Origin of the sequence: Solidesulfovibrio carbinoliphilus subsp. oakridgensis (assembly GCF_000177215.2) — a bacterium.
GTDB classification, from domain to species: Bacteria; Desulfobacterota; Desulfovibrionia; order Desulfovibrionales; family Desulfovibrionaceae; genus Solidesulfovibrio; species Solidesulfovibrio carbinoliphilus.
This window is the reverse complement of record NZ_CM001368.1, coordinates 1973200-2421306: the sequence shown is the minus strand read 5'-3', so window position 1 is coordinate 2421306 and position 448107 is coordinate 1973200. Positions and strand designations below refer to the sequence as shown.

At 66.9% G+C, this 448107-nt stretch carries 401 protein-coding genes, 3 tRNA genes and 2 pseudogenes (2 of these 406 cut by a window edge); 188 read left to right on the top strand and 218 right to left on the bottom strand.

Annotated elements, in window-relative coordinates; translation table 11 throughout:
- The 9 genes from DFW101_RS10495 to asnB (DFW101_RS10455) all read left to right on the top strand — a co-directional run.
- On the top strand, window positions 1-1281 hold the 3' portion of the coding sequence (locus tag DFW101_RS10495) for a TolC family protein (protein ID WP_009181493.1). The gene continues 402 nt to the left of window position 1, outside the view; 1281 of the gene's 1683 nt are visible here — the last part of the coding sequence; its start codon lies off the left edge, out of view; its stop codon occupies window positions 1279-1281.
- The gene (locus tag DFW101_RS10490; RefSeq protein ID WP_009181492.1) at window positions 1282-2247 is read left to right on the top strand and encodes an HlyD family secretion protein; all 966 of its coding nucleotides are present in this window, start codon (window positions 1282-1284) and stop codon (window positions 2245-2247) included.
- Window positions 2248-2263: 16 nt separating this feature from the next.
- Entirely contained in the window at window positions 2264-3412 is a 1149-nt protein-coding gene (locus DFW101_RS10485; protein WP_009181491.1) for a hypothetical protein, read from the top strand.
- Complete coding sequence (locus DFW101_RS10480; protein WP_009181490.1) at window positions 3396-5060, top strand: hypothetical protein; 1665 nt, start codon at window positions 3396-3398, stop codon at window positions 5058-5060. The genes DFW101_RS10485 and DFW101_RS10480 overlap by 17 nt, the downstream gene beginning before the upstream one ends.
- A 49-nt stretch (window positions 5061-5109) precedes the next feature.
- Window positions 5110-6078 (top strand): glycosyltransferase family 2 protein, encoded by a 969-nt coding sequence (locus DFW101_RS10475; protein WP_009181489.1) that lies wholly within the window; start codon window positions 5110-5112, stop codon window positions 6076-6078.
- A gap of 96 nt (window positions 6079-6174) precedes the next feature.
- Window positions 6175-8037, top strand: a complete 1863-nt coding sequence (gene asnB / locus DFW101_RS10470; RefSeq protein ID WP_009181488.1) for an asparagine synthase (glutamine-hydrolyzing) — start codon at window positions 6175-6177, stop codon at window positions 8035-8037.
- 1 nt (window position 8038) lies between these two features.
- Entirely contained in the window at window positions 8039-8893 is an 855-nt protein-coding gene (locus DFW101_RS10465) for a class I SAM-dependent methyltransferase (RefSeq protein WP_009181487.1), read from the top strand.
- A gap of 105 nt (window positions 8894-8998) precedes the next feature.
- Entirely contained in the window at window positions 8999-10144 is a 1146-nt protein-coding gene (locus tag DFW101_RS10460; protein WP_009181486.1) for a glycosyltransferase family 4 protein, read from the top strand.
- A gap of 150 nt (window positions 10145-10294) precedes the next feature.
- On the top strand, window positions 10295-12214 hold the full coding sequence (gene asnB, locus DFW101_RS10455) for an asparagine synthase (glutamine-hydrolyzing) (RefSeq protein ID WP_009181485.1): 1920 nt from the start codon (window positions 10295-10297) through the stop codon (window positions 12212-12214).
- 98 nt (window positions 12215-12312) lie between these two features.
- On the opposite strand, the gene DFW101_RS10450 is transcribed toward asnB (DFW101_RS10455), so the two are convergent.
- The 8 genes from DFW101_RS10450 to DFW101_RS10415 form a co-directional block, all read right to left on the bottom strand.
- A complete protein-coding gene (locus DFW101_RS10450) occupies window positions 12313-12690 on the bottom strand; it encodes a NifB/NifX family molybdenum-iron cluster-binding protein (protein WP_009181484.1) in 378 nt (125 codons plus the stop codon).
- Window positions 12691-12729: 39 nt separating this feature from the next.
- Window positions 12730-13413, bottom strand: a complete 684-nt coding sequence (locus tag DFW101_RS10445; protein WP_009181483.1) for an HAD family hydrolase — start codon at window positions 13411-13413, stop codon at window positions 12730-12732.
- Window positions 13414-13544: 131 nt separating this feature from the next.
- Window positions 13545-14207 carry a trimeric intracellular cation channel family protein gene (locus DFW101_RS10440; protein WP_009181482.1) on the bottom strand — a complete coding sequence of 221 codons (663 nt, stop codon included), beginning with the start codon at window positions 14205-14207 and terminating at the stop codon, window positions 13545-13547.
- An 81-nt stretch (window positions 14208-14288) separates the two neighbouring features.
- Window positions 14289-15515 carry a sodium/hydrogen exchanger gene (locus DFW101_RS10435; RefSeq protein WP_009181481.1) on the bottom strand — a complete coding sequence of 409 codons (1227 nt, stop codon included), beginning with the start codon at window positions 15513-15515 and terminating at the stop codon, window positions 14289-14291.
- A gap of 261 nt (window positions 15516-15776) precedes the next feature.
- Entirely contained in the window at window positions 15777-16040 is a 264-nt protein-coding gene (locus DFW101_RS10430) for a hypothetical protein (RefSeq protein ID WP_009181480.1), read from the bottom strand.
- A gap of 237 nt (window positions 16041-16277) precedes the next feature.
- A complete protein-coding gene (locus DFW101_RS10425; protein ID WP_009181479.1) occupies window positions 16278-16487 on the bottom strand; it encodes a dual CXXC motif small (seleno)protein in 210 nt (69 codons plus the stop codon).
- A gap of 10 nt (window positions 16488-16497) precedes the next feature.
- Window positions 16498-17481, bottom strand: coding sequence for an HD-GYP domain-containing protein (locus DFW101_RS10420; protein WP_009181478.1), 984 nt, complete (start codon window positions 17479-17481; stop codon window positions 16498-16500).
- Between the two features lie 94 nt (window positions 17482-17575).
- On the bottom strand, window positions 17576-18295 hold the full coding sequence (locus DFW101_RS10415) for a 2-phosphosulfolactate phosphatase (protein WP_009181477.1): 720 nt from the start codon (window positions 18293-18295) through the stop codon (window positions 17576-17578).
- Between the two features lie 133 nt (window positions 18296-18428).
- On the opposite strand from DFW101_RS10415, the gene DFW101_RS10410 reads away from it, so the two are divergent.
- The 3 genes from DFW101_RS10410 to DFW101_RS10400 all read left to right on the top strand — a co-directional run bounded on the left by DFW101_RS10410 (window position 18429) and on the right by DFW101_RS10400 (window position 20916).
- On the top strand, window positions 18429-18665 hold the full coding sequence (locus DFW101_RS10410; protein ID WP_009181476.1) for a hypothetical protein: 237 nt from the start codon (window positions 18429-18431) through the stop codon (window positions 18663-18665).
- Between the two features lie 171 nt (window positions 18666-18836).
- A complete protein-coding gene (proB, locus tag DFW101_RS10405) occupies window positions 18837-19988 on the top strand; it encodes a glutamate 5-kinase (RefSeq protein WP_009181475.1) in 1152 nt (383 codons plus the stop codon).
- Window positions 19989-20067: 79 nt separating this feature from the next.
- Complete coding sequence (locus tag DFW101_RS10400; RefSeq protein WP_009181474.1) at window positions 20068-20916, top strand: class I SAM-dependent methyltransferase; 849 nt, start codon at window positions 20068-20070, stop codon at window positions 20914-20916.
- 76 nt (window positions 20917-20992) lie between these two features.
- On the opposite strand, the gene DFW101_RS10395 is transcribed toward DFW101_RS10400, so the two are convergent.
- From DFW101_RS10395 to DFW101_RS10385, 3 genes are all read right to left on the bottom strand, one after another.
- Entirely contained in the window at window positions 20993-21517 is a 525-nt protein-coding gene (locus tag DFW101_RS10395; protein ID WP_009181473.1) for a Crp/Fnr family transcriptional regulator, read from the bottom strand.
- Window positions 21483-24023: an ABC transporter ATP-binding protein/permease gene (locus DFW101_RS10390; protein ID WP_009181472.1), complete on the bottom strand. Its 2541-nt coding sequence runs from the start codon at window positions 24021-24023 to the stop codon at window positions 21483-21485. Before DFW101_RS10390 ends, DFW101_RS10395 begins: the two co-directional genes overlap by 35 nt.
- Before the next feature lie 61 nt (window positions 24024-24084).
- Window positions 24085-24996, bottom strand: a complete 912-nt coding sequence (locus DFW101_RS10385) for a chemotaxis protein (protein WP_009181471.1) — start codon at window positions 24994-24996, stop codon at window positions 24085-24087.
- Window positions 24997-25265: 269 nt separating this feature from the next.
- Here DFW101_RS10385 and DFW101_RS10380 point away from each other — a divergent pair, with 269 nt between their 5' ends.
- Window positions 25266-26141 carry a M23 family metallopeptidase gene (locus tag DFW101_RS10380; RefSeq protein ID WP_009181470.1) on the top strand — a complete coding sequence of 292 codons (876 nt, stop codon included), beginning with the start codon at window positions 25266-25268 and terminating at the stop codon, window positions 26139-26141.
- A gap of 208 nt (window positions 26142-26349) precedes the next feature.
- Here the strand turns inward: DFW101_RS10380 and DFW101_RS10375 are convergent, their stop codons facing one another.
- On the bottom strand, window positions 26350-28002 hold the full coding sequence (locus tag DFW101_RS10375) for a glycosyltransferase family 2 protein (protein WP_009181469.1): 1653 nt from the start codon (window positions 28000-28002) through the stop codon (window positions 26350-26352).
- 143 nt (window positions 28003-28145) lie between these two features.
- Between DFW101_RS10375 and DFW101_RS10370 the strand changes: the two genes are divergently transcribed.
- Window positions 28146-28595 (top strand): hypothetical protein, encoded by a 450-nt coding sequence (locus tag DFW101_RS10370; protein WP_009181468.1) that lies wholly within the window; start codon window positions 28146-28148, stop codon window positions 28593-28595.
- Window positions 28596-28622: 27 nt separating this feature from the next.
- On the opposite strand, the gene DFW101_RS10365 is transcribed toward DFW101_RS10370, so the two are convergent.
- The 3 genes from DFW101_RS10365 to DFW101_RS10355 form a co-directional block, all read right to left on the bottom strand.
- The gene (locus DFW101_RS10365) at window positions 28623-30362 is read right to left on the bottom strand and encodes a CgeB family protein (RefSeq protein ID WP_009181467.1); all 1740 of its coding nucleotides are present in this window, start codon (window positions 30360-30362) and stop codon (window positions 28623-28625) included.
- A 5-nt stretch (window positions 30363-30367) separates the two neighbouring features.
- On the bottom strand, window positions 30368-34156 hold the full coding sequence (locus DFW101_RS20170) for an AsmA family protein (RefSeq protein WP_268743544.1): 3789 nt from the start codon (window positions 34154-34156) through the stop codon (window positions 30368-30370).
- A 140-nt stretch (window positions 34157-34296) separates the two neighbouring features.
- Window positions 34297-34665: a hypothetical protein gene (locus tag DFW101_RS10355; RefSeq protein WP_009181465.1), complete on the bottom strand. Its 369-nt coding sequence runs from the start codon at window positions 34663-34665 to the stop codon at window positions 34297-34299.
- 133 nt (window positions 34666-34798) lie between these two features.
- Between DFW101_RS10355 and DFW101_RS10350 the strand changes: the two genes are divergently transcribed.
- The 3 genes from DFW101_RS10350 to purN all read left to right on the top strand — a co-directional run bounded on the left by DFW101_RS10350 (window position 34799) and on the right by purN (window position 37500).
- A complete protein-coding gene (locus DFW101_RS10350; RefSeq protein ID WP_009181464.1) occupies window positions 34799-35155 on the top strand; it encodes a hypothetical protein in 357 nt (118 codons plus the stop codon).
- 123 nt (window positions 35156-35278) lie between these two features.
- A complete protein-coding gene (gene cobA, locus DFW101_RS10345; RefSeq protein ID WP_009181463.1) occupies window positions 35279-36823 on the top strand; it encodes a uroporphyrinogen-III C-methyltransferase in 1545 nt (514 codons plus the stop codon).
- The gene (gene purN / locus DFW101_RS10340; protein WP_009181462.1) at window positions 36820-37500 is read left to right on the top strand and encodes a phosphoribosylglycinamide formyltransferase; all 681 of its coding nucleotides are present in this window, start codon (window positions 36820-36822) and stop codon (window positions 37498-37500) included. Before cobA ends, purN begins: the two co-directional genes overlap by 4 nt.
- Before the next feature lie 93 nt (window positions 37501-37593).
- Here the strand turns inward: purN and DFW101_RS10335 are convergent, their stop codons facing one another.
- Complete coding sequence (locus DFW101_RS10335; protein WP_009181461.1) at window positions 37594-37980, bottom strand: winged helix-turn-helix domain-containing protein; 387 nt, start codon at window positions 37978-37980, stop codon at window positions 37594-37596.
- A gap of 145 nt (window positions 37981-38125) precedes the next feature.
- On the opposite strand from DFW101_RS10335, the gene DFW101_RS10330 reads away from it, so the two are divergent.
- The 5 genes from DFW101_RS10330 to DFW101_RS10310 all read left to right on the top strand — a co-directional run bounded on the left by DFW101_RS10330 (window position 38126) and on the right by DFW101_RS10310 (window position 43053).
- Window positions 38126-39508, top strand: a complete 1383-nt coding sequence (locus DFW101_RS10330; protein ID WP_009181460.1) for an MATE family efflux transporter — start codon at window positions 38126-38128, stop codon at window positions 39506-39508.
- A 1-nt stretch (window position 39509) separates the two neighbouring features.
- Window positions 39510-40394 carry a DUF2156 domain-containing protein gene (locus DFW101_RS10325; RefSeq protein ID WP_009181459.1) on the top strand — a complete coding sequence of 295 codons (885 nt, stop codon included), beginning with the start codon at window positions 39510-39512 and terminating at the stop codon, window positions 40392-40394.
- 212 nt (window positions 40395-40606) lie between these two features.
- Window positions 40607-40993 carry a response regulator gene (locus DFW101_RS10320; protein WP_043643304.1) on the top strand — a complete coding sequence of 129 codons (387 nt, stop codon included), beginning with the start codon at window positions 40607-40609 and terminating at the stop codon, window positions 40991-40993.
- A gap of 141 nt (window positions 40994-41134) precedes the next feature.
- Window positions 41135-42109 carry a 4Fe-4S binding protein gene (locus DFW101_RS10315; protein ID WP_009181457.1) on the top strand — a complete coding sequence of 325 codons (975 nt, stop codon included), beginning with the start codon at window positions 41135-41137 and terminating at the stop codon, window positions 42107-42109.
- 92 nt (window positions 42110-42201) lie between these two features.
- The gene (locus DFW101_RS10310) at window positions 42202-43053 is read left to right on the top strand and encodes an amino acid kinase family protein (RefSeq protein ID WP_009181456.1); all 852 of its coding nucleotides are present in this window, start codon (window positions 42202-42204) and stop codon (window positions 43051-43053) included.
- 345 nt (window positions 43054-43398) lie between these two features.
- Here the strand turns inward: DFW101_RS10310 and DFW101_RS10305 are convergent, their stop codons facing one another.
- Window positions 43399-43608: a hypothetical protein gene (locus DFW101_RS10305; protein ID WP_009181455.1), complete on the bottom strand. Its 210-nt coding sequence runs from the start codon at window positions 43606-43608 to the stop codon at window positions 43399-43401.
- 86 nt (window positions 43609-43694) lie between these two features.
- On the opposite strand from DFW101_RS10305, the gene DFW101_RS10300 reads away from it, so the two are divergent.
- Complete coding sequence (locus tag DFW101_RS10300) at window positions 43695-44048, top strand: helix-turn-helix transcriptional regulator (RefSeq protein ID WP_009181454.1); 354 nt, start codon at window positions 43695-43697, stop codon at window positions 44046-44048.
- A gap of 113 nt (window positions 44049-44161) precedes the next feature.
- On the opposite strand, the gene DFW101_RS10295 is transcribed toward DFW101_RS10300, so the two are convergent.
- The 9 genes from DFW101_RS10295 to DFW101_RS10260 all read right to left on the bottom strand — a co-directional run bounded on the left by DFW101_RS10295 (window position 44162) and on the right by DFW101_RS10260 (window position 56394).
- Complete coding sequence (locus tag DFW101_RS10295; protein ID WP_009181453.1) at window positions 44162-44905, bottom strand: hypothetical protein; 744 nt, start codon at window positions 44903-44905, stop codon at window positions 44162-44164.
- Between the two features lie 283 nt (window positions 44906-45188).
- Complete coding sequence (locus tag DFW101_RS10290) at window positions 45189-45425, bottom strand: hypothetical protein (protein ID WP_009181452.1); 237 nt, start codon at window positions 45423-45425, stop codon at window positions 45189-45191.
- Between the two features lie 93 nt (window positions 45426-45518).
- A complete protein-coding gene (locus tag DFW101_RS10285; RefSeq protein ID WP_009181451.1) occupies window positions 45519-46994 on the bottom strand; it encodes a sigma 54-interacting transcriptional regulator in 1476 nt (491 codons plus the stop codon).
- Window positions 46995-47531: 537 nt separating this feature from the next.
- On the bottom strand, window positions 47532-48704 hold the full coding sequence (locus tag DFW101_RS19030; protein ID WP_009179523.1) for an integrase core domain-containing protein: 1173 nt from the start codon (window positions 48702-48704) through the stop codon (window positions 47532-47534).
- Window positions 48705-48842: 138 nt separating this feature from the next.
- A complete protein-coding gene (locus DFW101_RS10280; protein ID WP_009181450.1) occupies window positions 48843-50705 on the bottom strand; it encodes a lysophospholipid acyltransferase family protein in 1863 nt (620 codons plus the stop codon).
- A 436-nt stretch (window positions 50706-51141) separates the two neighbouring features.
- Window positions 51142-52143, bottom strand: coding sequence for a DUF6976 family protein (locus DFW101_RS10275; RefSeq protein WP_009181449.1), 1002 nt, complete (start codon window positions 52141-52143; stop codon window positions 51142-51144).
- Window positions 52144-52152: 9 nt separating this feature from the next.
- On the bottom strand, window positions 52153-52386 hold the full coding sequence (locus DFW101_RS10270; RefSeq protein ID WP_009181448.1) for a hypothetical protein: 234 nt from the start codon (window positions 52384-52386) through the stop codon (window positions 52153-52155).
- Window positions 52387-53030: 644 nt separating this feature from the next.
- On the bottom strand, window positions 53031-54083 hold the full coding sequence (aroC, locus tag DFW101_RS10265) for a chorismate synthase (protein WP_009181447.1): 1053 nt from the start codon (window positions 54081-54083) through the stop codon (window positions 53031-53033).
- Between the two features lie 136 nt (window positions 54084-54219).
- Window positions 54220-56394, bottom strand: coding sequence for a DUF2079 domain-containing protein (locus DFW101_RS10260; protein ID WP_009181446.1), 2175 nt, complete (start codon window positions 56392-56394; stop codon window positions 54220-54222).
- A 327-nt stretch (window positions 56395-56721) separates the two neighbouring features.
- Here DFW101_RS10260 and amrB point away from each other — a divergent pair, with 327 nt between their 5' ends.
- Both amrB and DFW101_RS10250 read left to right on the top strand, forming a co-directional pair.
- A complete protein-coding gene (amrB, locus tag DFW101_RS10255; RefSeq protein ID WP_009181445.1) occupies window positions 56722-57942 on the top strand; it encodes an AmmeMemoRadiSam system protein B in 1221 nt (406 codons plus the stop codon).
- Window positions 57939-58952 (top strand): radical SAM/SPASM domain-containing protein, encoded by a 1014-nt coding sequence (locus tag DFW101_RS10250; protein ID WP_009181444.1) that lies wholly within the window; start codon window positions 57939-57941, stop codon window positions 58950-58952. The genes amrB and DFW101_RS10250 overlap by 4 nt, the downstream gene beginning before the upstream one ends.
- A gap of 376 nt (window positions 58953-59328) precedes the next feature.
- Here the strand turns inward: DFW101_RS10250 and DFW101_RS10245 are convergent, their stop codons facing one another.
- Window positions 59329-60090: a hypothetical protein gene (locus DFW101_RS10245; protein ID WP_009181443.1), complete on the bottom strand. Its 762-nt coding sequence runs from the start codon at window positions 60088-60090 to the stop codon at window positions 59329-59331.
- 123 nt (window positions 60091-60213) lie between these two features.
- On the opposite strand from DFW101_RS10245, the gene DFW101_RS10240 reads away from it, so the two are divergent.
- Window positions 60214-61260 carry a diguanylate cyclase domain-containing protein gene (locus DFW101_RS10240; protein WP_009181442.1) on the top strand — a complete coding sequence of 349 codons (1047 nt, stop codon included), beginning with the start codon at window positions 60214-60216 and terminating at the stop codon, window positions 61258-61260.
- Here the strand turns inward: DFW101_RS10240 and chrA are convergent.
- Together chrA and DFW101_RS10230 are read right to left on the bottom strand one after the other, a co-directional pair.
- Entirely contained in the window at window positions 61239-62399 is a 1161-nt protein-coding gene (chrA, locus tag DFW101_RS10235) for a chromate efflux transporter (protein ID WP_009181441.1), read from the bottom strand. The two genes, DFW101_RS10240 and chrA, sit on opposite strands and share 22 nt — an antisense overlap.
- A gap of 2 nt (window positions 62400-62401) precedes the next feature.
- A complete protein-coding gene (locus tag DFW101_RS10230; protein WP_009181440.1) occupies window positions 62402-62758 on the bottom strand; it encodes a PadR family transcriptional regulator in 357 nt (118 codons plus the stop codon).
- Window positions 62759-62936: 178 nt separating this feature from the next.
- Between DFW101_RS10230 and DFW101_RS20165 the strand changes: the two genes are divergently transcribed.
- Window positions 62937-65609, top strand: coding sequence for a PEP/pyruvate-binding domain-containing protein (locus tag DFW101_RS20165; protein ID WP_009181439.1), 2673 nt, complete (start codon window positions 62937-62939; stop codon window positions 65607-65609).
- Here DFW101_RS20165 and DFW101_RS10220 read toward each other — a convergent pair.
- The 7 genes from DFW101_RS10220 to tmcD form a co-directional block, all read right to left on the bottom strand.
- The gene (locus tag DFW101_RS10220; protein WP_009181438.1) at window positions 65572-66786 is read right to left on the bottom strand and encodes an NAD(P)/FAD-dependent oxidoreductase; all 1215 of its coding nucleotides are present in this window, start codon (window positions 66784-66786) and stop codon (window positions 65572-65574) included. The two genes, DFW101_RS20165 and DFW101_RS10220, sit on opposite strands and share 38 nt — an antisense overlap.
- A gap of 83 nt (window positions 66787-66869) precedes the next feature.
- The gene (locus DFW101_RS10215; protein ID WP_009181437.1) at window positions 66870-67283 is read right to left on the bottom strand and encodes a response regulator; all 414 of its coding nucleotides are present in this window, start codon (window positions 67281-67283) and stop codon (window positions 66870-66872) included.
- A gap of 100 nt (window positions 67284-67383) precedes the next feature.
- Entirely contained in the window at window positions 67384-68289 is a 906-nt protein-coding gene (locus DFW101_RS10210) for a hypothetical protein (RefSeq protein WP_009181436.1), read from the bottom strand.
- 190 nt (window positions 68290-68479) lie between these two features.
- Window positions 68480-68869 (bottom strand): acidic tetraheme cytochrome c3 TmcA, encoded by a 390-nt coding sequence (gene tmcA, locus DFW101_RS10205; protein WP_009181435.1) that lies wholly within the window; start codon window positions 68867-68869, stop codon window positions 68480-68482.
- 24 nt (window positions 68870-68893) lie between these two features.
- Window positions 68894-70213, bottom strand: coding sequence for an electron transfer complex ferredoxin TmcB (gene tmcB, locus DFW101_RS10200; RefSeq protein WP_009181434.1), 1320 nt, complete (start codon window positions 70211-70213; stop codon window positions 68894-68896).
- A gap of 15 nt (window positions 70214-70228) precedes the next feature.
- Complete coding sequence (tmcC, locus tag DFW101_RS10195) at window positions 70229-70888, bottom strand: TmcC family electron transfer complex membrane anchor subunit (protein ID WP_009181433.1); 660 nt, start codon at window positions 70886-70888, stop codon at window positions 70229-70231.
- A 9-nt stretch (window positions 70889-70897) separates the two neighbouring features.
- The gene (gene tmcD / locus DFW101_RS10190) at window positions 70898-72166 is read right to left on the bottom strand and encodes an electron transfer complex subunit TmcD (RefSeq protein ID WP_009181432.1); all 1269 of its coding nucleotides are present in this window, start codon (window positions 72164-72166) and stop codon (window positions 70898-70900) included.
- Window positions 72167-72402: 236 nt separating this feature from the next.
- Here tmcD and DFW101_RS10185 point away from each other — a divergent pair, with 236 nt between their 5' ends.
- Window positions 72403-74727: a lytic transglycosylase domain-containing protein gene (locus DFW101_RS10185; RefSeq protein ID WP_232285971.1), complete on the top strand. Its 2325-nt coding sequence runs from the start codon at window positions 72403-72405 to the stop codon at window positions 74725-74727.
- Window positions 74728-74736: 9 nt separating this feature from the next.
- Here DFW101_RS10185 and DFW101_RS10180 read toward each other — a convergent pair whose 3' ends face one another.
- Both DFW101_RS10180 and DFW101_RS10175 read right to left on the bottom strand, forming a co-directional pair.
- Entirely contained in the window at window positions 74737-75234 is a 498-nt protein-coding gene (locus DFW101_RS10180) for a chemotaxis protein CheW (protein ID WP_009181430.1), read from the bottom strand.
- A gap of 88 nt (window positions 75235-75322) precedes the next feature.
- Window positions 75323-75766 carry a universal stress protein gene (locus DFW101_RS10175; RefSeq protein ID WP_009181429.1) on the bottom strand — a complete coding sequence of 148 codons (444 nt, stop codon included), beginning with the start codon at window positions 75764-75766 and terminating at the stop codon, window positions 75323-75325.
- Window positions 75767-76004: 238 nt separating this feature from the next.
- Between DFW101_RS10175 and DFW101_RS10170 the strand changes: the two genes are divergently transcribed.
- From DFW101_RS10170 to DFW101_RS10155, 4 genes are all read left to right on the top strand, one after another.
- Window positions 76005-77219 (top strand): radical SAM protein, encoded by a 1215-nt coding sequence (locus tag DFW101_RS10170; RefSeq protein ID WP_009181428.1) that lies wholly within the window; start codon window positions 76005-76007, stop codon window positions 77217-77219.
- Between the two features lie 50 nt (window positions 77220-77269).
- Window positions 77270-78367, top strand: a complete 1098-nt coding sequence (locus DFW101_RS10165; RefSeq protein WP_009181427.1) for a glycosyltransferase — start codon at window positions 77270-77272, stop codon at window positions 78365-78367.
- 168 nt (window positions 78368-78535) lie between these two features.
- Complete coding sequence (locus DFW101_RS10160; RefSeq protein ID WP_009181426.1) at window positions 78536-78961, top strand: hypothetical protein; 426 nt, start codon at window positions 78536-78538, stop codon at window positions 78959-78961.
- 20 nt (window positions 78962-78981) lie between these two features.
- Window positions 78982-80136, top strand: a complete 1155-nt coding sequence (locus DFW101_RS10155; RefSeq protein ID WP_009181425.1) for a glycosyltransferase — start codon at window positions 78982-78984, stop codon at window positions 80134-80136.
- A 521-nt stretch (window positions 80137-80657) separates the two neighbouring features.
- On the opposite strand, the gene DFW101_RS10145 is transcribed toward DFW101_RS10155, so the two are convergent.
- The 12 genes from DFW101_RS10145 to DFW101_RS10090 all read right to left on the bottom strand — a co-directional run bounded on the left by DFW101_RS10145 (window position 80658) and on the right by DFW101_RS10090 (window position 92879).
- The gene (locus DFW101_RS10145; RefSeq protein WP_009181423.1) at window positions 80658-82121 is read right to left on the bottom strand and encodes an oligosaccharide flippase family protein; all 1464 of its coding nucleotides are present in this window, start codon (window positions 82119-82121) and stop codon (window positions 80658-80660) included.
- 50 nt (window positions 82122-82171) lie between these two features.
- On the bottom strand, window positions 82172-84175 hold the full coding sequence (locus DFW101_RS10140; protein ID WP_009181422.1) for a radical SAM protein: 2004 nt from the start codon (window positions 84173-84175) through the stop codon (window positions 82172-82174).
- Window positions 84176-84332: 157 nt separating this feature from the next.
- Window positions 84333-85316: an ABC transporter permease gene (locus DFW101_RS10135; RefSeq protein WP_009181421.1), complete on the bottom strand. Its 984-nt coding sequence runs from the start codon at window positions 85314-85316 to the stop codon at window positions 84333-84335.
- Window positions 85313-86353 (bottom strand): ABC transporter permease, encoded by a 1041-nt coding sequence (locus DFW101_RS10130; RefSeq protein WP_009181420.1) that lies wholly within the window; start codon window positions 86351-86353, stop codon window positions 85313-85315. Before DFW101_RS10130 ends, DFW101_RS10135 begins: the two co-directional genes overlap by 4 nt.
- Window positions 86350-87849 carry an ABC transporter ATP-binding protein gene (locus tag DFW101_RS10125; protein ID WP_009181419.1) on the bottom strand — a complete coding sequence of 500 codons (1500 nt, stop codon included), beginning with the start codon at window positions 87847-87849 and terminating at the stop codon, window positions 86350-86352. The genes DFW101_RS10130 and DFW101_RS10125 overlap by 4 nt, the downstream gene beginning before the upstream one ends.
- Before the next feature lie 25 nt (window positions 87850-87874).
- Entirely contained in the window at window positions 87875-89053 is a 1179-nt protein-coding gene (locus DFW101_RS10120) for a BMP family lipoprotein (protein ID WP_009181418.1), read from the bottom strand.
- A gap of 69 nt (window positions 89054-89122) precedes the next feature.
- Window positions 89123-89455, bottom strand: coding sequence for a helix-turn-helix domain-containing protein (locus DFW101_RS10115; protein ID WP_009181417.1), 333 nt, complete (start codon window positions 89453-89455; stop codon window positions 89123-89125).
- An 11-nt stretch (window positions 89456-89466) separates the two neighbouring features.
- Complete coding sequence (locus DFW101_RS10110) at window positions 89467-89814, bottom strand: type II toxin-antitoxin system RelE/ParE family toxin (protein ID WP_009181416.1); 348 nt, start codon at window positions 89812-89814, stop codon at window positions 89467-89469.
- Between the two features lie 149 nt (window positions 89815-89963).
- Window positions 89964-91028 carry a glycosyltransferase family protein gene (locus DFW101_RS10105; protein ID WP_009181415.1) on the bottom strand — a complete coding sequence of 355 codons (1065 nt, stop codon included), beginning with the start codon at window positions 91026-91028 and terminating at the stop codon, window positions 89964-89966.
- A 53-nt stretch (window positions 91029-91081) separates the two neighbouring features.
- Window positions 91082-91171: transfer RNA gene (locus tag DFW101_RS10100), tRNA-Ser, on the bottom strand.
- Between the two features lie 13 nt (window positions 91172-91184).
- The gene (locus DFW101_RS10095) at window positions 91185-91889 is read right to left on the bottom strand and encodes a PilZ domain-containing protein (protein ID WP_009181414.1); all 705 of its coding nucleotides are present in this window, start codon (window positions 91887-91889) and stop codon (window positions 91185-91187) included.
- Window positions 91890-91919: 30 nt separating this feature from the next.
- Window positions 91920-92879 (bottom strand): chemotaxis protein, encoded by a 960-nt coding sequence (locus tag DFW101_RS10090; RefSeq protein ID WP_009181413.1) that lies wholly within the window; start codon window positions 92877-92879, stop codon window positions 91920-91922.
- Between the two features lie 232 nt (window positions 92880-93111).
- Here DFW101_RS10090 and DFW101_RS10085 point away from each other — a divergent pair, with 232 nt between their 5' ends.
- The 3 genes from DFW101_RS10085 (at window position 93112) to DFW101_RS10075 (ending at window position 97525) form a co-directional block, all read left to right on the top strand.
- Window positions 93112-94350, top strand: a complete 1239-nt coding sequence (locus DFW101_RS10085; RefSeq protein WP_009181412.1) for a glycosyltransferase family 4 protein — start codon at window positions 93112-93114, stop codon at window positions 94348-94350.
- A 68-nt stretch (window positions 94351-94418) separates the two neighbouring features.
- A complete protein-coding gene (gene asnB, locus DFW101_RS10080; RefSeq protein WP_009181411.1) occupies window positions 94419-96329 on the top strand; it encodes an asparagine synthase (glutamine-hydrolyzing) in 1911 nt (636 codons plus the stop codon).
- Window positions 96326-97525, top strand: coding sequence for an MFS transporter (locus DFW101_RS10075; protein ID WP_009181410.1), 1200 nt, complete (start codon window positions 96326-96328; stop codon window positions 97523-97525). Before asnB (DFW101_RS10080) ends, DFW101_RS10075 begins: the two co-directional genes overlap by 4 nt.
- Before the next feature lie 450 nt (window positions 97526-97975).
- On the opposite strand, the gene DFW101_RS10070 is transcribed toward DFW101_RS10075, so the two are convergent.
- Window positions 97976-98422, bottom strand: coding sequence for a hypothetical protein (locus DFW101_RS10070; protein WP_009181409.1), 447 nt, complete (start codon window positions 98420-98422; stop codon window positions 97976-97978).
- Window positions 98423-98740: 318 nt separating this feature from the next.
- Here DFW101_RS10070 and DFW101_RS10065 point away from each other — a divergent pair, with 318 nt between their 5' ends.
- The 7 genes and pseudogenes from DFW101_RS10065 to DFW101_RS10035 all read left to right on the top strand — a co-directional run bounded on the left by DFW101_RS10065 (window position 98741) and on the right by DFW101_RS10035 (window position 103071).
- Entirely contained in the window at window positions 98741-99013 is a 273-nt protein-coding gene (locus DFW101_RS10065) for an AtpZ/AtpI family protein (protein ID WP_009181408.1), read from the top strand.
- A complete protein-coding gene (locus DFW101_RS10060) occupies window positions 98997-99449 on the top strand; it encodes an ATP synthase subunit I (protein ID WP_232285960.1) in 453 nt (150 codons plus the stop codon). The genes DFW101_RS10065 and DFW101_RS10060 overlap by 17 nt, the downstream gene beginning before the upstream one ends.
- Before the next feature lie 3 nt (window positions 99450-99452).
- The gene (gene atpB / locus DFW101_RS10055) at window positions 99453-100169 is read left to right on the top strand and encodes a F0F1 ATP synthase subunit A (RefSeq protein ID WP_009181406.1); all 717 of its coding nucleotides are present in this window, start codon (window positions 99453-99455) and stop codon (window positions 100167-100169) included.
- Window positions 100170-100230: 61 nt separating this feature from the next.
- Window positions 100231-100572 (top strand): ATP synthase F0 subunit C, encoded by a 342-nt coding sequence (gene atpE / locus DFW101_RS10050; RefSeq protein ID WP_009107005.1) that lies wholly within the window; start codon window positions 100231-100233, stop codon window positions 100570-100572.
- A gap of 76 nt (window positions 100573-100648) precedes the next feature.
- Window positions 100649-101329 (top strand): annotated as a pseudogene (locus DFW101_RS10045) (redox-sensing transcriptional repressor Rex); the annotation flags it as partial.
- A gap of 208 nt (window positions 101330-101537) precedes the next feature.
- Window positions 101538-102332 carry an SAM hydrolase/SAM-dependent halogenase family protein gene (locus DFW101_RS10040; RefSeq protein WP_009181404.1) on the top strand — a complete coding sequence of 265 codons (795 nt, stop codon included), beginning with the start codon at window positions 101538-101540 and terminating at the stop codon, window positions 102330-102332.
- A gap of 1 nt (window position 102333) precedes the next feature.
- Window positions 102334-103071: an adenosylcobinamide-GDP ribazoletransferase gene (locus DFW101_RS10035; RefSeq protein ID WP_009181403.1), complete on the top strand. Its 738-nt coding sequence runs from the start codon at window positions 102334-102336 to the stop codon at window positions 103069-103071.
- Window positions 103072-103266: 195 nt separating this feature from the next.
- On the opposite strand, the gene DFW101_RS19805 is transcribed toward DFW101_RS10035, so the two are convergent.
- On the bottom strand, window positions 103267-103434 hold the full coding sequence (locus tag DFW101_RS19805) for a hypothetical protein (RefSeq protein WP_009181402.1): 168 nt from the start codon (window positions 103432-103434) through the stop codon (window positions 103267-103269).
- Between the two features lie 165 nt (window positions 103435-103599).
- Here DFW101_RS19805 and DFW101_RS10030 point away from each other — a divergent pair, with 165 nt between their 5' ends.
- The gene (locus DFW101_RS10030; RefSeq protein ID WP_232285958.1) at window positions 103600-105054 is read left to right on the top strand and encodes a DUF1800 domain-containing protein; all 1455 of its coding nucleotides are present in this window, start codon (window positions 103600-103602) and stop codon (window positions 105052-105054) included.
- A gap of 205 nt (window positions 105055-105259) precedes the next feature.
- Window positions 105260-106534 (top strand): DUF1501 domain-containing protein, encoded by a 1275-nt coding sequence (locus DFW101_RS10025; RefSeq protein WP_009181400.1) that lies wholly within the window; start codon window positions 105260-105262, stop codon window positions 106532-106534.
- 587 nt (window positions 106535-107121) lie between these two features.
- Here the strand turns inward: DFW101_RS10025 and DFW101_RS10015 are convergent.
- From DFW101_RS10015 to DFW101_RS09995, 5 genes are all read right to left on the bottom strand, one after another.
- On the bottom strand, window positions 107122-107439 hold the full coding sequence (locus DFW101_RS10015; protein ID WP_009181399.1) for a cupin domain-containing protein: 318 nt from the start codon (window positions 107437-107439) through the stop codon (window positions 107122-107124).
- A 98-nt stretch (window positions 107440-107537) separates the two neighbouring features.
- The gene (locus DFW101_RS10010; RefSeq protein ID WP_009181398.1) at window positions 107538-108356 is read right to left on the bottom strand and encodes an ATP-binding protein; all 819 of its coding nucleotides are present in this window, start codon (window positions 108354-108356) and stop codon (window positions 107538-107540) included.
- 62 nt (window positions 108357-108418) lie between these two features.
- Window positions 108419-110035: a hydroxylamine reductase gene (gene hcp / locus DFW101_RS10005; RefSeq protein WP_009181397.1), complete on the bottom strand. Its 1617-nt coding sequence runs from the start codon at window positions 110033-110035 to the stop codon at window positions 108419-108421.
- Window positions 110036-110535: 500 nt separating this feature from the next.
- Complete coding sequence (locus DFW101_RS10000; RefSeq protein ID WP_009181396.1) at window positions 110536-111855, bottom strand: 4Fe-4S binding protein; 1320 nt, start codon at window positions 111853-111855, stop codon at window positions 110536-110538.
- Window positions 111852-112484: a 4Fe-4S dicluster domain-containing protein gene (locus DFW101_RS09995; protein ID WP_009181395.1), complete on the bottom strand. Its 633-nt coding sequence runs from the start codon at window positions 112482-112484 to the stop codon at window positions 111852-111854. Before DFW101_RS09995 ends, DFW101_RS10000 begins: the two co-directional genes overlap by 4 nt.
- 108 nt (window positions 112485-112592) lie before the next feature.
- Between DFW101_RS09995 and DFW101_RS09990 the strand changes: the two genes are divergently transcribed.
- Window positions 112593-113357, top strand: coding sequence for a Crp/Fnr family transcriptional regulator (locus DFW101_RS09990; protein WP_009181394.1), 765 nt, complete (start codon window positions 112593-112595; stop codon window positions 113355-113357).
- A gap of 66 nt (window positions 113358-113423) precedes the next feature.
- On the opposite strand, the gene rlmD is transcribed toward DFW101_RS09990, so the two are convergent.
- Window positions 113424-114773: a 23S rRNA (uracil(1939)-C(5))-methyltransferase RlmD gene (rlmD, locus tag DFW101_RS09985; protein WP_009181393.1), complete on the bottom strand. Its 1350-nt coding sequence runs from the start codon at window positions 114771-114773 to the stop codon at window positions 113424-113426.
- Between the two features lie 137 nt (window positions 114774-114910).
- Between rlmD and DFW101_RS09980 the strand changes: the two genes are divergently transcribed.
- The gene (locus tag DFW101_RS09980; protein WP_009181392.1) at window positions 114911-116686 is read left to right on the top strand and encodes a sensor histidine kinase; all 1776 of its coding nucleotides are present in this window, start codon (window positions 114911-114913) and stop codon (window positions 116684-116686) included.
- 15 nt (window positions 116687-116701) lie between these two features.
- On the opposite strand, the gene DFW101_RS09975 is transcribed toward DFW101_RS09980, so the two are convergent.
- Both DFW101_RS09975 and DFW101_RS19800 read right to left on the bottom strand, forming a co-directional pair.
- On the bottom strand, window positions 116702-117010 hold the full coding sequence (locus DFW101_RS09975) for a hypothetical protein (RefSeq protein WP_009181391.1): 309 nt from the start codon (window positions 117008-117010) through the stop codon (window positions 116702-116704).
- Between the two features lie 120 nt (window positions 117011-117130).
- Complete coding sequence (locus DFW101_RS19800; protein WP_009181390.1) at window positions 117131-117295, bottom strand: hypothetical protein; 165 nt, start codon at window positions 117293-117295, stop codon at window positions 117131-117133.
- A gap of 384 nt (window positions 117296-117679) precedes the next feature.
- Between DFW101_RS19800 and DFW101_RS09970 the strand changes: the two genes are divergently transcribed.
- Together DFW101_RS09970 and DFW101_RS09965 are read left to right on the top strand one after the other, a co-directional pair.
- Window positions 117680-119443, top strand: a complete 1764-nt coding sequence (locus DFW101_RS09970; protein WP_009181389.1) for an NAD+ synthase — start codon at window positions 117680-117682, stop codon at window positions 119441-119443.
- Window positions 119444-119485: 42 nt separating this feature from the next.
- Window positions 119486-119561 (top strand) — tRNA-Thr (locus DFW101_RS09965).
- A 148-nt stretch (window positions 119562-119709) separates the two neighbouring features.
- On the opposite strand, the gene DFW101_RS20160 is transcribed toward DFW101_RS09965, so the two are convergent.
- Window positions 119710-120783, bottom strand: a complete 1074-nt coding sequence (locus tag DFW101_RS20160) for an energy transducer TonB (protein WP_009181388.1) — start codon at window positions 120781-120783, stop codon at window positions 119710-119712.
- A 449-nt stretch (window positions 120784-121232) separates the two neighbouring features.
- Between DFW101_RS20160 and DFW101_RS09955 the strand changes: the two genes are divergently transcribed.
- The 8 genes from DFW101_RS09955 to DFW101_RS09920 all read left to right on the top strand — a co-directional run bounded on the left by DFW101_RS09955 (window position 121233) and on the right by DFW101_RS09920 (window position 131640).
- A complete protein-coding gene (locus DFW101_RS09955; RefSeq protein WP_009181387.1) occupies window positions 121233-123323 on the top strand; it encodes a TonB-dependent receptor in 2091 nt (696 codons plus the stop codon).
- Window positions 123311-123889, top strand: coding sequence for a hypothetical protein (locus DFW101_RS09950; protein WP_009181386.1), 579 nt, complete (start codon window positions 123311-123313; stop codon window positions 123887-123889). Before DFW101_RS09955 ends, DFW101_RS09950 begins: the two co-directional genes overlap by 13 nt.
- Complete coding sequence (locus DFW101_RS09945; RefSeq protein WP_009181385.1) at window positions 123886-125286, top strand: ABC transporter ATP-binding protein; 1401 nt, start codon at window positions 123886-123888, stop codon at window positions 125284-125286. The genes DFW101_RS09950 and DFW101_RS09945 overlap by 4 nt, the downstream gene beginning before the upstream one ends.
- Window positions 125276-126001, top strand: a complete 726-nt coding sequence (locus DFW101_RS09940) for an energy-coupling factor transporter transmembrane component T family protein (RefSeq protein ID WP_009181384.1) — start codon at window positions 125276-125278, stop codon at window positions 125999-126001. Before DFW101_RS09945 ends, DFW101_RS09940 begins: the two co-directional genes overlap by 11 nt.
- A 100-nt stretch (window positions 126002-126101) precedes the next feature.
- The gene (locus DFW101_RS09935) at window positions 126102-127109 is read left to right on the top strand and encodes a radical SAM protein (RefSeq protein ID WP_009181383.1); all 1008 of its coding nucleotides are present in this window, start codon (window positions 126102-126104) and stop codon (window positions 127107-127109) included.
- Complete coding sequence (locus DFW101_RS09930; RefSeq protein WP_009181382.1) at window positions 127106-128251, top strand: hypothetical protein; 1146 nt, start codon at window positions 127106-127108, stop codon at window positions 128249-128251. The genes DFW101_RS09935 and DFW101_RS09930 overlap by 4 nt, the downstream gene beginning before the upstream one ends.
- Window positions 128252-128321: 70 nt before the next feature.
- Window positions 128322-128924: a class I SAM-dependent methyltransferase gene (locus DFW101_RS09925; protein ID WP_232285955.1), complete on the top strand. Its 603-nt coding sequence runs from the start codon at window positions 128322-128324 to the stop codon at window positions 128922-128924.
- A gap of 547 nt (window positions 128925-129471) precedes the next feature.
- Window positions 129472-131640: a GAF domain-containing hybrid sensor histidine kinase/response regulator gene (locus DFW101_RS09920; protein ID WP_232285951.1), complete on the top strand. Its 2169-nt coding sequence runs from the start codon at window positions 129472-129474 to the stop codon at window positions 131638-131640.
- A gap of 82 nt (window positions 131641-131722) precedes the next feature.
- Here the strand turns inward: DFW101_RS09920 and DFW101_RS09915 are convergent, their stop codons facing one another.
- Entirely contained in the window at window positions 131723-133822 is a 2100-nt protein-coding gene (locus DFW101_RS09915; protein WP_009181379.1) for a PAS domain-containing hybrid sensor histidine kinase/response regulator, read from the bottom strand.
- A 586-nt stretch (window positions 133823-134408) separates the two neighbouring features.
- Between DFW101_RS09915 and hcp (DFW101_RS09910) the strand changes: the two genes are divergently transcribed.
- Complete coding sequence (hcp, locus tag DFW101_RS09910) at window positions 134409-136061, top strand: hydroxylamine reductase (RefSeq protein ID WP_009181378.1); 1653 nt, start codon at window positions 134409-134411, stop codon at window positions 136059-136061.
- Window positions 136062-136202: 141 nt separating this feature from the next.
- On the opposite strand, the gene DFW101_RS09905 is transcribed toward hcp (DFW101_RS09910), so the two are convergent.
- The 4 genes from DFW101_RS09905 to DFW101_RS09890 form a co-directional block, all read right to left on the bottom strand.
- Window positions 136203-136586: a hypothetical protein gene (locus tag DFW101_RS09905; protein WP_009181377.1), complete on the bottom strand. Its 384-nt coding sequence runs from the start codon at window positions 136584-136586 to the stop codon at window positions 136203-136205.
- 115 nt (window positions 136587-136701) lie between these two features.
- Complete coding sequence (locus DFW101_RS18660; protein ID WP_009181376.1) at window positions 136702-137079, bottom strand: hypothetical protein; 378 nt, start codon at window positions 137077-137079, stop codon at window positions 136702-136704.
- A gap of 15 nt (window positions 137080-137094) precedes the next feature.
- A complete protein-coding gene (locus DFW101_RS09895; RefSeq protein WP_009181375.1) occupies window positions 137095-137631 on the bottom strand; it encodes an RNA polymerase sigma factor in 537 nt (178 codons plus the stop codon).
- 248 nt (window positions 137632-137879) lie between these two features.
- On the bottom strand, window positions 137880-140393 hold the full coding sequence (locus DFW101_RS09890) for a PAS domain-containing hybrid sensor histidine kinase/response regulator (RefSeq protein WP_009181374.1): 2514 nt from the start codon (window positions 140391-140393) through the stop codon (window positions 137880-137882).
- A 249-nt stretch (window positions 140394-140642) separates the two neighbouring features.
- Here DFW101_RS09890 and DFW101_RS09885 point away from each other — a divergent pair, with 249 nt between their 5' ends.
- On the top strand, window positions 140643-143546 hold the full coding sequence (locus DFW101_RS09885) for a PAS domain-containing protein (RefSeq protein WP_009181373.1): 2904 nt from the start codon (window positions 140643-140645) through the stop codon (window positions 143544-143546).
- Window positions 143547-143662: 116 nt separating this feature from the next.
- Here the strand turns inward: DFW101_RS09885 and DFW101_RS09880 are convergent, their stop codons facing one another.
- Entirely contained in the window at window positions 143663-144673 is a 1011-nt protein-coding gene (locus DFW101_RS09880) for an acyltransferase (RefSeq protein WP_009181372.1), read from the bottom strand.
- Between the two features lie 167 nt (window positions 144674-144840).
- A complete protein-coding gene (locus DFW101_RS09875; RefSeq protein WP_009181371.1) occupies window positions 144841-145506 on the bottom strand; it encodes a redoxin domain-containing protein in 666 nt (221 codons plus the stop codon).
- A gap of 221 nt (window positions 145507-145727) precedes the next feature.
- Here DFW101_RS09875 and DFW101_RS09870 point away from each other — a divergent pair, with 221 nt between their 5' ends.
- The 3 genes from DFW101_RS09870 (at window position 145728) to DFW101_RS09860 (ending at window position 149147) form a co-directional block, all read left to right on the top strand.
- Entirely contained in the window at window positions 145728-146093 is a 366-nt protein-coding gene (locus DFW101_RS09870; protein ID WP_009181370.1) for a hypothetical protein, read from the top strand.
- Between the two features lie 152 nt (window positions 146094-146245).
- A complete protein-coding gene (locus DFW101_RS09865) occupies window positions 146246-146542 on the top strand; it encodes an SH3 domain-containing protein (RefSeq protein WP_009181369.1) in 297 nt (98 codons plus the stop codon).
- Window positions 146543-147116: 574 nt separating this feature from the next.
- Window positions 147117-149147 carry a methyl-accepting chemotaxis protein gene (locus DFW101_RS09860; RefSeq protein ID WP_009181368.1) on the top strand — a complete coding sequence of 677 codons (2031 nt, stop codon included), beginning with the start codon at window positions 147117-147119 and terminating at the stop codon, window positions 149145-149147.
- Between the two features lie 203 nt (window positions 149148-149350).
- Here the strand turns inward: DFW101_RS09860 and DFW101_RS09855 are convergent, their stop codons facing one another.
- From DFW101_RS09855 to DFW101_RS09840, 5 genes are all read right to left on the bottom strand, one after another.
- On the bottom strand, window positions 149351-150685 hold the full coding sequence (locus tag DFW101_RS09855; RefSeq protein WP_009181367.1) for a DUF362 domain-containing protein: 1335 nt from the start codon (window positions 150683-150685) through the stop codon (window positions 149351-149353).
- A gap of 219 nt (window positions 150686-150904) precedes the next feature.
- Window positions 150905-151060, bottom strand: coding sequence for a hypothetical protein (locus DFW101_RS19795; protein ID WP_009181366.1), 156 nt, complete (start codon window positions 151058-151060; stop codon window positions 150905-150907).
- Window positions 151061-151310: 250 nt separating this feature from the next.
- Complete coding sequence (gene cmk, locus DFW101_RS09850) at window positions 151311-151979, bottom strand: (d)CMP kinase (protein WP_009181365.1); 669 nt, start codon at window positions 151977-151979, stop codon at window positions 151311-151313.
- A complete protein-coding gene (gene hisC / locus DFW101_RS09845; protein WP_009181364.1) occupies window positions 151969-153087 on the bottom strand; it encodes a histidinol-phosphate transaminase in 1119 nt (372 codons plus the stop codon). Before hisC ends, cmk begins: the two co-directional genes overlap by 11 nt.
- 142 nt (window positions 153088-153229) lie before the next feature.
- Window positions 153230-153682, bottom strand: coding sequence for a universal stress protein (locus DFW101_RS09840; RefSeq protein WP_009181363.1), 453 nt, complete (start codon window positions 153680-153682; stop codon window positions 153230-153232).
- Between the two features lie 282 nt (window positions 153683-153964).
- Between DFW101_RS09840 and DFW101_RS09835 the strand changes: the two genes are divergently transcribed.
- Window positions 153965-154453 carry a hypothetical protein gene (locus DFW101_RS09835; protein WP_009181362.1) on the top strand — a complete coding sequence of 163 codons (489 nt, stop codon included), beginning with the start codon at window positions 153965-153967 and terminating at the stop codon, window positions 154451-154453.
- Window positions 154454-154573: 120 nt separating this feature from the next.
- On the opposite strand, the gene thpR is transcribed toward DFW101_RS09835, so the two are convergent.
- The 8 genes from thpR to DFW101_RS09795 all read right to left on the bottom strand — a co-directional run bounded on the left by thpR (window position 154574) and on the right by DFW101_RS09795 (window position 163266).
- A complete protein-coding gene (gene thpR / locus DFW101_RS09830) occupies window positions 154574-155176 on the bottom strand; it encodes an RNA 2',3'-cyclic phosphodiesterase (RefSeq protein WP_009181361.1) in 603 nt (200 codons plus the stop codon).
- A 10-nt stretch (window positions 155177-155186) separates the two neighbouring features.
- On the bottom strand, window positions 155187-156581 hold the full coding sequence (locus DFW101_RS09825) for a YdgA family protein (protein ID WP_009181360.1): 1395 nt from the start codon (window positions 156579-156581) through the stop codon (window positions 155187-155189).
- 53 nt (window positions 156582-156634) lie between these two features.
- On the bottom strand, window positions 156635-158311 hold the full coding sequence (locus tag DFW101_RS09820) for an ABC1 kinase family protein (protein ID WP_009181359.1): 1677 nt from the start codon (window positions 158309-158311) through the stop codon (window positions 156635-156637).
- Window positions 158312-158414: 103 nt separating this feature from the next.
- Entirely contained in the window at window positions 158415-159311 is an 897-nt protein-coding gene (gene folD, locus DFW101_RS09815) for a bifunctional methylenetetrahydrofolate dehydrogenase/methenyltetrahydrofolate cyclohydrolase FolD (protein WP_009181358.1), read from the bottom strand.
- A 227-nt stretch (window positions 159312-159538) separates the two neighbouring features.
- The gene (eno, locus tag DFW101_RS09810; RefSeq protein ID WP_009181357.1) at window positions 159539-160846 is read right to left on the bottom strand and encodes a phosphopyruvate hydratase; all 1308 of its coding nucleotides are present in this window, start codon (window positions 160844-160846) and stop codon (window positions 159539-159541) included.
- A 185-nt stretch (window positions 160847-161031) separates the two neighbouring features.
- On the bottom strand, window positions 161032-161763 hold the full coding sequence (locus DFW101_RS09805) for a tetratricopeptide repeat protein (RefSeq protein ID WP_009181356.1): 732 nt from the start codon (window positions 161761-161763) through the stop codon (window positions 161032-161034).
- Window positions 161764-161847: 84 nt separating this feature from the next.
- The gene (locus DFW101_RS09800) at window positions 161848-162654 is read right to left on the bottom strand and encodes a type III pantothenate kinase (protein WP_009181355.1); all 807 of its coding nucleotides are present in this window, start codon (window positions 162652-162654) and stop codon (window positions 161848-161850) included.
- 6 nt (window positions 162655-162660) lie between these two features.
- The gene (locus DFW101_RS09795; protein ID WP_009181354.1) at window positions 162661-163266 is read right to left on the bottom strand and encodes an arylesterase; all 606 of its coding nucleotides are present in this window, start codon (window positions 163264-163266) and stop codon (window positions 162661-162663) included.
- Between the two features lie 118 nt (window positions 163267-163384).
- On the opposite strand from DFW101_RS09795, the gene DFW101_RS09790 reads away from it, so the two are divergent.
- Genes DFW101_RS09790 through rnhA form a run of 3 tightly spaced genes read left to right on the top strand, consistent with a single transcriptional unit; the run spans window position 163385 to window position 165074 of the window.
- Window positions 163385-164077: an ABC transporter ATP-binding protein gene (locus tag DFW101_RS09790; RefSeq protein ID WP_009181353.1), complete on the top strand. Its 693-nt coding sequence runs from the start codon at window positions 163385-163387 to the stop codon at window positions 164075-164077.
- A gap of 44 nt (window positions 164078-164121) precedes the next feature.
- Entirely contained in the window at window positions 164122-164589 is a 468-nt protein-coding gene (locus DFW101_RS09785) for a TPM domain-containing protein (RefSeq protein WP_009181352.1), read from the top strand.
- Window positions 164586-165074: a ribonuclease HI gene (gene rnhA / locus DFW101_RS09780; protein ID WP_009181351.1), complete on the top strand. Its 489-nt coding sequence runs from the start codon at window positions 164586-164588 to the stop codon at window positions 165072-165074. Before DFW101_RS09785 ends, rnhA begins: the two co-directional genes overlap by 4 nt.
- A gap of 434 nt (window positions 165075-165508) precedes the next feature.
- On the opposite strand, the gene DFW101_RS09775 is transcribed toward rnhA, so the two are convergent.
- On the bottom strand, window positions 165509-166900 hold the full coding sequence (locus DFW101_RS09775) for a M14 family metallopeptidase (protein ID WP_009181350.1): 1392 nt from the start codon (window positions 166898-166900) through the stop codon (window positions 165509-165511).
- A 173-nt stretch (window positions 166901-167073) separates the two neighbouring features.
- On the opposite strand from DFW101_RS09775, the gene DFW101_RS09770 reads away from it, so the two are divergent.
- Together DFW101_RS09770 and DFW101_RS09765 are read left to right on the top strand one after the other, a co-directional pair.
- Window positions 167074-167355, top strand: a complete 282-nt coding sequence (locus DFW101_RS09770; RefSeq protein WP_009181349.1) for a phasin family protein — start codon at window positions 167074-167076, stop codon at window positions 167353-167355.
- Window positions 167355-168905, top strand: a complete 1551-nt coding sequence (locus DFW101_RS09765) for an ABC1 kinase family protein (RefSeq protein WP_009181348.1) — start codon at window positions 167355-167357, stop codon at window positions 168903-168905. Before DFW101_RS09770 ends, DFW101_RS09765 begins: the two co-directional genes overlap by 1 nt.
- 102 nt (window positions 168906-169007) lie before the next feature.
- Here the strand turns inward: DFW101_RS09765 and DFW101_RS09760 are convergent, their stop codons facing one another.
- The gene (locus DFW101_RS09760; RefSeq protein ID WP_009181347.1) at window positions 169008-170531 is read right to left on the bottom strand and encodes a B12-binding domain-containing radical SAM protein; all 1524 of its coding nucleotides are present in this window, start codon (window positions 170529-170531) and stop codon (window positions 169008-169010) included.
- 661 nt (window positions 170532-171192) lie between these two features.
- Between DFW101_RS09760 and DFW101_RS19025 the strand changes: the two genes are divergently transcribed.
- The 3 genes from DFW101_RS19025 (at window position 171193) to DFW101_RS09745 (ending at window position 173152) form a co-directional block, all read left to right on the top strand.
- Window positions 171193-172032 (top strand): cyclase family protein, encoded by an 840-nt coding sequence (locus DFW101_RS19025; RefSeq protein ID WP_009181346.1) that lies wholly within the window; start codon window positions 171193-171195, stop codon window positions 172030-172032.
- Window positions 172033-172203: 171 nt separating this feature from the next.
- Window positions 172204-172584 carry a DUF488 domain-containing protein gene (locus DFW101_RS19020; RefSeq protein ID WP_009181345.1) on the top strand — a complete coding sequence of 127 codons (381 nt, stop codon included), beginning with the start codon at window positions 172204-172206 and terminating at the stop codon, window positions 172582-172584.
- An 82-nt stretch (window positions 172585-172666) separates the two neighbouring features.
- The gene (locus tag DFW101_RS09745) at window positions 172667-173152 is read left to right on the top strand and encodes a VOC family protein (protein ID WP_009181344.1); all 486 of its coding nucleotides are present in this window, start codon (window positions 172667-172669) and stop codon (window positions 173150-173152) included.
- Between the two features lie 244 nt (window positions 173153-173396).
- Here the strand turns inward: DFW101_RS09745 and DFW101_RS09740 are convergent, their stop codons facing one another.
- The 4 genes from DFW101_RS09740 to istA all read right to left on the bottom strand — a co-directional run bounded on the left by DFW101_RS09740 (window position 173397) and on the right by istA (window position 177532).
- Window positions 173397-173783, bottom strand: a complete 387-nt coding sequence (locus DFW101_RS09740) for an ester cyclase (RefSeq protein WP_009181343.1) — start codon at window positions 173781-173783, stop codon at window positions 173397-173399.
- Between the two features lie 125 nt (window positions 173784-173908).
- A complete protein-coding gene (locus DFW101_RS19015) occupies window positions 173909-174730 on the bottom strand; it encodes a helix-turn-helix domain-containing protein (protein WP_157137635.1) in 822 nt (273 codons plus the stop codon).
- Between the two features lie 497 nt (window positions 174731-175227).
- A complete protein-coding gene (gene istB / locus DFW101_RS09735) occupies window positions 175228-176004 on the bottom strand; it encodes an IS21-like element helper ATPase IstB (RefSeq protein ID WP_009180350.1) in 777 nt (258 codons plus the stop codon).
- A 13-nt stretch (window positions 176005-176017) separates the two neighbouring features.
- Entirely contained in the window at window positions 176018-177532 is a 1515-nt protein-coding gene (istA, locus tag DFW101_RS09730) for an IS21 family transposase (RefSeq protein ID WP_232285950.1), read from the bottom strand.
- Window positions 177533-177986: 454 nt separating this feature from the next.
- Here istA and DFW101_RS09725 point away from each other — a divergent pair, with 454 nt between their 5' ends.
- On the top strand, window positions 177987-180512 hold the full coding sequence (locus tag DFW101_RS09725; RefSeq protein ID WP_009181341.1) for a DEAD/DEAH box helicase family protein: 2526 nt from the start codon (window positions 177987-177989) through the stop codon (window positions 180510-180512).
- A gap of 495 nt (window positions 180513-181007) precedes the next feature.
- On the opposite strand, the gene DFW101_RS19010 is transcribed toward DFW101_RS09725, so the two are convergent.
- The 5 genes and pseudogenes from DFW101_RS19010 to DFW101_RS09710 form a co-directional block, all read right to left on the bottom strand.
- The gene (locus DFW101_RS19010; protein WP_009181340.1) at window positions 181008-181871 is read right to left on the bottom strand and encodes a DUF2971 domain-containing protein; all 864 of its coding nucleotides are present in this window, start codon (window positions 181869-181871) and stop codon (window positions 181008-181010) included.
- A gap of 118 nt (window positions 181872-181989) precedes the next feature.
- Entirely contained in the window at window positions 181990-183120 is a 1131-nt protein-coding gene (locus DFW101_RS19500; RefSeq protein ID WP_009181339.1) for a DUF6236 family protein, read from the bottom strand.
- A gap of 684 nt (window positions 183121-183804) precedes the next feature.
- Window positions 183805-185040, bottom strand: coding sequence for an ISL3 family transposase (locus tag DFW101_RS09720; protein ID WP_009181338.1), 1236 nt, complete (start codon window positions 185038-185040; stop codon window positions 183805-183807).
- Window positions 185041-185094: 54 nt separating this feature from the next.
- A pseudogene (locus DFW101_RS09715) lies at window positions 185095-185256 on the bottom strand (DUF6573 family protein); the annotation flags it as partial.
- Window positions 185243-185470, bottom strand: a complete 228-nt coding sequence (locus tag DFW101_RS09710) for a hypothetical protein (protein WP_009181336.1) — start codon at window positions 185468-185470, stop codon at window positions 185243-185245. The gene DFW101_RS09710 and the pseudogene DFW101_RS09715, both read right to left, overlap by 14 nt.
- 555 nt (window positions 185471-186025) lie before the next feature.
- On the opposite strand from DFW101_RS09710, the gene DFW101_RS09705 reads away from it, so the two are divergent.
- From DFW101_RS09705 to pheT, 10 genes are all read left to right on the top strand, one after another.
- Window positions 186026-186346: a helix-turn-helix domain-containing protein gene (locus tag DFW101_RS09705; RefSeq protein WP_009181335.1), complete on the top strand. Its 321-nt coding sequence runs from the start codon at window positions 186026-186028 to the stop codon at window positions 186344-186346.
- 181 nt (window positions 186347-186527) lie between these two features.
- On the top strand, window positions 186528-187337 hold the full coding sequence (locus DFW101_RS19005) for a Hachiman antiphage defense system protein HamA (protein WP_009181334.1): 810 nt from the start codon (window positions 186528-186530) through the stop codon (window positions 187335-187337).
- A 17-nt stretch (window positions 187338-187354) separates the two neighbouring features.
- A complete protein-coding gene (locus DFW101_RS19495; RefSeq protein ID WP_009181333.1) occupies window positions 187355-190303 on the top strand; it encodes a DEAD/DEAH box helicase in 2949 nt (982 codons plus the stop codon).
- Window positions 190304-190650: 347 nt separating this feature from the next.
- A tRNA-Val gene (locus DFW101_RS09700) sits at window positions 190651-190725 on the top strand.
- 77 nt (window positions 190726-190802) lie between these two features.
- Window positions 190803-192746 carry a threonine--tRNA ligase gene (thrS, locus tag DFW101_RS09695; RefSeq protein ID WP_009181332.1) on the top strand — a complete coding sequence of 648 codons (1944 nt, stop codon included), beginning with the start codon at window positions 190803-190805 and terminating at the stop codon, window positions 192744-192746.
- Window positions 192727-193269, top strand: a complete 543-nt coding sequence (gene infC, locus DFW101_RS09690) for a translation initiation factor IF-3 (RefSeq protein ID WP_009181331.1) — start codon at window positions 192727-192729, stop codon at window positions 193267-193269. Before thrS ends, infC begins: the two co-directional genes overlap by 20 nt.
- Before the next feature lie 26 nt (window positions 193270-193295).
- A complete protein-coding gene (rpmI, locus tag DFW101_RS09685) occupies window positions 193296-193493 on the top strand; it encodes a 50S ribosomal protein L35 (protein WP_009110426.1) in 198 nt (65 codons plus the stop codon).
- 40 nt (window positions 193494-193533) lie between these two features.
- Window positions 193534-193887 carry a 50S ribosomal protein L20 gene (rplT, locus tag DFW101_RS09680; RefSeq protein WP_009110425.1) on the top strand — a complete coding sequence of 118 codons (354 nt, stop codon included), beginning with the start codon at window positions 193534-193536 and terminating at the stop codon, window positions 193885-193887.
- Between the two features lies 1 nt (window position 193888).
- Window positions 193889-194935: a phenylalanine--tRNA ligase subunit alpha gene (pheS, locus tag DFW101_RS09675; protein ID WP_009181330.1), complete on the top strand. Its 1047-nt coding sequence runs from the start codon at window positions 193889-193891 to the stop codon at window positions 194933-194935.
- A 160-nt stretch (window positions 194936-195095) separates the two neighbouring features.
- Window positions 195096-197501, top strand: a complete 2406-nt coding sequence (gene pheT / locus DFW101_RS09670; RefSeq protein ID WP_009181329.1) for a phenylalanine--tRNA ligase subunit beta — start codon at window positions 195096-195098, stop codon at window positions 197499-197501.
- A gap of 74 nt (window positions 197502-197575) precedes the next feature.
- Here the strand turns inward: pheT and DFW101_RS09665 are convergent, their stop codons facing one another.
- From DFW101_RS09665 to DFW101_RS09655, 3 genes are all read right to left on the bottom strand, one after another.
- Window positions 197576-198034 (bottom strand): RES family NAD+ phosphorylase, encoded by a 459-nt coding sequence (locus DFW101_RS09665; protein ID WP_009181328.1) that lies wholly within the window; start codon window positions 198032-198034, stop codon window positions 197576-197578.
- Window positions 198034-198207 carry an MbcA/ParS/Xre antitoxin family protein gene (locus tag DFW101_RS19490; RefSeq protein ID WP_157137632.1) on the bottom strand — a complete coding sequence of 58 codons (174 nt, stop codon included), beginning with the start codon at window positions 198205-198207 and terminating at the stop codon, window positions 198034-198036. The genes DFW101_RS09665 and DFW101_RS19490 overlap by 1 nt, the downstream gene beginning before the upstream one ends.
- Before the next feature lie 664 nt (window positions 198208-198871).
- Window positions 198872-199696 (bottom strand): alpha/beta fold hydrolase, encoded by an 825-nt coding sequence (locus DFW101_RS09655; protein ID WP_009181326.1) that lies wholly within the window; start codon window positions 199694-199696, stop codon window positions 198872-198874.
- Between the two features lie 238 nt (window positions 199697-199934).
- Here DFW101_RS09655 and DFW101_RS09650 point away from each other — a divergent pair, with 238 nt between their 5' ends.
- Together DFW101_RS09650 and DFW101_RS09645 are read left to right on the top strand one after the other, a co-directional pair.
- On the top strand, window positions 199935-200255 hold the full coding sequence (locus DFW101_RS09650; RefSeq protein WP_009181325.1) for a MerR family transcriptional regulator: 321 nt from the start codon (window positions 199935-199937) through the stop codon (window positions 200253-200255).
- 380 nt (window positions 200256-200635) lie between these two features.
- Entirely contained in the window at window positions 200636-202816 is a 2181-nt protein-coding gene (locus DFW101_RS09645; protein ID WP_009181324.1) for a glutamine synthetase III family protein, read from the top strand.
- Window positions 202817-203024: 208 nt separating this feature from the next.
- Here DFW101_RS09645 and DFW101_RS09640 read toward each other — a convergent pair whose 3' ends face one another.
- The 3 genes from DFW101_RS09640 to DFW101_RS09630 form a co-directional block, all read right to left on the bottom strand.
- A complete protein-coding gene (locus DFW101_RS09640) occupies window positions 203025-204803 on the bottom strand; it encodes a methyl-accepting chemotaxis protein (RefSeq protein ID WP_009181323.1) in 1779 nt (592 codons plus the stop codon).
- Between the two features lie 160 nt (window positions 204804-204963).
- Entirely contained in the window at window positions 204964-205425 is a 462-nt protein-coding gene (locus DFW101_RS09635) for a cache domain-containing protein (protein ID WP_009181322.1), read from the bottom strand.
- Between the two features lie 299 nt (window positions 205426-205724).
- Window positions 205725-206891, bottom strand: a complete 1167-nt coding sequence (locus DFW101_RS09630; protein WP_009181321.1) for a sensor histidine kinase — start codon at window positions 206889-206891, stop codon at window positions 205725-205727.
- A gap of 262 nt (window positions 206892-207153) precedes the next feature.
- On the opposite strand from DFW101_RS09630, the gene DFW101_RS09625 reads away from it, so the two are divergent.
- Window positions 207154-207651: a DUF1269 domain-containing protein gene (locus DFW101_RS09625; protein WP_009181320.1), complete on the top strand. Its 498-nt coding sequence runs from the start codon at window positions 207154-207156 to the stop codon at window positions 207649-207651.
- 299 nt (window positions 207652-207950) lie between these two features.
- Here DFW101_RS09625 and greA read toward each other — a convergent pair whose 3' ends face one another.
- Complete coding sequence (greA, locus tag DFW101_RS09620; RefSeq protein WP_009181319.1) at window positions 207951-208439, bottom strand: transcription elongation factor GreA; 489 nt, start codon at window positions 208437-208439, stop codon at window positions 207951-207953.
- 245 nt (window positions 208440-208684) lie between these two features.
- Here greA and DFW101_RS09615 point away from each other — a divergent pair, with 245 nt between their 5' ends.
- The 4 genes from DFW101_RS09615 to feoB all read left to right on the top strand — a co-directional run bounded on the left by DFW101_RS09615 (window position 208685) and on the right by feoB (window position 212456).
- Complete coding sequence (locus DFW101_RS09615; RefSeq protein ID WP_009181318.1) at window positions 208685-209128, top strand: nucleoside 2-deoxyribosyltransferase; 444 nt, start codon at window positions 208685-208687, stop codon at window positions 209126-209128.
- A gap of 106 nt (window positions 209129-209234) precedes the next feature.
- Entirely contained in the window at window positions 209235-209516 is a 282-nt protein-coding gene (locus DFW101_RS09610) for a hypothetical protein (protein WP_009181317.1), read from the top strand.
- Between the two features lie 521 nt (window positions 209517-210037).
- Window positions 210038-210277: a FeoA family protein gene (locus DFW101_RS09605; RefSeq protein WP_009181316.1), complete on the top strand. Its 240-nt coding sequence runs from the start codon at window positions 210038-210040 to the stop codon at window positions 210275-210277.
- Window positions 210270-212456 (top strand): ferrous iron transport protein B, encoded by a 2187-nt coding sequence (feoB, locus tag DFW101_RS09600; protein ID WP_009181315.1) that lies wholly within the window; start codon window positions 210270-210272, stop codon window positions 212454-212456. Before DFW101_RS09605 ends, feoB begins: the two co-directional genes overlap by 8 nt.
- Window positions 212457-212699: 243 nt before the next feature.
- On the opposite strand, the gene DFW101_RS09595 is transcribed toward feoB, so the two are convergent.
- Together DFW101_RS09595 and DFW101_RS09590 are read right to left on the bottom strand one after the other, a co-directional pair.
- The gene (locus tag DFW101_RS09595; protein ID WP_009181314.1) at window positions 212700-214529 is read right to left on the bottom strand and encodes a methyl-accepting chemotaxis protein; all 1830 of its coding nucleotides are present in this window, start codon (window positions 214527-214529) and stop codon (window positions 212700-212702) included.
- Window positions 214530-214873: 344 nt separating this feature from the next.
- Window positions 214874-218092: a DEAD/DEAH box helicase gene (locus tag DFW101_RS09590; protein ID WP_009181313.1), complete on the bottom strand. Its 3219-nt coding sequence runs from the start codon at window positions 218090-218092 to the stop codon at window positions 214874-214876.
- Between the two features lie 304 nt (window positions 218093-218396).
- Here DFW101_RS09590 and DFW101_RS09585 point away from each other — a divergent pair, with 304 nt between their 5' ends.
- Together DFW101_RS09585 and DFW101_RS09580 are read left to right on the top strand one after the other, a co-directional pair.
- Entirely contained in the window at window positions 218397-220064 is a 1668-nt protein-coding gene (locus DFW101_RS09585; protein ID WP_009181312.1) for a peptide-binding protein, read from the top strand.
- A gap of 164 nt (window positions 220065-220228) precedes the next feature.
- Window positions 220229-222445 carry a RelA/SpoT family protein gene (locus tag DFW101_RS09580; protein WP_009181311.1) on the top strand — a complete coding sequence of 739 codons (2217 nt, stop codon included), beginning with the start codon at window positions 220229-220231 and terminating at the stop codon, window positions 222443-222445.
- Window positions 222446-222595: 150 nt separating this feature from the next.
- Here DFW101_RS09580 and DFW101_RS09575 read toward each other — a convergent pair whose 3' ends face one another.
- Window positions 222596-223285, bottom strand: coding sequence for a hypothetical protein (locus DFW101_RS09575; protein WP_009181310.1), 690 nt, complete (start codon window positions 223283-223285; stop codon window positions 222596-222598).
- A 303-nt stretch (window positions 223286-223588) separates the two neighbouring features.
- Between DFW101_RS09575 and dksA the strand changes: the two genes are divergently transcribed.
- Complete coding sequence (gene dksA / locus DFW101_RS09570; protein WP_009181309.1) at window positions 223589-223984, top strand: RNA polymerase-binding protein DksA; 396 nt, start codon at window positions 223589-223591, stop codon at window positions 223982-223984.
- 149 nt (window positions 223985-224133) lie between these two features.
- On the opposite strand, the gene DFW101_RS09565 is transcribed toward dksA, so the two are convergent.
- Window positions 224134-225243, bottom strand: coding sequence for a two-component system sensor histidine kinase NtrB (locus tag DFW101_RS09565; RefSeq protein ID WP_009181308.1), 1110 nt, complete (start codon window positions 225241-225243; stop codon window positions 224134-224136).
- A 189-nt stretch (window positions 225244-225432) separates the two neighbouring features.
- Here DFW101_RS09565 and DFW101_RS09560 point away from each other — a divergent pair, with 189 nt between their 5' ends.
- From DFW101_RS09560 to DFW101_RS09540, 5 genes are all read left to right on the top strand, one after another.
- Entirely contained in the window at window positions 225433-226383 is a 951-nt protein-coding gene (locus tag DFW101_RS09560; protein WP_009181307.1) for a hypothetical protein, read from the top strand.
- A 229-nt stretch (window positions 226384-226612) separates the two neighbouring features.
- Window positions 226613-227542, top strand: coding sequence for a Tim44 domain-containing protein (locus DFW101_RS09555; RefSeq protein WP_009181306.1), 930 nt, complete (start codon window positions 226613-226615; stop codon window positions 227540-227542).
- Window positions 227543-227944: 402 nt separating this feature from the next.
- Window positions 227945-228325, top strand: coding sequence for a VanZ family protein (locus tag DFW101_RS09550; protein ID WP_009181305.1), 381 nt, complete (start codon window positions 227945-227947; stop codon window positions 228323-228325).
- Window positions 228326-228577: 252 nt separating this feature from the next.
- Window positions 228578-229039 (top strand): cytochrome c nitrite reductase small subunit, encoded by a 462-nt coding sequence (gene nrfH / locus DFW101_RS09545; protein ID WP_009181304.1) that lies wholly within the window; start codon window positions 228578-228580, stop codon window positions 229037-229039.
- Between the two features lie 46 nt (window positions 229040-229085).
- Complete coding sequence (locus DFW101_RS09540) at window positions 229086-230540, top strand: ammonia-forming cytochrome c nitrite reductase subunit c552 (protein WP_232285947.1); 1455 nt, start codon at window positions 229086-229088, stop codon at window positions 230538-230540.
- Between the two features lie 80 nt (window positions 230541-230620).
- Here DFW101_RS09540 and DFW101_RS09535 read toward each other — a convergent pair whose 3' ends face one another.
- Window positions 230621-230869, bottom strand: a complete 249-nt coding sequence (locus tag DFW101_RS09535) for a hypothetical protein (protein WP_009181302.1) — start codon at window positions 230867-230869, stop codon at window positions 230621-230623.
- Between the two features lie 433 nt (window positions 230870-231302).
- Between DFW101_RS09535 and DFW101_RS09530 the strand changes: the two genes are divergently transcribed.
- Window positions 231303-234095, top strand: coding sequence for an autotransporter family protein (locus tag DFW101_RS09530; RefSeq protein WP_009181301.1), 2793 nt, complete (start codon window positions 231303-231305; stop codon window positions 234093-234095).
- A gap of 10 nt (window positions 234096-234105) precedes the next feature.
- On the opposite strand, the gene DFW101_RS09525 is transcribed toward DFW101_RS09530, so the two are convergent.
- From DFW101_RS09525 to DFW101_RS09505, 5 genes are all read right to left on the bottom strand, one after another.
- On the bottom strand, window positions 234106-234525 hold the full coding sequence (locus DFW101_RS09525) for a universal stress protein (protein ID WP_009181300.1): 420 nt from the start codon (window positions 234523-234525) through the stop codon (window positions 234106-234108).
- A 39-nt stretch (window positions 234526-234564) separates the two neighbouring features.
- Window positions 234565-235641 (bottom strand): TOBE domain-containing protein, encoded by a 1077-nt coding sequence (locus tag DFW101_RS09520; RefSeq protein WP_009181299.1) that lies wholly within the window; start codon window positions 235639-235641, stop codon window positions 234565-234567.
- 234 nt (window positions 235642-235875) lie between these two features.
- On the bottom strand, window positions 235876-236256 hold the full coding sequence (locus DFW101_RS09515; protein ID WP_009181298.1) for a RidA family protein: 381 nt from the start codon (window positions 236254-236256) through the stop codon (window positions 235876-235878).
- 211 nt (window positions 236257-236467) lie between these two features.
- Entirely contained in the window at window positions 236468-237946 is a 1479-nt protein-coding gene (locus tag DFW101_RS09510; protein ID WP_009181297.1) for an outer membrane homotrimeric porin, read from the bottom strand.
- A 317-nt stretch (window positions 237947-238263) separates the two neighbouring features.
- Window positions 238264-238710, bottom strand: a complete 447-nt coding sequence (locus DFW101_RS09505; protein WP_009181296.1) for a 2-hydroxyacyl-CoA dehydratase — start codon at window positions 238708-238710, stop codon at window positions 238264-238266.
- 209 nt (window positions 238711-238919) lie between these two features.
- Here DFW101_RS09505 and DFW101_RS09500 point away from each other — a divergent pair, with 209 nt between their 5' ends.
- Window positions 238920-239330 carry a hypothetical protein gene (locus DFW101_RS09500; RefSeq protein ID WP_009181295.1) on the top strand — a complete coding sequence of 137 codons (411 nt, stop codon included), beginning with the start codon at window positions 238920-238922 and terminating at the stop codon, window positions 239328-239330.
- A gap of 164 nt (window positions 239331-239494) precedes the next feature.
- On the opposite strand, the gene DFW101_RS09495 is transcribed toward DFW101_RS09500, so the two are convergent.
- Both DFW101_RS09495 and DFW101_RS09490 read right to left on the bottom strand, forming a co-directional pair.
- Window positions 239495-240001, bottom strand: coding sequence for a hypothetical protein (locus DFW101_RS09495; protein ID WP_009181294.1), 507 nt, complete (start codon window positions 239999-240001; stop codon window positions 239495-239497).
- A gap of 207 nt (window positions 240002-240208) precedes the next feature.
- On the bottom strand, window positions 240209-241582 hold the full coding sequence (locus DFW101_RS09490) for a phosphomannomutase/phosphoglucomutase (protein ID WP_009181293.1): 1374 nt from the start codon (window positions 241580-241582) through the stop codon (window positions 240209-240211).
- A gap of 82 nt (window positions 241583-241664) precedes the next feature.
- Between DFW101_RS09490 and hflK the strand changes: the two genes are divergently transcribed.
- The 3 genes from hflK (at window position 241665) to secF (ending at window position 245018) form a co-directional block, all read left to right on the top strand.
- Window positions 241665-242798, top strand: a complete 1134-nt coding sequence (gene hflK, locus DFW101_RS09485) for an FtsH protease activity modulator HflK (RefSeq protein ID WP_009181292.1) — start codon at window positions 241665-241667, stop codon at window positions 242796-242798.
- Window positions 242795-243643, top strand: a complete 849-nt coding sequence (gene hflC, locus DFW101_RS09480; RefSeq protein ID WP_009181291.1) for a protease modulator HflC — start codon at window positions 242795-242797, stop codon at window positions 243641-243643. The genes hflK and hflC overlap by 4 nt, the downstream gene beginning before the upstream one ends.
- A gap of 283 nt (window positions 243644-243926) precedes the next feature.
- Complete coding sequence (secF, locus tag DFW101_RS09475) at window positions 243927-245018, top strand: protein translocase subunit SecF (protein ID WP_009181290.1); 1092 nt, start codon at window positions 243927-243929, stop codon at window positions 245016-245018.
- Between the two features lie 129 nt (window positions 245019-245147).
- Here the strand turns inward: secF and DFW101_RS09470 are convergent, their stop codons facing one another.
- The 5 genes from DFW101_RS09470 to DFW101_RS09450 form a co-directional block, all read right to left on the bottom strand.
- Window positions 245148-245477, bottom strand: a complete 330-nt coding sequence (locus tag DFW101_RS09470; protein WP_009181289.1) for a hypothetical protein — start codon at window positions 245475-245477, stop codon at window positions 245148-245150.
- 51 nt (window positions 245478-245528) lie between these two features.
- Window positions 245529-245816 carry a hypothetical protein gene (locus DFW101_RS09465; protein WP_043642822.1) on the bottom strand — a complete coding sequence of 96 codons (288 nt, stop codon included), beginning with the start codon at window positions 245814-245816 and terminating at the stop codon, window positions 245529-245531.
- 148 nt (window positions 245817-245964) lie between these two features.
- Complete coding sequence (locus DFW101_RS09460; protein WP_009181288.1) at window positions 245965-247125, bottom strand: response regulator; 1161 nt, start codon at window positions 247123-247125, stop codon at window positions 245965-245967.
- A 187-nt stretch (window positions 247126-247312) separates the two neighbouring features.
- Window positions 247313-248296 carry a type I glyceraldehyde-3-phosphate dehydrogenase gene (gene gap / locus DFW101_RS09455; RefSeq protein ID WP_009181287.1) on the bottom strand — a complete coding sequence of 328 codons (984 nt, stop codon included), beginning with the start codon at window positions 248294-248296 and terminating at the stop codon, window positions 247313-247315.
- Between the two features lie 293 nt (window positions 248297-248589).
- Entirely contained in the window at window positions 248590-249204 is a 615-nt protein-coding gene (locus DFW101_RS09450) for a hypothetical protein (RefSeq protein WP_009181286.1), read from the bottom strand.
- A 162-nt stretch (window positions 249205-249366) separates the two neighbouring features.
- Here DFW101_RS09450 and DFW101_RS09445 point away from each other — a divergent pair, with 162 nt between their 5' ends.
- Entirely contained in the window at window positions 249367-249864 is a 498-nt protein-coding gene (locus tag DFW101_RS09445) for a hypothetical protein (RefSeq protein WP_009181285.1), read from the top strand.
- A 242-nt stretch (window positions 249865-250106) separates the two neighbouring features.
- Here DFW101_RS09445 and DFW101_RS09440 read toward each other — a convergent pair whose 3' ends face one another.
- Window positions 250107-252059 carry a PAS domain-containing sensor histidine kinase gene (locus DFW101_RS09440; protein ID WP_009181284.1) on the bottom strand — a complete coding sequence of 651 codons (1953 nt, stop codon included), beginning with the start codon at window positions 252057-252059 and terminating at the stop codon, window positions 250107-250109.
- 166 nt (window positions 252060-252225) lie between these two features.
- On the opposite strand from DFW101_RS09440, the gene DFW101_RS09435 reads away from it, so the two are divergent.
- Genes DFW101_RS09435 through DFW101_RS18985 form a run of 3 tightly spaced genes read left to right on the top strand, consistent with a single transcriptional unit; the run spans window position 252226 to window position 255698 of the window.
- Complete coding sequence (locus DFW101_RS09435) at window positions 252226-253761, top strand: YifB family Mg chelatase-like AAA ATPase (protein ID WP_009181283.1); 1536 nt, start codon at window positions 252226-252228, stop codon at window positions 253759-253761.
- Window positions 253762-253804: 43 nt separating this feature from the next.
- Window positions 253805-255145: an AAA family ATPase gene (locus DFW101_RS09430; RefSeq protein ID WP_009181282.1), complete on the top strand. Its 1341-nt coding sequence runs from the start codon at window positions 253805-253807 to the stop codon at window positions 255143-255145.
- On the top strand, window positions 255135-255698 hold the full coding sequence (locus DFW101_RS18985; protein ID WP_009181281.1) for a hypothetical protein: 564 nt from the start codon (window positions 255135-255137) through the stop codon (window positions 255696-255698). The genes DFW101_RS09430 and DFW101_RS18985 overlap by 11 nt, the downstream gene beginning before the upstream one ends.
- Here DFW101_RS18985 and DFW101_RS09425 read toward each other — a convergent pair.
- Window positions 255695-258271 carry a hybrid sensor histidine kinase/response regulator gene (locus tag DFW101_RS09425; protein ID WP_009181280.1) on the bottom strand — a complete coding sequence of 859 codons (2577 nt, stop codon included), beginning with the start codon at window positions 258269-258271 and terminating at the stop codon, window positions 255695-255697. The two genes, DFW101_RS18985 and DFW101_RS09425, sit on opposite strands and share 4 nt — an antisense overlap.
- 186 nt (window positions 258272-258457) lie before the next feature.
- Between DFW101_RS09425 and DFW101_RS19790 the strand changes: the two genes are divergently transcribed.
- Window positions 258458-258607, top strand: coding sequence for a hypothetical protein (locus DFW101_RS19790; protein WP_009181279.1), 150 nt, complete (start codon window positions 258458-258460; stop codon window positions 258605-258607).
- 310 nt (window positions 258608-258917) lie between these two features.
- On the opposite strand, the gene rfbA is transcribed toward DFW101_RS19790, so the two are convergent.
- Window positions 258918-259787, bottom strand: a complete 870-nt coding sequence (gene rfbA, locus DFW101_RS09420) for a glucose-1-phosphate thymidylyltransferase RfbA (protein WP_009181278.1) — start codon at window positions 259785-259787, stop codon at window positions 258918-258920.
- Window positions 259788-259886: 99 nt separating this feature from the next.
- Here rfbA and DFW101_RS09415 point away from each other — a divergent pair, with 99 nt between their 5' ends.
- Window positions 259887-260687 (top strand): MogA/MoaB family molybdenum cofactor biosynthesis protein, encoded by an 801-nt coding sequence (locus DFW101_RS09415; RefSeq protein WP_009181277.1) that lies wholly within the window; start codon window positions 259887-259889, stop codon window positions 260685-260687.
- 169 nt (window positions 260688-260856) lie between these two features.
- Here the strand turns inward: DFW101_RS09415 and DFW101_RS09410 are convergent, their stop codons facing one another.
- Window positions 260857-261927, bottom strand: coding sequence for a GGDEF domain-containing protein (locus DFW101_RS09410; RefSeq protein ID WP_009181276.1), 1071 nt, complete (start codon window positions 261925-261927; stop codon window positions 260857-260859).
- Between the two features lie 200 nt (window positions 261928-262127).
- Between DFW101_RS09410 and DFW101_RS09405 the strand changes: the two genes are divergently transcribed.
- The 3 genes from DFW101_RS09405 to DFW101_RS09395 are packed head-to-tail and all read left to right on the top strand — an operon-like array spanning window position 262128 to window position 264364.
- Window positions 262128-262469 carry an STAS domain-containing protein gene (locus DFW101_RS09405; RefSeq protein WP_009181275.1) on the top strand — a complete coding sequence of 114 codons (342 nt, stop codon included), beginning with the start codon at window positions 262128-262130 and terminating at the stop codon, window positions 262467-262469.
- 19 nt (window positions 262470-262488) lie between these two features.
- Window positions 262489-263163, top strand: a complete 675-nt coding sequence (locus DFW101_RS09400; protein ID WP_009181274.1) for a class I SAM-dependent methyltransferase — start codon at window positions 262489-262491, stop codon at window positions 263161-263163.
- Between the two features lie 31 nt (window positions 263164-263194).
- Window positions 263195-264364, top strand: a complete 1170-nt coding sequence (locus DFW101_RS09395) for a GNAT family N-acetyltransferase (protein WP_009181273.1) — start codon at window positions 263195-263197, stop codon at window positions 264362-264364.
- 200 nt (window positions 264365-264564) lie between these two features.
- Here DFW101_RS09395 and DFW101_RS09390 read toward each other — a convergent pair whose 3' ends face one another.
- The 11 genes from DFW101_RS09390 to DFW101_RS09340 form a co-directional block, all read right to left on the bottom strand.
- The gene (locus DFW101_RS09390) at window positions 264565-265179 is read right to left on the bottom strand and encodes a Crp/Fnr family transcriptional regulator (RefSeq protein ID WP_009181272.1); all 615 of its coding nucleotides are present in this window, start codon (window positions 265177-265179) and stop codon (window positions 264565-264567) included.
- A gap of 2 nt (window positions 265180-265181) precedes the next feature.
- The gene (locus tag DFW101_RS09385; protein ID WP_009181271.1) at window positions 265182-265889 is read right to left on the bottom strand and encodes a Crp/Fnr family transcriptional regulator; all 708 of its coding nucleotides are present in this window, start codon (window positions 265887-265889) and stop codon (window positions 265182-265184) included.
- A 201-nt stretch (window positions 265890-266090) separates the two neighbouring features.
- A complete protein-coding gene (locus tag DFW101_RS09380) occupies window positions 266091-266777 on the bottom strand; it encodes a hypothetical protein (protein WP_009181270.1) in 687 nt (228 codons plus the stop codon).
- Between the two features lie 14 nt (window positions 266778-266791).
- Window positions 266792-267991 carry a quinone-interacting membrane-bound oxidoreductase complex subunit QmoC gene (gene qmoC, locus DFW101_RS09375; protein WP_009181269.1) on the bottom strand — a complete coding sequence of 400 codons (1200 nt, stop codon included), beginning with the start codon at window positions 267989-267991 and terminating at the stop codon, window positions 266792-266794.
- Window positions 267992-268003: 12 nt separating this feature from the next.
- Complete coding sequence (locus DFW101_RS09370; protein ID WP_009181268.1) at window positions 268004-270301, bottom strand: hydrogenase iron-sulfur subunit; 2298 nt, start codon at window positions 270299-270301, stop codon at window positions 268004-268006.
- Between the two features lie 5 nt (window positions 270302-270306).
- Window positions 270307-271548, bottom strand: coding sequence for a CoB--CoM heterodisulfide reductase iron-sulfur subunit A family protein (locus DFW101_RS09365; RefSeq protein ID WP_009181267.1), 1242 nt, complete (start codon window positions 271546-271548; stop codon window positions 270307-270309).
- Between the two features lie 156 nt (window positions 271549-271704).
- A complete protein-coding gene (gene aprA, locus DFW101_RS09360) occupies window positions 271705-273702 on the bottom strand; it encodes an adenylyl-sulfate reductase subunit alpha (protein ID WP_009181266.1) in 1998 nt (665 codons plus the stop codon).
- Between the two features lie 51 nt (window positions 273703-273753).
- Window positions 273754-274245, bottom strand: a complete 492-nt coding sequence (aprB, locus tag DFW101_RS09355; protein WP_009181265.1) for an adenylyl-sulfate reductase subunit beta — start codon at window positions 274243-274245, stop codon at window positions 273754-273756.
- A gap of 495 nt (window positions 274246-274740) precedes the next feature.
- Window positions 274741-275256 (bottom strand): hypothetical protein, encoded by a 516-nt coding sequence (locus DFW101_RS19330; RefSeq protein ID WP_009181264.1) that lies wholly within the window; start codon window positions 275254-275256, stop codon window positions 274741-274743.
- A complete protein-coding gene (locus DFW101_RS09345; RefSeq protein WP_009181263.1) occupies window positions 275249-276226 on the bottom strand; it encodes a 4Fe-4S dicluster domain-containing protein in 978 nt (325 codons plus the stop codon). The genes DFW101_RS19330 and DFW101_RS09345 overlap by 8 nt, the downstream gene beginning before the upstream one ends.
- Before the next feature lie 90 nt (window positions 276227-276316).
- The gene (locus DFW101_RS09340) at window positions 276317-276685 is read right to left on the bottom strand and encodes a cysteine-rich small domain-containing protein (RefSeq protein WP_009181262.1); all 369 of its coding nucleotides are present in this window, start codon (window positions 276683-276685) and stop codon (window positions 276317-276319) included.
- Between the two features lie 104 nt (window positions 276686-276789).
- Here DFW101_RS09340 and DFW101_RS09335 point away from each other — a divergent pair, with 104 nt between their 5' ends.
- From DFW101_RS09335 to DFW101_RS09320, 4 genes are all read left to right on the top strand, one after another.
- A complete protein-coding gene (locus DFW101_RS09335) occupies window positions 276790-278088 on the top strand; it encodes a VgrG-related protein (protein WP_009181261.1) in 1299 nt (432 codons plus the stop codon).
- 135 nt (window positions 278089-278223) lie between these two features.
- Complete coding sequence (locus DFW101_RS09330; protein WP_009181260.1) at window positions 278224-279573, top strand: PP2C family protein-serine/threonine phosphatase; 1350 nt, start codon at window positions 278224-278226, stop codon at window positions 279571-279573.
- Complete coding sequence (locus tag DFW101_RS09325) at window positions 279570-280616, top strand: LysM peptidoglycan-binding domain-containing protein (RefSeq protein WP_009181259.1); 1047 nt, start codon at window positions 279570-279572, stop codon at window positions 280614-280616. The genes DFW101_RS09330 and DFW101_RS09325 overlap by 4 nt, the downstream gene beginning before the upstream one ends.
- 152 nt (window positions 280617-280768) lie before the next feature.
- The gene (locus DFW101_RS09320; protein ID WP_009181258.1) at window positions 280769-281350 is read left to right on the top strand and encodes a hypothetical protein; all 582 of its coding nucleotides are present in this window, start codon (window positions 280769-280771) and stop codon (window positions 281348-281350) included.
- A gap of 178 nt (window positions 281351-281528) precedes the next feature.
- On the opposite strand, the gene pgl is transcribed toward DFW101_RS09320, so the two are convergent.
- From pgl to DFW101_RS09285, 7 genes are all read right to left on the bottom strand, one after another.
- On the bottom strand, window positions 281529-282260 hold the full coding sequence (pgl, locus tag DFW101_RS09315; RefSeq protein WP_009181257.1) for a 6-phosphogluconolactonase: 732 nt from the start codon (window positions 282258-282260) through the stop codon (window positions 281529-281531).
- Entirely contained in the window at window positions 282257-283801 is a 1545-nt protein-coding gene (zwf, locus tag DFW101_RS09310) for a glucose-6-phosphate dehydrogenase (RefSeq protein ID WP_009181256.1), read from the bottom strand. Before zwf ends, pgl begins: the two co-directional genes overlap by 4 nt.
- Window positions 283801-284718 carry a phosphogluconate dehydrogenase (NAD(+)-dependent, decarboxylating) gene (gene gnd / locus DFW101_RS09305; protein WP_009181255.1) on the bottom strand — a complete coding sequence of 306 codons (918 nt, stop codon included), beginning with the start codon at window positions 284716-284718 and terminating at the stop codon, window positions 283801-283803. Before gnd ends, zwf begins: the two co-directional genes overlap by 1 nt.
- Window positions 284715-285446 (bottom strand): TVP38/TMEM64 family protein, encoded by a 732-nt coding sequence (locus DFW101_RS09300; RefSeq protein WP_009181254.1) that lies wholly within the window; start codon window positions 285444-285446, stop codon window positions 284715-284717. Before DFW101_RS09300 ends, gnd begins: the two co-directional genes overlap by 4 nt.
- Window positions 285443-286831, bottom strand: coding sequence for a deoxyribodipyrimidine photo-lyase (locus tag DFW101_RS09295; RefSeq protein ID WP_009181253.1), 1389 nt, complete (start codon window positions 286829-286831; stop codon window positions 285443-285445). The genes DFW101_RS09300 and DFW101_RS09295 overlap by 4 nt, the downstream gene beginning before the upstream one ends.
- Before the next feature lie 76 nt (window positions 286832-286907).
- Window positions 286908-287693, bottom strand: a complete 786-nt coding sequence (gene mazG / locus DFW101_RS09290; protein ID WP_009181252.1) for a nucleoside triphosphate pyrophosphohydrolase — start codon at window positions 287691-287693, stop codon at window positions 286908-286910.
- 34 nt (window positions 287694-287727) lie between these two features.
- Window positions 287728-288507 (bottom strand): CvpA family protein, encoded by a 780-nt coding sequence (locus DFW101_RS09285; RefSeq protein ID WP_009181251.1) that lies wholly within the window; start codon window positions 288505-288507, stop codon window positions 287728-287730.
- A gap of 157 nt (window positions 288508-288664) precedes the next feature.
- On the opposite strand from DFW101_RS09285, the gene DFW101_RS09280 reads away from it, so the two are divergent.
- The gene (locus DFW101_RS09280; protein WP_043642812.1) at window positions 288665-289783 is read left to right on the top strand and encodes an AAA family ATPase; all 1119 of its coding nucleotides are present in this window, start codon (window positions 288665-288667) and stop codon (window positions 289781-289783) included.
- A 57-nt stretch (window positions 289784-289840) separates the two neighbouring features.
- Here DFW101_RS09280 and ribD read toward each other — a convergent pair whose 3' ends face one another.
- The gene (ribD, locus tag DFW101_RS09275) at window positions 289841-290992 is read right to left on the bottom strand and encodes a bifunctional diaminohydroxyphosphoribosylaminopyrimidine deaminase/5-amino-6-(5-phosphoribosylamino)uracil reductase RibD (protein ID WP_009181249.1); all 1152 of its coding nucleotides are present in this window, start codon (window positions 290990-290992) and stop codon (window positions 289841-289843) included.
- Window positions 290982-291443: a deoxycytidylate deaminase gene (locus DFW101_RS09270; RefSeq protein ID WP_009181248.1), complete on the bottom strand. Its 462-nt coding sequence runs from the start codon at window positions 291441-291443 to the stop codon at window positions 290982-290984. The genes ribD and DFW101_RS09270 overlap by 11 nt, the downstream gene beginning before the upstream one ends.
- A 423-nt stretch (window positions 291444-291866) precedes the next feature.
- Between DFW101_RS09270 and DFW101_RS09265 the strand changes: the two genes are divergently transcribed.
- The gene (locus DFW101_RS09265; protein WP_157137631.1) at window positions 291867-292760 is read left to right on the top strand and encodes an ABC transporter substrate-binding protein; all 894 of its coding nucleotides are present in this window, start codon (window positions 291867-291869) and stop codon (window positions 292758-292760) included.
- Window positions 292761-292807: 47 nt separating this feature from the next.
- On the opposite strand, the gene DFW101_RS19960 is transcribed toward DFW101_RS09265, so the two are convergent.
- The gene (locus DFW101_RS19960) at window positions 292808-293116 is read right to left on the bottom strand and encodes a hypothetical protein (RefSeq protein WP_232285946.1); all 309 of its coding nucleotides are present in this window, start codon (window positions 293114-293116) and stop codon (window positions 292808-292810) included.
- A 57-nt stretch (window positions 293117-293173) separates the two neighbouring features.
- On the opposite strand from DFW101_RS19960, the gene DFW101_RS09260 reads away from it, so the two are divergent.
- Window positions 293174-294736, top strand: a complete 1563-nt coding sequence (locus DFW101_RS09260) for an ATP-binding protein (protein ID WP_232285942.1) — start codon at window positions 293174-293176, stop codon at window positions 294734-294736.
- A 152-nt stretch (window positions 294737-294888) separates the two neighbouring features.
- On the opposite strand, the gene glyA is transcribed toward DFW101_RS09260, so the two are convergent.
- The 8 genes from glyA to DFW101_RS09220 form a co-directional block, all read right to left on the bottom strand.
- The gene (glyA, locus tag DFW101_RS09255) at window positions 294889-296127 is read right to left on the bottom strand and encodes a serine hydroxymethyltransferase (RefSeq protein ID WP_009181245.1); all 1239 of its coding nucleotides are present in this window, start codon (window positions 296125-296127) and stop codon (window positions 294889-294891) included.
- A gap of 94 nt (window positions 296128-296221) precedes the next feature.
- Window positions 296222-297466, bottom strand: a complete 1245-nt coding sequence (gene fabF, locus DFW101_RS09250; protein ID WP_009181244.1) for a beta-ketoacyl-ACP synthase II — start codon at window positions 297464-297466, stop codon at window positions 296222-296224.
- A 67-nt stretch (window positions 297467-297533) separates the two neighbouring features.
- Window positions 297534-297770: an acyl carrier protein gene (locus DFW101_RS09245; protein ID WP_009181243.1), complete on the bottom strand. Its 237-nt coding sequence runs from the start codon at window positions 297768-297770 to the stop codon at window positions 297534-297536.
- 40 nt (window positions 297771-297810) lie between these two features.
- Window positions 297811-298539: a 3-oxoacyl-[acyl-carrier-protein] reductase gene (gene fabG, locus DFW101_RS09240; protein ID WP_009181242.1), complete on the bottom strand. Its 729-nt coding sequence runs from the start codon at window positions 298537-298539 to the stop codon at window positions 297811-297813.
- Window positions 298540-298695: 156 nt separating this feature from the next.
- Complete coding sequence (locus tag DFW101_RS09235; RefSeq protein ID WP_009181241.1) at window positions 298696-299688, bottom strand: beta-ketoacyl-ACP synthase III; 993 nt, start codon at window positions 299686-299688, stop codon at window positions 298696-298698.
- 11 nt (window positions 299689-299699) lie between these two features.
- On the bottom strand, window positions 299700-300749 hold the full coding sequence (gene plsX / locus DFW101_RS09230; RefSeq protein WP_009181240.1) for a phosphate acyltransferase PlsX: 1050 nt from the start codon (window positions 300747-300749) through the stop codon (window positions 299700-299702).
- Complete coding sequence (gene rpmF, locus DFW101_RS09225) at window positions 300739-300921, bottom strand: 50S ribosomal protein L32 (RefSeq protein WP_009107479.1); 183 nt, start codon at window positions 300919-300921, stop codon at window positions 300739-300741. The genes plsX and rpmF overlap by 11 nt, the downstream gene beginning before the upstream one ends.
- 68 nt (window positions 300922-300989) lie before the next feature.
- Entirely contained in the window at window positions 300990-301532 is a 543-nt protein-coding gene (locus tag DFW101_RS09220; protein ID WP_009181239.1) for a YceD family protein, read from the bottom strand.
- 193 nt (window positions 301533-301725) lie between these two features.
- Between DFW101_RS09220 and rpmB the strand changes: the two genes are divergently transcribed.
- Window positions 301726-301932 (top strand): 50S ribosomal protein L28, encoded by a 207-nt coding sequence (gene rpmB, locus DFW101_RS09215; protein WP_009181238.1) that lies wholly within the window; start codon window positions 301726-301728, stop codon window positions 301930-301932.
- A 66-nt stretch (window positions 301933-301998) separates the two neighbouring features.
- On the opposite strand, the gene DFW101_RS09210 is transcribed toward rpmB, so the two are convergent.
- Entirely contained in the window at window positions 301999-303312 is a 1314-nt protein-coding gene (locus DFW101_RS09210; protein ID WP_009181237.1) for a hemolysin family protein, read from the bottom strand.
- A 131-nt stretch (window positions 303313-303443) separates the two neighbouring features.
- Between DFW101_RS09210 and DFW101_RS09205 the strand changes: the two genes are divergently transcribed.
- Together DFW101_RS09205 and DFW101_RS09200 are read left to right on the top strand one after the other, a co-directional pair.
- Window positions 303444-303680, top strand: coding sequence for a hypothetical protein (locus DFW101_RS09205; protein WP_009181236.1), 237 nt, complete (start codon window positions 303444-303446; stop codon window positions 303678-303680).
- Window positions 303667-303987 carry a type II toxin-antitoxin system PemK/MazF family toxin gene (locus DFW101_RS09200; RefSeq protein ID WP_009181235.1) on the top strand — a complete coding sequence of 107 codons (321 nt, stop codon included), beginning with the start codon at window positions 303667-303669 and terminating at the stop codon, window positions 303985-303987. The genes DFW101_RS09205 and DFW101_RS09200 overlap by 14 nt, the downstream gene beginning before the upstream one ends.
- Before the next feature lie 76 nt (window positions 303988-304063).
- Here the strand turns inward: DFW101_RS09200 and gltX are convergent, their stop codons facing one another.
- On the bottom strand, window positions 304064-305458 hold the full coding sequence (gltX, locus tag DFW101_RS09195) for a glutamate--tRNA ligase (protein ID WP_009181234.1): 1395 nt from the start codon (window positions 305456-305458) through the stop codon (window positions 304064-304066).
- A 232-nt stretch (window positions 305459-305690) separates the two neighbouring features.
- On the opposite strand from gltX, the gene DFW101_RS09190 reads away from it, so the two are divergent.
- Complete coding sequence (locus tag DFW101_RS09190) at window positions 305691-307058, top strand: DUF4405 domain-containing protein (protein ID WP_009181233.1); 1368 nt, start codon at window positions 305691-305693, stop codon at window positions 307056-307058.
- 195 nt (window positions 307059-307253) lie between these two features.
- Here the strand turns inward: DFW101_RS09190 and DFW101_RS09185 are convergent, their stop codons facing one another.
- Entirely contained in the window at window positions 307254-308219 is a 966-nt protein-coding gene (locus tag DFW101_RS09185) for a diguanylate cyclase (protein WP_009181232.1), read from the bottom strand.
- A 173-nt stretch (window positions 308220-308392) separates the two neighbouring features.
- Window positions 308393-309160 carry a 5'/3'-nucleotidase SurE gene (gene surE / locus DFW101_RS09180; RefSeq protein ID WP_009181231.1) on the bottom strand — a complete coding sequence of 256 codons (768 nt, stop codon included), beginning with the start codon at window positions 309158-309160 and terminating at the stop codon, window positions 308393-308395.
- 37 nt (window positions 309161-309197) lie between these two features.
- On the opposite strand from surE, the gene DFW101_RS09175 reads away from it, so the two are divergent.
- Both DFW101_RS09175 and tmk read left to right on the top strand, forming a co-directional pair.
- Complete coding sequence (locus DFW101_RS09175) at window positions 309198-310307, top strand: 3'-5' exoribonuclease YhaM family protein (RefSeq protein WP_009181230.1); 1110 nt, start codon at window positions 309198-309200, stop codon at window positions 310305-310307.
- A complete protein-coding gene (tmk, locus tag DFW101_RS09170; RefSeq protein ID WP_009181229.1) occupies window positions 310283-310918 on the top strand; it encodes a dTMP kinase in 636 nt (211 codons plus the stop codon). The genes DFW101_RS09175 and tmk overlap by 25 nt, the downstream gene beginning before the upstream one ends.
- A gap of 183 nt (window positions 310919-311101) precedes the next feature.
- Here tmk and DFW101_RS09165 read toward each other — a convergent pair whose 3' ends face one another.
- From DFW101_RS09165 to DFW101_RS09130, 8 genes are all read right to left on the bottom strand, one after another.
- On the bottom strand, window positions 311102-313126 hold the full coding sequence (locus tag DFW101_RS09165; RefSeq protein WP_009181228.1) for a PAS domain-containing hybrid sensor histidine kinase/response regulator: 2025 nt from the start codon (window positions 313124-313126) through the stop codon (window positions 311102-311104).
- Window positions 313127-313232: 106 nt separating this feature from the next.
- The gene (locus tag DFW101_RS09160) at window positions 313233-313574 is read right to left on the bottom strand and encodes a ferredoxin-thioredoxin reductase catalytic domain-containing protein (RefSeq protein ID WP_009181227.1); all 342 of its coding nucleotides are present in this window, start codon (window positions 313572-313574) and stop codon (window positions 313233-313235) included.
- Window positions 313571-313831, bottom strand: coding sequence for a glutaredoxin family protein (locus DFW101_RS09155; protein WP_009181226.1), 261 nt, complete (start codon window positions 313829-313831; stop codon window positions 313571-313573). The genes DFW101_RS09160 and DFW101_RS09155 overlap by 4 nt, the downstream gene beginning before the upstream one ends.
- Window positions 313832-313857: 26 nt before the next feature.
- Complete coding sequence (locus tag DFW101_RS09150) at window positions 313858-314619, bottom strand: amino acid ABC transporter permease (RefSeq protein WP_009181225.1); 762 nt, start codon at window positions 314617-314619, stop codon at window positions 313858-313860.
- Window positions 314616-314999: a hypothetical protein gene (locus DFW101_RS09145; RefSeq protein WP_009181224.1), complete on the bottom strand. Its 384-nt coding sequence runs from the start codon at window positions 314997-314999 to the stop codon at window positions 314616-314618. The genes DFW101_RS09150 and DFW101_RS09145 overlap by 4 nt, the downstream gene beginning before the upstream one ends.
- Before the next feature lie 166 nt (window positions 315000-315165).
- Window positions 315166-315978, bottom strand: coding sequence for a transporter substrate-binding domain-containing protein (locus DFW101_RS09140; protein WP_009181223.1), 813 nt, complete (start codon window positions 315976-315978; stop codon window positions 315166-315168).
- A gap of 234 nt (window positions 315979-316212) precedes the next feature.
- Window positions 316213-320550 (bottom strand): translocation/assembly module TamB domain-containing protein, encoded by a 4338-nt coding sequence (locus DFW101_RS09135; RefSeq protein ID WP_009181222.1) that lies wholly within the window; start codon window positions 320548-320550, stop codon window positions 316213-316215.
- Window positions 320551-320623: 73 nt separating this feature from the next.
- Window positions 320624-322453, bottom strand: a complete 1830-nt coding sequence (locus DFW101_RS09130) for an autotransporter assembly complex protein TamA (protein ID WP_009181221.1) — start codon at window positions 322451-322453, stop codon at window positions 320624-320626.
- Between the two features lie 267 nt (window positions 322454-322720).
- Here DFW101_RS09130 and DFW101_RS09125 point away from each other — a divergent pair, with 267 nt between their 5' ends.
- The 4 genes from DFW101_RS09125 to DFW101_RS09110 all read left to right on the top strand — a co-directional run bounded on the left by DFW101_RS09125 (window position 322721) and on the right by DFW101_RS09110 (window position 327348).
- Entirely contained in the window at window positions 322721-323821 is a 1101-nt protein-coding gene (locus DFW101_RS09125) for an HD domain-containing phosphohydrolase (RefSeq protein WP_043642806.1), read from the top strand.
- Window positions 323822-323953: 132 nt separating this feature from the next.
- Window positions 323954-325084 (top strand): hybrid sensor histidine kinase/response regulator, encoded by a 1131-nt coding sequence (locus DFW101_RS09120; RefSeq protein WP_009181219.1) that lies wholly within the window; start codon window positions 323954-323956, stop codon window positions 325082-325084.
- Between the two features lie 196 nt (window positions 325085-325280).
- Complete coding sequence (locus tag DFW101_RS09115) at window positions 325281-326243, top strand: DNA-methyltransferase (protein WP_009181218.1); 963 nt, start codon at window positions 325281-325283, stop codon at window positions 326241-326243.
- Window positions 326244-326247: 4 nt separating this feature from the next.
- The gene (locus DFW101_RS09110) at window positions 326248-327348 is read left to right on the top strand and encodes a hypothetical protein (protein ID WP_009181217.1); all 1101 of its coding nucleotides are present in this window, start codon (window positions 326248-326250) and stop codon (window positions 327346-327348) included.
- Between the two features lie 124 nt (window positions 327349-327472).
- On the opposite strand, the gene DFW101_RS09105 is transcribed toward DFW101_RS09110, so the two are convergent.
- On the bottom strand, window positions 327473-328285 hold the full coding sequence (locus tag DFW101_RS09105; RefSeq protein ID WP_009181216.1) for a hypothetical protein: 813 nt from the start codon (window positions 328283-328285) through the stop codon (window positions 327473-327475).
- 135 nt (window positions 328286-328420) lie between these two features.
- Between DFW101_RS09105 and DFW101_RS09100 the strand changes: the two genes are divergently transcribed.
- Genes DFW101_RS09100 through DFW101_RS09090 form a run of 3 tightly spaced genes read left to right on the top strand, consistent with a single transcriptional unit; the run spans window position 328421 to window position 332059 of the window.
- Window positions 328421-330163: an aldehyde ferredoxin oxidoreductase C-terminal domain-containing protein gene (locus DFW101_RS09100; RefSeq protein ID WP_009181215.1), complete on the top strand. Its 1743-nt coding sequence runs from the start codon at window positions 328421-328423 to the stop codon at window positions 330161-330163.
- Entirely contained in the window at window positions 330160-331329 is a 1170-nt protein-coding gene (locus DFW101_RS09095) for a class II aldolase/adducin family protein (RefSeq protein WP_009181214.1), read from the top strand. The genes DFW101_RS09100 and DFW101_RS09095 overlap by 4 nt, the downstream gene beginning before the upstream one ends.
- Before the next feature lie 13 nt (window positions 331330-331342).
- On the top strand, window positions 331343-332059 hold the full coding sequence (locus tag DFW101_RS09090) for a glycosyltransferase family 2 protein (RefSeq protein ID WP_009181213.1): 717 nt from the start codon (window positions 331343-331345) through the stop codon (window positions 332057-332059).
- Between the two features lie 81 nt (window positions 332060-332140).
- Here the strand turns inward: DFW101_RS09090 and DFW101_RS09085 are convergent, their stop codons facing one another.
- From DFW101_RS09085 to htpG, 4 genes are all read right to left on the bottom strand, one after another.
- On the bottom strand, window positions 332141-332626 hold the full coding sequence (locus DFW101_RS09085; RefSeq protein WP_009181212.1) for a methylated-DNA--[protein]-cysteine S-methyltransferase: 486 nt from the start codon (window positions 332624-332626) through the stop codon (window positions 332141-332143).
- Window positions 332623-334071, bottom strand: coding sequence for a DNA-3-methyladenine glycosylase 2 (gene alkA, locus DFW101_RS09080; protein WP_009181211.1), 1449 nt, complete (start codon window positions 334069-334071; stop codon window positions 332623-332625). Before alkA ends, DFW101_RS09085 begins: the two co-directional genes overlap by 4 nt.
- A gap of 73 nt (window positions 334072-334144) precedes the next feature.
- Entirely contained in the window at window positions 334145-334807 is a 663-nt protein-coding gene (locus DFW101_RS09075; protein ID WP_009181210.1) for a VTT domain-containing protein, read from the bottom strand.
- Between the two features lie 216 nt (window positions 334808-335023).
- Window positions 335024-336928: a molecular chaperone HtpG gene (gene htpG, locus DFW101_RS09070; protein ID WP_009181209.1), complete on the bottom strand. Its 1905-nt coding sequence runs from the start codon at window positions 336926-336928 to the stop codon at window positions 335024-335026.
- A 254-nt stretch (window positions 336929-337182) separates the two neighbouring features.
- Between htpG and DFW101_RS09065 the strand changes: the two genes are divergently transcribed.
- The 4 genes from DFW101_RS09065 to DFW101_RS09050 all read left to right on the top strand — a co-directional run bounded on the left by DFW101_RS09065 (window position 337183) and on the right by DFW101_RS09050 (window position 339071).
- On the top strand, window positions 337183-337596 hold the full coding sequence (locus DFW101_RS09065; protein ID WP_009181208.1) for an Hsp20/alpha crystallin family protein: 414 nt from the start codon (window positions 337183-337185) through the stop codon (window positions 337594-337596).
- A 28-nt stretch (window positions 337597-337624) separates the two neighbouring features.
- The gene (locus tag DFW101_RS09060; protein ID WP_009181207.1) at window positions 337625-337993 is read left to right on the top strand and encodes an Hsp20/alpha crystallin family protein; all 369 of its coding nucleotides are present in this window, start codon (window positions 337625-337627) and stop codon (window positions 337991-337993) included.
- 283 nt (window positions 337994-338276) lie between these two features.
- A complete protein-coding gene (locus DFW101_RS09055) occupies window positions 338277-338675 on the top strand; it encodes a Ros/MucR family transcriptional regulator (RefSeq protein WP_009181206.1) in 399 nt (132 codons plus the stop codon).
- A 120-nt stretch (window positions 338676-338795) separates the two neighbouring features.
- Window positions 338796-339071, top strand: coding sequence for an HU family DNA-binding protein (locus DFW101_RS09050; RefSeq protein ID WP_009107526.1), 276 nt, complete (start codon window positions 338796-338798; stop codon window positions 339069-339071).
- Window positions 339072-339298: 227 nt separating this feature from the next.
- On the opposite strand, the gene DFW101_RS09045 is transcribed toward DFW101_RS09050, so the two are convergent.
- Window positions 339299-339754, bottom strand: a complete 456-nt coding sequence (locus tag DFW101_RS09045) for a PPC domain-containing DNA-binding protein (RefSeq protein WP_009181205.1) — start codon at window positions 339752-339754, stop codon at window positions 339299-339301.
- A gap of 248 nt (window positions 339755-340002) precedes the next feature.
- Here DFW101_RS09045 and DFW101_RS09040 point away from each other — a divergent pair, with 248 nt between their 5' ends.
- On the top strand, window positions 340003-340458 hold the full coding sequence (locus tag DFW101_RS09040; RefSeq protein ID WP_009181204.1) for a C-GCAxxG-C-C family (seleno)protein: 456 nt from the start codon (window positions 340003-340005) through the stop codon (window positions 340456-340458).
- Between the two features lie 59 nt (window positions 340459-340517).
- Here the strand turns inward: DFW101_RS09040 and DFW101_RS09035 are convergent, their stop codons facing one another.
- From DFW101_RS09035 to DFW101_RS08990, 10 genes are all read right to left on the bottom strand, one after another.
- Complete coding sequence (locus DFW101_RS09035) at window positions 340518-341456, bottom strand: LysR family transcriptional regulator (protein WP_009181203.1); 939 nt, start codon at window positions 341454-341456, stop codon at window positions 340518-340520.
- A 121-nt stretch (window positions 341457-341577) separates the two neighbouring features.
- Window positions 341578-342783 carry an FprA family A-type flavoprotein gene (locus DFW101_RS09030; RefSeq protein ID WP_009181202.1) on the bottom strand — a complete coding sequence of 402 codons (1206 nt, stop codon included), beginning with the start codon at window positions 342781-342783 and terminating at the stop codon, window positions 341578-341580.
- Window positions 342784-342827: 44 nt separating this feature from the next.
- Complete coding sequence (gene rd / locus DFW101_RS09025; protein WP_009109513.1) at window positions 342828-342986, bottom strand: rubredoxin; 159 nt, start codon at window positions 342984-342986, stop codon at window positions 342828-342830.
- Window positions 342987-343241: 255 nt separating this feature from the next.
- A complete protein-coding gene (locus tag DFW101_RS09020; protein WP_009181201.1) occupies window positions 343242-345254 on the bottom strand; it encodes a methyl-accepting chemotaxis protein in 2013 nt (670 codons plus the stop codon).
- 9 nt (window positions 345255-345263) lie between these two features.
- The gene (locus DFW101_RS09015; protein WP_009181200.1) at window positions 345264-345767 is read right to left on the bottom strand and encodes a cytochrome c family protein; all 504 of its coding nucleotides are present in this window, start codon (window positions 345765-345767) and stop codon (window positions 345264-345266) included.
- A 209-nt stretch (window positions 345768-345976) separates the two neighbouring features.
- Window positions 345977-348973: an AIR synthase-related protein gene (locus DFW101_RS09010; RefSeq protein ID WP_009181199.1), complete on the bottom strand. Its 2997-nt coding sequence runs from the start codon at window positions 348971-348973 to the stop codon at window positions 345977-345979.
- Window positions 348974-349030: 57 nt separating this feature from the next.
- Complete coding sequence (locus DFW101_RS09005; protein WP_009181198.1) at window positions 349031-349999, bottom strand: polyprenyl synthetase family protein; 969 nt, start codon at window positions 349997-349999, stop codon at window positions 349031-349033.
- A gap of 10 nt (window positions 350000-350009) precedes the next feature.
- Window positions 350010-350867 (bottom strand): MqnA/MqnD/SBP family protein, encoded by an 858-nt coding sequence (locus DFW101_RS09000; RefSeq protein WP_009181197.1) that lies wholly within the window; start codon window positions 350865-350867, stop codon window positions 350010-350012.
- Between the two features lie 12 nt (window positions 350868-350879).
- Window positions 350880-351686 (bottom strand): futalosine hydrolase, encoded by an 807-nt coding sequence (gene mqnB / locus DFW101_RS08995; RefSeq protein ID WP_009181196.1) that lies wholly within the window; start codon window positions 351684-351686, stop codon window positions 350880-350882.
- Window positions 351687-351706: 20 nt separating this feature from the next.
- Window positions 351707-353020, bottom strand: coding sequence for a nucleotide sugar dehydrogenase (locus tag DFW101_RS08990; RefSeq protein WP_009181195.1), 1314 nt, complete (start codon window positions 353018-353020; stop codon window positions 351707-351709).
- 113 nt (window positions 353021-353133) lie between these two features.
- On the opposite strand from DFW101_RS08990, the gene DFW101_RS08985 reads away from it, so the two are divergent.
- On the top strand, window positions 353134-353340 hold the full coding sequence (locus DFW101_RS08985) for a DUF2065 domain-containing protein (protein WP_009181194.1): 207 nt from the start codon (window positions 353134-353136) through the stop codon (window positions 353338-353340).
- Between the two features lie 95 nt (window positions 353341-353435).
- Here the strand turns inward: DFW101_RS08985 and DFW101_RS08980 are convergent, their stop codons facing one another.
- Window positions 353436-354155, bottom strand: a complete 720-nt coding sequence (locus DFW101_RS08980; protein ID WP_009181193.1) for a ubiquinone/menaquinone biosynthesis methyltransferase — start codon at window positions 354153-354155, stop codon at window positions 353436-353438.
- Window positions 354148-354345 (bottom strand): hypothetical protein, encoded by a 198-nt coding sequence (locus tag DFW101_RS08975; RefSeq protein ID WP_009181192.1) that lies wholly within the window; start codon window positions 354343-354345, stop codon window positions 354148-354150. The genes DFW101_RS08980 and DFW101_RS08975 overlap by 8 nt, the downstream gene beginning before the upstream one ends.
- 421 nt (window positions 354346-354766) lie before the next feature.
- Between DFW101_RS08975 and DFW101_RS08970 the strand changes: the two genes are divergently transcribed.
- From DFW101_RS08970 to DFW101_RS08960, 3 genes are all read left to right on the top strand, one after another.
- A complete protein-coding gene (locus DFW101_RS08970; protein WP_009181191.1) occupies window positions 354767-355816 on the top strand; it encodes a hypothetical protein in 1050 nt (349 codons plus the stop codon).
- Window positions 355817-355819: 3 nt separating this feature from the next.
- Entirely contained in the window at window positions 355820-358462 is a 2643-nt protein-coding gene (locus tag DFW101_RS08965) for a cytochrome ubiquinol oxidase subunit I (RefSeq protein ID WP_009181190.1), read from the top strand.
- Between the two features lie 193 nt (window positions 358463-358655).
- The gene (locus DFW101_RS08960; RefSeq protein ID WP_009181189.1) at window positions 358656-358994 is read left to right on the top strand and encodes a hypothetical protein; all 339 of its coding nucleotides are present in this window, start codon (window positions 358656-358658) and stop codon (window positions 358992-358994) included.
- A gap of 228 nt (window positions 358995-359222) precedes the next feature.
- Here DFW101_RS08960 and DFW101_RS08955 read toward each other — a convergent pair whose 3' ends face one another.
- From DFW101_RS08955 to DFW101_RS08945, 3 genes are read right to left on the bottom strand one after another with little or no spacing between them, the layout of a single operon-like run.
- The gene (locus tag DFW101_RS08955; RefSeq protein WP_009181188.1) at window positions 359223-360359 is read right to left on the bottom strand and encodes a DUF362 domain-containing protein; all 1137 of its coding nucleotides are present in this window, start codon (window positions 360357-360359) and stop codon (window positions 359223-359225) included.
- Window positions 360343-362829, bottom strand: coding sequence for a mechanosensitive ion channel family protein (locus tag DFW101_RS08950; protein WP_009181187.1), 2487 nt, complete (start codon window positions 362827-362829; stop codon window positions 360343-360345). Before DFW101_RS08950 ends, DFW101_RS08955 begins: the two co-directional genes overlap by 17 nt.
- Window positions 362830-362878: 49 nt before the next feature.
- A complete protein-coding gene (locus tag DFW101_RS08945; RefSeq protein WP_009181186.1) occupies window positions 362879-363631 on the bottom strand; it encodes an RNA methyltransferase in 753 nt (250 codons plus the stop codon).
- A 204-nt stretch (window positions 363632-363835) separates the two neighbouring features.
- Between DFW101_RS08945 and corA the strand changes: the two genes are divergently transcribed.
- The 3 genes from corA (at window position 363836) to DFW101_RS08930 (ending at window position 366319) form a co-directional block, all read left to right on the top strand.
- Window positions 363836-364921 carry a magnesium/cobalt transporter CorA gene (corA, locus tag DFW101_RS08940; protein ID WP_009181185.1) on the top strand — a complete coding sequence of 362 codons (1086 nt, stop codon included), beginning with the start codon at window positions 363836-363838 and terminating at the stop codon, window positions 364919-364921.
- A gap of 116 nt (window positions 364922-365037) precedes the next feature.
- Window positions 365038-365685 carry a TetR/AcrR family transcriptional regulator gene (locus DFW101_RS08935; protein WP_009181184.1) on the top strand — a complete coding sequence of 216 codons (648 nt, stop codon included), beginning with the start codon at window positions 365038-365040 and terminating at the stop codon, window positions 365683-365685.
- A 37-nt stretch (window positions 365686-365722) separates the two neighbouring features.
- Window positions 365723-366319: a flavodoxin domain-containing protein gene (locus DFW101_RS08930; RefSeq protein ID WP_009181183.1), complete on the top strand. Its 597-nt coding sequence runs from the start codon at window positions 365723-365725 to the stop codon at window positions 366317-366319.
- A gap of 126 nt (window positions 366320-366445) precedes the next feature.
- Here DFW101_RS08930 and DFW101_RS20155 read toward each other — a convergent pair whose 3' ends face one another.
- Window positions 366446-367657 (bottom strand): hypothetical protein, encoded by a 1212-nt coding sequence (locus DFW101_RS20155; RefSeq protein WP_009181182.1) that lies wholly within the window; start codon window positions 367655-367657, stop codon window positions 366446-366448.
- A 198-nt stretch (window positions 367658-367855) separates the two neighbouring features.
- On the opposite strand from DFW101_RS20155, the gene DFW101_RS08920 reads away from it, so the two are divergent.
- From DFW101_RS08920 to DFW101_RS08875, 10 genes are all read left to right on the top strand, one after another.
- Complete coding sequence (locus DFW101_RS08920; protein WP_009181181.1) at window positions 367856-368788, top strand: hypothetical protein; 933 nt, start codon at window positions 367856-367858, stop codon at window positions 368786-368788.
- A complete protein-coding gene (lipB, locus tag DFW101_RS08915; RefSeq protein WP_157137630.1) occupies window positions 368781-369434 on the top strand; it encodes a lipoyl(octanoyl) transferase LipB in 654 nt (217 codons plus the stop codon). The genes DFW101_RS08920 and lipB overlap by 8 nt, the downstream gene beginning before the upstream one ends.
- Window positions 369435-369462: 28 nt before the next feature.
- Window positions 369463-370569: a tRNA preQ1(34) S-adenosylmethionine ribosyltransferase-isomerase QueA gene (gene queA / locus DFW101_RS08910; protein WP_009181179.1), complete on the top strand. Its 1107-nt coding sequence runs from the start codon at window positions 369463-369465 to the stop codon at window positions 370567-370569.
- A gap of 110 nt (window positions 370570-370679) precedes the next feature.
- Window positions 370680-370919: a 4Fe-4S dicluster domain-containing protein gene (locus DFW101_RS08905; RefSeq protein WP_009181178.1), complete on the top strand. Its 240-nt coding sequence runs from the start codon at window positions 370680-370682 to the stop codon at window positions 370917-370919.
- A complete protein-coding gene (locus DFW101_RS08900) occupies window positions 370919-371980 on the top strand; it encodes a 3-methyl-2-oxobutanoate dehydrogenase subunit VorB (protein ID WP_009181177.1) in 1062 nt (353 codons plus the stop codon). The genes DFW101_RS08905 and DFW101_RS08900 overlap by 1 nt, the downstream gene beginning before the upstream one ends.
- Before the next feature lie 2 nt (window positions 371981-371982).
- A complete protein-coding gene (locus tag DFW101_RS08895; RefSeq protein ID WP_009181176.1) occupies window positions 371983-372753 on the top strand; it encodes a thiamine pyrophosphate-dependent enzyme in 771 nt (256 codons plus the stop codon).
- 4 nt (window positions 372754-372757) lie between these two features.
- A complete protein-coding gene (locus tag DFW101_RS08890; RefSeq protein ID WP_009181175.1) occupies window positions 372758-373303 on the top strand; it encodes a 2-oxoacid:acceptor oxidoreductase family protein in 546 nt (181 codons plus the stop codon).
- Between the two features lie 252 nt (window positions 373304-373555).
- A complete protein-coding gene (locus DFW101_RS08885) occupies window positions 373556-374368 on the top strand; it encodes a shikimate dehydrogenase family protein (RefSeq protein ID WP_009181174.1) in 813 nt (270 codons plus the stop codon).
- Between the two features lie 86 nt (window positions 374369-374454).
- The gene (locus DFW101_RS08880) at window positions 374455-375651 is read left to right on the top strand and encodes a GGDEF domain-containing protein (RefSeq protein WP_009181173.1); all 1197 of its coding nucleotides are present in this window, start codon (window positions 374455-374457) and stop codon (window positions 375649-375651) included.
- A 12-nt stretch (window positions 375652-375663) separates the two neighbouring features.
- Entirely contained in the window at window positions 375664-376182 is a 519-nt protein-coding gene (locus DFW101_RS08875) for a DUF1499 domain-containing protein (protein WP_009181172.1), read from the top strand.
- Between the two features lie 219 nt (window positions 376183-376401).
- On the opposite strand, the gene DFW101_RS08870 is transcribed toward DFW101_RS08875, so the two are convergent.
- The gene (locus DFW101_RS08870) at window positions 376402-378603 is read right to left on the bottom strand and encodes a LysM peptidoglycan-binding domain-containing protein (protein ID WP_009181171.1); all 2202 of its coding nucleotides are present in this window, start codon (window positions 378601-378603) and stop codon (window positions 376402-376404) included.
- A 179-nt stretch (window positions 378604-378782) separates the two neighbouring features.
- Here DFW101_RS08870 and DFW101_RS08865 point away from each other — a divergent pair, with 179 nt between their 5' ends.
- On the top strand, window positions 378783-379607 hold the full coding sequence (locus DFW101_RS08865) for a TrmH family RNA methyltransferase (RefSeq protein ID WP_009181170.1): 825 nt from the start codon (window positions 378783-378785) through the stop codon (window positions 379605-379607).
- A gap of 162 nt (window positions 379608-379769) precedes the next feature.
- Here the strand turns inward: DFW101_RS08865 and DFW101_RS08860 are convergent, their stop codons facing one another.
- The 5 genes from DFW101_RS08860 to DFW101_RS08840 form a co-directional block, all read right to left on the bottom strand.
- Window positions 379770-380771 (bottom strand): RluA family pseudouridine synthase, encoded by a 1002-nt coding sequence (locus tag DFW101_RS08860; protein ID WP_009181169.1) that lies wholly within the window; start codon window positions 380769-380771, stop codon window positions 379770-379772.
- A gap of 257 nt (window positions 380772-381028) precedes the next feature.
- Window positions 381029-382198, bottom strand: coding sequence for an ABC transporter substrate-binding protein (locus DFW101_RS08855; protein WP_009181168.1), 1170 nt, complete (start codon window positions 382196-382198; stop codon window positions 381029-381031).
- 71 nt (window positions 382199-382269) lie between these two features.
- Entirely contained in the window at window positions 382270-383214 is a 945-nt protein-coding gene (locus tag DFW101_RS08850; RefSeq protein WP_009181167.1) for a branched-chain amino acid ABC transporter permease, read from the bottom strand.
- Window positions 383211-384080, bottom strand: coding sequence for a branched-chain amino acid ABC transporter permease (locus DFW101_RS08845; RefSeq protein ID WP_009181166.1), 870 nt, complete (start codon window positions 384078-384080; stop codon window positions 383211-383213). Before DFW101_RS08845 ends, DFW101_RS08850 begins: the two co-directional genes overlap by 4 nt.
- 90 nt (window positions 384081-384170) lie before the next feature.
- The gene (locus DFW101_RS08840) at window positions 384171-385835 is read right to left on the bottom strand and encodes an FG-GAP-like repeat-containing protein (protein ID WP_009181165.1); all 1665 of its coding nucleotides are present in this window, start codon (window positions 385833-385835) and stop codon (window positions 384171-384173) included.
- 334 nt (window positions 385836-386169) lie between these two features.
- Between DFW101_RS08840 and DFW101_RS08835 the strand changes: the two genes are divergently transcribed.
- Window positions 386170-387798 carry a hypothetical protein gene (locus DFW101_RS08835; RefSeq protein ID WP_009181164.1) on the top strand — a complete coding sequence of 543 codons (1629 nt, stop codon included), beginning with the start codon at window positions 386170-386172 and terminating at the stop codon, window positions 387796-387798.
- 120 nt (window positions 387799-387918) lie between these two features.
- The gene (locus DFW101_RS18980) at window positions 387919-389091 is read left to right on the top strand and encodes an integrase core domain-containing protein (RefSeq protein ID WP_009179523.1); all 1173 of its coding nucleotides are present in this window, start codon (window positions 387919-387921) and stop codon (window positions 389089-389091) included.
- A gap of 160 nt (window positions 389092-389251) precedes the next feature.
- Here the strand turns inward: DFW101_RS18980 and DFW101_RS08830 are convergent, their stop codons facing one another.
- Both DFW101_RS08830 and DFW101_RS08825 read right to left on the bottom strand, forming a co-directional pair.
- The gene (locus DFW101_RS08830; protein WP_009181163.1) at window positions 389252-389941 is read right to left on the bottom strand and encodes a YceI family protein; all 690 of its coding nucleotides are present in this window, start codon (window positions 389939-389941) and stop codon (window positions 389252-389254) included.
- Entirely contained in the window at window positions 389938-390117 is a 180-nt protein-coding gene (locus DFW101_RS08825; RefSeq protein WP_043642798.1) for a hypothetical protein, read from the bottom strand. Before DFW101_RS08825 ends, DFW101_RS08830 begins: the two co-directional genes overlap by 4 nt.
- Window positions 390118-390325: 208 nt before the next feature.
- Between DFW101_RS08825 and DFW101_RS08820 the strand changes: the two genes are divergently transcribed.
- The 3 genes from DFW101_RS08820 to DFW101_RS08810 all read left to right on the top strand — a co-directional run bounded on the left by DFW101_RS08820 (window position 390326) and on the right by DFW101_RS08810 (window position 396567).
- On the top strand, window positions 390326-392248 hold the full coding sequence (locus tag DFW101_RS08820; protein ID WP_009181162.1) for an aconitate hydratase: 1923 nt from the start codon (window positions 390326-390328) through the stop codon (window positions 392246-392248).
- 242 nt (window positions 392249-392490) lie between these two features.
- Window positions 392491-394443: a SurA N-terminal domain-containing protein gene (locus DFW101_RS20150; protein WP_009181161.1), complete on the top strand. Its 1953-nt coding sequence runs from the start codon at window positions 392491-392493 to the stop codon at window positions 394441-394443.
- Between the two features lie 72 nt (window positions 394444-394515).
- A complete protein-coding gene (locus tag DFW101_RS08810; RefSeq protein WP_009181160.1) occupies window positions 394516-396567 on the top strand; it encodes a cache domain-containing protein in 2052 nt (683 codons plus the stop codon).
- 105 nt (window positions 396568-396672) lie between these two features.
- Here DFW101_RS08810 and DFW101_RS08805 read toward each other — a convergent pair whose 3' ends face one another.
- The 4 genes from DFW101_RS08805 to DFW101_RS08790 all read right to left on the bottom strand — a co-directional run bounded on the left by DFW101_RS08805 (window position 396673) and on the right by DFW101_RS08790 (window position 399629).
- Complete coding sequence (locus tag DFW101_RS08805) at window positions 396673-397149, bottom strand: metallophosphoesterase family protein (RefSeq protein ID WP_009181159.1); 477 nt, start codon at window positions 397147-397149, stop codon at window positions 396673-396675.
- 4 nt (window positions 397150-397153) lie between these two features.
- Complete coding sequence (locus DFW101_RS08800) at window positions 397154-397816, bottom strand: HD domain-containing protein (RefSeq protein WP_009181158.1); 663 nt, start codon at window positions 397814-397816, stop codon at window positions 397154-397156.
- A 72-nt stretch (window positions 397817-397888) separates the two neighbouring features.
- Window positions 397889-399088, bottom strand: coding sequence for a bifunctional glutamate N-acetyltransferase/amino-acid acetyltransferase ArgJ (gene argJ, locus DFW101_RS08795; RefSeq protein ID WP_009181157.1), 1200 nt, complete (start codon window positions 399086-399088; stop codon window positions 397889-397891).
- Between the two features lie 64 nt (window positions 399089-399152).
- On the bottom strand, window positions 399153-399629 hold the full coding sequence (locus DFW101_RS08790) for an EF-hand domain-containing protein (protein WP_009181156.1): 477 nt from the start codon (window positions 399627-399629) through the stop codon (window positions 399153-399155).
- A gap of 147 nt (window positions 399630-399776) precedes the next feature.
- On the opposite strand from DFW101_RS08790, the gene DFW101_RS08785 reads away from it, so the two are divergent.
- From DFW101_RS08785 to DFW101_RS08775, 3 genes are all read left to right on the top strand, one after another.
- The gene (locus DFW101_RS08785) at window positions 399777-400853 is read left to right on the top strand and encodes a tetratricopeptide repeat protein (protein WP_232286201.1); all 1077 of its coding nucleotides are present in this window, start codon (window positions 399777-399779) and stop codon (window positions 400851-400853) included.
- Between the two features lie 201 nt (window positions 400854-401054).
- Entirely contained in the window at window positions 401055-401363 is a 309-nt protein-coding gene (locus DFW101_RS08780; RefSeq protein ID WP_009181154.1) for a hypothetical protein, read from the top strand.
- 669 nt (window positions 401364-402032) lie between these two features.
- Window positions 402033-402773 carry a hypothetical protein gene (locus DFW101_RS08775; RefSeq protein ID WP_009181153.1) on the top strand — a complete coding sequence of 247 codons (741 nt, stop codon included), beginning with the start codon at window positions 402033-402035 and terminating at the stop codon, window positions 402771-402773.
- Here the strand turns inward: DFW101_RS08775 and DFW101_RS08770 are convergent.
- The 3 genes from DFW101_RS08770 to DFW101_RS08760 form a co-directional block, all read right to left on the bottom strand.
- Window positions 402757-403002 (bottom strand): hypothetical protein, encoded by a 246-nt coding sequence (locus DFW101_RS08770; RefSeq protein WP_009181152.1) that lies wholly within the window; start codon window positions 403000-403002, stop codon window positions 402757-402759. The two genes, DFW101_RS08775 and DFW101_RS08770, sit on opposite strands and share 17 nt — an antisense overlap.
- Window positions 402999-404366, bottom strand: coding sequence for an aldehyde dehydrogenase family protein (locus tag DFW101_RS08765; RefSeq protein WP_009181151.1), 1368 nt, complete (start codon window positions 404364-404366; stop codon window positions 402999-403001). Before DFW101_RS08765 ends, DFW101_RS08770 begins: the two co-directional genes overlap by 4 nt.
- A 222-nt stretch (window positions 404367-404588) precedes the next feature.
- A complete protein-coding gene (locus DFW101_RS08760; RefSeq protein ID WP_009181149.1) occupies window positions 404589-405323 on the bottom strand; it encodes a sulfite exporter TauE/SafE family protein in 735 nt (244 codons plus the stop codon).
- A gap of 146 nt (window positions 405324-405469) precedes the next feature.
- Between DFW101_RS08760 and DFW101_RS08755 the strand changes: the two genes are divergently transcribed.
- From DFW101_RS08755 to DFW101_RS08745, 3 genes are all read left to right on the top strand, one after another.
- Window positions 405470-406429, top strand: a complete 960-nt coding sequence (locus tag DFW101_RS08755; protein ID WP_009181148.1) for a LysR family transcriptional regulator — start codon at window positions 405470-405472, stop codon at window positions 406427-406429.
- Between the two features lie 140 nt (window positions 406430-406569).
- Window positions 406570-407136 (top strand): hypothetical protein, encoded by a 567-nt coding sequence (locus tag DFW101_RS08750; RefSeq protein WP_009181147.1) that lies wholly within the window; start codon window positions 406570-406572, stop codon window positions 407134-407136.
- Between the two features lie 94 nt (window positions 407137-407230).
- Window positions 407231-407527: a hypothetical protein gene (locus tag DFW101_RS08745; RefSeq protein WP_009181146.1), complete on the top strand. Its 297-nt coding sequence runs from the start codon at window positions 407231-407233 to the stop codon at window positions 407525-407527.
- A 323-nt stretch (window positions 407528-407850) separates the two neighbouring features.
- Here the strand turns inward: DFW101_RS08745 and DFW101_RS08740 are convergent, their stop codons facing one another.
- The 12 genes from DFW101_RS08740 to DFW101_RS08685 form a co-directional block, all read right to left on the bottom strand.
- A complete protein-coding gene (locus tag DFW101_RS08740) occupies window positions 407851-408642 on the bottom strand; it encodes an OmpA/MotB family protein (protein WP_009181145.1) in 792 nt (263 codons plus the stop codon).
- Window positions 408629-409483 carry a flagellar motor stator protein MotA gene (motA, locus tag DFW101_RS08735; RefSeq protein WP_009181144.1) on the bottom strand — a complete coding sequence of 285 codons (855 nt, stop codon included), beginning with the start codon at window positions 409481-409483 and terminating at the stop codon, window positions 408629-408631. The genes DFW101_RS08740 and motA (DFW101_RS08735) overlap by 14 nt, the downstream gene beginning before the upstream one ends.
- A 218-nt stretch (window positions 409484-409701) precedes the next feature.
- Complete coding sequence (secA, locus tag DFW101_RS08730; protein WP_009181143.1) at window positions 409702-412215, bottom strand: preprotein translocase subunit SecA; 2514 nt, start codon at window positions 412213-412215, stop codon at window positions 409702-409704.
- A 234-nt stretch (window positions 412216-412449) separates the two neighbouring features.
- Complete coding sequence (locus tag DFW101_RS08725) at window positions 412450-413637, bottom strand: (Fe-S)-binding protein (RefSeq protein ID WP_009181142.1); 1188 nt, start codon at window positions 413635-413637, stop codon at window positions 412450-412452.
- Between the two features lie 2 nt (window positions 413638-413639).
- Window positions 413640-415028 (bottom strand): FAD-binding oxidoreductase, encoded by a 1389-nt coding sequence (locus DFW101_RS08720; RefSeq protein ID WP_009181141.1) that lies wholly within the window; start codon window positions 415026-415028, stop codon window positions 413640-413642.
- 5 nt (window positions 415029-415033) lie between these two features.
- Window positions 415034-415552 carry a hypothetical protein gene (locus DFW101_RS08715; RefSeq protein ID WP_009181140.1) on the bottom strand — a complete coding sequence of 173 codons (519 nt, stop codon included), beginning with the start codon at window positions 415550-415552 and terminating at the stop codon, window positions 415034-415036.
- A 128-nt stretch (window positions 415553-415680) separates the two neighbouring features.
- Complete coding sequence (gene smpB / locus DFW101_RS08710) at window positions 415681-416145, bottom strand: SsrA-binding protein SmpB (RefSeq protein WP_009181139.1); 465 nt, start codon at window positions 416143-416145, stop codon at window positions 415681-415683.
- Between the two features lie 81 nt (window positions 416146-416226).
- Window positions 416227-418008, bottom strand: a complete 1782-nt coding sequence (gene ptsP / locus DFW101_RS08705; protein WP_043642793.1) for a phosphoenolpyruvate--protein phosphotransferase — start codon at window positions 418006-418008, stop codon at window positions 416227-416229.
- Window positions 418009-418097: 89 nt separating this feature from the next.
- The gene (locus DFW101_RS08700) at window positions 418098-418421 is read right to left on the bottom strand and encodes an HPr family phosphocarrier protein (RefSeq protein WP_009181137.1); all 324 of its coding nucleotides are present in this window, start codon (window positions 418419-418421) and stop codon (window positions 418098-418100) included.
- Between the two features lie 58 nt (window positions 418422-418479).
- On the bottom strand, window positions 418480-419232 hold the full coding sequence (locus DFW101_RS08695) for a PTS system mannose/fructose/sorbose family transporter subunit IID (RefSeq protein WP_009181136.1): 753 nt from the start codon (window positions 419230-419232) through the stop codon (window positions 418480-418482).
- A 176-nt stretch (window positions 419233-419408) separates the two neighbouring features.
- Window positions 419409-420113 carry a TIGR04282 family arsenosugar biosynthesis glycosyltransferase gene (locus DFW101_RS08690; RefSeq protein ID WP_009181135.1) on the bottom strand — a complete coding sequence of 235 codons (705 nt, stop codon included), beginning with the start codon at window positions 420111-420113 and terminating at the stop codon, window positions 419409-419411.
- A gap of 22 nt (window positions 420114-420135) precedes the next feature.
- Window positions 420136-420870 carry a TIGR04283 family arsenosugar biosynthesis glycosyltransferase gene (locus tag DFW101_RS08685; protein WP_009181134.1) on the bottom strand — a complete coding sequence of 245 codons (735 nt, stop codon included), beginning with the start codon at window positions 420868-420870 and terminating at the stop codon, window positions 420136-420138.
- Between the two features lie 145 nt (window positions 420871-421015).
- Here DFW101_RS08685 and DFW101_RS08680 point away from each other — a divergent pair, with 145 nt between their 5' ends.
- The 10 genes from DFW101_RS08680 to DFW101_RS08635 all read left to right on the top strand — a co-directional run bounded on the left by DFW101_RS08680 (window position 421016) and on the right by DFW101_RS08635 (window position 430090).
- Window positions 421016-421813: a class I SAM-dependent methyltransferase gene (locus DFW101_RS08680; protein ID WP_009181133.1), complete on the top strand. Its 798-nt coding sequence runs from the start codon at window positions 421016-421018 to the stop codon at window positions 421811-421813.
- On the top strand, window positions 421810-422781 hold the full coding sequence (locus DFW101_RS08675) for a glycosyltransferase family 2 protein (protein ID WP_009181132.1): 972 nt from the start codon (window positions 421810-421812) through the stop codon (window positions 422779-422781). Before DFW101_RS08680 ends, DFW101_RS08675 begins: the two co-directional genes overlap by 4 nt.
- Window positions 422778-423200: a sugar 3,4-ketoisomerase gene (locus DFW101_RS08670; RefSeq protein WP_009181131.1), complete on the top strand. Its 423-nt coding sequence runs from the start codon at window positions 422778-422780 to the stop codon at window positions 423198-423200. Before DFW101_RS08675 ends, DFW101_RS08670 begins: the two co-directional genes overlap by 4 nt.
- Entirely contained in the window at window positions 423197-424618 is a 1422-nt protein-coding gene (locus DFW101_RS08665; RefSeq protein ID WP_009181130.1) for an NDP-hexose 2,3-dehydratase family protein, read from the top strand. The genes DFW101_RS08670 and DFW101_RS08665 overlap by 4 nt, the downstream gene beginning before the upstream one ends.
- Entirely contained in the window at window positions 424615-425565 is a 951-nt protein-coding gene (locus DFW101_RS08660; RefSeq protein ID WP_009181129.1) for a Gfo/Idh/MocA family protein, read from the top strand. The genes DFW101_RS08665 and DFW101_RS08660 overlap by 4 nt, the downstream gene beginning before the upstream one ends.
- Before the next feature lie 152 nt (window positions 425566-425717).
- Window positions 425718-426830, top strand: a complete 1113-nt coding sequence (locus DFW101_RS08655; protein ID WP_009181128.1) for a DegT/DnrJ/EryC1/StrS family aminotransferase — start codon at window positions 425718-425720, stop codon at window positions 426828-426830.
- A 14-nt stretch (window positions 426831-426844) separates the two neighbouring features.
- Window positions 426845-427273, top strand: a complete 429-nt coding sequence (locus DFW101_RS08650) for an anthrone oxygenase family protein (RefSeq protein WP_009181127.1) — start codon at window positions 426845-426847, stop codon at window positions 427271-427273.
- A 6-nt stretch (window positions 427274-427279) separates the two neighbouring features.
- Window positions 427280-429388, top strand: a complete 2109-nt coding sequence (locus DFW101_RS08645; protein ID WP_009181126.1) for a molybdopterin-containing oxidoreductase family protein — start codon at window positions 427280-427282, stop codon at window positions 429386-429388.
- A gap of 94 nt (window positions 429389-429482) precedes the next feature.
- Window positions 429483-429758: a type II toxin-antitoxin system Phd/YefM family antitoxin gene (locus DFW101_RS08640; protein ID WP_009181125.1), complete on the top strand. Its 276-nt coding sequence runs from the start codon at window positions 429483-429485 to the stop codon at window positions 429756-429758.
- The gene (locus DFW101_RS08635) at window positions 429758-430090 is read left to right on the top strand and encodes a type II toxin-antitoxin system RelE/ParE family toxin (RefSeq protein ID WP_009181124.1); all 333 of its coding nucleotides are present in this window, start codon (window positions 429758-429760) and stop codon (window positions 430088-430090) included. The genes DFW101_RS08640 and DFW101_RS08635 overlap by 1 nt, the downstream gene beginning before the upstream one ends.
- A 90-nt stretch (window positions 430091-430180) precedes the next feature.
- Here the strand turns inward: DFW101_RS08635 and DFW101_RS08630 are convergent, their stop codons facing one another.
- The gene (locus DFW101_RS08630) at window positions 430181-431491 is read right to left on the bottom strand and encodes an O-acetylhomoserine aminocarboxypropyltransferase/cysteine synthase family protein (protein WP_009181123.1); all 1311 of its coding nucleotides are present in this window, start codon (window positions 431489-431491) and stop codon (window positions 430181-430183) included.
- 190 nt (window positions 431492-431681) lie between these two features.
- Between DFW101_RS08630 and DFW101_RS08625 the strand changes: the two genes are divergently transcribed.
- The 3 genes from DFW101_RS08625 to DFW101_RS08615 all read left to right on the top strand — a co-directional run bounded on the left by DFW101_RS08625 (window position 431682) and on the right by DFW101_RS08615 (window position 433530).
- Complete coding sequence (locus DFW101_RS08625) at window positions 431682-432386, top strand: type 1 glutamine amidotransferase (RefSeq protein WP_009181122.1); 705 nt, start codon at window positions 431682-431684, stop codon at window positions 432384-432386.
- A 71-nt stretch (window positions 432387-432457) separates the two neighbouring features.
- Window positions 432458-432931 (top strand): pyridoxamine 5'-phosphate oxidase family protein, encoded by a 474-nt coding sequence (locus DFW101_RS08620; RefSeq protein ID WP_009181121.1) that lies wholly within the window; start codon window positions 432458-432460, stop codon window positions 432929-432931.
- 2 nt (window positions 432932-432933) lie between these two features.
- Complete coding sequence (locus DFW101_RS08615) at window positions 432934-433530, top strand: GDSL-type esterase/lipase family protein (RefSeq protein ID WP_009181120.1); 597 nt, start codon at window positions 432934-432936, stop codon at window positions 433528-433530.
- A gap of 141 nt (window positions 433531-433671) precedes the next feature.
- On the opposite strand, the gene DFW101_RS08610 is transcribed toward DFW101_RS08615, so the two are convergent.
- The 6 genes from DFW101_RS08610 to DFW101_RS08585 form a co-directional block, all read right to left on the bottom strand.
- Window positions 433672-435126, bottom strand: coding sequence for a GGDEF domain-containing protein (locus DFW101_RS08610; RefSeq protein WP_232286198.1), 1455 nt, complete (start codon window positions 435124-435126; stop codon window positions 433672-433674).
- Window positions 435127-435384: 258 nt separating this feature from the next.
- Window positions 435385-436251: a flagellar motor stator protein MotA gene (motA, locus tag DFW101_RS08605; protein ID WP_009181118.1), complete on the bottom strand. Its 867-nt coding sequence runs from the start codon at window positions 436249-436251 to the stop codon at window positions 435385-435387.
- Window positions 436252-436277: 26 nt separating this feature from the next.
- Window positions 436278-437312, bottom strand: a complete 1035-nt coding sequence (locus DFW101_RS08600) for a flagellar motor protein MotB (RefSeq protein WP_009181117.1) — start codon at window positions 437310-437312, stop codon at window positions 436278-436280.
- Window positions 437313-437506: 194 nt separating this feature from the next.
- A complete protein-coding gene (gene rpmA, locus DFW101_RS08595) occupies window positions 437507-437791 on the bottom strand; it encodes a 50S ribosomal protein L27 (RefSeq protein ID WP_009181116.1) in 285 nt (94 codons plus the stop codon).
- A 24-nt stretch (window positions 437792-437815) separates the two neighbouring features.
- Window positions 437816-438124: a 50S ribosomal protein L21 gene (gene rplU, locus DFW101_RS08590; protein ID WP_009109386.1), complete on the bottom strand. Its 309-nt coding sequence runs from the start codon at window positions 438122-438124 to the stop codon at window positions 437816-437818.
- Window positions 438125-438156: 32 nt separating this feature from the next.
- The gene (locus tag DFW101_RS08585) at window positions 438157-439074 is read right to left on the bottom strand and encodes a PHP domain-containing protein (protein WP_009181115.1); all 918 of its coding nucleotides are present in this window, start codon (window positions 439072-439074) and stop codon (window positions 438157-438159) included.
- Window positions 439075-439174: 100 nt separating this feature from the next.
- Between DFW101_RS08585 and DFW101_RS08580 the strand changes: the two genes are divergently transcribed.
- The 3 genes from DFW101_RS08580 to DFW101_RS08570 all read left to right on the top strand — a co-directional run bounded on the left by DFW101_RS08580 (window position 439175) and on the right by DFW101_RS08570 (window position 441375).
- On the top strand, window positions 439175-439378 hold the full coding sequence (locus tag DFW101_RS08580; RefSeq protein ID WP_009181114.1) for a Trm112 family protein: 204 nt from the start codon (window positions 439175-439177) through the stop codon (window positions 439376-439378).
- A gap of 159 nt (window positions 439379-439537) precedes the next feature.
- A complete protein-coding gene (locus DFW101_RS08575; protein WP_009181113.1) occupies window positions 439538-439966 on the top strand; it encodes an Hsp20/alpha crystallin family protein in 429 nt (142 codons plus the stop codon).
- A gap of 56 nt (window positions 439967-440022) precedes the next feature.
- Entirely contained in the window at window positions 440023-441375 is a 1353-nt protein-coding gene (locus DFW101_RS08570; RefSeq protein ID WP_009181112.1) for a trypsin-like peptidase domain-containing protein, read from the top strand.
- A gap of 89 nt (window positions 441376-441464) precedes the next feature.
- On the opposite strand, the gene DFW101_RS08565 is transcribed toward DFW101_RS08570, so the two are convergent.
- Window positions 441465-442409, bottom strand: a complete 945-nt coding sequence (locus DFW101_RS08565; RefSeq protein ID WP_009181111.1) for a glycosyltransferase family 2 protein — start codon at window positions 442407-442409, stop codon at window positions 441465-441467.
- 528 nt (window positions 442410-442937) lie between these two features.
- On the opposite strand from DFW101_RS08565, the gene DFW101_RS08555 reads away from it, so the two are divergent.
- The 8 genes from DFW101_RS08555 to DFW101_RS08520 all read left to right on the top strand — a co-directional run.
- A complete protein-coding gene (locus DFW101_RS08555) occupies window positions 442938-443126 on the top strand; it encodes a ferredoxin (protein WP_009181110.1) in 189 nt (62 codons plus the stop codon).
- Window positions 443127-443257: 131 nt separating this feature from the next.
- Window positions 443258-444142 (top strand): YkgJ family cysteine cluster protein, encoded by an 885-nt coding sequence (locus DFW101_RS08550; RefSeq protein WP_009181109.1) that lies wholly within the window; start codon window positions 443258-443260, stop codon window positions 444140-444142.
- Window positions 444142-444501 (top strand): hypothetical protein, encoded by a 360-nt coding sequence (locus DFW101_RS08545; RefSeq protein ID WP_009181108.1) that lies wholly within the window; start codon window positions 444142-444144, stop codon window positions 444499-444501. The genes DFW101_RS08550 and DFW101_RS08545 overlap by 1 nt, the downstream gene beginning before the upstream one ends.
- A 17-nt stretch (window positions 444502-444518) precedes the next feature.
- A complete protein-coding gene (locus DFW101_RS08540; RefSeq protein WP_009181107.1) occupies window positions 444519-445148 on the top strand; it encodes a tetratricopeptide repeat protein in 630 nt (209 codons plus the stop codon).
- A 176-nt stretch (window positions 445149-445324) separates the two neighbouring features.
- Window positions 445325-446029 carry a DVU0298 family protein gene (locus tag DFW101_RS08535; protein WP_009181106.1) on the top strand — a complete coding sequence of 235 codons (705 nt, stop codon included), beginning with the start codon at window positions 445325-445327 and terminating at the stop codon, window positions 446027-446029.
- A gap of 64 nt (window positions 446030-446093) precedes the next feature.
- The gene (locus DFW101_RS08530) at window positions 446094-446528 is read left to right on the top strand and encodes a hypothetical protein (RefSeq protein WP_009181105.1); all 435 of its coding nucleotides are present in this window, start codon (window positions 446094-446096) and stop codon (window positions 446526-446528) included.
- Window positions 446529-446857: 329 nt separating this feature from the next.
- Entirely contained in the window at window positions 446858-447202 is a 345-nt protein-coding gene (locus DFW101_RS08525) for a DVU0772 family protein (protein WP_009181104.1), read from the top strand.
- 199 nt (window positions 447203-447401) lie between these two features.
- A protein-coding gene (locus DFW101_RS08520) for a metallophosphoesterase family protein (protein WP_009181103.1) crosses the window boundary here: on the top strand, window positions 447402-448107 show its 5' portion. Its footprint extends 20 nt past the window's final position; 706 of the gene's 726 nt are visible here — the first part of the coding sequence; the start codon lies at window positions 447402-447404; its stop codon lies beyond the right edge, outside the window.

Here is a 448107-nt window from a genome sequence, read left to right as displayed (position 1 = left end):
ATCGAATCCAAGCGCCTGGACGTGGGGGATGCCTACTCGCAGTACATCCCGACCATCGTCATGAGCACCACCTTTTACATGCGGTTGCCGGAATATAAAAATCTGGCCGGAACGGCGTGGAACTCCTACGCGGCGGATAACGCCTCCTCCAATCCCGCGCAGAATTTGTCCAATTCCATCACCGCGGCCAACGCCATCTATGCCGGCAACTCCGCCAACCGCAGCCGCAAGGCCTACGACCTGAACTTCTCGACCGGGGCCTGGAACCCGCTGCTGACCGCCTTTGACGTGCAGGCGAAAAAGGAGATGGTCAACATCGCGGTCCTGTCGCACCTGAAGGTCATCGACCAGGGCTTAAAGCGGCTTGGCACCATCTTCCTCCAGCTCGGCATGGTCGACACCATGATCAAGATGGCCAAGGAAAAAGAAGACCTGGCCGTCAAGAATCTGGAGTACGTCAAGACCCGGGCCGGCCTCGGCCAGGGCGCGGAACTCGACGTGCGCATCGCCGAGACCAAGATCAATCTGGCCAAGGCCGAGGGCGAGAAGATGCGGACCTCGAAGTCCGTGCTCCTCGACGAGCTCAAGTTCGTCATGGGCGTGCCCTTTGTCCAGAAGGTCGACCTGTCCCTGGCCAACGCTTCCAAGCAGGTGCTCGAGGACTTCAACCCGGCGGGCGTCTCCGACGAGACCCTGCGCCGCCACTCCTTCCAGCTGCGCATCCACGAATACGAGAAGGGCCTGCAGAAGAAAAACATCGCCCTGTCCTACATCCACTTCCTGCCGACCTTTTCCTTCGGCTTCACCTCGGTCTCGACCCTCAACAGCACGAGCTACAAGGACGACACCTCCAGCCTGCCGTTCATGTATCCGAACCTGACGCTGAACTTCCCCTTCGACCTCTGGACCAAGGCCCGGGATGTCAGCCGGCAGTACAAGAAGATGGCCCAGTTAAACGTCGAGGGACGCAACCTCGAGTTCACGCTCATGAGCCAGTTCCAGCAGGCCCTGGCCAAGCTGCGCTCGGCCAATTCCGATGTCAAATTCGCCGCCTCCTCGGTCGAGCTGCAAAAGCTGACCGCCCAGCAGGCCCAGTTCCGCTTCGAGTCCGGCCAGGCCGAGTACGACGCCATTGTCCGGTCCATGAGCGAGTACCTCGACAGCCGCCAGAACCTGCTCATGAAGGAGTACGACCGCGACGTCGCCATGCTCGACGTCCGCTCCATCTCCGGCGACTTCCAGGACCGCTACATCAACGTCAGCATCATGGAGAGCCTCTAGATGCGGTTTTTCGTCTCGCTTCTGGCCGCCGGGAGCTTGCTCGCCGGGGCCTGTGGCGCAAGCGCCCAGGCCAAGGCTCCGGCGGCCCCGGCCGCCCAGACTGCCCCGGCCACGCAGGCCGCCGAATCGGCCTCGTTTCGCCCCACGGAAATCAACTTTTCCGGCAAGCTCTACAGTCCGGTCAAGCTCTCGGTCTTTTTGCCGTATAACGCCAAGATCACGGCCCTTTCCGCCCAGATCGGGCAGAAAGTCAAGCGCGGCGACGTCCTGGCCACCTACGAGATCCCCCTCGAGACCCGCATGGACGAGAAGACCAGACTCTCGCCGGCCAACATCAAGGAGCTCGAGTACAAGATGGCCGCGGCCGACAAGGAGATCGACCGCCTGTCGGCCAAGGGCCGCGAACTCGAGGCCATGAGCCAGCGCAACATGGCCTCCCAGCAGTCCCTGTCCATGAACGCCAAGGAAATCGAAGTCTTCCGCAAGGAAAAGAGTTCCATCGGCGAACAGCTGTCCCTGGCCAGGGAACTCCTGTCCGACCGGGTGGAGCTGGCCGAGGACCGGTTCGGCAAGGGCGCCGGGGTCGGCAAGGTGCCCAAAGACGGCATCGTCAAGGCCCCGACCGACGGCTACGTCATGTGGATGAACCCGGAGCTGCGAAACGGCGTCAAGCTGGCCAAGGAGTCCGAGCTCTTCCAGGTCGGCTCCATCAACCCCATGATCATCCGGGCCCAGGTCCACGAGATCGAGGCCCAGAAGCTCAAGGAAGGGGAGGCGGCCGAGGTCGTCTTCGATTCCCTGCCGGGTAAGAAATACGCGGCCTCGGTGTCGCGCATCCCCTGGGCGCCCATGGCGGCCACCCTGCAGCAGCCGTCCTACTACGAAGTCGAGCTGACCATCCCCAACCCGGGCCTGGAGCTCAAGGAAGGCCTCAAGGGCCAGATCACCATCCAGCCCGGAAAATAGGACCGCGACGCCCGGCATGACAGACTTGACCCTGACCGTCGCCCCCGTGGACGGGGAGGCCGACCTCGACGCCTTCATCCGCTATCCGTGGGAAATCTACCGCGACGACCCCCTGTGGGTGCCGCCGCTTCTTTCCATGCAGCGCGACGTGCTGGACCGGAAAAAAGGTCCGTTTTTCGAGTTCGGCCAGGCCCAATATTTCCTGGCCCGGCGAAACGGCCGGGTGGTCGGCCGGATTTCCGCCCATGTTAACGGCCTCTACGAGCAATACCACGACACGGAGACCGGGTTTTTCGGCTTTTTCGAGTCCGAGAACAACCCGGAGACGGCCCATGCCCTGTTCGACGCCGCGGCCGCCTGGGTGCGCGGCTTCGGCAAGGTCAAGCTCCACGGGCCCCTGTCTTTTTCCATCTACGACGAGGTCGGGCTCCTGGTCGAAGGCTTCGATTCGCCGCCGTCCATGATGCAGACCCACAATCCGCCCTACTACGAGGATCTGGTCCTGTCCTGGGGGTTTGCCAAGACCTTTGACTGGTACGCGTACAGGATCAGCCGCGGGCCGGGCCGGGACACCGCCGACGCCGACAAGCTGGCCAGGATGCGCGACGCCATCCTAAAGCGCCAGCGCTGCACCATCCAGCCCATCGAGCGCAAGGACTTCGCCAAGCGCGGCCCCCAGATCAAAGAGCTTTTCAACGACATCTGGAGCAAGAACTGGGGCCATATTCCGCTGACCGACCGGCAGTTCAGGGACATCTTCGTCACCTTGCAGCCGCTGGTGCGGCCGGATCTGGAAAGCATGATCCTCGACGGCGACGACATCGTGGCCTTTTCCGTGGTGTCGCCGGACATGAACCGGTCGGTCAAAAAGTTCAACGGCAAGTTCGGCTGGTGGCAAAAGCTCCAGCTCCTCTACGACTGCCGGGTGCGGCCCCTGACCCACTGCCGGGCCATCATCATGGGCGTGGCCAAGACCCACCAATGGAAGCGCCTGCACCACGCCATCATCCTCAACATCGTGGTCAATTTCCTCCAGAACCATCCCACCATGGAATACTGCGACTGCTCGCTCATTCCCGAATCCCTGGAGCAGTGGAACAAGACCCTTCGCGACTACGGGGGCGAGCGCTACAAGGTTTTCCGCCTCTATGACCGTTCCATCTGACCGGCCGGTCCGCCTGGCGGACTGGCTGTGGGTCGGCTTCCTGTCCGTGCTCGTTTTCGCCGTGGCCCACCGCCATGGCTTCGCCTCGCCCTTTGTCGTCAACGACGACGTCCGCCAGCAGCTCTACTGGATGGCCCGCTGGCTCGACCCGGCCCTCTATCCGCCTGATCTCCTCGGCGACTATGCCGCCGGCTACGTGCCGGCCGGGGTCAAGGCCCTCTATTTCGCGGCCGCCAAGGGTTTGGGTGTCGGACCGATCCTTTTTTCCAAGCTTTTGACCGGCGGCCTGTTCGTCACCCTGGCCCTGGCCTTTTTCGGCCTGGGCGCCCGGCTCGAAGGCCGGGTCCTCGGTTTTGTCTGCGCGGCCATGGCCTGGACGCTGCCTTTTTTTCTCAAAAACATCTCCGGCGGCCTGTCGCGGTCATTTGCCGCCCCGCTTTTGGCCCTGTTTCTCCTGGCCTGGCTGCGCCGCTCGGCCCGGGGCATGGCCGTGGTCCTCCTGGCCGAGGCGGTCTTCATCCCCTACATCGCCTTTTTGTGCGCCGGCTGCGCCTGCCTGGACGCCGTTGCCGCCCGCCTGACCGACCGGCCGGACGCCCCGTTTCCGGTGCGCCCCTGGCACGGCCTGGTCCTGCTGGCGGCGGCCGGCCTGGTCTGGTCGTTCAACCACGCGCTTTCCGCCTCGGGCTTCGGCCCGCTGGTCGGCCGGGCGGCCCTGGCCGTGGGGCCTGAATTCACGACCGCCGGCCGGCTGGAACTCTACCCCCTGGCGAACCCCTTTTTCGATCTCGTCTATTGGCCGTTCGAGAGCATCGGCCTTTTTCTCGACATCGGCCTTGTCGCCGGCATCCTGAGCCTTGCCGTTCTTTTGCCGTTCGTGGTCGTCGGGGCCAGGCGCGCCCCCTGGCCCCGGTATCTGCCCGGCCTGCGGCCGGCGGCCATGCTCCTGGCCGGGTCGCTTCTGCTCTACGTCCTGGCCCGGGCCGTGGCGCTCAAGCTTTTCGTGCCGGACCGCTACATCACCTACACCATAAACCTGCTCTACGCCCTGGGCCTGGCCGTGGTCTTGCGCCATGCCCTGGCCGGACCCCTCTCCCGGGCCGGCGGCCGGGTCTGCCTGCTCCTCCTGGCCGTCGGGGTCGGGGCCGTGCGCCTGACCGACGACGGGCTCTACGACTACAAGGCCGACGCGGCCCTCTACGCGGCCGTGGACGCGCTGCCCAAGGACGCCCTCCTGGCCGGCAACCCGGTACTCCTGGACAACGTCCTGACCTTTGGCCGGCGAAACGTCCTGGCCTCCTTCGAGCTGGCCCACCCCTGGAGCGAGGGCTACTGGGCCAGGCTCTACCCGAGGCTGGCCCATCAGGCCGAGGCCTATTACGCCAAAGACCCGGCAACGGTGCTCGAATTCGCCCGGGCCTACGGCGTGACCCATCTGGTGGTGCGCGAGGCCGACCTGACCCCGGCCGCCATGAAGCAGGGACCGCTTTTCGCGCCCCTTGACGACCGCCTCCGGGAGCTGGCCGAGGCACCCGGCGAATTCGCCCTTCTCGACGGGGAGAAATTCCCCTATACCAGCCCTGAACCCGGCCTGCGCCTCATCGACCTGCGCCCCCTGCTCGCGGCCGGGGAGAAAGGCCTGCCCTGACCCCCGGGGCCGTTGGCCCGGGTACCCAGAATACAACACGGCGGGGACCATGCCGGATATGCTTTCCATCATCATTCCGCTTTACAACGAGCAGGACAACATCGGGCCGCTGGCCGAAAAGCTCGATGCCGTCCTGCCGTCCCTCGGCAACCCCTTCGAGATCATCCTGGTCAACGACGGCTCCACCGACGACACCAGGGCCCGCCTGGACGCCCTGGCCGCCGGCAACGACCGGGTGCGCGTGGTCCACCTGCGCCGCAACTTCGGCCAGACCGCGGCCATGATGGCCGGCATCGACCTGGCCCGGGGCGACATCCTCATCCCCATGGACGGGGACCTGCAAAACGACCCGGCCGACATTCCGCGCCTCTTGGCCAAGCTCGACGAGGGTTTCGACGTGGTCTCGGGCTGGCGCAAGGACCGCAAGGACAACCCGATCAAGCGCAACTTCCCGAGCAAGGTGGCCAACGGGCTCATTTCCGCCATCTCGGGGGTCCGCCTGCACGACTACGGCTGTTCGCTCAAGGCCTACCGCCGGGCCATCATCAAGGGGGTCAAGCTCTACGGCGAGATGCACCGCTTCATCCCCATCCACGCCGCCTGGCAGGGCGCCCGGGTGACCGAGGTCGGCGTCACCCACCACCCCCGCATCCACGGCCAGTCCAAGTACGGCATCGAACGGACCATCAAGGTCATCCTGGACCTCATGACGGTCAAGTTCCTTGACAAGTACGCCCAGAAGCCCATGTACCTCTTCGGCGGCTTCGGCCTGGCGAGCCTCCTCGTATCGGCCTTTTTTTTCGTGTTCATGCTCTATTGCAAGTTCGTCCTCGGCAAGAGCTTCATCGAGACGCCGCTGCCCCTGGCCGTGGTCATGTTTCTCCTCATCGGCATCATGGCCATCTTCATGGGCCTCATTGCCGAGATCCTCATGCGCACCTACCACGAGTCCCAGGACAAGCCGACCTACATCGTGGACTGCACCCGCAACTGCAAGGAGCCCAAGAGTGGCCCTTAAAAAATATGATGCTATTTTTTAAGAAAAATACGCCTCCCGGGACGCGTTGTTCCCGGAATGCGCCCCCTCGGATTTCGAGGAGGCAGAGCTAATCCCGTGTGCGGCATCTGCGGCTTTGCCGGTCCGGGCGACGCCACGGCCCTGGCCGCCATGAACGGCCGGCTCGCCCGGCGCGGACCGGACGGGGAGGGCGTCTTTGCCGATGCGCCGGCCGGGGTCTTCCTGGCCCACCGGCGGCTGGCCATCATCGACCTGGCCGGCGGCCGCCAGCCCATGGCCACGCCGGACGGCAGTCTGGCCGTCACCTACAACGGCGAGATCTACAACCACGCCGCGCTTCGCCGGGAACTGACGGCCAAGGGCCACCACTTCGCCACCGGCCACAGCGACACCGAGGTCCTGCTCCACGGCTGGCGGGAGTGGGGCGAGACCCTGCCCGAACACTTAAACGGCATGTGGGCCTTTGCCCTCTACGACAAGGCCCGGGGACAGCTTTTTTGCTCCCGGGACCGGTTCGGCAAGAAGCCTTTTTTCTACGCCGCCCGGCCCGGCTTTTTCGCCTTTGCCTCGGAGCTTTCGAGTCTCATCGCCCATCCCGCCCTGGCCGGCCTTTCCGTCTCCCGGCCGGTCCTTCGCAAGTATTTCGCCTACGGGTTCATCCCCGGACCCAATGCCCTCTATGCCGGCACGGCCAAGCTGCCCGGCGGGGAGAACCTGCTGGTGGACGTCGGCACCTTGTCGGTCGTCCGCCGCACGTGGTGGTCCTTTTGCATCGAGCCCATGGAAGCGGTGCCGGCCGACCCGGAGCGGGAGTGGGGCGGCCGGCTGCTCGAACTTTTGGACGCGGCCGTGGCCCGGCGGCTCATGGCCGACGTGCCCCTTGGCGTCTTTCTTTCCGGCGGGGTCGATTCCTCGGCCATAACCGCCCTGGCCGTGCGGCACGCCCCGGACATCGCCGCCTTTTCCATCGGCTTCGACGACCCGGATTTCGACGAGTCGGCCAAGGCCCGCCGGGCCGCCGCCTTTTGCCGGGTCACCCACCACGAGGCCCGTTTCTCCCTGGAGACGGCCCTTTCCCTCATGCCCGAGATCCTCGGCCGGCTGGACGAGCCCATGGGCGACGTGTCCCTGGTGCCAACGGCCCTTCTTTGCCGGGAGACCCGCAAACACGTGACCGTCGCCCTTGGCGGCGACGGCGCGGACGAGCTTTTTGCCGGCTACGACCCGTTCCGGGCCATCCGGGCGGCCGAGTGCTATGCCCGGCTGGCCCCGAAGCCGCTCCACCGCGCCCTGACCCTCCTGGCCGCCCGGCTGCCCGTCGGCCACGGCTACATGCACGCGAGCTTCAAGGTGAACCGGTTTTTGCGCGGCCTGTCCTTTCCCCCGCGCCTGTGGAACCCGACCTGGCTCGGGCCGCTGGCGCCGGACGAGATCGCCGGCCTTTTCGAGGAAACAGTCGATGCCGAGGACCTCTACAGCGAGGCCATCGGGGTCTTCGAGGCCTGCCCGTCGCGAAGCCTGGTGGACAAGACCATGGAGTTCTACACCCGGCTCTACTTGCAGGACGACATCCTGGTCAAAACCGACCGGGCCGGCATGATGCACTCCCTGGAGGTCCGGGCACCCTTCCTCGACATCGAACTGGTCGATTTCGTGCGCACCATGCCGCACGCCTGGAAGTTTCGCCGGGGCACCACCAAGTACATCCTCAAAAAGGCCCTGGAGGCCGTCCTGCCCCGCGACATCATCTACCGCCGCAAGCAGGGCTTCGGTGTGCCGGTCGGCCGCTGGCTGGCCGACGGCGCCCTCCCCATGGGCGCGCCGTCGCCGCTCGAAACCGGGCTTTCCACGGCCTTCATCGACAGCCGCATCCGGGAACACCGGTCCGGCGCGGCGGACCACCGGCTGTTTCTCTGGAACCTGTGGGTCCTGCGGCGTATGGCCGGGGGCGGAGTCTGACGTGGAGCGCGATACCCTCGAATACGTGGCCCTGCGGGTCATCCGCCGTTTTTTTTTCCGTGAGGCCAGCCTGCATGCCCTGGGCCGGTTCCTGCCCCATTACCGGGTCAATACCGGCCTGACCGATCCCTGGGCCATTGCCGAGGCCTACGCTTCCGATCTGGCCCGGGTCGGGGTTTCCGTCGCCGGCCAGCGGATTCTCGAAATCGGCAGCGGCGCGGCCAACGGCGTGGGCTATGCCCTGGCCGCCCTGGGCGCGGCCAAGGTGGTCTGCCACGAACCCTTCGTCCCCTTTGACGTGGGCCTGGACGCCAAGCACCTGGGCGGGCTCGTGCCCCGCTTCCCCACGGTCAGGTTTTCCGTCGTGGACCGGGTCAGGACCCTCGCCGGCCTGCCGGACGGTTCCATCGACCTCGTGGTCTCCAATTCCGTGCTCGAGCACGTGGCCGACCCCGGGGCACTCTTTGCCGACCTCGGCCGGCTCCTGGCCCCGGGCGGCGTCATGCTCCACCGGGTCGACTACCGGGACCACTTTTTCAAATATCCCTTCCATTTTCTCCTCTTCTCCAAATTCGCCTGGAAGTGGTTTTTGAATCCCGGCGACCTGCCCCGCTGGCGTCTCGACGACCACCTCGCCGCCCTGGCCGCCGCCGGCTTCGACGCCAGCGTCCTCGAAGCCGACAGCGACCCCGAAGCCTTCGCCGCCATAGCCGGCCGGTTGCATCCCGACTTCCAGGACCGGGACCCGGCGATGCTGGCCGTGACGCGGGCTGTGATATATGCCTCCGGCGGCCGGGGCTTTGCCCCGGACCCCACCGGGGGGAATGATTCCCCCCGGACCCCCCCGGCGGGGTAAAGGGTGGGCGAACAAATGATGGACCAACAGCGACCCATGGAAAGTTTTTGGGAAGGGAGAGCGCGAGAGGGGAACCCCTTTTTTCAAAAAGGGTTCCCCTCTCGCATGCTTTTATTGAATTACGAATACCCGCCGCTCGGCGGCGGGGCGGGGAACGCCACGGCCAACCTGGCCCGGGAGCTGGCCGGCCTGGGCGTGGCCGTGCGGGTGGTCACGGCCGCCTTTAAGGGCCTGCCCCGGCGGGAGGCGGTGGACGGCTACGCGGTCCGGCGCCTGCCGGCCCTGCGTCGCCACGCCGACCACTGTTCGCCGCTGGAGATGCTTTCGTTCATGGGGAGCGCGGCCGTGGCCTTGCCGGTCCTGGCCCGGGAGTTTCGGCCGGACGTGTGTGTGGCCTTTTTCGGCATCCCCTGCGGCCCGGCGGCCTGGGTCCTGAAGCTTTTGCGGGGCGTTCCCTATGTCGTATCGCTTCGGGGCGGCGACGTGCCCGGGTTCCAGCCCTACGATCTGGCCGGCTACCACCGGCTGACCGGGCCTTTGATCCGCTTTCTCTGGCGCCAGGCCGCCCATGTGGTGGCCAACAGCCGGGGGCTGGCCGCACTGGCCCGCACCTCCGCCGGTCAAACACCCATCGCCATGATTCCCAACGGCGTGGATACGGCTCTTTTCACCCCGGCGTCCGAGCTGTCGCGGGAAGGGCCGGTGCGGCTGGTCTTTGTCGGCCGGCTGGTCCGCCAAAAGGGCCTGGACGTGCTGCTGGACGCCCTGGCCCGGCTGCCGGAAACGGCCTGCTTCGAGCTTTCCATCGTCGGCGACGGGCCGCTTCGTCGCGAACTCGCCGAACGGGCCAGGCGCCTTGGCCTTGGCGACCGGGTCCGGTTCGCCGGCTGGGTCGGCCGGGCGGACATGCCGGAGCTTTTGCGCGAGGCCGACGCCTTTGTCTTTCCCTCCCGCGACGAGGGCATGCCGAACGCGGTGCTCGAAGCCATGGCCGCCGGGCTGGCCGTGGCCGCCACCCGCATCGCCGGCAACGAGGAGCTGGTCGAGGACGGCCGGACCGGCTTTCTCGTACCCCCGGACGATCCGGCCGCCCTGGCTTCCGTCCTCACCCGGCTGATCGGGGACCGCAACCTGTGCTGGCGGCTCGGCGCGGCCGGCCGGGACAAGGTCGTGCGGGAATACTCCTGGCGCGTGGTGGCCGGGGCCTACCTGGACCTTTTCCGAAAAGAACCAATTATTCTTTCCTCATAGAGGAAAAAGGAACAACAGAGTGACATCCTCGGAAAGAGCCTCGCGCCTGGACTGCTTCATCAGTCCAGGGGGTCCGGGGGGCCATGGAACCATGCCGCCCCCCGGCCGCCGGAGGCATCCCCCTCTTCTCTCTCCCCAAGGAATACTGACATGTGCGGCATCTGCGGGTTCGTGACACCTCGGGGCGGGGCCGGGGAGCTTGGCGCCACCCTGGCCGCCATGACCCGGTCCCTGGCCCACCGGGGACCGGACGGCGAAGGGTTTTACCACGACGCCTTTGCCGGCGGCGGCGGGGCTTTCCTGGGCCATCGCCGGCTGGCCATCATTGACCTGGCCACCGGCGACCAGCCGCTTTTCAACGAGACGCGTTCCCTGGCCGTGGTTTTCAACGGCGAGATCTACAATTTCCAGGCCCTTCGCGAAGAGTTGCAGGCCACGGGCCACGTCTTCGCCACCCGAAGCGACACCGAGGTCATCGTCCACCTCTACGAGGAGCTGGGCCCGGCCTGCGCGGCCCGGCTGCGCGGCATGTTCGCCCTGGCCCTCTGGGACGCCGACCGGCGCGAGCTGTTCCTGGCCCGGGACCCGTTCGGCAAAAAGCCCCTCTATTACGCCGAGGAGGGCGGCGCCTTCGTCTTCGGCTCCGAGCCCAAGGCCATCCTCGCCTTTCCCGGCCGGACCGCCCGGCTCGATCCGGCCGCCGTGGGCCACTACCTGACCCTCCAGCACGTGCCCGAGCCGGCCACCGGTTTTGCCGGCATAAGGGGCCTGCCCGCCGGCCACACGCTCGTCTGGCGCGACGGCCGGGCCAGCCCCCCCGCCCGTTATTTCCAGCTCGACTATCTGCCCAAGCTCGCCGGCTCCGTGGACGCCCTGGCCGAGGAGCTGCGCGTCCGGGTCACCGAGGCCGTGCGCCTGCGTCTGGTCGCGGACGTGCCGCTCGGGGCCCACCTTTCCGGCGGCGTGGATTCCGGCATCGTCACCGCCGTCATGGCCGGGCTGACCGACCGGCCGGTGCGGACCTTTTCCATCGGCTTCGCCGAAGAGGCCTTCAGCGAGACGGCCAAGGCCCGGGCCGTGGCCGACCGCTTCGGCACCGAGCACACGGAATTCACCCTCGGCTTCGCCGCGGCCCGGGACGTCATGGAAGACGTGGTGGCCGCCACGGACATGCCCTTTGCCGATCCCTCGGCTCTGGCCGCCTGGCACCTGTGCCGGCTGACCCGGGAGCACGTGACCGTGGCCCTGAACGGCGACGGCGGGGACGAGATGTTCGCCGGCTACCAGCGCTACTTCCTCGATCCCCTGGCCGATGCCTACGCCCGGCTGCCCCATGCCGTGACCCAGCGGTTCGTGCCCTGGCTGGCCGGCAAACTTCCCGCCCAGGGCGATGTGCCCGTGGAAGCCGACTGGCGGGCCGGCATCGCCCGCCTGGCCCAGGCCGTCCGCCTGCCCCGGGCCGGGAGCCTCGCCCGCTGGGGCTCCTATTTCTCCCCCTGGGACCGCGACGCTCTCCTGCGTCCGGAATTCGCCCGGGCCGCCCGTCTGGATGCCGTCCGGGGCGACACCGTGGCCCTTTACGAGGCCGCCTTTGCCGCGGCCACGGCCGACAACCCGCTCGACCGGGGCCTTTTCGCGGATTCGAGCATCTATCTGCCCGGCGATCTGCTCGTCAAAGCCGACCGCATGGCCATGGCCCACGGCCTGGAGGGCCGCTCGCCCTTTCTCGACGTGGAGCTGGCCGCCTTCGCCGCCCGCCTGCCCGTGCGCTGCAAGCTGCGCGGCAAAACCGGCAAGTATCTTCTGCGCCGGGCCTTCGCCCCCCTTCTCCCGCCCCGCATCGCCGACCAGCCCAAGCGCGGCTTCGGCCTGCCCCTGGCCGGCTGGTTCCGGGGGCCGCTTCGCGCCTTTGCCCGCGATCTCCTCTCCGGCGGCCGCCTTGTGAAGGACATCGCCCGCCCCGAAGCCGTCGAAGCCCTGCTCGCCGCCCACGAAACCGGCCGGGCCGACCATGGCAAGCGGCTCTTCGCCCTGGTCATGCTGGAGCTGTGGCTGCGCCGGTATCTGTAAAGCGGGGAGAGGAGCGGAGGAACGGAGGAGGGGGGAGATGCCTCGGGCGGCCGGGGTGGAAAATCCCCTCCCGGCCGCCCGAGGCTTTTCCCTGCGTGCTACGTCAGCGGATGCAGGCAGTCGTGGCCGTGCTCGTGGGCCTGGCACAGTTCGGCGCTGTCGGTGAGCGTGCCGGCCAGGTAGGCGGCGGCCGCGTCATGGACCGGGCCGCCGGCGCCGCGAATGACGGTGATGCCGGAACGGCTGAGCTTGTCGGCCGCGCCCTGGCCCATGTTGCCGGCGATGAGCACGGTGACGCCCATGCCGAGAAGCGTTTCCACCAGATTGGAGCGGCAGCCGCACTCGGCCGGCGGGGCGAAGGTCTCTTCCCCGGCAATGGTGTTGTCCGCGCCGACGGAGAGGATCGTGAAATAGCCGCAGTGGCCGAAGTGCTGGTCCACCTGGCCGTCTCGGGAAGGAATGGCGATCTTGGTCATCTCGGTCTCCTCTGTATGCACCCCGCCTTCCTACCGTGTTTAGCCGGGAGAGGAAAGTCCCTTGGCCCCGGGCACCGGGCCGGCCCAGGCCGGGGACGGGGAGCAGAACGGGGCGAAGCCGCCCATGGCCGCCAGCTCCTTGGCCGTGGCCTCGGCGCTCCGGTGGACCACGCCCCGGATTCCAAGCGTGGCGGCCACTTCCACGAACAGGGCCCGGTCGTCGATGTAGGCCGATTCCTCGGGCGCGGCCTGGGCGATGTCCAGGGCGATGCGGAAGATGTCGGCGTCGGGCTTTCGGAAGTGGACGAAGCACGAGGACACGAAGGCGTCCATGAAACAGCCGAGGCCAAAGGTCCGGATGCGGTAGACGTTCAGTTCGCGGCCCTCGTTGTTGACGGCCACGATCTTGATGCCCTGGGCGGCCTTTAAGCCGCGCACGTATTCGAGCATGGCGGGAAGCGGCCTCGACTGGGCGTACATGAAGTCCGTAAAGGCCTTTCGGTCGAAAGGCCGGGGGGCGTGGAACACGGTCCGGTCCAGATAGTCGTCGAGGCTGAGTTTGCCTTCCTCGTAGGCGTCGAAGGTCAGGTGGTGGCGCTCGTCCATCTCGTCCGGATCGAGGTCGAAGGTCTCGGCCGCGAGCCGTCTCGACCGCCGGTCCCAGCCGTTGGTCAGAAGCACGCCGCCGACATCGCTGAAAAGCGTGGTAATGGGCCGTGTCACCGCAGGACTCCCCCTTTCCCGCCGGCCGGCGGGGTTGACGCCGTGGCCGCCAGGGCCGGCCTCTCCTTCTTAGACGATTTTGGCCGGGCGGCGTCAAGGGACGGCCGGGGCGTCGGGCGATGGCCCGCGCGTCAGGCGACGGGGGGATGGCGACGGCGGAAAAGGCCGGTCTCGCAGACCGGGCGGGTGCGCCAGTTGCGGGTGATGGCCAGGACGCGCAGGCCGAAGGTGATGACGATGGTGGCCAGGGCGGCGTTCAGGGGGGCAAAGCCCAGGGACTGGCGCAGGAACGGATAGGCCAGGCAGCCGATCAGGGCCGCGAAGGCGTAGAACTGGCCCGGCCGGAAAACCAGCGGCTCCTCGCGGGTCAACACGTCGCGCAACAGCCCGCCGCCACAGGCGTTGACCGTGCCGACCAGCACGGCCGGGGCGAAGTCCAGGCCAAAGGCCAGGGACTTTTCCATGCCGACCACGGCATAGGCGCCAAGGGCCGCCGCGTCGACCAGGGCCACGAATTTTTCCGACAACACGGCCCGGCGGCCGAAGACCAGGCAGGCCAGGGCCGCGGCGGCCACGGCAAAGAGGTAGTCCTGGTTCCTGACCACGGCCGGCACCCCGGCCTGAAGAAAGATGCCGTCGCGGATGAGGGCCCCGCCGACGCCCGTGGCCAGGGCCAGGCCAAGCAGCCCCACCAGGTCGAACTCCCGGCGGATGGCCTCGATGGCCCCGGTGGCGGCCATCAAAAAGACGGCGAAAAGATCCAGATACAGCGGCAGTTCGAAACCCTGGCTCATGGGCGCTCCTTCGGCGGCGTTCCCCGCCCCGAGGGACTCCTCGGGGCGGGGCGCGGTACATAGGATCGGCCGGAGGCCGCGTCAAGAGGCCTTTTTCGGGGTCCGCCGGACGAGGCCGGCCAGCTGCGGCACGATGCGCGGCAGCATGACCAGGAAGATGGCGCAGTAGAGGAAGGTGAAGAGGAAGTGGACCTGGGTGCCGTTCAGGTTCCCGGGCAGGCGGGCCCAGACCTCCTGGGGCACGGCCGGGGCCAGGAACTGGCCGATGAAAAGGACGAACAGGAGCACCGCCCCCCGGATCGACAGGCGAAGGCCGGCCAGGAGTCCCACGGCCAGAAGCGACTGGGCGGCGGTCAGGAGGATCTCGTGCATCTGCAGGCTGTCAAGCGGCATGGGCACGGCGAAGGTGCCGGCCGAAATGCCGTAGACGGCCGGAATCATGCCGACCAGGAGCGTCCACTGGTTGAGCTTCGACGAGATGAGGCTGCCAAGGGCCAGCCCGCCCTGGCCGCGCAGGGCGAACATGATGGCCACGATGAATTCCGGGGCCTCCGAGGCGATGGGGGCCAGCCACTGCACGAGCAGGAACTCGTTTATGCCAAGGATCTTGCCCGTGGCCACCAGCCCCTCGCTGAACCCCTCGGCATTGGCCACGATGACCCCGGCGGCGAAAAGAAAGAGCAGGCCCGTGGTCAGCCGGCGTTTGATCCGGGGCAGCTGGCCGAGCCAGGCGGCCACGCCCGAAAGCTCCGGCTCCTCGCTCTCGCGGCGGGAGACGATGACGATGTAGACGCAGTAGAGGCCGATGAGGACCACGCCGTCCATCCAGGTGAGCGAACCGAAGAGCGGAATGGTCATGGCGTAGATCGTGGCCAGGCCGAGGAACAGGACCTCGGTGCGCCGCTGGAACCCCAGGACCACGGCCGTGCGCTGGCGCCACCAGACAATGGCCGCCACCGTGGTCCAGGCCAGGCCGATCAGCATCCGGTTGGCCCCGGTCATGTTGGCGATGGCGTAGTGGACGTAGTCGGACTCGGGCTCCTGGCCGGCCATCCAGGTGAAATACATGTCCACGGCGTATTCCGGCAAAACGGCGATCAGGGCCACCACGGCCAGGGCCAGGGCTTGGGGAATGTCGTGCTGGGCCACGTCGCAGGCCCAAAGGAGCAGGAACGAAGCCCCGAGGATGGCCGCGCCGGACACGGCGGCCGCCTGGGGCGGGGACAGGTGGATGGACAAGATGCCGCAGACGAGCCCGGGCAGGGCGGCGGCCACGGCCAGCCACATGGGGAAAAGCGCTTTTCGCATGGTGTCTCCTCGGTTTGGCGCGGCCGGCTAAAAAAAAGACCTTGGCACGCGCGCGCATGCCAAAGGTCTCGCCGATCGGTTCCGGAGGACCGACGACAGGGCCAGGCGGCGCATGCGCCGCAGGGATGTTGACCCTGTCCGAAACAGCTACTCCCCTTTGGGAAAATGACAATATGGCAAGGTCCGGCCCGCGTCAAGCGCCGCCGGGCAACCCCTCGGGCCGCCGGGCCGCCGGACGGTGTCGGGGCCCGAACCGGCCGTTCAGCCCGCGTCGCCCCCGAGCTGCTGCTCGACCTTTTCCGAAAAGAGGTAGAGCGCGTCGATGGCAAAGGCGAATTCCGGCACTTCTTCCCGCCACAGGGTCATGAGGTCCTTGACCTTCACCCGGGCGGCCTGGATCTCCGCCGCGGTCTCGGCGTTGTTGATGTCGGCCAAGGCCTCCAAATATTCGTCGCTCATGAAGGCCGTGACCAGGCCCCGCGACACCCGGTCCTTGTCGATCCCGTCCCAAACGCCTGCCGCCATGGTGTATCTCCTGTGATTTATTAAGATGCCTCCGGCGGCCGGGGGGGATGATCCCCCCGGACCCCCCCGATGGGAGGGCGGGGCGATGGCGCCCGGAGCATCATTTTTTCGGAGGCGGGGGTGAAAAAGCCCGGTCGCACCCCGTTAAGCGTTTTTGGGGAGGGTGGGGGTCCGGGGGAGGGAACCCCTTTTTGCAAAAAGGGGTTCCCTCCCCCGGTTCGCCTTTCCTTTCTTCGCCTACATGCGGTTTAAGGGCACGTTGGCGTAGGCTTCGTCGAAGTCGTCGTCGAGCTCTGCGGCGAAGCGGGCCGGGTCGAACTCCCGGCCGCAGCCGTGGCACGACAGCATGATCCGCAGGCAGGTGCGGTCGAAGGTCAGGGCCTGGCCGCACTCGGGGCAGGCCACCTTGGCCGTGGTCGGCTGGAACTGGATGCGGGAAAAAGCCATGGGTGCTCCTTTAAACCATGTTCGCGTCGCTCAGGATCATGATCAGGCGCTTGAACACGTCCATGTCGAACTGCTCCCCCATGTCGTCGCGCATGAGGCGAAGGGCCTGGAACGGGGGCATGGCGTCGGCGTAGGCCCGCGTGGTGGTCAGGGCGTCGTAGACGTCGGCCACGGCCACGGCCCGCACGTGCAGGGGAATGAGCTCGCCGGGCAGTTCGCCGGGGTAGCCGGACCCGTCCATGCGTTCGTGGTGCATGAGGATGCAGGCGGCGGCCGTCTGGGTCAGCGGCACCTCCTGGCACAGGGCCACGCCCTTGGCCGGGTGGGTGTTTATAAGCGTGCGCTCCTCGGCGGTCAAAGGGCCGGGCTTGGACAGGATGTCCCCCGGGATGCGGGTCTTGCCGATGTCGTGGAGCAGGGCCCCGATGCCGGCCTGGACCTGCGTGTATTCGTCGGCCTTCAGGGCCTGCAGGACGGCGGCGGTATAGACGAAGACGTGCACGTTGTGGGTATGCACGGTGTAGTCGTGGGAGGCCAGGGCGGCGATGCACTTGAGCGACTCTTCCATGGCCAGAAAGTGCAGGCTCTTTTCCACCAGGGCGGCCACCCGGGCGTATTCGCGCTTGCCGAGGCCCTTGGGGAGCCTTTTGTCGAACACGTCGCGGACCACGGCGTCGGTGGCCGTGTAGAGGACCTTGGCCCGCTCGGGGACCGGAATGGCCGTGTCGCCGAGGATGAACGGCAGGTTCTTCTCGATGTACCGGTCGTAGTCCGGCCGCTCCTCGCCCCGGATGAAGACCTCCTCCACGCCGGCGTCGTGGAGCTTTTGCCTGTGGCGCGGGGTGAACTGCTCGCCGGCCGGGGCATAGAGCACGAAGTTTCCGGCCTGCTTGATGTAGACCCGAAACCGCCCCAAGGCCTTGGGGAAGATCATCAGGGGGGAAACCGCGAAAAAGGTCTCTTCCCGCATGTTCATTGTGGCCTTTGCCTTCATGCCGCCTCCTCGGAGCGTGCCCGCGTCGGTCCGGCGGGACCGCGTCCGTGTCCTTTCGGCCGGGCTCTCAAAAAACTTGAGGCGTCTTCGTCGGTTAGGCCACGGAAACCGGGGCGGGGCTTTCGGGGAAATGCCGCAGCAACGCCGGCCGGCCGTCGGGCAGGCGGGTGGCTTCCAGGTAGAAGTCGAAGGCGTCGAGGGCAAGGCACAGGTCGAAGTCCTCTTCCGGCACGATGGCCGTGTCGCCGAAAAAGATCTCGGCCGTGGTTGCGGTCCGCAGGAATCGCGGGATGGTCTCGAAGGCGTTGGGCACGCCCTGCAGGACGTTGGCCAGGTACATGGCGCACAGCTTGTCTTCCGGGGCGTGGGACAGGCCGGCCTTGCCCATGGCCACGATGGACACGACCGCCGGGTCGGCGGCCCGCAGGGCCGCGGCCGTGGCCGCCATGTTGGTAAACGAGCAGGTCAGCACCCGGTCGGCCACGTCCATGGCCGCGAAAAGGCCGCGCGTGCCGGCGGACGTCGCGTGGACCAGGGTCTTGCCGGTGAGGTCGGCCTGGCGGACCTCGCTTGGGGAGTTGCCGAAATCGAAGCCCGGAAGCTTCAGGCAGTGGCGTTCGCCAGCCAGCACGTACTCCGGATGGGCGGCCTTCAAGGCCCGGGCCTCTTCCACGGTATCGACCGGCAGGATCTTTTCCACCCCGGCGGCAAAGGCGTAGCAGGCCACGGAGCAGGCCCGAAAGACGTCGATGATGACAGCTGTCCCCGTGGCCTCGGCGGCCCCGGAGAGAAGCTCGAGCATTTTGATGCGCACGGCAAAACCCTCCCGTCACGGGGGCATAGCAGCGGGAGGGCGGTTTGAAAAGACGCCCGTGGCCCGCCTTGCCAGGAGCCGGGCTTGGCCGTATGAGGAAAAAAACGCGAGAACCGCTTCGGAGCCATCCGCCATGGCCGCACGTCCGGAACCGATGCCGCCGCTTTTGCCGGTCATCCCCGAATACACGCCCTGGCTGGCCAAGGCGCGCGGGGTGGCGGCCGCCGACGCGGCCGGGGTCGACGCGACCTTTGCCGCCCGCCACGGCGTGACAAGTGTCCCGCCGCCGGAGCCGGCGGACGGGGCGGGACAGGGCGCGGCCGGCCGGCCGGAAGAGCGCCGGGGCACCGTGGCCGACGAGACGGCCTGAGCCGCATCCATAAAAAATACGTCGGTATTTTTTAAGAAAAAACCAGCGTGCTGCGGATGTTGCATTAAAAGCAGGCACGCACGGCCTTAAAGGACGCGACACGAGGCCGGCCGCCGGCCCGTCCCCAGGCGGCGCCGAAGCGTGCTCCCCTTATTTCGTCCAGGAGGGCGTATGGCCCAGTGCGATTGGCGCGAGAGGCGCCGTGTTGTCCTTTCCCAGGCCAAACGGGTGGTCATCAAGGTCGGCAGCGCGGTCCTGGCCGGGGCCAACGGCATCGACGCCGCCGTGGTGGCCAGCCTGGCCGCCCAGATCGCCGCCCTCGCCGCCTCGGGCCGGCAGGTGCTGCTCGTTTCGAGCGGCGCCGTGGCCGCCGGCCGCGAAGTCCTCGGCGACCGCTACGACCGAACCTCGCTTCCCCACCGGCAGGCCGCCTCGGCCATCGGCCAAAGCCGGCTCATGCACGCCTACGACCAGGAATTCGCCCGCCACGGCCGCATTGCCGCCCAGGTGCTCCTGACCCGCGACGACCTCGACAACCGCGAGCGCTACCTCAACCTGCGAAACACCCTGTCCACGCTGTTTGACCTCGGGGCCGTGCCCGTGGTCAACGAAAACGACTCGGTGGCCATTGCCGAGCTGGTCTACGGGGACAACGACTGCCTGGGCAGCCTGCTCGTCGGGGCCATCGGGGCGGAGGTCTTCGTCAACCTGACCTCGGCCCGGGGCGTTTTCGCCACAAGCCCGGACGAGGACCCGGCCGCCGCGCCCATGGCCGTCATCGAGGACATCGGCGAGCGGGACCTCGACGCCATGTGCGGCTCCAAGACCACCCTTGGCACCGGCGGCATGCACTCGAAGCTCCTGGCCGCCCGGCGCGTGGCCCAGCTCGGCGTGCCCACGCTCATCCTGGCCGGGCGCGAGCCGGGCGCCCTCACCCGGGCCTTTGCCGGCGACGAGGTCGGCACGTTCGTCCTTTCCGGGTGCAAGCCCATCCCCAGGCGCAAGTTCTGGCTGGCCTACCACCACGAGCCGCAAGGGACGCTGGTCGTCGACGACGGCGCGGCGGCCGCCCTTCGCGACCACGGCAAGAGCCTGCTCCCGGCCGGCATCGTGGACGTGGCCGGCGATTTCCCGGTCGGGGCCATGGTCCGGGTGGTTGCGGTCGACGGCGCGGTCATCGGCGTCGGGCTCTCCAACTACGGCGCGGCCGACCTGCGCAAGATCATGGGCCTCAAAAGTTCGCGCATCGCCCAGGTCCTCGGCGAGGCCGCCTACACCGAGGCCGTGCACCGGGACAATCTGTTGTTGGATGCGGCCATTTAAGACCGGAGCTCTGCCCCGGACCCCGCCGGGAGGGAATGATTCCCTCCCGGACCCTCCCCAATGGGGGGTAGGAGCGCGCATGGAAGCCATGGCCAAGTGTCAGGGATGGGATGTTTTCGAGAGCGACGGCCTGTGTTCGGTCTGTGGAGAGAAGGCCGTGTTCGCGCCGATCCGGCCCGGGCACAGCCTGCGCGAGACCAGATGTGCGGTCTGCCGGGCCAGCCGACGGACCCGCGACCTGGCCCGGGTCCTTTCCCGGCTGGCGGCCGGCCCCGGGTGCCGGCTTCTGCCGGAGGCCCTGCCGGCCATGGCCTCCTGGCGGGTCTTCGAGGCCCAGGCCGCCGGCCCGCTGCACGAACGCCTGCGCTGCCTGCCGGGCTACGTCTGTTCGGAATACGTGCCCGAACTGGCCGCGCCCGGGTCCTGCGCGGCCAGCGGCCTGCGCTGCGAGGACCTGGAGCGGCTGAGCTTCGCCGACGCCGCCTTCGACCTGGTCGTCACCCAGGACATCTTCGAGCACGTGGCCGATCCCTGGCGGGCCTTTGACGAGGTCTGGCGGGTCCTTTCTCCGGGCGGCCGCCACGTCTTCACCGTGCCCCTGCACGAGGGCCACGCCACCACCACCCGGGTCCGGCTGCGGGACGGCGACCGGGAAGACCTGCTCCCGCCGGTCCACCACGGCGACCCGGTCCGCCAGGGCGGGTCCCTGGTGGTCACGGATTTCGGCGACGACCTGCCAGGCCTTCTCGCCGCCCGGGCCCAGCCGACCACGGTCGGCGTCCACGTGGCCTTTTACAAGCCGTCCGAGATGCCGGGCATCATCGACGGCGACACCCACGCCCTCTACGAAGCCGCCTACAAGGCCGGGGAAAAGGCCGGCTTTTTGCGCTACAATTCCGTGGTCTTCGTGACGGAAAAGCCGGTCTGAAGCGGCCGGCCTCGCTGGCGGATGAAGCGAATAACGCCCCTATTCGCTTCAAAACGTGAAGCGAATAGGGGGCCGTCTAGAAAAGGCTCAGGCCCATTTCCCCGGTCTTGACGCACTCGCCGGCGTGGGTGGCCAGAAACGCCGCTTCCCAGCGGAAGATGTGGTCCACCACGTTGCCGAGGATCTTGGGCAGGATCTCCGGAAACCGCTCGGCCGTCTTCAGGAACTTTTCCTTGGAAAGCGTCAGGCACTCGACGTCCGCCGCGGCCCGAACGGTGTAAAGGGCCTTGGCCGAAGCCAGAAGCCCGAGCCCGCCGAAGAAATAGCCCTCGCCGCGCCGGATGAGCGTGGTTTCGCAGCCCTCGGCCTGGCGCGCCACCTCCACCTCGCCGCACAGCACGTAGAAGCACCGGTCCACGGGCTCGCCCTGTTCGCACAAGGCATCGCCCGCCCCGAACCCCTCCCGGCCGGCCAGGTAGGCCAGGACCTTGACGACGTCGAGGGGCACGCCGTTAAAGACCGGCAGTTCGCGCAGGATGTCCAGATAGTCGTTGAAACCGCAGGCCTTAGGCCCTTGCCGCTGATCCGTGGACGAGGTCATAGAGCATCCCCTTTTTTTCCATGAGCGCCGCATAGGAGCCGACTTCGACGATGCGCCCGGCCTTCATCACGGCCACCTTGTCGAAATTCTTGATGATGTCGAGCCGGTGGACCACGGAGATGACCGTGGACCGTCCCTTCCACTTGGATTCGAGCAGATTCTGGATGCGGGCCTGGGAGGCGTTGTCGAGGGCGGCCGTGGCCTCGTCCAGGATGAGGATGGGCGGTTCCTTCAGAAAGGCCCGGGCCAGCGCCACCTTTTGCCGCTGGCCGCCGGACAGCCGGTCGCCCATGGACCCGACCGGGAAATCCAGGCCGATTTCCAGGATCCGCTCCAGCATGTCCTCCTCGATCAGCAGGCTGACGATGGTCTTCTGGATCTGGTCCAGGACCTTCTGGCTGTTGGTCTTGACGCGGCCAAACAGGATGTTGTCCATGACGGTCATGGAATAGAGGTAGTCGTCGCGCCGGAAAAAGGTGACCGCGCCGGGCAGGTCGGTCTCGATCCGCTCGGCGAACATGGCCCGGCCCTGGAGGAGCAGGCCCTCCAGGATGGGGGAGAGCGTCACGATGGCGTGGCGGCCGGGCGTGAAGCGCAGGGCCAGGGCCAGCAGCAGGCGCTCGTCGTTTTCCGACAGCTTGTGCAGCCGCACCCGGCCGAGCCGGCCGGCCAGTTCGCGGTAGGCGTCGAATTCGTCCACCGTGATCGGGGTCTGCTCGAAGAAGGTGGCGTCCGGGGAGGGCACGTCCTTTAAGATGTCGACCGTCCGGCTGGTCAGCTCGGCCCCGGTCTGCATAAGCAGCATCTTGAGCCCGGCCTCGTGGAGGAAGTTCACGAAAAAGGGGTTTTGCGTCAGGTTTTCCGGGGTCAGATCGTCGCGGGACGGGGTGCCGAAGAGCAGGTTCTCGGCCACGGAGCTGAAATAGAGGTAGCGGGTGGGGTCGAAGAACTCGACCGAATCGGCCAGGGCCTCGCCGTGGCCGGCGTGGTAGGCCTCGCGCACGCGCACCACCTTTTTCACCAGGTGCTCCTTCCTGCCTTCCTTGAAGACCGAATTGAGGGCGAACCGCAGGATATCCGCGAAAAGCCCGACCTGCTGCACCACGGCGATGATCTCGTCCAGGCTCGGCAGGCCGTCCTCGCCGAGCCTGCCGTGGGCCTCGCGCCGGGCGTTGATCGAATAGAGCAGGTTGTCCTTGATCGAGCCCTCGAAAATGAACGGGTGCTGGGACACGATGCCGACATTGTCCGCGATGTCGGACTTGGGCATGCCGGCGATGTCCTGGCCCGACAGCGTGGCCGTGCCGGCCGTGTACTTGAGGATCTGGCACAGGCAAAGGGCCAGGGTCGACTTGCCCGAGCCGGAAAAGCCGACCAGGGCCACCTGTTCGCCGGGGTTGATGTCGAGCGACACGCCTTTTAAGAGCTGGATGCCGCCCGGCACCTCGAGGACCAGGTCCTTGGCCGCCACGGTTCCGTCCAGGGCCACGGGCGGCCGGGGCTCCTCGGGCTCGGACAGAAATTCCGGATCGCCCTGGAAGTATTCCATGATCCGGCCGTAGCTGACCGAGGCGTCCTGCCAGGTCTGGTAGAAGTCCATGAGCTCCTTCCAGGGGTCGTAGAGCTTCTCGTTGGCCGACAGGAAGGCGACCAGGGCCCCGAGGTCGAAGCGGCCGTTTATGGCCAGGTAGCCGCCGACCAGGAAGAGGACGAAGGGGCCGAGGTTCTGGAAGAAGTTGTTGGAGACCTTGATGGTGAACTTATACAGGTTCCAGACCACCCGGACCCGGAACAGGGCGTCGGACATGGCCCCGAACCGGCGGTTTTCCAGGCGGAAGCTGGCGTTGCCGTGGACCTCGTGGATGCCGGAGATGGTTTCGCTTATGAGCGTCGACATCCGGCGGCCGGTGTCCACGCGCTCCTTGTTGGCGGCGTTGGCCCGCTTTTGCAGGGCCGGGATGACCAGGATGGCGATGGGGTAAAGGGCCATGCTGATGATGGCCATGAGCGGGTTGAGGTAGAACAGGTAGCCGGCGAAGGCGAGCAGTGTCAGCAGGTTGGTGACGGGCACGGCAATGGCCTGGCCCACGAACTCGCCGGTGTTGGCCACCTCGGAGATGAGCGAGGACACGACCATGCCGGGCGAGGCCTTGCGGAAAAAGGACATGGGAAGGGTCAGGATGTGGGCGTAGAGTTGCTTTCTGAGGTCGGTCAGGGACTGTTGGCCGATGTAGTTCTGCAGGGCGTTGACCGCGAGCTTGAGCCCCGAGGCGGCCACCACGCAGGCGAGGTAGTAGCCGCAGTACATGAGCAGCAGGTCCACGCGCTTCAAGCCGATGGCCTGGTTGATGATCTTTTTTTGCATCTCGAGCGGCAGGACGCGCACCGCCACCAGGACCACGATGATGCAAAGGAGCAGGCCCTGGAGTTTCAGGTTGCTGGTCCAGACCCAGGAGAAGAGGGAGCGCTTGTAGAGGATATCCGGGATGTCGGGACGAAGCTTCATGGACCGGTCCGCCTTTGGTCTGTGGTGTCGCAGGGGCGCCGGTTGCCCGGCGCGGGTGCCGTCAGTCTCCGGCCCGCCTGGCCCGGGCCTCGATGAGCGAGATGGCGAGCGCGGCCAGGTTGACGAACTGGGGCTTGGAAATCTGGCCGTCCGCGCCGACGGATTCGCCCTTGTGGCGCAGGTCGTCGGTAATGAGCGACGAGAAGAGGATGACCGGCAGGGCCGCAAGCCTCGGATCCTCCCGGATCGCCCTGGTCAGGGTGTAGCCGTCCATGAGCGGCATCTCGATGTCGGAGACCACGATGTCGGGCATGGGGGCGTCCCGTTCGCCAAGGGCGGCCAGCGCCTGCTGGCCGTTGCCGGCCAGCGCCACCTCGAAGTTGGCGGCGGCCAGGCGCTCCCGGATCATGTGACGCATGATGCCGGAATCCTCGACCACCAGGGCCCGCCGCCGCTTGGCCGAGGGGGCGGGCATGGCCTCGCCGCCGAGGTCGGCGTCGAGTTCGAAGATGATCTTTTCCAGGTCGAGGAGTTGGAGGAAGTGGTCCTCCAGGCGCACGAGCCCGGTGATGCAGTTGCCGGGGAGCCGGGCCAGGGCCGGGTGGGGCGGCTCCACGTCGCGCCAGTGGACCCGGTGGATGTGGGTCACGCCCGTGGCCAGGAAACCGGTGGTCCGATCGTTGAACCGGGTGACCAGGATGACCTCGTTTTTCTGCCGCACCCGGGGCAGGCCCAGCCACACAGCCAGATCGAGCACGGGCAGGACCAGGCCGCGCAGGGGAATGGTGCCCATGAAGCAGGGATGGGGCGCGCCGGGCAGGGGAGCCAGGCCCGGACTTTCGATGACTTCCAGCACCTTGGCCACGTTGACCCCAAAGGCGGACCGGCCGCGCTCGGGCCCCTCGTCGATCAGGAATTCGATGATCTCAAGCTCGTTCGTTCCGGCTTCGAGAAGGATATCGGTCTGGGCCATGGGGGCTCCCGGCGGGTGGACGTGGGGGGATTGCCCGACGATAAACCACAGGCGGGAGCCTGTAAATCGGCCCGACGGACACGGGGCGACGCGTCCCGGCCGGACGGTTGACAGGGCCGCGGGCCATCTTATAGCCAGCGGACAGGAACCCTTTGCCGCACCCTGCCGCGTCCGCCTGTCGGCCGGGGATTTTCCTCCCTGGCCGAGGCCCGTGTCTTTTCCCATCCTTTCGGCCGCAACCGGCCGGTTCGGAGGCATCGTCCCACCCCATGCTGGAACGCAGGCTCGACATTTTCGTCCATACCCAGCAGGGGGTGCGCCGGATTTTCACCTACCGCCGCTGGATGTTTCTCCTGCCGGCGGCCCTGACCCTGTCCCTGGCCCTTGGCTGCCTGTTTCTTTGGCCCTACCGGGCCGGGCACGACGCCCTGTCCGTCCGGCGGCAGCAGGCCCTTGGCCGGCTGGCCGGGCAGAAGGCGGCGGCCCTGCGGCTTCGCGAGCGGATCTTGCGGCTGGAGGGCGAGGCGGCCCGCATCGGCTCCTTTGACGGCAAGCTTGCGGCCATGCTGGGCGCTCCCCGGGAGCGCGGCGGCCCGGGGGGCCTGGCCGGGCGTGGCGCGGACCTGGTCCTCGGCGACACCCACACCCACCGGCTCTTGGAGTTCCTGGAAGCCTTGCAGGGCCGGATGGCCGCCGAGGAGGTGGCCCAGCAGGCCCTGGCCCTGTCCCTGTTCGAGCGCCGGCTGGAATTTCTGGCCAAGCCGTCCCTGTGGCCGGCCAAGGGCTACATCACCTCGGGTTTCGGCGGCCGGTCCTCGCCCTTTGGCCGGGGCGGGGACTTTCACAACGGCGTGGACATCAAGGTGCCCCTGGGCAGCCCGGTGGTGGCGGCGGGAGCGGGGCGGGTGACCGAGGCCGACACCGTGAACGGCTACGGCCTGCGGGTGGTGGTAAGCCACGATTTCGGGCTGGAAACCGTCTACGCCCATCTCAAGAAGGCCGAGGTCAGGCCCGGCCAGCAGGTCAGGCGCGGGGAGCGCATCGGCCTGTCCGGCAATTCCGGCCGCACCACCGGGGCCCATCTCCACTACGAGGTCCACGCCGGCGGCACGCCGGTCAATCCCCGCCAGTACATGCTCGACTAGCGTCGCGTTCTCGAAATTCACGCATACGAATTCAGAGAATAACATCTTTAAATAATTACTTTTTAGCGAACGTCCCACAAGGCGCGATCATGGCCGGGGACCAGATTGTACGGAGAAAGATACTATAGTAACTATATTGTCTCGAAACACGCCGGCGGCTGGCGCAGGGCCGGCCCGGGAGGTTTCGCCGCCCGGAGCCGGGCCGGCCTCAGACGGTGTCCCGCAGGGTCCGCCATGTTTCCTCCCAGGCGGCAAAGGCCGTATCCGCGTCCCGGCTGGCCGCGACTGTCATGGCTGAGCGGCCAAAAAGGCCGTCGAGCTTGGCCCGGGCCCCGAGGAGCTGGCCCACGGCGGCCTGGTTCCGGGCCTGGGCCGGACCGGCGTGCTGGTGGTGGCGGACGGCCAGGCTTCCCACGTAGACGGCCCGGCGGCCGGCCAGGAACCCGCCGAGGTCCCGGGCCAGGTCGTCGAACTGGCTCGGGGAGAAGCGGATGTCAAAGGGGGCCGGGCCGGCCAGGGCCTTCCCGCGAAAGAGATGGCAGCAGCCCGACACCGATGGGCAGGGGCGGGTGGTGGCCAGGAGGCCGAAATCCGGGCCGTTGCCGTGGTTGACCAGGGGCCGGACGGTGTTGGCCGCGTCCGGCGGCAGGAGGCGGACGTCGGCCGCCTGGACGACCCCGGCGGCCGGGCCGGTCGCCGTGACGATCCGGGCCCCGGCCACGTCGGCCAGGGGATCGGCGAGCAGGGCCCCGGCCAGGAGTTCCAGCCAGTCCGGCGGCAGGGTCACGTCGTCGTCCACGTAGGCGGCCAGATCGTCCGGGCCGAGGTTCGAGACGGCGGCCAGCCAGTTGCGGGCGGCCGGGGCCCCGATGTTGGCCGGCAGGCGCAGGGCCTCGAACCGGTCCGGGCCGAGCCGCTCCCCGAAGGCCCGGCAGACGGCGGCCGTGCCGTCCGTGCCGCCGTTGTCGAGGACCACGATCCGGGCCGGGCCGAGCCGGCTGGCGGCCAGGCTTTCGAGCGTCGCGGCCAGGAGCCCGGCCCGGTTAAACGAATAGAGAAAGACGAAGAGCCGGCCGGGCAGGGCGTCGAGGGAAGCCGGGGCCTTTGGCCGGGTGAGGGCGTCCAGGCGAAGCGTCAGGCCGGGGTGCCAGTTCTCGGCCCGCCACAGGCTGGCGAGGACGGCTGCGGCGGCCTGCCGCTCGCCGGTCTCGGCCAGGCCGTGGGCCAGGGCCAGGCCGTGGAACCGGGGAAAGAGGACGGCGTCCACGGCGTGAAGGGCGGCCAGTCCCGCCGCCGGGCCGTCCCAGGCAAAGGCGGCCTCGGCGGCCAGGCGCGGCCCGAGGGCGGAAACCGGGTCCGGCTCCCGGCCGAGGCGTTCGATCACCTCCCGCCCCAGGTCGGGCAGGCCCCGGGTCAGGGCAAAGGCAAAGGCCCGGCCCGGCCAGAAAAGGCTGCCAGCCGGGTCGGCCAGGCGGGGGCGCAAAAAGGCGAGCCCCGCCTCCGGGTCCGGGCTGTCGCGAAGGGCCGGCCAGTCTCCGGCGTCGGGGACGCCGGCGGGACCGGACAGCCGCCTGGCCAGGGCGGCGCACAGGGCCCGGCGTCGTGGCGCATCGCCGGCCTGCCGGGCGGCGGCGAGCCCCGGGGCCGCGAAGGCCGGGTCCAGGGGGGCGCGCTCGAAGTTCCAGGCCGCCAGTGCCCGGGCTGTCCCGGCCAGGACCGGGTCCTTGGCCGCGGCCGAGGCCAGGGTGGCGGCCAGGTGCCGGGCCAGCCACGGCCCTTCGAGGCCGAAGGCCAAAAGCGGCGAGGCCCGCTGCAGCCTTGCCGGCGGCGGATACGGTGTTATCTCCGGTTGTTCGGGCATGGCGCGGACCTTCTCCGGCGGGCATCCGCCGGCCGGGTTCCTGGTTTGACGAAAATCCTGTTACAGGGCATGTAACGCTCACTTTGCACCAAGGACGTGCCGTCGTTTCCAGCCTTGGCGGCGACGGCCGCAGGGACATCCGTATGCTTTGGAATACTCACCGGCTGGCGCTGGCCGCCCTGGTCACGGGCCTTTTCCTGGCCCTTGGCGCGGGCTGCAGCAAATACGACACCCTTGAACGGAACATGCAATATGTTTCCGACAACCTGGTGCGCCAGGACGCCCAGCTCGCCTGGGAGGCCGCCACCGCCGCCCATGACAAGTGGCGCAAGGCCGGGGGCGGGCGCGAGGCCGGCAACGCGGCCTTTGCCGCCTACCAGGACGCCTATCTCAAGTACGCCGTCATCTACAACGAACTGGTGGACCGTCAAAACGGTCCCATCGCCGACTATCTGCGCGGCGTGACCGAGGAAGCGCCGCCGCCCCCGCCGGGCGCGGCCGCTACGCAAAAGCCGGCCCCGCCGGAGACGCCCATCTCCGGGCTGGCCGCGCCCCAGGCCAGGGAGCTTGGCGAGGCGGCCCCGGCCCGCTAGCCCCCTCTTTCGTTCCGGTTTCGCTCCTCACCAGGCCTTCGGCACGCAGCCGAAGGCCTTTTTCATGGCCGCGACCAGCCGGAGCAGCCGCCGGTCGTAGGTGTGTTCGGCCAGGACCCGGGCCCGGCCGGCCTCGGCGAGGCGCGCCCGGGCGCCGGGATGGGCCAGGTAGTGGCGCACCATGTCCGGGATCTCGGCCGGATCGGCGTACACGGCCATCTCCCGGCCCGGCTCGAACAGCGCGGCCAGCTGCTCCCGGGCGTCGGTCAGGACGAACCCGCCGGCCGCCGGCACGTCGAAGACCCGCTGGTTGACCGCGCCCTTCATCTGCAGGCTCGTGCAGTTGAGATTGACGTCCGAGCGCGGATAAAACCCGGGCAGCTCGTCGTAGTAGTGGAGTTCGGGAAGCCGGCGCCAGTCCCGCCCCGCCCCGGGCAGGGCCGTTTCCCAGGCCGCGTCCCCGGCGATCAGCGGCGAAAAGGGCAAAAGCCCGCGCACACAGGCCAGCCGGTAGCGCCGGGTGGCCTCCCAGGTCAGGGCCAGTTCGGCGTCGAGCCGGGCCTCGGCCGTGGGCAGGGCGGCAAAGGGGCCGGCGCAGGCCGGGTGGGCGGCCAGGAAGGCCCGGGCGCTTTTCTCCGGGGAGGCGGCGAATCCGGCCGCCGCCCCGGGCAGGTGGGCGGCCAGGAGCGGATAGGGCGCGAGCTTCCCCAGGGCCTCCCCGGCCTGGGGCACCATGGACGCGCCGACGAACGAGGCCCGGGCCCGCCAGGGGTGGGGGCCGGCGGCGCCGGCCAGGGGCCGGAACCGGTCCGGGTCCGTGGCCAGGGGCAGCCAGGCCGTGTGGACGAAGCCGAGGTCTTGTAAGGCCGGCAGGGCGTCGGCGTCGTAGGAAAAGACCATGGTGCGCTTCGAGGCCAGGGCCGCGTAGTCGTGGAGAATGAGCCGGGGGCTGTCCACGAACCACGAGGCCAGGGGCAGGCCCAGGCTGGCGAAAAGGTCGGTCAGCCGGCCCTCGCGGTCCAGGCCCAGGTGGTTGACGGTCAGCGCGAAGTCCGGCTGAAACTCGGCCACAGCCGCCAGGATGGCGGCCACCACCCCCTCCTCGCCCGTCTGGCCGGAGCCGGTGGCCACCCGGCGCCAGGGCAGGCCGAGGCGGGCGAGGGCGGCCTCGATCTCGCGGTAGAGGAAATAGGGCCGGGAGAGGAGGAGCACCCGGGCCGGGGCCTGGCGGGAGGCGAATTTCGGGTAGGCCACCCGGTCGCGGAAGGCGGCGTAGGCCCGAAGCCCGGCCGTGACCCCGCCGTACCAGCCCGGGTCCAGCCGGGCGTAGACCGGGTGGGCGATGACGGCCAGGGCCGCGAAGGAGGCCGCGCGGGCGGCGTCGGCCACCCTTGCCGCCGCCCGGGCCGGATCGGGGTCGTCGAAGAAATGGATGCCGGCGTCCCCGGCCAGGGCGGCCCGAAGCCCGGTGGCCGCGTCGATGGCCGCCTCCCGGTCGCAGACGAAAATGGGGCCGGCGGAGATCTCGCGCACGGCCCGGATGCCGGCCCCGAGCCCGGCCCCGACAAAGACCGGCAGCCCGCCCCCAGGTACGGCGGCCACGGCGGCCATGGCGGCAAGGGCCCGGTCCCGTTCCGCCTGGCCGCCGCCCCGGCCGGCCAGGTGCCAGGTCCGGCCGCCGACCGTCAGGCCGACGTCGGCAAGGGCCCCGCCCGGACCGGGGAGGGCCGTGGCGGCATAGGGGGAAGGAGGGGGCAGGGCGGCCATGGCGGTCAGCGGAGCTGCAGGATGCGGGTGACGGCCTTGCCGGGGATGCTGACGATGCCCTGAAGCACGCGGTAGACCATGTCGCCGATCAGCTTGCTGCGGTCGATGGAGAGCTTGGGCCCGTCGAGGGGCCCGATGATGGTGGCCGGCAGCTGGCCGCCGCCGGCCAGGGCGGCCAGGAGCGAGAGGTTTATGGACTCGTCGCGCAGGTCCACGAAGCCCTTGCCCGTCACCCGCATGCGCGGGCTTTCGATGAGAAAGTCTTCGCTGTGGGCCACCCCGCCCCGGGCCAACCAGGACGAGGAAAAGACATCGAAGGGCAGTTTGTCGTAGGTCGGCTCTTCGCCGGGCCTGCCGGCCGGCTCGCGGACCTTGAGGCTGCCCCGGGTGATCTGCAGGCTGGCGTTGCCGGCCAGGTTGCCGCGCAGCTCCTCCTCGCTCCCGCCGCTGGTCCGGGCGGCCAGGATGAAGGTGCCGGAACCCGAGTCCAGGGTGTTGCCCTCGGCCCAGTCCCACAGGAACCGGGCGATCTCGATGCTTTCGAGCTTGAGCTCGATCAGGGTCTTTACGGCCGTGTCCCTGGCGTCGCCGCGCATCTCCACGGAAAACCGGCCGCCGTAAAAGCGCGGCGACTCCTGGCGGAAGGTGAACTGCCCGCCCCTGGCATTGGCCGTAATCGTGGCCGCGTCAAAGACCACGTTGCCCTTTTTGAGCCAGCCGACGTTGATTTTGGCCTCCAGGGCCAGTTCGCGCAGGAGCTGCAAGTCCAGGGGCTTGCGGCGCTCGACCAGGGACGGGGTGCCCGAGGCCGGGGGGCGGGGGAAATAGGCGTCAAAATCCAGCCGGTCGACGGCCAGCTCCCACTTGCCGCGCCTGGGGTCGAAGCCCGGCACCGTGCCGCTGCCGGTCAGGCTGGCCCCGTCGAGGGTGACGGCCAGCCGCTTGACGTCCAGCGCCTCGCCGGTGGCCGTGCCGGACACGGACAGGGCGGCCTTGGCCAGGCGATCGGCCGGCAGGTCCCGGGGCAGGGCCACGCCCCAGTCGGCCAGGACGCGCCGGGGGGCAAGCGGGCCGGTTTCCAGGGAAAAGGCCACCGGCGCGCCGTCTGCGGCCTTGCGCGACAGTCTGACCGTGGCCGGCAGGCCGCCCGCGTCCAGGCGCAGGTCGCCCGTGGCAAAGCCGCCGGCCGCGTCCGGGCTCACCGGGCCGGTCAGGCCGAGCTTGATCGTCCGGCCCGCGTCCGACGCCCGCCACAGGGCCGAGGCCTCGACCTTGGCCGGGCCGGGCTCCCTGAGCCTGCCGGCCTTGTCGAGAGCCAGGGGGCCGGCGGCCGTGAGCTTTATGTCGCGAAGCCCGAATCCCGCGCCGAGGGTCAGGGCCAGGCTGGCGTCGCCGTCAAAGGCGTCCCCGCCGTCGCCCCCTTCCCGGCCCTTCACGGCCAGGACCAGTTTGGGGGAGGCCAGGACCTGGCGTTTGCCGCCGTTTCCGCCGTGTCCGCCGTGTCCGCCGTTTCCGTGGACGAGCTGGGCGGCTTCGGCTTCGACCGTGGCCGTGACGGGGCCGGGCCGGCCCTTGCCGTCCCCCGGGGCTTCGAGGGTCGCCTTGGCCGTGACCGGGCCGGCGAGGCCGGGACCGTTGCCGGGAAACTGGGCCGAAAGCCGGGCGGCCTCGGCCCCGGCCAGTTGCAGGGCGGCGACGAGGCGGCCGGTCGGGTCGGCTTCGATCCTGCCGGTCAGCCTGCCGCCGAAAAGTTCCGCGCCCGTGACCGTCCCCTCGGCCTTGCCGGCGCCGAGCGCCAGGGCCAGGGCCACGTTCTTGGCCTCCAGGCCCCGCAGGAGCACCCGTTCGGCCCGGACCTTGCCCTCGGCCCGAAAGGGCGTTCCGCCGCCGGCCGCCGCCCCGGCTCCGGCCGTCACGGCCCCCAGCCGGTCGAGGTCCACGGTGTCGGTGGCGCAGTCGAAGGTGACCAGCCCGGCCGTGGCCGCGTCGTAGCCGATCTGGCCGCGAAGGGCCGTGGTTCCCACCTTGGCCTCGAGCCCGGTCACGGCGGCCTTGGCCACGAGGCTGCCCGCGCCCGGGGTGACGTGGAAGGCCCCCTTGGCCTCCAGGGGGACGGCCGGCAGGCCCGGGCCGGAGAGGCCAAGGACGGCGGCGGCCCGGGCCGGGTCCGGGGCCTGCACGAGGAGCGTGCCCTGGGCCTGGTCGGCGTGCAGGCGGCCAAGGAGCCGGGCCCGGCTGGGCGGGCTGGCGGGTTCGCCCGCACCCCGGGCCGGTTCGATCACGGCCCGGACGTCGAGGCCCAGGCTGTCGGCGGGCCTGGCGGCCAGGGAGTCCGCCAGCGGGCCGGGACCGGGCTCGGGCCCGGCGTCGAGCCGGGCGTCCAGGGAGACGAGTCCGCCCGGCAGGACGACCGACACCGGGTAGAGGCGAAAAAGGCCCTCGTGGCCCCGGAGCGTGGCGTGGGCGTCGGCCACGGCCTGGCCGGCCAGCCGGCAGCGGCGCAGGTCGAGACGGGCGTCGAGGTCGGCCGCCCCGGCCAGGGACGTGAGCCAGGGGGCGGGCCAGGGCCAGGCTGGCCTGCCGGCCGGCCGGGGCAGGGCGTCGAAATCCACGTCCTCGGCCGCGATGGCCGCCTCGAGGACCGGGGCGTCGCCGGCCGAAAAGGAGCCTGTGGCCGCGACCCGGCCGCGGGGCAGGCGAAGGGTCAGGTCCTCCAGGCGCAGGCCCGAGGCGTCGGCCTCGGCCGTCAGGGCCAGGGACGCCAGCTCGTGCCCGGCCGGCACGGCGGCCGCCGGCCCGATGGACAGGCCCTCGGTCGGCACGGGGCCGACCGTCTTCTCCGGGGCCCCGGCCGGGGCCGCGACCAGGTTGCCCGGCCCCGCGGCCGGGGAAAGGCCGAGCAGCTCCCGCCACTTGCCGGCCATGTCCAGGTCCAGGGCGAGGGCGGCCCGGACCTTGGGGGACTGGCCGAGGCCCGTGGCCTCGGCCGAGCCGGTGATCCGGCCGCCCGGCAGCCGGACGTCGAGGCCGGCCAGGGACAGGGTGCCGGCGGCCGGATCGTAGTCGGCGGTCAGGCGCGACACGAGGCGGGCGGGCGTGGCCCCGCCCGGGGCCAGGGGCCCAAGGATGGTCAGGGCCGATTCCACCACGGTCTTCGAGAAGGCCAGCCGGCCGGAACCCGGGTCGAAAGTGGCCTTGCCCCGGGCGTGGCACTCGAGCGACGTGTCCGGAAGGAGCCCGGCGGCCCGGAAGGCCAGGGAAAAGTCGAAGGGCTGGCCGAGCCCGGTCTTGAGGCGCGCGTCGGTCACGGCCAGGACCCGGCCGGTGACCGCGTCGCGGTAGTCGACGGAAGCGTTCTCGATGAGGATGTCGCGGGGTTCCGGGGCCACTTCCCAGTCCGGGGCCGAGGCGGCGGCTGCGCTATGCGGCGCGGTCAGGTCGTCCCAGTTGGTCCGGCCCGAGGCGTCCCGGCGCAGGTGCAGGCCGAGGTCGCGCACCCGCACCGAGCCCGGGGAAACCACCCGGGCCAAAAGCGGCAGCACCCGGATGGTCATTTCCAGGCGGCCGGCCGTCAACATGGGCCCGTCGCCGGCCCCCGGCCGCTCGGCCACGGCCACCGGGCCCATGGCCAGCCCGAACCAGGGGGCGAACAGGATGGACACGTCGCCGGAAACCGTCACCCGCCGGCCGAGCGCGTCGGTCAGGGCCTGCTCGGTGATGGTCTTGAGGCGTTCGGGGCCGATCATCTGGCGGGCGGCAAAGGGCAGGACCCCGACCGCCAGCACGGCGGCCACGGCCGCCAGCGCGACGAGGCGGGGGAGGCGGCGGGTTTTTCCCCGGATCGGCGTCCCGATCGGGGCCTTGTCGGGCGGGCCTGGAGGCGTTGGCGTTGGCATGGGGGGCAAAGGCCGGTCCCGGCCGGCGGGCGGGCCGGCTAGAGGCTGACGCTGAATCCGGTCCGGCCCGGGAGTCCCCGCTGGGCCTCCACGATGCAGCGCCGGCCGTTTTTGGTTAAAAGGAGAAACGAGGCCTGGTCGTTGACGTCGTCCACTTCCACGGTCCAGCCCCGGCCGGCCATGTCCTTTTTATAAAAGGCCGAAACCTTGGCCGGCGGCTCGCCGGTTTCGAACGTCACCACCGTGGCCTTGGGGAACCGGAAGATTTTTTTGAATTCCGCGCCCGGCATCAGGCCGGCGTTGTCGGCCAAAACGGCCCGGAAATCCTCCTGGGCCAGGGCGGGCCGGGTGGCGGCCAGGGCCAAAAGCAACAGAATGCACAGGCGCGCGGCCAGTGGCGACGGCACGGCGGTCCTCCTTGGCGGGCGGCTTTCGTGTAGCAACGATCCCGGGCCGAAGTCAAAGCCCGGCCCCGGGATATGGGGTTGCCGTTTTCGGGAATCCATGTATTTTTCCTCGAAAATTGCCGCAGGAGCTTCCATGCGAACACCGATTCTGGCCGCCCTGTGCCTGGCCGCCGTCCTTGGGGCCGGCGCCGGCTGTTCCCGGTCCACGGGCGGCGGCGAGGCCCGCTATCTGGCGCTTTTCGCCTCGGCTTGGCAGAAATGCCACACGCTTGGCCTCTACGAGGTCCGGGTCGAGGCCGTGACCCCGCTTCCCGACGGTGCCAAGCGGGTGGTCGTCCGCTACCTTTTCGACAACGGCATGGTGCCGGACCAGGGCCGGGCGGCCATGTTGGTCAATGCCGAGGGCCGTCTGGCCAGCGACTGCGTGCTCGACCTGGCCGCGGGCATCTGCCTGTGCGGGGCCGGCAAGGACTGGCACGACGGGCCCTAGCCGGCCGGCGCCGGACCCCGTCGCCGTTTCCGGCCCCAAGGGCCGCCTCGGCCCTTGAAAGACCGGGCATTCCCCGGTATGCCGCTTTTTTTACGCCACCGCCAACCAGCCAAAGGCCCATCCATGTCCAAAGTCTATCTCCTCGGAGCCGGTCCCGGCGACCCGGGTCTTCTCACCCTTCGCGCCAAGGACATCCTGTCGCGCGCCGACGTCGTGGTCTACGATTATCTGGCCAACAAGGCCTTTCTGGATTTTTGCCGCCCGGATGCGGAAATCTTCTATGTCGGCAAAAAGGGCGGCGACCACACCCTGCCCCAGGACAAGATCAACGGCCTGCTCGTGGAAATGGCCAAGGCCGGCAAGATGGTGGCCCGCCTCAAGGGCGGGGACCCCTACGTCTTCGGCCGGGGCGGCGAGGAGGCCGAAGAGCTGGTGGCCGCCGGCTGCCCGTTCGAGGTGGTGCCCGGGGTGACCTCGGCCGTGGCCGCGCCGGCCTATGCCGGCATCCCCATCACCCACCGGTCGTTTTGCTCGTCCGTGTCGTTTATTACCGGCCACGAGGACCCGACCAAGGCCGAAAGCTCGCTCAACTGGGAGGCCTTCGCCCAGTCCGGGTCCACCCTGGTCTTTTTCATGGGGGTGAAAAACCTGCCCCACATCACCGAAAACCTGATGCGGGCCGGCATGTCCGGCGACACGCCGGCGGCGCTGGTGCGCTGGGGTACGACCTGCCGCCACAAGAGCCTGGTGGCCACGGTGGCCACCATGCCCGAGGCAGCGGCCCGGCACGGCTTTGCCCCGCCGTCCCTTTTCATCGTCGGCGGCGTGGTTTCCCTGCACGAGACCCTGTCCTGGTACGAACACCGGCCGCTTCTCGGCCAGGGCGTGGTGGTGACCCGGAGCCGCGAGCAGGCCAGCGACCTGGTGCGCCTCCTGGCCGAGGAAGGGGCCTGCTGCTACGAATTTCCGGCCATCGAAATCGCCCCGCTGGCCGATACGACCCCGGTCCGCCAGGCGGCCAGCCGGCTCTACGACTACGACTGGGTGATTTTCACGTCGGTCAACGGCGTCAAATGCTTTTTCGCGGAAGTCGACGCTCTCGGCCTCGACGCCCGGGCCTTTGCCGGCATCCGCATCGCGGCCATCGGACCGGCCACGGCCGAGGCCCTGGCAAGCAAGGGCCTCAAGGCCGATTTCCTGCCCGAGCGGTTCGTGGCCGAATCCGTGGTCGAGGGGCTGCTGGCCCTTGGCATCGCCGACCGCCGGGTGCTCATCCCCCGGGCCCGCGAGGCCCGGGACGTGCTGCCGGAAAAGCTGGCCGAGGCCGGAGCCGACGTGTCCGTGCTGCCGGTCTACGACACCCGGCCCGTGGACCAGGACCCCCAGGAGATCCTCGAGGCCATCCGGGCCGGCGAGATCCGCTACGTGACCTTCACGAGCTCGTCCACGGTCAAAAACTTCTTCGCCAAGATCCCGCCGGCCGCCCTGCAAGCCGCCGGCACGGTCAAGACCGCCGTGATCGGCCCGATCACGGCCAAGACCCTGGCCGAGTACGGCCTTTCGGCCGACGTCATGGCCGCGGCCTACACCGTCCCGGCCCTGGCCGAGGCCATCATCGCCGACGCCAGGGCCGACAAGGCCGCCGGCGCCGCAACGGGCACGGCGTGACCCTGCCCGTCGCGGTCCTGGTCTCGGGTTCGGGCTCGAACCTGCAGGCCATCCTCGACCGGATCGAGGCCGGCCGCATCGACGCCCGGATCACGGCGGTCCTCTCCAACCGGGCCGACGCCCAGGGCCTTGTCCGGGCGGCCGCCCACGGCATCCCGGCCCTGGCCCTGCCTCACGGGGACTACCCGGACCGGACCGCCTACGACGCGGCGCTTTTGGCCGCCGTGCGGCAGAGCGGGGCCGAGGCCGTGGTCCTGGCCGGCTTCATGCGCATCCTTGGCCCGGACTTCGTGGCCGCCTACCGGGACCGGATCCTCAACATCCACCCGGCGCTTTTGCCGAGTTTTCCGGGCGTGCGGGGACCGGCCGACGCGGCCGCCTACGGCGTGGCCATCGCCGGGGCGACGGTCCATTTCGTGGACGAAAAGATGGACAACGGCCCCATCGTCATCCAGGCCGCCGTGCCGGCCCGGCCGGACGACGACGCGGCCGCGCTCGCCGCGCGCATCCTGGCCTTCGAGCACCGCATCTATCCCCAGGCCCTGGCCTGGCTGGCCAGCGGCCGGCTCACCCTCGACGGCCGCAAGACCCGCCTCGCCCCGGCCGCCATCCCCCCGGCCGACATGGCCGACGCCGGCCCGTGCCTGGTCAACCCGCCGCTCGAACAGGGATTTTGAAACCCCCCTTTCGGGAGGGTCCGGGAGGGGGTGACCCCCTCCCCGCCGCCGGAGGCATCTTCCCGCCCATTCCTGCCCTGACGGGAGGCACCCTCAGGATGACTTGCCGGATTTCGGGCCTTCCTCGACATAGGGTTCCGTGGTCCAGGGAAAAATCTCCCGGGCCCGGGCCACGGCGAAATTCTCCACATCGTGGTGCCAGGTCCGGAACGTGCGCACGACCTCGTGGCCAAGCGGCGTCAGGCGAAAGCCCTTCTTGGGGCCCGACCGCTCGACCAGGGGTTCGCCGATCACGGTCTCGGTCTGCTTCATGCGGCCCCAGGCGGCCCGGTAGGACATGCCCATGGCCGCGGCGGCCTTGTTGAGGGACCCGAGTTCCTCCACCAGCTCCAAAAGCTGGATCCGGCCGAGGCCAAGCAGCATGCCGTCCTTGGTTTCCAGCCACAGGTGCAGCCGCTGCACGGCCCTTATTTCACGCATCATCCCTCCCGGTGCCGTTCCCACGTCTCTGGTTTTCGGCTCGGCCTGTCTTATCCTTAGCGGGCCGGACCTGCCAAGGGGGAGTTGACCCCGGGTTCGGGGTCCCGTATCGCCTGTCGCTTCCGTTGCCGCTTGTGGAGGGAGGATGGAAAAACGCGCCGGCCTCATGGCCGCCGGGGTCGGATTCCGGGATATCTGGGGGCTCGCCTGGCCCCAGATCCTTATGATGTTTCTCAATTTCCTGATCGGTTTCGTGGACGTCTACGTCGGCGGCCGCATCGATCGGGAGACCCAGGCCACCATCGGCGTCCTGACCCAGGCCATGTTTTTTTTCCAGGTCCTGTCCATGGCCGTGGCCAACGGGGCCGTGGCCGCGGTCAGCCAGTCCGAGGGGGCCGGGCGCTTGCCCCGGGCCAACCGCTACGTCTGGCTGTGCCTGCTCCTTGGCCTGGCCGCCTCGGCCGCCATTTTGCTCGTCGGCCTGGCCGGACGCGAGCTGTTTTTGCGCCTGCTCCAGGTGCCGGCCCCCATGCTGCCGACAGCCCGCTATTTCCTGACGGTCTTTTTGTGGCTGTTGCCCATCCAGTCGTTTTTCGTCATCGCCAACGCGTTGTTCCGGGCCAAGCGGTTGGTCATGGTGCCGCTTTACGCCTGGGGGCTGGCCGCGGCGCTGAACGCCTTCGGCAACTTCGGCCTGGGCCTCGGGTATTTCGGCCTGCCGCACCTGGGCTATGCCGGCGTGGCCTGGAGCACCTTTCTCTCGGTCACGGTGGGGATGCTTTTCAATCTCGGAGCCCTCATCCGGGCCGGCATGCTGCGGACCGGGGAATTTCCGCCCTGGCGGTGGATCCGGTGCGGCAGCCGCTATCTCTTCAAGGTCGCCTGGCCGTCGGGGCTCATGCAGGTGGTCTGGCACACGGGCTACCTGGTCCTTTTCGCCATTACCGGGTCCCTGCCGGTCGGCAGCGTCGACGCCCTGGCCGGCATGTCGGCCGGCATGCGGGTGGAGTCGCTTCTTTTCCTGCCGCCCATGGCCTTCAATTTCACGGCCTCCATCCTGGTCGGCAACCTGCTCGGGGCCGGCCGGCCGGAGTTGGCCAAGCGGGTGGGCTACCGCATCGTTGTGGCCGGCACGGCCGCCGTGACCGTCATGGGGGTGCTCCTGTGGCCGTTTCTGCCCCAGGCGGCGGCGCTGCTGTCTCCCCAGCCCGAGGTCCAGGCCCAGGCGGTCTCCTATCTTCGTTATAATGTTCTGGCTATTCCCTTTACGGTCAGCGGTCTTATCCTTATCGGCGCCATGACCGGAGCCGGGGCGACCCTCTACACGATGTTCGTCACCGGGACCTCGATCTGGCTCGTGCGGTTGCCGTTGGCCGTCTACCTGGGGCATACGCTTCTGGGCCGGGCCGAGGGCGTTTGGGTTTCCATGTTCGTCTCCCAGGCCGTCCAGGCGCTGGTGTGCCTCGGCGTCTACCAGTTCGCCGACTGGGCCCGGTTCGGCATGGGCGGCAGCAAACCAAGGAAGTGAGATGCGAGACGGTTTCGAGGAAATATCGCTGGCCCGCCGGGAAGATTATCTCGACCGGCTGGCCCGGTGTCCCCAGAAGGTTTCCGACTACAGCTTCGGCAACCTGTGGGGCTGGGCGGAAGAGTATGGCCTGTCCTGGCGTTTTGGCGAAAGCCATGTCTGGATCCTGCAGACCAAGCCCTACGAGGTCTTCTGGGCCCCGGTCGGTCCCTGGGCCGACGTCGATTGGAGCGCCTGTCCGTGCCTGTCCGAGGGGCTCGATTTCATCCGGGTGCCGGAGAAGCTGTGCCAGATTTTAAGCGCCGCCATGCCGGACAGGGTCACGACCGAGGAGGCCCGCGACCACTACGACTACGTCTACAGTGTGCCGGAGCTGGTCGATTTGCGCGGTAACCGCTTCCACAAGAAAAAAAACCTGCTCAGCCAATTCCTGCGGGCCTACGACTTCGAGTACAAGGCCCTGACCCCGGACTGCGTGGAAGACACCCTGGAGCTCCAGCGCCAGTGGTTTTCCTGGCGCGACCCCGAGGATTCCGGTGCGCTTTTGGCCGAAAACACGGCCATCGTCCGGGTGCTCCAGAACTGGGACCGCATGCCGGGCTTGCTCGGCGGGGCCATCCGGGTGGACGGCGAGATGATCGCCTACACCGTGGCCGAGGCGTTGACCCCGGAGATGCTGGTCATCCATTTCGAAAAGGGCCGGCCCGGGTTCAAGGGCGTCTATCAGGCCATCAACCAGATGTTCCTGGCCGACTCCGGAGCCGGCTACGCCCTGGTCAACAGGGAACAGGACCTGGGCGACGAGGGGCTCAGGAAGGCCAAACTGTCGTACAATCCAGTCGATTTTTTAAAGAAATGCACGGTGTCCGTAGCGCCCGCCGCCTGAGGGCGGGCGTGACGCGACACCGACGCGGCACCGAAGCGGCAGGGTCGGCCATGGGAGGCCGTCCCCTGCGACAGGGCTGCGGCGCGGCCCGTTCGGGGGGGGCGGCCAGCCGTAAAAAGGGCAAAGCATTGCTTGCCTTTTTCTGCAAAAGAACCGAAGCAAGGCCCGAGAGCGGCCTTGCCGCGAACAACCCTGGCCATGCGACGGCGGAAATGGAGAAGCGACTGAAGGTTCTCGTTGTGGACGACTCCAAGGTCATGCGCGGCATCATCCGCAAGATGCTTGGAAGCGGCGGCGTCGAGGTGCTCGAGGCGGCCGACGGCCGGCAAGCCCTCGAAGTGCTGGCCGCCGGGTCCGTGGACTGCATCATTTCCGACTGGAACATGCCGCGCATGAAAGGCATCGACTTGCTCCGGTGCGTGCGGGGCAGTTGTTCCTTGGCCGGAATTCCGTTCGTCATGGTCACGGCCGAGGCCCTGGCCGACAATATCGCCGAGGCCGACGCGGCCAAGGTCAGTTCGTACCTGACCAAACCCTTCACCGCCGACGACCTGTGGCGCACCCTGCGCGAGATTCTGCCGGAACACACGGCCAACTGACGCCCAGGCGACAGACAGCCGGCCCTCCCCGCCGTATTCCAAAACGCATGACGCATGCCCGGCCCCGCGCCGGGACGCGGCCACGGCGTCCCCCTCCGGGGGCCGCGTCTCTCCCGAAACCCCTTGCGAAGGTTTTTTCCCATGTCGTACCGCTTGTCCCGAAAGACCCTGTCCCGCCTGCCCCAGACCTTCTTTTTCCTGGCCACGCTCTGGATCGGCTGGCGCTTTTTCCTCTATTGCCGGTTCGCCGCCGGCCTTGGCCCGGAAACGGCCCGCCCGGCCGGGGTGGAGGGCTTTCTGCCCATTAGCGCGCTCCTCGGCCTGCGCCACGCCCTTTCCACCTTCGCCTGGGACCCGGTCCATCCGGCCGGGCTGGCCATTTTTCTGGCCGCCCTGGCCATGGGACTTCTCTTTCGCAAGGCCTTTTGCGGCCACGTCTGCCCGGTCGGGTTCGTGGCCACGCGCCTGGGCCGGCTTGGCCAGCGTTGGCGCGTGGCCCGGTCCGTGCCGCCCCGGCTCGACGCCGTCCTCGGCCTGCCCAAATACCTGCTGCTGGCCTTTTTCCTCTTCACCGTCTTTGGCGGCATGGACGCGGCGGCCCTCGAAGGCTTTTTGAAGTCGTCGTACAACATCACGGCCGACGCCCGGATGCTGCTCTTTTTCACCAGTCCCGGGCTGGTGGCCGTCCTGGTGCTGGCCGGGCTGGCCGGGCTCGGGCTGGTCTTTCGGGGATCGTTTTGCCGGTGGCTGTGTCCGTACGGGGCACTCCTCGGCCTTGTGGCCCGGCTCGGCCCGACCTCGCTTTCCCGCGACCCGGCCGGTTGCTCGGGCTGCGGCCGGTGCCGCCAGGCCTGTCCGGTGGACCTGCCCCTGACCACCGGCCCCCGGCCCATGGCCTGCACCGGCTGCGCCTCGTGCGTCATCGCCTGTCCGAAAGCCGAAAGCGCGGTCCGGTTCCGCTTCGCCGGACGCGCGGCCCCCTGGTGGCTGACCGCCGCCGGGGCCTGCCTGGTCTTTGCGGCGGCCTACGGCGCGGCCCTGGCCGCGGGCCTGTGGAACACGAGGCTCCCGGCCGCCATGCTGGCCCGGCTCTACGCCGCGACCCTCGGCGGATGACCGTGGCCCGTGTCCGCCCTTGCCTCCTATGCCCTCTGCGGATATAGCTCCTGCATGGACCTAGTGTAAAAATAACCTAATTTGGGGGCTGTATGGGCAAACTCGTGAAGGAAGGACAGGAAGGCGGGCGGCTGCACATCGAATCGCCGCTCATGGGCGAATCCCTGGTCAGCCGGACACTTCTGTCCGGCATGAACCGTGGCGAAGTCTTTCGCATGCACCCGGACGTCAACGTGCTCAAAATCGGCGGCCAGTCCATCATGGACCGGGGGGCCAAGGCCCTGCTCCCGATCATCGACGTGCTGCTGGCGGCCAAGGAAAAGCACAAGATCATCCTCATGACCGGCGGCGGCACCCGGGCCCGGCACATCTACAACATCGGGCTCGAACTCGGCATGCCCACGGGCGTGCTGTCCAAGCTCGGCGACAAGGTGGCCTCCCAGAACGCCGAGATCCTGTCCGTGCTCCTGGCCAAGCACGGCGGCGTGCGCATCGGCCACGGCGACCACCTGGAACAACTGACCATGTTCTGCCAGCTCGGCTACCTGCCCATCACCCCGGGCATCCCGCCCTACGGATTCTTCGAGCATCCGGCCGAGGAAGGCCTCATCCCGCCGCACCGCACCGACTGCGGCGCGTTTCTGCTGGCGGAAAACATCGGCGGCAAATCGCTCATCTATCTCAAGGACGAAAAGGGCCTCTACAGCGGGGATCCCAAAAAAGCCAAGGACGGGGAAAAGCTTGAATACTACGGCCGTCTGTCCGTGGACGAGCTGATCGCCCTGGACCTCGACGACCTGATCGTGGAGCGGCCGGTGCTGCGGTTCTTGAAGCACGCCAAGTGCATCAAGGAGTTCCAGATCATCGACGCCCTGCGCCACCCGGAGCACATCCTGGCGGCCCTGGACGGCGAGCACGTCGGCACGGTCATTTACAAGGACTAAGGACTAAGGACGAGGGAGAGGCGAAGAGGCCTCCGGCGGCCGGGGGGCGTCACGCCCCCCGGACCCCCCGAACGGGGTGGGCGGGGGTTGGGTAGGCGGATGGCGGAGTGGTCGTGGCCGGGTGTGCGGCGTGTGGGCGGAATCGGGTTGGCGACGCAGGCCGCAAAGCCGGCCAGCACGCCAACCCGATTCCGCCCACACAGGCCCGTCGCCCCGGGGACGGGGCGAGGTGAAGAAGTAATATGTCCAGGCTGACGCTGCAGTCTGGCCATCGTGGCCCCAGGAAGGGAGGGTCCGGGAGGGGCTTAGCCCCTCCCGGCCGCCGGAGGCATCTTCCTCTCGCTCTTAAACTTCTTTTTCACCGCCGACGCCGGCCGGGTCGGTGGGCAGGTAGATGACTTCGGCGCCAATGGACTGGGCGATGGCGTCGAGTTCCCGCTTGCGGATGTGCTCGGCAAAAAACTTGATGTCGCCCGTGGCGGCCACCACGCGGAAACGGGGCTTCTTCTCGCCTTTTTCGATCTTGCGGCGCTCGCGCGCGAAAATCTTGGACATGTTCCACCTCCATGGTGAGCGGGTTGCCTGTCTTGGTTAAATGGAACATATGTGCTTAGAGCACCTATGTCAAGGAGGAGTGGCCGATGTCGGAAAAAATAGGGCCGGGCAAGCCGGACCGCTACATGCAGCCGTCCATCCTGATGGCCCTTTTAGGCGGCGAGTCGCACGGGTATGAGCTGTTGCAGCACATCGGCGAGTACGGCTTTTTGAAGGGGGACGCGCCGCCGGGGATGATCTACCGGCATCTGCGGCAGATGGAGGAGGAGGGGTTGGTGTCGTCGCAGTGGAACGCCACGGGCACGGGGCCGGCCAAGCGGGTCTACGCCATCACGGCCGAGGGGCGGGAAGTGCTCGACGCCTGGGCCGGCTACATGGAGCGCCAGGCCAAGTCCCTGCTCGCCTTTGTGGCCCGCTACCGCGAAGCGACGCCTTCCTGAGGCACGGGCCGTACGGAACGAACTTCCGGGAGCGATCGGTCCGCCCCCTATCGGGGAGGGTCCGGGAGGGTGTCACCCCCTCCCGGCCGCCGGAGGCATCTTCCTCTTTTCCCCTACGCCGCCTTGTCCTTCCGTTTGCCCAGGGCCGCGACCCAGCGGCCGGCGCCGTCGGCCCGGACCTGGAGCACGGGCTGGCCGGCCCACAGCGACGGCCGCAGCCAGCCGCCCGTGGCTACCATGTCGTGGCCGAGGGGGGTCAGGGGATCGCGGTCCACGGAGACCACCTGGATGCCGAGGCGCCACAGTTCGGCCACGGGCACGGTGAACGGGAGTTTGCGCATGGCGCCGAGTTCGATGAACCGGCCGCACCAGCCGTGGCGGGTCAGGCCCACGGCCGCGGCCGCGCCGATGAGGCCGTCGTTGGTGCCGCCGACCCCGGCCAGGAGCACGCCGGATGCGGCGTCCATGGCCGCCTGCTGGGTGACCTTGCCGCCGTTGCAGTCCAGGGCGAAGGCCACCAGTGCGTCGCTGACCGTGGCCCGGGCCGACAGGCAGACGCCCGGATCGCTCCCTTCGGGTGTGTTGGCCGCGAGGTAGGCGGCGGCCGCGTCAAAGAGCGGCCGGCCGAGGTCCGGGTCGTCCACGTCGAAGACGGCGCAGGCCGAGCTGTTGTTGCTGGTGAAGGGGATGTCCGGGAGCTTCGGCAACTGGTGGCGCAGGACGCAGCGCAGGCGGTAGGTGTCCGGCAGTCCGGCGCAGAAATCGCGGATGCACCGGCCCGTGCCCTTGGCCGAGGTTGTGGTGTCGGTGTCGTCAAAGCCGAGGTAGAGGACGCACGTATCGTCAGGTCGGGTCATGACCCCTCCGCGTGGCGGGCGGCGGTGGCCGGCCACGCCGTTTGCGAGGCGTTCAGGCAGACGCGCCCGGCCGTTTCGGCCGTCGTCCGGACCGATCGGGGCCGGCGCTATTATATTCCGCAGGCCAGAGGGAAGGGGAATGGAAAAAACAGGCGGAACTTCCCGGTGGCTTCCGCCAGGCGACAGTCGCGCCAGGCGGAAGCCACCTTACCATGGGGCCGTCCCGGGGGACAATCGCCAATGCTAATAATAGCTTATATTATTAATGGCATAGCTGGCCAGGCTATTTCCTGGGCTTGCCGCCCGAGGATTCCTGGCCCGTTATGTGGTTCATGGAATAGCCGCCCTGGTAGATGACGCCGGTGGCCGTGTCCATCACGTACTCCAATTCGCCGTTGGCGATATAGAGGTAGCGTCCGACGGCCCGGCCGGTGGCGTAGAAATACAGGAACACGATGAGGCCCGCGACGAGGGCGAGCTTCAGGAGCACGTCAACGAGATCCTTGAGGCGTGGCGACATGGTCTGCCCTCCCAGGCCGGGGCTTGTACGCAAAAGACCGTGACCGGGCAAGGGGCGCGGTGGTTTTGGAGAAAAGCGTCCGGCCCGCCGCTCCTAGAGAGCGCTCTCGGTCTCGTCGTCGTCCCGGACCAGGCCGTACTTGCGGATGCGGTAGCCGATCTGGCGCAGGGTCAGGCCGAGTTCCCGGGCGGCCCGGGACTGGACCCAGCCGTGGCGCTCCAGGGCGCTTAGGACCTGCTGGCGCTCCATGTCGCGCAGCTCGGCCGCGTCCTCGGGCAAAACCGGCGGCCGTTCGCCCTCGGCCAGGATCTCCGACGGGATGTCCGCGATGTCGATGCGGTCCTCGGGCGCGGTGACGGCCAGCCGCGCCACCATGCCTTCCATCTCCCGGATGTTGCCCGGCCAGTCGTACCCTTCCAGGGCGCGCAGGGCCTTGGAGGTGAGGGTCAGGCGACGGCCGCCCCGGCTGGCCTCCATGGTCAGCAGGTGGTCGAGCAGGGCCGCAATGTCCTCGCGCCGCTCCCGCAGGCTCGGCACCTCGATGGTGGCCAGCGGGACCGTGGCCGTCAGTTCCGGGCTGATCCCCTGGAGCGGGGCCTTGAACACCAGCCGGGTGGCGCTGCCGCGTTCCCGGCTGCCGCCCACCCGGGTGAAGGTCCCGGTCCGCAGGAATTGGGCCAGCCGTTCGCACACGTCCGGCGGCAGCCGGTGGGCCTCCTCCAGGAGCAGGGTGCCGCCGTCGGCCTCTTCCAGGCCGCCCGGGCGGCCGCCCGAGGCCAGGGACCGGGACGTGCCGAACAGCCGCTCGGCCGGGCGGGCCTCGGTCGACAGGTCGAGGGTGGAAAACGGCCGCGTGGCCCGGCTGGAAAGTTCGTGGATGATCCGGGCCAGGGTGGCGCGCCCGGAACCGGGCTCGCCCAGGAGCAACAGCGGCGCGTCGGACAGGGCGGCCCGGTCGGCTTCGCCCCGAAGGGCCGAAAGGGCCGGGCTGGCGCCGTCGGAAAAGACATGGCGGTAGCGCAGGGACACCTTGGACCGCAAAAACGCCACCTCGCGGGCCATGTCCAGGCTCCCGGCGGCCTTCGCGGCGGCGATGGACGCCATCCGGCCGATGATGTCCGCCACCAGGACCGCCAGCCGCAGGTCGTCGGCCAGGGACGCTCCCCCGCCAAGCAGGCCGTCGGCGAAAAACCAGCCCACGACCGACTCGCCGGCCAGGACCGGCGCGGCCAGCATGGCCGCCTCATCGCGCCCGGCCGACACCTCGCCGGCCTCGTCGGCCACAACCGGCCCGGCCCCGCGCCTGAGCACCCGCGCCCGCCGGGCCTGTTCCCCCCGGTCGAGGGTGGCCGTCAGCACCAGGCCCATGTCCGGCGCGCCGCGCTGGGCCCGGATGGCCGGCCGTTCCTCGGCGTCGGCCAGGACCACGGCGGCGCTGCCAAAGCCCGGCAGCCCGGCCAACACGTCAAAAAGACGCCCCAAAAGCGCGTCCAGGCCCCGGCCTGGGTCCGCAGCCAGATCCAGGCAGGCCAAAGCCCGGCGCAATACGGCAAAACTCACAGCATCCATGGCAGTCGTCTCTCCTCGTAAAACCGCGCGTCACGGTCGTGCCCTTGTTTCAGGTTTGCCGCCGCGCCGTCAATGCCTCCGGCGGCTGGGGCGCTGCCCCAGACCCCGCCAGGGCGCTGCCCTGGACCCGCCGGGGGGCGTCACGCCCCCCGGACCCCCCGAACGGGGTGGGCGGGGGATGGGTAGGTGGGTGGGCTGGTGGTCTTGGGCGGGTGTGCGTCGGTGTGGCCGGAATCGGGTTGGCGACACTGGCTGCAAAGCCAGCCAGCACGCCAACCCGATTCCGGCCACACAGGCCCGTCGCCCCGGGGACGGGGCGAGTTTGAAGGAATTTTACGTACAGGATTTTTAAAGAAAAGCGCCGCCCACCTGAATCGCTTCAAGGATTGCAAGGCTTGGACACCTTTTTAAGCTGCATGGAAGCTCTTCAGCGAACCCCGCGGCGACAGCCGCCGCGCGCCCCGTTCGGGGGGTCCGGGGGGGTGTGCAACCGGGAACATCGTTGACAGTTTGGACCGGGTACATCCCTGACACTTTTTAGCTGATCAGGGATCGAACCGGAACCACCCGTTTGGGGTCTTTGGGGCAAAACCCGCCGAGCAGGTGCTCTCCAAGATAAACCAGCCAACGATCATCATAATTTCTGGTCAGGCCGATGCGACATTTCGCAAATGCCTCGCCGAGAAAAATCTGCCTGCCTTCCCAGTTGAACATCCCATCCCGGCGAACCGTCCGACTTTCGAAAGAGGAGGGATACTCAAAGCATGGTTCGTTTCGAGGCAGCCGCCGGGACGAAGGCCGGTAGATTGAAGCCGGCGTGGCCTGATCAAGTGCTTCATGGGGACGATGGCTATTAAATCGCTCCCGCCAGGACTCCAATCGTTCTTGTTGCTCCCGCAGATTCGCCGAAGGCGGGATAGTGGCTTCCAGTTTCAAGGTCCGATGCATTCTTTCGTGGCAGCCATTTTGCTCGGGCTTTCCAGGCGCGATGAAGTCCACGACAATACCCAGCTGGAGCCACCAGACGCTTAAGCCGGTCAAACCTGCGATCCCGGTCGAACCAAACGGAGTCCCATTGTCCACGCGGATGGCGCGTGGCAGGCCGTATCGCATAAACACCCGCCGCATCGCCTCTTTTGTTCGTTCAAGCGTCTGCGTAGGAAAGACGTAACACCCTAAGACATAGCGGCTAAAGATGTCACTGATTGTCAAAGGATGGCAAATGCTCCTGTCCTCCAGGCGAAACCAGCCCTTGTAATCCGCACTCCAAACATCATTTGCCTGTTTGGGCTGCCGGAGATCCTCTCGCCGCAACCGGCCTCCTGACTGACGGCGCTTTGCTTTTGTGGCGGTGATCAATCCGTGCCGTTTCAAAATGTCGCCGGCTGTACTTTTGGCCGGTGGGTACTCTATGCCGTGCACATCTTGCAGAAGCCTGACGAGCTTTTTGGGACCCCAGTAGGGATTCTCCTGTCGCAATGCGAGTAATAACGTGACGACTGCATCAGGTGTTTTGTGCGGGCAATGCCGGGCAACGCGGCTTCGTTCCCCAAGCCCTTCCCCTGCCTGATAGCGGCGCAGCCACTTGTAACCCGTTTCGCGACTGATCCCATACTTGCGGCACAAGGCTGCAAATGATTCCCGTCGCTGCGACAACTCCACAATGAACCGGGCGCGTTCTTCCATCGGATTGACCTTTTTCCAGGGCATTGGAGCTTCCTCCTCTGCCCAAAAGTGTCAACCATGTACCCGGTCCGTTCTGTCAATCATGTACCCGGTTCATACCGGGATGATCCCCCCCGGCCGCCGGAGGCCTCTTCCTCTTTCCCCCCCCGCATCACCTCCCGCCTAGGCGCAACGCTCGCCGTCGTCGGCCATGTCGGCCGCATTGCCGGCTTCGTGGTAGGCGGTGAAGGCGGCCAGTCCGGCCTTGCCCATGTAGCGTTCGAGTTGGCGGCGGTCGGCTTTGAGGAGATCGACGACGATCAAGCCGTCGAGGCAGTCGGCGAAGCCCTTGTCCACATTGAAGGCCAGGATCTTGCCGCCGAGTTTCAGGTATTGGCGCAGGAGCACGGGGATGCCTTTGCGGTCGGCTTCGATGTCGTCGATGAGCGCGAGGAGATCGTCGAGGTCCGCGACCAGGGTCCGGGCGGCCCGGGCCAGCCAGGTCTGGCCGCGAAGCGGAGTCTTGGGACGTACGAGCCGGGCCAGGCCGGGGTTGGTGACGTTGCCTTCGAAGTAGCTGGCCATGAGCCGGCGCGAGGCGTGCTTGTAGTCGCTGGTGATGCTGACCGGCCCGAAAAGGATGCGGTAGCGGGGCTCGCGTACGACCATCTGGGCCAGTCCCTTCCAGAGGAGGAGGAGCGGGGAGTAGCTTTTCTGGTATTCGGGCCGCACGAACGACCGGCCCATTTCGAGGGCCGGGCTGATCTGGGAGAAAAAGGCGGCTTTGAGGACAAAGAGGGTGCTGGTGTAGAGGCCCTGGGGCCCCTTGGCGGCCAGCAGTTCGTCGGTGCGGCCGATGCGGTAGGCGCCGGCCACCTCGCGTTTTTCGGCGTTCCAGAGAAAGAGGTGCCGGTAGAACGGGTCGAATTCGTCGAGGTCGCAGGCCTTGCCCGTGCCTTCGCCGACCCGGCGGAAGGTCAGTTCGCGCAGGCGTCCGATTTCGCGCAGGGTGAGCGGCATGTCGGCGGCCCGAGCTTCGATGACCGCGAATTCGCCGCTTTGGTGCAGCACCGCGCCGACCGGCAGGCGCGCGATTTCGTCGGCCAGGAGTTCGGGGCTTATGGGCGCGATGAGGGCTTCCTGCCGGGCCGGGCTTTTCTGGGGAAAAAGCGGGGGCCGGCGTTTGGGCCGATCGGGCCGGTTGCGCAGGAGAAAGGTCCGAAGCCGCAGGTAGCGGGTGATGCACTCGTCGATTTCGGCTTCGCAGCTCGAAAGCCGGGCCAGGCGGCCGAAGCTGATGGGTGTGCCGATCCGGGCCTCGACGGTGGCGCCGCACTTGTTGGCGAATTCCCGGGGGAGCATGGCGGTGCGCAAAAGCGGGTGCGCGAGGCCGAGGACCTGGAAGAGGCGGCTGTTGCGGCCGCTGAAATGGACGGGCACGACTGTGGCTTCGGTCTTGCGCACGAGCCGGGCGACAGTCGTGCTCCAGGCCGGGTCGGTGACGGCCAGGCGGCCGTTTTCCAGGCGCGGGTGGGCCACCGCCCCGGCCGGGAAGACGGCGAGCAGGCCGCCGGCGCGCAGGACCTGCAGGCATTCCTTGAGGGGCCGGATGTTGGTGCCGGTGGCCGAATTGCCGCCAAAGGGATCGACGAAGACGAAGAGCTCGCGCAGCTCCGGGATGCGGGAGAGGAGAAAGTTGGCCATGATCCGGGCGTCCGGGCGCACAGCCAGGAGCATCCTGGCCAGGACCAGGCCTTCGAGGCCGCCGAAGGGGTGGTTGGAGACCACCACCACGGGCCCGGTTTTGGGAATGCGCTCGAGCTCCTCGGCTGCGACCCGGACCGGCACGTCCATGGCCGAGAGGACCGCGTCGACGAACGCGCCGCCGGTGGCTCCGGCGGGCACCCGCTGGTAGAGGTCCTCGATGGGGGCAAGCGACAGGAGGCGGCCAAGGGCCGGTTCGGCCAGGGCCACGGCCCGGCGGACAAAGGCCCCCCCAAAGGAGGGGGAAAGGGCGAAAATCCGGGAACGTACGGGTGTATCCATGTCATCACCTCGATGGACGGCGTCTGGGCGCGTCGGGACGGGCGGGGCCGTCGGACATCCCAGTTCCTAGCCAGCCCGGGTTACGACTCCATGGAGATTTGGCGCGAGCGGACGACGATTGCGCGCGTTCGCGTCACAGGGCGGATGGTACTCTGACGGAAGCCTTTCTACGCCGTTTCGGGGACGGTGGCAAGGCGGCGGTGGGCCGGAAGCAGCGGCGCAGGCCGCGCGAAAAAAGGGGGGCCGGCGGCCCGATCCGTGGATCGGTCCGCCAGCCCCCCACTCCTCGGGGATTGTCGCGGGCCCGACGGGCCGCCCCGACGCCGCGGAAACGTCGGTCCGCCTTCCGGTGGGCGGCGGCGGCCCCTGGCGCGTCGCTCTTTCCAGGCATCAAGGCAGTACAACGGCGGCACGGCCGCCGGTTTGGAGGCGCTGTTTAGACGTCCATGATCTCGAGGTACACCAGGGTCTGGTTGAGCAACTGGTAGGCGATTTCGCCAAACGTGACCGGCCCGGTGAAGGGGTCGGTCTTTTTGCCTTCGAGCTCGGAATACAGATAGTTGAGGATGCAGTTGCAGGAGAAGGCCACCCGGTTGGAATCGACGGCGCATTCCTTGCTTAGGCGGTCGTTGAACACCTTGACGTAGTCGGCCACGGGCTTGGCGTGCTTGTAGCGGATGCCGGTGAAGACCGGGGCGTAGAATTTCACCTGGCCCTCGACCTCGTCCACGTCCTGGACGCTGATGTTGACCAGGGCCCCGTAGTAGTCGGCCACCAGCGGCAGCTTGGTGTCGAGCTTGTTTTTCACGATGTAGGCGGCCAGGTTGCGCTTTTCGCCGTTGACCATGACGTCTTTCGCCGCAAAGTCGTCGGAGGTGAAGGTCAGGATGTCGCCGTCGCCCTGCTCGAACAGGTTGATGATGCCGATTTCGGCCACCTTGCCCTCGGGCAGCATGGCCTGGAGGACCAGGGCGCCTTCTTCCAGGGTGTCGCCGGTGCGGCCGTTGATGACCTTGGGCGATTTCTTGCCGAGATCGCCGAGGTGGACGCCGGCCACCCAGCCGATCAGCGGCCGGACGCCGAAATCCTTGTAGTTGGGGGCATTCAAGGCGAAGGACCGGTGCGTCTTGCTGAAGGCGGGAATGATGATGAAGCTGAAGCCGTGCTTGGGGCCTTCGGCGTAGACCCGGGCCAGGCTGTTTTGGTCGTAGGCCACGATATCGATGGAGGCGACCAGATCGGTGATGTCCGTGGTGCAGATCATGTCGCGACTGACCATGCCGCCCTGGTCGCTGGAGATGAAATAGGGAATCGTGCCGGCGATCCAGTCGCCCTTGGGCAGCTGGCTCAGGGCATCCTCGTCGCCGGCCAGGAGGAGCGTGCGCCCCGCCTCGATCATCTGCTTGACATCCGCCACGGTGGAAATGGTCTGTCGCATATTGACCTCCTAGCCGAAAATAGTTTTCAGATCGTCCTGAACACTTGGCATATTTACGTTGTTGGCAAAGATCGCATAGAGCTGATCCACGCTGGCGCTTATATTTTCGGCCGAGGAATCTTCCTTGACCGCCCGGGTCAGACGGCCAAGCAGGATCTTGGCGGCAAGAAACTTGAGCTGATACGTCTTTTTACCGGTCACGATGTCCTGCCATGCTTTGTTGCTCTTGCTGGGTACATCCATATTCGCCTCCTTCGTTATTCGGCAGCGCGCTCTCGTCTTCCTGAAGAACCTCGGCGTGGGTGCGGCCGCGCGGAACCCCGGCCGCCCATAGCCCAGGAGCAAACGTCTTTGGTGCGTGGGGGACGCCTGAAAAGATAGTGTCGCAACAGCAAGGATCGCACCATCAAATAAATTGTGTTAAAATCAAGACTTAGTCGCAATGTACGAAAAAAAGCCGAAGAACTCAAGACAAAACAGCGCGTTCGCCCGGAACGGGGCAGGGCGGTATTCTGTTTTCTGTATAAAATATTTATTAATTTTAGGGTGATAGAGGAAATGTGGAGAATTGGGGCAGGGAAATGGTCTGGCGGGTCAAAAAGAAACAGGGCCAGTGGCGAATTTGTCAAATATTGCCGCAGGGTAAACTTTTCATTGAAAAAAAAGCCAGGCGCCGGGATCGGCCCATGCGCCGGCCGCACCCGCCGTGCGGCCGCCCGGCAGGGCGAGACGCCGGCGTCGGCCGTAGCGGGCGCTTTCCGGCCGACCGGGCCGCGCCGGATTTCTCGTGCCGCGACCCTGGAAAAGTATGCCGGCATCTCCAATAAAAGATAATAATAGTAAATGCTTGTCCATGAAAATCCGATGCGATTTCGATGGCCGTGACGCTAGGCCACGGTCTTTTGCGCCAGCCACAGGTCGGCCAGCACGAGCAGGACCATGGCCCGCAGCACCGGCACCACGCGCGGGATGGCGCTGCGGTCGTGGCGGCCGCCGACCACGATTTCGGCCGGCTCGCCGTCGATGTCCATGGTCCGCTGGGGCACGGCGATGGACGGGATGGGCTTGACCGCCGCCCGGGCCACTACCGGCTGGCCGCTGGCGATGCCGCCGAGGATGCCGCCGGCGTTGTTGGACACGGGCGGGTGGACGATGGGGTCGTTATTTTGCGAGCCAAGGAGGCGCGCGGCCGCGAACCCGTTGCCGATCTCCACGCCCTTGACCGCGCCGACGCCCATGAGCGCATAGGCCAGGCGGGCGTCGAGCTTGTCGAAAACCGGCTCGCCAAGCCCGGCCGGCACGCCCGTGGCCACGACCTCGACGATGCCGCCGAGGCTGTCGCCCGTGGCCATGGCCTCCCTGGCCCGGGCCTCCCAGAGCGGGATCACGTCCGGGTCCGGGGCGCAAAACGGCCGGTCGGCCGCGCCGGCCACGTCCACGGGCAGGGCCGGGATGCCGCCGAGTTCCACGGTGTAGGCCACAACCCGGATGCCGGCCCGGGCGAGCAGGGCCCCGGCCACGGCCCCGCCGGCCACCCGGGCCGCCGTCTCCCGGGCCGAGGCCCGGCCGCCGCCCCGGTAGTCGCGCCGGCCGTACTTGGCCAGGTAGGTGCCGTCGGCATGGCCGGGCCGCAAGAGCGTCTTGGCCGCCTCGTAGTCCCGGGACCGCTGGTCGGTGTTTTCGATGACAAAGCCGATGGGCGTGCCGGTCGTCTCGCCCTCGAAGACGCCGGACAGGAGGCGCACCGCGTCCGGCTCCTTGCGGGCCGTGCCGGTCAGTCCGCCAGCGCCGGGGCGGCGGCGGTCGAGGTCGCGCTGGAGGATTTCCTCGCTGACGGGGACGCCCGGCGGACAGCCGTCCACGACCCCGCCGAGGGCCGGACCGTGGGACTCGCCGTAGGTGGTCAGCCGGAAGATCGTGCCGAAGGTGTTGCCGCTCATGGTGCCTCCCGGCCGCTGCCCGGCCTTGGTGTGTGGTGCGCGCGGTTTCGGGGACGAGGGCCGCTGCCCTTTAAATAATAGTTGTTTTAATAGGTTCTTCTCAAAATTCGTATGCCCGAATTCTGAGAACGCGGCCCTAGGGCGACGGCGTCTGGTCGCCGGCAGCCGGTTCCGCGGGGCCCGGCGGGGAGACCGGGGCCGGGGCCCTGTGCCGCCGGCTGCGGCGGGAGGGCCGGGGTTGTGTTTCCGGGGCCGGGGCGGCGTCGCCGGCGGGGGCGATGGTGGTTTCGGACCCGGGGACGGCCGCGTCCGGCACCGGGGCGGCCGGGGGCGCCGACTGCTCGGCCGGCGGCCGGTGCCGGCGGCTGCGGCGGCTCTGGGATGCCGGGCGGGCCGGGGCCTCGTTTTCCTGGGGCGCGGTTTCCGGCGCCACGGCCGGGCCGGCGCCCGCCGGCTGCCCCGGCTGCCCCGGTTGCCCGACGCTTGGCGGCGCGACCATGGGCATGGGTTTCGTGCCGTGACGCTGGCCCGGGAAGCGGTCGAGGACCTCGACCTCGATGTCCCCACCGGCATTGGGGGCCGGCGGCGCGGCCGGCGCCTGGACCGCCGACGCCGCGGCGTCCTGGCCCGGCGCGGTCGGGGCCTGGGGCGTGTCGCCGGCCGGGGGCGAAGTCGACGGGGCCTTGGCCGGCGGGGCGGTCGGGGTCTCCGCCGGGGGTTGGGCTGGCACAGCGGCTTGCGGCCGGCGCAGGATCAGGAAGCCGTCCCGGTCGTAGACCGTCTCCAGTTCCTGGCGGGCCCGGGCCACGAGGGCGGTGAACTCCCGGGCCACCTCCGCGTCGCGGCAGGCGCCGTTTTGAAAGTCGCAGCCCCGGTCGAGCACGAACCAGGGCCGGGTCAGGTCGAGCAGCACGTAGCCGGCCTGCCAGGTCCGCACCGGCAGGTCCAGCGTCTGGCCGGTCCGGATGAAGGCCCAGAAATCCTTCCAGGTGGCGCCGGTCAGGTCGCGCACGGGATGGGCGTCGAAAACGCCCAGGGGAAAGCTGTTGAAGTCGCGGCGTTCGGCCAGGGCCCCCCAGTTGAGCGTGTTCTGGGAGACGACCGGCAGGGCCGGATCGCGCGGCACGGAGCGCAGGATCTCGCCCAGGATGCCGGCATCCCGGGCCGTCGGCTCGTAGGCGTCGATGGAAAAGGCGAAGTTGTCGGTGGTCCAGAAAAGCCGGGACACCGGGGAAGGGGCCAAAAGCACATGGCCGCCGGCCAGGGCCAGGAAGATGAGCAGCCCGAAGCGGCGCACGCCGTTGCCGGACTGCCGGGCCAGGATGCGCACCGGGCCGAGCACTTCGCAAAAGGCGAAGAAAAGGGCCCCGGCCGCGCCGGCCGTGTAGTGGTTGGCCCAGCCGTAGGCGCTCGGCTGGGTCGAAAAGAGGGCCAGGGCCAGGGCCGGCAGGGCCGGGAGCAGGAGCTTTGGCCTGAATATCGGGAAAAAGAGCAGGGCCCCGAAAAGAAAGGCCAGGTATTTCCATTTTCCCGGCACGCCGAAGACCACGGCCAAGGCGTCCAGGGGATGGGTGAGCAGGGTGAGGACGGCCGCGCCCGGGCCGCTGCCGAGCCAGGCGTAGGCGCCGCTCGGGGCCCCGAAGCCGCCCTCGGCCGTGCAGAAGGGGACCAGCCAGGCGGTGGCGACGAAGAAATAGAGGCCCCCAAAGAGGATAAGTCCCCAGCCGGCCCGGGACTGCCGGGCCGCCACCAGCAGGTACAGGCCGCAAAAGGCCGTGGTCAGGGCGTAGGGCTCCTTGACCAGGGCCGGCAGCAGCCCCAGGGCCACGGCCAGCCGGTACCGGCCGGACGTGGCCGCCGCCAGGAAGCCGAAAAGGAGCGGAATGAGCAGGTGGTCCAGGTGGAAGTCGAAAAGGGCGTTGGTCCAGACCGGAAAATAGAGGGCATAGGCCAGGGCGGCCAGCATGCCGTAGCGCCTGGCCGCCCACAGGGCCGGCAGGGCCAGGACAAAGGCCTGGCCCGTCAGGAGGACCAGGGGCGCGGCCTGGTCCGGCACCAGCCGGTAGACCTGCGCGTAGACCGGCAAAAGCGGCTGGGCGTGGCCGAGAAAGGCCCGCCACCACTGGCCGTCGTTGTGCAGCGAATAGATGTTGGAAAGAAAGACCCCGAGGTCGAAGACCGTGGAGTGCAGGGCCAGGTACTTGAGGCAGGCCATGAGCGACAGCACGCCGAAAAGGCCGAGAAAGACGCCGCCGCCGAATCCCCGGCCGGAGCCGGTCGGCAAAAGGACGGGATCGTTAAGGGCGGGCATCGGGGATCTCCGGGCTTGTTGTGCCGGGAAGCGGGCCAATCCCGGTCAGGGCCGACAGTACGGCCACGGCCTGACAGCGTGGCCGCGCAAGGACCGGGCTCGGGTCCGCAACATGGCAGAGGAACAGGGCTTTTGCAAAGCGCATGGGATTCCCGTTAGCGGACAAAGGATGGACCGGACACGTGGCGGTCGGGGCTTGAGGTAGCCGTATCGCCCACGGAAATCAAGGCGGTCCGGAAAGATGGCCGTTCCCGGGCCCGGGGCCGCCGGCGTTGCCAAGGGCCGCCGCCTGGGCTACCGTGGGGGAAAGCCACGAGGATATGCTTGATGGAATACCCCCGCGCCAGACACGACCTCGAATTCATTCCCTTTGACCACGAGGGCCGCAACATGGTCCTCGTCCGCGACCGACTGGAACTGGTGCCCTACGGCACGGGCATTCCGGCCGGGCTCCTGCCGGTCCTGGCCCTCATGGACGGCCGGCATTCCCTGGCCGACCTGGAAAAGGAGATAACGGCCCTGCAGGAAGGCCGCCGGGTCAGCCGCGACGACATCCTGTCGGTCCTGTCCGAACTCGACGCCGCCGGCCTCCTCGACACCCCGTGCTACCAGTCCCGGAAAGCCGAGGCCGCGGCCGATTTCGCCGCCAGGCCCGTGCGCCCGGCCGTGTTCGCCGGCCAGGCCTATCCCGACGCCCCGGCGCTCCTCGTCCCCTACCTCGACGCCATGCTGGAGGCCGCTTCGGCCCGTCCGGCCGCCGGGCCGGTCGTGGCCGTCATCGCCCCGCACATCGACCCCGAGGCCGGCAAGGCCGGGTACGGCGCGGCCTACGGGGCCCTGCGCGCCGCCCTAGACGGCCGCACGCCCCCCAAACGGGTGGTGGTCCTCGGCGTCGGCCACCAGGTCATAAAGGGCCTCTACTGCCTGACGGACAAGGTCTTTGCCACGCCCTTGGGCGAGGTCCCGGCCGACGGCCCGGCCGTGGCCGCCCTGCGCCGGGCCGGCCAGGCCACCGTGGACCCGGCCGACCTGCCCCACCGGTCCGAGCATTCGGTGGAATTCCAGGCCGTCTTTTTGCGCCACGTCCTTGGCGACGCGCCCTTCACCCTGGTGCCGATCCTGTGCGGTTCGCCGCTCGGCGCCCTGCCCAGGCACTCCCGCCAGGCCTTTCGCGAGGCGGCCGGCCCGTTCCTCTCCGCCCTGCGCGAGATGGCCGCCGATCCTGACACGCTGGTGGTCGCCGGCGTGGACCTCTTTCACATCGGCCCCAAGTTCGGCCACGCCGAGCCGGCCGAGGCGCTGGAAGAAGCGGCCCTGGCCCACGACACGGCCCTGCTCGACGCCCTGGCCCGGGGCGACGCCGACGCCATCTGGGAAGAGTCCGCCCGGGTCAAGGACGTCTACAACGTCTGCGGCTTCACCGCCCTGGCCACCCTGGCCGAGATCCTGCCTCCCGCGACCATGGCGCTCCTGGCCCACGATGTCATGCGCGAGGCCGAGACACGCTCGGCGGTCAGCTTCGCCGGAGCCGTCTTTTCGCCCCGATGATCCACGCGCCGCTCGTCCTCGACCTCCTGCACGTCGAGGCCTCCTCGCGCAGCCGGGCCGAAACCGGCTACACCATCCGGGCCGGCCACCGGAAGCACTGGCTGGACCACGACCTGCCGCTGCCGCTGTGGCAGCAGGTCCTGGCCGCCGTCCGGCACGTGGCCGAAATCCGCTTCCACGGCTGGGGGGACCCGCTGGCCAACCCGGACATCCTGCCCATGCTGGCCCTGGCCGCCAAGACCGGAGCCCGGGTGGTTGTGGTCACCGACGGGGCGCGCCTGGGGGACGAGCAGGCGGGCGCCCTCGTCCGGGACGGCATCGACCGGGTCGTCTTCCCCCTGGCCGGCCTGTCCGAGGAAACCAATTTCCGCCGGCGCGGGGCAAGCCTTTTTGCCGCCCTGGCCGCCATGGACCGGCTGCGCACCGTCTGCGCCGTGCACCAGACCGGACGTCCCGAAATCGCGGTCCGCTATACCCTGACCCGCTCCGGCCTTGCCGCCGAACTGGACCGGCTGCCGGAATTCCTCGACCGCATCGGCGTGCGCGCCGCCTCGCTGCGTCCGCTCTCCTACGCCACCCGGCCGGAAACCGAAGCCGACACCCTGGTGCCAGACGACCAGGACGCCTACGACCGGCTGGCCGACCATCTGCGCCGCGTCAGGGCCGAGGCCGCCACCTACGGCATCGCCCTGGACTGCCGGCTGGTTCACGGCGGCGTCTCGCGCTTCCACTGCCCGGACACGCCGGGCGCAAGCCTCTTTCTCGCGGCCGATGGCGCGGTCAGCCCCTGCGCTCTCCGAAACGTGCCCATCCCGCCCCCGGCCAGCTACCGCTTCCACGGCCGGGATGTCCCCTTCCCCCGCGACATTCGCGGCAACCTGCACGCCACCCCCTTGTCCGCCGTCTGGAACGACCCCGGTTACCGCGAGTTCCGCTACCAGCACGACACCGACACCCCGCCCCCGGGCTGCGCCGGCTGCTGGCGCTCGTTCCTGGTGGCCGTCGAGTAGGAGCGGGAAGGCGGAGGAAGCGAAAGGCATGCCTCCGGCGGCCGGGGGGCGTCACGCCCCCCGGACCCCCCGAACGGGTGGGCGGGGGTTGGGGAAGCGGGTGGCGGGGTGGTCGTGGTCGGGGGTGTGACGGGTGGCCGGAATCGGGTTGGCGACACTGGCCGCAAAGCCGGCCAGCACGCCAACCCGATTCCGGCCACCCAGGCCCGTCGCCCCGGGGACGGGGCGAGTCTGATGGAATTTTACGTTCCAGACGTTTAAAGAAAAGCTCCGCCCACCTGCGTCCCTTCAAGGATTACCCGTTTCCGCACGCCCCGTTCGGGGGGGCCGGGGGGGATGATCCCCCCCGGCCGCCGGAGGCATCTTCATGTCCGCCTTACTTCCCGGCGGCCAATGCGGCCTTGGCTCGTGCCGGGTCGGCGGCGTAGAGCCGGTCGGCCAGTCCTTCCAGCTCGTCCTCGATGGTGTCGAGGGGCGGGGGGGTGGGGAGGACGGGCACGCCGGGGTGGTCGAGGTCGAGGGGGTGGTAGGCCAGGGCCTCGTCGAGGCGGCAGGCATCGCCGATGCCGCCGCAGGCGCGTTCCTGCTGTTGGCGCACGGGGTCGAGGGATTTGGCGAACTGGAGCATGTCCGAGGGGCACTGGCAGGAGTTGACGGCGGCGATTTCGTCGTTGAGTTCGCGGCCGGTTTCCCGGAGGTGGTCGAAGCCGGGCACCCGGGCCATGCGCCGGGGGTCGCGGGGATCGGGGACGAAGGTGCCCTCGTTGTAGTTTTCGAGTTCCTGGCGCAGGGTTTCGTAGGCTGCGGCCACGGCTTTGCGGTAGCGGCCGGCGGCGGTCAGGGCCAGGGGCCGGCGGTGGCGCGGCTGGAAGGCGGTGGTCGGGAAGGCGGCCAGGCTGGCGGGATCGAAGCCGAGGCGGGCGAGGAACCGATCGGCCTCGGCGCCGCCGAGGAGCAGCTCCCGGAAGGCGCGCCACCGGGCCAGGGCGAGGCGGCCCTGGCGTTCCACTTTTTCCCGCAGCCCGGCGTAGGCTTCCAGGCGTTCGTCGAGGCGGCGGCGGCGGGAGAAGAAATTGTCCGCCATTTCCGTCATCAGTTCGTGCTTGAGGTCGTCGGCGTATTCGGTTCCGACCGTCATGGTTCGCTCCGGGGCGTCTGTGCGTCCAGCCCACTGGTACCCTTTGGATTTTGCCTTGGCAAGCGGGGGAAGTCATGACAAGCGCCTTCCTTTGGGCTACGGTGGCGGCGAGAGGTGGACTCCATGGACGCCGACTCCCGCAGCCGGAAGAAGCTTGCCGCCGAATTGGCGGTTTTGAGCCGTCGCGTGGCCGAGCTCGAGGAGCAGCACCGGGAGTGCCTGGAGACCGAGCAGGCCTTGCGCCAGAGCGAGGAACGCTACCGCCGGCTGCTGGAATCGGTCACGGACTACGTCTACACGGTGACGGTGCGGGACGGCGTGCCGGTGGCCACCAGCCACGGCCCGAACTGCGTGGCCGTGACCGGCTACACGGCCGGGGAATACGCGGAAAACCCCCTGCTGTGGCTGACCATGGTGCCGGACGAGGACCGCGGGGCCGTGCTGGCCCATGCCGAAAAGGTCCTGTGCGGCGAGGCCGCGCCCTTCGAACACCGGATCATCCACAAGGACGGCTCCATCCGCTACGTGCGCAACACCCCGGTCGTCCACCGCGACGCCTCCGGGGCCCTTGTCGCCTACGACGGCATCATAAACGACATCACCGAGCGTCGGCGGGCCGAGGAGCTCATCACCCGCATGTCGCTCCACGACGGCCTGACGGGGCTCCCGAACCGGGCACTCTACATGGACCGGCTGCGCCAGACCCTGTCCCTGGCCGAGCGCCAGGGGGAGCGGGTGGCGGTCTATTTCATCGACCTCGACCGGTTCAAGGGTGTCAACGACGACTACGGCCACGAGGCGGGGGACAAGGTGCTGGCCGAGGCGGCCCGCCGGCTCGTGGCCTGCGTGCGCCGCAGCGACACCGTGGCCCGGATCGGGGGCGACGAGTTCGTGGCCCTGACGCCGGGCGTCGGCGACCCGGCCAATGCCGAGGCCATTGCCGGGAAGATGGTCGCGGCCATGCGCGAGCCGTTCACGGTCCTCGGCCACATCTGCCAGCTCGGGGCCAGCGTGGGCCTGGCCCTTTTCCCGGAGGACGCCGGCCGGGGCGGCCTTCTCTTGCGCCTGGCCGACGCGGCCATGTACGCCGCCAAGAAGGCCGGCGGCGGCGACGGCTGGCGGCGGACCGGAGCGGCGCCGGCGGCCTTTCAGAGCAACAGCAGCGAATAGAGGGCCGCGAACCCGACCACGTAGAGGATGTCGATGCGCCGCCACAGCGCCAGAAGGGACACGGCCAAAAGGGCCACGGCGGCCGGTCCCCAGGTCGCTTCCAGGGAGAATTTCCAGGTCACATAGGCGAGAAGGCCGACGAAGCTGGCCGCGATGCCGAGGGAGGCCCGGAAAAAACGCCTGGAGCCCTTGAGGGCGGCAAACGACGGGGCCACGGTCAGGAGAATGAGAAACGACGGCGCGAACATGGCGATGGTGGCCACCACCGCGCCGACCGGGCCGAAAAGCATGTAGCCGAGAAAGGTGGACGTGATGCTGATGGGCCCGGGGGTGATCTGCCCGAGGGCGATGCCGTCCATGAACATCCGCCCCGGCATCTGGCCGGCCACGTCCACGATCTGGTGGTACATGAGCGGCAGGGCGGCGAATCCCCCGGAAAACGACACGCAGTTGATGCCGAGCATGAGCCGGGCCAGATCGAAGAGGCCCGGATTGTAGAGCCAGGTGGCGGCCATGACCAGGCACAGGGCGGTGAAAAGCGGCAGGGACTGGGCCAGTCCCCGGCGAAGCGCGTTGCCGGGCGGCACGGGCGCGGCGTCCGGTTGGCGGTCGCGGTACAGGGCCATGCCGGCCGCGGCCGCGCCCACAATGACCAGGAACGGATTGACGCCAAGGCCGAGGGCCACGGCCGAGGCCCCGGCCACGGCCGCCCCCCGGACCTCCCGGCAGGACACCCGGGCAAAGGTCCAGGCGGCGAAGCCGATGAGGGCCACCACGGCCACGGACAGGCCGTGCATGAGCGACACCATCCAGGCGATGGACTGGGTCCTGGCGTAGAAGGCGGACAGGCCGAGCATCAGGAAAAAGGCCGGCAGGCCAAGGCCCAGGTAGGCGGCCAGGGCTCCGGCCACGCCCCGGCGGACGAGGCCGATGTAGGCCGCCACCTGCATGGCCGTGGCCCCGGGGATGGACTGGGCCAGGACCAGCCCGTCGCGGAAGCCTTCCTCGCTCACCCAGCGGTGGCGGTTGACGGACAGGTCGCGGATGACCGCGATCATGGCCGGCCCGCCGAAGCCGGTGACGCCGAGGCGGAAAAAGACGCCGAAGAGGGCGCCGAGGCTTGGGGTGTCTTGCTCCATGGCTACTCCTTCGGCCGGCCGGCCTGGACGGTGCGGGCGGTTTCCAGAAAGATGTCCAGGAGCCGGACCCGGTATGCGATGTCCTCGCGCCAGAAATCGAGCCGGTCCCAGCCGGCCGGGGTCAGCCGGTAGGTCTTTCGGGCCGGGCCGGGGCCGGCCGTGTCCCACTCCCCGACGATCTGGCCGTCGGCCTCCAGGCTGCCGAGCGTCCGATAGACCGCGCCCGAATCCACGCCCCGAAGCGGCAGCAGGGCCTGCATCCGGGCGTGGACGGCGGCCCCGTGTCCGGGACCGTGGGCCAGGGCGAGCAGGAGAAAGGCGGGCAGATGGCGGTATCCTTTGATCTTTTCCGGCGGCATGGGCTCCTCCCGAGCTGTTTCTCGCAGCTTACTGTAAATTACAGTAAGCTGTAAAGAACAGTGTGCGGCCGATCCGGGCCGCCGCCCGCCCGCGTTGCCTTCCTTGTATCGAATCGGTACAAACCAAAGGAAACTGCCAGGCGAAACCCTGCCGGCCGACCGGCGACGCGGAGGCAACGTGTTCGACAAAGTCAAGCGCGCGCTGACCGGGCTTTTCGGCCGGGAGCCGGAAAAAGTGGACGGCCTGACCGAGGAGCAGATCCAGACCGAATTCAAGAAGCGGTACCACCACTTCAAGCTGCTCCTGACGGCCAACAAGAAGGCCCTGGAGATCATGTCCGAGATGGAGGAGGCGCTGCACGGCCGCCGGGCCTTCGGCATGGCCTTTATCAAGGCCCACTCCACGGCCGCCTCGGTCAATGTCTACAAGATCGTGGAGCACTTGAATGCCATCGCGCCGGGCAAGTACGCGGCCCTGTATCCCCGCATCAAGGATATCCAGCAGGGCATCGGCGAGAGTCTGCAAAGCCAGGCCGCGCCCGGGGAGACGGCCACGGAGCTGGTCATCCCCCTGGAAAAAGCCGGCCGGGCCCAGGCCGACCAGGTGGGCGGCAAGATGGCGGGCCTTGGCGAGATCGTGCGCCGCACCGGGCTCCCCGTGCCGCCCGGATTCGCGGTCACGGCCCGGGCCTACCGCCGGGTGATCGAGGAAAACGACCTGAAAGACGAGATCTACCGCCTGCTCCAGTCGGCCGGTCCCGACGACCAGCGCAACCTGCTTATCCTCAGTTCCCAGATCCGCCACGAGATCACCAATGCCCGGGTGCCGGACGACGTGGCCGCCGCCATCCTCGGGGCCTACCGGGAGCTTTGCGCCCATTTCGGCCGGCCGGTGCCGGTGTCGCTTCGCAGTTCGGCCCTGGGCGAGGACGAGGAGGGCCAGACCTTCGCCGGCCAGTTTTCCTCCAAATTGAACGTTGGCCCGGACGACATCCTGGAGTCCTACAAGGAGATCCTGGCCAGCAAATACAGCCCGCAGGCCATGACCTACCGGCTCAACCGCGGTATCCCCGACGAGGACGTGGCCATGTGCGTCGGGGTCATGGCCATGGTGGACGCCGTGGCCGGCGGGGTCATCTATTCGCGAAATCCGCTCGATATCCGCGACGACGCCGTGCACATCCACAGCGCGTTCGGCCTGCCCAAATCGGTGGTGGACGGGTCCGTGGCCACGGACGAGTTCGTGGTCCGCCGGGGCGAGCCGCCGACCCTGGTCGAGCGCCATATCCGGGCGAAGGACGAGATCTACGTCTGCGGGCCTGGCGAGGGTGTGTGCCGCATGGACACACTGACGGAGAGGGCCTTCGAGCCGAGCATCAGCGACGGGCAGGCCCTGGAGCTCGGCCGGGCGGCCGTGGCGCTGGAGGCCATGTACGACGGTCCGGTGGACGTGGAGTGGGCCATCGACGCCTCGGGCAGGGTCCAGTTCCTCCAGTGCCGGGAACTGGCCCAGTTGCCGGCGTCCGAGGCGGCCGCCGCCGACCGCCGGGCCTCCGGCGTGCCGCTCGCCGCCGGCGGGGTCACGGCCAGCCCGGGCGTGGGCAGCGGCCCGGTGTTCGTGGTCCGGCGGGAGGCCGACCTGCTGCGGTTTCCCCGGGGCGGGGTCCTGGTCGGCATCGAGGCGCCGCCGCGCTTCGCCTCGGTCATCCACATGGCCGCGGCCATTGTCACGGAAAAGGGCGGTGCGGCCGGCCATCTGGCCAACGTGGCCCGGGAGTTCCGGGTGCCGGCGCTCATGGGCCTGGCCGGGGCGGCCAGCCTGCTCGCCCCGGGCGCCGAGGTCACGGTGGACGCCGACGGCCGGGCCGTCTACCCGGGCCGCCTCCAGGAGCTCCTGGCCGAGGCGGCCGCCCGGCAGGCCCCGGCCCCGGAACGCCAGACCCCGATGCACGCCATCCTGCGCCGGGTCATGGATCGCATCACGCCGCTTTATCTCCTCGACCCCAACATACCGGAGTTCGCCCCGGAAAACTGCCGCACGCTCCACGACATCACCCGCTTTTGCCACGAGAAGTCCGTGACCGAGATGTTCGCCTTCGGCCAGGACTTCCACTTCTCCAAGCGGGCGGCCAAGCAGCTCAAGTACAAGGGCACGGCCATGAAGTGGTGGTTTATCAACCTCGACGACGGCTTCACCCACGACGTGCCGGGCAAGTACGTGCAACTCGAAGAGATCTGCTCCATCCCGGTCGGGGCCCTCTGGGACGGCATCGTCGCCATCCCCTGGCAGGGGCCGCCGCCGGTGGACGGCCGGGGGCTCATGTCGATCATCGCCCAGGCCTCGACCAATCCGCACCTGGAGGCGGCCTCGCACTCGTCTTTTGCCGAGCGCAACTACTTCATGGTCTCGCGCAACTACCTGTGCCTGAGTTCGCGGTTCGGGTTCCATTTCTGCACGGTCGAGGCCCTCGTCGGCGACCGGCCCCAGGAGAATTACGTCAGCTTCCAGTTCAAGGGCGGGGCGGCGGAATTCTCCCGCCGCCGGCGGCGGGCCGAGTTCGTGGCCGAGATCCTGGAGATCCATGGTTTTACGGTCGAAGTGAACGAGGACGCCTCCTTCGCGCGCGCAAGCGGCGGAGCCGAGCCCGAGATGCTGCGGGCGCTGACCGTCATCGGCTACATGCTCATGCACACGCGGCAGCTCGACATGATCATGCACAACGAGCCGCTGGTGCAAAGCTACAAGCAGAAGCTCCTGGACGATCTGGTGACGGTGGTCGGCCGGCCGGCGCGGGAGCGGCCGGCCTGTCCGGTCAGGCCGGAGGACGCCGGGGCGGAAACGACTGTATGAAACCCCGGTCGATCCAATCCTTGAGGGCCATGCACCAGGCCCCTTCGAAGACGAAGGGGCCTTTGCGCAAAATGGCCCGGCCGTCGCCGCAGTTTAAAAGCGCCAGGAAGTTGGTGCCGGTCTGGCGAAAGGGCAGGAGTTTGCCGCCGGTCAGATAGGCCAGCAGGTTGGCGCACAGGATCGGCCCCTGGCGCACGGCGTAGACCCCGGCCCGGGGCAGTTCCCGGGGGCCGAACTGGACGCAGTCGCCGCCGCCGAAGATCTCCGGGTGCATCGGGCTTTGCAGGAAGGCGTTGACGGTCAGTCCCCCGTCCGGGGACAGGGCCAGGCCGCAGCGGGAGAAGAGTTCCGGCGGCCGGGTGCCGGTGGCCACCAGCAGCACGTCGCAGGATTCGTGGGCCCCGCTGGCCAGTTGGGCCCGGCCGCCGGCCAGCCGCACCACCCGGCCGCAGACGATCCGGGCTCCCCGGCGCCGCAGCGACCGTATGGCCGCCCGGCGGGCCCGGCGCGGCCAGCCGCACAAGAGCCCGCGCCCGACGGCCACGGCCACCAGCGGCTTTTTCACGCCGCAGCTGGCAAAAAGCCCGAGGACATTGGCCGCCACCTCGAACCCGGACGGGCCGCCGCCGGCCACCAGCACCCGCACCGGTCCGGCCTCGGCCAGGGACTCGATGTGCCGCCGGGCGGCCAGCAGGTTCTCGATGGGTTTCACCGGAAAAACGGCCGTTCGGGGACTGGTCTCCACCGGAAACGGCACCACCACCCGGCTGCCCAGGCCAAAGCTCACGGCGTCGTAGGTAAGCTCCCGCCCGTCCTCCAGCACCAGCCGCCTCTCCTCCGGCACCACCCGGACCACCGCCCCCCGAATGAATCCCGACAGCGTCCCCTCGCCGTCCGCCCCGTCTTTCCCCGCCCGGGGGGGCCGGGGGGGATGATCCCCCCCGGCCGCCGGAAGCATCTTTTCCCCTCGCCTCCCCGCCATCGCCTCGATATCGAAGCGCAGGTCGGACGGGGCGTAGCGGCCCGAGAGCATGCCCGGGCCCATGCCGGAGTAGGCGAGGTGGGGGGTGGGGGCGACGCAGGTAACGTCGATGCCGGCGGCGTGGAAAAGGTCGAGCCGCGAAAGCGTGTGCAGGTGGGCGTGGCCGCCGCCGGCCAGGATCAGGCGTTTGCGCATGCCGCAGCATACGGCATGTGCCGGGCGGCGGGAAGGCGGGAGACGTTAAAAAAAGGAAAAGGCGGGCGGCCGGGCCGCCCGCCTCAGCGTTCCGCTTCGGGCGTGATGCAGCCCAGTCGCGTCAACTCGGCCAGAATGGACTTTTCGTCGACAGGCTTTTGCAGAAACGAGGTCGCGCCGCCGAGGTACATGGCGTTGTGCGTTTCCTCGCCGTCTTCGAGGACCGAGGTGATGACGATTTTGCAGCGTCCGTCGTGGTCCAGGCCGAAGTCTTTTTCGATCTCCCGGATTTCGTTCAGGGCCCGGGGACCGTCGATGACGGGCATAAGCAGGTCCATGAAGACAAGGGCGTAGGGTTCCCCGGCCTCCAGGGCCTTTTTGAACACCATGACCGCGTCCTCGCCGTTGACTGCCACATCGCACCGGGCATAGGGGTGCAGAATGTATTCGAGAAAGCTGCGGCTGTAAAAATCGTCGTCAACTATGAGAGCCCTCATAATTCCTCCGGCTGATGGTGAAGGGAAATGTCGAGGGGGGGAGCTTTACGGCACGGTTTATCTATCTGCCGCGCGGGGCACCTGTCAAGACGGACCCGGCTCAGTCGTTTTTGAGGATGGTGGCGTAGTTTCCGGCGCAGTGGCAGTCGGTGCCGTACCGGGCCACATAATCGAGCCGGGTGCGCAGGCAGGAGACCAGCCCGTCCCGGAAGACGACCCAGACGCGGCCGTACCCGGCGCAGACGTAGGACTCCGGCCCGATGACCGCCTGCTTCATGGCCGGCGGATTGCCGAGGAGTTCCTTGACCCCGGCCATGGACATGCCCGGCACCACCTGCCGGGCGGCAAAGGCCGCGTCCTCGCGCATCCCTTCCCGGATTTCCCGGGCCCGGAACTCCCGGTCCGCGCCAAAAGGGACGGCGGCCAGCCGGGCCTCGGCCGCGCGCCTGTCCCGGGCGGCGGTCTCGGCCAGGGCGGCGGCGCGCAGTTCGGGGTTGGCGGCAAAGGCGGCCAGCCGTTCGGCCAGGGTGTCGGCCGGGGCCTCGGCCCGAAGGGTCAAGCGCACGGCCAGGCCGTCGGCCGCCGGCCGTACCTCCTCGTCGGCCACGGCCACCCGCAGCAGGCTGTCGACAAAGGCCCGCACGTCTCCCGGCGAGAGCCGGGCCGCGGCCACGGCCGGCTCGGGAGCCAGGATTCCGGCGGCCGCGTCCAGGAGCTTGGCCCGGGTCTGGTCGGCGCACAGCCGTTTGGCCTGTCCCTGGTCCATCTGGGGGCCGTAGAAGCAGGTGGAGGTGGTGGAGAAGGCCCTTGCGTCGGAAACCTGACGCCGCACGGCCCCGGATCCGTCGGCGCCGGGTGCGGGAGAAACCGGGGCCAGGGGGGGCGAAACGGGCGCGGCAACGGGCGGGCCGGCCCGGTCCTCCTGGGCTTGGACCGGCGTCGGGGCGGCGGCCAGGAGGCCCGCAAGACACAGCAGGGCCAGGACCCGGACCGGACAATGGCGCATGGGGGCTCCTTGTGTTGCCGGCAGCGAAGCAAGACCCGTTCCAGAAGATAAAAAAGCGCGGCCGGTTTCCCGGCCGCGCCTGCAAGGATCGTGTTGGCGCGGGGCTGCGTCGTCCCGCGCCCCCTTTCGGGGGGTCCGGGGGGAATGATTCCCCCCGGCGGGGTCCGGGGCAGAGCCCCGGTTTTTCCCCCTATTTCACCGGCTCGTGGCAGTCGCCGCAGGTGACGGGGCCTTTTTTCTGGGCCAGGTGGCAGCCCATGCACTGCTTGTGGTAGGCCCGCATGAGCGGGGTGCGGCCGGACTTGGCGGCGGCGGTATGGCAGTCGGAGCAGGGCACGCCGGAGGTATCGGCCGTGGGGTCCTTTTTGCCGTCCTTTTCCCCGTGGTGGCAGGTCGTGCAGTCGGAAAGGCCGGCCTTTTCGTTGTGGGCGTCATGGGCGAAACGCGCGGGCTGGCGCGTCTTGGCCGCAAAGCCCTCGGCCGGAACCGTGGTCATGTCCTGTTGGCCGAGCGCCGGAACCGCCAGGAACGCGGCGGCGAGCAGGGCCAGGAGCAGGGACGTTTTCGAGCGTCTTTTCATAGCGGTTTCTCCTGCGCGCCGGGGTTACTCGGCCTCGGGCTTCTCCATGAGCTCATAGATGAGGTCGCCAAGGAACTTGGTGTGCATGCCAAGGTCGAACTTGCTGATGATGTCTTCCAGGCCGCCGTGGCAGTTGTGGCAGGGAGCGACCAGGGTGTGCACGCCCGTGGCCTTCAGCTGCTCGGCCTTGATGGAGTTGCCGACGATGCGGACGTTTTTAAACGGAGGCCCGCAGTTGATGACGCCGCCGCCGGCGCAACAACAGTAGTTGTGCTCCCGGTTGGGGTGCATTTCCACGACGTTGTCGCACAGGAAGTGGACCACGTCGCGCAGTTTTTCGGTCAGGCCCCGTCCCCGGATGATGTTGCAGGGGTCGTGGATGGTGACGGGATCGGCGTACTTGCGGGTCAGCTTGATGCGGCCTTCCTGGATCAGCTCCCAGAAGAACTCCACCGAGTGGACCATGGGCACGGGCGTCCATTTCCAGCCGAGCCAGCGGTTGGCCACGTCGTAGACGGCCCGGAAGGCGTGGCCGCACTCGCCCATGACGATGCGCTTGACGCGCAGGCGCTGGGCCGTCTCGTAGTGGGCGCGTTCGATCCGGGACATGATCTCGGCGTCGCCGGAGAACATGGCCATGTTGGAATTGTCCCAGCCGGGCGTGGCCGGCATGGTCCAGGACAGGCCGGCGGCGTTGAAGATGGCGGCCGCCTGGTAGATGAGCTGGGTGCGGAACTTGGGTTCCGGGGCGATGACCGAGTACATGAAGTCCGCGCCCTCGACATCGAGCGGAATGCGAAGCCCGGGAAATTCCTCGCGGGCCTCTTCCTCCTGCCATTGCAGGGTGTCCGGCCACTCGTCGTCTTTCACCCACATCTGGTTCATGGTGGCCGAGTGGCTGTGGGCGGTGTCCTGGATGTACTGCGGGGTGCAGCCGAGCTTGTGGCAAAGACGCCGCACCACGCTCATGATGTAGCCGGTGTCGATGCCCAGCGGACAGTAGTGGATGCAGCGGCGGCAGAGGTTGCACTCGGTGTAGGCGATCTGGGCGCACTGGTAGATGAGCTCCGGGTCGACCCGGCCGCCGGCGGCCAGAAGCTTCCACATGGTCTGGCTGACCTTGGCCACGGGGGTGTAGCTCGGGTCCTTGTGCGACATGTAGTAGTGGCAGGCCTTGGCGCACATGCCGCAGCGCACGCAGGTCTCGACGTAGGTTTTGAGCCGTGCGCCGCATTCGCCGGCGATCAGTTCCTTGAATACCTTTTCTATCTTCTCCGGGGTCAGGCGGGAAACTCCGCGCCTGAGGCCCGTGTCCTCGATGAGGCGATCGGCAATGGTGCTCATGGCGTCCTCCGGTGGCTACCAGTCCTTGGCGTGTCTGACGGACCCGAATTCCGAGGCGATGTAGCCGCGGGAAAAGACCGCGAACAACATGTGCGAGAGCCTCGTGAACGGGATGGCGACCAGCATGGCCTCGCCGCACAGGATGTGCAGGGTGGTGAGAACCAGGTTGTCGCCGATGCGATGATAGGCCAAAACGCCCGTCAGGAAGGTCAGGCCCACGAGGGACACCACCACCCAGTCCTGGGTGCTCGTGACGAAGCGGACTTCCGGGACGCTTATGCGCCGCCACAGGAAGTAGGCGCAGATGAGGACGACCAGGATGGACAGGCCGTCGGCCAGGGCCCCCGGCAGGGCCGGCCAGGACCAGCCCCGGAAGGTGTCGAAGAGCACGATGTGGCCCATGAGGAAAAGGGGCACCAGAAACAGGCACACGTGGAAAAGAAACGTGGCCACGGTGACGCCCGGGTTTTCCTTCCAGCCCAGGGCCCCGAAGGGGGTGAACCAGTGGGTCAGGGACTTGATGGCGTGGGGCCAGCTGATGTAGGCCACGAAGGCCTTTTCCTTGCGGAAGGCCAGGGCCCGCATGGCCAAAAGCCGGTAGACGGAACAGACGATAAAGACGCCGAAGGCGAGCCAGGCCAGGGGGCCGACGGCGAGATCGTAAAGCGCGTGCATGTCTCCCTCCTAGCCGGTGAAGGCGGTAACCGGGGCCACGATCCGATAGACCTTGCCGTCGGCGATGCCCCGGATGAGGACGTGGGTCCCGTCCGGGGAAAAGGCCGGGTCAAAGCACCGGTCAAAGCTCTGGGCGTAGGCCTTGCCGTCGCACAGCACCGTGTACTTGCCGCCTTGGCGCACGGTCACGGCCAGATGCTTCCCGTCGGGGCTGAAGACCGGCGGCCAGGCCATGTCGTAGCGGCCGTTCCAGACCTTGCCGTCGCAGATGACCGCGAAATTGGCGTTGTTCTCGCTCGACAGCGCCGCCACCCGGCCGCCCTGGGGGCTGACGACCAGATCGGTGACCACTGGGAAGGTGATGTCCCAGGGCTGGCCGCCGATGGCCACGGTGAATTCGCCGAATTTCGGGGCCACGATGGCGGCGAGGATTGCGCCGTCCGGGCTGTAGGCCTGATGCCAGATCTGGGTGAACCGGGGCTCCCAGGCCATGACGTCGTCCACGGCCATGCCCCAGGCTCCGGCCTTGCGCACGGGCGCGGCCACCTGTCCGGTGGCCGGATGGAAGACCGGGGCCCAGGCGCAGGCGTAGGCGCCTGTCCAGGCCTTGCCGTCCACGGCGATGGAGTAGTCGTAGAGGGTGCGGCGGATGGTGGTGGCCACGTGCTTGCCGGCCGGGTCGAAGGCGGGATTCCAGCAGTTGACGAAGATGGAGTCCCAGGCGACGCCATTGACCGCCACGCTGAAGATGCCCTGCTGGAAGGTCTCGATGTCGGCCTGGGCCAGGGGCTTGACCTGGACCACGGCGGCGGTGGCGCTGCCGTCGGCCGACAGGACGACCTGGTTGGCATTGTCATAGAGGGTTTCCCAGGCTACGCCATTGGAAACCAGGCCGTACTTGCCGTCCACCTGGATGGGGGCGGCGATCACGTCCCCGGCCTTGGAGAAAAGCGTGCCCCAGATGTAGCCGTACTGGTCTTCCCAGGGTTCGCCGTCCACGGCCATGGTCCATTCCCCGGCCGACTGGACCAGGGCTGTCAGCCGGCCGTCCGGCGAAAAGCGGGGATACCAGATTTTGTCAAAGGTTTGTTCCCAAACTTCACCGTTGACCGCCAGGGAAAATTCGGCGTCCGGCAAAGCGGCGACCATCGCCACGGTCTCGCCGTCGGGCGAGACGTAAGGTTCCTCCAGCCACTCGTATTCACGCGAGCACTTTCGCAGATCGTCGAGAACGACGCGGGCGCCCGGCGTGAAATCCCAGGACTGCGCGAAGGACATACCGACCTCCTTGACGGGTGGAAGACGCGCAGGGCTCGCGTCCAGGATCGCGACGCCCTGATGACGCAAGCGGACCGTGTAAACTCGTGCTTGTTAGTCACGATTTTCACGTGAAGTCAAGGGTTCTGTTTCTTTCACACATCTAGTAAACTAGCCGTTTCTCGCATGACAAGGTAGGGAATTACGCCATGACCAGGGCGGGAATAAAGCGTTTCTCCGATCGATTTGGTTTGGTTGTGTCCGGCCTGGTCCTGCTCCTGGTCCTGGCCCTCGGCGGCCTGACGCTTCCAGGGTCCTGCCCGGCCGGCCAGGCCGCGGCCTGGGAGCCGCCGCGCAAACCCGGCGACATCCCGCTCCCCCGGTCGGCCAGGCTGGCCGCCTCGGGCCCGGAAACGGCCAGGACCCCGGCCGGGCCAAGGGGACCCGGCCGGCCGGGTGCGGCCGAGGTGGCCCTGGGCGCAACCGAGGTCCTGGCCGGGCGGCATGCGGAAGGCGCCGCCCGGCTGGCCGCCTCGGCCGCCCAGGCCGGGACGCTCGCCGACGTGGCCGCCTACTACCGGGGCCTTGGCCTCTATCTGGCCGACGACCCGGCCGGAGCCGGCGCAGCCCTGGCCGCGCTCGCCGCCACTCCGGCCGGATCGTTTCTCGGCCGGGACGCCCTCTATCTGGCCCTTGAGAGCGCGGCCCGGCGCGGCGATCACGGGGCCGCCCTGGCCCTGGCCGAATCCTGGCTCACCGAGGCCGACCCGACGCTGGCCCCCGAGGTCTGGCTGCGGGCCGCCGTGGCCGCCGACGGCCTCGGCCAGGACCGCAAGGCGGCGGATTTCCTGCGCCATCTGTCGCTGACCTGGCCGGCCTCCCGCTCCGCCGTGGCCGGCAACGCCCTGGCGAGGACGATATGCGGGAACAATGCCTGGAAGAATGCCTCCGGCGGCCAGGGCGTGGCCCCGGATGCCTCCGGCGGCCAGGGCGCTGCCCTGGACCCGCCGGGGGGGATCATCCCCCCCGGACCCCCCGAAAGGGGGGAAGGGGCCGGGGTGGGGACGGCCGGGATGTGCTATGACCCGGATGCGCCGGGGAATGTGCTCATGCGGGCCGAGAAGATGGCCGAGAAGGCCGGGCCCGAGGACGCGCTCACGCTTTTGGACAATACGCGGGGGTTTGACGCCGGGCAGGCGTTACGGGCGGCATATGTCCGGGGCAAGGCGCTTTACCGGCTGCGGCGGTTCAAGGCGGCGGCCGAGGCCTTCGGCCGGGTGGCCGCGGCCGATCCGGCTGCGTCGCTTTCCGGCTGGGCCCGCTACCACGAGGCCCGCTGTCTGTGGCGGTCCTTCGAGCCGGAGGATATCGACCGCATGGAGGCCCTGCTCCGCCAGGTCCTGGCCGCTCCCGTCCGAGACGATCCCCTGCGCGAGGCCGCGGCCCGGCATCTGGCCCTGCTGCTCGCCGAGCGCGGCCGTTTCGCCGACGCCCTGGCCGCCGCCGGGCAGTTGCGCGGTCTGGCCGTGCCGGCCGATCTGGCCGCCCAGGGCGCGTCCCTGGCCGCGGTCCTGCGCTACGTGGTCGGGGACATGGAGGGCGCGGCCGAGGACATGGCCGCGTTCATCCGCCGGTTCCCGGGCGACGACTGGGCCGACGGGGCCCGCTACTGGCGCGGCCGGGCCCTGCTCGTCCTGGGGCGGCCAAGCGAGGCCACCGCCGTCTGGCTCGAAGCCCTTTCCCGGCGTCCCAACACCTACTACGGCGGCCGGGCCCGGGCCGCCCTGGCCGGGCTCGGGCTGTCGGAGCAGGCCGTGGCCGCCTCGCCGGTCACAAGCGCGCCGCGCTGCCCGGGCCGCATCGAGGAGCCCTCGGCCACGGCCGAGGCCGCCCTGGACAAGGCCCGGACCCTCTCCGGCGCCGGACTGCCGGCCCTGGCCGAGATGGAGCTGGAATTCGCCGCCCGGGCCGAGCCGGCCCGGGCCGACCTGGCCATGGCCCACATCGAGGCCGCGGCCGCCATGGGCCGGCGGGGGGCGGTCAGCCAGACGGCCTGGCGGACCTTTGGCGGGTGCCTCTTGCGCGGCACGGCCGAGGACCTGGCCCCGCTGCGCCAGGCCCTTTATCCCCGAGCCTACGCGCCCCAGGTGGAGGCGGCCCTGGCCGGGTCGGACATCCGTCCTGACACGGTCTATTCGCTGATCCGGCAGGAGAGTTTTTTCGATCCCCTGGTGGTGTCCGGGGCGGGCGCGGTCGGGCTCATGCAGCTCATGCCGGAAACGGCCCGCACGGTGGGGAAAAAGATCGGCATCCGGGCGGAACGCCAGGATCTTTTCAATCCGATGGTCAACATCCGGCTGGGTGTGGCCTTTTTCCGCGAACGCCTGGGTCGGGCCGGGAGCCTGGCGGCCGCCCTGGCCGGCTACAACGCCGGCGAGAACCGGGCCGCCATCTGGGTGCGCCACCTGGCGCCCCTTGGCGAGGAGCTTTTCACGGAGCTCATTCCCTACACCGAGACGCGCGACTACGTGCGGCGCATCACGGCCAACGCCATGATGTACGGCCGGCTCTACGGCAGGTGAGGGCGGGGGTCAGAGCAGGCGGCGGGGGGCCCCGTCGGCCCGGGGCCGGCGGGCGGCCAGCTCTTCCAGGGAAAAAAGCCGGTCCACGTCGAGGATCATGACGAAGCCGTCGCCCAGGCGGGCCAGCCCCAGGACGAAGACGGCCGGCACGGCCAGCCCCATGTCCGGCGGCGGGGCGATGTCCTCGTCCCGGATCTCCACCACCTCGTGCACGGCGTCGGCCAGCGCGGCCACGGGAAAGGTCTCGCCCTCGTAGTTCCGCTCCACGATGACCAGGCACGACGGGACGCGGGAGGCCGTTTCGGGCAGGCCGAGCTTGCGGCAGACGTCGACCACGGTGGCCGCGTTGCCCCGCAGGTTGACCACGCCGCGAAGGTGTCCCGGGGCCAGCGGCACCCAGGTCACGGCCGGCACGTCGAGCACTTCGGACACGACCAGCGATTCCAGGGCGAACCGTTCGCCGCCAAGGCTCAAGGTCAGGTATTGTCGCGTGGCGGCATTGGCCATGGTTGCCCCGGGTTGTGGGTGGAACTCGGGCGACCCTACCCGACCCGGCCGTTTCCGGCAATGCTTCCGGCGCCCCGGCCGCGCCTCCTCAGGCCGGGCGGATGGTCAGGACCGGGATTTTCGACGTCTTGACCACCTTTTCCGCCACCGAGCCGAAGGGGATCCGCTCCACCCCCCGCCGGCCATGGGTGCCCATGATGATCATGTCGGCCCCGCAGCTGCCGGCCGCCTCCAGGATCTTTTCCGGGGCATAGCCGTATTCCACCCGGCCCTCGGCCGCCACGCCGACGAACCGGCCGAGCATGAATTCGCCCATGACCCGGTTGGCCCCCTCGAGGATCTGCTCGACCAGGGACTGGATGTTGGCGGCCGGCACGTAGAGGCTGGCGTAGCGGTTCATGCTGGGGGAAACGTAGAGGACCAGGAGCCGGGCCCCGAGGCCCTTGGCGAAAATCGACGCGTACTCGGCCAGGTACTGCGCCGCTTCGGAGAAGTCCACGGCCAGGAGAATGGTTTTCACTTGGGGCGCCATAGGAATGCCTCGCTGGGGTTTCGCCGCAATTGCAATGTATGCCTGACCCTTGCGCCCGGCAAGGGGAGCTTTGCCCGGCCGCCGGGAAAAGGGGCCGCCGGCCCGCCCGGCCCGGCCGGCCAGGCCACCCCGCCCCTTTACAAGCCCGGCCGCCGTGCCTACTACCAGGGCCTCAATGCTTGAACCAAGCGCCTTTTCGGCGTAAGGCGACATTCGCCGTCACGGCACTGGAGGCTTCATGAGCAAACGCAGCAGCGTCGCGCTTGGCACCATTCTCAAACAATCCGTCAAGGTGGCCGGGCACCCCTGGATCGCCGGCCGTCTGATCGCCCTGGAAAAGGAAAAGTTCCTTTTTTCCGCCCTCAATCCCCGGGCCGAGACCGGGCAGGCCCGCAGCATCCGCCAGCTGTCGATCCGCATCACCGACATGTGCAACCTGCGCTGCCACACCTGCGGCCAGTGGGGCGACCAGGGCTTTCTGCACGGCCAGAATTTGAAGGACCTCAAAAAGCAGGAAATTTCTCCGGAGCGCTACCTGGCCCTCCTCGAGGACCTGGCCCGAAACGGCCACCGGCCCTCGGTCTACCTCTGGGGCGGCGAGCCGACCATGTACAAGGGCTGGCTCGACATCATCGAGCGGGCGACGGAACTCAAGATGCCGACCTCCATCGCCACCAACGCCACGGGCCTGCTCGCGGCCGCCGACCGGCTGGCCGCGGCCCCCATGTTCCTGCTCCAGGTCTCCATCGACGGCCATTCGGCCGAGACCCACAACGCGGCCCGTCCCTCGGCCGGCGGCGGGGACAACTACAAGGTCGTCCAGGAGTCGCTCGCTGCCATCAAGGAAGCCAAGAAGGCCCACAAGACCAACCTGCCCTTGGTCGCGGCCCTGGTCACCATTTCGAGCGCCAACGTCCACCATCTGGTCGACATCTACGAGGCTTACAAGGACCGGGTGGATCTTTTCGTCTACTACCTGTCCTGGTGGATCGACGAGAAAAGCGCCACGGCCCACGACGAGGACTTCTCCCGGCGCTTCGGTTTCAAGCCCAAGCTCCATTGGGGCTGGGTCGGGGATTGGACCATCAAGGACCACGAGACGTTAAACACCCAGCTCCTCGAGGTGCAGCGCCGGTCCAAGGGTTTCGGCAACCCGGCCGTCAACATCATCCCGAACATCACCGGCGTGCCGAACCTCAAGGAATACTACACCAACCACGAGTCGACCTTCGGCTTCAACCAGTGCATCTCCATCTACCAGGCGGTGGAGCTCGATTCCAACGGCGACATGTCGCCGTGCCGCGACTACCACGATTACATCGTCGGCAACGTCCGCGACCACACCATCACCGAGCTGTGGAACTCCGAGTCCTACCGCCGCTTCCGGGCGAGCCTCCACACCGAGGGGCTCATGCCCTCGTGTACCCGCTGTTGCGGACTGATGGGGTATTGATGCCCGGGCCGACTTCGCCCGCGCGGCCTGCCCGGCCCGCCCGGGTAGTCATGTTGCTTCAGGACCTGGCTTTCGGCGGCACCCAGCGCCAGGCCCTGGAGCTGGCGGCGCGCCTCGACCGCAGCCGGTTCGCCCCGGAATTCTGGATGCTGACCGATGTCCGGGATTTCGCGCCCAAGGCCGAACTGGCCGGCATTCCGCTCGTCTGGCTTTCGCCCTATCCGAAAGTCGGGGTGCTGGGGCTTGCCGCCCTGTGGAAGCGCCTGGCTGCCGAGCGGCCGGACATCCTGATGCCGCTGACCGCCGTGCCGAACATCTGGGGCCGGGTCTTCGGCCGCCTGCGCGGGATCACGGCCGTCATCGGCACCTGCCGGGGCGGCGGGGCCATCAAGCGCCAGCACGAACGGTTTCTGAAGGGCCTGGCCGCCCACCACATCGTCAACGCCGAACCCCTGGCCAAGGCCCTTGTCAAAATGGGCCGGCCGCAGGACAAGATCACCTGCATCGCCAACGGCGTGGACACGGACCATTTCCTGCCGCCGCCGGACGAGCTGCGCCCGGTGCGCGAGGTGGTCCTGTGCCCGGCCCGGTTTTGCGAGGACAAGGACCACGAGACGCTCATCCGGGGCTTCGAGTACACGGTCGCCCGCCGGCCGAGGGCCGAGTTGTGGCTCATGGGCGACGGACCGTTGCGGACCCGGGTCCGCACCCTGGCCGCCAGAAGCCCGGTCCGGGGCAACATCCGGACGTTTCCCCCGGCTGCCGACCCCAGGCCCTTTTTCCAGCAGGCCTCGGCGGTGGTCCTCTCGTCGGTGCGCGAGGGGCTGCCGAACGTCATCCTGGAGGCCATGAGCATGGGCATTCCCGTGGCGGCCACGGCCGTGGGCGGCATCCCGGACGTGGTCGAGCCGGAGCGCACGGGCCTTTTGTGTCCGCCGCGCAATCCGCAGGCTCTCGGCGAGAACCTGGCCCGGGTCCTTGGCGACGAGGCCCTGCGTCGCAGCTTCGGCGAAACGGCCCGGCAGCGGGCCGTGGAACGGTTTTCCATGGAAACGATGGTCCGCCGCCACGAAGCCGTCTTCGAACGGGTGTTGGAGCGGGGATGCGAAGAATCGGGGCGCTGCCCCGAACCCCGCCGGGGGGAATGATTCCCCCCGGTCCCCCCCGACGAGACGGCGGGTGACGGTGCCATGGACCATCGATAATACCCCCGCCCAGGGGGTCCGGGGGGGATGATCCCCCCCGGCAGGGTCCAGGGGCGGCGCCCCTGGCCGCCGGAGGCATCTTCCTCCCCCCTCGGCTTAAGGACAGTCGCGATGTTCGTATTGGTGCAATCCCTGCTTGTCGTGTGGCTGGCCCTGGCCGCGCCGGCGGTGGCGGCGCTGGCCGGCGAGCCCGATATCTCCGGGCTCTGGCGCGGGTCGTTTTACGGCTCGGACGTGCAGGCCCATGTCGAGCAGGACCCTGACCACACGGTCAGAGCCGAGGTGGTGGTCCACGCCCTGACCGGGGAGACCAACGTCTACCATCTGGTGGGCGCCATCTTTGGCGGCCACATCTACATGCTGCACGGCAGCGGCCACGTGTTCGAGGGCGACGCCAAAGGCGACGCCATAAGCGGCGTGCTGACCACCAAGGGTGGCAGCAGACTCGACCTCTCGGCCACCAAGGTGCCCCTGCCGCCGGCCGGAGCCTGTCCGCCGGCCGGTGGGACGGCCGGCCCGGCCCGGCAGCCGGGCTGATTTTTCTCCAAGGAGTTGGCGTGGGCTATTTTGTTTTCGCGGCCATGGCCGCGCAGTTGGTGATGCTTTCCGCTCTTTTCCTCCTCGGCCGGCGCCACGTGCTGGGCGGCGACGGTCCGGAACCCATGCCGGAAGCCTGTCCGCGCCTGGCGCTCATCGTGCCGGTCACGGGCGACCATCCGGGCATGCGCGAGGCCGTGGCCTCGCTTCTCGACCAGGATTATCCCGATTTCACGGTGGTCTTCGTGACGGCCGACGCCGCCGACCCGGCCCGGGCCCTGGTGGCCGGCGTGGCCGGCGACGACCCGCGTGTCCTTTTGGCGGTGGCCGGGCGGGCCGAGCTGTGCGGCCAGAAAAACCACAACATCCTGGCCGGCATCCGGGCCGCGTCCACGGCCGAGATTTTCGTCTTTTCCGATTCGAGCCACGTGGCCGACCGCCACTTCCTGACCAATCTGGCCGCGCCGATCATCCGGGGCGACGCGCCCATGACCAGCGGCTTCCACCGGATCGTGCCCGAGGACGGGGCCATGGGCACCATCGGCATGACCAACACCTGTCTGGCGCTCCACCTCATGCAGCCCTTGGCCGCCATCACCCAGCCCTGGGGCGGGGCCATGGCCATTTCCCGGGCCGCCTTCGAGCGGTTCGGTCTGGCCCGGGTCTGGGCCAGGAACATCGTGGACGACTTTTCCATGGGCCCGCACCTGCGCCGGTCCGGGGTGGCCGCCTGGCCGGTGGCCGCCGCCTGCCTGGACACGCCCCTGCGCGCGGTGTCCCTGGCCCGGTGGGACCTGTGGCTGACCCGCCAGCTCCTCTATTTGAAGTTCTGCATTCCGCTTGACTGGCTGGTGTCGATCCTGGCCGTCTTCATCCTGTCCGCGCCGCCGGTCCTGGCGGCCCTGACGGTCCTTGGCTGGCTCGCCTGTCTGGTCCCGGGCGGCGCTGCCCTGGGGACGCTGGCCTATCTGGCCGCCTTCCTGGGGCTCGGCCTGGCCTTCCGGACCCTGTCCCCCAGGCCCGTCGGCCTGCTCCCCTGGCTCCGGGGCTACGCGGCCACCTTTTTGATGCTCGGCTGGTGCTTTGGCCGGACGTTTACCACCAACACCATGTCCTGGCGCGGCATCGACTACAAGGTCGGCTGGAACGGCGTGGTCCGGAGGATCATCCGGTAAATCGGGCGACACTCCGGTCGCGGAGTCTCGGCAATTCTTCAAACGGCCGTCGCCCCTTCACGGGGCGGCGGCCGTTTCGTTTACTGATCCTGGTGGCCGCGGGAGCCCCAGGCCGGGGCATGGTCGGGCGGACCGTGCTTTTTGGCCTTGCCCTGGCCGTTTTTCTTTTTCTGCCAGCCAGGCGGGACCGTTTTCGTGCCCTGGCCAGGGACCGTGGTTTTGGGGCCCGCGTAGGAGGGCGGGCCGTAGGGCGCCTGGCCGGGGACCGCGGTTTTGGGACCCGCGTAGGAGGGTGGGCCGTAGGGCGGCCCGGCCCCTTGGGACGATCCCGCCGGCGGCCCGGACCGGCCCTGGGACGGCGGCCCGGAGTCCTTTTTGGCCAGCGCGGCGGATACGGGAAGCAGGCCCGCGACAAGGAACGCGACGCAGATCCTTTTCAGTATATCGTGCATGACAACCTCCCTATAGGTTAGCCATAACACAAGAGGGCGAAGAAACAAGCGGGGGAGGCGAAGCGCGGCTTACGTCAACCCCATCTGGACCCGTTGGGCCTTCAGTTCCTGCTTCCAGCGGTAGGCCAGGAAGCCGAAGGGCACGAGGGCCAGGATCTCGGGGATTTCCCGGATGCCGATTCGGTAGGTGGCGGCGTAGAGCCCGGCCGCGCACAGGCTGGCCACCAGGATGCGCCACAGGGATTTGAGGTCGATGATGCGCATGGTCATCTGGCAATAGGTGGTGGTGGTCACGGCCACGGCCGCCTTGGTGATGAGCATGGCCAGGCAGGTGCCGAGGAGCGGGCTGGCCGGGATGAGCGTGGCGCACAGTGTCAGGTTCAGGGCCAGGCCGCCCATGTAGATGAAAAGCAGCATCCGCTGCTTGCCCTGGCTCATCATGAGGTAGGCGGCCAGGTTGTGGACGAAGCCGCAGAGGATGGTGCCGACCAGCCATTTCTGCATCCACATGGCGTCGAAGTAGGCCCCGCCGTAGATGAGGCCGATCAGCCGGTCGGATTCGACGAAGAGCACGAACATGATGGGCAGCGATGCCCCGATCAGCCACCGCACCGAGTTGCTGGCCAGCCGGTTGAACTCCCGCTTGTCGTTTTTCCACAGCCGCACGAAGAGCGGGTAGAGGATGCTGCTCAAAAGCAGGTTCGACACCAGGATGGAGATGCCGTCCACCAGCTCCCAGGTGACGCTGTACTGGGCCACCTTGGTCGGGCCGCCCTGGCTTTGCAGGAAGTAGAGGTTGGCCTTGTTGTAGAGGATGGCGGCCAGGGCCATGAGCACGAACACGGTCCCGTTCTTGGCCGTGGCCCAGGTCCGGGCCAGGGATTTGCGCTTGAGGGCCAGACCGGAGAATTCGGTCGTTTTGAGGGCCATCCAGACGCCGCCGGTGATGTTGCAGACGTTCTCGATGAGCTTGAAGAGCGCGATCCAGTGCGGCGCGGCCCCGAGGCTGAGCAGGGCGATGGCGTAGCCGTAGCCGAAGACGCCGGACACGACGCGGATGCGGCCCTCCAGGTCCTGCCTGCCCTCGACCCGGATGGCGATGAAAAAGGAGCTGGCGATGGCTTCGAGGCCGACGCCGGCCGAGATGACCATGACCAGGTTCTTGAGCCCCGGCGTGTAGCCCTGCCAGAAGATGAAGACCACCACGCCGAGCCAGCCCGTCACCAGCAGGATGCTTTTGAGCATCGTGTACTGGGCCAGGATGTCGCCCTTGTGGCTGTACTTTTTGCTGAGCGAGGCGACCAGCGGCTGGTTGAGGCCGAATTCGCCGAGAAAAAGGATGATGGAGGCCAGGCCGAAGGCCACCATGAATTCGCCGTAGTCGCTGGTGGAAAGCCGGGCCAGATAGATCAGGAAAAAGGTGTGCAGGCCGTCATGGATCCATTGGGCCCCGGCCAGGTGGACGAATTTCGACAGGATGCCATAGGACGGACGAGCGCCCTTGCGGGGGAGGGTTTGCGAGTCTTGGGGCATGTGGGATTCCCCCTCCCGGCCGCGCGGGCGGCCGGGAGGGACGGAAAGGGCTAACGGGCCTTGGATTTCTTCTTGGCGGTCTTGCCGCTTTTCTTGGCCGGGGCGGCCTTTGGCTGCTTGTCGGCCGTTTGGGCGGCCTTGGCGGCTTTGGGGGCCTTGGCCGGCTTGGCCGGCGCTTCAGGGGCCGGGGCCGGTTCGGGCGCGGCTTTTGCCGGTTCGGGCGTCGGTTCCGGCCTGGGCGCGGCCTTTGGCGCGGCCACGGCCGGCGGCAGGTCGACCTTGACGGCCGGTTCGGTCATGCCCCGGGTGGCGGGAGCGGTTTCCCGGCGCGTCGCGGGCACCGCGGCCGGCTCGGGAGCCGGTTCGGGCTCCGGCTGCGGGGCGGGTTCCGGTTCCGGGGCGGGTTCCGGTTCCGGGGCCGGCTTGGGTTCCGGTTCCGGCGTCGGCTCGACCACGGGCTCGGGTTGCGGCGCGGGCCCGGGTGCCGGTTCGGGCTCCAGCCGGGGCTCGACAGTCGGTTCAGGAGCCGGCTGCGGCGCGGAGGCGACGGCAGGCTCGGCAGCCGGCTCGGGTTCGGCCGCAGGCTCCGGCGCGGCCACTGGCTCCGATGCGGCTACGGGTTCCGGCGTGGGCTCGGGTTCCGGGGCGGCCACGGCCGCCGGTTCCGGAGCGGGGGCCGGCTTGGGTTCCGGCTGCGGCGCCGGCTCGGGCAGGGGCTCGGGCGCAGGCGCGGGCTCGGGGGCCGGTTGCGGTGCGGCAATGGGTTCGGGAGCGGCCATGGCGGCCGGTTCCGGTTGCGGCGCCGGTTCCGCCTGGGCAGCCGGTTGGCCGCCGCAGCAGGCGCCGCGCGGGGCGCACTGGATGAACGCGCCGAACTTTTCCAGCTCGTCCACCCGGCAGCTCCAGACCATCTTGCCGTCGTGCAGGATGGCGTCCGGGCAGCCGTCGCACATGTTCTGGCGGCCGTCGGCAAAGAGGTCGCAGGGCTGGATGACCATGATCGACTGGATGTGGACCGGCTTGTTCCAGAGCTTCGGACGCATGAGCAGCCGGCCGAAGATCTTCCTGAGGCTGGCGTTGAAGGGGGCCAGGAAGGCCATTTTCTGGAGCCAGGTCGTCCAGCAGGGTCGGGTGTAGGCCAGGTAGGTGCCGAAAAAGAGGTGGTGGAAGACCTGCATCCACTCGGCCAGCTTGGCGTCGCAGTAGCCGAGGATCTCGTCTTTCGTGCCGGCCCGAAGGGTCAGCAGCCACTTCATGGACAGGGGGTCCTCGGTGCCGTTTAGGTAGGCGCAGGGCTCGTGCTCGGGATAGGCCAGCCGGATGGCGTCGGCGATCTCCTGGGAGACCAGGTCCTGGTGGCCCTCCTGGTGGTCGAGCTGGTAGACGAGGTCGCCGACGTCAACGGGCTTGCCGTGGACGAACACGTCGAAATTGTTCTGTTTGCGGGCCGAGCGGAAGAGGATGTAGACCATGGTCTGGACCAGGTCGATGTGCTCGTGGGCCCATCGGGTGAGCATGGGGATGTCGGCCAGCGTGTCGCGGTAGATGGTGGCGTTAAAGGCGCAGGAGACCCTGCCGCCGCCGTGCTCGTGGATCATCTCGGCCAGGCGCAGGCGCAGTTCGCACAGGTCCTTTTCGCTGGCTCCCTTCCACCCGGGCCGCTTCTGGTGCGAGTCCACGTGCATGGTGAAGCCGATAAGGCCGGCGGCGGCCAGTTCGCGCACCAGTTCCGGGGTGAGCGCCTGTCCGTTGGAATTGATGATGGGTTTCCAGCCCTTGGAGGCGATGTAGCGGACCAGGGGCACGATGTCGGGATAGATGAGCGGCTCGCCGCCGGCGATGGAGATGCCATCGGTGCGCCGAAGCTTCTTGACCGTTTCCAGTTCCCGGATGACGTCGGCGAGCGGCCTGTGCCCGTCGGGATCGTTCTCGCGGTAGCACCCCTCGCAGTACAGATTGCACTTGGTGGTCGGCTCCAGCCACGTAATGGCATTGTCGGCCAGATTCCAGGGCAGGCGATAATACGTTTCCGGGGTAAGCGGTCGTTTTCTCATGGCTCTCCGGTCCCTGTAGCAGGAGTTTCGCCGCTTTGGTCGCGACGTGGCGATGCGTTACCGCAAATGGCGCGTCGTGGCAACCGGGCGGGCCGGGAAGGTCGGCCCCAAGCCGACCGGAGGCCTGCCGGACGCATGGCGGACCCGTTTGGGCCGCCTAGAAGCCGCGGTCCAGGGCCCCGGCGATGGCTCCGGGCGCGCCGCCGGCCGTGCGGGGCACGAACCGGCCAAGGAGCGGCACGCGCCGGGCCGCCTCGCGGAAGGCGGCCGAGCGGCGCAGGTTGACCACGAGGAGCGTCAGAATCATGACCGGGAAGGGCGCGATCTGGAACAGCGTGCCCGAAAGCCCGGGCAGGGCGTCCTGGAGCGCGATGCCGGCCACCTGGATGGCCGCGAAGAAGAGGGCCCCAAGGGCCACCCGGACCGGTTTCCAGCCGCCGAAGATGACGATGGCGAGCGCAATCCAGCCCGCGCCCTCGCAGCCTTGGGGATGGCCCCAGCCGGGCTTGACGGCCAGGGAATAAAAGCCACCGGCCAGGCCGGCCATGGCCCCGCCGGCCAGACAGCACAGAAACCGCACCCGGCCGACGGCCAGTCCCCGGGCCCGGGCCGCCGCCGGCGATTCGCCAACGGCCCGGACCATAAGCCCCGGCCGCGTGCGCATGAGGAAAAACCAGACCACGGCCACGGCCGCCAGGCTCCCGAGCACCACCGGGCTCTGGTGGAAGATCCCCGGGCCAAGGAGCGGGATGTCGGACAGGCCCGGCACGGCCAGGGTGCCGAGGTCCGGCCCGGGCTGTCGGGCCTGGGCGTAGCCGACGAAATAGGCCAGCTCCCGGCAGAAAAGGGTCAGCACGAAGCCGACCGCCAGCTCGGAAGCGCCCCACAGCCCGCCGAAAACGGCCAGGACCGCGGCGATGGCCGCCCCGGCCCCGGCTCCGGCCAGAAGGCCCAGCCAGGGGTTGCCGGACATCCGGGCCACGGCAAAGGCGGCCATGGCCGCGAAGAGGATGGTCCCGTCCAGGGACAGGTTGATCACCCCGCCGCGCTCCGAAATCGTTTCGCCAAGCGCTGCCAGAATAAGCGGGGCGGCGGCGAAGAGCACGGCCGCGACGAGGGCGGTGGCGTAGTCGAAGGTCATGCGCCCTTCCTTGGGCCCGCCGGCCACAGGGCGCGGGCCGCGAACAGGGTCAGGACCATGACCCCCTGGATGACCCCGGCCAGGGACGAGTCCAGGGACAGGGTCAAGGGCAGCTGGATGGAGCCGACGGTCAGGACCGCGAAAAAGAGGCAGGCGAGCGGCAGAAAACGCAGGCTGCCCGAGGCGAGCAGCACGGCCAGGATGGCCGTGTAGCCGTAGTTGCCGGAAATGGACGGAATGAGGCGGTGGTAGAGGCCGGTGACCAGGACGCCGCCGGACAGCCCGGCCAGCCCGCCGCCGATGGCCATGGCCGCCAGCATCCGGCGCCTGGGGCGAAGGCCCAGTCGCTCGGCGGCCATGGCGTTTTGGCGCACGGCCGCAAGGGCCAGGCCGAAAAAGGTGCGGTTGAGCAGCCAGGCCGCCAAGGCGAACCCGGCCACGGCCAGGATGAGTCCCCACAGGCTCATGGGACGCCCGCCCCAAAGCGGCAGCCAGAAGGCGGCGGGGAGCGGCTCGGTGCCGCTCATGGAGGCCATGCCGGGCCGCTTCCAGGGCCCGAGGATCAGCCACAGGCTGACCCCCATGGCCACGAAATTGAGGCCCAGGCCGGAAAAGATCTCGTGGACCCGGCCGTGGGTCCTAAGCACCCCGGACAGGAGGGCCCAGGCCATGCCGCCAAACGCGGCGGCGGCCAGGGACAGGCCGAGGACCAGGTCCGGCGGCACCATGCCGGCCGGATCGAAGGCGCGCAGGAGCCACAGGCAGAAGACCGCGCCCATGGTGATCTGGCCTTCCACGCCGATGTTCCAGAGGTTGGCGGCAAAGGTGATGCACAGGGCCGCGCCGCACAGAAGCAGCGGGGAGAAGGCGGAGAGCGTGCGCAGGATGACGGCAAACGAGCCGAGCCCGCCCTCGGCCATGACGGCCAGCGTCCGGACCGGCGGGGCCCCGGCGGCAAAGACGATGGCCAGGGTGGCGGCCAGGGCCAGGGCCAGGGAGAAGGCGGCCCGGGCGAGCCGGGCGGTGCGGCCGGTCATGCGGCCTCCACGGACGGTGACGGCGCCGGGACGGACCGGCCGGTCATGAGGTCGCCGACGGCCCCGGCGTCGAAGGGTCCGGCGGCCAGTTCGGCGGCCACGGCCCGGTTGTAGAAGACGATGACCCGGCCGGCATGGGCCAAGAGTTCGTCCAGGTCCTCGGAGAAAAAAACCACCGCCGCCCCGGCCGCGGCCCGGTCGCGGAAATGGTCCCATATCTGGGCGATGGAGGCGGCGTCGAGCCCCCGGGTCGGGTTGTCGGCCAGAAGGAGCCGGGTGGCGTCGGGGATCAGCGACAGGAGCAGGCGCTGCTGGTTGCCGCCGGACAGCGAGGCGGCCGGGGCGTTTGGCGTGTCGGTCAGGCGGAAGCGCCCGACGCACCGGTCGCGGAAGATGGCCGCGGCCTCGCGGCGGCGGTCCGGGAAGGCCAGCCGGACGTGGTCCAGGAGGGAAAGGCCGCCGAAAAGCCCTTCCTCCAGCCGGGCGGCCGGCAGGTAGTGGATGCCGGCGGCCAGGAACCGCTCGTGGGGCCGGCCGGTGAGTGGCTCTCCGCCCACTTCCAGGCGGCCGGCGATGGCCGGGGCGATGCCGGCCAGGCCGCGCAAAAAGGCCTCCTGGCCGCCGCCCGAGATGCCGGCCAGGCCCACGATCTCGCCCGGCCGCACGGTCAGCGACAGGCTGTCGAGCACGGTCTTTTCGTCGGCGAAGACCACGTCGGAAAGGCGGACCAGGGGCGCGTCCCCGGTCTGGACGGCCGGGGCGGGCGGAGGCGCGGCCGCGGCCAGGGCGGCGGTCTCGGCCCCGAACATGGTGGAGAGGAGGGCCGGGGGATCGAGCGGCGCGTCGAAGGCGCCGGCCAGGCGGCCCTGGCGCAGGACATAGACCTTGTCGCACAGCTCCCGGGCCTCGGTCAGCTTGTGGGTGACCAGGGCCACGATCCGGTCGCCATCGGCCACGAACCGGCGCAGCACGTCGAACAGGGCCTCTTTCTGGGCCGGGGAGATGCCGGTGGTCGGCTCGTCGAGGATAAGCAGGCGGACATCGCGGTCGAACAGCCGGGCCAGCTCCAGCTGCTGGCGCTCGGCCACGGTCAGGCTGGAGACGGTGGCATCGGGCAGCAGGCAAAAGCCCATGCGGGCGCAGGCCTCGGCCAGCCGCTCCCTGGCCTGGCTGCGGGGCACCACCGGCCCGCCGCCCAGCGAGAAGTTCTCCCAGACGGTCAGCGGCGGGAAATCGAGAGGGTCCTGGGTCAGCATGCCGATGCCGAGCCGGCCGGCCGTCTCCGGGGACAGCCGGCCGTAGTCGCGGCCGTCGACGGTGATGGTGCCCGCGTCCGGGGCCAGCACGCCGCACAGGACCCGCATGAGCGTGGACTTGCCGGCCCCGTTCTCGCCGAGGATGCCGTGGATGCGGCCGGCGGCCAGCGTGACGGTGACGTCGTCGTTGGCGGTAAGGGCGCCGAAGCGCTTGACGATGCGGGAGAGGACGACGTCCACGGGCGTTTCCTTGGGCAGCGTCCTCCTATTTGGAGGCGCTGGCTCCTTCCATGCCGCGCAAAAGCTGCGGGGCGAACCAGATGTCCTTGTCCGTGGCCGTCTGGCCGGCTTTCACGAAGACCGTGCCGTCCTGGTATTCCAGCGGCCCGGCGTAGAGGTTGGCCTTGCCCGAGCCGAGGTCGGCCACGAACTGGTCGAGCGCCTTTTTGGCCTCGGCCGACAGGGCCTGGCCGGCGATGAAGCCGACCGGGCTCTTGTCCGGGTCGTTTAAGGCGGTGAAATCCGGGGCCAGCCAGTCGAAGGCCGGCTTGTAGGTGCCGGCCGTCACGGCCTTGGCGATGGAGAGCAGCGGCGGACCCCAGTTGAAGTAGGGGACGCCGAGGCAGGCGTCGGGCGCGCCCTGGCAGGCTTCCTTGTAGTCGTAGGGCAGGGCGTAGACGTCGGCGCCGGCCTTTTTGCGGCTGCCGGCCACGGTCAGGGCCTCGGGGGTGTCGATGCCGGAAATGATCACATCGTAGCCCTGGTCGTAAAACGAACCGGCCACCTGGCCCGGATCGGAGGTCACACCCGGGATGTTGAACCAGAAGCCGATCCAGTTGACCTTGAACGACAGGTCCTCGGCCTTCTTGCCGCGCACGTTCACCCAGGCGTGGCGGGCCCCGAGGTAGGCGGCGTCGGCCAGCCGGCGGGTCTCGTCGTTAATGAGCGGCCCAAGGAAGCCGATCTTGCCGGTTTTGGTGGTCATGGCGGCCGAAAAGCCGGCCATCATCTTGGCGTATTCCATGCGCGAAAAGACGTTGCCGAGGTTTTTCGGAGCCTTGCCGGTCAGCACGTCGTCGCCGGAAATGTGGATGAAGGTCAGGTCCGGGTGCTGCTCGGCGGCCTCGCGGATACCGTCTTTCATGTCGTCGGACCCGGCGACGATGAGGGTCGCGCCCTTGGCCGCCAGGTCGTCCACGAGCTGGGGAATGGTGAACCCGGGCCGGTCGGACGGATTGACCTTGTCGAGGTAGAGCATCTTCGAGCCGGCGAGGTGCTCTTCGACGTACTTGCCGCCCTCGTACTGGGCCTGGCTGTAGCCTTTGTCGTTGTAGGGGCCGACGAGCAGGAGCCCGAAGGTCAGGGGCTTGTCCGCGGCCAGGGCCGGGACGGCCAGACAGCACACCAGGGCGGCGGCTGCCGCCAGGATCGAAACGCGGCGCATGGCGATCTCCTTGGGAGGGTATTGGATGGGGCACCGTAAAAAAAGCGGACGCAATACGCCAGTCCGGCCTCAGGGGCAAGCCGGCAGAAAACAGACGGACACAGGCCCGGGCACATGGTCCGGGGTTTCGTCCACGGTGATGCGCACGGAACCGCCCAGGCATCCGATCCAGCGGAGCAGACGGTCCGTGGACACCAGACCCACCCGGCCCCGGAGGACTTTCGACAGCGTTCCCTGGTCCGTCCCGCACAGCCTGGCGGTCTCCACCTGGGTCAGGCCGCGGCGTTTGATGATGCTTTCCAGCACCATGATGAGGTCGGCCTTGTAGGCCCGCTCTTCGGGATCGGGCAGACCCAGGTCGGCAAAGACATTGTCAGATCCTTCAATGATTTTTTCTTCCATGGTTGCCCCGGTTAGGCCCCGTCGTGCTGGCGGGCCATCTTGTAGCGCCGCAGAATGATGTCCTTGTCCTTGGGCGGAATGCCTATGCCACTCTTGGATTTTTTCAGGAAAGCGTGGAGTACGTAGACGCCTTTGGCCAGTTTGGCCACATACACGACGCGGTAGGTTTCCTTGTCGTGGTCGATCTTGAGCTCATAAACTCCGGTCACGCCCTTGGCCAAGTTGTTGAGGGGGCAGGCGCTGACCGGTGTTTGTCCGTACTGGATCTTGCGGAGTGTCGTCCCGGCTTCATCCTGCACCGTCCCGCGAAATTCCCGAAGATTTTCCTTGGCATCGCCCACCCAGTACAGGATTTTCATGTCGGTTCCCGTCGCCGTGGCCCCGTCTGTCAAGTATGGCAGTTCTGCCTTATGGTCAAGAACGGCCGGCGCGGTCCATGCCCCCGAGGGCGGGGCATGGGTAGCCTGCCCGCGATAACCGCCGCACCGGACAGGAAAGGGCAAGCGGCCTAGGACCTTCCGGGCAACGCGCCGTCGCGCAAGAAGGCCTCGACCAGGGCGAAGACCGCGTCGTTGCCGCAGAAGTCGCCGGTGGCGATGCGCCCGCGCATGGCCGGCAGATCGCGTTCGAAATCCGGCAGCAGGGACGGCGACAAATGGGCCATGTCCGCCGCCCGGCCATAGCCCAGGCGTTCGAGATACAGGGCGTTCAGTTGCTGCTCGAAGGCCCCGGCCACCGGAAAGGACAGGACCGGCTTGCCGTAGAAAAGGGCCTCGCTCATGAGGTTGTGGCTGCCGCCGCACAGGACGTAGGCGGCCGAGGCCAGGTCGTCCAGGAACCCCTCCTCGGAGTAGTTCCGGAAGGTCAGGTTGCCGTCGACCTTGTCCATTTTATACCCGTAGACCCGGAACTCCCGGTCCATGGTCCGCAGGTACGGCGCAAAGGCGTCGCAGATGCCGCAGCTCTGGTAGACCAGGATGTGGCTCCCCTCGGTCGGGGTCCGGTCAAGGACGCTTTGGCGCAGGATGGCCGGGGCCACCCGGGCGTGGGCCCCGGCTTTGACCGGGGGCTTGAAGAACGAGATGGCCAGATAGTCGGTGCAGGCCGAAAAAAGAAACCGGATCGAGGTCCGGATGCCGCAGTAGCCCGGCAGCAGGGTGAGCGGCAGGTCGTGGTCGCAGCAGGAGATGACGTGCTGGTGGTCGATGGACAGGCAGGGGATGCCGGCCCGCCTGGCCGCGATGGGCACGAAGTATTCGTAGTCCGAAATGGCGGCGTCGGGTTTGAAGTCCTCGATCAGCTTCTTGAGCCGGGCCAGCTCCGAGCCGCGCCGGGCCAGGGTCCGGGCTGCGAGCATGAGCGTGGCCGGGGTATCCAGGCGCTGGTTTTTGTACCGGGTGCCCGGGTTTTCGAACCGCTCCACCCGGAACTCGCGCGAAAGAAGCCCGGCCCCCTCTTCGCTGGAAACGAACAGGAACTCGTGGCCGAGCCCGGCCAGATGGCGGGCCAGGATCAGGGCGCGGATGGCGTGGCCGTGCTGGGTGCCGTGCACGCCGTAAAGGATGCGGGCCATGGGTCGGGACGTACCTCCGGAGCCAGGAGGAGTGGGAATCCTGGCCCGAAAACTGGCGGAGGGAGAGGGATTTGAACCCCCGGACGGGTTGCCCCGCCAGTGGTTTTCAAGACCACCGCCTTAAACCGCTCGGCCATCCCTCCGCGAAAGCGCTTCCTAAGGCCCTTTTGCCGCGGAAGCAACCTCGAAATCGACGGGCTTGCAACCAAGACGCCTGAGTTCCGCGCCAAGGGCCTCGGGCATGTCGCAAAAAGCCAGCCCCACGCCGGGCATGGCCCGTCCCCGGCCCCACGGCTCGTGCCAGGCCACCCGGGTGCGCAACGGATCCGCCAGGACGCCCGGAAACTCCACCCAGGCCGCCTCGCCCTTGGTCCAGTCCGATACCGTGAACAGAAAGCAGCCGAGCCAGGAGACGTTGACGGTGGAGGTCCGTTCGCCGGCGGCCGTGCCGTCCGGGGGCGCGCGCCACAGGACGGCCGGCAGGTGGACCCCGATCCGCTCCCCCCGGCGCAGGCTGCGGGGCAGAAAATCCCGGCAGGCGGCCACGAAGACCGAGAGGCCGTCCAGGGACCCGGGGCCGGCGTGGGTGCCGAGGGCGTAGATGGCGTCGGTGTGCGGATCGTGCTTGAGGCGCGCCGACGGATAGATCTCGGCCAGGCCCTGCAGCAGCTTTTTGTCGCAGTCCCTGGCCCGCACGATGGTCGGCACGTCGAAAAGCACCCCGTTGTAGTGGCCGTGGCGCGTGGCCGCGAGCAGTTCCCCGGTGGTGGAGGCCACGTCGCAGTCGGTGCCGAGCAGGTTCAGTTCCTCGATGAAACGGTCCCTGGCCCGGCCTTCGCGGACAATGAGCAACATCCGCATGGAAAAAAGCCCCGGCCTTTCGGGGACCGGCTAGCGGTGGTCCTCGATCAGTTTGCGGGCCCGCTCGGCCAGGGTGCCGACCTCGGGCTTGGTCACCTGGTCGTCGGCCCCGACCGACAATCCCTTGTGGTAGAGCTGGTCGTTTATGAGCGAGGAGAAAAGGACCACGGGCAGGCTTTTGAGGATCGGATCGTCCTTGATGTTCTTGCACAGGGTATGCCCGTCCATGGAGGGCATCTCGATGTCCGTGACCACCAGGTTGACGTTCTCGGCCAGGGGCCGCTCGCCCCGGGCCGCCTCGCCTTTCCAGGCCTGGAGCCGGTCCCAGGCGTTTTGCCCGTTGATGTCCTGGAGGACTTCGAACCCGTCTTTTTCCAGGTAGGAGGCGATCAGCCGGCGGATGGAATTGGAGTCGTCGACCACCAGCGTCTTGTAGGCCGACCGGTCGGGCGCGGGGATGGCGGCCGCGTGTTCCCGCTCGGTCCGCATGGCCAGGGCCGGGTTTAAGTCCCAGATGATCTGCTCCATGTCGAGGAGCAGGACGATGTGGTCCGGGAACTTGACCACGCCCGTGAAATTGTTGGCCGCGAACGAGGCCACGAATCCGGACGGCGGCTCGACCTCGGACCAGCTCAGGCGATGGATGCGGGTGACGCCGGACACCATGAAGGCGTTGATGACCTTGTTGAATTCCGAGACGATGACCTTGGTGTTCTCGTCGCGGGCCATGGGCTTGCCGAGCCACATGCTGAGGTCGATGAGCGGAATGACCCGGGAGCGCAGGTTGAACGTGCCGATCACGCAGGGATGCGGCGTCTGCGGCATGCCCGTCACCTTGGGCAGGCGGATGATTTCCAGCACCTTGGCCACGTTGACGCCGTAGTGGGCCCGGTACGGCTTGACCCCCGGCTCGGTCGCCTCATCGATGTAGAATTCGATGATCTCAAGCTCGTTGGTCCCAGTCTCTAGCAGAATATTGGTTTGCGCCATGGCCATCCTCGATGCCGTTGCCGTTGGTGCCGCGATATAGCGAAGCCATCCCCTGTCGTGGGCGGCGACCTCCGGACGCGGCAGGCCCCAACCGTATGCTTAGCCGCAAGCCGCCTCCTGTGCAAGCCGTTTGGCCGGCAAACCGCCCACGGCTTTACAGGCCCCGGCTCCCTGGACTACATAGCCGGCGTCATTCCCAAACGCCAAGCCTCGGACAGGGCGAGCCAAAATTTTGAGTCTTCCAAAAACTGCTTATATCCTGCTGTGGTATCCGCTGCCTTCCGAAACCTTCATCTTTCGGGAAGTGGAAAACGCCAAGGCCGCGGGCATGCCGTTTTCCGTCTACGCCCTCTACGGCGCGGTCGACAGGAACCTGTCGGCCCAGATGCGGCACGTCGCACCCACCGTCAGCCGGCTCGGCCTGGCCAAGGTCCCGGCCATCCTGGCCGACATGGCCTGGTGGGCGGTCCGGCGGCCGGTCGTCACCGCGCGCCTCCTGGCCACCATCCCCTGGCGGCGCTGGAGTTGTCTGGAGGTGGCGGGCGAAAACCTGTGGGCCATGTGCGCCGGCTTCAGCCTGGCCCGGCGGTTTCTGGAGCGGGGCATCCAGCATATCCACGCCGGCTGGGCCAACGGCCCGGCCACGGCCGCCTGGGTGGCCTCCACGTTGTCCGGCATCCCTTTTTCCTTTTCCGCCCGGGCCGGCGACATCTACCCCGCGGACGGGGCCCTGGCCGAGAAGATGCGGGCCGCCGCCGCCATCCACACCAACAACAAGGCCAACATCGGCTACCTCTCGGGACTGGTCCCGGAGGCGGCCGGCAAGATCCGCCAGATCTACAACAGCCTGACCCTTTCCGGCAAAACGGAGTCCCCGGTCCACATGGAGCCGCCCTACCGGCTTTTGGCCGTGGGCCGGTTCTGCCGCACCAAGGGGTTTGACGTTCTGCTCGACGCCTGCGCCCTTCTCTCCCGCCGGGGCTTTCCCTTCCAGCTGACCCTGGTCGGGGCCGGCATGCCCTGGCCCACGGCCGTCATCCGCCGCCGGTTGCGCGTCCACGGCCTGCGGGCCCGGGTCTTTCTGCCGGGATTCGTCAGCCACGACCGCATGGGCGAACTCTACGCCGCCAGCGACATCTTCGTCATGCCAAGCGTGATCCACGCCTCGGGCGACCGCGACGGCATCCCCAACGTCATCATGGAGGCGCTGGCCCACCGGCTGCCCGTGGTGGCGACCGCCGTCAGCGGCATTCCCGAGGTCGTCGAGGACGGCGTGACCGGCCGGCTGGTGCCCCAGCGCAACCCCGAAGCCCTGGCCGACGCCATCATGGACCTGGCCGCGGACCGCGGCCGCGCCCTGGCCCTGGCCGCGGCCGGGCGGGACCGGGTGGCCGCCATGTTCGATCCCGAAACCAACACCCGGGCCATTCTCGATTTCTTCGCGGCCATGCCCGGACGCAGGCAGGGCTGACATGGGATTCCCGAAAATGTTTCCGCGCCCAGACGCTGCTCCGGGACTTCCCGGGAGGCGGCCCTAGCATGTGCGGCATCGCCGGCTTCGTCTGGCCCGGTCACGCGCCGCTTCCGCCCGAGTCCACGCGCCTGGGCTGGCTGGCCGCCATGACCGGCACGCTTGCCCACCGGGGCCCGGACGGCGAGGGCCTGGTCCTCGAAGGGCCGGCCGCCCTCGGTCACCGCAGGCTCTCCATCATCGACCTGGCCGCCGGTTCCCAGCCCATGGAGGACCCGACCGGCCGGGTGGTCGTCACCTTCAACGGCGAGATCTACAACTACCGCGAGCTCAAGGCCCGCTACGCCGCCCGGGGGTTCAAGTTCCGGACCAATTCCGACACCGAGGCCATCCTGGCCGCCTGGCTCCTCGACGGCCCGGCCGGCCTCGACGATCTGGAAGGCATGTTCGCCTTCGCCCTGTGGGACAAGGCCACCCACACCCTGTTCGCCGCCAGGGACCGGTTCGGCAAGAAGCCGTTCTATTATACGCTGCAGGATGGCGTCCTGGCCTTTGCCTCGGAACTGTCCTCCCTGCGCCAGCTTCCCTTCCTGCGCCTGCAAACGCCCGTCTCAGCGCTCATGCGATTCGCGGCCTACGAATACGTGCCCACGCCCGAGACCATCTACCGGGACGTCTACAAGCTCAAACCCGGGCACTCGCTTCTTTTCCGCGACGGCCGGCTCACCACCGCCGCCTACTGGGACATGCCGCTGCCCGGTCCCGAGCCCGAGGCCTCCGAGGAGGAACTGTGCGACCGGCTGCGCCTGCTTCTGGCCCAGGCCGTCAAGCGCCGGCTGGTGGCCGACGTGCCCCTTGGCGTCTTTCTCTCCGGCGGCATCGACTCCTCCACCGTGGCCGCCCTGACCGCCGGCATGGTCTCGCGCATAAAGACGTTCAGCATCGGGTTTTCCGAAGCCTCCTACGACGAGTCGCGCTACGCGAGGCTGGTGGCCTCGCGCTTTGCCACGGACCACCACGAGCGGATTCTCTCGGCCGACGCCTGCGGGTCGCTTCTGCCCGAAATCGTGGCCCGCTTCGACGAGCCCATGGCCGACCCGTCCATCGTGCCGACCTATCTTCTCTCCCAGGTGACCCGGGAAAACGTCACCGTCGCCCTGGGCGGCGACGGCCCGGACGAGCTTTTTTACGGCTACGAATACTTTCCCGCCTTCAACCTAGCCGCCGGCTACGACAGATTGCCGCCCTTTCTGCGCCGCCGGGTCATCGAGCCCCTGGCCGGGCTCCTGCCGCACTCGGCCGGCTACATCAATCCACGCTTCGTGGCCGACACCTTCCTGGCCGGGGCCGCCGCCCCCCCGTGGCTGCGCGTCCAGACCTGGCTTTCGGCCTTTACCGCCGAGGCCCAGGCGCCTCTCTGGCGGCATCCCGCCCCGGGGCTGCTGGCCCCGGAAAATCTCTTCGCCCCCACCCGGGACCTCTTCGAGGCCTACCCGGCCGCAGATCCGTTGGCCCGAGTCGGCTACGCCTTCGCCCGCCAGTACATGCTCGATTACATCCTGGTGAAGGTGGACCGCTGCTCCATGATGCACTCCCTCGAAGTGCGCGCTCCCTTCCTCGACCGCGACGTGGCCGAATTCATCTGCCGCCTGCCGTCGCGCTACAAGCTGCGCGGCGCCAAGCGGAAATACCTGCTTAAAAAAGCCGTGGCCGGCCTGCTTCCCAAGGAGATCCTCGGCCGGGGCAAGCGCGGGTTTCTCATCCCCGTCGCCTCCTGGCTGCGCGGGCAGCTTCGGCCCCAGGTCGACGCGCTTTTGGGCGAGAAGCACCTGCGCGAGCAGGGCCTCTTCGATCCCAAGGAAGTGGGGCGGCTGGTGGCCGAACACGTCGGCGGCGCGGCCGACCACCGCAAGAAGCTCTGGACCCTGCTCGTCCTCCAGCTCTGGCTCGACCACCACAAACCGGACATCATCCCGTGAAGCACTGCGACAATCCGGACCGGCCGGAATACGCCCTCACCCGCACGGCCCTGCGCGCCTCGGGCCGGGCCGACATCCTGCTTTTCCTCCTCGTCTCGACCATCGCCTCCACGGCCGGCCTGCAGGCCTGGCAGACGCTCATCAACAACTTCGCCGTCGAAGCCGCCCATCTCGGGGCCGACCAGATCGGCTTCGTCCAGTCCATCCGCGAGGTGCCGGGCTTTCTGTCCATGCTCGTGGTCTACGTGCTGCTGGTCTTCTCCGAACAGCGGGCCGCCTCCCTGGCCGTCCTCCTCCTCGGCCTCGGCCTGTGCCTTACCGGCTATTTCCCGAGCTTCTGGGGCCTGACCCTGACCACGCTGGTCATGTCCACGGGCTTTCACTACTACGAGCCGCTGAACCAGTCCCTGACGCTGCAGCACTTCAACACCTTCGAGGCCCCGGTCGTGCTGTCGCGCATCCGGGCCGTCGGGGCGCTCGCCAACATCGCCGTCGGCGTGGTCATCTACTTCCTGGCCGACGCCATGGGCTACACCGGCATGTTCGCCGCCACCGGCGCGGTCGTGGCCGCCGTCGGCGTCTGGGGGCTTTTCAAGAAGCCCTGCGAGACCAACGTCCCGCCCCAGAAAAAAAAGATGTACCTGCGCCGCAAGTACTGGCTCTACTATCTCCTGACCTTCCTCGAGGGCTCCCGCCGGCAGATCTTCATCGTCTTCGCCGTCTATCTCCTCGTCAAAAAATTCGACTACTCCATCCAGTCCATCACCATCCTTTTCGTCATCAACAACGCCATCAACTATTTCCTCAATCCCATGATCGGCCGGGCCATCAACCACTTCGGCGAACGCCAACTCCTCTCCATCGAATACGGCGGCATGATCCTGGTCTTTCTCACCTACGCCTACACCGACTCCCACATCACAGCCGGCATCATGTACGTCCTCGACTTCCTCATCTTCAACTTCTCCGTCGGCGTGCGCACCTACTACCAGAAGATCGCCGCCCCCGAAGACGTGGCCTCGGGCATGGCCATGGGATTCACCATCAACCACATCGCGGCGGTCGTCGTGCCCGTGCTCGGCGGCGTGCTCTGGATGGTCGATTACAAGATTCCGTTTTTTATCGGCGTCGGCCTCGGCGTCGTCTCCCTGGCCTTCACCCAGCTGATCCGCACGCCTGAGAAGGCGCCGGCATAGGCGCCGGCATAGGCGCCGGCGGAGGCGGGAGAGGAGAGAGAAGGGAGAGAAGAGGAAGATGCCTCCGGCGGCCGGGGGGGATCATCCCCCCCGGACCCCCCGAACGGGGTGGACGGGAGTTGGGGGAAGCGGGTGGGGTGGTGGCCTTGGGCGGGTGTGTGTCGGTGCGGCCGGAATCGGGTTGGCGACACTGGCCGCAAAGCCGGCCAGCACGTCAACCCGATTCCGGCCACACAGGCCCGTCGCCCCGGGGACGGGGCGAGTTTAAAGGAATTTTACGTACAAGACTTTTAGAAGAGTTTCGCCATTACGGACCATCGTCATCCACCCCAAGGAGAAAGACGGATAGACGGTCCGCCTTCGCGGTCCGCCCATCCGTCCATCCCGTTGGGGAGGGTCCGGGAGGGGGTGGAAAATCCCCTCCCGGCCGCCGGAGGCATCTTTCCTTATTTACTGGTGCGGGACCCGCTGGCGCGCGCTGTTGGCGGTGCCGCAGCCCGAGCGGGTGGACTGGCAGGAGGCGATGCAGGCCCGGTCGCCGCGACACTGGGCCACGCACTGTTGGTACTGGCTGTTGCACATGGCCGGCGTTTCGGGGGCGGGATTGCCGATGTTCTGGAGCATCTGCGGGGTGACGGCGATGGTGGGCAGGTTGGGCGGCGGGGTGGTCATGCCGCCGTACTGGACGTGCAGCACCGCGCCGCAGGTCAGGTAGCACTGGGGAACGACGGCGTTGCAGACCACGCTCGGATCATGGCTGTCGCCGTAGGGCAGGACGATGGCGGCGACGGGCATGCCGTCGGGTTTGACGCAATACATCTGGGTCTGGGCCAGGGCGGCGGTGGCGGCCATCAGGGTCAGGCACAGGACCACAAGCGAAAACAGGGGACGCTTCATTGATTCCCTCCTTGGCGGTACGATTTTCCGCTATCCCCATCCTTACAGGAAGAAGCGGCGTTTGTCATGGAAGAACCGTCAAAAAGTGGAAACTAAAAACGCGGGACGGCTTGCCGGCGTCGGCGCGGGGTTGTAGGAAAGCGGCCGGGCCGGAGAGCGCCGGCCGGCGGGTGGAATTCGCGGAAATCGGAAGGTCGCCGTTGACTTTTGGCAAACGGCCGTGCTAGGCCTTCGCGACTTGTGAACTTGTGCACGAGCAATGGCTCTTCCGGGCCGGGACCACGGGGACCCGACCCCGCCGTACGCCGGGAGGGCATGGTGTTTCGCAGGCTGATCAAGGACAAGAGTGTTCGCGAGTCCATTGCCTCGGCTTCGGTGGTGGGGCTCAATCTGGTGTCCGCCACCTTTGTGGGCCTTTTCATCGGCTGGTGGCTGGACCGGTGGTTGGACACCAAGCCATGGCTTTTGTTGACGTTTCTGGTCCTCGGCATCGTGGCCGGGTTCAAGAACGTGATGGTTGAAGTGAAAAAAATCCAGAAGGCCGACGCTTCGCACCAGGACGACGATGGCGGTGATGATGAAAAATCTTAGGGACCGGTTGGATCGGTGGCTGTTGCGCCGGGGGTATATCCACCCCGAAGTGCGCGGCCTGGTCCGCAACCAGCTCGTCCTGACCGCCCTGGTGCTGGCCGTGACCCTGCCCCTGTCCGGGGTGTCGGTGGCGGCTTGGTCGTTGGCGGCGGGAACCGTCATCGTGACGGCCAATTTTTGTTCCCTGGCCCGGTTCGGGCAGCGGATAACGGGGTATGTGGACAAGCGTGAGGCCGTCATGGCGGTGCTGGCCAGGTTCTACCTGCGGCTGACCGTCTCGGGCGTGGCGCTTTTTGCCTGCATCGCATGGTTCGGGGCTTTGCCGTTGCCGCTTCTGGCCGGCATTTCCACGGTGGTGGTTAACTTCCTCGTCTGGGGTGTCTGGCGCCACGCCGGCTCCAAGACGCACCAAACGCTTACGGGAAAGGAGGCATAGGACATGGCTGGTGGGTTGCCGCATCCGATTCTGCTCGTCGACGAGGCTGCGAAGAGTGTCGGGCTCTACAAGCTCAACGACGTCTTCCACGCCCAGGTCATCGACACCAACGTCATCTACGCCTGGTTCGCCATGATTTTGCTCATCATCCTGGGCATGCTGGCCACCCGCAAGCTGGCGATGGTGCCGACCGGATTCCAGAATTTCTTCGAAGTCGTGGTCGGTGGCCTCGAGTCCTTCGTCGTCGAGAACATCGGCGAGAAGGGCCGCAAGGTCTTCCCGTTTTTGTGCGGGCTGTTCCTTTTCATCATCACCGCCAACCTGATCGGCCTGGTCCCGGGCCTCGATTCCCCGACCAACAACGTGAACACCAACGCCGCCATGGCGCTGACCGTGTTCGCCTACTACAATTTCTGGGGCATCAAGATGTGGGGCGCCGGGTACATCAAGCACTTCATGGGACCGTTCTGGTGGCTGGTGCCACTCATGCTGCCCATCGAAATCATCTCGCACCTGGCCCGTCCGCTGTCGCTCACGCTGCGTCTGTTCGGCAACGTGCGCGGTGAGGAAATCGTCCTTGTGCTCCTTTTTGCCCTGGCTCCGGTGGTCGGCACCTTCCCGATGTACTTCCTCTTCTCGCTCGCCGACTGCATCCAGGCCTTCGTGTTCTTCATGCTGGCCATGATCTACCTCAAGGGCTCGCTCGAACACGCGCACTAGAATCGGGGGAAATGGTCCTTCGGACCGTTAACATTAAACACCTGTTCTCAGGAGGATCGACATGCGTAAGGCTTTCATGACCATCTTCTCGACCGCCGCCCTGCTGGCCCTGGCCACCGCCGCTTTCGCCGCCGACACCGCCGGCGCCATGGGCGCCATCGGCACCATCTCCTGGGCCACCGCCATCGGCATGGGCCTGGCCGCCGCCGGCTGCGGTCTTGGTCAGGGTCTGGGCCTCAAGGCCGCCTGCGAAGGCACCGCCCGCAATCCTGAGGCTGGCGGAAAAATTACCGTCACCCTGATCCTTGGTCTGGCCTTCATCGAATCGCTGGCCATTTACGCCCTGGTCGTCTGCCTGATCCTGCTCTTCGCCCACCCGTTCGCGAAGATCATCACCGGCTAATTAGACAACCCGGAAAAGGAGGCCGGGGACCCCGGCCTCCTTTTTTTTTCAACCCGCTCCCCAGCACGCACCAAAGGATGCCGCCTTGAAAAGCGAACACATCCCAAAGGCCACGATCAAACGCCTGGCCATGTATGTGCAAGTGCTGGAAACGCTCAAACGCGAAGGCTCGCAAGTCGTCTCGTCCGAGCTCCTCGCCCGCGCCTGCAGCGTCAATCCCTCCCAGATCAGAAAAGATCTGGCCTATTTCGGTGAGTTCGGCGTCCGGGGCGTCGGCTACCACGTCCAGGACCTCATCTACTCCATCAAGCACTCGCTCGGCGTCGACCGGGTCTGGAAATGCGCCCTCGTCGGCGTCGGCAACCTGGGCAAGGCCCTCCTGCGCCACCAGGACTTCAAGTTCCGGGGCTTCGACATCGTCGGCGCCTTCGACTGCGACCCGTTCAAGATCGGCGAGGAAGTCTCCGGCCTCGAAGTCGTCTGCACCCGCCGCCTCAAGGACGCGGTCAAGGAACTCGGCATCGAGATCGGACTCATCACCACGCCCGTCAACCGGGCCCAGCGCGCCGCCAACTTCCTCATCGAAGCCGGCGTCAAAGGCATCATCAACTACTCCCCGGCCATGCTCACCGTGCCAAACGACGTCTACGTCGAATACGTCGACTTCTTCCACCACTTCTATTCCGTCGCCTTCTCCATTACCATCGACCGCAACCAGGACCGCCCCTCCTTCGACCAGCCCGGCGACGACGAATAGCCGGGAGGGAGACGGAGGAGGCAGAAGATGCCTCCGGCGGCCGGGGGGGATCATCCCCCCCGGACCCCCCGAAAAGGGGAGCGGGGTTGATCATTTGCGGTTTTTCGCGGGATTTTACGTTCCAGACTGTTAAGGAAGAGCCCCGAGCACTTGAACACATTTCAAGAATTACAGGGTTTCGACACCTCTTCCACCGTGCTCCAACACCATGCGACAGGCACCCCTCATAGCCCTTTTGACCGACTTCGGCCTGTCCGACCCGTACGTCGGCCAGATGAAGTCCGTGCTGCTGTCCGCCGCGCCGGGCGTGGCTCTCCTCGACATCAGCCACGACGTGGCGCCGCAAAACCTGGCCCAGGCCGCGTTCTTCCTGGCCGCGACCGTGCCGTGGCTGCCGCCGGGCGCGGTGGCGGTGGCGGTGGTGGACCCGGGCGTGGGCACGGACCGGCGGGTGGTGCTGGCGGAAGTCGGCAGCCGGTGGGTGCTGGCGCCGGACAATGGCCTGCTGACGCTGGTCTGCGGGAGCGAGAGCGGCTGCCGGCTCTACGACGCCACGCCGCGCGTGGTGTCGGCCAGTGCCACGTTCCACGGGCGCGATGTGTTCGCCCCGCTGGCCGCCCGGCTGGCCATGGGCGAGGAGGCCCGGGCCGTGGCTTCGGTCTGGACCGGGGCCGATCCGGTGCGCCTGGAGGGGCTGTGGCCCCAGCGGAACGGGGACACGGTGGAGGGGTGCGTCCTGTCCGTGGACCGGTTCGGCAATGTGGTCTTGAACCTGGACGTCGGGAGCTACGGCCGGTTGCCGGACGCGCCGGCGCTGGTTGCGCCCCGGGCCGTGCCGCTGGTGCCGGTGGCGACGTACGGGGAGTTGGCGGCGGGGGCGGTCGGCCTCCTGGGCGGCAGCCAGGGGTATCTGGAACTGGCCGTGGCCGGCGGTTCGGCGGCGGCGAAACTCGGGCTCAAGGCGGGCGACGCCGTGACGCTTGTGTGGAACGGGGAGGCATAGGGTGGGGATCGTTCGCCAGTATCTGGCCGCGCTTGGCTTTTTGACGCGCCTGGGGCCGGCGGTGCGCGACCCGGACATGGCCGCCTGCGTGCCGCTTTTTCCGGTAGTCGGGGCCACGCTCGGCCTGGTGCTGGCCCTGCCCCTGGCCCTTGGGCTTTTCGGCGGCCACCCCCTGGCCGGGGCCTTTGTCTATGCCGTGGCCAATCTGGCCCTGACCCGGGGCCTGCACCTGGACGGGTTCGCGGACGTGGCCGACGCCTGGGGCAGCCTCGCCTCCGGGGACCGGTTTTTCGCCATCATGAAGGACAGCCGCATCGGGGCCTTTGGCGGCATGGCCCTGGTGGTGGCCCTGCTCGGGCAGGTCTGTCTCGGCGCGGAACTGCTCGGCGTCGGCCGGGTCTGGGTGCTGGCCTTTGCTCCGGTCCTCGGCCGGACCGGGGCGGTGGTCCTCATGCGCTTCTGCCGCGATCTGGCCCGGCCGGGGCTGGGGGCGATGTGCCTGCCCGGGGCGACCGGCCGCAACACGGCCATCGCCGTGGCCGTGGCCGCCTTCTGCGGCATCGCCTGGGCCGGGATCGGTCCGCTCGCCTGGGGATGTCTTTTGCTGGGCGTGATCCTCTACAACCTGGCCCGGCTGGCCCGGAAAAACGGCGGCATCAACGGCGATTTCCTGGGCGCGGCCATCGTGGCCGGCGAGCTGGCCGCCCTGGCCGGCGGGTTGTGGCTGGGGAGGGGATGATCCCCTCCGGACCCGCCTCAACGGGGGAAGGGAAGGAGGGGTATGTCTGGCGCGTATTGGGATAGGGTTGCGTACGGCGCGGCCTTGCCGACACCGTCATGGCCGACGGCCGGGACGCGCGGGCCTGGCTCTCCTGCGCCCGGCACGTCCACGGCCTGCCGGCCGCAACCGGCGACTTCGCCCGGATCCTGCCGCCTAGTACGATTTGAAGATCCAGGCGTAAAAGACGTAGAGCCAGCCCAGGATGCCGTGGAGGATGGCCCAGAAGATGGATTTGTTGAGCGAAAACGAAACCGCCATGGCCAGTGACGAACCGAATCCCACCCCGTACTTGACGATGGTCTGCCGCGTATAGACTTCCATGCCTGCCTCCTGCTGTTTTCCCTGTCCTAGCACACCGTTGCCCGAAGCGCACCACGTCCGGCCAGCCTTGGCGGAATTGACATTTGGCAAGCGGCCGCGCACATTGCCGCTATGGCCCCCTTGCCGCGCAGGTATGCTTTTTCCCCGCTCCGGATGGTCGGCGGCTTGCTTGGGCTGCTGGCCTTCTTCGCGTTTCTGGCCGTCGCCTCCCCGTCCCGGGCCGACGATCCGGCCGCGCCCGCCAGGGTGCTCCACGCCGTCAACAGGCTGACCTATGGTCCGGCCCCGGGCGATCTGGCCCGGGTGGCCGGGATGGGCGTACCCGCCTTCATCGCCGGCCAGCTCGACCCCGACCGCCTGGACGAGCCCCCGGCCCTGGCCGAGGCCCTGGCCCGGCTCCCCACCGAAGCCATGGACACGGTGGCCCTTTTTCGCGAATACGGTCCGGGCGCGGCCTCCGGCTCCCCGGCCGGACCCGAGGCCATGCGCCGCACCTTCGACCGGGCCGGCCTGGCCGCCCTGGAAGCGGCCCGGGCCCGGCTGACCCGGGCCATCCTGTCCAAACGCCAGCTCTACGAACTCATGGTCGCCTTTTGGAGCGACTTTTTCAGCCTGGGCGCCAAGAAAGGCCTGGCCCACCTGTGGGTCGGGTCGTTCGAGCGCGAGGCCATCCGGCCCCACGCCATGGGCCGGTTCCTCGACCTGCTCGCCGCCACGGCCATGCACCCGGCCATGCTCATCGCCCGCGACAACTGGAAAAACGTGGTCCACCGCGACGGCGGCGGACCCGTCAAGGAAGCCATCGACCCGACCTACGCCGCCATCCTCCTGGCCCACCAGACCCTCGGCCCGGGCGGACCGCAGAAACCGGCCGACACCCTGGCCCTGGCCCGCATCCTGACCGGCTGGCGTGTGGGCGCGGCCCGAGGCGCGTCCGACACCGGCGGCTTCTATTTCGACGTGGGCCTGCACGACCCGGCCGACAAGGTGTTTCTCGGCCACACCATCAAGGGCTCGGGACTGGCCGAGGGCGTCGAGGCCCTGCGCGTGCTCGCCGAACACCCGGCCACGGCCCAGACCGTCTGCCGCCGGCTGGTCGCCTATTTCCTGGCCGACGAGCCGCCGGCCCCCCTGGTCGCCCGGCTGGCCGGCGTCTTCGCCAAGTCCGGCGGCGACATCCGCGAAACCTTGCGGGCGCTTTTCGACAGCCCGGAATTTTTCGATCCCAAATACCTGGGCGCGCGCCTCAAATCGCCCCTGCGCCAGGCCGTGTCGGCCGTGCGCGCCCTGGGCGCCGTACCCGACGACGCCACGGCCCTGGCCGGTGCCCTGGCCGGCCTCGGCCAGCCGCTCTACGAGGCCGATGGCCCGGAAGGCTATCCCGTCACCACCGCCGGCTGGCAAAAGCCCGACGGCCTGGTCCGGCGCGTCTCCTTTGCCGGCGACCTGGCTACCGGCCGCATCCCGGGCCTCGGCCTCGCCCCGGGCAAGACTTCCGAAGCCGCCCTGGCCGCAACCCTCGGCCCCGGCCTCTCGGAAACCACCCGCCAGGCCGCCGCCCGCGCCGCCGCCGCCGGCCCGGCCGTGATTTTGGGATCGCCGGATTTTATGCGATATTAGGAGGAGAGGGGAGAAGAGGAAGAGGCCTCCGGCGGCCGGGGGGGATCATCCCCCCCGGACCCCCCGAATGGGAAGAAGGGGGGTGGCCGATCATTGGAGCCGGCTGGCAGGAAGGACGTATTTCTTCTCGTAGGGGTTTCCAAAGGGCGGCGCCCTTTGGTCGCCGAAGGCATCAACCACGACCGAATTTTGACGAGGTGCGCGGGTGCGACGACGGGAGGTGTTGGAATTCCTGGCCGGGCTGGGGCTGGCCGGCCTGCTGGGGCCGGCCGGGGCCTTGGCGGCGCGCCGCGGCCGGGGCGGCAAGGGCCCGGAAGCCAGGACGCCGGGCAAGGCCGGCGAGGCGGGAAAGCCCTCCTGGCGGGCAGGCAAGCAGCTCGTGGTGGTGCTCCTCCAAGGCGGGCCGGACGGCCTGTCCGTGGCCGCGCCAACGGGCGATCCGCTCTACCGCTACCTGCGCCCGACCACGGGCCTGGCCCGGGACTGCGGCGGCCCGGACCTCGGCCGGGGTTTTGTCCTCCACCCGGCCATGGCCGCCCTGGCGCCGTATTACGCCAAAAAGAACCTGGCCGTGATCCCGGCCTGCGGCTTGGCCGGCGTCCCGGCCGTCCACGCCGGGGCCATGGCGGCCTTTGCCCGGGGCGGGGCCGGGGCGGCCAAGGGCGGCCGCGGCGGCTGGCTCGGCCGGCTGTCCCTGGCCCTTGGCGGCGGGGGCGGCCAGATGCTGGTGGCCAGCCAGAGCGAGGCCTATGCCGGAGCGCCCCACTACAACATGATCGCCCCGGGCCGGGGGCCGTCCCTGCCCGGCCTTCCGGTCGAGGACCAGACGCTTTTCGAAGCCGAGGCCCGGCTTTTTGCCGGCAAGGAACCGCTGGCCAGGTCCTTCATGGCCGGCCGGGAGGCCAGGCAGGACCTGCTGGCCAGGCTGCTCGAGGAGTCGCGCCGGGCGGCGGCCGGGGCCATCCCCGCGCCGGCCTTTCCGGATTTTGCCGAGCGGTTCGGCCGGGAGCTGGCCAAACGCCGGGACGCGGCCCTGGCTTTCGTGGCCGTGGGCGGCTTCGACACCCATTCCGGCCAGGGCGGGGCCACGGGCTATCTGGCCGACCGCCTGGGCGACGCGGCCCAGGGGCTGGCCAATCTGGCCGTGGGCCTCGGCAGGGCCTTCGAGGACACGGTGGTCGTGGCCCTTGGGGAATTCGGGCGCAGCGCCCGGGAGAACGGCTTTGGCGGCACGGACAACGGCCAGGGCGGGACCATGCTGGTCCTTGGCGGGCCGGTGGCGGGCGGCCTGGTCCACGGCGACTGGCCCGGCCTGGCCGCCCACCGCCTGGCCGGCGGCCGGGACATCGCCGTGGCCACGGACTGGCGGGATGTGGCGGCCCGCCTTGCCGTCAGGCACCTGGGCCTGCCGGAGGCGCGGGTCGGGGAGATTTTCCCGGGGTTTTCGCCGGCCTCCGCGCCGCCGCCCGTGCTGGGGTAGGCGGGGACGCGCCCGGCGGCTAAAGACAGGACGGCGGAACCAAGACGCCCCGGCCCGTGTGGAACGGGCCGGGGCGTTTGGCATGGCACGGTGCCGGGACGGGGCGTGGCGAGGCCGGTTCGTCAAAGTCCTTATGGCTTGGGGTCCGTCAAGGAGGCCGGCGGGTTCGCGTCCGCTGTTGGCTCTGGCTGGGGCGAACGGTCCAAGCGGCGTGTGGTTGGCGTTGCACGCCGTTTGGAGGCCTCGCCACGCCTCGTCCGGGCATCGTCTCGAAACGGCCCTTTCCGCGTCGGGCCGTTCTTGCGCTTTTTTTCACATAATCACATTTCTGGCAAGAGGCAGGCTTTTTGCAACCGGCTGGAATTGCTTGGCCGGGAGAGAATTTTTTAGAGGGACCCGTGGCCGTCCGCCAGTCCGGCCGGGAAGCCGAGGCCGGACGGAACGGCGGCCCGGGAGGGCCCGCCCCGTCAATCCGGCCGCCAGAGGCGGGACCGGGCCGGCGGCCGCGCGAGACGCCCGGGCGTCTCGCGCGGCCGCGCCAAGGCCCGGGCCGTGGGACACGAGGCCCATGTCGGGCCGTTGGCGCATCAGGCCGGCGGGGCGAGGGTCACAAGCACCCGCATCTCGGTCGTGGCCTTGAGGCCGTGGGGCGTGGCAATGGGGCAGACCAGCACGTCGCCGGCCTTGGCCGGCTGGGAGGCTCCCTCCGCGCCGAGGAATTCCCCCTCGCCTTCGAGCACCACGATGGACAGCTCGCCGTCCACCTCGTGGGCATGGACCGGCAGGGTTTGGCCGGCCCGGAAGTTGAAGTTGACGATGCGGAAGTTGGCCGAGTCGTGGACCCAGAGCATGCCGTAGCCGGAATCCTTAAACGGGCCTTCCTCGAAGATATTGAGCTTTTTCATGTGGTACCACCTTGCGGTTGCATCGTTTCGCCGGCCGGGCCAGGGACCGCGCCGGCGGCGGGGGGGCGGGAGCAACGCGGGCGTCGCTGCCTGGGCCGTTACCTGGCCATGCCGAAGGGGATCTTTCGCGTATCGATCACGTCCACGCTTTTGACGTCCCCCATCCGGCCGACGACGACCTGGGTCACGGGCACGTCCTTGCCGGACAGGGCCACGGCCCGGGCGGCCAGGCGCGACATGCCGGCGCAGCAGGGCACTTCCATCTGCAGGACCGTCACGTCCTTGATGTCGTTGGCGTTCAGGATGGCGGTCAGCTTTTCCAGGTAACTGTCCACGTCGTCGAATTTGGGGCAGCCGAGCAGGGCCACCCGGCCGGGCAGAAAGGCCGAGTGAAAGGCCGGGAAGGCCGGCGGCACGCAGTCGGATGTGAGAAGCAGGCGGGCGCCGTTTAAAAACGGGGCATTGGGCGGCACGAGCCGCAGCTTGATCGGCCAGGAGGACAGGGCCGAGCCGGCCGCCGGCGCCTGGATGCCGGGCAGGTTGGCCTGCTGGCAGGGCGTGAGCGGCGGGTTGGCCGCCTGGGGGGCGCCGGAGTCCGGGGACGCCTGGGGCGCAAGCAGGGACATGGCCGCGCTGCCCGGGCAGCCGCCGGGCCTGCATCCCTTTTCCTGCTGCTTCAGTTCCGCCAGCCGCTCTTCCACGGCCGCCTCGTCGAATTCCGGGGCGTCGCGTTCGATGATCTGCAGGGCCCCGGTCGGGCAGTGGCCGATGCAGGCCCCGAGCCCGTCGCAGAAATGGTCGGCCACGATCTTGGCCACCCCGTCCTGGATTTCGAGGGCCCCTTCGGCGCAACCCGTGACGCACTGGCCGCAGCCGTTGCAGAGCGATTCGTCTATTTCGATGATCTTGCGTTTCATGGCGTCTCTTTCCTTGTGCGGCCCGGCCTTGCCGGCCGGGCCGCGCGTGATCCTTGCGCCGCCTAGCCGAGGATGGCTTTGAGGTCCTCTTCGGGCGTGCTGATGGGCTTGATGTCGTAGTTGGCGACCAGGTAGTTGAGGACGTTTGGCGTCAGGAAGGCCGGGAGCGTGGGTCCGAGGCGCATGTTCTTGATGCCGAGGTGGAGCAGGGTCAGGAGGATGGCCACGGCCTTCTGCTCGTACCAGGAGAGGATCATGGACAAGGGCAGGTCGTTGACCCCGCACTCGAAGGCCTTGGCCAGGGCCACGGCCACCTGGATGGCCGAATAGGCGTCGTTGCACTGGCCCATGTCGAGCAGCCGGGGAATGCCGCCGATGTCGCCGAGCTTCTTGTCGAAGAAGCGGAACTTGCCGCAGGCCAGCGTCAGCACGATGGTGTCGGCCGGGGCCTTTTCCACGAACTCGGTGTAGTAGTTGCGGCCGGGCTTGGCTCCGTCGCAGCCGGCGACCAGGAAGAAGTGCTTGATCTTGCCGGCCTTGACCGCGTCGATGACCGTGCCGGCCACGCTCATAATGGCGTTTCGGGCAAAGCCGGTCATGACCGTGCCCTGGTCGGTGTCGGCCGCGAAGCCGGGCATGGCCTTGGCTTTTTCGATCACCGGGCCGAATTCGCCGTTTTTGACGTGGGTCGCGCCGGGCCAGCCGACAAGGCCGGTGGTGAAAATGTTGCCCAGGTAGCTGTCGGCCGGCCGCTGGATGCAGTTGGTGGTCATGAGGATGGCGCCGGGGAAGGCCGCGAATTCCTTGTGCTGGTTCTGCCAGGCCGTGCCGTAGTGGCCGTAGAAGTGCGGGTGCTTTTTGAGTTCCGGGTAGCCGTGGGCCGGCAGCATCTCGCCGTGGGTGTAGATGTTGATGCCAAGGCCGGCGGTCTGTTCGAGCAGGGCCTTGAGGTCCTTGAGGTCGTGCCCCGAGACCAGGATGGCCTTGCCGGCCTTGGCGCCGAGCGGCACCTCGGTCGGGACCGGATGGCCGTAGGCCCCGGTGTTGGCCGCGTCGAGAAGCTCCATGGTCCGCAGGTTCACTTCGCCGCACTTGAGGACCAGCGCCACCCAGGCGCCGAGATCCTTGTCCGTGGTGAAGGTGTCGGCCAGGCCCTGGTAGAGGAATTCGTACACGGCCGGGTCTTCCTGGCCGAGGATGGCGGCGTGGTCGGCGTAGGCGGCGACGCCCTTGAGGCCGAAAATGAGGGTGTGCTTGAGCGAGAGGATGTCCGGGTTGGTCTCGGGGATGTTTTTAAGCCCATGCTCCGCGCCCTGCCGGGTCAGTCCGGCCAGGTCCAGGGCCGGGCGGAAGGTGGCCGGGCCTTCGGGCAGGCTGGCGGCCAGCACCTTGGCCAGGGCTTCGCGCCGGGCCACGGTTTCCTCGATCAGGGGCTTGAAGTCGGCCGGATCGAAGTTGACGTTGGTCAGGGTGGAAAAAAGGGCCTTGGCGAAAAAGCGGCCGGTGTCGAGGGGCACGGCCTTGCCTTCGGCCTTGGCGGCCACGGCGGCCTGGCCGAGCCCGGTCAGGGCGTAGACGACCAGGTCCTGCAGGTCGGAGACGTCGGGCTGTTTGCCGCACACGCCCATCTTGTCGCATCCCGTGCCTTTGGCCGTCTGTTCACACTGGTAGCAAAACATATGTCGTCCTCCGTTTGGGTTTCGGTTCGAGTGGCCGTTTCCGTGATTCGAGGTCTACGCGGGCCGGGGCAAAGGCGGTTTGACCTAAGTCAAAAACGCGATTTTTTTTCGCTCCTCCCCGCGCCCGTCTCCACAGGACGACGGAAAAACGGAAAATTGAATCCGCTATCGCCTGTCGCGATCGATCGTCCCCAAACGAAAAAGGACAGTCTCTCAAAGGCAGGCTTTTTGAGAGGTTGTCACAATAAACCGCAAGGAGGCCAAAAGGTCAAGGCCGGCGTCCGAAGGATGGGGGCCCGGAACGCATGGGCCGATGAAAGGGCGCAGACGCGTCGGCGCATCGAGAGAAGGAAAGGGTGTCTCGGACGGGCAGGCCGGCGCGGGTGAGCGTTTTGATGGTTTGCGGCCGTGGGGCGGGAGCGGAGCCGGCCCCCGGCCGGCCAGGGGCTTTCCCCTGGCCGGAGGCGTTGTCGGACGGGGCGGCGTGGAGCCCGGGACGGCTAGATGCGGGCCACGCCCAGAAAGACGGCGTGCAGGGCGATGACCAGGGTGAAAAAGGCGGTGCGGGCCGCCGCGGGCGACAGGCCCGGGAAATGGAAGCCGATGCGGCCCCCCGGGCAGGCCCCGACGCAGTCGCCGCAAAGGGTGCAGGAGAGGCCGGGCCGGCCCTTGGCCAGGTCCTGGGGCGAGAGGGCCAGGTAGCGGCAGGCCCGGGAGCATCGGCCGCAGCCGTCGCAGCCCGGACCGATGCGGACCCGCCAGGGGCTCGCCTTGCCGAGGATGTTGCCGACCAGCCCGATGGGGCAGTAGGTCGCGCAGTGGACCATCACGCCGGCCGGGCGCGACACGAAGGCCATGACGCCGAGGCCCACCAGGCCGAAGGCCGCCGCCGCCCAGACAGCGTCGCCCGTTTCCACGCCCATGGCCCGCAAAAGGACGGCCAGCCCCACGGTCAGGGCCAGGGTGGCGGCCCGCCACCAGATCCGCCGGCCGGGCAGACGCCTTGGCACCTTGCGGCCGAGCCGGGCGCAGGCGTCGTCGGCCGCGCCGAGGTAGCACAGATGCGAGCACCAGCCCGGGCCGACCAGGAGCACGGTGGAAAGATACAGGATCGGCATGAAAAGGCCGCCGCCCCGGTAGATCGGCCCGGCCACGATCAGGGCCGGCACGGGCAGATGGAGGGCGCCAGTCATGAGAAACCGGCCGAACCCGGCCAGGCCGAGCAGAAGCTGGCCGAAAAAGACCAGGGAAAAGGCGGCCCAGTACCGGGAGCGCAAAGGGCCGGTCCGTGGCGCGGCCAGCAGCCTGCCGGTCAGCCAGGCGGCGTAGAGGGCCAGGGCCAGGATTTCAAGCGGGCCCCAGCCCGGCCAAAAACGGTCGACCAGAAGGACCGGGAATGGGGCCTTGGCCCGGGCCACGGCGAGCAGCCCGGCCGTCAGCCAGAAGGCCGCGCCCTGGGCAAAGGCGTGCGGCCCGTGCAGGCCGTGGCGGGCCCGGACCCGGCGGGCAAAGGCCAAGAGGCCCCCGGCCGCGCACACGGCCACCACCCCGGCCATGATGGCGGCCAGCCGGAGGTACGGCAGGCCGGCCGCCAGCCGGAACAGGACCATGTCCCGGCCCGCGTCCGCGAAGCCAAGGGCCATGAAAAGGAGCGCCGGCCCGAGCACGGCCGGCCCGAACGGCCACAGGCGCGGCCGGGCGGCCACCAGCCCGCCAAGGGCCAGGGTGGCGGCGGCCAGGCCGAGATTGCCCGAGCGCAGGGCGTGGGCCGCGAACAGGAACAGGCCGAGGACCTGGAGGAGGGGGATGGCGAGGGTCATGGCCGCATCCAGGCCGGAAAACCCGGCAGGCCGTCCGGAAAGGCGATGTCGCCGAAGCGCAGCCCCGGCCGGGCCGCCTGCCCGTAGGCCGTAAGGCACCGGCCGGCCAGGGCGAGCGCTCCTTCCGGCGTGAAGCGGCCGGCCGGCTCCAGGCCGAGACGCGGCCGCCGGCCGAGCCGGCCGCCGACCATGACCCGCAAGGCGGGCGCGGAGCAGGCGATGGCCCCGGCCGGGCAGGCCTGGCCGCACTTGCCGCAGCCGAGGCACCGGTCCCGGTCGATGGCGGCCACGCCGTCGGCGATGGTCACGGCCGCGTCCGGACAGGCGTCGGCGCAGGCCCCGCAGCCGGTGCAGGCTTCCGGGGCGACCACCGGCCGGACGGCGGCCACAAGGCCGAGGTCCGCCACCTGGGGCCGGGCGCAGCCGTTGGGGCAGGCGCAAAGGGCCAGGCGGAAGACCTCATGGTGCTTGATCTCCCGGCCGAGCCGGGCCAGGCCCGGCGGCACGGGCGCGGCTTCGGCCAGGGCGGCGAGCCCGGCCACGAACGGCTCGGGCAGGGCCAGGGCCTGGGGACAGCCGGACGGCTTCACGCCCCGGCAGGTTTCCAGTACATACGGGCGGGTCGGCATGGTGCCTCCTCGGATACGCGGCGTTGGGCCGGGCAGGGCCCGACGTGGCTCAGCCTCTCCGGGGACGTGCCGCATGGCCTTGACCCAAGTCAAATCGGGACGGAAAAAATGGACAAGACCCAAGCCGTGGCCGGCATCGGCCTTTTCGCCGGACTCGGCCCCAAGGAACTGGCCGCCCTGGCCGGCATTGCCGAGGTGCGTTCCTACGCCAAAGGCCAGGACATCTTTTTTTCCGGCGACAAGGCCCTCGGGTTTTTCTCCGTGGCCTCGGGCAAGGTCCGCATCTACCAGACGTCTCTGGCCGGCAAGGAGCATATCCTGCACGTTTTCGGCCCGGGCGAGGTCTTCGCCGAGGTGGCCGTCTTTTCCGGCGGCGTCTACCCGGCCAGCGCCCAGGCCCTGGAGGACGGGGACTACCTTTTCTTCCCCAGGGAGCGGTTTCGCCGGCTCCTGGCCGAGGACCCGGACCTGGCCATGAACATGCTCGGGCTTCTCGCCGTGCGCCTGCGCCAGCTGGTCAAAAAGCTCGAGGACCTGAGCCTTCGGGAAGTGCCGGCCCGGCTGGCCGCCCATCTGCTGCTCCTGGCCGCCGAGAGCAAGAAGCGCCTCCTGTCCCTGGGGCTGCCCAAGGGCCAGCTGGCCGCCTACCTCGGCACCATCCCCGAGACCCTGTCCCGGGTGCTCAGGCGCTTTTCCGACGAGGGACTCATCCACCTGTCGGGCAACACCGTCGAGATCCTGGACCCGGCCGGGCTGGAGCGGCAGGCCGGCGGCGGAGCGGGAGCAGGAGCGGGAGCAGGGGCGGGAGCAGGGGCGGGAGCAGGAGTGGGGGCGGGAGGAGGGGGGATGCCTCCGGCGGCCGGGAGGGGCTAAGCCCCTCCCGGACCCTCCCTGGCGGGGAAGGGGGTGGCCGAAGGTGCCATCCGAAGGCGAGTGGTGCTAGCGCCGCTCCAGTTCCGCCACGGCTTCGATGTGGGCGGTCTGGGGGAACATGTCCACGGGCGTGACCCGGGTGACGGCGTAGAGGTCGCCGAGGATCTTGAGGTCCCGGGCCAGGGTGCCGGGATTGCACGAGACGTAGACGATCTTTTTCGGGGCGGCGTCCAGGAGGGCGGAAAGAACCTCCGGGGCCGCGCCCGAGCGGGGCGGATCGAGGACCACCACGGCCGGGTGGGTGGCGGCCAGATCGGACAGGGCCGTGGCCGCGTCGCCGGCCTTGAAGATGCAGTTGGCCACGTTCGAGAGCTCGGCCGATTTTACGGCGTCGGCCACGGCCCGCTTGTCGGATTCGAGGCCGAAGACCGTGCCGAAGTGCGGGGCCAGGGCCAGGGTGATGCCGCCGCAGCCACAGTAGAGGTCCCAGGCCACGCCGTCCGGAGCCGAGCCGGCGGCCGCGGCCACAAGGGCGTAGAGCCCGGCGGCCGCTTCGGTGTTGGTCTGGGCGAAGGCGTCGGCCGAAACGTGGAGCCGGGACGGTCCCACCTGCTCTTCCAGATAGTCGACGCCAAGCGCGAAGACCTGCCGTTCGCCCTGGGCGATGGCGGCCGGGGCCCGGCGCACGGAGTGGACGAAGCCGGTCACCTCCGGAAAGGCGGCCAAAAGCGCCTCCCCGATCTGGTGGGCGGCGTCGCCGGCCCCCCGGGCCGGGCCGGTGATCAGATGCGCCAGGCGGGCACCGGTCGCGGCCGACTGGCGAAGGACCAGATGCCGCCACACGCCCTTGCCGGACCGGGCGTCGAAGGCGGCCAGGCCCGTGGCGGCGCACCGGTCGCGCACGAAGGCCAGGACCTGGCTGACCCAGGGCGGCATCAGCCGGCAGGTGGCGATGTCGAGCACCCGGCCCGGTCGGCGGCGCTCGTGGAGCCCCAGGTGGAGCTTGCCGGCAAAGGCGAATTCCATCTTGTTGCGGTATTCGTAGGTCTTTGGCGAGGGCACGGTCTCGGCCACGGGAACGTCCGGCAGGCCGGCCAGACGGGCCAGGGTCTCCGCCACCTGTTCGCGCTTCCAGAAGCGCTGGGCCCCGTAGTCGAGATCCTGCCAGTCGCAGCCGCCGCAGACCCCGAAATGCGGGCACTCGGGGGCCACGGCCGCAGGCGACGGGGAGAGCGTCTCCACGGCCACGGCCTCGGCAAACCCTTTCCTGACGCGTTCCACCTTGGCCCGCACCGTGGCGCCGGGCAGTCCCCGGTCCACGAAAACCACCAGCCCGTCCTGGCGGGCCACGCCCTTGCCGCCGAAAGCCAGCCGGTCGACGGCCAGCTCCAGTTCCATTCCTTCACGTATATCCATCCCGGCCTTATGCGCGACCCGGGCCGCCGGCGCAAGGGCCTCCCGCCCCCGGGCCGGGAGGCCGCTCGGGAGCGCCTGCGTAACCAATTGCAGGGCTGGGGAAAATCGGCTATTGCGAAAAAGGCTGGAGGAGTCCGATGTCCCGCAAGCACAGCATCATCGCCTGTCTGGTGTTCGTGATCCTGACGCTCGCCATCGCGGGCATGGGCTATCGGGCCAAAAACGACATCGAGAACGTGGTCACCGACCAGTTCAACCACCAGCAGCTGCTCCTGGCCCAGAAGATCGCCGACGACATCACGGGCCACTTCGCCTTCCTGCGGACCTGCCTGGAGGGCCTGTCCCTCCTGTGGCGCGGGGAGACGGCCACAGACGGCACGCCCTGGCTGGCCATCCCGGCCTTTTACAACATTTTCGCGGAATGGAACGTGGCCGCCCTGGGGGTGCTGCGGCCGGGCCGGGCCGAACCGGTCTTTTACGACGCCTCGGGCGCGCCCATGCCCGGCGGGGAGTTCTGCACCCCGGCCTGCCTGCAGGCCTTCACCGACAGGCCACGGATGGGGCGGATCGCCATCAGCCGGGTCTTCGTCCAGGAAAAAGGCCCCCTGGCCGGCCGGCGGCTGGTGGCCATGACCATGCCGCTGGCCGACGAGGCCGGCAATGTCGGCGGGCTGGTGTTGGTGGTGGACGCCCTGGCCGTGGCCGCCCGCTATGCCCACAACATCCGGTCGGGCCAGACCGGCTATGCCTGGGTGATCGACGACCAGGGCGTTTTCCTCGACCACAACGAGGCGGATTTCATCGGCCGCGAATCCCTGGCCGTGCGGCGGGAACGCGACCCGAACATCGATTGGTCCCGGCTGGCCTGGCTCATCAAGGACCGGATCATGGCCGGGGAGCGGGGCATGGACTGGTACGTGTCGGGCTGGCACCGGGGGCGGCTCGGCGAGATCAAAAAGTTCGTGGCCTTCTGCCCGGTGCCCCTGGACGCGGGCGACGATCCGGGCAACCGGTGGGCCGTGGCCCTGGCCGCGCCCGAGGACGAGGTCCAGGGGCTGATCGGCTGGCTCATGGTCCGGGAGTGGCTCATTGTCGGACTCTTCGAGCTGGTGGTCTTCGCCGGGTTCGTGACGGCCATGCATTTCGCCCTGCGCTGGTCCAAGGCCCTTGAGACCGAGGTGGACAAGACGGCCCGGGAGCTGCTCGGGGCCCAGGAAAAGCTCATCCGGGCCGAGCGGTTCGCGGCCATCGGCGAGGCCGCGGCCCGGCTCTCCCACGAGATCAAAAATCCGCTCATGCTGATGGGCGGCTTCGCCAGCCAGGTCCGCCGCCACCTGCCGCCGGAGGGCACGGACGCCGGCAAGCTCGGCATCATCGAGGACGAAGCCAAGCGCCTGGAATCCCTTTTAAACGAGGTCCGCGACTTCACCCGCCCCCAGCCGCCCCGGATCGAGCCCCGGGACCTCAACGAAACCGTGGGCGAATCCCTGGCCCTCATGGCCGAGGCGTTCAAGGCGCGGGGCATCGTGGTGGAAAAGCGCCTGGACCCGGACCTGCCGCCGGTGCCCCATGACGAGGCCCGGATCAAGCAGGTGCTTTTGAACCTTTTGAAAAACGCGGCCGAGGCCATGGATTCCGGCGGCCGGCTTTCGGTCGCCACCGCCCTTGCCGACGGCCGGGTGACCGTGGCCGTGGCCGATACCGGCGGCGGCATCCCCGAGGCCGTGCGGGCCCGGGTGTTCGATCCGTTCTGCACGACCAAGGAGTCGGGCACGGGCCTGGGATTGGCCGTGTGCCAGCGCATCGTCGAGGACCACCACGGCGACATCCGCTTCGTCACCTCGCCCGCGGGCACGACCTTCACGTTGGAACTGCCGGCCGGCCGGCCGGAGGGGAAAAAGGAAGGCCGGTGACCGCCGTCCCCGGCCTTACCGCCGCGGGGACGGGTGGTGCCGCTTGAGGAAGGCGAAGATGTTGGCGTGGATTTCGTCGAAGAGCATGGAATCCGGCTCGCGCAGATCGTAGTAGCCGGCCCACACCGCTTCGTAGAGGTCGCCCGGCAGGCGGGCGAGGCCGACGGCCCCCAGGCGGCAGTGGACCGGCATTCCCCGCCAGAAGGTTCGGCCCTGGTAGTAGCACTGGCCGCGCCGGTTGGCCACGGCCCGATACCGGTGGCCCGACAGCAGGCTGGCGATGACGTGGGATTCGTCCCCAAAGGGGAAACGCATGTTGGTCATGGTCGGGACTCCCTCTCCCCGGGGCGGCGCGCCCTTTGCGGCCGGGCCGCAGCCCGGTCCGGCAGCGGTCCGGGCCGGGAACAGGCGTCCCCGGGGCGGTCGCCTGTTCCCGGTGGCCGGTCAGGTGGCGTCTTTTTGCTCCTTTTGCTCGACGGTCCGGGCCTCGCCGCCGGCCGGCGTCTCCCGGACGGCGGCGGTCCGGGCCGTGGTCCGTCCCGAACCGAAAAAGCTTCTGGCGAAACCGGCGGCCTGGCGGCGTGACGAGATCGAGGTCTGCGACAGCATGGGGTGTTCCTCCCTGGGACAGCCCGAGGCCCGGTCCGGCCGTCGGCGGCCTCGCGGGACCGGCGTTGGCCCTGGCTGACCCTTGCCCGGGCTTTTACCGATATTGAAAATCATTGTCAATATGGGCGGCGATTTTTCCTGTCCCCTCGTTTGCCGTCCGTCCGGCCCGATGACGCCCCCCACCGCGCCGGGCGGGTCGCGGGTGCGGTTGCCGGCCGGGCCAAGACGGGCTAGACAGTGTCGCGCCCTTAGAAAATACCGCGGTATTTTTCAGGATAAAAAATCAGTTTGCTACGCGTGTTGGATTGAAAAGAGCCGCACGGTCTTCGAGGACACGACACGAGGCAAGCGGCAGCCTGCTGCCCGAGAGGGAAGGAGTCGGATATGGCCGCGTTTCGACTGGCCCTTTGCCAGATCAATCCCACGGTCGGGGATGTGGACGGCAACACCGCCAAGATCCTGGCCCACCTCGAATCGGCCCGCCGGGCCGGGGCGGAGATGGTTGTCTTTCCCGAGATGGCCGTTTCCGGCTATCCGCCCGAGGATCTGCTCATCAAGCCCGATTTCCTGGACGCCTGCATGGACCGGGCCGGGGAGATCATCCGGGCGAGCACGGGCCTCACCGTCGTCTTCGGCTGCCCGTGGCTCGACGGCGACCTCGTAAACGCCGCCATCGTGGCCCACGACGGCCGGGCGGCCGGCCTCACGGCCAAGCGCTACCTGCCCAATTACGGCGTCTTCGACGAGAACCGCTATTTCGCCGCCGGCCGGGGCAGCGCGGTCTACGACCGGGACGGGTTCGTCTTCGGCGTCAGCGTCTGCGAGGACATCTGGTATCCGGGCGGGCCGCCGTCCGAACAGGCCCATGGCGGCGGGGCCCGGCTTCTGGTCAACATTTCGGCCTCGCCCTACCACGGCGGCAAGGGGCTCGGCCGGGAGCGGATGCTGGCCACCCGGGCCTCGGACAACGGCACGTTCGTGGCCTACGCCAATCTGGTCGGCGGCCAGGACGAGCTGGTCTTCGACGGCCACAGCCTCGTTTTCGGCCCGGACGGGACGCTCCTTGCCCGGGGCCGGCAGTTCGAGGAAGATCTGGTCGTGTGCGACCTGGACCCGGGCGCGCCGACCCGGATGCGGCTCCTTGACCCGCGAAGCCGCAAATGGGAGCCCCAGCTCGAGTCGTGCCCGGTGCGGGTGGACCTGCCGCCCCTGGCCGCGCCCGCGCGGCCGCCCCTTCCCGGCTGCCCGGTGGCGCCGCTTTGCGGCAGCGTGGAAGAGGCCTACCGGGCGCTCGTCCTCGCCACCCGCGACTACGTCCGCAAATCCGGCTTTTCCGCCGTGGCCATGGGGCTTTCCGGGGGCATCGACTCGTCCCTGACCGCCGTCATCGCGGCCGACGCCCTGGGTCCGGAAAACGTCATGGGCGTGGCCATGCCGACGCGCTTTTCCTCCGACGACAGCCTGGAGGATGCCGAGGCCCTGGCCGAAAAGCTCGGCATCACGCTCCACGTGGTGGCCATCGAAAACATCTTCAAGGCCTTTCTGGAGGCTCTGGCCCCGCTTTTCGGAGACCGGCCCTTTGACGTGGCCGAGGAAAACCTCCAGCCCCGCATCCGGGGCACGCTCCTTATGGCGCTCTCCAACAAGCTCGGGCGGCTGGTCCTGACCACGGGCAACAAGTCCGAGGTCGGGGTCGGCTATTCCACGCTTTACGGCGACACGGCCGGCGGCTACGCGGTCATAAAGGACGTGCCCAAGACCCTGGTCTACGCGCTTTCCCGGTGGCGCAACGAGCAGGCCGGCACGGATCTGATTCCCGAGCGGGTGCTGGTCAAGCCGCCCACGGCCGAACTGCGGCCGAACCAGAAGGATTCGGACTCCCTGCCGGAATACGACGTCCTGGACCCGGTCCTCAAGGCCTATGTGGAGCTCAGCCTGTCGCCCACGGCCATGGCCGGGGCGGGCATGGACCCGGCCGTGATCGACCGGGTGACGAAACTGGTGGACCGCAACGAATACAAGCGCCGCCAAAGCCCCCCCGGCCCCAAGATCACGCCCCGGGCCTTTGGCAAGGACTGGCGCCTGCCCATCGTCAACCGCTACGTGCCCGAGCGCGCCGCAACGCCGGCCGGCACGAAAGGGGCTTGACGGGCAGCCCCCGCCGGTGTATCTGGATCGGCCACGTCAAGTGCCAGCGTAGCTCAGTTGGTAGAGCAGCTGATTCGTAATCAGCAGGTCGAGTGTTCGAGTCACTTCGCTGGCTCCAGATTTCAAGGGGTTAGGACAACCGTCCTGGCCCCTTTTTCGTTTTTCAGCGGGACAGGCCTGTTGGCATCGTTGTCGGATGGGATTTGTCCGCCATTCCCCTTTTCTCCATTTTTTCCGAGCATCGGTGGCCGCTTGGCGGCTTGTGATCAGCCCTGGGCGAACCGGATGGTCAGCAGGGCGTGGCAGGCCTCGGGCCGGCCCTGGCGCATGGCCGGATAGTACGTCGAGGCCTTGATGGCCCGCAGCGCCTCCTCCACGAATTCCAGCCCCGTGTGTTCCACCACGGACACATTGCGCAAGACGCCCTCGGCATCGATGTCGAGCCGCAGGCGCACCTTCCCCTCCTGTCCGGCCCGCTTGGCGCCGTCGGGGTAGCGCAGCGGCGAGCGGTGCCGGAACCTCGGCCCGTCCCCCCGCCCGAACTCGCCCACAGACAAGCCGCCGTCGCCCCGTCCCTCGCCACTGCCGCCGGGCCCGGCCCCCGCAGTCGGTCCCTTGCCCGGACCCTCGCCCGCAAGCCCCCGTCCCGGCCCGTCCCCGGCCCTGGCGCCGGACCCCGTGCCCGTGGCCGAAACATGGTCGGCCTCGGCCGTCCCCGGCTGTGCCGGGGGCGGTCCGGGAGGTTGCGGCCTGGGGGCCGGGGGCTTGGGACGCGCCTTGGGCACGGCCCGGGGCCTGGACGGCGGCGTCCGGGGGGCGGGAGCCGGCCCGGGCGCGGCCAGAGGCTCGGACACGGGCTGGGGCGTCGGTTCGGCCGGCGGCCCGGGGTCGGCCCGGGCCACGGTTTCCGGGTCGGGCGCCGCCGCTGCGGCGGGCAGGGCCTCGGCCGTTCCCCGGGCCGCGCCGTCCAGGCCGCCGGCCAGCCCGTCCCCGCCGGCCGGAATGCCGTCGCCCAGCCCTCCCAGCTCTCCCAGGTCGACATGGCCGATGACCGCCAGGGGCGGTTCGGGGGCGGGGCCGGCCACCACGGCGCAAAGGACAAGGGCCGCCGCGGCCAGGCCGTGCAGGGCGGCCGAAGCCAGCAGCCAGGGCCACCACCGGTCGCCGGCGGCCGGCCGGTCCGGCCGGGCCGGGCCGCAAGCCCGGAGGGTGGCCGCCCCGAGGAAGCGGCGGGCGGCCGGTTGGGGGCCAGACGCCGGCCGGGAGCCAGGCGCTTTGGGGACGCCGCACAAGCCGGCCGGGCCGGGGACAGGCCGGTGGATCGTAGGGTTGGGCTGCATGGCATGCATCCAGTGTCACGAATGTTGCAAAAATAGAGATAGTACTTTTTGCCACACTGCAGGTCACGGATGAAGCATGAAACGTGATCTATTGCAGTAAATAAAATTCTTGTCTATTAAGCCCGCAGTGTCAAGCATGCGACTGTGTAGACGGCCACGTCAACCATCTTGTTGTTTTGTTGCGTGCGTCATGCTTTTGCCGATGCTTGAAATGCAGTGCCATGCTGTTTGAAGTTGTCGTGACAGCCTGAAGCGCTTCGGCCCCCTGGGCCGGGCGCTTCGGTCGCCGGGCCGGTTGGCCCAGGGGGAGGCCGGATTCCCGCCGACGGCAGTGCCGGACTGGGGGCGCGGGGGTCCGGTTGGAAGGACCGTCCTGGCGGCAGGCGGACAGGCGGGGAGGACGGACGGTGTGTCCGGAGCATGTGGTGTCGCAACACAAGGGGGGGACTATGCGAGGGATTGTTGTCTTGGCCGTTTTGGGAATTCTGGCCCTGCCGCTGCCGCTTTCGGCCGCGGGGGACGGCACGGCCAACCATGAGATGGAGGAGATGGTGGTCACGGCCACCCGCACCGAGGAGCCGCTCAAGAGCATCCCCGGCCGGGTCGAGGTCATAAGCCGCGAAGACTTGAAGGAAATGCCCGTGCAGACCGTGGACGAGGCGATTTCCTACATTTCCGGGGCCCACCTGGAACGGCCCAACGGCCCCAACAGCTTCAAATCCACCCTCACCCTGCGGGGGCTTGGCAACGAGCAGGGGCGCACGCTGGTGTTGCTGGACGGCGTGCCCATGAACTCCTCGGACATGGGCGACGTCAACTGGAACCGGATCAACATGGAAGACGTCCAGCGCATCGAGATCCTCAAGGGCCCGGCGGCCTCCGTCTACGGCAATAACGCCATGGGCGGCGTCATCAACATCATCACCCAAAAGCCGACCCGGATCGCCGAGGGCCGGGTCTCCACCCAGTACGGCACCTATGACGACTGGCAGGTGCGCGGCATCGCCGGGTTTCGGACCTCGGAGGCAAAAAAGGGCCTGTGGGGTCGGGTGTCGGCCTTTTCCAACAATTCGCCCGGCTACAAGAGCATCCCGAGCGACGAACAGACCCGCTACACCGTCAAGAATTTCATCACGGAAAAGACCATCAACGGCAAGGCCGGCTGGGATTTCAACGAATCCAACAGCATCGAGCTGCAGTACACCAAGGACAACCAGACCGTCGGCGAAGGCAAGGAAATCTTCGCCTCCGACGGCGTGCATCGCGGCTACGACACCGGCTCCTGGCAGGGACGCCTCAACCTCGGGTACGAAGGCTGGACGGGACTCTTAAACGTCTACTTCAACGACACCAATTACGACCGGACCCAGGAGAGCATCACCGATGCGTCGGACGTGCAGAAGTACATCGATTCCTACAGCCGCACCGATTCCAAGGTCAATCGCCAGGAATACGGCCTGATGACCAACGTTTCCCGTGTGTGGGGCCCAAACACCTTCACCGTCGGCTTCGACTACCACGACGGCCTGATGGACGGCACGGACTATTCCCGTACCGGCACCATCACCTTTGCCACGGATTACGGCAAGATCCGCAACTTCGGCGGCTTCGTCCAGGACCAGCTGCGCTTTTTCGACGACAAGCTGATCTTTCTGGCCGGGCTGCGCTACGACAACGCCACCACCTACGACGGCCACTACGACACCAACATCAGTTCGCTCACCTCCTACACCAGCTACTATTCCGACCACACCTGGGACCAGTGGAGCCCGCGCGTTTCGGCCAAGTACTTCTTCATGGACAACCTGAGCGCCTACCTGTCCTACGCCCATGCCTTCCGGGCCCCGCTGCTCGACGACATGTACCGCACCGGCAAGATGAAGGGCGGCTACAAGATCTCCAACCCCGACCTCGGGCCGGAAAACCTCGACACCTTCGAAGTCGGCACCGATTACCAACCCCTGGACAACCTGAAGCTGTCGGGGTCGGGTTATTTCTCGGTCGGCCATGACTTCCAGTACTACGTCAACGTGTCGAGCGGCATAAGCCAGAAGCAAAACGTCGGCGAAGTCCAGATCTGGGGCATGGAGCTCAACGCCGAGTACGATCCGTTCAAATTCATGGACATCGAGGTGCTCAAAAAGTTCACCGTTTTCGCCAACTACACCTTCAACGATTCCCGGATCGCCGATTTCCCGGGCCGGCCGGATCTGGTCGGCAAGCTCCTCTCCTATACGCCGCAGAACTCGGCCAACGCCGGCTTCACCTGGCTCAACAGATACGTCAACAACAAGTTTACCGTGCAGTATGTCGGCGAGATGTATTCCGACGACATCAACACCAGCAACACCACCATAGCACCCCATGCTTTGCTCAACGGCAAAATCTGGAGGACCCTCGACTTCTTCGAGTACGGCGACCACATGGAACTGTCCCTGTCGGCCCAGAACATCCTGGACCACCGCTATATCGATGCCCGCAATGCCAATGGCGAAAACCCCGGCCGGATGCTCTTTCTGGAGCTGACGTGCAAGTTCTGAGGCTGCGGGAACTGTCCACGGCCCAGGTGGTCTTTTTCGCCTCGGTCGTGGCCCTGGATTTCGGCTGGGGGCTGGTCTTCAAGACCGCCCTCCAGGTGACGGCCATCCACGAGGTGGCCCGGCTGGAGATGGTGGTCTCGGTCATGCTCATGGTCCTGGTCCGGCTGATGCTCGACCGGTTCGGCACGCTCCTGTTTTTCGAACTGGCCTGGGGACTCCTGGCCGCCGTGCTCATGCCGGCGGCCGGGGGCCAGCCCGGCTTCATGAAACTGGTTCCGGCCCTGACCCAGGGCCTCGTGTTCGACTGCCTGTTCTCCTTGCTGCGGACCCGGCTGCCCGAGGGCCGGGCCTACGTGGCCATCCTGGTCGGCGGCATCCTCGGCCCCTGCGCGGCCATGCTGGTGCGCGTGGCCATGGGCGTGCCCTGGGCCACGGCCACCCAGGTCCTGTTCGGCATTTCCCTCGTCACCTCCCTGGTCATCAACGGCTTTGGCGTCTTTCTGGCCCTGGTCGTCTGGAAACGAATCGCCGGGCTGCACGTCGTGGCCATGCTGCGCCTGCCATGATCGCCTGCCGCCAGCTGTCTTTTACCCCGGTCGGCGCGGCCGGGCCGGTCCTTGCCGACGTGAGCCTCGCCATCGGCCCGGGCGAGCGGGTGGGCATCGTCGGGCCGTCCGGGGCCGGCAAGTCCACCCTGGGCTACCATCTGTGCGGCGCCCACCGGCTGGCCCTGGCCGGCCGCACCGAGGGCGGGCTTCGCCTGGACGGCCGGGACGGTCTGGCCGGCGGGCCTCCGGGTTTTGCCGGCATCGTCGGCCAAAACCCGGAGGTCCAGCTTTTTTGCGCCACCGTCGGCGAGGAAGTGGCCCTTGGCCTGCGGGCCCGGGGCCTGGCCGCGGGCGCCTGCCGGGAGGCCGTGGGCCTGCTATTGGCGCGGTACGGGCTTGCCGGCCGGGCCGAGGCGGCCCTGGGGACCCTGTCCCTCGGCCAGAAACAGCTGGCCGCCGTCCTGTCCATGCTGGCCATACGGCCCAAGGTGCTGCTCCTCGACGAGCCCACCAGCTATCTCGACGCGGCCACCGCCGACCTGCTCTTTGCCCATCTCGATGCCTTGAGCCGGGAGACGGGGCTGGTGGTCATGGTCATCGAGCACGACCTGGCCCGGCTGTCCGGCTTCGCCGACCGCTATCTGGCCCTCGACCGGGGCCGGCTCGCCTACGACGGGCCGGCCTCGGGGTTTCCGGTCCGGGAGCCCCTGCCGCCGGCCAGGCCCCTGGCCCCGGGCCGGGCGTCGGGTGCGCCCGCGCTGGCCTTTGCCGGCGTGTCGTTCGGCTACGGCAAAACCGACCGGGTGCTTGCCGACATCGATCTGGCCGTCGGTCCGGGCGAGGTCGTGGCCCTCATGGGGCCAAACGGTTCCGGCAAGTCCACCCTGCTGCGGCTGGCCAAGGGGCTCGGCAAGCCCCGGACCGGCCGGATCGCCCTGGCCCCGGGGCTGGCCGGCGGCCGCGACGTGGGCCTCATGTTCCAGAATCCCGACGAACAGATTTTCGCCCATACCGTGGCGGCGGAATGCGGCTACTGGCTGGACAACCTGGAGGTGCCCGAGCCGGCGCGGACGCGGCGCGTGGCCCGGGAGCTGGCCGGGCTGGGGCTGGACCGGGTCCTCGATCGCTCGCCCTTCACCCTCAGTTTCGGGGAAAAGCGCCGGCTGTGTCTGGCGGCCGTCCTGGTGGCCGATCCGGCGGTCCTGTGTCTCGACGAACCGACCACGGGCCTCGACGACGCCACCATGGCCGCCATGGCCGAGACGGTGCGCGGCCGGGCCGGCCAGGGCGCGGCCGTGCTCGTGGCCACCCACGAGCAGGCCTTCGCGGCGATGGCCGCCACCCGGATCGTGCGGCTGGAAAACGGGCGCATCGTGGCCGATGCCCCAAACCCGGAGGGACGCCGTGTTGCGTAGCCTGCGCCGCGCCGGCGCCGTCAGCAAATTCCTGTTCGCCATCTCCCTGTGCGCCTTCGCGTTTGTCTGCGAGGATTGGCGCATCCTCGCCGGCATCGTCGCCGCCCTGGCCGGCCTGCTGCTGGCTTCCGGCGTCTGGGACCGCAGCGTCAGCCTGATTTTCGGCGTGTCCGTGCTGGGGCTGCCGACCCTGCTGTGCCTCTTTCTCCTCGGCGGCATCGAGAAAGCCTCGGACTGGCGCCAGGGCCTGCTGCTTGGCCTGGCCTGGCTCGGGGTTTTCTCCTTGCGCCTTATCATCGTGCTCCTGGCGGATGTGCTGGTGGTCAAGTGGACGAGTTTTTCCGACATGCTGCTGTCGCTGCGAAGCCTGGGCCTGCCGGGCAAGGCCGTCCTTTTTGTCTCGGCCCTGACGAGCCTTTTGCCGGCCATGTTCGCCATGAGCCTGCGGGTGGTGGAGGTGCAGCGGGCGCGCGGCTTCGAGGCCAGGCGGCTGGTGCGGCCCTCGCAGTTTCTGCCTCTTTTCGTGCCGGTCTTCCTGGCCCAGATGCGCCGGGCCTCGGAACTGGCCCTGTCCCTGGAATTGCGGGGTCTGGCCGGGGACGGTCCGGGAGCGGCGGTCCGCAACCCCGCCTGCTTCGGGGACGCCTTTTTTTGGCTCGTCGCCGTCCTGCCCTGGTCGGGCTTCGTGTGGCGGTGGCTGGGCCCGGGGGCCTGAGGCCCGGCGGCCCGGGACGCCTGGGACGCGCGTCGGAGACACACCGGCGGTGGTGGGGTGGTCGAACCGACCGCCGCCGCAACGCAGGAAGGGAACAGACATGCAATGCGACTACTGCGAACGATACTGCCGTCTCGAAGAGGGGCGGCACGGCTTTTGCCGCATGTACGCCAACCAGGGCGGCCGGCTGGTCGAGCGGTTTCCGGACAAGTGGTGCGCCTACGCCGTGTCCCGGGTGGAAACGATCCCTTTTTACCACGCCTACCCGGGCAGCCGGTGCATGGTGGTCGGCACGGCCGGCTGCAACCTGGACTGCCGCTACTGCGCCAACGCCTACGCGGCCAAGGAGGACCCGGCCAGCCTGGCCGACATCCTCCTCGACATCGGCCCCGAGCAACTCGTCGGCCTGGCCCGCAAGCAGGGCTGCCACTCCATCGTTTTTTCCATCAACGAACCCACGGTGTCCCTGCCGACCCTCACCCGGGTCTCCCGGGCGGCCAAGGCGGCCGGGATGCCCATGGGCTGCCTGACCAACGGCTACGCCACGCCTGCGGCCACGGCCCGGCTCGGCGAGATCTTCTCCTTCGTCAACGTCAGCCTCAAGGGGCTGGACCCGGCCTTTTGCGGCGACTGCCTGGGCATTGCCGACAGCGCTCCGGTCGTGCGCAACATCCGCGAGCTGTCCCGGGTCAGCCACGTCGAGGTGACTACCCCGGTCATCGACGGGGAAAACGACCACGAGCTGGACGCCATGGCCGATATCCTGGCCGACATCGATCCGAACATCCCCTGGCACGTCTTCCGGTTGCTGCCGACCCACAAGATGAGCCAGCGGGACTATCCCAATATCGAGGACATAAACCAGCGGCTCGAAAAGCTGCGCGTCCGCCTGCCCTACCTCTATTTCCACAATTTCATCGGTTCGGAGTGGGTCGGCACCCGCTGTCCGGGCTGCGGGGCCGAGGTGATCACCCGCCACAGCCTGGGCTGCGGCGGGGACAAGCTGGACACGTTCCGCTGCCGGGGCGACGTCTGTCCGGAGTGCGGCGGACACATCGCCCTGCTCGGCACGCGGGTGGACTGGAACGCCGGGGAGGTGCGCGCATGAGTCTGGCCATACTGGACGCGAGGCAGTGGCAGCAGGTGGTCGACCTGCGCTCCGGGCACAAGATCGAGACCGACGCGCCCCTGGTCGGCATGGTCAAGGGCGTGCTGGCCCGGCATCCCTTTCCCGGCGACCGGGACCCGCGCGGCAACGACTGGGTGACCGACACGGCGCTCGACCTCATCGAACGGTACGATCCGGGCTTCGCCTTCCTGACCTACGCCCGGCAGTACTACTGCTCGCGCTATTCGCCGCTGACCGCGACGGAGCGGGAGGCCATGCGCGAGGAGGCCTTTGCCGAGGTGGAGCGGTTCGCCCGGGAGTCCGGGTTCGCCACGGTGATCGTCGGCACGGGCGGCATGACCAGGGCCGTGGCCCCCATCGACCTGACGGGCCTGGACGGGCTGGCCGTGGCCAGCAACTGGTCGGCCCGCTATGCCGGACTCTACGGGCTCTCGGCCCGGGACATGGACCGGCTTTCCGGCCATCCGGACCTGGAACGGGTGGCCAGCCGGGAGGAGATGCTGGAGCTCTTCGGCGGCGGCCCGGACGACGGCGGCCGCCTGCCCGAACAGCTGGCCGTGGCCCGGGCCGGCCGGTACTTCAACACCACCTCCCTGCGCCGGCTGGTCATGCTGCCGGCCCCGAGCCCGGTTGTGCCGGTTTCGGCCAACCTGGACGGCGTGGCTTCCGTCACCGACGTCAAAAACGCGGTCCTCGCCCGGCTTGGCCGGGAAAAGGTGGCCATCGCCCTGCTGGAGGGCCTCGGCTGCGAGGATTTCCCCGCGCCGTTCACGGCCTGCCGCAACGGCCGGGGCTGGTACTGCTACGAACCGGGCGACAGCCAGTACCTGGCCCTGACCACGGGCGGGCACCGCGTCTTCGAGCACAACGGCGGCTACCGCTACTACTTGGACGACACCGAGCGCAAACCCTACCCCTTTTCGGGCTATTTCACGGCCCTGCCGTCCGGGACCATCGGCGAGGCCTATCCGGGCCGCAGCATCGCCGTCGGCAACCGCAGCATGTTCATGCACGTGACCACGGGCTGCGACATCGCCTGCGAGTGCTTTGCCCGCAATCTCTACAACCAGGGGCTCATGGCCGTGATCCACCGGCAGGACAAGCCGGCCGGGGCGCGGTGACGCCATGACGGCAAAGGCTGGGGCCGGCCCGGCGCCACGGCCGGGGGGCGGGATGGGCACGGAGCGGGATGTGGCGGCGTTTCTCGCCATAAGCCGGGACGTCTTTGCCCCGCTCTACCCGTATTACGCCGACCGTTTCCTGAAACAGTCGGGCGTCACCCGGGGCGTGTGCCTGGATCTGGGCTGCGGCGGCGGCGGGCTCGGGCTGGCCGTGGCGGCGGCCAGCGGCTGCTTCGCCGTCCTGCTCGACCAATCGCCGGCCATGGTGCGGGCGGCGGCCGGAGAGGCGGCCGGGCGCGGGCTGGCCGGACGGGCCGTGGCCCTGGCCGCCGACGTCCACGCCCTGCCGCTGCCGGACGGCTGCGTGGATCTGGCCGTCAGCCGCGGCTCGCTCATGTTCTGGGAGGACCTGCCCCGGGCCTTTAGCGAAATCCGGCGGGTCCTGTCGCCGCGCGGCCGCGCCTTTCTCGGCGGGGGGCTGGGTTCCCCGGCCATCCGGGAAGCCATCTGCCGCCGGATGGCCTCCCGCGACCCCCGGTGGGCCAAGGGGCCGCCGCCGCCCCGGCCCGGGACCGAACCGGAAACCCATGCCCGGCTGCTGCGGGCCGCCGGCATCCATCCCTTCGCCATTGCCCGGGAGGACGCCGGGCACTGGATCGAATTCGGGAAATAACCCCCCGGATACGGACCCGTATCCGTTCCCCACTCCCCTTTGCCGCGAAGCACGGACAGACCGGGACGCGCTCCGCTTTGTCCCCGGCTCCCGTTCCCTTTTCCCCCACGGCTGGCTGGTCCTGTTGCTCTTTGTTTGAGCGCCAGTCCGGGGATTGCGGTGCATGCGCGGAGGGTGATACCAACGCTAGACCGTCGCGTTGCGGCCGAAAAGGGCGCGTTGGCTTCTTCTTACCGGCGACGGATACAAATTCCTTGAGGGACAACGTTCACCATGCAACATCCCTGGCTGGCCTTTGCCGTATGCGGTTGGGCCGTATTGACCGGCCTCTTGCAGGCTGCCGCCAACGCATGCCGGTATGGCCTGGTCCACTCCAACAAGCGTTCCGGTTGCCATGGGCGATGACGCGAAGCCCCGCCAAAGGCTTCTTTCCAAGGCGGCCCCTCGGAACCATTCCGCTTCGGATTGGGAGGGGGAGCGTCCAGATCCCTGCCTGCCGTCCGCCGCTTCTCCCAGGGGAGGGCCAGGCGCCGCCCTCGAAGAGCAGTTGCGCCGGTCGAAGCGGGCTGTCCGGGCCTACAGCGCCTGCACGCGCCTGCTCGTCAAGACCGCGGAAGAAGCCGACCTCCTCTGCGGGGTCTGCCGCCTGATGGTCGAAGACGCCGGATACCGCATGGCCTGGATCGGCATCCCGGAAAAGGATCCGCAAAAGACCGTACGCCCTCTCGTCCACTGGGGATTCGAGGATGGGTATCTGGAAAATATTCAGATATCCTGGGCAAATGATGGAAAAGGCCAGGGCCCGACCGGCAGGGCGGTGCGGTCGGGCGAACCCGTTGCCTGCCGCAACATGCTGTCGGACCCCAAGCTCCTGCTGTGGCGAAAGGAAGCCGCCCGGCGCGGGTACGCCTCTTCCATAGCCCTGCCCCTGGTGGTCAGAGGCGAAGTCACAAGCGTGCTCATGATCTATGCGGGCGAGGCGGAGGCCTTCGAGGGCGACGAGTTCAACCTGCTCGTGGAACTGGCCAATGCCTTGACCTTTGGCATCGATGCCCTGCGGGTGCGGGCGGAACAAAAGAAGGCCACGGAAGCCCTTCGGGAGAACGAAACCAGCCTGCGGGCCCTCTACGAGTCCATGGACCAGGGGCTGTGCGTGCACGAGCTCGTTTACGACGAGGCGGGTCGCCCGGCCAATTACCGGATTCTGGAGGTCAACCCCAAATATGAGGCGATTTTGGGCCTCACCCGCCAGGAAGCCGTGGGCGCCCTGGCCACGTCGCTGTACCGCGTGGACCGGCCGCCTTTTCTCGATAGCTACGCCCGGGTGGCCCAGACCGGCGAACCGGCCTTCTTCGAAACCTATTTCGCCCCGTTGGGCCGCTATTTCAGCATCTCGGCCTTTTGCCCCCGGCCGGGAAAGTTCGCGGTGTTGTTTAAGGACATTACGACACGCCGGAATGCCGAGGAGGAATTGAAACGGCTAAACGAAACCCTCGAGCAACGGGTGCTCGAGCAGACCGGGGAATTGCGGTCGGCCAAGGAGGCCGCCGAAGCGGCCAACCGGGCCAAAAGCCAGTTCCTGGCCAACATGTCCCACGAGATCCGCACCCCCATGAACGGCATCCTGGGCATGACCGAACTGACCCTTCTGATGGACATGCCGCCGCAAGCCGGAGAATATCTCCGGCTCGTCCTGCAGTCCGGGCATGCCCTCCTCGATATCATCAATGATATTCTGGACCTTTCAAAAATCGAGTCAGGGCACGCCGTTCTCGACAACAAGCCGTTCCGGTTGCACGAATGCCTGGGCTCGACATTCAATGCCCTGGCGATCACGGCCAGGGAAAAGGGACTTTCCCTCTACCATTGCATCGACAGCCATGTGCCCGAGCATATTGTCGGGGATCAGGGGCGTCTGCGGCAGGTGCTGATCAATATCGTCGGCAATGCCATCAAGTTTACCCCGAAAGGCGGCGTACGGGTCACGGTCGGTCGGGACGGCCAGCCGGCCCCCCCGGGTTCCGCCCGTCTCCTGTTCCAAGTCGCGGACGACGGCATCGGCATTCCGAAAGACGGCCTCGGGGAAGTCTTCCATGCTTTTAGCCAGATCGGGCTTTCGAGCCATACCAGGTTTGGCGGCACGGGCCTTGGCCTGTCCATCTCCAAAAGCCTGGTTGCAATGATGGGCGGCCGGATTTGGGCCGAGAGCAAGCTCGGGCAGGGAAGCCTCTTCTCCTTTACCGCGGAATTCGTCGTGGGCGACGCAACACCGGAGCCGCTTCCCGAGCCCGTGCCCTCGGCTTGCCCACGGAAGCGGCGAAAGCTCAGGTTTCTGGTTGTCGAAGACAACCCTGTCAACAGGCTCTTCGCGGTCGAATTCCTCCGGCAGCAACGGGGCCACACGGTCGACACCGCGGCGGACGGGAAAGAGGCCTTGGAAAAGCTCCGCCACCAGCCTTTCGACGCGGTGCTCATGGACGTGCGTCTGCCGGACATGGACGGCGAGGAGATCGTTTCGGCCATCCGGCGCGGGGAGGCGGGACCGGACAAGGCCGGCATCAAAATCATCGCCGTGACGGCCCATGCCCTGAAGGGGGATAAGGAGCGATTCCTTGCCGCCGGCATGGACGGCTATCTCGCAAAGCCGGTGGATATCGTTCAATTCGATAGAATCATTAATGAGATAGCGTCAGACAGGGAGGCCCGGGACGTTTGATCGCCCCGCCGGCCCGGCTGGCGGCCAACGGCCGGGGTCGCGTCCCGGGCCCGGCCGCCGGAGATGTCGGGCGGCGGCCCGGCTAGTCCGCGTCCCGTCCGGCCGTCACCTCCGCCAGCAGGCCGCTTAAGGCCTCGAAGTCCAGGGGTTTGGCCAGGTAGCCGTCAAAGCCTTCGGCCAGGAACCGTTCCCGGTCGCCGGCCAGGGCGTGGGCCGTCACGGCGACGATCGGGATGTCGGGATCGGCGCCCGGGACCTCGCCGTCCCGGATGCGGCGCATGGCCTCCACGCCGTCCATGTCCGGCATGCGCACGTCCATGAGGATCAGGTCGAAGTCGCTTTCGGCAAGGCGCGCCAGGACTTCGCGGCCGTTTTCGGCGGTCGCCACCTCATGGCCCTGCAGGGTGAGCAGCTTGACGGCCAGGATCTGGTTGATGTCGTTGTCCTCGGCCAAAAGGATGCGCAGGCCCGGTTGGCCGTTGGGCAGCAGGCACCGGTTCCCGGAACGGGAACCGGCCGCGCCGGCCGGTTCCCCGGGGGCCACGCGCAGGAGTTCGGCCGTGAAATGAAACGTGCTCCCCCGGCCCGGTTCGCTTTCCACCCAGATGCGGCCGCCCATCAGTTCCACGAGCCGCTTGGAAATGGACAGGCCAAGGCCCGTGCCGCCGTACCTGGCCCCGACGCTGACCTGGGCGAAGGTGTCGAAGATCCGCTTCAGGTTTTTTTGGGGAATGCCGATGCCGGTGTCCCGGATCGAGGAGATGAGGCAGATGCGGCCTTTGCCGCCCATGGCCGCGGGCTCCCGGCGGCCGTCCGTTGCCGCCACGGCCACCCGCACCTCCACTTCGCCCGCGGTGGTGAACTTGATGGAATTGCCGATCAGGTTCACGTAGATCTGCCGCAGCCGCCCCTCGTCGCCGATCACGCAGTCCGGGACGTCCGGGGCCACGGTGGCGTCGAACCGCACGCCCTTGGCGTCGGCTTCGACGCGCATGGTCTGGAAGAGGTTCTCCAGGGTCTCGCGCGGGTTGAACTCGGCTTTCTCCAGTTCGAAGCGCTGGGACTCGATCTTCGAGATGTCCAGGATGTCGTTTATGATGCCGAGCAGGTGCTGGCCGGACTGCTGGGCCAGGCCCAGGTATTCCCGTCCCTTGTGGTCGGTGCAGGTCATGAGCGCCAGGGAGGTCATGCCGAGGATGCCGTTTAAGGGCGTGCGGATCTCGTGGGACATGTTGGCCAGGAACTCGCTCTTGGCCCGGTTGGCCCGCTCGGCGTCCTCCCGGGCCTCGTGCAGGTCGGTCACGTCCTGTCCCCCGGCGATCAGGTACCGCTGGCCGGCCACCTGCACCACGTCGGCCGAGGCCAGGATGATCCGGCTCGCCCCCTCCCTGGTCCGGACCACGAGCTCCTGGTCGCTGAACCGGCCTTCCGTCTCCAGAAGCGTTTCGAGGCCGGCCCCGCTGCCGGGGGCATCGATCAGCCCGAGCACGCCGACGTTTTGGCCCCTGACCTCCTCCCGGCCGTAGCCGAGGATCTCGGTGAAGGAATTGTTGACGTCGAGGATGATCTTCTTGTCGAGGTCCATCAGCAGCAGGATGCCCGGGCTCGAGGTGAAGACCTTCTTGAACTTCTCTTCGCTTTCCTGAAGCTTTTTCTCGACCAGCTTTGTGTCCACCATGTCGACGAACGCGAGGATGCCGCCTGTGATCCGGCCGGAGTCGTCCAGGATGGGGCCGGCATTGCAAAGGACGGGGATCTTGTAGCCATCGGACCGCGTAACGATCCACTGCTCCTCGGTCACGAGTTCCCCGCTTCGTACGGCCCGGACCAGGGGCAGGGCCTCGAAGGGGGCGGGAGCCGCCGCGTCCTGTCGGTACATCGGCACGTGCAGCGAAACATCGCGGTAGGTCCGTTCGAGCAACCCCTCGGCGGAAAGGCCGAGAAGCTCCTTGGCGTACCGGCTCACCATCCGCAGGGCGAGGCCCTCGCCCTCGACCACGAGCATGCCCTCGGGCAGATATTCCAGGATCGAAGAGACAAGGCCCTGGCTGATCGGGGCCGCCACCAGGGCGGGCGCCCCCTTTTCCGGGGCGTCGCTTCTGCGCAGGCCGGCCAGGCGTTGCCGCAGGGCGTCGATGAAGCCGCTTTTGATCTTTTCCGCAGCCTTGAGGCTTTTCCACATACGATCCTCTCTTGCCGAACAGGGGCGGCGACCGGAAGAAGGCTTTGGCAGCTGGCTTGCCGTCCGGGTTGCGGCCGCCAAAGGGATTCTCGTTTCCGGAATATCAAAGAAAAAGTAAAATTCCAGCCCTTGTCGCCGGGAAATATGGAGCGCGGGCGTGCAGTGTCGGGTACTGAGAAAAACAAATGAAAAATCTTGGCAAGTTACCATGTGGCGGTTGTTGTGCCGGCGGGAAAAAAGAAAAAAATAGTTTGCCTTGCGTCTTGCATGGGAGCCTTGGATCGTTTTTGCCATGCAGTGGATAGGCATTCTTATGCGGGAACATGCACTGGCGCATCAGGGACGTTCCCAGGCGGCAGGCAGGAACAACGATCGGACTGGGAGGCCCCGCCCAGGCCCTTGCGGGCGGGGGGAAGAAAAAAGGGATCGGCCAAGGCCCTGTCGGGGGGAGCACATTGCCGCGGGCCCTCGAATCTGCCAAGACTGTCGACAATACCCCGTGCCGACGTTCCGGCCGGCCCGGCAAGTCCTGACGGGCCGGCCCGCTTGGCGAAGGCCCGGGAAATCCCCATCCAAGGAGGCGGCAATGTTCTGTTATCAGTGCGAACAGACCATGAAAGGGGAAGGGTGCACCAAGATCGGTGTATGCGGCAAACAGCCGGAGGTGTCCGACCTGCAGGACCTGACGGCCTACGTCCTGCGCGGGCTGGCCCTGGTCGCCCGGGAGGCGCGCAAGACAGGCCACCGGAGCGAGGCCGCGGACGCCTATTTTCCGGACGCCCTGTTCTCCACCCTCACCAACGTCAATTTCGATCCCGACGACTTCGTCCGGCTCATCCACGACATCGTCCGGTTCCGGGACGAGCTGAAAGGAAAGGCCGAGGCGGCCGGCCAGGCCCTGGACCTGCCCGAGGGGCCGGCCACGTTCGTGCCGGCGCCGGACTACGCCGGGCTCCTCGATCAGGCCCGCGAGACCGGCCTTTTCGACTACCCGACCGACGATCCGGACATCCGCTCCCTCATGCACACCGTGCTTTTCGGCCTCAAGGGCGTGTCGGCCTACATGGACCACGCCCAGGTGCTCGGCAAAAAGGATCAGGAGATTTCGGACTTCTACCACGACGCCCTGGCGGCCGGCTGGGACGGCAAGCCCATGACCCTGGAAGACTGGGTCGGCATGGCGCTTAAGACCGGCGAGATCAACCTCAAGACCATGAAGCTCCTGGACGCGGCCAACACCGAGACCTACGGCGACCCGGTCCCGACCGAGGTGCCGCTCGGACACAAGAAGGGCAAGGCCATCGTGGTCTCGGGCCACGATCTCAAGGACCTGCACATGCTCCTCGAGCAGACCAGGGACAAGGGTATCACGGTCTACACCCACGGCGAGATGATTCCGGCCCACGGCTACCCGGAGCTCAAGAAGTACCCGCACCTCTACGGCAACTACGGCACGGCCTGGCAGAACCAGCAAAAGGAGTTCGCCGCCCTGCCGGGCGCGGTCCTCATGACCACCAACTGCCTGCAGCGCATCCTGCCGGCCTACACCGGCAACGTCTTCACCACCGGCCGGGTGGGCTGGCCCGGGGCCCCGCACATCGCGGCCAAACCGGACGGGACCAAGGACTTCACGCCGGTCATCGAGCGGGCCCTGGCCCTGCCGGGCTTTGCCGCGGACGAGGAGGGGGGCTCGGCCATGGTCGGGTTCGGCCACAAGACCCTGCTCGGCGTGGCCGGCAAGGTGGTGGAGCTGGTCAAGGCCGGCAAGATCAGACACTTCTTCCTGGTCGGCGGCTGCGACGGGGCCAAGCCTGGCCGCAACTACTATACCAAGTTCGTGGAGCAGGCCCCGCGCGACACGGTCATCCTGACGCTGGCCTGCGGCAAGTACCGGTTCAACGCCATGCAAAAGGCCCTCGGCGACATCGACGGCATTCCGCGCCTCCTCGACGTCGGCCAGTGCAACGACACCTATTCGGCCATCGTCATCGCCTCGGCCCTGGCCGAGGCCTTCCAGACGGACGTCAATTCCCTGCCCCTCTCGCTCATCATCTCCTGGTACGAGCAGAAGGCGGCGGCCATCCTCCTGACCCTCCTTTTCCTTGGCATCAAAAACATCTACCTCGGACCGTCCCTGCCGGCCTTCCTGACGCCAAACGTCCTCAACTTCCTGGTCGAAAAGTACAACATCAAGCCCATCGGCACGCCCGAGGAAGACCTCAAAGCCATCCTCGGCTAGGGGGGCGGTCCTCCCAAACCCTTGCGGCACAAAGAAAAACGGCCCCCGGTCCAGCCTGGACCGGGGGCCGTTCGTTTTCCGGGCCCCCGGCGGATTCCACGAGGGCGGGCCCGGGCCGGGAGCGGCCAAGAGGAGACGGCGTCAGGCGCAGCCGGCCTCGGCCAGGGCCGCGTCGATTTCCCGGCCGATGGACACGCCGAAGTGGACGTAGACGTCGGGTGCTTCCTTGAGCGGCAGCCAGTAGGCCTTCATGCGCTTTCCGCCCGCAACCGAAAACGCCTCGAGCGGCCCGCCCGAGCGCAACGCCTCCAGGGCCCGGCACTGGCGACAGTGGCCGTCGGTCTTGTTCTCGGGGTTGAGGCTCGAGCATCTGACGCCAAGCGGGACGCCGGCGGCGTGGGCAACGTCGTTGACGGCGAGGATGACGCGGCTTTTGTGGAGCAGCATGACCACTTCCGGAAAAGGCCCCCACATCATGTGGAAGGCGTCGATCACGTGCTGGGGGACGACAGGTTGTTCGGCCATTGGGAAAACCTCCTTGGACTTCGCCCGTGGGTGGCGATACTTTTTGAGACGGCCGACGGCGCGTTTTATTGCTGCAGCGGCAGGGAAAAAAACGCCCGGGCCAAAGCCGTTGAAACTATAAATCCTTTTCCCCGCTCTCGTTGCCCGGGCCCTGGGTGTGGCGGCGAAAGGACTTTTCCCCCACCTCCTTCCACCACGTATCGTATTCCTGCCACGGCTGCTTCTCCGGCCGGGGCCGGGCATGGCTGTGGCCGCTTTTGCCGTGTCCGAGCCCGCCGGTCAGGATGCGGGCCAGGAGGAGCAGGCCGACCCCCTGCCAGTAGGTGAGCGGGGCGAACCCGAAGAGGTCCGGCAAAAGCCGGTTCCACAGGAGCATGACCGCGCCGCCGAAGACCAGGGCCAGGCTGGCGGCGAAAAAGAGGCCAAAGACGATGTGCACCGTCAGCAGATAGGCCCGGCTGCGCGGGCGGTCGGATGGGCGGCAATGGAACATGGATGTCTCCTTGTGTCAGTCGGGGCGGTGGTCTTTGAGCATCTCCCGCAGCCGGGCGGTGGTCCGGCTTTTGCGGGAAAGGAGCGTGCCCAGGGGCTCGCCCCATTCTTCGGACAGTTCGCGAAAGCCACGGCCTTCGATTTCGGTGGCGATCCACAGGGCCCGTTCCCGGGCGGACAGCCGTCCCAGGGCCCAGACCAGCCGGTCGCGCATCTCGAGGTCCGCGAACGCGCCTTCCGGACCGGCCGCCGGCGAGGGGAGCCGTTCGGCCAGCGGCGCCGCCGCGCCGTCGTCGGCGCTTAAGGACACGGTGTCGCGGCTTTTGCGCCGAAAGTCGGTGATCCTGTTCTCCAGGGACCGGTAGGCGTAGGCCATGGCGTTTTCGACTTCCCCGAAGACGTCGGCGCGCCGCAGGAGCCCGGAAACCACGTCGGCCACGATGTCTTCCACGTCCATGGAGGAGATCCGGGACAGACGCTTGCGCACGAACCGGAAAAACTTCGCCTTCTCCCGCTCCATGGCCTGGGCGAGCTTTGAGGCCGGGGCCGTCATGGCGTTTTTTTTTCTTCTGGTCCGGGTGCGGGCATGGCGCTTTCTCCGGGTACGGCCGGCAAGAAGTGTTTCCTGGTGCGGGCGGCGAGGCGTGGCGCTTCGCAACCCTCATGAAACAAGACGGCCGGGTTCGGGAAATATTGCCGGAAAAAAGGGGGCAGGGAATTTTTCGGGCACGGCCGTCCGATCGCGCCGACGGACAGGCCCCGCCGCCTTGGCGGGAAGGGACGGCGGCCGGGGCAGGCGGGTCAGCCCAGCCGGGGCCGCCTGGCCAGCGCCTTCTCGACCACCGCCCGCAGGTCCGTGTGCTCGAAGGGCTTGGAAATGTACTCGTCCATGCCACAGGCCAGGAACTTCTCCCGGTCCCCGGACATGGCGTAGGCGGTCATGGCGATGATGGGGATGGCCCGCTTCTCGCCCAGGGGCACGGCGGTCCGGATCAGCCGCGTGGCCGCGACGCCGTCCATGACCGGCATCTGGATGTCCATGAGGATGCAGTCGAAGTGGTTGGCAAAGACCTGTTCCACGGCTGCCTGGCCGTCCGCGGCCACGGTCACGTCCCAGCCGAATTTTTCCAGCATCCGGCGGGCCACATCGCGGTTCGTCTCCTCGTCCTCGACCAGGAGGATGCGGCGGCGCTTCCCGGTTCGGTCCAGGCCCGCCGGGGCGGCGGCCTCCGGGCCGGCCGGCTCCCGACAGTGGTCAAAGGGCAGGGCGACCGAAATCGTGGTGCCGGAGCCGAACTTGCTGTCGATGCACAGGATGCCGTCGAGCATCTCCACCACCCGCTTGACGATGGTGAGCCCGAGCCCCGCGCCCTGCTGCTCGCGGATGTAGGAGCCGTCGGCCTGGGCGAACGGTTCGAAGACGTAGTGGACCTTGTCTTCCCGGATGCCGATGCCGGTATCCTTCACGGAAAAAAGGATGCGGACCCTGCCGTCGGCGGACTCGGGCAGCAGGCAGGCCTTGACCGCCACCCCGCCGGTTTCCGTGAACTTGATGGCATTGCCGATCAGGTTGAAAAGGATCTGGCGGACCCGGATCTCGTCCCCGACCAGATGGCCCGGAATGCCGTCCTCGACCGAGAATTTGATGCGCAGGGCCTTTTCCCGGGCCGACAGGACGAAGATGTCCTTGAGCGACTGCACCAGCTCCTGGAACGGGAAGGCCTTGCGGCAGATGTCGAGCTTGTTGGCCTCGATCTTCGACAGGTCGAGGATGTCGGAAAGAAGACTCGACAGCCGCTTGGCGGACTTGAGCGCCGCGGTGACGTATTCCTGCTGCTCGTCGTCGGGCGAGGTCGTGGCCAACAGCTGCAGCATGCCGTAGATGCCGTTTAAGGGGGTCCGGATCTCGTGGGACATGTTGGCCAAAAATTCCGTCTTGGCCCGGTTGGCGGCCACGGCCGCATCCTTGGAGGCGATCAGCTCCTTGCGCATGGCCTCGGTCTCGGTCAGGTCGATGTCCAGGCAGAAAAGCTCGCAGTCGCCGGAACCCGTCTGTTGCAGGACGTGGCTCGAAAAGACCGGCACCTCGGAACCGTCCTGGCGCGACAGGCGCAGCTCCCCGGCCGGAATGGGCCTGCCCTCCTCGATCCACCGCCGGATGTCCTCGACCACGTACGGCCGCATGGCCGGCGGGATGATGAGCGTCTCGAGCTTTTGCCCGAGGGCCTCCTCCCGGCTGTAGCCGTAGAGGGCCTCGCTGGCCGGGTTCCAGTAGAGGACGTTGCGGTCCCGGTCGTAGCCCTGGACGGCCACGGTCTCCACGTTGTCGAAAAGCGACCGGAACCGCTCCTCGCTCTGGCGCAGGCGTTCCTCGGTCCGTTTGCGGTCCGTGATGTCCCGGCAGATGGTGATGATCAAACGTTCGTCGCCGATCCGCGCCCCGCTGGCGCTCACCTCGGCGTCGTAGACGGTGCCGTCCCGGCGGCGGTGCCGGGTCTCGAAGGTCTGGTTGATGTGGGTGAAATCCCGAAACGCCGACCGGATCTGGTCTTCGGTCAGCGCGGCTTCGAAATCCCAGGAGGAGAGGGATGTCATGGCCTCGGGCGGATAGCCGAGCATGGCCGCGAATCGCCGGTTGGCCTCCAGGATGCGGTGGTCCTGGCTGAAGATGGCGATCCCGTCGTTGCTGACCTCCATCAGGGCCCGGCGGCGCTGGATCTCCTTCTGGAGCGCCTCCTCCGTGTGCTTGCGGGCGGAGATGTCCCGCAGGGCCAGGCAGAAGCAGGGCTGGCCGTGGAAATCCTCGCAGGCCGAGACGGAGACCTCGGCCTCGAACAGTTCGCCGGTCTTGCGCCGAAAACGGACCTCGCCGCGGGCCTGCCCCGTTGCCGCCCGGGATTGCCACAGCCGGGGCAGGCGCGGGTCGTCCGGATCAAACAGGCCGGCCCGGCCGGCCTGGACGATTTCGGCTTCCGTCAGGCCGAAAAGCGCCTCGGCGGCGGGATTGGCGCAAAAGCACCGCCCGTCGTCCGAGGCCAGCACCAGGGCGTCCAGGCTGCCCATGAACAGGGAGCGGTACCGGGACTCGCTTTCCCGAAGGGCCCGGTCCTGCCGTTCCCGTTGCCGCGCCTGCCGCGTCAGGAGGCCAAGCAGGAGCCCCGAGGCGAGAAACAGGAAGGAGGCGTCCTTCACGGTGAGCAGATGCGCCGGGACAGACGGCAGATAGCGTCCGATGAGCAGGTCCGTGGCCACGATCCAGGTCAGGCTGCCGCCGGCATAGGCCGCCACCAGCCAGCGGATGTTGAGCTTGCCCATAGTGCCTCGCAGTTCCCGGCAAAGCATACAAGAGACCGCCCCGCCAGTCCAAGTCTTATATCCCTTGCGGCGTTCGAACGCATTCCGCCGAAGGCCTGGTCTGGGCCGCCGGGGCACGGACGCCGCGGGTCCGGGGGACCCCGGCCCCCGTTTTTTTCCGACGCGGCCGCAAACGGGCCTTGCCTCTGGACGGAAAGCCACCGGCAGGATATCTGCCACCCTAGGGACAAGATTTTCCGGAGGTAGAACGTGACCCCCCAGGCGGACAACACCGGCCGGCAGGCCATGACGGGCCCTGTGGATCCCGAGGCTGTCGTTTCGCTGCTCCAAGGCATCCTGGACGGCTCCTCGGAGCTCATGGCGGCCCACGATCCCGACTTTCGCTGTCTGGCCGTCAACGGCGCCTACCGCGAGGCGTTTGCCAGGATATTCGGCGTGGCGATCGCGGTCGGCACGAACCTGATGGCGGCCCTCGCCGGCCTGCCGGAGGAAAGGACGGCGGGCGTCAGGGAACTTTTCGAGCGGGCCCGGGCCGGCGAGGCGTTTTCGGTGGTCGAGGGGTTCGGCGATCCGGGCCCGGAGCGCACCTGGTATGAGATCCGTTTTGTCCCCCTGCGGCGCGACGGCGTCCGGGTCGGCACGATCCAGTACCTGCGGGATGTGACCAACCGCCTGCGCCGCGAAGAGGCCCTGCGCGACCGCGAGGAGCTCTCGCGCCGGCAAAACGCCCTGTATGCCGGCCTCAGCCGGGTTTTCCAGGTGGTCGTCGAGGAGAAATCCGAGGCCGAGGTGGCCGCGGCCTGCCTGGCCGTGGCCGAGGAGGTGACCGGCAGCGGCTGCGGGTTCATCGGCGACGTCGGCCCGGACGGGCGCGTTACGGCCATCGCCATGAGCGAAAAGGGGGAGGAGCCGTGCCGGATGCCGTCCCCGGCCGGCGGGGAGGAGCGGTCGCATTCCCTCGGCCTGGACCCGCACGGCCTCTGTGGCCGGGTCCTGACCCTCGGCGAGCCGTTTTTCACCAACGACCCGGCCGCCCATCCGGACAGCGGCGGGGCCCCGGCCGGGCATCCGCCCCTGGCGAGTTTCCTTGGCGTGCCCCTGCGCCAGCGGGGCCTGGCCCTGGGCCTGCTCGCCCTGGCCAACAAGCCCGGCGGCTACACGGACGAGGACCTGCTGGCCGCCGAGGCCCTGGGCCTGGCCATCGCCGAGGTCCTGTCCCGCGGCCGGGCCGAGGAGGCCTTGCGGGCCAGCGAAGAGGAACACAGGACGCTCGTCGAGAACCTGCCCGGCGTCTTCGTCTCCAAGTTCGACCGGGACCTGCGCCATACCTACGTCAGCCCCTCGGTCGCCCGGATTTCCGGATTGCCGCAGGACCATTTCCTCGGCCGCCGCCCGACCGAGACCGTGTGGCGGGAAATGGGATTCGCCGACCGGATCGAGGCGGCCGTGGAGCGGGTCTTTGCCACCGGCCAGGGGGACGGGTTCCAGTATTCCCTGCCCTCCGACGACGGCGAGCGGCACCGCAAGGTCCGCACCTATCCGGACCGGGTGGAGAACGGGCAGGTGGCCTCGGTGGTCGCCTTCTCCTACGACGTGACCGACCTGGTGGAAATGGGCCGGGAACTCAAGGCCAGCGAGGAGCGGTTCCGCTTCCTGTTCGATTCCATGGACGAGGGCTTCTGCCTGATCGAGGTGCTTTTCGACCCGGCCGGACGGCCCGTCGACTACCGCTTCCTGGAAGTCAACCCGGCCTTTGCCAAGCAGACCGGCCTGATCGGCGCCGTGGGACGCCGGATGCGGGAGCTGGTCCCGGAGCACGAGGAGCACTGGTTCCAGATCTACGGCCATGTGGCGGCCACGGGCCAGTCCGTGCGCGTCGAAAAGCCGGCTGCCGGCCTGGGACGCTTTTACGACGTCAACGCCTTCCGGGTCGGGGACCCCGAACAGCGGCGGGTGGCGATCTTTTTCACGGACATGACCGAGCGCCGGCGCGGCGAGGAGGCCCTGCTCCAGGCCAAGCAGGAGGCCGAAGCCGCCAACCAGGCCAAATCGGAATTCCTGGCCAACATGAGCCACGAAATCCGGACCCCCATGAACGGCATCATGGGCATGATCCACCTGGCCCGGCTCAAATCCGCCGATCCGACCATCCTGCAGTACCTGGACCTGGCCGACAAATCGGCCCTGCACCTGCTTGGCATCGTCAACGACGTGCTGGACCTGTCCAAGATGGAGGCGGGCAAGATCCGGCTCGCCGCCGCCCCCTTCGCCCTGCGCCGGGAATTCGAGTCCGCGGTCGAGCCCCTGCTCGTGGCGGCCGGGGAAAAGGGCCTGGTCTTCGAGCACGGGGTGGCCGACGACGTGCCCGACCATGTGATCGGCGACGCCGGCCGGCTGCGCCAGGTGCTGACCAATCTGGTCGGCAACGCCCTCAAATTCACCGGCAAGGGCAGGATCGAGGTCCGGGTGGCCCTGGCGGCCGGGGCGGCCGAGCCGGGAACGCGGCGACTGCTCTTCACGGTCCGGGACACCGGCATTGGCATTCCGGCCAAGCGGCTTTCGCGCATCTTCGAGAGCTTCGAGCAGGCCCACTCCTCGGCCCATGCCCTCTATGGCGGCACGGGACTGGGGCTGACCATCTCCAAGCGGCTGGTCGAGCTCATGGGCGGGGAAATCATCGCGGAGAGCCGGGAAGGCCAGGGAAGCACCTTCTCCTTTTCCATCACCCTCGGGGTCCAGGAGCCGCGCGAGGAAAAGGCCCGGGATGCGGCCACGCCCACGGGCCGGCGCCTGCGGCTCCTGGTGGTCGAGGACAATGCCGTGAACCTGCTTTTCATGCGGGAGCTCCTGGCCACGCTCGGGCATTCGGTCGCCCTGGCCCGGTCCGGCCGGGAGGCCCTCGACAGCCTGGCCCGGGAGCGCTTCGACCTGGTGCTCATGGACATCCGCATGCCCGACATGGCCGGCGACGAGGCCACCCGGATCATCCGCACCGCCCCGCCCGAGGGCGTGGACCCGCGTGTCCCGATCATCGCCCTGACGGCCTATGCCCTCAAAGACGAGATCGACCGCTATATGCGAAGCGGGTTTGACGCCTACATGACCAAGCCGGTGGACCGGGAAGCGCTCAAACGGGTGCTGTCGAAATACTAGGACGCGGACCGCGCGTTGCGTCCTGGGGCAACACGCCGGTATTTTTCAGGATAAAAACCGGTTGGATGCGCATGTTGGATCGGAAACCAGGCGCGCCCGTCCTGCGAGGCCGGGGCCTAGCCGTGGAAAAAGGCCCGGACCACCGGAATCCGCCGGCCGGCCAGATAGAGAAGGGTGCAGGCGGCAAAGGCGAGGGGCGTGTGGACGAAGACGTTCATGGCCAGGGTGGACGGGCCGAGCAGCCGGGAGACCACGGTCAGGACGACCACGTGGTAGATGTAGATGGTGAAGGTCGCGCCGGACACGGTGCGGACCAGCGGGGAGGTCTGGCCGGGAAAGCGCTGCAGGAAGAGCTTGAGCGTGGCGGCGCTCAAAAGGACGATGCACGGGGAAGGGCCTTCATAGAATTTGGTGGTCAGCACCCCGGCCTTCAAGGAAAAATCGGCCGTCAGCCAGGCGGTTGCCACGATGGAGAGGAGGATGCAGGCCACAAGGAGCCGCTCGTCCACGCGAAAGCCCGTCCGGAAAAGGCCATGGCCGAGCACGAAATAGCCGGTGAAAAAGACGAACAGCATGTTGCCGACCGGTATCCGGACGCCGGCCTCGCCAAGCCAGGGGGCCAGGACGCAAAAGACGGCCCACAGGGCCAGGAACAGGCCGAGGTTGCGCGGGGCGGCCACCATGGGCCGCAGCAGCGGCACGACCAGGGCCAGGCCGAGGAAGGTCCACATGAACCAGAGATGGAAGCCCTGGTTGTCGGCGAAATTATAAAGGACGGTGTTTACAAGCGGGGTGGCGTCGCCCTGGCTCATGCCCAGGGCCTTGTAGGTGGCCAGGCCGCCGAAAAGCGGCAGGGCGTACCGGACGAGGACGCTCCGGTAGTAGGGCCACAGGGCGGGCACGTCCTTTCGCAGGAGCAGGGCCCCGCTGATCATGAAAAAGACCGGCACCGCCTCCCGGCCGGCCGCGTTCATCCAGTTGGCCAGCCACCAGGCGGTGGAATCGTCCACGCGCTCGACCCGGGCCACGATGGAATGGAGCAGGACCACGAACAGGCAGCCGAGGATCTTGAGGAGGTCCAGGGAGGCGAGCCGGGTGGCCGGGGCGGCGGGGGACGCGTGTGGCACGGGGTTTCCTTCAAAAGAGGCAAAAGGGCCGGACGTTCCGGCCGGGGTACCCCGGCCGGCCGCGCGGCGCAAGAGGGAGCGGGTTGCCGGGCGGGCCACGAAAAGACCGCTTCCGGACGGTGGTCCGGAAGCGGTCTGTCCCAAGCCCGGGGCGGGGAGGACGCCGCCTAGGGCATTTCGTTGTAGTTTTCGTAGACCTTGCCCACGAGCTTTTCCGACGGGGTCAGGGTCTGTCCGCCGGGGGTCCACTTGGCCGGGCAGGCCTCGGCCGGGTTTTCCCGCAGGTAGACGTTGGCCTGGCATTTGCGCAAAAGCTCGTCGGCGTTGCGGCCGACGTTGTAGAAGTTGATCTCCTTGGAGACCAGCAGGCCGTCGGGATTGATGATGAAGGTGCCGCGAAGGGCCAGGCCCGATTCGGCGTCGTACACGCCGAAATAGCGCGAAATCTGGCCGGTCGGGTCGGAAGCCATCTTGAACTTGACGTTCTCGAGCAGCCGTTCCGAATTTCTCCAGGCCAGGTGGGCGAACTCGGTGTCCGTGGACACGGAGAAGACCTCGAAGCCCAGCTTGACCAGCTCCTCGTGCTTGGTGGCCAGGTCGGCCAGCTCGGTCGGGCACACGAAGGTGAAATCCGCCGGGTAGAAGACCAGAATGGTCCATTTGCCGTCTTTCTTGATCTCCTCGGTGTCCATCTCGCCGAAAGCGCCTTCGACGGGATCGTAGACCTTGAGGCTGAAGTCCGCCACTTCCTGGCCGACAGTGGCTTCGGACACTTCCTCGACGCAGCAGTCTTCTTCATATTCGTGTTCGTGAACGTGTTCGTGATCGTGCATGGGTGAGACCTCTTTTTTTGGGGGTTGCCGGGAGAGCCCCGGTGGGCGCACGGTACCAGTTTATGGACCGGCTTGGCGCAAAATGCAAGATGCCTTGGCCCGCTCCGGGCGTTTTCGCCGTCCCGCCGGCCGGAGGGCCGGGCGGATGTCTGGACAAGGCCGGCCGGACCCGCTAGTTTTCAAAAATGCCACTGTTTCGAGGCTTTCGCCCGGGAGGAACCATGCCCCATCCGCTTCGCTCACGCTCGGCGCGTTTCTGGACGGTCCTCGGTTGCGCCCTGGCCCTGTGGCCGGCCTGCGGCCTCGCGGCCCAGGCGCAACAGTCGATCGACCCGTTCGGCACCTGCTGCGTGGCCAAGGTGGCCATCACCGGCTACAACACCTGGGCCGCCACCTGCGGCGACTGTTCCAGCAATCCCGGCACGTATCCCATCTCCCAGCCCGATCCGGACAAGCTGGTCTTCGTCGGGCCGGGCGGAGTCGCGGCCGACAGTCCCTTTGACGCGGCCTCGGCCGTGTGCAAGTGCCCGTCCGAAGACGCCCTGCGGGCCAGCGAAAAGCGGATGCGGACCTTCGACGGCCAGTAGCGTGGCGCCCCGGACCGGCCGCCTGGTTCGCCTCCGCCGCACCATGGCCCGAACCCAGGCGAAATGCAATACGAATGATTCCTGTTTTCATTAAAAAGTCCGGCCCGGGCCCGGCCGAAGCCAGGCCGGGGCGGGTGTCGTGCGGAGGTCGTATGCGTCGTTCCCTGCTCCTGGCCGCGATCATCCTGGCCACGGCCCTGCCGGGCCTGGCCGGTTGCGCCGGCCGCGCCGCCCCGGCCGGTCCCGTGCCGCCGCAGTCCGTGTACAAGGTCCGGGCCGCGCTTCTGAATCTTCTCGAATGTCCGAGCCTCACCTGTCCGGTGACCGAGGATCTCCACGACGGCCAGGAAGTGGCCGTCCTCTCCCCCCGCCTGGGCGACTGGGTCCAGGTCCGGGTGTTGCCAGGCGGCCGCGAAGGCTACGTGCTGGCCCGTTTCCTCGGCCGCTAGGGGCGCGTGCCCGAAATCCGTGCCGACGGATTTCGAGAATAACGTATTTTTTAGCGACCGCCCCACGAGGCTCGCGTGGGTTCAATCCGGGCTGTCGATTTCGCGGCAACAGGCTTGAGGCGCTGTTCTTGCTCGAAAGAGAGGGCCTGGTTCTTTTGGAGGACCGGCCCCCGGGCCCGAACCGGGCCGGGGGCCGTTTCCGGCCGCATCCGTCGGCCCGCCGGCGGGCAAAACCCCGGTGGGTCCCAGCCGTGAGGCCGCCCACCGGGGCCGGACGCGGACCCGGGTTGCAAGGGGCCCCACCAGAGGGCGCGTCTCTTTCCTTTTTGTCGTCCGTCGGCTGCCGGGGCGGCCGTTACCGCTTGGCCTGTATTGCCGGTGCCCCGCCTGCCTCGAATTGTGAAAAATATGTTTTTTCTTTTGCCTCTGCCGATAAATCTTTCTCTCCCGCTTCCAAGTCCTTTGCAGGGCTATTTTTTTATTTTATAGTCGAATTGCATCCATTCAGACATGGCTTGAGCAAATTTTCACGAAGGCGGTTGCCGGGTTTTCCCGGTCGCTCTCGGAGGCGTTTATGCGACTGAACCTGACCGGCAAAATCATCGCGTTGCTCCTTTTCACCGTGGCGCTCCTGACCCTGGCCATCTCCCTGACCGTGCACTACTACTTGGCCGAAGGCCTCAACCGCATGAGCCAGGAGCAGATCGACAGCAAGGCCGATGCCGTGGACTCCATGGTCCGGGAAGCCGGCAAGGAGGTCAAAGGGGTCACCTTCCTGCTGGCCACCCGGCCCGACGTGGCCGCCGCCATCCTGGCCCGGGACAAGTCCGCCCTGGTGGCCATCGCCAAGGAGGCCCAACGGGAGCTGCGCATCGAATTCGTGACCATCGCCGACGCGGCGGGCGTGGTCGTGGCCCGGGGCCACTCCGACCAGGCCGGGGATTCGGTCAAAAACCAGATCAACGTGCAAAAGGCCCTGGCCGGCCAGGGCACGGTCGGCCTGGAAGAGGGCACGGCCGTCAAGTTCTCCCTGCGGGCCGGCCATCCGGTCCATGCCGGCGGCAAGATCGTCGGCACGGTCACGGCCGGCATCAACCTGTCCTCGAGCAACGCCTTTGTGGACGAGATCAAGAAGGTGCTCGGCACGGAGTGCACCATCTTCTACGGCGACACCCGGGTGGCCACCTCCATCGAACGCGACGGCAAGCGGGCCGTGGGCACCAAGATGGACAATCCCGAGGTCCTCGACACGGTGCTCCGAAAAGGCGGCCGGTTCCTCAAGATCAACAAGATCCTCGGCCTCGACTACAACACGGCCTACTGGCCCCTGACCGGAGCCGACGGCAAGATCGCGGGCATGCTTTTCATCGGCAGCGACCGGGCCTCCATCGCCGCCACCGAACGGACCATCCTCTATTCCGCCCTGGCCGCCTCGAGCGTGGTGGCCCTGGTGGTCCTGGTGGTCGGATTCTTCACCGCCCGGGGCATGACCTCGCCCCTGCGCCGGGTCATCGACCTGGCCCGCAAGGTGTCCAAGGGCGACCTCGAGGCCAAGGCCGAGGGCCGTTTCGCCGGCGAGATGGCCGACCTCAAGGGCGCCATCGAAAAGATGGTCCTTGGGCTCAAGGCCAAGATCGCCGAGGCGCAAGCCATGAGCGAGGAGGCCAACGAGGGGGCCCGGTGCGCGGAATCGGCCCGCGAGGAAGCGGAAAAGGCCCGGGCCATGGCCGAGGTGGCCAAGCGCGAGGGCATGCTCGAGGCCGCCGAGAACCTGGGCCTGGTGGTCGAAAGCATCATCGCCGCCTCGGGCCAGCTGGAAAACCAGGTGGAGCAGGTGCGCCACGGGGCCGACCACCAGCGCGACCGCCTGCGCGAAGTGGTGGAGGCCATTGCCCAGATGACGGCCACGGTCCTCGACGTGGCCAAAAACGCCTCCCGGGCGGCCCAGTCCGCCGAGGACACCAAGGCCAGGGCGTCGGCCGGCACCAACGTGGTCGAGGACTCCATGCGGTCGATTGATCGGGTCAATGCCGTGTCGGCCACCCTCAAGACGGCCATGAGCGCCCTTGGCGAACAGACCCAGGCCATCGGCCGGGTCATGTCCGTCATCTCCGACATCGCCGACCAGACCAACCTGCTGGCGCTTAATGCCGCCATTGAGGCCGCCCGGGCCGGCGAGGCCGGACGGGGATTCGCGGTCGTGGCCGACGAGGTGCGAAAGCTCGCCGAAAAGACCATGACCGCCACCAAGGAGGTGGGGCAGGCCGTGGTCAGCATCCAGCAGTCCGTGGCCGGGAACATCGAGAACGTGGACAAGGCGGCCGCGGCCGTGACCGAGGCTACCGGACTGGCCGAGAAATCCGGGGGCGTGTTGCGCGAGATCCTGGACCTGGCCGAGGCCAGCGCCCGCGAGGTGGCCGGCATCGCCGCCGCCGCCGAACAGCAGTCGGCCGCGGCCGAGGAGATCAACCGGGCCATGAACGAGGTCAGCGACGTGGTGGAAACCACCAGCACCGGCATGCACGAGTCGGCCCAGGCCGTCCACGCCCTGGCCGACCTGTCCGGCGACATGGACCAGATCATCGACAAGCTGCGCCGGGCCTAGCCGGAGGGCGTCGCGGGAGAGGCCGGGGAATGCCTCCGGCGGCCGGGAGGGGGTCACCCCCTCCCGGACCCACCCGAACGGGTCCGAGCGGCCCCGAGTAGGCCCGCGTGGGTCCGAGTGGGCCCACGTGGGATAGACGAGTGGGCGGGGCGGCGTAGGCGGCCGGCTTTGGGGAAAGGGGACCTTCGGGTCCCTTTTGCCGTTTAGCGGACCAGAAGGTCCTTGTCCTGGGGGCAGGCCGGCGGGGCCAGGGACCGGACCAGGGCGTCGTACTGGCGGCGCTGTTCGGCCAGGAAACCTTCCTCCCCGTGAAAGGCCAGGGCCGTCTTCGGGCAGGCCAGGAAGCAGTAGAGGCAGCCGAGGCAGGCTTCATTTTCGCTGGCGGCCGTGGCCGCGTTTTCGCCAGTCGCTGTGGCCGCACTGGCGTCCGCCGCATGCACGGCCGCCGGATCCAGGCCGGCCGGGCAGAAGTCCCGGCAGACGCCGCAGCCGTCGCAGGCCGCCCGGTCGAGGGTCAATTTTTCCAGCCGCATCTCCTCCCGGCAAAAGACGTCCTGGCGCAGGCCCGTTTTGAAAAGCAGGGCCCCGAACCAGTCCGTGCCGGCCAGCCACCGGAAAAAGGCCGTGTTGCGCACGGCCAGGAAATATTTCTGGCGCTTGGGGCTGTGGATGAACGTGGCCAGTTTCCCGGCCACGGGCGGGGCAAAGGGCCGTCCGGCCACGGGCGCGAGGTCGAGGCCGTCGAGGAGCGCGTCCATCTCCGGCGTGGCCAGCCCGCGCCGCCGGGCCTCGGCCAGGGGCCGGACCTGCCCGGCCGGAACGCCGGCCAGGCGGGCGCAGGCCAGGTCGATCAGGTAGGGATTTTCGCCAACAACCAGGGTGTCGCAGCGAAGCGGCGTGCCGCGCGTCGGCCCGAGCCCCTCCATGGCGACCAGGGCGTCCACGATGTGCAGGCCCGGGCGCACGGCCTCGGTCAGGTTGACGATGTTGGCGGCCAGGCTTTGATGGGTCTTTTTCTTGTTCTCCTGGCCGACCAGGCAGCCCATGAGGTTTTTGAGGCACACCGACATGCCGGCCTCGAAATGGGTCTTGAGCTTGGGCAGGTTGATGACCAGGGCCGCCTCGAGGACCGGCGCGGCCACAAGCGCCGTGACCCCGTTTTCAAAGGCCACGGGCCGGCCCGGAACGTGGTTGAGGTCCACGGCGGCGTAGCCGAAGGCGGCCGCGGCCCGGTCCACCCGCAGCCTGGCGATGACCCCGATCCGGTTGCGGTAAAACCCCGAGTTGGTGCCCTCGCCGACCACCACGTCGGTGTATCCGGCCTCGCGCAGCCAGGCGAGGAGCGCCGTCAGCAGGCGCAGATCGGTGGTGTTGCCGGTCTGGGCGTTCATGTTGGCGTTGAGGTTGGGCTTGACCAGGATGGGCGCGGCCCGGTCGGCGGGAAACACGTGGGCGAAATCCGGCAGCACGTTGTCGAGGACGCGGCGCACGGCGGCCAGGGAATCGGCGTGGCGGATGGCGAGGCGCATTGCGGGCATGGGGTGTCCGGGAATCGGTTGCGGTTGGCCGGGCGGGCAGGCGGCCCCGGGACCCGGCATGTCGGCCAAGCATAGCGGCTCCGGCCGGCCGTGGCAAACCGGCGGTGCGGACGAAGGCGTCGGTCGGGGAAAAAAAGCGGCGGCAGGGACGGGTAGGGAAAAAAGGCCTCCGGCCGGTTCAGGGGACGTCGCCGGCCGGAGGTTGGGCAGGAGTCGTGCTCAGGATGACAGGCCGAGCCGGCTGGCCGTGGCCTGCGCCCGTTCCAGGGCCTCGCGTTCGCTCAGACGGGCGCCGTGTCGGTAGATGGTGTAGATCAGGGAGACGGGATGGGGGACGGACGGCTTGGCCGGCGGAATGGGACGTGTGGTGTGCATGATTTCCCTCGCGTGGCCCGGGTGGACGCCCGGGGCATGGCGGCCTCAGAGCAAGGAGTGGGCCAAAACGTGACTAAGACCGGTTCAGGCCGTTTCTACGCTTCGGGGCGCGGCGGGAAGGAGACAATTCTGTAGCGTTTTGCAACACCGGTGGGCCAAAATGGGGCACTCGGGTCCCGGAAACGAAAAGGCGGCGCGGGGTCCCGTCCGGACACCGGCGCCGCTGTGGCTAGCAGGGGGAAGGCGGCGCTCAGCCGCCGGCCGCTTCCACGATCCGGGCCACCACCGCGTCCTCGGTGAGCAAGGACGTGTCGATGACCAGGGCGTCGGCGGCCGGCACCAGCGGCGAGGCGGCCCGGTTGCGGTCCTGGTCGTCGCGGCGGCGGATGGCGCGAAGGATCTCGGCGTAATCGGCCGGCCGGCCGAGGGCGGCCAGCTGGCCGACCCTTCTCGCGGCCCGGACCTCGGGCGAGGCGTCGAGGAAGAATTTGCGGCCGGCCTCGGGAAAGACCACCGTGCCCATGTCCCGGCCCTCGGCCAGGAGATCGGCCGCCCGGCCAAGGGCCTGCTGGGCCAGGCGCAGCCGGCGGCGCACCACCGGCAAGACGGCCAGGTTCGAGGCCATGGCTCCGACCTGTTCGGTCCGGGCCGCGTCCGGGAGCGGGGCCCCGTCGACCAGGAGCGTCGTGTCCGCGCCCGAGCCGGCCAGCGAAAAAACCATGGCCCCCAGGCGCGCGTCGAGCTCGGCCTCGGGCAGTTCGTGCCCCTCCGGGCCAAGGCGCAGGGCCAGGGCCCGGAACATGGCCCCGGTGTCGAGGTAGGCCAGCCCCAGGAGCCCGGCCGCCCGGCGCGAGACCGACGTCTTGCCGGCCCCGGCCGGGCCGTCGATGGTGACGATGCGGTGCGCCTTAACAGCCATTTTCGACGAGGTCCTTCATGGCGGCGAGAAAGAGGTCGTTTTCCTCGTCGTTGCCGATGCTGACGCGCAAAAGTTCCGGCAGGCCGTAGCTCTTGAGGGCCCGGATGATGATGCCGCGCCCGAGCAGGGCTTTAAACACGTCGGCCGCGCCGCACTGGGGCGAGGGCGGGGCGAACATGAGGAAGTTGGCCTTGGACGGATAGACCCGGCAGCCGAGCCCGGTCAGCTTCTCGGCCAGGAGCCGGCGGCCCCGAAGGACGGTCTCGAGGCTCGCCTGCCGAAACGGCGTGTCCTCCAGGGCGGCGATGCCCGCGGCCTCGGCCAGCAGGTTGACGCTGAAGGGAAGGCGCACCCGCAGCAGGTAGTCGGCCAGCCACTCGGGCATGACCCCGAGCCCGAGCCGCAGCCCGGCCAGGCCGTAGAGCTTGGAGAAGGTGCGAAGGACCACCACGTTGTCGCACTGCCCCCACCGGGGCAGCATGGAATGGTCGGCCTCGGGGTCGGCGAATTCCACATAGGCCTCGTCGACCACGAGCAACGCCCTTGGCGGCAGGGATTTGGCCAGGGCCACGACCTGGTCCGCCGGCACGGCGTAGCCCGACGGGTTGTCCGGGTTGGTCAGGAAGACCAGGGCGGTCTTTGCGTCGCAGGCCCCGGCCAGGGCCGGCAGGTCGAAGGCGAAGTCCGGGCCGAGGGGCGGCTGGCGCAGTTCCACCCCGCAAAGTTTGGTCTGCTGCACGTAGATGGAAAAGCACGGGGCAAAGGCCACCACGTTGTCCACCCCGGGCCGGCAGGTGACGCGCACCAAAAGGTCGATGATCTCGTCCGAGCCGTTGCCCGCCACCACGCAGCCGCGCGGCACGCCGTGGGCCTCGGCCAGGGCCGCCACCAGGGCGGGATTGCCGGCCCTGGGGTAGCGGAAGACCATGTCGGCCTTCCTGGCCAGGACGCGCTTGACCAGGGGCGAGGCGCCGAGCGGGTTCTCGTTGCTCGCGAGCTTGACCACCCGGGCCAGGCCGTAGCGCTCCTTGATCTCTTCCATGGACAGGCCGGGGGCGTAGGGCGTGAATTCCCGGACGTCCTCCCGGATGCGGTCGGTCGGCTGCATTATCGGCTGCTCCGAAGGGGTTTGGCGGGACACGCGTGTCGTGTCCCCGAAGTCCGCGCCGGCATGTTTTCAAGGCAACGGACTTGCAACACTGGTTTTTTTATCTTGAAAAATACTGGCGTATTTTTCAGGGACGCAACAGCTAGGCGGCCCCCGGGCGGGGTTTGACGGTCAGGACCGGACAGGCGGCGGTTTTGACCACCATCTCGGCCACGGATCCGAAGATGATGCGGTCGATGCCGGTGCGGCCGTGGGTGCCCATGACGATGAGGTCGGCCTGCTCGGTTTCGGCGGCCTTGAGGATCTCCTCGGCCGGGTAGCCGGCCAGGACCACGCCCCGGGCGGGCAGGCCCTTGAAATTTTCGGTCACGAACTCGTCCATGGTCGTCTCGGCCGAGGCGACCACGTCGCCGATGAAGGTGTCGAGCGCCGCCTGGGGCACGTTGAAGCCCACGTACTCGGCCAGGGACGGGGCGACGTAGACGCACACGATCTCGGCCTTGGAGCTCGTGGCCAGGGTGGCGGCGTAATCGGCCACCCGGGGGGAACCTTCGGAGAAATCCACGGCGCACAGGATCTTTTTCAGTGTCGGCATGGCGGTTGCTCCTTGCATCGGGCATGGCCCGTTTGACGCTCAAGTTTTGGCCGGTCCGGCCGAAAGGGAAGGGTGCGGCCCGCTTAGCCCAGGATGCCAAAGTGGATGGCAATAGACAAGGCGTTTCCCCTGTCTTATGGAGAGGGGGTGGACGCAGGGGGCGGGGCAAAAATTTCCTGGTCGGAAAATTTAATTTGTAATATATTTCAATATTTTAAGAGAAACTTGCCAGTGGCAGGTTCCTTGCATGAATGCAGGAAACGTCACTGGGGGGGAAGGCCGATGAAAATCCAGACCGACCAACTGACCGCCCTGCGGCAGATAGCGGAACAGGCAAAGGGGACTTCCGGCAATTCGGATGCCTTCGCCGCCCTTCTGGCCAAGGAGGTCGGCGGCGACCAGACGGCCCAGACCACGGGCCTTGCGGCCCCGCCGCTCGGCGGCCTGGCTTCCCTGGACCTGTCCGGGGTCCAGGATGCCGGCACCGTCGAAGCCACCGGTCAATTCAGCGAAGAAGAGCGCGCGGCTATGAAGAACATGGACACCCTGCTGGCCAAGTGGGAAAATTACGCCGATACGCTGGCCTCCGGCTCGGGGGGCGATTCCCTCAAGCAGGCCTACGGCGTCCTTCAGAACATTGAAACCGGCGTCAAGCAGCTCAAGGACGATCTGCCAAGCGATGCCAACTCGGGCCTCGGGTCGCTGGTCAACGAACTGGAAGTCATGACCGTGACCGAAAAGATCAAGTTCAACCGGGGCGACTACATCTAGCCGGCACGCCCACACTCCTGCGGGCCGAGCCGGGCCGCGACTTGCTGCGGCCTGTCCGCCCGAACCCCGCGCCGCTGCCAAACGCCGCTTCTCCCCGGAGCGGCGTTTTCTTTTGGATCGTCAGGCCGCGGTGGCCGGAAATGCGGCCAGGACCTCGTGGCGCGCTCCGGCCGGTCCAAGGACCGACCGCCACAGCGTCAACGACCCGACCGGCACGGTCGGCCAGCCGGCTGCGGCCAAAAGGCGCAGCATCTCCGGCCAGTCGCCGCCGCGCCCCGGCTCCCGCAGCCGGGCCAGGGTCAGGTGGGCGGTGAAGGGCTTTGGTTCCGGGACGAAGCCGAGGGGAGCAAGCGCCGCCTCCACGGCCCGGGCCAGGGCGTGGCAGGGCCCGGCCCCGTCGGCCAGGGCCGCCCAGACCACCCGGGGCCGGGCCGGCCCCGGGAAAAACCCGCCGCCTCCCAGGCGCAGGGTGAACGGGGCGAAAAGGATGCCGGCCAGGGCCTCGGCCACGGCCGGAAGGCCGGCCGGTCCGCCGTCCGCCCCCCCGGTGGCGAGGCCGACGGGAACGTTGCCCAGAAACTTCAAGGTCAGATGGATATTGCCGGCCTTGACCGGGCTGGCCGCCCCGTAGGCCAGGGAGGCGAGTCGCCGGCCGAGGTCGGCGGCCAAGTCCTGGCAGGCCTCCGGCAGGGGGATGCCGACAAAGGCGCGCACGTGGTCCATGGGCTTTTCCTCAGGGCCTGTCCGGCAGCTGGAAGAGGGACCGGCCGTTGACCACCAGGGCCTTGCCGTCCCAGTCCGCGACCGTAAAGAGCCCGTCGCCCTCTCGGACCACGAATCCCTGGGCCACCAGGCCCTCGAGGACCGCCTCGGCCTGGCCGCGGGCCGCCGGACCGGCCAGGGCGGGATTGCCCGAGCCGGCGGCGGCCAGGATCTCGACCAGGGTGGCCCGGGGGGCCCGGGCCGTGGCCGAGGCCGAAAACCGGCCCAGCGATTCCAGGGGATTGGCCGGCAGCGGTCCCTCCCCGGCATAGGCCACAAAGGCCGAGGCATGGACCGTCCCGGAGGGGAGCGTCAGGGCCAGCCGGTCCACGGACAGGCGCGGGTTCTTGGAAAAAAGGGGTCCGGCCTGGCGCAGGAAGAGCGCGGTCAGTTCCCGGGTCCGGGCTTCGGGCGTGGCCGGCTGGGCGTTTAGGCGCCGGACCTCGCCCAGGGTGGCGTCCAGGGCGGCGGCATCCAGGCTTTTGAGCGAAAAGGCGGCGTCCAGCCCGCCCTTGGCCTGGGTTTTGAGGTCCAGGCCCGAGGCCCGCAGGGTCAGGGTCGTATCCACCCGATCGTTTTGCCGGCCGTTCGAGGCAACCGCCTCCAGATTGGTCAGCGCGAAGGACGGACCGGCGGGCCCCGCGTTTTCCAGGCGCAATCCCGTCAGGGTCAGGGTCGAGTCCCCGAGGTAGAGGTTTTCCCCGGACAGGGTGGTGTGGCCGGCCAGGGACAGCCCCTGCCAGGTCATGGTCGTGGCCTTGTCCGAGACGACCAGGAGCGGGACGGACAGGGCCAGGTCGATGGACGCGGCGTCGGCCGTGGCGTCGCAGGTGCCGGTCGCGCCCTGCCACTGGACGTCGAGGACCGTGCCGTCGGCCAGGCGCACCGGTCCCTTGGCCGGGGGGACGGCCAGTTTGGTGCGGCTGTCGCCGGAAAAGCCGAAGGTGGTGCGCAGCGTGGTGCGGCGCAGGTCGGGCAGGGCCTCGAGGAGGGCGACCGCGGCCGGGGGCGTGCCGTCCCGGGGGGCAAGGGTGGTGTCGACCACGGCCAGGGCCGGGGTGAAGCCGCCCCGGGTCAGGGGAACCGGGCCGTGGTGGACCACGGCCACGAGGTCCAGGGTGATCGGTTGGGCCGGGGCCCCGGCCAGGGCCGGCATGGGCGCGTCAAAGGTCAGGGCGTAGCGGTAGGTGCCCGTGAAGATCCCCCGGTCTTTTTCCTGCAGGACCACGCGGGCCCCGTACTGGTCGGCCAGGCGCAGGCGCTGGTCCTCCATAACGCGTTCGGCCCGAAGGCCGATCCAGAAATAGGCGGCCGGCAGGCCGAGGACCAGGACGAGGAGAAGGAGGAGGGGCAGAGGTTTTTTCACGGGAGCTCCGGGGTGGGGGATGGTGGGTTTGCGCGCGGCCGGGGCAGGCCGGGTCAGGGCCGTTGGCCGAGGTCGCCCGAACGCCTGATGGCCCGCAACAGCCGCAGGCCGAGCACCAGGGAGGCCGTGCCGCCAAGGGCCCCCAAAAAGGAGATGCCGGCCACCAGCGGCGGCACCCGATGGGCCATGATCAGGCACGAGCCCAGGAAAAGCGCCGTGGCCAGGAGGCCGTAGACCAGCCGGTTGACCGGGGCGTCCAGGCCCTTGTGGACCAGATGGACGTCCAGGCGGCCGTCCCGGGCCCGGCGCAGGATGTCGGCGGCGTCGCCCGGAAAGGCCTCGAAGAGCTCGCTCCAGTCCTTGGAGGAGCGTTTGAGCCTGGCGAACAGTTCGGTCGGGGAAAAGCGGCGGACCATGATCTTGGCGGCGTAGGGCCGGATGACCTCGATGAAGGAAAAGTCGGGATTGAGTGCCTTGGACGCGCCCTCGAGCAGCACGAACACCTTGATCAGGTGGGCCACCGAGGGTGGCAGCAGGATGCCGTGGCGGCGGACCAGGGCCGAGAGGTCGGTGAAGGCCCCGCCGAGGTCGAATCCGGCCAGGGACTGGCTGGCATAGTCGGACACGAAGTCGTCGACGTCGAGGCTTAGCGCATCGCGGTCGAGCCCCGGCGGCAGGCGCCCCAGACGCATGACCTGCTCGGTCAGGCGGGCCGGGTCGCCGCCGACCACGGCCAGGAGGGCCCCTTCCATGGCCCGGCGGCTGCGCTCGTCGATGCGGCCGACCATGCCGCAGTCGAGGAGCCCCAGCCGGTCGTCGGGCAGGATGACGATGTTGCCGGGGTGGGGATCGGAATGGAAGAAGTTGTCGCGAAAGATCATTTCCAGAAAGATGTCGGCCGTATTCTGCGCGAGCAGGCGGCGGCGCGCCGCCCCTTCGGGCGAGGGCGGGGCGGCTTCGAGGTCGGCCAGGGACTCCCCGGTCAGGGATTCCATGGTCAGGACCCGCCGGGCCGAGCGTTCGGGATAGGTCCTCGGGAAGGCCACCCGGGGGTCGCCGGCGAAGTTGCGGGCGAAGTGGCGCAGGTTGCGCTCCTCGCGCACGAAATCCATCTCGCGAAGGATGGTGCGCCGCATCTCCGTGGCGATGGCGAGCGGCTGGTAGAGGCGCAGCTCCACGATGCCCTGCTCGGCCATTTCGGCCAGGCCCATGAGGATGTCGAGATCGGCCCGGACGTTCTCCTCGATGCCGGCGTGCTGGACCTTGACCACCACCTCGGTGCCGTCGGTGAGCCACGCCCGGTGGACCTGGCCGATGGAGGCCGAGGCCACGGGCTCGGGTTCGAAACGGGTGAAAAGGGCCTCGGGCGGGGCACCCAGGGCCTCGGTGATGGTCCGGCGCACGACCTCGGGCGGATCGGGCGGGGTGCTGTCGCGCAAAAGGGCCAGCTCGGCCGCCACTTCCGGACCGATCAGGTCCGGCCGGGTGCTTATTATCTGGCCGAGCTTGATGCCCGTGGCCCCGATCTCGGCCAGGGCCAGGCGCAGCCGCTCCTCGCGCCGCAGCCCGGCCAGGCTGGCCCCGGCCGGGCTGGTCAGCCGGGTCCGCAGGAACCGGGGCCCGGTTGCGGAGAGAAACTCGGCCAGCCCGTACTTGGCCAGCACCCGGGCCACTTCCTGGAAGCGCCGGGCGTTTCGGGCCAGGTGCGGGATGGAGGCCAGGGAAAACATGGCCTAGGCCCGTCCCCGGGCGGCGGCATCCGTCCCGGCCCGACAGCCGGGCGCCGTCGGGCCGGGACGGGTGGGAAAAGCGAACGGCTGGGCCATGGGCCTTTTATCCTCGCAGCGGTTCCTCCCGGGGGCAGGCCGGCTTTTCCAGCCGCCAGCGGTAGGCCTCGACCGTGTTGCTCATGAGCGTGGCAATGGTCATGGGGCCGACCCCCCCGGGGACGGGGGTGATGGCCGACACTACGTCCTTTACGCCCTCGAAGTCCACATCCCCGCAGAGCGTTCCGTCCGGCAGCCGGTTCATCCCGACGTCCACGATGACGGCCCCGGGCTTGACCATGTCCCGGGTGATGAGCCTCGGCTTGCCGATGGCCGGCACGATCAGGTCGGCCTGCCGGCAGATCTCGGCCAGATCCTGGGTGCGGGAATGGCAGATGGTGACCGTGGCGTTGCCGAAGGGGTTCTGGGCGGCCAGCAGCATGGCCATGGGCTTGCCCACGATGTTGCTGCGTCCGACCACCACGGCCCGTTTGCCGGCCGGGGACAGGCCGTAGTATTCGAGGAGCTTCATGACGCCGTAGGGCGTGCAGGGCTTGAGGCTCGGCATGCCGATGGACAGGCGGCCGACGTTTTCCGGGTGGAAGCCGTCCACGTCCTTTTTGGGATCGACCAGGGCCAGGCACCGGTTGGCGTCCAGGCCCCGGGGCAGGGGGAGCTGGAGCAGGATGCCGTCGATATCCTCGCTGCCGGAGAGCTCGGTGATGAGCTTTTCGAGCTGGCACTGGCTGGTGCCGGCGTCAAGGCGCCACATGCGCGAGACGATGCCGACCTCCTCGCAGGCCTTTTCCTTGTACCGGACGTAGATCTGGGAGGCCGGGTCGTCGCCGACCAGGACCACGGCCAGGTGCGGTGGCCGGCCGTATTCCCGGGCGATGGCGTCCACGTCGTTTTTGGCCCGCGCCCGCAGTTCGGCCGCGACTTTCTTGCCGTCGATTAAAAGCATGGATGGTGTCTCCTTCAAGAAAATCCGGGACCGGGAAGCCCCGGCCGCACTTTGCGTTCCACACCCTCTTTTGCCGTACGGCCGGGCGGCCGTCCACTCCAATTGACGAAGCCCGGGTGCTCGCGGCCAGGGCCGGCCCTGCCGCAAGCGCCCAGGCTCCGTGGCGCAAAGGGGCCGGGGAGGATCTGCCTCCCCGGCGGTCTCCCGGGGGGGCCCCGGGCCGGTCGCTATTCGGCGTCTTCTTCCTCGGTGTCGTACCACTGGCCGGCCATGACCGGGCCGTAGAAGATGGCCGAGTCCTCGAGCTCCTCCTCGATGCGAAGGAGCTGGTTGTACTTGGCCAGCCTGTCCGAGCGGGAGATCGAGCCGGACTTGATCTGGCCGGCGTTGACGGCCACGGACAGGTCGGCGATGAAGCTGTCCTCGGTCTCGCCCGAGCGGTGGGAGATGACCGTGGTGTAGGCGGCCTGCTTGGCCATCTCGATGGTGTCGAGGGTCTCGGTCACCGTGCCGATCTGGTTCAGCTTGATGAGGATCGAGTTGGCCACGCCCTGGTCGATGCCCTCGGCCAGGATGTCCGGGTTGGTGACGAAGATGTCGTCGCCGACGAGCTGGATGCGCTCGCCAAGGTGCATGGTCAGCTTCTTCCAGCCGTCCCAGTCGGATTCGGCCAGGCCGTCCTCGATGGAGATGATGGGGTAGCGGTCCACGAATCCGGACAGGTAGGCGACCATCTCCTCGGAGCTCATGGTGCGCTTTTCGCCGCCAAGGACGTACTTGCCGTTTTTATAGAATTCCGAGGCGGCCGCGTCGATGGCCAGCGAAATCTCGTCGCCCGGCCGGTAGCCGGCTTCCTCGATGGCCTTGATGATGTACTTGAAGGCCTCGTCGTGGTCCTTCAAATTGGGGGCGAAACCGCCCTCGTCGCCGACCGAGGTCACATGGCCGTCGGCGGCAAGGATCGTCTTCAGGGTATGGAAGGTCTCGGCGCCCATGCGCAGGGCGTCCGAGAAGGTCCGCGCGCCGAGGGGGACGATCATGAACTCCTGGATGTCCAGGTTGTTGGGGGCGTGGGCCCCGCCGTTTATGATGTTCATGAGCGGCACGGGCAGGACCTTGGCGTTGATGCCGCCGAGGTACTGGTAAAACGGCAGGCCGAGGAAGGTGGAGGCGGCCCGGGCCACGGCCATGGACACGCCGAGGATGGCGTTGGCGCCCAGGCGCGACTTGTTCTCCGTGCCGTCGGTGTCGATCATCAGGTTGTCGATGGCCACCTGCTGCAGGGCGTCCATGCCGATGACGGTCTCAGCCAGCTCGCCCTGGACGTTCTCCACGGCCTTGCCCACGCCCTTGCCGCCGTAGCGGGAAGCGTCCTGGTCGCGCAGTTCCAGGGCCTCGCGCGAGCCGGTGGAGGCTCCGGAGGGGACGGCGGCCCGGCCGGTCGCGCCGGATTCCAGGGTGACCTCCACTTCGACGGTGGGATTGCCGCGGGAATCGAGGATTTCCCTGGCCCAAACGGCCGCAATGGTGCTCATGGCTGTCTCCTTATTTGACGGTTGGCTGGTAATGCGTTGGGAACGGCGGGCCGGGCGGCCCGTCACATAAGGGTCTATCGCAATTCGCCGGGATTTATAAGCCCCGGCCCGGCCGGTTTCCGGATCGGCCGGCGGCCCGGGCCGGGGCTTGGCCGGCCCGCCCCCGGGATGCCGCCATAAGGGCGTCAGATTGTAATGTCCGGAAAGGCTTCCCCGGCCGGGGCCCCCTCCCGGCGCTTGACGTAGCGCAAAAATTTCCGGGCCTCGGCGAACTCCGGGTCCAGGGCCAGGGCCTGCTCCAGCACGCCCCGGGCCCCGGCCAGGTCGCCCTGCTCGAAAAGGACCCGGGCCAGATTGAAGAGGATCCGCTCGTCGTCGGGGGCCAGTTCCAGGGCCGAGCGGTAGTAGGCCTGGGCCGTGTCGAAATTCCGCTCCTTGCGCAGGTGGATGCCGAAGGCGTTTATCGCCTGCTTCTGGGCGTCGGCCTGGGCCGGGCCCGGGCCCGCGCCGCCGAGCACGGCCAGGACCGCGGCGTCGTCGTCCTTTTCGCCGGCCGCGGCCAGGGCCACCAGGATGACGGTGAAAAAGGCCCGCTCGGCCTCGGGCAGGGCGGCCTGGTCGATCTCGGCCGTGACGTCGGCCAAAAGCCGCCGCAGGACCAGGGCGGCCGGGGCCAGCCGCTCGGTGAAAAGGAGCGGGGCGGGCAGGAAATGGCCCAGGAATTCCGACGGGGTCACGGTCTTCTGGAGCGGCAGGGGCAGATGCTTGTCGTCGAGGGGGAAGACCAGGATGCGGGCCGCATCCAGGCGCAGGGCCAGCCAGTCGATGCGCTGGGTGAACTCCCGGCCCGAGGCCGCGCCCTTGCCCATCTTTTCCAGTTTTTGCGACTGGTAGCAGCCGAGTATTTCCGGGAGCATGCCAAGCCTCGTCCTCGTTTCTGGGTTGGGGCCGCGGATCGCCGGCCACGGATCGGGCGGCCCGATCCTCGGGGCGATCGTTTTCTAGGACAAGTTGTTTTTCCGGCCGGCCCCGGCCCGGGTCTGGCCAAGCCACAGCTGGCGCAGCCCGTCGAGGAGCAGCTCGGGCCGGACGTCGCGGATGACCGGGCAGATGGGGGCCAGCTTTTCCGCGAACCCGCCCGTGGCCAACACCTGCACCTCGCCGCCGAGGTGGGCTTTCAGGCGCGCGGTCACGCCCTGGACCATGTCGGCGAAGCCGAAGACAAACCCCTGGTTGATGCATTCGGTGGTGGACCGGCCGATGGACAGGGCCCCGTTGCCGGGATCGAGGGCCACGTGGGGCAGCTTGGCCGTTTTGCTGACCAGGCCCGACAGCGAGGTCATCATGCCCGGGCAGATGAGCCCGCCGAGGAAGGCGTCGTCGGTCACGCAGTCGAAATTGGTGGCCGTGCCGAAATCGACCACAATGACCGAGCGGGCACTGGCCGCCCGGCGGCCGGCAAAGGCCGTGACCAGCCGGTCGGCCCCCACCTCGTGGGGCCGGCCGTAGCGATTTTTGAGCGGCACCGGCACGTCGGCCGGCACGAATTTGAGCCGCACCCCGAGGTAGCGGGAGACAGCCCGTTCGAGGATGGGATTCAAGGGCGGCACCACGCTCGAGGCCAGCCCCGCTTCCACGTCGGCCGGCCGGCAGCCGTGAAACGACAGGGCCGTGGCCATGGCCAGGCCCAGGCTGTCCGGCGTGGCCGACCGGTCCGTCGGCAGGGCGAAGGACACGGTAAGCCCCGTGCGCTCGGCCAGGCCGAACTTGATATTGGTGTTGCCGACGTCGATGAGAAGCGCGGGCATGGCGGGCTACTGTCCGGCCATCGCGGCCGGGGCGGCTTTGAGGCGGGCGACAAACATTTCCACGGTCGGCAGGATGCGGGCCACCACCACCTCCACGCCCCGGGCCGTCGGGTGCAGGCCGTCGGGCAGGGTCATGCCGGGCTGGCCGGTCACGCCGTCCAGGAAAAAGGGGTAGAGTTCCACGCCATACTTTTGGGCCAGCTCGGGATAGATGGCGTCAAAGGCTGCGGCGTAGTCGCTGCCGTAGTTTTTGGCCGAGCGCATGCCGCAGAGCATGAAGGGGATGCCGGCGGCCTTTAGCCGCGACAGGATGGCGTCGAGGTTGGCCTTGGCCGCTTCCGGGGCCTGGCCACGCAGCATGTCGTTGGCCCCGAGCTCCACCAGCACGCCGTCGGGCTTTGCGGCCAGCACGCCGTCCAGGCGGGCCAGCCCGCCGGCCGTCGTGTCGCCCGAAACGCCGAAATTGGCGATGGTGACGTCATGGCCCTTCTCCGCCAGGGCGGCCTGGAGCCGGGCCGGAAAGGCTTCCGAGGCGGGAAGGCCCCAGCCGGCGGTCAGGCTGTCGCCAAGGGCCGCCAGACGGAGCGTCGCGGCACGGGCCGGTGCGGACATGAAGAGGCCTCCGCCAAGCGCCAGGGCCAGGCACAAGGCCAAGGCCCGGAGCCGGGTTTGTCTTTTCCGGGCAAGCTGGTATCCTGGCAGGCGCGATCGAGCGGAGGATACGGCCGGTATGGAGCAGGCAGATCGATTCATGATTGCGTTATCCGATGTGCGGTTGACGTTACAAAGCCAGGCCGGCGGGGTCAACATCCTGCGCGGCGTGGACCTCTTTGCCGCGCCGGGCGAGGTGCTGGCCGTCATGGGGCCGTCCGGGGCGGGCAAGACCACGCTCCTCATGCTCATGGCCGGCCTGGAGCGGGCAAGCTCGGGCACGGTCCGGGTGGCCGGCCACGATCTCGCGGCCCTGGACGAGGACAGGCTCGCCGCCTTTCGCCGGGACAACGTGGGCATCGTCTTCCAGGGCTTCCACCTCGTGCCGGCCATGACGGCCCTTGAAAACGCGGCCCTGCCCCTGGAATTCGCCGGCCGGGCCGACGCCTTCGATCGGGCCCGGGAGGCCCTGGCCGCCGTCGGGCTGGCGGCACGGGTCGACCACTACCCCTCCCAGCTCTCGGGCGGCGAACAGCAGCGGGTGGCCCTGGCCCGGGCCCTGGCCCCGAAGCCGCGCCTCCTCCTGGCCGACGAGCCGACCGGCAACCTGGACGGCGAGACCGGCGAAAAGGTCATGGAACTCCTTTTTTCCCTGGCCGCCGGCACCACCCTCGTGCTTGTCACCCACGACCCGGGACTGGCCGCCCGGTGCGGCCGGGTGGTGCGGTTGCGCGACGGCAAGGTGGCCGACGGCGGGACAGCGGCGCGGTGAAGCCTTTTTTCGCCCCGCGCGGGCGAAGCCCGCTGGAACGGCTCATGCGGGCCGTGCTCCTCGCGGGCGTCTTCGCCCTGGTCGTCGTGGCCTATCAGAAAAATTTCCAGCATGTCATCGACAAAGCGGCGGCCAAGGGGACCGTGGCCGACCCGGCCGGCCTCCTGTCCCGGGACGACCGGGCCTGGGTGCTGGCCCAGGCGGCGGACCTGCGCCGCCGGTTCGGCCTGGAACTGGCCGTGCGCCTGGGCGGGAATCCCGCGCCGCCGCGGCCGGACGATCCCAAAACCGTATTCCTCGCTTACGACCCGGCCTGCCGGGAAAGCCGCGTCGTGCTTCCGCCGCTCGTCGCCTCGGCCCTGCCGGCCGGATTCGCCGACGACCTCGGCCGGGAGCATCTGGACGCGGCCTGCCGCGACGGGCGGGGCCGGGAAGGCACGCTCGCCGCGCTCGGACTCTTGATCGACACCCTGGACCAGGCGGCGGGTCGGGGAAAAGGAGAAACACAATGACCGAAGAAACGAAAACGCCGCGCATGACGATCACCATCCACACCGACGGAGCCTGCCTCGGCAATCCCGGCCCCGGCGGCTACGGCGCGGTCATGGACGTGGACGGTTCCCGGATCGAGCTTTCCGGCGGCTGTCGGCTGACCACCAACAACCGCATGGAACTCTTGGCCGTCATCGAAGCCCTGGAATCCCTGGAGAGCCCGAGCGACGTCACCCTCATCACCGACTCGCGCTACGTCCACGACGCCATCGAAAAGAAATGGATCGTCTCCTGGCAGAAAAAAGGCTGGCTCAACGCCGAGAAAAAGCCCGTCAAGAACCAGGACCTCTGGCGGCGGCTCATCCCGCTGCTGAAGATCCACGCCATCAAATTCTGCTGGGTGCGCGGGCACACCGGCAACCCCGACAACGAGCGCTGCGACATCCTGGCCAAGAATGCCGCCAACCGCCGCGATCTGCCGGCCGATAGCGGGTATCCCGGATAACGGGGGAAGGGGGAGGGAGGAAGGCTGAAGGGGAAGGGAGGAAGGCGAAAGGCATGCCTCCGGCGGCCGGGGGGCGTCACGCCCCCCGGACCCCCCGAACGGGGTGGGCGGGAGTTGGGTAAGCGGGTGGGCTGGTGGTCTTTCGCGGGTGTGCGTCGGTGTGGCCGGAATAGGCCGTCCGACACTGGCTGCAAAGCCAGCCAGCACGGCCGGCCAATTCCGGCCACACAGGCCCGTCGCCCCGGGGACGGGGCGAGTTTAAAGGAATTTTATGGACAGGATATTTAAGAAAAAGCTCTGTCCCCCTGAAACGTTCCGAGAATTCCCCGCCCGACTCCGCCGTCCCTCCCATCCGTCCCATTCCCATCCCATTGAGGAGGGTCCGGGAGGGGATCATCCCCTCCCGGCCGCCGGAGGCATCCCCCCGTCTTCCCTTATCGGCCGAGGGCGATTGCGCCGGTGGCTTTCAGGCGCTTGAGGAGTTTGTCGTCCTTGGCGAGGCGGGGGGTGTCGGCTTTGAAGGAGACGAGGACCATGCCGCAGAACTTCTCGCCCTTGTAGATTTCGACGCGGTAGATGGAGCCGGCCTTGTCCACGGAGTAGCCGGGCTGGAGGTCGGCGCGGCCGAGGGTCACGCCGGCTTCGTCGGCCAGGCCCGGTTTGGAGAAGCCGATGACGTTGGCGCGGTAGTCCGGGCCGGGTTCGATGCGGAAATTTTTGGCCACGGTGACGACGCGGCCGAAGGGGACGCCCTGCTTCTCCCCGTCGAGGTCCATGGGGATCTGGTGGATGCTGGAGTCGAATTCGAAGTATTGGGGGTCGATTTCCGTGACGTTCTTGTTGCCGAAATAGACCTTGAGGCTTTTTTCGGCCGAAACCAGGGCCATGATGGGGCTTGCCGGCCGGTATTCCACGGCGCTGTCTTTCTTGAGCGGGATGTAGCGAAGCCGTTCGCGGGCGTTTCGCAGGTCAAGGTAGACCTTGTCGTCGAAGAAGGAGACGGCCACGTTGCTTTGCAGGGCTTCGCCCACCTGGGGCGCGCCGAGTTCAAAGGTCCGCTCGAACTCGATGCCGAAGGAGGCGAGGAAGCTTTCGATGACGGCCAGGTGGTAATAGGTCGATTCGATGGGGGTCAGGTTCTTGCTGCCTTCGATGCCAAAGGCCGGCTTGCCGTTGCCGATGGCGAAATAGGTCAGGGTCTTGGACATTTCCTTGGCGGTTTCGCTATTCAAGTCATGGGTGTGGGTGTTTTTGACGTGGTAGGCGTGCAACGGCTCGTACAGGCGCAGGTTGGCGTCGGCTGCGGCCTTTTCGGCCAGTTCCCGGAGGTTGCCGAACCGGGGCGCGTCCACGGCGTCCTGGTCGATGATGACGGACTGGCCCCAGCGTTGCGGACACCGCCATTCATCGACGTAGGTCGGGCTGTAAAAGCCCCAGCCGTCGTGGAGGTGGAGCACGGCGTCGATGCGCTTGTCGGCGATGATGCCCTTTATTTTCTGGACGGCCTCGTATTCCGGGTCCTTGGCGTCGAGGTCCGCGAACTTGCGGTTCATGTCGCCGTGCATGCCGCGCGAATTGTGGATGATGGACAGGAAATTGAGGTTGGGGACCACCCAGACGGAGCCGGTCTTGATCTTGTAGTGGGACACGAGCAGGGCGGCGGTGAAAAAGCCGCCGGGCTCGTCGCCCTGGATGCCGCCGATGACCAGGATGGTGGGGCCGGGGCGGCCGGAATCGAGCTTGTGCAGGGTGAAGTCCAGGTTGCCGCCAAAGGCGGTGGCGGCCAGGGCGACAACGAGGAGCAGGGCGGTCAGGACGTAACGCATGGGACCTCGGCGCGGGGATTTGGAAGGTGGCTGTCCGGGACAGGCCGGTTTTCCTCGCGTTTATCCAATACCGCGCCAAAAGTCATCCCGTCGCCGGGGCGGCGGACGGCAGGCTTGACGCCGACAGGCCAAAGTCCGATAGTATGGAAGAACGATTTTGCAGCGAGGTGCGCATGAAACCGGTCGATCTGCTTTACATGGGTCTCGGGGCGGCCTTCATGGCCAAGGACAAGATGCAGGAATTCCTGGATGAGATGGAAAAGCGCGGCGCCCTGTCGCAGTCGGAGGCCAAGACCTTCCTGGAGGACGCCAAGGCCCGCGCCCGCAAACAGGAGGAGGCGGCGTGTTCCTGCTTGCGCGACGAGCTGCGCAAGACCCTGGAAGGCCTGAACCTGGCCACCAAGGACGACATCGCGGAACTGAAGGCCTTGCTGATCGCCCAAAAGCCCGAGTGATGGGGCCGGTTTCGGCCCTGCGCCGCGTCTGGCTGGCCTTCCGGTTCCTGCACACGGTGTTCGTGCTGGTGCGGCGCGACGAGAGCTTTCTTTTCATGCGGCCCCAGCCGCCGCGGGAACTCAAGGAAACCATCCTGACCCTCGGCGTCAGCTTCATCAAGCTGGCCCAGGTCCTGGCCACCCGGGCCGACTTTTTCACCGAGGACTATCTCGCCGACCTGCGGGCCATTCACGACGAGGTGGCCCCCATGTCCGAGGCCGATTTCCGGGCCTCCTTCTTCCGGGCTTTCGGCGACGTGCCGCCCTTTGCCGCCTTTGACGAGACGCCGCTGGCCAGCGCCTCCATCGGCCAGGTCCACGAGGCCTACCTGACCGACGGCACCAAGGTGGCGGTCAAGCTGCGCCGGCTTGGCGTGGCCTCCCTGGTCCGCTCCGACATCCGGCTCATGCGGTCCATGCTGGCCGTGTTTACGCCGTTTTTCTCCAGCGCCACGAAAAACTCCATCGAGGCCGTGCTGGCGGAATTTTCCGCCATGATCGTCAAGGAGGCCGACCTGTCGGTGGAACTGGCCAACCTGCGCAAGTTCACCCAGGCCTACGCCGACCGGGCGGTCCGCTTTCCCGTGCCCATCCCCGAGCTGTCCAACGCCGACGCCCTGGTCATGAGTTTCGAGACCGGGCTTCGCATCGACGACAAGGCGGCGCTTTCCGAGGCGGGCATCGACTTCCAGAAAGTGCTCGACGAACTCATCGGCTTTTACATCGAGCAGATGCTCGTGCGCGGCTACTTCCACGCCGATCCCCATCCCGGCAACATCCTGGTCCGGCCCGACGGCGGCCTGACGCTCCTTGACTTCGGCATGGTCAAGCGCCTGCCGGCCGACACCCGGGTGGCCATGATCGAGGTGGCCAAGACCGCCCACGACCGGGACTACGAGGGCTTCATCGTGGCCTGCAAGCGCCTGGGCATCGTGGCCGCCGGGGCCAAGCGCACCGAAATGATGGAATTCGCCGAGCGGATGTTCGACATCTTCGGCGACGCCGGCCTGTCGGCCGCCTCCATGCAGGCGCTGGCCTTTAGCGTCATGAACTCCATGAAGGACCTGCCCTTCAAGGTCCCCCAGGACGTGGTCTACGTCATGCGGGCCAGCACCCTGGTCGAGGGCATCGGCACCACCTACATGGAAAACTTCAACGGCATCAAAGACATCCTGCCCCAGCTCAGAAGCAACATGGCCCGGGCCATGGGCGCCGGGCACGGCCTCTTCCCCACGCTCCAGTCGGAACTGGCCAGCCTTCCCCTGACGCTTCGCCGGGCCAAGACCGTGCTCACCGATCTCAGCGAATCCAACCTGCGCGTCAAAGTCTCGCCCGAGACCATCGAATACACCGGCCATCGCCTGCGGCCCTACGTGCGGGCCGTGGCCACGGGCCTGCTCCTCGTGGCCGCCGCCTTCCTGGCCCTCCTCACCGGCTCGACCCACGCCCCGGAAATCGCCTGGACCCTCTTCGGCCTCGGCGCCCTGCGCGTCTGGCTGGCGCTGCGCTAGGCGGGGTGCCGCGTATGTTTTCTCCGGGGGCGTAAGTCCCCGGGGGAAACATACCATAGCGGGGAGGCCGTTGGCGACGGTCCGGCAGTCCCTGCCCCTTGCTCAATGACGGGCGGAATTGTCCAGGGAGGCATCGGCCCATGCATCCGTGGCCTGCAGGGCACGTTTGGCAACCAGTTGGAAATGCCGGCCGAGGATGGCCAGCTCCACGGCCACGGGCAGCGCCTTGCGCTTGGTCAGGGCTGTCTTGACGAGGAGTTTCCAATAGACGAATCGCGCCTTGGACAGGACGCCGATACTCCACAGGCTTTTGAGAAAGGCCCGAACATCGTTCCAGGCCAATCGACCCCGGGCGGTCGGGGTGTAATTTTTAAGGAAGACGTTGATGCGTTCGTAGTAGTATTCGGGACTGTAGATATTTGCAAGGATGCGCTTGTAGCCGTCGATAAGGATTTCGCGGCGCATCACTGGAATAAAGTTCAGGCTTCCATCCGTATTTTCGCCGGTTGCCTCGCCAAGAAGCCTGTTTTCCGCCTTGAGGCGCCGCCACAGACGCGTCTTTGGCATGGCGGAAAGAATGCCCACCATGGCCGTCACCACGCCAATTTTTTGGATAAAATTGATTTGCTGTTCAAAAATTCCTTCGGTGTCGCTATCGAAACCAACGATGAATCCGCCCATGACCTGCAGGCCGTTTTGATGCAGCGTCTTGATCGCTTGGGAAAAATTGGCGGCCATGTTCTGCTTTTTGCCGCACTCCCTCAGGCTGTCCGTGGAGGGCGTTTCGATACCGATGAAAATCTTATGAAAATTGGCATCGCGCAACAAGCGCACCAGTTCGCGGTCCTGGGCCAGGTTGATGCTCGCCTCGGTCATGAATTTGAAGGGGTAGCCGTGGGGCACCTGCCAGTCGATGAGCCGGGGAAGAAACTGTTTCACCGACGCGATGTTGCCGATGAAGTTGTCGTCCACGATGAAGACCGGCCCGCGCCAGCCGGCATCGTAAAGGCTTCCGATCTCAAGGAGCATCTGGCCGGCGGCCTTCACCCGGGGGCGGTGTCCGTTCAGGACGACGATGTCGCAGAATTCGCAATCAAACGGGCAGCCGCGCGAGTATTGCACGGACAGGGTGACGTAATCCCGAAAATCGATCAGATCCCATTGTGGTATCGGGGTATTGACGATGTCCGGCCGGTCGGTGGCGGCATAGAGGGGTTTGGGAGCGCCGCGCGCCAGATCTTCGAGAAAGGGCGGCAACGTCGTTTCGGCCTCGCCGAGAACGAAGTGATCCACGCCCTCGTACCGCTCGGGCTGGGCGGTAAAGGCCGGCCCTCCGGCCACCACCCGTTTCCCCAGGGCCCGGCTGCGGGCGATGACTTCCCGTGCCCCGGCTTCCTGCACGGCCATGGCGCTTAAAAACACCATATCCGCCCAGGCCAAGTCCTCGTCGCGAAGAGGCGCGACATTGGCGTCTACGAGACGCTTTTCCCACGTTGCCGGCAACATGGCCGCCACGGTAAGAAGGCCCAACGGAGGAAAGGCCGCTTTTCGGGAAATAAAGGACAGGATGTGCTTGAAACTCCAGAAGGTGTCCGGATAGACCGGATAAACCAGGATGACTTTCATGATGCAATGCCTCTGTTTTCGATCGAATCATGTTCCTCATCTGGCCTGACACACCGGCATGATGCCAGAAAAGCTGCTTCCGAAATTCCTTTTTTGCGCTATTTCTTGTTTCTGAAGACTTCTGTCCCGAGAGGGAAGGACTTCTATCCATGTCGTCCCGCTACATCTGGGCAGGGAATGGCGTTTTTCCCTGAAAAAGTACTGGCCGCCGACGCCCAGCGTGTCTGTGGACCCGGACGCCGTGCCTCCCTGCCGCCGGCATGGAATGTTTTATAATTATCCTTAGATATTGACTTTTTGAAACAAGGGAACACCCGTCAATTCCGTAACAGCAAGACGCCCAAAAGCGCCAACAACCCCAACAGATACAGCATCTTCTTCATGCCATGACTCTCCATGCCCTGCATCATCCCTCCCGCGCGCAGTCCGATCGAAAGAAAGCAGGGCGGCTCTTCCCTGGCCTTCTTCTCTGTCGAGACTTGCCGGAACCATAGCACCCTTTCGGAAATTATCACCATAAAAAAACGATCGTCCGGAATTGTGGATTTCAGCTGCGGTACGAAAAGAGTGTGTAGATCGAACAGAAATCAAACGTGCTAAAGAAATGTTGCCGTTCCATGAAATATCGTGCTACTTGAGTCCAAAATTTCATGAGGAAATCATGGGAAAAATTGGAAGATCTATAAGCGCAGCTGTCTTGGTGACGTGTATATTTTTAATAACAGCGCCATATTGCATGGCGGCGGGTGGAATTTCTCTTGAAGATGCATGGAATGTTATCAAGGAAAAAAAGTTCGTCGATCTTACCCATGCTTTCGAACCGGGTATTCCACATTGGAAAGGGTTCCCCGATGAGAAGTTGGAGACTTTGTATTGGTATGAACCAGGGGTTGGGAAATTAGGAGCCGGATTTTATGCTCAAGCCTTCACGCATGTAGGACAGTGGGGTACTCATGTCGATCCGCCTGCACATTTTGTAAAGGGCCTGCGTACTGTAGATCAGATTGATGTGAAGGAAATGATCCTTCCGTTGGTTGTGATTGATGTTCATGAGGCTGTGGCGAAAAATCCTGATTATACCCTCTCGATGGATGATATCAAAAATTGGGAAAAGAATCATGGTCAGATACCTGAAGGGGCATTTGTTGCCATGCGAACCGACTGGTCTAAACGTTGGCCTGGTATGGATGCGATGCAGAATAAAGATGCTAACGGAATCGCCCATTACCCCGGTTGGAGCATGGAGACCCTGAAATATCTCTACGAGAATTGTAAGATAACCGCATCTGGTCACGAGACAACCGATACGGATCCTGGTGTAGCTACTTCTAAGGATGATTATTCTCTGGAAACCTACATATTGAAGAGCAATCACTATCAAATTGAACTTTTGACGCATTTGGATAAAGTGCCTGAAGCGGGTGCGTTGGTCGTAGCAAGTTTCCCAAAGCCAAAGGGGGGATCGGGATTTCCTGCCCGGGTATTTGCCATCCTTCCTTAAATGTCTCGGTCAAATAGTTCGATTTTGGTAAACTCAGCGGAAAAGTGGGACGTGGGATTACAGGGTCCGGCGAATTTTAGTCCCCGGTCACTTTAAAATTTAGAACGGTTCGGTGCGATGTGCCTAAATTCCAAGTGACAAGGCAACCGCCCCTCGTAGGAGGAGGCAGGTATGTTTAAAATAAAAAGGATATATATGGAAAAAGCACAGGATGACGGGAAGCGATATCTCGTTGACCGCATCTGGCCACGCGGATTGAGAAAAGAAAAAGCTGGCGTCGACGAATGGCTCAAGGATGTAGCCCCAAGCAACGCGCTGCGCGCATGGTTTCATCATGATCCTGACCGGTGGAAAGAATTTCAGGAGCGTTATAGAGAGGAGCTGACTGATCCAGAGAGGCTGTCTCTCGTCCAACGACTCCGAGACGAAGCGAAATATTCCAACGTGACATTATTGTTTTCCGCTAAAGATTTAGAACACAATAATGCCATATCCTTAAAAAGTATTTTAGAAGATCAATCCTTTCCTTTGTCCTTGGCTATGCCCGGTTAGTTCCTGAAACTGAACAAAAGGGGCGCTGACTTTCAATAACGGCCTTATCTCGCGGGTCAGCGCATCACAAAGGAGAAGTGACATGGTAAAGCAAGAAATGATCACGATTTGCCTTTGGTACGACCGCGACGCAGAGGATGCAGCGCGATTTTACTCCAAGACCTTTCCTGATTCATCTGTTGGCGCCGTGCATCTCGCGCCGGGAGATTATCCGTCTGGAAAGAAAGGGGATGTGTTGACGGTCGAGTTTACCGTGATGGGAATACCCTGCCTTGGACTCAATGGCGGACCCGAGGTCAAGCACAACGTGGCATTCTCGTTTCAGGTCGCAACCGCTGACCAAGCCGAAACGGATTATTACTGGAATGCCATTGTCAGCAACGGCGGCGAAGAAAGTGTCTGCGGCTGGTGCAAGGACAAATGGGGCCTGTCCTGGCAGATTACGCCGTTGGCTCTGACGCGGGCGATAACCGATCCCGATACCGCTGCCGCCAAACGCGCGTTTGATGCGATGATGCAGATGAAAAAGATCGATATCGCTGCAATAGAAACGGCGCGCCGCGGTTGAAGAAAATTGCCGCAGCCCTGACCTTGCGCTGGGATCGTATTGACCAACAGCGCAGAAAACACCGGTGTTCGGGGCGCTCTTTGTCTCCGAGAAAGGTTTTGACGCCTTGAAGGGGGCAATTGGATTTCGGTAAAAATGAAGATGCTGAATTAACATTTTGTAGATTTTGCTGCCTTTGGTGTTTGAGTTGCCATCTTTCATAGAGATGTAAAAATGTAACACTTACTTGGGAAATAGTATGGCGCTAAAGCTGCGCTTCGAGAGCCGCCTTGTCTATGACTGACCATACCTGTCCGATCTTGTCCTGCCTGAACTCATAGAATACATTCTCGGTAAAAACGACCTTTTTGCCGTCAATCAAAAGTCCCAGGAAGGTTGCCTTAGGCCTGCAATCAAATTTGATTCGGCTCGCTATAAAGGGTGGATCAGAAATGAGCAGCTGAATGTCGAAATAGAGATCTGGAATTTCATGAAAATTTCTTTCCAACATTCCGCGATAGCCGGAAAATCCAAGCATCTGACCATTGTAGAGTACATCTTCATGAACGAACTTTTTTAAATTCGGCAAGTCGTGCATATTAAGGCATGTAATGTAGCTGAGGTAGATATCGGAAAGGTTTTTTGGGGTCATAGTGAGTGCTCCTGATTTTTTGAAAATCTCCCACCAAGTGAGATATCAGATTGACACCGACAAAATCCATGACATGCTCTAGTAAGATCAGGTCAGGTGTTATCACTTTCAATTGTAATGGAGGATTATTTATTGAGATATTGTGCAATTGTTGTCGCCATTTTTTTGCTAAATGATCTTACTTCGCGCTCTAAATACGATATTGCTGATTGCGAAACTCCTAATTTTTTTGCGAATTGTTTTTGTGTCATATGTTCAGATTCTCTTTTCCCCCTCAGCAAAGCAGCGGTGATGAATGGAATTGTCTTGCCAGGGTTAACGTTTTGATATTGATGGTAGTCTGTGCTTGAAGCAGGGGAAGGAGATGGTTTAAAAAGATTGGTTGATTCTACCTCGAAGGGATTTGACGTGTATCCAGCCTCTCGAATGTTTGCATAGTAGCCACTGCTTTCGCCGAGAATATCTTTTGATGAAGATATATTTTCTTCAGATTGATCATTCTTTTTTACATAGTACCCAGGCGGTAATTCATCAGAGAACAGAGATCTAGGATTGACCCAATGTATTTCTTTCGGGTTGATGTAGATAGTTTTGGGAGCATATTTTTTTTGATTGGTCACACAGGAGAAGTGCATTTCAATTTTAACCACCAAGGAATTAGCTTCATCAACATTTTTTTTGCATTTCGCGCAAAGTATTTGTAAATTGTTGTTCTCGTCTTTTTCGACTGAATCACTGCAGCGAAAGCACGAACCTTCTATTTTGGTAAATCTTTCTGAGTAGCAATTTAAACAAAAAAACAAACCATCCCTGCTGTAGCAATAAGTAGGGTTCTTGCAGATTGAACATTTTCCAGTAGTAATTTTTCGCATAGATTTTCCTTGTTTATGGATTGAATAAGAAACAAATACATGATATCTAGTAATCACTTCCGCTTTGCGTTTCAAGAAAATTCTTCTCAACCTGGTTCCGTGAGTTTATGTTCACACCTGTAACCCCTTGATGTATGTATTTAACATATTGATATGATTAACTATTCATATTCTTCCATCTCCCGAATCCCCGTTCCTCCTCCTACCGCACCAAAACCCCAATAAACCCCTTGACCTCCCCACCCGAAAACCGTATTTCCCCCGAGCCAACGACGCGCCAACGCTTTGGCGGATCCTTGGCCCCCGAAAAATTCTGGGAAACGGAAAATTAGGGGTTGACTTCTCCACGGATTAGGGGCAGTTCTCTTTGTCCCTGACGGCTGAAAGGCCACAACATAGGAGCGTAGCTCAGGGGGAGAGCACTTGCTTGACACGACGAATTCCCGCTCTAAACCCCTAAAATCATTACAAAAGCCCCTGTGTGTCATTGACCGCCCTAATGGAGCCAGCGATGTTCACCCCTAATGGAGCCACCTTGGGTGGCGATTCCGGGGTTCGGACGCATCGAAAAGTTAGGTGTTTTCCTCCGCACCGGCAATGAGGTTTTTGAGCGCCGCTTCCTCTCGGGAGCTTCGATAGCTCCTTCCTTCAAGAATGACCTTGTAGGCTCCATGCCTAATCCGGTCCAAGGTCGCCGCCCCCAGCAGTTTATTGTTGAAAGCCTCCCCCCATTCGGCGAAGTCCAGGTTGCTGGTGATGACCGTTGCGCAGCGCTCATAGCGCTCGGCGATCAGGTCGTGAAAATCCTCATCCTCAGAGGATTTAAAGGGTTTCAAACCGAAGTCGTCGATGATGAGCAGGTCCGTCTTGGCCAGGGTGGACAATTTTCTGTCATAGGTGTTGGTCGCCTTAGCCGCTTGGAGCATCCCCAGGAGCTTGCCGATAGGCGTAAAGAGCACCTCGTAGCCGTTTCTGGCGGCGGCATGGCCAAGGGCCTGGGCGGTATGGCTCTTGCCAGTGCCGCAGGGACCGACGATGAGCACCGGGGCCTTTTCCTCCAGAAAGCGGCAGGTGGCCAAGTCCAGGATCAGCGCCTTATTGACGGACGGATTGTAGCTGAAGTCGAAGCTTTCCAAGGTCTTTTCGCTGCGAAAACCGGCACGGCGGACACGCAGTGAGAACTTCTTCTGTTCCCGGCGGGCCACCTCGTCCTGGATCAGCATGGCCAGGAACTCCACGTGTGACAGGCCGTCCTCGATGGCTTGTTTGTTGCGGACCTCCATGGAATCCAGGATGCCGGAGAGACGGAGTTGCTTGAGCGCGGGTTCGAGCGCTGGCATAGGGTTCATGAGTTCCTCCTCTTCATTGTAGTATTCCTCGCAATTCACGGCAATATTTCGACTTTCCTCTGTAGACCTCTTTCACCTCCTCATGGAAAACGGGACGCGGCAGGACATCCAGGCCTTTTTCCAGGATACGTTTGACGGTGTTGTAGCGGGGATCGTGATGGTCCATGGCGCGGCGGCAGGCGGCTTCCAGGCGTTTAGCTCCATACTTCTTCTTGAGCTGGAGTGTTCCTTGGGCGGCCCGGAGATTGTCCAGGACCTTGTGGGCAAACAGCGCGTCGATGCATTCCCGACAGGCCAGGCCGACCTTCTCAGCCTGGGCCAGACACCATTGCGGATCGTGCATGATGTAGGCTTGGGCTTCAGGCGGCTGATGCTCCTGGACAGTGGCTTTGCTCCCCGGCCGTGACAGCCGAGAGTGGATGGCGACCAGTTCGTTGTCGTGGAAGATCTGGACGGTTGTTTCCGTGGCGCGCAGCCATAGGGTTTGACGCACCAGACGGTGCGGAGCGGAGTAGTAGCAGCGGCGGAACTCAACGTGGCAGTTGCCGTGCAGCTTCACCTTGGCCCAGACGGCCAGCTCCAACGGCACGTCCGGCAGAGGGCGTAGAATGTGCTTTTCCGTCTCGGCAAACAGCGCCAAGGGTTGCTCCTTGGTGGTCCCATGGATGCGGTTGCCAGCTATTCCCATGACCCAGTCTCGCAACTGCTCATTGGCATCCCGCAGGCTGCGGAAGTCACGTAACGGCATGAAGTTGTTCTTGATATACTTGACGCCGGATTCCACTCGGCCTTTTTTCTGTGGATCGCGTGGTGGGCAAGGTGAAACCAGAAAGTCGCAACCCTCGGCGAAGGCGGCATAGGATCGCTGCACCTCGGGATCGTGGTAGCAGGCCTTGGTGATGGCGCATTTGGGATTGTCGATGATGACCCTGGCCGGGACGCCGCCGAAAAACTCGAAGGCCCGGCGGTGACAGCCAAGCCAAGTCTCGATCTTTTGGTCACGCACGATCTCCGCGTACTGATGTCGGCTCCAAGCCAGTGTCATCACGAAGAAATGCGTCTTGATAACTTCACCCGTAAAAGCGTCAGTAATCTCGGGGCCGGCACCAAAATCCACCTGCACCGCATCGCCTGGAGCAAAATCCAGCATCACAGTAGCCACCGGAGTGACTTCCTTTATCTTGGCGATGAAGCGCCTGACGCTGGAATACGCGCCCGTGAAACCGTACTTGCGAATCAGGGCTTGGTGAATAGTACAGCCGGCGATGCCCTGTTTGACCCAGTCCCGGACGTCGTCTTGGAAGGGGATGATGCTGGATGTGGACGGCTGATTCGTTGCCCGGCCTGCAAAGAACGATGACAAGGCCGCGTCAGTGGGTAAGGACGCCGCAGGATTGAGCCAGCCCTGCGACTCGGCGGTCAGACGGACGTGGGCCAGTTTTCTGCGCCCCATCAGTCCGGTCTTTGTGATCTGCCTGTCGGACTCGCCAAGGCGCATCCGAACAAGGGCATGACGATACTCGTACATCTCGAACCTCCGATTGGACATCCCGCGCTCCTCCCCTTTGTGAATCGGGGAAGGAGTACGCGGCGTCTCGAAGGTCCGAAACCCGGTCGCCTACAGCTGAATTGGCTCCATTAGGTGATCACGGAATGGCTCCATTGCCTGATCATCAAATGGCTCCATTAGGCGAGCACTCCGTGGCTCCATTAGGTGATCATCAAATGGACTCATTGGGGCGGTCGCCGACACTGTGAAAAAGTGATCTCGTTGGCGAGTAGCCAACGGGATTTTTTGTTTTTATTAGGTCTACTTTCGGCCTGTTTGGCGCATCTGTGGCGGTCCTGCCAACTTGGTTGCTGTTTTTTCTCTTTTCCATTTCTCCTAAATTGTATAGGTTTTGCTTTTCGAGAGGCGCAGGTCCCTCCTAATCTTGGTGACTTGGTTTTTTTAGCCACTCATCACAAGTAGTGAGTATTACATGGTCGACTTTAGTAAAAAACTCGGCGAGAAAGATGTTGAGTGCTTTGTTGAGCCAATAAGTTTGTATAATAGCTTGGATAGAGCCAGTGATAAGGGACCGTTACGACCGGCCCAGTCGTTTGTTTTAGAAAAGTGGCATTCACAAAGAAGAAATGATAAAGATACGATAATCAAATTGCACACAGGACAAGGAAAAACTTTAATTGGTCTTTTGATTTTGCAATCGAAGCTTAACGAAAAAAAAGGACCAGCTGTCTACCTCTGTCCAAATAATTTTCTTGTTGGACAAACATGCGAACAAGCTAAGCAGTTTGGTATTAGATATGTCACTGCTCCCGACGATTTGCCTCATGATTTCTTGGAAGGTGACGCTATATTGATTTCAACTATTCAAAAGTTATTTAATGGGTTGTCTAAGTTTGGAGTTGGGCCTTCTGGAGTTGCAGTTTCAAGTATAGTTATAGATGACGCGCATGCATGTATTGAAGCTGTTCGTAAGGCCTGTACTCTAAAAATTGGTAAAGATGACCAGGCATATGCTGAGTTAAAAAATTTATTTTCTGAAGAACTTCGAGATCAAGGAATTGGAACTTTTGCTGAGATTGAATCTGGTTTGGGCGAATCATTTTTGAGCGTCCCTTACTGGGCATGGTCCGATAAAATATCTGAAGTTGTTGGAATAATATCTAGACGAAAAGATTCCAAATCTATTAAATTCGCATGGCCAATCTTGAAAAATAATTTCGAAAATTGTCAGTGTATAATTGCTGGTGATTCATTGGAGATTGCTCCCTATCTTGCTCCGCTGCATATGTTTCCTTCTTATTTTGGGGCTTTGCATCGGGTTTTTATGTCTGCAACTATTGCTGACGATTCATTTCTAATTAAAGGACTTAATGTTGATTCAGGGACGGTTTTAAATCCTTTGACATATGACTTTGAAAAGTGGTCTGGAGAAAAGATGGTTTTGGTTCCGAACCTTATTCACGAGTCATTGAATAGGGAACGAATGGTTGAAATGTTCGCAAAGCCAGACAGTAATCGGAAGTTTGGCATAGTGGCGCTAACTCCTGCTTTTAGTAGGACAAAAGATTGGAGTGGTTATCATTCTATTGTTGCTGAAACTGGCACAATAGATAACGAAGTTAAAAAATTGCGAAATGGTAATTTTGTAAATACATTAGTAGTAGCTAATAGATACGATGGCATTGACTTGCCAGACAATTCATGTCGAATTTTGATTATTGATTCAAAGCCATTTTCTGAAAATTTAGATGAAAAATATGAAGAAGATTGTAGGTCTGATAGCGATATTACAAATAAGCGGATTGCTAGATCGATTGAGCAGGGAATGGGAAGGAGTGTTAGGGGGGAAAAAGATTATTGCGTTGTTGTTCTTATCGATCCTGGGTTGGTTAAATTTATTCGTCTAAAATCTACGAGGAAACACATATCTCCGCAGACTAACAAGCAAATAGAAATAGGAATCCAGATTGCTCAAATGGCTCAAGAGGAAATTGTTGGAGGTAAAGCCCCTGTTGATGCGCTTGTTGAATTGATCAACCAATCTCTTCGTCGTGACACAGGTTGGAAAACATTTTATGCTAAAAGTATGGATCAAATTGTACTTTTGAGCGTTGACTCAATTACTGTTGATATTTTAAAAAAAGAGTTGAGTGCAGAGACCAAATATTTAAATGGTCGTGTTCTTGATGCTGCTGCTGAAATTCAATCTTTAATAGATGCGCATATTAAAAATAATGTTGACATCGGTTGGTATCTGCAAATTATCGCACGGTATTTGTATAAAGATAGTAAAATTGAATCGAACAAATGTCAGGGCGCTGCTCATTCAAAAAATAGATACTTACTAAAGCCTAGGACTGGAATGTGTGTAGAGAAGATATGCGTTGTGAGTCAAAAAAGAGTTGAAAATATTGTTAAATGGCTTAGAGCGTTTGCGAATTATGATGAAATGTCCATCTGTATTGATGATATCTTGGATAAGATCAGGTTTGGGGTGAAAGCTGATAAATTTGAAGGAGCATTTAATGATCTTTCTTTCGCGCTTGGATTTGCAGGGCAAAGGCCAGATAAAGAGTGGAAAGAAGGTCCTGATAACTTGTGGGGTCTTAAGGAGGGTATGTTTTTGGTTGTTGAATGTAAAAGTGAAGTTTCGTTAGACAGAGCAGATATAAACAAAGACGAAACGGACCAGATGAATAAATCGTGCGCTTGGTTTGCTAAAAACTACCCTTCTGCCCAGTCTGTAAATATCATGATAATCCCACCTGTGAGAATTAGTAGGTCTGCTGCTTTTATGCATGAAGTAAGGATAATGAATGATCATTTGCTAAAACTATTTAGGACCAATGTAAGGGGTTTTTTTACTGAATTAAAACAATACGACCTTCTCGATTTGTCTGAAAGCAAAATCCAAGAAATGATTAATACCCACAATCTTTCTGTTGATGATTTTTTGACTACTTATTCTAAGCCGTATAAATTATTCCCCAGTAGGTGATATTCTACTTTGATTGAACTGTTTTTTAGTGCCACTTTCCTTAGGAGGTACTTCTTCAATTTGACCCATGAGGCAGTCCCGACGACGCTTCTGAACCCATCACAGCTCCTCGACTTCACCGCCATCTTCCTCTTGAAAAAGATCTCGAAGCATTTCAGTCTAATAAAAAAACCTTGAGAATGCAATGTGTTACACCGCATTTCTGGGTAGGTGGTCATGTCGTCGGTATGGACAGGGACTGTCCTGGGTTAAAAACGTGGGAAACCGCGCTTTTAAAGCCTCCTATAGACCTGGATCGCAGAAGGCTGCCATCGACAAGGTCTTTTTTCGTTCCAGATGGACAATCTAGTTGCGGCATACTGTCATTGTGAACCACTTGTTGGATTGAGTGCCAATGACTAAATTCCCAGAAAGGCGAACCTCTTCAGGTCACACAGCCAGAAGCGGTAGTTTATTTGTTGAAACTATTTACTTCTGGAGGATCATTGTATAAGTTTAGATGTTTAGAAAATTTATCCCCCAATTATCTTTTCTGATCTGCATAGAATAAATAGGAATCTCGTAATCTTTGCAGAATTTGATTGCATTGTCGGCATATTCATTGCTTTTTATCCCAAGATATATTCCTTTTATAGCAGTGATGGGGAGTTTTTTTAAGCGAGCTTTGTCTGTTATGTGTAATCCATCATTTCCAGTTGTGATAAGTCTCCATTCGTTTTCATAGGCCCAATGATGGCTTTTTACTGTTCCAGCTTTCAGAATTATCTCATTTTCAGTGAGCTGTGGTAAGTCTTCCAATAAGGGCATGCTGGGCTGATAATCTACTTTTTTTAATACGCAAAGATCAGGTTCTTTTTTTGCTGAGAAGAAATCGTCCCTAGGGTCAAGCGCTATGGCAAAGCCGCTAAACGATTTGCAATAATGTGCCCACATTAACGGGTTTTCTATGATTGGGTCGTCATCGTTTCTATCTGCACTCATGCTTAATACGCCAACATCTCGTTTCTTCAGGATATCATCAATGAGTTTTTGCGGGCTATTGACGCCACCTCTTCCGTCTAAATAATGATATTGAATTTGGGGGTTAACTAATTCTCCTTTTATAGGTGGCAGGCCAAGCTTGTTTAGGCATGTATCTATCTTCTTTCGAACGTCTTCTTTACGGGGGGAGGCTTCATCTGAATCTTGTCGATTCGCTTGTTTGGCATTCATTAATCTAAAAGCGCTACAAGAATTTGAGAACTCAAATGGGTCATTTAATGATCTGATAGAGGCTAGATTAAGGGCTTGTTTTTTTTCTGAAGAAAAAAAATTTGCGCGATCTGAACCCATAAATTTATACAATACTTGAGGAGTCATTTTAATTATCCTTTTAAAAGTGTTGTCTTGTCGAGAGAAAAGGTTTGGTGTTACCTCTGGAAGATTTGCACCGTAGCATTATATACTACTGCTTGTGGTATGTTTCTGGAAAAATGTCTCAGTAGTTGTTGTTGCACGATATTTTTCCCATTGAAAGAAGATAGGTGAATGGATTTGATCTTAGTGATTCTTGCTTGTCGACATTATATGTTGCCCCTGTTGCAATGAGCGAAATGCCAGCACCAGCTAAAAGTGCTGTTGGTACATCCAGTCCGGTCATGGCTAGCATTGTTGTCGATCCTGCCGATAAAAATGCTACCTTTAATAGACCATCACTTAACCATTTAATTCTTCTCCCTTCAAGTGCAGCCTTTAAAGTCGAAATGGCAGGTACAACTTCTTCAGTATATAAATTGGTGATGCGTTGACGAAGAGCCTCTATAGGAAGGTTTTCCTCAACAGAGGCAGCAAGTTGTTCAATCTTTTTTCGGAATAATGCAAGCTCGTCGTTGTGGCTCTCCCTGAACTTAATCAACCGCTCAATAGGAGTATTTGCAGAAACACCTAATCTTTCGATTGCTAAATTGGCCAGCATACCTGACGCAAGGTCTTTAGGCATTAGCTGGCGAGGGCCATATGCTTCGTACTCACGCCATTCTCTCTGGTGCAGGTTCATGGCTCGGGGTACCACTCTATTTAGTTGGGCATCAAAACGTGCAGTCACTGCTAGTCTGGCCGCAGCCGGAAGAGGCGTCAGTAATTGTGCACCAATCCGTTCTGCTAGCCGGCTTGCGAGTAGCGTCATGTAGTAGTTGGCAAACTTATCACTGACGCGGAGATAGTCATGCCCTCGCATAGAGGGAGACATGAAATCCTCTAGAAGGTTTTGTATTGCGAAGGGCAATTTTTGTGGATGAATGTCAGCAAGTCTACTAAGTTCGTATGGTAATTTATCTAAATGGATGTGATGACCTGGGCTACAAGGCCCGGTGAGAATAAGCGCACCCTCCACCGTGCCCAAGTAGGACATGACATCTTCTGTAAGATCTTCGATTTCTTCCATATTGGGATGAACTCGTAGAGGAACTAAGAACTCAATGTCCTGTAAGGCCTGACCTGCATTAGTAGAGTATGGGACTTTGATGGATTCTGGAACGATAGTACGTACAGAGTCCCAATAGAGAAAAGCAGTCTTAAGCCAGGCTTCGTCGATAATATCAATCCATGGATAGTAAAGAGCTTGTGCCATGAGTTTCCTCTGGTATGTTTTAAGCGTTTGTTTTGTATGCTTTATCTATGCAACTTCCAAGCCTAAGTCCATTTCTTGGAATTCTCTGCCCAGCTAATGGTCATTTCCACCACCTTTCAAGAATGAATAGATTGTGCCTGTATTCGGTCATCCGTCACAGGGGGCAAGCGGGGCGATCTGCTGGCTATTCATTGATATCCTTGAGCCAGAGCGAACGAAAATTCTCATTCTGAACAATTTTTCCTATATCGAGTATCATCCTGGTGATGTCAAGCGTCCACTGAATCGGCTTTATAATTATCCAGTATCATTTCAATGTCATCGAGAAGAATAGCGACAATGCGATGAGTTGCAACGCGTTTCTGGGTAGGAGGGCCTCTCGTCTGCATGACAGGGTCTGTTCCAGCAAATACGAAGGGAAACACTTTTTTGATCATCTCAGTCCCTTCCGGGACGCAGACAAGGTTCCTGGGTCTGGGCAATTTAGGTAAAATCATTCGTCATCTCCACTGCTTCCGCCAGCGCAGGTTCCTGCGTTTTTGATTTTAGTTGTCGCCAGCCGCCGATTTGCTAGAATCCATCCCAGCTACAGACCAGCTTTTCGGCTGCCCCTGGCCCATGGGGCTGTCCTTCGCCACCTGTTAAAAATAAGGGTCCTTCCGGATTTTCCGTGGGTACCCGGGTTCAGGCCTGTCTAGGATAGAGGTCCAGGCCGCCGCAGAAGAAGTAGATAGCGGTCTTGAAGTGCTCCCGATTGCGGTACCCGCACGCCCTGCGCTTGATGGCCATGATCTTGCTGTTGAGTCCCTCGGCCGCGCCGTTGGTGATCCGATGCCGGCAAAAGGTCAGGATGTTGTCCAGATGCCGAGAGAGCATCTCCCCGACCTTGCGCATCGGGGGCAAGTCTGACTTCCTCACCCAGGTCAGCCAGCGTTTCATGAACCGCTTTGCCCAGCCGACGCTGAGGTAGTTCCACAATCCGGCCAGGCTTTCTTTCATCGCCCAGGCCTTGGCCACCTTCAGGTTCGTGGCCTTCAGGGCTTCCAAGGTCGGTCGGTGCTTGTCCGGCAGATTCTCTTCCCGGTAAAGCCAGATGTACTTGGTGCCCTTGAGGCGTTCGTCTTCCTGGCGGAGCAGTTCGCGATGTTCCTGCCGGCGGACCTTGTCCACGGCCTGGCCCACGTGCTGCATGATGTGAAAGCGGTCATGGACGATCTTGTGCGCCGCATCGGGCACGTGCTTGATCGTGGCCTTGAAGTACGGTTCCCACATGTCCATGGCCACGGCCCGGATGCGCTCGAGTTGCTGCGCCGTGAACTGCCGGTAATAGTCCTCGAGGCTCTCGGTCTTGCGATCCTGGGCCACAAACTCCACTGTTCCGCCAAGCAGGTCGCAGACCACGGTCATGTAGTCGTGACCTTTGCGGAAGGCCTTCTCATCGATACCAAGATAGCGTGCGGCGGTGGTCTTCTTCCTGGTTTGCCCTCGCCGGACGGCTCGATCCATGACGTTCCAGGCCTCATCCCAGCTGATCCGCATGAGCCGGCAGGTGCCGGACACGGTGGCGCACTCGCGCAACACATCGATGATCAAGCGCTCCATGAGCAAGGTAAAACGCCCTTTAGCCTCGGCCCAAGGCACTCTCACCTGAAGCACGCCGTGCTCGGGGCACTCGACGCGCGGAATCCGGGCATGAAGGAAGGTCTTGAACTGGCAGGTGTCGAGGTGACGCCATACCCGAGGCTCGGCATGATCCCGACAAGCCAGTTCGCGACCACAGGTCGGACAGCGCCAGCGGACACCGGCAACATGATCAACATGGACGTCCACCCGGCCTCCCGCCGTGTCCAACTCGACGTCGGCAACAAACCACGGGTCACTCAGCCCCAGAATCCGAGAATACAGGTCCGTGTCCTTCATGGTCACCCTCCCGGGGCGGACCATATCCGGTCACCTACCCACGGAAAAGTCGGAAGGACCTATATATTGATGGTAGAGGTTATCGGTGACCACGGTGGGCAGCTTGAAGCCGGTGGCTTTCGCCTGCTCGGTGATGTCGACGAGGACACCATCGGCAATCGCCTGAGCCCTGGAGTAGGAGTAGATGACGTTTCCAAAAGCTTTATCGGTCGGCATTTTCAGCACCATCCTGATTTGAGTTCAGCAAGTTTTCAAGTTTCTTGCGGAAGTTCCCTGTAAGTTCGAGTCCGATTTCGGCATAGCTACGGAGTATCGCTCCATCGACTTCGATGGCAGTGGTGTCCATGATCTTGAAGAGCTGCTCAATTGGTCGGAATGCGCTGATGATTGCTGATTTCAGATCCAGTCTTTCGAGGTCTTGTGGTTCCATATGGTATCCTTCTGGGGCTGCACTACAGAGGCAGTTTTGGGGAAGGATACCCTGGAGCAGGGGAGGCGGTCACGGGAGCTTGAGGGAATTTGGGAATAGCCCTATGGAAATCGGACATTGGGCCGAGGCTGGGATTTCCTGAGGTTTCGGGGGAGCCGGGGCAAAGGGGAAGGCCCAGCTGGAAAAACCCCAGGACGGGGCCGGTAGAGAGCAGGGGAGGGGTGTCCGAGGGGATGGGCTGGTCCGGGGCAGGGGAGACGGGGCTGGGATGTGTTCTAAGATAAACTAGCGATATCCCAGGATGTTATGCGGTGCAGGTTCCTGCACTTTTTGATCCTTAGCGCATTTGCCAGAGAAAGTGGCGTTGATATTTCTTTTGCGAAAGCGTGTTTTCCTTCGTTTTTACTAGAACGAAAATCCCGTCTTCTCAGGTTAGGTATGGACCTTTGCTAAAAACGATCATTCGTGTCTTTGAGGATAGTGGTGTTGACATCCTTTGCTTTTGCTATAAGCTCTGATCCGAAACTACGACATCAAAACGAAGGAGCTATCCCCATGCCTGGAAAAGAATCGAAATTCGAAGCTGTGAAACTTCGCACCATGATCACCGAGGGGAAGACTGCCCAGCAAATTATCGATGCTTTTGGAATCAACAAAACTACGTTGAAAGCCCATCTTTTGAAGTTGATGCAGATGGATGAGAAGTTTTACTCCATCGAAGGGATGGGGGACCGGGCGGTATCTGGAAACGTCAAGTTTGGGACTATGGGTCTTCGCCTGTCCCCGACCCTTATGGTGAACTACGGTTTCACCGTGGGCGACGAGTTCAAGGTGTCGTGCCTGGAAGAGGGCAAGATTGTGTTGGAGAAGAAGTAGCAATATTTCGGATAGTTATGCTGAAAGGCCCACGTCGTCCAAGAAAATTGGTAGGCGTGGGTCTTTTTTTTGTTTCAGAAATATTATATAGGGGCATCGGTGACAGGTGGGATCTAATGGGAAAAGTTGTGTATTTTATTTTTAAATCAGTTTAGATTTCGGACTCCAATATGGAGGGCAGATGTTTGGTTTTAATCATTTTATAAGCCTGTCGCGCGTTGCTCTTAAAAGCACAACTAGCACGGTAAGAGATGTTTTTATCTCAGATGTGAAAAGGGTACATAAGCAGCATCAAGTTGAAAAATACATTGCAGACAGAACGCCATTGTTTTATAGGGATTTTGAAAAAATAGTTCAGGCAATGAATCCATTTTTCGTTACTACACTTGTCGACACATTACAAAAATTACCGACATCTGAATCATTCCAAGAGTCACATTTTGGTGAAATTGTTTCTGCAATATTCGCAGAAGAGATTGTCGGATTAAAAATAATTTATAACAAACTGTCTCTTCTCACGAGTGAAAATGCTAATGCTTACAAAATGGACCTTGTCCTGTATGATCCAAGTCAGGACCCAATTGATATAATTTTTGGTGAAGTCAAATCCAGTCCTAAAGTTGTTTTAGATAGTATTCCAGCAAACCACCATAAGTCGTGCTATCCTGATATGTTTAGGTCTTTAAATAATTACACTGATAGGGATTTGAATTTTGACTTAGGAGCTGCAAAGGATAGAATAGAAGCGTCAGAAGATAAAGATAGATTGAAAGCTGTTCTTATGCCATACTCTGGTATGGAAATAAAGTATGTTGGTTTTGCAGTCGTAGATCATTCGTCAAAAAGTGATGATGAAATTAAAATGCTAGGGTCAAGGTCGTGTAACAAGAATCTTGTTAGCATTGATGTCGTTTGTGTAGAAAATTACCCTGAGGTGGCTGCTAATGTTTTCAAAAAATTGGAAGCGATAAAGTCAGCATGTTTACTTTAGAAGAGATAACTTCTTCCATGAAAGAGACGTCTTTTGTGGCAGATTGGGCATGGGTTAAGCGGTCGCTTATTATTAATCGCCTGGATCAAGCAATTTTTCCGTTTGATACATCAGTTTCAAGATTGGCATACTTCATCGAATGTGTACTTGTAAGCGTGCCAGATTGGGATATGGACTCTTCAAGAAAAGTGATTCGTATTGCTGCAGAAATATCTGAAAATTTATCGAATGTAAAGACATTGTGCGAAAGGACTGTGCAAAAGCTTAAAATGCGTGCAGCAATATTGTACGAATTAGCTGATTTACCCAGCCTTTCTGCTTCAATCTTAAAGGATGAGATGATTCATCCCATTTTAAAAGATTTTTTTGTTCGGAAGGGCCCGTTTAGGTCTCTTGTGAGTGATTTTTCTTTTACAAACTATTTAGAGGAAAATGCAGATAAGACAAAGAATATTTCTAGTTTGGTTCTCTCCAGTGATTCGATCCAACTTTCACGCTATGAGCAGGGCGAATCAATCGTAAAAGACCATTTTCTTGTTGGATGTTTGGCTGATATTGCGAAGCATAATTCGGTGGAGCTAACTTGTTCAGAACTCAATGCCCTGAAAGCTGTTCTATTAAAACGTTTAGCACTTTCAACGAGAGAAAATGTTGAAAATTCCATATTTAGTTTGCTAAAAATTATTGGTTTTCCTGCTGAATTTTGGAATTCTCAAGTTCAGGCTTTGAGAAATGGTCTTCTTGATACTAAATATGATAGTTGGGGGTTTGCATCTCCCACAGGAACCGGGAAGACTTTTTTGGCAAGGTTATTGATTCTAGAGACACTATATAAGAAGAGGCAATCAAAAGTACTTTATATTGTACCTTCAAGAGCGCTGGTGTATGAGGTTGTTAAAGATTTAAGTAGTGCATTTAATATTCTTGAGATTTATGTAGCAGAAGTGACGCCACAACTGTCTGAATTGAGTTCAGATGAAGAAGAAAAACTCGAAACAGCTTCGGTTGTTGTGCTGACACCTGAGAAGGCAGATTTGCTTTTGCGCCTAGGTGTTGATTTTCTCCAGTTAGTTTCGTTGATAGTGATTGATGAAGCGCATCATATTGAGTCCGGAACCCGTGGCAGTTTGTTGGAGCTTTATATTTGGAGACTAAAAAATTATTATGCTAATCCTCCTAGAATTGTGTTCCTTTCTGCTGTGGCTCCGAATCTCGGAGATTTGACACGCTGGGTAGGAAAGAACCCACGTGATATTGTGCTTGATAATAGATCAACAAGAATGCGTGTTGGAATTTATAAGATTAGAAACAAACGGGGCATAATAGAATACCCAGGAATATTAGACCTTCAAATTGTTTCTAATCCTGAAAAAACACAAGAACGGCAATTAGTACAGCTTGCAGAAAGGCTTTCAATTGCAGGACCAGTGTTGACTGTTGCTAAAGGAAAAAAAACAAGCCAAAATATTGCAAAGTCAATGAAAAAATGGCTAGACGAAAAATCTGTGCTGCCATGTCTGACAAAAGAGGAGCTCTTCAGTGATGAGTACTTGCGTTTAGATTCGCGTCTTGAAAGGGAAATGGATAGTGTCGTTGAAATGAGGAGTTTAATCAAACACAGAATAGCATATCACCATGCAGGGCTTCCGCCTAGAGTTCGATGTGCCGTCGAGGATGCAATTAAAATTGGTTTAATTAAATATGTTTTTGCTACCACAACATTAGCGGAAGGTGTAAATTTTCCATTTTCTTCGGTTATCGTACAATCATTGGCTCTACGAGAACCTCCAGAAAAAGGTAGACCTTCAAAGTATTCACCGGTCACTCCAAGAAATTTTTGGAATATTGCCGGTCGAGCTGGACGACCTGGATATGATAAAGAGGGACAAGCCATTCTTTTCGAACCAAGTTTAGGCTTAGATAAAATTGATGCGGTGATTGATGATTACTTGGAACCATCTCTCTTTAAATCTACACCAGTAGAAAGTGCTCTTGCTAAGGCACTTAAGGAAATTTTAGAAATAATTGAGGCGGGACAATTTGAATTTAAAGATTTTACTGAAACAGTATTGCCTAATGGAGCTCCAAGAAAAGTTAAAGGCGCTGTCAATTTGTTGCGTACTGGTCTTATCCATGCTAAAGCTACGAAAATTGATATAAATATTGAGTCAATCTTAGAAGGAACGTTTGCTTACTGTTTTTTGTCGGCTGACGAAAAAGTTGCTTCTTTGAAGTTTTTTTTGGCTCAAAATGAAGTTGTTGATTCTTTCATAGCTAAAGACAACTCTCCACCGGTTGAATTACTCGCTCAGCTTGGTTTATCTCTAGAAACAGTATCAGAGTTGTGCAATTACATAGCTTCGCTTGACGATTGGAAGATTGAAAATATGAGCGGAGTCATGCATGGTGGAAGGCTTAATTTTGATCAAGTTGAATATTTGATTCGTCCGATAGTTAAAAGAATGGCGGAAATAGAAGGGGGGAAACTGCAAAGTTTTATGTCAGATGTTGTACTCAAATGGCTGTCTGGAATCCCTTTGGCAGCGGTTAAAAAAGAAGCCGGATTTGATAGTTCGCTTGAGGAATTGGTGTCTGTAATTTACTCTCGAGTGCAATATATATTGCCATGGGGGATTTATGCTTTTCATTGTTTGCTTGAGGATGAATGTACGAGGAGGGGATTGGCTTGTTATAGTGGAGAAGTCTTATCCGTTGCTTACTTGGTAGACGCGGGAGTTTCAAGTTTTGATGCGTTTAGACTCGTGAAAATGGATTTTGAACGAGTAGATGCGACCAGATTAGCTGACTATTATTATAAAAATCGCCATAAGATGCAAATGGATGTAATGGGATGGCTTGCAAATGAATCAGATGAAAACATTGCGAAAATATTAAGAGGCTGGGAAAATAGAAGAATAGATTTTGATTTGCCTCGACTTATTCGTCACCTTAGAGGTGTAAGTTAATAGTTCTTTCCCAAAGTCAATTGTCCAGCTATTTAGATTGATGATGAGGCCAACAGTTGTTTGTTAGTTTAACCTTTTGCCCGTTGGTACATAAGCGTATTCTTCAGCCAACATATTTAAATAATTAATTATTTACAATAACAACCTTTCTCCAACGTCCTTTTTCTCAACCTCCCCACGAAAAATTTCTTGACCTCCCACCCCGTGGGAGTGTAGTCCCCTCCGACCAACGACGAGCCAACAAGCGCCAACGTCTTTGGTACCCGAAAATTTCTGGGGAATGGAAAATTTAGGGTTGACTTCGGGAAGAGTTCGGAATAGATATCCCCTTCCCTGATTCTGTTTATAGGAGCGTAGCTCAGGGGGAGAGCACTTGCTTGACACGCAAGGGGTCGGGAGTTCAAATCTCCCCGTTCCTACCATGTAAGCACAGGGAGGCTTCGGCCTCCCTTTCTTTATAGAGCGGTGGGGGGGCCAAATCCCCTGCGGAGAAGGCGACGTGCAGGTCACAATCGAGGATACTTCCCTGGAAGCGGCGGCCGGCGAATCGTGCGGCCAGGTCCTTTCTCGCGCCATTTCCGGCAAGCGTTTCAAAAATTCCGTGGCCTGCTTGGTCAACGGCCAGCCCGTTGATATGACCGCGCCCCTGCCCGAGGACGCCCGCGAACTCGAACCGGTTGCCGTCGACTCGCCCCTGGGCCTCTCCATCATCCGCCACTCGGCCGCCCACATCATGGCCGAGGCCGTCAAAAAGCTCTTCCCGTCCGTCCAGGTCACCATCGGCCCGGCCATCGAGAACGGCTTCTACTACGATTTCGCCTTCGAGCGGCCGTTCACCCCCGAGGACCTCGAAGCCATTGAGGCGGAGATGCGCGCAAGCATCGCCGCCAATCATCCTTTTTCCTGCACCTACGTGCCCAAGGCCGACGCCAAGGCACTTTTCGCCTCCCAGGGCGAGAGCTACAAGCTTGAGATCATGGACGAGAACATCGTCGGCGACACGGTCTCGCTCTACCGCCACGGTCTCTTCACGGATCTGTGCCGGGGGCCGCACGTGCCGACCACGGGCATGGTCCGGGCGGTCAAGCTTCTTTCCGTGGCCGGCGCCTACTGGCGCGGCGACGAAAAGCGGCCCATGCTCCAGCGGATCTACGGCACGGCCTTCGCCTCCGAGGCCGACCTCAAGACCTACCTCAAGCACCTGGAAGAGGCGAAAAAGCGCGATCACAGAAAGCTTGGCACCCAGCTCGACCTTTTCAGCTTTTCCGAGGAAGTCGGGGCCGGCATGCCCATCTGGCATCCCAAGGGCGAACTGGTGCGCACCATTCTCGAGGATTTCGAGCGCCGGGAACACCTGAAGCGCGGCTACAGCCTGGTGCGCGGTCCGCTGATTTTGCGCCGCGAGTTGTGGGAGCGGTCCGGCCACTACGACAACTACCGCGAGAACATGTACTTCACCGAGATCGACGAGCAGTCCTACGGCATCAAGCCCATGAACTGCCTGGCGCACATGCTCATCTACAAGTCGCGCATCCGCAGCTACCGCGACCTGCCCCAGCGCTATTTCGAACTCGGCGTGGTCCACCGCCACGAGAAGTCGGGTGTGCTCCACGGACTTTTGCGGGTGCGCCAGTTCACCCAGGACGACGCCCATATCCTGTGCCGCCCGGACCAGCTGCTCGAAGAGATCACGGGTGTGATCAAGTTCGTCCAGGACGTGGTCGGGCTTTTCGGCTTCGACTACGAGGTCGAGCTGTCCACCCGGCCGGAGAAGTCCATCGGCGCGGACGAGGACTGGGAGCGGGCCACCAAGGCCCTGACCGACGCCCTGGAGTCGCTTGGCCTGCCTTACGACATCAACGAGGGCGACGGCGCGTTTTACGGACCCAAGATTGACATCAAGCTCAAGGATGCCTTAGAGCGCCGGTGGCAGTGCGCCACCGTGCAGTGCGACTTTACCTTGCCGGATCGCTTCGATCTCGTCTATACGGATGCAGATGGGGAGCGTAAGCGGCCCGTGATGCTCCACCGGGTCATCCTCGGGGCGGTCGAACGCTTCCTCGGCGTCCTGATCGAGCACACCGCCGGGGCCTTGCCGACATGGCTCGCGCCGGTCCAGGCCCGCATCCTCATCGTGACGGACGCGCAGAAAGAATTTGCGGAACAGGCCCTGGCCCGGCTTCTCGAAGCCGGCATCCGGGCCGAACTCGATGATCGCAACGAGAAACTGGGCTTCAAGGTTCGCGAGGCCCAGGTGGAGAAGATCCCCTACATGCTCGTGGCAGGGGACAAGGAAAAGGAGCTCGGCGGCCTGAACGTGCGGCTGCGGTCCGGGGACAATCTTGGAGTCAAGACCCTCGACGAGGTAGTGCTGCTCATCACGGCCGATTGCCAGGAACCGTTTAAGCGTGGAGGGATGCGCTATAACTTCCGCTCCCAGTAGTGACCCCCGGTGCAACCACCGGATTCGGGCCCGTGAAGTACGGGTGATAGCCGATGACGGCGAGCAGGTGGGTATCATTCCCACCAGCGAGGCGTTGCGCATGGCTCAGGAAAAGGGACTCGATCTTGTCGAGGTCGCGCCCAATGCCGAGCCGCCCGTGTGCAGGATCATGGATTTCGGGCGATTTAAATACCAGCAGCAGAAAAAGCTGCAGGAGGCCCGGAAGAAATCGACGACGGTCCTGCTCAAGGAAATCAAGGTCCGGCCCAAAACCGACGAGCACGATTACCAGACCAAGCTCAAGCACATTCGCCGTTTTCTCGAAGAGGGCGATCGTTGCAAGGTCACGGTGTTTTTCCGCGGCCGCGAAATCGTGCACAAGGATCGGGGGCTCATCATCCTGCATCGGGTGGTGGCGGATCTGGGGGAAACGGCCAAGGTGGAGCAGGAGCCGCGCACCGAAGGGCGCATGATGACCATGCTGCTCGCCCCGCTCGTGAAGAAAACCCCCGCGCCGGCCTAAAAACCGCGCGGTCAAAGGAGTCCCGCATGCCCAAGATGAAAACCAACCGCAGCGCGGCCAAGCGCTTTGGCAAGACCGGTTCCGGCAAGTTCACCCGCCGCCGCCAGAACCTGCGCCATATCCTGACCAAGAAAAACGCCAAGCGCTCGCGCCGCCTGGGCCAGGGCGCCCTGGTCGATTCGGCCAACGTCAAGGCCGTGCGCCGGCTTCTGCCCTACGCCTAGCGTCGGGCGCCGCTCATACCACGCATAAGGAGCTTACACCATGCGCGTCAAACGTGGACAAGCCGCACACAAACGGCACAAGAAATATTTGAAGATGGCCAAGGGCTACGTCGGAGCCCGCAGCAAGCTGTACGAAACCGCACGCGAAGTCGCCGAGCGCTCGCTCGTCTACGCCTACCGCGACCGCAAGCAGAGAAAGCGCCAGATGCGCAAGCTCTGGATCATCCGCATCAATGCCGCGGCCCGGGAAAACGGCCTGTCCTACAGCGTGTTCATGCGCGGCCTGATCCTGGCCGGCGTGGAACTCGACCGCAAGGTCCTGGCCGACATGGCCGTGCGCGAAAAGGACGGCTTCCAGAAGCTGGTGGAGCTGGCCAAATCCAAGGCGGCCTAAAGTGGGCAGCAGACCCACGCTCGTTGTCGAGCTTGAGGGCCTGGTCGGGGAGTGCGCCGCGCGTCTCGACCAGGCCTTGGCGCTTGAGGACCTCGAGGAGATCCGGGTCGCCTACCTTGGCCGCAAGGGCCGGCTGGCCGGGCTCATGGCCCAGCTGCCGGCCCTTGACGCCGACGGCCGGCGCGAGGCCGGACGGGCCGCCAACACGGTCAAGGAGTCGCTGACCGGCCTTTACGAGGCCCGGCTGGCGGCGCTTTCCCGTTTGGCCCGCCAGGCGGAACTGGCCGATTTCGATCCCACCACCCCGGGACTCGCCCCCTTTGCCGGAAGCCTGCACCCCGTGACCCTGGTCACGGCCGAGATCTGCAAGGCCCTTGGTGAACTCGGCTTTTCCATCGTCACCGGCCCGGAGATCGAGACCGACTACTACAATTTCGAAGCCCTCAACATGCCTCCCGAGCACCCGGCCCGGGACATGCAGGACACGCTGTACATCTCCGACGCGGTGGTGCTGCGCACCCACACCTCGCCGCTCCAGATCCGCACCATGCTGGCCCAAAAGCCGCCCATCGCGGTCATCGCCCCGGGCAAGGTCTACCGCCGGGACTCGGATCTCACCCACACGCCCATGTTCCATCAGATCGAGGGGCTCCTCGTGGACGAGGGCGTGTCCATGGCCGATCTGCGCGGCACGCTGACCGCCTTCGTGCGCCGCATCTTCGGGCCGGCCACCAAGGTCCGGTTCCGGCCAAGCTTTTTCCCCTTTACCGAGCCGAGCGCCGAGGTGGACATCTCGTGCGTCCTGTGCGGCGGCAAGGGCTCGACCGCGGCCGGCGGCTGCCGGGTGTGCAAGGGGACCGGGTTCGTCGAGATCCTCGGCTGCGGCATGGTCGACCCCAACGTGTTTGCCGCCGTGGGCTACGACACCGAGCGCTACACCGGTTTCGCCTTCGGCATGGGCGTGGAGCGCGTCACCATGCTCAAGTACGGCATCGGCGACCTGCGGATGTTTTTCGAAAACGACATTCGTTTTCTCAGCCAGTTTTAATCAGGGGCTTCCCCCCGAACCCGCCTGGGCACAGCCCAGGCCCCTTCCTGGCCAACGCTCCGCCTACCCCGTGGAGAGTTTTTAGGGAGGGTGGGGTCCGGGGAGGGAACCCCTTTTTGCAAAAAGGGGTTCCCTCCCCGGCCGCCGGAGGCACATCATCATGCTGCTCAGTCTTTCCTGGCTTCGCGAATTCACGCCCTATGCCGGCACGCCGCAGGAGCTGGCCGACAGGCTCACCATGCTCGGCCTCGAAATCGAGGAGATCAAAAATCCCTTCGAGGCCATCATGGGCGTGGTGGTCGGCAAGGTCCTGACCTGCGCGCCGCATCCCGACTCCGACCACCTGTCCTGCTGCACCGTGGACGTCGGCGGCCCGGAAGTCCTTTCCATCGTCTGCGGCGCGCCGAACGTCGCCGCCGGCCAGCTCGTGCCCGTGGCCACGGTGGGCGTGTCCCTGCCCGGGGGCCTTGTCATCAAGAAAGGCAAGATCCGGGGCCAGGAGTCCTTTGGCATGATCTGCTCGGAATCCGAGCTGGGACTGGCCGAGGAGCGCAGCGGCGGCATCATGGTCCTGCCCGGGACGTGCAAGGTCGGGGCGCCCCTGCCCGAGGCCCTCGGCCTCGACACCTGCGTGCTCGACGTCTCCATCACGCCCAACCGGGCCGATTGTCTGAGCGTCCTTGGCATCGCCCGGGAAACGGCCATGGCCTTCGACCTGCCCCTGACCCTGCCCGAGGTGTCCTACCCGGAAGCCGGGCCGGACGCGGGCATGGAAGTGGCCATCGAGATCACGGATCCGGCCGAGTGCCCGGTCTACCGGGCCAAGCTCCTTTCCGGCGTCACGGTCGGCCCGTCCCCGGACCGCATCCGCTGGCGGCTTCTGGCCATCGGCCAGCGGCCCATCTCCAACATCGTCGACGCCACCAACTACGTCCTTTTCGAGCTCGGCCAGCCCCTGCACGCCTTTGACCGGAAAAAACTCGCCGGCAACCTGGTCAAGGTCCGAAACGCCGCCGAAGGCGAGCGGATCACCACCCTGGACGGCCAGGAAAGAAGCCTCACCGTCCGGGATCTCCTCATCTGCGACGCCGAAAAGCCCGTGGCCCTGGCCGGGGTCATGGGCGGAGCCGTGAGCGAAATGGAGGCGGGAAGCACGGACGTGCTCCTCGAATGCGCGGTCTTTCGCCCGGGCGCCATCCGCAAGACCGCCCGCCGCCTGTCGCTTCCGAGCGAGGCCTCCTACCGGTTCGAGCGCGGGGTGGACCAGGTCGGTTCGGTCTACGCCATGAACCGGGCCGTGGCCCTGATGCTCGAAACCGCCGGCGGCATGGCCCTGCCCGGCGTGGCCCTGGCCGAACCCAGGCCCTTTATGCCGCGCGCCATCGGTTTCCGGCCGGCCCGGGCCACCATGCTCCTTGGCGAGGACATGCCCGAGGCCTTCTGCCGCAAGACGCTCGCCGCCCTGGGCTGCGAACTGACCGGCACCGATCCGACTGGCGTCATGGTCGTGACCCCGCCGCCTTTCCGCCTGGACCTCGAACGCGAGGCCGACCTGATCGAGGAAGTGGGCCGGGTCTACGGCCTGGATAGGATCGCGCCCCGCCTGCCCAGGGTGTCCAAGTCCCTGGACGAGGTGCCCGGGGAAACGGAATTCGGCTTCTGGGCCAGGGTGCGGGCCTACTGCGTGGGGGTCGGGCTTCGCGAGGCCGTCAACTACAGCTTCGTCGGCCACGGCGACCTGGATCTCCTGTGCCTGGACGCCGCCTGCCGGGTGTCGGTGGCCAATCCCCTGTCCGAGGACCAGAACGTCATGCGGCCCATGCTGGCGCCGGGGCTTCTTGGCTCCGTGCGCCACAACCTGGCCCAGGGCAACGCCAACCTGCGGCTCTTTGAAGTGGCCCGGATTTTCACCGCCGACGCCGAGGCCGAGTCCACGGCCCGGGAAGCCGGCCGGCTCGGCCTGGTGCTGCACGGCGCGCGCCATCCCGAGGGCTGGCCCTGGCCCCGGGACGAGGAGGCGGGCTACGCCGACATCAAAGGCCTGGTCGAGGGGCTTTTGCGGCATCTCCACCTGCCCGAGGCGGCCTTCGTCCGGGAAGAGACCCTGCAATGGCTGGCCCCCCAGGTCGAGGTCCGGCTCGGGGACAAGCGTCTCGGGCTCATTGGCCAGGTGGCGCCCGAGGTGGCCGACGCCTTCCACGCCCGGACCGCCCTGTGGCTGGCCGAGCTGGACCTGGACCTGCTTTTCGCCCTGGCCACAGGCTACAAGCCCGGGTTCGCGCCGCTGCCGGGATTTCCGCCCGTGCGGCGCGACATCACCCTGGCCGCCCCGGCCGGCGTGACCGTGGGCGCGGTCCTGGCCGCCATCCGGGAGGCCAAGGCCCCCATTTTCGAGGACGTGCAGCTCATCGACGCCTACAAACCGGAAGACGGGACCGACCGTCGCCTGACCTTCCGCCTCACCTACCGCCACGCCGAGAAGACGCTCAAGGACAAGGACGTGGACAAGGTCCACGAGGGGCTCGCCCAGGCGGTCCTTGCCAGCCTGCCGGTGACGCGGCCGTAGCGGCGGGGGGTGGCTGGCCGCACCTGTTCCCGTCCTTGACCGGCCGCACCGGAGAGAGGCGGGAGCGGACAAGACTACTTGGCTAGACGGGGGTCGAAGGCGAAAGGTGTCGGCGGAGAGACCCCGATCAGGGCCATGGCGGAGTGCAGAGGATTGAGCAGGTAGTTGGTTTCCTGGGGAATGAGGGCGCTTGGAACCGCCAAAACCGGCGTTGTCTTCCCCTTCGCCCACGCCTCGCCGATTTTTTTGCAGGCGGGGTGTTCCGGTCGCTGCCAATCCACCGGCAAAGCGGCCACGGAAACGCGTTGGACCAATCGGGCGTCGAACTCCAGGCGGATGCAGGCGTACTGCCGCAGGAGGTCCGCCGAGCGCGGGACGTGGACGAGGATTTCGAGACAGGCAAAGGAAAGGGACGAGGCCGCATAGACCGTGCTCGTCCCTTTGTCGTTCCAGCGGCCTCCGTAGAGGCGCGCGCCTTCGCCTGACAAGGCGGTTGCCGCGTGCCTGGCCCGAAAGACGTGCCAGGCCTCCATCAACTAAAGACGCCGTATTCGATGCGTCCGAGGACATCGAGGACAAGGGCCATCCCTTCGGCTGTCTCGGCGTAGTCGATGGGCGCGCGGCCGTCGAAAAGCGTGTTGGGGCTGGTGAGCCACTGCCGCGCCTGCTCCTCGCCGCCAAGGACCTCGGCGGCACGTCCGAGCAAACGGGAGGCGAGCTTGTGTCGTGAGCGCGTCCCGGCGGGCTGCTCCTTGAAAGGGCCTCTCGGTTCCCTGAGTGGAGACGACCAGGAGGGTTTCCGGGGTCGTCCCATCCGGAGGGTCATTTTTTCGGACAGAACAGAGCCTTTGGCCGGTGAACCTGCGGCAGCGGAGGTGATCGTCACCACAATGGCGTTGTCCCCTGCATTGGGGGCGCATGCCGAAGGGGGCGGGGAGGGAGGCGGACACCGCGAGTCGGCCTTGGACTTTTTGGAAAGGCTCATGTGGTTGCTCCAAAAAATTTATAAAAACCATGCAGCCTGAAGTCAAGGGAAGGGGTTTTCCGAACGGCCCGCCGCTACGCCGTGGCGGGGCCTTGCCGCCCCGTCCCGGCCACAAGCAAGCCCCGGCGGGTTGGCGCCGGGGCTTTTTTATGGGAAACGGCCGGCCGGATTTCCGGGCCCCGCGCCGGGGGTGGGGTACACGCGGCCAAAGCCGCCCGGCGGTGCATGCAGAGGCGGGGCGGCGGGAAAAGAGCCCGCCACCCCGTCCCCCCTGGGTCCGGAAAAGAGCGCCGTCCTTTGCACTCCTGCTGCCGCCGGCCGTGGCCCGGCCCCGGCATAAAGAGCCGGGGGGCGGACCGGGGCGGCAGTCTGGAGCCTCTGTCGTCTACTGCGGCTTCAAAAACGCCAGGATATCGGCGTTGACTTCGTTTTTCCGGGTCGTGCAGATGCCGTGGGGGCCGCCCGGATATTCCTTGAGCCGCGCGTCCGTAACCAGCTTGACCGCCATCCGGGCCGAGGCGTCGATGGGCACGATCTGGTCGTCGTCGCCGTGCAGAAAGAGCGTCGGCACATCGATCTTTTTGAGATCCTCGGTCAGGTCGGTTTCCGAGAAGGCCTGGATGCAGTCATAGCAGGCCGGGAAGCCGGCCATCATGCCCTGGAGCCAGAAGCTGTCGCGCACGCCTTGCGAGACCGTGGCGCCGGGCCGGTTGTAGCCGTAGAAGGGCAGGCTCAGGTCCTTGAAGAACTGGGACCGGTCGGCCAGCACGCCGTCGCGGATGGCGTCGAAAACCGAGAGCGGCAAACCGCCCGGATTGGCCGGCGTCTGGAGCATGAGCGGCGGGATGGCCCCGATCAGCACGATCTTGGACACCCGGCCCGTGCCGTGGCGGCCGATGTAGCGCACCACCTCGCCGCCGCCGGTGGAGTGGCCGATGTGCACGGCGTTGCCGAGATCCAGGGCATCGACCAGTTCGGCCAGGTCGTCGGCATAGGTGTCCAGGTCGTTGCCGCGCCAGGGCTGGCTGGAGCGGCCGTGGCCCCGGCGGTCGTGGGCGATGACCCGGTAGCCGTTTTGGGCCAGGAAAAACATCTGGTCCTCGAAGGCGTCGGCGCAAAGGGGCCAGCCGTGGCTGAACACGACGGGCTGGCCCGTGCCCCAGTCGTTGTAATAGAGCTGTGTGCCGTCCTTGGTGGTGAGCATGGCCATGGCCTTTTTTGCCTCCTCGGTTGGGCTTTGCCGCCTGGATGCGCCGTCCTTCGGCCGCCGTGGCCGGAGGTGCGCGGCGGGGCTCGGGAACGACAGGGGCTTTCCCGAGCATATCGGCTGTAGCAGTCCCCACGGGCCATGTAAAGACGTGGGGCAGGATTCCCGTCCGGGCCCGCCCCCGGGTCAAGCCCGCCGCCGGGCTTGACCCGGGGGCGGGCTTGGCGCATGTTTGGCCGCTATGGCGTTAAGGACCTACAAGATAGGCGAGATTGCCGGTCTGACGGGACTTAAGCCTTTTGTGCTGCGGTTCTGGGAGTCGGAGTTTCCCCAGCTCGTGCCGGTGCGCACCCCCAAGGGCCAGCGGCTCTACACCGAGGAACATCTCGCCCTCATCCGCCGCATAAAAACCCTCCTCTACGACGAGAAGCTGACCATCGACGGGGCCAGGCGCCGCCTGTCGGCCGCCCCGGCTTCCGGCCCGGGCCCCGGCTCCGGCCGCGACGTGCTGCGGGAGGTCTACGAAGAGCTCCTGGCCATCAGAAAGCTCCTTGGCGACTAGCCCCGCCGTTCCCTTTCCCTCTTGTCCGTGCCGTCGGACCGTATCCGGCCCCGGCCTTCCCCGTGCCCGGCCCGGCCTTTTGCGACGGGCCGGGGGCGGGTCCCCGCATTCGGTCTGGACGGGACCGGCATTTTACATTATTGAGAGTTCGCTCACGGTCAAGGAGAGATGTCGGCCGTGTGGCGAGAGGCGCAGAAAATTTTTTTGCCGGCCGCGACAGGACCTGCCACGGGCGTCGAAGCGGAAGGCCCGGGGTCGCCGCTTCGCCATGGCGCCTTGTTGTATCCGGTCCCGGCGCGAAAAGGCCGGGAGGGCGGCAGGCGGCGCAGGCGCGGTTGTCTCCACGTGAAACCTGTTCAACACAAATGCAAGAGGACCCTATGAGCGGAATCAAGGCTCGTCTGGACGCGATCTCGGCCATCATCAATTACAAGCCGTCCCATGCCCCGCTGAACTTCAGCGAGACCAAGCCCACCGAGGTTTTCGGCTGCAACGTTTTCAGCGACAAGGTCATGCGCGACCGGCTGCCCAAGGACGTCTACAAGTCCCTCAAAAAGACCATCGAACTGGGCCAGAAGCTCGATCCGTCCATCGCCGACGCCGTGGCCAACGCCATGAAGGACTGGGCCATTGAACGCGGGGCCACCCACTTCACCCACGTCTTCTACCCGCTGACCGGGCTGACCGCCGAGAAGCACGACGCCTTCCTGGTTCCCGACGGCAAGGGCGGCGCCGTGGCCGAATTCTCGGGCAAGATGCTGATCCAGGGCGAGCCCGACGCCTCGAGCTTCCCGTCCGGCGGCCTGCGCACCACCTTCGAGGCCCGCGGCTACACCGCCTGGGACGTGACCAGCCCGGCCTACATCCTGGAAAACCCGAACGGCACCTTCCTGTGCATCCCCACGGCCTTCGTGTCCTGGACCGGCGAGGCGCTCGACAAGAAGACCCCGCTTCTGCGTTCCAACCAGGCCTTGAACAAGCAGGCCCAGCGCGTCCTCAAGCTCTTCGGCACGGCCACCCGCCTGCCGGTCGTGTCCTTTGCCGGACCGGAGCAGGAATACTTCCTCATCGACCGCAACTTCGTCTTCGCCCGCCCGGACCTGCTCATCGCCGGCCGGACTCTTTTCGGCGCCAAATCCGCCAAGGGCCAGGAGTTCGAGGACCAGTACTTCGGCGTCATTCCCCGCCGGGTCCTGGCCTTCATGATGGAAGTCGAGCGTGAACTCTACAAGCTCGGCGTGCCGGTCAAGACCCGCCACAACGAAGTGGCCCCGAGCCAGTTCGAGATCGCCCCGATCTTCGAGACCGGCAACCTGGCCACCGACCACAACCAGATGGTCATGACGGTGCTGCGCACCGTGGCCAAGCGCTACGGCCTCATGTGCCTGCTCCACGAAAAGCCCTTTGCCGGCATCAACGGCTCGGGCAAGCACCTGAACTATTCCATCGGCAACGCCGAACTGGGAAGCCTCTACGATCCGGGCGATACCCCGCACGAGAACGCCCAGTTCCTGGTCTTCTGCGCCGCCGCCATCCGGGCCGTGCACAAGTTCGGGGCCCTGCTTCGCGCCACGGTGGCCACGCCGTCCAACGACCATCGCCTGGGCGCCAACGAGGCCCCGCCGGCCATCATGTCCGTCTACCTCGGCGAGCAGCTGACCGACGTCTTCGAGCAGATCAAGAAGGGCAAGGCCGAAAGCTCCAAGCAGAAGGGCGTCATGAATATCGGCGTCGACACCCTGCCGCCCCTGCCCATGGATCCGGGCGACCGCAACCGCACGAGCCCCTTCGCCTTCACCGGCAACCGCTTCGAATTCCGGGCCGTGGGCTCCTGCCAGTCCATCTCCGGCTCCCAGGTGGCGCTCAACACCATGATGGCCGAATCCCTGGACTACGTGGCCTCCAAGCTCGAAGCGGCCACCAGCGGCGACGCCGGCAAGCTCAACGCCGCCGTCCAGACCGTGATCCAGGAGATCATCAAGGAGCACGACGCCGTGGTCTTCAACGGCGACGGCTACTGCGAGGACTGGCACAAGGAAGCCGAGAAGCGCGGCCTGCCGAACATGAAGACCACGCCCGACGCCCTGCCCACCCTGACCAGCCCCGAGGTCATCAAGCTCTTCACCACCTACGGCGTCTTCAGCGAAGCCGAACTCAAGTCCCGCGAGGAAATCTACCTCGAACAGTACGTCAAGACCCTGCAGACCGAGGCCGCCCTGGTCGTGCGCATGGCCAAGACCATCATCTTCCCGGCCGCCATGCGGTACCAGGGCGAGCTGGCCAAGACCTGCGCCGAGCTGAAGGCCATCGGCCATGACTACAAGATGGTGACCCTCGAGGACGTGACCGCCAAGCTGCGCGAGCTGCAGGTCAAGATCGCGGACCTCGAAAAGATCCTCGAGCACACCGCCCCCGACACCCTAGCCGAGGCCAAGCACATGTGCTGTACGGTCCTGCCGGCCATGAACGAGGTCCGGGCCGTGGCCGACGCCCTGGAAGCCGTGGTGGCCGACGACCTGTGGCCCCTGCCGAGCTACCAGGAAATGCTGTTTATCCGCTAGTTGCCGGACCATCGCGCCGGGGGATCCGCGTCCACCCGGCGAAACGAGGCCGCCCCTTCACGGGGGCGGCCTTTGTTTTTGGGGGAAGGGGCGAGGCGGGGGAAATGGGGCGGAGCGAAGACGGCCGGCCCGTGCCGCTCCCCTACGAGAACCAGCTTTTCCGTATGGTGCGGTGAAAATGGGCCTGCACGGACTTCGAGGGCCGACCCTAAGACTGGGACTGCATGTCGGCCACGAGCTCCTGGAGCACGTGGGCCTGCCGGGCCAGCTCGGCCACGGCCTGGGTGGCCTGGCCCATGGCCTGGGCGGTTTCGGCCGCGATGACCGTCACGTCCTGGATCGAGCGGTCGATCTCGTCGCCTTCGGCCGCCTCCCGCTGGGAGGCCTCGGCGATGGAGCGGACCTGGCCGGAGGTCAGCTCGATCAGGCGCACGATGGCGGCCAGCGCCTCGCCCGAAGTGTGGGCCAGGCCGGTGGACGTCTCGATGGCGGCCACGGCCCGGTCCACGCCCTCGATGTTGGTGCGGGCCCCCTGCTGGATGTCGCGGATGGCCGTGTCCACCTCGCGGGTGGCCACCATGGTCTTTTCGGCCAGTTTTCGGACCTCGTCGGCGACCACGGCGAAACCGCGCCCGGCCTCGCCGGCCCGGGCCGCCTCGATGGCCGCGTTCAGGGCCAGGAGGTTGGTCTGGTCCGCGATCTCGTTGATGACGCCGATGACCCGGCCGATGCCCTCGGCCTGGCCGCCAAGGGCGGCCATGTCCTTTTTGAGGCCAAGGGCCAGGGCCTGGGCCTCGCCGATGCCGGCCACCACCGAGCCGACCACGGCCTCGCCCTCTTGCGCCTTGGCCCGGGCGTCCTCGGCGGTGCGGGCGGCCTCGCCGGCGCTCTGGGCCACGCCGGCGATGGTCCGCGACATGTCGTCCATGGCCGTGGCCGTGCCGCCAAGGCGCCGCGACTGCCGGTCCATGCCCTGGCTGGTCAGTTCGATCTGGGTGGAGAGCTGTTCCGAGGCCGAGGTGACCACGGACACGACCTGCTCGATTTCCGAGGCCGCCTGGACGATGCCCTGGCGCGTGGCCTCGGCCGCGTCCCGGCGGGCCTGCTCCACGGCGGCCGTGGCCTCCCGGGCCTTGTCGGCCTCCCGGGCCGCCTCCTCGCCCTTTTCCCGGGCCTCGGCCAAGAGACGCCGCAGCTCGCGGACCATGCGGGACAGCGCCTTGGCCAGGGCCCCGATCTCCCCGCCGCACCGCACGTCCGGTTCCCGGTCGAGAACCCCGCGGCTGACGTCCTCGGCAAAGGCGACGGTCCGGGCCAGGGGACGGGTGATCATGCGGGTGAGCCCGATGCCGAAGGCCAGGGCGAGCAGGGCCCCCGCGCCCATGCCGAGGAAGATGTTGCGCGAATCGGCCCGGGCCCCGGCCTCGGCCTCCCGGTAGACCGCCTCGGACGCCGCCACGGTGGCCGTGATGGCGGCGTCGAGGGCGGCCAGGCTTTCCCGGTGGGTGGTCCGCATGTCCGAGGTGGTGGCCAGGACGTCCATGGTGGCCAGGAGGTCGGTCTTGTCCTTCTCCCACTCGTGGATCTTGGCGAAGAGCCGGTCGTTGGCCGCGCGGGTCTTTTCAAGGACAGCCGCCAGGGCGTCGAGGCGGGCCTGTTCCTGCGGGGTGCCGGCCGTAGCCCGGAGGTCGTCCATGGCCTGGCGGATGGCGTCCCGGGCCTGGGCCACGGTTTGGGTCTGCTCGGCCGCGAAGGCGCCGTCGATGCCGGGCACGAGCAGGGTCCGCTGGGCCACGATGATCTCGCGCATGGCCGTGCCGATGCGCAGGAGCGCCGGGATGCCCGGCAGCCGGTTTTTGACGATGTCCTCCATGGAGGAGGAGGTCTGGCGCAAGCCCCGATAGCCGATGATCCCGACGGCCAGGGCGATGGCCGAAACCACGAGAAACGCGCCGATGATCCGCGTCCCCATGCGCATCCCGTTCATGGCAACCTCGCAGGGTTTGTTGTGGAGCGCCGGATGCGCCAGCCGGGGGCGGCCTCGTGTCGCGTCCCTTGGAAAAGGATGTCCTTTTCCAAGGGATAGCTGCCGAAGATGATTGTTTTTTCCTTGAAAAACACGGGTGTGTTTTTCAAGGGCCGCAACACTAGGGCTTGTAAATGCCGCAGCCGACCAGGAGGTCGCCGGTCTTTTCCATGTACATGGACTTGGGTTCGATCAGCTTGGTCATGGGATTTAAATATTTGTAGTCCTGCCAGAAATTGTCTTTGGCCTTGCCCAGTTCGATCCGTTCCTTGATGAAGAACTTGCCATCCGGGTCGCGAAGCTCGGTCAGGTCCCGGCCGATTTGCTTGGCATTGGCGCCGTGGGCCAGACACTTGCCATGCAGGTCGTAGACCACGACATACAGGTCGCGGTCGACAAACGGTCCCTTGGAATCGCTGATGGCGGCAAAGGTCTTTTCCTGGCCATCGGCCTTGATGGCGGCCACGGCCTTTTGCACCATGGCCATGGCCTCCTCCTTGGAGCCGCGTTCTTCGGCCAGGGCGGCGGCGGGCAGCAAACAGCACAGGACAAGGCACAACCAGACGAGCGGCAGTCGTTTCATGGAAGACTCCGTGCGTTTTCGGGGACGGCCCGAGGTTTCAGGGACAAGTTTCCCCGAAAATAAAAGGCCTGGAAAACCTTGGCAAGCGGTTTCTGGAAAAAAGCCCCTCGCGTTTGCATCGGGCGGTCCAGGCCTCGGGCCGGCGTCGCACGGCGGCTCCCCCCGGCCGGCCGTTCCTGTGTTGCAACACAAGGGAAAAGCAGGCAATGCCACCGTGTCCGCGAGGGAGGGCGGCAGGGACCCCAAGGGCCGGCCCCTCGCCACCCCGTTGGCCGCCGGCGCGCTTTTTCCGTCTCTTCCTAGGCCGATGCAGGTTCCTCCGCCGGCAGGGGCAGGGTGACGGCGCAACGGGTGCCGCCCTGGAGCAGGCCCATGCTGATGCCGCCGGAGTACTTGCGCGTGATGGTCTTGGCCATGGCCAGGCCCATGCCCGTGTTCATGGGCTCGCTCGAATGGAAGGGGCTGAAGATGCTGGTCAGCTCTTCGCCGGTCAGGGTCTGGCCGGTGTTGTCGATGGTCAGGACCGCGTACCCGGGGCGGCCGTCGCTTGGGCCGCAGTGGATGGTGACGCGCGGGTCCTCGGGCGCGGCGTAGCGGAAGGCGTTGTCGAGTAGGGCCGCGAGCAGGGCATCGAGGTCCGGCCGGGCCATGGCCATGACCGCGGTTTCCGGCGCGATGGCGACGGTGACGGCGGTGGCCTCGGCGCCGGGCAGGGTCCTGACCCGGGCCAGGACCTCGGACAGGACCGGGGCGAGCGGGGTGGCCGCCGCCGTCGGCTCGCGCTCGGTGGCATCCATGTAGCGGGTGACGGACCGGGCCAGCCCCTCCAGGCGCACGGCCTCCTCCAGCACCACCTGGGCCGCAGCGGCCACGTCCGGATCCTGGCCGCGTAGCCGCAAAAGCCGCCTCGCCTGGCCGCCGATGGCCGCGATGGGATTGCGGACCTGGTGGGCCAGGCCCTGGATGACTTCCAGTTCGCACCGCGTGGCAAAGGTGACAAAGGCGTCGGTCTCGACCAGGAGGCTGAAATCGACCATGGCGTCGATGGACCGGAGGGCCCCGGCCAGCTCCAGGACGGGAACCTCCCCGGCCGCCCGTTCGTGCAGATAGGCCCGGGCCAGGGCGTAGGCGGTGCTGATGAGCCGGTGGTCCACGTTGTAGGCCACGTGGGCCTGGCCGCTGCGCCACAGGCGGGTCAAGAGTTCGTCGCCAAGGCCCCGGGCGAAGAGCCCGGAAAACCATTCGCCCCAGTTGCGGCGCAGTTTGGCCGGGTCGGGCAGGTTCTCCTGGACGATGCGCAGCTGGGGCATCTCCAGCACAAAGGCCTGGATGCGGTCGGCAAAGGCCTCGGGGTCGGCCCCGAGGGTGCCGGCCCACCGGGCCAGCGGGTTTTCCGTCAGTTCGGAGAGGCCAAGGAGCTCGCGAAACCGGCGCAGGCGCTCGGTGGGGATGTCGGAGAGGAGCATGGATGCCTCCCGGGTCGGACGTTGGGGGGCCGCCCGCAGGGGGCGGCGAGGGCCAGTCGCCAAGCCATACCGTGCTTTGCGGCCTGTGGAAAGGTTGTCGTCGGCGCACGGGGACCTTGGCCGGTCCGGCGCCGGGAGGGGCGGGCGCCCGGACCGGTGCCGGGGTTGAACCGGTTGCCAAACCGGAAGAAATGCGACAGTAGAGGATAAGCGAATCCCGCCCCGGTCCGGGGCGCGCGAAACCTGCCACCAAGGAGCGTGTATGAGCGATCTGATCGTTGTGGGCTATGACGACATGTTCAAGGCGGAAGAGGTGCGGCTCAAACTCCTCAAGATGCAGAAGGAATACCTGGTCGATCTCGAGGACGCGGTGGTTGCCGTCAAAAAGCAGGACGGCAAGGTCAAGCTCAGCCAGATGTACCACCTGGCCGCTTCCGGGGCCATCGGTGGCGGCTTCTGGGGGGCGCTGATCGGGCTTATCTTCCTGAACCCGATTCTCGGCGCGGTGGTCGGCGCCGGGGCCGGGGCCACGGCCGGGGCCCTCTCCGACGTCGGCATTGACGACGATTTCATGAAAAAGCTGGCCGAAACCCTCCAACCCGGCACATCGGTCCTTTTCGTCCTCATCCGCAAGATGACGGCGGACAAGGTCCTGGCCGAACTGTCGGGCACGGGCGGCCGGGTGCTCCAGACCTCGCTGTCCCACGAGGACGAGGGCAAGCTGCAGGCCGCCCTCGGCGCCGCCACCGCCGCGTCCTGACCGGCCGGCCACGGTCGGCCTGCGGCCGTCAGGGCCCGGTCCGCTCGGGGGCCGGGCTTTTTTGCGGCCCCGGCCTGCCCCGGGAAACCGGCACACGCGAAAGTGCCGCCTTGCCCGGGGACGGGGAAGCGAGCGCCTGCATTTCCTGCGGCGGCTGCTACGACAAGGACGGCAACGGCTGCGTCTTTACCCGCGGCTGCGGCCGGGGCGCGGAACTGGAGACGGAACGCCGGGCACGAGAGACGCCAAGGCCCGGCCGCAGGCGCGGCGGGGCCTTGGCACTGGATCGGGGAAAAGGATCAGGAAGGGTCGGGGACGCCGTTGAAGGTGATGGACACGATCTCGTAGTTGATCTTGCCGCGCGGGGCGTCGACCACGATCTCGTCGCCTTCGTACTTGCCGAGCAGGGCCAGGCCCACCGGCGAGAGGATGGAAATGGAGCCCTTGCTCGGTTCGGCCTCGTCGGGCCCGAGCAGGGTGTATTTCTTGATGTCGCCCGTATCCACGTCCTCGATTTCCACGGTGGCCCCGAAGATGACCTGGTCGCCGCCGAGGGTGGAAAGGTCGATGACGTTGAAGCGCGGCATGCGCGATTCGATGAAATTGATGCGGGCTTCAAGCATGCCCTGGCGTTCGCGGGCGGCTTCGTACCCGGCGTTCTCGCGCAGGTCGCCTTCCTCGCGGGCTTCCTTGATGGCCAGGATGATGGCCGGCCGCTCCTTCTTGAGCCGTTCCAGTTCGCGTTCGAGCCGCCTGAAGCCTTCAACAGTAATAGGGATGCTTTCCATCGTCATACCTTAAAATCGGTTGGATTGTCGGGAAAAACCAACAACATCGGCCTCGCCCGGACGGACGCGGCCGTGAGAGGGTCGTGGGGATCAGTACGATCACGACGGTCTTGTGGTTAGACCATCCCGTGCCAGCGGTCAAGCCGGGAGTCGGGACGGGAGTTGCCCGGCCGGGGCCTTGCGGGCTATCGTCGCGCCAACGCGCCGGCCTTCCGGCTCGATTTCCCCTCCCATCGGAGCCCTCAATGCGCGTCTATCTCGCGGGACCGCTTTTCACCCTGGCCGAACGGCGTTTCATGGCCCACCTGCGCGACCTGGCCGGGGGCCTGCCCGGCGTGGCCGCGGCCTGGCCGGGCGATTTTTTCGCGGACCACGACCTGGCCGCCCTGGGGGCCGGGGCCAAGGAGCACATCTTTGCGGGCTGCGTGGCCGGACTGCAGGCCTCGGATCTGGTCGTGGCCGTGCTCGACGGCCCCCAGGTGGACGACGGCACGGCCTGGGAAGTCGGCTACGCCTATGCCCGGGGCCTCCCGGCCTGGGGGTTGCGCACGGATTTCCGGGGGGCCGGCGACACCGCCCATTCCCTGGTCAACTGCATGGTCGAATGCTCCTGCGCCAAAACCTTCCGGGATGTCGATTCCTTGCTCGCGGCCCTGGCCGCCCTCGCCTCGGACCGCCTGGCCGGATGACGAAACTTTCATTTGCTCCGGTGTTACGATTGACATATAAGTCGTGACCTGATTCTGACTGTTCCCGCTGTTCCAAAACCGCTAACCAGGGGTTGGGGGAGTCATGATGGATGTTTGTCAGGATCCGTTGCTTTTTCTGGTGGAGCGGCTGTGCTGCCGGGTCTACCTGGACGGCGGCGGCAACGTCCGCCTGGGATTTTCCCGGCGGCACGATCTCAAGGACATGATGACCGCCCAGGGCATCGCCCGTTCCAATGCCGGAGTGCTCCGCGACCGGTTGCGGCAGGGCGATTGCGGCGGCGCCGGCCCCGACGCCGCCGGCCAGTCCGCCGACGACGGCTCCATGGCCGGCCATGTCGCGGCCGGCGCCTTCTGCCCCCTGGTCTGAGCTGGGGCGGCCTTTCCCGCCTTTCCCCCGCACTCCCGGCTCCCCGGCCTGCCGGCCGTCGGACCGGACCGCGTCCCGGCCTGGCCCGCGGCCGAGGACACCACCGCTGCCCCGCCTCACCTTTTGCCCGGCGTCCCTGGCGCCCCTTCCCGGGGCCAGGGCCTTTTCCCCTTGCGTCCGCGTCCGGTTCCCGCCACGGCCTTTTGGCTTGGCTTGGCTTGGCTTGGCTTGGCTTGGCCTGGCCGCCGCCCGTCGCCTGCGCCCCGTGGCCCCTTGCGGCCCGGGCTGTTTTTTAACGGCCATGCCGCGATTGAAACTTGACACTGATATTCACTTTCATTTACATCTCTTCCTGCGCGGCCCCGGGCCCGAAGGCCCTGTCGCGCGATCCCTTGCCTGCAAACGCGGCGCGCGTCCGGGACACGTCCGGGACGGGACGTCCGCTTGGTCCGTACAGTCGAAGGCGGAACGCCTGCCGCGGCGCGCCGCGGTTCGCAACGGTTTTTCAAAGGAGACTTGTCATGGTGATTTCGATGCGGAAGATGGCCGTCAACCAGAAGGGCTGCATCCGTGCGGTCACGGCCTGCGGCGAGATGGGGCGGCGTATCCGGGACATGGGGCTCGTTCCCGGCACCGAGTTCATGGTGGTCGGCCGCGCGCCCCTGACCGATCCGGTCGCCGTGCGCATGAAGGGATTCACCTTGTCGCTGCGAAACGGCGAGGCCGAGTATATTTCCGTGGAGGCGTGCCAAGATGCCTGAGTCCATCCGCGTGGCCGTTTCCGGCCAGCCCAACTGCGGCAAGAGCACCATGTTCAACGCCATCACCGGCGGCTCGGCCCGGGTCGGCAACTACCCCGGCATCACCGTGGACCGCCTGGAGGGCACCTACCGGCAAAACGGCACCATAAGCCATCTGGTGGACCTGCCCGGCACCTACTCCCTGACCTCCTATTCCATGGAGGAGCTCGTCGCCCGCAACGTCATCGTGGACGAGCATCCGGACGTGGTCATCAACATGGTCGATGCCACGGCCCTGGAGCGCAGCCTCTACCTGGCCCTGCAGCTGCTCGAAATCGGGGCGCCCCTGGTCCTTGGCCTCAACATGATGGACGAGGTCAAGCGCAGCGGCGTCACCATCAACGTGGACCGGCTTTCGAAGCTCCTCGGCGTGCCGGTGGTGCCCTGCGTGGCCCGCGTCGGCCAGGGCCGCGAGGAGCTCATGCAGGCCGTGGCCGCCGTGGCCAAAAAGACCGGCGGCGTCTGGAAGCCGCTGCGCCTGTCCTACGGCCCGGACCTGGACCCGATCCTCGACGGGATGACCCAACTCATCGAAAACGCCGGCTTTCTGACCGGCCGCTACGATCCGCGCTGGGTGGCCGTCAAATACCTGGAGTCCGACGAACAGGTCATGGTTGAAGGGAAAAAGGCCGGCCCGGCCCACGACGAGCTCGTGGCCCTCACGGCCGAGGCCGAAGCCGTGACCCTCAAAAACAGCGCCACCACCCCGGACGCCATCATCGCCGACTGGCGCTACGGATTTATTAACGGCCTGCTCAAGCAGGGCGTGGTCGCGGGCGGCGACGAGCTGCGGCGCAACCACTCCGACGCCATCGACCGGGTGGTCACCCACCGGCTCCTTGGGCCGTGCATCATGCTGGCCGTCCTCTACCTCATGTTCCAGGTGACCTTCACCATCGGCGAATATCCCAAGGGGTGGCTGGAAGCCGGTTTCGAGTGGTTAAGCGGCCTCGGCACGGCCTACATTCCCGAAGGCCATCTCCAGTCGCTGATCGTCTCCGGCATCATCGGCGGCGTGGGCTCGGTCATGAGCTTCACGCCCTTGATCTGCATCATGTTCCTCATGCTCGTCTTTCTCGAAGACCTCGGCTACATGGCCCGGGTGGCCTACATGATGGACCGGGTGCTGCGGATTTTCGGCCTGCACGGCATGTCGGTCATGCCGCTGATCATTTCGGGCGGCATTCCGGGCGGCTGCGCCGTGCCGGGCGTCATGAGCGCCCGGACCCTTCGCAGTCCCCGCGAGCGGCTGGCCACCATCCTGACCGCGCCGTTCATGGTCTGCGGGGCCAAGACCACGGCCTACCTGATGCTCGTGGCCGCCTTTTTCCCGGACAACCCGACCCGGGCCATGTTTCTGGTGGTCCTTTGCGCCTGGGGATTCGTGCTCCTGGTCTCAAAGCTCCTGCGCTCGACCGTGATCCGGGGCGAGAGCACGCCCTTTGTCATGGAGATTCCGCCCTACCGCCTGCCGACCCTGCGCGGCGTCATCCTGCACACCTGGGAGCGGGTCTGGCAGTACATCAAAAAGGCCGGCACCGTGATTCTGGCTGTCTCCATCCTCATGTGGGCCGTCATGACCTTTCCGGAACTGCCCGAGGACACGGTGGCCCGGTACGAGGCCCAGCGCCAGGCAGTGGTGGAAAAGGTCAAGGCCGCCAATCCCGAGGCCGACGAAGAGGCCGTGGCCCAACTGGCCGAAGAGGACCGGAAGGCCGTCTCCGACGAGCAGAACGAGGCCGCGCTCAAGTATTCCGTGGCCGGCCGCGTGGGCGAGGCCCTGACCCCGGTGACCAACCTGGCCGGCTTCCCCTGGCAGGCCAACATCGCCTTGATCGGGGCCTTCGCGGCCAAGGAGGTCTTTGTCTCCACCATGGCCACGGCCTATTCCATGGGCGAGGTCGCGGCCGACGAGGCCGACCCCCTGAGCGAAAAGCTGGCCGCCGATCCGGCCTGGACCATGCCGGCCGTGCTGGCCGTCTTCGCCTTCATGCTCCTGTACACGCCCTGCATGGTCACGGTGGTGGCCATCGCCAAGGAGACGAACTGGAAGTGGGGGCTCTTTTCGGTCTTCGGAGCCCTGGGCTTCGCCTACATCGTGGCCGTCCTCATCTACCAGATCGGCAGCGCCCTGGCCTGACCGGCTTGCGTCCGCCAAGCGGCCCCCGCCTCCCGAACGCCCGGACGGTTCCCCGTCCGGGCGTTCGGGCGTTTCGGGGGAGGGCAGACGTTTCGAGGCCGGCAGACGCGGGCCGGGGTGGGGCGGATTCTGGCCGTCGGCGGGGGCACGGGCGCGACGAATGCGCCCGTGCCCCGTGCGCCGGCGGCCCCGGGTCCAAGCGGGGACAGCCGGCTCCTGCCGCCGGGCCGTTTTCCGGCCCGGTCAGCCGATGGCCCGGGGCCGCCCGCCGGCCGGCAGCGCCGCGCGGCCGCCAGTCGCCATGTCCCCGCCGGCCTGCATTTCCCGGACCATGGCGTCGAGTTCCTGGGCCTGCCGCGCCAGGTCCGCCACGGTCTTGGCGCACAGGCGCAGGGCGTCCCGGGTGTCGGCCGCGATGCGGTTGACGTCCTCCACCGACCGGTTGATCTCCTCGCTGGCCGAGGACTGCTCCTCCGAGGCCGTGGCGATGGAGCGGACCTGGTCGGTGCTCAGGTCCACATACTGGACGATCTCGCGCAGGGCCTCGCCCGAGGCCGTGGCCAGGCCGGTCGCTTCCTCGATGGTGGCAAACGTCCGGTCCACGGTCTCGATGTTCTTGCGCGTGCCCTGCTGGATCTGCCGGATGGCGCTCCCCACTTCCTGGGTGGCGGTCATGGTTTTTTCCGCGAGCTTTCTGACCTCGTCGGCCACCACGGCGAAGCCGCGTCCGGCCTCCCCGGCCCGGGCGGCCTCGATGGCGGCGTTTAAGGCCAGCAGGTTGGTCTGGTCGGCGATGTCGGAAATGACGTTCATGATATGCCCGATGCCCTCGGCCTGCTGGCCAAGGAGCGTCATGTCGGACTTGAGTTCCAGGGACTGGCTTTGTACCTGGCCGATGCCGGTGACGACCCGCTGGACGGTGTCGGCCCCGTCCTCGGCCTTTTGTTTCGCTTTCTCGGCGGTATCCGTGGCCTGGGAAGCGTTTCTGGCCACTTCGAGGACCGTGGCGTTCATCTCTTCCATGGCGGTGGCGGTTTCCGACAGCCGGTGGGACTGCTCGTCGGCCCCTTCGCTCGACCGGCCGATCCGGGACGCCAGTTCTTCCGAAGCCGAAGACACGACGCCGACCACCGACGACAGCCGATCGGCCGCCTGGAGCATGCCGTCGCGCTTGGCGCGTTCGGCCTGGGCCGTGGCGGCCCGGGCCTCCTCGGTGGCCCGCCCGGCGCGTTCCGCCTCCTGGCCGGCCTCCCGCGACTTTTCTTGCGCCTCCGCGATTCTGGCTTTCATGGCCGCCACCATGTCCTGCAGGACCGCGTAGACGCCGCCGGGTTTTTGCTGCCGTCGAAAGGCCACGTCCAGGTCGCCATGGGCGATCCTGTCGGCGACCGCGTGCAGGTAATGCGGATCCTCTCCCAGTTGCGCGGCAATGCTGCTGGTGACGATAAAGCCGAGGGCAATGGAAATGGCAAAGGTCAGCCCGATGATGCCGTACATCAGGCGGGCCGAATCCCCGGCGCTTGTGATGTTGTTGTCCGAGAGCGCCTTGCCGTCGTCGTTTATGGACGTGATCAGCTTGTCGATCAGGGCTCTGTACAGGTCGGCCCGGTGTCGCGTTTCCCCCTGGAGCAACGTGCCGGCCTCCGCTACCTTGCCGGCAAGCACCAGCCCGGTCACCTGGGCGGCGTATTGCATGTACGCGTTGCGCGCCTCTTCCAGCTCCCGGACAAGTTTCTTCTCCGCGGCGGATGCCAGGGCCTCTGACAGGAGGGGCATGGTGGCGTTTATTTTTTCCGAGAGAATCTTGTTCCCGTCAATCATCTTCGTTTTTTCATATTTATCGTCGATGCCCACAAGGACGGCCATGTTGACGCGGTAACGCTGGAACGAAATGGCGATGTCGGAGATATACGACAAGGGCAGTGTCGCCTGTCGGTAAAGCTTCGTCGAGTTGTCGCCTATGAATGCCATCCTGTTGATTCCGAACAATCCGACGGCCAATGTAAAGCAGGCCAAAAAAATAAATGTACACAGTAACTTTGTGCGCAAGGTCAGGCCGTTGACCAGATTCATGTCGTTCTCCCGGGTAGGAATCATGAAGCGGAGGACCCCTTCGTCCCTTGATGATAGGATGGTATGAGGATTAAAAAGCGTATTCGATGGCAGTATTTTTGTAAAGTTGTTTGCAAAATTGCGTCCATGGTATTCTTGATGCGGCAGTGGCCGTGCGTAAGAGGTTGGGATGATGCGGCAAAAAACAACGGCCAGGCCGCCGGCCCGGGGGGCTTCCGCAGAGCCGATTCCGGGTCGCCAGGCCGGCGCGGCCCGGTGGGCCAGGGGGCCGTCTTCTCGGGCGATGCGCCAGCAAAAAGGGGGCCGCGGGGCCCCCTTTCGTTTGTTCGTGGCGTCGTGGCCGGCTAGACCTCGAAGAGCGACTCCAGGTCGGTCCTGGTCAGGGACTTGAAGGCGTCCTGGCCCGGGATGATGGCTTCGGCCACGTCCTTTTTCTGCTCCTGCAGCTTCAGGATCTTTTCCTCCACCGTGTTCTGGCAGATCATCTTGTAGGAGAAGACCTGCCGCTTCTGGCCGATGCGGTGGGTGCGGTCCGTGGCCTGGTTCTCGACGGCCGGGTTCCACCAGGGGTCGTAGTGGATGACGTAGTCGGCGCTGGTCAGGTTCAAGCCCGTGCCGCCGGCCTTCAAGGAAATGAGGAACACCTTGATGGACTCGTCTTCGTTGAACCGGTCCACCTGGTCGAAGCGGTCCTTGCTCGAACCGTCCAGGTAGGCGAACGACATCTGGCTGATGGTCATCCAGGAGCGGATGATGTGGAGCATCTGCACGAACTGGGAGAAGACCAGCACCTTGTGGCCTTCCTCGATGCAGTCCGTGATCAGGTCCTTGAAGGCGTCGAACTTGCCCGAGGGCAGGTTGGTGTTCACACCCGGCAGGTCGAGTTTCAAAAGCCGCGGGTGGCAGCAGATCTGGCGCAGCTTCAAGAGCGCGTCCAGGATCGACATCTGCGACTTGGCCATGCCCTTCTCGTCCACCGTGGCCAGGACCTGCTCCTTGAGCTTTTTGGCCAGGGCCGCGTAGAGTTCGAGCTGCTCGTCGAGGAGGTTGCAGTAGTAGACGTTTTCCACCTTGGGCGGCAGGTCCTTGGCCACCTCGGACTTGGTGCGCCGCAGGATAAACGGCCGCACCCGGCCGCGCAGGTAGTCGAGCGTCTCCTCGTCCCCGTCCTTGATGGGCTTGACGATGCCGCGCTGGAAGGCGTTCTGGCCGCCGAGGAAACCCGGCATCAGGAATTCGAACAGCGACCACAGCTCGAAAAGGTTGTTTTCGATGGGCGTGCCGGACAGGCAAAGCCGGGTCTTGCCGGAGAGGCGCCGCACGGACCGGGCCGTGATGGTGTTCGGGTTCTTGATGTTCTGGGCCTCGTCCAGGATGATCGTGGCGAAGTCGTACTTCAAGAGCTCGTCGAGGTCCCGGCGCAGGAGCGCGTAGGTCGTGATGACCAGATCGGACTCGCCGATCTTCTTGAACATGTTTTCGCGCCTGGCCCCGTAGATGATGAGCTGCTTGAGCTCCGGCACGAACTTGTCCGCCTCGCGCTCCCAGTTGGGCAGAACCGAGGTCGGCACCACGATCAGGTTCGGCCCGCCGGCCCCGCGCTCCACGTTGTGCTGGATAAACGACAGGGTCTGGACGGTCTTGCCAAGGCCCATCTCGTCGGCCAGGATGCCGCCGAAGCCGTATTCCCGCAGGAAGTTCAGGTAGGACAGGCCCTGGACCTGGTAGGGCCGCAGGCTGGCATTGAGGCCCCTGGGCGGCTTTACCGGCATGATCTCCCGGAAGCTGTGGATCTTCTGGCGCAGGTTGTTCCAGAACGAGTCCGTGCGGGCCTCGGGCATGTCCTCGAGGATCTTGTCGAGGACCGGGGCCTCGAACTGCTTGAACTTGGTCTGGGGCGGCTTGTCCGTGTCGTAGCCGAGGGCCCGCAGCTTGTGGGCCAGCTTTTCGAGCCAGGCCTCGGGCAGGCTGGTGTAGGAGCCGTCTTTTAACTGCACGTACCGCTTGCCCTGGGTCCAGGCCTTCCAGATCTTTTCGATCGGCACCCGCTGGTCGTCGTACTGGACTTGCAGGTCCAGGTTGAACCACTTCTCCTCTTCCTTGGACTCGACCTCGGCCACGATGATCGGCGTCGACAGGCGGACTTTGTAGCGGGTCAGGTTCTTTTCGCCGTAGACCCGGTACTTTTCCACCAGCTTGGGATAGGCGTCGAGCAGAAAGACGATGGCCTCTTCGGTCTCCAGGAACCAGTTGGCATTGTTTCGGGCCTGAAACCGCATGTCGGTCAGCATGTTGATGAGCGTCTGCTCGTGGTCGCAGTCGCGCGCAATCAGATAGGACTTGCCGGCGTGCAGGTAGGAGGCGGTCATGAGGTCGGGGTTGGGGCCCGGGACCGTGATCTCGCCGTGCTCGGTCTGGTAGACGTTCTGGATTTGAAGCGTCAGGAGGCTGCCTTCCTCGTCCAGGAAGATCTTGGGATCAAAGGTGGCCGGCACAAAAAACGGCTGCATTTTGACCAGGAATTCCTCCTGGCCGTACAGGTCGGTCATGGGCAGGTGGGTCCAGACCCGGTCCAGGAACTCGGAGACGTCGGCGGTCGGAATGAACGGCGGCTGCTGGACCATGTCCGAGACGAGCTGGGGCGGGAGTCCCGTCTGCACCGGGTAGAAGGCGTTTTTCCAGCAGACCCAGATCGGCATCTGGCCGTAGAAATAGACCTCCTGGCCGAGGATGGAAAAGGGGTTCTTGCCCGGGCTGCCGAGCAGGATGTCAAACGACAGCCCGTCCTCGGTGAGCTTTGGCGCCAGCTGCAGGCGCATGGTCTTGGCTTCGATCCGGACCGGCTGCTCGGTGTCCCGCCAGTAGAGGTAGTATTCCTTGCCGATGGCCCAGAAAAACCAGGCCAAGAGTCCCGGCGGCAACTCCACCCGGTGCCCGGCGTAGTCCAGGTGGTGGTAGAGCATCTCGGCCACCACCGGCAGGGTGGGGGAGAGCTCCGACCAGTCCGGGTTCTTGATGATCTGCTCGAGGGTGATCTCGGAGTGGACCTGGGAGATGCCGGACTTGTTCTGCCTGGCCCGGAAAAAGGCCACCTGCAGCCGGCCCGGCTCGGGGTGGAACCGGAAGATCAGGTAGTGGCGGCCGGGTTCCGGCTCGGGTTCCGAGGAGAAATAGGTCCGGAAGGTCTGGCGCCATTCGCCGCGCGGCGGGGCGGCGGTGTCCGGGGCTTCGCCGTCGGCCTCGTCCAGGTTGCGGATCCACTTGAGCGCCGTTGCGCCGACGTGGCGGCAGACTCCGGAAAAGGAATCCGGACAGTTGCAGAAGAAATTGATGGTTCCTTCTTTGAGATTGACGGACAATTCCGAGGCATAGACCTGGAAGTCGTCTCCCTGCACCTGGCCTTCCACGTCCCAGAAATGTTCGTGGGGGTTGATGGTGAGTTTCTGGATGCCGTCGGCGGCCACAATGGCATGCGAACCGTCCAGGATGTATTCCGGAATGGTCTCCCGGACGAACTCCGACAGCAGGGACTTGATTTTTGTTTTGTCGTTTCCGGCGGCCATGGGCCCAAGACTCCTTCAAGGAACATGAAAACGCTTCCGCCGGCAGGCGGCCGGACCGGGAAGGGTCCGTCGCACAGGCGGCAGAGGGTCTATCCGAACCACATAACGGATTTCAGACCGATTTGGAACGGAAATATTGCCGACGCGACCCAGGCGGCCGAACCCCCGCCGACTGCAGCCCGGCGGCCGGGGAAAAAGAACTTTTAATTTCGTCTGGCCCCGTATATGGAATAACGGGACAAGGCCTTGCGCATTCGCTCCAATACGTCGATTGGGCCGGATGTTGCAAGCGAAAAGGAGAACTATGCGGTCGGTTCGCGCGACAATTTACGGCCTGATCCTCTTGGTCCTTGTTCTGGCTGGCTGCAAGAGCGAGCCCGCGCCGGCTCCCAAGGCGGATTCCGGGGCCAAGGCCCAGTCTGCGCCGGCCCCGGCCGGCGAGCCGGTTCCCGGTGGGCGCATCGTCATGGCCACCATCGGCGAGCCGTCGAACCTGATTCCGCCCCTGGCTTCCGATTCCGCCTCCCACGAGGTGGCCGACCTCCTCTACGTCTCGCCCCTTCGCTACGACAAGGACATCCAGCTCGAGTGCATGGCGGCCGAGCGCTACGAGGTTCTGGACGGCGGCAAGCTCCTCAAGTTCTGGCTCAAACCCGGCATCCGCTGGACCGACGGCGTGGAGCTGACGGCCGAGGACGTGGAATTCACCTACAAGCTCATGGTCGACCCCAAGACCCCCACCGCCTACGCCGAGGACTACAAGGCCGTGGCCAGCTTCACGGTCACGGGCAAATACTCCTTCGAGGTCCGCTACGCCGAGCCCTTCGCCCGGTCGCTCGTCACCTGGGCCGGGTCCATCCTGCCCAAGCACCTGCTCGAGGGCCAGGACCTCATGAACACCAAATACGCCCGGGAACCCGTGGGCGCCGGACCCTACAGGCTCGTGTCCTGGGAGCCCGGCCGCCGGCTGGTCCTCGATGTCAATACCGACTATTTCGAGGGCCGGCCCTATATCGACCAGGTCGTCTACCGGATCATCCCGGACACGGCCACCATGTTCCTGGAACTCAAGGCCGGCGGCATCGACATGATGGGGCTGACCCCCCAGCAGTACCTCTACCAGACCAAGGGCCCGGCCTTTGACGCCGACTGGCGCAAGTTCAAGTACCTGTCGTTTGCCTACACCTACTTGGGCTACAACCTCAAAAGCCCGTTTTTCGCCGATGTCCGGGTGCGGCAAGCGCTCGCCCACGCGGTCAACAAGGACGATATCGTGAAGGGCGCCCTCCTTGGGCTCGGGCTGCCGACCATCGGCCCCTACAAGCCCGGCACCTGGATGTACGACACGGACATCAAGGACTACGCCTTCGATCCGGCCCTGGCCAAGTCGCTTCTGGCCGAGGCCGGCTGGCAGGACCGAAACGGCGACGGCGTGCTGGAGGACCCTTCCGGCCGGCCGTTTCGCTTCACGATCCTGACCAACCAGGGCAACGACCAGCGGGTCAAGGCCGCGACCATCATCCAGAGCCAGTTTGCGGCCATTGGCGTCATGGTCGAGATCCGCACCGTGGAATGGGCCTCCTTTATCAAGGAATTCGTCGACAAGGGCAATTTCGACGCCCTGGTCCTCGGCTGGACCATCTCCCAGGACCCGGACGTCTACGACGTCTGGCACGGCAGCCGGGCCGTTCCCGGCGGGCTCAACTTCGTGGGCTATAAAAACCCCGAGGCCGACGCCCTGCTCGAGCGGGGGCGGCGCACCGTGGACCAGGCCGAGCGCAAGAAGATCTACGACGCCTTCCAGGAGATCCTGCACAAGGACCAGCCCTATCTCTTCCTCTTCGCGCCCTATGCCCTCCCGATCCTGTCGTCGCGCTTCCAGGATGTGGCCGTGGCCCCGGCCGGCATCACCTACAATTTCACCAAGTGGTGGATTCCCCGGGACAAGCAGACCTTTCGCCTGGCACCGTAGCCCGGCCGCCGGCCACGCCCCCTGGCCCTTGCGCTGCGGGGGCCGGGGCCGCGCGTCGGTCCGGCGCAGTCTTTTCGCCTCGCAGGCCGCCGGCCCGGGGAAGCCGTTTTTAACGCCTACCAGGGGAAAGAGCCCCCATCCCGGATGACGAGGCCGGGCCGGCCATGATCCGCATCAACGAAATTCTGGACAAGACCGCCGTCTACCTGACCGAGGCCGAACAGGCGATCATCACCAAGGCCTACGTGTTTTCCGCCGCGGCCCACGCCGGCCAGGTCCGCCTGTCCGGCGAACCCTACCTGTCCCATCCCCTGGAGGCGGCCGGCATTCTGGCCGACATGCGCCTCGACGCGGCCAGCGTCGCGGCCGGGCTCCTCCACGACACCGTGGAGGACACCAAGGCCACGGTGGACGAGATCGAGGAGCTTTTCGGCGACGAGGTGGCCGACATCGTCGACGGCGTGACCAAGATCAGCCTCATCCCCTTCGAGTCCAAGGAGGAGGCGCAGGCCGAGAACATCCGCAAGATGATCCTGGCCATGGCCAACGACATCCGGGTGGTGCTGGTGAAGCTCGCCGACCGGCTCCACAACATGCGCACGCTCGAGTTCCAAAAGCCGGTCAAGCGGGCCCTCATCGCCCAGGAGACCATGGACATCTACGCGCCCCTGGCCAACCGGCTGGGGCTGCACCGCATCAAGACCGAGCTCGAGGACCTGAGCTTCAAGTACTTGAAACCCGACGTCTACAGCCAGATCAAGGCCGGGGTGGACCGCCACCACACCCTGGACGAGTCCTATATCGAGCGGGTCATCGGCCAGATCCGGCAGATGGTCGGGGAAAACAACATCAAGGCCCGCATCATCGGCCGGCGCAAACACCTCTGGAGCGTTTTCAACAAGATGCGCGTCCAGGGGCTGACCATCGACCAGGTCCACGACCTGGTGGCCTTCCGCGTCCTGGTCGAGACCATCCGCGAATGCTATTCCGTGCTCGGCTTGGTCCACTCCATCTGGAAGCCCGTGCCCGGGCGTTTCAAAGACTACATCTCCATGCCCAAGGCCAACATGTACCAGAGCCTGCACACCACCGTGGTCGGGCCGGACGGCGAGCGCATCGAGATCCAGATCCGCACCGTGGAGATGAACAGGCTGGCCGAGGAGGGCGTGGCCGCCCACTGGAAGTACAAGGAGCGGGAGAAGGGCAAGTTCAATCCCAAGGACGTGGAGCGGTTCACGTGGCTGCGCCAGATCATGGACTGGCAGCGCGAACTCAAGGATTCGCGCGAGTTCGTGGCCAACCTGCGCTTCGACCTCTTCCAGGACGAGGTCTACGTCTTCACGCCCAAGGGCGAGGTCAAGGAGCTGCCCGAGGGGGCCACGGCCGTGGATCTGGCCTTTCTCATCCACACGGCCGTGGGCGAGCACTGCGCCGGGGCCAAGGTCAACGGCCGGCTGGTGCCCCTCGAAACGCCGCTCAAAAACGGCGACACGGTCGAGATCATCACCGACAAGAACCGCCGGCCCAACCGGGACTGGCTCAAGTTCGTCAAGACCGCCAAGGCCCGCACCCGCATCAAGCATTTCATCCGCACCGAGGAGCGGGTCCATTCCATCGCCCTGGGTCGGGAGATGCTCGAAAAGCAGGGCCGCAAGGACGGGGTCAACATCCAGAAGGCCATCAAGGACGGGACCATGCTCGGCGTGGCCCGGGAGCTGTCCTTGCCGGGCGTGGAGGACGTCCTTTCGGCGGTCGGCTATTCGCGCATCACGCCGAAGAAAGTCATCAGCCGGCTTTTGCCCAAAAAGGAAGGCGAGGAGGCCGACGTCCACCTGAAGATGGAGGCGCCGGCCTCGCCGGCCGACGGCCTGGCCCATACCAAGGGCAAGACCGGCGAGGGGGTGCGCATCCAGGGCGTGGACAACGTGCTCGTGCGCCTGGCCCAGTGCTGCAACCCCGTGCCCGGGGATCCCATCGTCGGCTACATCTCCCGGGGCCGGGGCGTGGTGGTCCACACCCACGACTGCCCCAACGTCCCCAACCTCGAATCCGAACGCCTGATCCAGGTCAACTGGGAAGGCGAGAAGGAACAGCCCTATCCGGCCGGCCTGTCCATCCTGGCCAAGAACCAGAAGGGCGTGCTCGGCAAGATCTCCCACGTCCTGGTCGAGGAAGGGGTCAACATCGATTCCGGCACCATCCATTCCAACATCGACGGCACAAGCCAGCTCCTCTTTCGCGTCGAGGTCCGGGATTCCGGCCACCTCTACCGCACCATCGACAAGATAAGCCGCCTGGAACAGGTCCTGGCCGTCAAGCGGCAGGCCGTGACCGACGAGCTCGGTTCCGACCCCGACGACAACATGATGGACCGCGGCTAGGTCCCGGCGCCGTGCCCCCCGGGCTGCCCTTTAGCCCCGCCAGTCCGGCCCGGCCTTGCCGGCAAACGGTCCCCGCCAAGGCAAAACACCCCGGCTTGCGGCCGGGGTGTTGGAAATTGGCTGGGACAAAGGGGCGGCCGGACCGGCCGGTCACCCGGAACTGTCGACCGGCGCGGCTTGCTCGGCCAGGATCGAGCCGACCAGGGCCGCGTTCATGATCGAGCCGGCCGAGCCGCCCGTGGCCGCTGCGGCCGTGGCCGCGGTGAAGGCCGAGGTGGCCGCCACCGAGACCGCCGGCGCGGTGAGGCCCGAGGGGTCCAGGCCGAGGGAGGACAGCCGGGAGGCGAGGGCGGCGGTGGTGGCGGCGGAGGCGGCGTTAAACGAATGGGCCCGGCCGGCCATGTCGGACACCCAGGCCGCGCCGGCGTTGGAGGCCATGGCCTTGAGGTCGGCGGCGGCGCTGGCGGCCTGGGCCGCGTTGGCCGCGGCCACGTCCGCCAGCGTGGTGGTGGTGGCCGGCACGGTGATGCCGCCAAGGGCGGTGTTGAGGCTGTCGGTGGCGGCCTGGCGCTGGGCCTGCGAAGTCGCGGCCCCGAGGTTCGTGTTGTAGGCGGTCAGGGCGTCGAAATACTGGAACTGGACGCTCGATTGGGCCTCGGCCGGCACCAGGCTCTTCATGGTGGCGTTGAAATCCGCCTGGGCCGTGGTGATGTCCGCGCTGCGGGTGGCCGAGGAACTGGCCTTGTTCTGGGCGCTCGTCAGCTTGGCGCAGGCCAGCGAGTATTGGTAGGCCCAATTGGCGACGTCGCTGGTGGTTGGCGAAGTGGTGGTCGTGGCCATGTGCGCCTCCGGGCGGCAGGATCCGGCTCCTGGGTGTGACAGAGCCGTATGGCCCGGGGAAAAGCAAGAAGGCTGCCATCCAAAAACAGGGCTAGAATAACTGAATTTTCCATAAATTGCGGTTCGGGCCAGGCAGATTTTGCCGCCCCGCCAGCCTCTCCGTCCTTTCCCGCCGTCACGCACTCTCCACACGGCCGTCACCCCGGCTTCAGCTTCCCAAGGCACAAGGGTAACGCTCGGTCCCCGCGGGAGCCCCCGTCCGGGCCGGGTCCCTGACAACCCTTCGCACAGTGGAGAAACGCCATGGGACATCTTGACGTGGATCGGTTCCGGCAGGTCTTGCGCGACATGCTCGAAACTTTAAACGGCCAGTCGCGGGACACCCTGGACGTCCTGGCCCGGGAAGTGGCCGCCTTTGCCGACGTGGCCGACCGGGCCACGGCCGAATCGGACCGGCATCTCACCATCCTCATGCGCGAACGCGACCGCCAGCTCATCGGCGAAATCAACGAGGCCCTGGCCCGGGTCAAGGACGGGGACTACGGCATCTGCCAGGAGTGCGGCGAGGAGATCGGCCTGGCCCGGCTCCGGGCCCAGCCGACCGCCACGCTCTGCGTCCACTGCAAATCCATGCTCGAGGAAATGGGCCGGCCCTACATGGTCGCGGCCCGGGGCGAGACGGCCTTTCTGGAAGAATAGCGGCCGGCCTTGACCCGCCCCGATCCGGTCCGGGCAGTCGGTGGCGGGGACGGCGGGCGCCTCGTGTTGCGACCCTTCAAAAAATACGCCGGTATTTTTTACGAGAAGACAAGTAGGTGGGATGGTTACCCCTGAAAAAATGCAGGATTTCAGGGACGCGACACGAGGCCGCCAGGGGCGGCGTCCGGCAGGGCCAGCACGGCCAGGACCCCGCCCGACGGACCGGGTTCGAGGGTGAGCGTGCCTCCGAGTTCCTCGACGTTGCGTTTGGCAATGGGCAGTCCCATGCCGACGCCGACGGCCTTGGTGGTGAAAAACGGGTCAAAGACAAAGGGCCGGATGTCCTCGGACAGGCCCGGTCCCTGGTCCGCCACCTCGATGCGAAGCCCCGCCCCCTGTCGGCGGAAAGCCACGGCGATCGGCTGGTCCGCCGCCGGGGCGCAGGCCTCCAGGGCGTTGGCCACAAGCTCGGTCAGGGCCTCCACCGTCAGCGCCGCGTCCAGCCGGACAAACCCGGTCCCGGCGTCCAGGAGCAGGGGGGCGTGGAGACCGGTGCGGACCTCGGCCATGTCCATGGCCCGGCCGGCCAGGTCGGCCGGCCGGACCATGGCCGGCGCGGCCTCGCGCCGCCGGGCGTAGGTGGAGACGGCCCGGACCACGGCTTCGAGGCGCCTGGCCCCGTCGAGGATCATGGACAGGGCTTCGGCCTCGGGATCGTCCGGGGGCCGGCCGCGCAGCAGCCGGCCGGCAAAGCCGCCGATGACCATGAGGGGATTTCGGATCTGGTGGGCCACGGCCAGGGAGAACCGGCCGAGGCTCTCGATCCGCTCCCGTTGCGCGGCCTGGACGCCAAGGAGCATGTCCCGCTCCCGGTCGTGGAGCCGGTGGATCTCCGTCACGTCGTCGATCTCGATCAGGATGCCGAAAATCTTCTCGTTTTCCAAAAGGAGCGACCCGGACAGGCGAAAGTGCCGGTCCGCGCCGTCGGGGTGGCGGTAGCGCAGGGAGAGGGGCTCGGGTTTGCGGCCGTGCTTGATGGGCGCGGCCAGAAACCGGACCAGGGCCCGGGGATCTTGGGCCCGGCCGATGATGTCCCGGGCCCGGGCCGGATCGGCCAGGGCCTGGGCCGGCTCCCCGAGCAGGGCCGAGGCGGCCGGGTTCGAGGCATAGACCAGCCCCCGGACGTTGCAGATGACCACGCCGGCCGTGAAACTGGCCAGCAGGTCGTGGAAATAGGTGGAATGGGCGAACGTCAGCATGGCGGCCCCGGGGGTTGGAGGTGCGGCCAAGCCAGTATGGGAGCCGGCCGTTACGGCCGTATGACGGGCCGGCGGGAGACGGTTTTGTCGGAGTTGCGGACAATTCTGTAGCCCGGACGGGGGGAGCGTTTTGCAAGTCCCGGCAATTGTTTGCGAAGAGATTGGACCGGATATTGCTTTTGCAACCGTATGGAAACTCTGCACACACGCTACGGACCGGTGCCCATCGAAGGGAAGGCGGACCGCCATCCCGACGGGACGCCGTCTGCGGCCTACGTCGACGCCCCCGTGGCCTTTGAAACCTCCCTTGGCCGGCTCACCCCCCAGCACACCATCGACGACCGCCGCCGCCTGCACAAGCCGCCGGTGACCTTTTTCCAGAACGGGCAGGTCCGCTCCCTGCCGCTCGAAAACCGGACCGTGGTCGAAACCCCGGCCGGACCGCTGCCGGCCGAGCTGGTCACGTTCCACGAAAACGGGGCCGTGGCCCGGGTATTCCCCTTGAACGGCAAGCTGTCCGGCTACTGGACCGAGGCCGACGAGGGGCGGCTGGCCGAGACGCTGCGCCTGCGCACCCCCCTTGGGCCCCTGGCCGGCAAGTTCGTGGCCGTGGCCTTCGACCCCGAGGGGCGGCTTCGCAGCCTGACCCTCTGGCCGGACACGGAACTGCCCGTGCCGACCCCGGCCGGCAACGCGCCCGTGCGCCTGGGCCTCTCCTTTCACCCCGGCGGGGCCCTGCGGTCCGTGGAGCCGGCCCGGCCGCTGGAGGTCCAGACCCCGGTCGGCCCGGTCTGGGCCTATGATCCGGACGCCGTGGGCATAAGCGGCGACGACAACTCCCTGGCCTTTGACGCAGCGGGGCGGATTTGCCGGGTGGCCACGGTGCGCACGGCCATCACCGGGCGCGGGCCGGACGGCGGCCGGCTCGAAGCCGCGCCGCTCGTGCGCGAAAGCATCTGCGGCGACGGCGACCATGAACTGACGCCGCTTGTCCTCGAATTCGACGCCGAGGCGGTCACGGTCAGGCATGGCCCAGGCCGGCCCGAAGCAGTGTGGCCCCTGGCCGCAACGGCCTTTGCGGCCCGGCCTTTCGTCTCGGCCTTTGCCGTCTCGTTCGCGCCTAAACAATGTTCCATGTAGCCAGGTAGCCCTTGACGGCTCCCCCTTGCTGCCTGATATAGGCAAAGCATCGAAGCCTGTCATCGGCCGGACCGCCTCTTGTGATGGCGACCCTTCCGGCCTGCGGCGTGTTCGCGGCATTGGTCCCGTGGACGCGCCCGCGCCTGCTCGCTGCGGGCGAAAGCCAGGCTTTTGCGCCTTTTCGGGCGGCAATGCGCCCGGATCATGACGCCTTGCAAGGAGGAGTTTCGTGGTTAAAGCCACCGGTGTTTTCCTGGCTGTCTTTTTGCTGCTCGCAGCGTCCGTGGATTTCGCCTCGGCCAAACGGCTCGGCGGGGGCGGCTCCATCGGCAACCGCCAGTCGTTTTCCCAGACCACCCGTCCGGACACGGGCGCCCCGTCCGGGGCCTTCGGGTCCCAGCAGGCCGCCCCGAGGCAGGCCCCCATGGGCGCACCGGGCGCCGGGGGCGGCATGTTCTCCCGGCCGGGCCTCGGCGGCATGCTGGGCGGCCTGCTCGTCGGCGGCCTGGTCGGATCGATGCTCTTCGGCGGCGGCCATGCCGTGGGCGGCGGCGGACCCGGCCTGCTCGACATGCTGCTGATCGGCGGCGGCCTGTACCTGCTCTACCGGTTCATCCGGTCCCGCCGGACGGCTTCGGAAGGACCGTCCATGGCCCGCACCTACGAGGCCGCGCCCGTGCCCCCGGTCCGGGAGCCCCTGCGCGAGGCGGCGGCGAACGGCTGGTCCAACCTCGGCGCCTCGCCCCAGGCCGGCGCGTCCGCTCCGGCCGGGCCGCAGGTGCCGGCCGGCTTTGATGTCGACGACTTCCTGACCGGAGCCAAGGCGCTCTTCGGCCGGCTCCAGAAGTCCTGGAGCGCCCGGGACCTGGCCGACATCGCGGCCTTTTCCACCCCGGCCTTCATGGAGGACGTGCGCAAACAGGCGGCCGCGGACCCGACCCCCACGCCGACCGACGTGCTCCTGGTCGACGCCAAGCTGCTCGAAGTCCGCAGCCAGGGTACGACCACCATCGCCTCGGCCTACTTCGACACGCTCCTGCGCGAAGATCCCAAAGCCGGCCAGCCCGAGCAGGTCCGCGAAGTCTGGCACTTCGTCCGCCGCAATGACACCCCCGGCGACACCTGGCGCCTCGACGCCATCCAGCAGCTCGACGCGTAGGGGGAGAGAAGAATTGGGGCGCTGCCCCAAACCCCGCCGGGGGGAATCATTCCCCCCGGACCCCCCGATAAACGAAAAGGGCCGTCCGCGTGACAAGCGGGCGGCCCTTTTTTATGGGCGAGGGCTCCCCGAGGAGTTTTTCCGGGCACTATCCCCGCATGGCTCGGGTTGCCCAACCCCGTTCGGGGGGACCGGGGGGGATGATCCCCCCCGGCGGGGTCCGGGGCAGAGCCCCGGTCTCTGCGTCGTCCTCCTCCAGCCTGCCGGGCGCCGTCGCCCGGCAGGCTGGCCTTTCGGTCGGCCACACGGTAGGTTGGCCCCATCCGCAGGGACTCGCCGAGAGCCCGCCGGCCGGTGCCGCTCCGGCGCCGATCCGCCCGGCTTGGATGCAAAAGGCCGATCATGACCGAAAAACCGCTTTTTCGCCGGGCCGTGATGGCCGTGTGGCTCGTGTCCGTGGCCGTGACCGTGTACGTGTCGTTGCGCGACCAGATCGAGCTGCCCGTGGATTTTTGGAACGCGGACAAGCTCTACCATGCCCTGGCCTACGCCTGGCTCGGCGGGCTGCCGCTGTGGGCCTTTGCCAACGGCGAGCGGGCCCGGGCAGCCGCCTACTGCATGATCCCGCTCGGCGGGCTCCTGGAGTGGGGCCAGTCGTTTCTGCCGGCCCGGTCGGCCAGCATGGGCGACGCCGTGGCCAATGCCCTGGGCGTCTTTGTCGGCCTGTGGCTGTCCGAAGCCCTGATGCGCCGGTGCCGGGGCTGTCAGGGCATCCGCGGCTAGACCGCCGGTTTTCTCCTTTTTGTCCTTCCCGGTCGGCCGGGCCGTGGCGCGAAAAGCGACATGGCCGGCCGCTGCCGTGGCGCGCCGGTGGCCCCATCCGTGCGCTGACATTTGGGGTGCATCACCCGGCCATGCCTTTGTCCGATACATTCCATTAAATTGGCGCATGGGCGATTTTGCCGGTCCGCAGCATTGTCATAAACCCCGGATTGCCGTACCTTTATTTCCAAAACTCTAGTCAGGAGGGGGACCATGGGGCATGCAGGCAACAAGGGCGCGCGGCTTTTGGCCGTAGTGGGCCTTGCCGCGGTCGGCCTGGGGCTTTTTCTGGCCCTCGGGCCGCCGAAGCTTCTGGCCAAGTCCGAGTCACCGGATTTCTGCGCCTCCTGCCACGTCATGGAGGCCGAGTTCGAGGCCTGGTTCCACCAGGGGGCCCACAAGCGCATCCGGTGCGTGGACTGCCACCTGCCAAACGACAACCTGCCCAACCACTTCGTCTGGAAGTCCATCGACGGCATGAAGGACGTGGTGGTGTTCCATTCGGGCCGGGTGCCGGACCCGATTCGGATTTCGGACCACGGCAAGGCGGTGGTCAAGGCCAACTGCATCCGCTGCCATGCCACGGCCGTGGAGATGATCGGCCAGGAGCGTTTCTGCTGGGACTGCCATCGCCGGGTCATGCACAAAAACGTCGGCGTGCCCGCCACCCGTTAACCGCCAACCGGCCACGGCCGAAAAAGGGATAGCCATGCGGGGCAAAATGTATCGCAAGACAATGGTGGGCCTGGCCCTTGCCGCCTTCCTGTTCGTCCCCTACGCCTGTTCGCCGCCCAAACCCGAGCCCGTCAAGACCGTGGTCATCCCGGACGGGGAGATCGACCCGACCGTGTGGGGCAAGGCCTATCCGGAAGAATACGAGTCCTGGAAGATGACCGAGGTGCCGCAGCCGTCGGGCAAGAGCAAGTACAAGCGCGGGTTCACCACGGACAACATCACCTACGACAAACTGGCCGAATTTCCCTACATGGCCCTTTTGTTCAACGGCTGGGGTTTTGGCGTGGAATACAACGAGCCTCGCGGCCACGCCTACATGCTGCGCGACCAGCTGGAGGTCGACGCCACCCGCCTGAAGGCCGGCGGCGTGTGCCTGAGCTGCAAGACGCCCTACGCCCCGATGCTGGTCAAGGAAATGGGCGTCGAGTATTACAAGCTGCCCTTCAAGGATGTTCTTGATAAGATTCCCGAGCAGTTCCGGACCCTTGGCGTGGCCTGCATCGACTGTCACAACAACAAGGACATGACGCTCAACCTGTCGCGCGGCTTCACCCTGGTGCCGGCCCTCGAATCCATGGGCGTGGACTGGAAAAAGCTGACCCGCCAGGAGATGCGCTCGGTGGTCTGCGCCCAGTGCCACGTCACCTACAGCATCCCCAAGAACGCGGACATGCAGTCGGTGGGGCTTTTTTTCCCCTGGCAAAACGGCAAGTGGGGCGGGATCACCGTCGAGGACGTGATCAAGAAGCTGCGCAGCGACGACTCCTTCAAGGAATGGAAGCAGACGGTCACCGGGTTCAAGCTGGCGTTTATCCGCCACCCGGAATTCGAATTCTTCTCCAACAACAGCGTCCACTGGAAGGCCGGGGCCTCGTGCGCCGATTGCCACATGCCCTACACCAAGGTCGGGGTGCACAAGATCTCGGACCACCGGGTGACCAGCCCGCTCAAAAACGACTTGAAGGCCTGCATCCAGTGCCACTCCGAGACCCCGGACTGGCTGCGCGAGCAGGTCTTCGCCATCCAGGACCGCACGGCCTCGCTCCAGATCCGGGCCGGCAACGCCACGGCCGTGACCGCCAAGCTGTTCGAGGCCGCACACAAGGCCAGGGACGCGGGCAAGGCCATTGACAAGACTCTCTACGACACGGCCAAGGACTACTACGAGGAGGCCTTCTACCGCTCCCTGTTCATCGGCGCGGAAAATTCCATGGGCTTTCACAACCCGACCGAGGCCCTGCGGATCCTCGGCGACTCCATCGCCTTTGCCGTCAAGGCCGAGGGCTACCTGCGCCAGGCCCTGACCAAGGCCGGGGTGGAGGTGCCGCTCAAGGTCGACCTGGAACTGGCCAAGTACCTGGAGGGCCGGGGCTCGAAGAACCTGCCCGGCCACCCGGAGATGGAATTCAAGGACCCCATGGGCCTGCAGGAACGGTTCTAGTTCCCCCCGTTCCCGGAAAACCGGCGCGCCCGCCTGTGTATGCACAGGCGGGCGCGCTTTTTATGGGGACACAGGGGGGACTAATAGGACGGCGCGATCCAGGAGTAGCGGTACGGATCGGGCGCGGGCAGGGGCGCGGGAGGCACGGCCGGCGCGACCATCACCGGCGCCGGGGCCATGGCCACATATTCCTCCGGCGGCGACGGGTCGTCCTCCACCGTCCAGTTCTGGGTGTAGGTTTCGGTGTAGACGGTGCCGGCCAGCGTGAAGCCGGCAGGCCACAGGGACAGCAGCGCGGCGATGGTGCAAGCCCGGATAAGGGTGCGCATACGATTCCTCCCTGACGCCATGGCGTCATGCAGCACAGGGGAGGGAAAGCAAGGGCGATGCCAGGGGTCCGGCCGGACCGGGCGGGCTGGAGACGGCCGGCACAGCGTTTCCGACCAGGGAAATTTGCCGAGGACGTTTCGGCGGTTACCGCGCCCCCGCCCGGCGGCGGCCAGGGGCCGGGCCTCCTCGCGGCCGGGCGCCGGCCGGGGGAAGCGGGAGGACGGGCTGGGCAACGCGGCGTCTTTCAGGAAAAAAGACGAAATATCGTGAAACTCCCGGGGGACCAGGGAACCGTCCGTGTCTCCCGAGCCGGTATTCGTCGTATCGTGAAAGTGATATCGAGTTGCGGGGCCGATGGCACAACCGGAAATTCGTTGACAGGCAATTTCCTGTTTTCTACTTGTTGATGCATACGCATTGCAAGGAGACGATATGCATCGGCCCGCCGCCTTTCCGGTCGTGGTATTGCTGTTCTTCTTTTTCCTGGCGTTCCCGCAACGTTCCCCGGCCGACGAGCAATCCGACTACGACCAGGCCGTGGCCGAGGCCCAGGCCAACGCGCAAAACCCGTCCGCCTGGTCGGTCGACAATCTCAAGGTCATCACCGGCCCGGGTTCCGGCGACGGCAACACGTATGTCGACGGCAGGCTGGTGGCGGCCACGTTCACCAAAGAGTCCTACAACCTGGGCGCCTTTGCCGGCGGTCCGGGCACGGTCTACGGAACCGCCGCCACCAGCGCCACCTGGGTGACCATCGGCGGCGAACTCAAGTCCCATCTGGCCGGCCTTGGCGTCACGGCGGCCAACGTCCATCTCGAGACCTCGCGCGCCCTTGGCATGTCCGCCACGAATTCCAACAACCTGATCGTGGAGATGCTCGTCACGCCGGATGGCAACACCATCGAGCGGCCGACCAGGGACCCGGCCGTGGCCGCCCAGCCGCGGTCCCTTGGCACCAACGCCGCCTTTGTCCAGCCGACCGGCATGAGCGACGGAAGTTTCGCCAATTTCAAGGCCTATTACGCCAACTGGCTGGCCGAGGCCTACGGTTCGAGCCATTTCCCCTGGACGCAGCTCGGCTACACCTACCTCTGGGGACAGGGCGAGGCGCTGGCCAATATCCGGGGGCTGTCCGAATTCATCCTGCTCGGCGGCACGTCCTACACGGTCTACGCCCTGTACCCGCTGACCGCCTACCTCTACACCGCAGGCAACGGCTCCGGGGATTTTCACGTCACGGGCGACCTGGACACCCTCTGGGCCGGGCGGCTCTTCCAGCCGCGCGGGGACACGGTCCTGCTCGACCCCGGGGCGACGGTGTCCGGCGGCCAGGGCCTGCTCGTCTCCTCGCCCGGCTACACCGTGGTCAATCACGGCACCATCACCGGCACGACCACGACGAAGTTCGGCCTTTCCGGGACCGAGGACACGGCCGTGCTCTTTCTCGGCCAGACGCCCACGGCCTCGGCCCTGGCCGACCCGACCGGCAGCGGCAACACCCTGGTCAATACCGGGAGCATCGATTCCCCGGGCACGGCCGTCCGGGCCCTGGCCGGCGACACCGTCATCCGCAACACCGGCAGCATTGCCGGCGGCGAGTACGCCGTGCGGACCGGGGAGGGGGCGGACCGGCTGGCCGTGGCCGGCGGCCTCCTGTCCGGGCGGGTGGACCTCGGCGGGGGCTACGACAGCCTGACGGCCACCGGGGCGTCCACCCTGGCCTTTTCCCTTTCGCCGCTTGGCACGACGCCGGCTCCGGTGCAAAACGTCGAGGCCGTCCGGCTCGGCCCAGGCACCTCCCTGACCCTGACCTTCGAGAAAACCGGCTACGTGGCCCATGGCCAGACCTATACGCTCATCAACGCCCAGACGGTATCCGTGCCGGCCTCGGGCCTGCCGGTCACGAGCGACCTGCCCATGGTGCGGGGCGTGGCCGTCTCGGACGGGGCCAACCTGACGGTGACGGGACTGCGGGACATGGGCTGGTACACCCGGGCCGCGGCCGACCGGTCCCTGGGCGCGGCCCTGGACGCGGCCGCCGCCACGGTCAATCCGGGCATGGAGGGCCTCCTTGGCCTGCTGGACCGCTGCGGCGACCCGACCGGGGCCACGGCCCAGCTCGGCCCCGCGCCCCAGACCCGGGCCACGGTCCTGGCCGTGGACGCGGCCTCGGCCTTCAGCAGCGCCTTTGCCGGCCGCATGCGGGGACTGCGCGGCCAAAGCGGCGAGGCCCGGGGCCTGACGCCGGCGGGATTCCTGGACCAGGACCCGGGAGCCGGCGACCTCGGCGACGTGTCCAGGTCCGCGTTTTCCGGGCGCGTGGCATTTGGCCCGTCGCCCTGGCGGGCGGCCCTGCCGGCCGGCGGCGGCGCGACGCCGGGGACGGCCGCCGAGGGCCGGCTGGAGGCGTTCGGCTCCCTCTACGGCGGCCATGGCCTGGGCCGGGCCGGGGGCGGCGCGCCGGGCTACGACAGCGACCTGACCGGGGCCATGGGCGGCCTCGGCATCCGGGCCCTGCCCGGGCTTCGCCTGGGGATTCTCGGGGGCTATGCCTGGTCGCGGGCCGACTTCACGGCCGGGGGCGGCAAGAGCGACGACCACATCTGGCGTATCGGACCCTATGCCTCCCTCGATTTCGCCCCGTACGCCGTGGACGCCCTGCTGACCTACGGCGTGCACCAGGTCCACGCCGAGCGGCCCATTCCCTTCTTTGGGGCGACGGCGGACAGCCAGAGCACCATGCGCGACCTGCTCGCCTACCTGCGGGCCGGCCGCACCGTGGACCTTGGCGCCGCCTTTGTGGCCGAGCCGTTCCTCGAAGCCCAGTACCTGCGCCTTTTCCGCCAGGCCTACGGCGAATCCGGGGCCGGGGAGGCCAATCTGCTTTTCCCGGCCGCCGACAGTGCGTCCCTGACCTCCGTGCTCGGCCTGCGGCTGGCCAAGACGTTCGAATGGGGCAATCTGGCCCTGGAGCCGGACGTGTGGGGCGGCTGGCGGCACGAATACGCCGACGTGAACCCGCGGGTCACGGCGGCCTTCGAAGGGGCGCCCGGGCAGGGATTTGCCGCGCCCGGCGGGAAGGCGGACCGGGATCAGGCCCGGTTCGGGGCCGGGCTTTCGCTGCGGGGCTCGGGCGGGCGTTCCCTGTCCGTGCGTTGGGACAACACGGCCGGGGCCACACGGTCGGACACGGCCCTGGCCGTGGGGGTGCGGCTTACGTTCTGAGGACGCGACACTAGCGCACCACGATGACCGTGCACGGCGCGATCTGGACCAGGCGGGTGGACACGCTGCCAAGGAGCAGGTGCTCCACGTCGTCCTTGCCCCGGCTGCCGAGGTAGATCTCGTCGGTCCCTTCTTCCCGGGCGATGCGGGCCACGGTCTCGGCCGGCCGCCCGGGCACGGCCAGGGTGCGGATGGCCACGCCCCGGCCGGCCGCGAATTCCACGGCCTCGGCCAGGATCTTCTTGGGCTCGCGCAGGATGTGGGCAAAGGTCGTTTCGAAGTCCGCGGCGTCGCAGTCGAAAAAAGTCAGGGCTTCCACGACCGTGACGGCCAGGATGTCGGTTTCGCCGCAATCGGCCTCGGTGAGGGCCCGATCCAGGGCCCGAAGCGACGGCTGGGAGCCGTCCAGGCACACGATGCATTTTTTCATGGCCGCCCCACGCTGCCCCAGGCGGTTTGACCCCGGCCGCTACTCCATGTGGAGCACCACGGCAAAGGCGTTGAACATGGCCCAGACCTTCTGGCCGGCGGCCAGCTCCAGTTCCCGGGCGCTTTTGGTGGTGACCAGCGCGCAGAGCCTGGTCCCGTCGGACAGGGCCACGATGACCTCGGAGGTCAGTTCCCCCAGGCGCACCAGTTCGACTTCGCCGAGAAACCGGTTGGTGGCCGTGGCCCGGGGCATCTCGGCGCAGGTTTCGAGCACCACCCAGGGGGCCTTGATCTCGGCCGTGACGAAGCTTCCTTCGGTCACGCCGAGGTTTTTGATGCTCTCGTTGGTGATGACCGAAGACACGGCATGGCCGCCCAGGCTCTCGACCACCACCCGGGACTGGATGTCGCCCTTCTGGACCTGGGCCACCCGGCCGAAAAAGGCGTTGCGGGCGCTGGTGCGGCGGGTTTCCCGGGTCAGCACCTGCCGCTCCACCTTGCGGCGCTGGTCTTCGGGCAGGTGGAGGAAGGCGGCGGTCAGGTCGGCCGTGGAATGGCCGAGGATGCGCTGGACCACGGGCAGGGGCACGTCGTCGCGCAGGAGCTCCACGGCCCGGGACCGGCGGATGGTGCTCGGGTTGACCAGCTCCTTGGTGAAGCCGCACTCCTCGGCCCGCTCGTAGAACTTGCGGCGCACGTGGCCCTGGTCGAGCTTGAAAAGCATGCCGCGAAGCGCCCCGTAGGCCGGGTCCTCGAACACCGCACCCAGGGCGTCGCCCAGTTCGGCCGGTATCTGGACTTCGCGGCCCTCGCCGTCGCCGCCGCCGAGCATGACCGACAGGTTGTCGAGGTTGACGTCCAGACGGTCGTTTAAGGCCAGGACCTCGCCGAGGCGGGCCCCGGTGTGGCGCAGGAGCAGAAAGATCAGGCGGACCCGGTTGCGCGACACGGCCACGTCCGGCCGGCCGGCCCGGTCGGTCCAGGCGGAGAAGGCTTCCGAGAGGCGGGTCAGCTCCAGGGTGTCCAGAAACTTCACGTCGTCCGGCACGGAAAAGATCCGGGCCGCGCGAAAACGCTTGCCCGCCGGTTCCGGTCCCGGGCTTTTCACATCATTCATGGGTTCTCCCGAGGTTGTGGCCATGGGCCAAAATCCATGGCCGCAGCCGGAAAGTCAAGGCCGGCAGGCGACTGGCACGCCAAGGGGAAAAGCCATGCCACAGACAGGGGAATGAACCGGCGCCGGGGGCCTGCGCTGTCGCATCCATGAAAAAAGTACCTGCTTTTTACATGGATAACCATCTAGTATAATTATTTTCTTAAAAATGCCGGCGAATTTCTAAGGGTCGCACCCCTAGACCCGACTGGCCACGACCTCGATCTCGACCAGCACGTCCCGGGGCAGCCGGGCCACTTCCACACAGGAGCGGGCCGGATAGGGCTCGCGGAAATGGCTGGCGTAGACCTCGTTTATGGCGGCGAAGTCGTTCATGTCCTTGATGAAAAGGGTGGCCTTGACCACGTGGTCCAGGGTCAGGCCGGCGGCGGCCAGGATGGCGGCCACGTTCTTGATGCTCTGATGGGCCTGGTCGACCACGGTGGTGGCGGCGACCGTGCCCGTGGCCGGGTCGATGGGGGTCTGGCCCGAGACAAAAAGCAGGTCCCCGGCCCATACCCCCAGGGAATAGGGGCCGATGGCGGCGGCCTGGTCGGCGGCAACGGTTTGCTTGGCCATGCGGTACTCCTTGCGGCGTCCGAAAGACGCGGGAATGTGTCGGTGAAACATGCCCCCCCGGACCGGCGGCGTCAACAGGGCGGCCAGCCTGGAATCCGGGCGGCAGGGAGGCAGAGGGCTGGAGCGGACGGAAAGGCGGCGGACCAGGGACGGCCACGAAAAAGGGGGCCCGAAGGCCCCCTTGGTGCGTCGTGGCGAATCCGAGCCGTCTTTAGAACTTGTAGGTCAGGCCGAAAGCGACCTTCCAGGCATTGTTGTCGTTGTTGTTCGCCTCGTGGGCCAGGCGATGGCCCCAGACGCTCTGCTGGAACTGACCGTGGGCCCAGCCTGTCTCCATGACGGCGGCCAGGTTCTCGTAGATCATGTACTTGGTGTCGAAGTTGAGTCCCATGAGGTATTCGTTGGTGGTCAGGTCATGCCCCATGGTGAAGTAGGTGTTGCTGTAGTTGAGCACCGCGTCACGGATGGCGCGGGGCGAGTTGTTGCCGCGCATGTACACGAAGGTCAGGCGGTTGGTCAGCTTGTCGATGAACGAGATGTTGTTCAAGGACGCGCCGATGCCGTAGTTGCCGACCGGGCTCGCGTACATGTTGGAACCCTTGCCGAGCTCCTGGCTGTCGTCGAAGAGGAAGCTGTTGCCCGGACCCCAGGCGGAACGCATGTACGGCATACGCTCGGAGCCGTTGCGGGTGGACTTGTCCTCACCGGTGGACCAGAAGGCGAACACCTGGGGCGTGACGACCTCGAGGCCCGTGTATTCCGCACCGGCGTCGATCATCCAGCCGCCACGGCTGGAGGCCTTGTGGTCGGAAGTGGCGCCGGCGCCGTAGATCACGTCGGCATAGAAACGGACCGGATCCAGGGCAGTCACTTCAAACGCGCCGCCGACCCAGAAGTAGGGGTTCTGGGAGTTCTTCCAGGAGCCGAGCTGGCCGCTGGTCGTCATGTTCCGGGAACTGGCGGCGGAGACCAGGGTGTTGGCGAAGGAGTTGCCGGAATCCACGGTATCCGTGGTGTCCTTGTACGAGTAGTCGGCGTTGCGGCCGGCCACGGCGACCATGCCCCAGGGCGTGGCCTTGAAGCCTTCCAGGGTGACGGGCAGGGCCAGGAAGTAGGCGTCCAGCTCGTCGGCCCGCTGGGTCGTGGTGGCGTCGTAGGTCCGGTTGGTGTCGATCAGGCGGCCAAAGCCGGTAATGACCGACAGGGTGTTGTCAATCAGCGGCGCGGTGATGGTCAGGGCGGCCATCTTGTCGCTGAAAACCGGGCTGTTGTAGAACAGGGCCGACTGCGGCAGGTTGACGTCCTGCAGACCGGCCGTCACCTGGATGTTGTCGCAGCCGGGCACCTTGAACTGCAGATAGGCCAGGTCGACCTGCAAGGACGTGGCGGCATCCGGGTTGGCGGCCGTGAAGGTGCCGTGGCCCCAGACGTCTTCGACCTTCAACCCCAGACGGAACTTCACGGCCTCGTTGGCCACGAAGTCGGAACGCAGGCGGAAGCGTTCCCAGATCTCGAAGGTGTCTTCGGTTTTCGTGCCGGCCTTGTTCCAGCCGGTGAAGTTGCGGTTCTCGAAGAAGTTGCCGTACACGCGGGCGTCACCGGTCATCTTGACCTCGGTGGCGGCGTGGGCGGCGCCCAGGGCGCCGAAAACCATGCTGGCCGCAAGGGCCAGGCATCCAAGTCTCTTCATGATTCCTTCCTCCAAATCGTGGGCTCGCAGAACGAGACGCCATCGACGCACCGGCAAGTCCGGGGGCGAATCCGGAGATTGTCGTGAGCCCGGAGTATGCCCCCTTGGACGGGAAAACAAGTTATAAAAGGTAAATTATTAATATATGAATTTATTGAAATGTTGTAACCAACCAGGCTGTTACAGAATGCAACGGCGGTTCCCACGGTTGCAGATCGCAACAAAGAGAGGGCGGCCCGGAGGACCGGAATCCAGGCGGGAGGCCGGGGAGCGGGGAAGAACCTGCGGCGCGCTTTTAAAAAATACGCCGGTATTTTTTATGGTGTTGCATTAAAAATAAGCATCCCGGACTTCGCGGGCACGACCCGAGCGAGGGCCGAGGCCAGCTTGAAGCCGACAAGGGATTTGATCAGGGCGCAGGTGTTTCGGGGCAGGATGGTTTCGGCTTTTTCCGTGCCGGCCCCGGCCTCGGCGTACAGCCCGGCCTGGACGGCCCCGGCGGCCGGCGTCAGCTCGTCCGGCACGAACCCGCAAAAGGTGCCGACCACGTTTTTGCCGGCCGCCTGGGCCTCCTGGATCTCCCGGATCCGCAGGCCATGGACTTTCGAGAGGACGAAATCGAGGTATTCCGCTCCTTTCAGGCGTCCTTCCTGGGACAGGTCGATGTCGCCGTAACATTTCCCCAGGACCGCCAGCAGCGCGTCGTGGGCTTCGAGGTCGAGATCGAGGCTTTCCCACATGGCCGTATGGGCTTGATCACTCATGGTTTTCCTCCAGGCTCCGGGGTGGGGTCGTCTTTCCTTACGCGGAGGTGCTGGCGGCGTGAAATAGTTTATTTAAATAATTTCAAGATGATAGTATTGCAATAAACTATCGCGCCGGCGCTAAAGGAATCCCTCAACCGGCCGAAAAGGGAGGTAGAACCAGCGTCCGGCCGGAGAGCCGGACGCGTTGCCGCCAGGGAGGGAGGCGCATGGCCCGTATCATCCGTATCGAAGACCATCGTCGGGCGCGGGACCCGCAGCAGGGGATGGCGACCAATCTGTCCCCCAGACGGCCGCATCTGAGCGATCGGGACCTGTGGACCAGGGATTACAGGGAAACCGACAACATCATGTACGCCGTGCTCAAGATAAAGGAGATCCTCGACTACCATCTCTATTACGACGACGTGTGGCCGTACCTGCTCCTTTCGTTTCTGGAGGCCGTGCACAATACCAAGCAGGGGGACGGGCGGGAACTGCCCGGCACCGGGGCGTCGCTCAAGGATTACGTGTTGTCGGCCATAACGCCCGGCAACAAGCGGGACCTGTCCATGGTGCTCCTCCTGACCGACCTGATCGAGAAGTCCCCGACCTACCGGGGCACCTCGACGTCATCCTGAAAGGCCACGGCTGCCCGTCCCGGACGGCCACGGCCGAGGATCGGGAGAGCGCCCCCGGCCGGGGGCGGCGGGCGTCAACATCACCGAGGCCGCGGGCCGCCGGGTTGCCATGGGCGGCCCGGCGGCCCGCGGCCTCGGTTCGGATTGCTGCCGGCCCGAACCGGCTACTGGAGGATCTTTTTCCAGAACGAGCGGTTGTCCTTGGGCGGGCCGGGCTTGGCCCGGTTGCGTTCGCGCTTGCATTCGACCATGGCGAAGGCCTCGGTCTTGCCTGCGGCGCAGCCGATAAAGACCTTCACGTGGTATTCGTTCTCGTTGAATAAAAGGAAGTATTCGAGGAGCGTCTTGCCGCCCGGGGCCGGGGAGGTGGCGTCCGGCCGGCCGTATTGGGCCGTGAACTGGCCGGTTGCGGCGGGCAGGTCGCATCGGTCGAGGAGCTCTTCCGAAGGGCTCAGGGAAAAGCTGTCCTTGTAGATGCAGCTGTTGTCCAGAATGTTCTTGCCGCCGGGATTGGTCGGCTGGGTGATGTAGAGCGTTTTGGCCAGCATCTCGCCCAGGGCCGGGTTGGGGTGAAAGGCCGGCTCCTGGGCGTGGGCCGGGACCGGTCCGGCGGCCGGCAGGAGGGCCAGGACGGCCAGGACGGTCAGGACGAGGCGCGCGTACACGGCCATGGTCACCTCCGTTTCCGGGGCCGGGCGGCGGCGGGCGGGTCGCCCGCCACCCCTCGTCCCCAAATTTCCGCCCACCCGCAGGCGGACACCTTCAGACAAAGGCCCCGTTCCGTGCCCGTGACGGGATTCCAAAGGGCGGGAGCCCTTTGGCCGCCGGAGGCTTCCCCCCGTCCCTCTCCGATGCCCCGCTCCTGCCCCCGGCCGGACTCACGCCACGCCGCCGAGTTCGGCAATCCAGCCGGCCACCGGCTCCTCGATCACCCGGCGGATTTCGGCCAGCCGGGCCTCGGTCTCGGCCTCGAAGCGCAGGACCAGCACCGGCTGCGTGTTGGAGGCGCGAAGGAGTCCCCAGCCGTCCGGAAAGGTCAGGCGCACCCCGTCCACGTCGATGACGTCGAAGCGGTCCTTGAAATAGGCCTTGGCCTTCTCGACCACCGCGAACTTGAGGGCGTCCGGGCAATCCATGCGGATTTCCGGCGTGTTGACCGTGGCCGGCCAGTCGGCCAGCATGTCCGCCAGCGGCACGTCGGAGGCGGCCACGATCTCGGCCAGCCGGGCGGCGGCGTAGAGGCCGTCGTCAAAGCCGTAGTAGCGGTCCGCGAAAAACATGTGCCCGCTCATCTCGCCGGCCAGGATGGCGCCGGTCTCGCGCATGCGGGACTTGATCAGCGAGTGCCCGGTGGCGGCCATGACCGGATGGCCGCCGTGGGCCGCGATATCCTTATAAAGCAGGTGGCTGCATTTGACTTCCCCGATGACCGTGCCGCCGGGATGGTTGGCCAGGACCGCCCGGGCGTAGAGGGCCAGGATCTGGTCGCCGTACAGGAGCCGGCCCGTGCCGTCGACCACGCCGATGCGGTCCGCGTCGCCGTCGAGGCCGACGCCGAAGTCCGCGCCCTCGGCCACCACCCGGGCCGCCAGATCGGCCACGTTGTGAAGGACCACCGGGTCGGGATGGTGGTTCGGAAACCGGCCGTCGGGCTCGCAGAAAAGCGGGATGACCCGGGCCCCGGCCTGCCGCAGCACCTCGGCGCAGAGAAGCCCGCCGGCCCCGTTGCCGCCGTCGACCACCACGGTCACCGCCCGGGGCAGGACCATCTGGTCCACCACGTGCTCCACATAGGCCGGCTTGATGTCGTGCTCGCACACGATCCCGGAGCCGGAGGCGAACTCCCCGGCCGCCATGATGTCGTAGAGTTCCCGGATGGCCTGGGTGTGGATGGTGGTTTCGCCGCACCAGACCTTGAAGCCGTTGAACTCCGGCGGATTGTGGCTGGCCGTGACCATGATCCCGGCTTTGCGGCCCAGGGCCTTGACCGCGTAGTAGAAGACCGGGGTCGGCACCATGCCGAGGCAGACCACGTCGAGGCCCGAGGAGGCCAGGCCGACGGCCAGCCGGGCCTGGTATTCGGGGGAGGTCAGCCGGCAGTCGTGGCCGAGCACGGCCTGGGAAAGACCCTGGCGCTTGAAATAGACGCCCGCGGCCCGGCCGAAGCATTCCACCCACTCGGGATCGAAATCCACGTCCACCACGCCCCGGATGTCATAGGCCCGGAAAACCCCGGGCAATACAGGCTTCATGCGATCTCCTTGCGGTCCAGGCGAAAACGGTCGACCGGGGCGTCCCTTGACCTTCCCCCCTATCTCTCTTATGCCGCCTGGAATGAACTGGGATTGGGAAAAGCTCACCGAGCAAAAACGCCGCCAGGGATCGCCTCTCCCGGATCCAGGCCGCGTGGGCGAGGATTGGGGACGGAAACTGTCCACCCTCAAGGGACGGCTGCCCGGCGGGCCGAAAATCGTCATCCTTGTCCTGGCCGTGTTCTGGCTGGCCAGCGGCATCTACATCGTGGAGCCCGACGAAGCCGGCATTGTCCAGCGATTCGGTGCCTACGCCTATTCCACGGGACCAGGACCGCATTACCACTTACCGTTTCCCGTCGAGACCGTAAAGACCCCGAAGGTTTCCCAGGTCCGGCGGGTGGAGGTGGGCTTCCACTCGAACTACGGCCGCGACGGCGCGTCGTTGCAAAACAAGGCCGTGCCCGAGGAGTCGCTCATGCTGACGGGCGACGAGAACATCGTGGACGTGCAGTTTATCGTGCAATACCAAGTCAATAATCCGGTCAATTATCTCTTCAAGATCGACCATCCCGATCAGACGCTCAAAAGCGCGGCCGAGGCGGCCATGCGCGAGGTCATGGGCGACGCCAAGATCGATTCGGTGCTCACGGCCGGCAAGCTCAAGGTGCAGACCGACGCCAAGGCCCTGCTCCAGGCCATGCTCAACCGCTACGACAGCGGCATGGACGTCCTGGCCGTGCAGCTCCAGGACGTGCACCCGCCCCGGGAAGTGGTGGACGCCTTCAAGGACGTGGCCAGCGCCCGGGAGGACAAGGTCCGTCTTGTCAACGAGGCCGACGCCTACGCCAATGACATCCTGCCCAAGGCCCGGGGCCGGGCGGCGGCCATCCTGAACGAGGCCGCCGCCTACCGGGAACAGGTCATCCGCCGGGCCAAGGGCGGCGCGGACCGGTTCTCGGCGCTGCGCGTCGAATATGAAAAGGCCAAGGACATCACCCGCGACCGCCTCTACATCGAAGGCATGGAGACGCTGCTCTCCAACCCCGGGCTTGAGAAACTGGTCTTAAGCGACGACGCGGCCCGGCAGGCCGTGCCCTACCTGTCCCTGGACGCCCTGCGCCAGGCTCCCCAGGTCCCGGCGCCGGAGAATCCGGCCGGCCGCTCCGAGGGGCAAAAGGCCGATCCGGCCAAGGCCAAGGGGGGCAAGCCGTGAGAATTTCCCATATCGTCATCGCGGTCGTGGCCTTTGTGGGCCTCGTGACCGCGGCCCAGACCATCTACACCGTGGACCAGACCGAGGTGGCCATCGTGCTCCAGCTCGGCAAGCCCACGGGCGACACCAAGGGACCGGGGCTGCACGCCAAGATCCCCTTCATCCAAAACGTGGTATTTTTCGATTCGCGGCTGCTCGAATACGACGCCAAGGCGTCCGAGGTCCTGACGCTGGACAAGAAAAACCTGGTGGTCGACAACTACGCCCGGTGGCGCATCACCGATCCGCTGCTCTTTTACCGGACGCTGCGCACCGTCAGCCGGGCCCACGCCCGCCTCGACGACATCATCTACGCCGAACTGCGGGTGGCGCTTGGCCAGTACACCCTCCAGGACGTGGTTTCGGCGAAGCGGGCCTTCATCATGGGCGAAGTGACCAAGAAATCGACGGAAATCCTGTCCCCCTACGGCCTGGAGGTGATCGATGTCCGCATCAAGCGGACCGACCTGCCGCCGGAGAACGCCCAGGCCATCTACGGCCGCATGCGGGCCGAACGCGAGCGCCAGGCCAAGCTCTACCGTTCCGAGGGCTGGGAAGAGATGGAGAAGATCAAATCCGGAGCGGACAAGGACCGGGCCGTGCTTTTGGCCGAGGCCGAACGGCAGGCCGAGGTGCTGCGCGGCGTCGGTGACGCCGAAGCCACGTCCGTCTGGGCCGGAGCCGTCAGCCAGGCCCCCGACTTTTTCGTCTTTACCCGCAGCCTCGAAGCCTACCAGAAGGCCATGTCCCAAAACACCCGGATTTTTTTGACGCCGCAAAGCCCGTTTCTCAAGTACCTGCGGTAGGTCTCGTGCCCAGGCCGTTGTCCCGGCTGCCTGTTCGACCGGGACGGCGGCCCGCTTTTCGGGGGCGCGACGGCCGGCCGACAGGCTGCCGTTTTGTCCGGCCCGCGCCGGCTGGGGACGGCCTGGCCCGGCTTTTCACCACGGCACCCCACCGCCAGGCCGCCACGCTTGACAAGGCGCGCGCATTTGACGGAAGGTGCATGGCCTTTCCGGGAGGAAGGAAAAAACCGGCGGCCGCCGGCCCCTTCCCCGCCATTCCCGGAGCAACCCAGAGGGGGAGACGATGGTTCTGGAGCTGATAAAGCCCGGCACGAACATCAATTTTCTGAAATACAGGAAGCTTGCCTACCTGATTTCGGCGGCGATCATCGTGGCCGGGTTCGTGTCCCTGGCCGTCAAGGGCGGCCCCCGTTTCGGCGTGGACTTCGCCGGCGGCCTGTCCATCCAGGTCCGGTTCGCCAAGGCCCTGGACGTGGAGACCATCACCAAGGCCGTGGACCAGGTGGGCCTCGACAACGTGGTGGTCCAGCGTTTCGGCCAGGACGAGGCCAACGAATTTCTCATCCGGGCCTCGGACAACGGGGTCAACCAGGAGACCGTGCGGGCCTCGGTGGAGGCGGCCCTGGCCAAGAACCTGCCGGACTCGGGCTACGCGGTCCAGCGCCTGGAGATGGTCGGCCCCAAGGTCGGGGCGGATTTGCGCGGCAAGGCGCTCGAAGCCATTTTCTATTCCGTGCTCCTGATCGCCATCTATATTTCCGGCCGCTTCGAGCAGCGGTGGATGGCGGCCGGCATGATGGCGGCCGGCCTGGCCGGCGGCATCTACCTGCTCAAGCTCGCCGGCGCCTCGACCGTCTGGCTGATCGCCGCAGCCATGTGCATCACCCTGGCCCTGTGTTTCGTCATGCGGCTCAAGTACGCCCTCGGGGCGGTGGTGGCCGACCTCCACGACATCCTCGTCACGGTCAGCATCTTCTCCCTCCTCGACAAGGAGTTCGACCTGACCATCGTGGCCGCGCTCCTGACCATCCTCGGCTATTCGCTCAACGACACCATCATCGTCTACGACCGCATCCGGGAAAAGAACCGGGCCGTGGGCAAGGCCCTGCCCTTCGAGCAGGTCATAAACGCCAGCGTCAACGAGACCCTCTCGCGCACCATCCTGACCGCCGGCACCACGCTCCTGACCGTCGCCTGCCTCTATTTTCTCGGCGGCGCGGTCATCCACGACTTCGCCCTGGCCATGCTGATCGGCATCCTGGCCGGCACCTATTCCTCGATCTTCGTGGCCAGCCCCATCCTGCTGGACCTCGGTTCCGGGCTTACGCCCCGGGCCGGCGCCGGAGCCGGCACGACCGCGCCCGCCAAGGCCTGAGCCAGCCCCGGGCCATTCCGACGCTTCCGACGACCAAGGCCGCCCCCGACGGGGCGGCCTTTTTTGTGTCCAGGGTTGGCCGGCGGGCCGTCCGGGCCTGCCCGCCGGCCGCCGCGCCATGGCGCGGGCCTACAAGGCGTCTTCCGTGACGGCCTTGCCCGGGTGGGCGGCGTTGTACGCGGACAGCTCCCGGCTGTACCGGTCGTATTCCTTGCGGGCCGCCTCCTTGGCTTCCTGGTACCGGGCCGAGTCCGCGGCGTTGCCGTCGCGGCGGGACTCTTCCTCGGCCTGGGCGTAGCGCAGGTAGGCGTTGCGGTTGACCTTGACCTTTTCGACCAGGAACTGGCCATGGTCCGGGTTGACCCAGGTGTTGCGCGGGCCGCAGCCGAGGACCGCGGTCACGAGAAGTCCGGCCAGGCCGGCGGCGAAGCAACGGGAAATGGCAGGAATTGGGTGCATGGCATTCCAGGTGGTTTCGGCCCGTACGTCCGAATGGAGGTGGAATCGGAACTAGAGCCGGATGTTGACGATGCCGCCGAGGGGGACTTCCACGGACCCGGCGGGAAGGGGTTCGACATGGCCTCCGGGCGCCGGTTCCACATGGCCTCCGGGCACGGGCTCGACATGGCCGGCCGGCGAGGTCGACACCGCCCCGGCCGGGGAGATGGCCACCGTGCCGGGTGGCAGGGCTTCGAAACGGCCGGGCGGCAGGGCCTCGAAGCGGCCGGGAGGCTGGGCCTCGATATGGCCGGCGGGAGACGCTTCGGTATGTCCGGCGGGTGTGACGGCTTCGGACATGTCTTCCTCCGGGAGCGCCGACCGGCGCTCCTGGCCTCGCTATGCCCCACTTTCCGGCCCAAGGCAATCTGCCTGTCGGACGGCCTGCCGGGCTGGCCGTGGCGGGCCCCGGCAAGGGGCCGTTGGATAAGGCGGGCCGGCGGCGGGATCAGGCGGCCTTGGCCTGGCGGCGGGGCCGCACGAGGGCGTCGGTGGCCAGGCCGGCCAGGTAGAGGACGCCGCGCAGGAGCAGCGGATAGCGCGGCGCGTCGGTCCCTCCGGGCAAGGCGCCCGGGGCCGCCAGACCCTCCCTGTCGCGGTCGGCCAGACGCTGGCGCAGGGCCCGGGCCTCGTCGCTGCGGTCGTTTAAGGCCAGGCTCTTGTCCACGGCCCGCCGGGCCAGATCCGGGCGGCGCAGGAAATGGTAGGCCTTGGACAGGCTGAGATAAATGTCGGCGTTTTGCGGGGCCAGTTCCTGGGCATGCCGGAAAAGCGAGATGGAGGCGGCGTAGTGCCGGTCGCGCAAAAGCTCGTTGCCAAGGGCCAGAAACGGGTTGAACCCGGCCTCGTCGGCCGCGAGCAGGGCCAGGAACTGGTCGCGCAGCTCCGTGAACCGCCGGGCCCGGGCGCAGGCCGAGGCCGCCTGCTTCATGTACTGGCGGTACTGGCGGGTGCTGCCCTTGGCCAGCCAGGCCCGGGCCAGGCCGAGATAGGCTTCCACGAAGAGCTCGTTTGCGCCCAGGGCCTTGTGAAAGGCCACGATGGCCCGTTCGAAGTCCCGGACGGCCAGGGCCGCCATGCCTTCCTCGAAAAGCCGGGGCGCGGCGTCCGGGGTCTCGGCCACGGCGGCAAAGTCCCGGGCCGCCCCGTCCAGGTCGCCCGCGGCCTCGCCGGCCCTGGCCCGGGCCAGGGCGGCCTTTTCCGCGGCTGCGAACCGGGCCACATGGGCGGCCATGGAGAGGTGCCGCCGGAAGGTGTCCTCGGAATAGGGACGCAGGCAGTAGCCGGCCACGCCGAGCTTGACCGCGGCCAGGACCTCGGCCCGCCGGCCGCCGACGGTGGCCAGGATGACCGGGATGCCGGCCAGGGCCGGATCGGCCCGCAGGGCGGCCACGAAGGCCTGGCCGTCCATGTCGGCAAGCGTCGCGTCGCAGAGGATGAGATCCGCCCCGCCGCGCCGCAGGTGGGCCAGCGCCTCGGCGCCGCTCGTCACGTGGCGGGCGCCGAAGATGCGGGCGCGCTTTAAAAAGTCCCGGTCGATCTTGGCATGGCCTTCGCTGGCGGAGACGATGAGCGGGGAGCGAAAAAGGGGCGTCGTGGGCGCGGTCATGGCCAAAACCTCGTGCTGGCGTTTGCGGCGCAGTGCCGTTTGCACAAGGCGTATCGGCCGGTTGGCCGTTTGCTTTAGAGCGGGGGGGCCAGGGCCGGGCAGGCCGGCGGGGGGGAGGGAAAGAACGCGGGCCGCCCGCGGGCCACGGGGCCGGCGGGCGGTCGGATGTCCGGAAACGGGGGACGGCCTAAAAGGCGGCAGCTTTCTTGATCAGGCGCACGAGCTGGTTGGTGAACCCGGCCTCGTTGTCGTACCAGGCGAGCACCTTGGCCATGGTGCCGTCGAGGACCTGGCTGGCCTTGGCGTCCACCACGCCGCCGTGGGTGTCGCCCACGAAGTCGATGGACACCAGCGGCTCGTCGGTGAACCCGAGGTTGTCCCCGGCCGCCGCCTGGAGCACGGCCAGCATGCCGGCCGTATCGGTCGGCTTGTCGAGCTCGCAGGTGAAATCGACCACGGAGACGTTTGGCGTCGGGACCCGGATGGACATGCCGTCGAGCTTGCCGGTAAGGGCCGGGATGACCTTGGTCACGGCCCTGGCCGCGCCGGTGGTGGTCGGGATCATGGACAGGGCGCAGGCCCGGCCCCGCCGCCAGTCCTTGTGGGAGCCGTCCAGGATGCGCTGGCTCATGGTGTAGGAGTGGATGGTGGTCATGAGCCCGTGCCGGATGCCGAAGGCGTCGTTTAAGGCCTTGGCGATGGGGGCCAGGCAGTTGGTGGTGCAGGAGGCGTTGGAGATGATGCGGTGCTCCGGGGCCAGCTCGTGGTCGTTGACGCCCATGACGACGGTCACGTCCTCGTTTTTGCCGGGCGCGCTGATGATCACCTTTTGCGCGCCGCTGGCCAGGTGCTTTTCGCACGATTCCCGGTCCACGAATTTGCCCGTGGTCTCGATCACGAACTGGCAGCCGCAATCGGCCCAGCGCCAGTCGCCGCCGCCGTGGCGGGTGATCCGGACCAGCCTGTCGTTGATCATGAGGCCCTCGTCGCAGGGGACCACCGTGCCGGCGAACCGGCCGTGCACGGAATCGTACTTGAGCAGATGGGCGAGCTGGGCGTTGTCGGCCCGGGCGTTTATGGCCGTGAGGGTGATGTCGGGGTCGTCGGCCAGAAGCCGCGTCAGGTACCGACCGATCCGGCCAAATCCGTTGATGCCGATCGTAACCGCCATATCCTGGTCCTCCTGGGAGTTGTCGTGACTGTCGGGGTGGGGCGCGTCTCGGCCCGGAGCGTCCGGCGGACGGGAGAGGCCCGCAAACGCGGCGGATTATAGGCCGGGTGACGCTTTTGTGTCAATAAAACGTCGCTCTTTTCCAAAGGGTTAGCCCGCCTTCCCGGGGCCGGCAGGGCCCTGGCCGCCAGGGGGGGCCGGGGCCCCCGGAAAGGGGCCGCTGGCGACCGGGCCCCCATCGGGCGGGGCCGCGCGAACCCGCCGGTCCCGCCCCAAGGATCGCGGCAACCCGCCTATTTGGGCAACAGCCAGGAGTCGTCGATCTCGAAGAGGGGAAAGGCGGGCCTGGGCTCGGGCGCGCCCCGCACCATGGAATCGTAGCAGGCCCGTTCCTGGGCCAGAGCCCGGTTGTCGGACAGGCGGATGATGTTGCCCGTGGGATTGTCCTCGCCGCTCCCCTCGAAATGCTCGAGCAGCATGTCCATGCCCTTGGTCTTGTTGGACCCGAACACCCAGCGCAGGCCCCGGTACTTGCCGCCCGGCTTGCCCGGCAGGGGGGTCGGCAGGCCGTAGCGGGCGGTCAGGGCCTTGGCCAGCTTGTCGAACCGGGCCATGGAGCCGTCCTGGTACTGCAGGCGCACCCGCTCGACGCGGTTGGTGGTGGCGCAGCCGCCAAGGATCACATAGCCGCCGGCGAAACCCTTGGTCGGCTTGAGGTTGGCCCGGATCATCCAGGGCCGGTCCCACAAAGGAGCCATGCGGGAAATGTCCAGGCGGTCGCGCAACTCTTCGGCATTGGCGCCAAGGGCCAGGCCGGCGATTTCGGTCGGCGCGTCGGCGGCGCGGGCGGGCACGGCCGCCACCAGGCACAGGGCAAGGACAGGCAAGACCAGGAGGCATCGGATCATGGCAGGCTCCTTTGACGCAACTTCGGACGTTCCTTCAACAAAGCCCGAGCCGGCCCGATTGTCAAGGGCGGCCCCCTTGCCGGCCGGCCGGCCTTGGCGTAGGTACGGCCCATATCTTTCCGGGCCCTCGCCCGAGCGTTTCCACCCAAGGAGAATTCCGTCATGTCCAAAAAGGCTCTGCTCTTTGCCGCCCTGTTCGTGCTCGTGGTCGGCCGCGTCCCGGCTTTCCCGGCCTCCCAGGTCACGGCCGCGGCTCCGGCCGCCTCGGCCCCGGCCGGCGCCGCCACGTTCGCCCACGCCTGGACCAGCAACACCGAAAAGGAAAAACGGGCCTTCCTCTTCGGCCTGGCCACGGCCGTGCGGATCATGTGCACCGACATCAGCACCATGCAAAAGGATGCCAAGGCCCAGGACATCGAGAACAACTTCCGGGGCTGCTTCAATTCCTACGCCGGCATGGACCCGGACCAGGTCGTCAGCGCCATGAACGCCTTGTACGCGGATTCCAAGAACTCCATGATTCCCATCGATGGGGCGTATAAGATTTCGCTCATGAAGATTCGTGGCGACAAGGTCGACGACATCATCATCCAGTCCCGCAAATACGGCGAAGGCCTCAAAAAGGAAATCGACCAGCAGCGCCAGAAGGGCGGCCAGTAGCCCCGGACGCGGCGGCGGGCGGGGCGGGACGGGGGAAGGGAAGATGCCTCCGGCGGCCGGGAGGGGGTCACCCCCTCCCGGACCCACCCGGAGGGGGCGGCCCGATTCCGGTCGCACCGACGCGCAACCGCCAACGACTGCCGAACCACTCGCCTGCCCAAATCCCCGCCCGGGGGGGCCGGGGGGGATGATCCCCCCCGGCCGCCGGAGGCTTCTTCGTCTTCTCTCCCCTTCTCCCGCCTCTATTCTCCGTCCTCGTTCTCCCCCGGCGACAGGTGGGGGAGCGGAAGCTCCATGAGAAAGGTGCTGCCCCGGCCGAGTTCGGATTCGGCCCAGATGCGGCCCTGGTAGTGCCCGACGATCTGGCGGCAGATGGCCAGGCCAAGGCCGGTGCCTTTGCGGCGCTGGCCTTCCTGGACGGTGTCCCCGGCCTGGGCCTGATGGAATTTATCGAAGATTTTCTCCAGCGATTCCCGGGGAATGCCCTGGCCGGTGTCGGTCACTTCCACGCGAAGGACCGGCCCCGCGACGCCGGCCCGCAGCCGGACGTGGCCCTGGTCGGTGAATTTGGCGGCATTGCCGAGGAGATTGACCAGCACCTGGGTCAGGCGGTCGGGGTCGATGCGAAGCGGCGGCAGGTCCGGGGCCACGTCCATGGTGAAAGCCACCTCGGGCTTGGCCGCGAAATCGGCGCTGCTGGCTTCGGTGGCCCGGAGGATGAGGGCGGCGGTGTCCACGGTGGCGTCGCGCCACTGGGCCCGGCCGGATTCGATCTTGGACAGGTCGAGGAAGTCGTTGACAAGCCTTGTCAGGCGTTCGCCTTCGCTTTCGATGATGCCGAGGTTGGCGGCGATGCGGTCGGCCTGCCGGGTCAGGCGTTCGTGGCCCGAGGCGAACGGCTTGAAGAATTTGGTGAAATCGCGGGTGATGAGCTTGGCGAAGCCCATGATGGACGTCAGCGGCGTGCGCAGGTCGTGGGAAACGGTGGCCAGGAACCCGGATTTGAGCCGGTCGAGTTCCTGGAGGCGCAGGTTGGCGGCTTCGAGTTCGGCCGCTTTTTCGGCCAGCCGGCGGGTCCGTTCCTTGACGGCCTCGCGCAGGTGGCGGTTTAAGATTTCCAGACGGCGTTCGGCCCGGACCCGGGCCGTGACATCGGTGAGCGTGCCTTCGGTATACAGCGGATTGCCTTTGCCGTCGCGCACCAGCCGGATGTTTAAAAGCACCCAGATGGTCTGGCCGTCGCGGCGCAGGAACCGGAGCTGGAGGCCGGGCACGCTGTCTTCGGACAAAAGGCGCGTGAGCATCCGCCGGCGTTCGTCCGGCGAGTGGAAAAGCTGGCGGCCGACGTCGGTGACGGTTTCCATGAACTCCTGGGGCGTATCGTAGCCGAGCATGTGGGCCATGGCGGCGTTGGCCGACAGGATGCGGCCGTCGAAGGTGGTCTGGAAAATGCCTTCCGTGGCGTGTTCGAATATGTCCCGGTATTTGCGCTGGGCCGAGGAGAGGCGGTTGACCATCTCTTCCATGGTGCGGCCGAGGCTGGCCATTTCCCAGCGCAGGCCGTCGAGGGGCGGGGTTTCGCCGGTGCCGTCGCCGAGGCTGACGCGGGCGGCGTAGCGTTCCAGGCGCGCCAGCGGCCCGATGACCCGCCAGCGCAGAACCAGGGCCAGGACCAGGGCCAGGCAGGCGTTGAGCCCGAGGATGCGCAGGAGGATGCGGGCGAAGGAACCTTCCAGGTCCTGGTCCACGAACTGGCGGGTGGCGAAGATTTCCACCGTGCCGAGGTCCGTGTCCAGGTGACGGATGGGGCGCTTTTCGACGATGACCCCGTCCAGGGCCGGGTGTTCGGTGACGGGCGAGGGCCGCCAGGTCCGGTCCCGGGTGCGGCCGACGTACACGGCCGGGGAGCCGGCCTCGGTCACCACCACGGCGGCGACGCGCTCGTTTTGCATGATGCCGTCCAGGTGGCGCCGCACATGCTCTTTGTCGAGCACCCACAGGGGCGTGGCCAGGTTGGCGGCCAGCTGGTCGGCCTCGACCATGAGGTCGTAGCGGAGTTCGGCTTCGTAGCGGTGCTTTTCCCCGGCGTAGTCGAGGAGGCCGAAGGCGGCCAACAGCACGGTGTTGACGCAGACAAGCGTCAGGAGGACCGCGCCGCCAACCGAGCGCGTCAGGGGAAAACGGGCAGGGATCATGCCGTTGGAGTCCCGGGATGGCGGTGAGGTGTTGTTGCAAAAACAGCTGTGGCTTCGGACAACGCTACCACTGGCGGCATGAAATGAAAACCCCCGGCCTTCCTGGCCGTTGCCCAAGCCCGGCCTTGCCCTGCGGCGGCCCAGGCTGTATCGGTTTGGGAATACCATGAGCCTGTCCACCATTTCCACCGCCGCCCTGCTCGGCATCGAGGCCTACCCGGTCACCCTGGAGGTCGATCTGGCCCGGCAGGGGCTGCCGTCTTTCACCATGGTCGGACTGGCCGAGGGGGCGGTGCGCGAGAGCAAGGAGCGGGTTTTTGCCGCCCTTCGAAACGCGGGCCTGAAACTTCCCCCGGCCCGCATCACCGTCAATCTGGCCCCGGCCGATGTCCGCAAGGAGGGCTCGGCCTACGACCTGCCCCTGGCCATGGCCCTGCTGGCCGCGGTGGGCGTCCTGCCGGCCGAGGCCGTGGCCGGGTTTTTCATGGCCGGCGAACTGTCGCTCTCGGGCGAACTCAAACCCGTGCCCGGCATCCTGCCCCTGGCGGCCCGGGCCAGGCGGGCCGGAGCGCGAGGGCTGCTCGTGCCCGAGGCCAACGCGGCCGAGGCGGCCGTGGTCGAGGGCCTCGCCGTGTACGCGGTGGGGACCCTGGCCCAGGCCTTGCGCTTTTTCACGGGCGAGGAGGGGCTTTCCCCGGCCATGGCCCCGTCCTTTGCGGCGGCCGGCCAGGAGGCGGCCTTTGCCGAGGATTTCAGCGAGGTCAAAGGCCAGGCCCACGCCAAGCGGGCGGTCGAGATCGCGGCCGCCGGCGGCCACAACCTCCTTTTTATCGGCCCGCCCGGCTCGGGCAAGACCATGCTGGCCAAGCGCATCCCGACCGTCCTGCCGCCGCTTGGCTTCGACGAGGCGCTCGAGGTCACGACCATCTATTCCGTGGCCGGCCGGCTGGACGGAGCCGGGCTTTTGACGGCCCGGCCGTTTCGAAGCCCGCACCACACCATTTCCGACGCCGGCCTGATCGGCGGCGGCTCCTATCCCCGGCCCGGGGAGGTGTCCATGGCCCACCGGGGGGTGCTTTTTCTGGACGAGCTGCCGGAATTCAAGAAATCGGTGCTGGAAGTCCTGCGCCAGCCCCTGGAGGACGGCCGGGTGACCATCGCCCGGGCGGCCATGTCCTTGTCCTACCCGGCGGACGTGATGCTGGTCGCGGCCATGAACCCCTGCCCGTGCGGCTACCTCGGCGACGAGCGCCACGCCTGCTCCTGCGGCGAGGCCGAGGTCCGGCGGTACCGGTCGCGGCTGTCCGGGCCGCTTCTGGACCGCATCGACTTGCAGGTGGAGGTGCCGGCCGTGCCGTACAAGGAACTGCGGGCCGAGGCCTCGGCCGTGACCTCGGCGGTCATGCGGGAGCGGGTGCTGGCGGCCCGGGCCGTGCAGGCCGCCCGCTACGGCGGGCTGCCGTTTTCGGTCAACAGCAAGCTTTCGGGCCGGTCCTTGTCACAGTTTTGCGCCGTGACCGGCGAAGGCCACGCCTTCCTCGACGGCGCGGTGAGACGGCTCGGCCTCTCGGCCCGGGCCCACACGCGGATTTTGCGCATCGCCCGCACCATCGCCGACCTCGACGCCACGCCCGACGTCCGGGTCGAGCATCTGGCCGAAGCCGTCAATCTACGCAATCTGGACCGGCAGCGGCTGGCGTAAGATTGGGTTTTGCAGTCGGCACGGCTTGAGGTAAGGTGAAGACATGCGAATTTCAAATGACACTTCCTCTAAAGACGACCGTCTGACAGCCATTTCCGTGGCCGGGTTCAAGTCGATCAGCTGCGAGCAGACGCTGTATATCGCGCCGCTCACGATCTTGGCCGGGGCCAACAGTTCGGGCAAGTCAAGCATGATGCAGCCGCTTTTGCTGATGAAGCAGACGTTGGAAGCGCCGTACGATCCGGGTGTATTTTTATTGGATGGGCCGAATGTGAGGTTTACGAAATCTGATCAGATTTTGTCATTTGATCGAAGCGATATCTCCAGTATCTTTAAAGTTACGTTGCATTCGATATTTGGAGCCGTAGGAACATCGTATGTCGGGAACGATGTTAATAGTTTTGACATACACTCTGTCGAATATTTCTCTAGTTTTTTAAAAAAAATAGTTTTTGAAAAAGGAATGACCAAAAAAGAATTAGAGAAAAGAGCCTTACAGTCTGAACGATTTTCTGATGAAAGTTTGTCAGAAATTAAGTATTTTGTTGAAATAGTGCGAAGGTGTTTTTTGGATATATTTGCTGTCAGCTGGATTCAAGGGGATGAAGAAATCGGAGACTTTTTTTCTGAATCATTTTTTTATATTTATAATATGATTAAAATTTCAAAAAATATCATTCACCTTCCAGGGTTGCGAGGAAACCCAGAAAGAACGTATAGGACTTCAAATGTTGGTAGAAGTTATCCAGGAACATTTGAAAACTACGTTGCCAGTATAATTTATTACTGGCAGCAAAAGAATCAGGAACATATACAGATAATTGGCCGATATTTAGAAGCTCTTTCTCTTACCACTGGTGTGTTTGCTACTTCGATTGATGCCACTCAAGTGGAAATAAAAGTCGGACGTCTTCCAAAAAGTACAAAGTCTGACACAGCAGACCTTGTCAACATCGCCGACGTCGGCGTCGGCGTCTCACAAACCTTACCTGTTCTGGTGGCTCTCCTTGCCGCCGAACCCGGACAGATCGTCTACATCGAACAGCCGGAAATCCACCTTCACCCCCTTGCGCAATACAGGCTCGCCGCCGTTATTGCCGAAGCTTCCAAACGCGGCGTCCTCGTCATCATCGAAACCCATTCCGACATTCTCATTCGCGGGGTGCAAACGTTGGTGGCCGAGGGCAACCTCGATCCGGCCATCGTCAAATTGCACTGGTTCTCCCGCAGCCCCGAAGACGGCTCCACCACGGTCACCTGCGCCGAACTCGACGAGAACGGCGCGTTCGGCGACTGGCCCCAGGACTTCGACATGACCGCGCTCAATGCCGAGAAGGCCTACCTCGACGCCGTGGAGACAAGGCTTTCTCGCGATGGGAAATAAGATCTCAAAAGCCATCGTCATCGATGCCTCCGTGGCACAGTCGGCTGGTGGAACGGACCACCCGGTATCCCGCCTGTGTCGTGAGTTCCTGGAAGCGGTCCTGGTCATTTGCCACAGGATGGCTGCCAATCCGGAACTCCTGGCTGAATGGAACAAGCACCGGTCCCGGTTCAGCAGCACGTGGCTGACCGCGATGGTGCGGAAAGGAAAACTTGTGCGGTTGCCCGAAGCGGGAAACAAGGAACTGTGGAGCGCGTTCGGTGGTGGCGATTGCCCGGAAAAAGATTACCGGAATATCAGCAAGGATTTGCATCTGATCGACGCGGCCATGCAAACGGATGGGCGAGTTGCATCCTTGGATGAAGCGGTTCGGGGAAGTTTGCGAAACTGCTTGGAGCAACAGCCTGAAATTGGAAAAATCGCCTGGGTCAATCCGGCGAATGAAGCTGAAAAAGCGGTAGAGTGGTTGCAAACCGGAGCGCTGGCGGAACGGCCACGCTTGCTGCGCTCTTTCAAATCCCCCGCCAAAGCGTCCCGTAAAACAAAGGCCTAGCCCCCCACCTTCCCGACCACCTTGGCCACGGCGCGCAGGAGCTGGTCCATGTCGCAGGGCTTGGTCACGAACTCGTCCATGCCGGCGGCGAGGAACCGCTTGCGGTCGCCTTCCAGGGCGTAGGCCGTCAGGGCCACCACCGGCAGGCGGCGGTTGGTGCCCGGCACTTCGCCGTTGCGGATGTGGGCCACGGCGGCCAGGCCGTCCATGACCGGCATCTGCACGTCCATGATCACCACGTCCACCCGCTCCATGGAGAGCTGGCGCAGGGCCTCCTCGCCGTTGCCGGCCTCCAGCACCTCGTGGCCGAGCTTTCGCAGGCTGCGGGCCAGGGCCAGCCGGTTGACGGCCTCGTCCTCCACCACCAGGAACCGCAGCGGCGGCAGGTCGGCCGGCAGGGCCGACGCGAGGGCTGGGCCGGCCTCGTCCGACACCGGCCACATGGGGACCGTCAGGTGGAACGTGCTGCCAAAGCCGGGCCGGCTCTCCACCCAGATGCTGCCGCCCAGGAGCTCGGCCAGACGCCTGGCGATGGAAAGCCCCATGCCCGTGCCGCCGAACCGCTTGGTCAGATGGTCCTCGCCCAGGGTGAAGCTCTCGAAAATGGCGGCCTGCTTGTCCTTGGGAATGCCGATGCCGGTGTCGGTCACGGTGAAAACGAGGCTTATGCCGTTGAAATCGCCAGCCACGAAGACCCGCTGCGGTCCGCCCGCCGTCCGGGGATCAAAGGGCCGGATCTGCATGGAAACACCGCCGGAGGGCGTGAAGCGGATGGCGTTGTCGAGGAGGTTGCCGAGGATCTGGCGCAACCGGAAGGGATCGCCCAGCAGCCGGTCGGGGAGGCCCGGGGTGATGTCGAGGCCAAGCGTCAGGCCGGCCAGCCCGGCCCGGACCGAAAACGCGCCGCGCAGGGATTCGAGCAGCCGGCGCAGGGAAAATTCCCGCAGCAGGGGCGAGAGCGACCCGGATTCGACGCTGGCCAGCTCCAGCAGGTTGTCGACGATGGCCACCAGCCGGTCCGTGGCGTCGCGCACGGTCTGCCAGTATTCGGCATCGCGGCCGACCGCTCCTTCGAGGATGGCCAGCTGGGCCATGCCGAGGATGCCGTTTATGGGCGTGCGCAGTTCGTGGCTGACATTGGCCAGGAACTGGGTCTTGGCCTCGCTGGCCGCCTCGGCCTGGCGTCTGGCGGCCACGAGCTCGGTTTCCACCCGCAGCCGGGCCGCGCCCATGTCGAAAAGCACGGCCATCCGCTGCAGGGTCCGGGCATCCCGGTCGCTGTACGGGGCCTTGGCGTCGGCCAGCAGCAGGAGGCCGCCCGGCCCGGTGGCGGTGCGCCGCAACGGCACGGCCAGGAACCGGTGGACCTGGGCCCGGTTGGGAAAGCACGGCCCCACGGCATCGAGGGACACGGGCGCGTTGTGGCGGAGGGATTCCCCGGCATTGAGGGTGGCGGCGAACGGACCGGAAAAATGGCCGCTGTCGTCGGGATAGTAGTCGCATTCCTCGGCCAGGGCCGGGGCCAGGGGGCCGGTGGGGCCGCAGACGGTCAGCCAGTCCAGGCGGCCCGTGCGCCCTTCGACCACGCCCACGGCCCCGAGCGGGCTTGCGGTCAGGGCCATGGCCTGCTTGAGGATCATGGCGGCTATGGCCGGCAGGTCGGCCTCGCCGGCCACCAGCTCGCGGGTGGTTCGGACCATGGCCGAACTGGCCCGGAGCGCCTGGCGCAGCATGGTGGTCACGCGTTCCCTGGACGCTTTCAGATGCAAAAATTGCAGGCCGTGGGAGACATCGTCGGCCATCTGGGTGAGGAGGGCGAGCTCTTCCGGGCCGAAATCCCGTTGCCGGCGCTCGTAGATGGATAGGGCCCCGATCACCCGGCCGTCGATGCGCAAGGGGAAGGACAGGGCCGTGGTGTAGTGTTCGAGGGAGGACGGCCGGCCCGGCCACAACTGGAAAAAGTTTTCGTCCTGAAAGCGGGACACGAGGACCATGCGGCCTTCGCGGATGGCCGTCCCGGTCGGGCCCCGGCCCTTGGGCGTGTCGTCGTAGCGCGCGCCGAGGGTTTCGAGCCAGGCGGCGTTCTCCCCGGCCCGGGCCTCGATCCGCACCCGCTTGTCCGGACCGGGCTCGGCCATGCCCACCCAGACCAGGCCGTAGCCGGATTTTTCCACCAGGGCCTGGCAGACGCGGACGAGAAAACCCGTCCGGTCCGTGGCCCGGATGAGTTCGTGGTTGACCGCGCCAAGGGCCACGAGCGCCCGGTTGGTCCAGGCCAGGTCGGCCCTGGCCGTGCCGACTTCCTCTTCCCGCCGGGAAAGGGCCAGCCGAAGCTTGTGCTGGCGGTCGACCAGGAGCCCCACCAGGAGTCCCGGCAGTCCGGCCACGACCAGGGCCGTCAGACAGAAAATCCGAAGCTCCCAGACCTCCCAGACCCACCAGTGGTGCTCCTGGTGCCAGCCCGCCAGGAGACCCAGCAAGGCCGCCAGGAGGCAGGTCGTGGCCAGGCCCGCGGCGACGGCGACGCGGCGGTTGGCCACGGGGACGGGCAGGGTGGTGGGCGTTGCGGTCACAGTGATGCTCCCGACCGTTTTACTTATCTTCTGTCGTTACAAAACGAAAGTGTCTTTCCGCGCCCCGATCCCCGTCCGTTCCGAAAGAACCCGGCCGGACCGTGGTCGGCCCTTGACGCGCGGGCCGTGGCTGGCGTAAAAAAATCCCCGCGTTATCACGCCAAATGACCCGAAGGAGTTACGGCTATGAGCATCGTTTCGGAACTTGTCACGAATATGGGCCATTCCACCGAGCAGGGCTTCTTCGGGGTGACGGCCATCTACATCTACATGGCCATTATCGTGGCGACCGCCTTCGTGCGCATCCGCCAGTCCCTCAAGCACGACCATCACTAGTGGGGCGTTCTGTAAAAAATAGGGTCATATTTTTTACAGAAAAAATAATTGTTTCAAATTATTGTTCCCGAAAGTCGTATGCGCGGATTTCGAGAACGCGACACTGGTCCGCAAGCGTGACAGGCCGGCGGCCCCTTGGGGCCGCCGGCCTGTCACGCATCCTTTCCTCGAATTCCGGCAGGCGCCTTGCGGCATCTGTCGGTAAATCTTTTTTGTCTTTCGCTGCCGCGTCCGGGACGGGAGGCAGGCGCCGGCCGGGCCCTCCCGCCGTTTCGCCGCCTTCCCGCCGCTCCGCCGATTCCGGCCGGGCTCAGCCTTCCCGGATCATCTCCATCAGGTACTGGCCGTAGCTGTTCTTGAGCATGTCCCGGGCCAGCCCTTCCACCTGCCCGGCCGTGATATAGCCCATGCGGTAGGCGATCTCCTCCAGGCAGGCCACCAGCACGCCCTGGCGCTCCTGGATGGCCTGGACGAAGCTCGACGCGTGGAGCAGGGATTCGTGGGTGCCGGTATCGAGCCAGGCGAACCCGCGCCCGAGAAATTCGACCTTGAGCCGGCCCTGCCGGAGATAGACGTTGTTGAGGTCCGTGATCTCGAGCTCGCCCCGGGCCGAGGGCGAGAGGCCCTCGGCCACGGACACCACGTTGTTGTCGTAGAAATACAGTCCCGTGACCGCGAACTTGGATTTGGGATGTTCCGGCTTTTCCTCGATGCTGATCACGTTTTTGGCGTCGTCGAATTCGACCACGCCGTAGCGGTGCGGATCGCGCACCTTGTAGCCGAAGACGATGCCGCCCTCGGTCAGTTTGGCGCACCGCTGGAGCACCGAGGCCAGGCCCTGGCCGTAGAAGATGTTGTCCCCGAGCACCAGGCAGACCGAATCGTTGCCGATGAATTCCTTGCCGAGCAGGAAGGCCTGGGCCAGCCCCTCGGGCCGGGGCTGCACCTTGTAGGCAATCGACAGGCCGAGGCTCGCGCCGTCGCCGAGCATCTCCTCGAACCGCGGCAGGTCGGTCGGCGTCGAAATGATGAGGATCTCCCGGATGCCGGCCAGCATGAGCACGGACAGCGGGTAATAGATCATGGGCTTGTCGTAGATGGGCAGGAGCTGTTTGCTGACCACCCGCGTGATGGGATAGAGCCGCGTTCCCGAACCGCCCGCCAGTATGATGCCTTTCATCCCGTTTCCTCGCTTGATAACCCGCCCGTGCCGGACGTATCGTTGGGACGCTTTTGACCCAACGCCACGAAAACCGCAAGGCCCGCCAAGGAGGCCGCCATGTCCCACTGCCTGCGCCTTGTCGCCGAGGCCCCCCTCTCTCTCTCCCGGGGCGACCGGCTCAGCCTCGTCGAAACGGCCAGCCCGGAATACGTTCCGGCCCTCGTCGCCGCCGCCGGCCGGCTGCCCCGCCTCTCCGCCGGCACCGTCCTCACCCCCCAAGGCGATGGCCCGGCCCTGCAGGTCATCGGCGCCTTCCTGCGCCCCGGCCAGGGCGACGTCCCGGCCAGCCGGGTCCTGGCCGCCGCCGCCCTGGCGGCGGGCCGCCTGCCGGCCGGGGAGACCGCCTTCGCCACGGCCAGAAACGGCCTGTCCCTGGCCTGGATCACCATGAGCGACAAGGGCAGCCAGGGCCTTCGCGTCGATGCCGCCGGCCCGGCCATCGAGACCGCCTTTGCCGCGGCCCTCACCCTGTCCCTGGCCAAGGGGCATCTGCTCCCCGACGAGCCGGGGGAACTGAAGGCGCTTCTCGTGGATCTGGCCTTGACCCAGGGCTTCGACGTGATCGTCACCACCGGCGGCACCGGCCTCTCGCCCCGGGACACCACCCCCGAGGCCACCCTGGCCGTCATCGAAAAGCGCCTGCCCGGCTTCGAAACCGCCATGCTGACCGCGTCCCTGGCCAAGACGCCCCACGCCATGCTGTCCCGGGCCGTGGCCGGGACGCTCGGCCAAAGCCTCATCCTGAACGTCCCCGGCTCCCCAAAGGCCGTGCGCGAGACCCTGGCCGCCGTCCTGCCCGCCATCCCCCACGGCCTCGCCAAGCTCCGGGGCGACCCGGCCGACTGCGGCCAGGGGTAAGTAAGGGAAGGGAGATAAGATGCCTCCGGCGGCCAGGAGAGGCGCTGCCTCTCCTGGCCCTCTCCGCCGGGGGGGATCATCCCCCCGGACCCCCCGGGAGGGGGTGGCGGGAGAGGGGAACGCGGGAGGGGGTATGGCCGGTGGCGGGGGGGCGTCGGGGCGGGCGGCGTCAGGAGGCTTGCGGCTTGATATAGGCCCGGACCTGGTTTCTGCCCGAGGACTTGGCCAGGTACAGGCCCTTGTCCGCGGCGTCGACCAGATGGTCGATGTCCGCCACCGGACAGTCCGTGAGGAGTTCGGCCACCCCGATGCTGACGTTGATCTTGATGCCCGAGGCCAGGATCTGGCCGTCCGGGTCGCGGATGACGAAGTTGTAGCGCTCGATCTTGCGGCGGATGATCTCGGCCAGTTCCTCGGCCTCGTCCTTTTCGATGTCTGCCAGGGCCACGGTGAACTCCTCGCCGCCGTAGCGGGCCGGGAAGATGTCCCGGTCCTCGAGCTGCTTCATCTCTTCGGCAAAGCCCTTGAGGATGGACCCGACCACCACCAGGGCCTGGTCGCCGATGCGGTGGCCGTGTTCGTCGTTGAAGCGCTTGAAGTGGTCGATGTCGCACATGAAAAGGGAAAGCGGCCGCCGCTCGGCCACGGCCCGGGCCACGGCCCGGCCGATGTGGGCGTCAAAGGCCCGGCGGTTGTGGATGCCGGTCAGGCCGTCGGTCAGGCTCATGGCCACCATCTTCTCGGCGTCTTCCTCGATCATGGTGGCCATTTCCTTGAAGCCCCGCCGGATGGTGCCGAGCATCCGGTCCACGTCGCCGCCGGATTCCACGGCTTCCACGGTGACGCTTTCGAGCTTTTGCACCCCGCCCTTGTGGCGAAAGAGCGTATCCTGGAATTCCTGGACCAGGGCGGCCGTCTCGGTCAGCGTCCGGGTAAGGGCCCGGTTCCAGGGGGCGCTCAGGATCTGCCTGTTGGCCTTGATGACTTCCTGGAATTTTTCTTCGGAAAAGTCCTTGGCCCGGAGCACTTCCATGACCAGGGCCTGGGTCTGTTCCTTCTGGTCGTTGTCCAGGAAATCGTAGTTCTTGATGCTGCGCATGTAGAGGATGAGTCCCCGCCACTTGGAGTCGCGGGGGACCCCCACCCGGTCGAGCATGGCGCAGACGGAGTCGGAGCAGACGCCGGAGGCGGCGGCGCTCCTGGCGCGATCGGTTTCCTTGTTCACGACGGGAATGGACACCTTGCCCACCTTTTGCGCGCGGGGCGCGGGATGAGAGGCGCAACACAGCCTGGGAGCGCTTTTCGGTTTGCCAATTCTCCCCACATACACGCATCCCGGCCAGTCCGAAAGGGGAATTTCACCTGCCGGGGCCGGTTGCCGGCCGGGGCGGGCCCGTGGTAAACGGCCTTATGCCGCCCCTTGGCCGGCCTGGAGGTGACATGGATCTGAACGTGACCCAGCATGGCTCCCTGACCGTGGTGTCGGGGCTGCCCCGGATGTTCGATTATACCGTGTGCCCGGAAATCCAGCGCGCCCTGGCCCCGTGCGTTTCCGCCTGTCCGAAGGTCCTGCTCCTCGATCTTTCCGGCGTGGAATTCCTGGATTCGAGCGCCATAGGCACGCTGATCACCCTGCGAAACCGCCTGCTGCCCGAAGGCGGCGGCGTGGCCTTGTGCGCCATGGGCGAGGGCGTGGCCAAGGTCTTTCGCATCGCGGACCTGGGCAAGGTATTCGCCCTCTACCCCGACGTGGCGGCCGCCCGGGCCGCCCAGGCCTGCTGACCGGTTTTCCGGCCGGACCATGCTCATCCGCTACGCGCCCGGCCGGACGGGCCCCGGCCAATGCCTGCGCCGGGCCGTCCGGGCCGTCCTGTCCCTGCCGACCGTCCTCCGGATGGCCTTCGATCCCTGCTATCCCTGGATAAACGCCGGTGCAGTCCGGTGGCTTCGCGCCCGCCTTGCCCCGGACATGGTCGGCTTCGAGTGGGGCAGCGGCCGCAGCACCGCCTTTGCGGCCAGGCAGGTGGCCCGGCTGGTCACGGTGGAGCACAAGGAAAAGTGGCGGCGGCGGGTGCTGGAACTCCTGGACCGGGAGGGCATCGCGGGCGTCGAATGCCGCTTCGTACCGCCGGGCGACGGCCCCGGCCGGCCCGAGGCCCGGCCGGCCATCTGGCGCCAGACCGGCTATGTCCTCGAAAAGCCGGAGTTCGCGGCCTATGCCGACGCCATCCTGGATTTCCCGTCCCAGAGCCTCGATTTCGTCCTGATCGACGGCCGGGCCCGGGTGGCCTGCGCCCTGAACGCCTTTTGCCGGATCAAGCCCGGCGGCTTTCTGGTGCTCGATAACAGCGAGTGGGAAAAGTACGCGCCCATCTTCGCGGCCGCGCCCGGCTGGGAGCGGCTCGATTTCGAGAACGGGGTGTGGCGCACGAGCATTTTGCGCCGTCCGGGCGGGCAGGACGGGCGGGACGGGTGACAGACGCCCGGCGGTGGCGTATGGTCCGGCAATGACCGTGCCAAGCGAGCAACTCACCCTGCGCTTCGCCCGCTCCATGAGCGAGATCGACGCCGCGTCCTGGGACGCCCTGGCCGAGGGCCTGGACACGCCGTTTTTCGAATGGAAGTGGTTGAAGCTCCTGGAGGACTCGGGCAGCGCCGCGCCGAGGCGCGGCTGGTATCCCAACCACCTGCTGGCCCATGCCGGCGGCAGGCTGGTCGGGGCCCTGCCCATGTACCTCAAGTGGCACTCCGACGGGGAGTTCGTCTTCGACCAGCTTTGGGGCGAAGCGGCCAGCCGGCTCGGCCTGCCGTACTACCCGCGCCTGGTCGGGGCCAGCCCCTTCACGCCGGCCACGGGCCTGCGCTTCCTGGCCGATCCGCACTACAACCAGACCCGGCTGTCTCGGCGGCTCTTCGAGGCCATGGAGCAGTATTGCCTGGGCAACGGCGTCCAGGGCGCGGCCCTTCTTTTCACCGAGCCCGAATTCGCCGCCGCTTCCGAGGACCACGGGTTCACGGCCTGGCGCCACCAGGGCTATCTCTGGCACAACCAGGGCTACGGGTCCTTTGACGACTTCCTGGCCACGCTCAACGCCAACCGGCGAAAGGCCGTCCGCCACGAGCGCCGGGCCTTGGCCGCTTCCGGCGTCACCGTGGAGGTCGTCTCCGGCGACGACATCCCGGACTCGTTTTTCCCGATCATGCGCGAGCTCTACGACCGGACCAACGCCAAGTTCGGCCCCTGGGGCTGCCGCTACCTGACCGGGGAGTTCTTCGAGGGCATGCCCGAAGCCTTTCGCCACCGGCTGGCCTTTGCCGCCGCCTACAAGGCCGGCCGGCGCGACCCGGTGGCCCTGGCCATGCTGGCCCACAAGGATAGGCTCCTTTTCGGCCGCTACTGGGGCGCCTTCGAGGACATCCCCTTTCTGCATTTCGAGCTGTGCTACTACGCGCCCATCACCTGGGGCATCGGCCGGGGCATCACCCGCTACGATCCCGGCATGGGCGGGGCCCACAAGGCCCGGCGCGGCTTCGTCTCGGTGTCGAGCTACAGCAGCCACCGCTTCTTCGACCCGCGCATGGACATGATCTTTCGCACCCACATCGACCGGGTCAACCAGCTCGAACGCCACTACATCGAAGAGCTCAACGACCTCGTCCCCACCCGCCGCCCCTAGCCGGGGCTCCGCCCCGGACCCCGTTGGGGCGTTGCCCCAAACCCCACCAGGGCTCTGCCCTGGACCCGCCGGGGGGAATGATTCCCCCCGGTCCCCCCCGACGGGGATGGGCCCTACCCCCGCCAGCCCCTTTCGGGTGGGTCCGGGAGGGGGTGACCCCCTCCCGGCCGCCGGAGGCATTCTTCCTTTCCTCCCCCACGTCAGAAACGACGGTCCAAAAGCTGGCGCAGGACTTCCTCGTCGTCGGCCGTGTCCAGGGCCGAAAGCTCGCGGCGAAGGTTCAAAAGGGTCTCGCGCTCCCGGGCCACGTGGGCGCGCAGGGCTTCGCGCCGCTCGCGCATGGCCGTGAGGAGGGCGGCCTTTCGGGCGTTGGCCGAGCCGAGGCGGTCGGACACGATGGCCGCCAGCCGCCGGAAGATGCGGATGAGAAAATCCTCGCGCTCCGGGCTTGGCAGAAAGTCCACGTAGCCCATGTCTACGACCAGACACTCGCCCGGTCCGTCGGCCACCACCGTGGCCGTCCTGCCCTTGCCGAGGATGAAGCTCATCTCGCCGAAGACCGTGCCCGGCCCGGCCATGGCCGCCACCTGCCGCCCCCCCCGGATGGCCCGGACCGCGCCGCCCAGAAGCACGAAAAACGATTTTTCGTAGTTGCCCTCCTCGACCACGGTCTCCCCGGCCGCGAACCGGCACAACCGGATCGCGCCGGCCGCAAGCAGCAGGTCCAGGTCCTCGTCCGCGAAATCCGCCCACAGGGGCAGGCCGCGCATGAGCGCCCGCAGGTCCCCGGCCTGTGCCCCGTGGAGCCGTTCCATGGCTAGACGCCCTCCGGGGTCAGGCCGGCTTCGCGGGCCAGCCCCGCCCGGTCGCGCAAGGTCACGTCCCGGCCCTTGACGGTCAGGAGCCCGGCCTCGGACAGGTGGCGAAGAACCCGGGACAGGGCCTCCGGCGTGGCTCCGACGATCTTGGCCAGCTCCCGCTGGCTGACGGCCAGCCGGACCTGCTGGCCGGCCCCCTGGCCGGGCTGGGCAGCGGCGGCCTGGTGCAGCAGAAAGGCGGCCACCCGCCCCGGCAGGTCGCGCAGGGCCAGGGACTCGATCATGGCCATGGCCTCCTTGAGGCGGCGGCACAGGAGCTTCAAGAGGTCGAAAAGGACCTCCGGGTCCTCCCGGGTCGCCTCGGCCAGGGCCCGGGCCGGAAAGGCCAGGACGCGCGCCGGTTCGAGGGCCGCGGCCAGGGCCGGCGGTTCGCCGGCGTCGACCAGGGAGCACAGGCAAAAGGGCTCGCCCGGCCCAAGGACGTAGAGCGTCTGCTCCCGGCCCTCCCGGTCCATGCGAAAGATCCTGGCCCGGCCCGAGGCCACCACGTAAAAGGCGTCGCCCTCCCGGTCCCGGCCGGCGATGAGCGCGCCCGGGGCGTGGCTCGATACCGCCGCCCCGGCGGCCAGCCTGGTCAGGCGCGTTTCGGGCAGGCCGCCGAAAAAGGGCAGCGAGCGCAACAGCACCATCCGTGCGGTCAGGTCCATGCGACTCCTTCTGGCATGCGGCGGCCGGCCAGGCTGTCCCGCCGAGACATTCCCGCCAAGCGCCCCGGCAATGCTATCCTGCCGCCCGCCTGCCGGCAACGGCCGTTTGGGAAGATTTCCAGCCACCGGGGCAGGAGGCTTTCCCCATAAAAAAAGGGGAGGTCCGAGGACCTCCCCTTGCCTATCGGCGCGGGCCGATTGCTACCACTTGTCGGTGGCGAAGGCGTCGGAGCCGAAACCGAAGTCGGCAGCGGGCTCGCCGCCGACCACGGGCTCGCCGGTTCCGGCGGCAGCGCCGCCGGCCGGGGCGGCACCGCCGCCGGACACGGTCACGACGCCGTGTTTCTTGACGTCCTCGATCATCTTCAAGAGCTCGTCAACCTTGCCGATGTATTCGACAACCTTGGCTTCGGAAGCCACGATGACCTTCTCGCCCTCGTCCTTGGACGAGGCTTCCAGGCGCTTGGCCTTGTCTTCGGCCGCTTTCAGGCGGACGTCGACGTCCTTGAGAATGGCGGTCTTCTCGGCCAGTTCCTTTTCGACTTTCTCAAGCTTGGCCGACATGGAGTCGTTGCTCTGCTTGTACTCGGTCAGCTTGGCGAACAGGGCGTTGACCTCGGCCACGACGTCCGGCGGCATGACGGCCACGGACACGTTCTGGGCCGTGGCGCCGAGCTCGCCGGTGCTCATGCGGACCAGTTCCGGGTGCTGTTCGTATATCCAGGCCTTGGCCAGGGCGGCGGCGAAGGGAGCGAGCTCCGCATCGATTTCCATGCCCGCCATGTAACCGACCATTTCGGCCACGGCTTTCTTGTTGCCTTCCTTGTCGACGCCTTTCAGGTACGACACGAACGCGTTCATGGGGAAGACCTTGCGCGCTTCAGCCATGGTATCCTCCTTTATTAGACCCTGAAAATCTTTTCTTCTTCACGTTTGAGGGGGAGACGCCCAGCTTGATGGGCGTACACCAGCGCCGTGGTTCTGTAGACCAAATGCCCGAGCTTGGACCAGGGCAGATAGGCGAACAGCATGAAAACCGCAATCAGGTGCAGGTAATAGGTCGGGTAGGCCAGGGCGGCCACGTCGGCCAGGCGGAAGATCTCCGCGCCAAGGCCGGTCAGGCCCACGGCCCAGATGACCCCGAGCAGATACCAGTCGTAAAACGACGAGGTGGACTTGGCGGGATCGACGTTCAGGCGGCGGCGGGTCAGCATGGTCAGGCCGTAGAGGAGCGCGATGGCGCCGACGTTGGCCAAAAGCTTCACCGGGCTCCACAGCGGCATGGGCGTGTGCCCAAGCGGCGCGATGAAGTGCACGATCTTGCCGCCCCAGTGGGACACGGCCACGATGGACGTGACAATGGCCAGGGCCACGAAGCCGTAGAAGAGCGAGAGGTGGCCCTTGTACCGCTCGGTGTTATCGTTACCGCACTCGTTCCACTTCACGTGGGTGGCGACCTCGTCCAGGATCACGGCCTTGATCGATTCGACCAGGGTCGGCTTCTTGGATTTCGCCCCGATATGCAGGGTGGTGGGGATGGTGGTACCGAAACTCTTCCACAGCTTGGTCACACCCTTGTAGAAGGTGAAGGCCACGAACAGGGCCACCAGGCCGAAGATGGGGTCGATGGTGTAGTCCCCGGGGAAGAGCTTGCCGTAGACGATCTCGCCTTCGGGCAGGTGGAATCCGACACTCAGAAGCCAGATGAAGAGGTAGAGCACGGCCGGGATGGCGATCAGCTTCGGCAGATGCTTGGCCGAGGTCATCCATTTGCCGATGATGCTCGGGCTGACCAGATCGCGGTAGGTGATGTTGCGAATGGCCGCGATCAGGTCCCCGGGGCGGGCCCCGCGGGGGCACAGCTCGGAGCAGGTCTGGCAGTTGTGGCACAGCCAGATGTCGATGTCGCCCTCGAAGCGGTCCTTGAGGCCCCACTGGGCCCAGACCATCTCCTTGCGGGGGAACGGGTTCTCAGGCGGAGCCAGGGGGCAGGCCACGCTGCAGGTGGCGCATTGGTAGCACTTCTTGCAGGCTTCGCCACCGGCCGCCTGCAGATCCTTGACGAACTGCAGATCGGGTTTGATACGCTCGGCGTAAGACATGGAGCCTCCCTCCTAATAGCCTTTGAACGGGTTCGGACCGATCTTGAGGACCATATCCATGAACTGGTCGATCATCCCAGGCACCTGGTCGTATTCGTCAATGGCCACCTGGTACTGCTCGACGCGTTCCGGTTCAACGCCAAGGCGCTTTAAGGACTCGGCGATGTTTTCCTTGCGGCGGTTGCAGATCTCGGAGCCCTTGACGAAGTGGCACTGGTAGTCGTCACCGTATTTGCAGCCAAGGAGCATCACGCCGTCCACACCCTTGCTCATGGCGTCGGCCACCCAGATGGCGTTGACCGATCCGAGGCAGCGCACCGGGATGATGCGCACGTAGGGGCTCCACTTCTGGCCGCGAAGGGCGGCCATGTCGAGGGCCGGGTAGGCGTCGTTCTCGCAGGCGAGAATCAGGACGCGCGGGCCGCCGTCCTCGATTTTGGGCGGAATCTCGCACTCGCGGATCATGGAGCCGATCATGTCGACGTTGTAGTTGTCAAAGGAGATGACGCGTTCCGGACAGGCGCCCATGCAGGTGCCGCAGCGGCGGCAGCGCGTGGGATTGGGCTTGGGCGTGCCCTTCTCGTCGTCGTCCAGGGCTCCGAACGGGCATTCCTCGGTGCAGCGTTTGCACTGGGTGCAGCGCACGAAGTTGAAGACCGGATAGGACAGGTCGCCCGAGCGGGGGTGGACAGCCACGCCTCGGCTGGCCGATTCCACGCACTGGATGGCTTTCAGGGCCGCGCCGGCCGCATCGTCCTTGGCTTGCGCCATGGTCATGGGCTGGCGCACGCAGCCGGCGGCGTAGACGCCGGTGCGGCGGGTCTCGTAGGGGAAGCAGATGTAGTTGGAATCCGCGAACCCGTCGAAGAGGCCGAGGTCCGGGAAGGCCGGACCCTGGCGGTAGAGCAGGTTGACGACCGGGTCGAGCGCCGTGGCCGGCACCATGCCCGTCGGCAGGACGACCAGATCGGCGGCCAGGGTGATCTCGCCGCCAAGAAGGGTGTCCTTGGCCGCGATGACAAGGCTCGCGCCCTCTTCGGTCACGCCCGTGACCGTGCCCTTGGTCAGCATGATGCCGGGGTTGTCCTGGGCGGCCTTGTAGTAGCGCTCGTTTATGCCGGGGACCATCATGTTGTCGTAGATGATCATGGCCACGGCGTCGCCGAGCTTTTCCCGCACGTAGTTGGCCTGCTTGAGGGCCACGAGGCTGGTCAGCTCCGAGGCGTAGGCCAGGTGCTTGGGCGTCTTGATCGGATTGAAGGTGACGACCGGCTCTTCGGCCTCGCCGTCCTTCTTCTCGGCCGGCTTGGCCTCGGCGGCCGCAGCGTCCTCGACCGCCGGGGCGGCCTTTGGCTCCATGAGCTTGGTCACGTCGACGAGGAAGGCGACCGTGGCCGGGGCGCGGCCGTCGGACGGGCGCTTGATGTCGCCGGCCTTGGCCATGGCCTCGAACTCGGCCGAGGTGACCACGTTTTTGAGCGTGCCGTAGCCGAAGGGCGCCAGGACCTCGGTGTCCATGGGGGTCCAGCCGGCAGCCAGGACGACGGCGCCGATGGGCAGCTTCTCTTCCGAGCCGCCCGAGGCCAGGGTGGCCTCGTACTGGCCCGGGGCCCCGGCCAGGAGCTTCAGCGTGGTATTCAGGCGAACCTTGATCCGGGAATTGCCGGCCACCTTGGCGATCAGGGTGTCGATGCCGGTGTCGGTCGCTTCCAGGTAGGGGTAGCTCATGGGGAAGGTCTTGTAGAGGCCGGCGGCCTTGCCGCCAAGCACGCCTTCCTTTTCGACCAGGATGACTTCCGAGCCCGCGCCGGCCGCCGACAGGGCGGCGTTCAGGCCGGTGAAGCCGCCGCCAAGGACCAGGATGGTCTTGACGGTTTCGAGCATCTCGGGGTTGGGCCTGTTCATCTTCTGGAGCTTGACCACGCCCATGCGCAGGTAGTCGCGCACCATGGCGGTCAGCTCCCGGGGCGTGGCCGCGCCCGGGGCAACGGGCGACCCGTCGGGGTTCTTGTAGGACAGGACCACGAACTCGCGCAGGTTGACGCGGTCGGTCAGGACCTTGTCGCCGAAGTTGAAGACGTCCCAGTCCACCCGGGGCGAGGTGCCGCAGATAAGGACGGCGTCGATTTCGCCGGAGTCGACGTCGGCCTTGATCATGGCCACGCCGGCTTCGCTCGACAGCCGCTTGTGGGACTTGACGATCGGGCAGGCACCGCCGCACTTTTCCTTGACGAACGCGACCAACTCCTCAGCGGAAAGAAGCGGGGCGACACTCGATTCGTCGATATACACACCGATTTTTTCGGCCATCGCCGCTACCTCCCTCTCACCAGAGCAATTGCTTTCATAGCCGCGCCGGTCGCGGACTGGGCCGATTTCATGACGTCCAGGGGCGTGCCGGCGCAACCGGCGGCAAAAATGCCCTTCTCCTCGCCGCCGACGATAAAGCCCATCTCGTCGAGGGGCACGTCCACGGGCAGGCGTTCGCCGGCCAGGCTCGGCTGCATGCCGGTGGCCAGAACCACCAGTTCGAAACGGTTGTCGGACTTGATGCCGGAGACGGCGTCTTCCACGGTCAGGATGACGTCGCCAGTGCCGGCGTCCTCGGCCACGGCGGCCACCTTGCCCTTGACGGCATTGATGCGGTCATCGGCCAGGATGCGCTTGGCGAAGTTGTCGTAACGGCCCGGGGTGCGCAGGTCGATGTAGTAGATGGTCACGCGGGCGTCGGGATAGGCTTCGCGGACATAGGCCGCCTGCTTGAGCGAGGCCATGCAGCAGATGTACGAGCAGTAGTTGAGGTGGTTTTCGTCGCGCGAACCGGCGCACTGGACGAAAGCCACGGAACGGGGGGCCTTGCCGTCTGAGGGCCGCAGGATCTTTCCCTGGGTGGGGCCGCTTGGCGAAGCCAGCCGCTCGAGCTGCATGTTGCTGACGCAGTTGGCGACGTTGCCGGCGCCGAGGTTGGTCAGCCGGGTCACGTCATAGGGCTTCCAGCCGGTGGCATAGACGATGCTGCCGACCTTGAGCACGACTTCCTTGGGGGCGTCGTCGAGGTTGACCACGTCGGCCCCGGAGAGGAGTTCCAGGTCTTCCTTGGTGCAGCGTTCCTTTTCGAGGACGTAGCGGCTGGGGAAGGCGAAGGGGACGTCCATGTAGAGGGCTTTGCGTTCGCCGAGTCCGAATTCGAAATCGCTTTTGACGTCCTTGGAAAGCTTTTTGACCGTCTCGGAAAGATCGACGCTGCCGGGTTCGACGTAGCGGGGCTTGATTTTCACCGTGACTTCATAGTCGCCGGCCTTGCCCGTGACCTTGGTCACTTCGGCCAGGGTGAAAAATTTGACGTTCTTGTTGTTCTTGATGCGCTGGAACTGGATTTCCAGACCGCAGGACGGGGGGCACAGCTTGGGGAAATATTTATTGAGCTGCATCACCCGGCCGCCGAGAAAAGGATTTTTCTCGACGATGTAGACCTCGTGGCCGACCTCCGCGGCTTCCAGCGCGGCGGTGATGCCGCTGAAGCCGCCGCCGACGACCAGTATCGCGTTGCTCGACATCGCAACCTCCCGGCAATGGTTAAGGCCAGCAAGAAAACGGCCTGATCCGCGAGGATAGACCGCCCCCGCCGCAGGCGTCAATGCACGGTCCATCCGCCCGGGTAAGACCGTTAAAAAGCGGCCGCGGGCAGGTGCCCGCGGCCGCTCTGGCCATCCCTACTGAGCGTCGGGAATGATCTGGTAGAAGGTCTTCTTGAAGACCTTGGTTTCCTTGGTGGCCGGATCGTACTTCGAGTTGACGAAGCACTTCCATTTGGAATCGTCCAGACCCAGGAAGTCGCCGCGGTAGTAGAAGCCCGGGTAGCGGGTCTCTTCGCGGAACATGATGTGGGTCATGTGCAGACGGACGGTCCACAGACGGTGGTACTGCTCCCAGCAGCGCATAAGCTCGTGCAGGTCGCGGGCGGCCAGCTTCTTGCTGTCCTCTTCGAGGTACTGCAGGAGCTGGAAGCCGGTGTCGAGCAGGGTCTTGGAGGTCGTGTACAGGGTGGCGCAGCCTCCGCCGTACTCGTCCGTGCACTTGACCAGGCGCATCATGAAGTTGTGCGGGCTGATGAAGTTCGGGTTGACGACCGGGTCGGTGGAGACGCCGACGTTGTCCTTGAAGGTGTGCCAGGGCTGGTAGATCTCTTTGGCCAGCTCGGCGGCGGTCACGGACAGGGTGGGCTTGAAGTCCTTGTGGTCGACGACCCAACGGACCATCTGCTTGCCGACGATGCGTCCCTCGGCGTGGGAGCCCGAGGAGAACTTGTGGCCGGAAGCGCCGACGCCGTCAGCGCAGGTCCACAGACCGTTGACCGTGGTCATGCGGTTGTAGACTTTGCCGTTGTCGGCGTGGATCTTGTAGTCTTCCGGAACCCAGGGCTCGTCCGGGCCGGAGACCCAGATGCCGCAGCAACCGGAGTGGGAGCCGAGCAGGTACGGCTCGGTCGGCATGATCTCGGAGCCCTTCTTTTCGGGCTCGGTGTCGGTGCAGGCCCACAGGTTGGCCTGGCCGACGCACATGTCGAGGAAGTCTTCCCAAGCTTCGGACTCAAGGTGCTTCTGCTGCTCGGCGGACAGGTTGGCGAAGGTGGCCTGGAGGGCGCCGGCGGTGTCCATGTAGATGGGGCCGCGGCCTTCGCGCATTTCGCGCAGCATCATGTGGTTACGCAGGCAGGTCGGGATGATGTGACCCTTGGCGTAGCCGCGATCCTCGTAGGGCTTCAGCATGGCGCGGTTGGTGACGCAGTAGTCTTCACCCTTGGCGTTGGTGGCTTTGGCCTTGAAGAGCAGGAACCACGCGCCGACCGGGCCGTAACCGTCTTTGAAACGGGCCGGGACGAAGCGGTTTTCCATCATGGTCATTTCGGCGCCGACCTGGGCGCACATGGTGTAGGTGGAGCCGGAGTTCCACACGGGGTACCAGGCGCGGCCCATGCCTTCACCGGTGGAACGGGGGCGGTACACGTTGACCGCGCCGCCGCAGGCCACCAGGATGGCGTTGGACTTGAACACGAAAACCTTGTTTTCGCGGGTGGAGAAGCCGACCGCACCGGCGATGCGGTTGGGGGTGTTGGCGTCCAGGAGCAGCTTCACGATGAAGACGCGCTCCATGTAGCGATCCTGGCCCAGGGCGTTCTTGGCAGCCTCGGCCACGATGCACTTGTAGGACTCGCCGTTGATCATGATCTGCCAACGGCCGGAGCGGACGGGCTTGGCGCCGGTGCGCAGGGAGACGCCGGCGGCCTTGGACTGGGCGCCGTCGAGGTTGTGGCCGGAAGCGTCCTTCGTCCAGCAGGGCAGGCCCCACTCTTCGAACAGGTGGACGGAGTCGTCGACGTGACGGCCGAGGTCGAAGATCAGGTCTTCGCGCACGAGGCCCATGAGGTCGGTGCGGACCATGCGGACGTAGTCGTCGGCGTTGTTTTCACCCAGGTAGGTGTTGATGGCGGACAGGCCCTGGGCCACGGCGCCGGAGCGCTCGAGGGCGGCCTTGTCGAGCAGCATGATGCTGATCCCGCCGATCTTGTCGGCCCAGCGGCAGGCCTCGTAGGCGGCGCCGCAGCAGCCCATGCCGCCGCCGACAAGGAGGATGTCAACGTCTTTTTCAATCAGTTCCGGCTCGGCAAGGGCAACGCCTTTGGGCTCGTCCTTCACGGGAATTGTCGGCATAATATTGGTCCTCCGTAGGGTGGATAAGTAGCTAGCGGTTTTGGATCGGAACTATTTGCAGAAGCCGTCGAGCCAGCACTGCGTGGTGTCGGCGCCGGTGACGTCAAACTTCTTGCCCAGGGCTTCCTTGGGGGTGGCCAGGGAGGTCTCGGTGAAAAGCAGTTCGTCTTCCAGGTTCGCTCCCTCGGGCTTGCCCTCGTACGGCTTGATCGAGCCTTCGGGGGTGGTCCGGATGGGGAACTTGAAGCGCTTGATGTTTCCGTTGCGGAACTTCACGGTCCACATGATGGAATCGGCCGAGCGCATGGGGATGGACGTGCCGCCCATGGGAGCGAAGTCGGCGTAGGGGCGGGCGGAGATGGCGCCCTGGGGGCAGATCTTCACGCAGGAGTAGCATTCCCAGCAAGCGGACGGCTCCTGGTTGAAGGCGCGCATTTCCTGAGGATCCAGGATCATCAGGTCATTGGGGCAAATGTACATGCACGCGGTCTTCTCACCGCCTTTGCATCCGTCACACTTGCTCGGATCCACAAAGGTAGGCATAGTTAGTCCTCCAAACGTTTAGTTGTTGTACACCCAGCGCCCAATCCAGTAAGAGCTAAACGCTGTTGCGCCAAAGGACATCCGCGTGCCGGGAAATCGCGCCGCGGTTGCGTCGCCGCTTCCGGCCTGCCTTTGTGCCAGCGTCGCTTGGTGCCGATGCCAAAAACTCGTCGCCGGGAACCGGCGGGACGGGTACGTCCCGGCCCGCGCTGTTGGCGGGCAAGTCCCCGAAATCGCTATTTTTCTCTATCTACCAACGGATAGCTTGTGACCGATTTAACAAGCGCCGCAAGCCACGTCAAGGGGAAAGTTCTTTTTTTCACGTCCCCCAAAAACGCCGCGCGCGCCTCCCCGCCCGAGCCATGGCGCCCGGGACGATCACGATTCCCGCCGACTGGATGCAACCGACAATTTAGCAGGGACGGCACCCCCTCGCAAGCCCTTTTCCCGACGATACCCGGTCCTCCGGCCCAACCCCCCGATGCTTGTGACTTTTTAAACGTATTTGCCGGGTCGGCCCAGGCCGGCCGGCACCGCGCCGTCCTGCCGGCCGGCCGGGGCCTTTGCCGCCAGGGCCGGCCGCCGGCCGCGCCACAGGGCGAAGGCGCCAAGGGCCAGGGCCAGGCCCAGGTGGGTCCAGTCGAGGAAGCGGACCTGGCCGGGCGGCATAAACGGGGCGGGGCCGTTTTCCAACACCCGCAGGAGCCCCGAGCCGGCCAGGCCGCCGTAGAGGGCCACCCGACACCAGCCGGGCCCGGTCAGGCGCGGCCGGCCGCTTCCGGCCCCCAGCCAGACCGTGGCCAGGGCGGCAACGGCCACGAGCAGGACCGCGGCCAGGGCCAGGTGCAGGCTGGCCGTGCTCCGGAAATCCCCGAGCCAGCCGAGGCCGGGAATGGCGGCCACGCCGTAACGGGCGAAGACCGGCATCTGGCCAAGGCCCGTCAGGCCAAGGCCCAGGCTGGCCGCCAGGACGAGGCGCCTTTGCCAGCGGGGGAAGAGGGGACTAGCCATGGTCGTTCTCCTTGTCGGGTCGTGCTTTCGCCCGGCCGGCCAGCCGGAGCAGGCCCGCCGCCAGCCCGGCCACCGGGGCCAGGAGCACGGACGTGGCCAGATTGGCCTCCTCGCCCATGAAATCGGCGGTCTGGGCCAGGCCCGGCCGGCCGGGGCCGGTCTCGAGGGCCGCCTGGAGCGTCGCGAAGGGAACCGGCGAGACGTAGAGGGTGTTGGTGCCGCCGTTTTCCGTTTCGCCGTAGACAAAGCCGCCGGTGTCCCGGGCCAGGGCCTTGGCGGCGGCCACCATGGCGCTTCGCGGGCCCATGGTCTGGACGCCGTGGGGGCAGGCTTCCAGACACGCTGGAGGAAGGCCGGCCCCGGCCCGGGTCTGGCACCGGTCGCACTTGTACATGACGCCGTTGCCGGCGAACCGGGGGAGCAGGTCGAGGTAGAGGCCGACCCCGGTCTGGCGCTGGGGGATGTGCCAGGGGCAGACCGTGCGGCACTTGGCCCCGCCAAGGCAGATGGCCGGATCGATGGCCACCGCGCCGTTCCCGGCCCGGGTGGCCGCGCCCCAGGGGCACAGCCCGGCGCACGGGGGATTTTGGCAGTGCATGCACCGTCTCGGGATGTGGACGTCAAGGGGCCGGCCGTCCTTGGCCACGGTGGCGGTCTGGATGAACAGCCAGTTGTAGGGCGTCAGCCGGTCGTCCACGTCGCGTTTGTCCGAAAAATCCTCGGCCTTGACCGAGGCCGGGGACATCTTGGGGAAGGGTTTTTTCGGTTCCGGGAAGTCGTTGGCGTGGGCTTCGCGGCAGGCGGCCACGCAGGCGCCGCAGCCGACGCATCGGGACAGGTCGTAGAGGCTGGCCAGGGGCTCGTTCCCAGAGGCGGCGGCCTGGCCGGCCAGAAGGGTGCCGGCCGGTCCGGGCGCGGCGAGCCCCGCGCCGGCCGTGCCAAGGGCCGCGAGAAAGGCGCGTCTGTTCATGGGTGTCTCCTCGCCCGGCGCGGGGACAGGGACAGGGCGGCCGGGCGAGGCTGGTCTACTCCACCGGGGCGGGACTGGCATTGATCCGGATCAAGGTTCCGGGTCTTTTCCGTTGGGGGGGCCGTCGGGGGGGGCGTCCGGTGATCCGTCCTGGGGGACTTTCGGGACTTCGGCCGGGACTTCGGCCGGGGCTCCGGCCGGGTCCGCGTCCTGGCGGCGGGCGGCCGCCTCCCGGCGCAGCCGGTCGAGGATCGCGTCGTAGCCTTCGGGCCGGTGGGGCCGCAGGCAGGCGGTGCAGTCCTTGACGCCCTGGCGAAGGACTGGGTCCCCGCCGCAGTCCGGCAGGAAATAGAGGGGGCAGAAGCAGAAGAGGCAGTTGAAGGCGGCCGGATCCGCGCCGGGGTGGCAGGGGAAGTAGCGGCAGCCGGTGTTTTGAAAGAAGCGGTGGCTGTTTTGCACGGCAGGCCTCCGGGAGTGGGCAGACGGGGGCGGGGCGGCCAAGGCATGGGGCTTGCAAAGGACGTTTCGCACCATGCCAACCGTCGCCTAACCGGGATACCTTTATGGCCATACAGACCACAGACACCGCTGCCCAGGATTTCGTCAGGAAAGCCGGGGCCCTCGCTCCGGGCACGGCCAAGGCCGGCAAGGATCCCCGATTTTTCGAGATCATGCTGCAAAGCGGCTACGGGATCAACGGCGAGGTGGGCAAGGCCGCCCAAAAGGCCATTCCCCGGGAGAACATGATCACCGGCCTCGAAATGCTCTCCGGCGGCCAGGCCTCGGGCCAGGAAGCGGCCCTGGCCATGCTCGGCTACGAGACCGGCGCCAAGGGTTTGACGGAGGGGACCGGCCCGGCCAAGGGCGGGCTCGACATGTTCCAGGGCAACGCCCTGGCCACCCTGTCCCGGCTGGCCATGGAGCAGGCCGCCAGCGACAGCGGGGCCCCGGCCGGGGCGGCGGACCCGGCTGCCGGCGCCGGAGGATCCAGCCTGCGACGGTCCGTTGACAAGTCCTCGGTCCGCATGGCCGCGAGCCAGACGGCCCGGCATCCCGACGACCTCGGCCACCTCGGCCGTTCGGGCGGCGCGGCGGGCCAGGGCGGGTTCACCCGGCGCGAGGAGGAACTGCTTTTGGCGGCGGCCGGCGCGGAAAACATCCTGGCCGAGAGTTCCCGGGTCGAGGCGGCCAAGGAGCAGGCGGCGGCCACGCGCAAGGTCCTGCCCTCGACGCTCCAGCATGCGGCCGGACGCCTGAGCGCCCAGTACGAATCCAACTGCGAGATCGACTGTATCGGCTACGACAGCCGGGGCGGCACCTCCTACGGCCAGTACCAGATCGCCTCCAGGACCGGGACCATGGACAACTTCATCAAGTTCCTGGACGAGAAGGCCCCGGATATGGCCAACCGGTTGCGGGCCGCGGGCCCGGCCGACACCGGCGGACGGACCGGCCAGATGCCGGCCGTGTGGAAGCAGATCGCGGCCGCCGACCCGAGGCGCTTCGAGGCGTTGCAACACGAGTTCGTCCGGGTCAACAACTACGCCCCGGCCGCCAAGAGCCTGGTTTTGACCACCGGCCTCGACGTGACCAAGCGGTCCTACGCCCTGCGCGAGGTCCTGTGGAGCACGGCCGTGCAGCATGGGCCGAACGGCGCGGAGCGCATCTTCTCCCAGGCCATCGACAAGGCCGAGGCCGCCCCGGCCGGTCAGGATTTTGACAAGGCCGTGATCGAAGAGGTCTACCGGCTGCGCAGCCAAAAGTTTTTCCGCCACAACAAGCGGGTGCGCCAAGCGGTCCAGTCCCGGTTCCGGGACGAGAAGACCACGGCCATCGCGCTGCTCGACGGGGCCCCGGTCTGAGCCGGCCGGGGCTTGGCCTTCCTCCCTTTCCCTTTCCCGCGCCTCGGCGGCGTTTCCCCACGGACGGCCTCTTTCCCGGCTTTGCCGGCCATCCGCTTTTCATGTAGGGAAACGGCATGAAGCGAGGGAAACGCCATGGCTGACGCGAGCTGCGCCGACGCGGACCGGCTGGCCGAGCGCCTGTCCGCCCTGACGCGGTGCTTTGCCCTGTCCCGTCTCGTGACCGAATCGCTCGACATCGCCGAAGTGCTCGAGCGGATCATGACCACCTCGCGCCAGGCCCTTGGCGCCGAGGCGGCGAGCCTCCTGCTGGTCGACGAAACGCCGGGTCCCGGCCGGGGGGACCTGGTCTTCACCGTGGCCCAGGGGCCGGCCTGCCTGCCCCTGCGTTCTGGATTCCGGCTGGCGCCGGGCGAGGGCGTGGCCGGGTGGGTGGCCAGGGAGGCCCGGCCGGCCCTTATTGTCGATGCCTATGCCGACCCCCGGTTCCATCCCGAGGTGGACCGGCTGACCGGCTACCGGACCCGGTCCATGGCCTGCGTGCCCCTGGTCTACCGGGGCCGGGTCATTGGCGTGGCCCAGTGCATCAACAAGGACGGGGGCGGCGTTTTCACCGAAAACGACATGGAGATCTTCTCGCTGCTCGGGGCCCAGGCGGCCGTGGCCATCGTCAACGCCCGGCTCCACGGCGAGGCCCTGGCCAAGCAGCGCATGGACTTCGACATGGAGGTGGCGGCCAGCGTCCAGCAGGGATTCCTGCCGAAATGCGCGCCCGAAACGCCCGGCTTCGACGTGGCCGGGGTGAGCCTTTCCTGCGACGCCACGGGCGGGGACTATTACGATTATCTGTTGCGGCGGGACGTGCCGGGCCGGGAGCCGGCCTGCCTGGTCGGCGTCGGCGACGTCACGGGCCACGGCGTCCAGGCGGCGCTTTTGATGGCCAGCGTACGGGCGTTTTTGCGTTCCCGCCTGCTGTCCCCGGGCGGGCCGGCCGAGGTGGTCTCCGACATCAACCGGCTTCTCACCGAAGACATGGGCGACACCGGCCGGTTCATGACCCTGTTCCTTCTGGAGCTGCACCTTGAGACCGGCGGCCTGTCCTATGTCCGGGCCGGCCACGACCCGGCGCTCCTCTACGATCCGTCCCGGGACGCCTTTGCCGAGCTGGCCGGCCGGGGAATTCCCCTCGGCATCGACGGCGGCTGGCGGTATGAGGAATACACGGTGCCGGCCTTGCCGGCGGGGGCGCTCCTGGCCCTTGGCACGGACGGCATATGGGAAGCCCGGGCCGCGTCGGGCGAGATGTACGGCAAGGACCGGCTGCGCCGGGTCCTTCGCGCCGCCGCGTCCGGGGATGCCCGGACCGTGGCCCGGGCGGTGCTCGATGACCTCGAAGCGTTTCTCCACGGCGAGCCGCGTCGCGACGACGTGACCCTGGTCGTGGTCAAGGCGGCGGCTGACGCCGGCAAAAAGGAGGAGGCATGAAAAGCGGTTTGAGCATGCTTTTGGCGCTCCTGCTGGGGCTTGCCCTTGGCGGATGCAACAAGGAGGACCCGCAGGGGTTCCCCAAGGTCGATTACAACAAGGACGGCCGGGTCATTTTCGAGGAACTCATCGTCGTGTTTCCCGACCTGACGGTGGAGGAGTTCCTGGCTGCGGACGCCGACAGCAACGGCGTCCTCGACGACAAGGAATACCAGCGGTTCCACGAGGCCAGGCTGGCCGGCAGGAAGCTCGAGCCGTCGGCCGCACCCGCGCCCGGAGCCGGGCCGGCCGTGGACGGCAAGTCCGCCGCCCCGGCCGCCCCGGCCGCTCCGGCCGCTCCGACCGAGGCTCCGGCCCCTGCGGCCCCCGCCGCCCCCGGGATCCCGGAAGCGCCGGCTCCCGCCGCGCCGCCGGCCACGTCCGCGGCTCCGGCCAAGGGCGAGGTCGTGGAGACGGTGGAGGTCGGACCCGGGCCCGCGGCCCCGGCGCCCGAAGCGGCCCGGACCTACACCGTGGCCCGGGGCGACAACCTGTCGCGCATCGCCAGGAAGTTCGACGTGACCGTTGAGGCACTGATGGCGGCCAACGGCATGAAGGACGCCGATCATCTGGAGGCCGGGGCCACGCTGACCATTCCGGCCTCGGACGAAAGCGCGGCTGCGGCCACGCCCGCCTCGCCGGCGGTGGCGGATTTCGTGGCCCGGTTCTTCGCCCAAAACGTTTCGGGCGACATCAACGGCCTGCTCGACAGCTACGGCGAGACGGTCGATTATTACAAGAAGGGCAAGAGCGGCAAAGACCTCGTGCGCCAGGACAAGGCCGACTACTTCAGCCGCTGGCCCGAACGCTCCTACACGCCCGGGCCGGCGACCGCGGAAAAGCTGCCGGGCGGCGACCTGCGCGTGACCGTGCCCACGGCCTTTACCGCCAAAAACGGGAAAAAGCGCGTCGCGGGCCAGGCCGCCTTCACCTTTCTCCTGCGTCCGGAAGGCGATTCCTTTCGGATCGTCGGGGAGCAGAGCGTGGTGACGGAAAAGAAGTAGCCGGCCCGGCCCCGCTGGATGGAAAAAGCCGGACAGGCGCGCCTGTCCGGCTTTTTTTGCGGCCGGACGCCCCGGATCGCCGGGGGCCGGGCCGGGGAAAATTTTTCCAGGCATTTTTATTGCAATGTTCACGACGGCCACAGGAGGGCGTCATGGACATCAACACCAGCTACGACAGTCTCACCCAGCTCCTCAAGATCGCTTCCGGCAACGCGAGCGCCACGTCCGGCTCTTCGGGCAGCTCCACCACCTCGGTCGCCAACTCCTCCACCAAAGGGGACACGGACACGACTTCCTGGTCCACGGTGGCCAAGGCCCTCTCCGGCCTCGACACCGACTTCGTCAGCCCCATCCTCCAGTACAAGGCCCAGAACGAGGCCCTGCAGCAGCAGCTGACCCAGACCCTGGCCGCCAAATTCGAAGACCTCGACATCGACACCAGCCAGACCATCACCCTGGGCCGGGACGCCGACGGCACGGTCACCGTGCAAAACGACCACCCGGACAAGGACAAGATCGACAAGCTTTTCAAGGACACCCCGGTGCTGGCCCAGGCCTTCAACACCCTGGCCGACAACAGCACCACGCTCAAGTCCATGACCGCCAAGCAGACCAATACCATGATCCGCACCAACGGCTACGCCGCCTACCTGAACCAGCTGACCAGCGACACTTCCTCGAGCGACTACTTCCTGAGCCTCATGGGCAACCAGGCCAGCTCCTATTTCGGCTAGAAGAGGGGAGAATGCCTCCGGCGGCCGGGGGAACCTTTTTTGAAAAAAAGGTTCCCCCGGACCCCTTCCAAAAAACTTTCCATGGGCTTCGCCGGGGGCGCGGGGATGTGGTCCCCAATCGAGGGGGTCCGGGGGGAATCATTTCCCCCGGCCGCCGGAGGCATCTTTTTTCTTCTTCTCAGCCTTCGCCGATCAGCCACTCCAGCCCGCCGTCCGTCGGCCGGACCAGGGAGGCCGGGACGTGGGGATCGGGCGGCCCGTGGAGGGCCGCCGCGAGCGGCTCCTCCTTGCCCTTGGCCCCGACCAGGAAGAGCACGTTCCGGGCGGCGTTAAGAAGCGGCAGGGTGAAGGTCAGCCGGGCCACCCTGGGCTCGACCGTGGTCGGCGGTTCCATGGCCACGACCAGGCGCCTGGTCTCGCCAAGGGCCGGCCGGTCCGGGAAGAGCGAGGCCGTGTGGCCGTCCGGGCCCATGCCGAGCAGGACCAGGTCCAAGCGCGGCAGGGCCCCGGAAACGTCGGCGCCGCCGCCAAGCACCTCCCGCACCTCGTCCTCGTAGGTCGCGGCCGCAAGCTCCAGGGGCCGGACTTCCACCGGCATGGGGTGGATGTTGCCGACCGGGATGGGGGACGGGGTGAAAAGGACCGGGGCGATGGCCCCGAAGTTGCTCCGGCGGTCCCCGACCGGCACCACCCGCTCGTCGCCGAAGAAAAAGACCGTGGACGCAAACGGCGCGCCAAACCCCCGGCCGGCCATGGCCGCGTAGAGCGGCATGGGGGTCGAGCCGCCGGACAGGGCGATGGTGAAGACGCCCCGGGCGGCCACGGCCTCCCGGGCGATCCGGGCCACGGCGGCCAGGGCCGCCTCGGTCAGGGCCGGCAGATCGGGGAAGCGGCGGATGGCGGGGGTCATGGCGTCAACCCGTGGACCTTGAGGAACCGGCCCGCCTCCTGCGGCCCCCAGGAGCCGGCCTTGTAGAGGTAGAGGCGCTCGGGCGCGGGGTCGCCGAGCATGGGTTCGAGGAACTTCCAGCACAGCTCCACCCCGTCCTGGCGCCAAAAAAGCGTCTGGTCGCCGAGCATGCAGTCGAGGAGCACCTTGGCGTAGGCGGTCAGGGCCGGCCCTTCGTAGCCCTGGTAGTAGTTGAAGTTCATGGTCACGGACCGCAGGCACATGGGCCCCGGGGCCTTGGCCTGGAAGGTGAGGCTCACCTGCTCGTCGGGCTGGATGCGAAGGGTCAACCTGTTGGCCTTGATGTGGTCGCCGAAAAGCTCCCGGAACATGGAAAAGGGCACCGGCTTGAACTGGACCGCGATCTCCGTGCGCTTGGCCGCCAGCCGCTTGCCCGAGACCATGTAGAAGGGCACCCCCTGCCACCGCCAGTTGTCGACATAGACCTTCATGGCCGCAAAGGTCGGGGTCAGGGACTCGCTCGGCACGCCCTCCTCGTCGAGATAGGCCGGGGCCCGGACGCCGCCGGCCATGCCCGAGGCGTACTGGCCGAGGATCAGGTTCTCGGCCAGGTCCCGCTGGGTGAAGGGACGCAGGGCCCGGAAGACCTTGGTCTTCTCGTCGCGCACCAGCTCGGCCTCGAACAGCGACGGCGGCTCGATGGCGCACAGGGAGAGCAGCTGCATCATGTGGTTCTGGAACATGTCGCGCAGGACGCCGAAGTGGTCGTAGTAGGAGGCCCGGTGCTCGACGCCGATGGACTCGGCGGCCATGATGCTGACGTAGTCCACGTAGCGCCGGTTCCACAAGGGCTCGAACATGGCGTTGGCGAAGCGCAGCATCAGGATGTTCTGCACGGTTTCTTTCGCCAAGTAGTGGTCGATACGGAATATTTGATGTTCGGCAAACCGGGTGTGCAGGGCCTGTTCCAGGATCCGGGCCGTTTGGAGGTCCCGGCCGAAGGGCTTTTCGATGACCAGCCGCGCATAGCCCCGGACCTCGTCGGCCAGCCCGGCCATGGCCAGGTTGATGGCGATGTCCTCGTAGGCGGTCGGCGGCACGGCCAGATAGTAGATGCGGTTGCCGCCCAGCCCGGCCGACTGGCCGAGCTCGTCGAGGTAGTCGGACAGGACGCGAAACGAGGCCGGATCGTCGTAGTGGACCTGGCGGTAGGTCAGGCGGGCGGCCATCTTGTCCCACAGGTCCGGACTGATGCCGTCGTGCTCGGCAATGGAGGTGCGCATCCGTTCCCGGAAGGACTCGTCGGTGAGGTCCGTGCGGCTGGCGCCGACGATGGCGAAGTTGTCCGGCAGGTGGCCGCCGGCAAAAAGCGAGGCCAGGGCCGGCATGAGCATCCGGCCGGCCAGGTCGCCGGTCACGCCGAAAATGACGATGGTGACCGGCGCTTCCACCTGGTCGAAGCGGCAGGCGGCGTCCGGGTCGGGATTTTTCGGCCGGCCGAGCACCACCTCGGCCAGGGCCGGGCTCTGGGCGTCCGCCATCAGCCGTTCCTCCTTTTGACGGCGTGGCCGCCGAACTGGTTGCGAAGGGCGGCCAGCACCCGGTCCTGGAAGGAGTTGTCCTGGCGGGAGCGGAACCGTTCAAAGAGCGACATGGTGATGACCGGCGCGGACACGGCCGTTTCCACGGCGGCATTGACGGTCCACCGGCCCTCGCCCGAGTCGTCCACGTAGGGCTTGAGCGATTCCAGGCGCGGGTCCTCGGTGAAGGCCCGCTGGGCCAGCTCCAGAAGCCAGGACCGGACCACAGAGCCGTGGTTCCACAGGTCGCAGATGGCCGGGAAGTCGAGTTTCTCCCCGAACTGCGAGGCGGCCAGGATCTCGAAGCCTTCGGCATAGGCCTGCATCATGCCGTACTCGATGCCGTTGTGGACCATCTTGGTGAAGTGCCCGGACCCGATGGGGCCGGTGTGCAGGTTGCCGCCCGGGCCGGTCAGGACATCGAGAGCCGCCTGCAAGGGGGCCACCACTTCCGGCTCGCCGCCGATCATGATGCAGTAGCCTTCGGCCAGGCCCCAGATGCCGCCGCTGACCCCGGCGTCGCAGTAGCGGATGCCAAGCTTGCCGGCCGCCTCGTGGCGGCGCAGGTCGTCGCGGTAGTAGGTGTTGCCGCCGTCGACGATGGTGTCGCCCGGGGAGAGCAGGGGAAGAAGCTCGTCCACGTGCTCGTCGGTCGGGGCCCCGGCCGGGAGCATGAGCCAGACCACGCGCGGGGCCGGCAGGGCGGCCACCAGTTCGGCCAGCGACCCGGCCGCCGTGGCGGTTCCCCCTTCCTCGGCCGCGAAGTCCTTGGCTTTTTGCACGGTGCGGTTGTAGGCGGCCACGTCGATGCCGCCCCGGGACAGCCGTCTGGCCATGTTGAGCCCCATGCGTCCAAGTCCGACCATACCGATTTTCATGGCGTTTCTCCGGGAGGGGTTTGGCCCTTGCGGGCCGTTTGCGTCCGGCGGGCGCGGAAAAGCGCGATGCCCCGCCTGGCGGCCAGGGGGAACAGGCCCAGCAGGGCAAAGGAAATGATAAGTGTGGGCGACAGGATGCCGGACAGGGAGTCAAGCCGGCCGAGCTGGGTGCCGGCGTTGACGTAGACGGCCGTGCCCGGAAGCATGCCGAGCTGGGACACCCAATAGAAGGTGGTGAGCGGCAGGCCGGTCAGGCCCATGGCCGCGTTGACCACGAAAAAGGGAAAAAGCGGGATAAGGCGCAGGGTGAAGAGGTAAAAGGCCCCCTCCCGGCGGATGCCGGCGTCCATGGCGGCCAGCCTCGGCCCCATGCGCCGGGTGAGCGGCTCGCGAAAGAGGTACCGGGCCAGGGCGCAGGCGGCCGTGGCCCCGATGGTGCTGGCAAAGGACACCACGGCCAGCGTGGTCCAGAAGCCGAACAGGGCCCCGCCGGCCAGGGTCAGGACGGCCGCGCCGGGAAGGCTCAAGCCCGCGACCAGGACGTAGAGGACGAAATAGCCGGCCACGAACCGGACCGGGGAGGCGGCGTAGGCCCCGGCCAGGGCCTCGCGGGATTCCTTGAGAAAGGCCAGCGTCAGGTATCGGTTGAGGCCAAAGCCGAAAAAGGCCGCCGCCAGGGCCAGGACCAGGGCCACGAGCAGGATTTTCCGCACGGTTGCCCGATTCATGCCACCTCCCCGTTGTGATCGGCCGCCCCCCCGCCGTGGCGGGCGATGTAGGCGTCCACGTCGAATTTGCGGCGGCAGCCCCGCGCGTTCATGTAGCGGATCTGGCCGAAGACCGGGCGGGAGGCCCAGGGCCGGTCGTGCAGGCCGCCGACGGACCACAGGACCCCGGCCACGCCGCTTGGGTCGCTGCCGTCCAGGGCGTAGCGGTCGTTTAAGGAGAGGGCCGTGGCCAGGGCCGCTTCGGGCGTGGCCGACCACTCCAGGATTTTCTTGGCCCAGTACATGCGCATGTAGCCGTGGAGCCGGCCCTGGCGGACGAGCTGCCGTTCGGCCGCGTTCCACAGGGCGCTGTGGGTGGCGGCGGTCTCGAACTCCCGGGCCGTGTACCGATACGGCCTGGGGTCGGCGGCATGGGCGCCAAGCGTCTTTTGCGCCCAGGCCGGCAGGGCGGCCAGGGTGTCGTAGGCCGGTTCGTGGAGGCAATAATTGTCGGCCAACTCCCGGCGCACGACCAGTTCCTCCAGAAAGGCCTCGGCCCCGGCCGGGGCCCGCTTTTTGGCCTCCAGGGCGTCAAGCGCCGCCCGCTGGGGGGCCAGATGGCCGTGGTGGAACCAGGGCGAGAGGGTGGAGGTGGCCCCGGCATTTGGGTCGTTGCGACGGTCGGCGTAGGCGGGCAGGCGGTCGGCCAGAAAGGCGGCCAGGGCCTCCCTTGCGGCTTCGGGACCGGGCGTAATGCCCGCCACCGGGGCCACGCTCGGATCGAGGACAAGGCCCGCCCGGGCCGCCTCCCAGTCCACGGGAGCGAACCCCGCCAGGTTTCCGGCCGCAAAGGCCGGCAGGTCGGGGAAGGGCTCCAGGAATTCGGGCAACAGCTTGAGGATTTTCGGCCGGAAGGTGGCGGCCGCGTATTCGCGCTTGGCCGAGGCCACGAACGCCGGCACCACGTTGTGGGCGTCGACTTCGAGGAGCGCGCCGTCCCAGACGGGGGCGGTTGCCACCGCCTCCCTGGCCGCCCGGCCGGGGCGCAAGGGGTCGAAGTCCGTGACGCAGACGCCGGCCCGGACCCGGCGCAAAAAGGCCGGCACGGCCACGGCCGGATCGCCGGGCACCAGGGCCAGGGGGATGCCGTGGTCCCGAAGAGCGGTTTCGACGGCGGCGAGGCCGCGAAGGAGAAAGTCGGCGTGGCGGGCCGTGGCCGGGGGAAAATCGGGGGGCAGGGCGAAAAGGGCGAAAAGCGGCGCCCCGGCCGCCTTGGCCAGGGCGGCGGCGTGGAGCAGGGCCCAGTTGTCGTCGGCCCGCTGGTCGCGGCCCATCCAAAGGACCACGGGGCCGGGTTTCGGGGGAGTAAATCCCAGGGGGCGGATGCGCGCGGGATGGACCTGCATCCTCCCCTTGTAGGCGGTTGGGCTGGCCGTGGCAAGCCGCGAGGGCCACCCATGCGCCTGGGCGGCCCGGCCGGGGTCAGGCCTTTTTCACTTCTTCCCACAGGGCGTTTTTGGCGGCCATGTCCAGGCTGTCGAGGTCGAGGCCCCGGTCCGTGGCCAAGCGGTCCATGGCCTTGTAGCGGGTAAGGAACTTGTTGTTGGCCGCGTCCAGGCAGGCGTTGGCCTTGAGCCCCAGCCGGCGGCCGTACTCGGTGAGGGTGAAGAGGTAGTCGCCGAATTCCTCGGCCATGGCCGCTTGGTCGCCGGCGGTCACGGCCGCCTCGAATTCGGCCCGCTCGGCGGCAAGGCTCTCGCGCATGGCCGCGTCGGTCTCCCAGGTGAAGCCGGCCCGGGCGGCCTTGGAGTGGATGCGGTAGGCTTTCAAAAGCGGCGGCAGGCCCTTGGGCAGGGTATCGAACAGCCCCTGCTTGCCGTCGCCTTTTTCAGACCGCTTGATCCGCTCCCAGTTGCGCAGGAGCTCCTCGCGGTTTTCGCACTTGAGGTCGGCAAAGACGTGGGGGTGGCGGCGGACCATCTTGGCGGCCGCCACTTCCAGGGCGTCGGCCAGGGAGAACGCGCCGCGCTTCTCGGACAGGGTGGCCACGAAAAGGAGCAGGAACATGACGTCGCCAAGCTCCTCGGCCGTGCCCGGCACGTCCTCGCAGCGGATGCAGTCCACCAGCTCGAAGGCCTCCTCGATCACGTAATCGCACAGCGTCTGCGGGGTTTGCGTCTTGTCCCAGGGGCAGCCGTCCGGGCCGAGCAGGGCGTCGAGCACGCCTTGGAGCCGGGCCAGGGCCTCGGCGGGGGATTGTTCGTTCATGGTCCTTCCGTAGGGCGTGCCGTCTGCCGGCCGGTCAGGGCGCGGGGGCGGCGGCCTCGGCCTCCTTTTTGGGGGCCGGTTTCTTGGCGGTCTGATCCTTGCGGGGATCGGCGTGGCCGGGTTCGGCCTTTTTCTTGTCGCCGCCGGCCTTGGCCGGTTCGGCCGGCTTCTTTTCCGGCTCGGCCTTGGCGGGTTCGGGCTGTTTTTTCTCGTGCCCGGCCTTGGCCGGCTCGGCCGGTTTCTTCTCAGGTTCGGCTTTGGCCGGTTCGGCCGGCTTTTTCTCTGTCGCGGCCTTGACTGCCTCGACCGCGTCCTTTTTCCCGAATTTCCGCAGCTTCTCGTTGATGTCCGGCGGGATGTAGCGGACGAGCCTGGCGCTCACCTTCTCGAGGACCGGCACCAGGAGCGAGCCTTTGAGGAAGTCGGGGTTGGGCGAGGCCAGATGGATCAGAAACAGGAACACGGCCGTCAGGATCACGCCCTTGGCCAGGCCGAAGAAGCCGCCGAAAAACCGGTCCGCCCACTGGGTCATGGTCACCTTGACCATGCCGGAGACGGCCAGGGCCAGGAACCAGACCGCGATCAGGGCCACGGTGAAAATGAGGAGGTAGGCGGCCGTGCCGGCGTAGTTGCCGGAGATGTAGCCGGTCAGGTGGGGGGCCAGTTCCTTGTGGTAGGTCCCGGCGCAGTAGAAGCCGGTGATGATGGCGGCCAGCGACCCCACTTCCTTGACCAGGCCGCGCATGTAGCCGCGGAAGCTGAAAAAGAGCCAGATGATGGCAAGGGACAGGTCGGCTATGTTGAGCGTCGGCATGGAGATCCGGGGTTGCGGTTGCCGCGGGGCGTGGCGCAGGTGTGTCCATAGCAAATACCCCTTTAAAAACCAAGCCAGGGCCGACCGGGCCCGGGACCGGGCCTTGTCCGGGGCCGGGGAAGGCGATAGGACGGGGAAAAATCGCAAGGACGGGTGGATGGAAAAGCTCTTGCTCCCGACGGACATCAATGGCTTCCTGGCCGGCCGGGTGCTCGGCCAGGCCGACCTTTTGCGCCGCATCAGCGTGTCGCTTTACAAGCACATAAACGGCCTGCCCGCCCCCAACGTGCTTCTGGTCGGCAACTCCGGCACGGGCAAGACCACCCTCATGCAGGCCATCGCAGCCTTCTACGACGCCTATGACGCCCTGGCCCGGTTCCGGGTCATGGTCATCGTAAACGCCAACACCCTGTCGGCCGAGATCGAGGGCGAGGACCGGACCACCCGGCTTTTCCGCAAGCTCGAGGCCCGGGCCAAGGTGCTCTTCGGGGCCGACCTCACGGCCGGCCAGCTTGCGGACTACCTGGAAAACGCCACGGTGTGCGTGGACGAGGTGGACAAGATCTCGGGGCGGATTTCCGGCAAGGCCAATGTCGAGGGCATCACCACCCAGTACGCCCTTCTGACCCTTCTCGAGGGCGAGCGGTTCCTGTACCGGGCCACGGTATTGGAGGACGGCCGGGAGGTGGAGGCCGACCTGGCCCTGGATACGGGCCGGCTCCTTTTCATCTGTGGCGGGGCCTTCGAGGAGCTCTACGACCAGGTCTACGCCTGCCTGGTCAACCGGCGCGACGAACGCCGGCTGCGGGAGGTCTCGGAGGTGGACCGAAAGCCCGACGGCTCGGTGTCGGTGCGCACGGTCACCCGGTTCAAGCTGCGCGACTACCTGCGCCTGGCCGACCTTTTCGCCTACGGCATGATGCCGCAGTTCGTCTCGCGCTTCGGCTCCATCGCCATGCTCGACGACCTGGGCAAGGACGAACTGCGCCAGATCCTCATCCATTCGGCCCAGTCGCCCCTGCGCCTGTGCCTGGAATACTTCCGCCACATGGGCATCCGGCTCCTGGTCACCGAGGGGGCCGTGGCCGCCGTTGCCGAGGCGGCCGCCAAGAACAGCCGCATCGGGGCCCGGGCCCTGCGCGAGATATTTAACGGCCTGATCGCGGCCCACGAGTTCGACCCCACCCACTCGCCCCAGTACGCGGCCACGGACAAGGGCCCGACCCTGACCATCGACCAGGAGGCAGTGGCCCAGTACCTGTGCCGGATGGACTAGGGCGGCCACGGCCCCGCCGGCCGTGCCCGGGAGGCACCAGCCGGCCGTGGCCGGAAACTAACCGTCGACCGTGGCCCGGTCGGTCGGGACCGCCGGCCGGGCCGTGACCATCAAATCCTCGCCCACCCGCTCGGTGGCCACGAACCGGAACGGCGCGGCCCCGGCCATGCGCGGCACGGCCAGCCCGGAAAATCCGGCCACGGCCTTGTCGTCGCCAAGGACCTTGGGGGCGTAAAAGACCGTCAGCTCGTCCAGGAGTCCCTGGGCGAGGAGCGTGGCCGCCAGTCCGCCCCCGCCTTCGCACAAGACGGTGTAGACGTTGGCCTCGGTCCGCAACCGGACAAGGCCGGGGAGGAGATCGAGGCCGCCGTCCGCCTTTTCGGGCAGGCCGAAGACCCTAACGCCAAGGGCCGTCAGCTTCGCCGCGGCCGGACCGGCGGCCGCGGCCTTGCCCGTGAAAATGACGAGCTGCTCCGGCCGGTCCCGGACCAGGGCCAGGGGTCCGTCCGGCGCGGGCAGGCGCCTGGTGACGGCCACGGCCAGGGGCTGGGGATTTCTGGCCAGGGGGCCGCCGTCCAGGCGGTGGGTCAGGCGCGGGTTGTCGGCGGCAAGGGTCCCGCCGCCGACCAGGACGGCCTGGCAGGCCGCCCGCATGGCGTGGACCCGGGCCCGGGAGGCCTCGCCGCTGACCCAGCCGGAATCGCCGGTCCGGCTGGCGATGCGCCCGTCCAGGGTCATGGCCAGCTTGACCGTCACAAAGGGCCGGCCAAGGGTCTTCCAGACCACGAAATCGGCAATGGCGTCCCGGCACTCCAGGGCCAGGACCCCGACCGTCACATCCACGCCGCCCTGGCGCAACAGCTCGGCCCCGCCGCCGGCCACGGGATTGGGGTCCAGGCAGCCGACGACCACCCGGCCCACCCGGGCGTCCAGGAGCGTGCGCGAGCAGGGCGGGGTCTTGCCGAAGTGGTTGCACGGCTCAAGCGTCACGTACATGGTGGCCCCGGCCGGATCGACGCCCTTTTTCTCGGCGTCGTGCAGGCATTCCACCTCGGCGTGGGGCCCGCCAAAGACCTTGTGCCAGCCCTCGGCCACGATGGCGCCGTCCCGGACCAGCACCGCGCCGACCCGGGGATTGGGCGTGACAAACCCCCGCCCCCGCTCGGCCAGGACCAGGGCCCGGGCCATGAAATCCGCATCAGACGCCATAGTCGCCCTCCAGGGCCTCGAAGCCGATGCCCGCCTCGGCGATCATTTTGGCCGACAGGGCGTCGGGATAGCCCTGGCTGAAATAGATGTGCCTGGCTTGGCAGTTGATCAGCATCTTGGTGCAGATCAGGCACGGCTGGGTGGTGCAGTAGATGTCTGCGCCGGCGATGGGCACGCCGTGGAGCGCGCACTGGATGATGACGTTTTGCTCGGCGTGGAGCCCCCGGCACAGCTCGTGGCGCTCGCCCGAGGGAATGCCCATCTCCTCGCGCAGGCAGCCGATGTCCAGGCAGTGGGCCGTGCCGGTGGGGGAGCCGTTGTAGCCGGTGGCCAGGATGCGGCGGTCCTTGACGGCCACGGCCCCGACCTTGCGGCGCAGGCAGGTGCTGCGCTCGGCCACCAGGTAGGCGATGCGCATGAAATATTCGGGCCAAGGAAGGCGCTTGTCCATGGTATGCTGCTCCATCCCCAAAAAATTCCCCAAGGGGCGTGACGTACGCGGGGAGAGTGGACCAAGGGACGGGGAAGCGTCAAGGCGCGCGGACGCGTACAAAAATGAAGGGAGACGGCCCTTCCTGCGGCGTGTCCGGACACGGCTCCGCCTGTTTGATCGAAAGGATCGTCAAGAGGGGAGGCGTGTTATGGGGCCAATAAGAATCAAGCCGCGCAGTCGGACGAATGTTTCATTCATAAATTGAAATGCTGGCGTTCCCCGGATAGAACCGTTGAAAATAGAGCAGTGCGTTCCCTCTTCCCAGCGAGGTCCGTTATGATTTTTATGAGGCCCACCCGATGCGCCGTTTCGCTGCTCATGGTCCTTGTTTTCGCCTCCCTCTGGAGCTGCCGCCCACCGGAACCGGAAGCCGGAAAACTCTTGCCCCTCACCCTCACGCTAACATCGACGCCCTATTCGGGACTGATCGCCATTGCCAAGGCCAAGGGATTTTTCAAAGAACAGGGCCTTCATGTGCAGCTTGTCGAGTGCCCTTCAGGCAAAGCGGGGGTGGAAGCCCTGATCCAAGGCAAGGTTGACGTTGCGGCCGCTGCGGACTTCGTTTTTTCCGATAAGATCCGGGTCGATCCCGCACTGCGTCTTTTCGCCAGCATAGGCCTGTCCCGAGGGGACCAGGTCGTGGCTCGAAAAGACCGCGGCATCGGCAGGCCCAAGGACCTGGAAGGAAAATCGGTCGGCGTGACAAAGGGCACATCAGCGGATTACAATCTGGAAATCTTCCTTCTGCTGCACAAGGTTGACCCGGCCACGGTACGGGTTGTGGATCTTCCTCCCGTACAGTTGGTCCAGGCGCTCCAGGAAGGGGAAATCGATGCCGCCGCGACTTGGGATCGTCTCGCCTATGAAGCCAAGAAAATTCTGAAAGAGAACTTCTTTTGTTGGGATTTACAAAATACCATCGCCTATCAGTGGGTATTGATCAGTCGCGAGGGGTTTGGAGATAAGGACGGCCGGGTGCGACGTCTGCTCCGGGCCCTGCTGCAGGCCGAGACCTACATCCTTCTTCATAAGGAAGAGGCGTTCAAGATCATTCAGGCCACATGGGACTTTGATCAAGAGTATTTTTCAGATTCATGGGAAAAAACACGATTGACCGTTTCCCTGAACCAGGGGCTGATCACGTCCCTGGAGAACCAGGTCCGGTGGAGGAAACTCAAGGAGCCGACAGGAAAGGATATTCCAGATATCCTGGACTACATTTCCTTGACCCCCCTGCTTGAAGAAGATCCGAAAGCCGTGACCATACTCAGGTAACTACGATGCGCATACGCTCCACCATGTGGGTCTCCTTTTTCGCTTCCTTAAGCGTCTCGGTCCTCATTGTCGGATTGTTGTTCTTTGTTTTCCAGAAGATCGACCAGGATATCAAGCGGGATCGGCAATATAACGATGCGATCAACGTGGCCCTTCATCTCAACAACCTTCTCCTCCAGTTGCTGCACGAAGAAAATCCGCGCGTCCTGCGACAAGTTCGGGATGTCAGAGCCTCCTTGACAAAGGCTTTGGGACGTTTCGCTTCGGCCGATGCCAGGGAAGAAGAGTTCCTTCAAAACATCCTCAGCAACAACCATGAGCTTGGCTCGATCCTGCGGCAGTTTGTCGAGGAACAAGCCGGGCCCGGTGAGGCGTCGTATGCTCGCCGTGAAACCATCCTCGCCTCGCAATTGATGATCAAGGTAGGTTACATCACGGACGACATCGGCCGGCTCCTCGAAGTCAGCCGGGACAGAGTAGCCTCCAGCAAGCAAAACGCGGTCTTTCTCTTCGTCCTCTTCATTGCCGTCCTGCTTGTGACCAACGGCATCATTTTCTATGTCTCCAACTCTTCCCTCCTGGAAAAGGTGTCGACGCTGCAGGAAGGGACCAAGCGCATCGCCCGGGGGGACCTCGGCTATCGGGTGCCGGACCTCGGCAACAACGAGTTTTCCCAGATGGCCCGGTGTTTCAATGACATGGCCGGCCGGCTCGAGGCGTCGCGCTTCGAGCTGCTGCGCAAATCCGACGAGCTCAAGCGGGCCAACGCGGCGTTGGAGGACCGGGTGGCCCAGCGGACCCTGGCCCTGGAGCAGGAGATCGCCACCCGCAAGGTGACGGAAGAGAGAGCCCGGCAGGCCAACCGGGCCAAAAGCGAGTTTTTGGCCAACATGTCCCACGAGATCCGCACCCCGTTAAACGGCATCATGGGCATGGTCCATCTGGCCCGGATGCAGTCCCTGGACCGGACGACCCTCTCCTATCTGGAGTTGGCGGACGCCTCGGCCCAGCACCTGCTCGGCATCGTCAACGACGTGCTGGATATTGCGAAGATGGAGGCCGGCAAGATCCGGCTGGCCCGGCAGGCGTTCGACCTGCGCCGGGAGTTCGAGGCCACCCTGACGCCGCTTCGGATCGCGGCCCAGGGGAAAGGCGTGGTCCTCGACCACGCCGTGGCCCCGGACGTTGCGGACCATGTGGTCGGAGATGTCGGGCGGCTGCGGCAGGTGCTGACCAATCTGGTCGGCAATGCGGTCAAGTTCACGGGCCAGGGGCGCATCGACGTCCGGGTGGACCGGGAGGGCGCGGCCGACGAGGCGGGCGGCCAACGGCTTCGCGTCACGATCCGGGACACCGGCATCGGGGTTCCGGCCGACCGGCTGGAGCGTATTTTCGAGAGCTTCGAGCAGGCCCACACCTCCGCCCATGCCCTGTACGGCGGCACGGGCCTCGGGCTTTCCATCGCCAAGCGACTGGTGGAACTCATGGGCGGGGACATCCGGGCCGAGAGCCGGGAAGGGGAGGGGAGCACGTTCGCGTTCACGATCCGACTGGAGGTGGTCGCGCCGGCCCCGCAGGAGCCGGGAAGCGCCGCCGCCACGGCCGGCCGGCCGCTTCGCATCCTGGTGGCCGAGGACAACCCGGTCAACCGGCTCTACATCCAGGAGCTGCTGCGCCAGCTCGGCCACCAAGTCCTCCTGGCCGGAACCGGCCGGGAAGCCTTGGAGACGTTGGCCCAAGGCGGCTTCGACCTGGTGCTCATGGACATCCGCATGCCGGAGATGGGCGGCGACGAGGCCACCCGGATCATCCGCACAAGCCCGCCGGACGGCGTGCCCCGGGAGGTCCCCATCGTCGCCCTGACCGCCTACGCCCTCAAGGACGAAATCGACCGCTTCATGCAAAGCGGCTTCAACGCCTACCTGACCAAGCCGGTGGAACTGGAATCGCTCAAGCGGATGCTGTCGACGTTCTGAACCGGGGCAAGGGAGGGGTGGGTTTTTCCTCTCGGACGACCGAAGTCCCGAGATGCGACAGGGGCCGGACCGACATGGCGTCGATCCGGCCCCTGTTTTTCATCCAGCGCTCCGGGGGGATGATCCCGCCGGCCGCCGGAGGCGTCTTCCTGCTACCAGGCAAAAAGCGGGAACTGTCGGGAGAAGACCTGCACGTCCTTGCGGATGGCGTCGAGCGTGGTGTCGTTGTCCTTGGCCGCGATGGCCGCGTCGATCCAGGAGACGATACGCTCGATGTCGGCCTCGACCATGCCGCGGGTGGTGAGGGCCGCCGTGCCGATGCGCACGCCCGAGGTGACGAACGGAGAGCGGGTCTCGAAGGGCACGGTGTTCTTGTTGACCGTGATGCCGGCCTTGTCCAGGGCCAGCTCGGCGTCCTTGCCGGTCACGTCCTTGTTCGTCAGATCGACCAGCACGAGGTGGTTGTCCGTGCCGCCGGAGACCAGGTCGTAGCCGGAAGCAAGGAGGCCCTTGGCCAGGACCTGGCAGTTTTTGACCACCTGTCCCTGGTAGGTCTTGAAGGCGGGCCGGAGCGCCTCGCCGAAGGCCACGGCCTTGGCCGCGATCACGTGCATGAGCGGGCCGCCCTGGATGCCGGGGAAGATCTGGGAATTGAGCGTCTTGCCGAACTCCTCGGACGAGAGGATCAGGCCGCCCCGCGGACCGCGCAGGGTCTTGTGCGTGGTCGAGGTGGTGAAATGGGCGTGCGGAATGGGCGAGGGGTGGTGGCCGGTGGCGACCAGCCCGGCGATGTGGGCCATGTCGACCACGAGCTTGGCCCCGACCGCGTCGGCAATGGCCCGGAACCGGGCGAAGTCGATCAGGCGCGGGTAGGCGCTGGCCCCGGCCATGATGACGGCCGGGTTGTGTTCCTTGGCCAGGCGTTCCACCTCGTCGTAGTCGATGGTGCCGGTCTCTTTGCGGACGTGGTAGAAGACGATGTTAAAGAGCTTGCCCGAGAAGTTGACCGGCGAGCCGTGGGTGAGATGGCCGCCGTGGGAGAGGTCCATGCCGAGCAGGGTGTCGCCGGGCTTCATGGCCGCGAAATAGACGGCCATGTTGGCCTGGGAGCCGGAATGGGGCTGGACGTTGGCGTAGGTGGCGCCAAAGAGCTCCTTCACCCGGTCGCGGGCCAGATCCTCGGCGATGTCCACGTATTCGCAGCCGCCGTAGTAGCGCTTGCCGGGGTAGCCTTCGGCGTACTTGTGGGTCAGCACGCTGCCCTGGGCCTGGCGCACGGCCACGGACACGAAGTTCTCCGAGGCGATCATTTCGAGCTTGCCGGTCTGGCGTTCGATTTCCAGGCAGACGGCCCGCCCGACTTCCGGATCGGCGATAAGCAGTTCTTCCATGGAGCGTCCCCCTAAAGCGTTCGGGGGGAGACTCGAAGCCCGAGCATCCCCCCGTTTATGATTGCGTTTTCGGGCCGCGCGGCCCCGGCCGGGCCTACTCGACGAAGGCCTTGTACAACATGCAGGCGTTGGTGCCGCCAAAGCCGAAGGAGTTGCAAAGGACGTTGGCCACCGGCGCCTTCCGGGCCGTATTCGGGACATAGTCCAGGTCGCAGGCCGGGTCGGGCACGTCCAGGTTGATGGTGGGCGGGATGACGCCCTCCACGATGGTCTTGACGCTCATGACCGACTCGATGCCGCCGGCCGCGCCGAGGCAGTGGCCGATCATGGACTTGTTCGCGGTCACGGGCACGTTTCTCGCGTGGTCGCCAAAGACGGTCTTGATGGCCGTGGTCTCGCAGGCGTCGCCGAGGCCGGTGGAGGTGGCGTGGGCGTTGATGTGGGCCACGTCCGAGGGGGCCATGCCGGCCTCGCGGATGGCGGCCCGCATGGCCAGCGCCATGCCTTCGCCGTCCTCGGGCGGGGCGGTCATGTGGAAGGCGTCGCCCGAGGCGCCAAATCCGGCCACTTCGGCCAGGATGCGCGCGCCGCGCGCCTTGGCGTGCTCCAGGGATTCGAGCAAGAGCAGGCCGCAACCCTCGCCGATGACGAACCCGTCGCGGCCGGCGTCAAAGGGGCGCGAGGCCCTGGCCGGATCGTCGTTTCGGGTGGAGAGGGCCTTGAGGGCGTTGAACCCGCCGACGGCCAGCGGCGTGATGGTCGATTCCACGCCGCCGCAGATGGCGGCCGACACCCGGCCGAGCTTGATGTCGGAATAGGCGTAGCCGATGCCGTGCATGCCCGAGGCGCAGGCCGAGGTGGTGCACAGGTTCGGGCCCTTGGCGCCGGTGGCGATGGACACCTGGCCGGCGGCCATGTTGGCGATCATGGTCGGGATGAAAAAGGGCGACACCCGCGAGGGGCCCTGGGCCAGGAGCTTGGTGTGGGTGGCCTCCAGGGTCTCGATGCCGCCCATGCCGCAGCCGATGATGACCGCGACTTCGGCCGCTTCCTCGGGGTCGATCTTGTAGCCCGCGTCCTCCATGAGCATCATGGCGGCGGACAGGGCGTAGATGGTGAAGCGATCCAGGCGTTTGGCCAGCTTGGCCGCGATGTAGGGCTTCTCGTCGAAGTCCTTGACCTCGCAGGCGAAACGCGTGTCGTAGGCCGAGGCGTCGAACCTGGTGGTGGGGGCCGCGCCAGAGACGCCGGCCACAAGGTTCTTCCAGCTGGCGGCCAGATCGTTGCCGATGGGGGTGATGGCCGAAAGGCCTGTGACGACTACCCGGTGTAAGGTCATGGTGCATCCGTCCGCGGGCGGGGCGGGCGCGCGTGGCGCCGCCCCGGCCCGGCTGGGCGTTTTGGGCCTACTCGCCCTTTTTCTTTTCGATAAAGGAAATGGCGTCCTGGACTTTCTGGATCTGCTGGGCGTCCTCGTCGGAGATCTCGACGCCGAATTCCTCTTCCATGGCCATGATCAGTTCGGTCAGGTCCAGGGAGTCCGCGCCCAGGTCGTCGACGAACTTGGCTTCGGGGTTGACCTCGCCGGCGTCCACGCCGAGCTGATCCACGATGATTTCCTTGACTTTTTCCGCGACAGACATGAGTTCCTCCAAGTGATGGCCGAATTTTGTGACGTTTCGATTACATGTACATGCCGCCGTTGACGCCAAGGACCTGGCCCGTGACGTAGGCGGCTTCGTCGCTGGCCAGATAGCCCACGGCAGCGGCGATTTCGGACGGGGCGCAGGCCCGCTTGAGGGGGATGCGCTCGTTAAACGACGCCTTGACGGCGTCGGGCAGGCCGGCGGTCATGTCGGTTTCGACAAACCCCGGGGCCACGGCGTTGACCGTGATGCCGCGCGGGGCCAGTTCCAGGGCGGCGGATTTGGTCAGGCCGACGAGCCCGGCCTTGGCCGCGGCGTAGTTGGCCTGGCCGGCGTTGCCGGACTGGCCGACCACGGACGTGATGTTGACGATGCGGCCGGCCCGGCGCTTCATCATGATCTTGGCCGCCTCGCGCAGGCAGGTGAAGGCCCCGATCAGGTTGACGCCGATGACGGCGGCGAAATCCTCGTCCTTCATGCGCACGATCAGCCCGTCGCGGGTGATGCCGGCGTTGTTGACCAGGACGTGGAGGTCCGCGTCCTTCAGGTGCCCGGCGAAAAAGGCGGCCACGGCGGCCGGATCGGACGTGTCGAGAGCCAGGGCCCGGGCCTGGCCGCCCTCGGCCACGATGGCGGCCGCCACGGCCGCGGCTGCGTCGGGTTTGCTGACATAGGTGAGGACCACGTCGAAGCCGTCGCGGGCGAGCCGCCCGGCCACAGCCGCGCCGATGCCGCGAGACCCGCCGGTGACCAAGGCCGTACGCATGGCAAAGCTCCTTGCGGCGCTTCGGGGTGAGGCACCCGAGCCGCACTGCCGGAAAGGTTGTTGGGGCGGGGCGAGGGGCGGTTTGCCGCCCGTACCGGGCAGGGCGACACCCTAGCCGATACGCCCCGCAACATCAAATGCGTTTTGCGGCCGGCCTCAAAACTGGAGGATGGCCGCGCCCCAGGTGAATCCGCCGCCAAAGGCCCCGAGCAGGACTTTGCTCCCGGGTTTGATCCGGCCTTCGGCCCGGGCCTCGACCAGGGCGATGCCGATGGTCGAGGCCGAGGTGTTGCCGTAGCGGTCGACGGTGACCATGACTTTCTCCCGGGGGAGGGTGAGTTTCTTGGCCACGGCTTCCATGATGCGCAGGTTGGCCTGGTGGGGGATGAAGAGGTCGATGTCGTCCCAGGACAGGCCGTTGGCCGCCACGACTTCCTCGCACACGGTGGCCATGCTGCGCACGGCGTGCTTGTAGACCTCGGGCCCGTTCATCTGGAGGAAAAAATCCTCGTCAATGACGTCGCCGAGCTTGTAGGGATGGCCGGAGCCGCCGCCCTTGATGGTCAGCAGATGCCCGAGGGACCCGTCGCTGGCCAGGCGGGTGTCGATGATCCTGGCCCCCCCCGCGGCCGGGGCCTGCCCGGTGACCACGGCGGCGGCGGCGGCGTCGCCGAAAAGGACGCAGGTGCGGCGGTCGGCCCAGTTGGTGCGCGAGGTGAGCACCTCGGCCGCGGCCACCAACACCTTGGCCTCGGGATGCAGGGCAACGACCGCCCGGGCCATCTCCAGGCCGTAGATGTAGCCGCAGCAGGCGGCGTTGACGTCCTGGACCACCCGGCCCCTTATGCCGAGCTTTTCCTGCATGAGACAGGAAGCCGAGGGGGTGTAGTAGTCCGGGGTGACGGTGTAGAGAAAAATGTGGGTCAGCGCGTCGGCGGCCAGGCCGGCGTCGGCCAGGGCGGCCTTGGCCGCGGCGGCGGCCATGTCGCTGGTGGCCTCGCCCGGGGCGGCGATATGGCGCTCTTTGATGCCGGTGCGGGTGGTTATCCACTCGTCCGACGTCTCGACGAGCTTCTCCAGATCGGCGTTGGTCAGCACCTTTTCGGGCGCGTAAAAGCCAAGGCCGTGAATATAGGCGTCTTGTTTCATGTAGTGGGGACTTAGCTTTGGTCGTTTGCGGCCTGACGGCGCGTTCCGGCCAGGTCGATGTTTTTGGCCACGGCTTCGGACAGGTGGTCGTTGGCTTCCATCTCCACGAACCGGGCGGCCATGCGCACGGCGCTCGACATGGCCTTGCTGTTGGACGCTCCATGGCAGATGAGGCAGATGCCCTTGAGGCCAAGGAGCGGCGCGCCGCCGTACTCGGCGTAGTCGACCAGACGCGAGAAACGCTTGAGCGCGTTTAGGGCCAGCATGGTGCCGATCTTGCCGAAAAAGCCGCGACGCAGCTCGCCCTTGAGCAGACGCCCGAGGGAGGAGGCCAGGCCTTCGGCCTGCTTGACCACCACGTTGCCGACGAACCCGTCGCAGACCACCACGTCCACGTTGCCGGTGAACAGGTCGCGGCCTTCGATGTTGCCGACGAAGTTGAGCGAACTCAGGCGCAGCAGGTCGAAGGTTTCCTTGACCAGCAGGTTGCCCTTGCCCGACTCCTCGCCGTTGGAGAGAAGCGCCACGGCCGGGTTGGGCCGGCCGAGCATGGTCTCGGCCAGGACCGAGGCCATGACGCCGAACTGGAGCAGGTGAAACGGCTTGCAGTCCACGTTGGCCCCGACGTCGATGATGACGCAGTGGGACTTCTCGGTCGGCATGAACGTGGCGATGGCCGGCCGGTCCACGCCCGGGGCGCGGCCGATGGTGAACATGGCGCAGGCCAGGGTGGCCCCGGAGTGGCCGGCGGAAATGACGCCGTCGGCCGCGCCGTCGCGCACCAGGTTGCAGGCCACCTGGATGGAGGAGTCCTTCTTGCGGCGCAAGGCCTCGGTCGGCTTCTCCTCCATCTCCACCACCTGGGAGGCGTGGACAATGGAAACCGGCAACCCTTTCACGTCGTAACGGGCAAGCTGGGCGGCAATGGCCGCCTCGTCGCCGACGAGGATGACTTCCGCCTTGCCGGCTCTGGCGGCGTGCAGGGCGCCGGGGACGACCACGTGGGGACCGAAGTCCCCGCCCATGGCGTCCACGGCGATGCGCGGCTTGTTATTCGGCATCGTCCTTCCGCAGCATCTGGCGGCCGCGGTAGGTGCCGCAGCTCGGGCAGATCCGGTGGGGGACGGTGGGTTCGCCGCAGGAGCAAAGGACGACCGTGGGCACGGCCACGTGGTCGTGGGAACGGCGCATGCCTTTGCGGGACTTGGAGATTTTTCTATTGGGGACGGCCATGGCGATTACCTCGCAAGGGGTTTGGGGTCAGGTATCACAAGACGCGTGGCCAATTGAAGGCAAAGCCGTCAATTCGGGCCGCGCGGCACCTTCAGGTTCTTGAGCACGGCCAGCCGGGGGTCGCCCTCGTCCGCGCCGCAGTCGCAGGGGCCTTCCCGCAGCGGCTTGCCGCATTGCGGGCAAAGTCCCGGACAGTCCTCGTCGCAAAGGGGCTTGACCGGCAGGGCAAGAAGGAATTGTTCCCACAAAAGGCTGGCCACGTCCAGTTCGAGGACCTTGCCCCGGCGGCGTAGCAGCCCGGGTTCGAGGGAGACCGCATCTTCCAGGGGAGCTTCCTCGAACAGCTCGAAATCGGTGTCGATCTCGATGGTCGTGTCCTCGGCGCACCGGTCGCAGGGCGTGATGGCGCGCCCCTTGAGGGTTCCCCGGATGAGCAGGCCCCGGCCCTGGGGCGTGAGGGAAAGCGTGGCGGCAAGGCCGCCGCCCGGCCCGTCCAGGCGATGGGGCAGACGGAATTCCCTTATGGAATCGGTCCACAGCGCCTGGTCGGAAAACGAAAATTCCCGGCCGGACGCCGGGAGGTCGGTGATATCAAGCCAGAGTTCGAACATGGTTCCCTCGCGAAGATGAGAGTGCTAGACTGTGGCCCGGCGGTTGTCAAGAAAAAGCTTGCCAAGGCTTCCCTTCCAATGTACCTCACAAAATTCTTTGCGTCACTGCGAAAAACCGCGTGGCCGCCAGGTGTCCGGACGCGCTCCGGGCGGGCGGACACCCGCGAAGAATCTTTCCGGGAGGAACCACATAATGGCCAAGATCTGCGAGCATTGCGGCAAAAAGCCCCAGAGCGGCAACAACGTCAGCCACGCCAACAACAAGACCAAGCGCCGTTTCGAGCCCAATCTCGTCAACGTGCGCGCCCAGCTGCCTTCCGGCGAAGTCAAGACCGTGACCGTGTGCACCCGGTGCCTGCGTTCCGGCGCGGTGACCAAGCCGGTCGCCAAGACCGCCTAGGTTTCGCTTCCCCCGTTTTTTCGGACGGCCCGCGTCGGCGGGCCGTCTTTTTTTGCGTCCAAACCGCTAGCCCGCCTCCTTCTCCGGCGGCGGCGTGACCAGCACCCGGTCGATGCGCCGGCCGTCCATGTCCACCACCTCGAAGGTGGCGCCATGGGCCGCGAACGTCTCCCCCATGTCCGGGATGCGGCCCAGATGCGTCAGCACGAACCCGGCCAGGGTGCCCTCGCCAAAGCTTTCGGGCCACGGCTGGGGCAGGCCGAGGAGGGCGGCCACCTCGTCCATGGGCGTGGCCGCGTCGATGAGAAACGAGCCGTCGGTCCGGCGCACCACGGACGGTTCCTCGGTCGAGCCCGGGCCCGGCAGATCCCCGACCATGTCCTCGAACACGTCGGTCACCGTGACCACGCCGAGCACGTCGCCGTATTCGTCCACCACCATGGCCAGCCGGGACTGGGGCGCGGCCTTGAAGTGGGCGAGCAGATCGAGCCCGCGCAGGGTCTCGGGCAGAAACGGGACCTGGACCAGATGGGCGGCCAGGTCGAACCGGCCGGTGCGCAGCCGGTCGGCCACCACGTCCTTGGCCCGCACCACGCCAAGGACCTCGGCGAAGTCGCCCCGGCAGACCGGAAACCGGGTGTGGTGGCTGGCCAGGAGCTTCTCCAGGTTTTCGGCCTCCGGCGCGTCGGCGTCGAGCCAGTCCACCCGGGACCGGTGGGTCATGATCACGCCGAGCGGCCGGTCGGCCACGCGCAACAGCCGCTCCATGATGTCGCGCTCGGCGTGTTCGAGCACCCCGTGGAGCGCGCCCTCGTGGAGGAGCCCCCGGATGTCCTCCTCGGTCACGGCCGGCTCGTTGCCGCCGGCCAGGCCAAACAGGCGCAGGAATCCCTTGGTCGCGACGCCAAGGAACCATACGGCCGGCACGCTTGCCACCATGAGGCCGCGCATGACCGGGGCCGTCCACATGGCCAGCTTCTCCGGCCGGGCCAGGCCCAGGCGCTTGGGCACCAGTTCGCCAAGGAGCAGCGTCAGGACGGTGATGGGCACGACCACGGCGGCCAGGGACAGGGCATGGGCGTAGGGCGCGAGCCGGGGAACGCCGCGCAGGACCTCGGCCAGGGCGGCGGCCAGGGTCGCCCCGCCGTAGGCGCTGGCCAGGACCCCGGCCAGGGTGATGCCGATCTGCACGGCCGAGAGAAAGGATTCGGGATGCTCGCGCAGGCGCAGGCACAATTTGGCGCGTTGGTTGCCGGCTGCGGCCAGGGCGGAAAGCCGGGCCTTTCGCGAGGCGACCAGGGCCATCTCGGCCATGGCGAAAAAGCCGTTTATAAGGATGAGGACCAGCACGGCCAGCAGTTCAAGCGTCATCGCGGTCATGGCGGCTCCGGTTGCGGCGCGGGGCGCCGGCATGGGGGCAGGATAACAGAGGCGGGGGCAAAGGCGAAGGGCGGCCTTGACCGCATTTTGCGTCGTGGATATTGCTATCGATATTGAGAAGGAGGTGGCCCATGCAGATTTGCGTGCATCTGCCGGAGGAGTTGGCCGTGCGGTTGCGGGCCGCGGTGCCGGCCCGGGAGCGCAGCGCCTTTATTGCCGACCTCTTGCGCCGGGCCCTGCCGCAGGAGGACGATCCCCTGTACCGGATCGCCCGGGCCGTGGAAGAGGACGCGGCCCTGGCGGCCGAGATGGCGGACTGGGACGTGACAGCGGCCGATGGCCTGGGCGGCGGCGATGCGCCGCGGTGAGGTCTGGTGGGTGGACCTGGACCCGACCCGGGGCAGCGAAATCCGCAAAAAGCGTCCCGCCGCCATCCTGACCGTGGACGCCCTCAACAAGGCCCGCCGCACGGTGGTGGTCGTGCCCCTGTCCTCGGCCGCCACACCCCGGCCGCCCCTCGTGGTTCCCATGGAATCGGCCGGGAAGGGTTCCGTGGCCGTGTGCGACCAGATCCGGGCCGTGGACAAGTCGCGGCTGGTCGAGCGCCTGGGCGAGCTTTCCCTGGCCGATCTTAAAATTTTGGCCGCGAGCGTGGCCGTCGTCCTTGGCCTCTAGAAAACGCAACACGCCCTCCGCACGCGGCCGTCTGGCCGCGCCCGGAGGGCGTTGTCATTGGATCCGCGATCCGCGGCTACAGCGAAAGGGCCCGGTCGATACGGGCCAGGACGCGCTTTTTGCCCATGACGGCCATGGTCTCAAACAGGCCCGGACTGGCCGTGCCGCCGGTGATGGCCACCCGGATCGGCTGGGCCAGGAGCTTGAACTTGATGGCCTTGGCTTCGATGTAGGCGTGGAGGGCCGTCTCCATGGACGGCTGGTCGAAGCAGCACAGGGCATCGAGGATGGCCCGCACGTCGGTGAGGTGCTCGCGGACCTCGGGGGTGAAGAATTTTTTCACCGCCGCCAGGTCGTATTCGAGATCGGCCGTGCGTTTGACAAAGGGCTCGGCCTTCTCGGCCATCTCGACCAGGGTCTGGGCCCGGGCCTGGAGCAGCGGCACCACTTGGCCCAGGTATTCCAGGTCCTGGGCCGGGTAGCCCTTGCGCTCCAGGAAGGCGTTGACGAAAACCGCCAGCCGCGCGGCCGGGCTTTCCTTGATGTAGTGGGCGTTTAACCACAGAAGCTTGGTCTTGTCGAAAACCGAGGCCGAGGAGCCGAGGTTGTCGGCGGAAAAAAGTTCGACCAGCTCCTCGCGCGAAAAGATCTCCTGGTCGCCGTGGGCCCAGCCGAGCCGCACCAGGCCGTTTAACATGGCTTCCGGCAAAAATCCCTCGTCCTCGTACTCCATGACGGCGGTGGCCCCGTGGCGCTTGGACAGCTTTTTCTTGTCCGGCCCGAGGATCATGGGCACATGCCCGAACTTGGGCAGGGGAAAGCCCAGGGCCTTGTAGATGAGGATCTGGCGCGGCGTGTTGTTCAAATGGTCGTCGCCCCGGATGATGTGGGTGACGCCCATGGTGGCGTCGTCCACCACCACGGCCATGTTGTAGGTGGGGGAGCCGTCGCTGCGGCGAAGGACCATGTCGTCGAGTTCGGCGTTGTCAAAGGACACCGATCCCTTGACCATGTCGTCGACCACCGTGGCCCCGGAAATCGGGGCCTTCAGGCGCACCACCCGCCCTTCGCCGGGGCCGAGGCCGGCCTCGCGGCAGCGGCCGGAATACTTGGGCTTGAGGCCGTTGGCCCGGGCGGCCTCGCGCATGGCCTCGACTTCGTCCGGCGTGCACGAACACCAGTAGGCGTGTCCCGTGGCCAGCAGTTTGTCGATATGTTCGTTATAGATGTCGAACCGCTGGCTCTGGTAGGTCAGTTCGCCGTCGTGGTGGAGCCCCAGCCACTCCATGGCGTCGAGAATGGACTTGGTCATGTCGGCGTTGGAGCGGACAAGGTCCGTGTCCTCGATGCGCAGCAGGAACTTGCCGCCGTGGTGGCGGGCCAGGAGCCAGTTGAAAATGGCCGTGCGCGCGCCGCCGATGTGCAGGTAGCCGGTGGGGCTCGGGGCGAACCGGGTGACGATGGTGCTCATGTTGCGCTCCAAAACGGAAAGGGAGTCCCTTGCGGAACTCCCCGGGGTGGCGAAAGGTTTGGACCGGGGACCGGATCGGCCTTGGGGCCGGGAGGTAGCCTCTTTGGCCTGCGCCGTCAACAGGACCGCCGGGCAGGCGACCGGCCGGGGATGGGCAAACCACCCGAGGCGTGCTAGAGGGCGGACAACGCGATTTGCCCGGAAACCCCAACCGGGCCGTGGAGTCCCTCAAATGCTCAAGAAAGCCGTCTCGTTGCTCCTTTTCCTCTCGCTTTTCCTCATGGCGCTGACCTCGCTTGTGGTCTTCATCGAACCCTCCGCCCGGGTGGCCTCGTGGGCCAACTGGTCGTTTCTCGGCCTCTCCCGGCAGCACTGGGAAGGGGCGCACCTCGGCATGGGCCTGCTCTTCCTCCTGGCCGGACTGGCCCATGTGGCCCTCAACTGGGACGGGCTCTTAAGCGCCCTGCGCGATGACGACGGGGTGGTCGTCGTCTTCACCAAGCCCTTCTACCTGGCCCTCGGCCTGGCCCTGCTCGTCTTTGTCGGCTCCCTGGCCGGGGCCCCGCCCATACGCCAGCTCGTATCCCTGTCCGGCTACATCAAGGAACGGGCCGTCGAGACCTACGGCGAGCCGCCCTATACCATGGCCGAGAACTCGACCCTCGAAGACCTGGCCCGCCGCATGGGCATGGACGGCGACAAGGCCCTGGCCCTGCTTCGGCTCAAAAATATCAAGGCCGAAAACGCCTCCCTGACCCTGGCCCAGATCGCCCGCCAAAACGGCGTGGCCCCGGGCGGCGTGTTCGAAGCCCTCAAGATGGTGATGGAACCCTCGGGTGGGACCCAAAACGGCCTGCCCAAGGACCCGCCCCCGGGACTTGGCCGGCGAAGGCTCTCCGACATCTGCGAGGAATACGGCCTCGACCAGGCCGCCACCATGGCCCGCCTCCAGGCCGCGGGCCTGAAGGCCCAGCCGTCCTGGACCCTGTCCGACGTGGCCAAGAGCAACAACGTCCTGCCCATCGCCGTCTACGAGGCCCTGCGCGCGGAAAAGCCGCAGACGGCCGTCACCGTGGAAGTGGCCCCGGCTCCGGCCGAAAGCAGCCCCCAACCCCCCGCGCCCCCGGCCCCGCAACAGCCGGCCGCCCCGACCCACGCCGCCCCGCAACCGGCCCCGGTCGCTCCGGCCCAGCCCGGCCCCGGCCAGCCGGCCGCCTTGCCTGCCGCTCCCGTACCCGGCCTGCCGCCGGCGCAACCCGCGCCCCATCAGGCCGGAGTTCCGGTCCCGGCCGCCCAGCCCGGCTACGGCCCCCTGCCGGTCGCGCCCCAGGCCCAGCCCGCCCTGCCGGGACAACCCGGCTACACCCAGGCGCCGGCCGCCGCTGTCCCGTCGCCCCAGGCCCCGGTGACGCCGCCGCCGGGCCTCGAAAAGATGATGCTCCAAACCTTCTGCCGGGAATACGACATCCCCCTGTCCGTGGCCGTGCAACGGCTGGCCCGGCACCGCGTCACCGCCTTCGGCGACATGACTTTCGAAGAACTCGCCCTCGAAAACAACCGCACCCCCGTCGACATCATGCGCTTCGCCACCGGCCAGTAGAGGCGAAGAGAGAGGAAGACGCCTCCGGCGGCCGGGGGGCGTCACGCCCCCCGGACCCCCGAGCGGGATGGGCGGGCGTGGGGGAAGCGGGTGCGGAGAGATGGCCGTGGGCGGGTGCGCGTCGGCCCCTTTCGGGTGGGTCCGGGAGGGGGTGACCCCCTCCCGGCCGCCGGAGGCCTCTTTCTTCCCTCTTCCCTACGCCGCGGGCCGTACTTCGACGCGGTTGCGGCCGCCGCTTTTGGCTTGGTAGAGGGCGGCGTCGGAGGCGGCGAGCAGGGATTCGGCTTCGATGTCCATGTTGGGGACGACGCCGGAGATGCCGATGCTGACGGTGACGATTTCGGCCACCCGGGAGCTGGCGTGTTCGATGGCGGCGGCGCGGACGTTGGCGCGGATGAGGCCGGCGATGGACAGGGCCCCGGCCAGGTCGGTGCCGGGCAAAAGCGCCACGAATTCCTCGCCGCCGTAGCGGGCGACGAAATCGCCGGGCCGTTTGAGGGCGGCCTCGATGGCCTCGGCCACCTGCCGCAGGCACAGGTCGCCTTGCAGGTGCCCGTAGGTGTCGTTGTAGTCCTTGAAGCAGTCAATATCGATCATGAGCGCCGAGAGCGGGGTGCCGTCGCGGCGGGAGCGCAGCCATTCCTTGCGAAAGACGTCCTCGAAGCAACGGCGGTTGGGCACGCCGGTCAGGCCGTCCTGGTTGGAGAGCTGTTCGAATTTGCGGGTGAGGGCTTCGAGTTCGCGTTCCCGGGCCTTGCGCTGGTCCATCTCTTCCTTGAGGCGCAGGGCGGAGCGGACGCGGGCCCGCAGTTCCATGCTGTTGACCGGCTTGGCCAGGAAGTCCATGGCCCCAGCCTCGAAGGCGCGTTCGAGGCTTACGGCCTCGTCCTTGACGGTGACGATGATGATGGGGATGTCGCGCAGCCTCGGATCGGCCTTGATGAGCCGGGTGGCGTCGATGCCGTCCATGTCCGGCATGACCACGTCCATGAGGACCAGATCCACGTCCGGGGCTTCGTAGGTGCGGCAGCGCTCGTCGAGGAGAGCCAGGGCTTCGCCGGCGGAACCGGCGCACAGCGGCTCGACGTAGCCTGCGCCCTTGAGAATGGTGGACAGGAGCAGGCGCGAGGAGTCGGAGTCGTCCACGATCAGGATGTTCATGCCGATCCCGGTGAGGCGTGCTTGGCCATGCTTGCGAAGTCCGATGCCGGCTGTTCCGCCGAACCACTGCCGCACGGCCGCCGTGCAGGCGACACCGTCAGGCAGTCCGGCCGAGCCGGAAGCAGTATGCGTCACGGCCTGCATCTTGCCCCAATAAAGGAAAAAAGCAACCGTCAGCCGCCGGCCCGGATTCCCAGGCGGTCGGCCAGGCGGGCCATGGTGGCCTCGTCGGTGAAGTCGAAGCGCAAGGGCGTCAGCGTGATGTAGCCCTGGGTCAGGAGGGCCCGGTCGGTTTCGGGGGACAGGCTTTCCGGCGGGATGACGCCGGTCAGCCAGTAGTAGTTGCGGCCGCGCGGGTCCTGGCGGGTGACGTACCAGTCGTTGTACACGGCCGAGGTCGGCGGGCAAAGCCGCAGGCCCAGGGTCTCTTCCACCGGCCGGGACGGGAAATTGAGGTTCAGGACGCAGCGCGGCGGCGCGGCCTCGAAGGGGCGGCCGGCCAGGAAATCGGCCACGTAGCGGCCCTGGCCGGTCAGGTCGGTCGGGGCGTAGTCGTCGGCCGAGACGGCCACGGCCGGGTAGCCCATGAGCGCCCCTTCGGTGGCGGCCGAGACCGTGCCCGAATAGAGGATGTCCACGCCGACGTTGGCCCCGGCGTTGATGCCGGACACCACCACGTCGGGCTTTTCGGTGATGAGCGTGGTCAGGGCCAGCTTGACGCAGTCGGCCGGCGTGCCGGAGACGCCGAGGCCCGCAAAGCCGTTTTCCTTGAATTCCTTGACGCGAAGGGGGGTGGCGATGGTGATGGCGTGTCCGACGGCCGACTGTTCGGAGATGGGAGCCACCACCAGGACGTCGTGGCCGGCGGCCACCAGCCCTTTGTAGAGGTCCCGGATGCCGACGGCCTGGATGCCGTCGTCGTTGGTCAGCAAGATACGCATGCGCTTCCCCCGTGCCGGGCTCGCCGGCGCTGGCACTATGCCCAAGGCGAACGGGATTGACAACCGCCCCGGCCCCGGGCAGGTTCCTTTTTCATCTAACCCCAGCGGCATCCTCGTGATTCAAAAAGCACAGTTCATAAAAGACCTGACTCCCGGCCAGACGGCTTCGGACGTCTTCTGCATCGGCGCGGCCCGGCTCGGCCAGGCCAAGAACGGCCCCTTCTGGACGCTGACCCTGGAAGACGTTTCCGGCCGGATCGAGGCCAAGATATGGAGCCCGGCGGCCCAGGCCTACGCCGAGCTGGCCCCAGGGCAGTTCGTCCTGGTCGAGGGGCCGGTCGGGGCCTACCGCGACCGGCCCCAGATCAACATCGACCGGCTGCGGGTGCTCCCGCCCGGGGAGTTCGCCCCGGACCTGGCCCAGTTCGTGCCGTCGAGCGAGGAACCGCCGGAAGGGCTGCTCGAAAAACTGGCCGAGCTGTGCCGGGCCGAGATCGCCCATGGGCCGTGGCGGAAATTTTGCGCCAGGGTCCTGTCGCACCCGGAATTCCGCGACAGGCTCCTGGAGGCGCCCGGGGCCAAGAGCGTCCACCACTCCTACCGGGGCGGGCTTCTCGAGCACACCCTGGCTGTCTGCCGGCTGGCCCTTTCCATTTGCGACCGCTATCCGGCCCTCGACCGCGACACGCTCCTGGCCGCCGCCGTCTGCCACGACCTCGGCAAGGCCTGGGAGCTTTCCGCCGGACCGGGCACGGACTACACCGACGCCGGGCGGCTGCTCGGCCACATCGTCATCACCCTGGAACTGGTGGAGCCGCTGCTCAAGAAATCCGGCGTCGAGCCCGAGCTGGCGCTCCATTTCAAGCACATCCTGGTCGCCCACCACGGGGAATACGAATTCGGCTCCCCGCGCCGGCCCAAGACCGCCGAGGCCTTCGCGCTCCACTTTTCGGACAACATCGACGCCAAGATGAACCAGATTTTCGGCTCCTTCGAATCCGACGAGCCCGGCCAGTGGTCGCCCTATGTCCGCACCCTGGAACGCTACCTCTACAATCCGCCCCGAGCGCCGCGCGAGGTCCCGGAAAAGCCCCCGAAGCCCCGGGAAAAGGACGTGCAGCAGTGTTTATTACCCTTGAAGGGATAGAAGGTTCGGGCAAATCCACCCAGATCGGGCTTTTGACCACCGCCCTGGAGCGGACCGGCAGGACCGTGCGCGTCACCCGGGAGCCGGGCGGCTGCGGCCTCGGCCAGACCCTGCGCGCCATCCTCCTGTCGCTTGAGACCCGAAACCTCGACAGCCGGGCCGAACTCTTTCTCTACCTGGCCGACCGGGCCCAGCACGTGGCCGAAGTCATCCGGCCGGCGCTGGCCGCCGGCCAGGTCGTCCTGTGCGACCGGTTCGCCGACTCCACCATCGCCTACCAGGGCTACGGCCGCAGCCTCGACGTGGCGCTGCTCCAGCAGTTAAACGACGTGGCCGTGGCCGGGACCTGGCCGCAGCTGACCCTGCTTCTCGACATCGACCCGGAGCAAGGCCTGCGCCGGGCCCTGGCCCGCAACCTGCAAGCCGGCACCACCGCCGCCGAAGGCCGCTTCGAAGCCGAGCACCTCGATTTCCACGGCCGCGTCCGCGACGGCTACCGCACCCTGGCGAGCTTGCACCCCCGCCGGTTCGTCACCGTGGACGCCACCCCGGATGCCGCCACCGTCGCGGCCAGGGTCTGGGACGTGGTGTCGCAGCGATTGGGCGGATAGGGGAGGGGAAGAAAAGATGCCTCCGGCGGCCGGGAGGGGGTCACCCCCTCCCGGACCCACCCGAAAGGGGTCGACGCGCACCCGACCACGACTACCCCGCCAGCCGCTTCCCTCCATTCCCGCTCCCCCGCCCAGGGGGTCCGGGGGGGATGATCCCCCCCGGCCGCCGGAGGCCTCTTTCTCTCACCCGCGTCTCGCCAACCGGGCCAGGGCCGCCGCCAGGCCGGTCCATTCGACGGGCTTGGCCAGATAGTCATCCATGCCGGCGGCCAGGAACCGTTCGCGGTCGCCGACCATGGCGTGGGCGGTCAGGGCGATGACCGGGGTGGCGGCCCTGGGGCCGTGGAGGGCGGCGTCGCGCAGGAGGGCCAGGGTTTCGAGGCCGTCCATGCCGGGCATCTGGATGTCGAGCAGCACCGCGTCGACGGTTTCGCGGCCGAAAATGTCGAGGGCCTGCCGGCCCGAGGCCGCTTCGAGGACGGTGTGGCCGGCATTTCGCAGCAGGCTGCCGACGGTCAGGCGGTTTATGCGTTCGTCCTCGACGAGCAGGATGCGCAGCCCGGGGGTGGCGGCCGGCGGTGCGGCGGGGGTGGCGTCCCGGGCGGGTCCGGCCGCCGGGGCCAGGGGCAGCAGGCACATGACCATGGTGCCGATGCCGGGCTCGCTGTCGAGCAGGACCGTGCCGCCCATGAGGCGCACGAGCCGGTCCACGATGGAGAGGCCGAGGCCCGCGCCCTGGTGGATGCGGGTGTTGGAGGCGTCGACCTGGGTGAAGGTCTCAAAGACGGTGTCGTGCTTGTCGTGGGGGATGCCGATGCCGGTATCGCCGACGGCCAGGGCCAGCCGCCTGCCGCCGGTTTCGTCGGCCGGGTGCCAGCCGGCTTCCAGGGTGATGGTGCCGGACCGGGTGAATTTGACGGCATTGCCGACGAGATTGAGCAGGATCTGGCGGATGCGTCCCTCGTCGCCAAGCAGCAGGGCCGGCACGTCCGGGTGGATGGCGGTTTCGAGGGCAAGGCCGCGCTGGTCGAGGGTGACGGCGAAGACGGTCTGGATGGAGGCGAAGACCTCGCGCAGGCTGAAGGGGTCGGCGACGAGGACGAGCTTGCCGGATTCGACCCGGGACAGGTCGAGGATGTCGGTCAAAAGCCGGGTCAGCCGCCGGCCGCAGTCCAGGGCGGTGACCACGCAGTCGCGCTGGTCCCCGTCAAGGGCCGTGTCTTCCACAATCTGGAGCATGCCGAGCAGGCCGTTTAACGGGGTGCGGATCTCGTGGCTCATGTTGGCCAGAAATTCGCTTTTGGATTTGTTGGCGGCCTCGGCGGCCTCCTTGGCGGCGGCCAGGCGGGCTTCGGACAGGCGCAGGGCTTCTTCGGCCTGTTTGCGGTCGGTGATGTTGGTGAACATGCCGACCGAGCCCAGGAAGCGGCCCGACGCGTCGAACTCGCTGCTGACGGCGATGATGGTCCAGATTTCCCGGCCGTCCTGCCGTTTGAGCCGCCGTTCGTAGACGCCGCCGCCGGGCGGCAGGACTTCGCGGCGCAGCATGGCCCGGTGGAGTTCCCGGTCCTCGGGGAAGAGGAACTCGCTGGCCGACCGGCCGATCATGCCGGGTGCGTCGCAGCCGAGCATGGCGGCCATGACGGCGTTGACGTAGGTGGTGCGCCAGCGGGCGTCCACGGCCCAGATGCCCTCGTTGGCGGTTTCCACGATGCGGCGGTAGCGGACTTCGCTTTGGGCCAGGGCCCGGGCGGCCTCCTTGCGGGCGGTGATGTCGCGGATGATGCCGACCACGTGGCGGCGGCCCAGGCCGTCGACGTGGAGGGTCTTTCGGGTCATGAAGGTGCGGTGGCGGCCGTCGGCGTCCACGGCCGACTCTTCGGCGATGTCCTCGAAGCCGCAGACCAGGACCATGGCGTCGTTTTTGAGGGAGGCGGAGCCGAAGCGGCCGGGGAATACCGTGGCCGCGTTGCGGCCGAGGATGTCCGGCCGCGACCGGCCGGCCAGGATGCAAAAGGCGTCGTTGACGAGCAGGAAGCGGCCGTCCGGGCCTTTGACGTAAAAGGGATCGGCCAGGGTGCCGACCACCCGTTCCAGGAACAGGTCGTCGCGCCGCCGGGACCGCCGACGGCAAAGGGCGGCCGCGCCGACGGCCGTGACCAGGGCCGAGAGGCCGGCGGCCAGCAGGACGCTCCAGGTGGTTTCCACTCCGGGTTTCTCCCCAGGGCATCGAATCCCAAGGCCCGGGACGCCGGAGGCGAGGGCCGGGCTTCCCGTCGGGGCCGGCGTATCCGGAGGCCCGCGGGCGCGCGGGTCAGCCCAGGGCGGCCAGGGTCTTTTCCAGGGGCCGGCGTTCCGGCACCACGGGCAGGGGGGCCTTGCCGTCGCGCACGGCCGGGGAGACGTACAGGCCGCAGAAGCAGGCCCCGAACTCGGCCACGTCCGGGTCGCGGTAGACGCATGGGCAGACCACGTCCCGGTCCAGGGCGAAGGTGCCCGAGGCCAGACGGCAGGGGCAGGCCATGTAGCCGTAGCGTTCCTTGTTGGTGAGCAGGCTGGCCAGCAAATCCAGGGTCATGGCCCTGTCGGGGTTGAAAAAGCTCCCCTTGGCCTCCTGGAGGGGCTTGAGCTGCTCGTAAAGTTCGTTGGCGTTCATTTCTTCTCGCACTTGGACAGGGCTTCCTCGATCTCCTCGCGGCGGAAACCGACGATGACCTTGTCCCCGATGACGATGGTCGGAAAGGACACGGCGGGGTTGAGCTTGCGCACGATGTCCATGACCTGGTTGCGCTCCTCGCCGGACAGGAAGTCCACGTGGGTGCAGTCGTAGGGGATCTGGTGGTCTTCGAGGTATTCCTTGGCGTGCTTGCAGTGCACGCAGGTGGAGAGGGCATAGACTTTGATGTCGGACATGGGATTCTCCTTGGAGCCGCCGAAGCTTATCGCGGCGGAAAGGTGGTTCCGTTACGTATTCCCCTTTCCAGACGGCCGGTCAAGTGCGAAAGGGGCCAGGTCAGGAGCAGGTACAAAAGCGCCAGGGGCAGGTAGGCCTCGAAAGTCTTGTAGGTGGTGGCGTTGACGACCTCGGCCGCCTTGGTCAGTTCGCGCACGCTGATGACCGACAGGAGCGAGGAGTCCTTGATGCAGGAGACGAATTGTCCCGTCACCGGCGGCACGATCCGCCGGGCCGCCTGGGGAAATATCACGTAGAAAAGGGCCTGCCGGTGGGTCAGCCCCGAGGACACGGCCGTCTCCCACTGGCCCCGGTCCACGGATTCCACCCCGGCCCGCACCATCTCCGAGATGTAGGCTCCGGAAAAACAGGCCAGGGTGGCCGTGCCGATGACGTAGGGGCTGTCCACGTGCACCAGGACCCCGATGCAGAAGTAAAAGATGAGGATCTGCACCAGCAGCGGCGTGCCGCGAAAGGCCCCCACATAGAGGGCCGCCATTTCGCTCAAGACCACGCTGCCCGACACCGAGGCCAGCCCCGAGGCCAGTCCGAGGGCCAGGCCGAGGACGATGGCGCCGATGGAAATGACCATCGTCATGCCGAGCCCGGCCACGAAAATCCGGCGGTAGGCGAAGACCGCCTCCCAGTCCCAGTGGTAGCGCAGGTGCGACAGGACCAGCCACAGGAGGCCGGCCAGGGCGGCCAGAAGCAGGAAACGGACCGTCAGGCGAAAGGCCTTCTCGCTCATTTGGCGAAAAGGCCGGCCGGAAAGACCAGCACGTAGGGGACCCGCTCGCCGAAGTCCGCCACCAGCCGGGCCGCGATTTCCTTGGACACGTCCCGGTCGGCGGTGGCCAGGTAGGCGGTGTTGCCTTCGATCTCCACCTGCCCGGCCTCGTTTTTCCAGCCGCCGCCCCCGGACCCGAGCCGGGTATAGCCGCCGAAGGAGGCGACGAGCCAGGCCTCGAAGGCCGGCATCCTGGCCGCGGCGTCGGTGCCGCCCGCGCCGTCGGTCGGGACCGTGAAGAGGTGGGCGAAGACCTGCCGGGTCTCGGCCGGGGCCGGAGCGGGCAGGCACCATAAAAGGGCCAGGAGACACAGGGCCGGGACGAGGACGCGACGGGACATGGAGCCTCCTTGGGAAGGCCGGACCGGCCGGTCCGGCGGTCGTGGGCGTTGGTGGCGCGGGGCGGCCGGGAAAACGGGTTCCGGCAACGTGGCCGTCGAGGGATGCCGGCGCGCCGCCAAAGGGCGCGCCGGCATCGGGACAGGACCGGCCCGTTGGAACGGACGCCTAGTTGCCGAGAATGTCCTTGAAATATTTGGCGCGCAGGGCCTCGAGGGTCCCGTCGCTCTTGATGGTGGCGAGGTAGGACTCCAGCCATTGCCACCAGTCGAAGTCGCCTTTTTGCAGGGCGATGCAGAAGGGTTCGTAGGTGAACGGCGTAAGGAGCGCCTTGGTGGTTTCGGGATTCTGCCTGTGGTGCTTGCCGATGGAGATCTGGTCGTAGAAGAAGGCGTCCACCCGGCCGGCCACCACTTCCTGGACGCAGGCCGTCTCGTCGCTGTAGCGGTTTATCGTGGCCTTGGGGAACCGCTTGGTGGCCACCAGATCGGCCGTGGTGCCGGTCTTGACCGCGATGATCCGGCCCGGGGCGTCAAGGGCGGCCGCGTCGGTCACGTCTCCGGCCTTTTGGGCGCTGAGCAAGGCGCACAGGCCGGTGGTGAAGTAGGGCGAGGTGAAGGTGATGGACTTGCCGCGTTCCAGGGTGCCGGTGATGCCGGAGATGATGAGATCGATTTTGCCGGCGGTCAGGGCCGGGATGAGGCCGGTCCATTCCATGTCCTTGATTTCGAGTTTGACCCCGAGCCGTTCGGCCAGGGTCCTGGCGATGTCCACGTCGAAGCCGACGGGATTGCCCTGTTCGTCCACGTACTCGAAGGGCCAGAACTTCAGTTCCATGCCGACGACCAGCGTGCCGCGTTGGACGATCTTGCGCAGGTTGCTGCCCTCGTAGACGTCAAAGGGGGTCACGGCGACCGAGGTGCCGCAGCACATGGTCAGGGCGACGAAGGCAAGGCTCACGATGCGGATGAAACGGATCATGGTGCACCCTCCCGGCAAAAGCCTGGCAAAAAGGTTGACGCGCGCCGAAGCGCCCAAGCCGACGCATCACGACTCCCGGAATCCCTCTCGAAAGAAACGCGCGGTCCCGGCTTTTTTCTCGGCCGGATGCGGGAAGAAAACACTTCCGGACGCCACCCGCTTCCCGCGTCCCCTCCAGGGGGTCCGGGGGGGATGATCCCCCCCGGCCGCCGGAGGCATCTTAAACTCCCTCAATCAATAATCCCACTTCCAGTTGACGCCCACGCCCTGCTTGTTGTCCACGCCGACCCGGCTGTCCACGGTGATGTTGGGGGTGACCTGGACTTCCACGGACACGGCGCCGCTTTGGGCGCCAAGGCCCTGTTCCACGCCCACGTTGACCCCCTTGACGATCTCCTTGGTGGCCTTCACGACCGTGGAGGAGATGCCGCCCTTGCCCGAGACCAGGGTGAGCTGGTCGAGGCCGAGGATGCGCCGGGTGCGGGCCAGGATGCTGGTCGGCGAGCCGCCGGCGTAGAGGGAGGCCGCGGCCTGGGCCAGCTGGGCGGCCTGGATCGGGGAGAGGGTGGCGGCGCTTTGGCCGAAAAGGATGCGCGAGAGAACCTCGTCGTGGGGCAGCGGCGGGTTGGAGGTCAGGTTGATCGAGGGGTTCCCCGCGTCGCCGGTGATGGAGACGCCGGCGGTGACGTCGTCGGAAGTGGTCTCGGCCAGGATGTCAAGGGTCGGAGCCGGCGGGGACTCGCCGCGGAAAACGACGTCGCCCTTGGTGATTTCGAGGTTGCTGCCGAAAAGTTCGACCAGGCCCTTTTCCACGTAATACTTGCCGATGACGACCGGGGCGGCGGCCGTGCCCGTGACGGCGATCTCGCCGCCCCAGCGGGATTCGAGGCCCATGCCGCGCACGTAGACCGCCTGGCCAAGCGCGATCTTGAGATCGAGGTCGATGTGGCGGGCCGCCGCCGGCGGGGTGGGCTTGGGTTTGGTTTTGGGAGCCCTGGGGTCGTTGACGTAGACGACCGGGATGACCACCACGCTTGGGGGCAGGTTGGTCGGCAGGTTGATGTCCGCCGGGCCGATGGTCAGGGCCCCGGAGGCCTGCATGCGCGAGAGCGTGCCCTTGACCGCGATCGTGCCGTCGGCCTTGGCCGTGTACTGGTCGAGGCCGGCCACCTGCAGCTTGGACAGGCGCAGGGTCAGGTCCACGGGGCCGTTGACCGGATCGGCGAAGCCGACCGAGCCGGAGAGGGTGAAGGACCCGCCCTTGGTGTCCTGGCCCGCGCCCTGGACGATGGTCAGCACGCCGTTCGCGGCCTCGGCCCGCAGGGTGAGTGCCCGAAGGACGAGCCCGCTGTCCGCGTTCTCGAAGCGGCTGGCGGCCAGGGCCATGGCCCCGGACACGGTGGGGGCGGCCAGGCTGCCGCCAAGGGCCAGATCGGCGGTCAGGCGGCCCGTGGCCCGGGTGTTGGCCTGGGCCAGGAGGGGGGCCAGGTCGGACAGGTCGGTGTCGGCCAGGAGCCGGCCGGTGAGGCTCCCGCCCTGGGGCAGGTCGAAGACGAAGGGCTCCACGGCGAAGCGCACGGGCAGGGCCGCCTCCAGGGTCACGGCCTCCTTCTTGCCGTTCGGCGCGACCACGGCCTTCACGGTCGCCTTGCCGCCGCTTAGGCCGGCCGTGGCCCGGACGGACAGGGGCGGGGCGCCGCGCGTGTTCTCGGCCGCCATTTTGACGCCCTCGCAGCGGAGGTCGGCGGCCAGTTCCGGCCGGGCCGGGGAGCCGGACAGGGTGACGGTGGCCGAGGCCGTGCCGTCCACGCCGGTCAGGCCGAAGGAAGACAAAAGGGGCAGGGGAAAGCGGTCCACCGTGGCCTTGGCCGTGGCCTGCTTCGGGCTGATGGCGGCCTGGGCGGTCAGCACCGCCTTGTCGTAGGCAAGCGCCAGGCCGTCCAGCCGGGTGGTCCCGTCGCCAAAGGTCAGGACGGCCGGCGCGGTCAGGGCGAACTTGCGGGCGTCGAGGCTGCCGGCGAGGGCCGTCAGGGTGAGTTTTCGCCCCTGGCCGGCCGGGGCCAGGGTGGCCCGGGTGGCCAACTCCAGGGGCTTGTCGCCGGGGATGGTCCCCTTGGCCTCGACCGTGGCCGCCATGAGCTTGCCGTCGCCGGTGGCGGCCACGGACAGGGTGGCCAGGGAAAGTCCGCCGGCGTCCACGCCCTTGCCGGCCACCGTGGCCTTGCCCCGGGGATTTCCCGTCACGTCGTCGAGACTGGCCCCGACGGTGAGGCTCGCCGCCGCGACCCCGGGCAGGCGCAGGTTCGCGCCGGACAGGTCCAGGGCAAGGCTCTGCCCGGCCGGTTTGGCCTCGGCCGTGGCGGTCAGGCGCAGGCTGCCGGCGAGCGTCTGGCCGACGAACCGGCCGAGGCCGGCCAGATTGGCCGCATTGCCGGAAAGTTTGCCCGAGACCCGGCCGGTCCTGGTGTCGAGAACGGCGTTGCCGGAGAACGCGGCGTCCGGCGCGGCCAGTTTCAAGTCCGAAACCGTCAGCCGGTCGCCGGCCAGGGCAAAGGCCGTTTCCAGTCTGGCCGACTCGCCTTCGCGCCGGGCGGTGAGGAGGAGCTTGCCGGCGGGCCGGGCCAGGGCGTCCGTGGCCGAGGCGTCGAGCGTGACCGCGGCCAGGGCCAGATCGCCAAGGACCAGCTTGTCGGCCGTGGCCTTGGCCTGGAGATGCGGGGCCCCGGCCGGGCTCGTGGCTTCGGCCGAGAGTTCCAGGCTGCCGCCGGCCTTTTGTCCCAGGGCCGGGCCGAGCGCGGACAGGTCCGGGATTTTGGCCGCGACCTTGGCGGCCACGGGCTGGCCCCTGGCATCGACGCTGCCGGTGGCGGTCAGGGTGACGGCCTTGCCGGCCAGGGACAGTTCGGACAGTTCTGCGCCGGCCGGCGAGAAGGCGGCCTTGAGGTCGAGGGTCGGGGAGGCGCCAAGGAGCGCGGCCAGGGCGGCGGCGGCCGTATCGGCCGGGTCGCGGCCGGCCAGATCGGCGAACCGGAGCGTGAGCGTGGCCTTGCCCGCGCCGGCCGCATCGGCGGTCAGGTCGGCCGTGGTGGCCAGGGAGCCCGACAGCTTGAGCCCGGCCAGGGAGGCCGCGCCGGCCACGTCGGCGACATTGAGGGCCAGCCTGCCGGCGGCCTGGCCGTCCTGCCAGCCGGCGTCGGTCAGGCGCACCTCCCCGCCCTTGCCGGTGATGGTCAGGGCCTTGGCGGCGATGCCGCCCTGGCCGTCCACGGCCGCGGTGAGGGACAGGGCCAGGTCGTCGCCAAGGAGCGTGGTGCCCTCGGGACCGGCCAGATTGGTCAGATTGCCGGCAAGAGACAGGGTCGCGCCGGGAAAGGGGCCGGACAAGTCGCCCGTGGGCTCGGCCCTGGCCGTCAGGTCGGCCGCGCCAAGGGCCAGCGGCCCGGAGCGGACGTCTTTGGCCACGAGGCGCAGGCCGAGGATGGGCCGGGACAGGTGCCCCGAGGCGTCGAGGCTGGCCTCCACGACCCCGGCCAGGGACGGGTCCAGGCGGGCGGCGTCGGGCAGGGACAGTTTGGCCGTGGCCGTCATCGTATTGTCCGAGGCCTTGAGCCCGGCCGTGGCCGTCAGGCTGCCGACGGCGGCGGACGCGTCCAGGCGGTCCAGGAAGAGGTCCTCGGACACCAGGCCGTAGCGGCCGGCCAGACGGCAGGTCGGCGCCTGGCCCACGAGACGGGAAACGGCCTCGGGCAGGAGGCCGTCCGGCAGGGTGGCGGCCGCGTCCAGGGAAAAGGAGGCGGTGGCGTCTTTTTGAAGCGGCACGCCAAGGCCGAGGTCCAGGCCGAGAAGCTCCTTTTGCGACAGGGTCGCGACCAGCCGGCCCTTCCAGGCGTCAAGCGGCCCGTCGCCGGTCAGGTCCAGGGCCAGGGGGCCGCCGTCCGGGCCGGCCAGGACGGCGGACAGGAGCCCACCCGGGGCGTCGGTCAGGGACGCCTTGGCCGCCAGCCGCCAGTCGGCGTAATTGAGGGACCCGGCCAGCCGCAGGGCCAAGGGCTTGTCCCCGTCCTGGCGCGTGGCGGCAAGGGTCAGGCCGACGGCCCCGCGCCCGGATTCGGCCAGCCGGCCGGAGATGGAGATGACGGCGGCCTGTCCGGCCACTTCCTTGTCGAGGATCAGCCGGCCGACCGAAAGCCGGTCGACCAGGATGGCCGGCAGGCGCGGAAAGCGCGGCGGCCATTCAAGCGGCATGGGCTCGGCCGCAGCCGGCGGCAGGGCCGGTGCCCGGCGCAGGCGGACGATGTCGGCCGCGACCTCGCGGACCTCCACCCGGCCCCGCAAAAGGGCCAGGGGCGACCAGGACAGGCGGGCGTCCTTGACGATGAGCCACGGGCCCTTGGCGTCGGCCAGGGCGAACCGGCCGACGGAGAGCGAAACCGGCAGGACGCCGGACACGTTCTCGATGCGGGCCTGCATGCCAGAGCCGGCGGCGATCAGGCGTTCGGCCACACGGGCCGCGCCGCCAAGGCCAAAGGGCGTCAGGAGCAGTCCCCAGACGAGAAGGACCAGGCCAAGCACGCCCCCGAGCCCCCAGGCCAGCCAGCGGAGCCACCGGCGGCCCCGGGGCCGGGGGGAGGGGGCGCGGCCTTCCCTAGAAGGATTGTCCGATGCTGAAGTAGAATTGGGCAATGTCGTCGATATCCTTGCGCCGCGTCACCGGCGTGGCCACATCGAACCGTATGGGTCCGATCGGGGTGTAGATGCGAATGCCGAGGCCCGCCCCGAGCAGAAGGGGCTGGTTGTAGGGAGGCAGGGCGTTTTCAAAGGCCGAACCGCCGTCGACAAAGGGAACCAGGCCGACAAGCTCCGTGATCCGCAGCCGCAGTTCCACCGAAAAGGTCAAAAGCGAGCCGCCGCCGACCGGCGTCTTGCTGCGCAGCGGACCGACCGTCTGGTAGGGGTAGCCCCGGATGGAGCCCGACCCGCCGGCGTACCAGCGCAGGTCCGGGGGAACGTCGTCGCGGTCGGCGCCGATGTTGGCCCCGCCGATGATGCGGGTGGCCAGGACCACACCCGGGTCATCGGCCAGCTTGAAATAATTGGAGAGCGAAAATTCCGGGCGCAGGAAGCTCTGGCCCTGGGCCAGGGTGGCCCAGTAGGGGGCGAAGGAAAAGCTGCCGAGAAGGCCCTTATGGGCGTCGAGCACGTCGTCCCGGGTGTCGTAGGTGGTCTCGAGCGGCAAAAAGACGAAGCCGTAGCGCTTGTCGTTCTCCCAGGGCTTCGACTTGTCCTCCTCGATGCGCGAGGCCCGCAGGCCAAGGCCGGCGGCAGCCGAAAAGGCGTCCGTGAACTGGCGGCGCACCGAGGCCGTGGCCTGGGCGTTTTGGCCCTTGTACGCCTTCTTGTCCTCGTCGGCCACCTTGGCCTTGGATTTGAAGAGCTCCTTTGGCGTGATGAAATCCGGCTTTTCAAAGGCGGCTTCGCCGGTCTGCTCGATGGCCGAGGCGCCGGCCGCGACCGAGAATTTCTCGCCCCCGCCGAAAAGGTTGCGGTGCTCCCAGCCGAGGTTGGCCCCGGGGCCTTCGTCGGTCTTGTAGTCGATGCCGCCCTTTATGGTCCGGTGCTTGCGCTCGACCACCACGACCCGGAGCGGGATGCGGCCGTCCGGGCCGGGCTCGTTTATGGGCTCGATCTGGACGGCGTTAAAAAGATCGAGGCCATTTAAGGTCTTGCGGTACCGGGCCACCAGATCGGCGTCGTAGGCCTGGCCGGGCTGCCACGGGGCCATGTTCGCCAGGAAGCGCTCCTTGACCGTGGCCACCCCGGCAAACCGCAGCTCGCCAAAGGCCGCCCGGGGGCCGGTGTCCACGGTCCAGGCCACGGTGACGGCGTGGGTGTCGAAGTCGGCCGTGACCTTGCGGTCGGCGATGGCCACGAAGGGGTGGGCGTTCTTGCGCAGGGCGGCGAGGATCCTGCCCTCGGCCTCGACCACGGCCCTGGCGGAAAAAGGCGACGGCACGCCAAGGCCGATGGCCGCGGGCGCGGGCAGGACCCCGGCTTCGCCCGCGGTGTCCCCGGTCGGGGCCAGGGTGACCCGGCGCAGTTCGAACCGGGGGCCGGGCGTGATGTGATAGGTGAGGACGGCCGGGGACACGGACTGGTCCACGGTGGCGGCGACCGTGGCCGCGAAACGGCCTTCGGACTGGAAGACCTTCAGGAAGGCCGCCTTGTCCTCCTCGGCCCGGCGTTCGAGGAGCAGGACCGAATCCGGCGGGGATTGGAGCAGGGACTCGGCCTTCGATATCTGGCGCAGGAGGGCCAGGGTGTCCGGCGCGATGTCCCCGTCGTAGCGGACCACGTAGGCCAGCCCGGCCGGAGCCCCGGCCGCCGGGGCGGGAGGGGTTTCGGCCCGGACGGGCGCGGCGCCAAGGACCATGCAGGCGAGAATGGCCCAGAGCAGAAAGGCGGTCATACGATGCATGCGCAATCCGTGGCGGTTCTCTCTTTCCCAGTGTCGTTGCAACGCTGGACGGTACCATGAGGTTCGGCGGCCAAGCAACCGCCGGGACGCTTTGGGCCCAAGGAACCATGCCTTTTTCCGCATCGGGCGTCAAAAGGGCCGCCCGCCCCGGACGGGGCGCGCTTCGGCCGGCCGGCGACCGGTCGCGGCAGGCTTGACCCCACGGGAATCCATGCCCTAGAGTCTCGCCACCGGAATTTTCAGGCGATCATGGGGGCGTCTTCACCCATGGCCAAAGGCTGGTGCACGTTGGAGAAGCAAAAGCGCATCCTGGCCATCGACGATGAGCGGATCAACCTTCGGGTCATCGGCGGGCTCTTGCGCAACCTCGGCCACGAACCGATCCTGACCGAATCTTTTACCGAGGCGCGGGGGCTTTTGGATGCGAGCATCGATCTGGTGCTCCTCGACGTCATGATGCCCGAAACCGACGGCTTCACCGTGGCCCGGCGCATCCGCGAGATGCCGGGCGTTTCCGACGTGCCGATCATCATGGTCACGGCGCTGACCAGCAAGCAGGACAGGCTCAAGGCCGTGGAGGCCGGGGCCAACGACTTCATTTCCAAGCCCATCGACCTGACCGAGCTTCGCGTCCGCATGGGGTCGCTTCTCAAGATGAAGGAGTCCCAGGACGAGGTGAAGCGCTACCAGGCCGAGCTCGAGGAGATGGTGGCCGTTCGGACCTCGGCCCTCAAGATGGCCCTGGAAAACGTCAAGGAGTCCCAGCGCACCATCCTGTCGGCCCACCTGGAGACCATCCACCGGCTGGCCGCGGCCGCGGAATTCAAGGACGAGGAGACGGCCGACCACATCCAGCGCATGAGCCGCTACTGCGCGCTTCTGGCCTTCCGGCTCGGCCTGCCCGACGCCGAGGTGGACCTGATCCTGCAGGCGAGCCCCATGCACGACATCGGCAAGATCGGCATCCCGGACAGCATCCTCTTAAAGCCCGCCAAGCTCACGCCCGAGGAATGGGAGGTGATGAAAAAGCACACCATCTTCGGGGCCCGCATCCTTGGCGAATCGAATTTCGAGCTGTTGCGCGTCGGCGAGATCATCGCCATGGCCCACCACGAGAAGTGGGACGGCTCGGGCTACCCCAAGGGCCTTGCCGGCGAGGACATCCCGCTTTACGGCCGCATCTGCGCCGTGGCCGACGTGTTCGATGCCCTGACCAGCAAAAGGCCCTACAAAGAGGCGTTTTCCAACGAGAAGTCGCTGGCGATCATGCGGGCCGGCCGGGGCAGCCACTTCGACCCCCGCATCCTGGACACTTTTTTCGCCGACTTCGAGCGGGTGGAAGAGATCCAGAAGGAATTCCTGGTCTGAACCCGCCGTCCCGGGGCCGCGCGGGCGGAGGCCGGGAAGAGGGGACGCCTTCCCCGGCTTTTTTGAAAACCACATGGCCCTGTCTGTTCGGGACATAACCAAGGGGCCGGACATCCGGCCGCGCCGCCGCCCATGACCGACCGCACCGCCAGGCCCTCCGTCCTGCTCGTGGACGACGTGCCGGCCAACATCCGCGTTCTGGCCGAGTACCTGCGCGACGGCCACGACATCCACGTGGCCACGCGCGGGGAAGACGCCCTGGAACTGGCGGCGCGCCTCTTGCCGGACATCATCCTCCTCGACGTGGTCATGCCGGGCCTCGACGGCTACGAGGTCTGCCGGCGGCTCAAGGCCGGTCCGGCCACCCGGGAGATCCCCGTCATCTTCGTCACCGCCCGCTTCGCCCCCGAGGACGAGGCCTTCGGCCTGTCGCTCGGGGCCGTGGACTACCTGGCCAAGCCGGTCAGCCCGGCCGTGGTCCGGGCCCGGGTGAAAAACCACCTGGAGCTGCGGGCGGCCCGGGTGACGCTGGCCCGGCAAAACGCGGCCCTGACCGAGGCGGCCAAGCTGCGCGAGGACGTGGACCACATCATGCGCCACGACCTGAAGGCCCCGCTGACCGGCATCATCGGCCTGCCGCCGCTGATCCTGGACGAAGGCGGCCTCTCCGAGAACCAGGCCCTTTTTCTGCGCCTGATCGAGGAAAACGGCCTCAAGATGCTCTCCATGATCAACCTGTCCCTGGATCTGTTCAAGATGGAGCGCGGGGCCTACGTCCTTCGCCCGGAACCCGTGGACATGGCCCAAATGGCGCGCAGGCTTTTCACGGAACTCGCGCCTGCCTCCGCCCACCGGCAAGTGGCCTGCGCCCTGACCCTGGCCGGGGAGCCCGACGACGGCGCGGCCCCGTGCCTGATTGCCGGCGAACGGCTGCTCCTTTATACCATGCTGGCCAACACCCTGAAAAACGCCCTGGAGGCCTCGCCGGCCCGGGCCACGGTCACGGTGGACTTGCAACCGGGCGATCCGGCCGTCCTCACCGTGGCCAACCGGGGCGCGGTGCCGGCCGATATCCGCCAGCGGTTCTTCAAGAAGTTCGCCACCTCGGGCAAGGCCGGCGGCACCGGCCTCGGGGCCTATTCGGCCCGGCTGATTGCCGAGACCCACGGCGGATGCGCCCGCATGGAGACGTCCGACGCCACGGACACGACCACCGTCATCCTGGTCCTGCCCCAGCCGGATTCCGTGCCCTCGGCCGCCTGAGGCCGGGTCCCGCCTGTCCCGGCCCCTGGCAATCCCTTGGACAAGGCGGGCCGGGCCGGGTATTTTCCTCCGACAGCCGGCCGCGCCTTGCGGCCGCCCTTGGCACCAACAGGCGGCAGCGCCGCTTCGATCAATCGCCCCGCGCCGGCCGTTTTCCACGGCGCGCGTCGGGGCAAGGACGCGGCCCCCAAATACCATGAGCCACAAGCAGCAGAAAAAAGACGGGAACACCGGCACGTCCAGGGAGGCGCTGGGCCTCGTCCCGGCCAAGGAAACGGCGGCCCCGGCCTGTCCGCTGGCAGACGCCCTGGCCGAGGGATTCGTCCACGGCGACGCCCTGGAACTGTTGCCCCGCCTCCCGGCCCGGAGCGTGGACCTCTTTTTCATGAGTCCGCCCTATGCCGACGCCCGGGCCTACAGCCGCATCCATCCCGACCGGTACGTCGAATGGTTCCTGCCCTTTGCCCGGGCCATGCTGGACGCGGCCAAGGATTCCGGCAGCATGATCCTGAACATCAAGAACCGGGTGGCCAACCGGGGGGCCTTGAAGGGCCAGCGCCACCCCTACGTCTACGCCCTGGTCCTGGCCCTGCAGCACATGGGCTGGCGGTGGCTCGAGACCTACATCTGGGCCAAGCCCAACGCCGTGCCCGGCCGGTTCGGGCCGCGCACCAAGGACAGCTTCGAATACGTCTACCACTTTGCCAAGGGCGTGCGTCCCCACTTCGACCTGGACGCGGTGCGCGTGCCCTACAAGGCCGATCCGGCCGAGATCGCCCGCCGCAAGCGCGACACCCTTGGCCGGCGAAACACCATGGCCGGGTTCGGCCGGGACCGGACCAAGACCTATCTCCTCGGCGGCGCGGACCCGGGCAACGTGGTGTCCGTGCCCCAGACCTACAACCAGCACCGGGGCGTGGCCCATACCGCGGCCATGCCCGAGGGGCTGGCGGAATTTTTCATCCGGGTGGCCTCGCCGGCCGGCGGGGTGGTGATCGACCCCTTTGCCGGCAGCGGCACCACGGTGGTGGTGGCCCGGCGTCTGGGCCGTCTGGCCGGCGGGTTCGAGCTCCACGAGGAGTACGTGGCCGAGGCGAAACGGCGGCTGGCCGCGGACGTGGCCGACGACGTGCCGGGTTCGCTTACCGACGCCGGGTGACGCCGTGGCCACGCCCGAGGAGACCATCGCGGAGATCGTCGGGGCCCCGGGCTGGGACCAGCGGGTGGCCCGGATCCGGCTCATCCCGGAGCGCCACGGCACGGGCGCGCACCAGGCCATCTACGCCGCCGTGGCCCGGCAGGCCTACGTGCCGCACCTGGCCCCGAATTTCGCCTACATCCACAAGGCCGATTTCTACGCCCCGGATTATTTCCAGGCCGTCTACCGGGACACCTTCGCCGCCACGGACGGCTTTTCCCGGGTGGCGGAAGCCGACCTGCGGGCGGTTCTCGAGGCCAACTCCCGGTCGCTTCTGGTCTTTCGGACCATCACCGGCCTGACCCGGGAGGAGTTCGCCCAGTCCACGCGTCTGGCCGGGGAGGCCGAGGGCCTGCCGGGACTGACCGCCGGGAAGATCGATTCCATGGAGCGAAGCGGTTCCAAGACGACGTTTGACCAGGCCCGGGTGGCGGCCCTGACGCTCGTCCGCATCCTGGCCGGGGATCTCTTTGGCGACCCGCCCGGCAACCTGGCCAGCAAGCAGGCCAAGCCCGACACCGAGGCCGGCTGGGACTCGGTCCGGGATTTCGCCCGGGGCGGGGTGCCGTTTGCCGTCTTTCTCCACCAGCGCCACTCCGGCGGGGCCTTCCGGCAGGTCTTGGACGCCACCTCGACCTTGCGCGGCAACCTGCTCGAAGAGGCCGTGGAAACGCTTTTCACGGCCCACGGCATCCCCCACATCCGCACGGGCGCCCACAACCAGGCCGAGATCGCGGCCCGGTTCGAGGTCCGGGTGACGCCGGCTCCGGATTTCATCGTTTACGACCGGGCCGGGAACCTGCGGGCCATGCTCGAATGCAAGACCGTCAACGACGGCGGCACGGCCCGGGACAAGGCCCCGCGCTTCGCCCGCCTTCGGGAGGAGTCGATCCGGCTTGGCGGCGTGCCCCTGGTCGCCGTGCTGGCCGGCATGGGCTGGACCCGGGTCAACGACACCCTGGGGCCGGTGGTCCGGGACACCGACGGCCGGGTCTTCACCCTGGCCAACCTGACCGCCATGCTGGAGATGGCGCCGTTTTCGTCGTTGCTGGAAGACCTCCGGTAGCTTGGGGCAGGAGGGCGGGGGCGTTTCGACGGTTGGTCGCGAAAGGGGGGCGGTCGGCGGCAACACCCGGCCGGCGGGGGAAAACGAGAAACTCCCGGGCGGCCTGGAAAGGGCGGATGGCCGGCTACACGGCCAGATCCAGGACCGTACCCTTGGGGAGGGCCGTGGCCGGGCCGGCCTGGTCCGCCAGATAGGGCAGCATCGAGGCGTTGGACGCGCCGAAGTTTTCGCCCAGGTATTCGTCGGCCTTGCCAAGGGCCGCGCCGAGGCCCTGGCGGGTAAGCCCGGTTTCCTTGAGGCTGCCGGCCAGGATGTCGGCCACGGTCTCGGCCGCGTCCTGGCCGAAGGTGCCGGCGACCGACGACAGGGTGGAGGCCAGGATGCCCTGGACCTGTCCGGCCGCGCCGCCAGCCTCCCCGGCGGCGTGGAAGAGTTCGGTCTTGCCGTTCTGGAAGTAGCCGTTGACCGCGTTGTTGAGCGAGCCGTTGAACTGGGCCATGGCCGCGTCGCCTGAGGCGATGCCGAAATTGCGGTCGATGAACTGAAGCGAGGAGACAAGCGCGTTGCCAAGCGCGTCCTCGCCGCCCGACCCGTTGCCCACCCCCTTGATGACGATGCCCATGACGGCCGTGGCCGCGGCGTCGCCGTGGGTTTCCCGCACATAGTCCACGGTGTCGGCCAGGGCGGATTGCAGGTCCCCGGCCGCGCCGCTTTCGAGGAGTGCCCCGGCGTTGCTGGCCGTCTGGGACGACTGCAAGCGGCGCATGATTTCGGCGGCAAAGGTGTCGGAGGTGCCGGACGGGGCCTTGGTCCCGGCGGCCGTGGCGGCGGTCGCCGCGTTGCCCTCGGAATACCGGCCAAGGGTCAGGCCCCGGGCGCTTGCCGGGGCGCTCGGCAGGAGCGTCGAAAGGTTGGAGGAAAGGGCCGTTACCTGCATGATCCGCCTCGCTCGCGTGGGTCCATGCCTCTCCTATCGGCCGGGGCCGGCCGGGCTTTAGGGCGGCGGGCCTCGTTGCCTCGGCTTTTTCCTTCTGCTACTTCCGGTTGCCACGATTTCGTTTGAAGGATTGCCATGCAGCACCCGTCCCGGCCCGCCATCCTGCGCGTCGCCCTGCACCCCGGGCCGGGGCTCGGCAGCGTCCGTCGCCTGCCCGCGCCCGAGGCCCTGCTCGTCAGCGCCTGGGGCGGCCGGGGGCTGGCCGGGGCCCTGCTGGAGGACTCCCTGGACCTTCCCTGGGACGCCCCCCGGGCGGCGGTCTGCTTTGCCCCTGGCCGGCTGGCCGGCTGTTCCCTGCCCGGGGCCGGCCACCTGTCGGCCGCCTTCCTTTCGCCCCGGACCGGTGGCGCGGCCACGGCCAGCCTCGGCGGCCGCCTGGGAACGGCCTTGGCCCGGGCCGGACTGGCCGCCGTGGTGGTCACGGGCCGGGCCGACCGTCCGGTGGGGCTCGAAGTTCGGGACGACGCGGCCGGGCTGGTCGACGCCCGGGAGCTGGCCGGCCGGCCGACGCCGGCTCTTTTCGACGGGCTGGCCGCCTGGGACGCTGCGGCGGTCGTCGGCCCGGCCGGATGGGCCGGCTCGCCCCTGGCCACGCTGGTGGCCGACCGGTGGCACGACGCCGGCGGCGCGGGCCTTGGCCTGGCCCTGGCGGCCAAGAACTTCGCGTTTCTCGCCGCCACCGGCACGGCTTCCCCGACCGTGGCCGACCCGGACGGCCTGGAGAAGGCCCGGGCGGCCATGGAGCGGCTCATTGCCGCCGCCCCGGCCCTGGCCGGGGCCTGCGGCTTTTCCCGGTGCGGCACGGCCGCCCTGGTCGATCTGCTCGCCGGCCGGAGGATGCTGCCGACGGACAATTTCCGGCGCACGGTTTTCCCGCGCTCTTTCGCCGCCAATGCCCCGCGCCTGGAAGCGGACTTTGGGGCGCATGGGGAAGCCTGCCCCGGCTGTCCGGTCGGCTGCCGCCGGGTCACGGCCGAGGGCCGGCTCCTGCCGGACGTGGACGGTCTCGCCCATTTCACGGCCCTGCTCGGCCTGTCCGACCCGGAACTGGCCGTGGCCGCCCGCAACCGCTGCCTGGACCATGGCCTCCACGCCCCGGGCGCGGCCGCGACGCTCGCCTGCCGGGCCGAAATAACCGGCCAGCCCCTGTCCCCGGACCGGGTGCTTGAGCTTCTCGCCGCCATGGGGGCCATGGACGGGGAAGGGCGCGAGCTTGGCCGGGGCGCGGCCGGCTACGCCGCTTCCGAGGGCCGTCCCGAGGCGGCCATGCAGGTCAAGGGGATGGAACTGCCGGCCTTCGATCCCCGGGGCGCCTACGGGCTGGCCCTGTCCCTGGCCGTCGCCCCGTCCGGGCCGGACCCGTGGCAGGGGGGCTGCCTGGCCCACGAACTTTTGCGCAAGCCAGTGGCCACGGACCGGTTCACCTTCGAGGGCAAGGCCCGGGCCGTGGTGCTCGGGGAAAACGCCGTGGCCGCCGCCGCTTCTCTCGGCGGCTGCGCCCTCCTCTCCCTGGCCGTCGGCCTGGAGGAGTGGGCCCTCGCCCTGGCCGCCGCCACCGGCCGGCCCGTTGCGGCCGGGGATCTGGCCGCCCTTGGCGAGGGGACCGTCCGGGCCGAGCGCGGCCGCAACGCCCGGCGCGGAATGGGGGCGGCCGACGACGACCTGCCGGCCCGGTTTTTCACCGAACCCGGCACCGGCGGCGACGGGTTCGACGTGCCGCCGCTTTCCCGGGCCGACTTCCTGGCCGCCCGGGCCAAGTACTACCGCTTGCGGGGCTGCGACGCCGACGGCCGTCCCACCGGCCCGGAGGCGGCGTGAAGGCCCTGGCCGGCCGGTTCGCCCGGCGCCTGGAGCGGGCGGGCCTCACCCCGCCGGGCGCGGCGGCCGTGGCCTGCCTGGACGAGGACCTGGCTTTTTCCCGGCCACACGATCCGATAAACGGCTTCCTGGCCGCAACCGTCCGGCGCCTGGACGTCTCCTGCCTCATGCTCGTGCCCCCGGCCGAGCCCTACCGGACCATCCTGGAGTTCCTGGCCGGCCGCGAGGCCCCGGCCATCCGGCCCCGGGACTGCGAGACCCGGACCTTTTTCCACGACATCCCGGTGGTGGCCGAAGCCTCGCCGCTTCTCGCGGCCGAGGCCCTGTCCCGGCGCAAGGGGGCCTATTTGCCCGGCCACGGCATCCTGGCCCACGGCGCCCTTTCCCCGGAGCAGGCCTTCATCACGGTCTCCTCGGTGGCCTTTGCCGGATTCGTGAAGTTTTTTTCCGACTACCTCGCCGCCGTCCGGGCCGGCACCGCCGATCTCGCCTTTCGCCGGGCCTTCGACGCGGCTGTGGCCTTCCTGCCGCCGCCGCCCGCCGCCCTGCCCGCCCTGGCCGGGGGGCCGTTCACCGACCGCGAAACCATGCTCGCCGCCATGGCCGAAGCCGGCCGGGCCACGGTGGAGCTCGGGCTGGTGGATTCGGTTTTCGGCAACATTTCCTACAACCTGGACGGCGTGCTGGCCATCAGCCAGACCGGCGCGGCCCTGGACGAGCTCGAAGGGGCCATCGATCTCTGTCCGCTGGACGGTTCGTCCTGCGCGGGACTTACCGCCTCGAGCGAACTTTCGGCCCACGCCGCCCTGGCCCGTCTGGACGGCCGCCGGGCCATCCTCCACGGCCACCCCAGATTCGCGGTCATCCTGTCCATGGCCTGCGACCGGGCAGGCTGTCCCCGCCGCGACGCCTGCCATGTGGCCTGTGACGCCTGCCGGTCCGTGGACGACATTCCCATCGTGCCCGGCGAGGTCGGCGCCGGGCCGCGCGGCCTGGTCCACACCATGCCCCCGGCCCTGGCCGGAAAGCGGGGCGCCATCGTCCTTGGCCACGGCGTCTTCACCATGGGCGCGGACGATTTCAACGAGGCCCTGGCCTCGCTTGGCGCCATCGAAACCCTGTGCCGGGCCCGCTATTTCGAAGCGCTCGGCGCCATCCCCCTCTGAAAACGGAGTCTCCATGCAAGGATCAGATACCGGCCCCGGGCTGCGGCTGAGCGTCGTCATCCCGGTCTACAACGAGGTGAAAACCCTGGAAGCGGTGCTGGACAAGGTGCTGGCCCGGCCCGAGACCTGGGAGGTGATCCTGGTGGACGACGCCTCCCGCGACGGCAGCCGGGATTATCTGCGTACCCTGGAGGGGACCGACCGGGTGCGGGTGCTCTTTCACGAAAAAAACCGGGGCAAGGGCGCGGCCCTGCGCACCGGATTCGCCGCCGCCGTAGGCGATCTGGTCCTCATCCAGGACGCGGACCTGGAATACGATCCCGAGGACTATCCCCATCTCCTAGCCCCCATCCTCTCGGGCAAGGCCGATGTGGTCTTCGGTTCGCGCTTTCTCGGCGGCCCCCACCGGGTGCTCTATTTCTGGCACTCCGTGGCCAACAGGGTGCTGACCCTTTTTTCCAACATGCTAAACGACATCAATCTCTCGGACATGGAAGTCTGCTACAAGGTCTTTCGCCGCGAGATCCTCGAGAAGATCGCCATCGAGAGCGACCGGTTCGGCGTGGAGCCGGAACTGACGGCCAAGGTGGCCCGGCTCGGGGCCCGCATCTACGAGGTGCCGGTCTCCTACTACGGCCGCACCTACGAGGAAGGCAAAAAGATCGGCTGGCGCGACGGCCTGGCCGCCTTCTGGTGGATCGCCAGGTTCGGGATTTTTCACCGGGGGTAGCGGGGATAAAGAGAAAGATGCCTCCGGCGGCCGGGAGGGGATGATCCCCTCCCGGACCCTCCCCGACGGGGGAGGGGACAGCTAGGAGGTGGGCGGGTTTTCCAGGGCGAGAAGGGCCTCTTTTTTGTCCAGGCCGCCGGCGTAGCCGGTCAGCCGGCCGTCGGCCCCGACCACCCGGTGGCAGGGGATGAGGATCGAGATGGGATTTTTTCCCACGGCCGCGCCCACGGCCCGCACGCTCCGGGGCCGGCCGATCCGCCGGGCCAGCTCGCCGTAGGTGGCCGTTTCGCCGTGGCCGATGGCGAGCAGGGCCTCCCACACCGCCTGCTGGAAGGCCGTGCCGGCCGGGGCGAGACGGATGTCGAAGACCCGCCGCCGGCCGGCCAGGTACTCGCCCAGCTGCCGCGCCGCCCGGTCGAGGACGTCGCCAGGGCAGGCCTGGCCGCACGGCGGCGGGGCGGCGGGAAAGTGCTTCTGGCCCAAAAACCAGACGCCTGTCAGGACGTCGCCCTCGGCCGTAAGCAGCATCGGCCCCAGGCGGCTTTCGTATCGGATCGCGCGTTTCATGCCGTTTCTCCTTGCAAGCTCCGCCACAGGTGCATGACGGCGTAGGCCCGCCACGGCCGCCAGCCGGCGGCCCGTTCCAGCACCCGCTTCGGATCGGTTTCCCCAAGCGCCTTTTTGACGCCAAAGTCCGTGTGCGGGAAGGCGTCGGGCCAGGCCAGGGCCCGCATGGCGATGTAGTCCGCCGTCCAGGCCCCGATGCCGGGCAGGGCGAGCAGGGCCGCGCGTGTGGCCGCCACGTCCGCCGCCGGCGACAGGACCAGCCCCCCCTCGGCCATGGCCCGGGCCAGGCCGATGATCGCCCGGGCCCGGGCGGCGAGGATGCCCTGGGAGGCGATGGCGTCGACCGTGAGGCCGGCCACCCGGGCAGGACCCGGGAAGACCGTGGTCAGGTCCGCAAACGGCGTGCTGACGGGCTCGCCGAAAGCGGCCGCGAACCGCCGGGCCAGGGTCCGCGCCCCGGCCACCGTCACCTGCTGGCCGAGGATGGCCCGCACCGCCACCTCGAACCCGTCCGCCGCCCCGGGCAGGCGCAGGCCCTCGTGGCCGTCCGCCAGGCCCGCAAGTCCCGCGGCAATGGCCGCCGGATCGCAGGCCAGATCGAAAAGGTGCGACACCCGTGTGAGCACCGCCGGCAGCACCGGCAACAGCCCGGCCGCAACCGTCACCCGCACCGCGTTTTTCGCCGGCGCGTGGGCCACGGCCAGCCAGCCGGCGTGGACCACGCCGTTTCGGGAAATCGCCAGGGTGCGCCGGTAGACGCCGTCCGCCACCGCCTCCACACCGCCGATACTGCGCAGGCAAAGAAAGCCAAGCAGCCCGTCCCAGTCGTAGGGCGGCCGGTAGCCGAGCGTCAGGGTCGGCGCGTCCCCGGCCGGAAGCCTGCCGGGCTCGCCCTGGCGCACCGCCGTCGGCGTCAGGCCGTAGCGGCTCCGGAAAAGGGCGTTGAACCGCCGCAGGCTGGCAAATCCGCTGGCATAGGCCACATCCGTCACCGGCATGGCCGTGTCCGTGAGCAGGCTTTTGGCCAATAAGAGCCGCTGGGTCTGGGCAAAGGCCACGGGCGAGACGCCAAGGAGGCTCCCGAACACCCGGCGAAGATGCCGGGACGTGACCCCGAGCCGGTCGCACAGGCCCGCAAGGCCGCCCTCGGCAAGCGCCCCCTCATTGATCAGCCGCACCGCCGCAAAGGCCAGCCGCCGGCCCGCGTCGGTGCCGGGCAGGCCCGGCGCCACCTCCGGCCGGCAGAGCAGGCACGGCCGGAAGCCCGCGCCCTCGGCCGCCGCCGCGCTCGGGAAGAACCGGCAGTTCTCCTCCCGTGGCAACCGGGCCGTGCACACCGGCCGGCAATAGATGCCCGTGGACGTCACGCCGGCGAAAAAACGGCCGTCAAAACGCGCGTCCCTGGCGGCAAAGGCCCGGTAGCATCCGGCTGGGTCGAGCTTCATGGGAAGAGGATAGCGGCCTGCGTCCGCCAGGGCTGGCCGTTTTCGGACCTGGCAGCGCTCGCCGCGACGATGTTCACTGGGACCGGCCGCCCGGCCGCCAGGCCAGATAGGCCAGCCTGGCCCCGGCCACGGCCAGGGGCAGGCAGATCGCGAGCAGCACCACGGCCGGGAAATTGGTGGCGAAAAACGGAATGGACCCCAGGAAATAGCCGCCCGCCACGTAGAGCGCCGTCCACGGGGCCTTGCCGAGCAGGTTGTAGGCCGTGAAAGGACGCCACGGCATGGCCGCGACGCCGGCCACCAACGGCGCCAGCGAACGCAGGACCGGCACGAACCGGGCGGCCACGATGGTCAGGCCGCCATGCTCCTCGTAATACCGGTGGGCCAGTTCCAGGTGCCGCGCCCGGACAAAGGGCAGGGTCCGCCCCCGGCCGAACGCGCGCCCGAGCCACCGGCCAAAGGCATAATTGAGCTCGTCGCCGCCAAAGGCCGCCAGCATGCCGCCGACCAGGATCGGCCACACCGACAGCGTTCCCCGGGCGGCCAGGGCCGAAGCCGCGAACAGCACCGTGTCGCTCGGCAGGATGCCCGTGACCACGAAGCCCGTTTCCGCGAAAATCACCAACCAGATGACCGCGTACACCCGCCACCCGTCCGCCGCCGCCAGCCCGGCCAGCCGCGTGTCCAGGTGCAGCAGGAAGTCCGCGATGTCGCCCGCCAGTTCCATGTCCGCCATGTACCCGGCGTTGCGCGCGAGGTCCAGGGGAAGGAGGGAGAGGGGGAGAAGACGAAGAGGCCTCCGGCGGCCGGGAGGGGCTAAGCCCCTCCCAAACCCTCCCTATCGGGACAATCGGTGCTGCCGCGACCCAAACCGGGCCGCCACCCCTGTGCCCCGCCCAGGGGGTCCGGGGGGGATGATCCCCCCCGGCCGCCGGAGGCATCTTATTTTTCTCTACTTCACGTGCAACGCGCTCGCATCGGACAATAACTCGTTGATCCGGGCGACCATCTGGTGCGGGTCGGCCAGGTAGCCGTCGAGGAGGAGCGCCGAGTCGTAGAGTTGTTCCACGGCCCGGCCGAGGAAGGGGTCGGCGGCGTCGCGGCGGTAGATGGAGAGCAGGTTGCGGATGAGCGGGTGGTCGCGGTTGAGTTCCAGGGCTTTCTTGGGAATGGAGGTGTCCTTGCTGACCAGCCGCATGATCTTTTGCATGCTCGACGTCATGTGGTCGTCCGGGGAGACCAGGCAGGACGGGCTCTGGGTCAGGCGGGTGGACAGGCGCACCTCGGTCACGCGGTCGCCGAGGAGCTCCTTGGTCTTTTTGAGGAAATCGTCGAAGGCGGCTTCATCGTCCTTGGACAGTTCCGGGGCCTCGGGTTTGGGGGCGGTGCCTTCGAAGGCGTCGAGCTCCGAGGCGTCGGCCAGTTCGGCGGACTTGAGTTGCAGCTCCTTGTAGGTGCCGATGGTGTCCATGATGAACTCGTCCACCGGCTCGTGCAGATAGAGGACTTCCAGGCCCTTGGACCGGAAGATTTCCAGGTGCGGGTTGAGGTCCAGGGCGGCGCGGGAGGGGCCGGACAGGTAGTAGATGGACTTCTGGCCTTCCTTGGCCCGTTCGACGTAGGCGGCAAGCGAGGTGAAGCCGGCGTCCGGGTCGATGGCCGAGGAATCGAAGCGCATGAGGTCGGCGAAAGCCTCGCGGTTGGCGTAGTCGCCGTAACCGAGTTTGAGGGCCTGCCCGTGTTCCTTGAAGAATTCGGCGTAGGCGTCCGGGTTTTCCTTGGCCAGGTTTTTGAGCTTGTCGAGGACCTGCTTGACGAGCACGGACTGGATCTTGCGCAGGACGATGTTCTCCTGGAGCGTTTCCCGGGAAAGGTTCAGCGGCAGGTCCTCGGTATCGACCACGCCGCGCACGAAGCCGAGATACTCGGGGATGAGCTCCTTGGTCTCCTTGGAGATGAGCACCCGGCGGACGTACAGGTCGAGGCCGTGGTGGAGCGCCTCGCGAAAGGCCATGGGCCCGAGTCCCTTTTTGGGGATGAAAAGGAGCGCCGTGAACTGGACCGGCGCGTCCACGCTGACGTGGATGGTGGCCAGGGGCTCGTCGGTGTCGTAGGTCAGGAACTGATAGAATTCCTTGTATTGCTCCGGGGTGACGGAGAATTTGGATTCGCGCCACAGGGCCGGGATGGTGTTGGTCTTCTCGCCGTCGACCAGGATGGGGAAGGAGATGAAGTTGGAGTGGGTGCGAAGGACGGCCTTCAGGCGTTCGGGGTCGGCATATTCCTTGGTGTCGGCCTTGAGGGTGATGTCGATGGAGGTGCCGCGCGGGACCTCGCCTTCCACGTCCTCGATGGTGAAGTTGCCCGAGCCGTCGGAAATCCACCGGGCCGGGGCCGCGTCGGCGTGGAGCGAGCGCGAGGTGACCGTGACTTTGTCGGCCACCATGAAGACGGAGTAGAAGCCGACGCCGAAGCGGCCGATGAGGTTGGAGGCGGCGTCCTTGTTCTCGGCGTTGTCGGCCACGGATTTCATGAAGGCCTCGGTGCCGGACTTGGCGATGGTGCCGAGGTGGTCCACGAGTTCCTCGCGGCTCATGCCGCAGCCGGTGTCGGCCACGGTCAGCCGGCCGCCGTCCTTGTCCGTGGTGATGCGGATTTCAAGGGGGGTGTCGGGATCGGCCACGGCCGTGCCGCGGCTGGTTTCGAAGCGCAGCTTGTCCAGGGCGTCGGAGGCGTTGGACACCAGTTCGCGCAGGAATATCTCGCGGTTGGTGTAGATGGAGTGGGTGATGATATCGAGCAGCTTGCGGATTTCGGCGCGAAATTCGTGGGTCTCGCCTTTGGGCGTGGCGGTCATGCGTGGCTCCTTTCTCAAGTGGATTTTCGTGCCGGCTTGGGGCGGAAAAAAGGCGCTCCCCGGCCGTACCGGACGCGGCCGGCGGGACGGTTGCCCCTGGCGGATACGGGCAAAAAAATAAGGAGCCGAATGTCGGTGTCAAGGCCCGACGGACTGCGGGAAGAGGTGCCGGGAAGGGGGATTGCCCCATTGACAGGGCCGGGTGCTTGTATATGTTTCAGGATGAGGAAAAACCACTTTCGGGAGGTGGATATATGGTCATTGATCTGAGTCCGTTTTATGGGGCCACAACCCCTTTTGACAGGCTTTTCGAGTCGTTATGGCCGTCCATGGCCATAAGCCAGCGCAGCATGGCCTATCCGCCGATCAACATCGGCGAGGATGACGAGAACCTCTACGTGCGGTGCGAGATCCCGGGAATGGACATGGAGGCGCTGGATCTGACGCTCACCGACTCGAGCCTGGTCATCAAGGGCGAGCGGCAGGCGGTCAAGGGCAAGTACTACCGCCAGGAGCGGCCGACGGGGTTTTTTCAGCGCGTGGTCAACATCCAGGCCGGCGTGGCCCGGGAAAAGGTGTCGGCCACCATGCGCGACGGCGTGCTGGAAGTGGTCCTGCCCAAATCCGACGAGAGCAAGCCCAAAAAGATCAGCATCGAACCCGTGTAAGAGGCGCGGCCGCGCCGGGAGGACAACCATGACGGACAATGAAGCCAGGACCGAGGAGCGCCGGCTGCCCCGCGTCAAGCCGGCCACGGACATCATCGAACGGGAAGACGGTTTTTATATATACGTCGACATGCCGGGCGTCGCCAAAAGCGAGCTTGTCATCGACCTCAACGAGGACGAGCTCAAGGTGTCGGGCAAGGCCGAATACGCCCTGCCGGAAGGCCAGAAGCTCGGGCACGTGGAGTTCGGCGGGGGCGAGTATTTCCGCAGCTTCACGGTGTCGCACATCGTGGACAAGGAGAAGATCAAGGCCACGCTCAAGGACGGGGTGCTGGAACTGTACCTGCCGCGCCTTGAACGGGTGCAGCCTCGCAAGATCGAGATCCAGGCCGGGTGATCCGGGCCATGGCCTTTGCCGGGATGCGGTGTGCCGCATCCCGGCTTTTTTTTGTCCGGGCAGGCGGGTTTTGGGCAAGGAGCGGCCTTGTCCGCCGGTATTTGGTGTATAAATTAACATTTCAAAAGTGTAAGAAAGCGGATCTTCCTTTCTGGACTGCATGGGCGAGCATGCAAAACCCTTGCAAAGAAACGATGCCGGGCTGAAAATAATTGACAAACAGGGGGGCATACCGCAGGTTGGGGCGCTTTTGAAGCGACTTTGAAGACAGGAAGGAGATTCCATGGAAGATTACCTTAAAAGCGCTCTGGAGATAGTCCGGGCCCAGGCGTCCGTGCGCCATATGACCGATGAGGAGATCACGTCCATGATCCGCCGACTGGCGGTCGGCATCCGTGACATCAGTGGCGAGGTGCCGGCCGGCGTGGCCGAGCAGACGATGGACATGGATGCGAAAAAAGCGATCAAGGAAAAATCCGTCACCTGCATGGAATGCGGCAAATCGTTCAAGGTGATCACCAAAAAGCATCTGGCTTCCCACGGCCTGACCCCCGAGGAATACAAGGCCAAGCACGGCTACAAGAAATCCATGCCCCTGGTGTGCAAGTCGTTGCAGCGGGATCGGCGCAAGAAAATGAAGGATATGCGTCTGTGGGAGAAGAAGGGAAAAGTGGTGGCCTAAGGCGTGGGTTTTCGCTATATCTCGGACCGAAATCGCGACCGGCCGCGCCGTTTCCCACGGTCTCCCCGTTTTCGGGCCCGGGACGTCGCGGCAATCACACGATAAGGAGATCGCACGCTCATGGCTAAAACAGACATCATCGCCAAAATCCAGGCCAATGCCGGCATCGCCACCAAGGCCGAGGCGGGAAAGGTCCTTGACGCCGTTCTGGGAGCCATCCAGGACTCCCTGGTGTCGGGCGAGGCCTTGACCCTGACCGGTTTCGGCACCTTCAAGGTGTCCGAGAGGGCTGCCCGCACCGGTCGCGATCCCCGCACCGGCAATGCCATCGACATCCCGGCTTCCAAAGCCGTCCGGTTCACCCCGGGCAAGACCCTGAAGGATGCCGTGAAGTAATTTTCGCCGCCATTGGGCAATCAAAAGGCCGTGGGCGACCACGGCCTTTTTTTATGGCGCGCGGCAAGGGGAGATGCCTCCGGCGGCCGGGGGAACCCTTTTTGAAAAAAGGGTTCCCCCGGACCCCTTCCCAAAAACTTTTCGCGGGGTGCGCGGGGGATAGGACCCCGGACGAGGGGATCCGGGGGGAATCACTTCCCCCGGCCGCCGGAGGCCTCTTCCTAATCTTAGGGCCGCTTGGCCCAGCCGAGGAGGTGGAAGCCGGTTTCCGGGTCCTTGGCCCGGGCCAGGTCGGTGCCGAGGATCTCGAGCACCACCACCTCGAAAATCTTCCACACGTCGAGGCCCGGCCGCACGCACCCGGCCCGGGTGTCCTCGCCCCGGCCGAGCACGGCGTGCATGTGGAGCGTGGGCCGGCCGCTTGCCGCATCCGGGAAGAGCGTGCCCACGCAGGCCGCCTCGTGGACGTTGCCGATGGCCGTGAGCATGGCCAAAGGCGGCATGGCGGCGCCGTCCTCGGGCCCGACCACCAGATTGCCGTTTTCGAGGCCCCCCAGGGCCAGGACCACGGCCGAGCGCACCTCGCGGGTCCCGGCAAAGGCCTCGATGGCGTCCGGGATCCGGTCGTCGTCGCCCAGACGCAAGACAAACACGCGGCCAAGCCGGCCTTCGGATACGATCATACGCTCCCCCTGTGTGGTCTCGACTGCGGTTGGACCCGGGGCCATGCTCCCGGGCCGGACGTCCAGGCCTCCATACGCCGGGCCGGCTTCCGGTTCAAGGCGGACCGGCCGCCTGGCCATGCGCCCCCTGGCCGATCGGATTCTTCGAACACCCCCTTCGATTCTCTTCGTTCGCCAGGGGCGGCGTTCGGGACTATTGGCGGATTTGACGCGGCATTTTGCCGCCCATAACCTACCAAGGAGTCGCCATGTCTCACGCTCTCGACGCAGCTGTGCTCAAAAATCTGGAAGACGGGTATCTGTGTTCGGAAAGTGTGCTGCTGGCCGCAGCCGGACATATGGGCCTGGCCTGGGACCGCTTGCCAGCCATCGCCACCGGGCTTGGCGGCGGCATGGGTGGCCTTGGCCACGTGTGCGGGGCCCTGGCCGGCGCGGCCCTGGCCCTTGGAATGGCCAAGGGCCGCAACACGCCCGGGGAGGACCTGTTCGCCTGCATGGCCGATGTCCAGGTCCTGGCCGAGGACTTTGCCGAGCGTTTCGGCAGCATCGACTGCCGGGACATCCTGGGAGAGTTCTCCATCGACCTGCGCACCGAGGAAGGCCGGGCCCGGGCCATGGCCATGCGGCTGCCGGAGCTGCCGTGCAAAGACTGCTGCCTGTTCGCCGTGCGGGCCCTGACACGGCTGCTGCCCGCCAAAGCCTAGGGGCGCGGCCATGAAAAAAACCTGTTTTTTCAGGAACAACCATTCATACTAATTAATTCTTAAGGATCGCAACACGAGGTTGCCGCCGCAGGCTGCTCCCGCTCGGAAGCAGCCTGCGGCCAGGCGGCACGCGACAGGTCCATGAAAAAGGCCAGCGAGGGGGACAGCCATTTTTCGCGGTGCCACAGCATGTTGACGGGCAGGTCGTCCGGCAGGCCGGGCAGGATCAGTTCGCTGGCCCGGCCGCCGGCAAGCTCTCCGGCCAGGGCGATCCGGGGCAGGAAGGCGCAGCCGCCCGAGGTCGCGAAGAGGGCGTTTTTGAGGGCCGTCAGACTGCTGCAATCGAGCCAGACATTTCCTTCGACCCCGTGCCGGCCGAGGCAACGCTGCAGCACCGACCGGGCCGAGGTGTCGGACGAGGCGCAAAGGAGCAGCCGGCGGGCCAGATCGGCCGGTTCGATCCCGACCGGCCCGACGCCCCAGTCGGCGACGTTTCCGGCCAGGACCAGGGCCTCGGTTCCGATGCGTTCGATGCAGCAATTGTCCGCCGGCCTGGCCTCGCCGACCAGAAAGGCCAGATCGAGCCCCTTTTCCAGATACCGCCGGACACCATGGCTGGAACTGCCGCGCAACCGCAGGCCGACGGCCGGATGGGCCTGCCGGAACCGGGGCAGGAGGGCCGGAAACCGGTAGGCGGCGAGTGTTTCCGGCATCCGGATGGCCAGCATGCCCGGACAGGCCTGTTCGCCCTGGGCGGCGGACACGCTGTCTTCGGCCAAATCCAGCAGCCTGCCGGCATAAGGCAGAAACCGCGCCCCCGCTTCGGTCAGGCGGATGCCTTTTTCCAGCCGGTCAAAGAGCTTGATTTGCAGCTCCTCCTCCAGGGCCTGGACATGGGCGGAAACCGTGGACGGGGCGTAATGGAGCACGGCGGCCGCCCGGCGAAAGCTCAGGAGGCCGGCCACGGACACGAAGGTCCTGACGTTTCGCAGTTCCATGACCGCAGGCTAAGCCCCTTTGTCCGGGAAGGAAAGACCGGGCCCGGCCGGGACCCGCCGCAAAAAAGGGGACCGGCACAAGCGCGCCGGTCCCCCCATGGGTCTTGCGTCACAGTGCGGCCTAGCCGAGCTTGTCGGCGATGGCCTTGCCGATGGTCCGTCCCATGTCCACGCAGGCGGCCAGCTGCTCGTGGGTCGGCACGTAGAGGATGCGGACCGGGTCCACGGGCATTTCCATGCCCATTTCCCCGAGCCAGCCGGCGATGTCTTTGACGGCCTCGCCGCTCCAGCCGTAGGAGCCGAACGCGCCGCCGATCTTGCCCTTGGGTTTGAGGCCCTTCATGTAGGTCAGCATATCCGCGACCTTGGGCAACATGCCGTTGTTGTGGGTGGCCGAACCCACCAGCACGGCGGCCGCGTCCCAGACCTCCTCCATGACATCGGAGTGGTCGAAGACGTGCAGGTTCATGAGCTTGACCGAGACGCCGTGCTCCATGAGGCCCGTGGCAATGGCGTGGGCCATGTGCTCGGTCGAATGCCACATGGTGTCAAAGACCAGGACCGCCTTTTTCTTCTGCTTCTGGGCGGCCAGCTCCTTGTAGCGCTCGATGACCCAGGCCACGTCTTCCGGGGTGCGGAACATGAGGCCGTGGTCCGGGGCGATGCAGCGGACATCGAGCTTCATGGACTCGATGGTCTCGATGGTCTTCTGGGCGATGGGGGAAAAGGGCAGGACGATGTTGGCGTAGTAGCGGTCGAGCTGCTTTTGGAGCAGGTGCCGGTCCACTTCGTCGGCGAACCGTTCGCTGGTGGCCCAGTTCTGGCCGAAGGCGTCGGAAGAAATGAGCAGGCCGTCTTCCGGCACATAGGTGGCCATGTTGTCCGGCCAGTGGAGCATGCGGGTCTCCAGGAACTGGAGGGTCCGCTTGCCAAGGGAAATCGACGAACCGGTCTTGACCACCTCGATGGGCCAGCCCGTGCAGTCGAAATGGGCGCGCAGTGCCCGTTCCCCCATGGGCGAGGTCAGGATCTTCTCGGGCCGGGTGCGGGCCACCAGATCCGGCAGGCCGCCGGAATGGTCCATTTCCACATGGTTGACGATCAGGTAGTCGACCTTTTCCGGTTTGACCACATGGGCCAGGCGGCACAGCATTTCGTCGCTGTGGGTGGCCTTGACCGAGTCGAACAAGGCGATTTTCTCGTCCTTGATCAAAAAGGCGTTGTAGGTTGTCCCGGTGGGCGCGGTCATATAGCCGTGGAAGTCGCGGCACTCCCAATCGACTGACCCCACCCAGTAGACATCCTTGCAGATTTCCACAGGGCGCATGGGATTCCTCAGGCGGCCGCGCGGGGGCGCGGCGGGATCACAGGTTAGGCTTTGTTGAATTCACTTTTGGGCGCGCCGCAGACCGGGCAGACCCAGTCCTCGGGGATGTCTTCGAACTTGGTGCCCGGGGCCACGCCGTTGTCAGGGTCGCCGGCGGCGGGATCGTACACGTAGCCGCAGATGCTGCATTCGTATTTGTCCATGGGGGGTCTCCTTTGGGGTTGAACCGGTTGAGCAATCCTTATTTGCCCCCAGCGCCGGGTCCGCCAAGCGCCCTTGCCTGAGCGGCAACAAGGTCAATTCCCGTCGGTACGGCTTGCCCCAAGGGGGCGCCTGCTTTCGCGTCGCTACTGAAGCGGCCGGGCCGACAGAAGACGCGACCGGCTTTAACGCTCACGCCTGCCTGAGTTTATCCGTTAGTTCGGCCCGGGTTGTCAAGGCCGCTGTCCGGCCCGGGATCATTCTTCCCGGAACTGTTCCACCAGCTCGGCCAGGTGGTGGGCCATGGTGCGGACATCCCCGATGCGGGTGTTGGCGTCGGTGATCTGGCGGGCAATGTCCTTGGACAGTTCGTTTATGTGGTTCACGCTGCTGTTGACTTCCTCGCTGGTGGCGGATTGCTGTTCCGAGGCGGCCGCGATGTTGCGCACCATGTCCGCGATGTGGTTGGACTGCTCGACGATGCGGGTAAGGACCGACCCGGACTGTTCGGCCATGTCCGCGGTCAGCTCGACTTTGGCCTTGGTGTCGTTCATGCCGGAAACCACCTGTCTCGTGCTCTCCTGGATGTCCTTGATGGCCGTTGCCACTTCCGCCGTGGCCGTCATGGTCTTTTCCGCCAGCTTTCGGACCTCGTCGGCCACGACCGCAAATCCCCGGCCGGCGTCGCCGGCCCGGGCCGCCTCGATGGCGGCGTTTAAGGCCAGGAGGTTGGTCTGGTCGGCGATGTCGCCGATGACGGACATGACCTGGCCGATGTTGACGGCCCGGCTTTCGAGCTGGGACAGGGAGCCGGCCAGCACGGCGGTCTTCCGGGAGACCTGCCGGGTCTCGTCCACGGTGCGGGCCACTTCCCGGCCGCCGTCGATGGCCGCCCTGGTGGCCACGTCCGAGGCTTGGGCCGTGTCTCCGGCGTTCTGGGCCACCTCGAGGACCGTGGCGTTCATCTCCTCCATGGCCGTGGCCACCCGGTCGGTCTCGCGGGCGGTGTTTTCCACGCCGTCGGTCAGCTCGGCCATGCGCGAGGTGAGAAGATCGGAGGCGTCGGACAGGTTCCTGGCCACGTGCGTCACCTCGTCGGCCACGGCCAAGAGCTTTTCGCGCTGGGCCCGGATGTGGTCCTTGTCCTTTTCCTCCTGGGTCAGGTCGATCAGCACGCCGATGACCCCGACCACCGCGCCCGAGGCGTTTTTGAGCGGCGAAATCTCGTAGTGCAGGGGAAAGACGTGGCCGTCGGTCCGGGTGAAGCGGGTGAAACCGCTCGAGCAGTCGCCGGTGGCCAGGACCGCGGCGCAGCCCGACCGGCCGTCGTCGCGGATGAAGCTCTCGGACACCAGCCGGCCGAGCATCTCGGCCTCGGTCTTGCCGAGGATGTGCTGGAGCGGGGTGTTGACGAATTCGAAGCGCCGCTCCTTGTCCGCCACGAAGATGGGGATGATGACGCCGTTTAAGATGCCTTTGTTGTATTCGAGCTGGTCTTTCATGGCCCGGACCATGGTGGAGAGGTTCCCGGCCAGGGCCGCGATCTCGTCGGTGCCGGGCACGTCGAAGGACAGGTCAAGGGACCCCTGGCTGATGGCGGCCGACAGGCCGGCCAGCTTTTTCACCCGCCCGACCACGGAATACTTCATGAAAAGAAGGAGCGTCGTCAGGAGCGCGGCCATGCCGCCAAGGGACAGGGCCGCGCTCTTGTACTGGTCTGCGGCCAGGCGCGAAAGCTCGGGCGCGATGTCCTGGACCACGACCATGGCGCCGAGGATGGGCTTGCTCGCGCCGTGGCAGTGGTGGCAGTCGGGCTCGTTGGCCACGGAATTGACGGCCACAAAGGCCTGGCCGCCGGCCCAGGGCAGGATGTCGCCGCCGTGGAAGTCGGCGGCCAGGGCTTTTCGCACCAGGTCCGAGAGGCCCGCGTCCCGGGTGATGTCCCCGAGGTCCCGGCGCAGGGCGGCGTCGTCCGTGGCGTAGGTCACGTTGCCCTTGAAGTCCGTCAGGTAGACCTTGATATCCTTGTGGGCCTTGCCGAGCTTGCCGAACTGGGCGGCCGTCTCGGCGTTCTTGCCAAGGCGCATGGGCTCTTCGATGGCCATGCGCAGCATGTCGCTGACCCGCCTGGCCGTGTGGCCGATCTGGTCCACGGCCCCCTGGCGCTGCCAGTGGGCGTTGGCCAGAAAGAGGCCGGCAAAGGCGACGATGGTGAGCCCGGAGACGAGGAGCAGCACCTTGAGGCCGAGGGAGCGGGAAATGACACCCATCATGGCCTCCTAGTGGGCTCCGGCGAAGAGCATGGGCTTGAAGTTGAAGGTCCGGACCCGTTCGGCGCTGTGGCACCGCTCGCACTCGGACATGGCCAGCTTGGTTTTGATGAGGGCCGGATCGCCGCCCGAATCCACGTGGGCGGCCCCCGGCCCGTGGCAGACCTCGCAGCCGGCGTTGGCCAGCTCGGGCGTCTGCTCGAAGCTGACGAACCCGCCGGGCTGGCCGTAGCCCGTGGTGTGGCAGGCGAAGCAGCCGCGCAATTCCTCGGGGCTGAGCTTGGGGGCCATGATCTTGACCGACTGGGAGGAGTGGGCCTTTTTGGAGTATCTGGAAAACGATTCGTATTCCGTGGCGTGGCAGCCCTGGCAGGCTTTGGAGCCGACGTAGGCCGGAGGCTTTGCCGCGGGGGGGGCGGCGTCGCCGGTCTGCTGGGCCAGGAGGGAGGGGGCCGGACAAACGCATAGGCCTGTCGCCAGCAATGCCGCGATACACAAGCGCCAACGGGCCATGGCCAGGGCTCCTCTGCTGGAGGTGGGGGAAAAATTAGCGTACGGATATCCTATTTGCCGTGTGCAAGCAATACGGATTCCACAAGAACTGGGGTGGGTCACGGTCCCCCGGCCAGGTTTCGGACACGGGGCGGAAAAAGAAACGGCCCGGGCCCTGGTTCGCAAACCAGGGCCCGGGCCGTTTTGTCCGCGTCGGCGCGGGAAACGGGCTACCAGTCGAGGGTGGCCTTGAAGGCCCGGGCCAGCTCCTCGGCCGAGGCGTCGCAAAGGGTTTGCGGGCCGCGGCGCAGGCGAAGGGCCGGCCCTGCGGCGACGGCGCCAAGCAGCCCGCAGGGCTGGCCGGCGAAAAGGGCCTCAAAGGCTTGCCTGTTTTCCGGCGCCACCGTGACCACCAGCCGGCTCTGGGATTCGCTGTAGAGGAGTTCCAGGTCGGTGAGGCCGGGCGTGGCCGGGGCGGCGGCCAGGTCGAGGTCCGCGCCGAGCCGGCCGCCGAGGGCCATCTCGGCCAGGGTGACGGCCAGGCCGCCGTCCGAGCAGTCGTGGCAGGCGGACACCAGCCCCTGGCGCATGGCGGCGTGGAGCGTACGGTAGCGCCGCGAGGCCGAGACGGCCTCGACCTGGGGCACATCGGGCGAGGTGAATCCCAGTTCGTCGGCCAGTTCCGAGGCGCCGAGCTCGGCCAGGGTGGCCCCGAGCACGTAGACCAGATCGCCCGGGTTCTTGAAATCGGACGTCACGACCAGGGAGACGTCGGGCACGAATCCCATGACCGAGAAGAGGACCGTCGGCGGGATGGAGATCTTGATGCCGCCGCCCGAGTAGTCGTTTTTCATGGAATCCTTGCCCGAGACGCAGGGGGTGCGGTAGGCCCGGCAGAAGTGGGCGAGCGCTTTATTGGCGCGTACGAGCTGGGCCAGCTTGTAGCGGCCGTCGGGCGTCTTTTCGGACTCCACCGGATCGCACCAGCAGAAGTTGTCCACCCCGGCCAGCCGGTCCGGATCGGCGCCCACGGCCACGGCGCCGCGCACGGCCTCGTCGATGGCCGCGGCCATCATCCAGTAGGTGTCGATGTCGGAGTAGCGCGGGCAGATGCCGTGGGAGAGGGCCACGCCTTCCGGCCGGGACAGGTCCGGCCGCAGGACGCCGGCGTCGGACGGGCCGTCGCGGCGCACGCCGCACAGGGGCTTGACCGCCGAGCCGCCCTTGACCTCGTGGTCGTACTGCCGGACCACGTATTCCTTGCTGCAGATGTTCAGGCGCCCAAGCATCGTTTCGAGCAGGGCCCCGTGGCCGCCGGCCGGCAGGGCCGGCTCGGTGCGGGCTACGGCCGGACGCTTCCAGGCGGCGGCAAGCCGCATGCGCGGGGTGCCGTCGTGCAGGAAGTCCATGTCGAGGTAGGCCACGGTCCGCTTTTCGTAGTAGACGCGGAAGTAGCCGGAATTGGTGAAGTTGCCGAGTTCCGTGGACTCGACCCCCATCTCCCGGGACAGGCGCATGAAGTCCGCGAACCGGTTCGGCGGCACGGCCACGGTCATGCGCTCCTGGGCCTCGGAGGTGAGGATTTCCCAGGGGACCAGCCCGTCGTACTTGAGCGGCACCCGGTCGAGGTAGAGCTCGCAGCCGCCGGAATCCCGGGCCATCTCGCCGACCGAGCTCGACAGGCCGCCCGCGCCGTTGTCCGTGATGGCGTTATAAAGGCCGAGGTCCCGGGCCCGCATGAGGAAGTCGTACATCCGGCGCTGGGTGATGGGGTCGCCGATCTGCACGGCCGTGGCCGGGGAGCCCTCGTGGAGCTCCTCGGAGGAGAAGGTCGCGCCGTGGATGCCGTCCTTGCCGACCCGGCCGCCGACCATGACGATGTAGTCGCCGGGCAGGGCCTTTTTGACGTAGCTCGGCTGGCCGTGGAGGGTGGCGGGGAGGGTGCCGACCGTGCCGCAGAAGACCAGCGGCTTGCCGAGGTAGCGTTCGTCAAAGACGAGGGAGCCGTTGACCGTCGGCACGCCGGACTTGTTGCCGCCGTGCTCCACGCCCTCGCGCACGCCTTCGAGGACCCGGCGGGGATGGAGCAGGCGCGGCGGCAGCTGGCCTTCAAAGAAGGGCGAGGCGAAGCAGAAGACGTCGGTGTTGCAAAGCAGGTTGGCGCCCATGCCCGTGCCCATGGGGTCGCGGTTGACGCCGACGATGCCGGTCAGGGCTCCGCCGTAGGGATCGAGCGCCGACGGGCTGTTGTGGGTCTCGACCTTGATGCACAGGTGGAGATCCTCGGTGAAGCGGACCACGCCGGCGTTGTCGGAAAAGACCGACAGGCAGAAGTCCTTCTCGCCAAGGGCCTTTCGGATGTCGGCCGTGGCGCCCTGGATGTAGGTCTTGTACAGGCTCTCGATCACCTCTTCGGTGCCGGCCTCTTCGTCGCGGTAGGTGATGGTCGCGGTAAAGATCTTGTGCTTGCAGTGCTCGGACCAGGTCTGGGCGATGCACTCCAGCTCCACGTCGGTGGGGTTGTGGATGAGGCCCCAGGACACCCGGCGGATCTTGTACCCGGGCAGGCCGAAATACTCGCGGATGGCCCACCACTCCTCAAGGGACAGGGCCAGGGTGTGCTCCCGGCCGTAGGCCTCCATGTCCTTTTCGAGCATGTTGAAGAGGTCCGGCACCTCGACCTTGGAACTGGCCTGGCCGGTCACCTGGGCCGCCTGGGCCGGAAAGCCCGGATCGGCGCGCCAGGCGTCGCCGGATTTGATGTGGTGGCGCTGGAGGAGGTCGTTGCCGAGAAGATCGACGGCCACGTGCTTGGCGGCCGCCCGGTCGGGCAGGCCCTCGATGTGGTACTGGACGGCGGTGTAGACGGCGAGCGTCTTGCGGCGGTCGGCCGGCAGGTCGAGGGCGAGGCTTATGGCCTCCTTGGCCGTGCGGGCCTCGTTGTCCGTGACCCCGGGCCGAAAGCCCACCTCGATGACCCAGTCCGTGGCCTCCGGAGCCGGGGACAGGGGGGACAGCGAGGCGACCTGGACCACGGGATCGTGGAGGACGCCGTCCGCGGCAATGCGCCCGGCTTCGTCCGCCGACAGGCCGTCGATGGTGAATATCTTGACGATGCGAACGGCGGTGACCGGCAGATGCAGTTCGCTTTTGATCTTGCCGGCCACCCGTTGGCCGACCACGTCCGTAACGCTTGGGCGAAGGCCCACGGCGACGCGACTGAGCATGGCGTTCCTTTGGTAGAAGGTCCAAGGTGCGCCGGTCCGCCGCCGGCGAGGCCCGAACTATTTGTCCCGGCCGAGCATGGGGGCCAGCACCTGGCCGATCAAGTCGGCTTCCGGCGATGGCGGGAAGACGGCCAGGGCGGCCTGGGCTTTGGCGAGGTAGGTGGCGGCCATCTCCCGGGTCTTTTCCGCGTGTCCGGCGGCAACGATGTTGCCGCGCAAATATTCGATGTCCTCCGCGGACAATTGGTCCTGGCGGAAGTCCTCGGCCAGGCGGCGACGGGCCTCGAAGGGCTGCTCGGCCAGGTAGAGGATGAGCGGCAGGGTGACCTTGCCCTCTTTGAGATCGCCCCCGGTCGGCTTGCCCGAGACCGCGGCCGGCGAGGTGTAGTCCAGGGCGTCGTCCACGAGCTGGAAGGCGATGCCGCAGTTGACGCCAAGGCTCATGGCCGCTTGGCAGAGCCTGGCGTCGGCCCCGGCCAGGATGGCGCCGCAGTGGCAGGCGGCCTGGAGCAGGTAGGCGGTCTTGCCCGTGATGATGGAAAGATAGGTTTCGAGCGGCAGGTCGGTGTCGCGCAGATGGGCGATTTCGAGGATCTCGCCGGTGGCCGTCTGGAGCAGGGCCTCGGACAGGATGCGCGTCAGCTCGGGCACGTCGTACTCGGCCACGATCCGGTTGGCCAGGGCCAAGAGCACGTCGCCGGCCAGGATGGTGTGGGTGGCGCCGAAGCGCACGTGGGCCGACTCCCGGCCGCGCCGCAACGGGGCTCCGTCCACGATGTCGTCGTGAAGGAGTGTGGCGGAATGGAGAAACTCCAGCGAGCAGGCCAGCGGGTAGACATCGTCCTTGTCGTGGCCAAAGGCGCGGGCCACCAGGACGGTGAGCAGCGGACGCAGGCGTTTGCCTCCGGCCAAAAGCACATGGCGGACCACCGGCTGCACCAGGGGACTGAGCGTTGCCGCCGCGTCCTCCAGGTACTCGTTGATGGCCGGGACTTCCCGAGATAAAATGTCCGCGAAATCGCTCATCCGCTGGCGTTTAACAGCATTGGTCCGGGGCTGGCAAGGGGGGGGCCGCCGGGAAATGGCGGCCAACCGCCAGATCGGCCAGGACTTCGAGGGCCCGGCGGCCCGTATCGCCCATCTCGAGGCTCAGGTCCCCGACATAGGCCTTTATATGGGCCTCGATCACGGCCGGATTTTTTTCCCGGGCCAGCAGCCGGGCCAGCGGGGCCACCTCGCCGGGGTGGTCCCGGGCGTCGAGGAGGCTTTGGCGCAAAAGCGCCCCTATGGCCGCGATCTTCTCCGGGCCGAGGCTCTTTTTGGCCAGGATGACGCCAAGGGGCACCGGCGTGTCCGGCAACCGGCCCTGCCACCAGACGCCAAGATCGAGGACCAGACGCAGGCCGTGGTCGGCGGCGGCAAGGGCCGTCTCGTGGATGAGCAGCCCGGCCTCGGCCCGGCCGTCTTTCACGGCGGCCACGATGTCGTCGTAGCGGACCGGCACAAACGGCGCGTCCGGCGGCGGCAGGTTTGGGTCGTCGGCCGCCAGGGCGGCCCGCAAAAGGGTGGCCGCCGTGGTGCGCAGCCCGGGCACGGCCACGGTTTTCGGGCGGCCGGCAAAGCCTTCGGCGACCACGAGCTTGGGGCCGGCCCCGAAGCCGAAGGCTGCGCCCGAGGGCAGGACCGCGTAGGTGGCGGCCAAGGGCGCGGCCATGGCCGCCGAGACCTTGACCACGTCGAAGCGGCCGGCCAGGGCGGCTTCGTTCAGCGTTTCCACGTCCTCGAAGGCAAAGGCGGCCAGGGTGTCCGGCAGCCCGACCCGGCCGAGGATCCAGGCCCCGAAGATGACCACGTCGTTGGGGCAGGGGGAAATGGCGACAGTCATGGCATCCATGGCACGTCCTTGTCAGGAAAAAAGGATGGCAACGGCCCGGCCGAGGGCGGCCAGGGCCCCGGCCAGATCCCAGTCCTCGGGCGGGCGGGCCCCCACCCGGTTGGAGACGGTCCGAAGCTCCAGGAAAGGCAGGCCGGCCACGGCCGCAGCCAGGCCCACGGCGAACCCCTCCATGGATTCGCAGGCCGCGCCGTACCGGCGGGCCAGCAGCGCGGCCCGGGCCGCGTCGCCGGAGACGCCGGCCACGGTGACGCACGGGCCAAAGAGCGTGCCCGGCGGCAGGCTGAGGCCCATGTCCCCGGCCGCCGCCTCGGGAGCGAGCGGCAGGCGGTCGAAGACCGGTCCGCCCCCGGCTCCGGGGAGGGAAAGCTGGGGAAAGCCGATGCCCCGGGGATCGGTGCCGGCTTCCCGGCGCAGGCCGAACTCCGGAAAGGCCTCGGCCGTGGCCGCGACCAGCCCGCCAAGGGGAACGCCGGCCAGGTCGAAGGAGCCGGCCACGCCGCAGTTGACGAGCCCTCCGATCGCGCCCTCGTGCCGGCCGAGGACCCGGCCCACGGCCAGGGCGGCGGCCACCGGGCCGACGCCGGTGACCAGGATCAGGAAATCGCGCCCGCCCCGCCGCCAGGGCACGGCCCGGCCCGGTTCCGGAGCGGCCGGAGCCCCGAGCGGGGCCAGGGCGGCCTTGTATTCCTTGGCCGTGGCGCAGGCGACAAGGAGCCGACGGCGGCCGGAAGGGGGGGTGCCCCTTCCGGAGGTGCCGCCCGGCCCGAGGCCGTGCCCGGTTTCGGGGACGGGCAGGGAGGGAGTGGGTTGGCCCATGGTGCGTCCGGGCGCGGCTTCTAGAGCCGCCAGTAGCGGAAGCCGGCCGCTTCCGCGTCCAGGCGGCCGTAGATGCCCTTGACGTCGATGAGGATGGGCTGGACGCTCGGCCGGAACCAGCCGGCGATTTCTTCCAGCGTAAGCCCCTTGAAGGCGTCGTGGCCGACGGCCACGATCAGGGCGTCGAGGTCCCGCAGCTCGGAGGCGGGCACCGTGGTCAGGCCGTATTCCGCCCGGGCCTCTTCCGGCGAGGCCATGGGATCGTGGACCAGGACGTGCATGCGGAAGTCGCAAAGCTCGTGGATGATGTCCACGACCTTGGTGTTGCGCAGATCCGGCACGTTTTCCTTAAACGTCAGGCCAAGGACGCCGATCCTGGCGCAGCTGGCCCGGCACTCCGAGCGGATGAGCATCTTGATCGTGACCTCGGCCACGTGCTTGCCCATGGAGTCGTTGATGCGCCGGCCGGCCGGGATGACCTGGGGGTGGAGGTTCAGGCTCTGGGCCTTGTAGAGCAGATAGTAGGGGTCCACGCCGATGCAGTGCCCGCCGACCAGGCCCGGCCGGAAGGGCAGGAAGTTCCACTTGGTCTCGGCGGCCTTCAAGACATCGATGGTGTCGATGTCCAGGCGCTCGCAGATAAGCGACAGCTCGTTCATGAGCGCGATGTTGATGTCGCGCTGGGTGTTCTCGATGACCTTGGCCGCCTCGGCCACCTTGATGGACGGGGCCTTGTGGATGCCGGCCGTGACCACCGCGCCGTAGAGCGAGGCGAGGAGATCGGTGACTTCCGGGGTCTGGCCGGCCACGACCTTGACCACGGTGGCCAGGGTGTGGACCTTGTCGCCGGGATTGATGCGCTCCGGCGAATAGCCCAGAAAAAAGTCCGTGCCGGCGGCCAGTCCCGACCCCTTTTCCAGGAGCGGCTGGCAGACCTCCTCGGTCAGGCCCGGGTAGACCGTGGATTCGTACACCACGATGGACCCGGGGGAGAGGTGGCCGGCCAGGAGCCGCGACGCGCCGACCAGGGGGCCGAGGTCCGGCACCCGGTTGGCGTTTATGGGCGTGGGCACGGCCACGATGAAGATCTTGCAGGCGGCCAGGTCGGCGGCCTGATGGGTGAAGCGCAGCGAGGTCGCGGCCAGTTCGGCCGGATCGACTTCCAGGGTGCTGTCCTGGCCGGAGGCCAGCTCGGCCACCCGGGCGGCCTTGACGTCGAAGCCGACCACGTCGAAATGCTTGGCCAGGGCCACGGCCAGGGGCAGGCCCACATAACCCAGGCCAATGACGGCCACGGCCGCGTTTTTCGCGCGGATTTCCTCAAAAGTGATCAATGGTAGTGCTCCTTGCATAGTAAGCGGGGGACCTTTCGGCCGATACCGCAAAGCGGACCGGCCGGCAAGGCAGGCGTATTTACATGTCCCGGCCGACCCCGTAGTCTTTGGGCATGCAATTCGATTGGAAGCTTTTCCTGACGGCGTTGGGGCTGGCCTTTATCCTGGAAGGGCTGCCGTATTTCCTGGGAGCCGAGAAGATGCCCGTGGTGTTGCGCGCCCTGGCCGAACGGCGGCCCGGCGAGCTGCGGGCCCTCGGCATGACGGCCATCGTGGCCGGATTGGCGCTCATTTTCGTGCTGCGCGCGACCGGGGGCTGATCCGTCCCGGGGCCCCGGCAATGCCGGCCCCAGGCCCTCCCCCGGCCCGCGTCCCCCTGTCGATTCCGCTGTCGTCCCTTGCCGGCCGGGGCCGTTTACGCGCCTTTGATGCCGGCATGCAGGAAGACGATGCCGCCGGTCATGGCCCGGTAGGTCACGTCCCGAAAGCCGGCTTGGCGCATCTCGGCGGCCAGCGCATCCTCGTGGGGAAATTCGCTTATGGTCGCGGCCAGATAGCGGTAGGCCTCGTCGTCGCCGGACACGATCTTGCCGATGACCGGCAGGACCCGGCGCAGGTAGAAGTTGTAGCACCCGCCCCACAGCCGGCGCTTGCCGGTGCCGAATTCCAGGACCATCAGCCGGCCGCCGGGCCGGATGACCCGGGCCAGCTCGGCAAAGGCCTCGGGCCGCGGCCGGATGTTTCGGATGCCAAAGGCGATGGTGGCCCCGGCCACGGACCCGTCGGCCAGGGGCAGGGACAACCCGTCGCCCTCGACCGGATGGATGCGGCCGCGGGTTTCCGCCGTCAGTTTGGCCACGCCCCGGGTGAGCATCGGCCGGCAGGGATCGGCGGCCACGATCGTGCGGTCGCCGTGGCGGGCCAGCATGATCGACACGTCGAGCGTGCCGGCGGCCAGGTCCAGCAGGGGCCCCGGCGGCAGGCCCGGGGTCAGCAGGGCCCGGACCATGGCCCGCCGCCAGGCGATGTCGAGCCCGCCCGAAAGCAGGTGGTTTAAAAGATCGTAGGAACCGGCCACCCGGCCGAACATGCCGGACACGCGCCCCGATTCGCCCGGCACGGGGAGATCAGCCATGGTCGCGGCCGTCCCTGGCCTCGCCCTTGGCGTCGCCTGCGGCCTCGGGCCGGCTGATGACCCGCAGCACTTCCGCATAAATGGGGCCGAAGTGCTCGGTGAAGTTGCCGGGGGAGATGCGGCCGGTCTCCACGAACTTGACCACGATCTCCTTGGTCACCTGCAAGGCCAGGTTTTCCCGCTTGTCCATGCGTTCCTCCATCCGTCCCTTGGTACGTCCGCCCGGTCCCCGAACGAGGGGAAGGGGATTGGGCGCGTTTCGCCGGCCAGGGCCTGCCGGCGGCGTCCGGTTACGGGGCCGGCCCCGTCTTTTTTTAAGAAAACCCGCCCGGTTGGGGAAATGGCCTTGGACCGTCCAAGGACAAGGGCCGGGCGGGAAAAGGGAAAAACCAGGGGAGGCACTCCCCTTTTTTGCGCAGCCCCTAGCATGGCCCGGCCCGGACGTCGAGGCCCGGCCAGGGGACGATACCGGCCGTTTTCCCGCCACATGTCACAAATGATATTGTTATTGGCGGTCCTCTGGCCTAGACTCGCCTCAAATCCCCCCTGTCCGCCGCCTGCTCCCTGCCGGTCCGTCCGGAGGCCGGGCTGCGGGAAGGAGCCGTTCTCCCATGCCGTCCTCCCTGCCCATCCCGCCCGGTTCGGCCCTTCCAGCGCCGTGGGGCCTGTTCGAGCCCCTGCTCCTGGTCACCTTCGCCGCCCACCTGCTGGTCATGAACGCGGCCCTTGGCGGCAGCCTGATCGCGTTCCTGACCCCCGGTCCCGGCCGGGGCGCGGCCACGAGCCTTGGCGGCAGGCTGCCCACGGCCGTGGCCGTGACCGTCAACCTCGGCGTGCCGCCGCTTCTGTTCGCCTCGGTCCTCTACGGCCAGTACCTCTACACGGCGGCCATCCTGTCGGCCGTGGCCTGGATGTCGTTTTTCCTGGTGGTCATGGCCGCCTATGCGTTCCTTTACTACGCCCAGCCGCGCCTGTCCGCCCCGGGATCGGGCGTCTTCCTCGTGCCGCCGGTCCTGCTGCTCCTTTTGGCCAGCCTCGTCATGGTCAACGCCTCCACCCTGGCCATCCGGCCCGGGGCCTGGGACGGCTGGTTCGGCCACGAGACGGGGACTTTTTTCAACTTCGGCGACCCGACGTTTTTCCCCCGCTGGCTCCATTTCCTGGTCGCCTCCCTGGCCGTCGGCGGGTTGTTCCTGGCGCTTATCCACCGCCGGGCCGCCGGCCGGGGCGACGCGGAGGCCGGGGCCCGGATGCGGCTCGGGCTTTGGTGGTTCACCCGGGCCACCATGGTCCAGCTCGCCGACGGGTTGGTCTTTCTCTTCACCCTGCCGGCGGCCGCGCGCGGCCTTTTCCTTGGGGGAAGCCTCCCCCACACGGCCCTGCTGGCCCTGGCCGCCGGCCTTGGCCTGGCGGCCCTTTTCCAGGGCCTTCGCGGCGCCCCCGGCCGGGCCGCCCTGTTCGTCGTGGCCACGGTCCTCGGCATGGTCACGGTCCGGGAGCTGGTCCGGCAGGCCCTGCTCGCCCCGGAATTCTCGCCGGCCTCCCTGGCCGTCCTGCCCCAGTACGGGCCACTGGCCATGTTCCTGGCCAGCCTTGCCGGCGTCGCCGGCGTGACCGTCTGGATCCTTGGCGTCTGGCGACGGCCGGCGGGGAGGGGGTAGGGCATGGACTTTCCCGTCTGGCAGAACGGAGCCTTTGGCGGCGGCTTTTTCATTGCCCTCATCGCCGTGCTCCACGTGTTCGTGGCCCACTTCGCCGTCGGCGGCGGGCTTTTCCTGGTCCTGACCGAGGCCAAGGCCCGCAAGGCCGGCAGCGCGCCGATCATGGCCTATCTTCACCGCCACACCCGGTTTTTCCTGCTCCTGACCATGGTCTTCGGGGCCCTGTCCGGGGTCGGTATCTGGTTCACCATCTCGGTCCTCTCGCCCCAGGCCACGCTGGTCCTCATCCGGACGTTCGTCTGGGGCTGGGCCACGGAGTGGACCTTTTTCGCCGGCGAGATCGCGGCGCTGCTCGTCTACTATTACGGCTTCGACCGGCTGGAGCCGGCCAGGCACCAGTTGGTCGGGTTTTTCTACTTCCTGTTCGCCTGGCTTTCCCTTTTTACGGTCAACGGCATCATCGGCTTCATGCTGACGCCCGGCCAGTGGCCGGTGACGCTCGATTTCTGGGACGGCCTTTTCAATCCCACCTTCCTGCCGTCCCTGGTCCTGCGTACGGCCATGGCCCTGCTCCTGGCCGGACTTTTCGGCTTCGGCACGGCCCTTGGCATCCGCGACGAGGAGGCCCGGGAGACCATGCTGCGGGCGGCCTGCCGCTGGGTGGTCTACGCCGCCCCGGTGCTGCTGCTCTCCGGCTGGTGGTATGTCGGCGTCCTGCCGCCGTCCGTGCGCGACTTCGTGCTGCGCCGCTCGACCGAGATGCCGGCCTTGCGCCTGGCCTATCCGGTCCTGCTCCTGGCCGTGGCCGCCGGTTCCCTGGCTCTGGCCACCCGGCTGCCGCTGCCGGTCCGCCGGGCCCTGGCCGCGCTGTTGCTCCTTTGCGGCCTCGGCCTCATCGGCACCTTCGAGACCCTGCGCGAGGCGGCCCGCAAGCCCTGGCTCATAAGTGGGCTGGTCTGGTCCACGGACATCCGTCCGAGCCAGGCCGCGCCCTATGACGCGCCGTTTCTCCCCCGGCTCAAGTGGGCCAAGGTCCGGCAGGTCACGGCCGAAAACAAACTTGCCGCCGGCCACGCGCTCTACACCGCCCAGTGCCTGGCCTGCCACGCCGTGGGCGGCCCATTCAAAGACATCCGAAATTATACCAAGCACATCGGGTCCGAAGGGGTCAGCGCCTTCCTGGCCGGCCAGGGCAAGCTTTTCACCCAGATGCCGCCTTTTCTGGGCAACCCGGCCGAGCGCGAGGCCCTGGCCGCCTACGTGGCCGAAGGCCTGAACGGCCGGCCGCCCGAAAAAGACGAGCCGGTCGCCGTAGAGCCGGCCACCGTGGACCTGCCGGCCTTTGACCCGGACACGGCCAGCCATCTCCTCCTGGCGTTCAATACCCTCGGCGTGGTGGCCACGGCCGGCTGCGACGGCTCGTTCACCCTGGCCGTGCCCGGCAACACGCTGACGGCCGTGCTCGTAAAGCGCGACGTCACCCCCGAGGTGGTCACGGCCAACGTCAGCCTGACCTACGAGGCCCCGGACGGGTTCAAGCATCCGTCGAAACGCTCCGATTTCTGGAAATACGCCAAATCGCTGACCGGCAGGGAGCTGGCCCCGGACATCTCGACCACCGGCCTTGGGCCCGACGGGACCATGGCCGCCGGGGACAAGGTCTTTGCCGCGGCCGGCATCCCGGTCACGCCCTATCCGGACACCGGCGGGGTCAACTCCTATCCGGTCTTCACGGTCACGGCCAAGGACGCGGCCACCGGCGCGGTCCTGGCCACGACCCGGGCCGTGGCCCCGACTTCAACCGAAATGCGGTGCTTTACCTGCCACGGCGGCGGTTTTGCCGTGGACGGCACGACCGGCGTGGCCCCGGACACGGCCCGGGACATCCTCTCGGTCCACGACAAGCGAAACGGCACCGACATGGCCCAAAGGGCCGCCGCCGGCCAGCCCGTGGCCTGCCAGTCCTGCCACCCGGACGCCGGCCCGAACGCCGGTCCGGAGGCCAAGGGCCTGCCGGAACTCCTCTCGCTCTCGGCCGCCATCCACGGCTTTCACGCCAACTACATGACCGGCTCCGACGAGACCGCCTGCGCCAGGTGCCATCCCACTGCGCCGACCGGCGTCACCCAGGCCCAGCGCGACAACCACAACGCCGCCGGCATCGGCTGTCCGCGCTGCCACGGCTTTATGGAAGACCACGCCCTGTCGCTTTTGGCCGCCGAAAAAGCGGCCGGCAAAACGGCGGCGGCCTGGCTCATGGCCCCGCTTGCGCCCCGAAGCGTGCCGGACGTGGCCGCCATCCATCCCCGGGCCGCCTGGACCCAGGAGCCCGACTGCCTGACCTGCCACAAGGACTTCACCCGGCCGGCCAAGGACGCCACGGCCTTTAACGCCTGGACCAAGGACGCCTCCGGCCTTTTCCGCAACCGCCGGGAAGACACCGGCAACATCCCCTGCGCCGCCTGCCACGGCAGCCCCCACGCGACCACCGTGGCCGTCAACGACTACGGCCTGGACGTCAACAACATCCCGTCCATGCAGTACATGGGAGCGCCCGGCGTCCTCGGCTCGGGCAAGCGCTGCGACGTCTGCCACACCGTCCCCATGGAAGGCGGCGACGTCCACCACGCCAACATGGAGCGGTAGGGTAAGACGGGGAGATGCCTCCGGCGGCCGGGAGGGGGTCACCCCCTCCCGGACCCACCCGAAAGGGGACGGGCGTCGGGAGCTCTGCGGCCATTGCGCGGGAGAGGATGGGGGCAGGCTTGCCTTTGGCCGGCGGGTCCTCTAGGGGGAGGAAACGTCATGGGGCGGCGAGGCCGCCTGTCCGGGAGGACCGATGCGAATCATCGGGTGGTTGTTGCTGGCCCTTTTCACATCGGCCCCGGCCCTGGCGGCCGGCATCGTCGTGACGCCGGAGATGCGCCGGGCCATGGAGGAAAAGATGCTCCGGGAATGCCTGCAAAAGGAAGGAGAATTCCTGAAAAAAGGCTACACCAGGACCCAGACCCACGCCATCTGCCGGTGCGCCACCCAGCAGACGGCCGCGCTTTTAAATTCCCGGACCGTGTCCCACATCCTGACCAACGGCACCATGCCGGCCGACATGCAGCGCAAGGTCTCCTCGGCCACGGCCGGCTGCATCAGGACCGTCACCAGGACCATGCCCGTCAAATAGGAACCAGGGCTTCGCCCCGGACCCCGCCGGGACGCTGTCCCGGACCCTGCCAGGGCGCCGCCCTGGACCCGCCGGGGGGAATGATTCCCCCCGGTCCCCCCCGCCTGTGAACGCGAAAGCGGGCCGGCGACAAGATCACCGGCCCGCTTTCGTATCGGGAGTTTCCTTTCCAGGGGGTCCGGGGGGGCTGGAAAATCCCCCCCGGCCGCCGGAGGCATCCCCCCTCCCTTACCCCACTTTGACCAACTCGTAGCGCGGCGTGCCGAGTCCCATGGCTTCGCCGTGGACGAAGGTCATGTCCCCGCGCGTCCACTTCCACAGGGCCGTGAACTTGTCCTCCCCGGACGGCAGGCCGTGTTCGAGCTTGCAGTCCGGGCAGGCGGCCTGCTCGTTGACCAGGTCGCAGCAGGCCTTGTCCAGGGCCACCGGGTCGGTCGAAGCCAGAAAGCCGATGTCCGGCACGATGGGCGCGTCGGACCAGGGCACGCAGTCGCAGTCCGGGGTCACGTTGGTCAGGAAGTTGAAGTAGGCGACCTTCCCGGCCTTACCCGCCACCGCGCCGCAGGCGTATTCCACCATCCGCTCCATGAAGGGCACGATTTCCGTGTGCCAGTCGATGGACATGGCCTTTTTCGGGCACACGGTCAGGCACTCGCCGCAGCCGATGCACGAGGACTTGTCGATGGCCGCCTTCCTGTCGGCCATGGTGGCCGCGCCGACCGGGCAGACGGCCACGCATTCGCCGCAGCCGATGCACTTTTTGGCATCCACGGCAAAGCGGACGCAGTGCTGGTCCTGCTTGCCGGCCCGGGGGGCGCAGCCCATGGCCAGGTTCTTGACCGCCCCGCCGAAGCCGGCCAGCTCGTGGCCCTTGAAGTGGGAGAGGACCACCAGGCTGTCGGCCCGCACGATGTCGCCGGCGATCTTGACCCTGGTGAAGTGCTTGCCGGCGATTTCGACCTCGATGACGTTGGTGCTGTCCAGGCCGTCGGCGATGACCACCGGCGCGCCGAGGACCGCGTAGTCGAAGCCGTGCTCCACGGCCGTCGCGATGTGGTCCACGGCGTTGTGGCGGCTGCCGGAATAAAGCGTGTTGGTGTCGGTGACGAAAGGCCGGCCGCCAAGGGCCTTGATCCGCTCGACCACGGCCCGGGCGTGGGTGGGGCTTATGTGGGTGTCGCAGCCGCGCTCGCCGAAGTGGAGCTTGACGGCGGTCAGGTCGCCCTTGGCGACGATGTTCTCGCAGCCGACGGCCTCGAAGAGCTTTTTGAGCTTGGCCGTGCGGTTCTTGTTGGCCGCCCGGGCGCGCAGGTCCGCGAAAAAGACCTTGGCCGGCTCGCGGGGCGTGTCATTGGTCTGGGTCATGGGGGACTTCCTCTTGCGGTCCGCCGGCGGTTTTTTCGGACCGGCGGTTTTTTCGTTCCAGATCGTCCAGCCGGACGGCGTGTTCTTCCAGCCGCTCCCGGGTCCCGGTAAGATGGCTGTCCAGAAGCCGTTCCAGGACCGGGGCCGAGCGCAGGTGCAGGTCGGCCTGGGGAAAGGCGATCTCGATGCCGGCCTGGCGGAAGAGCCGGTCGATGGCCTCGCGGATGGCGCAGGCGGCGGTCACGGCCCCGGCCACGTCGGCCAGCCAGACCCGCAGCCGGAAATCGAGGGTGCTCGGGCCGAAGTCCCAGTGCAGAACGGTGGCAGGCGGATTGCCGAGGACCGCCGGGCAGGAGGCGGCGGCCGCCAGGAGCAGCTCGCGCACCTGCCCCGTGTCCGAGCCGTAGGCCACGCCCACGCCGATGTCTCGGCGCACGCTCGGGTCCCGGTGGCTCCAGTTGACGATCTTGCCGGAAACCAGCTCGGAGTTGGGCACGAAGACCGTGGCGTTTTCCGTGGTCAGGACCTCGGTGTTGCGGATGTTGACCTCCTTGACCACGCCCGTCGCATCCCCGAGCTGGATGGTGTCCCCGGCCTGGACGGACCGGCCGAAAAGGAGAATCAGGCCGCTTATGAAATTGTTGACCATGGTCTGCAGGCCGAAACCGATGCCGACCGACAGGCCGCCGGCCACCACGGCCACGCTCGTCAGGGACAGCCCGAGCACGGACATGGCAAACAGGGCATAAAGCCCCCACCAGCCGTAGGTGTTGATGGTCAGAAGCGAGGACTTGGCCCCGCGCTCGATGTCCCGGCGGCGGGCGGCCACGCCGGCGATACCGGCTGCGGCCAGGGCCATGCCGGCCCGGGTGGCGTAGAAACCGGCGAGCAGGGAGGCGATTTTCTTGAGGCTTATGCCCACGGATTCGATGTGGGTCTCGGTGGTCAACAGTTCCAGGAACACGTTTTCCCCGCCGAACTGGGTGGAAAGCAGCCACAGGAAGAGGAAAAGGTAGGTGAGGAAGAAAAACGGATACCCGGCCGCGGCGGCGACGGCGAACAGCAGGTGCGGCTTGGCCGGGTGGCGGTCCGTCTCCCGGTGATCCAGGAACCGGGTGGTCAGCCCGGCGTAGCGCAGGGCCAGGCCGACGTAGAAAAGAAACGACGCGCCAAGGACGGCGGTCTGGGGCAGGCCGCAAAGGGCCAAGCCGGCCAGGAGCGGCAGCAGGAAGGCGAGTGCGGTGGTGATGGCCCGGTCCAGCCGCTGCCGGCGCGGGGTGGCCTTTCGCCGCTTGAAAAAGGCGACGGCCGCCACGGCCAGCACCACGGCCAGGATGGGACCCATGAAGACTTCCGGGACGCGGACCGCCTCCAGGAGCAGGCCCAGGGCGAAAAGGCGCCAGGTGGGCCACAGGATCGGCGGCCGGGGCGGCGCGGCCTCGCTTGGCCGGCGCAGCCGCGACAGGTGGACCAGGGAGGCGGTCAGCAGGATCTCCCCGATGGAGCTTAGGCCCGTGAAAAGGAAAAAGGGCGCGCGCTGGGCCACGGCCAGGAAAAAGACCCCGGCCGCCACGCACCCCCCGGCCTTGACGATGGTCCCCGGGTTGACGGACGCCTGGACCCCGCGCCGGGACAGGCGGGCCACGACCAGGGCGGCGGCCAGCACGGCCAGGGCCAGCCCGCCGCCCGTGGCCGCGCCGCGCCAGAGCTCCCGCTGGTTGTGGCGCGTGCGCAAGAGCTCGCCGCAAAGGCCGATCCACAGGTCCCAGTCCTCGAGGTTCTGGGACAGGGCCTGAAGGAAGGAGGCGGAGACGGGCGAGGGGAAAATTTCGGTGTAATAGGCCTTCCAGCTCGCGGCCAGATTGGCCTGCAAGGCGGCCTCGGCCTTCGCGACCTGGCCGGCCAGGTCGCGAAGGGTCGAGGTCTCGTCGGCCACGGCGTCGCGGGCGGCGGCCACGCTCTCCCGCAGGGAGGCGATGGCCTGGCGGGACGGTTCGATCTCCTGGCGGAAGCGTTCGGGCACTTCCTGGCGCGTGATGTCGTCGAGCCGGTCCTTGTAGGTCTCGAGGGCCAGGACGCTCTGGTCGAGGCTGGCCCAGACCTGCTGCGGCTGCTGGGCCAGGCGGGCCACCTCCCGGCGCAGCCTGGCGAAACCGGCCAGCACGTCGCGGATTTCCCACGGGTCCGAAGCCGTGGCCTGCCACAGGGCGAGCCTGGCCCGCTCGCGCAACAGCTGCTCCAGCGCCTCGGCCTCGGCGGCCGCCTCGGCGGCGTGGCGGCTTTTGAATTCCTCCAGCCGGGTGTGGACGATCTGATCCTGGCGGCGCAGGGCCTCAATGACCATGCCCCAGTCGTTCTCGTCCGCGGCCCGAAGCGGCAAGGGCCCGGCCAGCGCCAGGCCCAGGGCCAGGCACAAAACCAGGGCTCCGGCCAGGCGGCTGGCGGACAGGAAGGCGCGGCAGGGCGTCATGTCCGGTTTGATACGGCCTTGGCCGGCGGCTGTCCATGCCCCGGCCGGGTCAGGAGCCGGCGGATTTTTTCCCGCCCTGGCCGACGGCCCACTTGACCTGCCGGCACACGCCCATGAGCAGGTTGAATTCCTGGCGCCGCAGGCCCACCCGGTCGATGAAGCGGCGCACCGGCAGCATCCAGTAGTCCGGGTTGTCGGCCTTGAGAAAGTCGATGGCGAGAAGCGTCTCGCGAAGGGCGGCGAAAAGCGATTCCCGCTCGGCGTGGGTGGCGGCCCGGGAGGGCGTCTGGCCGGCCACGTCGCCGGCCAGCCCGCTGGCCGCCTTGAAGACCTCGTAGCAGACCACCAGCACGGCCTGGGCCAGATTGAGCGAAGTGGCCTCGCCGGCGGTCGGGATGTTGACCAGCCGGCCGCACAACTGGGTCTCCTGGTTGGAGAGCCCGGCGTCCTCCGGGCCGAAGACGACGGCCACGCCGCCGCCCGCGCCAAGGGTCCGGCAGATGCCGTCGGCCGCCTCGGCGGGCGTGACCTCGCCCTTGCGCCAGCCGCCGAGCCGGGCGGTGGTGCCGTAGACCGCCTCGGCCCCGGCCACGGCCGCAGCCAGGGTGGGGACGATTTCGAGGGTGTCGAGGAGCAGGCCGCCCTTGCTCGTGGCCATGGGCCGGGCCCGGTCGGGATCGAAGGCCGGCGGATCGACCAGCACCAGGCGGGAGACGCCCATGTTGGCGCAGGCCCGGGCGGCCGCGCCCACGTTTTCCGAAAATTTCGGCCGAAATAAGACGATGGTCAGGTTGTCGAGCATGGGGTGTGTGGAGGAGAAAAAGGGTTATGGGGCGCGTCAACACCGGAAGATGCTTTTTCGGCGCCTTCCGTCCGGCCACCCTAGCCGCGATGGCGCCGGTTGCGCAAGGCGGCGGGCCTTGCCCGGGCCCTGCCAAGGCGGCTATGGAAAAGAAGGCCGCGCCCGGGCGGCCGACGCGACCGGATCACCGGACAAGGAGCCGCCATGCTGGAACGCTTCAGGCAACGCGCCCGCGGGGACAAGGAGCTGACCGAAGACCAGTCCGCCTTTCCGGTCAAGTCCGGGTTCACGCCGTACGTCATCGTCTATTCCTGCGACGGCACGGCCGTGACCGTGCGGCGTTACGACCGGCTGGAAGAAGGGGAGCCGGAACTCGCCCCGGACAAGGTCAACTGGGTCCGGGTGGTCGGGGTGCACGACGAGGGGCTGGTGCGGACCGTGGCCAAGCGGTTCGGCATGCATCCGCTGTTGGTCGAGGACGTGCTGTCCACCGGACACCGGCCGGTGATGGAGGACTACGACACCCTCGAATTCGTGCTCCTGCGCCTCCTTGGCTACGACGAGGAGGAAAAGCGCGTCCTGGCCGAGCAGGTCTGCCTGGTTTCCGGGGAGGGCTTCGTGCTGACCTTCCAGGAGCGCGAGGCCAACCTGTGGGACGAGCTGGCCGGCCGCCTGGAAAAGGGCGGCGGCAGACTGGCCAAGCGCGACCGGGTGCATCTGACCCACGCCCTCATCTCGTCCATCCTCGACGAATACATCCTGACCCTTGGCCGGCTGGCCGAGGACATCGAGGAGCTGGAACAGCTGGTGCTCTCCGGCGGCAACGGCGACACGCTCATGGAGACGTACCGGCTCAAGCGCGAGGTGCTCTTTCTGCACCGGTCGCTGTGGCCGCTTCGCGAGGTGCTCCTGCGCTACGTGCCGGGCGAGGCGGGCGGCGGGGGCGCGGCCGAGGACCTTCTCTGGAACGACATCCGTCAGGATGTCTACCAGGTGCTCGACGCGGTGGAGACCTTGCGCGAGATGCTGTCGGAAATGGTGGGGCTGGCCATGACCAAGGCGGAGTTGCGCATGAACGCCGTGGGCCAGTATCTGACCCTTGTGGCCACGATCTTCTTGCCGCTCAATTTCCTGGTCGGCTTCTACGGCATGAACTTCGACACCCTGCCGTTTCGGTCCGAACCCTGGAGCATCTACGCGCTGATGGCCGTCATGGCCGCGACCATCATTGGCATGACCCTTTATTTCTACCGCAAACACTGGATCGCCGGCGCCAAGGCCGTCGAATAACACCCTGAAATAGTTCTCCATCGATGGAGGAGGGTGGATCGTTTGACCCTTCCAAGGCACTTCGGGCTTTTGCCATACCCTTGACTAGAATACTATTCTAGGATCATATTCCAAGCATGTCCCCCAAACAGACACGCGCTGCCACTTCTGGACGACGCCAGGACATCCTTCGTGCCGCCCTGGCCTGTTTCGCTGAACTCGGCTTTTCTCGAACCACGATGGCTGATATCCGCCGCCGCTCCAAGTCGAGCACCGGCAGCGTCTACCACCTCTTCAAGAGCAAGGAGGATCTGGCCGCTGCCCTCTATCTCGAAGGTATCACCGCGTATCAGGCAGGATGGATTACCGCCCTGGAGGCCCGGACGGACGCCCGGGAAGGCCTTCAGGCCGTAGTTGCCTATTGTCTTGAATGGGTCGCCCATAACGAGGACTGGGCTCGCTATCTCTTCGGCCAACGTCGTACCACACTTTCACCCGCCGCCGAGGAAGAGTTGCGGGCCGCAAACGAGAAATTCCTGGGCCGGGCGGCCAGGTGGTTTGCCGCCCAGGTGGAGGCTGGCCAATTGCGGCCACTCCCCCCGGACATCACCATAGCGCTGATCGCCGGACCGTATCTGGAATTTATGCGTCAAATCCTGTCCGGTCGAACCGAAACACCCCTTAACGAGGCTGCCAACCTCCTGGCTGAAGCCGCCTGGAGGGCGTTGGCGGCCCGCCACGAGAGCCCACCCCCGACCGGTCGTGAGCACGGGGGAGACACATAACCATTGTCGAGAAACCCGCCACCAAGGAGAACCTGTCATGCGGCACATCGCCATGGTCTATGACACCGTTTCCGGTTCGACAGCCGACATGGGCGCCATTATCCGGGATGTCTTGCGCCAGGAAAGCACAGTGACCACCTTGTCTGTGAATGCCAGTGATTCATTGGAGTCGTATGATGCGGTGATCATCGGCAGTCCCATGCGCTTTGGCTGGTGCACCTCCAAGATGCAGGCGTTCCTCAAAAGACATAGCGCTCAGCTTGCCCACAAAAAGGTCGCCTTCTTTTTCAGCATGCTCTATGTGGTTCGTATCGCGGAAGAGCCGGCCGATGAGGGACGTCTCTTTCTCGATCCGGGCTTGGCGATCGCCACCATCCCGAAAAAAGCAGCTACCGGCATGGATAAAACGCATTCCGTGGGTTTTTTCCAACGACGCCGTTGCCACAACGCGCCTACCATCGACCCGGTATCCATCGCTTATTTCAAGGGGCGGTTGGTGCTTGAGCGCTTGCCGCTTTTTGAGCGTCTCTTCATGAAAATGGTGACCACTTTCACGAAAAAGGAACAGAAAGGGGAATTCCTGAATCCGGCGGCGGTGCGAGGTTGGGCAGAGGAGCTGGCGCACCGGTTGTGACGGAGGGCCTCGTGACTGTCGGGGGACCAGCAGGGAACGGCGGCGGCGGTGGCGATGGGGAAGGTGGACTTCTTTTGCCAGGTGGTTCACCAAATCCCCGGCCGTCGGAGGCCTCTTGCTCCTCTTTTAAGGTGCAGCGGCCGAGAGCAGGGCGGCGGCCAGGTCGGGGTGGGCGACGACGGCGGTTTTGGGGCAGAGTTCCCGGGCCCTTTGGCCGAGATCGGACCGGTCGGTGACGAAGACGCAGCGCAGGTCCGCCGCCATGCCGGCCAGGGCTTCGAGCAGGGCCAGGCCCGAAGGGCCGCCGCAGCAGGCGAGGTGCGGCCCCTGGCCGAGGTCCAGGGACAGGGCCGCATCCAGGGCGCGCAGGCCCTCGGCCGGGGAAAATTCGTGCGAAACTTCCTGATGGGTGGCCGTCGGGGTCACGGCCACGTCCAGGCCGTCGTCCTCCACCCGGAAGTGCTCCCGCTCGGGGTCCACGGCGTCCACGATGTTGTGGACGTGTTCCAGGAGGCCCAGGGAGGCGTCCTGGCCGATGGTGCCAAGGACGTCCTGGCGGGCGACAATGGTCTCCCCGCGCCGGAACTGGAGCCCGGAGCCGACGTAGGCAAAGGCCCGCCAGCTCGGATCGGCCAGGAGCATGGCCAGGCGGGCGTTGATGGATTCCAGCAGGCTCGACTTTTGAAGCGACAGCGGCGAGGCGCTCTCCCGGCCCGCGACGTCCACGATCTGCCGGCCAAGCGAGGCGGCGTAGGCAAAGGCGCGCGGCGGCACGGTGGCCAGATCGGCGATGCCCGGGCCGGCCAGCGGGGCCTCGGACCAGAGGACCGGCCGGCGGGCCCGGGCCGTGGCGTAGCGGGAGAGCGCCACGGCGTTCCAGGCCGGCTGCACGGCCGTGACGAAGCGTTGCCCCGGAGCGCGCAAGACCGCGTCGCAGTCGCACAGAAGCAGGCCCACCGCCGGCCCGGACACCTCCCGCAGCCCCTGGCGCAGGGCCTCGCGAAAGCCGTGGTGCCGCCGGGCCAGGTGCTTGAGCAGGGCGTCGCGCCCCTCTTCCAGGTAGAGGACGTCGTTTTCGAGCTGGTGCGTCTCTTCCGACAAATCCAGGCGTAGGGACTGGTCGTCGCCGCAATCGAGTTCGGCCCGGCCGTCGCGGTCCGCGGCCTCGTCCAGGGCGGCATGGCTGCGGGCGAGGCCGGCCTGGACGTCCAGGGGCACGGGCCGGCCGGCCAGGACGGCGGTGGCGGCCTCCCGGCGCAGGGCGGCCGTCTCGGCCATGAGCGTGGCAAAGGCGTCCAGGGTTTCGAGGGCGGGCGGATCGGACGGGTGGTGCTTCATGGGGAGTTTCCTTCTGGTATTTCACAAGAAAACGGGCCGGCTGGCAAAGGAAAAATGCGCGGCCGGGCAGGCGGCCGGCACCGGGTGTCCGGGGCCGGGGGGGCGTTGTTGCCTCGGACCCGGCCCTGGGCTAGCATGGGGAGCCGGTCGGGCCGTGTGCGAAGGCGGCGATTGGGTGAACTTGAAAAGGAGGCAGGCATGCGGCTTTTGACGCGTTCGGACTTCGACGGCCTTATCTGCGCGGTGTTGCTCAAGGAAGCCGGCATCATGGACGAGTGGGTGTTTGTCCACCCCAAAGACGTGCAGGACGGCAAGGTGGCCTGCGGCCCGGACGACATCCTGGCCAACGTGCCCTACGCCCCGGGCTGCGGCCTGTGGTTCGACCACCATTCGAGCGAGGACGACCGCCTGGGCGAGATCGAATTTACGGGCGCCTCCAAGCACTATCCGAGCTGCGCCCGGGTCATCTGGGAATACTACGGCGGCCACGACCGGTTTCCGGCCCGGTTCGACGAGATGCTGGACTACGTCGACCGGTGCGACAGCGGCAACCTGACGCCCGACGAGGTGGCCGGGCCCGAGGGCTGGATTCTTCTGAGCTTTCTGATGGACCCGCGCACCGGCCTTGGCCGCTACCGCGACTACCGCATCAGCAACTACCAGCTCATGATGCACCTCGTGGAACGGTGCCGCACCGAGCCGGTCGAGGCCATCCTGGCCGATCCGGACGTGGCCGAGCGGGTGCGGCGCTACTTCGAGCAGGAGGAGCAGTTCGCCGGCATGCTCACAGCCCGGTCCCGGATCGACGGCCAGGTCCTCGTGATCGACCTGCGCGACCAGGACGAGATATTTACCGGCAACCGGTTCACGGCCTACGCCCTTTTTCCCGAGGCCAACGTCAGCGTCCAGGTCATCTGGGGCAAGGCCAGGCAGAACGTGGTCCTGACGGTCGGCAAGTCGATTTTCGACAAATCCAACCCCGTGGACATCGGCCGGCTGATGCTGGCCCACGGCGGCGGCGGCCACAAAAACGTCGGCACCTGCCAGGTCCCGGAAAGCGAGGCCGAGCGGGTCCTCGAGGACGTGGTGCGCATTTTGAACGGCGGCGTGGACGGCACGGCCCATGCCTGAGGCGTCCGGGATGCCCGGCACGGCCTCCAGGCCCGAGATCCGCGTCCTCGGCCGCGTCGCCTACGACGTGGCCCTGGCCCTGCAGCAGGAGACGGCCGCGGCGGTCAAGGCCGGGGCGTCCGCCGGCGTGGTCTTCCTTCTGGAACACGATCCGGTCATCACCCTCGGGTCCAACAAGCCCAGCAACCGGGTCCTGTGCGCGCCGCCGGACGTGACGCTGGTGGCGACCGACCGGGGCGGCGGGGCCACCATCCACAACCCCGGCCAGCTGGTCGTCTACCCGGTGGTGGGCCTGCGGAGCCTCGGCTTTGGCGTCAAGACCTTCGTGGCCTGGGTGCTGGACCTGGGCCGGCAACTGCTCGAAACCTATGGCGTTGCGGCCGAGTGCCGGCAAAATCCGCTCGGGCTGTGGGTGGGGGTGCGCAAGATCGCCTCCCTCGGCATCCACATCTCCCGCGGCGTGGCCACCCACGGCCTGGCCGTAAACCTCGACAACGACCTGGCCCTTTTTGACGCCATCGTGCCCTGCGGCCTGGCCGGCGTGGCCATGACCTCGGCCGCCGCCGAAACGGGCGCCCCTGTGGACATGGGAGAAGCCCGGGAGCGGATGCGGGCCATCGTCGCGGCCGGGTTGGATCGTCTTTAAGCCTCGTCTTACTCTTCAGGAACACGTTTTGCCCAATCCTCTCGACTCCGCCCCGGCCCCGGACGACCTGCTCGCCGCCTACCATTTCGACCTGCCCGAGGACCGGATCGCGAATCGGCCGTGCGCCAGGCGCGACGCGTGCCGGCTCATGACCGTCAACCGGGCCACGGGCGCGGTCGGCGACGCCGTCTTCGCCGACCTGCCGGATCTTTTGCCCGAGGGGGCGCTGCTTGTGGCCAACAACACCAAGGTCGCGCCGGTGCGCCTCCTTGGCCGCAAGCCCACGGGCGGCGCGGCCGAATTTTTGCTGGTGACGCCCATTGCGCTTCTCCGGGCCACAACCGACCCGGCCACGGGCTGGACCTCGGCCCCGGCCGCCGGGCTCCTGCGTGTCTCGCGGCCGCCCCGGCCCGGCGACCGCATCGACTTCGCACCCGACCTTTGCATCACGGCGACCCGGCGCGGGGCCTTTGGCCACACCGAGGTGGTCCTGTCCTGGCAGGGGAGCCTGCCGGCGGTCATGGACCGCATCGGCCACGTGCCGCTGCCCCCCTACATCCGCCGGGCTGACGACGCGGCCGATCGCGAGACGTACCAGACCGTCTACGCCAGCGACGACAAGCTCGGCTCGGCCGCCGCCCCGACCGCCGGGCTCCACTTCACCGAGGACCTGCTCGAAAGGCTCCGGGCGCGCGGCTTCGGCTTCGCCACCGTCACCTGCCACGTCGGCATCGGCACCTTCTCGCCGGTCCGGGTGGCGGACATCCGCGAACACGCCATGCACAGGGAGTGGATCGAGGTGCCGCAGGAGGCGGCCACGGCCGTCCTGGCCGCCAAGGCCGCCGGCCGGCCGGTGGTCGCCGTCGGCACCACCGCCGCCCGGACCCTCGAAGGCGTGGTCCGCGAAGCCGGGGAAGTCCGGCCCTTTGCCGGCGAGACCGACATCTTCATCCGGCCCGGCCACGCCTTTCAGGTGGTTGACGGCATGGTGACGAATTTCCATTTGCCTGGATCCTCGCTCGTGATTATGCTGGCCGCCCTGGTCGGACGCGAAAATCTTCTTGCCGCCTACGCAAGGGCCATAGCCTCCGGCTATCGTTTTTTTTCCTATGGCGACGCCATGCTGGCGCTCTGACGCCCACGGCGCCACCCCCACCGCATGCGGTTTCGGGTCCGGAAGACGGCGGTCTCTTCCGGTTCCGGGGTTTTGCCCCTGGCCCGACGCGGCCGCAAAGGAGTGAACGGATGTCCCGGATTCTCATCGACGAGGAGCGTTGCAAAGGATGCCTCCTGTGCGTCCAGGTCTGCCCCAAGACCATCATCGCCGCTTCCTCGCGTTTCAACGCCAAGGGCTACAAGGTGGCCGAAGTGCCCGAAGGCTCCATGGCCGAATGCACGGGCTGCGCCTCGTGCGCCAAGATGTGTCCGGACGTGGCCATCAAGGTCTGGCGCACCGTCAAAAGCAAAGCCAAGGAGAGCGTGTAATGTCCGGCAAGCGCATCTTCATAAAAGGCAACGAGGCCATTGCCCACGGAGCCCTGGCCGCCGGCTGCCGCTGCTATTTCGGCTATCCCATCACCCCCCAGAACGACATTCCGGAGATGCTGTCCTCGGCCATGCCGGCCGCCGGCGGCGAGTTCGTCCAGGCCGAATCCGAGGTCGCGGCCGCCAACATGCTCCTTGGCGCGGCCGCCTGCGGCGTTCGGGCCATGACCACCTCGTCGAGCCCGGGCGTGTCGCTCATGCAGGAGGCCATCTCCTACATGGCCGGCTCGGAACTGCCGGGCGTGCTCGTCAACATGAACCGGGGCGGCCCCGGCCTTGGCGACATCGGGCCCTCCCAGGGCGACTACTTCCAGTCGGTCAAGGGCGGCGGCCACGGCGACTACCGGACCCTGGTCCTGGCTCCGGCCACCTGCCAGGAGTGCTACGACCTGACTTTCGAGGCCTTTGACCTGGCCTTCAAATACAGAAACCCCGTCCTGCTCCTCGGCGACGCCATCGTCGGCCAGATGAAGGAGCCGGTCGTCCCCCGCGAGGCCCGCCCCGTGGACCCGGCCGAAGGGGCCGCCTGGAAGCTGACCGGACGCGGCGAGCGCGCCCCGAGGCTTTTGAAGTCCCTCTTTCTCGAAGACGGGGCCCTGGCCGGCCAGAACCAGCTTTTAAAGGACAAGTACGAGGCCATGCGGGCCGAGGTCCGCTACGAGGCCTTCGAGACCGAGGACGCCGAGCTGGTGGTGGTGGCCTACGGCTCCATTGGCCGTATCGCCAAGTCGGCCGTCCGGACCCTTCGGGCCGAGGGCCTTCGCGTGGGCCTTTTCCGGCCCGTGACGCTCTATCCCTTCCCCGAGGCGGCCCTTCGCGCCCTGGCCGGGCAGGGCAAGCGCTTTCTCACCATCGAGCACAACCTCGGCCAGATGGTCGAGGACGTGCGTCTGGCCGTGCGCGGCATCACCGATTCCGAATTCTTCGGCTTTTTCCCCGGCAACATGCCGACGCCCGAGGATTTCACCGGTCCCATCCGCGCGGCCGCAAAGGGGGCTTGAAGATGTCAAGCGTGCCTGAAATAAACGAGGAACTCGTCTTCGACCGGCCGGCCGTCCTGGCCGACGTGCCCACCCACTACTGTCCGGGCTGCCAGCACGGCGTCATCCACCGGATCGTGGCCGAGTGCCTGGAAGAGTTCGGCGTGGTGGAGAGGACCATCGCCGTCAGCGCCATCGGCTGCTCGGTCTTCCTCTACAACTACATCCTGGTCGACACCGTCGAAGCGCCCCACGGCCGGGCCCCGGCCGTGGCCACCGGCGTCAAGCGCGCCCGCTCCGACGCCTTCGTCCTGGCCTACCAGGGCGACGGCGACCTGGCCTCCATCGGCCTGGCCGAAATCATGCACGCCGCCAACCGGGGCGAGCGGATCTCGGTCGTTTTCGTCAACAACACCGTCTACGGCATGACCGGCGGCCAGATGGCCCCGACCACCATGATCGGCCAGAAGACCACCACCTGCCCCGGCGGCCGCTGCGCCGAGCGCGAGGGCGGCCCCATGCGCATGGCGGAAATCATCGCCTCACTCGACGGCGTGGCCTACAGCGCCCGGGCGGCCGTCAATTCCATCAAGAATCTGGCCCAGGCCAAGCGGGCCGTGCGCCGGGCCTTCGAGACCCAGGTCAAGGGCGAGGGTTTTGGCTTTGTGGAACTCCTGGCCACCTGTCCCACCAACTGGAAGGTTTCGCCCGTGAAGGCCAACGACCGCATCGCCGAGGAAATGATCCCCGGCTTTCCGCTCGGCGTCTTCAAGGACGCGGCCAAGGAGGACTAGCCCCGTGAGCCTCTATCAAGACGTGATCATGGCCGGTTTCGGCGGCCAGGGCGTGATGCTGATCGGCAACCTACTGGCCTACGCCGGCATGGAACACGGCCTGAACGTCACCTACATCCCGGTCTACGGCCCGGAGATGCGCGGCGGCACGGCCAACTGCACGGTCGTCGTCTCCGACGACGCCATCGGCTCGCCCATCATCCGCTCCCCCAAAAGCCTTATCATCATGAACAGGCCGTCCCTCGACAAGTTCCAGCCCCAGCTCGTGGACGACGGCGTGCTCGTGCTCAATTCCTCGCTTATCGACACCAAGCTGGCCGACGCCGGCCGGGTCAGGGTCGTGGCCGTGCCGGCCAACGAGATCGCGGATACGCTCGGCAACACCCGCATGGCCAACATGGTGGCCCTTGGCGCCTACGTGAACGCCACCGGCATCCTGCCGCTTGAAGCGGTGGAAGCGAGCCTGTCCCACGTCATTGCCAAGCACTACAGCCACCTCATCCCCAAAAACGCCGAAGCCCTGCGCGCCGGCGCGTCCTACGCGGGATAGGAGGGGAGAGAAGAAACGGAAAGATGCCTCCGGCGGCCGGGAGGGGGTCACCCCCTCCCGGACCCACCCGAACGTGGGAGCGTGGTCGCCACACCGCGCTGGCCTGAGGCGGGCGGCAGCCAAGCTTTCGAAAAAATTCTTCGACGTTGTGCCGCCACCCCTTTGAAAAATTTGGGAAGGAGGGGGTCCGGGGGAGGGAACCCTTTTTTGCAAAAAAGGGTTCCCTCCCCCGGCTCTCCACAAGGACGCGACATGACGCGGCTCTACGGCATCATTGGCCACCCGCTGGGCCATACGTTGAGTCCCCTGGTCCACAACTGGGGGTTTGCGCGTTTCGGCATCGAGGCCCGCTACGAGGCCTGGGCCACCCTGCCCGAGGAACTGCCGGCCTTCATGGCCCGGGTGCGGGAAACCCCGATCCAGGGCCTGAGCGTCACCATCCCGCACAAGACGGCGGTCATGGATTTCGTGGACGTGGTCACGGATCTTGGCCGGGAGGTCGGGGCCGTCAACACCCTTTTCTGGCGCGGCGGGGCCCTCCACGCCGACAATACCGACGTGGAGGGGTTCTGCCGGCCGCTGGTGGTCCGGGGCATCGCGCCCGGGGCGGCGCTGCTCCTCGGCTGCGGCGGCGCGGCCCGGGCCGTGGCCGCCGGACTGCGGCGCCTGCAGGTGCCCCGGATCGGCGTCACGGGGCGGTCCCTGGACAAGGCCCGGGCCCTGGCCCTGGAGTTCGGCCTGGAACCGGTGGCCTGGGAAGACCGGGCGGATTTTCCGGCCGCGCTGGTGGTCAACGCCACGCCCATCGGCATGTCCGGCCGGCAGGAGGGCGTCTCCCCCTACCCGGCCGCGGCCTGGGAGCCCGGGCGACTGGCCTACGACCTGGTCTACAATCCCTACGAAACGCGGTTTCTGGCCGAAGCCGCCCGGGCCGGGGCCGGCGTGGTGCCGGGACTCGAGATGTTTTTGTACCAGGCCGTGGAGCAGTTTTGCCTGTGGACCGGCCGGGTGCTGCCGGACGACGAACTGCGGCCGCTTTTGCGCCAGGCCCTCTACGGCGGCTGAGGCATCGCGCCGTTCCGGGCTTGTGCGCCGGACGGGATGATGCGATAGCTCTCGCGTCATATCCTCGCAATGTCTGGAAGAAGCCGATGCCCGATTTCCTGTCGCTGCTCCATGCCCCGACCATGGTCCTCATGGTGGTGGTCCTCTATGCGGCCCTGTCCCTGGTGCTCGTCTACGCCTATGCCTGCCGCCGGACCTATCCCGGTTTCGGGGCCATGACCCTTGGGCAGGTCCTGTGGTTTGTCGGCATCTTCCTCAACTTCTACCGCGTCCTTGGCGAGACGCCCTCTCTTTTCGCGGGCAACGCCCTCATGCTCGTGGAGGCCGTGCTGGTGTTCCACGGCCTGGCCCGCTACGGCCAGATCGGGGACATCCGGTTGCGCTCGGGACTCAATGTCGTGCTGTACGGCCTGGCCATGGTCGCGATCACCCACTACCTCTTCATCGATTACAACACCTGCCGGCGCGCGGCCATCTATTCGGCCTTCTGCGCCATTGTCTTCGGCCGCATCTCCCTGGAACCGTACCTGACCAGGAACTGGCGCACCTACGCCACCCAGGGCCTTTTTTCGGGCTTTTTTTTCGTGGTGGCCGCACTGTTCGCCGTGCGGACCGTTCTTTCCCTGCAGGCCGTGGACTGTCCCACGGCCTCTCCGGACCATGTGGCCAAGCTGTTGCTCCTGGTCGCCATGCTCTGTTCGCCGTTTTTCGTCTTTTCCATCCTGGCCATGACATCGAGCCGGGTGGAGGCGGAGCTTGGCGAGGCCCGGGACGAGCTGCGCCACCTGGCCGAAACCGATGGCCTGACCGGCCTGCCCAACCGGCGCCACTTCCTGCGCCTGGCCGGGGAGGCCCTGGACCGGGCCAGGGAGCAGGGGTTTGGCGTCAGCCTCGTCATGCTCGATCTCGACAATTTCAAGACCGTCAACGACACCCACGGCCATCAGACCGGGGACCGGGTCCTTATGGGCGTGGGCCGGTGTCTGGCCGGCGCCTTGCCGGCCCCGGGCCGGGTGGGGCGGCTTGGGGGCGAGGAGTTCGGCGTCCTCCTGCCCGGCGTGTCCGGCCCGGCGGCGGTCGCCATGGCCGAGCGGCTGCGCCGGAGCCTCGAGGCGCTCAGGCCCGACGGCCTGGCCGTCACCGCCAGCTTCGGCGTGGCCGAGGGGGACAAGGACGTGGACGCCTTGCTGGCTTTGGCCGACGAATGCCTGTATGCCGCCAAAAGGGCCGGCCGCAACCGGGTCGAGCCGCAACCCGTCGCCGTGGCCGCCACGGGGCCATGAGAGGTGCCCGCCATGATGGAGACCATTCGGACCGTGTTGTCGTTTTTCGAGGCCGTGGGCCAGGTGGTCGGCACGCTGCTCGTGGCGGCCATCGTCGTCGGCGCGATCCGTTTCGCCTGGATGGGCCGGGCCAGCCGCCGGATGCCGCCTGCGGTCTCGCCCACGGGCGGGCCGCTCCGGGCCGACGGCGCCAAGCCCAACTGGGTGGCATCCACCGCTCCCCCCCGGGACCCACTCCATTACATCGCTCCCCGGCCAAGCCCGTCCAACCCGGTTCCGGCTCTCCTCGACCATCTGCGCCAGGGGAAGTTCACGGTCGTGGCCGCCACCGAGCGCTATATCCACGCCACCCAGTCCTCGGCCCGGTTCGGTTTCGTGGACGACCTCGAGTTCCTCTACGATCCGAACCAGGGCCTGCTCCACGCCCGCTCGGCCTCGCGCGTCGGGTACAGCGATTTCGGCGTCAACCGCCGCCGGCTGGAGGCGATCTTCCGGGCAACCGGGCTGGCGGGGAACGGCAAGAAGGGGTGAGGGGAGAGGCAGAGCCTCCGGCGGCCAGGAGAGGCTCTGCCTCTCCTGGACCTCTCCGCCGGGGGGATCATCCCCCCCGGACCCCCTGAAAGGGGCACTAAAAGCGCTGTGCTACTGCGGCGTGGGTCCGCTCGGGCCGGATGGGGGGGACGGGGGGGGAATCATTCCCCCCGGCGGGTTCAGGGCAGCGCCCTGGCGGGGTCCGGGGCAGAGCCCCGGTTAATCCTTGCGGATGGTGAGCTGGCTGCCGGCCTGGAGGGCGCCGCCCTTAATGTTGTTCCAGGCCATGAGCGAGGACGGCTCCACGTTGAATTTCTTGGCAATGCCCCAGACCGTTTCCCCGGGTTCCACCTTGTAGCTGACGGCCTTGGCCGCGGGCTTGGCCGCCGCCTGGGGCGGGGACTTGGCCGCGCCTTGTCCGGCCTTGTCCGATGCGGACGGGAGCGGCGTCGGGACCTGGGCCTGGGCCAGGGGCTTGGGCGTCCTGGCCGACGGGGCGGGTTCGTTTTGGGCCACGGCCTTGGAAGACTTGGCGGATGTGGCCGGCTCGCTTGGGGCCGGGCCCTTGGCCTGCCCCTTACCGGGCACGGTCAGGGTCGCGCCGGGACGGAGCTTGCCGCCGGCGTCCTTGTTGGCCGCCGCCAGCTCCTTGGGATCGACGCCCAGATGCTTGCCGACCGAAGCCAGGGTGTCGCCCGCCTTGACGGTGTAGGAGCCGCCGGCCGGGGTGGCGGCCGCGAACAGTCTGGGTTCGGGCGTGAGGCGCGGTTCGGGCCCGCCCTTGGCCGGGGCGGCCGGGCCGGCCTTGGCCGGGGTGGTCCCGGGGATGGCCAGCCGCTGGCCGGCGAGCAGGTCCTTGCCCGAGCGCATCTTGTTGGCGGCCAGGAGCTCTTCGGTGCCGACGCCGTACTTGGCCGCGATGCCGCTTACGGTCTCGCCGCGCCGGACGGTGTGGGAAGCCTCGGCCACGGCCGGGCCGGACGAGGCCTTGCCGCCGGCCAGGGGCTGGGGCGCGGGCGCGGCGGCCACGGCCGTGCCGGCGGAGCCGGAGGCGCCGCCGGGAATGACCAGCCAGGAGCCGAGCGTCAGCCGGCCCTCGCGTTTCATCTTGTTGGCGGCCAACAGTTCCTTGGGCGCCACGCCGTACTTCTTGGCGATGGAGCCGATGGATTCGCCCTTGTTCACCCGGTGGCGCTGGGGCTTGGCCGAGGCCGCCAGCGGCTTGGGCGCGCAGGCGTCCGGGCCTTCGGCCAGGGCCGTGTTGTCCACGCTAAAGGCGCTCAGGGCCACGCGCACGGTCTGGCCGGGCGGCAGGGATTCGGGCAGGGAGGCGTTTAACTGCCGCAGCTCGGCCACGGGCATGCCGGCCCGGCGGGCGATGTTCCACCAGGAGTCGCCGGCCTCGGCCGTCACGGTCTGGACGCCGCTCGACGGGTAGTTGCCGGGATTATTGAGGTAGGCCAGGGCGGTCTGCTCCTTGGCCACGGGCACGTAGACGTTGACGGTGGTGTCCGGCGGGCTGACCCGGCGGCGGAAGCCGGGGTTGTATTCGCGGAACTGTTCCCAGGAGAGGCCGCAGGCCTGGGCCAGGGCGGCCAGATCCGTGCCGCCGGGGGCCCCGACCTCCTTGAGGTTCGGCCCGGCCTGCCAGTTGATCTTGTGAAAGCCCAGGGTGTCGAGGTTCTGGAAGATCTTGAGCACGGCCAGGAACTTCGGCACGTAGTGGCGGGTCTCTTCCTTCAGCAGCTTGGGGTCCTTGGCGATGTCGAAGAAGTCGCACTGGCCGCTTGCGGCCATGACCCGCGAGATCTTGCCTTCGCCGGCGTTGTAGGCGGCGAGCGCCAGGTTCCAGTCGCCGAACATCTGGTAGAGCTTGGTCAGGTACTTGGCCGCGGCCACGGTGGACTTGTAGGGGTCGCGGCGCTCGTCCACCCACCAGTCCACGGTCAGCCCGAACCGGCGGCCGGTGTAGGGCATGAACTGCCACATGCCGCCGGCCCCGACCGGCGAATAGGCCATGGTGCTGTACCCGGATTCGATAAAGGGCAGGACGATCAGGTCCGGCGGCAGGTTGTAGCTGGCCAGCACCGCCCGGACATAGGGCAGGTGGGGCTCGGCCCGCTGCAGCCACTTGTCCATGGAGCCGCGCTTGTCCATGGAGAAGTACTGGAGGAACATCTGGACTTCCTCGTTGTCCTTGACGTCGAGGTCGAACTGGATGGCCCCGCGCGAGGCCAGCGCCTTTTTCTCCTGTTCGGTCAGGGGGCGGCCGCGCTTCAGGTCCTTCAAGATCTGGCTGGTGTCCCAGACCTCGGGCTCCAGGTTGGCCTTCATGTCGTTATTTTTGTCGTATTTGTTTCCGGCGCAGCCGGAAAGGAGGAGCAGGACCGGGAGGATTGCCAGCAGGAAGTTGCGAGCCATCGAGCGTCTCCAGAAGGGGAAAAGGACCGGGGACCGGAAGTCGGCCGCGCCGGGAGTTGGCGAAGGAAATCGAAATGTCGTATTTTCTTGAATAATTAATAAATTATTAGTCCAGGTTGGGGGAAAAGGCAAGGAGAAAAAAGACTTGTGGTCCCGGCCGGTTTGCGCCACCAAGGGGCATGTCCCACCAAGACCGTCCCCGCCGCCCGGCCCCGTCGCCGGCCTTGTCGTCCCCGTCCCAGTCGCCTGTGCCGACCCTGCCCGAGGACATGCTCCCGGGCCGCAAGCCCGTGCGCGAATTGTTGGCCGAACGGCCCAAGAGCGTGGACGACGTGCTCCTGCGCCAGGGCCTTCGCGGCCCGGACATCGACGCCATCGTGGCCTCCTGCCGCGAGGCCGGGGTGCGCTTCCGGTTCGTGCCGACAGGCGACCTCGACCGGCTCTATCCCGGCAACCACCAGGGCGTGCTGGCCCGGCTGATCGCCGGCGAACTGGCGAGCCTTGACGACGTGCTCGAAGCGACCCGAAACGCCCCGCTGCCGGTGGCCCTGGCCCTGGACCGGGTGCAGGACCCGGGCAACGTCGGGGCGCTGGCCCGCACGCTCTACGCCCTGGGCGGCGGCGGCATCATCCTGCCCCGCCACGAGGGGGCGCGGCTTGGGCCGGGCGCGGCCAAGGCCTCGGCCGGCACGCTGTCGCGCCTGCCCGTGGCCAAGGTGGCCAACCTGTCCCGGGCCCTGGAAGAGGCGGCCGAGGCCGGGTTCGCCGTCGTCGGCGCGGCCGGCGAGGACGGGGCGGAAAACGCGCTGGCCGCCAGGCCGGAATTTCCCCTGGTCCTGGTCCTTGGCAACGAGGACGAGGGCATTCGCCTGGGGGTGCGCAAGCGGTGCCAGACCCTCTACCGCATTCCCCAGGCCCGGCCCCTCGATTCCCTGAACGTGGCCCAGGCCGGGGCCATCCTCCTCGGCCGTCTGGCCGGCCTGCGGGGGCAAGAGACGTCTTGAGGCGGCCAAAGGGCGTGGCCCATTGGAAACCCGGGAGGGGTGGGAGGGCCTGACGGCTCGTGTAGCGTTCGCTAAAAAATATGCTCGTATTTTTTAGAAAAAAATAATTATTTAAATATTTTATTCTTAAAATTCGGATGAACGAATTTCGAGAACGCCACGCTAGGGTTTTTCCCGGCAGCCGTCGACGGTGTCCCGCCTCGGTCGGCTGACGGCCCAGGGCGCGGGCCAGTCCGGCGGCACGCAGTAGGCCTCGCCGGGCAGTGTCACCCGCCAGGCGTGGAGCAAAAGCGGCGGGACCCCGCCGCCGTACTTGGCGTCCCCGACGATGGGATAGCCGCGCGAGGCGAGTTGGGCCCGGATCTGCTGGGTGCGGCCCGTTTCCAGGCGTACTTCAAGGAGGCTCGCCTGGGGCGTGGCGGCCAGCAGCCGCACCTTGGACACCGCCTCCTTGCCCGCCTCCGACGCCTCCACCCGCTGGCGTCCCGGACCCCCTTCCTTGGCCAGCCGGTCGCGAAGGGTCAGCCACTCGCCTTCCTCGCCCAGAAGCCACCGGCCCCGGACCCAGGCGAAATAATCCTTGCGGGCCGCGCCCGTCACCATGGCCTCGTGGAGGGCCCGAAGCTTCCGGTAGGTCTTGGCCACCAGGAGAAGGCCCGTGGTGTCCCGGTCCAGGCGGTGGGCCGGGGTCGGGGCGAAGGGCGCGTCGGCATGGCGTTCGTGCAGCAGCGTGGTCAGGGCGAAGGGGTGGCCGGAGCCCGGATGGACCGGCAGACCGGCAGGCTTCACCACCACGAGCAGCTCGTCGTCCTCGTGGAGGATGTCCAAAACGATGTCCCGGCGCCCGCCGTCCCCCGGCCGGGCCGGTTCCCCGCCCCGTCGCAAGAGGTGCAGCGCCTGCCCCCTGGTCCCGGTTTCGGCCTTCGGCGGGGGCGGCGCGCCGGGCGCGTCGGTTTCGTAGGGCGGCACACGCACGAGCTGGCCCTCGCTGATGCGGTCAAAGGGCTTGCACCGCTTGCCGTCGAGCCGGACCTGGCCGGTGCGGATGAACTTTTGGAGGGCCGCCTGGGGCACGCCGCTGCCCAGGCGCCGGGCCAGGTACTGGAGCAGCTTCTGCCCGGCCTCGGCCGGGCTGACGGTGAAGGTCTGGACGGGCGTCTTCATGGGAGAGGGGAGGAAGGCATGGGTGGACGGGCGTGCAAGCAGGGGCGCCACCCCTGCACCCCGCCGGGGGGCGTCACCGGAAGAGGGCCCCCCGGACCCCCTCGACGGGGGAACGGACGGCCGAGTGGCCGGCGAGGCCTGCGGGAACAGCACTTATCGGCCAATCGCGCCCCCTTTGAAAGTTTTTGGGGAGGAGAGCGCGAGAGGGACCCCTTTTTTCAAAAAGGGGTCCCTCTCGCATCTTCTCTTTTCTCCCGCTACGGCGCGAGTTTGAAGCGGCCGGAGTCGACGATGAGCATGATGAGCGAATCGGCGTGCAGGCCGTTGTGGTCCTGGGAGGAGAGATTGTAGACACCGGAGACGCCGACCACGTTTTGCAGTTTCTCCAGGGCGGCGCGCAGGGCTTCGGGATCGGCCTTGCCGGCCTTCTCCAGACCGGCCCGCAGGAGGGTCAGGGCGTCGTAGGCGTAGCCCGAGTGGGTGTTGAGGGGAAACTTCTCCTGGATGCCGTTGTCCTTGTAGGCCTTGATGAAGGTCTCGATGACGAGCTTTTGCGGGTCCTCGTCGGGCAGGGATTCCGGGGCCATGAGCTTGGTGCCGGGCATGACCGTGCCGCCGGCCGCCTCGCCGGCCAGTTCCAGGTAGCTCGGGCCGGGCTGGCCGTGGCACTGGATGAGAAGCGGCCGGTCGCCGGGCAGGGCGGCGAAGTTTTTGGCCGCGATGGCCCCGGCCGGTCCGATGGTCCAGACGACCACGGCCTGCGGCTTGGCGGCCTGCAGCTTGAAGGCCTGGGCCGAGAAGTCCGTGCCCTTGGGATCGAAGGTCTCCTCGGCGATGATTTCGATGCCGAACTTCGACGCGTTTTCCTTGAGATCGTTCAGTCCGTCCTGGCCGAAGGCGTCCTTGGAGCTCATGACCGCGATCTTGGCGATGTTTTTGCCCTTGAGGTAGTCGTAGATCTTGGCCACGGCCGTGGCCGTGCGCTGGGGGGCCTTGAAGGTCCAGTCGTAGGGCCCGAACTTGCCGCCGGAGATGACGGCGTCGCCGCCCACGGTCATGATGACCGGCACGTGGCTCTCTTCGGTGTATTTCTTGACGGCCAGGCCCTCTCCCGTGGACGTCGGGCCGATGATGGCCAGGACCTTGTCGCCCTCGACGAGCTGGCGGGCTTGCCGCAGGGCCACATCGGGCGAGGATTCGGTGTCGTAGCTTATGAGGGTGACGGGTCGGCCGAGGATGCCGCCCATGTCGTTTATCTGCTGGACGGTCATCTCGGCCACGAGCTTGCTCGGGGTGCCGACCACGGCGGCCGGGCCGGACTGGGCGAACAGGCCGCCGATGACGATGGGTTCGCCTTCCGGCTGGGCCGGGGCGGATGCGGCCGGCCAGCACAGGAAGGCGGCGAGCAGCAAAAGGATTTTGGCCATGGGGAAGCCTCCAGGACGGATTGTCGCGAAAGGGCGACAGGGATTTTGAACCGCAACGGGAGCCGTGTAAATCATTTTTGCAAGGGAAGCGAGGGGGGACGGCCGGTCCGGCCCCGGTGGTAGCCGACCAGGAGCGCCGTGCCGAGGAGCAGTCCGTTGACGAGGGTGCGGGCCTCGCCGAGGACCTGCAGCCAGCCCATGGCCGTTTCGAGGACCAGGGCGGCCAGAAGCGGGCGCAACAGGTTGCCCGGCCCGCCGATGACCAGGAAGAGCAGGGCCTTGAGGGAAAGCTCCAGATTGAACTGCTCGGGACTGATGAAGCCGATGTAGTGGCCGTGGATGACCCCGGCCGCAGCCGAGAGCCCCCCGCCGAGGCCAAAGGACACGGCCCGGACGGCCGGCCGGTCGATGCCGAGGCTCGAGGCCGCGTGACGGTCGTCCCGACAGGCGGCCAGGGCCCGGCCGAGCCGACTGTCGCGCATGGCCTGGAAGAGGTAGGCCCCCAGGGCCATGAGGCCGAAAAAGAGGAAAAAGGTGGTCCGGTCGCCGGCCAGGGGGCCGATCACGGGCAGGGCGAGCTGGCTTTCGACCATGAGTCCGGCCGAGCCGCCGGTCAGGCCCTCCAGGGTCAGGGCCAGGTTGATGGTGACCAGGGACACGCACAGGGTGGCCATGGCCAGAAAGCCTTCCCCGAGCCGTTCCATGGGGCGGCTCAGGAGCGCGGCCAGCAGGCCCACGCCAAAGACCACCGCCGGCGCGATCAGAAGCGTCGCCCCGGGAAAACGGGCGTGCAAAAGGACCGAGCCGTAGGCCCCGAGCCCGGCAAAGGCGGCCTGGGCCAGGGAGATCTGGCCGCCGAGGCCCAGGCAGAAATTAAGCGCCAAAACGTTCAAGGCCAGGAACAGGTGCTGGTTGACGCCGAGCAGCCGGTAGGACGGCGTGACGAGGCCGACAAGGGCCAGGGCGGCGAAAAAAAGGCCCAGGGAGGCCTGGCGGGGCAGCCGCAGGGCCGTCATGGGCGGTCGGCCTCGCCTTCGCCCGGAACGAGGACGAGCAGGAGGATGATGAGCGCGTAGGTGGCGGTTTCCTTGAGTTCGCCGGAAAGGAGCAGCACCAGGGCCGCCTCGGCCAGGCCGAGGACCAAGCCGCCGGCGAAGACCCGGCCAAGGGAGGTATAACCGCCGATGGTGGCCGCGGCGAAGCCCTTGAGCCCGAGCCCAAGGCCCATGTCGTAGCGAAGGCCGGTCTGGGGCCCGACGGCCAGGGCGGCCAGCGAGGCCAGGGCCCCGGCCAGGGCAAAGGACAGGGCGTGGCAAAAGACCGGATTGACCCCCTGGAGGCGGGCGGCCACGGCGTTTTGCGAGGTGGCGCGCAGGGCCCGGCCAAGCCGGGTGTGGTTCAGGAAGACCCCGAGAACGGCCATGCAGGCCACGGCCAGGACCAGGGCTGTTGCCGTGTCGCGGCCAAGAAACAGCGGTCCGAGCCGGAGGTCCGGCAGCGGCAAGAGGCGCGGCGGCATGAGCGGGCTCTTGCCCCAGGCCAGGATGGCCACGCCCTGGAAAACCAGGCTGGCGGCCACGGTCAGCATGAGTTGCCGAAGCGGCGAGGCGCGAAGGGTCAGGCCAAGGGTGGTGGCGAAAAGGGCCCGGCCAAGCCCCAGTCCGGCCGCCACGGCGGCCAGGAGGGCAAGGAGCGGGGAGAGGTGCATGGAACCGGCCAGGGTGGCCGTGATCAGGCCGCCAAGGAGCAAGAGTTCGCCCTGGGCGAAGTTGATCAGCCGGCTGGCGGAAAAGATCAGGGAAAACCCGAGGGCCATGATGCCGTAGACGGCCCCCAGGGCCAGTCCCGAGTTGACGATCTGGGCCAGGTACAAGGCGAACAAAGGGACCTCGGAAAAAGCTTTTTTTGCACAAAAAGACGGGGGAACCGCCGCAGGATGCGGTTCCCCCGTCCGGGAGTCGCGTAGGGCGGGTTATTCCCCGCTCTGGTCGATGCCGTATTCGCCGGGCTGGCCGACGTTCGAGGTGTCGATCTTGTAGGCCAGGACGATGGTGCGCCGGGCCGAGGTGCCGGTGGCGCCGGGCCAGGTGTTCAAGCACACCACGAGTTCCTTCTGGCCGTCGTTGTCGATGTCGGCCAGGGCGTAGCCCGTGATGGTGCCCTTGATCCGCCGGGTCTTCCACAGGAGGTTCATGCCCACGCCGTCCCAGTACAGGGAGTGGATCTCGCCCTGGGAGAAGGTGCGGAAGGTCTCGAAGAACTGGGCGGCCAGGGAGATGTTCTTGCTGACGAGCAGTTCGCTGCGGTCGTCCTTGTCGAGGTTGGCCACGATCATGGGCAGCGGGATGTAGTAGTAGGTCCAAAGATAGTCGGACTTGGGCTTGTCCATGGGGGCCATGAGCGGGTCGAATTCCAGGCCGATGGCCGAGCCGCAGTACTGCTCCTCGGTGGCGGCCACGCGTTCGCCCTTGGCCGTGTAGACGACCAGATGGTCCTTGTCGTCGTTCAAGACGACCTTGTAGCCGCTTTTCTCGGGCAGATAGACGAAGTTGAACGGGTTGGCCTTGCTCGGCAGGTTCAGCCGCGTCGAGAGCTGGGGCTGGCCGCCGGAGAAGATGACGTTGTGCACGCCCTGGACGAAGAGTTCCTTGGGTTCGCCCTTGGAGCCCACGAGCTGGCGGGTGAAGTCGGGCGGCACGGCGGCCACGTTCAGGTAGAGCTTGATGTCCTTGTAAAGGGGTTTGAGCTGGTTGCCCTCGAGGCCGAGGATGAACGAGCGCGGCTCCTTGAAGTAGCTGGCCGAGACGATGATTTCGGCCTTGCCGTCGCCGTTCACGTCAAGGGTGCTGATGTTCAAGAGTTTGAGGTTGGGCGGCGTCTCGTACCGGCCAAGGGGCAGCAGCTGGCGGTCCTTGTAGACGTAGGTCTCGACCGAGTGCTGGGTCAGGATGGCCACTTCGTTGTGGCCGTCGCCGTTTAGGTCCGCGACGGAGATGCCGGCGGAGACGATGGGCATGGACTGGCTGCGCCATACGCCCGGGGTGTCGGAGGGGCCGGCGTAGCGGAACGACGGGTTGAGGAAGACCTTCTGGTTTTCGCTGGTCTGGTTGACCACGAAATCCGGGTTCATCTGGTTGATGGTCTGGCCGCCCTCGCCCTTGCCCGAGGCCGGGCCGGCCGGGCGCTGGAAGATCTCGTTATTCAAGGCCTGGGCCGTGCGTTCCATGGCCGGGATCAGGTCGGCCAGCTTGGTGCTCAGGTTTTTCGGCCATTTCTTGCCACCCTTGCCCACGACCATGATGTCGATGCTGGCCTGTTCCCCGGATACCGTGACCGCGCCGTAGGCGAGGTAATCCGCGCCGATGTCGGCCAGGGCCTTCTGGGCCTCGGCCTCGGAGGCCGGCGCCTTGGCCAGCCGGGCCGCGACCTTGCCCTTGTCCAGGGGCGTCAGGTGGCCGGGCCAGTTCATGCGCGACTCGAGCATGCTCTGCACGCCCTGGCTCAGGTACTGGTATTTCTCGGGGCCGTGCACGGCAAAGGGGGCCACGGCAAAGGTTTTGACCTCGGCGGTCAGCGCGGTCGCCGGCAGGCACAGCAAGGCCGCGACCAAAAGGACGAGGCGACGGAAAAGCGTCATAGGGGGTTCCTCCGGGTCCGTGTGTGGACCGATTTGTCCGGGAGCGCGGCGTCGGGCTCGGGCCGGCCTGCCGCGAGGCCCTGCATTACTATCAAAGCCGAGGCCCTTGCAAGGGCCGCTTTCATGGCGGCCCCGCCGGTCGGGACCGCCGCGCCGCGTTTCCCATGCGTCCAGTCGGACGACGGGGCCTGCGGTTACGCGCTTGGGCCACATCGGTAAAGCTGCCGCCGGAAGACCTGGTTGCCAAAACGTCATCCAAACGCCGGCCGGCCGCGCTTGCCACAACGGCTTCCCAAGGCTAGACGCACTGCCTTTGCCCGCAAGGAAGAGGTCCATGCCCTGTTTTTCGACCAAAACGCTCGCGGCCGCGGCACTCCTGCTCGCCGGCCTGATCCTCTCCCGGCCCGTCCGGGCCGCCGAGCCGCCCGCCGCCGCTCCAGCCGCCGTCACCGTCGATGCCGCGAGGACGCTTCGCGCCACCAGCCGCTCGCTCCTTGGCCTAAACGTCAACTACCTGCTCGACAACGACGCCAACCGCCGGCCCGGGGCCCGGCGTCTGGCCCGGGCCGTCCTCGACATGCGGGCCGGCACCCTGCGCTATCCCGGCGGCGAAAAGTCCGACGGCATGCTGTGGGCCGCGCCGCCGTTCCACAAGCCGGGTCCGCAACTCGCCCGGCTCGGGCCCGAGGAATGGCCGTCCAACGACGCCCGGGTCTACGACCTGCTCCACGACCGGTACGTGCACAAACCGCTCGATTTCGACGCCTTCATCCGCCTGTGCCGCGAAACCGGGGCCGAGCCGGTCATCGTGGTGGCCTACGACTCCATGTACAAGCCCGGCGAACCGGGCGAGACCGTGCCGGACCTGGCCAGGCTCCTCGAAAACGCCGTTTCCTGGGTCCGCTACGCCAACATCGAGCGGGGCTACGGCGTCAAATACTGGGAAATCGGCAACGAATCGTATTTCTACGTCTACAACGGCGGGGCCAGGGCGGCGGACTACGCCCGGGATTTCGTGGTTTTCGCCTCGGCCATGAAGGGCGTGGACCCGACCATCCAGGTCGGCGCCAACGGCCCGGTCGCGGCCGACGGCGTCGGCGCCCTCGACAATTTAAACGGCGTCACCACCCCCTGGTGGGAGGCCGTCTTTGCCCAGGCGGCCGGCAGCATCGACTTCGTCGCCGTCCACGAATACCCTTGCTATTCCTGGTACGGCTACGACTATTACCGGGAAAACCCGGTGCGCATGCTCGGGGTGGAGGAGATCGACAAGGCGGCCCGCCGTTACGGGCCGCCCGGGCTGGCCGGCCGCCTGCGCTACCTCTTGACCGAGATCAACTCCGCCGACTGGTATGCCCATCCCCGGAACCTCGGCTGGAAGCACGAAAACACCCTCGGCCACGCCCTGGTCCTGTTCGACATGATGGGGCAGGCCATAAGCGACCCCCGGGTGGTGACGGCGCAAGTCTGGGCCACCCGTTGGCTCAACAACGACACCGGCCCGGAACTCTGGGACGCCCTTGACGGCAAAAACAACCTCCTGCCCACCGGCACGGCCGTCAAACTCCTGGCCGCGCGCCTCGGCGGCCGGCTGGTGGCGGCCACGGACGCGCCGGGCGTGCGGACCGTCGCCTTCCAGGACGACCGGACCGGCGAGATGACCGTCTTTCTTCTCAACAAGGACACGGCCCGCGACGTGGCCGTGCGCCTTGACGGCGGCCGGCCCGGCCGCGCGGCCGCACGCACCGTCTGGTCCGGCCTCGGTCCGGACGACCCGCGTCCGTTCCTTCGCCGCGGCGCGCCGGTCGACATCCGCCAGGGCCAGGCCCGGCTGGCCCTGCCGGCCGTGTCCCTGACCGTCCTCACCCTGCCCTTTGCCGCGGACGGGGCCGCCCGCCTGCGCGCCGAAGCGCCCGGCGCGAGGCGCAGCGGCGGCGGCGGTGCATCGCGGCGGGGTGGATAAGGGAGGAAGGGAAGATGCCTCCGGCGGCCGGGGGGCGTGACGCCGGTATGAACCGGGTACATGATTGACAGAACGGACCGGGTACATGGTTGACACTTTTGGGCAGAGGAGGAAGCTCCAATGCCCTGGAAAAAGGTCAATCCGATGGAAGAACGCGCCCGGTTCATTGTGGAGTTGTCGCAGCGACGGGAATCATTTGCAGCCTTGTGCCGCAAGTATGGGATCAGTCGCGAAACGGGTTACAAGTGGCTGCGCCGCTATCAGGCAGGGGAAGGGCTTGGGGAACGAAGCCGCGTTGCCCGGCATTGCCCGCACAAAACACCTGATGCAGTCGTCACGTTATTACTCGCATTGCGACAGGAGAATCCCTACTGGGGTCCCAAAAAGCTCGTCAGGCTTCTGCAAGATGTGCACGGCATAGAGTACCCACCGGCCAAAAGTACAGCCGGCGACATTTTGAAACGGCACGGATTGATCACCGCCACAAAAGCAAAGCGCCGTCAGTCAGGAGGCCGGTTGCGGCGAGAGGATCTCCGGCAGCCCAAACAGGCAAATGATGTTTGGAGTGCGGATTACAAGGGCTGGTTTCGCCTGGAGGACAGGAGCATTTGCCATCCTTTGACAATCAGTGACATCTTTAGCCGCTATGTCTTAGGGTGTTACGTCTTTCCTACGCAGACGCTTGAACGAACAAAAGAGGCGATGCGGCGGGTGTTTATGCGATACGGCCTGCCACGCGCCATCCGCGTGGACAATGGGACTCCGTTTGGTTCGACCGGGATCGCAGGTTTGACCGGCTTAAGCGTCTGGTGGCTCCAGCTGGGTATTGTCGTGGACTTCATCGCGCCTGGAAAGCCCGAGCAAAATGGCTGCCACGAAAGAATGCATCGGACCTTGAAACTGGAAGCCACTATCCCGCCTTCGGCGAATCTGCGGGAGCAACAAGAACGATTGGAGTCCTGGCGGGAGCGATTTAATAGCCATCGTCCCCATGAAGCACTTGATCAGGCCACGCCGGCTTCAATCTACCGGCCTTCGTCCCGGCGGCTGCCTCGAAACGAACCATGCTTTGAGTATCCCTCCTCTTTCGAAAGTCGGACGGTTCGCCGGGATGGGATGTTCAACTGGGAAGGCAGGCAGATTTTTCTCGGCGAGGCATTTGCGAAATGTCGCATCGGCCTGACCAGAAATTATGATGATCGTTGGCTGGTTTATCTTGGAGAGCACCTGCTCGGCGGGTTTTGCCCCAAAGACCCCAAACGGGTGGTTCCGGTTCGATCCCTGATCAGCTAAAAAGTGTCAGGGATGTACCCGGTCCAAACTGTCAACGATGTTCCCGGTTGCACAGCCCCCGGACCCCCCGAACGGGGTGGGCGGGGGTTGGGGAGGCGGGTGGGTCCGGGAGGGGGTGACCCCCTCCCGGCCGCCGGAGGCATTCTTCTCTTCTCTCGTCTTACTGCTGCGGGTGGGGCGGCGGCACGCAATTGGGCCGCTGGCCGAGGGTTTCGCCGGCGAGGCGGATGTCGACGGTGTCGCCGACGACTCCCATCTTGAAGTACTTGCCGGTGCCGACGTGGTATTCGAGGCGGTTGAGCGAGAGCGAGGCTTCGTAGCCCGAGACGTCGACGCAGGGCGTCATGGGGCTGGGCTTGGTGCCCAGGGCGCGGACCGGGATGGTGACGGTCCTGGTCACGTCCTTGATGGTCAGCTTGCCGGTGACGTTGTAGACGCCCTTGGGACCGGCCACGATCCGGTCGCTGACGAAGGTCATTTCCGGATAAACGGCGGTGTCGAGGAATTCGGCGGTGCGCAGGTGGGTGTCGCGGGCGGCCACGCCGGTGTCCACGCTTTCGGTCTTGACGGTGAAGCGGACGTGGCCCTTGTCCGGCGACTTGGCCGGGAGGTCGATGGTGCCGGCGGCCTGGTCGAAGCGTCCGGCCACCGGGGCCAGGATGTGGCGGATCCAGAAGGTGGTCGAGAGGTGGGGCGTGTCGAGGGTGACGCCGTCCACGACCGGAGCCGGCGGCGCGGCCGCCTTGGCGGCGTCGGCCCCGGGCTGGGGATCGGCCGCCTGGGCCGGAGCGGGGCAGGGGGCGAGGCCGAGGGCGGCCAGGATGAGAAGTGCTGGCAGGACGGTTTTCATGCGTTTTCTCCTTGGGAAGGGTCGGGCAGGCGAGAGAGAATGTCGCCCAGGCCCGGGCGCCATTTGGGCGGCAGGACGGCGGCTCCGGGCTTCAGGTGTCCCACGGCCATGATGCGCGGAATCCGGAAGCGGGCGGGGATGCCGAAGGCGGCGCGCACGCCGTCGTGAAACTCCATCGCGTGCTCCTTTTCCCGATGCTCTCTGTTTGCGCCCGTCGTAGCGGTTAGTCAACAGCCGGGCCGGGGGGGCGGGCGGCCCGGCCCAACGCCTGGGGCCCTGCGGCGCCAGGACCGCAAGCGGTTCGGCCCCTTGACTTCGGCCGCCGGGGGAGGCATGCAGGCCGGACCTTTTTCCCTTTTCCGTCATACCTCAAAGGAATCCTCCATGGCGCTCAATCTTACGCAAAAAATCATCAAGGACCACCTCGTTTCCGGAGAAATGACCCCCGGCGCCGAGATTGCCTTGCGCATCGACCAGACGCTGACCCAGGACGCCACCGGCACCATGGCCTACCTGCAGTTCGAGGCCATCGGGCTGCCGCGCGTGCGCACCGAGCTTTCGGTCAGCTACGTGGACCACAACACGCTCCAGATGGGCTTCCGCAACCCCGACGACCACGCCTACCTGCGCACCGTGGCCGCCAAATACGGCATCACCTTCTCGCCGGCCGGCACGGGCATCTGCCACCAGCTCCACCTGGAAAATTTCGCCAGGCCGGGCAGGACGCTGGTCGGGTCGGACTCCCACACCCCGACCGCCGGCGGCGTCGGCTCCATGGCCATGGGCGCGGGCGGCCTGTCCGTGGCCCTGGCCATGGCCGGCGAGGCCTACGTCATCGCCATGCCCAAGGTGGTCAAGGTCAACCTGACCGGCAGGCTCACCGGCTGGGCCACGGCCAAGGACGTGATCCTGACGCTTTTGGGGATCATGACGGTCAAGGGCGGGGTCGGCAAGGTCATCGAGTACGCCGGACCGGGCGTGGCCACGCTGTCGGTGCCCGAGCGGGCGGTCATCACCAACATGGGGGCCGAGCTTGGGGCCACGACCTCGATTTTCCCGAGCGACGCGGCAACCAAGGCCTTCCTGACGGCCATGGGCCGCCCCGGCGACTGGGTGGAGCTCACCGCCGATCCCGACGCCGCCTACGACGAGGTGATCGAGATCGACCTTTCGACGCTTGAGCCCATGGCCGCCGCCCCCCACATGCCGGACCGGGCCGTGACCATCCGGGAACTGGCCGGCATGAAGGTGGACCAGTCCTGCATCGGCTCGTGCACCAACTCGTCGTATGCCGACCTCATGGCCGTGTCCGAGATCCTGGCCGGCAAGCGCATCGACCCGACCACGGATCTTTTGATCGCACCCGGGTCCAAGCAGGTGCTCAAGATGCTGGCCGCCGAGGGCCGCATCGACCCGATGCTCGACGCCGGGGCCCGCATCCTCGAGTGCGCCTGCGGCCCGTGCATCGGCATGGGCGGCTCGCCGGTCTCGGGCGGGGTCAGCGCCCGGACGTTCAACCGCAATTTCGAGGGCCGCTCCGGCACCCAGGACGCCAAGGTCTATCTGGTCAGCCCGCAAACCGCGGCCATGGCCGCCCTGCGCGGCGAGTTCTCGGACCCGGCCACCTGGGGCGAGGCTCCGGCCCGGGCCGAGCTGCCGGAGAACGCCCCGAGCATCCGTCACCTCTTTCTCACCCCCCCGGCCGACGGTGCGGGCGTGGAAATAAAGCGCGGCCCGAACATCGCGCCCCTGCCGCCCTTCACGCCGCTTGCGGCCACGGTTGCGGCGCCGGTGGCCCTCAAGGTCGGCGACGACATCACCACCGACCACATCCTGCCGGCCGGGGCCCAGATCACGGCCCTTCGCTCCAACATCCCGGCCATCAGCGAATACATCTTCAGCCGGGTGGACGCCGAATTCGTGCCGCGCATCAAAAAGCTCGGCAAGGGCGTGATCCTGGCCGGGGACAACTACGGCCAGGGATCGAGCCGCGAGCACGCGGCCCTCGGGCCCCGCTACCTCGGCGTGGTGGCCGTGGTGGCCAAGTCCATGGCCCGCATCCACCGGGCCAACCTGGTCAACTTCGGCATCCTGCCGCTTTTGTTGGCGGACAAGGCCGACTACGACCGCATCCCGGCCGGGGCGGAGATCGCCATCCGGACCGGCGACATCACGCCTGGCGGCACCGTTGCGATGACGGTTGCCGGCGTGGGCCCGGTTGCCGTCAAAAACGACCTGACCGCCAAGGAACTGGAGATCATCCGGGCTGGCGGCCTGCTGAACCTCGTGCGGCAGGCCCGGGCCTAGTGTCGCGTCCAGGAAAAAAGTGCATGCTTTCCATGGTTAACCATATAAGATGATTACTTTTTTGTTAAAAAATACTGGTGTATTTTTTAAGGGTCGCCACACCAGCCCGCGCCCGTGACGATACGGAACGTTGTTTTTTCGCTAAAAGCGGCTACGTTCCCGCCAGTCTTTTCCCGAATCCGCCGGGACCGATCCGGCGGACGCGACACGCGAAGCGGCGCACCACGCGCCGAGGAGTAAAAATGCTCGATCCCATGCGGAAATACGCCCAATCGTGGGGCATCAAGATCGTTTTCGGCCTCATTATCCTGGTCTTCGTCTTCTGGGGCGTCGGCAGCTTCCAGGGCGACAAGGCCACGGTCCTTGCCACCATCGACGGCCAGCCCGTCCTCATCAAGGACTATGAAAAGGCCTACCAGGAAAACCTGCGCCTGGTGAAAAACAAAAACCCCAATGTCACGGACAAGGATCTGCAGGACGGGGGCTTTCGCTGGCAGGTCTTCAGCAACATGGTGACCACGCGTCTGCTGGAAGACCAGGCCGCCAAGCTCGGCATCGCCGTGTCCCCGGAAGAGCTGCGGGCCGAGATCGCCAAGATCCCGGCCTTCCAGAACGAGTCCAAGCAGTTCGACGCCAAGCGCTACGAAAATCTGCTCCAGGCCAACGACGTGACCCCGGGCGAGTTCGAGGCGGACTTCCGCCAGAACCTGCTGCTCGAAAAGCTGGCCGCCTACGTCAGCCTGCCGGCGGCCGTCACCGACACCGAGGCCCGCTCCATCTTCGACTTCATGCGCGAGCAGGCCACCATCCACTACATTCCCTTCAAGACCGAGGATTTCACCAAGGGTGTCGCCCCGACCGCGGACCAGATCAAGGCCTACTACGAGGCCAGAAAAGACCAGTTCGCCACGCCCGCCCAGATCAGGATCGACTACGTGGAATTCACGCCCAAGGCCCTGGCCAAGCCGGCCGAGGTGACCGACGCGGATATCGAGACGGCGTACAAGGCCAACCAGAAGAAGTACGCCAAGCCCGAACAGGTCCGGGTGCGCCACTTCCTCGTCATGCTGCCGGCCGACGCGCCGAAAGAGGCCGTGGACGCGGCCACGGCCAAACTCAAGGATCTGGCCGCCAAGCTCAAGGCCGGGGCGGACTTCGCCTCGCTTCTGCCGAAAAACCCCAACAACCCCGAGGGGCTCATCGGCGAAGACTGGGCCTGGCTGCCCAAGGGCAGCCTGCCCAAGGAATTCGGCGCCTTTGAGGAGAAAGCCTTTTCGCTCAAGAAAGACGAGATCGGCGAACCCGTGCGCACCGCGCTCGGCCTGCACCTGATCCAGGCCGGCGAGCATCAGGCCGCCGGCGAGAAGACCCTGGCCGAAGTCAAGGACGAGATCCGAAGCGACCTGGCCGAACAGAAGGCCGCCGACAAGCTGACCAAGGCCCTGGACACGATCCAGGAAAAGGTCGCTGCCGGCGAGGACCTCAAAAAGGCCGCCGCAGAAGAGAAGCTCGAGACCAAGACGACCGATTTTTTTGCCAAGGACACCCCGCCGGCCGAACTCGGCCTGTCGGAGCAGGCCCTGGCCGCGCTTTTCACCTTCAAGCAGGGCGGCGGGGCCGACCAGCCGCTCTCGACCCAGGACGGGTTCCTGCTGGCCCGGGTGGCCGAGACGAAGCCGGCCGGCTTCGAGCCGATGGAAGCCGTCACGGACGTCATCAAGGACCGGCTCGTGGCCGAGGAGGCCCAGAAGCGGGCCCGGGCCCAGGCCGACACCGTGGCCAAGGCCATGGAGACCGAGGAAGGCAAGGCCAAGGTCCTGGCCGACTACAAGGACAAGATCCAGATTTCCCAGCCGTTTACCCGCCAGGGCTTCATCCCGGCCCTCGGCATGGCCCCGGTGCTGGTCCAGACGGCCTTCGAGGCCACCGGTCCCGGCTGGTTCAAGGCGGCCTACGCCGTGTCCGACGGCTACGTGCTGGCCGGCCTCGAGAAGCGGATGCCGGCCGAGACGGCCTTGTGGGACAAGGAAAAGGACCGCTGGATGTCCACCCTCGCCCAGTCCAAGCAGTCCGAGCTTTTCAAGGCCTACCTCCAGACCGTGCAGCAGACGGCCAAGGTGGAAATCCTAAACGACGCCATCCTCGGCCCCAAGCCGACCGGCCCTGGCGCTCCGACCCCGGGCGCGGCCGAATAACGCGGCCGATCCGCGACACGCCAAAGGGCGCGGCCTCGGCCGCGCCCTTTTTTTGGAGGGGGAGGAATCGCAATGAACAGGGAATTGATCAAGAAACACGAAACGTCTTTGCTCGGCGCCATGTCCGGCGTCGGGGAGTGCCAGGAGGTGCTTTCCCGCCTGGACCGGCAATGGACCCGGGCGACGCTGACCGGCAAGATCAACTGCAGCCGCATCGCCCAGACGCTCATTGATTTCATCATCACGACCCAGGAGAACTTCGCGGTCCTGCAACAGGACCTGGTGGACACCCTGGTTCTGGAAAACACCCAGAAGGTCGTGCTGGAGATCGCGGCCGTGGCCCAGGTGGCCATCGACATCCTCAAGCGCAACCTGTTCGAGCGCACGGCCGATGTCGGCTTCCTGGCCACGGACGACGACATCGTGCGGTTTCTGGGAAACAGCGAGACCGACGACGAGGCCCGGGCCCGCATCGAACGGCGGCTTGGCGAGTACCGGGACAAATACACCGTCTATGACGAGATCATCGTCTGCGACAGGCGGGGCCGGGTCCGGGCCCACCTGGACCGGGACAATCCCGTGACCGCAAGCGCCGATCCCCTCCTGGCCGAAACCCTGGCCGCCGCGTCCTACGTGGAGACCTACCGGGAAAGCGACCTGGCCCCGGGGCGCGGCGACGCGCTGGTCTATTCCCAGGCCGTCAAGGACCCGGCCTCGGGCGCGGCCCTTGGCGTCCTGTGCCTGTTTTTCGACTTCGCCGGCGAGATGGAAGGCATTTTCGACAACCTCCGGGCTTCTTCCGAGGACAGCATCATCCTGATCCTGGATGCCGGCGGCCGGGCCATCGCCTCGAGCGATCCGGCCAAGGCGCCGGTCGGCCGGACCTACCGGATGTCGCTTCGCGACGACTTCACCATGGTCGCCCTCGGCGGCGACGCCTACCTGGCCAAGACCCTGGCCACCAAGGGCTACCAGGGCTTTTTCGGCCTGCCCTGGTACGGCCAGGTCCTCAAGCGCGTGGCCACGGCCTTTCAAAACGGCACCCACGGCCACGGCCTCGACGAGGCGACGATTCGCCGCAACGCGATTTTTTCCGGCCGGCTGGTCAAGGTGGAGGAGGCGTCGGAAAACGTGCTTTCGGACCTGGAGCTCGTGGTGCAAAACGGCGAGATCATGGCCGCCAAGAAGTCGGTCCAGGCCGACGCCTCGGAAAAGGTGGAGGCGCAAGCCCTGCCCCATGTCTTGAACGAGGTCAAGAAAATCGGGGACCAGGTGCAGCAGGTCTTCCAGACCTCGACCGGCGGCCTTTTAAAGCTCGTCACGTCCTCGCGCCTGCACGACGTGCGGTTTTTGGCCGCCCTGGCCATCGACATCATGGACCGCAACCTCTACGAGCGGGCCAACGACTGCCGCTGGTGGGCCCTGACCTCCGAGTTCCGGCGCATGCTGGAACGGGAGCGCCTTTCGGAGGAAGATCGCGGACGGATGCGCGAGATCCTGGCCTACATCAACAGCCTGTACACCGTGTACACGAACCTGTTCGTCTACGACCGCGAAGGGGTGATTCTCGCCTGCTCCAATCCGGACGAGCACAGGCAGGAAGGCCGCCGCCTCGCCGACCGCTACGTGGCCGAGACCCTGGCCCTTTGCGATTCGCAGCGCTACCGCGTGTCGAATTTCGAGGCGACCGACCTCTACGAGGAGCGGGGGCGTGCCCGGCCCACCTACATCTACAGCGCTTCCATCACCTCGCTGGCCGGCGGGGGCGCGGTGCTTGGCGGCATCGGCATCGTGTTCGACTCCGAGCCGCAGTTCCTGTCCATGCTCCACGACGCCCTGCCCCGGGACGGCGGCGGCAACATCCTGGACGGGTCGGAAGGCATGTTCGTGGACGCCAGGGGCATGGTCATCGCCTCCACCAACCCGGACCACGCGCCAGGCGACACCGTGGACCTGGCCGGGGTCTTCTGCCAGCTGGCCTGCGGCCAGGCCACCTCGCACCTGGTGGCCGACGGCGACAGGCTCTATGCCGTGGGCTGCGCCCATTCGGCCGGCTACCGGGAGTACAAGCGCGACGGCACCTACGCCAACGATCTCCTGAGCGTCATCAAGGTCCGTATCTAGCCGAGCCTTTCGCGCCGCGACGAAAAAGCCGTCCACCATGGTCCATCCGGGAGGGTCCGGGAGGGGGTGACCCCCTCCCGGCCGCCGGAGGCATCTTCCCTCTCCCTACACCCGCACGAACGCCACGTCGCGGATGCCCGTCCCGTCGTCGCAGTCGACCAGGGCCAGGCTGCCGCCGGGTTCCAGGGCCCCGGGGTTGATGAGGCGGGTTTGGCCGCAGCGGGTGTCCTCGATGGTGTGGGAGTGGCCGAAGAAGATGACGTCGAAGCGGCCGGCCAGGGCCGTGGCGATGCGCTCGGACAGGCCGGGCCTCGGGCCCCAGCCGTGGGTCACGGCCAGACGCAGGCCGCAGACGGTGCGTTCGAGGAGCGGCGGCAGTTCCATGGCCAGGTCCCAGGCATCGGAGTTGCCGGCCACGGAGGCGAAATCCTGGTGCCGGAGCAGGGAGGCCCACAGGCTGTGGCCGGTGTGGTCGCCGCAGTGGAGCACCATGTCGGCCGGGGCCAGATACTTTTCGTAGACCGCCTCGAACCAGGGGGTGGCGGCCCGCAGGTGGGTGTCGGAGATGACGGCCAGACGCACGGCGTCATTCCTCCGGGGCCTTCGGGGCCTTGGAACCCTTGGGGGCGCAGCCGTTTTTGCGATTCCACCACTCCCGGTCCGGGCCGTTGAACCACCACTCGGTGTGGTCGGTGGCGGCCACGGCCCCGGCCAGCCGGCGGCCGGCGTCGGTGCGCAGCCGGGCCATGGCGGCGTCGATCCAGGCGGCGGCGTAGCGGTTGCCCAGGTCCAGCTCTTCCTTCAGGTTGGCGATGAGGTCGATCTGGTCCGCGTCCTGGGCCAGGGCGGCTTCCGGGGTCACGGCCGCCTCCAGCTCGTCGTGGAGCGGCAGGACCGTGGCGGAGAGGCCCGTGCCGGCCAGGGCGTCGGCCAGGGCCCGCCTGGGGTCGGCGGTGTTGTAGAGCTTGTTGACGTAGTTGAAATCGCCGGTGCGGGCTTCGGGCAGGTCGTGGAAGAGGCAAAGGGCCATGGTCCTATTCGGGTCGGCCCCGGCCTCGGTGGCCAGGACGAAACCGATCAGCGCCGCCCGGAAGCTGTGCTCGGCCACGTTTTCCGCGCCGGAGCCCAGAAACTGGTAGCCGGTGCGCGGGGTCTTTCGCAGCATGCCGGCCTCGAAGACGAAATCCGCCAGCCGGGTCAGCCGGTCCCGGTCGCTCATGTCCACGGTGCCGTGGTCGGGGGTCGTCATGGGAAACTCTTTTTCCGTGGTCCGGCCGCCCGCCCCTGTCGCGAAAGGGGGCGGGCCGGCCGGGGAGGGCCGCTACGTCCGGTAGTCGGCGTTGATCTTGATGTAGTCGTAGGTCAGGTCCGAGGCCAGAAGGAGGTAGCGGCCCGGGCCGTCGCCAAGCTCCACGTCCACCGAGATCTCGCCCCGGCGCATGTGCGGGGCCAAAAGCGCGTCCAGGTCCTCGGCCACGGGCATGCCGTTCTGGAAGACCGCCACCCCGCCGATGCGGACAGACACGTCCTCCGGGGCGAAGCTGGCCCCGGACCGGCCGAGCGCGGCCACGATCCGGCCCCAGTTGGCGTCGCGGCCGAAAAAGGCCGTCTTGACCAGGGGCGAATTGCCGACCGCCCGGGCGGCCAGCTCGGCCTCGGCATGGGAGGCCGCGCCCTGGACCTTGACCCGCAGGATCTTGGTGCCGCCCTCGGCGTCCTGGATCAGCATGTAGGCCAGCGCCTGGCAGACCTCGACCATGACGCCGAGCAGGGCCTGCCGGCCTTCGGCCGAGTCGATGGCCACTTCCGACGCGCCGTTGGCCAGGGCCAGGACGCAGTCGTTGGTGGAGGTGTCGCCGTCCACGGTGATGCTGTTGAAGCTGCGGTCCGCGGCCGCGGCCACGGCCTCCTGCCACCACAGCGACCCGACCTTGGCGTCGCAAAGGAGCAGGCCGATCATGGTGGCCATGTTGGGGGCGATCATGCCGGCTCCCTTGGCCATGCCCATGACCCGGACCTCGCCGGCGTCGGTGGTGAGCGTGCCCCAGGCGATCTTCGGGAACGAGTCCGTGGTCATGATGGCCTTGGCCACGGCCACGGGCGAGGTCTGGCCGAGGCCCGCCGCCAGGGCCGGCACGGCCGCCTTCCATTTGTCGAGCTTCAGGCGCGCGCCGATGACCCCGGTCGAGGCCGGCAGGATCTCGTCGGCCGACAGGTCCGTGGCCTTGGCCACCAGGGAGAGGGTCTCGCGGCAGTCGTCGATGCCGCCCTGGCCGGTGCAGGCGTTGGCCTGGCCGGAGTTGACCAGGATGGCCCGGGCGTGGCCGCCGGAGGTGGAGAGGCGCTTTTTGGCCACCAGGACCGGGGCCGCCTGGAACAGGTTTTTGGTAAAGACGCCGGCGGCCACGGCCGGCACGTCGCTGACGACCAGGGCCAGGTCGTCGCGGCCGGGGTGCTTGAAGCCGGCCGCCGCGGTGGCGAAGGAAAAACCCTTGGGCAGGGGGATCACGGGCGAGGTCATGGAAGCTCCTTCAAATGGGCTGCGTCAAAGGAAAAGGGGCCACGGGCGGCAAGGCGCCCGGGCCTCAGGGCGCCGGCCGGGGGCCGGGTCCGCCAGAGCCGCCGGGACCGCCGGGCCCGCGGCGGGGAGGCAGCGAAGCGGCCATCTCCTCGCGGGTGAGGACGTTGTCGTTGTTCTTGTCCATGCGGCGAAAGGCCTTGTCCTGGAAGGCGCGCCATTCCTCCAGGGTCACCCGGCCGTTATGGTCCGTGTCCATCATGTCGAAGAGCATGCCGGGACGCGGCGGGCCGTCCGGACGCGGGGAGCCGCCGGCCGGGGCCATGGGCGGGGTGGCCGGGGCCACGGGTGCGGCGGCCTGGGGGGTGGCGGTGCGTTCGGCCGGCGGGACGGGCGCCTGGGGCGCGGCCGTTTGCGGCGGATAGTCCGGCGACGGATAGGACGTCTGGGGCGCGGTTGGGGCCGGGGCCTCGTTTTTCGCGGCGCAGCCGGCGCCGAGGAGGACCAGGGACAAAAGGACCGGGGACAGGGCGGACATTTTCATGGCAGTGCTCCTTGGCCGGGGATTGCCGGCAGCCGGACCGCCGGCCGGGCCGGACGGCCGGCGGCGCAGGCCATTTCCTACACCAAACCGGTCCGCCAGGCCATACTGGTCTTGACAGGCCCGCGCCCCTTTGCCAAGCCCCACCCCATGAAACCCGCCATCCTCGCGGCCCTTTTCCTGGGGCTGCTCCTGTCCGGCCCGCCGGCCCGGGCGGCCATGAGCCTCAACGACCTTCTTTTCTACGGCACGGAATCCCTGGACCGGGGCCGGTTCGAGCAGGCCGGCCAGGCCTTTGCCGAAGCGGTCGCCCGTGATCCGGAAAACCCCTACGCCCGGGGCCGGCTGGCCCTGGCCCTGGCCGCCTCGGGCCAGACGCAAAAGGCGGTCGCCGTCCTGGAGGCGGCCGTGGCCGCGCGCGGAGACGATCTCTTCGCCCTGTGGACGCTTGGCTGCCTGGAGCTTTTGGACGCCCGGCCGGCGGCGGCCGGGGCCCGCTTCGCGGCCATGGTCCGGGCCGACCCGGGAAACGCCCGGGGCCGGCTCGGCCTTGGGCTTGCGGCCCTGGACCAGGGCCATCTGGCCGAAGGCCTCGGGCAACTCGCCGCGGTCCAGGAGTCCGAGAGCCCGGATCCGCTGGTGCGGTATCTGACCGGGCTCGCCTACTGGAGCCTCGACGCCCCGGCCAACGCCCGGCTGGAGCTGGAGGCGACGCTGGAGCTCGAACCGCGGAATACCGCGGCCCTCGATCTCCTCGGCCTGGTCTACCGGCGGCTCGGCCAGGCCGGGCTGGCCAAAAGCGCCTGGGACCAGGCCCTGGCCGTCAGCCCGGACGATGCCCATGCCCGGTTTTTCCTGTCCCGGCTGGCCGAGGACGAGGGCCTGGCCGCGAGCCTGGCCGATCGTCCCGAGGAAGCCAGGCGGGCCTACGAACGGGCCCTGTCCATCGATCCGGGCAACGCGGCCGCGGCCAAGGTCCTGGGCCTGCCGGTGCCGGGAAACGCCCGGGAGTTGCCGCCCCGGCCGACCGGCGAGGCCGGCCGGACGCTGCCGCCGGCCAAGGGCAAGGCGGCCGGACCGGGGAAGGCGGACGCCACGGCCGGGGGGAAAGCCGCCGACAGGCCTGGGGCCAGGCCCGGCCACAAGGCGGCGACGCCCGCCGCACCGGGCTCGATTGCGCCGGGGGCCGCCCCGTCCGGATCCCAGGCCGCTCCGCCGGCTCCCTGATGGCGCGCCGTTCCAGCCGGCGCCGGGATTTTGCGCGTAACAGCCTTGCATGCCTCTGTTTTGATGGAAGGCGCGATCGTGTTTTTTATGAGACGCGCCACCGGCGGTCCGGTTGACGGAGCGGGCCATTTCTTACAAGGTGCGTCATGGCCGAGGGGGCAGGCGTTTGCCTGTCGCGAAAACGGCCTTCGAGGAGACCGCATGGGACGCTTCATTCTGGCTTTGATCGTTGTGCTGGGCACGGCAACCATGGCGTCGGCCCAGGGATTCGCCCCGAAAAATTACGCCGAGTGCGTCATGCTCTACGCGAAAAAGGCTGCCTCCCGGGACGGCGGCATGCTCATGCGCCGGGCCTGCAAGTGCCGCTTCCAGGAGCCGGGCGCACCCGAGTGCAAACAGTATTCGCCGCTGGCGCTCAACTGCATGGTGTCGAACCTGATGCCGGTCGAGCATGACGAGGAGGCCTGGGGCGTGGAACGGGCCTGCCGCAACAAGCATCCTGTCCAGTAGCGGCCCGGCCGCAGCCTTTCGCACGCCGCTCCGGCAACGGGGCGGCGTTTTTTTTTGCCGACCGCGGGAAAAGGGGGGGAAGCGCCCATGGTCGGCGGCCGGGCTGTCCGGCATGAAGGACGAGCGGGGGAGGGCCACAACGAGAAAGCGGCTCCAGGTCGCCATCCCGGAGCCGCTTTCTGAAATGTCCTTTTCGGAGGAAGGATGCCTCACCCGTAGCAACCGGTGTGCCAAACTCAAAAAATAACGAGTATGTGTTGGTATGACAGGAACTTATGCACAAGGCGCCTTGCCGGCCCCCGGGCCGGGCCGGTTTTTGGCCCCCCAACCGGTACAAATGCTTTTACCCGGCCCGGCCACCCGGCCAACGGGTGTTCAGGATTTTGTACCCGGGCGGGAGCTCTCTGAATACTATTGTATTTTATGCGATTAGGATCAGAAGGCCGTGCGGATCGGCCAAGGCCCCGCCACCCGGCCGGCCGGGCCGGAGCCGTGTGGGGGCCAAGGCGGTACAAATCTTTGTCCCGCGCCGCTCCCGGGCGGCGGGGCCGGACGGAGGCAGGGCGGGAAGAGGGAATGGGGGGCCGGGAAAAGCGAACCGCTTGCCATCCGCCGGCGACACGAGCACAAGTGCGAGTAGGGAAGATCCCGCTGCGCGAGGAGAATGCCATGGAATTTCTGGTTGCGGCCCCGGGCCTGTCGTCATTCCGCTATGATCCCGCCACACCGGTTGCGCCCGAGGGCGCGCATCCCTGCGGCGAGGAGGAGCTGTGCCGACGGTCCGAGCCCGAGGAGCGCTGCCTGGTGGCCCGCACGGTCCTGCCGACCCTCGAGTACTTCTCCCAGGTCGTCTCCCACCAGAAGGTCCTGGTCTCGTGCCGCGACGACCGGGTGACCACCATCATCGAGGAGACCGGGCAGGAGGCCGCTTTCCGGCTGCTGGCCTCGGGGCTTGGCCACGCGCCCTGCCCCTTTTTCAGGCGCTTTGTCTCGGACCCGGCCGGCCGGACCGGCGGCGATGCCGCCACGGCCTTCGCCCATCTGGCCCGGTCCCTGATCTTTGCCGCAGGCGACACGGACATGCTGGACCCGGCGACGCAGACCCTGCTCCGGGCCGTGGCCGGCCGGGTGGGCCGGGAAATCGAGACGCACCTCCAGCCGGTCCTGCTGGAGGCCCGGCGGCGGTGTCGGCGGGACGCGGCCATAAACGCGGTCATCATGCTTTTCAGCGTCAACACGCTGGCTGCCGAGGCCCTGCGCCAGGCCGATTCCGCGTCGTCGGGCCGGCCGACTTCCGTGTCGGGCCGCCCTGGGCGGCCCGAGGCGGGGTCCCGGCCGCGGGTCCGGCCGGGAGTGGGGCCGGGCACGCCCGAGCCGGGCCGGCCGGTCCCCGTCAAAAGGACATGGTGAGCCGTTTTTTCTGGCGCCGGGCGATCTCGAGTTCCGTCTCCAGGGCCAGCTTTTCCTGTTTGGCCGCGAAAATGGCCTGGGCATGGGAAATACCCGCCTTGTGGTCCTCGGCGGCCATGAGTTCGCGCACCTGTTTTTCCACGACCGCCTTGCGCGCGGCCAGCGCTTCCATCCTGGCGGACAATTCCGCTTCCTTGGCCGCGATGTCCGTCTCGTCGGTTCCCGTCATGCGTCCTCCACGACAATGGTCTTGATGTTGGAAAATTCCGTCAGTCCCGACCGGGCCAGCTCCCGGCCGTAGCCCGACCGTTTGACCCCGCCGAAGGGGAGGCGGAAATCCGAGCGCGGCACGGCGTTGACCGCCACCATGCCGGCCTCGATACGCCGGGCCAGGGCCAGGCCCCGGGCCGTGTCCGCCGTCCAGACGCTCGCGCCCAGGCCGTAGTCCGTGGCGTTGGCGAGCCGGACCGCCTCCTCGGCGTCGGCCGCCTCGGTGACGGCGGCCACCGGCCCGAAAAGCTCCTCGTCAAAGGCCGGCATGCCCGGCCGCACGTCGGTGAGGAGGGTCGGGGCGTAGAAGAAGCCGGGCCGCGGCAGCCGGTGGCCGCCAAGGACCAGCCGGGCACCCTTTTCGAGGGATTGGCGGACCTGCCGGTCGAGATTTTCGAGCAGATCCTCGCGGGCCAGCGGCCCGACCGTGGTGGCCGGGTCCAGGGGATCGCCCGGCCTGTGGGCGGCCAGCCTGGCGGCCAGGTTTTCGGTGAAGGCGGCCACCAGTGGCTGCTCGACGATGAGCCGCTTGGCCGCGATGCAGGCCTGGCCGCAGGCCCGCATCCGGGCCGACTCGGCCGCCACGCAGCAGTCGCCGAGGTTGGCGTCGGCCAGGACCACGAACGGATCCGAGCCGCCAAGCTCCATGACAGCCTTCTTGATGTGGGCCCCGGCCAGGGCCCCGACGGCCGCCCCGGCCCGGGCCGAGCCGGTCAGGGTCACCCCGCGCACGGCCGGGTGGGCCACGGCCCCGGCCACCAGCCCGTTTTCGATGCAAAGCACCCGCAAGGCCCCGTCCGGCAGCCCGGCCTCCCGGCCAAGCGCCTCCAGGGCCAGGGCCGCGCCCGTGACGTTGGCCGCGTGCTTGACGGCCAGGACATTGCCGCAGGCGAGCAGCGGGGCCGCGGCCCGCATGACCTGCCAGTAGGGAAAATTCCAGGGCATGACGGCCAGGATGACGCCAAGCGGCTCGTGGACGACCATACGCCGGCCGGTCTCGGCCGGATACGGCTCGTCGGCCAGCCAGCGCGGGGCCATCTTGGCGTAGAACCGGCAGACCCGGGCGCAGCGCCGGACCTCGGCCTCGGCTTCGGGCAACAGCTTGCCCATCTCCCGGCTGGAGAGGACCGCCAGGTCCCGGACCCGGTCCTCGAAAAGCCCGGCCAGGCGGAGGAGGATGTCCAGACGCGCGGCCAGGGGTGTGTCCCGCCACCGGCCGAAGGCCCGGCCGCAGCCGTCGAGGAGGCGCGTCGCGGCCGGGGCGTCGTGGGCGGCATAGCGGGCGAAAGACTGGCCCGTGGCCGGATTGGTGCTGACAAACATGGGTGGTGGTGTGGAGGTGCCAACCGTGCCCGGGCCGGCGGAAGCCGGCGTGGCAGGGGGCCTCGGGTTAAAAGGGAGGCGGCGTTCCTTCGGGAAGGGGCACGTCACGAAAGTCGGAGGCGTCGGGCGGCAGGCTGTCGGGATCTGGCATCGGCAGGGTGGCCATGGCTCCTCCTTGGCCCCCTGTCCTACCTGTTTTGCCGGGCCAAGCCAAGGCCGGGGTCAGCCGGCCGCGACCTGGGCCAGGAGGCTTGCGGCCGTGAGCACCAGGACCACGAGGACCACCCGGCCGAACGCTGCCTCGCTGATGCGGCCGCACCCGGCCATGCCGGCCGCGAGCCCGACCAGGAGCGCCGGCACGGCCACGGCCGTCCGGGCCAGCACCTGCCCCGTCACCAGCCCGGCCGCGGCTTGCGAGGCCACCACCCCGATCCCGGCCAGGAAGAAATAGGCGGTCTGGGTCCCCCGCACCGCGTTGCGGTCGATCCCGAGGCGCGACACCCAGGCCACCACCGGCGGGCCGTTGACGCCGATGGCCGCGCCGAGGCTTCCGGCCAGGAACCCGGCCGCCACGCCGAACTTCCAGTCCGCCCGCCGGGCCGGCCCGGACCGGCGGAGGAACCAGGCCACATAGCCCAGGATGGTCATGGCCAAGAGGCCCTTGAGCCAGGCTTCGGGCAGGGACCGCAGGCCGTAGGCCCCCACGGCCATGCCCGGCAGGGAGGCCGCCAGGAGGAGCCCCAGGGCCCGGGTCCGCACGTGGCCGCGCAGCCGGCAGGCCAGCACGGCGTTGAGGACAATGGCCAGGATGCAGGCCACGGGCGTGGCCTGGCGCAGGTCCATGACCAGGATCAGACAGGGCAGGGCGACCAGCGTCGAGCCGAACCCGGCCAATCCCTGGGTGAAGCCGGCGCCGAAGCCGGCGGCCGTCAAGGCGAGGAGAAGCGAAGCGTCCATTCCGACTCCGGGCCGGGCTCGGGGCCAGGCGTCGGGACCGGTCCCGGACCGACCCCTTCTTCGAATTTACAAAACAGATGCAAAAGTCATAAAGACTGTTCATTGCCTGGGCAAACGATTTGATCCAAAGGGGGCGTTCGAAAAAGATGAACATGCTCGACCCCTGGCAGTTGCGGACGTTTCTGGCCGCGGCCGCCGGCCCGTCCTTCCGGCAGGCGGCCGAGGACTTGGCCATGGCCCCCTCCACCGTGACCACCCAGATCCGCAGCCTGGAGGAGACGCTCGGCGTCAGGCTCTTCGAACGGGCCGGGGCGGGAACGATCCTGACCGAGCACGGCCGGCGGCTGGTCGGCCACGCCCGGCGGCTCCTGGACCTCGAGGCCGAGATCCGGCTGGGTCTTGGCGGCGAGGACGACGCCTGTCCGGAACTGGCCGTGCGCCTGTCCGAAAGCCTGGGCCTCGACCTGGTGCCGGCCGTCCTGCCCCGGTTCCGGGACCGCTTTCCCCACACCCGGCTCCTCCTGGCCACCCATTCCCGCCAGGGGCTGGCCCGGGACCTCCGCCAGGGGGCCGTGGATCTCGGCCTCGTCCTTGGCGAGCCGTTTGCGGCCGAGGGTATCCTCGTGACCGAGATCCATCGGGAGGAGCTGGTGGTCATCGCCCCGCCCGGCTCCGACCTGGCCGGCCGGGCGGCCGCCCGGCCCGAAGACCTGGACGGCCGGGAGCTCTTCGTCACGCCGCAGATCTGGAGCGCCCGGCGGCGGGTGGAAAACGCCCTGGCCCTGGCCGGCGCCGGCCCGGCCGTCCTCACCGAATGCACGAGCCTGGCCATCGTCATCCGGTGCGTGGCCGCCGGCCAGGGCCTGGCCCTGGCCCCCCGGCGGGCTGTCCGCCGTGAGCGGGAGGCGGGCCTTCTCGCCGTCCTGCCCTGGGCCGGAAGACCCCTCGACGCGCCGGTCATGCTGGTGCGGCAGGCCGGCCGGCCCCTGACCCGGGCCGGGGCCGTCTTTGTGGAAGCGGTCCGGAGTGTGTTGGCGCAGGAGGAGAGGGAGGGGTTGGGAGGGGAAGGGAGAGGAGGGATGCCTCCGGCGGCCGGGAGGGGATGATCCCCTCCCGGACCCACCCCAACGGGGGAATGCATTTTTTCCTTCTTGTCCAGGCCCGGAGAGAGGGGCGCGGAACTGGCCGGCTTTTCCTTTCCGGGCGGGGCGGGTAGAAGGGCGAAAAAACCATGGGGAGACGTTGCATGACGGTTGGAAGGCTTGCCTGCCTGCTCCTTGGGGTCCTGCTCCTCCTTGGCCCGCCGGTGCCGGGCGCGGCCCAGGGCCGGATTCCGGCGCCGCCGCCCCGGCTGGGGACCCAGCCGCCCCGTACCCAGCCCGGCCTCGCTGCCCGGGAGCCGGGCCGCGAACCGGGCCGCGAGGCCGGGCGGGACGTGTTTCTCCAGGCCATCGGCATGTTGGCCGGCCAGGGTCTGGTTCTTGGCCACGAGAGCCTGGACGGGATTTTCGTCCGCTATGAGAACAAGCTTTTGCCCAAGGACCAGGCCCTGGCCAGCCTCGGCGACGCGGCCCGCTATGCCGATCTGGTCCTGGCCGCCTTCCGGGGCCGGCTCATGGGCGAGCTTTCCGACCAGGAGAAAACGGATCTGGCCCTTTTGATCGGGTTCTACGAGATCGAACGGCAAGCCATCGAGGCGCTGGCCGCCTATGTCCGGTCGGGCGGCGGCAAGAACCGGGAGGCCTTTGGCCAGCTCCAGGAGCGGGTGGCGGCCATCGTCCGCCAGATCAGCCTCGGCGGCGGACAGCCGTGACGGGCGGCGTCTTGCCAAGGGGCCGGGGTTGTGCCAAGGATGCAATGGAGAAATTGCGCATTCTGCCGGGCGTTCGCCCAAGCGAGGAGGCAAAATGAGAAAATTGCTCTGTCTGTTCCTTCTGGCCGGCTTCGTGTTCGCGGCCGTGGCCGTGGTGGCCGGCGACGCCGAGGCCCGGCCGCCGTGTCCGCCGGGCTATTTCTGGGACGGCCCGCGCGGCTGCATGCCCTACGGGTACGCGCCGCCTCCGCCGCCCCCGCCGCCGGCCTACTATTATCCGCGTCCGTGCCCGCCGGGCACCCTGTGGCGCGCCGGAGCCTGCCGGCCCGTGCCGCCGCCGCCGGGGATCAACGTCTACATTCCGGCCCCGGGCATCTACATCGGGCCCTAGGTCCGAGCCCGCCGGGGACGCAGCGCGTTTTCCCGCGTCACGGGAGAAAGCCCCGCCCGCGCCGAAATATCGGATACGCGGGCGGGACACGACAAAGGCCGGGAGACGAACACCTCCCGGCCTTGTCGTTTTTGCGTGGGGCGCTGCCCGGCCCGGGGCGCATCGCAACGTCGCCGGGAAGCCGGGCACCCGGGACGGCAGGGGGACCCAGGCCCTATCCGCCGCACCCGGCCAGGGATTCCAAAGGGCCAAGCCCTTTGGCCGCCGGAGGCATTTCTCCTCCCCCAGCTCTCCCCGGCTCCTGTCCCAGCTCCTGCCCCGGCCTACGGCCCGTCCTGGGACCGCTCGGCCGGGCGCATGTCGGGACTGGTGTAGAAGAATTCGATGCGCCGGTTGCGGGCCTTGTTCTCGGCCGAGGTCGGCGGCACCAGCGGCTGGCTGTCGGCCAGGCCCACGGCCCGAAGCCGCGTGGTCGGAATGCCGGTCTTTTCGGCCAGGTACCGGGTGGCGGCCGCGGCCCGGGCGGCCGAGAGCTCCCATTTGGACGGGTAGGGGCCGCCTTTCTCCTCGTCGTCGGCATGGCCGCGCACGGTCAGGTTGATCTTGAAGTCTTGCAGGATCCTGGCCACGCCGTCGAGGACCTTGGCCGCGGCCGGGGTCAGTTCGGCCGAGCCGGTCCGAAACATCACCGAGTTGTTGACCTGCATGAGCACGCCGGAGGAGTCGTTGCTCACCCCGGAGTTGTTCTTGACGCTCAGATCGGAGCTGATGAGCTCCTTTATCAGCAGGGCGATTTCGTACTTGAGCTTGTTTTCCTGGGACAGCTTGAATTCCGGGCTGCCCTTGATGGCGTCGGGGCTGATGAAGGTCGGCACCTTTTCCAGGTTCTGGACCTTTTCCTTGCTCGGCACGTTCTTGTCCTGGAAGACCAGGGACAGCTCCTGCTTGCGCTGGGGCTTGAGCGACACCACCAGCCACAGGAGCAGGAAAAAGGCCATCATGGCCGTGACGAAGTCGGCGTAGGCCACCTTCCACGAGCCGCCGTGGTGGCCGCCGTGTCCCTCGTCGGATTCGCGGTAGATGACGACCGTCTTGCCGTCGCTATTTTTTGCCACGCAGGGCTCCTTCCATGTCTTCCATGGTCGGCCGCACGTCGTCCGGGATGGCCCGGCGGCCCATTTCCACCGAAAGCATGGGGGAAAACCCGGAGTTGAAGGCGGCCAGGACTTCCTTGGCCACATGCAGCATGTGCTGCTGGGCCTTGGCCTGGTATTCCAGGTTGCTGGCCATGGGGCCGACGAAGCCGTAGCTTAAGAGAATGCCGAGAAAGGTGCCGACCAGGGCCGCGCCGATGCTGTGGCCGAGGACTTCCGGCGGCTCGTTGATTTTGCCCATGGTCAGCACGATGCCGAGGACCGCGGCCACGATGCCAAGGCCGGGCAGGGCGTCGGCCACCTTGGTCACGGCGCCGGGGGCGATCATGGCGTGGTGGTGGAGCGTTGCGATGTCGGTGCGCATGAGGTCGTCGTAGCGGTGGGCGTCGATGCCTTCGGAGAGAAGCGCCTTGATGTTGTCGCAGATGAAATAGGCCAGCTGCCTGTTCTTGGCGATGTTGGGATAGCGGTTGATGGTGGCCGACTGCTCGGGCTTGGACACGTGGGGCTCGAGGGCCACGATGCCGTCGCGGCGGGCGATGTTGATGAGTTCGAAGAGCAGCGTCAGCAGGTCCTGGTAGTCGGCGGCGGCCGGCTCCTTCCCTTTGAAGACGTGCAAAACGTGCTTGAAGGTGCCAAGGGCGATGGATTTGGGCGCGGAAATGAAAAAGGAGCCAAGGGCGGCTCCCCCGATGATGAGGAGTTCGATGGGCTGAAAAAGCACGGCCATATGGCCGCCTTCGAGGAGAAACCCGCCGAAGACGGAGCCAAGGACCACCACGATGCCGATGATGACGAACATGACCCACCGCGTGGGCGCGCGAACGGGCCGCCCGTGCTCACCGCCAGGGGGCCGGGGCCTCCTGGCGAATAGTGTCTGGTGAACGCGCCCGACGGGCGCCTGCCCCTAGGTGTAAAAAAAACCGGCCCCACGGGCAAGGGGAGCCGGCGGCCCGCCGCTCGCCCCCGTCCAGGGGGTCCGGGGGGGATGATCCCCCCCGGCCGCCGGAGGCATCTTTGTCATTTCGCGCCGCAGCATTTCTTGTACTTCTTGCCGCTGCCGCAGGGGCAGGGATCGTTGCGGCCGACCTTGGGCTCGTGGCGCCGCTTGGGCTCCGGCTTGCCTTCCTCGGCTGGCTCAGCCGCGGAATACTTGAGGTTGGCCGTCTCGTCCTTGTGCTGGAACTCCTGTTCCTTGACCTCGCTTCGGATCTGCACCCGGGACAGGGCCCGGATGGCCGCGTCGCGCATGCTGTAGATGAGCTGCTGGAAGAGCTCGAAGCCCTCGCGCTTGTATTCCTGCTTGGGGTCCTTCTGGCCGTAGCCGCGCAGGCCGATGCCGTCGCGCAGGTGGTCCATGGACAGGAGGTGCTCCTTCCAGTGCCGGTCCAGGGTGTCCAGGAGAAAATAGCGGGCGATTTCCTTGTAGTGGTCGCCGGCGATGTCCGACAGGTTCTGCTGGCGGCTTTTGGCCGCGTCGAGGACGGCCTGCTTCTCGGCCGCGTCGCCGGTGGCCAGGTCGATCTTCAGGTCCAGGAGGTCCTCGATCTGGGTCCGGGCCACCTCCAGGCTCTCGGCGTCCGGGGCGCCCTTGGCCGCTTCGAGCGGGACAAAGATCTCGTCCACGATGTCCTCGATATAGTCCAAGGCGAACGTCTCGGGGGTGGACGTCTCCATGAGCTGGCGGCGGCGGGAGTAGATGACCTCGCGCTGCTGGTTCATGACGTTGTCGTATTCGAGGAGCTGCTTTCTGATTTCGAAGTTGTGGGCCTCGACCCGTTTCTGGGCGTTCTCGATGGCCCGGGAGACCATGCGGTTCTCGATGGGCTCGCCGTCTTCCATGCCGAGCTTGTCCATGAGGCCCTTGAGGCGATCCGAGCCGAAAAGGCGCATCAGGTCGTCGTCGAGGGCCAGGTAGAAGCGCGAGGAGCCGGGGTCGCCCTGGCGGCCGGAACGGCCGCGCAGCTGGTTGTCGATGCGCCTGGACTCGTGGCGCTCGGTGCCGAGGATGTGCAGGCCCCCGAGATCGGTCACGCCCGGCCCGAGCACGATGTCCGTGCCGCGGCCGGCCATGTTGGTGGCGATGGTCACCCGGCCGGAGTGGCCGGCCTGGGCCACGATCTCGGCCTCTTTCTCGTGGTTCTTGGCATTTAGGACGTCGTGGGGCACGCCGGTTTTTTGCAGCAGGCCGGACAGGAGTTCCGACTTCTCGATGGAGACCGTGCCGACCAGGACCGGCTGGCCTTTTTCGTGAAGCTCCTTCACGTCGTGGGCGATGGCCTCGAACTTCTCCCGCTGGGTCTTGTAGACCAGGTCCGGGAAGTCCTTGCGGACCATGGCCCGGTGGGTGGGGATGGAGATGACCTCCAGGTCGTAGATTTCCCGGAATTCCACGGCCTCGGTGTCGGCCGTGCCGGTCATGCCGGCGAGCTTTTTGTACATCCGGAAATAGTTCTGGAAGGTGATGGTGGCCAGCGTCTGGTTTTCGGCCTCGACCTCCACGTGCTCCTTGGCTTCGAGGGCCTGGTGCAGGCCGTCGGAGTAGCGGCGGCCGGGCATGAGCCGGCCGGTGAATTCGTCGACGATGAGCACCTGCCCGTCTTTGACCACGTAGTCCACGTCGCGCTGGAAGATATGGTGGGCTTTCAAGGCCTGGAGCACGTGGTGCTGGAAGGTGATGTTGGCCGCGTCGTAGAGGTTGTCGATCTTTAAGACATCTTCCATGCGGGCCACGCCGTCTTCGGTCAAAAGCACGGTCCGGGCCTTTTCGTCGATGGTGAAGTCTTTTTCCTTGCGCAGAAGCGGAATGAAGGCGTCGATCCGGGCGTAGAGCGTGGAGGAATCCTCGGCCTGGCCGGAGATGATCAGCGGCGTCCTGGCCTCGTCGATGAGGATGGAGTCCACTTCGTCGACGATGGAGAAGTTGAGTTCCCGCTGCACGAGCTGTTCCTTGTAGAACTTCATGTTGTCGCGCAGGTAGTCGAAGCCGAACTCGTTGTTGGTGCCGTAGGTGATGTCGGCCCGGTAGTTGGCCTGCCGCTCGGCGTCGTCGAGGCCATGGACGATGACGCCGACGGAAAGGCCGAGGAAATTGTAGAGCTTGCCCATCCAGGCGGCGTCGCGCTTGGCCAGGTAGTCGTTGACGGTGATCAGGTGCACGCCCTTGGCGGACAGGGCGTTTAATACGATGGGCAGGGTGGCGACGAGCGTCTTGCCTTCACCGGTCTTCATCTCCGCGATCTTGCCCTGGTGCAGGGTTATGCCGCCGATCAGCTGCACGTCGAAGTGGCGCATGCCGAGCGACCGGACCGAGCCCTCACGCACCAGGGCGAAGGTCTCGGGCAGGATGTCGTCCAGGGCTTTCCCGGCCGCCACCTCCTGGCGCAACTCCACGATCCGGGCGCGCATGGCGTCGTCGGACAGGGCCTGCACCTGGGGCTCGAAGGCGTTTATGGCTTCGACGAGGGGGCGCAGGCTTTTCAGATAGCGTTCGTTTCGCGACCCGACGATCTTTCGGGCAATGGCTTTCAACATACAGGGAGCTCCTTCTCTGATCTATGGGGCGATGCGGCGGATAGTGTGGTCAGACGGGTATTTTGCCGCGGCCCGTGTTCCGGTGCCCGGTCGGCGGGCGTCGGAGGGTTCGACGTTGGGGCGCATGGTGCGGACGGGGCCGGGAGAGCCGCAACAGGCGGGGAAACGTGCGTCTGGCGCAGGCGAAGGCGCGTCCGCGCCCCGGGGCCTGCATACCATGGCCGGCCGGCGGCGTCAGCCCACAAGTTCCAGCCAGTGGCCGACGGCGACGTCGCCCGGGGCGGCGCTTCGCAGTTGCGTCACGCAGCCGGCGCAGCCGGTGACGATCTGCTCGCCGGGCTTGGGCTGGTAGATGGCCAGGGCGTGGGCGGCCACCTTTTCGGAGAGTTCCGGCGAGGTGAGCTTGGTCAGGCCCCCGAAGCCGCAGCACGGGGTCTCGCTTTCGCGAAAGACCAGCCGCTCGCCCATGGCCCGGCGCAAAAAGGCCAAGTCCTGGTTGCCGCCGGCCCCGTGGCAGGGGCGGTGGTAGCGCACGGCCGGGGGCGCGGCCTCGCCCACCGTGAAATCGGTGTCGCCCATGAGTTCGGCCAGGGACACGAGATTTTCGCGCCAGAGGCCAAGCTCGTCCATGGAAAGGCCCAGGTCCTTGCGGGCATAGGCCCGCAGGCCGCAACGGCAGGTGGCGCAGAAAACGACCATCAGCGGCCGGCCGGCCTTGCGCCAGGCCTCGATGTTGTGCTGCTGCATGGCGGCCTGGGCGTCCGGGGCTCCGGCGTGGCCGAGCGTGCAGCCGCAGCAGGTGAACCCCGGGTCCGGGAGCACCGTGACGCCAAGGCCGGCCAAAAGGCGCCGGGCGGCGTCCTTCCAGCGCGGGTTGGCGTGCTCGGCCACGCAGCCGGCGAAAATGACGGCCTTTTTCCCGGCATGGCCCTGGTCGAAGGACCGGGGAAAGAGCCACGGCCTGGGGGCCCGGCCCGAGCCCATGGCCTCGATGGCGCTTTTGGCCTGGGCCACGGCTTCGATGGGGATGTTGCCGGGCAGGAGGCGCGAGAGCGAACGGGCCACCGGCCACATGAGCCCGGCCTGCTCGATCCACAGCTTCCACAGAAATCCGGCGAACCCCGGATGCGCGGCCCGCAGCTCGGCCACCAGATCCGGGCCGCAAAGCCCGAGCGGACAGGCGTTTTCGCACTTGCCGCAGGACAGGCAGACCGTGGCCAGGAGGTCGGCCGCCTTTTTGGACAAATCGGCCCGGCCTTCGGCCACGGCCCGGGCCAGGAAGAATTTGGCGCGCGGGGACAGCTCCTCGCGGCCGGTGGCCGCGAAAAGGGGGCAGGCGGACAAGCAGCGGCCGCACAGGATGCATTCCGGCCGGCGGCCCTGGCCGTGCAGGCAGTGGACGGGGGCGAGTTCGCTTGGCACGTCTAATAGGCCTTCTCGGGATTCATGATGCCGGCCGGGTCGAACACGGCCTTGATCCGGCTAAGGATCGTCCGGTGGGTGGCGTCGAGCTGGCGGTCGAGGAAGGGGAGCTTGGAGAGCCCGACCCCGTGTTCGCCGGACAGGGTGCCCCGAAGCCCCAGGCACAGCATGAGGACCCGTTCGCGGGCGGTGAGCGCCCGGTCGCGTTCGTCGGCCACGGCCGCGTCGTGCATGATGTTGACGTGGAGGTTGCCGTCGCCGATGTGGCCGAAGACCAGGATGCGCACGCGCTGTTCCCGGCCGATGGCCGCGATGCCGGCGGCGGCCTCGCGAAGCCTGCCGCGCGGCACGGTCACGTCGTCGCTGATCTTGTCCGGCGCGGCCTTGAAGGACGCGGGATTGAGCAGGCGGCGCAGTTCCCAGAGCGGCTCCTCGGCCTCGGGCGTGGCCGCGGCCTGGCTCCAGACCGGGCCGGCCGGGGCCGTGGCCGCGGTGAGCAGGCGCAGGTCCGCGGCCACGGCCTCGGGGGAACCGTCGACCCGGATGAACAGCGCGGCCCCGGCCGCGTCCGGCCAGGGCACGGCGGCGATGGCGGCCACCGCCTGCATGGCCTCCCGGCCGAGCAGCTCCAGGGCCACGGGCAGGATGCCGGCCCGAAAGACATCGTCGGCGGCGGAAAGGGCCGCGTCCACGGTCGGATAGGCCACGGCCAGGGTGGCCGTGGCCACGGGCAGGGGCAGGAGCTTGACCGTCAGTTTCGTGAAAAACGCGAGCGTCCCTTCCGAGCCGACCAGCAGCCGGGTCAGGTCCAGGCCGACCACGTTCTTGTGGGTCCGGCCGCCGGCCACCAGGAGGTCGCCGCCCGGCAGCACGGCCTCTATGCCGAGGATGTGGTCGCGGGTGACGCCGTACTTGACGGCCCGCATGCCGCCGGCGCAGGTGGCGGCGTTGCCGCCGAGGGTGGAAAACTTCACGCTGGCCGGGTCCGGGGCGTAGAAAAGCCGTTCCTTGGCCAGGGCGGCCTGGAGGTCGCCGGTGACCACGCCGGGTTCGACCACGGCCACGAAGTCCCGGGCGTCGATCTCAAGGATGCGGTTTAAACGCGCGGTCGAGACCACGATGCCGCCGGTGACCGGCACGCAGTCGCCCACGGTGTTGGTGGCCCGGCCGCGCGGCAGGATGGGGATGCGCTCGGCCTGGGCGAAGGCCAGCAGTTCCCGGACCTGTTCGAGGGTTTCGGGACGGACCACGGCCGAGGCCGGAGCGAACCGGCGCGAGGCGTCGGTGCCGTAGACGAGGGTCTCCTCGGGCGAGGTGACGGCCGCGTCGCCGGGGAAGCACTGGGCCAGGAAGCGGCGGGCGGCCGGGGAAAGGGGGGGGGAGCCGGTCATCCGCCTCAATCCGCCTCGGCCGTCCAGGTCATGGAGTCGATGGCGCCCTTGTCGTTGATGGTGAAGGACAGTTCGTTGAAGCCGCTCATGTCGGAATAGCGCCAGACGTTGTCCTCCACGTCCTCGGGGGCGCCCAGGGCGGCGGTCAGGCGTTCCCGGGGCGTGCCCAGGCAGATCTTGCGGGCGAAGCAGGCCGGACCCGCCGTGACGCGGATCTGGTGGAAGAACTGCCGGGCGCCGCCTTCCATGCTGTAAAGCGACACGGACAGGCCGTCGTAGGCGAGGGTGATGATCTCGTAGGGCGCGTCGTCGTGGGGGCTGGTGAAGGGCATGGCCTGGCGGTCTCGGGGAGGGCCGAGGCGTTGCACCACGTCGGCCTCGGTCGGACCGAAGAGGCCGGCCGTCTCGTCCAGAAAGGCGTCCACGCGCTCGTCGGCCTCGGTGGCCTGGCCGGCCCGGGCCGGGGCAGGGGCCAAAAGGCACAGGAGCAGCGCAAAAAGCAGGGCGTGTCGGTGCAAAACCATGGAACGACTCCTCGTGGCGCCCGCGGCCGGGCTGCCGTTGCCCCGGCCCGATGCGCCGTTTGCCGCATCGACCGCGGAGGCGGCCGTCCGGCCACCCGGGGCGCGGCGCGCGGCGACCGGCGGCCGGACTAGTGCCTGGCCAGCTCCCTGGCCGCGTCCCGGGCCAGGTCCCGGTTTTTCAGGTCGTCGCGGCGGTCGAAGGTCTTCTTGCCCCGGCAAAGGGCGATCTCCACCTTGACCTTGCCGTTTTTGAAATACACCCGCACCGGCGCGACGGTGAGGCCTTTCTGCTCCACCTTGGCGCGCAGGGTGTTTATTTCCGCGGCGTGCAGGAGAAGTTTCCGCGGCCGTTCCGGGTCGTGGCCGTCCTGGCCGGCGTTTTCGTAGGGCGCGATGTGGACGCCGACGAGAAAGGCCTCGGTGGCGGTGAACTTCACGTAGCCGTCCTTGAAGCTGATGTGGCCGGCCCGCAAGGATTTGACCTCGGTGCCGACAAGCACCAGGCCGGCTTCGTATTTATCAATGAATTCGTAGAGGTGCCTGGCTTTTTTGTTCTGGGCGATCAGTTTCTCGCCGGATTCTTTGGCTGACATGGCGTCCTTTTGGCTGCGAGGATTCGACTGATACGTGTTTTCCCCGCGTCCTGCCAGTGAAAAACGGGGCACGTCCCGGCGCTAGTGGGCCGGCCCGTCCTCGCGGTCCAGGAGCGAGGAATAAAACATCAACTCGTCCGGGAACTGGCGGAAGATCGTTTCCTGGACAAGGGCGTTGGTCCGGCTGACCGAGGGGCTTTCCAGCACCAATTTAAGCAGTTTTTTGCAATCGTCCATGGTGGCCTGCCGGATGATGCGCTTGATGCCGGGGATGGCCTGGGGGGTGAGGCTTATGCAGTCGATCTGCATGCCCATGAGGATGGGGACGCAAAAGGGATCGGAGGCCATCTCGCCGCAAAGGCTCACTTCGATGCCGGCCTGGTGGGCCGCGTCGACCACGTGCTTGATGCTCCTGACCACGGCCGGATGCAGCGGCTGGTACATGTGGGAGACGTAACGGTTGGTCCGGTCGATGCCGAGCGAATACTGGATGAGGTCGTTGGTGCCGATGCTGAAAAAATCCACTTCCCGGGCCAGGATCTCGGCGATCATCACAGCCGAGGGCAGCTCCATCATGATGCCGACCGGCATGTCGGCCTCGAACCGGCTGCCTTCCTGGCGCAGCTCGGCCTTGGCCTCGGCCAGCATGGCCTTGGCCTGGCGGATTTCGCGCAGGCCCGAAATCATGGGGAACATGACCGAGACGTTGCCGGCGAGCGATGCCCTGAGGATGGCCCGCAGCTGGGTCTTGAAGATGTCGCGGTGGCGCATGCACAGGCGAATGGCCCGAAGCCCGAGGGCCGGGTTGCGCTCGTCCAGGGCGCCAAGGGTGGAGACGAACTTGTCCGCCCCGGCGTCCAGGGTGCGAAGGGTGACGCGCCGGGGCGACATGATGGTGGCAAGATCCAGGTATTCCTGGTATAATTCTTCTTCTGTCGGCAGCTTCGACCGGTTCATGTAGGAATACTCGGTCCGGTAGAGGCCGATGCCTTCGCCGCCGTTGTTGACCACGGTCGGCACTTCCTCGAGCATCTCGATGTTGGCTTTGACCTTGACCCGGTAGCCGTCGATGGTCTCGCCCGGCAGGTGGCAGCCGCGCATGATGCCGGCCTGGTAGGCCTCGAACTGGTACTTGAGGTCGGAGAGCCGCTCGAGCTCCGCCTCGCCGGGAGACAGGACCACCACCCCGCGCAGCCCGTCGACCACCACCAGGTCGCCGTCGCGGACCTCGCGTTCGAGCTCGGTCACCCCGACCACGGCCGGGATGCCGAGCGTCCGGGCCAGGATGCCGGTGTGGGAGGTCTTGCCGCCCTGGACCGTGACCAGGGCCATGATCTTGTCGGTCTGGAGCGTGGCCGTGTCGGCCGGGGAGATGTCGTGGGCCATGAGGACCACCCGGTTCTCGATGGCCTTCATTTCGCTGGCCTGGCCGGTGAGCCGGGCCTGGACCCGGCCGGCCACGGTGCGCACGTCCTGGATGCGGTCGCGGAAATAGGGGTCGTCCAGGGCCGCGAAAGCCTTTTCCAGGTCGTCCACGGCCTTGTCCAGGGCCCATTCGGCGTTGATGCGCAGGCTGCGGATGTATTTCTTGGCCGCGCCCGCGAGCTTGGGGTCTTTCAAGATCATGAGATGGGAGTCGAGGATGAGCCCGTGTTCCTTGAGCTCCGCCGGAATCCGCTCCCGGGCCTGGTCGATCTCCAGGCCGAACTGCTCGAAGGCCTTGTCCAGGCGGACGGTCTCGGCCTCGGTCAGGGACTCGGCCAGGGTCTGGCGGGGCAGGGGCCCGACGCCCGAACGGTTCAGGAAAAACGCCCGTCCGATGGAGATGCCGGCCGAGACCGGAATGCCTTTGAGGGTTGCCATGTCCGGGGTTGTCCTTGGGGCGCGCCGTGCCTGGGGAGGGATGTCGGGCGCGCGCCCGGTGGGTTCTTGCGGTGTCATGCCGGGGCGGCCTACTTGAATCGGTTGCGGATGAGGGCCCCCAGATGGGTCAGGGCGTCCTCGGCCTCGGGGCCGTTGGCCCGCAGTTCCAGCTCGCTGCCGTGGCCGGCGGCCAGGGTCAGGATGTCGAGGATGCTTTTCGCGTCCACGGCCTCGTCGCCGTGCACGAGGCGTATGTCGCAAGGGAACTTCTGGGCTTCCTGGGCCAGGCGGGCGGCCGGCCGGGCGTGGAGGCCCTGGTCGTTTAAGACCCGGACGCGCAGGGAAAAGCCGCCGTCCCGGGGCAGGATGTCGTTTTGGGCCTGGGACTCGGCGTATGAGGTTTGGTTGGTCATTGTCCACCGCGTTGGCGGGGGTTGGCCCGGTTTTTGGCCGGGGCGTTTCGCCGGGGGCTCAGGCCGGCCACATGGAGCGCACGAGCACCCAGCCGGCGGCCAGGGCCAAGAGCGCCAATTCCCGCGACACCGACGGTCGGGTCGCGGCCCAGGCCGCCAGCACGACCACCAGGGCCGCGTCGGCCAGGGAGGGCGTCCCGGCCCGGGGATGGGCGAGAATCCAGAACACGGTCAAAAGCGCGGCATTGGCCACCTTGACCTTGCGGCCGAGGTTGACCAGATCCCAGCGCTTGAGCCTCCTGAGCACATGGAAACCTTCCCGGTAGCCGGCCCGGAAGGTCATGGCCTTGAAAACCTGGGCCGCCAGGAACAGGGCGGCCGTCAGGGCCGCCAGCAGGCCGTAATGGCCCCAGGCCACCAGGCAGGCGGCGGAAAGCCCCCACAGGCCCATGATGCTGGCGGAAAAAAACGTGTCGCCGATGGCCGACAGGGTAAACGCCGTGGTGGTCTTGACGCTGTCGAGCATCTCCGACGGCACCACCCCCCGGGCGATCTTGACCTCCAGGGACAAAAAGAGGCCGACCAGAAGCGGTGTCCAGAAAAAATGGGTGTTGTAGAGGTTCAAGTAGCGGTCAAAGATGCGGCTTCGCAGGTCCGGATCGGGATAGAGGACGGTGAGCCCCGGCTCCATGGCATAGGCCAGGCCGACGTGCTGCAGCCCACGGGTGTTGTAGGCGGCCCCGATCAGGTAGCAACGCAAAAAACAGGACACAAGGGTCCTGGCGTCGAGTTCTCCGCTTTTTTCCCCCAAACGCGCACCGCCTCCCCGCGTGCCGGCCTCTCGTCTCCCTGTCCGGCGCGGCCAAGCGCCAGCCGACCAGTACGTCCTGTCCGGGCTGCCGTACAGGGCCGGGCCATCCAAAAATGCCGGGCGGGCCGTTTTTCCGCGCCAGGCCGTCCACAAGGGCAGGCCATGCCCCCGGCCGTTTATGGCATGGATAAACGATAGGCCGGGTTGTGGTCAAACGAATCGCGGGGCAGGGCCGCCAGAAAAGCGCCAAAGGCCGTGCCGGCAAGCAGCTCCCGCCAGGGCGGCCGGGACAGGGCGGCCAGGTCGGCCGGGGTGTCGCAGTCCGGAAGCGCGGGCAAAAGGGCCACCCGCCGGCCGGTCCGGCCAAGGACGGCCAGCGTCCGCCCGGCCACGGCCGGGGTGCTCCAGGGCATGTCGGCAAAGGCCTCCCGGCAAAAGCCGGCCCGGGTGAAGCCGATGGCGTAGTAGCCGCCGTCGGTGGCCGGGCCGAGGACCGCGTCGGCCGTGGCGAGGAGCCCGGCCGCCCGGGCCAGGAGACTGCCCGTCAAGAGCGGCAGGTCGCCGCCGACCAGGAGCGCCGCCCCGGCCCCGGCCGCAAAGGCGTCGGCCAGGGCCCCGGCCATGCGCGCCCCGAGGTCGCCGGCCGCCTGGGGCCGGTACGTTCGATCCCGGCCGCACAGGTCGCGCACGGCCGGGAGGGCATCCGTCGGGGCGAAGTGGAGGGTCGTCGGCAGGCCCGAGGCGTCGGCCGCGGCCAGGACGTCGGCCACCATGGCCCGGTAGGCGCCAAGGGCCGCTTCCGGGCCGATGCCGGCGGCCAGCCGGGTCTTGACCAGCCCGGGCAGGGGGGCCTTGAGGCACACGAGCAGCCGGACGTCCATGCGGGAAAGGGAGGAGGGCGCCTTAGCCCCGGCCCCGGCGGGCCAGGTCCGGCATGGCCGGGTAGAGCCGGGCCAGCCGGGCGGGCGCCACGCCAAGGCTGTAAAGGGTGATGAGCGCGAGGTTCCTGGCCGTGGTCTTCAGGATGCCTTCGGCCCGCCACCGCCTGGCCGAAGTGGTGGCCCGCAGAGGCAGGATGACGACCCGGCCCCCGGCCCGGACGATGGTCCGCATGAGGGCCACGTCCTCCATGAGGGGGATGGCCGGGAAACCGCCCATGGCGTTAAAAAGGTCGCGCCGCACGAACTGGGCCTGATCGCCGTAGGGCAGGGAAAAAAGCCGCGAGCGCAGGGTGGCCCCGGCCGCGATGCAGGCGAGCAGCGGATTTTTCGAGCGGATGGCCAGGGAAAAGGCCCCGGCGTCGGCCGGCCCGTCAAGGGCGGCGGCCGCCGCCTGGAAGGCTCCGGCCGGAAGCCTGGTGTCGGCATGGAGAAAAAGCAGGTTTTCGCCCCGGGCGGCGGCCGCGCCGGCATTGAGCTGGCTGGCCCGGCCCCGGGGGGCGGTCAGCCCGAGGACCCCCTCCCGGGACAGGGCGGCCAGGGTCGAAGAGGCCGGATCGCCGTCCACCACGATGATTTCCAGGGCCAGGCCGTAGCCCGACATGCGGATGTGGTCCACCAGGTCGTTTATCCGTCCGGCCTCGCCGAGCACGGGCGTTACCACGGAAAAAAGGGGGCGCAGGGGACGCGGTGGGATCATGGCAGCCTCGGCCGGGTGTCGTCGTCTGTCTGTGCAATAGATTTTTTCCCGGGAAACCGCTAGGACCCTGGTAGCTCGTAAGGAGACCGTAACCCGTTCCCCCGACGCGCGTCGCCGCCGACCCGCCGGGAGACGGATATCTGCCATGCTGGAAGCCGAATACGCGACCATGTTCGGGGCCGAGGAAGGCCACTGGTGGTACCGGGGCCTGCACGATCAGGTGCGAAAGGCCCTGGACCGCTGCCGCCAGGGAAAAGACGGCCCGCTTAGGGTCCTCGACGCCGGGTGCGGCTCGGGCAAGGTCCTCGAACTGCTGGCCCGGGACGGCCACGCCGCAACCGGCCTCGACCTGTCGGCCACGGCCCTGGCCCTGGCCGGACGCCGGGGCCCCTTTCCGCTGGTGCGGGCCTCGGTGGCCGCCCTGCCCGTGCGCGAGGCCGCCTTCGATGTGATCCTTTCCCTCGACGTCCTGGCCAACCTGCCGCCCTCGGCCGTGCCGGCCGCTTTGGCCGACTGCCGCCGGGTGCTGGTCCCGGGCGGGCGGCTCATCCTCAACCTCGTGGCCTTCCAGTCGCTCTATAGCGACCACGACCGGGCCGTCGGCGTGGTCCGGCGCTACCGGCGCGGCCAGGTGGCCCGGCTGCTGGCCGGGGCGGGTTTCGACGTCGAGCTTCTGACCTATTCCAACACGCTTCTTTTTCCGGCCGCCGCCCTGGTCCGGCTGTGGCGCAAACGCGAGCGTCCCGGGGAGGTTCCCCGGTCCGACCTGTCCCCGCTGCCGGGGCTGCTCAACACGGCCCTGGCCCGGGTCCGGTCGTTCGAGAACGACCTCATGGTGGGCCTTGGCCTGCCCATGCCGTTTGGCCTGTCGATTTTCGCCCTGGCCCGGCGTCCCGCCGGACCGGGCCGGCCCCACCCCCAACCGAGCCGTACAAGGACATGAAGCCAGAGCTTGCGACGCCGTCGCTGACCATCGTCATTCCGGTCTACAACGCCGAAGCCACCATCGGCCGGCTGGTGGACACGCTTCTCGCTGCCCCGCCGGTGGCCGACACCGACATCGTGCTGGTCAACGACGGCAGCCGCGACGGCAGCGACCGGGCCTGCCGGGACTGCTGCGACCGGTTTCCGGACCGGGTCACCTACCTGCGCCTGGCCCGCAACTTCGGGGAGCACAACGCGGTCATGGCCGGCCTTGGCCGGGCCGGGGGCGACTACGTCGTCATCATGGACGACGATTTCCAGAACCCGCCGTCCGAGGCGGCACGGCTCTTGGCCACGGCCGTGGCCGGCGGCTACGACGTGGTCTACGCCGCCTTCCGGGAAAAGCGCCACGACTGGCTGCGAAACCGGGGCAGCCGGTTCAACGACAAGGTGGCCACCTGGCTCCTTGGCAAGCCGCCCCAGCTGTATCTTTCGAGTTTCAAGTGCCTGAGCCGCTTCCTGGTCGACCGGATCACGGAATACGCCGGCCCTTCGCCCTATGTGGACGGGCTCATCCTGCGGGTGACCGACAACATCGGCCAGGTCGAGGTCGAGCACTGCGACCGGGAGTGCGGCCAGTCCGGCTATACGCTCTGGAAGCTGGTGCGCCTGTGGCTGACCATGTTCGTCAATTTTTCCGTGGCCCCGCTGCGGTGTTCCGCCGTCCTCGGCCTGGCCATCGGCGGATTCGGCCTCCTCATGGGCATCTGGAGCCTCCTCGAGAAGCTCTTCGACGTGGCCGTGCCCACGGGCTGGACCACTCTTTACGTCACGGTGGTCATCTTTTCGGGCATCCAGCTGGTCATGCTCGGGCTTCTCGGCGAATACGTCGGCCGGGGGCTCCTGGAGGCCAACAAGGCCCCCCAGTACGTGGTCCGCGAGATCCACGGCGGCGACGGCCGCCCGGGCCCGGAGCCCCGGCCATGACGGGGCCGCACTCCGGCCCCCTGGCCGGCGTCCGCACCATCGACGTGCCGACCGTCCGGGACGACCGTGGGGCCCTGTCCGTGATCGAGGCCGGGACGCACATCCCCTTTGCCGTGGCCCGGGTCTTTTACATGCACCACATGACCGTGGACCGGGGCGGGCACGCCCACCGCGACACCGAGCAGCTGGTCCTGGCCGTGGCCGGTTCCCTGACCCTGACCCTGACCGACGGCCGGGACACGGTGTCCCATGTCCTTAACGATCCGACCCGGGGCCTCTATCTGCCGCCCATGATTTTCATCGACATCACCGACATAAGTCCGGACGCCGTCTGTCTGGTCCTGGCCAGCACCCACTACGACCAGGGCAAAAGCCTGCGGACCCGGGAGGCCTTTCTGGCGGCGGTGGCGGCGAAATGAGGGACAGCGACGCGCGCCGGGCCTTTTTGCGGTCCTGCCGGACCGTCTCCGGCGTCCTGCCGGATATGGACACGGTGTTGGCCTGGTTTGCGGCCAAGGACCGGCGGGACCGGTTCGAGGTCCGGCGGGTGCCGTTTGCGGCCCTTGACCAGTGGGACTTCCTGCCCGATCCGCTCCGTCTCGGCCACGTCTCGGGCAAGTTCTTCACCATCGAGGGCATCCGGGTGGAGACGGATTTCGGGCCGGTGCCGTCCTGGGACCAGCCCATCATCAACCAGCCCGAGGTCGGGATTCTGGGCCTGCTCGCCCGGGAGATCGGCGGCACGCTCCATTTTCTCATGCAGGCCAAGATGGAGCCGGGAAACGTCAACATCCTGCAGCTGTCCCCGACCGTCCAGGCCACCCGCAGCAACTACTCCCGGGTCCACGGCGGCAGGGCCCCGCGCTACCTCGAATACTTCACCGAGCCCGGCCGGGCCACCATCCTCCTCGACCAGCTCCAGCCCGAGCAGGGGGCCCGGTTTCTGCGCAAGCGAAACCGCAACATGGTCGTGGTCGTCGACCACGACGTGCCCGGGCACGAGGACTTCCGCTGGATGACCTTGGGCCAGATAAAAGCCCTGCTCGGCCGCGACGACATCGTCAACATGGACGCCCGCACCGTGGTCTCGCTCATCCCCCTGGCCGATCCCGACGAGCCGCCGGACGAGGGGCTCCTGGACGGGCTGCCGGAATTTTGCCGGGCGGTCTTCCGGTCCTATTGCCGCTCGGACCGGGAGCGCCACACCATGGACGCCATCATGGCCTGGCTGACCGGAGGGAAGGCCCGGTACGGCATGGACGTGACCCCCCTGCCGCTCGACCGGCTGCGCGGCTGGCAGGTGACCGACGAGGCCATCGGCCACGAGTCGGGGCTCTATTTTTCCGTCATCGGCGTGGCGGTCGAGGCCCGCACCCGGGAGGCCACCCGCTGGTCCCAGCCGCTCCTGCACCACCAGGGCCAGGGGCTGGTCGGGTTTCTCTGCCAGCGGCAGGACGGGGTGCTCCACTTTCTGGCCCGGGGCAGCCTCGAACCCGGCAACCGCGACGGCATGGAGATCGGCCCGACCATCGCCTGCTCGGAAGTGGCCGCCCGGGCCGGCCGGTCCTGCGCCCCGCTGTTCCTCGAACGCTTCCTCGATCCGGGCGAGGGAACCGTGCGCTACGACGCGGTCCAGTCCGAAGAGGGCGGCCGGTTCCACCACTTCCGCAACCGCTACATGATCGTGGAGCTGCCCGAGGGCCAGGACCTCGACATCCCGGACCACTGCCTGTGGCTGACCCTTGGCCAACTGTGGCGCATGGCCCGCCACGGCCACGTCAACATCGAGGCCAGAAACCTGCTCGCCTGTCTCGGCGCGCCGGAGGCTGGTTCATGAGGCTGCTCGTCCTTGGCGGCTCGGACATCTTTTTCCGCCGCGTCCTGCCCATCCTGCCCGGCCTTGGCGTCACGGCCGTGGACCTGGCCTCGCGGTCCGGCCGCCGGCCGCCGGCCGAGCCGGCCCTTCCCCTGCGTTTTTTCGACGACCCGGCCGCGGCCCTGGCCGGGAGTCCGGCCGAGGCGGTTTACGTGACCACGGAAAACAGCCGCCACGCCGCCCTCACCCTGGCCGCTCTGGATTCGGGCCACCACGTGGTGGTGGACAAGCCGGCCTTTCTGGATCTGGAAACGGCCGAAAAAGCGGCCGACCTGGCCGCGAAAAAGGGCCTCGTCCTGGCCGAGGCCACGGTCTGGGCCGACCATCCGCGCTTTTCGGGCCTGAGAAAGGCCTTTGCCGACGCCGGGGCCGCGCCGACGCGCCTTGCCGCCGTCTTTTCCTTTCCGCCGCTTGCGGCCGGCAATTTCCGGCATCGGCCCGAGTGCGGCGGCGGGATGCTCTTCGATCTCGGCCCCTATGCCGCGAGCCCGGGCCGGATCTTTTTCGGCGCCGAGCCGGACGAGGTCTTCTGCCGTGTCCTGGCGCAAGGGCCGCTGGTCGAAACCGCCTTTTCCTGCCTGCTCCTCTATCCGGGCGGCAAGAGCCTCACCGGCGTCTTCGGCGGCGACACCGGCTACGCCAACCGGCTGGACGTCCTCGGCCCGGATCTGGCCGCCTCCATGGACCGGGCCTTCACCCCGCCGCTGGGGACGGCCCTGACGCTCGGCCTCAACAGCCCGGCCGGGCCCCGGACGGCCACGTTCGAGCCGGCCGACGCCTTTGCCGGCTTTTTCGCCCGGGTCTTCGCCGCCATGGACGCGGGAAAAGGCGACGGACTCCTCGCCGACCTCCTGGCCGACGCCCGCACCCTGTCCCGGCTGCGCCGGGCGGCCGGGGGGGCGGAGTAAGGCGGGGGTGGGGTAGGGGGGGGGACGCGCGGCCTGCGCCGGCCGAAGCAGGCGATGCGCTGAGAAAACAATCGAGGGGGTCCGGGGGGAATCATTCCCCCCGGCGGGGTCCGGGGCGGCGCCCCGGTCTTGTCACGCCGAAGGAGAGCCATATGGCCGTCAATGTCTGGGGCTATCTGCACGAATACGAGGCCGAGCGGGAAGAGATCCTGGCGGCCGTGGAGTCTGTCCTGCGGTCGGGCAAGCTGATCCTGGGGCCGAACGTCGCGGCCTTCGAGGAGGAGTTCGCGGCGTACTGCGGCGCCAAATACGGCGTCGGCTGCGACAACGGCACGAGCGCCGTCATGCTGGCCCTGCTGGCCCTGGGCCTCAATCCCGGCGACGAGGTCGTGACCGTGGCCAACACCGCCGTGCCGACCGTCTCGGCCATCGTCAGCGCCGGCGGCGCGCCCCGGTTCGTGGACATCGACCCGGCCACCGGCCTGATGGACGTCTCGAAACTCGAAGCCGCGATCACCCCCCGCACCCGGGCCGTGGTGGCCGTGCACCTTTTCGGCCAGTGTGTGGACATGGCGGCCGTTCGCGCCGTGGCCGACCGCCACGGTCTGTTCGTGGTCGAGGACTGCGCCCAGTCCCACGGCGCGACCCAGGGCGGCCGGGTGGCCGGGTCGCTGGCCGACGCGGCCGCCTTCTCCTTCTACCCGACCAAGATTCTCGGCACCTACGGCGACGGCGGCATGGTCCTGACGGACCGGGCCGAGGTGGCCGAAAAGCTCAAGCGCCTGCGTTTTTACGGCATGGAAAAGACCTACTACGCCCTGGAGCACGGGTTCAATTCGCGCCTGGACGAAATCCACGCCGCCATCCTGCGCGGCAAGCTCAAGCACCTGCCCGGCTACATCGCCCGCCGCCGGGAGCTGGCCGGCCGCTACGACGCCGCCCTGGCCGGCACGGCGCTCACCTTGCCCGCCACCGCCCCGGGCAACGAACACGCCTACTACCTCTACGTCGTCCGCCACCCTCGGCGCGACGCCGTCATGGCCGGCCTCAGGGAGCGGGGGGTCAACGTCAACATCAGCTACCCCTGGCCCATCCACACCATGACGGGCTATGCCCACCTGGGCTACAAGGAGGGCGACCTGCCGGCCACCGAGGCCGCGGCCCGGGAGATCTTCTCCCTGCCCCTGTATCCGTCCCTGACCGACGCCGAGCAGGACACGGCCATCGCCGCCCTGCGCGAAACGCTGGCCGGCCTTGCGGCGTAAGCGAGGAAGAATCCATGGAATTTACCGCGATCGCCCTGGCCGTCATGGCCGCGTTTACGGGCGTGGCCCTCTATATCAACCTGGTCGAGCATCCGGCCCGCCGGGCCCTGCTCGGCGGCGAGGGGCTGGCCCAGTGGCAGCAGAGCTACCCCCGGGCACGGTGGCTGCAGGCCTCCCTCGCCCTGGCCGGCTTTTTCTTCGGCATCCTGGCCCTTTTTTGGGCCGGCGGGGCCTTGAACCTCACGGGCGCCCTTTTTTCCATTGCCAACTGGGTCTTCACCTACAAGTTCGTCATGCCGGTCAACCGCGTCCTTCTGGACACGGACCCGGACGCGGCCGACGACGCAACCCTGGTCCTGCTCGAAAAGTGGAACATGCTCCACGGCGTGCGCACGGGCCTTGGGTTTGCGGCCGTGGTCTCGTTCTTCGCGGCCCTGCCCTGATTCGTCATGGCGTTTCCCGACGGCGAACACCGAAGCGTCTGCCGCATCTGCCACGGCGGCTGCGCCGCCCGGCTGACCGTGGCCGGGGGCCGGGTCACCCGGGTGCGGCCCTGGCCCGGGTCGCCCTTTAGCCTTGGCCGCATGTGCGTCAAGGGCCTCTCCACCCCGGACCTGATGTACCACCCGGACCGGCTGGTCAGGCCGCAAAAGCGCGTCGGCCCGCGCGGTTCGGGCAAATTCGTGCCGGTTTCCTGGGACGAGGCCCTGGCCGACATCGCGGCACGGCTCGACGGATTTCGCCGCGAGACCGGGCCCGAGTCGGTCGCCCTTGGCCAGGGCACGGGACGGCACCACTATTTCCACGTCATCCGCTTCGCCAACACCTTTGGCACGCCCAACTGGTACGAGCCGGGCCTGGCCAACTGCTTCATCCCGCGCATCACCGTCTCCAACCTGACCTACGGCGGGTTCGTGGCCGGGGACTACTACGGCGAGGTCCCGCCCAAGACCATCCTCTTCTGGGGCCACAATCCCCTGGTCTCGGGTCCGGACGGGGAGCTGGCCTTTCCGGTCAAGCGGGCGCTAGCCGGCGGGGCCTACGGCATCGCCGTCGATCCCCGTCGCTCCGAGACGGCCAGACGGTGCGGCCTGTGGCTGCCCCTGCGCCCGGGCACGGACGCGGCCCTCGCCCTCTCCATGATCCGGGCCATTATCGAAGAGGGCTGGTACGACAAGGAGTTTGTCGCCACCCACACCACCGGCTTTGACGACCTGCGTGCCCGGGTGGCCGGCTGCACGCCCGCCTGGGCCGAGGCCGTGACCGGCGTGCCGGCCCGGGACATGCTCGAAGCCGCCCGGCGCTACGCCCTGGACAAGCCGTCGATTCTCGACTGGGGCGTGGCCATCGAGCAGAACCCCAACAGCCTGCAAACCGTGCGGGCCGTGGCCCTCCTGCGGGGCCTGACCGGCAACCTCGACGTGCCGGGCGGGGACGTCTTCGGCCACGATCTGGTGGCCGCCTATCCGGTCCTCAGGCAGGCCCTGCCGCCGGATGCCCTGGGGAAACGCATCGGGGCCGACCGGTTCAAGCTCCTCGGCGGCTTCCGGGCCTTCATGCCCTCGGCCCACATCCCCGGGCTTTTTCATGCCATGCGGACCGGCGACCCGTACCGGGTCCGGGCCCTGCTCCTTTTCGGCAACAACCCCCTGGCCACGGTCGCCAACGCGCGGGGCGTGTACGAGGCGCTTCGCGCCCTGGATCTGCTCGTGGTGGCCGACCATTTCCTCACGCCGACAGCCGCCCTGGCCGATTACGTCCTGCCCTCGGCCTTCTGGCCGGAGATCGACCAGTTGATCGAACTGCCCCTGGTCGCGCCCCAGGCCGTCTTTGCCCACCGTAAAGTGGCGACCGTCGGGGAGTGCCGGCAAAACGAGCTGATCCTGTCCGATCTGGCCCGCCGGCTGGGCCTGCCCGGGGCCGACGAGAGCTTGACCGACATTCTGGACCAGCGCTTGAAGCCCATCGGCCTGACCTTCGACGCACTGGCCGACCGGTTCATGGTCCGGGCCGAACCGGCCTACCGGCGGTACGCGGACAAGGGCTTTCGCACGCCAAGCCGCAAGGTGGAGCTGTCCTGCAAGGCGCTTTCGCGTCTCGGCTACGACCCCCTGCCGTCCTTTGCCGAGCCGCCGGAGAGCCCGGTGTCCGCGCCCGGGGTGGCGGCCGACTTCCCGCTGGTCCTGACCACCGGGGCCCGCCGTCCCGAATACTTCCACAGCGACGGCCGCCAGTCGCCAAGGCTGCGGGCCCGGCGGCCCGATCCCCTGGCCGAGCTGGGGGTGAAGACGGCGGCGAAGTTTGGCATTGCCGACGGCGACTGGATACGCGTCAAAAGCCCGCGTGGGGCCATCCGGATGCGGGCGAAAGTGTCGCAGGACATCATGGAAGGCGTGGTCAGCATCGACCACGGCTGGTGGTTCCCGGAGCGGGGGAGCTTCGACTTCGGCGCCTTCGAGTCCAACGCCAACGTCCTGACCAGCGACGCCCCGCCCTACGACCCGGCCTTCGGGTCGTATCAACTGCGGGGGCTTTTGTGCGCGGTGGAGAAGGAGTGAAAGGGGGCCGTCCCCGCGACCGTCGTCCTTGGGGCTGTTGCCAGTGGACTTTTAAAGGACTATATTTGGTCCAAACGGTTCCAGGAGGGGCGTCGTGAAATTTTCCGAGCAGGTCAAGCCGATCAGCTACCTCAAGGCCCACGCGGCCGCTGTCATCCGTGATCTGGAAAGCGGGGGCGGGCCGGTGGTCATCACCCAAAACGGCGAGGCCAAGGCGGTCCTGCAAGATGTCGTAAGCTACGAACAGACGCAGGAAACCCTGGCCTTGCTGCAAATACTGGCTTTGGGCAAGCGTCAGATCGAAGAGGGCAGGGTTGTGCCCGCCGAGGAGGCCATCGAGGCCATCCGGCGTGGCCGGGAACCGCGCTGATGGCGTTTTCGGTCTTGCTGACCGAGGATGCCGTCGGGGATCTGCGGGAGATCGATGCCTACCTCGTCTGGCGGGATTCGGCCGAAGCGGCCGAGCAGGTGCTTGAAAAGATCGGGCAGGCCCTGGGCTCGTTGGCGCGCCAGCCCCAGCGGGGGCATCACCCTCCGGAACTCTTGGCGCTCGGTATCCGCGAATACAGGGAAATCGCCGTCCGTCCGTTTCGCATCATCTACCAGATTGAAGAGGAGACGGTGCACGTCTTCCTCGTGGCGGACGGGCGGCGGGACATGCAGCGCCTCTTGCTCAGAAGGCTTTTGGCCGCCGGACGCTGAGCCGCGTCCGTCCCATCCCCTTCTTTCCAAGGGGGTTCGGGGGGGAACGCTTTTAAAAAGCGTTTCCCCCGGTCTTTCTCTTCTCTCTCCCTACACCTGCTCCAGCGCCTGCCGCAAATCCGCGATGATGTCCTCCACGTTTTCGATGCCGACCGAGATGCGCACCATGTCCGGCGTGACGCCGGCCTGCGCCAGTTCCTCCGGGGTTAGCTGGGAGTGGGTGGTGCTGGCCGGGTGGATGACGAGCGTCTTGGCGTCCAGGATGTTGGCCAGGTGCGAGCAGAGCTTGACCGACTCGATGAATTTCCGGCCGGCCGCCTTGCCGCCGGTCAGGCCGAAGCCGAAGACCGCGCCCGGGCCGATGGGGAAAAACGCCTTGGCCCGCGCATGGTCCTTGTGGCTCGGCAGGCCCGCATAGTTGACCCAGGCCACCTTGGGGTGGGTCTCCAGGAACTCGGCCACCTGCTGGGCGTTGGCGCAGTGGGCCCGTGCCCGAAGCGGCAGAGTTTCGACGCCCTGGATGACCAGGAAGCTGTTAAAGGGCGAGGGCGTGGCCCCGATGTCGCGCATGAGCCCGGTCCTGACCTTGGTGCAAAAGGCCGAGCAGGGCGTGCCCTCGATCCGGCAGAGCATGTCCCAGAAATTGGCCCCGTGGTAGGTCGGGTCCGGGGCGGTGATCTCCGGAAACCGGCCCCCGGCCGCCCAGTCGAAGCCACCCACCTCGACAATGGCCCCGCCGATACAGGTGCCGTGCCCGCCGATGATTTTCGTCAGCGAATAGACGGCCAGGTCCGCGCCCACGTCGAAGGGGTTTAAGATCGGCGGCGCGGCCACGGTGTTGTCGAGCACGAAAGGCAGGCCATGGTCGTGGGCCACCCGGGCGATGGCGGGCAAATCGTCCACGTTGCAGCGCGGGTTGCCGATGGACTCGGAAAAGACCAGCCGGGTGTCCTTGTCGATGGCCCGGGCGAAATTGGCCGGGCCCGACGTTCCTGACGAATCGACGAACCGGACCTCGATGCCGAAGCGCTTGAGGGTGTGCTCGAAGAGGGTGTGGGTGCCGCCGTAGAGATTGCTGCCGGAGACGATGTTCTGGCCGGCCTTGGTGATGGCGGCCACGGCGTAGAAGATGGCCGACATCCCGGACGCCGTGCAGACGCAGGCCGCAGCCCCGTGCAAGGCGGCCAGCCGTTTTTCCAGCACGTCGGTGGTCGGGTTGCCAAGACGGGTGTAGATGTAGCCCGCTTCCTTCAAGGCAAAGAGGTTGGCCGCGTGCTCGGCGTCGCGGAAGAGAAAGCTCGTGGTCTGGTGGATCGGCACGGCCCGGGACAGGGTGTCCGCGTCCGGATCGTGCCCGGCATGCAGGGCCAGGGTCTGGTCATGCCACTGGGACTTGCTCATGGTGTGCCTCGCGGTTTTGGGTGGCGGCCGCAGCTTCGCCGCATGGCCGTCGTATAAGCCAATCCCGGATGGGGCGAAAGGGCGGTCAGGCCCGGTTTCGGCCTTGACAACAGGGGGCCCGGACCTGACAACCATGGCCGGCGATACACGCCGCCGACTCCTTTTCACCGTTACTCCCGGGAGGTTTTTCATGCGTCTGCACGCCTTTTACCACGTCCCCTTCGAGGACGTGGGCTCCATAAAAGCCTGGGCCGCCGAAAAGGGGCACGAGCTGACCTTTACGGCCTATTTCGCCGGCGAATTGCCGCCGGCGGCCTCGGAATACGACCTGCTCGTCATCATGGGCGGCCCCATGGGCGTCTACGACGAGAAGGACTATCCCTGGCTGGCCGAAGAGAAAAAGGCCATTGCCGAGGCCGTGGCCGCGGACAAGATCGTGCTTGGCATTTGCCTGGGCGCCCAACTGCTGGCGGTCGTCCTCGGCGGCTCGGTCAGCCGCAATCCGGTCCCGGAAATCGGCTGGTTCAAGGTCGAAATGACGCCGGAAGGCCGGGCTGAACCGGCCTTGGCCGCCTTTCCCCAGTCCTTTTACGCCTTCCACTGGCACGGCGACACTTTCTCCATCCCGCCGGGAGCCGTCCACGCCGCGACGTCCGCCGCCTGCCCCAACCAGGCCTTCGTCTACAACCACAAGGCCATAGGGCTTCAGTTCCATCTCGAGACCACGCCTCCCGGCATGCAGAACCTGATCAAGCACTGCGCCGACGACGTGTCCGTGCCCGGCCCGACCATCCACCATCCCAAGCAGATGCATGCCGGCCGCGAAGCCTTCAAGGACATCCGGAAAATCATGTTCGACATGCTCGACGCCCTGGCCGCCGGCCAGGAAGCCTAGGCCCCGAAAGTATCCCGCTTTCCGGTCGGGAAGCGGAGTATCCACGCAGCAACCAACGCCCGGAGCATGCCATGCGTAAAAAAGAGCGGCAGATCACCGACAAGGCCAGCCTCGAACAACTGCTCATGCAGTCGCGCATCTGCCGGCTGGGCCTGTATGACGGCCAGTGGCCCTACGTGGTGCCCGTCAACATGGGCTACGCCGCCGGCTGCCTCTATTTCCACTCGGGCCTCAAGGGCAAAAAGATGGAAATCCTGCGCGCAAGTCCCAAAGTCTGCTTCGAGATGGACTGCGACGTGGAAGTGGTGACCGGCGAGAAGCCCTGCAACTACACCACCCGCTACAAGTCGGTCATCGGCTTCGGCACGGCCGTTTTCGTCGAGGACGAGGCCGAAAAGCTGGAGGGCCTTCGCATCATCATGCGCCGCCACGCCGGCCCGACCGAAGGCTTCCGGCCCGAAATCCTGCCCCGCACGGCCGTGGTCCGCATCGACATCGAATCCATGACCGGCAAGGCCAACCCGCCGTACGAAGAGTGGAGCTAGCCATGCGCATCGCCTTTGTCGGAGACTCGCTGACCGTCGGCGTCGGCGATCCGCATTACCTCGGTTGGGTGGGCCGGCTGTGCGCGGCCTCCTCCCTGGCCGGCCTGGCCCTTACCGCCTACAACCTCGGCGTGCGATCCGAAACCAGCACCCACATCAAGAACCGCATCGGCCGGGAACTGCCGCCCCGGCTCCTGCCCCGCGACGAGGCCCGGGTGGTCCTGTCGTTTGGCGTCAACGACGCCAAGGTCGAAAACGGCCGGCGCAAGGTCGAGCTGTCCCAGTCCGTGGACAACCTCTTCGACATCGTCACCCAGGTCTCCAAACTGAGTCCGGTCCTCATGGTCGGGCCGCCGCCCGTCCTCGACGACGGCCACCGCAGCCGCGTCGAGGAACTCTCCGACGTCTTCTCCCGCACCTGCGAGGACATGGGCGTGCCCTACCTGGAGATGTGCCGGGCCCTTGGCCGCGACACAGCCTACCTGGACAGCCTCGTGGCCGCCGGCGACGGCTACCACCCCGAAGCGGCCGGCTACGCGGCCATGGCCGGCAAGGTGGCGGAGTGGGAAGCCTGGCAGGCCTGGATGCGGGGGTGTTGAGGAGGGAAGAGAAAGATGCCTCCGGCGGCCGGGGGGGATCATCCCCCCGGACCCCCCGAACGGGGTGGGGCGAGAGTCGCGCGGATGTATTCCGCTCGGCTTATGGCGCCGCGCCGGATGGTTTTGACCGTTTGGGCGGCGTCAGTTTTTGAGGGCGTCCGGCCCGAGCAGGTCCCCGTAGACCAGGACGTGGTTGCGGCCGGCGTGCTTGGCGGCATAGAGGGCCTGGTCGGCCCGGGACAGGACGGCGTCCACCGTCGTTTCTCCGGCGCGGACTTCGGACACCCCGGCGCTCAGCGTCACGGTCTGGTCCAGGCCGGCAAGGGGCCGGCCGGCCGTGGCCAGGCGCAGCCGGTCGGCCAGGGCCAGGGCCCCGGCCGTGTCGGTGTCGGGCAGGAGCAGGGCGAACTCCTCGCCGCCGATCCTGGCCGCCAGATACTGCCCCCGCAGGAGGTCCCGGCACAATCCGGCCAGGGCTTTGAGGAAGGCGTCGCCGGCCTCGGGGCCGTGGGTGTCGTTGATGGCCTTGAAGTGGTCGAGGTCGAGCATGACCACCGAAAGCGGCCGGCCCTCCCGCTGGGTGCGCCGGATGGCGGCCGCGGCGGCGGCGAAAAAGCGGGCCCGGTTGGCCAGCCCCGTCAGGGGGTCGGTGTTGGCCAGAAGTTGCAGGTGCGCCTCCATTTCCTTGCGGCCGGTGATGTCCATGACGATGGCCACCACGGCCTCCACGCTCCCGAACACAATGCGCGTCGCGGCCAGAAGCACGTCCCGGACCGTCCCGTCCGGCCAGGACAGCCGCGTCTCGAACTCCTCCACATGGCCCCGGTCCCGCAGCCGTCCGGCCAGCCGGGCCAGTTCCCGGCGGTCGAAAAAGCTGTCCAGGGCCGGCCGGCCCTGGCAGGCCGCCTCGCCGAAAAAAGCCCGGGCCGCGTCGTTGCTCTGGAGCACCCGCCGGCTGTCCCGGGCCACGATGACCAGGGGCGCGGGCACGGCCTGGAGCACGGTCTGCAGGGCCTGGCGGTGTTGGGCCAGGCCCTCGCCCGCCGCCCGGGCGGCGCGGGTGGCGTCCCAGGCCAGGCGCTGCAGCCGGTTGGCCCGGATGAGCAGCAGGGCCAGCACCACGTTCTCGGTCAGCATGGCCAGCCCGAGGCCGACGGCGGTGTCCCGGACCGGGGCCTGGGACAGGTAGCCGGCCAGGGTGGCGGCGCTGCAGCCGAGGCCCGCGGCCAACGTCCGGGAGAAGGACATGGGCAGGGCCAGGTAGAAGATGACCGGCAGGACGAAAATGATGAACAGGGCGACGTCGGTGTGCGGGGTGACGAGGATCGCGCCGGCCGCGATGACCGGCACGGACCAGCCGGCGCAGAGGCGATCGAGTTGGGGAAAGGCGCGGACCCGGCCGGTCAGGCCCAGGCACAGGAGCGAGGCGGCCACGATCGCCGTGCGGGCGGCCAGGGCGGCGGGGAAGTGGGGCTGGCCGTAAAAGCGCCAGTCGCTCAGGTAGAAAAGGACATTGACGCCAAACGCGCCGAGAAAGGCCAGCCGGACGTGGCGCAGGGTTTCGGGCAGGCGCTCGGCCCGGTATTTCGCTTCCAACCCGGGGGCGCGGAATTCGCCGCCCGGCGTGAATGGTCTGGGTGCGGAGGAGGACGTCACGGCTTGCAAGGAGAAAACCTGCTCCCTGGGAATTGCTGGTGCGGCGAAGCGGCCGCCGGCGCCGGGACGGGGTCCCCGGCCGGCGGCCGGTCAAGGCGATCACAGGTGATAAAGAGGAATTCCTCTACAGCGGGGCGCGAACCTTTCGCAAGTCCGAAGAGGGGCCGGCCCGACACGGCCCCTTCTTCCCGCGCCGGCCTACTTGCCCTTGCTGGCCTTGATGGCCTGTTCGAGCTCCTCGAACGAGGGGCGCTTGTGGATGGGGATGGCCCGGCGTCCGGCTTCGAGGGCCACGGGCGGCGGGTTGCCGCCGACAAAGGCGGTCAGCGACGCCTTGGCGGTGAGGAGAATGGCCTCGGTTTCCTTGGCCCGGTATTCGATGTTGGTGGCCACGGGCGCGACAAAGCCGTAGGCCCCGAGCACGCCGAGAAAGGTGCCGACCAGGGCCGCGCCGATGCTGTGGCCGAGGACCTCGGCCGGCTCGTTGATCTTGCCCATGGTCAAAACGACGCCAAGGACGCAGGCCACGATGCCGAGACCCGGCAGGGCGTCGGCCACCTTGGCGATGCTGTGGGCCGGGATGAGGGCCTCGTGGACCGTGGCTTCGATGTCCGCGTCCATGATGGTCTCGAACTCGTGGGCCTCGATGTTGACCGTGGAAAAGATCCGCATGGTGTCGCAGATGAAGGTCAACACCTCGTGGTTTTTCTTGTTCTTGGCGAAGTTGCTGAAAATCGGGCTCTCGGCCGGCCGCTCCACGTCTTTTTCGATGGCGACCAGGCCCTCGCGGCGGATCTTCATGTAAAGGCCCGAGAGCGTGGTCAGGAGCTCCAGATAGTAGGCCTTGCTGGTGATCATGCCGCCGAAGATGGACAGCGCGCCCTTGAAGGTGGCCCCAAGGACATCCTTGGGGGAACTGAGGACCAGGGCCCCGAGGGCCCCGCCGCCGATCATGAGCAGTTCCGGCGGAGCGGCCGACAGGATCAGGTCGAAGTTGCCTTTCTCCATGATGAAGCCGGCCAGGATGCAGCCTAGGACGATTACAACGCCAAGTATCGCGAACATAGCCTCGCCATGAAACCGCCGGGGCCCTAGAACTGGCCGTCGGTCGATTTGTCGTAGAGGTTGTCGATCTGCTTCTCCAGGACCTCGCCCACGTCCGGTGTCCTGGGCGTTGGCGCCGGTTTGGCGGCACCAACGCCGCCCTTGCCGCCGGCCGGCGTTTCGCCGGGTTTGGGCTCACGGTAAAGGAGCAGGCTTATGCGGCGGTTTCTCGCGTCAAGGGGCTTTCCCGGCACATAGGGCCGGGTGTCGGCAAAGCCGGACACCGCGGCCACCTGGTCCGGCGGCAGGCCCTGCTGGAGCATGAGCCGCCGGGCGGACAGGGCCCGGCCGGCCGACAGGTCCCAGTTCGAATAGGTCCCGGAATACCGGTAGGCGTCGGTATGCCCCTCGATGGCCACCTTGATCCCGTCTTTCCTGATCACGCCCGTGACCGCGGCCAGGATGCGCTGGGCGTCGGGCAAAAGGGCCACGCCGCCGAGGTCGAACAGCGGCCGGTCGGACTTGTCCATGATCTCGATGCGGACCTTGTCCTTCTCCTGGGTGACCGACACCTGGCCGGCCAGCTCCGGCACGGACTCCTGCAAGGCCTTTTCCACCTGCTGTTCCAGGGCGACGGCCTGCGCTTCGGCGGCCGCCTCGGCCTTGGCCGCCGCCTGGGCCTCGGCCGCCGCCTTGGCGTCGAGCTGCCTGCCGCCGTCGAGGTCGCCGGTGCCCTGGCCCTTGCCGCCGGAAGGGGCCTTGCCGTCCCGGTCGATGGCCACGTCGGGCCGTTCGTCCTGGCTGCCGACAACGGCCCCCGGCGGTCCGAGGCCGCCCGAGTCGAGGAGCTGGGCCGAGGGGCCGGGGTTCTGGAAAATGCTGAAGTCGTTGAAATAGGAGGCCAGTTGTTCCTTCTTGTCCTGGGGCACCATGTTCAAGAGCCACATCAAAAGGAAAAAGGCCATCATGGCCGTGACCAGGTCGGCGTAGGCCACTTTCCACGAACCGCCGTGGGCCCCGGCCGCGACCTTTTTCACGCGCTTGATGATGATGTTCTTGGCTTTGTGGTCCTGTTCCGCCATGGAGCCTCCGTTCGGTTCCTATCGGCCGATCATTGGAATCGTTTAGGGAACGGACGGGTTTTCCGGACGTTACGCAGGGACCGGCCAAAGGGCAACCGCCGGGCGGCGGGGCGGGCCGGGGAAACGGCACGCAAAAAGGGGCGAAGGGAGTTTCTCCCTCGCCCCGGGCGAAAAAACGGGCGTCGAGGCCGACGCTATTGGGTCGTGTCCGTGCCGGCGGCCGGGACGACCAGGATGCGGGTCTTGACTTTGTTGTTGCGCATGTACTTTTCGAACTTCACCACGCCGTCCACCAGGGCGAAGAGCGTGTAGTCGCGGCCCATGCCCACACCCTCGCCGGGGTGGAACTTGGTGCCGAGCTGGCGCACGATGATGTTGCCGGCGATGACCTGCTGGCCGCCGAAGCGCTTGACGCCGCGCCGTTGGCCGGCGCTGTCGCGGCCGTTTCTGGAGCTGCCGCCTGCTTTTTTATGTGCCATGTCGGGACTCCTTGGAAAATGGAACTAGGCCTGGATGGACTTCACCCGAAGCTGGGTGTAGCCTTGGCGATGGCCCTGCTTTTTGTGCGAATCCTGCCGCCGACGTTTGTGGAAGACCACGATCTTTTTGCCCTTGACATGGCCGGCCACCTCGCAGGTCACGGCAGCGCCGGACACATAGGGTTCGCCGACCTTGACCTCGGGGCCGCCGATCAGCAGCACCTTATCCAAAACGTATTCCGCGCCGGCTTCGGTCTTCAGAAGATCCACGGTGATGGTGGCCCCTTCCTGGACCTTGTATTGCTTGCCGCCAGCCAAAACGATTGCGTACATGGGTATGACCTCCGATAGGGAAGAGGTGCCGTTTACACCGGGAGGGGGGGCTGGTCAAGTCCTTTTTCGCCGGAGTCCGCCTGGCCGGCCGGTCCGGCCGGGCCGGACCGCCGGGCCCGCCTGGCTTTGAGGATGTCGAGGAGGGTGATGTCCACCCGCAGGTTGCCCCGGCCCCGGCCGAGCTCCACCTCGGGCTTGGCCGCCCCGTGGAAGTCCGACCCGCCGGACACGGCCAGGCCGAAGCGCCGGGCCAGGGCCAGGTATTCGAGGGTCTGGGCCTGGGAGTGTTCGGTGTAGAGGGCCTCGATGGCGTCCAGGCCCGCGTCGCGGTAGCGGCCCACGGTCTCGGCCAGGGCCGGGCCGGCCAGGCCCAGGATGTAGGGGTGGGCCAGGACGGTCAGCGCCCCTTCGGCGTGCAGCAGCGAAAAGGCGTCGGCCAGGGAGAGCTTGTCCTTGGGCACGTAGGCCCGGCCGTGGGCCCCGAGATACCGGGTGAAGGCCTCCTTGAAGCTGGTCACCGCGCCCATGGCCACCAGCGCCTGGGCGATGTGCGGCCGGCCGACGGCCCCCCGGGCCAGGGCGGTCACGGCGTCGTAGTCCAGGGGGACGCCCTGTTCGCGCAGCTTGTCGAGGATGCGCCGGTTGCGGTTGTGGCGGCGTTCGCGCAGGTAGGCCAGGGCGTCGGCGAGCCGGCCCGGCCGGTCCGGCAGGAAGAGTCCCAGGATATGGACGCCGCGGTCGCCATCGGCCACCGACAGCTCCACCCCGGCGATGATCTCCAGGCCGTGGACGCGCCCGGCCGTCCGGGCCTCGGCCAGGCCGTCCAGGGTGTCGTGGTCGGTGAGGGCCAGGGCGGCCAGACCATTTTGGGCGGCCAGGGCCACCAGTTGCGAGGGGAAAAGCGAGCCGTCCGAGGCCGTGGAATGGGTGTGCAGATCGATCAAAGCCATGGCCGAGTGTAGCCCGGCCCGGCCGGGTTGTGAACCTCCATTGCGCCCGGACCACGATTTGGCTATTACCTTGCCCACACTCTCGCAAAGGAGACCGTCCGTGACCATCCATCCCGATCTGCTCACCATCCTGGCCTGCCCCAAATGCAAGGGCGAGCTTATGACCCTCGGCAACGGCGAAGGCCTAGCTTGCCAGCCTTGCGGCGTGGTCTATCCCGTGCGCGACGACATCCCGATCATGCTGCTCGAAGAGGCCGTGCCCCGGGCCGACTGGGATGCGGGCAAGCGGTCGGTCAAGGAATAGCGTTGCCTGCCCGCGAAACATGCCTATGTTTTGCGGGGAAACGGATACTTGATCCCATGGCCCCGAAATTCGTGTATGCGGATTCGGGAAGGCGACAGGGGATTGTCCTCAAAGTCGCCACAGAGCGGGGGCGGGGCCCCCGGTGTCGAGGAGCCGCGCATGGCCAAGCTGCATTGGACCCCGTGGATGGCGTTGTCGGAACTGCGGGTGGAGCCGGAACGCATGGCCGCCGAGGCGGCCGTGCCCAAAGAGGCGGGCTACGTCTGGCAGCCGGCGGCCGACGTGGTGGAAACGCCGGTGGATTTCCGGGTCATGTTGGAATTGCCCGGCGTCTGCCGGGAGGACGTGACCGTGGAGGCCCGGGGCCGGTATCTGGTCATCCAGGGGGATCGGCCCTTTGCCCGGGATGCCGGCGAGGGCCTCTACCAGGTGCTGGAGCGGTCCTACGGGCCGTTTTCCCGGCGTTTCGCCCTGCCCCGCGGCGTGGCCCGGTCCGAGATCCGGGCCGTCATGAAGGACGGCCTGCTGGTCATCGTGGTGCCCAAGGTCGGGCCCGAGCGCCTGCATCGCCGCATTCCCATCAGTTGACGGCCGCCGCCCGGCGGCGGCCGCCCCTTTTCCCCCAGGCAGACAGGAGGCTTTTCATGGGACGCTTCGGTCCGTGGCTTTTGTGGTGCATCCTTTCGCTGTGCCTTGTGCCGGCCGCCGGGGCCGCCCAGACGGCCCCCATCGGGCGCGAGGCCCGGCTCACCCCGGTGGTGACGGCGGTCAAGGCCGTGGCCCCGGCCGTGGTCAACATCACCTCGGCCCGGAAAGTTGCGGGCCGGGGCGGCGTAGGGCCCCTGTTCGACGACCAGCTCTTCCGCCATTTCTTCGGCCCCGGGATGATGGAGCCGCAAAACCAGACCGAGGAGAGCCTCGGGTCCGGGGTCATCATCGACGGGACCAAGGGGCTGGTTTTGACCAACGCCCACGTCATCGCCGGCGGCACGTCGATCAAGGCCCGTCTCCTCGACGGCCGGGTGCTGGCCGCGACGCTGGTCGGCTCGGACCCGGATTTCGACGTGGCCGTGTTGCGCCTGTCCGGGGACGGGAACCTGCCGCAGGCGACCATGGGCGACTCGGCCGACATCATGATCGGCGAGACGGCCATCGCCATCGGCAACCCCTTCGGCTACACCAACACCGTGACCACGGGCGTCGTTTCCGCCGTCGGCCGGTCGCTCAAGCACGAGGGCGGCACCTACGCCGACCTGATCCAGACCGACACGGCCATCAATCCCGGCAACAGCGGCGGCCCGCTGGTCAACCTGGCCGGCGAGGTCATCGGCATCAACATGGCCATCCAGGCCGGAGCCGAGGGCATCGGCTTCGCCATTCCCATCAACAAGGCCCGGCGGGTGGTGGCCCAGATCGTCGACGGCGGGCGGGTGACTCCGGCCTGGCTCGGCGTGTCCGGCCAGGACGTGGACGCGAGGACGGCCCGGTATTTCGGCCTCGACCGGCCGCGCGGCCTGCTCGTGACCGACGTGGCCAAGGGCTCGGCGGCCGAGCAGGCGGGCCTTAGGCCGGGGGATCTCCTCACGTCCGTCGGCGGCACGGAGCTTGACGACAAGGACCAGTACCTCGGCATCCTGCGCACCTCGCCGGTCGGCGAGGCCGTGGCGCTCGCGGTGCGGCGCGGCTCGGCCGAGGTCCGGCTGACGGCCGTGCCCACGGCCTTTTCCGAAAAGGAGGCCGTGGCCGTGGCCGGGGAGCGGTGGGGCCTGTCTGTCGCCTTCGGCAAGGGCGTGGCCGTGACCGGGGTGGCCCCGGGTTCGCCGGCGGCCCGGCTCGGCCTCAAGGCCGGGGACGCCCTCATCCAGATCGGCGGGGAGAAGCTGGCCAACCAGGCGGCCTTCACCCGGGCCGTGTACCTGGCCCGCATGCACCGCACGGTGCTGGTCATGATCGAGCGGGGCGGCCGGGGCTATTACGCCCGGATGGGCGTGAACTAGAGGGCGGCGGGGAAGATCGCGCCGGATGCGACCGCAGCGGGGCCGGCCCTGTCCCGGGATCCCGTGGCACGGGATCCCGGAAGGCGGTCCTAGCCGCCGGCCCGAAGGAGCGTCAGTTCGGACGGGCCGGACGGGACCCGGCACTGGCGCGTGGCCGCCGGATGGGCCGAGGCGCCCTGCATGTAGCGCCAGACCTCGTCGATGGACACGTGGGAGCGCAGGTAGTCCTCGCATTTGGAGAAGCTGTAGTGGTGGGCGATGCTCCTGCCGAGCACGGCCACCTTCATCTTGCAGGACGACAGGGCCAGGTTGAAGGCCTTTTCGTCGCTGGTGGTCTGGCCGGCCACCCGGTTGGTCGGAAAGGGCAGGACGAGGCGCATGATCCGCTGGTCGAAGATCACGCAGTTGATGGTCAGGTAGCCGACGTAGCCGTACTTGGGTTGCAAGTCGTGCAGGTAGACCTCGGCCAGATTCTCGTGGAGGAGCTTTTCCCACATCCAGCGGTGGTAGACCCAGTTCTCCTCGATGGGCGGGCCGCCGTACATGGCCCGTTCCGACGGATAGGAGATCCGCAGGAAGCGGTTGAGCACATGGCGGCCGGGCGGGCTTATGGGCACGAGCGGCATGACCAGCGGTACGTCCGGCCGCTCGGCGTGGTCGCAGTAGCCGTCGATCAGGTGCTCGAGCCAGTGCGGCGTGACGAAAAGATCCTCGTCGAGCTTGATGATCACGTCGTCCATGTGGGCGGCGAGGATCTCGTTCTGGGCGGCCAGGACCGCCGGCACAAGGCCGCGCGGACCCCGTTCGACCAGGGTGGCGTTGTGGTGGCGGGCGACGAACCGCTTGGCCAGGGCCTGGTGCTCCGAGCCGAGGGCGTTGGCCACCACGTAGATGTGCTTGAGGCGATCAAGATCCGTGTACCGTTCCAGACAGCGTGTGCAGATGAGGAAACAGTCGAGTCTGTGCGAGGTAAGCAGCAGCAGAACCGGTTTGATGTCGCCGCGATGCGGACGCAAATAGGTTAACTTGCCCATGGCCTTCCCTGGCTTTCAGGCATCCCTGCGTAAAAGGTTAAACTGCTCCTACATCCTTCCTTTCGGCAATCTCCAGCAGGAACTTTAGTCCGGACTTTCAAAAAAAACATCTGTTGTTCAAAGGGGATGGGAAAGGGCAAACCCCGCAGGCCCCGGAAAAGGCGGCCCGGCCGGCATCGCTTGGGGCATGAAAATTTTTCCGGCCGGGGCGAAAACCGCAACGGCCGGGGTGCCCGGCCGGTTCCCGGGCGGCCGGCCATGGCCGGTCGTTTCGGAGAGTGAGACACGGACAGCCGGCCCCGGGCGGCCGCCCCGGAGCGTCGGCCACGTACAGCCGGCCCGGCCGGCCGGGCGGAAAAAAGGCTTGGCCACGGCCGGGCCGGGACGGCGGGGCGTTCCCTTGACACCGGCCGACGCCGAGGCTAAGCCTGCGTAAATCTTTCGAGGTGTCTTGGGCGTGTTGGAGTAACACCCCGCCACGCCTGCATAAATACGATTCATTCGGTTTCGTGCGCGGAGGTCGGTTCTATGGGCTACAAGGTGATAGTGGATGCGCAAAAGTGTATCGGCGACGGCGAATGCGTGGATGTCTGCCCGGTTGAGGTCTATGCGCTTCGCGACGGCAAGGCTGTCGTGGTGAACATGGAAGAGTGCCTGGGCTGCGAATCCTGCGTCGAGGTCTGCGACCAGGACGCCATCGTCGTCGAGGAAGAGTAAGGATCTTCAAATATTAACCGGCAGCGGGAGCGGACGGTCGCCGTCCGCTCCCGCTGCCGTCTCCGGCCCGGGCCGAATGACCCCGCCAAGGGCCGCAAGGGGACGGGCCGGGACGGTGTCGGAGTCTTGCCATGCCCCTGGATTTTTCCCCTGCCTTTGCCCGCTACGAGGCCATCGCCGCCGAAGCGGACGCCGCCTTTGCCAAGGTCGCGGCGGCCTGTCCCGGCATGGTCACCTGCGGCGCGGGCTGCAGCGACTGCTGCCATGCCCTGTTTGACCTGTCCTTTATCGAGGCCCTGTACCTCAACCACCAGTTCAACCGGGCCTTTCCGTCCGGCCCGGCCCGCGACGCCATCCTCGATCGGGCGAACAAGGCCGACCGCGAACACTACAAGCTCAAGCGCCAGGCCTTCCGGGCCGGCGAGCGCGGCGTGCCGACCAGCGAAATCCTGGCCGATCTGGCCCGGGAGCGCATCCGCTGCCCGCTTCTCGGCGACGACGACCGGTGCGTGCTCTACGCCCACCGTCCCGTCACCTGCCGCCTCTACGGCGTGCCGCTCGAAATCTCCGGCGCGGCCCACACCTGCGGCAACACCGGCTTCGAGCCGGGCGGGCGCTACCCGACCGTCAAGATCGAGAAGCTCCAGGACCGGCTGATGGCCCTGTCCCAGGACGTGGTGGCCGCCCTGCCGACCAGGCAGCCGCTCATGGGCGACGTGCTGGCCCCGGTCTCCCTGGCCCTGGTCACCGAATACGACGAGGAATACCTCGGCATCTTCACCGAGGACGACATGGTCAAGCTGCCCGAGCCGGCCGCTCCGGCCGCTTCGGCCACGTTGGGCCCCCAGACCGCTTCGTTTGGCCCCCAGACGGCGGCCTTCGGCCCCGGGGCCGGCTCGTCGTGCGGCTCGTGCGGCGAGACGGCCGGTTCGTCGGCCTGCGCCTCCTGCGGCGGGTCCACCACCTGGGTCCTGCCCGGTCCGGACGGCTCTCCCGGCGAGAAAGAGGAAGACTGATGGCGCACACTCCCGAAGAGTTGGCCGTCCTCAAACAGGCCATCTACGACAAGCTCAAACCCCGGCGGCGCAAGTTCATCGACAAGATCGGCTACGACGCCTGGGATCCCTTCCAGGAACCCATGGATCCCCTCGACCTGCGCGAGGACGCCTCGCGGCGCACGGGCCAGCAGCTGGTCAGCGAGTTCCTGGCCAGCCAGCGCGGGGCCTCGGACGAATTCGCCAAGGGGGCCTGGGAAGTCTGCATGGGCGTCATGAGCGGTTCGGAAAAGCACCGGGGCATGTACGCCTTTTGCAAATGGTACAAAGACCTGCTGGCCCGGGAAGGCATCGAGGCCGACCTCGGGCCGGCCAAATAAGCACGAGAAGGAAGCCCATGGACTATACAGCCACCACCCCCGACGAGTTCATCGACGAACTGAAAAAGCGTCTGGCCCACAATCCCGGCTGCGGCGTGACCCACTACAACCTGGGCACGGCCTACGTGGCCAAGGGCCGGCTGATCGAGGCCGAGGCCGAGTTCCTGCAGGCCGTCGAGTGTTCGCCGAGCCTGGCCGAGGGCTACGTCCAGCTCGGCGGCCTGGCCATGAACAAGGGCAACCTCGACGCCTGCCTGGAGTGGAACGAGAAGGCCTGCCGGGCAAGGCCGCTTTTCGCCGTGCCCTACGGCAACATCGGTTTCGTGCATCTCCAGCGCGGCGAGGTGGACAAGGCCGAGAAGGCCCTGCGCCGGGCCGTCAAGATCGACCCCAAATACGTGCAGGCCCTGGCCACCCTCGGCAGCGCCCTTTTCATGAAGGGCGACATCGACGCGGCCGAGTTCCAGAGCACCAAGGCCCTGGAGATCGAGCCCAACTTCGGCCCGGCCATCAACAACCTGGCCCTGGTGGCCATGGAGCGGGGCGATTTCCAAAAGGCCAAGGAGCTCATGGACCGGTCCCGGGAAACCGGCTACGAGCCGCACCCGGACATGGTCCGCGAGATCGAAGCCGGCCTCAAGGCCTGACACACCATTCCCAACCCCGGCCCATAAGTGTCCGGGGTCATGGACCGCAGCCCCCCCAGCCAGGGGGGCCGGGGGGATGATCCCCCCCGGCAGGTCCAGGGCAGCGCCCTGGCCGGGTCTGGGGCGGAGCCCCAGCAGGGTCCGGGGCAAAGCCCCGGCCGCCGGAGGCACAATACATGGCATCGCGCAGGCAATTGCTCGGGCCCTTGCGGGAGGCGCTTCTGGGGCCGGACCGCGAGGCGGCCCTGGGGCTGGCGGCGGCCAGCCCGGCCCGGGTCCGGCTGGGGGCGCTTTTCTCGCTTCTGCTCGACAAGGAGGCCCTCGTGCGCTGGCGAGCCGTGACCGCCTTTGGCGCGGCCATGGCCGCGCTGGCGGACGGCCGGCTGGAAGAGGCCCGGGACGTCTGGCGCAACCTCATGTGGCGGGTCAACGAGGAGTCGGGCAACATCGCCTGGGGCATCCCGGAGTGCATGGGCGAGACCCTGGCCGCCTGTCCGGTCCTGGCTCGGGACTATCACCGCATCCTGCTCTCCTACGTGCAGGACCTGCCCGGGGACTGCACGTTTATCGACCACGCGCCGCTTCGCCGGGGAGCCTGGTGGGCCATCGCCCGGCTGGCCGAGGCCGCGCCGGAGCTGGTCCGTCCGGCCGTGGCGGAGCTTGCCGCCGCCCTTGGCGACTGCGATCCGGCCGCCCGGGGCCTGGCCTGCCTGGCGCTCGCCCGGGTCAAGGCCGATCCCTCGCGCACGGTTCTCGCCGGCCTGACGGCCCTGGCCGGCGATCCGGCGGCCTTCGACTTCTACGACGGTTGGAACCTCGCCCCGGTCACGGTCGGCGAGGCGGCGGCGTCCGCCCTGGCCGCCTGCCGCCGTTGTCTGTAACCGGCCTCGGCCTGCCCCCCGACCAGTGCCAGTAAACGGGACACCGTCCCTTCGGAGGTCAGCCTTGCGTTTGAATCCTTTCCTTACCGCGCTTCTGGTTCTGGCCGTGCTGGCCGTTGCCGCCACGGGACTTCGGGCCGCCGAGCTTCCCCCCCAGCTCAGCATCACGCCCGAGGCCCAGGCCGACGCCTTCCTCAAGGGGCTCTCCGGCCGACTGGCCCTCACCCCGCAGGAATTGACGGCCATGCGGCCGATCCTCGTCGAACAGGCCGGCAAGCGCCAGGCCCTCGTCCGGGCCCATATGGGCAGCGGGCCGGGCATGTCCGGAGCCCTGGCCCTGCGCCAGGAAATGCGCAAGCTCGGCCAGGAAACCGACAGTCGGCTGGCGGCCCTCCTGCCGCCGGACAAGCTGGCGGTGGTCCGGGCCTACCAGAAGGAGCGCCGCGAAGAGATCCGCGCCAAGGTGACCGAGGCCCGCAAGACCCGCGCGGGCGGTTGACCGGAATCCGGACGGTTCGTCCGTTTTCCTCTCCCGTCACTGGGGCGCGCCTCCCTCCGGCGCGCCCCTTTTTTGAGGGCTTCCTCCTTTCTCCCTCCATCCCCAACGATTTCGGATTGTCCAGCCTCCCACCGCGCGCCGGCCCAGCCTGCCGCCGAAGGCAGCCCGGAATCCTCCTTTCAATATTTATATATAATAATATCAATATATTGAACGATAGTTTTCGGGGCATTTCATTTTTTGCCTTGACCGAAAGACTAAACGGATTACATTTGTCCTACATCAACGCCGCACGGCTGAGCCGGCCGAAACCCGCACGGAGGACTCCCATGCAGACCCAAACCGACCTGACCAGCCTCGTCATAGACTGGGACATGACCCCGGAAGACGCCGTGACCCTGTATCTGGAGTGGGGCAACAACTCCTGGTACGCGGACCATAAGCCGGTGACGTCGAAGAACGATTTTTCCACCTACTTCGTGGTCAACACCTGGACGGGTACGCCCCAGTTGACGCTTTTGCGCCGTAACTCCGACGACTGCGTGGAGCTGGCCTCCTTCGACCTGCCGGAAGACCTGGCCCGGGACTTCATGGAGGAAAACGGCGGCAACAAGGGTGTGTACGCGCCGAACGAAGCCATCAAGAAGTGGTTGCAGGCCACCCATTTCAACTAGAATTTCCCGATAACGCCTCTAGACCCCTCCATCCCATCCCGCCTCGCTTTGCCTCGCTTCGATGACGCGCCTTCGGGAGGATAGGCCCCGAAGGCGCGTCCCTCTTTTGCGCCGGCCGCCTTTCCCCTGCTTTTTCACCCGGCGGAGACGTCTTTCCACGCAGCTTGCCCCGTGCCGGCGAAGCTGCCACAATGCCACCATGCTGCTCGCTGTCATCGCCGACATCCACGCCAATCTCGAAGCCTTCGAAGCGGTCCTGGCCGCCATCGACCGGGAGCGGCCGGCGGCGGTGGTCAACTTGGGCGACGCCGTGGGCTACGGCCCGGACCCGGAGGCCGTGCTGCGGCTCCTGGCCGAACGCGGCATCCCGAGCGTGCGCGGCAACCACGAGTGGGCCGTGGCCGATCCGGCCCGGGAGTCCCGGTTCAATCCGCAAGCCCGGGAGGCCCTGGCCCGGACCCGGGAGCTTCTGCCTCCGGAACTGGTGGCCCGCATCGCCGCCTTTCCGACCTCGCTGTCGCTCTACGGCTGCCGCTTCGTCCACGGCCTGCCGCCCAACGACACCGGCACCTATCTGTTCGAGGCCGGCGAGGTGACGCTGCGCCGGGCCTTTGCCCGCACGGCCGAGCGTGTGTCCTTCGTCGGCCACACCCACATGCTCGAAGCCGCCTCCCTGGCCGGCCGCGACGTGGAGCGTTACGAGCTGGCCCTCGGGGACAATCCCCTCGACCCGCTACGCCGGCACATCGTCAACGTCGGCTCCGTGGGCCAGCCCCGCGACGGCGACAACCGGGCCAAGTACGGCCTCTACGACGACGTGGCCCACGTCCTCGCCATCCGGGCCGTGCCCTACGACATCGAGGCCGTGGCCCGAAAGATCCTGGCCCGCGGCCTGCCCCCGCGCT

What these genes read in the sequence shown, in the direction of transcription:
- DFW101_RS10490 (WP_009181492.1), top strand. Translation starts at nt 1,282, where the DNA reads ATGCGGTTTTTCGTCTCGCTTCTGGCCGCCGGGAGCTTGCTCGCCGGG.
- DFW101_RS10485 (WP_009181491.1), top strand. Translation starts at nt 2,264, where the DNA reads ATGACAGACTTGACCCTGACCGTCGCCCCCGTGGACGGGGAGGCCGAC.
- DFW101_RS10480 (WP_009181490.1), top strand. Translation starts at nt 3,396, where the DNA reads ATGACCGTTCCATCTGACCGGCCGGTCCGCCTGGCGGACTGGCTGTGG.
- DFW101_RS10475 (WP_009181489.1), top strand. Translation starts at nt 5,110, where the DNA reads ATGCCGGATATGCTTTCCATCATCATTCCGCTTTACAACGAGCAGGAC.
- DFW101_RS10460 (WP_009181486.1), top strand. Translation starts at nt 8,999, where the DNA reads ATGCTTTTATTGAATTACGAATACCCGCCGCTCGGCGGCGGGGCGGGG.
- asnB (WP_009181485.1), top strand. Translation starts at nt 10,295, where the DNA reads ATGTGCGGCATCTGCGGGTTCGTGACACCTCGGGGCGGGGCCGGGGAG.
- DFW101_RS10450 (WP_009181484.1), bottom strand. Translation starts at nt 12,690, where the DNA reads ATGACCAAGATCGCCATTCCTTCCCGAGACGGCCAGGTGGACCAGCAC.
- DFW101_RS10440 (WP_009181482.1), bottom strand. Translation starts at nt 14,207, where the DNA reads ATGAGCCAGGGTTTCGAACTGCCGCTGTATCTGGATCTTTTCGCCGTC.
- DFW101_RS10435 (WP_009181481.1), bottom strand. Translation starts at nt 15,515, where the DNA reads ATGCGAAAAGCGCTTTTCCCCATGTGGCTGGCCGTGGCCGCCGCCCTG.
- DFW101_RS10430 (WP_009181480.1), bottom strand. Translation starts at nt 16,040, where the DNA reads ATGGCGGCAGGCGTTTGGGACGGGATCGACAAGGACCGGGTGTCGCGG.
- DFW101_RS10425 (WP_009181479.1), bottom strand. Translation starts at nt 16,487, where the DNA reads ATGGCTTTTTCCCGCATCCAGTTCCAGCCGACCACGGCCAAGGTGGCC.
- DFW101_RS10420 (WP_009181478.1), bottom strand. Translation starts at nt 17,481, where the DNA reads ATGAAGGCAAAGGCCACAATGAACATGCGGGAAGAGACCTTTTTCGCG.
- DFW101_RS10410 (WP_009181476.1), top strand. Translation starts at nt 18,429, where the DNA reads ATGGCCGCACGTCCGGAACCGATGCCGCCGCTTTTGCCGGTCATCCCC.
- proB (WP_009181475.1), top strand. Translation starts at nt 18,837, where the DNA reads ATGGCCCAGTGCGATTGGCGCGAGAGGCGCCGTGTTGTCCTTTCCCAG.
- DFW101_RS10400 (WP_009181474.1), top strand. Translation starts at nt 20,068, where the DNA reads ATGGAAGCCATGGCCAAGTGTCAGGGATGGGATGTTTTCGAGAGCGAC.
- DFW101_RS10395 (WP_009181473.1), bottom strand. Translation starts at nt 21,517, where the DNA reads ATGACCTCGTCCACGGATCAGCGGCAAGGGCCTAAGGCCTGCGGTTTC.
- DFW101_RS10390 (WP_009181472.1), bottom strand. Translation starts at nt 24,023, where the DNA reads ATGAAGCTTCGTCCCGACATCCCGGATATCCTCTACAAGCGCTCCCTC.
- DFW101_RS10385 (WP_009181471.1), bottom strand. Translation starts at nt 24,996, where the DNA reads ATGGCCCAGACCGATATCCTTCTCGAAGCCGGAACGAACGAGCTTGAG.
- DFW101_RS10380 (WP_009181470.1), top strand. Translation starts at nt 25,266, where the DNA reads ATGCTGGAACGCAGGCTCGACATTTTCGTCCATACCCAGCAGGGGGTG.
- DFW101_RS10375 (WP_009181469.1), bottom strand. Translation starts at nt 28,002, where the DNA reads ATGCCCGAACAACCGGAGATAACACCGTATCCGCCGCCGGCAAGGCTG.
- DFW101_RS10370 (WP_009181468.1), top strand. Translation starts at nt 28,146, where the DNA reads ATGCTTTGGAATACTCACCGGCTGGCGCTGGCCGCCCTGGTCACGGGC.
- DFW101_RS10365 (WP_009181467.1), bottom strand. Translation starts at nt 30,362, where the DNA reads ATGGCCGCCCTGCCCCCTCCTTCCCCCTATGCCGCCACGGCCCTCCCC.
- DFW101_RS10350 (WP_009181464.1), top strand. Translation starts at nt 34,799, where the DNA reads ATGCGAACACCGATTCTGGCCGCCCTGTGCCTGGCCGCCGTCCTTGGG.
- cobA (WP_009181463.1), top strand. Translation starts at nt 35,279, where the DNA reads ATGTCCAAAGTCTATCTCCTCGGAGCCGGTCCCGGCGACCCGGGTCTT.
- DFW101_RS10335 (WP_009181461.1), bottom strand. Translation starts at nt 37,980, where the DNA reads ATGCGTGAAATAAGGGCCGTGCAGCGGCTGCACCTGTGGCTGGAAACC.
- DFW101_RS10330 (WP_009181460.1), top strand. Translation starts at nt 38,126, where the DNA reads ATGGAAAAACGCGCCGGCCTCATGGCCGCCGGGGTCGGATTCCGGGAT.
- DFW101_RS10325 (WP_009181459.1), top strand. Translation starts at nt 39,510, where the DNA reads ATGCGAGACGGTTTCGAGGAAATATCGCTGGCCCGCCGGGAAGATTAT.
- DFW101_RS10320 (WP_043643304.1), top strand. Translation starts at nt 40,607, where the DNA reads ATGGAGAAGCGACTGAAGGTTCTCGTTGTGGACGACTCCAAGGTCATG.
- DFW101_RS10315 (WP_009181457.1), top strand. Translation starts at nt 41,135, where the DNA reads ATGTCGTACCGCTTGTCCCGAAAGACCCTGTCCCGCCTGCCCCAGACC.
- DFW101_RS10310 (WP_009181456.1), top strand. Translation starts at nt 42,202, where the DNA reads ATGGGCAAACTCGTGAAGGAAGGACAGGAAGGCGGGCGGCTGCACATC.
- DFW101_RS10305 (WP_009181455.1), bottom strand. Translation starts at nt 43,608, where the DNA reads ATGTCCAAGATTTTCGCGCGCGAGCGCCGCAAGATCGAAAAAGGCGAG.
- DFW101_RS10300 (WP_009181454.1), top strand. Translation starts at nt 43,695, where the DNA reads ATGTCGGAAAAAATAGGGCCGGGCAAGCCGGACCGCTACATGCAGCCG.
- DFW101_RS10295 (WP_009181453.1), bottom strand. Translation starts at nt 44,905, where the DNA reads ATGACCCGACCTGACGATACGTGCGTCCTCTACCTCGGCTTTGACGAC.
- DFW101_RS10290 (WP_009181452.1), bottom strand. Translation starts at nt 45,425, where the DNA reads ATGTCGCCACGCCTCAAGGATCTCGTTGACGTGCTCCTGAAGCTCGCC.
- DFW101_RS10285 (WP_009181451.1), bottom strand. Translation starts at nt 46,994, where the DNA reads ATGGATGCTGTGAGTTTTGCCGTATTGCGCCGGGCTTTGGCCTGCCTG.
- DFW101_RS19030 (WP_009179523.1), bottom strand. Translation starts at nt 48,704, where the DNA reads ATGCCCTGGAAAAAGGTCAATCCGATGGAAGAACGCGCCCGGTTCATT.
- DFW101_RS10280 (WP_009181450.1), bottom strand. Translation starts at nt 50,705, where the DNA reads ATGGATACACCCGTACGTTCCCGGATTTTCGCCCTTTCCCCCTCCTTT.
- DFW101_RS10275 (WP_009181449.1), bottom strand. Translation starts at nt 52,143, where the DNA reads ATGCGACAGACCATTTCCACCGTGGCGGATGTCAAGCAGATGATCGAG.
- DFW101_RS10270 (WP_009181448.1), bottom strand. Translation starts at nt 52,386, where the DNA reads ATGGATGTACCCAGCAAGAGCAACAAAGCATGGCAGGACATCGTGACC.
- aroC (WP_009181447.1), bottom strand. Translation starts at nt 54,083, where the DNA reads ATGAGCGGCAACACCTTCGGCACGATCTTCCGGCTGACCACCTACGGC.
- DFW101_RS10260 (WP_009181446.1), bottom strand. Translation starts at nt 56,394, where the DNA reads ATGCCCGCCCTTAACGATCCCGTCCTTTTGCCGACCGGCTCCGGCCGG.
- amrB (WP_009181445.1), top strand. Translation starts at nt 56,722, where the DNA reads ATGGAATACCCCCGCGCCAGACACGACCTCGAATTCATTCCCTTTGAC.
- DFW101_RS10250 (WP_009181444.1), top strand. Translation starts at nt 57,939, where the DNA reads ATGATCCACGCGCCGCTCGTCCTCGACCTCCTGCACGTCGAGGCCTCC.
- DFW101_RS10245 (WP_009181443.1), bottom strand. Translation starts at nt 60,090, where the DNA reads ATGACGGTCGGAACCGAATACGCCGACGACCTCAAGCACGAACTGATG.
- DFW101_RS10240 (WP_009181442.1), top strand. Translation starts at nt 60,214, where the DNA reads ATGGACGCCGACTCCCGCAGCCGGAAGAAGCTTGCCGCCGAATTGGCG.
- chrA (WP_009181441.1), bottom strand. Translation starts at nt 62,399, where the DNA reads ATGGAGCAAGACACCCCAAGCCTCGGCGCCCTCTTCGGCGTCTTTTTC.
- DFW101_RS10230 (WP_009181440.1), bottom strand. Translation starts at nt 62,758, where the DNA reads ATGCCGCCGGAAAAGATCAAAGGATACCGCCATCTGCCCGCCTTTCTC.
- DFW101_RS10220 (WP_009181438.1), bottom strand. Translation starts at nt 66,786, where the DNA reads ATGCGCAAACGCCTGATCCTGGCCGGCGGCGGCCACGCCCACCTGCAC.
- DFW101_RS10215 (WP_009181437.1), bottom strand. Translation starts at nt 67,283, where the DNA reads ATGAGGGCTCTCATAGTTGACGACGATTTTTACAGCCGCAGCTTTCTC.
- DFW101_RS10210 (WP_009181436.1), bottom strand. Translation starts at nt 68,289, where the DNA reads ATGCGCCATTGTCCGGTCCGGGTCCTGGCCCTGCTGTGTCTTGCGGGC.
- tmcA (WP_009181435.1), bottom strand. Translation starts at nt 68,869, where the DNA reads ATGAAAAGACGCTCGAAAACGTCCCTGCTCCTGGCCCTGCTCGCCGCC.
- tmcB (WP_009181434.1), bottom strand. Translation starts at nt 70,213, where the DNA reads ATGAGCACCATTGCCGATCGCCTCATCGAGGACACGGGCCTCAGGCGC.
- tmcC (WP_009181433.1), bottom strand. Translation starts at nt 70,888, where the DNA reads ATGCACGCGCTTTACGATCTCGCCGTCGGCCCCCTGGCCTGGCTCGCC.
- tmcD (WP_009181432.1), bottom strand. Translation starts at nt 72,166, where the DNA reads ATGTCCTTCGCGCAGTCCTGGGATTTCACGCCGGGCGCCCGCGTCGTT.
- DFW101_RS10180 (WP_009181430.1), bottom strand. Translation starts at nt 75,234, where the DNA reads ATGGCCAATGCCGCCACGCGACAATACCTGACCTTGAGCCTTGGCGGC.
- DFW101_RS10175 (WP_009181429.1), bottom strand. Translation starts at nt 75,766, where the DNA reads ATGGCGCCCCAAGTGAAAACCATTCTCCTGGCCGTGGACTTCTCCGAA.
- DFW101_RS10170 (WP_009181428.1), top strand. Translation starts at nt 76,005, where the DNA reads ATGAGCAAACGCAGCAGCGTCGCGCTTGGCACCATTCTCAAACAATCC.
- DFW101_RS10165 (WP_009181427.1), top strand. Translation starts at nt 77,270, where the DNA reads ATGTTGCTTCAGGACCTGGCTTTCGGCGGCACCCAGCGCCAGGCCCTG.
- DFW101_RS10160 (WP_009181426.1), top strand. Translation starts at nt 78,536, where the DNA reads ATGTTCGTATTGGTGCAATCCCTGCTTGTCGTGTGGCTGGCCCTGGCC.
- DFW101_RS10145 (WP_009181423.1), bottom strand. Translation starts at nt 82,121, where the DNA reads ATGCCCCAAGACTCGCAAACCCTCCCCCGCAAGGGCGCTCGTCCGTCC.
- DFW101_RS10140 (WP_009181422.1), bottom strand. Translation starts at nt 84,175, where the DNA reads ATGAGAAAACGACCGCTTACCCCGGAAACGTATTATCGCCTGCCCTGG.
- DFW101_RS10135 (WP_009181421.1), bottom strand. Translation starts at nt 85,316, where the DNA reads ATGACCTTCGACTACGCCACCGCCCTCGTCGCGGCCGTGCTCTTCGCC.
- DFW101_RS10130 (WP_009181420.1), bottom strand. Translation starts at nt 86,353, where the DNA reads ATGACCGGCCGCACCGCCCGGCTCGCCCGGGCCGCCTTCTCCCTGGCC.
- DFW101_RS10120 (WP_009181418.1), bottom strand. Translation starts at nt 89,053, where the DNA reads ATGCGCCGCGTTTCGATCCTGGCGGCAGCCGCCGCCCTGGTGTGCTGT.
- DFW101_RS10115 (WP_009181417.1), bottom strand. Translation starts at nt 89,455, where the DNA reads ATGGAAGAAAAAATCATTGAAGGATCTGACAATGTCTTTGCCGACCTG.
- DFW101_RS10110 (WP_009181416.1), bottom strand. Translation starts at nt 89,814, where the DNA reads ATGAAAATCCTGTACTGGGTGGGCGATGCCAAGGAAAATCTTCGGGAA.
- DFW101_RS10105 (WP_009181415.1), bottom strand. Translation starts at nt 91,028, where the DNA reads ATGGCCCGCATCCTTTACGGCGTGCACGGCACCCAGCACGGCCACGCC.
- DFW101_RS10095 (WP_009181414.1), bottom strand. Translation starts at nt 91,889, where the DNA reads ATGCGGATGTTGCTCATTGTCCGCGAAGGCCGGGCCAGGGACCGTTTC.
- DFW101_RS10090 (WP_009181413.1), bottom strand. Translation starts at nt 92,879, where the DNA reads ATGGCGCAAACCAATATTCTGCTAGAGACTGGGACCAACGAGCTTGAG.
- asnB (WP_009181411.1), top strand. Translation starts at nt 94,419, where the DNA reads ATGTGCGGCATCGCCGGCTTCGTCTGGCCCGGTCACGCGCCGCTTCCG.
- DFW101_RS10070 (WP_009181409.1), bottom strand. Translation starts at nt 98,422, where the DNA reads ATGAAGCGTCCCCTGTTTTCGCTTGTGGTCCTGTGCCTGACCCTGATG.
- DFW101_RS10060 (WP_232285960.1), top strand. Translation starts at nt 98,997, where the DNA reads ATGATGAAAAATCTTAGGGACCGGTTGGATCGGTGGCTGTTGCGCCGG.
- atpB (WP_009181406.1), top strand. Translation starts at nt 99,453, where the DNA reads ATGGCTGGTGGGTTGCCGCATCCGATTCTGCTCGTCGACGAGGCTGCG.
- atpE (WP_009107005.1), top strand. Translation starts at nt 100,231, where the DNA reads ATGCGTAAGGCTTTCATGACCATCTTCTCGACCGCCGCCCTGCTGGCC.
- DFW101_RS10040 (WP_009181404.1), top strand. Translation starts at nt 101,538, where the DNA reads ATGCGACAGGCACCCCTCATAGCCCTTTTGACCGACTTCGGCCTGTCC.
- DFW101_RS19805 (WP_009181402.1), bottom strand. Translation starts at nt 103,434, where the DNA reads ATGGAAGTCTATACGCGGCAGACCATCGTCAAGTACGGGGTGGGATTC.
- DFW101_RS10015 (WP_009181399.1), bottom strand. Translation starts at nt 107,439, where the DNA reads ATGAAAAAGCTCAATATCTTCGAGGAAGGCCCGTTTAAGGATTCCGGC.
- DFW101_RS10010 (WP_009181398.1), bottom strand. Translation starts at nt 108,356, where the DNA reads ATGAAACGCAAGATCATCGAAATAGACGAATCGCTCTGCAACGGCTGC.
- hcp (WP_009181397.1), bottom strand. Translation starts at nt 110,035, where the DNA reads ATGTTTTGCTACCAGTGTGAACAGACGGCCAAAGGCACGGGATGCGAC.
- DFW101_RS10000 (WP_009181396.1), bottom strand. Translation starts at nt 111,855, where the DNA reads ATGACCCTCGCCATCCCCCTCCTCCAGGTCCTCGGCCTGTTCCTGTTC.
- DFW101_RS09995 (WP_009181395.1), bottom strand. Translation starts at nt 112,484, where the DNA reads ATGCCGACCCGCCCGTATGTACTGGAAACCTGCCGGGGCGTGAAGCCG.
- DFW101_RS09990 (WP_009181394.1), top strand. Translation starts at nt 112,593, where the DNA reads ATGGACAAGACCCAAGCCGTGGCCGGCATCGGCCTTTTCGCCGGACTC.
- rlmD (WP_009181393.1), bottom strand. Translation starts at nt 114,773, where the DNA reads ATGGATATACGTGAAGGAATGGAACTGGAGCTGGCCGTCGACCGGCTG.
- DFW101_RS09980 (WP_009181392.1), top strand. Translation starts at nt 114,911, where the DNA reads ATGTCCCGCAAGCACAGCATCATCGCCTGTCTGGTGTTCGTGATCCTG.
- DFW101_RS09975 (WP_009181391.1), bottom strand. Translation starts at nt 117,010, where the DNA reads ATGACCAACATGCGTTTCCCCTTTGGGGACGAATCCCACGTCATCGCC.
- DFW101_RS19800 (WP_009181390.1), bottom strand. Translation starts at nt 117,295, where the DNA reads ATGCTGTCGCAGACCTCGATCTCGTCACGCCGCCAGGCCGCCGGTTTC.
- DFW101_RS09970 (WP_009181389.1), top strand. Translation starts at nt 117,680, where the DNA reads ATGGCCGCGTTTCGACTGGCCCTTTGCCAGATCAATCCCACGGTCGGG.
- DFW101_RS20160 (WP_009181388.1), bottom strand. Translation starts at nt 120,783, where the DNA reads ATGCAGCCCAACCCTACGATCCACCGGCCTGTCCCCGGCCCGGCCGGC.
- DFW101_RS09955 (WP_009181387.1), top strand. Translation starts at nt 121,233, where the DNA reads ATGCGAGGGATTGTTGTCTTGGCCGTTTTGGGAATTCTGGCCCTGCCG.
- DFW101_RS09945 (WP_009181385.1), top strand. Translation starts at nt 123,886, where the DNA reads ATGATCGCCTGCCGCCAGCTGTCTTTTACCCCGGTCGGCGCGGCCGGG.
- DFW101_RS09935 (WP_009181383.1), top strand. Translation starts at nt 126,102, where the DNA reads ATGCAATGCGACTACTGCGAACGATACTGCCGTCTCGAAGAGGGGCGG.
- DFW101_RS09930 (WP_009181382.1), top strand. Translation starts at nt 127,106, where the DNA reads ATGAGTCTGGCCATACTGGACGCGAGGCAGTGGCAGCAGGTGGTCGAC.
- DFW101_RS09915 (WP_009181379.1), bottom strand. Translation starts at nt 133,822, where the DNA reads ATGTGGAAAAGCCTCAAGGCTGCGGAAAAGATCAAAAGCGGCTTCATC.
- hcp (WP_009181378.1), top strand. Translation starts at nt 134,409, where the DNA reads ATGTTCTGTTATCAGTGCGAACAGACCATGAAAGGGGAAGGGTGCACC.
- DFW101_RS09905 (WP_009181377.1), bottom strand. Translation starts at nt 136,586, where the DNA reads ATGGCCGAACAACCTGTCGTCCCCCAGCACGTGATCGACGCCTTCCAC.
- DFW101_RS18660 (WP_009181376.1), bottom strand. Translation starts at nt 137,079, where the DNA reads ATGTTCCATTGCCGCCCATCCGACCGCCCGCGCAGCCGGGCCTATCTG.
- DFW101_RS09895 (WP_009181375.1), bottom strand. Translation starts at nt 137,631, where the DNA reads ATGACGGCCCCGGCCTCAAAGCTCGCCCAGGCCATGGAGCGGGAGAAG.
- DFW101_RS09890 (WP_009181374.1), bottom strand. Translation starts at nt 140,393, where the DNA reads ATGGGCAAGCTCAACATCCGCTGGCTGGTGGCGGCCTATGCCGGCGGC.
- DFW101_RS09875 (WP_009181371.1), bottom strand. Translation starts at nt 145,506, where the DNA reads ATGCACGATCACGAACACGTTCACGAACACGAATATGAAGAAGACTGC.
- DFW101_RS09870 (WP_009181370.1), top strand. Translation starts at nt 145,728, where the DNA reads ATGCCCCATCCGCTTCGCTCACGCTCGGCGCGTTTCTGGACGGTCCTC.
- DFW101_RS09865 (WP_009181369.1), top strand. Translation starts at nt 146,246, where the DNA reads ATGCGTCGTTCCCTGCTCCTGGCCGCGATCATCCTGGCCACGGCCCTG.
- DFW101_RS09860 (WP_009181368.1), top strand. Translation starts at nt 147,117, where the DNA reads ATGCGACTGAACCTGACCGGCAAAATCATCGCGTTGCTCCTTTTCACC.
- DFW101_RS09855 (WP_009181367.1), bottom strand. Translation starts at nt 150,685, where the DNA reads ATGCCCGCAATGCGCCTCGCCATCCGCCACGCCGATTCCCTGGCCGCC.
- DFW101_RS19795 (WP_009181366.1), bottom strand. Translation starts at nt 151,060, where the DNA reads ATGCACACCACACGTCCCATTCCGCCGGCCAAGCCGTCCGTCCCCCAT.
- cmk (WP_009181365.1), bottom strand. Translation starts at nt 151,979, where the DNA reads ATGGCTGTTAAGGCGCACCGCATCGTCACCATCGACGGCCCGGCCGGG.
- hisC (WP_009181364.1), bottom strand. Translation starts at nt 153,087, where the DNA reads ATGCAGCCGACCGACCGCATCCGGGAGGACGTCCGGGAATTCACGCCC.
- DFW101_RS09840 (WP_009181363.1), bottom strand. Translation starts at nt 153,682, where the DNA reads ATGCCGACACTGAAAAAGATCCTGTGCGCCGTGGATTTCTCCGAAGGT.
- DFW101_RS09835 (WP_009181362.1), top strand. Translation starts at nt 153,965, where the DNA reads ATGAAAATCCAGACCGACCAACTGACCGCCCTGCGGCAGATAGCGGAA.
- thpR (WP_009181361.1), bottom strand. Translation starts at nt 155,176, where the DNA reads ATGGACCACGTGCGCGCCTTTGTCGGCATCCCCCTGCCGGAGGCCTGC.
- DFW101_RS09820 (WP_009181359.1), bottom strand. Translation starts at nt 158,311, where the DNA reads ATGTTTTCCCTGGCCTCCATCCCGCACCTGGCCCGAAACGCCCGGCGC.
- folD (WP_009181358.1), bottom strand. Translation starts at nt 159,311, where the DNA reads ATGCTTTTAATCGACGGCAAGAAAGTCGCGGCCGAACTGCGGGCGCGG.
- eno (WP_009181357.1), bottom strand. Translation starts at nt 160,846, where the DNA reads ATGAGCACCATTGCGGCCGTTTGGGCCAGGGAAATCCTCGATTCCCGC.
- DFW101_RS09805 (WP_009181356.1), bottom strand. Translation starts at nt 161,763, where the DNA reads ATGCTCCCGGAAATACTCGGCTGCTACCAGTCGCAAAAACTGGAAAAG.
- DFW101_RS09800 (WP_009181355.1), bottom strand. Translation starts at nt 162,654, where the DNA reads ATGCCCGCGCTTCTCATCGACGTCGGCAACACCAATATCAAGTTCGGC.
- DFW101_RS09795 (WP_009181354.1), bottom strand. Translation starts at nt 163,266, where the DNA reads ATGTCCGCACCGGCCCGTGCCGCGACGCTCCGTCTGGCGGCCCTTGGC.
- DFW101_RS09790 (WP_009181353.1), top strand. Translation starts at nt 163,385, where the DNA reads ATGGAGCAGGCAGATCGATTCATGATTGCGTTATCCGATGTGCGGTTG.
- DFW101_RS09785 (WP_009181352.1), top strand. Translation starts at nt 164,122, where the DNA reads ATGCGGGCCGTGCTCCTCGCGGGCGTCTTCGCCCTGGTCGTCGTGGCC.
- rnhA (WP_009181351.1), top strand. Translation starts at nt 164,586, where the DNA reads ATGACCGAAGAAACGAAAACGCCGCGCATGACGATCACCATCCACACC.
- DFW101_RS09775 (WP_009181350.1), bottom strand. Translation starts at nt 166,900, where the DNA reads ATGCGTTACGTCCTGACCGCCCTGCTCCTCGTTGTCGCCCTGGCCGCC.
- DFW101_RS09770 (WP_009181349.1), top strand. Translation starts at nt 167,074, where the DNA reads ATGAAACCGGTCGATCTGCTTTACATGGGTCTCGGGGCGGCCTTCATG.
- DFW101_RS09765 (WP_009181348.1), top strand. Translation starts at nt 167,355, where the DNA reads ATGGGGCCGGTTTCGGCCCTGCGCCGCGTCTGGCTGGCCTTCCGGTTC.
- DFW101_RS09760 (WP_009181347.1), bottom strand. Translation starts at nt 170,531, where the DNA reads ATGAAAGTCATCCTGGTTTATCCGGTCTATCCGGACACCTTCTGGAGT.
- DFW101_RS19025 (WP_009181346.1), top strand. Translation starts at nt 171,193, where the DNA reads ATGGGAAAAATTGGAAGATCTATAAGCGCAGCTGTCTTGGTGACGTGT.
- DFW101_RS19020 (WP_009181345.1), top strand. Translation starts at nt 172,204, where the DNA reads ATGTTTAAAATAAAAAGGATATATATGGAAAAAGCACAGGATGACGGG.
- DFW101_RS09745 (WP_009181344.1), top strand. Translation starts at nt 172,667, where the DNA reads ATGGTAAAGCAAGAAATGATCACGATTTGCCTTTGGTACGACCGCGAC.
- DFW101_RS09740 (WP_009181343.1), bottom strand. Translation starts at nt 173,783, where the DNA reads ATGACCCCAAAAAACCTTTCCGATATCTACCTCAGCTACATTACATGC.
- istB (WP_009180350.1), bottom strand. Translation starts at nt 176,004, where the DNA reads ATGAACCCTATGCCAGCGCTCGAACCCGCGCTCAAGCAACTCCGTCTC.
- istA (WP_232285950.1), bottom strand. Translation starts at nt 177,532, where the DNA reads ATGTACGAGTATCGTCATGCCCTTGTTCGGATGCGCCTTGGCGAGTCC.
- DFW101_RS09725 (WP_009181341.1), top strand. Translation starts at nt 177,987, where the DNA reads ATGGTCGACTTTAGTAAAAAACTCGGCGAGAAAGATGTTGAGTGCTTT.
- DFW101_RS19010 (WP_009181340.1), bottom strand. Translation starts at nt 181,871, where the DNA reads ATGACTCCTCAAGTATTGTATAAATTTATGGGTTCAGATCGCGCAAAT.
- DFW101_RS19500 (WP_009181339.1), bottom strand. Translation starts at nt 183,120, where the DNA reads ATGGCACAAGCTCTTTACTATCCATGGATTGATATTATCGACGAAGCC.
- DFW101_RS09720 (WP_009181338.1), bottom strand. Translation starts at nt 185,040, where the DNA reads ATGAAGGACACGGACCTGTATTCTCGGATTCTGGGGCTGAGTGACCCG.
- DFW101_RS09710 (WP_009181336.1), bottom strand. Translation starts at nt 185,470, where the DNA reads ATGGAACCACAAGACCTCGAAAGACTGGATCTGAAATCAGCAATCATC.
- DFW101_RS09705 (WP_009181335.1), top strand. Translation starts at nt 186,026, where the DNA reads ATGCCTGGAAAAGAATCGAAATTCGAAGCTGTGAAACTTCGCACCATG.
- DFW101_RS19005 (WP_009181334.1), top strand. Translation starts at nt 186,528, where the DNA reads ATGTTTGGTTTTAATCATTTTATAAGCCTGTCGCGCGTTGCTCTTAAA.
- DFW101_RS19495 (WP_009181333.1), top strand. Translation starts at nt 187,355, where the DNA reads ATGAAAGAGACGTCTTTTGTGGCAGATTGGGCATGGGTTAAGCGGTCG.
- rpmI (WP_009110426.1), top strand. Translation starts at nt 193,296, where the DNA reads ATGCCCAAGATGAAAACCAACCGCAGCGCGGCCAAGCGCTTTGGCAAG.
- rplT (WP_009110425.1), top strand. Translation starts at nt 193,534, where the DNA reads ATGCGCGTCAAACGTGGACAAGCCGCACACAAACGGCACAAGAAATAT.
- pheT (WP_009181329.1), top strand. Translation starts at nt 195,096, where the DNA reads ATGCTGCTCAGTCTTTCCTGGCTTCGCGAATTCACGCCCTATGCCGGC.
- DFW101_RS09665 (WP_009181328.1), bottom strand. Translation starts at nt 198,034, where the DNA reads ATGGAGGCCTGGCACGTCTTTCGGGCCAGGCACGCGGCAACCGCCTTG.
- DFW101_RS09655 (WP_009181326.1), bottom strand. Translation starts at nt 199,696, where the DNA reads ATGGCCATGCTCACCACCAAGGACGGCACACAGCTCTATTACAACGAC.
- DFW101_RS09650 (WP_009181325.1), top strand. Translation starts at nt 199,935, where the DNA reads ATGGCGTTAAGGACCTACAAGATAGGCGAGATTGCCGGTCTGACGGGA.
- DFW101_RS09645 (WP_009181324.1), top strand. Translation starts at nt 200,636, where the DNA reads ATGAGCGGAATCAAGGCTCGTCTGGACGCGATCTCGGCCATCATCAAT.
- DFW101_RS09640 (WP_009181323.1), bottom strand. Translation starts at nt 204,803, where the DNA reads ATGAACGGGATGCGCATGGGGACGCGGATCATCGGCGCGTTTCTCGTG.
- DFW101_RS09635 (WP_009181322.1), bottom strand. Translation starts at nt 205,425, where the DNA reads ATGAAACGACTGCCGCTCGTCTGGTTGTGCCTTGTCCTGTGCTGTTTG.
- DFW101_RS09630 (WP_009181321.1), bottom strand. Translation starts at nt 206,891, where the DNA reads ATGCTCCTCTCCGACATCCCCACCGAGCGCCTGCGCCGGTTTCGCGAG.
- DFW101_RS09625 (WP_009181320.1), top strand. Translation starts at nt 207,154, where the DNA reads ATGAGCGATCTGATCGTTGTGGGCTATGACGACATGTTCAAGGCGGAA.
- greA (WP_009181319.1), bottom strand. Translation starts at nt 208,439, where the DNA reads ATGGAAAGCATCCCTATTACTGTTGAAGGCTTCAGGCGGCTCGAACGC.
- DFW101_RS09615 (WP_009181318.1), top strand. Translation starts at nt 208,685, where the DNA reads ATGCGCGTCTATCTCGCGGGACCGCTTTTCACCCTGGCCGAACGGCGT.
- DFW101_RS09610 (WP_009181317.1), top strand. Translation starts at nt 209,235, where the DNA reads ATGGATGTTTGTCAGGATCCGTTGCTTTTTCTGGTGGAGCGGCTGTGC.
- DFW101_RS09605 (WP_009181316.1), top strand. Translation starts at nt 210,038, where the DNA reads ATGGTGATTTCGATGCGGAAGATGGCCGTCAACCAGAAGGGCTGCATC.
- feoB (WP_009181315.1), top strand. Translation starts at nt 210,270, where the DNA reads ATGCCTGAGTCCATCCGCGTGGCCGTTTCCGGCCAGCCCAACTGCGGC.
- DFW101_RS09595 (WP_009181314.1), bottom strand. Translation starts at nt 214,529, where the DNA reads ATGAATCTGGTCAACGGCCTGACCTTGCGCACAAAGTTACTGTGTACA.
- DFW101_RS09590 (WP_009181313.1), bottom strand. Translation starts at nt 218,092, where the DNA reads ATGGCCGCCGGAAACGACAAAACAAAAATCAAGTCCCTGCTGTCGGAG.
- DFW101_RS09585 (WP_009181312.1), top strand. Translation starts at nt 218,397, where the DNA reads ATGCGGTCGGTTCGCGCGACAATTTACGGCCTGATCCTCTTGGTCCTT.
- DFW101_RS09580 (WP_009181311.1), top strand. Translation starts at nt 220,229, where the DNA reads ATGATCCGCATCAACGAAATTCTGGACAAGACCGCCGTCTACCTGACC.
- DFW101_RS09575 (WP_009181310.1), bottom strand. Translation starts at nt 223,285, where the DNA reads ATGGCCACGACCACCACTTCGCCAACCACCAGCGACGTCGCCAATTGG.
- dksA (WP_009181309.1), top strand. Translation starts at nt 223,589, where the DNA reads ATGGGACATCTTGACGTGGATCGGTTCCGGCAGGTCTTGCGCGACATG.
- DFW101_RS09565 (WP_009181308.1), bottom strand. Translation starts at nt 225,243, where the DNA reads ATGCTGACGTTCGCCCATTCCACCTATTTCCACGACCTGCTGGCCAGT.
- DFW101_RS09560 (WP_009181307.1), top strand. Translation starts at nt 225,433, where the DNA reads ATGGAAACTCTGCACACACGCTACGGACCGGTGCCCATCGAAGGGAAG.
- DFW101_RS09550 (WP_009181305.1), top strand. Translation starts at nt 227,945, where the DNA reads ATGACCGAAAAACCGCTTTTTCGCCGGGCCGTGATGGCCGTGTGGCTC.
- nrfH (WP_009181304.1), top strand. Translation starts at nt 228,578, where the DNA reads ATGGGGCATGCAGGCAACAAGGGCGCGCGGCTTTTGGCCGTAGTGGGC.
- DFW101_RS09540 (WP_232285947.1), top strand. Translation starts at nt 229,086, where the DNA reads ATGTATCGCAAGACAATGGTGGGCCTGGCCCTTGCCGCCTTCCTGTTC.
- DFW101_RS09535 (WP_009181302.1), bottom strand. Translation starts at nt 230,869, where the DNA reads ATGCGCACCCTTATCCGGGCTTGCACCATCGCCGCGCTGCTGTCCCTG.
- DFW101_RS09530 (WP_009181301.1), top strand. Translation starts at nt 231,303, where the DNA reads ATGCATCGGCCCGCCGCCTTTCCGGTCGTGGTATTGCTGTTCTTCTTT.
- DFW101_RS09525 (WP_009181300.1), bottom strand. Translation starts at nt 234,525, where the DNA reads ATGAAAAAATGCATCGTGTGCCTGGACGGCTCCCAGCCGTCGCTTCGG.
- DFW101_RS09520 (WP_009181299.1), bottom strand. Translation starts at nt 235,641, where the DNA reads ATGAATGATGTGAAAAGCCCGGGACCGGAACCGGCGGGCAAGCGTTTT.
- DFW101_RS09515 (WP_009181298.1), bottom strand. Translation starts at nt 236,256, where the DNA reads ATGGCCAAGCAAACCGTTGCCGCCGACCAGGCCGCCGCCATCGGCCCC.
- DFW101_RS09510 (WP_009181297.1), bottom strand. Translation starts at nt 237,946, where the DNA reads ATGAAGAGACTTGGATGCCTGGCCCTTGCGGCCAGCATGGTTTTCGGC.
- DFW101_RS09505 (WP_009181296.1), bottom strand. Translation starts at nt 238,710, where the DNA reads ATGAGTGATCAAGCCCATACGGCCATGTGGGAAAGCCTCGATCTCGAC.
- DFW101_RS09500 (WP_009181295.1), top strand. Translation starts at nt 238,920, where the DNA reads ATGGCCCGTATCATCCGTATCGAAGACCATCGTCGGGCGCGGGACCCG.
- DFW101_RS09495 (WP_009181294.1), bottom strand. Translation starts at nt 240,001, where the DNA reads ATGGCCGTGTACGCGCGCCTCGTCCTGACCGTCCTGGCCGTCCTGGCC.
- DFW101_RS09490 (WP_009181293.1), bottom strand. Translation starts at nt 241,582, where the DNA reads ATGAAGCCTGTATTGCCCGGGGTTTTCCGGGCCTATGACATCCGGGGC.
- hflK (WP_009181292.1), top strand. Translation starts at nt 241,665, where the DNA reads ATGAACTGGGATTGGGAAAAGCTCACCGAGCAAAAACGCCGCCAGGGA.
- secF (WP_009181290.1), top strand. Translation starts at nt 243,927, where the DNA reads ATGGTTCTGGAGCTGATAAAGCCCGGCACGAACATCAATTTTCTGAAA.
- DFW101_RS09470 (WP_009181289.1), bottom strand. Translation starts at nt 245,477, where the DNA reads ATGCACCCAATTCCTGCCATTTCCCGTTGCTTCGCCGCCGGCCTGGCC.
- DFW101_RS09465 (WP_043642822.1), bottom strand. Translation starts at nt 245,816, where the DNA reads ATGTCCGAAGCCGTCACACCCGCCGGACATACCGAAGCGTCTCCCGCC.
- DFW101_RS09460 (WP_009181288.1), bottom strand. Translation starts at nt 247,125, where the DNA reads ATGACCGCGCCCACGACGCCCCTTTTTCGCTCCCCGCTCATCGTCTCC.
- gap (WP_009181287.1), bottom strand. Translation starts at nt 248,296, where the DNA reads ATGGCGGTTACGATCGGCATCAACGGATTTGGCCGGATCGGTCGGTAC.
- DFW101_RS09450 (WP_009181286.1), bottom strand. Translation starts at nt 249,204, where the DNA reads ATGATCCGATGCCTCCTGGTCTTGCCTGTCCTTGCCCTGTGCCTGGTG.
- DFW101_RS09445 (WP_009181285.1), top strand. Translation starts at nt 249,367, where the DNA reads ATGTCCAAAAAGGCTCTGCTCTTTGCCGCCCTGTTCGTGCTCGTGGTC.
- DFW101_RS09440 (WP_009181284.1), bottom strand. Translation starts at nt 252,059, where the DNA reads ATGATCCCTGCCCGTTTTCCCCTGACGCGCTCGGTTGGCGGCGCGGTC.
- DFW101_RS09435 (WP_009181283.1), top strand. Translation starts at nt 252,226, where the DNA reads ATGAGCCTGTCCACCATTTCCACCGCCGCCCTGCTCGGCATCGAGGCC.
- DFW101_RS09430 (WP_009181282.1), top strand. Translation starts at nt 253,805, where the DNA reads ATGCGAATTTCAAATGACACTTCCTCTAAAGACGACCGTCTGACAGCC.
- DFW101_RS18985 (WP_009181281.1), top strand. Translation starts at nt 255,135, where the DNA reads ATGGGAAATAAGATCTCAAAAGCCATCGTCATCGATGCCTCCGTGGCA.
- DFW101_RS19790 (WP_009181279.1), top strand. Translation starts at nt 258,458, where the DNA reads ATGAGCATCGTTTCGGAACTTGTCACGAATATGGGCCATTCCACCGAG.
- rfbA (WP_009181278.1), bottom strand. Translation starts at nt 259,787, where the DNA reads ATGAAAGGCATCATACTGGCGGGCGGTTCGGGAACGCGGCTCTATCCC.
- DFW101_RS09415 (WP_009181277.1), top strand. Translation starts at nt 259,887, where the DNA reads ATGTCCCACTGCCTGCGCCTTGTCGCCGAGGCCCCCCTCTCTCTCTCC.
- DFW101_RS09405 (WP_009181275.1), top strand. Translation starts at nt 262,128, where the DNA reads ATGGATCTGAACGTGACCCAGCATGGCTCCCTGACCGTGGTGTCGGGG.
- DFW101_RS09400 (WP_009181274.1), top strand. Translation starts at nt 262,489, where the DNA reads ATGCTCATCCGCTACGCGCCCGGCCGGACGGGCCCCGGCCAATGCCTG.
- DFW101_RS09395 (WP_009181273.1), top strand. Translation starts at nt 263,195, where the DNA reads ATGACCGTGCCAAGCGAGCAACTCACCCTGCGCTTCGCCCGCTCCATG.
- DFW101_RS09390 (WP_009181272.1), bottom strand. Translation starts at nt 265,179, where the DNA reads ATGGAACGGCTCCACGGGGCACAGGCCGGGGACCTGCGGGCGCTCATG.
- DFW101_RS09385 (WP_009181271.1), bottom strand. Translation starts at nt 265,889, where the DNA reads ATGGACCTGACCGCACGGATGGTGCTGTTGCGCTCGCTGCCCTTTTTC.
- DFW101_RS09380 (WP_009181270.1), bottom strand. Translation starts at nt 266,777, where the DNA reads ATGGCTGAAGCGCGCAAGGTCTTCCCCATGAACGCGTTCGTGTCGTAC.
- qmoC (WP_009181269.1), bottom strand. Translation starts at nt 267,991, where the DNA reads ATGTCTTACGCCGAGCGTATCAAACCCGATCTGCAGTTCGTCAAGGAT.
- DFW101_RS09370 (WP_009181268.1), bottom strand. Translation starts at nt 270,301, where the DNA reads ATGGCCGAAAAAATCGGTGTGTATATCGACGAATCGAGTGTCGCCCCG.
- DFW101_RS09365 (WP_009181267.1), bottom strand. Translation starts at nt 271,548, where the DNA reads ATGTCGAGCAACGCGATACTGGTCGTCGGCGGCGGCTTCAGCGGCATC.
- aprA (WP_009181266.1), bottom strand. Translation starts at nt 273,702, where the DNA reads ATGCCGACAATTCCCGTGAAGGACGAGCCCAAAGGCGTTGCCCTTGCC.
- aprB (WP_009181265.1), bottom strand. Translation starts at nt 274,245, where the DNA reads ATGCCTACCTTTGTGGATCCGAGCAAGTGTGACGGATGCAAAGGCGGT.
- DFW101_RS19330 (WP_009181264.1), bottom strand. Translation starts at nt 275,256, where the DNA reads ATGGCTAGTCCCCTCTTCCCCCGCTGGCAAAGGCGCCTCGTCCTGGCG.
- DFW101_RS09345 (WP_009181263.1), bottom strand. Translation starts at nt 276,226, where the DNA reads ATGAACAGACGCGCCTTTCTCGCGGCCCTTGGCACGGCCGGCGCGGGG.
- DFW101_RS09335 (WP_009181261.1), top strand. Translation starts at nt 276,790, where the DNA reads ATGGCCATACAGACCACAGACACCGCTGCCCAGGATTTCGTCAGGAAA.
- DFW101_RS09330 (WP_009181260.1), top strand. Translation starts at nt 278,224, where the DNA reads ATGGCTGACGCGAGCTGCGCCGACGCGGACCGGCTGGCCGAGCGCCTG.
- DFW101_RS09325 (WP_009181259.1), top strand. Translation starts at nt 279,570, where the DNA reads ATGAAAAGCGGTTTGAGCATGCTTTTGGCGCTCCTGCTGGGGCTTGCC.
- DFW101_RS09320 (WP_009181258.1), top strand. Translation starts at nt 280,769, where the DNA reads ATGGACATCAACACCAGCTACGACAGTCTCACCCAGCTCCTCAAGATC.
- pgl (WP_009181257.1), bottom strand. Translation starts at nt 282,260, where the DNA reads ATGACCCCCGCCATCCGCCGCTTCCCCGATCTGCCGGCCCTGACCGAG.
- zwf (WP_009181256.1), bottom strand. Translation starts at nt 283,801, where the DNA reads ATGGCGGACGCCCAGAGCCCGGCCCTGGCCGAGGTGGTGCTCGGCCGG.
- gnd (WP_009181255.1), bottom strand. Translation starts at nt 284,718, where the DNA reads ATGAAAATCGGTATGGTCGGACTTGGACGCATGGGGCTCAACATGGCC.
- DFW101_RS09300 (WP_009181254.1), bottom strand. Translation starts at nt 285,446, where the DNA reads ATGAATCGGGCAACCGTGCGGAAAATCCTGCTCGTGGCCCTGGTCCTG.
- DFW101_RS09295 (WP_009181253.1), bottom strand. Translation starts at nt 286,831, where the DNA reads ATGCAGGTCCATCCCGCGCGCATCCGCCCCCTGGGATTTACTCCCCCG.
- mazG (WP_009181252.1), bottom strand. Translation starts at nt 287,693, where the DNA reads ATGAACGAACAATCCCCCGCCGAGGCCCTGGCCCGGCTCCAAGGCGTG.
- DFW101_RS09285 (WP_009181251.1), bottom strand. Translation starts at nt 288,507, where the DNA reads ATGCCGACGCTCAACATAGCCGACCTGTCCCTTGCCATCATCTGGCTC.
- DFW101_RS09280 (WP_043642812.1), top strand. Translation starts at nt 288,665, where the DNA reads ATGGAAAAGCTCTTGCTCCCGACGGACATCAATGGCTTCCTGGCCGGC.
- ribD (WP_009181249.1), bottom strand. Translation starts at nt 290,992, where the DNA reads ATGGCGTCTGATGCGGATTTCATGGCCCGGGCCCTGGTCCTGGCCGAG.
- DFW101_RS09270 (WP_009181248.1), bottom strand. Translation starts at nt 291,443, where the DNA reads ATGGACAAGCGCCTTCCTTGGCCCGAATATTTCATGCGCATCGCCTAC.
- DFW101_RS09260 (WP_232285942.1), top strand. Translation starts at nt 293,174, where the DNA reads ATGATCAAGGTAGGTTACATCACGGACGACATCGGCCGGCTCCTCGAA.
- glyA (WP_009181245.1), bottom strand. Translation starts at nt 296,127, where the DNA reads ATGGAAGAACTGCTTATCGCCGATCCGGAAGTCGGGCGGGCCGTCTGC.
- fabF (WP_009181244.1), bottom strand. Translation starts at nt 297,466, where the DNA reads ATGACCTTACACCGGGTAGTCGTCACAGGCCTTTCGGCCATCACCCCC.
- DFW101_RS09245 (WP_009181243.1), bottom strand. Translation starts at nt 297,770, where the DNA reads ATGTCTGTCGCGGAAAAAGTCAAGGAAATCATCGTGGATCAGCTCGGC.
- fabG (WP_009181242.1), bottom strand. Translation starts at nt 298,539, where the DNA reads ATGCGTACGGCCTTGGTCACCGGCGGGTCTCGCGGCATCGGCGCGGCT.
- DFW101_RS09235 (WP_009181241.1), bottom strand. Translation starts at nt 299,688, where the DNA reads ATGAAACAAGACGCCTATATTCACGGCCTTGGCTTTTACGCGCCCGAA.
- plsX (WP_009181240.1), bottom strand. Translation starts at nt 300,749, where the DNA reads ATGCCGAATAACAAGCCGCGCATCGCCGTGGACGCCATGGGCGGGGAC.
- rpmF (WP_009107479.1), bottom strand. Translation starts at nt 300,921, where the DNA reads ATGGCCGTCCCCAATAGAAAAATCTCCAAGTCCCGCAAAGGCATGCGC.
- DFW101_RS09220 (WP_009181239.1), bottom strand. Translation starts at nt 301,532, where the DNA reads ATGTTCGAACTCTGGCTTGATATCACCGACCTCCCGGCGTCCGGCCGG.
- rpmB (WP_009181238.1), top strand. Translation starts at nt 301,726, where the DNA reads ATGGCCAAGATCTGCGAGCATTGCGGCAAAAAGCCCCAGAGCGGCAAC.
- DFW101_RS09210 (WP_009181237.1), bottom strand. Translation starts at nt 303,312, where the DNA reads ATGACCGCGATGACGCTTGAACTGCTGGCCGTGCTGGTCCTCATCCTT.
- DFW101_RS09205 (WP_009181236.1), top strand. Translation starts at nt 303,444, where the DNA reads ATGCAGATTTGCGTGCATCTGCCGGAGGAGTTGGCCGTGCGGTTGCGG.
- DFW101_RS09200 (WP_009181235.1), top strand. Translation starts at nt 303,667, where the DNA reads ATGCGCCGCGGTGAGGTCTGGTGGGTGGACCTGGACCCGACCCGGGGC.
- gltX (WP_009181234.1), bottom strand. Translation starts at nt 305,458, where the DNA reads ATGAGCACCATCGTCACCCGGTTCGCCCCGAGCCCCACCGGCTACCTG.
- DFW101_RS09190 (WP_009181233.1), top strand. Translation starts at nt 305,691, where the DNA reads ATGCTCAAGAAAGCCGTCTCGTTGCTCCTTTTCCTCTCGCTTTTCCTC.
- DFW101_RS09185 (WP_009181232.1), bottom strand. Translation starts at nt 308,219, where the DNA reads ATGAACATCCTGATCGTGGACGACTCCGACTCCTCGCGCCTGCTCCTG.
- surE (WP_009181231.1), bottom strand. Translation starts at nt 309,160, where the DNA reads ATGCGTATCTTGCTGACCAACGACGACGGCATCCAGGCCGTCGGCATC.
- DFW101_RS09175 (WP_009181230.1), top strand. Translation starts at nt 309,198, where the DNA reads ATGCCCAAGGCGAACGGGATTGACAACCGCCCCGGCCCCGGGCAGGTT.
- DFW101_RS09160 (WP_009181227.1), bottom strand. Translation starts at nt 313,574, where the DNA reads ATGAACGCCAACGAACTTTACGAGCAGCTCAAGCCCCTCCAGGAGGCC.
- DFW101_RS09155 (WP_009181226.1), bottom strand. Translation starts at nt 313,831, where the DNA reads ATGTCCGACATCAAAGTCTATGCCCTCTCCACCTGCGTGCACTGCAAG.
- DFW101_RS09150 (WP_009181225.1), bottom strand. Translation starts at nt 314,619, where the DNA reads ATGAGCGAGAAGGCCTTTCGCCTGACGGTCCGTTTCCTGCTTCTGGCC.
- DFW101_RS09145 (WP_009181224.1), bottom strand. Translation starts at nt 314,999, where the DNA reads ATGTCCCGTCGCGTCCTCGTCCCGGCCCTGTGTCTCCTGGCCCTTTTA.
- DFW101_RS09140 (WP_009181223.1), bottom strand. Translation starts at nt 315,978, where the DNA reads ATGATCCGTTTCATCCGCATCGTGAGCCTTGCCTTCGTCGCCCTGACC.
- DFW101_RS09130 (WP_009181221.1), bottom strand. Translation starts at nt 322,453, where the DNA reads ATGCATCGTATGACCGCCTTTCTGCTCTGGGCCATTCTCGCCTGCATG.
- DFW101_RS09125 (WP_043642806.1), top strand. Translation starts at nt 322,721, where the DNA reads ATGGCCAAAGGCTGGTGCACGTTGGAGAAGCAAAAGCGCATCCTGGCC.
- DFW101_RS09120 (WP_009181219.1), top strand. Translation starts at nt 323,954, where the DNA reads ATGACCGACCGCACCGCCAGGCCCTCCGTCCTGCTCGTGGACGACGTG.
- DFW101_RS09115 (WP_009181218.1), top strand. Translation starts at nt 325,281, where the DNA reads ATGAGCCACAAGCAGCAGAAAAAAGACGGGAACACCGGCACGTCCAGG.
- DFW101_RS09105 (WP_009181216.1), bottom strand. Translation starts at nt 328,285, where the DNA reads ATGCAGGTAACGGCCCTTTCCTCCAACCTTTCGACGCTCCTGCCGAGC.
- DFW101_RS09100 (WP_009181215.1), top strand. Translation starts at nt 328,421, where the DNA reads ATGCAGCACCCGTCCCGGCCCGCCATCCTGCGCGTCGCCCTGCACCCC.
- DFW101_RS09090 (WP_009181213.1), top strand. Translation starts at nt 331,343, where the DNA reads ATGCAAGGATCAGATACCGGCCCCGGGCTGCGGCTGAGCGTCGTCATC.
- DFW101_RS09085 (WP_009181212.1), bottom strand. Translation starts at nt 332,626, where the DNA reads ATGAAACGCGCGATCCGATACGAAAGCCGCCTGGGGCCGATGCTGCTT.
- alkA (WP_009181211.1), bottom strand. Translation starts at nt 334,071, where the DNA reads ATGAAGCTCGACCCAGCCGGATGCTACCGGGCCTTTGCCGCCAGGGAC.
- DFW101_RS09075 (WP_009181210.1), bottom strand. Translation starts at nt 334,807, where the DNA reads ATGGCGGACATGGAACTGGCGGGCGACATCGCGGACTTCCTGCTGCAC.
- htpG (WP_009181209.1), bottom strand. Translation starts at nt 336,928, where the DNA reads ATGACCGCCACGCCCAAAGGCGAGACCCACGAATTTCGCGCCGAAATC.
- DFW101_RS09065 (WP_009181208.1), top strand. Translation starts at nt 337,183, where the DNA reads ATGGTCATTGATCTGAGTCCGTTTTATGGGGCCACAACCCCTTTTGAC.
- DFW101_RS09060 (WP_009181207.1), top strand. Translation starts at nt 337,625, where the DNA reads ATGACGGACAATGAAGCCAGGACCGAGGAGCGCCGGCTGCCCCGCGTC.
- DFW101_RS09055 (WP_009181206.1), top strand. Translation starts at nt 338,277, where the DNA reads ATGGAAGATTACCTTAAAAGCGCTCTGGAGATAGTCCGGGCCCAGGCG.
- DFW101_RS09050 (WP_009107526.1), top strand. Translation starts at nt 338,796, where the DNA reads ATGGCTAAAACAGACATCATCGCCAAAATCCAGGCCAATGCCGGCATC.
- DFW101_RS09045 (WP_009181205.1), bottom strand. Translation starts at nt 339,754, where the DNA reads ATGATCGTATCCGAAGGCCGGCTTGGCCGCGTGTTTGTCTTGCGTCTG.
- DFW101_RS09040 (WP_009181204.1), top strand. Translation starts at nt 340,003, where the DNA reads ATGTCTCACGCTCTCGACGCAGCTGTGCTCAAAAATCTGGAAGACGGG.
- DFW101_RS09035 (WP_009181203.1), bottom strand. Translation starts at nt 341,456, where the DNA reads ATGGAACTGCGAAACGTCAGGACCTTCGTGTCCGTGGCCGGCCTCCTG.
- DFW101_RS09030 (WP_009181202.1), bottom strand. Translation starts at nt 342,783, where the DNA reads ATGCGCCCTGTGGAAATCTGCAAGGATGTCTACTGGGTGGGGTCAGTC.
- rd (WP_009109513.1), bottom strand. Translation starts at nt 342,986, where the DNA reads ATGGACAAATACGAATGCAGCATCTGCGGCTACGTGTACGATCCCGCC.
- DFW101_RS09020 (WP_009181201.1), bottom strand. Translation starts at nt 345,254, where the DNA reads ATGGGTGTCATTTCCCGCTCCCTCGGCCTCAAGGTGCTGCTCCTCGTC.
- DFW101_RS09015 (WP_009181200.1), bottom strand. Translation starts at nt 345,767, where the DNA reads ATGGCCCGTTGGCGCTTGTGTATCGCGGCATTGCTGGCGACAGGCCTA.
- DFW101_RS09010 (WP_009181199.1), bottom strand. Translation starts at nt 348,973, where the DNA reads ATGCTCAGTCGCGTCGCCGTGGGCCTTCGCCCAAGCGTTACGGACGTG.
- DFW101_RS09005 (WP_009181198.1), bottom strand. Translation starts at nt 349,999, where the DNA reads ATGAGCGATTTCGCGGACATTTTATCTCGGGAAGTCCCGGCCATCAAC.
- DFW101_RS09000 (WP_009181197.1), bottom strand. Translation starts at nt 350,867, where the DNA reads ATGGATGCCATGACTGTCGCCATTTCCCCCTGCCCCAACGACGTGGTC.
- mqnB (WP_009181196.1), bottom strand. Translation starts at nt 351,686, where the DNA reads ATGGGCCAACCCACTCCCTCCCTGCCCGTCCCCGAAACCGGGCACGGC.
- DFW101_RS08985 (WP_009181194.1), top strand. Translation starts at nt 353,134, where the DNA reads ATGCAATTCGATTGGAAGCTTTTCCTGACGGCGTTGGGGCTGGCCTTT.
- DFW101_RS08980 (WP_009181193.1), bottom strand. Translation starts at nt 354,155, where the DNA reads ATGGCTGATCTCCCCGTGCCGGGCGAATCGGGGCGCGTGTCCGGCATG.
- DFW101_RS08975 (WP_009181192.1), bottom strand. Translation starts at nt 354,345, where the DNA reads ATGGACAAGCGGGAAAACCTGGCCTTGCAGGTGACCAAGGAGATCGTG.
- DFW101_RS08970 (WP_009181191.1), top strand. Translation starts at nt 354,767, where the DNA reads ATGCCGTCCTCCCTGCCCATCCCGCCCGGTTCGGCCCTTCCAGCGCCG.
- DFW101_RS08965 (WP_009181190.1), top strand. Translation starts at nt 355,820, where the DNA reads ATGGACTTTCCCGTCTGGCAGAACGGAGCCTTTGGCGGCGGCTTTTTC.
- DFW101_RS08960 (WP_009181189.1), top strand. Translation starts at nt 358,656, where the DNA reads ATGCGAATCATCGGGTGGTTGTTGCTGGCCCTTTTCACATCGGCCCCG.
- DFW101_RS08955 (WP_009181188.1), bottom strand. Translation starts at nt 360,359, where the DNA reads ATGACCCAGACCAATGACACGCCCCGCGAGCCGGCCAAGGTCTTTTTC.
- DFW101_RS08950 (WP_009181187.1), bottom strand. Translation starts at nt 362,829, where the DNA reads ATGACGCCCTGCCGCGCCTTCCTGTCCGCCAGCCGCCTGGCCGGAGCC.
- DFW101_RS08945 (WP_009181186.1), bottom strand. Translation starts at nt 363,631, where the DNA reads ATGCTCGACAACCTGACCATCGTCTTATTTCGGCCGAAATTTTCGGAA.
- corA (WP_009181185.1), top strand. Translation starts at nt 363,836, where the DNA reads ATGCTGGAACGCTTCAGGCAACGCGCCCGCGGGGACAAGGAGCTGACC.
- DFW101_RS08935 (WP_009181184.1), top strand. Translation starts at nt 365,038, where the DNA reads ATGTCCCCCAAACAGACACGCGCTGCCACTTCTGGACGACGCCAGGAC.
- DFW101_RS08930 (WP_009181183.1), top strand. Translation starts at nt 365,723, where the DNA reads ATGCGGCACATCGCCATGGTCTATGACACCGTTTCCGGTTCGACAGCC.
- DFW101_RS20155 (WP_009181182.1), bottom strand. Translation starts at nt 367,657, where the DNA reads ATGAAGCACCACCCGTCCGATCCGCCCGCCCTCGAAACCCTGGACGCC.
- DFW101_RS08920 (WP_009181181.1), top strand. Translation starts at nt 367,856, where the DNA reads ATGCGGCTTTTGACGCGTTCGGACTTCGACGGCCTTATCTGCGCGGTG.
- lipB (WP_157137630.1), top strand. Translation starts at nt 368,781, where the DNA reads ATGCCTGAGGCGTCCGGGATGCCCGGCACGGCCTCCAGGCCCGAGATC.
- DFW101_RS08905 (WP_009181178.1), top strand. Translation starts at nt 370,680, where the DNA reads ATGTCCCGGATTCTCATCGACGAGGAGCGTTGCAAAGGATGCCTCCTG.
- DFW101_RS08900 (WP_009181177.1), top strand. Translation starts at nt 370,919, where the DNA reads ATGTCCGGCAAGCGCATCTTCATAAAAGGCAACGAGGCCATTGCCCAC.
- DFW101_RS08895 (WP_009181176.1), top strand. Translation starts at nt 371,983, where the DNA reads ATGTCAAGCGTGCCTGAAATAAACGAGGAACTCGTCTTCGACCGGCCG.
- DFW101_RS08885 (WP_009181174.1), top strand. Translation starts at nt 373,556, where the DNA reads ATGACGCGGCTCTACGGCATCATTGGCCACCCGCTGGGCCATACGTTG.
- DFW101_RS08880 (WP_009181173.1), top strand. Translation starts at nt 374,455, where the DNA reads ATGCCCGATTTCCTGTCGCTGCTCCATGCCCCGACCATGGTCCTCATG.
- DFW101_RS08875 (WP_009181172.1), top strand. Translation starts at nt 375,664, where the DNA reads ATGATGGAGACCATTCGGACCGTGTTGTCGTTTTTCGAGGCCGTGGGC.
- DFW101_RS08870 (WP_009181171.1), bottom strand. Translation starts at nt 378,603, where the DNA reads ATGGCTCGCAACTTCCTGCTGGCAATCCTCCCGGTCCTGCTCCTCCTT.
- DFW101_RS08865 (WP_009181170.1), top strand. Translation starts at nt 378,783, where the DNA reads ATGTCCCACCAAGACCGTCCCCGCCGCCCGGCCCCGTCGCCGGCCTTG.
- DFW101_RS08860 (WP_009181169.1), bottom strand. Translation starts at nt 380,771, where the DNA reads ATGAAGACGCCCGTCCAGACCTTCACCGTCAGCCCGGCCGAGGCCGGG.
- DFW101_RS08855 (WP_009181168.1), bottom strand. Translation starts at nt 382,198, where the DNA reads ATGGCCAAAATCCTTTTGCTGCTCGCCGCCTTCCTGTGCTGGCCGGCC.
- DFW101_RS08850 (WP_009181167.1), bottom strand. Translation starts at nt 383,214, where the DNA reads ATGACGGCCCTGCGGCTGCCCCGCCAGGCCTCCCTGGGCCTTTTTTTC.
- DFW101_RS08840 (WP_009181165.1), bottom strand. Translation starts at nt 385,835, where the DNA reads ATGACGCTTTTCCGTCGCCTCGTCCTTTTGGTCGCGGCCTTGCTGTGC.
- DFW101_RS08835 (WP_009181164.1), top strand. Translation starts at nt 386,170, where the DNA reads ATGCCCTGTTTTTCGACCAAAACGCTCGCGGCCGCGGCACTCCTGCTC.
- DFW101_RS18980 (WP_009179523.1), top strand. Translation starts at nt 387,919, where the DNA reads ATGCCCTGGAAAAAGGTCAATCCGATGGAAGAACGCGCCCGGTTCATT.
- DFW101_RS08830 (WP_009181163.1), bottom strand. Translation starts at nt 389,941, where the DNA reads ATGAAAACCGTCCTGCCAGCACTTCTCATCCTGGCCGCCCTCGGCCTC.
- DFW101_RS08825 (WP_043642798.1), bottom strand. Translation starts at nt 390,117, where the DNA reads ATGGAGTTTCACGACGGCGTGCGCGCCGCCTTCGGCATCCCCGCCCGC.
- DFW101_RS08820 (WP_009181162.1), top strand. Translation starts at nt 390,326, where the DNA reads ATGGCGCTCAATCTTACGCAAAAAATCATCAAGGACCACCTCGTTTCC.
- DFW101_RS20150 (WP_009181161.1), top strand. Translation starts at nt 392,491, where the DNA reads ATGCTCGATCCCATGCGGAAATACGCCCAATCGTGGGGCATCAAGATC.
- DFW101_RS08810 (WP_009181160.1), top strand. Translation starts at nt 394,516, where the DNA reads ATGAACAGGGAATTGATCAAGAAACACGAAACGTCTTTGCTCGGCGCC.
- DFW101_RS08800 (WP_009181158.1), bottom strand. Translation starts at nt 397,816, where the DNA reads ATGACGACCCCCGACCACGGCACCGTGGACATGAGCGACCGGGACCGG.
- argJ (WP_009181157.1), bottom strand. Translation starts at nt 399,088, where the DNA reads ATGACCTCGCCCGTGATCCCCCTGCCCAAGGGTTTTTCCTTCGCCACC.
- DFW101_RS08790 (WP_009181156.1), bottom strand. Translation starts at nt 399,629, where the DNA reads ATGAAAATGTCCGCCCTGTCCCCGGTCCTTTTGTCCCTGGTCCTCCTC.
- DFW101_RS08785 (WP_232286201.1), top strand. Translation starts at nt 399,777, where the DNA reads ATGAAACCCGCCATCCTCGCGGCCCTTTTCCTGGGGCTGCTCCTGTCC.
- DFW101_RS08780 (WP_009181154.1), top strand. Translation starts at nt 401,055, where the DNA reads ATGGGACGCTTCATTCTGGCTTTGATCGTTGTGCTGGGCACGGCAACC.
- DFW101_RS08775 (WP_009181153.1), top strand. Translation starts at nt 402,033, where the DNA reads ATGGAATTTCTGGTTGCGGCCCCGGGCCTGTCGTCATTCCGCTATGAT.
- DFW101_RS08770 (WP_009181152.1), bottom strand. Translation starts at nt 403,002, where the DNA reads ATGACGGGAACCGACGAGACGGACATCGCGGCCAAGGAAGCGGAATTG.
- DFW101_RS08765 (WP_009181151.1), bottom strand. Translation starts at nt 404,366, where the DNA reads ATGTTTGTCAGCACCAATCCGGCCACGGGCCAGTCTTTCGCCCGCTAT.
- DFW101_RS08760 (WP_009181149.1), bottom strand. Translation starts at nt 405,323, where the DNA reads ATGGACGCTTCGCTTCTCCTCGCCTTGACGGCCGCCGGCTTCGGCGCC.
- DFW101_RS08755 (WP_009181148.1), top strand. Translation starts at nt 405,470, where the DNA reads ATGAACATGCTCGACCCCTGGCAGTTGCGGACGTTTCTGGCCGCGGCC.
- DFW101_RS08750 (WP_009181147.1), top strand. Translation starts at nt 406,570, where the DNA reads ATGACGGTTGGAAGGCTTGCCTGCCTGCTCCTTGGGGTCCTGCTCCTC.
- DFW101_RS08745 (WP_009181146.1), top strand. Translation starts at nt 407,231, where the DNA reads ATGAGAAAATTGCTCTGTCTGTTCCTTCTGGCCGGCTTCGTGTTCGCG.
- motA (WP_009181144.1), bottom strand. Translation starts at nt 409,483, where the DNA reads ATGTTCGTCATCATCGGCATCGTGGTGGTCCTTGGCTCCGTCTTCGGC.
- secA (WP_009181143.1), bottom strand. Translation starts at nt 412,215, where the DNA reads ATGTTGAAAGCCATTGCCCGAAAGATCGTCGGGTCGCGAAACGAACGC.
- DFW101_RS08720 (WP_009181141.1), bottom strand. Translation starts at nt 415,028, where the DNA reads ATGACCGGCTCCCCCCCCCTTTCCCCGGCCGCCCGCCGCTTCCTGGCC.
- DFW101_RS08715 (WP_009181140.1), bottom strand. Translation starts at nt 415,552, where the DNA reads ATGGTTTTGCACCGACACGCCCTGCTTTTTGCGCTGCTCCTGTGCCTT.
- smpB (WP_009181139.1), bottom strand. Translation starts at nt 416,145, where the DNA reads ATGTCAGCCAAAGAATCCGGCGAGAAACTGATCGCCCAGAACAAAAAA.
- ptsP (WP_043642793.1), bottom strand. Translation starts at nt 418,008, where the DNA reads ATGGCAACCCTCAAAGGCATTCCGGTCTCGGCCGGCATCTCCATCGGA.
- DFW101_RS08700 (WP_009181137.1), bottom strand. Translation starts at nt 418,421, where the DNA reads ATGACCAACCAAACCTCATACGCCGAGTCCCAGGCCCAAAACGACATC.
- DFW101_RS08690 (WP_009181135.1), bottom strand. Translation starts at nt 420,113, where the DNA reads ATGGACGTCCGGCTGCTCGTGTGCCTCAAGGCCCCCCTGCCCGGGCTG.
- DFW101_RS08685 (WP_009181134.1), bottom strand. Translation starts at nt 420,870, where the DNA reads ATGATCCCACCGCGTCCCCTGCGCCCCCTTTTTTCCGTGGTAACGCCC.
- DFW101_RS08680 (WP_009181133.1), top strand. Translation starts at nt 421,016, where the DNA reads ATGCTGGAAGCCGAATACGCGACCATGTTCGGGGCCGAGGAAGGCCAC.
- DFW101_RS08675 (WP_009181132.1), top strand. Translation starts at nt 421,810, where the DNA reads ATGAAGCCAGAGCTTGCGACGCCGTCGCTGACCATCGTCATTCCGGTC.
- DFW101_RS08670 (WP_009181131.1), top strand. Translation starts at nt 422,778, where the DNA reads ATGACGGGGCCGCACTCCGGCCCCCTGGCCGGCGTCCGCACCATCGAC.
- DFW101_RS08665 (WP_009181130.1), top strand. Translation starts at nt 423,197, where the DNA reads ATGAGGGACAGCGACGCGCGCCGGGCCTTTTTGCGGTCCTGCCGGACC.
- DFW101_RS08660 (WP_009181129.1), top strand. Translation starts at nt 424,615, where the DNA reads ATGAGGCTGCTCGTCCTTGGCGGCTCGGACATCTTTTTCCGCCGCGTC.
- DFW101_RS08655 (WP_009181128.1), top strand. Translation starts at nt 425,718, where the DNA reads ATGGCCGTCAATGTCTGGGGCTATCTGCACGAATACGAGGCCGAGCGG.
- DFW101_RS08650 (WP_009181127.1), top strand. Translation starts at nt 426,845, where the DNA reads ATGGAATTTACCGCGATCGCCCTGGCCGTCATGGCCGCGTTTACGGGC.
- DFW101_RS08645 (WP_009181126.1), top strand. Translation starts at nt 427,280, where the DNA reads ATGGCGTTTCCCGACGGCGAACACCGAAGCGTCTGCCGCATCTGCCAC.
- DFW101_RS08635 (WP_009181124.1), top strand. Translation starts at nt 429,758, where the DNA reads ATGGCGTTTTCGGTCTTGCTGACCGAGGATGCCGTCGGGGATCTGCGG.
- DFW101_RS08630 (WP_009181123.1), bottom strand. Translation starts at nt 431,491, where the DNA reads ATGAGCAAGTCCCAGTGGCATGACCAGACCCTGGCCCTGCATGCCGGG.
- DFW101_RS08625 (WP_009181122.1), top strand. Translation starts at nt 431,682, where the DNA reads ATGCGTCTGCACGCCTTTTACCACGTCCCCTTCGAGGACGTGGGCTCC.
- DFW101_RS08620 (WP_009181121.1), top strand. Translation starts at nt 432,458, where the DNA reads ATGCGTAAAAAAGAGCGGCAGATCACCGACAAGGCCAGCCTCGAACAA.
- DFW101_RS08615 (WP_009181120.1), top strand. Translation starts at nt 432,934, where the DNA reads ATGCGCATCGCCTTTGTCGGAGACTCGCTGACCGTCGGCGTCGGCGAT.
- motA (WP_009181118.1), bottom strand. Translation starts at nt 436,251, where the DNA reads ATGTTCGCGATACTTGGCGTTGTAATCGTCCTAGGCTGCATCCTGGCC.
- DFW101_RS08600 (WP_009181117.1), bottom strand. Translation starts at nt 437,312, where the DNA reads ATGGCGGAACAGGACCACAAAGCCAAGAACATCATCATCAAGCGCGTG.
- rpmA (WP_009181116.1), bottom strand. Translation starts at nt 437,791, where the DNA reads ATGGCACATAAAAAAGCAGGCGGCAGCTCCAGAAACGGCCGCGACAGC.
- rplU (WP_009109386.1), bottom strand. Translation starts at nt 438,124, where the DNA reads ATGTACGCAATCGTTTTGGCTGGCGGCAAGCAATACAAGGTCCAGGAA.
- DFW101_RS08585 (WP_009181115.1), bottom strand. Translation starts at nt 439,074, where the DNA reads ATGGCTTTGATCGATCTGCACACCCATTCCACGGCCTCGGACGGCTCG.
- DFW101_RS08575 (WP_009181113.1), top strand. Translation starts at nt 439,538, where the DNA reads ATGGCCAAGCTGCATTGGACCCCGTGGATGGCGTTGTCGGAACTGCGG.
- DFW101_RS08570 (WP_009181112.1), top strand. Translation starts at nt 440,023, where the DNA reads ATGGGACGCTTCGGTCCGTGGCTTTTGTGGTGCATCCTTTCGCTGTGC.
- DFW101_RS08565 (WP_009181111.1), bottom strand. Translation starts at nt 442,409, where the DNA reads ATGGGCAAGTTAACCTATTTGCGTCCGCATCGCGGCGACATCAAACCG.
- DFW101_RS08555 (WP_009181110.1), top strand. Translation starts at nt 442,938, where the DNA reads ATGGGCTACAAGGTGATAGTGGATGCGCAAAAGTGTATCGGCGACGGC.
- DFW101_RS08550 (WP_009181109.1), top strand. Translation starts at nt 443,258, where the DNA reads ATGCCCCTGGATTTTTCCCCTGCCTTTGCCCGCTACGAGGCCATCGCC.
- DFW101_RS08545 (WP_009181108.1), top strand. Translation starts at nt 444,142, where the DNA reads ATGGCGCACACTCCCGAAGAGTTGGCCGTCCTCAAACAGGCCATCTAC.
- DFW101_RS08540 (WP_009181107.1), top strand. Translation starts at nt 444,519, where the DNA reads ATGGACTATACAGCCACCACCCCCGACGAGTTCATCGACGAACTGAAA.
- DFW101_RS08535 (WP_009181106.1), top strand. Translation starts at nt 445,325, where the DNA reads ATGGCATCGCGCAGGCAATTGCTCGGGCCCTTGCGGGAGGCGCTTCTG.
- DFW101_RS08525 (WP_009181104.1), top strand. Translation starts at nt 446,858, where the DNA reads ATGCAGACCCAAACCGACCTGACCAGCCTCGTCATAGACTGGGACATG.